This is a genomic window from Nonomuraea sp. IBHARD001 (assembly GCF_056106265.1).
Window position 1 is genome coordinate 2,379,114 of sequence record NZ_JBWBBW010000002.1, and the last position, 456,264, is coordinate 2,835,377.

Genomic DNA, 456,264 nt, shown 5'->3' on the forward strand with positions numbered 1-456,264 from the left:
AGGCCTTGAGGTTGCACCAGTGCTTCTCGGCGTTGCGGGCTCTGCGCTGGAGGATGCCGCATTCGCACGCGATAGTGCGCTCCTCGTCCGGCCAGCAGTCCTGCACGGTGAAGGCCAGGAAACTAGCGAACTTGATCAGCTTTGACTCCCTCACCGTGTCAGGCATGGAATGATGCTCGACGTAGGTGCAGAAGTGACCAGCAGTCAACATGTGGGACTTGATCGTGCCAGGTGAGCGGTTGGTGGGCTCCAGGGCCAAGGGCCTAGAAGCTCGGTCGTGCGCGGAGCCGGATATCTTCCCCTCTTGTTGGCTGGGGCGTGTCGCGAATCCCATGCTCTAACCTGAGTATGCACACTAGGCTGGGGCCGGGTTTCGAGGCTCCGGTGCCGGTCAGGCAGCACTTTCTGGGGGCGGTAGCTCAGCTGGTTAGAGCAGCGGACTCATAATCCGTCGGTCCTGGGTTCAAGTCCCAGCCGCCCCACTCTCGTTGATCAGGCTGAATCCTCGTTTGACCTGCGCTGTTGTGGCGGCGAGGTCCCTCGCGTCCGTCCGGCTATGGTTCTCGTCGATCGATGGAGGAGGTCTCCCCATGTGGGGCGATCTGCGTGGGCTTCGTTGTCGGCTGAGATGCCTCGCTCACCACTTTTCGGCCAGGGATCGGACTTCGGTTTCGAGGTCCAAGCTCCGTAAGCTCGCCAACAGCGCAACGCGAAGCACCGTAGCTGTCTGCCTGAAGATCCACTCGGAAGCCGCCACCTCATCGACACCGGCTCTGTCCACCAGCAGCACGCCGGCGGGCAGTACTCCCGCTTGCTCGACGAGCCCCTCCATGACCGCCGGAGCGAATTCCCCGACGAGGCCCACGGCGTACGGCTGGCTCCACACCATGCTCGGGCACGCGATGGCTGCTGCACCGTCTGCCGCATAGGTGACCTCGAAGCCGGTGGTTGTCCCAATCCCAGGGGTGAACTGTCCGCCCAGCAGTGCGCGTGGAGCGTGTCCTCCGAAACGTCGCAGCACCTCGACCACCACTCGTGTGGGGGCGGCGGAGGCCTGGGCTGCGGGACGGTTCGCGGTCAACAGTCCCGCAGGGGGGTAGGCCGCCTCGGGCAGGTCGTCGGCGACGGCGATCAGGCTGCGTCGCCGAACATCGATAAGGATCATGTCGTGCGCCCCATCTGTTCGCTTTGCGCTACCGAGGGAAACTCCGGGTACTTGTCGAGGATGTCGTGATCATAGTTGCCAGCCGGGTGAGCTCCACCCCTTGGTCCATGAGCTTGACCGGGTCGTGCGTGATGTTCTTCGAGGTGCCCCGATGAAGCAAGGTTGGGGGGAGTTGTGGCTGTGGACGGGCATGTGGGGCGTGGGGTGGGCCCGGAAGTAGGGGCTGGGCTATTTGGGCGGGGTGGAGAATCGTTTGGGGTGGGGTGATTTCGGGGGTGGGTGGCGCTTTTCTTGTGGGCTTTGTGGGAGGGGAGAGGGAAAGGGGCTGACCTTGAATGGGGGATGGTCGGACAGGGGATGTCAGGGGGCGGGGTGTGGAATGGCGGCTCGGTGGTGATTGGGGGCGGGGCTGGTCTGATTGGCGTTGGGGTCGGCCCGCGTTTTCGCGCTTGTGAGCCCGCCCGAGGGCCCCGCGTTGCACCCGCAGCCATATCCCGGTCGTCCGGGCCCCCGTTCGTGCCCTCGGCTCAACTCAGCCGGTGCCCCACTTTCCTGCGGCCAGACTTCGCATCCGTACTCCGGTCGACGTCTCGCCCACCCCTCACCCGTACGTGGAAATACGTATTGAACAGGAAACTTTCCTATCCAATAGTCGGGGAGGTATCCCCCCACCAGGAGGTTCCTGTGAAGCGTCAAGCTCTTGTGTTTGCTGCTGCGGTCGCGGCTGTGGTGCTGGCCGGTAGTCCGGCGCAGGCCGCGACCGTCACGACCGGGCATGGGCCGCTGTCCATCGCCATCCACTGCCAGCAGCTCTACGGACCGGGTGACTACATCGCCCCGTACGAGCCGCAGGGCATCAAGTGTCTGAAGTGGACCCCGTCCGGCTCGCAGATGGTCGGCTACGGGGTCCCGATGCAGGCCTGCCAGGTGCTCATGCCGGGCTACACGATCATCTCGGCGGTACGGGACGGCTACGGCGGCATCCGCTGCACGGGGACGAACTAAGGCCGATCGGCACCACCACGACGCGGGACACGACGGGAATTTCGTGATGTCGTCGCAAGTGTGGCACGCGACCTCTTCGTACCCAAGGTGGCGTTGGACCGGGCGCATCCGCTCTTCCTGCGGGTGATGCGCGGTCCGGCCCACGAGGCGGCCAGACAGCTGATGAACGCGGTGTACGAGGACTTCCGGGACGTCGACAGGAGCTTCGTACGGGAGTTCCAGACGAACGGGTTCTCGGCCAGGGTGTTCGAGCTGGCGCTGTTCGCCTGTCTGCAGGAGATGGACCTCGATCTGGACCGGACACACGCCGCCCCCGACTTCGTGGTGCGAGGCGGGCATCCGGTCGCGATCGAGGTCACCACCACGAACCCGGCGCAGGGTGTCGAGCCCGGCGGTCAGGCGGAGTTCGACCGGCTCGGCGCCGCGTTCGTGTTCCAGCTCGCCAAGGCGTTGCGCCGCAAGCTGGAACACCGGGATGCCCAAGGCCGGGCGTACTGGGACAGGCCGCACGTCAGCGGCGTCCCGTTCGTCGTGGCCGTGGGCGCCTTCCATGACGAGTACGCCCAGATCCACCCGCTGGGCCCGGTCGCCGAGTACCTCTACGGCCGCCGTACCGTCCTCGCGCTCGACGCCGAAGGCAACCGTGTGTTCACCACCGAGCCGATCGCCGAGCACCGGTCGGCGGGCCGCCGGATCCCGAGCGGGCTGTTCGCCAGACCGGAGGCGGCGCGGCTGGCGGGGGTGCTGTTCAGCAACGCGCACACCGTGCCGATGTTCAACAGGATCGGCACCGAGCTCGGACTGGGCGCGCCCGGCGTACGGCTGTTCAGGTCGGGACTGAGCTACGACCCGGACCCGGCGGCCGTCGAGCCGAGACGCTTCTTCTACGAGGTGGGCGCGAGACCCCCGGGTGAGCAGGAGACGTTCCTCGACGGGCTGCACCTGTTCGTCAATCCGGTCGCCGCCGTCCCGCTGACGCCGTCCGTCCTGCCGGGCGTCACCTTCCACGAGCTCCTGGCCGACGGCCGGGTGATGTCGCACCACACGGGCGGGCTGCAGCCGATCGTGTCCAAGACCTGGGTCGTCGCCGCGACGGACGAGGATCCGTGAGCGCCGGTCATGGGGTGATCCGATGCCGTTCGCCCCAGTGCACGTCGGCGGGCCGCGCCGTCGTCACGCCCAGGGGATCCACGCCGAGCATCACCACCGTCCACCCGGCCAGCAGCACCCCCCACACCACCGCACGCCGCAGGTCCAGCCGCCGCGGACGCGCCCGTGCCCTCCGCATGACGTTCGGCGAGCACGACGCGGCCACCAGCAGCGACCCGGCGGCGAGCACGACCACGGGCGCCGCCGTGTACCCGAGCACGGCCACGACGGCGGGCGGCCAGCCGCCGAGGGGGAGGCGCCCGACCAGCCACAGGCCGACGACGAGCGTGGCGAGCAGCAGCAGCACCTGCGTCATCGTGACCGTGGGCCCGTGCGGCTGCGGCGGCCTGCCGAGGCTGCGCCTGCGCCTGCGCAGACTCGGATGCCCGCGCAGCACCGCCGCCGCGGCCTGCCCCAGCGCCGCGAGCGGCCCGCCGCCCCGCCCCAGGACCGCCCACGCGCTCGGATCGGCCCCCCGGTCCAGGGCGTCGAGGTCGGCGCACAACTCCCTGCTGCGCAGGATCTCGGCATAGGACAGATACCCCAGTACGGCGGGCAGCACGGCGACCAGCACCGCTCCCGCCGGACCGGCGGGCCGATCGCCAGGCCAGAAGGCGGGCCCGGCCAGGGCCACCCACCCCATGAGCACGGCGTAGGGCGCGAGCGCCCCCCACAGGAACGCCAGCCACAACTCGCGAGCCGCGTAGCCGATCTCCACGTCCCGGTTGTCGGCGTGGGCGAGTTCGTGCAGCACGACGGCCTCGAACACGTGAGGCCGCCTGAAGGCGAGGTCGGCCAGCCCGGCGTCCAGGCTGATCGTGTACCGCCCGGCCCGGCCGAAGGTGAGGGCGCCCGCAGTGCCCATGGCGCAGGCGTCGACGGCGAAACGCACCCCGTGGGGCGGCCCGGCGCGTTCGGCCAGCCGGTCGAGCGTGGGCGCCAGGTGGGCGGGCACCTCGGTCAGCCCCCTGGACAGCAGGACCGGCCTCAGCCAATACCGTGCGAACGCCGTCAGCGTCACCAGGGCCGTCCCGCCCAGCGTGATCCAGGCGACCTCGCGCAGCAGCTCGCCACGGCAGGAGCTCACCCGCGCGAGGTGCGTCAGCACGGTCCGGTCGTAGTGGAACCCGGGCGCCGCCGGATCGGCCCCGACGACGCCCATGCAGATGCGGAGGTACTCGCCCGACAGCACCGCGAGCCCACCCCGGTGCCACAACACGGCACACGCGAGGAGCAGCAGCGCCACCAGCAACACGAACCGCCTGTTCGTCCCCTCACCGTGGATCCGCTGATCCACCCGGGGCCGCATCCTCAGCCTTCACACGCCAGCCGCGCGACCACCGCGTCCGCGAGCCGTTCCCCCACCCGGGCGTCCAGCCCCGACCTGCGCGCCTGCGCCCGCACCTGCTCCCGTACGGCGAGCAACTGGGCAGGGGTGAGCGCGGGCACGACGTCCGGCCGGGGCGGTCTGCGCAGGATGCGGCGCAGCAGCGGCCTGCCCCGGGCGGCGGCTCCGTCGACGGCGGTGTCGACGCCGCGCTGGGCCAGCGTCTGCACGACCATCCAGGCCACGGGCGTCACGAGGGCGACGACCTCGGTGACGCCGAAGCCGAGCGGGCCGCGTCGCCGTCCCCGGCCGAGGCGGCGGGTGATGTGCCTGTCGTCGAGGCCGGCCAGGCCGTCGAACAGCGGGATCTCGTGCGGTGCGACATCGGCCACCACATGGCGTACCACCTCGCGCACAGTCGCCGTCATGCCCACCTCGCTCCGCTCCCGCGTCGTCACCTGACGTGCGCGCTCAAGTACAGCGGGTGTTCAAGCGCCGGTCAAGCCGAAGGCCACGGGGTGTCGCGCAGGTCGCCGAGCGAGTCGACGAGGCCGGTGACGTAGCGGGTCTCGGCCTCCAGCATGGCCAGGCGGTACTCCTCCTCGGCCAGGAAGACCCACAGGACACCCGCCTGCCTGCCCTCGCGCAGCTCCTGCCTGCTCTCCTCGGCCTTGGCCCGGAGCGTGGTCAGCCGGGCGCCGAGCAGGTCGATCGACTCGGCGGGCGGCAGCACGGCCAGCAGGGAGAGGGCGACGCCGAAGTGCGGGTACTCCTCGTGCGGCTCGGCCACCGACTCGCGCAGCCAGGAACGCAGCTCGTCCCGGCCCTCGGCGGTGATGGTGAAGATCGTGCGTTCGGGCCGCTGGGTGTCGCGCACGGTCGCGACCTCCTCGACGTACCCGGCCTTGCGCAGCTGCTCCATCACCATGTAGAGCGAGCTCCTGGTGTACCTGACGCTGCGGTCCTGGCGGTGCTCCTTGAGCCTGCGCCCGAGCTCGTAGGGATGCATGGGCTCGAACGTCAGGTACGCGAGCACCGCCAGCGCCAGTGGGTTGGCGACCTTGCGCCGTTTGTCCACGATGCCTCCCAGGATCGACGTCGGCCCACGCCAACTATTCCTCATCCCGGGATCGGCGTGCCGGAGGGCGGATCAGCGCAGCGGCCTGGGCAGGCGGATCGTCACGATGCGGCTCTTGACGCCGCTGTCGACCAGGCGGCCGTTGTCGTCGAAGTCGCCGAGCCCGAAGTCGTTGTCGTTGGCCACCACGAGCGTACGGGCGTCGAGCAGCGCCACGCCCTCGACCTTGCCCGGCAGGGTGGGCGCGACCTCGGCCAGGTCGACGAGCAGGGACTTGCGCGCGGGACGCACGGAGGCGGGCAGTGCGGCGAGCGCCTCCAGGGACGGGCGGGTGGCAGCCCTGTCGTAGCGGCCGCCGAGCAGGTTGGCCGCCTTCGACAGGTCGGCCAGGTAGATCCGGGCGACGTTGTCGGTGCGCTCGTCGACGAGCAGGCGGCCCCTGCCCGCGTAGGCCAGGCCGGAGATCTTCATCTGGCTCTGGTCGCCCTCGGCCTTCGGGTCGAAGGCGGCGACCGCCTCGAACCTGTAGGCGTACTCGCCCGTGACCCTGCGCGAGCCGATGTCGAACGTGAGGATGCGCGCGGTGCGGGAGGCGTCGCCCGCGGCCTTGTCCGGGTTCTGCAGGGGGCTCTGCACGGCCAGGTAGAGGGTACGGCCGTCGATGGCCAGGCCTTCGAAGCCCCGGTTCTGCGGGCGGGTGGCGAGGATGGCGGGCAGCGTCTCCCTGACCGGGTAGTCGGCCCCCTTGAGCCTGAGGCCCTTGGGCACGTGGCGCTCCAGCACGCGGCCCTTGGCCGAGACGCGCAGCAGGGAGGGGCCGTACTCGTCGACGAGCCAGAACTCGCCGCTTCGGGTGCGCACGATGTCCTCGGTGTCGACGCCGCTGGGGTCGTATCGCAGGGCCTTGCCGCCGTCCCAGGTGTAGGGGCGCTCGTCGTGGCCCCTCTGGTTGGACAGGCCGGTGACGGGCCTGCCCGAGCTGCCGGTCAGGCGGATGTACTTCTTGATCTCGACGCCGAATCGGGTGGCGACCTGGACGATGGCCGGGCTGAACTCGGGCACGGGGAACGAGCGGCGCTTCTCGCCGCCCACCGTCGGCTGGCCGTTGGGGCCTCGGTCGGTGACCATCCAGTAGTCGCCGCGGCGGGCGGCGGGATACAGACCGCTGCCCAGGCCGCCGAGCAGGATGCCCCTGTCGTCGGCGATCGAGGACTGCAGCTCGCCGAGCGGCACGGGCGGGATCGTCACGTCCTTGACGACGACCGGCCGCCGGGCCCGAGGATCGGCCGAGGTCGAGGCTGAGACGGCGGCGGGAAGGGCGAGCGCGGTGGCCGCGAGCGCCAGGGCGAGGGCGGATGTGAGGGTGGCACGGGACATGGAGCCCTCCAGGGCCGTCGGTGACGCGACGAGGCCTCACCGTAGTGACCGCAGGCGACCAGCCGCTGAAGCCCCGATGAACGCCCCCCGCACACCCGGCAGCCCTGCACCCGGTCAACCGCACCTGGCCACCCGTGCCCGCGCCTCAGCGCCCCTTCACCCGCCCATGGCCGCAGCCCGTCACCCGTCCCGGTGGCGTAGCCCGTCGCAGGCGAGGCCGAGGAGCAGGCTTCGGTTCTCGGGGGAGTCGCCGAGCCAGGCGGTGCCCGCGAACAGCCCGACCAGCACCGCCTTGACCTGCATGGCGGTCAGGCCTGGCCGTACGGCTCCGGCCTCCTGGGCGCGGGCGAGCAGGGCGGCGACGGCGTCGAGCAGGTCGCGGGCGGGGCCGGCCGCGATGGGGCGGGTGTCGTCGCCCGGCTGGGTGAGTGCGCCGGTGAGCGCCTTGTTGGCGGCGCCGCGTTCGAGGGCGAAGGCGAGGAAGCCGAAGAAGGCGGCTCCCGGGTCGTCGTCCGTGACACGCTCGCGCGCCTCGACGGCGAGGTCGTGCACCGCGCCCGCGACGACGGCGTCGAGCAGGGCCTCCTTGGTGGGGAAGTGCCGGTGCACGGTGCCCGCGCCTACTCCGGCCCTGCGGGCGATCTCGTCGAGCGGCACCGCCAGGCCTTCGGTCTCGAAGGCCGTCTTGGCGGCGGCGAGCACGCGCTCCCTGTTGCGGCGGGCGTCGGCGCGCATGGGCCTGGCGGGGGATGTGGGCTGGGGGCTCATGATCAGTCGTGCTCTTCTCGTTCTTCGTGCCTGCCGCGCATCGTATCCATCGGGTGCTGCGCCCCGTTTACGCCGCGTGCCCCCCGGCCCGTCCCCGCCACCCCGGGCGCCGCGAAATCGCCGCCGATTTAGTTGAAATGCGCGTGGATAAACATTGTGATTCGCGTCACATGAGAAATCGCTATTGAATTCCCGGCGATCACTCGGAATACTTCACAATCCCGCCACCTCCCTGCGGAGAGGCGCAGTGGATAACGACATGTTGTGGATTCGCATTGGGGGGCCGATGAATAGGCGGCAATGGAGCATTCGCGGCCCGGTCGGCATGCGATGAGCGACATGCGGGTGGCCTTCCCCGCACGCGACCAATGGTCGTTGCTGGACGCGCACGGTTTCGGCAAGGCGTTCACCGGCACCTGGGTGCAGGACGACGACCCGCAGGCGGTCGCCGCCCTCCTCGGGGCCGATCCCTCCTCCGCCATGCTCTGCGACCTCGGCACCGCGATGAGCTGGTACGAGCCGATGGCGTTGCGCGAGGCGGTGTGGATCGGCCCGCACGCGCCCGGCTGGACACATGTCGTCACGATCAGCGGCCCCCCGCTCGTCACCCGGGGCCTGACCGCGGGCGGCAGGCGGTTCATGCAGATCGTCTGGAACGCTCTCGGCCTCGGCGTGCACGACCTTGAGTACGGCGACGGCGCCACCAGCGACAGGCTCAGCCCGCTGATGATCGCCGAGGTGCCGCCGGGCTCGATGTTCGACGGCCTGACCACCGGCCTGGTGCCGAGCACACCCGGCACCATCGACCTGTACTCGCCGATGCTCACCCGGCCGACCGGCAGTCTGAAGCTGTGGCTGGACAACTGGCTCTGCCTGACCGGCCGGGTCTCGGGCCGCTTCATCGACGAGGAGTGGCTCACCACCCCGCGCACGTTGTACCGCCTCACGTGACGCGGGGCGCCCGCCTACTGGTGGGCGGCCACCGCCCTGACCGGCGCCTCGCGCATCGTCCGCCAGGCCGGAGCCAGCGTCGAGGCCAGGGTGAGCACCGCCGCCGCGACCACGATCCCGGCCAGGACGAGCGGTGAGCCGGACGGCATCGGCGAGTCCTTCACCACCAGGCTGAAGGGCACCAGCGTGGTGGCCGCGACGACCAGGCCGAGCGTCACGCCGATGACCGTCACCAGCAGCCCTTCGGCCGTCACCATGCGCAGCACCTGCCCGCGCGTCCAGCCGGTGAGCCGCTGCAGGCCGAACTCCCGCCTGCGGGCGACCGTGGACATGATCTGCGTGTTCACCACGGCGATCACCGTGTAGGCGGCGATCATGGCGGCCAGCATGGAGTTGATCCACGCGCCGATCGACGACTGCTCGTGGAAGGCGCGCACCTGGGCGTTCCTGTCGCCGAGCACGACGTCGCTGCGACCGGCGGCGAACGCGCTCAACGCGGCCTGGTCGCTCGTCCGGACCAGGAGCTGGGAGGCGAGCCCGGCGGAGGTGTGCGGGGCCAGCACGGCGACCGGCATGAGCAGCACCTCGAAGCCGGGCCGCGCGGCCAGGGTGGCCACCACCTCGGCCTGCATCGCGGTGCCGTCGCCGAGCCGCAGCCTGACCGTGTCGCCGAGTCCGACGCCCCAGTACTCGGCGAGCGAGTCCGGCAGGGCGATCGAGTCGCCCGACAGGGCCGACAGCGAGCCGCGCGTCACCTTGTGCCCCGTCGTACGGCCCGCCGCCTCGGCCTCCAGGCCTTGGACGGGCCTGCCGTCGTCGGCGCCGTCGGCGGGGTCGACGACGAACACCGACGAGGTCACCGCCTGCGACACCGCGCTCACACCCGGCACCGCGCGCACCTCGTCGGCGAGCCCGGGAGCGACGCCGCCCGCCGTGGCCGTCAGCACGGCGTCGGCGCGCAGCGTGTCGGTGAAGGCCTGGTGCGCGGCGGCGGTCGTCGTGGACTGCAGGAAGATGTTCGCGGTGGCCAGCCCGACCGCCAGCATGATCGGCGTCGCGGCGGCGGCCACCCGTACGGTGTACCTCCCGGAGTTGAGCATGGCGAGCCTGCCGGGCTCGCCCGACAGCATGCGGATCGGCCCGCGCAGCAGCCGCACCGCCAGTGCGGTCACGCCCGGGGCGAGCAGCGCCAGGCCGAGCGCCCACAACATCGACGTCGGCCCGGCCGTGCTCGCCGCGATCGGCCCGTCGAACACGGCCACGGTGACGATGACGAGCGACACGCCCCCGGCGATCGTCAGGGCGGCCAGCGCCGCCCTCGGCCAGGTCAGCCAGCGCCGCTGCACCGACGACTCCGACATCGCCTGGGCCGGCCTGATCACCGCGGCCCTGTGCGCGGCGATGAGCGCGGCGCCCGCCGCGCTCAGCAGCCCGACGCCCACCGCGACGAGCACCGGCAGCACGCCCTGCTGGAAGGTCAGCTGCGGCGGCACCATCCCCGATTCGGCCAGCCTGACGAGCAGCCATCGCCCGAACCACGCCCCGGGCAGGCAGCCGAGCGCCGATGCCACCACGGCCACCAGCACCGCCTCCCCGAGCACCATCGAGCGCAGCTGACCAGGCGTCGTGCCGATCGTGCGCAGCATGGCCAGCTCACGCTCGCGCTGCTGGATCGACAGCATCAGCGTCGAGGCGATCACGAACACCGCCACCGAGATCGTCAGTCCGCCCATGACCCCGGCGATGATGATCAGCATCACCCCGGCGGCCTCGACGCCCGGAAACTCCGAGACGCCGCGGTCGTCGCCCGTCAGCAGCACGTGCCCGTCGCCCGCCGCCCGCGCCACGGCGTCCCGCACCTCGGCGAGGTCGGCGCCGGGCGCGAGGACGACGCCGACGAGGTCGGCCAGGTCCGTGCCCGCCAGCCTGGCGATGTCGGCGCCCGAGAAGAACACCGCACCGGTCGCGACCGTCCCGCTGACCCGGAAGGGCTCCGGCGTCCCGCGTACGACCAGGTCGACCGTGTCGCCGGCCCGCACCCCGAGCCCGGCGTCCACCACGACCTCGCCCCGAGCGGGCGGCTCGCCGGACGCGAGCGCATAGGGGGCCAGCACGGCGCTCGCCCACTCGTGCCCGGACAGCGCCCTGCCGCGGAAGGAGACAGGCACACTCACATCGGGTACGGCCGAGGCCACGCCCGGCACCCCGGCGACCCGATCGGCGACGGCACGCTCGACGCGCACCGCCTCGGGCAGCCTGCCGGTCTCGGCGTCGCCGCGCTCGGAGAGTGCCACCGACCGGTCGGCCAGGACGTGCACGGCGGCGGCGGCCAGGCGCTGCGGAGGCGCGGAGGCGCGGATACCGGTCTCCATCAGCGCGCCGGTGGCCAGCACGACGGCCGCGCCGAGGAACATCGCGATGAACGTCGCGGCGAAGGCGGCGGCACGGTGACGCAGGGAGCGGACGACGATGCCGAACATCAGCGCACCGCCCCGGCGACCTCGTCGTCGGCCCAGGCGCCCAGATGCGTCATGCGCTCGGCGACCGCGTCGGCCGAAGGCGCGCGCAGTGCGCCCGCGAGCCTGCCGTCGGCCAGGAACACGACCTGGTCGGCGTAGGCGGCGGCCACCGGGTCGTGCGTGACCATGACGACGGTCTGGCCGCTCTCGTCGACGGCCGCACGCAGCAGGCGCAGCACCTCGCGGGCCGTCCTGGTGTCGAGCGCGCCCGTCGGCTCGTCGGCGAAGATCACCGCAGGGCTGGTCACCAGGGCCCTGGCGATGGCCACCCGCTGTTGCTGGCCGCCCGACAGCTCCGACGGCCGATGCCCGGCGCGCTCGGCCAGCCCGACCCGCCGTACCACGCGTTCGACCAGGGCATGGTCGGCGCGCCTGCCCGCCAGGCGCAGCGGCAGTGTGATGTTCTCCATGACCGTCAAGGCGGGCAGCAGGTTGAAGCCCTGGAACACGAAGCCGATGCGCTCGCGCCGCAGGGCGGTCAGGTCACGCTCCGATAACGAGGTCAGCTCGACGCCGTCCAACGTCACCGATCCGGCGCTCGGCCGGTCCAATCCCGCCGCGCACTGCAGCAGGGTGCTCTTGCCCGAACCCGAAGGTCCCATCACCGCGGTGAACGTGCCACGCGCGAACCCCAGCGTGACGCCGCCGAGTGCGGTCACCCCGCCGCCGCCCCGCCCGTACACCTTGCGCACGTCCGCGAGGCCGACGGCCACCGCGCTCCGATCATCCATTCCGACTCCCCGTACCTGTCACTGGAACCCCAGGTGATCAGCGTATTTTTCGCGGGAACAGTGATCGATAGTGCGCGCGGTAGTCACGGGGTAGGGCTGGCCCTACCCCGTGACCGGCCGTGTGCCGCCGAAGCCGTCGCCGATCACGGTCAGCCCGGCCCACGCGCCCGGCGGCGCGCCCGGCCGGTCGCGCAGCCACAGGACCTGGGCGTACTGCAACGCCGTCGAGGGCGCGTCGCCCGCCGCCAGCCGCCGGTAGAACTCGCGCAGCACGGTGGCCGTGGGCGTGCCGCCCACGTCGACGGTCCCGGCCAGCACCCACCTGGCCCCGGCGAGCAGCGCGGCCGTCGGCAGCCCCAACGGCTCGACGGCAGCCCGTACGGCCAGCCGCCCCGACCAGCACGAAGCCGTGATGAACGCGTCCGGCAGCCTGCACCCGAGCAGGTGCGCCGCCGTCAGCAGCCCGCCGCCGCCCAGCGCCAGCCCCTGGGCCAGCCCGGGATGCCGATCGCCGTCGTCCGGAGGCGCGAAGCCGTGCGCGCTGACCACGACGGCGGCGTAGTGCCCGGCGTCCGCAAGCAGGCCGTGCAGCTCCTCCGCGCCCGACAGGGTGAGCGGCCCGAGGTTCTCCCGCAGCGCACGCTCCTCCCGCCGCCCGCCGGGCAGATCGGGGTCGAGGTAGGCCAGCGTGCCCACGCCCTCGCGCGCCGGACGCCCGCGCAGCGCCGGCCACAGGGCCAGCGAGGGCACCACGGCGAGCCTGGCCAGCTCGGCGAGATGCCGCCCGCCGACCACGACGGCGGCGACCGGCACCGGACCGAGCACACCGCCGGTCGAGACGACCAGCGGCGGATCGCCCCCATCGGCCAGCGCGTCGGCCAGCCCCTGGGGCACGACGGCACGGCCGAGCGCGGCCAGGTCGCCGAGCTGCGGACGCCACGCGGCGTCGTGCCCGGCGTGGTGGTAGCCGTCGAGGAAGGTGCGTACGGGCGCGGGCAGCACGCTCTCGTCGACGTGCGGGACGCCGTCGGGGCCGATCCAGATCCGGTTGAGGTAGGTGTCGTCCTCCTCCATGACGTCGAGCAGCAGGGCGTGGCCGCCGGGCGGCAGTGCGGCGATCACCTCGTCCACGTCGGCGCCGCCCTCGACGGCCTGGCGCATCTGGAGCGAGGTCTCGTGTTCGAGCCGCGCGTACATCTCGCGCAGCCGCGGGCCTGGCCGCGCGCTCTCCAGCGTGATGTCGCCGATCAGCTCGTGCAGCCGGGGCGTGAACCCGGCGCCCGCCCTGACGAAGGCGGCCAGCACGTCCGAGCGCGCGGCGATGGCCACGCCCAGCGCGGCGCGCCCGTCACCGGCCCTGGTGGCGCAGTGCAAAGCCAGGCCGTAGCTGTGGCGGTGGCCGACGTAGAAGGCGCGGCGGTCGGCGGGGTCGCGCAGCCGCATGCCGTCGGCCTCGTTGCGCGCGAACCCGGCCAGCGCGTACCTTGCCGCCTCCTCCACCTGGTCGTCGAGGATCAGCTCGGTCGCCAGGTGGTAGTGCACGAGGCTCGACGCGCTCGGGTCGTCGGCGACGGCGAGCCCGGCCAGCGCCTCACGCAGCCGCGAGACGGTCAGCGGCCGATCGCCCCTGTCCTTGGCGACGAGCGCGGACTCCAGAGCGACCTGGGACAGGCCCCTGGCGACGTGCGAGCCGGAATCCATCGCGACATACAGCTGTACGGCCGCGTCGAGCAGCTCGTCGGCCAGGTCCAGGTCGCCCTGGGCGCGGGCCAGCTTGGCCGAGTACACGGTCGTCAGCGCGGCGTTGGTCGGCTCGCCCGCGCCCAGGCGCAACGCCTGGGCGAACCTGCGCCCGGCACGCCGCGCCGCCGCCGGGTCCTCGGCCGAGGTGAACAGCTCCAGGTAGCCGAGCCGCCTGGCCGCCTGGGCCGCCCCCATGCGGCGACCGGCCCGCAGGTACCCGGTGAAGGCCGCGGCGTAGTGCGCCCTGGCCTCCTGCTCGTGGCCGAGCTGTTCGAGCACCGCGCCCAGCTCCCGCTCGGCGTTGGCCGCGCCCACCCTGCGGCCGATGCTGAGGTACCCGGCCCGTGCCTCGGCCAGCAAGGCCCTGGCGGCGTCGAAGTCGCGGGCCAGCCGCGCCGAGACCGCGAGCTCCCGCCTGACGTCGGCCAGCAGCTGCACGCCCTTGTCGCCCTCCTGGCGCCCGCCCGCGACCCGCTCGGCCTCGGTGAGCAGCCGGCGGGCCCGTACGAACTCCCCGGTGTGGTGGGCGACGGTGGCCCTGAGGAACAGCGCCTGGCCGAGGTCGAGGTCGTAGCCCTCGGCCCTGGCCACCTCCTCGCACCGCAGCAGCAGCCGTTCCGCCTCGCCGTGCTCGCCCTCGTAACGCGCCACGACGCCGGACTCGCGCAACGCCTCGCACAGCAGGTCGCGCGGATGCAGCCGCTCGGCCGTACGCACGGCTTCGGCGAGGGCGACGCGGGCCTGCGCATGGCGCTGGGTCGCGCCGAGCAGCCAGCCCCACTCCAGCAGCACCCGGCAGCGCCGCGAGGCGGGAAGGACGGCCAGCAGGGCGGGGGAGGCGGCCAGCGGAGCCAGCAGCCGCTCGGCCTCGCCCAGCCGATGCCCGTCGAACAGCACGGCGACCCGCGCCAGCACCTCCTCCACCGGATCGGCCCTCACCGGGCCACCCACAGCCAGGCGTCGGCGGTGAAGCCCTTCACCTCGACCCGGACGCGCCGGAAGCCGTCGGCGTCCAGACCGGGATAGCCCTCGCCGACCACATGGCGGTAGAGCGAGTCGCCCACGATCACGACCAGGTCGCTGCCCTCGTGCTCGGCCATCGCGTCGCGCAGGGGCGGGCTGTCGAGCATGCGGCTGACCTCGACGATGGTCTGGCCCGACCAGCCGATCGCGGCCACGCCGACGGGACCGAACGCGGCGGCCATGCGCAGCCGTACACGGTCGGTGTACCTGCGGTTGTCGGCCGTCAGGCGCTCGTGCCAGGACCTGACCAGGATCGGCAGCGCGACGTGCAGCTCCAGGCTGGCGGGCAGGAAGACGTTCATACCGTCGCCGGTGTCCTGGCGGTCGATCTCGGCGGGGTCGGCGCCCAGGTCGCCGAGCACGCCCGCGCACAGGGCGGCCAGCCGGTCCTGCACGTCGTCGCGCTGCGGCGAGGTCCTGGTGCTGTAGCCCACGACATCCACGGCGAACCCCAGCCTGGCCCGTACCCTGGCCGGTCCCGGGCGCGAGGCAGGCGTCCGCCTGACGGGCGCGGCCCTGCCGGCGATCGCCCCGATGTCGCGGACGTGGCCGAGTGCGAGGTCGAGATAGCGCACGGCGTCGTCCAGGTCCGCGGCGAACCACCCGGCCAGCCTGCCGTCCTCGGGCATCGGATCGCCGAGCGCCGCCGTCATGTTGGCCGAGGCGATCTCCACGGTGTGCCGCATCCTGCGCACCGCCGCGGCCGTCGTGGTGAGCCCGGCCTCGTCCAGGCGCAGCCGGTCGAGTTCGGCCGCGAGGGCGGGGCCGGGGACGCGCATGAGGTCGGGCAGCCCGGCGGCGCGTTCGTCGGCACGCCGTCTCAGCCTGTCGGCCTCCTCGCCCTCGCCCCACACCCGCATCTGGTAGCGGATCTTCGCACAGTGCATCAGGTAGCGGCCGAGCGGCGGCATCGCGGTGCCGCCGTCGCTCCACGTCCAGGCGCTGAGCTCGGCGGCGGCGCAGGCGGGCGAGAGCACGACGAGACGGCGTTCGGCGCGGTCGTCGTCCCCGGCCCCGCTCTCCCACACGGTGAAGGCGTCGTGCCGGTGCGCGGGCAGCTCCCACCAGCGCGCCCGCAGCCCCGCACGCGGCACGCACGAGCGGGCGAGCGCGGCGAGGTCGGCCGTCGAGCCCGGGGGAGCGAGCGCCTGATGGATGCGCGCGACGCCGAGCAGCGCGCCCGTCCCGCCGCCCGCCAGCTCCTCCCACAACCGGTCGAACCCGGCCCATCCGGCGTCGCCGCCCCGGCAGGTGAACCCCACCGACAGGCTCAGCACGTCGTGCAGCCTGCGGACGACGGCCTGGTGCCCGCTCACCGGGTCCTGCCTGGCCGCCAGCGCCTCGTGCGCCACAGTACGGCCGGGCCCGGACGGCAGCGCGGTGGGCAGGCCGACCCCGGCGATCGGCGCGGTCATCCCGAGACGGGTACGGCAGCGCGACCAGATCTCGCGCACCTGCTCGTGGGCCTCGGCCGCCGAAGGCCCCTCCACCGGGGCGAACACGTGCACGACCAGCTCCTGGTCAGCCGGTGCGCCGCTCATCGCCGCCTTCCTCGTCGTCGTCCTCCTGCGACGTGCGCCCGCCGAGCCGGTGCACCAGGGCGTTGCGCCGATCGCGCACACGCGGGGGAGGAGGCAGCTCGGGCGTCGAGCCGATCGGCGTGATGCGCACGGGACCGGCGAGCTCAAGGGCGGTCACGGCACGCCTGACGGCCTCCTGCTCACCGGCGGCCAGCGTCTCCTCCAGCGCGGCGAGCAGCTCGGCCACCCGCTCCCACTGCTGGGGCCCGAGCCGCCAGCGCGTCAGGTCGTCCAGCACGTCGAGGGCGTCGGCCGCCGTCTGGCCATGGGTGTCCATGGTCGAAAGCATGGCATCGCGCGTGCCGCGCGCCCATACGGATCAGTGGTCGTGGCGGAGCTCGCCGTACGCCGGGCCGTGCGAGGCGGCCATGACGGGCTGGTCGGCCTGCAGCAGCATCAGCGCGACGTCGTCGTCGAGCCGGTCCCCGCTGTGGGCCATGATCTCGGCCTCCAGTCGGGGCAGCAGGGCCGAGGGGTCGTCCTGCCAGATCTCGGCGGCCCTGCGTTCGAAGGCGAACATCTCGCCCTGGGCGTCACGGGCCTCGATGGCCCCGTCGGTGTACATGAGCAGGGCGTCGCCCGGGCCGAAGTCGAACGTCGTGGGGCACTGGTCGCCGCCGCCGCCCATGTGGTTGAGGCCGAGCGGCAGCGTCACCGAGAGCGTGGGCACCGGGCGCACGACGCCACCCCTGGCCAGCAGCGGCGAGGGGTGCCCGCACACGAGCAGGTCGGCGGTCGCCCGCGCGTAGACGTGCACCTCCATCAGCGAGGCCGTCACGAAGCTCTCGGCGGACTCGCCCGTGCGCTCGGCGACGAAGGAGTCCAGCCGCTGGGCCAGGCCGGGCAGCCTGGGCTCGTGCTGGGCCAGCTGCTCGAACGCCCTGCGCACCTCACCGGCCAGTGCGGAGGAGGGCGGGCCGTGGCCGGTCACATCGCCGATGATCGCGCGCACGCCGTAGACGGTGTCGACCACGTCGTAGAGGTCGCCACCGGCGGCGGCGCCGTCGGCGGCCTTGTGCCGCGCCTGAACGTGCAGGGAGCCGCAGCGCTCCGGCAATGATCGCGCCACGGCCTCGTCTTCTTTGTCGGGGCGGTCGTCTTGCATCCTCTGGAAGGGCTCTGACATGGAGATGCTCTCTGGGATCGACCAGTGACCAATGGTAGCCATGCGTACTATCCGTTGCGAGGCTTATACGCGACGAAGTCGAGGAGAGCATGGACAGAAACGTGGACCCTCAGCCGGGGAACCTGCCCGAGGACCTTCCGCCGTTCTTCGGCCGTGTCACCGAGCTCATCGATATCGACAACCTGCTGCGTTCCTCCAGGCTGGTCACCCTGACCGGTGTGGCGGGTGTCGGCAAGACGCGCACGGCGCTGCGGGCGGGCGCCGACGCGGCGGAGCACTACCCGGACGGCGTGTGGCTGGTGCCGCTGTCGCGGCTGCGTGACGGCGCCCTGGTCACCAATGCGGTCGGCCTCGAACTCAAGGCCCGCGACCAGACCGCGCGGCCGATGATCGAGCTGCTCATCGAACATCTCGCCGACCGCCGGTGCCTGATCGTCCTGGACACCTGCGAGCACGTGGTCGACGACTGCGCGCTGCTGGTCATCGCGCTGCTGGGGGCCTGTCCCGAGCTGAGCGTGCTGGCCACCAGCAGGACGCCGCTGGGTGTCGAGGACGAGGCGGTGATCGAGCTTGAGCCACTGCCGACGCCCCCCGAGTCCGCAGCGGCCGAGGTGGTCGCCGCCGCGGCCTCGGTGCAACTGTTCACCGAGCGGGCACGCGCCTGCGATCCCACGTTCGAGGTGACGCAGGACAACGCACGCGACGTGGCCAGGCTGTGCGCGCGGCTCGACGGGCTGCCGCTCGCCCTCGAACTGGTGGCGGCCCAGCTCGCCGAACGGCGGGTCGAGGAGCTGGCCGCACGGCCGGACGCCCGCGCCGACGTGCCCGTGCAGTGGGAGTCGGCGGTGCTGGCCCCGCACGGCAGCCTGTGGACGACGATCGGCTGGAGCCACGAGCTGTGCACCCCGGCCGAGCGGTTGTTGTGGGCCAGGGTGTCGGTGTTCGCCGGGCCGTTCTCCGACGAGGCCGCGTGGGAGGTGTGCGCGGGCGGCCCGGTCTCCAACGTCACGCGCGCGCTCGACGGCCTGGTCGCCAAGTCCATCGTGGTCCGCCAGGGCGACAGGTACCGGCTCTACGACAGCCTGCGGGAGTACGGCGCCTCCTGGCTGCACGAGCTCGGCGAGGAGCAGGCCATCAGGGGCAGGCACCGCGACCGCTACCTCATCATGGCCCGCCAGGCCTTCCCGCAGTGGACCAGGGCCGGGCAGGTCGGCTGGTACCAGCGGCTGGCCGAGGAGTTCGCCGAACTGCGCCTGGCGATGGAGACCTCGCTCGCCGAGCCGGGCTCGACCGCACTGGAGCTGGCCGGGTCGCTGTGGTTCTTCTGGTTCTCCTGCGAGTACGAACGCGAAGGTCGCGCCTACCTGGAAAGGGCGCTCGACCACGACCGCACGCCCGGCCCGATCAGGGTGCGGGCGGCCTGGGCGCTCGGCTGTGTGATGATCGCCCAGGGCGACATGGAGGGCATCGAGCGCTGCGTGCGCGAGTGCCGTTCGGCCGCGCCGGACACGGCGGCGTTGCGTGCCGCCGACTACATCGAGGGCACCGACTGGGCCATGGACGGCAAGCCGGAGCTGGCCCTGCAACGCCTCGTCGCCCTGTCCGAGAGCCCGTGGGACGACAGCGTCCAGGAGGCGGTCTGGATGCTGGCGCGTGCCGCGCTGGTGTTCGCCAGGATCGTCATGCAGGACTACCCGGCGGCATCGGCGCTGGCCGAGGAGATCAGGGTCGACGGCATGCTGCGCGGCGAGCAGAAGTTCCGCTCGTGGGGCCACTACATCCACTCGCTGGTGCATCTGTCGGCGGGCGAGCACGCGGTCGCCGCCTACCACGCCCGCACCGCGTACGAGGGCAGCAGGCAGCTCGACGACAGCTCCAACATGGCCCTGGCGCTTGAGGCCCTGGCCATCGCCACCAGCGCGCAGGGCGGGCACGAACGCGCGGCCGAGCTCCTCGGCACCAGTACGAGCCTGTGGCATCCCGAAGGCGGCAGGGCGCGTTTCACCTCGCCCGAGGTCGCCGCCGCCCGTGTGGCCTGCGAGCGCGACATCGCCTCGGCCATCGGCAGACAGGCGCTCGACTCGCACTTCAGGAACGGCCTGCAGCTCAGCCGCCTCTGACGCATGACCGGCGCGGGCGCGAGACCCCGCCCGCGCCGGGCTTTCAGGCGTCGTCCTCCCGGGCGACGCCGATCTCCTGCTCAAGACCGCTCGGCGGCAGCTCGGACTGCGGCAGCGCCGCCAGGTCCAGCGCCAGCGACACCGCCGCACGCAACTCCAGGGGTACGGCACGCGGCATGCCGGGCCTGGCCCGCGCCGACGCGGTGGCCAGCAACGACGAACGCCTGCTGTGCCCGCCGATCTCGGCCCACGCCTCGTCGGCCGAGCGCAACAGCCTGGCGCCGTCGCCGGGCCTGCTGCCGGTGAGCACCGCGATGGCGCCGATCAGCTCGACGCCCGCCGCCATCGAGGGCGTGTCGTCGAACAGCCTGGCCATGACCAGGGCCGAACCCGCGTTGGCCATGGCCTCCTGGCTCTCGCCGTTGTCCCACTGGATCTGGGCCAGGGCGTGCTGCAGCAGGGAGCGCACCCACGACTCCCCGGCCTCGTCGCAGCGGGTCATGCCCTCGTTCAGCAGCCGTGCGGCCTGGTGCAGCTCGCCGAGGCCGACCAGGGCGGCGGCCATCACCTGGTAGCCGGTCAGCAGGGCGGGCAGCGCGTTGTCGTCGAGCCGCCCCGCCGGCCCGATCTCCTCGATCAGCCGCAGTGCGGTCACCGTGTCGCCGCTGCGCATCGCGATCTGCGCACTGACCTGGACCTGGACCGGATGGATCGGGGAGCCGACCGGAGCCGTGCTGGCCTCACGCAGCCGGGCGGCGGCGGTGTCGAGGTCGCCGAGCGTGCTGTGCAGCCAGGCCGAGACCCGCAGTGCCCTGGCCCGCTCGGGGGAGCCGCTCTGGCCGAGTGCGAGCGTCCTGTCGACGAAGGCGACGCCTTCGCGCTCGAGGCCGCAGCAGATCCACACCGGCCACAGCGTGCCCGCCAGGTCCTGGGCGACCCCGGCCTCGGCGTCGTCGTGCTCGGCGGCGCGCAGGCTGGTCTCCAGCGCCTTCCTGAGGTCGGGCAGCAGGACGCGCATCCTGCGGTTGAAGTGCGTCTGGCCGCTCGGCCACTCGGCCTCGGCCTTGCGCGCCCAGGCCAGCATCTGGTCGCGGTGGCGCAGCTCGACCGTCTCGCTCTCGCCGAGCAGGTAGAGGCTCTCGGTGCCGTAGGCCCTGATCGAGCCCGGCATGCGGAAGCGCACGCCGCTCTTGTCCTCCACGCGCAGGAAGACCGACTGCTGCACGAGCGAGATCAGCGCGTCGAGCACGCGATGGGCGGGCAGTTGCTCGTCCACGCACACGGAGCTGACGGACTCGCGGTCGAACTGCCCGGCGAACACCGAGGCCCTGGCCCACAGCAGCCGGGCCTCCGGCTCGCACAGCTCATGGCTCCAGGCGATCGCGTCGCGCATGGTCCGGTGGCGTTGCGGCCAGGCCTGCCCGCCGACGGCCTCGAGGCCGAGCGTCACCCGGCCCGCCGACTCCTCCGACGGGGAGGCGGCCAGCGCGCGCAGGGTCTGCGGCAGCCGTGCGGCGGCCATCTCGATCGCCAGCGGCAGGCCGTCGAGCCTGACGGCGGCCTCGGCGACGTCGTGCGGGCCGTCGCCCGACGCCGAGGCCAGGGCGCGCAGCAGCCGGATGCTGTCGACGGCGGCCAGCGGCTTGACCATGACGAGCCGCTCGCCCGGCACGCCGAGCGCCTGGCGGGAGGTCGCGAGCACGCGCAGCGCGGGGTCGGCGGCCAGCAGCGACTGGACGAGGACCGACAGCTCGTCGACATGGGCGTCGCAGTCGTCGAGCACGAGCAGGCCGAGCCCGCCGGAGACGGCCTCGGCGGCGGTGCGCGCGGCGTCGGGCCGATCGGCGTCGACGAGCTGCACGCGCGGCGCGTTCTCGGCGAGCTTGCGGGCCAGCCTGCTCTTGCCGACGCCCGGCGGGCCGACGAGCGTGATCAGGCGAGCGCGGTGGAAGGCCAGTCGTACTTCGCCGACCTCGGCTTCCCGCCCGACAAGACCATGCATATCCACCGTTTCGCCGCTTCGATCATCTCAGCGTAGACCCGCCGACACGCAGTGTCCGCAGGACGCGAAAGAATCGCCAAGAAAGCCGCCCGCACCCCGGAGCTGCGGGGGAGAGGACCCTCGGCGACAAAGGCGACACATGTGGACGAGCCACGGCCGATCCCTCCGATGGCCGGTTCATGACGAGGATTTGCCACTCGAAGCGACAACCATGACGGCGATCGCGTCGTCCTATCCCCTGTGACGGTTGTTTCAGCAGTGCGGCCTGGGGTGGAACTGGTGCTGGTGCAGGGGGAGGGGAACGCCGGACAGGCGTGGGACGACAGCCTGCCGTGCGACGTGCTGCCGTGCCGCAACGGCGATGTGATCATCGTCCCGCGCGGCCAGCTCACGATCAGACTCACCCCCGAGCAGCGGGTACGGCTGGCGGAGACGCTGCTGGACTTCGACGTTCAGATCATGGCGAACGACTTGGCGATCAGCTCGTAGGAACGCAGGCGGTTGGCGCCGCCGTGCACACCTGTCGTGATCATGAGCTCGTCGGCGCCCGTGCGCTCGCGCAGCGCGATGAGCCCGTCGCGCACCTCGTCGCCGGTGCCGATGACGACATTGGCCAGCCAGTCGTCGACGAAGGCGCGCTCGAAGTCGGTGTAAGGGTGGCTCTCGGCCTCCTCCGGGCTCGGCACCGGCCCCGGGTTGCCGGTGCGCAGGCGCAGCATGGCCAGGCCGAGCGTGCGGGCCAGGCGCAGGGCCTCGTGCGAGGAGTCGGCTGCCACGGCGCTCACCCCGATCACCGTGTAGGGGCTCTCCAGCTCCGCCGACGGCCGGAACGAGGTGCGGTAGAGCTCGAGCGCGGGCTCGGTGTTGGCGGCGCTGAAGTGGTGGGCGAACGCGAACGGCAGCCCCATCAGGCCCGACAGCTGCGCGCTGAAGCCGCTGGAGCCGAGCAGCCACACGGGCGGGTGGTCGGCGTTGAGCGGGAAGGCCCGCACACCCGGATAGGTGCCGGAAAGCAGCTGGGTGAGCGCGGCGACCTCCTCGGGGAAGGCCTCGGAGTCGCCCCTGCGCATCGCGCGTGCCGTCGCCTGGTCGGTGCCGGGCGCGCGGCCGAGGCCCAGGTCGATGCGGCCGGGGTGCAGCGCGTGCAGGGTGGCGAACTGCTCGGCGACGATGAGCGGCGCGTGGTTGGGCAGCATGACGCCGCCCGAGCCGACCCTGATCGTGGTGGAGGCGGCGGCCAGGTGGGCGATCAGCACGGCCGGTGAGGTGCTGGCCACACTGGGCATGCCGTGGTGCTCGGCCACCCAGTAGCGATGGAAGCCCCAGGCCTCCGCCCGTCGTACGAGCTCGGTGCTGGTGCGCAGGGCCTCGGTCGCGGTGGAGCCCGCGCTCACGGTGGCGAGGTCGAGCACGGACAGCGGGAAGCCCGCTTCGCCGCGCGCGACGCCGCGGATCGGATCAGTCGTCACCTTTGCGGCAACCGCGGGGACACCGTCCGGTATTCCGCGCGGCGCGGTCCGGCATAGCCTGTCCGTCGTCACCGTGAGTGCACGGTTACCCGCCGGGCCCTAACGCGTTGACCCCAACATCGTGTTATGCCCATTTACGGATGGGGCTTATAACAACGGGCGGACAAGCCGGAATGGCGGGCCCGCCCCTGGTACCGGAGGGCGGGCTCGCCGTTCCCCGGCTCCCCGTCCGGTCGCCCGGAGGGGGAGCCCGGCTTGCTAGGGCGCCGTGCCGTAGCCCGGGTTACGGGCCAGCCAGTCGGCGTACACAGGGCTTCGCCGTACTGCGTCGGCATGGGCGGCTCTGGCGTTGATGCCGACCCATGGAGCTCCGGGCACGGAGCTCTGCCAGCCGAGTAACTGGCGCCAGCGCAGGGGTGCGCCCTTGATCGGGACGAGTACCGTGCCGGCGACCGGCTGGAACGTCGCCTGGGCCAGCACGACGGCCCTTCCGACCTGGCCGAGGTGCACACAGGTGGCCACGTCGGTCTCGTAGATCGTGCGTGGGGTGAACCCGGCCCGTGAGCAGGCCGCGGCGAAACAGTCGGCGAAACACCCGTCGCCGGGCGTCACCGCCCACTGCTCGCCGCTGAGGTCGGCCAGCTCGATCTCCTTCTCACCGGCGAGCCGGTGGTCGGCGCCGAGCAGGGCGAACACGGGATCTATCGCCACGGTCAGCCAGCTGACCGAGTCGGCTCCAGGTCCGCTGTCGCCGCAGGCGCCGACCAGGACGAAGTCGAGCCTGCCGAGCGCGGCCATGGTGGTGAGCTCGTCGGCCGACCAGGAGGTGTAGGTGGTGACAGGGCGGTCGGCGGCCAGCCGGTCGACCAGGCCGCCGAGTATCGGTCCGTTCGTCGCGCCGAGGCGGTAGCCCGTGGCGCGAGCGTTGGCGAATCGAACTGCTTCATCTTGGAGCTCCTTCGCTGCAGGGAGGAGCACCCGCGCGCGGGCGAGTACCAGTTCGCCCAGGGGGGTGGGACGCGCGCCGTTTCGGTCGCGTTCGAACAAGGCGCCGCCAAGCACTCTTTCGAGGCGCTTGAGCTGGGCCGTCAGGGCGGGCTGTGCCACGCCTAGCCGGGTAGCGGCCTTGCTGACACTGCCGGCCTCGGCGACGGCGCGAACAATCTTGAGGTGACGTAGCTCGAGGTCCATACCCGGAAGGTAAGACCATCGTGTTATCCCTGCAATCCTATATGTCAGGAAAATTGACGACAGGTGTAGGGAAGGTGCTTCCTGATTTGGGTAGAGGAATGCACATGTGCGATGACTATCACCATGACGTGCAGGCTCTGTCCGACACCGACATCCATGTCTACGAGGCGATCGCGTCGGCCGACATCGAGGGGGAAACTGCGGGGACCCGTGGCCTGGCCCGAATGACAGGGCTCGGCGAGAACGAGGTCGAGCGCAGCGTCCGCAAGCTCATCGGCACTGGTCACGTGCTGCCCAGAGACGAGGGATTCGTGCTCGGTCAGCATACCTTCGCAGTGGACTATCACTGAGTGAAATCTGAGATTTCCGGAAATCGGGGTATCCCGATGCGGGCTCCGTCGCCGGATCTGCATGCGAGATGCTCACTTGTGTCCGTCAAAGCCCGATATATGACTGAAATGGGCGAGCTGCCGGTCGAGTGGCTCCGCGCCTGAACGGTTGTCGATCTCCCAGTGCGGCACGACGGGCGGTTCGTCCACCCGGATCGCCCTCAGGTACTCCTCGAAGGCGGCCAGCTTCCCCTCGTCCCTCGCCAGGCCCCGCTCGGTCAGCCGCCTGCGCAGGGTCGCCGCGTCCGAACGCACCCACAGCAGCCGCACCGGCCCGCCGCCCAGCGCCTCGGTCCACGCGGCCCACACCTCGCGCACGTGCACCTGCGTGGTGAAGGGCCCGTCCAGCAGCACCGGGCAGCCGTGCGACCTGATCTCACGTGCCAGCCGGGTCAGCCCGCCGTACTCCAGGTGCTTGACGTGCTCGTCGTACCACGGGCCCTCGCGCTCGCCCTGGCTCCTGCCGTGCGCCTGCAGCACGCCGGAGACGAAGTCGCCGTAGACGGTGTCCTTGTCCAGTACGGCGGGCGGCGGCGAGAGCATCGCGGCCAGCGCGGCGCTCACGGTCGACTTGCCCGAGCCGGGCGGGCCGCTGACGATCCAAAGGGGTGCGCTCACCGCTCCGATCCTCGTCTACGCGGATCCGCGTAGACGACGTGCCGCGCCTGGGCGGACGACCGGCGGGGGCGTGCGGCGCGAGAGTCGTGGTCGTGATGCTCTCGGTGATCGGCAGGGCGGCCCGTACGCCGGACCTGCGGAAGAAGCTGCTGTTCACGCTCGGCGTGGTGGCGTTGTTCAGGTTCGGCCAGATCCTCCCGGCGCCGGGCGTGGACGTCGTGGCGGTGCGGGCGTGCCTGACGCAGGCCAAGGGCGGCCTGCTCGACATGGTCCAGCTGTTCAGCGGCGGCGCGATGCTGAAGATGTCGGTCTTCGCACTCGGCGTCATGCCCTACATCACGGCCAGTATCGTCATCCAGCTCCTCTCGACCCAGATTCCACGCTTGGACGCCCTACGCAAGGAAGGGCAGAACGGACAGGCGAAGATCACCCAGTACACCCGCTACCTGACCGTCGGGCTGGCCGTCGTGAACGCGACCGCGGTGGTGGCCATGGCCAGGGCCGGGACGATCATCCCGAACTGCCCGGGGCCGCTGCTGGCCGACGAGCACCTGCTGACCGCCGTCGTCATCGTCCTCACCATGGTCGCGGGCACGTGTGTCGTCATGCGGCTGGGCGAGCTCGTCACCGAACGCGGCGTCGGCAACGGCATGTCCATCCTGATCTTCACCCAGGTCGTCGCGGTCTTCCCCTCGTACCTGACGAACATCTTCGTGCTCAGCCCGTTCGCGTTCGGCGCGATGATGGTGATGGGCGTGTGCCTGGTCGCGGCCGTGGTGTTCATGGAGCAGGCCCAGCGCCGGGTGCCGGTGAGATACGCCAAGGCCACCGTGTCCGGCAGGCCGTACGGAGGGAGCGGCATCTATCTGCCGCTGAAGGTGAACCAGGCCGGGATCGTGCCGGTGATCTTCGCCAGCTCGCTGCTGACGCTGCCCACCCTGGCCACCGGGCTGCTCGGCCCCTCCAACGCGCTCACCGGGTGGATCGCCACCTATCTGCAGTCGGGCGACCATCCCCTCTACATCGTGACGTACTTCCTGCTCATCGTGGGCTTCACCTACTTCTACGTCTCGATCACCTTCAATCCGGACGAGGTGGCCGACCAGATGAAGAAGAACAGCGGCCACATCCCCGGCATCAGGCCGGGCAGGCCGACGGCCGCCTACCTGAGGCATGTGCTGTCGAGGCTCACCGCGCCCGGCGCGCTCTACCTCGGCGTGCTGTCGCTCATCCCGATCGCCGCGTTCGTCGTGCTGCGCGACCCGTCCACCCAGGCGAACTTCCCCTTCGGCGGGGCCAGTGTGCTGATCATGGTCGGCGTGGGGCTGGACACCGTCAAGCAGATCGAGAGCCAGATCCAGCAGCGCGCCTACGAGGGCTTCCTCCGCAGGCGCCGCTAGTCCGGCAGCGTGAGCCCCGCACGGTAGGCGAACACCACCAGCTGCGCCCTGTCGCGCGCCCCGAGCTTCACCATCGCCCGGCTCACATGGGTGCGCACGGTGTCGGGGCTGATCGTCAGCTCGGCCGCGATCTCGTCGTTGGAGCGGCCGGTCGCCACCCACGCCACCATCTCGCGCTCGCGCGGCGTCAGGCCGGCCAGGTCGTCGGCCGCCGCCATGCCGTCGGCGACGTGCCGCCCGAACTGGCCGATCACCGTCCTGGTCACCGCCGGCGACAGCAGCGCCTCGCCCGAGGCCACCACGCGGATCGCGTGCACCAGCTCCTCCGGCGCGCCGTCCTTCAGCACGAACCCGCTCGCCCCCGCCTTCAACGCGGCGAACACATAGGCGTCGACGGCGAACGTCGTCACCATCACCACCTTGGTACGGCCGAGCGCCGGGTCGCGCAGCACCTCGATGCCGTCCATGCCCGGCATGCGGATGTCGAGCAGCAGGACGTCGGGCGCGCTCGCGCGCACCAGCTCCAGCGCCTGCGCGCCGTCGGCGGCCTCGCCGACGAACTCCAGATCGGCCTCACGCTCGATGAGCACCCGCAGGCCCATCCTGACCACGGCCTGGTCGTCGGCCACGGCCACCCGGATCCTGGCGGGCGCGGCGCTCATGCTCCGGCGCCCGGCCGGGCGTGGTCGCGGGGGAAGCGCGCGGTCACCTCGAAGCCGCCGCCCTCGCGCGGGCCCGCCCTGAAGTCGCCGCCCTCGGCCAGCACCTTGGCCCGCATCCCGGCCAGGCCCCTGCCTTCGGCGCCTCCCGCCCAGCCGGAGCCGCGGTCGGCCACCTGCAGCACGAACGCGTCCGGCTCGCTCGCCACCCGGACCAGCGCCCTGGTCGGCCCCGCGTGCCGCAGCACATTGGTCAGCGACTCGCGCACGAGCCCGTAGACCGTGCGGTCGAGATGGGCGGGGATCGCGGGGTCCGCGGGTTCGAGGTCGACGGGCAGCCCCGCCGCGCGCACGCCGCCGATCAGCAGCGGCAGGTCGGCGGCTCCGGGCCGCTTCGCCTCGGGCGCGCCGTCCGGGTCGAGGCGGTCGAGCGCCGTGCGCAGCTCGCCCAGCGTCCGCACGCTCGTCTCGCGGATCGCCTCCAGCGACTCGCGGGCCTGCTCCGGGTCCTCCTGGAGCAGCATCAGCGCGAGGCCCGCCTGCATGGCGATGGCGGCCAGGCCGTGGCCCGCCGCGTCGTGCACCTCACCGGCGATGCGCGTCCGCTCGGCCGACAGGGCGAGGGTGAGGCGGGCGTCGTCGCGTGAAGGGCTCTGGGCGGGGCTGAGAGCGGCCGTCGCGGCCCGGAAAGCCGGGGGCGGCGGAGCAGGGGCGTCGAGGGGCGCGGTGCGGTCCTGGGCGCTTCCAGGGTCGGTATGGGTGGGTTCGGGAGTGGCGGGCCGGGCCTGGGCGAGCGCGTGCGGCGGCCAGGGGACCGCGAGCCAGCCGATCCACGCGAGCATGGCGACGACCGGCAGATCCCTGGCCCTGGCCAGCATCCCCCGCAGGCGTGTCGGCTGCTCGCCCAACGCTCACCGTTCCCCGTGACACCGCGCTGACGTGACGCCGAAGATCCTAGCCAAGTCCGGCCCTGGCGGCGTCGAGCGCCTCGTCCACGGTGCCGGGCGAGAGCACGTGCTCGATCACCATCACCGCCGCGCCGATCACCCCCGCCCGGTCGCCGAGCTCGCTCGTGCGGATGCTCAGGTGCTGGGTCGCCAGCGGCAGCGACCTGCTGTAGATCACCTCGCGGACCCCGGCCAGCACGTGCTCGCCCGCCTCGGCCATGTCGCCGCCGATGACGATGACGGCCGGGTTGAAGAAGTTCACGATCGCGGCCAGCACGTCGCCGACCTCGCGTCCCGCCTGCCGTACCAGTTGCACGGCCTGGACGTTGCCCGCGCGCAGGAGTTGCACGACGTCGCGGCTGCCCTCGGCCGCGACGCCCGCCGCGCGCAGCCTGGCCGCCACCGCCGCGCCTCCGGCGACCGCCTCGAGACAGCCGGTGTTGCCGCACCTGCACAGCACGTCGGCGTTCGAGGCCACCCGTACGTGCCCGATGTCGCCCGCCGCGCCCTGGGCGCCCCTGTGCAGGCGCCGGTCGGAGATGATGCCGCAGCCGATGCCGGTGCCGATCTTGACGAACACCAGCTGGTCGGCCTCGGGCCTGGCGGCCCAGTGCTCGCCCAGCGCCATGATGTTCACGTCGTTGTCCACCAGCACCCCGACCCCCAGCCGCGCCCGCAACCACTCGGGTACGGCGAAGCCGTCCCAGCCCGGCATGATCGGCGGACTGGTCGGCCGTCCCGATGCGTGCTCGACGGGGCCCGGCAGGCCGACGCCGATCCCGCACACCTGCGACAGCTCGTGCCCCGACTCGGCGAGCAACTCGGCGCACGTCTCGGCCAGCCAGCCGAGCGTCGCCTCCGGCCCCCTGTCGATGGGCACGTCGGCCGTGCGCTCGGCCAGGACGCGGGTCGCCAGGTCGGTGACGGCGACCCTGGCGTGGGTGGCGCCGAGATCGGCCGCGAGCACCACCCTGGCCGCGTGGTTGAAGGAGAAGGCGAGCGCGGGCCTGCCGCCCGAGGAGATCGCGCCGTCCGATGGCACGATCCACCTGTGGTCGAGCAGCGCGTCCAGGCGCTGGGTGACCGTCGACCTGGCCAGGCCGGTGAGCTCGGACAGCTCGGCCCTGGTACGGGCCCGGCCGTCACGCAGGATCGCCAGGAGCGCGCCCGCGCCCAGGGGCCCGCTCGGTTGCCGCAACATGCGTGGAGTCAACACCCCGCTTTCCGCCAGCGTCAAAACGGGGGCGGCCGTGCTCAGCCGTTGGTGAGCCAGCGGATCGGGTTGTCGTGCACGATCGCCTGGATCGTCTCCTCGGCGATCCCGGCCTCGCGCAGGCGGGGCAGCAGGCTGCGGAACACCTGCGAGTAGCCCGCGCCGCCGTACCTCTGCAGGTGGGCGACCCTGGCGACGCCCGTGCTCAGCAGCAGGCGCTCGCCGTGGCCGTCCTCGATGAGCTCGAAGGCGATGCGGGCGGCGGTGTCGGACGGCAGGCCGAGCGAGGCGAGGCCGACATAGGCGCCGGACTCGGCGATCTTGCGGGCGACGGCGGGGTCGCCTCCCGCGTACCCGATGCTGACGCGCCCGGCGGGCAGGCCCTGGCCGAGCAGGATCTCCAGCATGGCCAGACCGTCCTGGCCGTAGGTGGCGACCGGCAGCCTGGAGGCGAGCGAGGCGCGGGCGGCGGCGATCAGGCAGCGCTCCTCGGACGCGGTGGGCTCGGCGCCCCAGCAGCCGACCTCGCCGATGACGCCGGGGAAGACGCCGGTGCCGTCGAGGCCGGAGGAGATCTCGTCCATGAGCCTGCGGGTGAGGGTGTCGGTGTCGGCCTCGCCCACGTAGGTGAACGGCTCGGCGAACAGGCCGGTCGCGGCGACGACGGGCACCCTGCTTCCGGCGGCGATGCGGGCCAGCGCGGCGGCGTCCCTGCCCATGCCGATGCAGCTCAGCTCGACGACGAGGCCGAGGTGGTCGCTCTGGCGCAGGGTACGCAGCTCTTCGGTGACCGTGTGCTCCTCGTCGAGCCAGCGGTGCGGGTCGGAGTCGATGCCGACCGCCCAGCGCATGTCGCTGCGCAGGTGCTCGTGGGGGAGGACCGCGCCGGTGATCGCGGAAGCGCGGATGTGACCGTGAACGGTACGAATGAGGGCCTCGGGCATGCACGACATTAACCGATATTTGCCCTCATTCGGCTACCTGGAGCGAGAAGCTTTACCTTCGGCGGGCTTATCGATCTTCGGGGGGTGTTTGGTGATCTTCGGGGATTCTGTGATCTTCAGGGGATTTTGTGTGACTCGTCCGCTGGGCGCTCGTCGCCGGGCGGCGCCCTCTATTGTTGGGGGCACCAATCAAGTGTCCGGGGGTCAAATGTCCGGGGGGACCGTGTGGCGATCTCAGACGAGGTGAAGAGCACCTCGGAGACCGGCGACGCCGATCAGCTCAAGGATGAGGCGGCGCAGCGTTCCAGGCTGGGCGCCTGGCGCGACAACATCAGGTCCACCCGCACGGGCCGCCTCACCCTCAAGATCGTCGTAGGCGGCATCGGCGCGATCCTGGTCATCGGCGGCCTCATCATGGTCCCGTTCCCCGGTCCCGGCTGGCTCGTCGTCTTCGCCGGTCTCGCCGTGCTCGCGACCGAGTTCCACTGGGCGCACAAGGTCCTGGAGTTCGGCAAGCGCACTCTGCACGCCTGGACCGAGTGGTACAAACGCCGCGGCTGGACCGTGCGCATCCTCGTCCTCGTGGTGACCTTCGCCGTGGCCGGCGCGATCATCGCACTTGGGTTGAGCACGCTGGGGATCGACGTAGTGGGAATGGCGGGAGATGTCCTGACCTGGTTCCGCGAGCTGGTGGGCTGAGGTCGTCCCGTCCGGCTGTCTTCCTCCCCTCGCGGGGCGCGTACATCCCTGGGTTCGGGGGCGACGGGTGGAATGCTGACCACGTTCGGTGACTTCTTCATCACGGGCGGGGGTTGGCGTCGATGGGTGGCTTCTTGCGGGCGCTTGGGGCGTTGGGTGTTGTCGCTGGGGTGGCCGGCGTGGCCGGGGCCGGCTTTGGCGGGGGGTTGTCGGTTCGGGTGGACGACGGGGTGACGCGGGTTGAGGTGGGGGATGAGGCGGTCTATGTGGTGTCTGTGGTCAACCAGGGAGTTGGGGATGTCGTGGGAGAGGTGCGGGTTACGCCGCCTCGGGGGTTGGTGGGGGTGTCGGCGGTAGGGGGTGTGGTCGGGGAGTCGCGGGTGGTGTGGCGTGGGGTGTTCCCGGCCGGTGGGGAGGAGGTGTCGTTTCGGATGGCCGGGGTTCGGGGGGAGGTGGGAGGTCGTGGTGGTGGTGAGGTTGTTGGGGCTGGTGGGGGTGGGGGTGGGGTTTTGCGGGCTGTTGGGGCCGGTGGTGAGGGAGAGGTTGAGGAGGGGCGGGGGGTTGGGGCGGTGACGGCGACCGCGTGTGTGTATGTGGACGGTGGGGAGGGGGCGGTCGTTTGCGGGGCCGATATCGACACGTTGTCGGAGGAGCGGGGCGGGGTGGCGATCTTGGTGGGGATCGGCGTCTTCGGCGTCCTGGGGACTTTCGCGGCACTGGCGCTCACTCGGCGTACACGCGCTTTGGGGTGAGGGGTGTCCTTGTGGGGCCGTGGGGGGCTGGGGTGGACTTGGGGTGAGGGGGCTTTGGGGAGGCGGCCTTGGGGCCTTCCGGCGTGTTCCCCGGTCTTGGTTTTTCACGCCTTCGGGGTCTCGCGTTCTGCGCTTCCCGGCGCGTACGCCTTGGGGGCGTTTCGTTATATGTCAGGGAATTGGCCATAGGGGTTTTGATCTATGCCGATTGGGGTCGGTGGGGCGACAATCGGGAGGGGAGTTCTTAGGCTGCCGCCGTGATCGCGAAACTGCCGCTCGTCGTTGCCCTGCTGCTGCCGGCCGTACATGCCGACGACGTGCGGCTGCCGGGCACGGGGGTGACCCTGCACGAGAACGCGACCGACCCGGTCGGCGTCTCCTCCTACTGGATCAAGGGCAAGGGTGTGCACCTGCGTACGGCGGGCCGCAACGCCTTCACGCGTAGGACCGCGTACTCGGAGGTGTCGGTCAGCCCGGACGGCACGAAGGTGGCGGGCGTGGCGGGCGCGTACGTCAAGGGGCGTGACTCGGTCCTGCTGCTCGACCGGGCGACGGGCAAGGCGGTGCGGGTGCCGACGGTGGCCAGGCCGTTGCTGGCGTCGTACGCGTATTGGTCGCGCGACGGGCGCACGGTGCTGCTGACCGTGGAGAAGCGGGTCCAGGGCAAGTGGCAGACGGCGGGGTTCACCCTCGTCGACGTGGCGGGACGCAAGGCCAGGACGGTCATGGTGGAGGGCACGGGCCGAGGGGCGACGTTCCGGTGGAGCCCGGACGGCACCCTGGTCGCCGAGTACAAACGCGGCCTGCGCTACTACCGCACCGACGGCAAGGTCGCGCGTACGGTGGCCGACGTCGGCACGCCGGGCGGCGGCGAGGACGTGTTCTCACCGGCGGGCGGCAGCCTCGTGACCTGGTGTCCGGTGCGCTTCTCCGAGCACGTGTGCGTCGTCGACCGGGTCTCTGGCCGGATCGCCACCAGAGTGCCCGTCCAGCCGAAGGCGATATTCGGATGGTGGAACGACGGGCATCTGGTCGTCGTCCTGCCGAGGGGAGCGGCCTTCCAGGTGGCGGTCGTCGACCTCAAGGGGCAGACGAGACGCGTCATCGCCGACATCCCGGCGGCCGACTGGCAGAAGGACCTGTACCTGGGGTACACGCGCCGCTGACCGTGCGCGTGCCCTGCAGTGTGCCCTGCGGACCGACCGTGCGCGTGCCTGGCAGTAGGACCTGTACCTGGGCTGCACGCGCCGCTGACCAGGCACGCGCCTCCGCCCCGCCTGGGCTCAGAGGTACAGGCCGGTGCCGTGGTCGGTCTCCTGGGTGGCGACGGCGTGCAGGTCGCGTTCGCGCATGACGAGGTAGACCTCGTTGTGCACCTCGACCTCGTACTGGTCCTCGGGGTTGAACAGGACCTTGTCGCCGACCTTCACCGCGCGTACGTGCGCGCCGACCCCGCACACCTCGCCCCAGGCGAGACGGTTGGTCATCTTGACCGTGGCGGGAATGACGATCCCCGCGCCGCTGCGGCGCTCCTCGCCGTCCTGCTCGACCTTGATCATCACCCGGTCGTGCAGCATCTGGATCTCGAACTTTGGGTCTGGCACACCCGAAGCTTACGTGCCGTCCGCCTCCCGTTCGAAGTGATCATGGGATGGATGTTTTTTCGCCGACTCGGAACGGCGTGGGAATCGCGTCGGCTATAACTTTTCTGGGGCCCGGGTGAATGACGTATTCGGATGCCGGATTTCCCCGCTTCATATCCACGCCCTGGAGGCGTTTATGTCATATTTCGGGGTCAACGAGGCTTTATGATTCTCCTCTTCGGTTCCACTGGTTTCATCGGTGGCCATGTCCTGCCCGCGCTCCAGGAGCACGGCGAGGTCGTGGCCGCCACACGCGAACGCGCCGACCTGGCCACCGCGACCCACGCCGAGCTCACCGGCCTGCTCTACGAGGTCGCGCCCGCCGTCGTGGTCAACTGCGCGGGGCTGGCCGTCGGCGAGCCGGTCGCCCTGGCGGGGGCCAATGTCGTCGCCGTGGCCAGGCTGCTCGCGGCGCTCTCGGTCGCCGCGCCCAACGCCCGGCTGGTGCACCTGGGCAGTGCGGCCGAGTACGGCGCCGTGCCCATGGGCCCGCCGATCGGCGAGGGCGACGCGTGCCGCCCGACCGGCGACTACGGCCTGACCAAACTGGCGGGCACCGAGCTGGTGCGCGCGGCGGCGCGTGACGGCCTCGACGCGCTCACCCTGCGCCTGTTCAACGTGGTGGGGCCGGGCGCCCCTGCCCACAGCCTGCCCGCCAGGGTCGTGCACGACCTGCGCGGCGAGGCCGACGTCGTGGTGGGCGGCATGGCGCTGTACCGCGACTTCGTCGACGTGCGTGACGTCGTGCGCGCGGTGACGGCCGCCGCCTTCCTGCCCGAGCGCCCGCCGCCCGTGCTCAACATCGGCAGCGGCCGGGCCAGCGCCGTGCACGACGTGGTCGCCACCCTGGTGCAGATCGGCCGTCCGGGCGCCCGTGTGGTGCCGGGCAGTTCGGGCTCGCTCGCCGTGCCGTGGCAGTGCGCCGACATCACGGCCGCGCGCACCGCGCTCGGCTGGCAGCCCGAGTACGACCTCCGTACCACTCTGACCGATCTCTGGGCGGCCACCTCGTGACGCCCTTGCACCACCCGCGTTCCCTCCCGTCGCCGCAGCCCCCGAGCGTGAGCCCGGCCCAGGCGGAGCCTGTCCCGGCCGAGACGTCCGGCCCTGTGGGGATCTGCGTCCCCGCGTACTTCGGCGTGGGGCAGGAGGAGGCCTGGCGGCGGCTGGCGCTGTGCCCGCCCCGGCTGCTGGTGCTGGCGGTGGACGGCGGCGGGCCCGGCACGGTACGGGAGCCCGCGTACGTACGGGCGCTCGCGCCGCTCGTGCAGGCGGGGACCGAGGTGCTCGGCCTGGTCGACAGCGACTTCGGCCTGCGCCCGATCGCCGACATCCGCGCCGACCTGCGCCGCTACCGATCCTGGTACGGCGTGCGCGGCCTCTTCCTCGACCAGGTGGCCGCCTGCGCCGACCGGATCGGCCACTACGGGGAGGCCGTCGAAGGGGTGCGCGGCACGATCGTGCTGAACCCGGGCGTGTACCCGGACCCGGGCTATGCGGCGCTGGCCGACGTGCTGGTGACGTTCGAGGGCAGGCTCGCCGCGTACAAGTCGATGCGCGAGCCCGCCTGGGCCAGGGCGATGGCGCGGGGCAGGTTCTGCCACCTCATCCACGACGTCCCCGGCAGGGCGTTCGACCTCACCCTGCGCAGGGCGCTCAAGAACGCGGCGACGATCGGCCTGACCGACCGTTCCGGCGCCACACCTTGGGCCGATCTGCCGACCTACTATGGCACGCCGCCGAGCTGATCGCGGGGCCGCACCGCTCTGCCTATGGGCCCGATCTGCCGACCTACTACGGCACGTCGCCGTCCTGATCGCTGGGCCCGCACGGCCCTGGCCCTGATCCGATCTGCCGACTTACCACGGCACGCCGCCCATGACAGGATGACACCTATGATCATGGCCTTCGGCGCGTCGGACTGGCAGTGGATCAACCCGCCGAGGGAGTGGAGCGCCGACGACGGGCTGAGTATGGTCTGCGACCCCTCGACCGATCTGTGGCGCACCACCCACTACGGCTACGTGCACGACAACGCGCACATGTTCGGCCAGGTCGTGGCGGGCGACTGCGGCCTGGCCGTGACGTTCTCGGGCGCCTACGCCGAGCTGTACGACCAGGCGGGCGCGGTGATCAGGATCGACGACTCCACCTGGGTCAAGGCGGGCGTCGAGTACGTCGACGGCGCGCTCGTGCTGAGCACGGTCGTCACCCGCGAGGTGTCGGACTGGTCGGTGCTGCCGCTGGTGCGCCCGGCCGAGCGCGTGACCGTCTCGCTGGAGCGCAGGGGCGACACGGTGTCGGTGCGCTACGGGCTCGACGACGAGGAACCGGGCACACTCGTCCGCATGGCCTATCTGCCGCCGGGCGGCCCCGCCCTGGTCGGCGCCATGGCCGCGGCACCGTCCGGCAAGGGCTTCGCCGTACGTTTCAGTGCTTTGCGCATCACCTGCACCTGACAGCCGGGCCGCTCACGGCAGGCGCCGTACGCTTCAGCTCCTCTGCGCATCACCCGTTCACGGCAGGCGTAGGGCCGTGAACAGGGGGCGGTGGTCGGTGCCGGTGAGTTCGAGGACCTCGAAGGCGCCTACCGCCATCCGCCCGTCGGCCAGCACGTGGTCGATCACCACGCCGGGTGTGCGGCCCCCGGTCCCGGTCGGCCAGGTGACCTCCAGGGCCTTGCCCGAGGCGTCGGCCGCGTCCTGGTACCCGCCGGCCAGCAGGTCGCGCACCGGCTTGTGGTCGAGGGTGGCGTTGAAGTCTCCGGCGAGCACGCGCAGGATGCCTCCGGCGGCGGGCAGGGCGCGCAACCCGTCCTGCCAGCAGGCGATGCGCTCCTCGTACTTGGGCGCGCAGGGGTGAACCGAGACGATCTCGATGGGATGCCCGCTGTCGTGGTTCAGCACGGCTCTGGCCTGGCCGAACGAGCCGATGTCGATCGAGGGGCGGTCGGCGAGCGGGTACCTGGCCAGGACGGCCGAGCCGCCGACGCCCGGCCTGGCGCGGTTCACGCGGTGCGGGAGCAGTTCCTTGATCCCGGCCTTGTCGAGCGCGGCCATCGTCTCGGGTGTCACCTCCTGAAGGGTGAGCACGTCGGGCCTGGCCCGGCGCAGCAACGTCATCAGCTCGCCGGTGTCGGCCTGGCCGACCATCAGATTGGCGGCCATGACCTTCAGCCACGCCCCGGTCGCGGGCGGCTGCGGATCGACGAAGTGCCGGGGCACGACGATCACGCCGAAGGCCACGACGGTGGCGAGCGCCAGCCCGGTCGCCACCCAGCGGCGGGTGAGCGCGGCCAGCAGGAGCGCGAGCAGCGAGGCGGCGGCGACGTACGGTGTGAAGGCCAGCAGTTGCACCCAGCGCCACACGGGTGTCCACCCGCTGAACCACAGCAGCGCCCACCCGGCGAAGGGCAGGACGGCGAGCAGGACGAGCACGCTGAGCCAGCGACGTTTCACGGCGACCATGAGGAGGCACGTTAGCGCCGTCCGGCCGGGTCGGTACGCAACTCCCGCCCCTTTTCGATATGACTCATCCCATATGCGAAGGTGTCCCCCATGAACGATGCCGAAGCGCGTGTGCTCGACGCCCTCGACGAGCGGGAGACGGTCGAACTGCTGGCCGAGACGGTCAGGGTGCCGAGTGTGACCGGCACCGACGCCGAGTCCGACCTGCAGCACAGATTCGCCGCCATGCTCACCGAGGCCGACCTCGACGTCGACGTGTGGAAGCTGGACCTTCAAGCCCTGCGTGCCGCCGAGGGCTTCCCCGGCACGGAGGCGCCGAGGGCGGAGGGCTACGGCGTCGTCGCCACCAGCGAGGGCGAGGGCGTGCCCGCCCTGGTGCTGCAGGGACATGTGGACGTGGTGCCGATCGGCGACCCGGCCAGATGGGAGGGCCGCGACCCGTTCGGCGCGCTGGTCACCGGCAGCACGCTGCACGGCAGGGGCGCCTGCGACATGAAGGCCGGACTGGTGGCCAACCTGGCCGTGGTCAGGGCGATCCGGCGGGCGGGCCTGCGCCTGGCCAGACCGCTGGCCGTGCACTGCGTGGTGAGCGAGGAGGACGGCGGGCTCGGCGCGTTCGCCACCCTGGCCAGAGGGCACACCGGCGAGGTCGCGGTGATCACCGAGCCGACGAGCGGCGCGGTGATCACCGCGAACGCGGGCGCGCTCACCTTCCGGCTGGAGGTGGCGGGCCGGGCGGCGCACGGCGCGACCAGGACCGAGGGCGTGAGCGCGATCGAGGTGTTCTGGCCGATCTTCGAGGCCCTGCGCGCCCTGGAGGCCAGGCGCAACGCCGATCTGCCGTCGATCTTCGCGGGCAACGCCATGCCGTACCCGATCGAGGTCGGGACCGTGCGGGCGGGCGACTGGTCGAGCAGTGTGCCCGACCTGCTGGTGGCCGAAGGCCGGATGGGCGTGCGGCTGGGCGAGGACCCCGCCGACGCGCGGGAGGCGCTGGCCGGGGCGCTGGCGGAGATCGGCCATCCGTGGCTGCGTGCCCACCCGCCGTCGCTGTCCTGGCCGGGCGGGCAGTTCGCCAGTGGCAGGCTCCCGCACGGCCACACCCTCCTGGCCGAGCTCGGCGCGGCCGTGCACGACGTCACGGGCGCCGTGCCCGCCGAGACCGCGGCCCCGTACGGGAGCGACCTGCGCCTGTACACGGCGGCCGGCATCCCGTCGCTGCACTACGGACCGGGCGACGTGCGTTTCGCCCACGCGCCCAGGGAGCAGGTCGACCTGCGCGAGCTGCGCGACGTCACCAGAGCCCTTGCCCTGCTGGCCGTACGGCGGTGCGGCGTGATCTAGGAGGCACCATCCAGGGCGGCAAGTGATGGCTTACTATCGTTTTACACGCGAGGCCAATCCCGTAGTCAGTCCGTCCAGGAGATGACATGAGTGAGCCTGTGGTCATGCCCCTGCACATGCAGCGCGACCGTTTCGACCCCGTCCCCGAGCTGTCGGCGTTGCGCGAGCAGGAGGGCGTGCGCAAGGTCGGCACGCCGTTCGGGTTCGACGTCTGGCTGGTCGCCAGGCATGCCGACGTCAGGGAGGTGCTCAGTGCTCCGGAGCGCTTCAGCAACGCGCTGCCGCTCAGCTTCATCCCGCCGGGCGTGGCCGACCTGAGCGAGGAGCAGTTCGCCGCGCTCCAGGCGGGCAACCTGCTGGGCGTCGACCCGCCCGAGCACACGAGGCTGCGGCGCATGCTGACACCCGAGTTCACGATGCGCAGGATGCGGCGCCTGGAGCCGCGCATCCGCGCCATCGTCTCCGACCACCTGGACGCCATGGAGCGCGGCGGGCCGCCCGTCGATCTGGTCAGCGCCTTCGCGCTGCCGGTCCCCTCGCTGGTGATCTGCGAGCTGCTCGGCGTGCCCTACGACGACAGGGCCGAGTTCCAGCGGCGTTCCGGCAGGCTGCTCGACCTGTCGCTCTCGGTGCCCGAACGGCTTGAGGCCCAGTTCGAGGCGCGCGACTACATGGCGGGCCTGGTCGCCAGGGCGAGGGCCGAGCCGGGCGAGGACCTGCTCGGCATGCTGGTACGCGAGCACGGCGACGACCTGACGACCGACGAGCTCATCGGCATCGCCAACCTGCTGCTGCTGGCCGGGCACGAGACGACCTCCAGCATGCTCGCACTCGGCACCCTGGCCCTGCTGCGCCATCGCGACCAGCTCGAGCTGCTGCGCAAGGAGCCCGATCGCATCGAGGCGGCGGTGGAGGAGCTGCTGCGCTGGCTCACCATCGTGCACACCGGGTCGATGAAGGTGACCAGGAAGGACACCGAGGTCGCGGGCCACCTCATCCCGGAGGGCTCGCTGGTCATGGTCGCGCTCCCGGCGGCCAACCGCGACCCGGCGCTGCTGGCCGATCCCGAACGTCTCGACATCGCCAGGGGCGACCTCGGCCATGTGGCGTTCGGGCACGGCGTGCACCACTGCCTGGGCGCGCCGCTGGCCAGGATGGAGATGCGCATCGCCTTCCCCGCGCTGATCGAGCGCTTCCCCGCCCTGCGCGAGTCGGGCGAGGATCCGGCCTTCCGCTCCTTCCACGCCGTCTACGGCCTGTCCTCGTTCGAGGTGGCCTGGTGACCGGGCGGGTGAGGGTACGCGCCGACCGTGACATCTGCATCGGCGCCGGAATGTGTGTGATGACCGCCGAACGGGCCTTCGACCAGGACGACGAAGGGGTGGTCGTGCTGCTGATGCCGGAGCCGGGCCCGGCCGACGCCGACGCGGTCGTCCGGGCGGTCAGGTCGTGCCCGTCCGGCGCGCTGGAGCTGGTCGGGCCGTGATGCCCGGCTGTCGTCGAACGGCAGGTGAACGCTACCGTTGCAAGCGTGCAGGGTCAGCGAGCGGATGCGTTGCGTAACTCGGACAGGATCGTCAGGGCCGCTCTCGCCGTGCTGCGCGAGAGCGGCCCCGCCGTACCTCTGGACGAGATCGCCAGGCAGGCCGGGATCGGCATCGCCACCCTCTACCGGAGGTTCGGCGACAGGGACGGTGTGATCGGCGCGGCCTTCCGCACCTACTTCGCCGAGGAGATCGAGCCGCTGGCGCTGGCCGCGCTCGACGCCCCCGACCCGGGGCGCGGGCTGGCCGAGGCGCTGGAGGCGGCCGTCGGCACGCTGGCCGAGCATCGTGCGCTGCTGGTGGCGGCGCGCGAGTCCGGCGGGTTCACGATCGACATCGCCGAGCGGTTCATGGGGCCGCTCGGCGAGGTGCTCGCCGACGCGCAGCGGCTCGGGCAGGTCCGCGCCGACCTGCTCGTCCGCGACCTGGCGGCGATCGTCGTGATGGCGCTGGCGACCGTGTGCCCCGACGATCCCGGCCATGCCGATCCCCGCCGCTATCTGGCCCTGCTGCTGGACGGCCTGCGTCCTTCGCCCGAGGCGCTGCCCGCGCCCGCCTCCTGCGAGAGCCGTTAGCTGCCGGTCTCGACGGGCAGCCCGGCGCCGGTCCAGTCCTCGATGCCCTCGCGGTACTTCCTGACGTCGGTGTAGCCGAGCCTGGTCAGGCGGTTGGCGACGGCCTGGCTGTTGGCGCAGGCGGGGTTGGAGCAGTAGGTGACGATGGTGGCGCCGAGGTCGGGAAGCAGGCTGGGGGCCAGCCGTTCGACATCGGCCTCGACCAGGGCGATGGCGCCCGGGAGGTGCTGCTGTTCGTAGTACATGCCGCCGAGCGCGTCCACGACGGTGACGGCGCCCGCGTCGATGGCGGCCTTGAGGTCGGCTCGGTCGATGAGTGTGGTCATTGCTTCGCCCTCCATAAATGGACTACAGTCCGTTTTTGTGGATGATGTGGAAATTATCGGACTGCAGTCCGCTTCGTCAAGCGCCCAGCCGAAGGAGCGGGCCGACGCGGCCAGGAACAGGGAGAAGGTGCTGGCCGCCGCCGCCAGGCTGTTCGCCGACAAGGGCGTCGCCGCCGTCTCGATGGACGCCGTCGCGGCCGAGGCCGGGGTCGGCAAGGGCACCCTGTTCAGGCGCTTCGGCGACAAGTCCGGCCTGGCCGTCGCCCTGCTCGACGAGCGCGAGAAGGAGTTGCAGGCGGCCGTGCTCGGCGGGCCGCCGCCGCTGGGGCCCGGCGCGGAGGCGGGGGAGCGGCTGGTCGCCTTCGCCGACGCCTATCTGGACTACCTGCTGGCCCATCTCGACCTCGTGCGCATGTCCGAGACCGCGAGCCCCGGCGGGCGCTACCGGATCGGCGCCTACGCCTTCTGGCACCGCCATGTGGCGATGCTGCTGGAGCGGTCGAGCCCCGGCTGTGACGCCGACGTGCGCGCCCACGCCCTGCTCGCCCCGCTGGCCGCCGAGGTGATCGGCGTCCTGCTCGACAGGTACGGCGAGGCCCGCACGCGTCAGGGGGTGCGCCACGGCTTCGAGTCCAAATAGCTACCGGCGGGTAATCAATCTCACATGAGCCGACCTCATACTGTTCGGTATGTTCGCCCGTTTCCCTCGCCTGATCCGCTGGTCGGCCCGCGTGCTCGTCGCCCTGCTCGTCCTGGCGCTCGCCCTGGCCGGAGCCGTCACCTGGACCGTGACCAGGTCCTTCCCACAGCTGGACGGCGAGGTGAAGCTACCCGGCCTGGCCGCGGGCGTCACCGTCAACCGCGACGCGTACGGCATCCCGCACATCTACGCCGACACGCCCGCCGACCTGTTCAAGGCGCAGGGCTACGTGCACGCCCAGGACCGCTTCTGGGAGATGGACTTCCGCCGCAAGACCACGGCCGGACGCCTGTCGGAGCTGTTCGGCGCCTCCACCCTCGATGTCGACAAGGTCATCCGCACCCTCGGCTGGCGGCGCGTCGCCGAGCAGGAGGTCGCCCTGCTCACCCCCGAGACGCGCAAGGCGCTCGAGGACTACGCGGCGGGCGTCAACGCCTGGCTGGAGCAGCACGAGGGAGCGGCCGAACGCAGCCTGGAGTACGTCCTGCTCGGCGTGACCGGCGTCGACTACACGCCGGAGAAGTGGACACCGGCCGACTCGCTGGCCTGGCTGAAGGCCATGGCGTGGGACCTGCGCTCCAACATGTCCGACGAGATCGAGCGTGCGCTCACCGCCGCCAGTGTGCCCGCCGAGCGTGCCGCCCAGCTCTTCCCCGCCTACCCCTTCGACCGGCACCAGCCGATCATCCCGGACGCGCCGGCCGCTCCCCGGGCCGCGACGGCCACGACTCCCGTACGGGTGGCCGGGGCCGAGCAGGCGTTGCGCGAGGCCGGGGCGCTGGTGTCGGCCGCGCCGTCGCTGCTGGGCACGCCGGGCGCCGACAGTGCGGGGATCGGCTCGAACTCCTGGGTGGTCGCCGGGCGGCACACCGCGACCGGCAAGCCGCTGCTGGCCAACGACCCGCACCTCGGGCCCAAGATGCCGTCGTTGTGGTACCAGGCCGGGCTGCACTGCCGTACCAAGTCGGCGGCTTGTGGGTATGACGTGACCGGGTACACCTTCTCCGGGCTGCCGGGTGTGGTGATCGGGCACAACGACAGGATCGCGTGGGGGTTCACCAACCTCGGGCCGGACGTCGCCGACCTCTATCTCGAACGCACCAAGGGCGACACGTACCAGGTCAGGGACGAGTGGAAGCCCATGACCTCGCACCAGGAGACGATCAAGGTCAGCGGCGGCGAGCCGGTCGTGCTCACCGTGCGCACGACCGAGCACGGGCCCATCGTCTCCGGCGTGCTCGGCGACACCAGGCGGGCCGTGCCCGGCGCGTCCGCGCACGTGGGCGCGGGCGGCGGGCAGGACGTCGAGGTGGCGCTGCGCTGGACCGCGCTCGACCCCGGACGTACGGCCGACTCCATCCTGCTGCTGAACCGGGCCGCGAACTTCGAGGAGTTCCGCACGGCCGCCTCCTTCTTCGAGGCGCCGTCGCAGAACCTCGTCTACGCCGACGTCGAGGGCAACATCGGCTACCAGGCGCCCGGCCGTATCCCGGTGCGGGCCAAGGGCGACGGCATGTGGCCCGCGCCCGGCTGGACGGGTGAGCACGAGTGGAAGGGCTTCATCCCGTTCGAGAAGCTGCCCAAGGTCTACAACCCGGCGTCCGGCTATATCGTCACCGCCAACAACGCCGTCCAGCGGCCGAGCGCCGATCTGTTCCTCACCTCCGACTGGTCCTACGGCTACCGCAGCCAGCGCATCGTCGAGCGGATCGAGGGCGTGCTGGCCAAGGGGCCGATGACGGTCGAGGCGATGGGGCAGGTGCAGGGCGACTCGCGCAACACCATGGCGCCCGTGCTGGTGCCGTACCTGCTCAGGCTGGGCGACACCCGGCTCAAGGGCTGGGACTTCGGCCAGGAGGCGGACTCACGGCAGGCGGCCTACTTCAACGGCGTGTGGCGTCAGCTGCTCGGCCGTACCTTCGACGACGAGCTCACCGGCTCGGCGCGTGCGGGCGGCGGCGACCGGTGGTACGAGGTGGTCAGGGCACTGCTGGAGCGTCCCGACGACGTGTGGTGGGACGACAGGCGGACCAAGGACAGGACCGAGACGCGCGACGACGTGCTGAAGGCGGCCATGGCGGGCGCGCAGGCCGAGATCGGCGACGCGACGTGGGGCGAGCTGCACTCCCTCGACCTGACGCACGAGACGTTCGGCACGTCGGGCATCGGGCCGATCGAGTGGCTGTTCAACAGGGGACCGGTCGCCACCTCCGGCGGCAAGGACGCGGTCAACGCCACCGGCTGGGACGCCACCAGCGGCTACCAGGTCGACTGGGTGCCCTCGATGCGCATGGTGGCCGACCTGGGCGACCTGCGGCGTTCGGTGTGGGTGAACCTGACCGGCGCCTCGGGCCACGCCTTCCACGGCAACTACGACGACCAGGTGGAGCTGTGGGCCGAAGGCGGGTTCACCCCGATGAGGGACGAACCCGCCGACGTGCTCACGCTGAGGCCCTGACCTTGCGCCTGGCCTCGGGCACGATCAGCGGCGTGCCGGTCTGCGGGTCGGGGATGATCTCGCACCGCAGGTCGAACACCTCCCCGACCAGCGTCGGCGTCACGACCTCGCCGGGCACGCCCTCGGCCACGATGCTGCCGTCGCGCATCACGATGAGATGGGTGGCGTAGCGGCAGGCCTGGTTGAGGTCGTGCAGCACCGCGACCATCGTGCGCCCGGCCTCGTGCAGGTCGGCGCACAGGTCGAGCACCTCGATCTGGTGGGAGATGTCGAGGAAGGTGGTGGGCTCGTCGAGCAGCAGGATCGGCGTCTCCTGGGCCAGCGCCATCGCCAGCCACACCCGCTGGCGCTGGCCGCCCGACAGCTCGTCCACGATGCGGTCGGCCAGTTCGGCCACGTCGGTGGCGCGCATGGCCTCGTGCACGGCGGCCTCGTCGGCGCGCGACCACTGGCGCATCAGCTTCTGGTGCGGGTAGCGACCGCGTGCGACCAGGTCGGCGACCGTGATGCCGTCGGGCACGATCGAGCTCTGCGGCAGCAGGCCGAGCCTCCTGGCCACCTCCTTCGACGGCAGCGTGGTGATGACCTGGCCGTCCAGGTGCACCGCGCCGGTGCGAGGCTTGAGCATCCGGGCCAGCGCGCGCAGCAGCGTCGACTTGCCGCAGGCGTTGGGCCCGATGATCACGGTGAAGGAGCCGTCGGGGATCGCGACGTCGAGATCGGCGGCGACGACCCGCTGGTCGTAGGCGAGCGTGAGGTCCGAACCTGTCAGACGGGTCATGGGCGGAGATCCTCCGGCGAGGTGGGCGGCAGCGGGGAAAGCACAGGGGTGGGCGGCAGCGGGGACGGGCACAGCGGGGAAAGGGGCATCAGCGGCGGTCCTTCCTGAGCAGGAAGGCCAGGTAGAGCCCGCCGATCGCGGCGGTCATCACCCCGACGGGCAGCTGTACGCCGGGGATCAGGCGCTGCGCGGCGACGTCGGCCACGACCAGCAGCACCGCGCCCGTCAGCGCCGAGGCGGTCAGCGTCACCCCGGCCGAGCCGCTCAGCCGCCTGGCCAGCTGCGGCGCCGCCATCGCGACGAACACGACGGGCCCGGCCGAGGCGGTGGCGACGCCGCACAGCAGCACGCCCGCGCAGACGGCGACGGCACGCACCGCCTCCACCTTGATCCCGACGGCCCTGGCCGCGTCGTCGCCCATCTCCATCATCCGCAGGGGACGCGAGACGAAGGCGCAGGCGGGCAGCAGCAGCGCGAGCGCGGCGGCGACGGGAAGCGCGTGGTCCCAGCCGCGCCCGGCGAGGCTGCCGGTCAGCCAGGAGCCCGCGGTGGCGGCGTCGTTGATGTTGGCGGTGGTCAGCAGGTACGAGTCGACCGCGATGAGCAGGGCGTTGACCCCGATGCCGACCAGGATCAGCCGGTAGCCGAGCACTCCGCGCTTGAACGCCAGCAGGTACACCAGCGTCGCGCACACCACGCACCCGAGCAGCGACCCCCATGCGATCTGGAACGCGCTCCCGCCGAGGATGACGGCCAGCACGCCGCCGGTGGAGGCCCCGGCGGTGAAGCCGATGAAGTCCGGGCTGCCGAGCGGATTGCGCGTGAGGCTCTGGAAGATGGCCCCGCTCAGCCCGAACGCCGCCCCGACCAGCAGCCCGGTCAGCACCCTGGGCGCCCGCAGCCGCCCGACGATGAGCTCGGCCACGGGCGTGCCGTCGCCGAACAGCGCGGTGACCACGTCGCCGACCGGCACGGTGAACTCGCCGGTGGCGATGGCGGCGACACTGACGGCGGCGGCGATCAGCACGAGCGCGGCGCCCGCGGCCACGGCACGCGGCGCCAGGCGCATCGACAGCGGCCCGAGCCTGGCCGATCGCAGCCGCTTGACGTTCAGGCGCTTCACATCGAGGGAGGTCATAGCGCCGCCAGCCTCCTGCGCCTGGCCAGCAGGATGAAGACGGGCGCGCCGACGATCGCGCACATGATGCCGACCTGCACCTCGCCCGGCCTGGCGATGAGCCGCCCGACGATGTCGGCCCCGAGCAGCAGCACGGGCGCGAGCAGCGCCGAATAGGCGATGAGCCACCGCTGATCGGGCCCGACCACCGCCCGTACGGCATGCGGCACCGCCAGCCCGACGAACCACAGCGGCCCGGCGGCGGCGGTGGCGGCGCCGCACAGCAGGGTGACCGACACCGCGGTCAGCGCCCTGGTCCGGCCGACGGCCACACCGAGCGCCCGCCCGGCGTCGTCGCCGACGGCCATGGTGTTGAGCGGCCTGGCCATGAACAGCCCGAGTACCAGCCCGATCGCGAACAGCGGGGCCAGGCGCAGCAGGACGTCGCCGGTCTGCGCGGCGAGCGAGCCGGTCAGCCAGAAGCGCATGCGGTCATACGTCTGCGGGTCCATCCTCAGGATGGCGGAGGAGGCGGCGGTGAAGACCATGCCGAGCGCGACCCCGGCCAGCGCAAGCCTGGCGGGGCTGGACCCGCCGCGCCCCGCCGAGCCGAGCGCGTACACCAGCACGCTGGCCACGGCCGCGCCGACGAAGGCGAACCAGACGTAGACCGCGGGGTCGCTCAGCCCGAGCACGCCGAGTGCGAAGGTGGCGCCGAGCGCCGCGCCCTGGTTGATGCCGAGCAGGCCGGGGTCGGCCAGCGGGTTGCGGGTGAGGCTCTGCATGAGCGCCCCGGCGAGGCCGAGCGCGGCCCCGACCGCGATGCCGAGCAGGGTACGCGGCACGCGCAGGTCGCGGATGACCGTGTGGTCGTTGGACCCGTCGGGCGCGAGCAGCGCGTCGAACACGGTCGGCAGCGACACCGATCGGGCGCCCAGCGCGATGCTGAGCGCGGCCGTCACCAGCAGCAGGACGAATGCGGCGAACAGTCCGACGACCAGGGCGGCGGGTCTGCCCGCCTTCCGTGCCTTCGGTGGTGGCCCGACGGCCACCGCCGTACTGGTCGTGCTCACCGTTCCCCTCTCCCTCTGCGACTTAGGTAAGGCTAATCTAAGGCCCGATTCATGTGAACCTTGCCCCAAGGAGTGGACATGTCCGTATCCAGACGAGCCTTCCTCGCCACCACCGGAGGCGTCGGCGCCCTGGCCCTCCTCGCGGCCTGCGGACAGGGCGAACAGGGCGGGCAGGCTGCTCCTTCGGCCCAGCCGACGAAGGCCGGGCCGTGGACGTTCACCGACGACCGGGGCAAGAAGGTGGAACTCGCCGCCAGGCCGACCAAGGTCGTCGCCCAGATCAGCGCCGCCGCCACGCTGTGGGACTTCGGCGTGCGGCCGATCGCGGTGTTCGGCCCGCACAAGCTCAAGGACGGCAGCAAGGACCCCGAGGCCGGAGCGGTCGACATCACGAAGGTGGAGTCGATCGGCAACGTCTGGGACGAGTTCAACATCGAGAAGTACATCTCCCTGCAGCCCGAACTCCTGGTCGCGGGCATGTACCGGCCGGGCGAGCTCTGGTACGTGCCGGAGAAGTCCAGGGCCGACATCGAGCAGGTCGCCCCCGCGATCGGCATCGCCCAGCAGGGCAAGTCGGGCGACGAGCTGATCAAGAGGTACGAGGAGCTCGCCGTGGCGCTTGGCGCCGACCGGGACGCGCCCGAGGTGGCGCAGGCCAGGACCAGGTTCGAGGCCGCGGTCGCCGAACTCGGCAAGGCGGTCAAGGAGAAGCCGCGCAAGGTGCTGTTCGCCGGGGGCATGCCCGACCTGTTCTACGTGTGCAACCCGTCGGAGTTCCCGGACGAGAAGTTCTTCCAGGCCCAGGGCCTCGACTTCGTGGTGCCGGCGAAGACCGACGCGGGCGGCTACTACCAGTCGATGAGCTGGGAGGTCGTCGACCAGTACGAGGCCGACGCCATCTTCGTCGACGCCAGGGCGCAGTCGATGAAGGTCGAGGAGATGCTGAAGAAGCCGACCTTCGCCAAGCTGCCCGCCGTCAAGGCCGGGCACGTCTATCCGTGGCGCGCCGAGACCAGGTTCAGCTACCAGGGGTACGCCGACCAGATCGAGGAGCTGGTGTCCAACCTGCGGAAAGTCTGAGCTAGCCTCTCCTGAGTTAGGCAAGGCTTACCTTAGGAGTTGCTGTGAAGTCCGTGTCCCGCAGGGGAGTGCTCGCCGCCACGCTCGCCGTCGGCGCCATGATGGCGCTGGCCGCGTGCGGTGGGGAGCAGCCGCCCCCGCCCGCCGCCTCCGGCACGGCCGAGGCCAAGCCGTTCGGCTTCACCGACGACCGCGGCGTCACGATCGACCTGCCTCAGCGGCCAACGCGCGTGGTCGCCCAGGTCGGCTCGGCCGCGGCCCTGTGGGACTTCGGGGTACGGCCGATCGCGGTGTTCGGCCCGCACAAGCTCAAGGACGGCGGCAAGGACCCCCAGGTCGGCAATGTCGACATCACCAAGGTCGAGGGCCTGGGCAACGTCTGGGACGAGTTCAACGTCGAGAAGTACATCTCCCTGCGGCCCGAACTCCTGGTCAGCAGCATGTACGAGAAGGGCTCGCTCTGGTACGTGCCGGAGAAGTCCAAGGAGACGATCGAGCAGGCCGCGCCCACCGCTGGCGTCATGCTCACCGGCAAGAGCCTGACCGAGGTCATCGGCACCTACGCCAAGCTGGCCGAGCAGCTCGGCGCCGATCCGCAGGCCCCGGACGTGGTCGCGGCCAAGGCGCGCTTCGAGGCGGCGACCGAGGAGCTGAAGAAGGTCGCGGCCGGTGGGCTGAAGGTGCTGATGATGTCGGGCGGGCCCGAGCAGATGTGGGTGGTCAACCCGGCCGACTATCCCGACATCGTGCACCTCACCCAGAACGGCCTGGACGTCGTGGTGCCGTCGAAGGTGGACGCGGGCGGCTTCTTCCAGACGGTGAGCTGGGAGAACGCCGACCTCTACGCCGCCGACGTGGTGCTGTACGACTCCAGGAGCCAGGCGCTGAAGCTGGAGGAGATGCTGAAGAAGCCGACCTTCGCCAAGCTGCCCGCGGTCCAGGCGGGACAGGCCTACCCGTGGCGTGCGGAGATGCCCTTCAGCTACCTCGGGTACGCGACCTTCCTTGAGGACCTGGTCGCCGACCTGAAGAAGGCGAAGAAGCTGAGCTAGCCCGCCGTGCCCCGCACCTCGATGATCTCGGCTAGCGGGAACTCCAGATAGTCGCCCGCCTCCTCGCACCAGGCGTCGAGCACCGGACCGCGCAGCTCGCCGTGGCTGATGGTCGCGGTGATCCCGTCGGTGAGCGTGATGGCGGCACGCACGCCCCTGTCGACCACGAAGCCCAGCAGCGACTGCTGGGCGGTCGGCAGCCTGGTGGCCATCCTGCCGATCACCGCCCAGGTGCGCCCGGCCGGGCCGGAGTCGTCGAGGCTCGCGGCCAGCAGGCGCTGGGCGTGCTCGACCGGGTCGGGGATCGGCTCGGGGATGTGGTGCACCGGGTCGCCGAGCTCGGCCACCTGGCCGCCGGGCAGCAGGATGAGCCTGCCGTTCTGCGGCTCCTCGACCCGGGTGCGGTGGATGGCGATCTCGCCGGTGTCGGCGATCGGCACGGGCGCGTAGCCCTGCTCGCGCAGCATGGCCAGTGTGCGCTCGGCCGATGCGCCGCTGACCAGCACGGTGGGGGCCAGCAGCCGCAGCCCCAGCCCGCCGAGCCTGCGGTGCGCGGCGATCTCGGCCAGCAGGGTGGCGTCGGAGGCCTGCACGATGCAGCCGACACTGCTCACCGTGACCTCGCCGTGCCTGCGCGCCACATCGTTGATCAGGTAGTCGAGCGGCTGCGGTATCGACCCGACCTCGGCCAGCTCGGCGAGCAGCTCGTCGGCCGCATGACCGGAGTCGAGCGCCGCGCGCACACTCTCGGCCGTGAAGCGCCACACCGAAGCGGCGCCGCGCGACTCCCGCTCGGCGACCCGGTCGAGCAGCGCCGCCAGCTCCGTCGACGGCGGCCCGGTGACCACGGCGGTCAGGTCGGGCCCGAACAGCGCACTGCGCCGCACACTGGCCAGCGCCCGCGTCGAGCACTCCACCAGCAGCGGGTCGTGCTCGACCATGGGCGTGGAGTCGTCGCTCTCGTCACCGGCGGCCGAGCTCAGCCCGGCCAGCGCACGGCCCAGATCGGTCAGCGCGTCACCGGCCAGCAGGGCCAGCAGGGTGGCCTCCTCCAGCACGGCGGGCGCGCACTCGGTCAGCAACGTCTGGTCCAGCAGCGGCGCGCTCCAGTGCACATTGCGGATGAGGGCGCCGCGATCGGCGACGGCCGTGCCCGACGGCAGGTCGGCCAGGGCCGACAGCACCGCCCTGCGCACCCGGGCGACGGCGGCTCCGGCCTGGTCGTCGCCGAGCACGGTGAGGTACTTGCCCTCGGCCTTGCGCAGCGACGAGCGCTCCATGCGCCACCAGGCCGACAGCAGCACGCGCAGTCTGGCCGCGCCCTCGTCGAGCCGCCAGCGGTCGAAGCGCTCGGTCGGCACCATGCCGCAGGCGCCGTCGTCCCAGGCCAGCAGTCTGGCCACCGCGCAGACCTCCAGCAGCAGCCGGGTCTCGTCCTCCTCACAGCCCGTCTCCTTGGCCAGCCTGCGCACCTCGCGCACACCGACGCCTCCGGTCTTGAGCAGCGGCAGCGGCGCCTTGGCGGTGTTGTCGAGCAGGGCGGCGCAGCGCTCGACCAGGTGCGGGGCGGCCAGCGTCATGAGGTGGTCGACCTCGGCGGGGTCGACCGGCAGCGTGACGACCTCGGGCGGCTCCGGCGTGAACGGCGGGTGGTAGGCCGGGCCGCGCACCGCGAGCGCGACCTCGCGCGGCATCTCGGCGACGTGCCAGCTCGGCCGATACAGCAGGCCGTGGTCGGCGGCCCACTTCTCCGGCGTGCCGAGCGCGACGAACCGCCCGCCGTCGACGTCGCGCACCGGCCCCTGCCAGGCGAACTCCTCCAGCAGCCGGTCGGTGCCCGCGGGCGCGCCGGTCAGCAGCGCGCCGAGCCTGGCGGGATCGGCGAGCACCTCGGCGGCCTTGGCGATCGTGCGGCGCTTGGGCCCGCCCGGCGGCAGCCCCAGGCTGCGGGCCAGCGAGCGGAGCGTGTCCGCGCTGATCGTCCAGGAGTTGAGGAAGTGCTCCAGCGGCTCGCCGAGCCCCAGCGGCGCCGCCCACCAGCGGGTCACGGCGTCGGCCAGGCGCACGCCGCCGTCGGCGCCGGGCCAGGCGAGCGCGTGGTCGTAGAGGCGGCCGAGCCAGGGCCGCACCTCGCGTGCGTCGACGTCGAGGAAGGCGGCGAGGCGCTCGGGCGTGGCGGGCTCGCCGAGCACGAGGCAGGCCTGGGCGATCTCCAGGCACGGCAGCGGCAGGCCGCGCATGGCCTCCATGACGGCAAAGCCGTTGCCCAGGCGCTGGGACAGGGTGTCCAGCCGCCTGGGCCAGGGGGCCGCGATGGCGTCGGGCCTGTTGGCCAGGACGCGGGCGAGCCCGCTTTCGTCGAGTGTTCTCAGCCAGCCGAGCAGGTGATCATCCATCGGTCAGCACTCTCATGGGGGGTCGCGCGTGGGACTCGCCGTGAGCCATGACCATCCACGGTAATGCAGATCACGTTTTCAGGAGAGAACTGCCCAAACGATCTTCCCGTGAGGTGCGCGCGGACTCCAGCCCCAGCGCAGGCTGATGGAGTCGACGATATGCAGGCCGAGCCCGCCGACGTCGAGCGGACCGGGGTTCCTGAGCACCGGCGAGGCGGCCGACGGATCGGCGAACGCGCAGGTCAGGAAGGGGCCCATCCGTAAGAGCGCCATGCGGACCGGCTCCAGGTGACGGCCTTCGCTCAGCCGCAGCCCGTGTCTGAGCGCGTTGGTCGCCAGTTCGGACACGACGAGCTCGGCACCGTCGGCGAGATCGCCCAGGCCCCAGCCGGTCAGCGCGCCGGTGGTGAAACTTCTGGCGGAGTGTACGGATTCGGCCCTGGGAGGGAGCACGAAGGTGGCGCTCGCACAGGGGCCGGGGGGGTGGGGCTCGGGGGCGCCTTCCGGCCACCAGCCGACCGGGGGCCACCATTCGAGCGCCGTCCACGGCCGATGCGATCTGGTGGACTGCACAATGATCATTCTTCACCAAACTCGCGTGCAGGTGCAAGAGCGAATGCACGTGCAGAATGCCGTGCAGACCAACTCGCCAGGCGCTACCTTGGTCGCGCAACGGTTAAACCAGTACGAAAGGGGGATCTTGCCGCGGCCCATGATCTTTCGGCCGCAAAGTGTCAAACTGGAGGCACGGAAACGACCAAGGAGCATTGCGTGTCCATCGATCCGCCCGGTTCTGGCTCCACCGTTCGGCGCATCATGCTCGGCGCGAGCCTGAGGCGCCTGCGTGAAGGCAAGGGACTCAGTCGAGACGAGGCCGGATTCCACATCCGCGCTTCGGAGTCCAAGATCAGCCGTATGGAGCTCGGCCGTGTCGGCTTCAAGACCCGCGATGTGGAGGACCTGCTCACCCTGTACGGCGTCGTCGACGGCGCTGACAGGCGCGCCCTGCTCGAAATGGTCCGCGAGGCCAACACCCCCGGGTGGTGGCACAAGTACAGCGCCGTCCTGCCCTCGTGGTTCACCACCTACGTGGGCTTGGAGGAGGCCGCCAGCCTGATCCGCACCTATGAGGTGCAGTTCGTGCCCGGTCTGCTCCAGACACGCGACTACGCGCGGTCCGTCTACCAACTGGGCAACCCCGATGCAACCACTGACGAGATAGAAAACCGCGTGCATCTGCGCATGCAGCGGCAGGAGCGCTTCACGCGCAAGGACGGCCCGAGGCTGTGGGCGGTCATCGACGAGGCGACTCTCAAGCGGACCATCGGGGGAAGAGGGGTCATGTCCGAGCAGCTTCAGCATCTGCTGGAGGTCGCCACCCTGCCCAACATCACCCTGCAGGTGATGCCTTTCAGGTACGGCATGCACGCCGCCGAGGGTGGCGCGTTCAGCATTATGCGGTTTCCCGAGTCCGACCTGTCGGACGTCGTTTACGTCGAGCAGCTATGGGGTGCCCTTTACCTGGACAAACGTGAGGACATCGATCCGTACCTCACGGCCATGGAGCAGCTGTGCGTGGAGAGCACCACGCCGGGGGGCACTGCTGAGCTCATCGGCGGTCTTCTCAGAGAGATGTAGATGGAGCACACCTACAACGGCATGCCCGCGACCGACCTCACCGAGGTCTCGTGGCGCAAGAGCCGCTACAGCAACTCGCAGGGCAACTGTGTCGAGCTCGCCAAGCTCCCCGACGGCGGTGTCGCGGTCCGCAACTCGCGATTCCCCGAAGGCCCTGCCCTGATCTACACGCGCGACGAGATCCGGGCTCTCGTCCTGGGCGTCAAGGACGGAGAGTTCGACGGCCTGCTCGTGTAACACCGTTTTTACATCCGGCGCACGCGCTTAACGGCAGTGCGCCGGATGCGTAACCTGCGAGCCTCGTCCCTTCTGGAGGATTCAGGCACGTTCATTCGCTCATGGGGGCTGCAGATGCTGGACCAGATGACTCTCTACCCGGTCGCCGACGACGTGCTCATCGCGCCGGGCGGCAAGGTCGTGATCCGCACCTACGGCGTCGCGTCCGACGGCTCCGCCAGTGGCGCCGACAGCGGTGGCGACAGTGCGGTCGCCTACCGCACGTGGGTGACCGGCGTACGCGACCAGCCGCGCTACTGGCGCTGGGGCCACTTCGAGGACGCGACGTCCGGCCACCGCAGGGTCCTGGAGTGGCTGACCGGCAGAGGCCCGCAGCCGACGCCCGCGGCCCGGACGGCCGGAGCCGCCCCCGAAAGCCGCCGGCCAGGCTGAGGCAGATCGGCCTGGCCGGCGTGAAATCCCCTCAGACTGGGGCGTTCCACCTCAGGATGACCGGCTCGGCGTGTTCGTGGCCGAGCCTGGAGTAGGTGCCGGTGTCCAGCCTGAACAGACGGCCGTCCTCGGGCGGCAGGCCGAGCCAGCGGGCGGCGAGCACACGCAGGAAGTGCCCGTGCGCCACCAGTGCGACGTCGCCTTCGGCGGCCCCGGCGCGGGCGATCACCCGGTCGGCGCGCGCCGCCACGTCGGCCGCGCTCTCGCCCGGATGCGCGGCGTCGCCCGGCGTCACGCCGTCGCGCCAGAGGTACCAGCCAGGCCGCGTCTCGCGGATCGTGGCCGTGGTGATGCCCTCGTAGCCGCCGTAGTCCCACTCCCACAGGTCGGCGTCGGTCTCGACGCCGGTCAGGCCCGCGAGCTCCGCCGTACGGCGGGCCCTTCCGGCCGGGCTGACCAGGGCCAGGGCGAAGTGCCTGCCCTTGACGACCGGCTGCAGGGCCCTGGCCTGGTCCTCGCCGTGCGGGGTCAGCGGCAGGTCGGTGCGGCCCGTGTGGCGGCCGTTCCTGCTCCACTCGGTCTCGCCGTGGCGTAGCAGCAGCATCTCGTTCACATCGTTCATCATCGCAGCGGGTTGACCTCAACCTGAATTCAGGTTGCAGTCTTGGCGGTGTCGCAGCCCGGAACCGAACGAGGAGATCGCCATGCATGCCGTCGTCCTGCACGCCTACGGCAGGCCCGAGCAGCTGTCCTACGAGGAGATCGCCGCGCCCGAGCCCGGACCCGGGCAGGTGGGCATCGAGGTCAGGGCGGCGGGCGTGCACTTCATGGAGACCGTGCTGCGCAAGGGCAGGCCGGTCGGCCCGCACCCGGCGCCCGAGCTGCCCGCCGTACTGGGTGGTGAGGTCGCGGGGGTGGTGCGGGCGCTGGGGGCCGGGGTGGGGGAGGAGCTGCTCGGCCGCAGGGTGGTGGCGGACGCCGGGGCGGGGTACGTGGAGCTGGCGGTGGCCGACGCGGCGGCGGTGCGCGAGGTGCCGGAAGGCGTCGGCCACGCCGAGGCGGTCGCGATGCACACGACGGGCACGACCACGATGGCCCTGCTGGAGCTGGCCGGGCTCACCCGCGACGACGTCGTGCTGGTGACGGCGGCGGCCGGGGGCGTGGGCGCGCTGCTCGTGCAGTACGCCGCGAGGCTCGGCGCCACCGTGGTGGGCCTGGCGGGCGGCCCGGCCAAGACGTTCGTCGCGGGCAAGGTCGGCGCGGCGGTCGCCGTCGACTACACCCTCCCCGGCTGGGCGAACACCGTACGCGAGCGGGCGGGCGAGGTGACGGTCGCCTTCGACGGCGTCGGCGGCGAGGCGGGCCGCGAGGTGCTCGGCCTGCTCGGCGACGGCGGCAGACACCTGGTGTACGGCTCGGCGGGCGGCGAGATGGTGTTCGCGGGCGAGCACGGCGAGGCCGACGGCCGCAAGATCGAGACGATCTCCGCGATCGAGCGCATCATCGCCAGGCCCGGCGGTCTCGGCGACCTCACCGACAGGGCGTTCGCCGCCGTGGCCGACGGCTCCCTGACCCCACTCGTCCAGGCCTTCCCGCTGGCCAGGGCCGCCGAGGCGCACCGGGCGCTGGAGCAGCGCGAGACCATCGGGAAGGTCGTGCTCGTTCCCTGACGCAGGCTATGCGGGGGCGAGCCGGTACACGCCTGCGGCGACCCCGCCCATGCCCACGGCCACCAGGACCCAGGCCAGCCCGGCGACCACGGTGCCCAGCGAGGCCAGCCACGCCACGGGCACCGTGAACGGCGCCACGATGAGCACGACCGAGGCCCACACGGGCGCGGTGCGGCCCAGCAGTGCGGCCAGGCCCAGCAGCGCCAGGCCGATCAGCGCGAGGAAGAAGCCGACGAAGAACGCCGACGTCGGCAGGTCGTTGTCCAGCGTGTCGACCAGCCTGGCCGTCAGGGAGGGCGTCAGCCCGGTCTTGACGGCCGCGTAGACCACGTCGTCGGTGTTGCCCGATGGCACCGAGAGCAGGAAGGCCAGGATCAGGCCGACCAGCCCGAGCACCGGCCTGCCCGCCCGTGCCACCTTGGCCACGCCCAGCAGCCCGGGTACGAGCAGGCAGGCCGCCAGCAGCGACAGCCAGGCCGGAAGGGCGTAGGAGTCCGCCGAGGCGGCGAAGTCGGCGATGTAGGCCTCGCCGGTCTTGGTGTAGTCCACCTGGCTGAGCAGCAGGGTCAGCCCGAGGACGAGCGGGCTGAGGATCGCCGAGGCGACCATGGCGTTGCGCGCGAACGTGTCCGCCCCTGAGCGGGGGGCCGCATCGATGCCGGTCATGCGCCGAGCGTCCGCCGCCTCCGCCGCGTCGGCAAGAGTAGGCCCTACTCACCTCGGCCGGTCGGCCACGGCGTCGCCAGGTGTTCGACGAGCGCCGCCGCCACCGCCTGCTGGCCGGCCAGCGAGAGGTGGACGCCGTCGTCGAGGTGCCATGCGGTCCCGGCGTCGGCGGGCAGGGCGGCCTCCGTGCGCACGACCTGCTCGCCGCGCCGCTCGGTGATCGCCAGGGCGACGGCCTCGATGTCGGCGTTGGCCCACGAGGTGCGCACGCGTTGGAACGGCTGGTAGGCCGCCACCCTGGCCTCGTCGACCGGGGTCGGCGTCAGCCAGGTCCAGCGCGCCGCCGTGCCGGAGGTGCCCAGCCGGTGCAGCAGGTCCAGGTTGCGCACGCTCTCGCCGATGCCGACCAGCGTCGGGCCGTCGGCCGAGCCGAGCCGTCTGGCGTCGTTGCCGCCGAGCAGGCACAGCACGTGGGCGGGCCGCCGCCACCACAGGTCGGGCAGGCCGCTCAGCGCCTGCGTGGTGGTCTGGCCGGAGACGGCGAGGTTGACGAAGCTCACCTCGTGGCCGGGGCGGCCCAGCCGGACGAGGTGGCGCAGGATCTCGAACCACGACAGCAGGTCGTCGGTGGTGCTCTCGCCGACCGCCGCCACGACCTCGCCCGCGCCGAACGGCAGCCGCCCGACGAGCGCGGCGAAGCCGGGCCGCTCCAGCAGCTCGGCCGCCGCGTGCGCCGCCTGCTGGTCGAGGTCGTCCCTCAGCGCCTGGTAGGCGCCGGTCTCCAGGCCGAACAGGGCGGCCAGCCGGTCCTCGCCGACAGTGCCGAGGTAGCGCAGCACCTTCTCCGGGTGCTGGAAGCGGATCAGGCGTTCGATCATGGCCTGGTTCATGCCGCCACCCGCCCGCCGGACAGGTCGAGCGTGACGCCGGTGACCCAGGAGGCGGCGTCGGAGGCCAGGTAGAGCACGGCGTCGGCGACGTCGGCCGGTCTGCCGATCCGGCCCAGCGGGAAGCCGTCGGCCAGGCGGGCGAGCTGCTCGTCCGACATGAAGGCCCGCATGCGCTCGTTGAGCACGGCCGACGGCGCCAGGCAGTTGACCCTGACGCCGTCCGGGCCGACCTCGGCGGCCAGGTGCCTGGTGAACATCACCACGGCCGCCTTGGCACTGGCGTAGGCGATGTTGGCGCCGCCCGGCGTGCGGCCGGCCGACGAGGACATGGTGAGGATGACGCCGTCGCCGTGCTCGCGCATGCCGGGCAGGAAGGCCGCGGTGGTCAGGTAGAGCGAGGTCAGCTCGGAGTCGACGATCTCCCGCCAGCGCCGCAGGCCGAGCTCCTGCGTCGGCGCGGGCGCGCCCTGTCCGCCCGCGAAGGCGGCCAGGACGCTGACGTGCCCGAGTTCGCGCCGCACCAGGTCGCGCAGGGCGTGCACCGACTCCTCGTCGGTCACGTCGGCCGGTGCGGCGATCGCCTCGCCGCCCGCGGCCCTGATGCGTCCGACGACCGCGTCGACGGCGGCGACGTCCCTGCCGTTGACGGCCACCGCGACCCCGTTGGCCGCGAGGGCCAGGCAGGTCGCCGCGCCGATGCCGCGTGAGCCTCCGGTGACCAGGGCGGTCCTGCCTGCCAGATCGGGGTAGCGGCCTTGTGCCTCTATTACTTCTCTCATGTGAACTATTCATAGCACAGAACTATTCGTTGGCACTACCATCGGGAAGATGAACACCACACCGCCCGTGGGGGACGGCGACGGCCCGCCGCCGGGGTTCGGGCCGCCGGGGGCGGCCTTCCTGCTGGCCCAGGTGGGCGCGCACGCCGCCGCCCGCTTCGCCGAGCGCATCGGCGACCTCGGCGTCGTGCCCTCCGACATCGGCATCCTGCGCATGATCGCCACCAGGCCCGGCCGCAGCCAGCAGTCGCTGGCCGATGAGCTCGGCGTGGTGCCCAGCAGGGTCGTGGCCCTGGTCGACGCACTGGAGCGCAAGGGCCTGGTCGAGCGGCGCCGCAATCCCCAGGACCGCCGCAACTACGCCCTGCACCTGGCCGAGGGGGGCGCCGAGGTGATGGCGGCCATGCGCGAGCGCGCGACGGCACACGAGGCCGACATCTGCGCCGGGCTCGACGCCGACCAGCACGCCCAGCTCACCGCACTCCTGCGGACGGTGGCGGCCCAGCAGGGCCTGACCCCCGGCGTGCACCCGGGCTACCGGCGCGGCGGTCCTCCGGCCCCGCAGGTGCCCGTGTCCTGAGCGCGAGGCGTCTCGCGCAGCACAAAGGTCAGCCGGTCGGCAGCTTCAGGGGGCCGTTGCCGTCGCGCACCGAGCCGACCGGTACGGGCTCGCCCACCAGGGCGCCCCGCAGATCGGTCGTCACCCTGACGGCCAGTTCGCCGACGCAGCGCTCGCCTTCGAGGCGCTGGGCGCAGTAGAGGACGTGGCCGGTGAGCCGGTCGACCCTGCCCTCGTCCAGCAGCCACAGCCCGCCCGAGTCGCCGACCACGGCGCCGGGTGCGATGGCGCCGAGCCGCTCCTGCACGGCGGCGTGCACCTTCTTGACGAACTCCTGCTGCTCGGCGAACGGCCGTACCAGCCGGAAGGAGGCGGGCCGCGCCGAGGCGAGGCCGCCGGTGACCTTGAAGGTGGCGGCGTAGTACGGCCGTCTGCTCAGGGCGGCCTGCAGTTCGGTCTCGGCCATGCGCAGCAGCGTCGGCGTCTTCAGGTCGCCCGTGGGCAGCTCGCGTGCCGCCTCGGGGGACAGCAGGTTCACCGACAGCGTCGTGTCGTCGGCCGGGGCGCCGCCCTTGACGCGCTCCTGCGACCAGGTCCGCACGCAGCCGCCGATCTCGGCCAGTTTGGCGCGCACGTCGGCGTTGGTGGGCGCGGCGACGATCCACGGGTCGTCGTGGTCCAGGCCGATGCCCCTGACCGGGTTCCCGCAGCGCAGGAAGGTGGCCGTCAGCCGTCGCCACCGGTCGGCCGCGCCCTTGGCCAGGGCCACGGCATTGGTGAGCTCGCGCTCGCACGGGTTGTTGTTGCACGAGCCCTCGTCGGCGTCCACGCGCAGCCGTACCACGGCGTCCGGGTCGCCGGTGATGGCGAGCATGACCTCCGAGCCGGACGCCTGCGGGAACAGGGGACGGGCGGCGACCACCGTCAGCGTGTCGGGGAAGAGCTCGGCGGCGAGCCGCTCGGCGCGCTCGCGGTCGTCCTGCGTGCCCAGGGAGCACCCGCCGACCGCCAGCGCGAGCGCCGCGACAGCCGTACAGATCCCCCGAAAACCAGCCCATCGCCCGTTCACCTTGAGAGTGTCACATACCGCTGCGACGGGAGTGACCGGGCACAGGTGGCAGATCTTGCCAGGCGGGTGGCGTCCGCGCAGGTCGCAGCGGTACGGCGGCGCGTGCGGGTGGCGCAATCTCCTCGTTATCCCTATATCCCTACCGGATTGCTAGGTTGGGCGTGCCGGAGGAGGTGATGCACGTGCCGGACACACGACGGCGACGGGCCGATCGGGCCAGGCAGGTGGCCGACCTGCTGAGACGGCAGATCGTGCAGGGCGGTTACGCGGGCGGGCAGCTCCCGCTGGAGGCCGAGCTGGCCCGCGAGTTCGACGCCTCGCGCAACACCGTGCGCGAGGCGCTCGACCTGCTGCGCGAGGAGGGCCTGGTCGAGCGCTGCCCGGGTGTGGGCACGACGGTCGCGGCCGAGAAGTACCCGCACGGCCTGCACCGCCTGCTCGGCCTGGCCGAGACGCTGCACGAGCACGGCGAGGTCACCAACCAGGTCAGGACGATGACGCTCATCGAACCGCCCGCCCTGGTCAGCCACCGCCTGGGCCTGCCGCAGGGCGAGCAGGTCATCTACCTGGAACGCCTGCGCAGGCTCAACGGCCTGCCGCTCTCGCTCGACCTCACCTACCTCGTACGCGACGTCGGCGAACCGCTGTTCGACGCCGACCTGGAGCACAACGACATCTTCGTGCTGCTGGAGGCCATCGCCGGCCAGCCGCTCGGCCTGGCCGAGCTCACCGTCGAGGCCGTCAACGCCGACACCCACACCGCCGCCGCACTCGACGCGCCGCGCGGCGCCGCCCTGCTGATGGTCGAGCGGCTCACCCACCTGTCCGACGGGCGCCCGGTCGACCTGGAGTTCATCAGGTTCCGAGGCGACCGGCTGACCATGCGCGGGCACCTCCGCCGCGCCGCGACCCCCGAGGAGCAGCCATGGCCCTGATCAGCCAGCGCGTCGAGGTCCCCGTGACCATCGACGAGGCCCTGTGCATCGAGGGGTGCACGCTCTGCGTCGAGGCCTGCCCGCTCGACTCCCTGGCCATCAGCGAGGAGAGCGGCAAGGCGTACATGCACGTCGACGAGTGCTGGTACTGCGGGCCGTGCGCCGCGCGCTGCCCGGTCGACGCCGTCACCATCAACATCCCCTACCTGCTGCGATGAAGGACCACACCATGCGCAAGGTGTCAGCCGCCGCCGCCCTCCTGCTGGCCGTCGCCGGATGCTCGCTGTCGGGCGGGCAGGCGGGCGGCGAGGGCAGGCCCACGCTCGTCATCGGGTACCAGTCCAAGACCATCAACACCGTCACGGCCGGAACGCTCCTGCGCAGCCTCGGCTATGTGGAGAAGCGGCTCGGCGCCGCCTACGACGTGCAGTGGCAGGACTACGACACCGGAGCGCCGATCACCGCCAAGATGGTCGCCGGCAAGATAGACATCGGCTCGATGGGCGACTACCCGCTGCTCATCAATGCCGCCCGCACCCAGGGTGTGCCGTCGGCGCGTACCGAGCTCGTCTCCATCACCGGCTACAACCTGCGCGGCGGCCTCAACATGGTCGTGGTGCCGCCCGCCTCACCGGCGCGGACGCTGGCCGACCTCAAGGGCGCGAAGATCTCGGCGAGCGTCGGCTCCGCCGGGCACGGCACCCTCGTCCAGGCACTGGAGAAGGCCGGGCTCGACCCCGTGTCCGACGTGCAGACCGTCAACCACCAACCGGCCGTCGGCGCCACACAGCTGGAGTCGGGAGGCGTGCAGGGATACGCCCAGTTCGTCGCCTGGCCCGGACTGCTCGTCTTCCAGGACAAGGGCAGGCTGCTCTACGACGGCTCCGCGCTCGGCGTGCCGACCTTCCACGGGGTGGTGCTGCGCCAGGCCTACGCCAAGCAGCACCCCGAGGTGGTCGACGCCTTCATCAAGGCGCAGATCGAGGCCACGAAATACCTGCACGAGCATCCGCTCGAGGCGGCCGAGTCGGTGGCGAAGGCGACGGGCCTGCCCGCCGAGGTGGTCTACCTCTACAACGGGCCCGGCGGCATCTCCACCTTCGACGTCACCCTGAAGCCGCAGCTCAGGGCGGCACACGAACACGACGTGCCCTACCTCAAGCGCATCGGCACCGACTTCGCCGGAGTCGACGCCGCCGCCTTCGTCAACGACTCCTACCTGCGCAAGGCCTACGGCTCCGCCTACGACGCCGACCTGGCCGCCACCGCGAACCCGGCCCGGATCACCGGCGCCGACCCGGTGTGCGGCGTGGCGGCGGGCGACCCGAAGACCGCATCCGAGCTGTGGCTCAGGGGCGAGAGCGCCACCAGGCCCGCCGCCACCCCGTCCTGCCTGCTGCGCCAGCTCGCATCCGCCACCGCCGAGGTACGCGCCGCGTACGTGCCCGACGCGGTGAGCGGCACCCGCTGGTTCGCCGACAAGGCCGTCTGGCTGCACGACCCCGAAGCCGGGCCGAACGCCGCCTTCCTCCCCTTCACCACCCAGGAGGGGGCCGACGCCTACCGCGCCGCGCACCCGAAGAGCGAGCCCGTGACCTACGAGCGCGCGCTCAAGGCGGCCGGAGCGCAGGGGGACCCCCGATGAGCGAAGGACCGTGGATCTGGCTCCTCGTCGAAGGCGGACGCGGATGAGCGGGCGTTCGGGCTGGGTGGTCAAGGCCGGGGCGCTGCTGGCCGCCGCGGGGCTGTGGCAGGTGCTGACCGTCACCGACGCGCGGCTGTGGCTCAGGTTCGACAGGCTGCCCACCCTGGACGAGATCGCCGTGCGCTTCGCCGGGCAGCTGGCCACCCCGACCTACTATCTCGACCTGCTGCAGAGCCTGGTCAGGATCCTGACCGGGTTCGGCCTGGCCGCCGTCGCCGGGATCGCGGCCGGGATCGCCGTGGCCAGGTCGCGCCGGGCCCGCGACGTGGTGCTGCCGCTGGTCGAGGTCGTCAGGCCGATCCCGGCCATCGCGCTGGTGCCGGTGGCGATCCTGCTGTTCCCGACCGACGAGCAGGGCATCGTGTTCATCACGTTCGCCGCGGCCTTCTTCCCGATCATGGTGAGCACACGGCACGCCGTACGGGCGCTGCCCACGCTGTGGGAGGACGCCGTCAGGACGCTCGGCGGCGGCAGGCGGCACGTGCTGTTCGGCGTCGTGCTGCCCGGCGTGCTGCCGGGGGTGTTCGGCGGGTTGTCGGTCGGGATGGGAGTGGCGTGGATCTGCGTCATCTCGGCGGAGATGATCTCCGGTGAGTTCGGCGTGGGCTATCGCACGTGGAACTCCTACACGCTCGTCGACTACCCGGCCGTGATCGTCGGGATGGCCACCATCGGCGCGCTGGGCTGGCTCACCTCGGCCGCCGTCGAGCTGATCGGACGCAGGGCCACCCGGTGGCTGCCGCGCGGGGAGGGGAGTGGCGTATGACGACGCTCACGGACGAGGCCAAGGTCGCGCGGGCGCGTGGCGGGCTCGGCATCACGCTGGAGCGGCTCTCGCTCGGCTACCGGCACGGGCTGGTGCTGCGCGAGGTCGATCTGGAGATCGTGCCCGGGGAGGTGCTGGTCGTGGTCGGCTCGTCCGGGTCGGGCAAGTCCACACTGCTGCGGGCGCTGGCCGGGCTGCTGGCGCCGTACTCGGGGCGCGTGCTCGCCGACGGGGTGGCGGTCGCGGCGACCTCGGGGGAGCGCTCGATGGTCTTCCAGGACGACGGGCTGCTGCCGTGGCGCACGGTCAGGCGCAATGTGGAGCTGCCGCTCGGCATCCGGGGCGTCGCGCGCAAGGAACGGGCGCGTGCGGCGCTGGCCTGGATCGAGCGGGTCGGGCTGAGCGGCTCCGAAGACAGGCTGCCGCGTGAGCTGTCCGGCGGCATGCGCCAGCGGGTGCAGCTGGCCAGGGCGCTCGTCGGGGAGCCGCGCGCGGTGCTGATGGACGAGCCGTTCGGCGCGCTCGACGCCCAGACGCGGGGCCAGATGCAGCGCCTGCTGCTCGGCGTGCTGCGCGACACCAGGGCGACGGTCGTCTTCGTCACCCACGACGTGGACGAGGCGCTGCTGCTCGGCGACCGGATCGCGGTGCTCGGCGACGGCGGCGTGCGCACGGTGCTCGACGTGGCCGGGCCGCGCGACCCCGGCGCCGACCGGAGCGCACTGCGTGCCCGCATCCTGGAGGAGCTGTGATGGAAGTCCCCTCGATCGAGGACCGCCTGCACCTGGAGTGCGACGTACTGGTCGTGGGCGGCGGCACCGCCGGAACGATGGCCGCGATCACCGCGGCCGAGAACGGCGCCTCCGTCCTGCTGCTGGAGAAGGCGCACGTGCGCCACAGCGGCGCCCTGGCCATGGGCATGGACGGCGTCAACAACGCGGTCATCCCCGGCAAGGCCACCCCCGAGGACTACGTCGCCGAGATCACCCGAGCCAACGACGGCGTCGTCAACCAGAAGACGATCTACCAGACCGCCACCAGGGGCCACGAGATGGTCAGGCGGCTCGAACGCTACGGCGTGAAGTTCGAGAAGGACGAGTACGGCGACTACGCCGTCCGCAGGGTGCACCGCTCGGGCAGCTACGTCCTGCCGATGCCCGAGGGCAAGGACGTCAAGAAGGTCCTGTACCGCGTGCTGCGCCGCAAGGACATCAGGCAGCGCGTGCGCATCGAGAACCGCGTCATGCCGGTCAGGGTGCTCACCGAAGGCGGCAGGGCGGTCGGCGTCGCCGGGTTCGACACCAGGTCAGGCCGGTTCGTCACGGTCGCCGCCGGATCGGTCGTCCTGGCCACGGGGGCGTGCGGGCGGCTCGGCCTGCCGGCCAGCGGCTACCTCTACGGCACCTACGAGAACCCCACCAACGCCGGGGACGGCTACGCCATGGCCTACCACGCGGGGGCCGAGCTCAGCGGCATCGAGTGCTTCCAGATCAACCCACTGATCAAGGACTACAACGGCCCGGCCTGCGCCTACGTCGCCAACCCCTTCGGCGGGTACCAGGTCAACAACCAGGGCGAGCGGTTCGTCGACTCCGACTACTGGTCGGGCCAGATGATGGCGGAGGTGGCCGCCGAGATCGCCTCGGCCAGAGGCCCGATCTACCTCAAGCTCCGGCATCTGCCCGAGGAGAGCATCAGCGCCGTCGAGACCATCCTGCACTCCACCGAACGCCCCACCAGGGGCACCTTCCACGAGGGACGCGGCCACGACTACCGCACGCACGACGTCGAGATGCACATCTCCGAGATCGGCCTGTGCGGCGGGCACTCGGCGTCCGGCGTGTGGGTGGACGAGCACGGCGCCACGACCGTGCCCGGCCTGTACGCGGCGGGTGACCTGGCCTGCGTGCCGCACAACTACATGATCGGGGCGTTCGTCTTCGGCGACCTGGCCGGGGCGCACGCCGCCGCCTCCGGTCGTACCCCCTCGGCCGAGCTGCCGCACGGGCAGATCGAGGCCGCGCACGCGCTGGTCTACCGGCCGCTGCGCCATCCGGAGGGGCCGCCGCAGCCGCAGGTGGAGTACAAGCTGCGGCGATTCGTCAACGACTATGTCAGTCCGCCCAAGACCGGGGCGAAGCTGGAGCTGGCCCTGGAGTCGTTCGAGCGCATGCGTGAGGAGATCGCCGCGATGGGGGCGCGCACGCCGCACGAGCTCATGCGCTGCGCCGAGGTGGACTTCATCCGCGACTGCGCCGAGATGGCGGCCCGTGCCTCGCTCACCCGTACGGAGAGCCGCTGGGGCCTCTACCACGAACGCGCCGACCTGCCGGTGCGCGACGACGCCGACTGGCTGTACCACCTCAATCTGCGCAAGCGCTCCGACGGGGCCATGGAGTTCGTCAAACGCCCCGTCGAGCCGTATCTCGTGCCGGTCCCCGAGTACGTTCCGGCCCAGGGCGAGCCCGTCCTGCTCGGCGCGCACACCACCGCCGCCGTACGCCGCGGCGCCGGACCCCGTGCCGACCGTCCCGCCGTCGGCCGTTCGCCCCGCATCCTGGAGCTGCACCGCCTGGCCGACGAGCAGCCGACCGTCGAGCAGCTCGCCCCCTACCTGTCCGACGCCGACCCCAAGGTCAGGAGGGCCGCGATCGCCGCACTCACCGAGACGGTGCCCGAAGGCGCCGCCGCCGCCCTGGTCACCGCCCTGGCCGACGACCACGGCACCGTACGCCGGGCCGCCGCGACCGGTCTGCGCGAACTGGTCGAGGTGCTGCCCGCCACACCCGCGCTCGGCCGTGCCCTGACCGAACGCCTGTCGGGCGCCGACGCCCTCGTCCGGGCCACCGCCCTGGACGTGCTGAGGGCGCTCAGGCTCGGCACGGGCCCGACGTTCGCCTCGGCCATGGCGGACGAGGACCGCAGGGTACGCATCGAGGCGATCAGGGGCCTGGTCTCCCTCGACGAGAGCGACCTGGTCGCATCGGCCGCCGCCGACCCCTCCCGGGAGGTGCGTGTCTGGGCGGCGCGGGGGATCGGCCTCATCGGCAAGCCGTCACCCGCCCTGGCCACGCTCGCGGCCGACCCCGATCCGCTGGTCCGGGCGGCGGCGTTGGAGTCGTCGGGCGCGGTGGGCGCTCCGCTGCGGGCCCCGGCCGAGGCCGCGCTGCGCGATCCCGCCTGGCAGGTCAGGGTCGGCGCCGCCCGCTGCCTGGCCGCCTGCGACGAGCCGTACGCCTCGCCGCTGCTGGCGGGTGCGTTGTCCGATCCCAACCTCGACGTCCGCAAGGCCGCGGTCCTGGCGCTCTCACCGTGGGCCGGGGTGGCGGCGGTCGGGGCGGCCCTGCGCGCGGCCCTGGAGGACGCCGACGCGGACGTCCGCGCCTACGCCCGCAAGGCGTTGACCGAGGAGTAACGCGGAGAAGAAGCGCAGAGGCGGAGCGACGAGAAGGATCGCGCTGGAGGAGGGTCGGGGTGCGGGCGGCGCCACATCCGGCCCGCACCCCTCCATCCCCTCCGCCTTCCCTCAGGAAGGTGAGCCGGTTACCTGTCCAGGAAATCGACGCTCAATCCTGCGAGGCCGTTGAACTGGCCTAGAGCCATCCCCGGCGTACCGCGGCGGCGGCCAGTTGGAAGCGGCTCGTGGTGGCGGTGAGGCTCATGAGGTGTTCGAGGCGGCGGTAGAAGGTACGGCGGCTCAGGCCGAGTGTCTCGGCGGCCGCGTCGTCGCTGACCCCGGCGTTCAGCAGGACCAGGAGCCTGCGGTCGGCGGCCCGGATCGAGACGTCGGGCCCGGTCGCCGGATGCAGGGGCACGGCCGCGCTCCAGCAGCTCTCGAACAATCCGGACAGCGCCGCCAGCAGTCCGCCCGCGTACACGATCGTCAAGGTCGTCTCGCCGCCGTCCGGCCCGGTGGTGAGCCAGGCCAGGTCGTCGTCGGCGATCGTCATGTTCATCGGCAGCTCCACCGCCACCCTGGCCCGTTCGCCCGGCCCGACCCCACCGGCGGCGAGCGCGTCGTGCGCGTACACGACCCGGTGGTCCACCCCGGCAGCGAGACGGCCGAGCCCGGCCCTGCCGGTGACGTCGAGCGCGTACGGCGGGCGGTCGAGCCTGCGGACCCGATGGCGTACCCCGGAGACGAGACGCGGGACCCGGTGCCTGGCCGCGGCGGCGCCCGTCACGACCTCGACGGGCGATTCGGCGGCGGCGGCCCTGACACCGCGCTGGTGCGCCTCGAAGAGCCTGTTCACCGGGGACCTGGCCCTCCCGGCGCCGCCTCGCCGGTCCAGGAGGACGCGCTGACCGTGCAGATCACCCGGTTCCACCCGCTCACTATATGGACGCCCGTCCCCGGATGGCAGACGTGGGGCTGGGCTACAGGGCGGCTACAGGGTCGGCTAAAGGGTCGGCTTCTCCGACGGCCTCGGCTTGGGCTTCTTCGTCGGCTTCGGCTTCTTGGTGGGCTTCGGCTTCTTCGTGGGCTTGGGCGTCTTGGTCGGCTTGGGCGTCTTCGTTGGTGTGGGTGTGGGAGTTGGGGTCGGGGTGGGGGTCGGCGTAGGCGTGGGGGTCACGGTCTGGGTGGGGGTGGGCGTCGGGATGGAGCAGGTCGGCAGGTCGCCGTCGAACGGGTAGGCGTGGAACTCGTTGCCGCCGCCCCCGGCCGCCGAGGTGTGCAGCAGGTTGCCCGCGGTGAAGAAACGGCCGTTGAACCCGGGCACCGAGATCGCCGCCGTGCCCGCCGCATTGCCCAGCAGGGCGCTGCCCTGGAACTGGCCGGTGCCCTGGATCGTCACAGCGGTGGCGGTGGGGAAGTTCCACAGCAGCCGCTCGCGCAGCGCGTTGAACGGCGAGGTGTCGGTGGGGTCGCCGCTGAAGGTGTTGATGACGCGCGCCGAGCCGAGCATGTTGACCAGGACGGTCGCCCCGGCGGGTATGCCCTCGAACTCCAGGGCCTGCTGGCCGCCGCCCGCCGGGTTCACCAGGTCGAAGTTCACATTGAACACCTGGATCGCCGAGCTGCCGTCGCCGGTGAACAGCGTGCGCGTGCCCTCGTTCACCGCGGTGCCGGTGGCCGGCCTGGTGCCGCTGCCGTCGTCGGCGTAACACATGCTCGCGGCCGTGAGCTGAGGGGCGAGCCCTTCGTACGGCTCGGCGGCGTTCGGGTCGAGCACGGCATCGTCGATCACCGTTCCGCTCAGCGGGCCCGCGTGCTTGACGACGCCTCCCTCGGCCACCAGGCGCTGGCCGCTCGCGACCGTGACCGAGCCGCCGGTCGTGAGGAAGTCGGAGCCGTCGGGCGGCGGCACCCGCGAGCCGACGCCCACGATGCCGATGTTGTAGATCGCCGAGACGCCCTCGCGCTTGTTCTGGTCGAAGTCGCCGATCACCACGATCTTGCCTTCGGCCTCGGCGGCGCCCTCCCTGACCTGGTACCCGCCGCCGACGTAGATGTTGATGGCCTCGTCGCGGCCGGTGAAGTCGCCGTTGTTGAGCGGCGGGAACGTCGCGGGGCACTCGCTGCCCAGGCACGGCCCGAGTCCGCCGGGCAGGGGATCGGCACTCACCCTGGAGACCAGCACCCCGCCGATCAGCACGACGCACAACGCCGTGGCCGCCCCCGCCGTCGTCCTGCCCACGGCAGCGCGCAGTCGTCCGCCCATCACGCCTCCTCGTCGCATGGCGATCTAGGGAGGCTTGATCGCAGGTGTCACAGCGTGTCCAAGGTACGCCGCACGCAGCGTCAGCACACGCGACACGCCGTCACGAAGGCGAGGGTCAGGCGCGCTCGCCCCGGCCCGCCACGCGGTGGCCCGCCTGCTCAAGTGCGGTGATCGCCTCCTTGAGCCTGGGCTCGGGCACCAGCACCAGGTCGGCGTGGAAGGTCGAGGCCACGAACACCGCGATGCCCGCCTCGGCCAGCGGCGTGAGGACGGCGGCCAGCATGCCGGGCGTGTCGAGGCTGTGGGCGTTGCCCGTGCCGCCGTAGAGGCCGACCCAGCGCTCGCCGTTGCCTTCGGGCCAGGTCTCGCGCACGACGGTGAGGCCCTCGGGCGCACGCACGAGGGCGATCCACTCGTCGTCGTCGGGGAACGTCGCCTGCGGCAGGTGCTCGACGGCGAACACCGACGGCACCACACCGAGCCGCTGGGACATCGGCCGAGGGGACATGGCTGCACTCATGGCGACACCCTAGAGCCAGCCACCGACAGATCCGCCCAAGCCCACCACCCACCCCTCCCCACCGCCCGCTCGTCGCCACCCACCGCCCGCCACCCCCTCCCGACCCCCACCCGCGAGCGCCGCCCCTGGAGCGCGGCACCAACACACCCCCCGTCCTTCGTCCGTCTCGCCGACGCCCGGCGGCCCCGGTGTGCATAGCGTGGAGGGACCGCCTGCCGAATGGATCTCCTGTGCTCGACGACCTCGCCGAACTCGTCTCCTGCGAATCGCCCACATCGGACCCGAGCCGATGCCGTCCCGTGGTCGCCGCCATGGGCGGACGCCTGCTCGGGACGGCCCCCGAAGAGCACGGCCCGCACCTGCTGTGGCGCAACGGGCCGACCCGCGTGCTGCTGCTCGGCCACTACGACACGGTGTGGCCGCACGGCACGCTGGCCCGCTGGCCGTTCGAGGTGATCGGCGACCGGGCCACGGGGCCGGGCTGCTTCGACATGAAGGCGGGCCTTGCGATGATCTTCCATGCGCTCGCGGCCCAGGACTCGCTCGACGGCGTCAGTGTGCTGATCACAGCGGACGAGGAGATCGGCTCGCCGACCTCGCAGCGGCTCATCGAGGAGACGGCCAGGGGCGCGAGGGCCGCGCTCGTCACCGAGCCGAGCGCCGACGGCGCGCTGAAGACCGCGCGCAAGGGCGTGGCGCAGTACACCCTTGAGGTCGCCGGCAGGGCCGCGCACGCGGGACTCGACCCCGAGCGCGGGATCAACGCGGCGGTCGAGCTGGCCAGGCACGTGCTGGCGATCGACGCGCTCGGCGACGCGGCCAGGGGCACCACGGTCACGCCGACGCTGGCCTCGGCGGGCACGACCGCCAACACCGTGCCCGCGTCGGCGTCGCTGAGCATCGACGTGCGTACGGCCGAGCGCGCCGAACTCGACCGGGTCGAGGCGGCGTTGCGCGCCCTCGCGCCGATCGCGGACGGCGCCTCGCTGCGCCTGGTCGAAGGCCCGAACCGCCCGCCGCTGGAGCCGTCGTCATCGGCGGGGCTGTACCTGCTCGCGGACGAGCTGGCGGCCGGGCTCGGGCTGCCGCCGCTGCGTCAGGCGCATGTCGGCGGCGGCTCGGACGGCAACATCACCGCAGGGGTCGGCGTGCCCACGCTCGACGGACTCGGCGCGGCCGGAGGAAACGCGCACGCCGAAGGAGAATGGGTGGACCTCGCCTCCCTGCCGGGACGCACCGCCCTGCTCGCCGCCCTGGTCCGGCGGCTTCGCCTGCCGACCGACGACCCGGCGCACCCGGGAGCACACACGAGAGAGGGCGCCTGACATGCACGAGGTACTGCTGCGCGGCGGCACGGTGTACGACGGTCTCGGCTCGCCCGCCCGGGTGGCCGACGTGGCGATCTCCGGCGGCAGGATCACCGCCGTCGGCTCCGGGCTCGGCGCCGCGACCAGGGTGATCGACGTCTCGGGCCTCGCGGTCGCACCCGGCTTCATCGACCCGCACTGCCACTCCGACCTGGTGCCCTTCATGGCCGAGCCGCAGCCGTTCAAGCTCAGACAGGGCGTGACGACCGAGATCAACGGCAACTGCGGCTTCTCCTTCGCCCCGCTGAGCGACGCCGCCCTGGTCGGCGACTTCGCGCAGAACATCCCGTACGAGGCCTGGACGTTCGAGGCCTACCTGGACGCCGTCGAGGCGGCACGGCCGGTCAACCACATGGCCACACTGGTCGGCCACTCCACCCTGCGCCTGGAGGTGGCGGGCTACGCCGAACGCCTGCCGGACGGCGGCCTCGAACGCATGTGCGAGTTGGCGGCCCAGGCGTTCGAGGCGGGCGCGATCGGCCTGTCGAGCGGCCTGATCTACCCGCCCGGCGCCTACGGCGACGTCGAGGAGCTGGTGGCCCTGGCCAAGGTGGCCCACAGGTACGGCAGGCCGTACACCACGCACATCAGGGACGAGGGCGACGCCCTGGAGGCGGCGCTGGACGAGGCGGTCGAGATCGCCCGCAGGGCCAGGGTGCGGCTGCAGGTCTCGCACTGCAAGGCGGCGGGCACGGCCAACCACGGCAAGTCCCGTATGCTGCTCGACCGGCTGCGCGCGGCCAGGGCCGAAGGCGTGGACGTGCGCGGCGACCAGTACCCCTACCTGGCCGGAGGCACGGCGCTGTCGGCGCTGCTGCCGCCCGAGGCGCTCGCCGGAGGGCTGCTGGTCACCAGGCTCGCCGACCCGGCCGAACGCGCCAGGCTCAGGGCGATCGCCGAGGACCCGGCCCGCACTTCGGGCGCGGGCATCTGGCGCAACGCCACCCCGGAAGGCGTGCTGATCGGCGAGCACCGGACGGCGGCGGGACGCACGCTCGCGGCCGTCGCGGCCGGGCGCGACCCGTGGGAGACGGCCTGCGACCTCATCGCCGACGACCCGGCGGCCACCATGGTCGTGACGATGATGAGCGAGGAGGACGTGCGCACGATCATGGCCGATCCGCTCATCGCCATCGGCTCCGACAACGGCCCGCCGCTGCCCGGCGAGCACCCGCGCACGTGGGGTTGCTTCCCGCGCTTCCTCGGCGTCTACGTGCGTGAGCTCGGCGTGGTCGGCTGGGAGGAGGCCGTGCGCAAGCTGACGTCGGCGAGCGCGGCGCAGTTCGGCCTGACCGGGCGCGGGCACCTGCTGCCGGGCGCGGTGGCCGACGTGACGGTGTTCGACCGGGACGGCATCGGCCATCCCGGCGGATACGAGCAGCCGGGCCTGGACCCGGTGGGCGTGCGGTACGTCCTGCTGGAGGGCGTGGTGGCCCTCGACGACGGCGCGTACACGGGGACGCGGGCGGGCAGCGTCGTGCGCGCCGGGTGACACCGGCGTCCCCGGCCCGGGGATGTCTGTCGGTGATCGCCCGTAGGCTCATGGGCATGACCAAGCGTGTCGTCCTCGTGCTCGCCGCCCTGGCCGTCCTGGTCGCGGGGGTGGCCATCGGTGTGAGCTGGGGCAGATCGGGCGACCTGGCCTCGGTCCGGGCCCCCGCGCACGCCGACCCGGACCTGCCGGACGGCGTCTACGAGCGCACCGTCGACGTGCTGGCCGCCCGGCTGACCGACGGCCTCGCCTCGGAGTACGGCCAGGCGAGGGCCCGCCTCTTCACCGTGCCCGAAGGCAGCGCGGCCGACGAGGTCCTGGCCGAGATCGGGCGCTCGCTGGGCCCGGACTGGAGCGCGACAAGGACGTGCGGCCAGGCGAAGGACCATGCCGTGAGCTGCCGCTGGGTCGAGCAGAGCCTGCTGTGGCCGAGAGCCGTCGAGGCCGCCGTCCTGGCCTCGCCGCCCGACGTCCCTGCCTGGCCCGCGTTCGCCGTCCTCGTCATCGCCGAGAGCAGGGGCCGCTGAGCCCGCGCTACCGCTCGCCCCGCGCCGGTGTGGACAGCTCCTCGAACAAGCGCTCCCACATCGGCCCGACCACCTCGGGCGTGTACTGCGCCGCCGTGCGCGTCGCCGCACGCCCGATGCGCAGCCGTAGCTCACGGTCGGCGACGAGCCCGCCCAGCGCCCGTGCGAACGCGTCGATGTCGCCCGGCGGCACCAGCACGCCGTCGACGTCGTGGGTGAGCACGTCGCCGGGTCCGGTGGGACAGTCGAAGGCGACGACGGGCAGGGCGTGCGACATGGCCTCGATCATCACCATCGGCAGCCCTTCGAAGCGCGAGCTCAGCGCGTAGATCGAGGCCGAGGCCAGCTCCTGGTCCAGCTTCCTGGTGTTGCCCATGAACCGCACGTGCTCGCCGACGCCGTGCTCGGCCGCGATCCGCCGCAGCCGCTCCTTCTGCGGCCCGGTGCCGAAGATCTTCAGCCGCCACCGCGGATGGGCGGCCACGACCTGGGCGAACGCCGGGATGAGCAGGTCGAACCCCTTCTGCGGCACCAGCCTGCCCGCCGCGACGATCACCGGCTCGCTCTGGCCGGACGGCCCGGCCGTACTGGCGTGCACCGCGTTGGGTATCCGCACGACCGGCGTGCCGGGCAGCAGTTCCTGGTAGCCGCGCCGCTCGCCCCCGGTCAGCACCACCACCGCGTCGAGCCGCCCGTAGTGCGCCGCGATCTGCTCGCGGATCGTCGCCGGGTAGGTGGCCAGGTTCATGTGGTCCTGCGCCACCCGTACGACGCTGCTCGGCGCGCGACGGGCCGAGATGAGGTTGAGCGCGGGCCGCGTGGTGACCAGCACACCGCCGGCCAGACCCGAGACGTGCGCCACGACGGCCCGCTCGACCCGCTCGGTGAAGTACCCGGCCGCGAACTCCCCCCTGGGCACGAGCCGCCCGCGCAGCCTGCGCCAGGCCCTGCGCCCGACCGAGTCGGCCCGCACCCCTTGGCGCTGGTCGACGAGCGCGGTGAGCGTGACACGCGGATCTAGGCGGAACTGCGGCCTGGTACGGCGCCGCACGACGCTGACGACCTCGACGTCGTGCCCGAGCGCCGCCATGGCGTTGGCCTGGTTGACCACCGTGCGGATGGTGCCGCCCATGCCGTAGGCGTGCAGCAGCAGGTAGCGGATCCTCACGTGTAGCCCCACGCCTCGCACAGCGGAGCCAGCACCTCGGGCACGTCGCACGGCACCTCGCGCCCCGGCTGCACGACGCCCGATCGGATCTTGTCCTTCCAGTCGCCGAGCCCCTTGCGTACGACGTCCTGCGTGCCGTAGGTCAGCATGGAGGCGCTCCACGGCAGGCCGAGGAAGGCGCACAGCGCCCTGGTCTCGCGTTCGGGCTCGGCGGTCAGGTCCTCGTAGCGCAGCGTGTGGCCCGAGAGCGCCTTCATGGCCCGCTGGACCGCCTTCATGTACCTCAGCGCGTCGAGCGCGGCGGCCTCGGGCGTGCGCCTCGCGGGGTCGGCCTCGTGCCAGGAGGCGGCGATGGAGGCGGGATGGCGCAGCAGGAAGACGAACCTGGCGTCGGGCCAGCAGGCGGCCAGCCGCTGGAAGGCGAAGGCGTTGGCCGGGGTCTTGTCGACGAAGAACCTCTTGCCGCTGCGGGCCAGCTCCCTGTGCAGCACGCGGTCCCACAGCAGGTGTTCGAGATCGGCCCGGTTGTGGCCGAGCGCCTCCATCGCGCGTTCGGCCAGTGCGGTGCCGAAGCCGACGCCGAGCCTGCGCACGTGCAGTTCGTGCGGCGCGTGCAGGTCGGGGTGCGCGTTGAGCATGGCCCGCAGCAGGGTCGAGCCGGAGCGCACGGGCGACAGGATGAAGATCGGCGCGACGAGCAGCCGGTCGTGGTGCGGGTCGGCGGGCGGTCTGACCTGAGGTGGTTCGGGGGGAACCGCCACTTTTCTCGTATTTCCTACTCGGTTCACCTGGAAGCCGGTGAGCCTGACGAGAGCGCTGTTCAGCCTGCCGTGCCACGTCATGCCGGTGCACGCTACCCAGCCTGCCTGGCAAGTAGCTGTGCGTGAGGGTTAGGCAGTCCTCTCTCCCGCTCCCGGTACCCCCTCTCCCCGGGTCCGCGCGTGCGGCCTAAGGTCGAGGGGATGCCGATCAAGGAGGACGATGTGGAGCCGGTGGCCGTAGGACTGGTCGGGGCTGGACCCTGGGCCGAGATGGTGCACGCGCCGATGCTGGCGGCCGGGCCGCACACCCGGCTGGCCGGGGTCTGGGCCAGGCGGCCCGAGGCGGCGGGCGAGCTCGTGCGCAAGGTGGCGGCCGATCTGGGCCAGGCCGAGGCGCCGGTGTTCGAGCGATACGAGGACCTGCTGGAGGCATGCGAGGCGGTGGCGTTCTGCGTGCCGCCCGCCGTACAGGCCGAGCGGGCGCTCACGGCGGCTCGGGCGGGCAAGGCGCTGTTGCTGGAGAAGCCGCTCGCCGACAGCCTTGAGGGGGCCGAGCGGCTGGCCGCGGTGGTGGCCGAGACCGGGGTGCCGACTCAGATGATCTTCAGTCTGCGCTACTCGGACGTCACCGAGGACTTCATCGCCAGGGCGGCGGAGGTCGACCCGTTCGGCGGGCACGCGCTCAACGTCTCCGGCGCGCTGCTCGGCGGCGCGTTCGCCACCCCGTGGCGGCTGGAGCGCGGTGCGCTGCTGGACGTCGGCCCGCACGTGCTCGACCTGCTCGACGCCGCGCTCGGGCCGATCACCTCCGTGCGCGCGCACGGCGACCCGCTGCTGTGGGTCGGGCTGCTGCTCGAACACGAGGGCGGCGCGGTGAGCGAGGCCTCCTTCAGCATGGCCGCCTCCGGCGACCTGCCCCCCTCAAGCGTGTCGGTGTTCGGCCGCAAGGGCAGCGCGCTGTTCGACGGCTCAGCCGTGGGCGACGACCTGTTCGCCGAGGTCGCGGCCCAGTTCGCCCAGACGGTACGGCAGGGCGGCGGCCACCGCCTCGACGCGGCGCACGGCCTGCGCATCCAGCGCGTGATCGCCTCGGCCGAGGCGCAGCTGGCCGGGTGACCGGGTGCGGCCCGCTGCCCCTTGACAGCGGGCTGTAGCCGGGGATTGATAACGTTTGTCCGACGCGCAGTGCCGCAGCGAAGTCCGGTGAGAGTCCGGCGCTGTCCCGCAACTGTCATAGCCAGGTCGCCTGCCGCTGCGCCGACGTCGTCAACCCTCGTGGAAAAGGGTGATCCGTCGTTTCACCGGGTCTCCGTGCCGCCATGAGGTCATGCCTAGGAAAGGACCCCCTCGTGAGGCCCGTACGCACGGTCATCGCCGCAGCCATGCTCGGCACGCTCGCCCTCGCCGGATGCGGCCAGGGCTCCGGCTCAGGCTCCACGACGACATCGGCCACCCCGGCGCCCGCCGCCTCGCAGAGCGGCGCGCAGGCCTTCCCGGTCACCGTCGAGGTGGGCAACGGCCAGGTCACGCTCGCCAAGCGGCCCGAGCGGATCGTCTCGCTCTCGCCGACGGCCACCGAGACCCTCTACGCCATCGGCGCGGGCCCCCAGGTGGTCGCGGTCGACGACCAGTCCAACCACCCGGCCGAGGCGCCCAGGACCGACCTGTCCGGCTTCAAGCCGAACGTCGAGGCGATCGTCGCCCAGAAGCCCGACCTGGTGATCGTCGCCAACGACACCGACAAGATCGTCGCCGAGCTGTCCAAGGTCCAGGTGCCGGTTCTGCTCGAACCCGCCGCGAACAAGCTGGAGGAGGCCTACGACGAGATCGTCGACCTCGGCGCCGCCACCGGCAACACGGCCAAGGCGAACGAGGTCGTCACCGCGATGAAGGGCTCCATCGAGGCGCTGGCCGCGGCGGCGCCCAAGGACAAGAAGCTGACCTACTACCACGAGCTGGACGTCACGCCCTACTCGGCGACCTCCAGCACGTTCATCGGCCAGATCTACGGCCTGTTCGGCCTGGTCAACATCGCCGACGAGGCGCCGGACGCGGCGGGCGGCTATCCCAAGCTGGGGGCCGAGTTCGTCGCCAAGGCCGACCCCGACCTGATCTTCCTCGCCGATGTGAAGTGCTGTCAGCAGAACGCCGCGGCGCTGGCCAAGCGCCCCGGCTGGAAGGACCTGTCGGCGATCAAGAACGGTCAGGTCGTGGAGCTCGACGACGACATCGCGTCGCGCTGGGGCCCGCGCATCGTCGACCTGGCCAAGAGCATCGACGCGGCCGTGCAGAAGGCGGCCACGCGCTAGTGCCGCGTCCGAAGGCCGCCGCACCCGGCGGTGAAGGGCTCGCGCCCGGCAGGAACGCCGTGGCGCGGGCCAGGCCGCTGTGGCTGCTGGCCGGTCTGGTGGTCCTGCTGGCCACGATGCTGCTCGGGCTGCTCGGCGGCGCGGCCGACATCCCGCCCGGCCAGGTGCTGCTGCAGGTGCTCGACTGGCTGCCCTTCGTCTCGGCCGAGACCGGTCTGGCTCCCGTCGAGAGCGGCCTGCTGTACGAGCTGCGCCTGCCCAGGGTGTTGCTGGCCGCCTGCGTCGGCGGGCTGCTGGCCGTGGCGGGCGCCGGGTACCAGGGCGTGTTCCGCAATCCGCTGGCCGATCCCTATCTGCTGGGCGCGGCCTCGGGGGCCGGGCTCACGGTCACGCTGGTGATCGTGTTCCTTCCGGCGTTCTCGATCCCGGCCGCCGCGTTCGCCGGGGCCGTCGGCGGGGTGCTGCTGGCCTACGCGCTCGGCAACACGGCCGGGCGCGCGGGCGGCACCGCGACGCTGGTGCTGGCGGGAGTCGCCGTCACCTCGTTCCTGACCGCGATCCAGACGTTCGTGCAGCAGCTCAAGGTGGAGGAGCTGCAGCGCATCTACTCGTGGATACTCGGCGACGTCGGCGGCGGGTGGGAGCAGGTCTGGACGATGCTGCCCTACGGCGTGGTCTCGGTGCTCGTCCTGCTCACCCACGGCCGGATGCTGGACGTGCTGTCGGTCGGCGACGACGAGGCGTCGAGCCTGGGCGTGCGCGCGGGGCGGGTCAGACTGCTCGTCCTGCTCGGCGCGAGCCTGGCCACGGCCGCCGCGGTCGCGGTGAGCGGCCTGATCGCCTTCGTGGGCATCGTGGTCCCGCATGTCGTCAGGCGGCTGGCCGGTGGCTCCTACCGGGTGGTGCTGCCGCTGTCGCTGCTGGCCGGGGGCGCGTTCCTGGTGCTGGCCGACCTGATCGCCAGGACCGTCGTCGCACCGGCCGAGCTGCCGATCGGCGTGGTGACGGCGTTCGTCGGGGCGCCGTTCTTCGTCGGCGTGCTGCGGATGACCCGAAGGGCGGCGATGTGATGATCGAGACACGCGGCCTCGGTGTCAGGCTCGGCGAGCGCGAGGTGCTCACCGAGGTGGACCTGCGGGTGCGCAAGGGGGAGTGGCTGGCGGTCATCGGGCCGAACGGCGCGGGCAAGTCCACCCTGCTGCGCGCGGTGATGAGCCTGGTGCCGCACACCGGACAGGTCCTGCTCGGCGAGCGGCCGACGGCCTCGCTCAAGCCGCGCGAGCGGGCCAGGCTGGTCGCCTACGCGCCGCAGAGCCCGGCGCTGCCGCCCGACATGACGGTCTTCGACTACGCCCTGCTCGGCCGCACGCCGTACATCCCCTATCTGGGCAGGGAGGGGCGGGGCGACAGGCTGGTGACGGCGTCGGTGCTGGAGCGGCTCGACCTGACCGGCCTGGCCGGGCGTGCGGTGGGGCAGCTGTCCGGGGGAGAGCGGCAGCGGGTGGTCCTGGCCAGGGCGCTGGCCCAGCAGGCGCCCGTGCTGCTGCTCGACGAGCCGACGACCGCGCTCGACCTCGGCCACCAGCAGCAGGTGCTCGAACTCGTCGACCGGCTCAGACTGGCCGACGGCCTGACCGTGGTGACGACGCTGCACGACCTCAGCATCGCCGGGCAGTACGCCGACCGCCTCCTGCTCGTCGCCGAAGGCCGCGCCGCCGCCACCGGCCTGCCCGCCCAGGTGCTGACCGAGGACCTGATCGGCCGCCACTTCGACGCCCATGTCAAGGTGGAGCCCGGCCCCGACGGACGGCCCGTCGTGCACCTGGTCAGAGGAGGACCGTGAAGCTCACCCACCGCGTCGAGGACGGGGTACGGCTCGGCACGCTGGTATGGGAGCTGGGGCCGGGCTGGCGGACGATCTCGTCGGCGATGCTCGGCGGCGGCTTCGCCGAGCCCCTGTGGGTGCTCAACGCCCAGGTGCCCGGCGGCTACGCGCGGATGGACCCGGTGGAGCACCTGCTGGAGCTGGCCCCCGACGGCCCCGGCGTCGGCATGATGACCGCGGCCTCGGTCGAACGGCGCACGAGCGCGTGCGACGGCGGCGTCGAGGTGGTGGCGACGGTCGGGCTGCGGGTGCCGACGTGGGCCGCCTCCCCCGAGGGCAGGCCGGACCCCGAGCTCGCCCCCATGTACCTGCCGGGCACGATCAACATCGTCGCCGTGCTGCCCGTGGCGGTGACCGACGCGGCTCTCGTCAATCTGGTCATGACGGTCACCGAGGCGAAGACACAGGCCCTGGCCGAGGCGGGCTTCCCCGGCACGGGCACGGCGTCGGACGCGGTCTGCGTGGCGGTCAGGTCGGCCGGTGAGCAGCACCTGTTCGGCGGTCCGCGCTCGGAGTGGGGGGCGAGGACCGCACGCGCCGTACACGCGGCGGTGGCACGCGGCACGGCCGACTGGACGCGCCGGGCGGCGGCCGGCACCCCGGGGAATGACGCCTAGCAAGCGCTTGTCTGTGTAACGCACCTCTTGACATATCCGATGTGCTTGGGACGCTGGTGTCATTCCTGGGGGTAAGTCGTGAAGAGGCGTCTTGCGGTATTCGTCGGTGGCGTCATGGGCGTCGCCCTCGTCGCCGTGCCCGCCGCACTGGCCCACGAGCACCCGAGCGGCATCACCGACCTGGTCACCCCGGCGGTCGTCCGCGTCGAGGCGCGCAACACCGTCAACATCACCCTGCTCGACCACGTGGGCCAGCTCGTCCATGTGGAGCGGTCCTACGAGGTCCCGACCGGCGTCGGCACCGGCATCGTGGTCAACCCCGAGGGCGCGGTCGTCACCCTGACCAGGGTCGTACGCGACGACAGGGACCTGGCCGTCTACGCCGCCAACAAGATCTTCGCCGAGCACCACAAGGTGAAGGTCCCGGACGACTTCGACAAGCACACCGTCAAGGACCCGCTGCTCAACCGGCATCTGCAGGAGTGCTACCCGCCGAAGAAGCCGACCGCGACCTGCATCATCGAGATCGTCCCCGAGATCACGATCTACCCCAACCTCTCGCCGCCCGACAAGCAGGGCTTCAAGACCAAGGCCGTACAGGTCGGCTCGAAGCCCGACAGCCCGGCCGTGCTCATGCCCGAAGGCAGGGGCGACGGCAGCGCCGGACTGCCCACCGCGCCGCTCGCCCTTGAGGTGCCGGGCAAGCCGGGCTCGCCCGTCGCGGTCGCGGGCTTCCTGGCCAGGCCCGCCCAGGGCGTCAAGCACCACACCGACATCGCGCACCTGGCCGCCGGAGGCGCGGGATCGGCCGGTCGCGGCTTCACCGACCCCGAGGGCAAGGTCAAGGAGCCGGAGAAGCTCGGCAAGCTCGTCGACGGCGGCCTGCGCGGCGCGCCCGTCATCGGCAACCAGGACGGCAAGGTCATCGGCCTGCTCGTCGGCGGCGGCGCCGAGGCCAGGATGATCGGCGTCAGGGAGGTCGCCTCGACGCTCAAGAGCGCGGGCGTCGAAGCGCGCAGAGGCACGGTCGACGCCGCGTTCGAGGTGGCGCTGACCCGGTTCCACAGCAAGTACTTCTCCGACGCAGTCCCCGCCTTCCAGCGCGTGCTCGACCTCTACCCCGGCCATGTCGTGGCCGCCGAGCACCTGAAGACGGCCGAGGCCAAGAAGGGCACCGCCGAGGACGCCGGCACCAGGCTCAGCGCCGCCCCCGCGAACAGGTCTGCCGTGCCGTGGCTGCTCATCGGCCTGGTCGGGCTGCTGCTCCTGACCGCGCTCGCCGGGGCCTTCGTCCTGTGGCGCAGGGGCAGGCGGCCGGGCGAGCCGCACACGGCCGCGGTCCCCGAGCCCAGCAGGCCCGTCGCGCCCTTCGTGCCGCAGCCCAGCCCGACCGACCCCGGCCGGGTGCTCACCCCGCCGCCGTTCGTGGCGGGCGCGGCGGCCAGGGTCGCGGACGACAGGTCCGACCCGACCGTCGTCGTGCGCCGCAGCCAGGCCTTCCCGCTGGTCGCCCCGACCGGCCCGGCCACCTCGGGCGATCCGCTGCTCGTGGAGACCGGCTCGGCCCCCTCGGTGAAGTACTGCACGGCCTGCGGCATGCGGCTCGGCGCCGCGCACAAGTTCTGCGGCTTCTGCGGCCAGCCCATCGAGGCGCCACGGTCGTGAACGACAGATCCCTCATCGGTCAGGTGGTCGCCGGCTACTACATCGAGGACATCATCGGCAAAGGCGGCATGGCCGTCGTCTACCTCGCACTGGACCCCAGGCTCAGCCGCAGGGTGGCGCTGAAGATACTCAACCCGCTGCTCAGCGTCGACGACAGGTTCAGGCAGCGCTTCATCCTGGAGTCGCGCACGGTCGCCAGCATCGAGCACCCCAACATCATCCCGATCTACGAGGCCAACGCCGACGACGACGGCGTGCTGTTCATCGCCATGCGCTACGTCGACGGCTCGGACATGCGGCGCTTCTTCATGGACACGGGCCCGATGGAGGTCGGCCTGGCCAACCGCATCTTCGCCCAGGTCGCCGCCGCGCTCGACACCGCGCACGCCCACGACCTGATCCACCGCGACGTGAAACCGGCCAACATCCTGCTGGCGGGCGACCATGTCTACCTCACCGACTTCGGCATCACCAAGCACCGCACGTCGATCTCCGGCCTGACCCAGACCGACCAGTTCATCGGCACGCCGCGCTACATGGCGCCCGAACAGATCAACAAGGAGATCATCGACGGCCGGGCCGACCAGTACGCCCTGGCCTGTGTGGTCTACGAGGCGCTCGCCGGGCGGCAGCCGTACCAGCGGGACAACGACATCGCGCTGCTGTGGGCGCATCTGGCCGAGGCGCCCGAGCCGTTGAGCAGGGTCAGGCCCGACCTGCCGCTCGAGGTCGACGGGGTGATGGCCAGGGCGCTGGCCAAGTCGCCCGAGCAGCGTTATCCGAGCTGCACCGCCTTCGTGGGAGCCCTGCGCGACGCGATCAGCGGGCAGCTCGTCGAGACCAGGCCGGCCTCGCCGGTGCCGCAGCAGCCGGGCCGTACGCAGGGTAGGCGCAAGGTGCCGGTCCTGGCGCTGGCCAGTGCGGGTGCGGCGCTCGCGGCGCTGGCGCTGGTCGCCTACCTGGTGTTCGGGGGCGGGCTCGGCGGCGGCGAGGGGGGATGGGCGCGCTTCGAGGGCACACCGGTGGCCGGGCTCAGCTTCGAGCATCCCGAAGGCTGGGCGACGAAGGACCACGCCGATCTGTTCACGCTGGTCGCGCCGGACGTGCAGGTGTTCGAGCCGCTGTTCGTCGCGGGCGTCGACGCCGACTGGACGGCCGTCAACGCCCTCGACGACGCCCAGGGCGTCTACGCGCAACTCGCCGACACCATCGACCCCAAGGCGGACGGCCAGCAGACCCAGGAGGTGCTGCAGACCATGCTGCCCGGCACCGTGTCGGTCAGTTCGGGCCCGACCTCGGTGACGGTGGCGACCAGGGCGGCCAGCAGGGTCGAGGGCTCGGTCAGCGACCCCAAGGGCGGCGGCAGCCTGCGCTTCACCGCCTACCTGATCGACAGGCCGGGCAAGCGGGCGCTGCTCATGTACTTCTGCGCCCAGGCGGCCTGCGACGACCAGGTCGCCTCGCGGGTCGGCAGCAGGGTCGAGCTCCGCTGACGCCCGTGCCCGAGGCGGGTGTGTGCGGTGCGCCAAAGGCGGCAGGCCCGAGTTCGTCGCCGTGCACAGTTCGCCGATCGCGGGGCTGCGGCAGAGTGGGCCCATGACGACTGAGAACGTGCGCGACCTCGTCCAGGCCGCCTGCGCCCCCTGGAACAGCCCGGACGCGCCCGGTTGCGCGCTCGCCGTCGTACGCGACGGCGAGGTGGTCCACTCGGCCGCGTACGGCCTGGCCAGCCTGGAGCTCGGCGTGCCGATCGCGGTGGACAGCAGGTTCGACATCGCCTCGACCAGCAAGCAGTTCACCGCCGCCGCCGTCGCCCTGCTGGAGCTGGACGGGAAGATCACGGCGCAGGACGACATCCGGGACCACTTCCCCGAGTTCGAGCACGGCCGCCATCCCATGGTGACCGTGGGCCAGCTCGTGCACCACACCAGCGGCGTCCCCGACTACCTGTCGCTGCTCATGCTGGCCGGAAGGCCGATCGACAACCTCTACACCGAGGACGAGCTCACCGCCCTGATCGCCGCGCAGGAGCACTTCGACTTCGAGCCGGGCGAGCGCTTCTCCTACAGCAACTCCGGCTACCTGCTGCTCGGCAGGCTGGTCCGCCTGGTGAGCGGCCTGACGTTGCGCGAGTTCCTGCACGAGCGCGTCTTCGGGCCGCTCGGTATGACCTCCACCTTCGTGCGCGACGACTTCACCGAGGTGATCGCCAGGCGCGCCTCGGCCTACCAGCGGGCCGAAGGCGGCGGCTTCACCCTCGACATGCCGATCCTCGACGTCGTCGGCGACGGCGCCGTGCAGACCACCGTGGGCGACCTGGCCCGGTGGGACCGCCAGTTCTACGGCTGCACGCTGCCCGAGGGCGACGCGCTGATCGAACGCCTCCTCACCCGGGGCAGGCTGGCCGACGGCAGCGAGATCCCCTACGCCTACGGCCTGGGTCACGGCGAGCACGGCGGGCACGCGACGGTCAGCCACGGCGGCTCGTGGGGCGGCTACCGCTGCCAGTTCGTCCGCTACCCGGACGAGCGGCTGAGTGTGATCCTGCTGGCCAACACGCCTGGCGACGTCGACGGGGCCACCGCGGCCGTCGCGGCCGGGCTGCTCGGCATCGAGGCGGCGCCCGCGGAGCCCGAGGCCGTGCGCGAGGGCGACGCCGACCTCGGCGCCTTCGCCGGGTGGTACCACGACGACAGGCGCAGCCTGCTGGCCGAACTCGTCCTCACGCCCGGCGGCCTGGCGATGCGGGCGGTCGGCGAGAGCATCGCGCTGATCCCGCGCAGGGTGGAGGGCGGCGACCACGTGCTGTCCCTCGAAGGCTTCAGCGCCGGGGCCGAGCTGGTGCTGCGCGCCGACGGCACCGTGCGCATGGCGGTGCCGTACCTGCTGACGGGCGAGTTGGTGCGGGTGCAGGGGCCGGCGGGGGCCGAGGTGGCGGGCGACTACCGCAGTGAGGCGCTCGGCGCGACCTACCGGATCACCGACGACGAGCACGGCCTGCGGATCCGCAGGGGCTGGCAGCAGCCGGAGAAGCTGCTCGCGGCGGGCGACAACCTCTACACTTTCTCGATGTTCGTCGTCGAGCGGGACGAGGACGGCCTGCTGCTGCGTGGCCCCAGGGCCGGCAGCGGCATCCGCTTCGCACGCCTCGGCTGACGTGCGGTGCGCCCGGCTCCCGGCGCGGGGAGCCGGGCGCACCGACTTGCAGGTGACTTGGAAGCCACTTGGCGGGGCCGATCCCGGCATGGGAAATCGGCCAGGAACGGTCTAATCTCCCCAGCATGGCCCTGCGCATCCCCCTCCCCAAGGTCGACCTGCTGATCGGCTCGGCCGTGATCGTGCTCGGCACCCTCGAAGCGTTCACCACGGCCACCTCCTACGGAGCCACGCAGAACCCGCAGCTGTGGTGGGTCGTCCAGGCGGTCGTCACCGGCGTGCTGCTGTGGTTCAGGCGCAGGTCGCCCGTCGCGGTCTTCGTCCTCATGATCGTCGCCCAGTACGCCTGGCATCGGCAGGGCAACGAGGGCTGTCCGGTGTGGCAGCTCTCGGCGCTGCTCATCGTCTTCCACACGGTCGGGGCCGAGCTGCGGCTTCGGCACGGCGCGTTCGTCGCGCTGCTGGGCATCGCGATCTTCGACTCCGGCGCGGTCGATCACCGGTTCCTGCCGCTCGAAGAGATCATCTTCCTGACGGTGATCTTCGGCGCCGCCTATCTCACCGGGCTGCCGCTGCGCTGGTACCTGCTGCGGGCCAGGCGCGCGGCCGAGGAGGCCGCCGAGGCCGTGGCCGGGGAGCGGCTGCGCATCGCACGCGAACTGCACGACGTCGTGGCGCACAGCGTCAGCATGATGGTCATGCAGGCGGGCGTGCTGCGCCGCGTCTCCGGCCCCGAGCACGCCGACGCCCTGCACCTCATCGAGCGCACGGGCCGCGAGGCGGTCGAGGAGTTGCGCGTCATGCTCGGCGCGCTGCGCATGCCGCTCGACGAGGCCCTGCCGCAGCCCGGCCTGGAGATGCTCAGGGCCACCGTCGACACCCTGGCCTCCTCCGGCGTGCGCGTGAGCCTGGCCGTCACCGGCGACCCGGTACGGCTGCCGCCCGGCGTCGACCTGTCGGCCTATCGCATCGCGCAGGAGGCGCTGACCAACGCCGTCAAGCACGGCGGCGAGGCCGCGATCGGCGTCGCCGTCGTCTATCACGCCGACTCCGTCGAGGTCGAGGTCGTCGACGACGGCAACGGCAGGAGCACGGCCCAGGGCCTGTCGACCGGGCACGGCCTGGCGGGCATGCGCGAGCGGGCCGAGCTGTTCGGCGGGCGATTCGAGGCCGGACCACGACAGAAGGGCGGCTTCCGCGTGCACGCGAGCCTGCCGATCTCCCAGGAGGTGCTGGTATGACCGCAGTCCGTATCGTCATCGCCGACGACCAGGCCATGGTCAGGGTCGGCCTGCGCATGGTCGTCGACAGCGAGCCCGGCATGGAGGTGGTGGGCGAGGCGGCCGACGGGCTCGAGGCGCTGGCCGTCGCCCGCCGTACCCAGCCGGACATCGTGCTGATGGACATCTCGATGCCGCGCATGGACGGGCTGACGGCGGCCAAGGAGATCCTGGAGGGGCCGAGGCCGCCGAAGGTGATCATGCTGACCACGTTCGACACCGACGAGAACCTCTATGCCGCGCTCAGGGCCGGGACCAGCGGGTTCCTGCTGAAGGTCTCGCCGCCCGAGCAGCTGGTCGAGGCGATCAGGATCGTGCACGCGGGCGACGCGTTGCTCGACCCGGCCGTCACCAGCCGGGTCATCGCCTCCTTCGCCGGTCGGCACGACCCCTCGCCGCCGCCCCAGCTCGCCGAGCTGACCCCGCGCGAGCTGGAGGTGCTGCGCTTCCTGGCCCGTGGCCTGACCAACGCCGAGATCGCCCGTGAGCTGTTCGTCGGCGAGGCCACGGTCAAGACGCATGTGGCACGCGTGCTGATGAAGCTGCACCTGCGCGACCGGGCTCAGGCGGTCGTGTTCGCATACGAGTCCGGCGTGGTACGGCCGGGCGCCGCGATCGGGTAGTAGGCGGCCCAGGCCTCGTCGCCCATGCGCAGGATCTTCACCCCGATGTGGCCGAACGCGACGACCGGGACGCTCCACAGCACGGCGGTGACGGGGCCGTAGCTCACGGCGAACGAGCCGAGGTACCCGGCCGCCACCACCAGCGGCACCCACCAGCCGACGAAGCCGGAGCGCCACACGGCGACCACCAGCAGCGGCAGCCCGAGCATGCCGAAGAACATCCACGGCAGCTGGAAGCCGAACACCACGCCGGGCAGGTCCATCATCTCCCCGAGGATGCGCTGGGCCTCCTCGGGCGTGTGGCGCGCGGCCAGCCACCACTCGACCGGGTCGCTCAGCAGCAGACCGGACATCGTGATGTAGCCGACGACGGTCAGCGAGCCGGTGACGTGCCCGAATACGGTCGCCTTGCGCCGGGTGACGTGCACCAGGCCGAAGGCGGCCACGGCCATGAGCAGCCAGCTCCAGTGGTAGAGCGCCGACTGCAGCTGGGCGAGCGCCGGGTTGTCGAAGTAGCTGACCGCCTCCCGGTCGTCGCCCCAGGTGCCGGGGTCGACGACGGCGGCCACCGCCTGCAGGAGCGGTGCGACGACGATGAGTGTTCCCGCCGCGATGCGGCGGAAGGTGACCTGGTTGCTGAGCATCGAAATGTCCTTGCCATGTGCGGATCGTGTAGCCAGGACGCTAGGTGCGGCAGGCGGTCGCGGTCGTCCGCCGGGCGGGTGACCTGGGGTCATCCTCTCGGGGGTTATTGGCTAGTAGGGGGGTCATATGTGTATATTTTCCGTCAATAGACCTCTGATGCGGGAGATTTTTCATGAGGGCGTTCCCCAGTGTTCTGTTCGACGAGGCGCACAGCGAGTCATGGACCATCCGGCGTGACGTCGCCGAGGCCATGAATCCCGGGCATCCCGACGACAACAGCTATGCGCGGGCCGCCGAGACCCTGCGCCGTCTCGGCCACACCGTGACCGCGCACGCCGAGGGCGCGCTGACGCCGCAGGCGCTCGCCGGGCAGGACGTCCTCGTGATCGCGCACCCGTCGCAGGAGCGCTGGGAGCGCACGACGGGACACGGCAGCCCGCTCCTTTCCGCCGCCGAGCTCAACGCGATCGAGAGCCACGTGGCCGACGGCGGCGGCCTGGTCGTGCTGGCCGAGCACGAGCAGGACAAGTACGGCAACAACCTGGACGAACTGCTGGCCCGTTTCGGGGTGAGCATCCGTCACACGACCGTGCAGGACCCCAGGAACGCCTACCGTGACGTCGCCGCCTGGGTGCGCGGCGTGCCGGGCCAGAAGGGCGGCCTGCTCGCCGGAGCCGCCCAGGCCTGCTTCTACCGCGCCGGGACGCTGGCCGCCGGGCAGGAGGCACGCGTGCTGTTCGCCACCTCCGACAGCGCCGACCCCGCCCAGGCCCCCCTGGCCGTCGCCGTGCCGTACGGCAAGGGCCGCGTGGTGGCCTTCGCCGACTCCGACCTGTTCGGCGACGACTCCATCGGCGACCTCGACCACGCGACTCTCTGGGGCAATGTGGTCACCTGGGCGGCGCGCATCCCCGAAGGCGCGCGCGGCGAGGCGGGCGACCCGGCCAAGGCCGCGCTGTTCGCCGATCTCAAGGCCGTCGTCGAGGAGCTCCGCCCGCTGCAGGTCAAGGACGGCTCGGTCCCGGAGGAGAAGGAGCGCGCACTCGCCCTGGTGGGGAGGATCTCCGGCCTCGTGGGTGCGCTGGCGCCCTTCTTCCCGCACGACGCCGCCTACCTCGCCGCCGTGCGGGCCGATCTCGGCGCCTGGGCCGACGGCGGGCTCGGCGTGCCCGACTTCCTCGACTCGCTCGACCTCTTCCACCCCGACACCCAGCGGGTCGACGGGCTCGAACACCTCGTGCTCTTCCCCATGTACACCCAGAACGGCAATCCGAACCGCAACATCGAGGCCGTCTGGCTGCGGACGATCTGGCCCGAGTGGCTGGCAGCCCTGGAGCGGGGCGCCTACGACAACCCGATGTTCGTGCCGATCGCGTTCGTGGACTTCACCTCCGGCTACGACACCCACTCCGCCGTGCTCTTCCCCGAGACCGTCGCGGTGCGCACGACGCCCGCGCGCTTCACCTGGGGAGGCATCTTCGCCGACCGCGAGGCCGCGCGCTTCCGCGCCGTCAGCGGGGCCGCCGCCGCCACGCTCAAGCTCACCCTGCCGCCCGACGCCGAGCGCCTCGTCGCCTCGCAGGAGCTCGCCCAGGACACCTTCGTCCTGTGGGACCTCATCCACGACCGCACCCACAGCCACGGCGACCTGCCGTTCGACCCGTTCATGATCAAGCAGCGCATGCCGTTCTGGCTGTACTCGCTCGAGGAGCTGCGCTGCGACCTGACCGCGTTCGGCGAGGCCGTGACGCTGGAGCGGGAGGGCGTGCCGCACGCCAGGTACGTGCAGCTGGCGATCCTGTTCGACCGGCTGTTCCGCTTCCCGATCACGGGGGAGCGCGTGCGCAACTACGACGGGCTCGGCGGGCAGCTGCTGTTCGCCTACCTGCACCGCAACGACATCGTGCGCTGGACGGACAACGCGCTGTCCATCGACTGGGCCCGCGTCGCCGACGGCGTCGCCGATCTTCGTGCCGAGGTGGAGAAGCTCTACCGCGACGGCATCGACCGCTCCAAGCTGGCGCACTGGCTGGCCGCCTACGAGCTGGTCTCGGCCTATGTCGAGCCGCACCCGAACTCGGTGTGGAAGCGTCGTGACCTGCCCGATGAGCAGAAGGGCATGGTGGACGCCGTGCTGTCGGACGAGTTCCCCCTGAGCATGTTCTACGAGGCACTGCGTCGTAAGCTGGCCGACGTAGTCGAGTCCACGAAGGGGATCCGCGCATGATCATCCTTGTCACCGGGTCGGCAGGTCCCACGGGCCAGGCCGTCACCGACCACTTCGTCTCGCGCGGCGACACCGTGATCGGCGTCGACAAGGACGACGTCGACCTGCTCGACCGCGCCGCCGTACAGGCGCTGGCCGATCGGGTCGCCGAGGAGCACGGGCGCGTCGACGGTGTGGTGCACCTGGTCGGCGGGTGGCGTGGGTCCAAGACGTTCGCCGAGACCCGGCTCGAGGACTGGGATCTGCTGCACGACCTGCTGATCCGCACGCTGCAGCACGTCTCGCTCGCCTTCGAGCCGCTGCTGCGCGCCTCCGGCAACGGGCGCTTCGTCATCGTCTCGGCCAAGGCGGCGGAGCGGCCGACGGCGGGTGGCGCCGCCTACTCGGCCGCCAAGGCCGCCTCGGAGGCGTGGACGCTGTCGCTGGCCGACGCCCTGCGCGACACCCCGGCCGCGGCGACGATCCTCGTGGTCAAGGCCCTGGTCAACGACCAGATGCGGGCCGCCAAGCCGGACGCCGCCTTCGCCGGGTACACCGACGTGCGCGATCTGGCCAAGGCCGTGGCCGACCTCTACGAGCGTCCGGCGGGCGAGATCAACGGCACGCGACTGGACCTCACCCAGTGAGCTCCGCCGTGACCCCCCGCCACGACCCCGCACTGAAGAGCTTCGCCAGCGACAACTACGCCGGGGTGCACCCGGAGATCCTCCAGGCCATCGCCGTGGCCAACGAGGGCCACCAGATCGCCTACGGGGACGACGTCTACACCGAGGCGCTCCAGGGCGTGTTCAAGGCGCACTTCGGCGAGCGGGCGCAGGCCTGGCCGGTGTTCAACGGGACGGCGGCCAACGTCGTCTCGCTGCGCGCGATGACCGCACACTGGGAGGCCGTCGTCTGCGCCGAGAGCGCGCACATCAACACCGACGAGGGCGGCGCGCCCGAGGTGACGGGCGGCATCAAGCTCCTGCCGGTGCCCACGCCCGACGGCAAGCTCACCCCCGCCCTGATCGACAGGCAGGCCTGGGGCTTCGGCGACCCGCACCGCGCCCAGCCGCGCGTCGTTTCCATCTCCAACACCACCGAACTCGGCACGGTCTACACCCCCGCCGAGATCAGGGCCGTCTGTGACCACGCCCACGACCTGGGCCTGCTGGTCCACCTCGACGGCTCCCGCCTGACCAACGCCGCCGCCGCCCTCGACGTGCCCCTGCGCGCGCTCACCACCGACGCGGGCGTCGACGTGCTGTCCTTCGGCGGCACCAAGATCGGCCTGCTGTACGGCGAGGCGGTCGTCGTGCTCAACCCCGACGCCGCACGCGGCGTGGAGTACATCCGCAAGACGTTCATGCAGCTGTCGTCGAAGATGCGTTTCGTCTCGGTGCAGTTCGAGGCGCTGCTCGGTGGCGACCTGTGGTTGCGCAACGCCCGTCAGGCCAATGCCATGGGCCGCCGCCTGGCCGCCGCGATGTCCGGCATCCCGGGAGTCGTCGTGCCGAGGCCGGTCGAGGCCAATGCGGTCTTCGCCGTCCTGCCGCCCGACGTGACCGAACGCCTGCAGAAGCGCTTCCGCTTCTACACCTGGAACGAGGCCACCGGAGAGGTGCGCTGGATGTGCGCCTTCGACACCACCGAGGCCGATGTCGATGCCTTCGCCGCCGCGGTGGCGGAGGAGATGCGCTGAGGCCCGGCCGCTCCCTCGCGCCGTGCCGATCGGCCCCTTGATCGGCCCCTTGATCGGCACCGGCGCGTGGGCCTGGCTATCGTGTGCCCTCATGCAAAGAATGACCGGATTGTTGATTGGCGCGGTTTTCGGGATGGTCTTCGTGATCGTCAACGCGCACGCCCCCCTGGACACCGCCGTCGCCACCCTGCTCAGGGCCGCCGCCGTCCTGACGCTCGTCGCGATCATCGCCATGTGGGTCGTCGCCGTGGGCAGGGAGAGGCGCGGTGAGGTACGGCCGGAGCCGGGTCCGCCCGGCGGCATGTTCGGCAAGGGCTATGTGCTCGTCGTGGTGGCCGAGGCGGTGGCGCTGTTCGGCGGCATCGCCCTGCTGCAGGCGTTCGACCGTCCCGAACAGTCGAACGTGGCCTGGGTCGCCGTCGTGGTCGGTGTGCACTTCGTCGCTCTGGCCCGGGTGTGGAAGGCGGGCAGTGTGCTGGCGCCGGGCGTCATCCTGACCGGCCTCGGTGTGGCCGGCCTGGTCATGGCCGAGACGGCGGCGGTCGCGTGGACGCCGTTGGTCGCGGGCGTGTTGTCGGGGATCACCCTGCTCGCGGGCTGTTTCGTGGCCTCGTGGCAGGGACTGGCGGCGCAGGGCGCGCGACGGGCCGGTAAAGCTTGAATCTGGGCCTTGACGCCGGGCCGTTCAAGCGATTTATTTATAGGAAAGTTTCTTATAAGTAATTCATCGGACGTGAACCGGCTGCCGCACAGCTCTAAGGAGGGGAACTGGGCGGACGCGGCGCGCTGCCGTGCACCAGTTTAGGAAGGTCGCCGCCATGACGGAAAGCCTCCTCAGCCGTCGCAGAGTCGTCCTCGGTACCGCCGCCCTCCTCGGAGCGGGCTGGCAGGTCGCACCGGCCCACGCCGCCGGGGGTTCGCACCCCGGCGCGTCCGGCCTGCTGCCCGCTCCCACCGGGCCGCACCCGGTCGGCACCGAGATCACCCATCTTGTGGACCACGACAGGTCCGACCCCTACGCCGGAGACGGCCGCAAGCGCGAGCTGATGGTGCAGACGTGGTTCCCCGTCCAGCAGCGGCACGGGGGCAACCCGGCGCTCTACATGGGACCGGGCGCGCTGGCCAGGCTTGAGCGTCAACTCGGCGCCGCGCCCGGCTCGCTGGCCGTGATCAGGCCGAGGGCCAGGACCGGGCTCACCGCGTTGCGCTCGATCGGCGGGCTGCCGCTGGTGCTGTTCAGCCACGGCTGGGGCGGCGGCAGGGCCAACGCCACCCTGCTGGCAGAGGAGCTCGCCAGCCACGGCCTGGCCGTCGTCGCCGTCGACCACACCTTCGACGCCGCCGCGGTCGACTTTCCCGACGGCAGGGTCGTGCACTCGGTCCTCCCGGCCGAGCCGACCGAGGCCGACGACCTGATCAACATCAGGACCAGGGTCGGCGACCTGCGCTTCACCCTCGACTGGATCCTGCGCCACCGCGAGGGCAACCCGCTGTGGCGACGCGTCGACCAGCACCGGATCGGCGCGTTCGGCCACTCGATGGGCGGATCGGCGGCGGCCGAGCTCATGCTGGCCGACGGCAGGATCCGGGCGGGCGCCAACATGGACGGCGCCTTCTTCGGCACCTCCGCGCCGTCGGTCGGGCTGGACCGGCCCTTCCTGCTGATCACGGCCGACTGGGACCACTCCACCTGGGGCAGCTTCCGCGACAACCACAGGTCGTGGGGCAGGCATCTGGTGGTCGAGGACGCCGGGCACTACTCCTTCGCCGACGCGCCCTTCTACGTCGAGCCCGGCCGGTTGCGCGCGATCCTGCCGGATGAGACCTTCGACCTGCTGTTCGGCGACCTGTCCGCCGCACGCGCCGCCGCCGTGACCCGGGCCTACGTCGGCGCCTTCTTCCGCTCCTGGTTCCTCGGCGGCCACGGCTCCCTGCTCAACCGCCCGAGCCCCGCCTTCCCTGAGGTCACCTTCCGCTGGGTCGCACGCTAGCCGTCGCCGACGGGCACTCCCAGGGAGCCGAGGGCGTGCCTGGCCGCCTGGAGGCCGCCCATGCCGTGCACGCCGGGGCCGGGTGGCGTCGCGGCCGAGCACAGGTACACCCCCGGCAGGGGCGTGCGCCACGGTGCCGCCGACCACACCGGCCGGACGAACTGCCCCAGGCTGCCGAGACCGCCCCCGATGTCGCCGCCGACCAGATTGGCGTTGTGCGCGCTCATCGCGGCCGTGTCCATCGTGTGCCTGGCGAGCACCCGGTCCCGAAAGCCCGGTGCGAACCTCTCGACCTGCGCCTCGATCGCCGACGTCATGTCCACGCGCGAGCCGTTGGGCACGTGGCAGTACGCCCACACCGGATGCCCGCCCCGCGTGGGATCGGCCGACGCGGGCTGGGTCAGCAGGACGTACGGCCTGAGCGGATGGCGACCGGCGCTCACCGCACGCTCGCTCAGCACGATCTCCTCCATCGTCCCGCCCAGATGCACGGTCCCGGCCGAGGCGACACGGGGATCACGCCACGGCACCGGCCCGTCCAGCGCCCAGTCCACCTTGAACACGCCGGGCCCGTAGCGATAGCGCTCGAGGCGGCGCCGGTACCCGGCGGGCAGCCTGGCGATCCGCAGGAACTGCCGGGGCGTGAGGTCGAGCAGCACGACGGGCGCGTCGAGTTCGGCCAGGTCACGCACCGGGTGCCCGGCGACCGCCTCGCCGCCCAGCGCGGCGAACCTGGCCAGCAGGGCGTCGGCCAGCCGCTGCGCGCCGCCCTTGACGAACGGCCAGCCCACCAGATGCGCCAGCGAGCCGAGCATGAGCCCGTACCCCCCGGTGATCGGTGCGCGCAGGTCGAGCATCGAGTGCGCCGCCATGCCCGCGAACGCCGCCCTGGCCGCCCGCCCCCTGAACACGGTGCGCCCGAGCACGGTCGCGGGCAGCACCGCCGCCGCCCCGAACCGCGCCGCCGCCACCGGAGCCCCGGGCACGAACCTGCGCAGCCCCTCGCCGCCCGGCGGCCGTCCGAGCGGCGTCAGCAGGGTGTCGACCAGCGGCAGCCCGGCCCTGGCCGCCGCCCCCACGCTCGCCTCCCACGCGGCGCCGTCCGGCCCGAGCCCGCGTGCCGTACGGCGGGCGTCGCGGTGCACCAGCACGGCGTCGCGGCCGTCGAGCGGGTGCGCCGCGGCCACGGGCGGATGCGCGAACTCCACGTCCAGGTCCATCGAGCGCAGCGCGGGGGAGGCGAGGGTGAGCGGCAGCACGCTCGCGCAGACGTCGTGCAGCAGGCCGGGCAGCGTGAGCTCCTCGGTGCGCAGTCCGCCGCCGAAACGCGGCTGCGCCTCCAGCAGCAGCACGCGCAGCCCGGCCTCGGCCAGTGTCACCGCGCCGACCAGCCCGTTGGGCCCCGAGCCGAGGACGACGGCGTCGTGTGCCCGGTTCACGAGGTGCGGCCCGTCTCCTTCTCGAAGGCGGTCAGCTGCTGCTCCAGCGCCTTCATCAGCTCGAAGACCTGGGCCGGAGGAATCCTGATACGCCGGACGATCCGCGTCGGCACGCTGATGTAGCGCTCACCGGACTCGGGATCGTCGTTGAGCTGCGGCGGCCTGGTGATCACCGCAAAGTCGAGAACGAACCCATCCTGGGTATGCCAGACCGACGCGAAGTTCGCGTAGTCTCCCGCCTCGACGTCCGCGGAGATCGTGACCTCCAGCCGGCTTTCCTGATCATCGTTCGCCATGCCCCTATGGTGCCGCACGGCCGGGCGATCACTTCAGGATGGACGCGTACGGCTTGGCCGAGCGTTGCGACAGCATGCCGGTCATCAGGGCGATCTCACCGGTCTGACCGTCGACGATATTGCGGGCCATGGTGACGACCTCGTCGCGTTCGGACAGCTTGAGCAGCCCTTCGGCCATCTCCACACCGCCCTCGTGATGACGGATCATCAGCTGCAGGAACATCACCTCGGCGTCCTTGCCGCCCAGCGAGCGCAGCTTGGTCAGCTCGTCGGCCGAGGCCATGCCGGGCATCGCGTCGGGCGCCTCGGTGGTGCCGCCGTGCCCGTGGCCGGCCATCCACGCCATGTCGGGCCGTTCGGTCGCCTGGTCGAGACCCCATTGCTGCAGCCAGCCCATGAAGATGCCGCGCTGGGCGGTCTGGGTGGTGATGATGTCGTAGCTCAGGCTCCTGATGTCGCGCGACTGGCTGGCGTCACGCACGATGAAGGCCATCTCGACGGCCTGGGCGTGGTGGCGGCCCATGTCGCGGGAGAACCCGGCTTCGGGCGAGGCGTCGGCCGGAGGGCCGTTGCCGCCGAACAGGAGCAGGAGCACGGCGGCCACGACGGCCACGGCCGCGCCCGCTATGAGCAGTGGCTTGCGCTTTTCCATGGTTTTCCCAGCGTACCCAGGGTGGGATACCAGACGCCGCACGATGCCATACCAGCGGGCCCTTGCCCTTATTCTCCACATACGGCCCTAGGGCATAGGGTGGCCCGGACTTGGCATGCCGATGGAGGAACGATGACGAGGGAGAAATCGCAGGCTCGGCGCGAGCATCTGGCGAAGATGCGGGCCGACCAGAAGCGAAAGGAACGCCGCACCGCACTGCTCATGTGGGGTGCGGGAGGCGCTGTGATCGTGCTCCTCGTCGGTGTGGTCGGCTTCTACATGATCAAGCAGTCGAGCGAGACCTCGCTCGACGCCGTGACGACGGCCAAGTATGTGGGCAGCCAGCACACCACCGACAAGGTGACGTACAAGGAGAGCCCGCCGGTCGGCGGCGAGCACCACCCGTACTGGCAGAACTGTGGCATCTACGACAAGCCCATCCACAACGAGCACGGCGTGCACTCGCTGGAGCACGGGGCGGTCTGGATCACCTACAAGCCCGGCCTGGCCGCGGCCGAGCTCGACAAGCTCAAGACGCTCGCGGCCAAGGACTACATGCTCCTCAGCCCGTCGGAGGGCCTGTCCACGCCGATCGTCGCCAGCGCCTGGAACCACCAGCTCAAGGTGACCAGCGCCGACGACCCGAAGCTGGCCAGGTTCATCACCAAGTACAAGGAAGGGCCCGACACCCCTGAGCGCGGCGCAGCCTGCACCCAGGGAGTCGACACGACCGCGGACCAGGCTCCGCTGCCGCAGCCCTCTCCGCAGCCTTCGCAGGCGACCACCGAGATGCCCTCGGCCTCGCCGTCGGCCTCACCGGCCTCCTGAGGCTCAGCCGAAGACGTGCCACCGACGATCCCGGGTCCAGCGCAGGACCCGGGATCGTCGTGCTTGCACCACAGGCGCGCACGCCCCGGCCCGCCGACGTTTGGGCGTGACCACGCCGGGCATCGGGACAGCGCCGGTCGCCGTATTCCGCACGGGGGTGCGGGACACGCTGTCAGCGTTCGACACGGGTTCCCGACAGGGTGTCGGAGCGTGCGAAGCCGCTCCCCGGTTTCCTCGATAGGCTCCCTGCCAGCAACGTCAGGATGGGGTCAACGATGAGCAAGCCGCAGTTTCCGGGGGAGGGCCCGGAGCCTGCTGTGACCGGAGCGGGCGCGGCCAGGCAACCGGCGGCCCCCGGCAGGCACGCGGCTCCCACACCCGGCGGCGATCTCGGCAAGAGACCGGAGCGCAAGCCCAAGAAGGTGAAGAAGGCCAAGGCCAAGGCCGTCACCACGACCAAGGTCATGACGGTCACCGAGACCGGCGAGGAGAGCGAGCCCAAGAAGGCCGGGCCGCGCTCGGGGGCCAGCCGCGCCACCACCGTCGTCCTGATCGTCGCACTCGGCCTGGTGATCGTCTCGGCGGGCGTGCTCGGCACCATCGCCGTGCTCATGACCCGCAACCCCGGCATACCGCTCGGCGGCCAGCCCCGGTCCATCGCCCTGAACCCGCCCATCCACTTCGCGCCCGTCGCCGAGGCCAAGCCCGCGCCGTGCCCCGGGCTGCAGGCCGCGCTCGACCAGGCCCAGTCCACCTGTTACGTGCTGGAGGACGCGCTCGCCGTCACCGCCGTACAGAAGATCGAGACGGTCAAGGCCAAGAGCGGCTACGCCGTGCGGATCGCGCTCGCGCCCGCGTTCGTGCCCAAGATGGAGGCGCTGACCAGCGACTTCGTCGACGAGCAGATGGCGATCCTGGTCGACAACGTGGTGCTGGCCGCCCCCCGGGTCGGCTCGCCGCTCGCCGGTGACAGCCTGAGCATCTCCGGCCTCACCAAGGACAAGGCCGAGGAGCTGAAACTACGCCTGCTCGGCCCCTCGGCCACCATGCAGCCCACCACGCAGCCCACCATCGGCACGAGCGCCCCCACCGACCCGCTCCCGTCCGACCCGCTGCCGTCCGCCCCTGTGCCCTCCGACCCACTGCCCGCCACGCCCACCGACGGCGGCATCGGCGCCCCCGTCACGCCGGGCGCGGCCCTGACGCCGGGCACCCAGGCCACGGCCACGCCGACCGTCGAACGCGTCGGCGCCGAGCAGCGCTACCCGACCTGCCAGGCGGCCCGGGCGGCCGGGTACGGCGGCCCGTACAGCAAGGGCACGCACCAGCAGTACGCCTGGTACCCCGACACCGACAAGGACGGCTTCGCCTGTGACCCGCAGGACGTCGACGCCCCCGCCTGAGCGGCCTCACACCAGCGCCTCCTGCAACGCCGTCACCCCGAAGTAGGCGGCGAAGATCAGCGAGACCACCCACAACAACCACGGGATCTCGGCGAACTTCCCCCTGGCCGCCTTCACCACCGTGTAGGCGATCACCCCGGCCCCCACGCCATTGGTGATCGAGTACGTGAACGGCATCAGGGCGATCGTCAGGAACGCCGGGATCGCCAGCTCCAGGTCGTCCCACGGCACATTGCGGCACTGCGTCATCATCAGCGCCCCGACCAGCACCAGCGCGGGCGCAGCGGCCGCTGCGGGCACCACGGCGGCCAGCGGCGTGAACAGCAGCGTGAGCCCCAGCAGCCCACCGGTCACCAGCGCCGCCAGACCGGTCCTCGCCCCTTCGCCGACACCGGCCGCCGACTCCACGAACACCGTGTTGGCCGAGGCGCTCGAAGCGCCGCCGACCACGCCCGCGACGCCGTCCACGGTCAGGATGCGGCCCAGCCTCGGCACCCGCCCCTGCTCGTCGACCAGCCCCGCCTCGTCGCTGACCCCGATGATCGTGCCCATCGCGTCGAAGAACCCCGACAGCACCAGGGTGAACAGCACGACCGTCGCCGTCACCGCACCCGCCGTCGCGAACCCGCCGAACACATCGAACTGCCCGATCAGCCCGAAGTCCGGCACCGCGACCAGCGACTCGGGCATCGTCGGCACCACCACGCCCCACGCCTTGGGGTCGATGTCGGCCACCGAGTTCACCACGACGGCCAGCACGGCCGTCACCACGATCGAGACGAGGATCGCCGCCGGGGTCCTGCGCACGTACAGGGCGATCATCAGCAGCAGCCCGAAGCAGAACACCGCGACCGGCCAGCCCGCCAGGTGCCCGGCCGTGCCGAGCTGGACGGGCGTGCCCGCGCCCGGCGTGACGAACCCGGCGTCGACCAGGCCGATCAGCGCGATGAACAGCCCGATGCCGATGCTGATGGCGTGCTTGAGCGCCAGCGGGATGGCATTCATGATCAACTGCCGCACGCCCGAGATCGCCAGCACGATGATGACCAGGCCCTCCAGCACCACCAGGCCCATCGCCTGCGCCCACGTCATGTACGGCGCCGCCTGGTAGGCCACCACGGCGTTGAGCCCGAGCCCGGCCGCCAGCCCGAAGGGCGCGTTGCCCACGACCGCCATCAGCACCGTGCTCACACACGCGGCGAACGCCGTCGCCGTCGTCAGCTGGCCGATGTCGAGCCTGGCGCCCGTCACGTCCTTCGCGCCCGCCAGGATGATCGGGTTCAGCAGGATGATGTAGGCCATCGCCATGAACGTGGTGACGCCGCCGCGCACCTCCCTGCCCGGCGTGCTGCCCCGGCCGGACAGCTCGAAAAACCTGTCGAGCACAGTCCATCCCCCCTCGTGCGACAGGGGGATGACCTGCTCCTACCCAGAGATCGCCAGCGCGATGTCCTGAGGTCTGATCGGCACCCGGCTCAGCGCCACCCCGGTCGCGTCACGCACGGCCGCCGCGATGGCCGGGGTCGAGGACAACGTCGGCGGCTCGCCCGCCCCGCGCAGCCCGTACGGGGCGTGCGGGTCGGCGTTCTCCAGGATCGACAGGCGCATGGGCGGCATGTCGAGGATCGTGGGGATCAGGTAGTCGGTGAACGACGGGTTCAGCACCCGGCCGTCGCGCACCTGGATCTCCTCCATCAGCGCGAGGCCGAGCCCCTGCGCCGAACCGCCGTGGATCTGGCCCTGCAGCGCCAGCGGGTTCAGCACCCGCCCGACGTCCTGCACGACGTCCAGCGCCACCACCTTCACCAGGCCGAGCTCCACGTCCACGTCGACGACGGCCCGGTGCACGCACAACGCCAGCTGCGTGTGGGAGTCGCCCTGGCCGGTGACCGGGTCGAGGGGCTGGGTGGGGCGGTGGCGGTACTCGCGTGTCTCCTCGATCGGGCCGTACCTCTGCACCGCCTGCTTCGCCGTCAGACCGCCGAACCTGGCGCGCACAGCCTCGCAGGCCGCCTTGACCGCGCCGCCCGTGACATACGACTGGCGTGAGGCCGACGAGGATCCGGCCGAGCCCACCGCCGTGTCGGCCGTGGCCACCGTGACGCGTTCGACGCCGAGCTCGGTCCTGGCGATCTGGGCCTGGATCGTCACCAGGCCCTGGCCGACCTCGGCCGCCGCCGTGTGCACCAGGACGTGCGGCTCGCCCCCGGCCAGCTCCACCCGCACCCTGGCCGTGGAGTAGTCGTCGAAGCCTTCGGAGAAGCAGATGTTCTTGATGCCGACGCCGTAGCCGACGCCTCGCCGTACCTGCTCGCCGTGTGTGGTCTGCGAGACGCCGCCGGGCAGGGCCAGCAGGTCGGCCTCGTCGGGGCGCTCCTGCGGCATCGGCATGGCGGCCAGCTCGCGCAGCATCCCGGCCAGCGGCGCGGGCGCGTCGACCAGTTGCCCGGTGATCAGCCGCGAACCCTGGGACACGGCGTTGCGCACGCGGATCTCCACCGGGTCCAGGCCGCACGCCTCGGCGAGCCTGTCCATCTGCGACTCGTAGCCGAAGCACGCCTGCACCGCGCCGAACCCCCGCATGGCGCCGCACGGCGGGTTGTTGGTGTACACCCCGTAGGCGTCGACGCGCACATTGTCCACCTCGTACGGCCCGACGCCCAGCGAGGCCGCGTTGCCGACGACGGCGGGGGAGGAGGAGCAGTACGCGCCGCCGTCCAGCAGGATCTCGGCCTTGACATAGACCAGCGTGCCGTCGGCGTTCGCGCCGTGCTCGTAGCGCATGATCGCCGGATGGCGGTGCACATGGCCGAAGAACGACTCCTCACGGCCGTAGACGATCTTGACAGGCCGTCCGGTGCGCAGCGCCAGCATGCAGGCGTGCACCTGCATCGACAGGTCCTCACGCGCCCCGAACGCGCCGCCCACCCCGGCCAGCGTCAGCCGCACCAGCTCAGGCGGCAGGCCCAGGCAGGGGGCGAGCTGGTCGCGGTCGACGTGCAGCCACTGGGTGGCGATGTAGAGGTCGACGCCGCCGTCCTCGGCGGGCACCGCGAGGCCGGACTCCGGGCCGAGGAAGGCCTGGTCCTGCATGCCCACCTCGTAGTCGCCGGTGACGACCACCTCGGCCTCGAACACCTCGCCCTTCCTGACCGGCTGGTGGCGCACCAGGCTGCCCCGCTCCTTGGCCACCCTCGGGTCGGTGACCGCCTCGCGCACGTCGTACTCGACCACGATCGCCGCGGCGGCCCTGCGCGCGGTCTCCGGGTGGTCGGCCGCCACCAGCGCGACCGGTTCGCCCTGGTACCTCACCTGGTCGACGGCCAGCACCGGCTGGTCCTTGAGCTCAAGGCCGTAGTACTTCTCGCCCGGCACGTCCTCGTGCGTCAGCACCGCGAGCACACCGGGCATCGCCAGCGCCGGGCCCACGTCCACCGACCTGATCCACGCCGACGGATGCGGACTGCGCAGCGTCACCCCCCACACCATGTCGTCGAGCCACAGGTCGGAGGAGTAGGCGAACTCACCCGTCACCTTGAGCGCGGCGTCGGGGCGGCGTGCGCTGTGGCCGACGCCGTCCTCGATCACGGGGACGTGTGGTTGTGAGGAGGTGGTCTGTGTCACCTCGCCAGTACAACACCACCGCTGCGCGCTTCCAATGTCCACAGCGTGAAATCGGGTCAAGGCGTCCTTCCCGGCGCTTGTATATTCCTCCAAGTGCGTATCTCGGACCTTCTCTCCGATCCTCGGCTCCGGCTCCGGCTGCTGTGCGGCCCGGCCGACGTCGAGTTCGGCGCCGTGCACATCACCGACCTGCCCGACCCGGCCCGCTACCTGAGCGGCGGCGAACTCGTCCTCACCGGGCTCATGTGGCACACCTCGCCCGCCGACTCCACCGCCTTCGCCGAGAGCCTGGCCACGGCGGGCGTCGCCGCCGTCGCCGCAGGCGTCGCCAGGCTCGGCCACGTGCCCGCCGACCTGGTCGAAGCCTGCGAACGGCTGGGCATCACGCTGCTCACCGTGCCGGTCGAGGTCTCCTTCAGGACCGTCACCGAGGTCGCGGGCGCCGCCCTGGTCGCCTCGGCGCGCGACGACCTCGGCAGGCACCGCCGCTTCGTCGCCGCCATGGCCGACGGCGCCGGCCTGGCCAGGCTCTTCACCCTCACCGCCGCCGAACTCGGCATCACCGCCGCCGTCGTCTCGGCCACCGGAGCCCTCGTCGCCGGCCACACCGACGACCCGGTACGGCTGGCACGCGCCTTCCTCGCCGCGCCCAGGCTGCCGTGCCTGGCCTCCGGCACGACGCTCTTCCCCGTGGGCCGCGCGCACCGGGCGGCCGGATGGGCGCTCGCCTGCGAGGGCGACCTGATGGAGCGGGCCGACCTCGGCTACGAACTGGCCTCGATGGTCGCACTCGAACGCGCCCGCATGGAGGAGGGGCGCAGGGTCGAACGCCGCCTGGCCGGGCACCTGCTGGCCGCCGTGCACGCCGAGCCGGGCGGCGAGGCCGAGCTCAACGCCGGGCTGCGCTCGTGCGGCATCGACGCCGCCGAACCGTACCTGGTGCTGAGCGCCGTGCTCGCGGGCCGGAGCGGGGAGCTGGCCGGGCAGGTGCTGGAGAACCTGCTGGGCGACGCCGTCGTGGCCGTGCCGTACCAGGACGGCGCCGTGGCCCTGGCGCCGCTGCGGGTGGCGGGCGGCGACCGCACGGCGCTGACCGACCGGCTGCGCGCCGGGGCCGAGGTGCTGGCGGCGCTGCCCGGCGCGGGCGTGGCGATCGGGCTCAGCGCACCGCTCGCCGGAGCCGGGGCGCTCAAGGGTGGCGTCCAGGAGGCCGGGCACGCCAGAGCCCTGGCCGAGGCCAGGAACGGCGGCGTCGCCACCAGCGACGAGATCTACTCCCACGCCCTGCTGCTGGCCACGGTGCCTGACGAGGTACGCCGCTCGTTCGCCGACCGGCTGCTCGGACCGCTGGCCGACTACGACCGGCGCCACCAGTCCGACCTGCTGCGCACGCTGCGCACGTTCCTGGACTGCGCCGGGTCGTGGCACGCGTGCGCCGAACGCATGCACGTCCACGTGAACACGGTCCGCTACCGCATCAGACGCGCCGAGGAGCTCACCGGCCGCGACCTGTCCACGATGTCGGACCGGGTGGACTTCTATCTGGCCCTCCGCGTGGACTGACGCTCATCGCCCGCCGGATCGCGGCATGCTCGCCGAGCACCCGCCGGTCCTCAAGGGTGTTGCGCTCCATGTCGGTCCACGGAAGGGCCTGGCGTATCCAGGACAGCGCGGCCGGCAGCTCACCCAGGTGGCGATGGGCCGTGGCCAGGCGCAGCATCGAGCCGGCCACGACGCCCACGGCCTTGGCCTCGCGGGCCAGCGCGGCGGCCTGGTGCAGGGGAGCGAGCGCCTCACCGGGCCTGCCGAGACACACGAGCAGCCTGCCGATCTCGTTCAACGCCATGGCCTGATGGGTGGCGTCGCCGACCGAGGCGGCCATGTCCAGGGCCCGGCCGAGCGTGGTGTGCGCCTCCTCGTACCGGCCGAGCTCGACGAGCGCCACACCGGTCATGAACAGCGCGTAGCGCTCGCCGACGGCCGAGCCGATCTGCCTGGCGAGGCGGGCCTGCTCGCGCGAGTGGCCCAGCGACTGCTCGTAGTGCTCGGATTTGACCTCGGTCAACGCCAGATTGCCCAGCGCCCGCATCTCGCCGAACCGGTGCCCCATCTCCTGGGCGAGCACCCGCTGACGCCGCAGGTAGCCGATGCTCTCCGCGTACCTGGCCTGGCGTCCCAGGGTGGTGGAGACCTGGACCAGCGCATTGAGCTCCATCTGCCGGTCGCCGAGACGGGTCGCCAGGCGCAGGGACTCCATGCCCATCCGGTAGGCGTCGGTGGGGACGTGGATGTACTCCACACGCCAGTACAGGCTCGTGGCCGTGGCGTCGCCCAGTCTGGCCAGCGTCTCGTCCTGCTCCGCCATGGCCTGCCCGGCCGCCGCGATCATGTTGTGCTCCTCGGCGGCCAGCCAGGCGTCGGCCGCCTCGGCGTCGGGGAACAGGCCGGGCTCGACCGGGATCGTCTCCTCGAGCGGCGTGCGATGCGGATACAGCAGTGCGGTGGCCGACTTGGCCAGCCGCGAGTAGTACCGCATGACACGCGTCATCGCGGCGAGCGAGACGTCCGCCTCCTCCTGCGCGGCGAGCTCGGCCGCCACCAGCCGGATGAGGTCGTGCGGATGGTGACGGCCGCTCTCGCTCACGTCCAGCAGGTTCGCCGACACCAGCCGCCCCAGCGCCTCCCGCGCCTCGGCCGGGTCGGCGTCCATCAGCGCGGCCATCACGGCGCCGTCCACATCGGGCACCCGCAGCAGCCCGATCAGCCGCAGCGCACGTGCCGCCGCCCGATCGCGCGCCTGCTCGCTCCGATCGAGCGCCTGCACGCCGGACAGCAGGCTCGACCGTACGGCGAGGTCCTCGACCTGGAGTTCGTTGAGCCTGCGCTGCTCGTCCTCCAGCAGCGAGGCCAGGTCGCCCGCCGTCCACTCCGGCCTGTCGGCCAGCCTGGCCCCGGCGATGCGCAGGGCCAGCGGCAGCGCGCCGCACAGCCGTACCAGCCGCCGCGTGTCCGCCTCGGCCGCCGTGCGGGAGTCGCCGGTCAGCGCGGTGAGCATGGCGGTCGCCTCCTCGACCGGCAGGGGGGCGACGCGCAGCCGCACACACGCGCCGATCGCACCCAGGCTCTCCCTGCTGGTCACGATGACCGCATTGCCGTGCGGTGTGCCGAGAAGGGGCGCCACCTGCTCCGCGTCGGCGGCGCCGTCGAGCAGGACGAGCATCCTGCGTCCGCGCACCCGTTCGCGCCACATGCCTGCGGCCGACTCCGGGTCGCCCGGCACGGCCGCCGCCGCCACGCCGATCGAGCGCAACAGGTACCCCAGCACCTCGCCCGGCGTCATCCCCGCCAGGCCCGGTGTGGCCCCGCGCAGGTTGACCAGCAGCTGCCCGTCGGGAAAGTGCTCGCTCACCGCATGGGCCACATGGAGGGCGAGGGCCGTCTTGCCCACACCGGGCGGTCCCGATACGACCGACAGCGCCCCGGCCCGCGAGGTGACCGACGAGCGGAGCACGGCCACCTCCGCAGCCCTCCCGACGAACGAGCGCAGATCTCGCGGCAGCTGGCGCGGCACCTCACGTGCGGTGGAGCTCTCGTCCCTGAGCAGGCGTCCGTAGGATCGCCGCAGGCCCTCGCCCGGCTCGGTGCCGAACTCGTCGGCGAGCAGCCTGCGCCCGTCCTCGTACACGTCGAGCGCCTCGGCCCGCCGCCCGCAGATGCGCAGCGCGTCGACCAGCAGCTCGCGCATGTGCTCACGGGTCGGATGCAGCTCGCACAGCGAGGGCAGCTCCCGCGCCACCTCCTCGTGGCCGCCGATCCGGATCAAGGCCCCGGCCCGCCGCTCGACGGCGTCGAGCCGCAGTTCGCCGAGCCGGGCGCGCTCCAGCTCGACGAAGCGGCCGGACGTGCCGTGCAGAGCCGGGCCCCGCCACAGCTCAAGACCCAGCGTCAGCAGCCGTGCCGCCTCGGCGTCGTCACCGGCGCTCACGGCCGCGCCCGCCTGAGCCAGGTAGTGCTGGAACAGCAGCGAGTCCACCTGGTCGGCGCCGAGCATCAGCGTGTAGCCGCTCACACCGCCCGGCAGCACGGCGGAGGGCGAGCGCGGGTCCCTGCCGGGTTCGAGCGCGGCGCGCAGCCCGGAGACATAGGTGTAGACGCTCTGCTCGGCCGAACGCGGCGGGCTCTCGCCCCACAGGTCGTCGACGAGCCGGCTCAAAGGCACCGCGCGACCGGCGTCGGCCGCGAGCCTGACCAGGACCGCGCGCTGCTTCGGGGGTCCGGGCGCGAGGACGTCCCCGCCCCTGGCCACGCCGACCGGGCCGAGCAGCAGGACGCGGAGGCCGGGGGAGGCGCTCATGCCTGGATCCTGGCACGCGCGTGCCTGATCGCGGCGCGCTCGTCGAAGGCCAGCCTGTCCCACACGCCGTCGCGCACGTCGTCGGTGAGCGGGATGGCCGAGTCGATGTGGGCCAGCGCGCTGTCGAGCTCGCCGAGCTGGCGGAACGCCTTGGAGATCAGGACCAGGCAGGTCAGTCTGAGCCCTCCGGCCTTGGCCGCCTCCGACAGCGCCAACCCCTCCCGCAGGGGTTCGACGGCCAGAGCGGGACGCCGCATGCCGATGTGCGTGTGGCCGATCGCCGCCAGCGTCATGGACTGGTGCGTGGGGTCGCCCGCCGCCCTGGCCATGGCGAGGGCCTGGGCCAGCGGCTGCGCCGCCTCCTCGTAACGCTCCAGCTCGATGAGGGCCAGGCCGATCATCATCAGCGCGTGGCGTTCGCCGACCACGGCGCCGATCCGCCTGGCGATGCTCCACTGCTCCTCGGCGTAGTGGATGCTCTCCTCGAACAGCTCGGCCTTGCGTGCGGTGTTGGCCAGATTGCCGAGCGCGCGTACCTCACCGAACGGATAGCCCATGCGTCTGGCCAGCTCGCGTTCGCGTTCGTGGCTGGCGATCGCCTCGACGTACTCGCGCTGCCACATCAGGGTGGCCGAGATCTGCACCTGGGCGTTGAGCTCCATGCGCCGGTCGCCCAGACGCCTGGCCAGGCTCAGCGCCTCCTGGTTCATGTGCAGCAGGTCGGCGGGGCGGTAGGCGTGCTCGAGGCGCCAGAAGAGGATGGCGGCGGCTGACTCGCCGAGCCTGGCCAGCTCCTCGTTCTCGTGCGTCATCGCCTGGACGGCCACCGCGATCACATTGTGCTCCTCGCCGTCCAGCCAGGCCTCCGCCTCGGCCGCGTCCGCGAACAGCCCCGGCACCACCTCGACGGCGTCGTCGAGCGGCGTGCGATGGGGGTAGACCAGGGCGGTGGCCGACTTGGCCAGGCGCGTGTAGTGGCGCAGCGCCCGCAGCAGGCAGGCCAGGGAGTCGTCGACGTGCTCGGCCAGTTCGGCGGCCAGCAGCCTGATGAGATCGTGGAAGCGGTAGCGGCCGGACTCGCCCTCCTCCAGCAGGTTCGCGGCCGTCAGCCGCCGCAGCGCCGCCTGCGCCTCGGCGCGGCTCACGCCCAGGAGGGCGGCCAACCCGTCGGCGTGCACGTCGAGCACCCGCAGCAGCCCGAGCGCCCGCAGCGCACGCGCCGCCGCCCTGTCGGCGGCCAGACCGCTCGCCTCCAACGCCTCCACACCGCACACGAGGCCGGTGCGTACGGCGAGGTCGTCGACGATGAGCTCGGTCAGCCTGCGCCGTTCGTCCTCCAGCAGCGCGGTCAGGTCGCGCACCGCCCAGTCGGGCCGCTCGGCCAGCCGCGCCCCCGCGATGCGCAGGGCCAGCGGCAGTCCGGCGCACAGCCGTACCAGGTCGCGGGTGTCGGCGGCGGTCGGGTCGGCGCGCTCGGGACCGGCGAGCGCGGCCAGCATCGCCGCCGCCTCGGATAAGGACAGGGGGCGCATGCGCACGCGTGCGCAGTCGTCGAGCGAGGCCAGGCTCTCCCTGCTGGTCACGATGATCGAGTTGCCGAGCGGCGCCCCGAGCAGCGGCCTGATCTGCGCGGCGTCGGCGGCGTCGTCCAGCACGACGAGCACCCTGCGCCCGTGCAGCCTGCTGCGCCACATCGCACCGGCCTCGTCCACGTCGCCAGGCACCCCCGAGGCGGGCACGCCGATCGAGCGCAGCAGCCGCCCGAGCACCTCGCAGGGCGTCAACGCGGTGATACCGGGCGTGCCGCCGTGCATGCGGACGAACAACTGGCCGTCGGGGAAACGGTCGGCCACCGCATGGGCGACATGTACGGCCAGCGCCGACTTGCCGAACCCGGGAGATCCCGAGATGACCGACACCGGCTGCGCTGGCGAGCCGTCGTAGGGGGCGAGCGCCGCCGTCAGCACGGCCTTGGCCTCGGCCCTGCCGACGAACGTCCGCAGATCCCTCGGCAGCTGGCGCGGCACGTCGCAGCGCTCGGCCTCCTCCTCGGCCGCAGGCTCGGGCGCGCCCGCCTCGTCCCTGAGGATGCGCTCGTGGCACTGCCGCAACGCCTCGCCCGGCTCGGTGCCGAGCTCCTCGACCAGGTGCCTGCGCCCGTCCTGGTACAGGGCGAGCGCCTCGGCCCGGCGGCCGACCAGGTGCAGCGCGGTCATGAGCAGCTCGCGCAGCCGCTCGCGCAACGGGTGACGCGCGCACAGCTCCATCAGTTCGAGCGGGACCTCCGCGTGCCGCCCCAGCTCGATCAGCGACGCCGCCCTGTGCTCGACCGCGTCCAGCCTGAGCTCGTCCAGGCGGGCCCGCTCCATCTCGACGAACGGCCCCGAGGCCCCGCTGAGCGTCGGGCCCCGCCACATCCCGAGCGCCGAGTCGAGCACGCCGACCGCCTCGGCGTGGTCGCCCAGACTCCTGGCCGTGCCCGCCCGCTCCAGGCGCCGCCGCATCACCAGGGAGTCGATCCGCTCACGTGGGAGCAGCAGGCTGTAGCCGCTGGCCGTGCCGCTCAGCACCGCGGAGGACGAACGCGCGGTGCGCGCCGGCTCCAAGGCCGCGCGCAACCCGGCGATATAGGTGTAGACGCTCTGCTCGGCGGTCTTGGGTGGGTTCTCGTCCCACAGGCCGTCGATGAGCTGCCCCATCGTGACGACGCGCCCGGCATCGGCGGCCAGCCTGGCCAGCACGGCACGGCGCTTGGGCGGCCCCAGCGCGATCTCCTCACCATCCCTGGTCGCGGTGACGGGCCCGAGCAGGGACACCAGAAGGCCGTCGGTGTACGTGCTCTCATCGGTCAATCGTTACCTCCGTAGGCCGCGGATCCGGTCACGACCTGCAGCCTAGGGACGAGGACCGACAGTCGGCCCCGGCCGTCGGCGTCAGGTGTCATTCATGGTCAGCACAAGGGCGGCGCGCTCCTCGGCCGCGCGCGTGACCCACGGGCCGTCACGAACCTCCTCGGCCAGCGGTCCCGCCCGCTCGATGAAGTCGAAGGCCGCCTCCACCCGGCCCAGCAGCCGGTGCGCCCTGGCCAGCTCCACGAGACAGGTCAGCTCGATCCCCTTGGACCTGACCTCCCGCGACAGCCGCAACGCCTCCAGCAGCACCTCGGCCGCCGCCTCGGGCTCCCCCCGGCCGAGCAGGACACGGCCGAGGCTCGTCCCGGCCATGGAGACGTGGGTGGTGTCGCCCGCCTGCCCGGCCTGCGCCACGGCCTCCCGCAGAGCCGCCTCGGCCAGGTCGAACCGCCGGGTCTCGCGGTAGGCATGGCCCAGCATCATGAGCGCGTAGCGTTCGCCGACGTTCGCGCCGATCTCCTTGGCCATGGCGAGCTGCTGCCGGGCGTATTCGACGCAGTCGTCGTAGCGGTCGAGGTGGAGCGCCGCGGCCGCCATGTTCCCGAACGTGCGCAGCACACCGAACGAGTCGCCGAGCCGCCGCGCGAGGTCCTGTTCCCTGGCCAGGGAGGCGAGGGCCTCCTCGTCGCGCCCCTCCGACATCAGCGCGGCTCCGACGGGAACGAGCGCGCGCAGCTCCAGGGCCTCGTCGCCCAGCCGCCGCGCCACCCGAACGGCCTCACTCGCGCCGTGCGCGAGCTCGCGGTGGCGGCACTCGTGGTCGAGGTGCCAGAACAACCCCAGAGCGGTCAGCACCCCGAGCCTCGCTACCTCCGGGTCGTCGTCGTCCATGACCTGCGCCGCGGCCGAGATCATGTTGCGCGACTCGGCGGCGAGCCAGGCACGCGCCGCCACGTCGTCGGCGAACAGGCCGCTCTCCAGCGTGATCGCGTCGTCGAGCGGCGTGCGATGCGGGTAGGCCAGAGCTCCCGCCGATCTGGACAGGCGGGTGTAGTACCGCATGGCGCGCAGGAAGGGGCCGCTCCCCGCCTCCTGGGGGCCGAGCTCGGCCACCACCAGCCTGACCAGGTCGTGCAGGTGGTAGCGGCCGGGCTCGTCCTCCTCCACCAGATGGGCCGAGACGAGCCGCGTCAGCGCCGCCCGCGCCTGGCCGGCCTCGCATCCGGCCAGGGCGCCCGCCACCGGGGCCGTCACGTCGAGGACCCTGAACCCGCCGATCAGCCGCAGCATCCGCGCCGCCGCGCGGTCCAGCGCACGTCGGCTGTCCTGCAGTGCCTGCACACCGGTGATCAGGCCGGAGCGTACGGCGAGGTCGTCCACCTGCAACTCGTCGAGCCGCCGCCGTTCGTCCTCCAGCAGGGCGGTCAGGTCGCCGACACGCCGGTCGGGCTCATCGGCCAGCCTGGCTCCGGCGATGCGCAGCGCGAGAGGCAGCCCCCCGCACAGCTCGACCAGCCGCTCGGTGGCACCCGATTCGGCATCCGTCCGCCCGGCGCCCGCGAGGTGGCTCAGCATCGCGGTCGCCTCCGCCACGTCGAGCGGCTCGACCCGCAGCCGTACGCAGTCGTCGAGCTCGACGAGGTCGTCCCTGCCGGTGACGACGACGCGACTGCCGTCGGGCACGCCGAGCACGGGTTCGATCTGCTCGGCCGCCGCCGCGTCGTCGAGCACGACCAGCATCCTGCGCCCGGTGAGCCGGGTGCGCCAGACGTCGCTCGCCTCGGCGAGGTCGTCCGGCACGGCGTTCGGCGGCAGGCCGATCGAGCGCAGGAGGTAGCCGAGCACGTCCAGCGCACTCAGCCGGGGAAGGTCCGGCGTCGCCCCCCGCAGCCGCACGTACAGCTGCCCGTCCGGGTATCCGCTCGCGGCCCCGTGCGCCACATGGACGGCCAGCGCCGACTTCCCGACGCCGGGTGCTCCCGAGATGAGCACGGGGGAGCCCGATCCGGAGGCGAGCAGGGCGCGGAGCCGCCCGGTCAGCTCGGCTCGGCCCACGAAACGCAGCAGGTCCCTCGGCAGCTGACGCGGCGCCTCGACGCCGGCGATGCGCTCATGGCACCGGCGAAGGGCTTCGCCCGGCTCGTTGCCCAGTTCGTCGAGCAGGCGCTGGCGGCATCGCCGGTAGAGGTCGAGGGCCTCGTCCCCGCGCCCGCTCAGGTGCAGCGCGGTCATGAGCAGTTCGAGCGGGCGCTCACGCAGCGGGTGGCGCTCGTGCAGCTCGGCGAGCTGCGGCGGGACCTGCGTGTGGCGGCCGATCCTGATCAGGGCGGCGGCTCTTCGCTCGAAGGCGTCGAGCCTGAGCTCCTCGAGCCGTGCCCGCTCCAGCTCCAGGTGACGTCCCGGGACGCCGGCGAGCGCCGGGCCCCTCCAAAGGCCGAGCGCGGAGTCGAGGAGCGTGGCCGCTTCGCCGTGGTCGTCACGGCTCTGCGCCAGACGCGCCCGTTCGAGCAGGTCCTGGAGCGCGAGCGCGTCCACCTGTTCGGGCGGCAGGCGCAGGTGGTAGCCGCTGGAGGCGCTCAGGAGCGGCGCCCCCGATCCGCGTGGTGCCCGGTCCGGAGACAGGGCGGCCCGTAACCCCGCGACGTAGGTGTAGAGGCTCTGCTCGGCCGATCGAGGCGGGTTCTCGCCCCACAGACCTTCGATGATCTGGGACCTGGTGACGACCTGGCCAGCCCTGAGCGCCAGGATGGCCAGGACAGCCCGCTGTTTGGGCGATCCCAGCGCGATCTGCGCGCCGTGGCGACGGGCGGAGACCGGTCCGAGCAATGACACCACGAGCCCGCTCGAGACGACGTGCTCGTCCGCCATGCTCACCTCCGAAGGCCCGGCCTCTGCGCGGCAGGCAGCCTACTCCGCACGCCGCAGACGCGTGTCAACTTCAAGATCATGCGCTGCGGCGTTCGTCCCGGAGTAGCCGGAGGAGAGGGAATGCGAGGAGTGGCGGAAGCCGATCGGCCGTGCGATGCCGCCTTCCCTGAGACCGTGTGCGGCCTTCACATCTGACGTGGAGGCCGCATGTAGAAGAAATCTAGAGCGACGAAATATCGTGCTAGGGAGCAGATCGACGTTCGAACCAGAGTTCACTCTGACAGGGTTCGCGCTGAGCACCGCAGGGTTCATGTCATCGGTTCGCCTCGGACGGCTGGGCAAAGTGTTGAAGGCGGCAGATCAGCAGCAGAGAATGTTGTCATAGGCGGCGGCAGGAGACGCGGCGGCCTGTGCAGTCGTAGCATTGCTTGCGACGGTTGTAACGACCGTGAGCAAGATTCCTATGACGGACAGGACAAAACGCTTGCGCATGGGGGATGCTCCCTCGCTCAGAGTGTTGCTCGGACGTCAGTATCTCAGGGAGTGAACTCTGTGACCACCTCAGACCTGGTCGGCCTCCGCATCAAGACCGTCCGCCGTCAGCGCGGTCTTTCGCAAGCTCAGCTGGCCCATCCGGAGCTCTCCGACAGCTATGTCTCCCTCATCGAGAGCGGCAAGCGGACCCCCACCCCGGCCGTTCTCGAACTGCTCGCCCAGAAGCTCGACTGCTCGCTCAGCTACCTGGTCAACGGCGTCACCGCCGAGCAGATGAACGATCTTGAGCTGGCGCTCGGCTATGCCAAGCTCGCCATGGAGAACGGCGAGATCGCCGAGGCGCGCACCAGGTTCACCGAGCTGCTCGCCGACGGTCACCTCACCGGTCTCGCCTCGCTGCGCAACGAGGTGCTCTACGGTCTCGCCCTGGCCACCGAGGCGTGCGGCGACCTCGCGCGCGCCATCGAGATCCTCAGTGACCTGCGCAGGCAGGACGTCGCGCCCGAGCGGCACGTCGAGATCGCCCTCGCCCTCACCCGGTGCTACCGGGAGAAGGGCGAGCTGACGATGGCGGTCGAGATCGGCGAGCAGATCCTCGGCGGCGCCGTACGGCCGACCTGGACCGACGGGCTCATGGAGCTCGGCTCGACGTTGCTCTCGGTCTACATCGTCCGCGGCGACATGCTCAGGGCGCGGCAGTTCTCGGCCGAGCTGCTGGCCGCCGCCGAAGTGCTCGGCACGCCGCGCTCGCACGTGGCCGCCTACTGGAACGCCGGCTGGACCGCCCACCTGACGGGCAAGTCCGAAGAGGCGATCACCTACATCGACCGCGCGTACGCCATCCAGTCCGAGACCGGCACTCCGCGCAACCTGGCACGGGTGCGCGCATCGGCCGCGCTCATGCGCTCCCAGATCACGCCGAGCGAGACCGAGGCCCTGCGCGACCTGCTGTCCAAGGCCGCGCGCGAGATGGACGAGAGCTCGGCCGGTGTGGTGGACAAGGCGCGCATCGCCATGGCCCAGGCCCGGGTGGAATACACGGCGGGCCAGGTCGACACCTCGATCGGTCACGCGCACGCCGCACGCGACATGCTCTCGGAGGCCTCGCAGGGCCTCGGCGCCGACTCGCAGCTGCTGCTGGCGCGGGCCTACGCCGCACTCGGGTTCGACCAGGAGGCCGACCGGGCCGCCACGGCCGCCAGGGACATGCTCGACGACACCGCCGCCTCCTCCCGTGCCGCCCAGGTGTGGATGGCGACCGGCGAGACGTATGAGTTGATGCACGATGATTCGAGCAGTGTTGCCGCCTATCAGCGGGCTCTTGCCTGTGTGGGGCTGTAGCGGGGTAGGGAGCGGGCCGGGGCGTCGGTAGCCTATGGGGTGCCATGAAGAGATCCCCGCTCGCGGCCCTCACCGCGCTCCTCGCCGCCCTGTTCGTGCTCGGCACCGCGTTTGCCGGGCCGGCCTCCGCCCACGACACGCTCAAGAGCAGTGACCCGAAGAAGGACTCGACGGTCGCCGGGCTCGACGAGGTGACGCTGGAGTTCTCCGCCAGGATTCGCATGCCGTTCGTCATCGTGCGCGACGCCTCGGGAGCGGCGTTCCACGAGGGCAAGCCGGAGGCGAAGGGCGCGGTGGTGACCCAGGCGTTGACGGACGAGGGGCTGCCCGACGGGAAGTACACCATCGCCTACCGGGTGGTCTCCTCCGACGGGCACCCGATCGAGGGCGAGATCCCGTTCACGGTGAAGGGCGCGCCGAAGGCGGACCCGACCCCGGCGCAGACCGAGCCGGAGCCGCAGGCGCAGACGGAGACGGCGGCCCCGCCGCCCGCTCCGAGCCAGGCCGCGACGCCGGTGGCGCAGGAGTCGCAGGACGAGGAGGGCGGCTTCCCCGTCTGGCTGGTGATCGTGGCCGGTGTGCTGGTCGGCGTGGGCGTCGGCTTCGCACTCAGCATGCGGGGCAAGGGCAGGAAGAGATGACCAGGTCCGCGCGTCTCGTACTGGCGGCGGTGTGCGCTGCGGTAGGCACACTCGTCATCGCCATGGTCGTGGGGGGCGCGGCCTTCCCGAGGATCATTCCCGGTCTGCCGGACGAAGGGGCGTTCACCCGCTGGGGCCTGCCGCTGTCGAAGCTGGCCATGGACCTGTCCGGTGTGGTGACGGTCGGCCTGCTGCTGGCGGCGACCGTGTTCCTGCCGAGCGACAAGGGCATGCTGAGCAAGCAGGCGCTCGGCTATGTGAAGGGCGCCTCGTGGGCGGCGCTGGTGTGGTCGTTCGCGGCGGCGGCCACGATGGTGTTCACCCTGTCGGACCTGTTCGCCTACTCCGTGCTCGAAGCGATCACCGGCAAGGAGCTGGCCGGATTCGCCAGCCAGGAGAGCCAGGGGATCGCGCTCACGCTGGTCATCCTGTTCGCGGTCGCGATCGCGCTGTTCGCCCGCGGCACGATCACGGTGGGCGCCTCGGGCGGACTGCTGGTGCTGGCGCTGGCGACGCTGCTGCCGCCCGGCCTGACCGGTCACGCCTCCTCCTCGCCGAACCACGACCTGGCCACGACCGGTGTGGCGGTGCACATGCTCGCGCTCGCGGTGTGGGTCGGCGGGCTCGGCGTGCTGTGCGCGCAGGCGCTCGGTTCGGCGCGTGCGGCGAAGGCGGGCAAGGGCACGGCGAACGGCGGTGTGCTCGCGGTGTCGGCCAACCGCTTTTCGCGTACCGCTTTGTGGTGTTTTGTTGCGGTTGGTCTGTCGGGATTGTTCAGTACGGTCGCCAGGCTGACCTCGCTGGAGGACCTGTTCACCTCCTCCTACGGCGTCATGCTGCTGCTGAAGATCGTGGCATTCGCCGGGCTCGGCGTCATCGGGTACCTCCACAGGCGGCGCACGCTGCCCGCCGTCGAGCGCGGCGACTCCGGCGCGTTCACGCGGCTGGCCGTGGGCGAGGTGATGGTGATGTTCGCGACCATCGGCCTGGCCGTCGCGCTCTCGCGCACCGCGCCGCCGCCGGTGACGCTTCCGGCCGACCGCGCGTTCGACCTGCTCGGCTTCCCGCTGCCGCCCGAGCTCACCCTCGCCAACCTGGCCACCCTGTGGTGGCTCGACCTGTTCTTCGCCACCCTGGCCGCCCTGATGGCGGGCCTGTACGGCGGCGCGGTGCTGAGGCTGCGCAGGCGCGGCGACAGCTGGCCGTGGGGCCGCACGGCGGCATGGTTCATCGGCGTGGCGATCCTGGTGCTGGCCACGCAGAGCGGCGTCGCCAGATACGCCAAGGTGCTGTTCAGTGTGCACATGGTCGAGCACATGACGCTGGCCATGATCGTGCCGATCTTCCTCGTCCTCGGTGCGCCGGTCACGCTGGCGCTGCGGGCGCTCAAGCCGGCCGCGCGGCGCGGCGACCGCGGGCCGCGCGAGTGGGTGACGGTGATCCTGCACAGCAGGTTCGTCAGGTTCATCGGCCATCCGGGCATCGCGACCGCCATCTTCATCGTCTCGACCTACGCGCTGTACTTCACCCCGCTGTTCGCCGCGGCGATGGAGGAGCATCTCGGGCACATCGCCATGACGCTGCACTTCCTGGCCAGCGGCTGCCTGTTCTTCTGGGTGATCATCGGTGTCGACCCCGCCCCGTACCGCCTGCCGTACGTCGGGAGGTTGCTGACGCTGTTCGTGACGATGCCCTTCCACGCGTTCTTCGGCATCGCGCTGATGATGATGGGCACGGTGCTGGCCTCCGACTGGTACGAGCAGCTCGGGCGCACGTGGGGGGCCACGCCGCTGGCCGACCAGCAGGACGGCGGCGCCATCGCGTGGGGCTTCGGCGAGGTGCCGACCCTCATCGTGCTGATCGCACTGGCCATCCAGTGGTGGCGCGACGACGACCGCAAGGCGCGCAGGGCCGATCGCCGGGCCGATGCGGCGGCCGCCCGCACGGGAGGCACGGGCGACAGCGAGCTCGACTCCTACAACGACTACCTGGCCAGGCTGAACAAGCTTGATCGCGGAGAATAGCCGCATCACGCCCGATGGCGAGTAGCCCCGGGGATAGGGCCTGCTATCTTCGGCCACCGGTTCGGCGAGGCGCCCGGTAGCCTTGCCAACGGGGGAGTCGGGCATCGCCCGCGTGCGTGGTCTCGCGATGCGGACCGTTCCAGCGCGGGCCAGGAGGCCGGGGATCGGCGATGCTCGCTTGCGGGTCAGGAAGGCGAGAAAGTGGTCGACGAAACACGCATGCGCGGGGGACGGAGTCTGGCCCAGGCCCTGACGGACTACCTGGCCGAGTGGTCGGCGCGCACCGGGATCACGGTGGAGACGTGGGCGCTGCCCAAGCGCGACGTGCCCGCGCGCATCGCGGCCGGGGTGCTCGGGGTGATCGAGGAGGCCCTGCTCAACATCGAACGGCACAGCGAGGCCAGGGTGGCGGCCATCGCGGTCACGGTCGGGCGCACGGGGCTGCGGCTGACGGTCAGCGACGACGGCAGGGGCTTCACCCCGAAGGCCGGAGGCGGCGAGGGCATCGCCAGGATGCGGACCGGGTTCGGCGCGCTGGGCGGCACCCTGACCGTCACCAGTGTGCCCGGCGAAGGCACGACGGTGACGGGGGTCGTGCCCAGACGCCGCTAGATCGCCGCTGGATCGCCGCTCCGCTAGGGCAGGGTGAGGATCTCGCTGCCGGTGTCGGTGACCAGGATCGTGTGCTCGAACTGGGCCGTGCGCTTGCGGTCCTTGGTGACGGCGGTCCACTGGTCGGGCCAGATGTCGTAGTCGATCGTGCCGAGCGTCAGCATCGGCTCGATCGTGAACGTCATGCCGGGCACCAGCTCCACCTTCTGCGACGGGTCGTCGTAGTGCGGCACCATCAGCCCGGAGTGGAAGGTGGTGCCGATCCCGTGCCCGGTGAAGTCGCGCACGACGCCGTAGCCGAAACGCTTGGCGTAGGCCTCGATGACACGGCCGACGACATTGAGCTGACGGCCGGGCGCGACGGCCTTGATGGCACGGGCCGTCGCCTCGCGGGTGCGCTCGACCAGCAGCCGCGACTCCTCGTCGACCTCGCCGACCAGGTAGGTGGCGTCGGTGTCGCCGTGCACGCCGCCGATGAAGGCGGTGATGTCCACATTGACGATGTCGCCGTCGCGCAGCACGGTGTCGTCGGGGATGCCGTGGCAGATGACCTCGTTGATCGAGGTGCACAGCGACTTGGGATAGCCGCGGTAGCCGAGCGTGCTGGGGTAGGCGTTGTGGTCGAGCAGGAACTCGTGGCCGATGCGGTCCAGCTCGTCGGTGGTGACGCCGGGCGCGACGTGCTTGCCGACCTCTTCGAGCGCCTGCGCGGCGATGCGGCCCGCCACGCGCATGCGCTCGATGATCTCGGGCGTCTTGACGTCGGACTCGCCCGTCCTGGGCCTCTTCTTTCCGACGTACTCCGGCCGCTCGATGTGGGCGGGGACCTTGCGCATGGGCGAGATCCGCCCGGGCTGGAGCAGTGTCGTCATGAAGAAGAGTCTAGTCAGGTGTGCGAAGGGGCAGAATTCACCACGTGACCAGTGGACAGTGGTGGTTCTGCCTCAAGCACATGCGCGTCGAGCCCGACGAGGGCTGCCCCAACAAGGACCGCATGGGCCCTTATGCGAGCGAGCAGGAGGCCGCAGGCGCACTCCAGCGTGCGGCCGAGCGCAACAAGCAGTGGGACGAAGCCGACATAGACGACGACTGACGAGACGAAACGCCTGATAGCACCTCAGACGATGGCGTAGGCCCGCACCGGGAACGTTCCCATGCCTACGATCATCGGTGGCGCGGCATGGAAGCGGAACCCGGTGTCGGGCAGCCGCTCCAGCCCCGTCATGTGCTCGACCAGAGGGATGCCCGCGCCCAGCAGCACCGTGTGCGCGGGCCTCTCGCCGTGCGGAGGGGTGTCGTCGATGTTGAGCGAGTCGATGCCGACCAGCGCCGCCCCCTGCTCGGCCAGCCACACCGCGGCCTCGGGCGCCAGGTACGGGTGCCCGCCGAGATAGGCGTCGGTGCCGAAGTGCCGATCCCATCCGGTGTGCAGCAGCACCGCACGGCCCCGTACGTCGAGCCCCTGCAGCAGGTCGAGGCCGACACGGGACACGCCCTGCGCCCGGACGACGAGCCCGGGCAGGTCGGCCAGCCGCTCCAGCGGCACACCCGACAGGTCCGGGCCCTCGGGATAGCGGTGATGCGGGGTGTCCAGATAGGTGCCGGTGTTGGCGACGAGGGTGATCGAGCCGATCTCGAACTCGGTGCCGGGCGCGTAGACCTCGCGCGAGGCCGTCCGGCTCAGGTGCAGGCCGAGCTTGGGGCCGGGCACCCCGGGATAGGTGACCATGCCCTCGACGATGCGATGGCTCAACTCGACGATCACTGAGGCACTCCCGCGGACTTCTTGAGCTTGACGAGCTTGACGATGGAGACGATACCGATGCCGCTCCAGATGAGGTTGAGCACGGCCGAAGGCCACGCGGCCTCGTAGGCGGAGTTGGCCATCAGGGTGATCGCGCCGACCAGGTTCAGCCACTGGTAGGTGGCTCCGCTGCCGGACAGCCTGCCCGACGACACCATGGCATAGCCGTACAGGAGAAGGATCATGCCGATCCAGCCCACCACGGTGATGAGTACGCTCATGGCGGCTATTTTCGTGAGCGGGCCAGGTAAAGCACAAATAACGAAATCTAAATTGCCGCGTAAGCTGCCCTATATGGACATAGACCCCCGACGCCTGCGGGTTCTGCACGAGGTCGCCCGCCGCGGCGGGGTGATGCGCGCGGCCGAGGCGCTGCACCTGACGCCTTCGGCCGTCTCCCAGCAGCTGACCCAGCTCGAACGCGAGGTCGGCCTGGCGCTCATCGACCGCTCGCAGCGGCGGGTGTCGCTGACCCCGGCCGGACGGGTGCTCGCGGGCTACGCCGAGCGGGTGGAGGAGGAGCTGACCGAGGCGCGGCGTGAGCTGACCAGGTTCACCGAGCGCCTCGCGGGACCGGTCACGATCGCGGCCTTCCCCACGGTGATCACGCACATGCTGGTGCCAGCCATCAACGCGCTGGCCGAGCGGCATCCGAAGATCACGCCGCTCATCCACGAGGTGTTCGGCGGCCCGGCGCTGCAGGAACTGCGGCTGGGCGGGGTCGACGTGCTGATCACCGAGGCGGACATGAGCACGCCGACGATGCAGCAGCCGTCGTTGCTCGTCCGTACGCTCTACATCGACGAGTACCGGATCGTGACCCCGCCCGGCTGGGCCGACACGCCGACGACCGTCGGGGAACTGGCCGGGGTGCCGTGGGTGGCGGGCGTGCACGACCACGCGTGCGGGCAGGCGCTGGAACGGCTGGCCGCACTGCACGGGTTCGAGCCGCGCAGGGTGCACGTCATCCAGGAGTTCCCGCCGACGCTCGCCCTGGTCGCGGCCGGGCACGGCGTGGCCATCGTGCCCGCGCTCGCCCTGCTGGACGTGCCCGAGGGGTTCGTGCGGGTGAGCGACATCCGCGACGTCGGGGCGCGCAGGCTGGACGCCGTGACCCGCGTGAGCAGGACGCGCTCGGGCGAGCCCGACCCGGTGCAGGCCGTGGTCATCGGTGCGATCGAGGAGGCCACCCAGGCGCTGGGCGAGAGCCTCGTCGGCCATCTGAGCCCCGGGCGGGGCCAGACGCCGTCGCCGGAGTGAGTCAGTCGGCCAGCTGAGGGCCGCTGACGCGGTCGAGGAGCCTGGCCAGCCGTTCGCGCAGCCGCGGTCGTGGGACGATCTCACCCGCCGCCGTGCTGACGAGGTGCTGGGCGCCGTCGAAGGACAGCGGGCCGTCGCCCGGCACCAGCAGGGCGTCGTGAGTGAGGCCGAGCAGGTCGGGGTCGCCCGCGCCGTCCGTGCCGAGCGCCAGGATGGTGGTCCCGGTGCGCCTGGCGTCGTCGACGCGCTCCAGCAGGGGGACGGGCGCCTTCTCCTGCGCGACCACGAACAGCGTCTCGCCGCGCCCGGCGGCCTCCAGGCGTTCGAGGCCGACCCGCAGATGGGCGGGCGCGTCCTCGGGAGGCGCCCAGCGCACGAGGGTGGGGGCCAGTTGCGGCAGGCCGGAGAGCCTGGCCTCGTCGCCGAGGTGTGCGGTCAGGTGCCAGGGCTCTTCGGCGGGTGTGCCGACGAGCAGCAGGCCGCCCGGTGACCTGGTGGTCCTGAGGGCCAGGCCGAGCTCGCGGGTGCGCTCTAGCCAGCCCGACTCTGCGAGCACTTCACGGAGGAATGCCACCGATGCGCCGTCCATGGGTCCATCGTGCCTGACCGATCGCTGTGGTGGGTGTCATTTCAGGCCTTGACAGGCGGTTACCCGCGAGTAACGATCAGCTCACGGCGCCGTCCTCCGCAGACTGATTCACGAGAGAGGCGGCACATTGAGACTTCGTGTCCGCGTCAGCCTGTCCATGGTCGTCGCGCTGCTCGCGTCGATCGCCCTCGCGGGACCGGCCAAGGCCGCGTCCGCCGGTGAAGTGATCTCGGCCCAGCCGACCACCGTCTACCTGCTCCCCGGCCAGCTGCTCAAGGTGCCGGTGAAGGCCTGGCATCTGACCTACCGCTCGACCTCGGCGACCGGCGCGCTCAACGTGGTGTCGGGCACCCTGCTGGTGCCCAAGGCCGGATATCTCCTCGGCAAGCGGCCGATCATCGGCTACGCGGTCGGCACGCACGGCCTCGGCGACCAGTGCGCGCCCTCCACCAGCATGCGCGAAGGGCGTGAGGCCGAGCTCGCGCTGATCAGCCTGTTCCTGCTCAAGGGGTTCGCGGTCGCCGTCACCGACTACGAGGGGCTCGGCACGCCGGGCGAGCACACCTACATGGCGGGCATCTCCCAAGGCCATGCCGTACTCGACTCGGTCAGGGCCGCGACGAAGGTGGCTGGCGCCGGGCTGTCGGCGGGGGCGCCGATCGGTGTCATGGGGTACTCGCAGGGCGGCGCATCGGCGGCGTGGGCGGCGCAGCTGCAGCCGGGGTACGCGCCCGAGCTGCGGTTGAAGGGCGTGGCCGCCGGTGGGGTGCCGGCCGATCTGAAGGCGGTGGCCGAGCACCTCGACGGCACGGCCGACTTCGGGCTCGGCGCGGCGGCGGGTGTGGGGCTGGACGCGGCCTATCCGGAGCTGAACCTGTTCGCCGACCTCAACGACGAGGGCCGGGCGCTGCTGTCGGCCGCGCGCACCGCGTGCGTCGGCGACCTCGACGCGCTGGCGGGCAGGCGCTTCGCCGAGCTCAGCACGGTCGACCTGCTCAACCAGCCCAAGTGGGTGGCCAGGCTCACCGAGAACCGGCTCGGCGCCATCGCGCCCAGGGTGCCGATGTACCTCTACCACGCCCAGCAGGACCAGATCATCCCCTACGCCGTGGGCGCCACCCTGCGCTCGCAGTACTGCGCGGCCGGGGTAAACACGCGCTGGACGCGGATCGCGACCGGCGACCACGTGCTCGGCGCCGTGCAGGGCGGGCCGCTCGCCATCGAGTGGCTGGCGCTGCGCGTCATCGGGCTACCGGCCTCGGGCAACTGCTGAGGCGAGACCCGCAGGGGCCCGGCGCTTCCACCAGGCGGACCTGCCCGGGACAGGCGACCGGGCCCCTGGCATGATCTCGGTATGACTGACCTCCCTGAAGTGAGTGGCCTCTCGATCGGCATCCTCGGTGGCACGGGTGACCAGGGCAAGGGCCTGGCCCGCCGGTTCGCCCTGGCCGGGCATCCCGTCCTGATCGGGTCGCGCAACGCCCAGCGTGCCCAGGAAGCCGCCGACAGCATCGGCACGGGCGCGCGTGGCGCCGAGAACGAGGTGGTGGCCGCCGAGGCCGACATCGTGATCGTCGCGGTCCCGTGGGACGGCCACAAGGCGACCCTGGAGTCGTTGCGCGAGCCGTTGGCCGGGAAGATCGTGGTCGACTGCGTGAACCCGCTCGGCTTCGACAAGCAGGGCGCCTACGCGCTGCCCGTCGAGGAGGGCAGCGCCGCCCAGCAGGCCGCCGCCGTGCTCCCCGACAGCAGGGTCGTGGCCGCCTTCCACCACGTCTCGGCCGTCCTGCTGCTCGACCCCGCCGTCGAGAAGGTCGACCTCGACGTCCTCGTCCTGGGCGACGACCGCGAGGCGACCGACATCGTACGGGCGCTGGCGGGCGCGATCCCCGGTGTGAAGGGCGTGTACGGCGGCCGGCTGCGCAACGCCCACCAGGTCGAGGCGTTCACCGCGAACCTGATCTCGATCAACCGCAGGTACAAGGCGCACGCGGGCATCCGCGTCACCGACATCTAGCTCGCCGGGCCGCAGCGGCCCGGGAAGTGCGCTTCGGGCCGCCCGGTCATGCCGTGCTGCCCTCCGGCGGGGAGGTCAGCCTCAGGAGGGCAGGAGGGCGAACCGCTCAGGCAGGGCGGTCGGTCTCAAGAGGCCAGCAGGTGGCCCATCGCGGCCAGGGTGAGGGCGTGCCTGGCGGGTGAGCCGTCGGCCGCGAGCAGGCGCACCGGTGTCTGGGGTGTGGTGGCCAGCAGGTAGAGCCTGCGGATGCCGTCGCTGGCCAGGAACGTCACCTCCGACAGGTCGACGGTCAGCGGCCGGGTGCACCCCCTGCTGGCATGCAGGACGGCGCTCTCCAGCCTGGGCGCGGTCCGCCCGTCGACGACGCCGCGTACGCTCAGCATCTCCGGGCCGGGCATCTCGGTCTCGAACGCGCGCTGGGCCGAGGGCGGCATCAGCACCGGACGCGCCCAGCGATGCAGGGTGGCGGGCCTGCTGAGCCGATGAAGCATGCTCACCCGCGTGCCGCCTGGCCGCCTGTCGATGGCCAGGTCGTCGACGATCGCCCTGATCAGCGCCAGCCCCCGCCCCCTGGCCCCCTCCTCCTTTGGCGCGGCCCCCGCGGGCACGCTCCCCTCGGGTACGGCAGGCCGCGGCGCCCACGTGCCCCGGTCGCGCACGGTGACGCGCAGGCTGCCGCCCTTCTCCAGGGCGGCGCGCACCGAGACGGGCTCGTCGCCCGAGGAGTGCCCCGCGTGCGTGATCGCGTTGGTCGTGGCCTCGTACAGGGCGAGCTCCAGGTCCATGCGGTCGCGTTCGGTCACGCCGAGCTCGCGCAGCCAGGCGCTCCAGCGCAGGCGCAGCTCGCGGGCGGCGCCGAGGTCGGAGGCGATGTCCATGGTCCACTCGGCGACGGGCTGGGCGCGGCGGTGCGCGGCAAGGGCGGTCACGTCGTCGAGGTGGCCCGTCCTGGTCATCCGGTCGACGACCAGAGCGCACAGGCGTTCCGCCGGGTCGTCGGGCACGCGTGTCCCGGGGGGTGTCGTCATGGCGTCCGACGCCGTGCCGGTGAGCCTGCGCAGGCCCTCCTCCAGCGTCTGGCCGGGCCGTTCGAACAGGCCGTCGGAGTAGAGCATGATCACTTCGCCGGGTGCGAGCAGGCCCTCCGCGATCTCCGGGAGCGCGCCTCCCATGCCGAGGGGGGCGCCGGGTGACTGCTCGACGAGTTCGGCGTGGCCTTCGGCGTCGCACACCAGGGGCGGCGGGTGGGCGCATCCCGCGTGCTCGAACAGCCCGGTGACCGGGTCGAGCACGACGACGGCGACGGTGGTGGCCCTGGTGGCGGTGCTGCGTGCGGCGAAGGCGTCCAGCCTGACCAGCGTCTGGCGCAGACTCGCACCGGCGAGCAGGCTTTCGCCGATCACCGGCCTGAGCCTGGACATCGCGGCGGCGGCGTCGGGACCGTGCCCGACCACGTCGCCGACGATGAGGGCGAGCCTGCCGTCGGGCAGCGCGATGGCGTCGAACCAGTCGCCTCCCGCGTTGAAACCCGGCGCGGCGGCCAGGTAGTGCGCGGCGCTGCCCGCGTGGGCGAGGATCGGCAGCCCGGCCGGCAGCAGGCGGTGCTGCAGGGCGAGCATCAGCTCGTGGTCGGCGCCGTCGCGTGCGTCGTGGCCGGCCGGGGTGACGTCACGGCCGTGCAGCAGGACGTCGCTGGCGCCGTCCTGTGTGCTCGGCACCAGGGTGAAGGTCAGGGTGAGCGCCATCTCGCCCGAGGAGGCGCCTGACCCGCCGGGCCTGCGCCACTCGTGCACGGTGTTGTGCGTGCCGGTCGACTGCGTCTCGCGTGCGGCGTCGGCCACGTCCTGGCCGGTGACCTCGGCCAGCGGCCTGCCCACGACCGAGCCTTCGGCGTCGCCGTACACGGTCTCGAAGAGGCGGTTGGCCGCGGCGATCGTGAGGCCGGGACCCGCGCACTGCGCCAGGAGCGCGGGCGCGTGTTCGAACGCCGAGAGGGCGGCCGTGGCGGCGCCGATCCCTGGCAGGCCGTCTCCACCTGCTGCCTGGTGTGGAGCATGGGAGGCTGGCACGGAACTCCTTCGTCGGATCGGTGGCACTCAACGTACCCCGCCTGTACCCTTTCGTGGCTTTCTGAACGTATCCGGGGAGACGAGTCCGCCGGATCAGCTCGCGCCAAGGGAGGCGCAGGCCGCCTCGACGTCGTCGAACAGCGGGAGCCAGTCGGCCAGCCCGGTCAGCCACAGCACGCGCAGCCGCTGCGGCTCGGCGCCGGTGAACAGCAGGCGCCCGCCGCTCTCGGTCGCGCGGCGGTGGTGCTCGACGAGCAGGCCGAGCGAGCTGGAGTCCATGAACGTCACCCCCGCCAAGTCCATCACGACGTGCTCGCCCGGGGTGCGGAAACGCGTCTGCAGGGCCCGGTCGAGATCGGCCTTGCTGGTCGCGTCCATCGCGCCCGAGAGGGTCAGCACGACCGTGGCGCCGCGCCGATGCGTTGAGAGCTGGAGCTCATCCATGACAGTCGTCCGCCGCCGTTCTACCCGATGCGAATGAATGGCATCCTAGGCGTCGGGCACGCCGCCCAGGCGATCGGCCAGAGCCTCGGTCTCGGCGACCGTCACGGTCAGCCCCGGATGGCGCAGCAGGCCGAAGGGATCGGCGCCCGGCACGGGCCGGTGGAAGCCGATGCACACCCCGCGGTCGGCGTTGGTGCCGAACGTCAGGCCCCGGTCGGCGAGCGAGACCCGGGGGCCGATGGCCTTCAGCGCCGAGTACGGGCCGGTGACCGCGCTCCAGGCCACATTGCCCAGATGGGTCACGACCTCCCACGGGCCGAATCTGACGCGCAGGCCGTCGTGGGTGCCCTCATTGGTGATCGTCAGGGCGCAGGTGTCCGGTCTGATGCCGAGCAGGGCCAGTGGGCGCGTGTACCTGTCGTCGAAGGCGAACGTGAACACCGACCGTTCCTCGGTCACGGCCGTGTTCCCGCAGTGCTGGCGTCCATGCTCTGTGACCTGCCCCGGCCTTCCATCGGGAAACCGGGCTCTCTGGACAAGTGTGTCGCCTGCTCAGCAGAATGCCAGGAATCCCGAAATATCGTCAGGAGGGGTGCATGACGGTTTTGAAGCGGATTGGGCTGGGGATTCTGGCCTTTTTCGGGGTGGCGTTCGTGCTGCTGGTGTTCGTACCGGGGGGCTGGAAGATCCTGCTCGGGTTGATCGCCGTGATCGGCGTGGTCGGGTTCGGGATCTGGACCTGGATGGAGAACTCCCACCCGTCCTCCCGCGAGGACCGCTGGGAGGACGAGAAGGAGAACCGCCGCCGCGACCACTGGGGCAGGACACCTTGAGATCGGCAGGACGCCCTGAGGTCCGGGTCCGGCGGGCGGATCGTGACGTGGGTCAGATGAGGCCCTGGGCGAGCATGGCGTCGGCGACGCGTTCGAAGCCGGCGATGTTGGCGCCGGCCACGTAGTCGCCGGGTGAGCCGTACTTCTCGGCCGTCTCGTACACGGTGTCGTGGATGTCGCGCATGATGGCCGCGAGCTCCCGTTCGACCTGCTCGAACGGCCACGTCTGGCGTCCCGAGTTCTGGCGCATCTCCAGGGCGCTGGTCGCCACGCCGCCCGCGTTGGCCGCCTTGCCGGGACCGAAGGAGACGCCCGCCTCGCGCAGGATCGTGATCGCCTCGGGCGTGGTCGGCATGTTGGCGCCTTCGGAGACCGCCTTGACCCCGTTGCGGACCAGCGTGGCGGCGGCGGAGGCGTCGAGTTCGTTCTGGGTGGCCGAAGGCAGGGCCACGTCGACGGGCACGTCCCACACGCTGCCGCCCGCGACGTACCTGGCCGAGGCGCCCCTGCGCTCGGCGTAGTCGCTGACCCGGCCGCGCTCGACCTCCTTGATCTGCTTGAGCAGGGCGACGTCGACGCCCTTCTCGTCGATCACGTACCCGGCCGAGTCGGAGACGGTGACGACGTTCGCGCCGAGCGCCTGGGCCTTCTCCACCGTGTAGATGGCGACATTGCCCGACCCGGACACACTGACCTGCAGCCCTTCGAGGTCCTCGCCCCTGCGGCGCAACATCTCGGCCGTGAACAGCACATTGCCGTATCCGGTCGCCTCGGGCCTGGCCGCCGAGCCGCCCCACTCCGGGCCCTTGCCGGTCAGCACGCCCGCCTCCCAGCGGTTGGTGATGCGGCGGTACTGCCCGAACAGGTAGCCGATCTCCCTGCCGCCCACGCCGATGTCGCCCGCGGGCACGTCGGTGTGCTCGCCCAGGTGCCGGTAGAGCTCGGTCATGAACGACTGGCAGAACCTCATCACCTCGGCGTCGCTGCGGCCGTGCGGGTCGAAGTCGCTGCCGCCCTTGCCGCCGCCGATGTTCAGGCCGGTGAGGGCGTTCTTGAAGATCTGCTCGAAGCCGAGGAACTTCACGATGCCCAGATTGACCGACGGGTGGAAGCGCAGTCCGCCCTTGTACGGGCCGAGCGCGCTGTTGAACTCCACCCGGAAGCCCCTGTTGACGTGGATACGCCCGGAGTCGTCGGTCCACGGCACCCGGAACAGCACCTGCCGCTCGGGCTCCACGATCCGCTCGACCAGCGCCGCCTGCCGGAACTCGGGACGTACGGCCAGCACGGGCTCCAGGGTCTCGAGTACCTCGATGACGGCTTGGTGGAACTCCGGCTCGCCGGGATTGCGCTGGAGCACCTGGTCGATCAGCGACATCGGCTGTTGTTTCCTTCCCCTGTTTTCTCAGACCCCAAAAACCTACCCGCTCGCCTGCTTTGCCCTGGTGCCCGGGGCTACAGCCAGCCCGCGTCCTCGGCGATGCGGACGGCGTCCAGCTTGTTGCGCGCGCCGGTCTTGGTGATCGCACTCGTCAGGTAGTTGCGTACGGTGCCCGGCGAGAGGTGCAGCCTGGCGGCGATCTCCTCGGCCGACGAGCCCGCGGCCGAGTCCCTCAGCACGGTCGTCTCGCGCGGGGTCAGCGGGCTCTCGCCGTACTCCATCGCCGAGGCGACCAGCTCGCTGTCGAGCACGCGCAGTCCGGAGTTCGTACGGCGGATGGCGTCGGCGAGGCGTTCGCCGGGGGCGTCCTTGACCAGGAAGGCCTCGATCCCGGCGGCCAGGGCCCGCCGTACCTGGCCGGGTCTGCCCATGGCGGTGAGGATCAGGACGCGGCAGGAGGGCAGGCGTTCGCGCAGTTCGGCGGCGGCGGTGATGCCGTCGAGGGCGGGCAGGTCGATGTCGACGACCGCCACGTCCGGCCGCACGCGCAGGGCCTCGGGCACGATCTCGTCGCCCCGGATCACCTCGGCGACGACCTCGATGTCGCTCTCCAGACGCAGCAGCGCGGTGAGCGCGGCCCGGATCATGTGCATGTCCTCGGCCAGCAGGACGCGGATCACGCGGGCACCTCCGTGGTCGGCGGGCGCGTGCCGGTCGGGGCGTGGATCATGCGGGGAGCTCCATCGTCAGCAGGAAGCCGCCGGTGCCGTTCGGGGCCGCGTGCATGGCGCCGCCCGCCTGGGTCGCGCGTTCGGCCAGGCCGGTGAGGCCGCCGCCGGGTGGGCCCGTCCCGGCCGCGCCGTCGTTGGCGATCTCCAGGCGGACGAGGCCGCCGGTGACCGAGGTGGTGATCGAGCACACGGCGGCGGTGCTGTGGCGCAGGACGTTGGTGACGCCCTCGCGCACGGCCCAGGCCAGGGCCTCGTCGCCGGTCCTGGACAGGTTCACCTCGGCCAGGTGCAGGTGGCAGTCGACGCCGGACGACTCCAGCAGCGCCGCCGCCCTCGCCGCCTCGGCGGCCAGCGACATCTGGCGGTACCCGCGTGCCACGTGCCGCACGTCGTGCACGGCCTCGCGGGCCACCTGGATCAGCTCGCCCACCTCGGTACGCGCGGCGGCCGGGTCGCGGTCCATGAGCCTGGCGGCCAGATCGCCCTTGAGTGCGATGGCGGTCAGCGAACGGCCGAGCCCGTCGTGCAGGTCGCGCGAGATGCGCATGCGTTCCTTCAGCACGGCGGCGTCGGCGAGGTCGGCACGGGCCTGCTCCAGCTCGAACGTGACACGGACCAGGCGGACCAGCGAGTAGATCATGGTGCCGGTGATGACGACCGTGACGACCAGGTAGCTCGCCGTGCCGAGATCGGGCAGCTGCATCAGCGACATCACGAAGAACACGGCGGCCATCGCCCCCACCACCGCGACCCCGGCCCTCGGCCGCAGCAGCAGGAGCACGGGCCCCGCCAGGATCGGCACCGCCCCCCTCGACCAGCCGAGCACCAGCACCAGGTCGGGCAGGTACGCGGCGGCGAACTGCACCGCGAGCGTCAGCCACAGCAGCGGCGGCCTGCGCCCGTCGAGCGCGGCCCTGATGTGCAGGAAGTGCGGCACGTAGAAGGCGACGAGCCCCGCGACCACGGTCACCCGCACCGGCCACGGCCCCACCCGCAGGTACAGCACGGCTCCCACGAGCAGGTACCCGACCGAGATCCCGGCGATGACCCAGACGGCGAGCCTGCGGGCGGAGGAATATGTCATGTTCATCCCAGTATTTCAGGGCAGCGACACGTATTTCCGGACAGTTTCAGGACAGCATGACCGACGGCCCCCAGGTCAGGACCGGCGCGGCTCCCACCGGAACCACAGCCGCACCGCCACCACCCCGACGACTCCCCAAACGGCCAGCACCAGCACGTACCGCACCTCGAACGGCGAACTGAGCAGCCGCACCGCGGCCGTCGTCGGCAGCCACTCGAACGGCGCCGCCACCCACGACGGCAGCATCGACAGGATCGGCCCCATCGCCCCCGAACCGAGCCCCGCCAGCAGGAACACCGGCATCGTCATCGCCGCCGACAACTCCGCACGCGGAATCGCCGCCGTCCACGCCACCCCGAGCACGGCCAGCACGACGGCCCCGGCGAGCACGACGGCGGCGAAGGCCGGAGGCGAGGCCGGGAAGGGCACGTCGGCCAGGAAGTGCACCAGGACCAGGCAGAGCACGGTCAGCCCCACGGTCTGGCTCACCGTGCTGGCCACCTCGCCGAACAGGATCTGCCGATCGGTGAGCTGCGTGGTCCGCAGCCGCTTGAGCACGAGCAGGTCGCGGCGGCTGGACAGGGCGACCGCGATGTTCATGAACGCGGTGATGGCCAGCAACAGCCCGACCGACCCGTAGAAGATCTCCGTCGCGGCGGCGACGCCGTCGGCCTGCACGTTGCGCATCAGCACCGGCATACCGATCGCGAGCCCGACCGGTGTCAGCACCGAGCCGGTGAGCAGGCCCTTGTCCCGCCAGAAGAGGCGGGCGCTGAGCTTGTAGGTGGCGGCGAAACTCATGACGAACTCCAAGGACGACACGGCGGGCATTGCCGGGGGAGGTGGCGGGCTTTCAGCGGGGGAGGAGGTGGGGGAGGGCATCGGGACTCAGCGGGGAGGCCGAGAAACGCGACAGGTTTCAGCGGGAGAAGGCAGCGGGTTTCAGCGGGAAAGGTCGAGGAACAGGTCTTCCAGGGTGGCGGCGCGTACCTCCAGGCCGGTCAGCCTGACGCCGCGGCCGGCCGCCCAGCTGAGCAGCGCCTGGGCCGCCAGGTCGGGGTCGTCGGCGCGGCACACGTACAGCCCGTCCTCCAGCGACACCGGCACCGGCACCTCCGATGCCCCGACGCCGGCCGGAGGCTCGAAGGCCACCCGGCCGCCGCGTGCGGCCAGCGTCTCGGCCATGCCGCCCGAGGCGACGATCTCGCCCCTGTCCATGATCGCCATACTGGACGCCAGGCGTTGCGCCTCCTCCAGGTAGTGCGTGGTCAGCAGCACGGTGGTGCCGCGCTCGGCGAGGTCGCGCACGACGCCCCACGTCCGCTGCCTGGCCTCGGGGTCCATCCCGGTCGTCGGCTCGTCGAGGAACAGCACCTCGGGCCTGCCCAGTACGGCCAGCGCCAGGTCGAGCCTGCGCTTCTCGCCGCCGGACAGCTGACGTACCTTGGTCGCGCCCTTCTCGCCGAGCCCGGCCAGCTCCAGGGCCTCGTCGAGGGGCCGGGGCGAGGCGGTGAAGTCGCGCCAGGCGCGCACGGTCTGGGCCACGGTCAGCTCGGCGAAGAACCCGGCCTCCTGCAGCATGATGCCGGTGCGCCTGCGTACGGCCGCGCGCTCGGCCGAGGGGTCCAGCCCGAGCACCCTGACCTGTCCGGCGTCCGGCGCCTGGAACCCGGCGAGCACCTCGACCGTCGTGGTCTTGCCCGCCCCGTTGCGGCCGAGCAGGGCGAAGATCTCCCCGGCCTCGACGCCGAACGATATGTCCTTCACCGCGGGGTAGTCGCCGTAGCTCTTGCTCAGCCCGCTGACCTCGATCGTCTTCTTCACATCGACGATTCTTCGCGGGAGAGCGGGGGAACGGCAGTGAGGAATTCACGACTTGTCGGGATACGGCGCTCGTCGGGCTACGAGGCTTGGCGGGCTACGGGGCTTGGCGAGATGCGAGGTCCATCGGGATATGGAGCGCATCCCCGTTCACACGACCAGTGGACGCCTGACGGCCACGCGATCCCCGCCGCCGCCGTACGCGTGCCAGGCCGCCGCCAGCCCCTCGACCGCCGGGCCGAGCTCCCCGGGCTCCAGGACGAAGTGCAGCCGCACGTGGTCGCCGTGCCCGCCCTCCGGGGCGAACGAACCCCCTGGCGGCACCGCCACGCCGTGCCTCAGCGCCACCTGGGCGAACGACTCGGCGTCGCCGTGCGGCAGCCGTACCCACAGGGTCTGGCCGCCGAGCGCGGGCTCGAACGACCACGAGGGCAGGGCGGTGCGCAGCAGGGCGCACAGGTGGTCGTGCCGGGCGCGCAGGTGGGGCACGTAGGCGGCGCGTACCTCGTCGAGGCGCTCCAGCAGGGCGGCGGCTGCGAACTGGGCCAGGACGTCGCCGCCGAGGTCGTGGACGGCGCGCTGCCTGGCGAGCCTGGTGACCAGGGCGGGCGCGGCCCTGACCCAGCCCACCCGCAGGCCGCCCCAGGTGAGCTTGCTGAGCGAGGAGAGCGTGAGGAGCTGCTCGCCGTTCCCGCAGGCGGCCAGCGGCGGCGGCGCCTCCTGGGCGAAGGTCAGCTCGGCCGCGACCTCGTCGTCGACGATCGGCACGTCGTGCTCGGCGGCGAGCCTGGCCAGGCGGCGGCGTTCGGGCATGCCCATGATCGAGCCGGTCGGGTTGCTCGCGGTCGGCACCACGTAGGCGAGCGCGGGCCGCTCCCGCAGCCTGGCCGGGTCGCCCATGGCCCGCACCGAGGCCGCCGCGTCGCGGAAGACCTCAAGGGCGCCCGGATAGGTGGGGCTCTCGGTCAGCACCGTGCCGCCGGGCCGTACCAGCACCCAGGCGAGCAGGGTCAGCGCCTGCTGCCCGCCCGTGGTGACCATGACCTCGGCCGCCGTCGTGCGCAGGCCGCGCCGGGTGTAGTAGCGGGCGACGGCGTCGCGCAGCACCGGGTGTCCGGCCGGGTGGTAGCCGATGTCGTGCCTGATCCGCGCGACCCGCTCCACGGCCTCGCGGTAGGCCTCGATCAGCACGGGAGGCGGCGTGTGCGGTGCGGCGCAGGTCAGCAGCGTCACGCCGTCGGGCGGGTCGGTCAGATGGGCGAGCAGCGTGTTGCCGGGCGTCCGGCCCCGGGTGGCGGGCAGGTCGGCCGCCGCGACCGTGGTGCCGCTGCCGCGGCGCCGTACCACGCGGGCCTCCTGCTGGAGCAGGTCGTATGCGGCCACCACCGTGCCCCTGCTGACCGCCAGGCGTCTGGCCAGCTCGCGTTCGGGCGGCAGGGCGGCGAGGGGTGGCAGCAGGCCGTCGTCGATCAGCGTGCGCAGCCGTCCGGCCAGCAGCAGGTACAGCGGACCGCGTCCGGAGGCCCAGCGGCCGAGCAGATCGATGAGATTGGCCCTATCCATGGGCCAATTCTGCCTGATTGGATCTGACAAAGTTGGTCGATAGTCGACATTCTGGACTTATGACTGAACTTCGTCCGGAGACCAGAACCGTTCACCTCCCCCAGCCCGTGCCCACGGACAGCCGCCCGATCACCGTGCCGCTGTACCAGACGTCCGGCTTCGTGGTCGACGATCCGGCCCTCCTCGCCGAAGGACTGAGCGACCCGAACGGCCCCTTCGTCTACGGGCGCTACTCCAACCCGACCGTCAGGTCGCTGGAGCAGGCCGTCTCCGGCCTCGAAGGCGGCGTCGCGGCGTTCGCCACCGGTTCGGGCATGGGCGCCGTCAACACCGTCCTGCTCGCCCTGCTCAAGCCCGGCGACCACCTCATCGCCCAGAAGGCCCTGTACGGCGGGACCGCGGCCTCCATCAACGACCTGGTCGCCCGCAACGGCGTCACCGTCACCTACGTCGCCGAGAACGACGCCGACGCCGTGCGCGCCGCCGTCACGCCCGCCACCAGGCTGCTCTACCTGGAGACGATCGCCAACCCGATCACCCAGGTCGCCGACCTGCCCGCCATGTGCCGTGCGGCGGGCGAGGCCGGGGTGCTCACGGTGGTCGACAACACGTTCGCCTCGCCGTTGCTGTGCCGGCCCATCGAGCACGGCGCCGACATCGTCGTGCACTCCACCACGAAGTATCTCTCCGGCCACACCGACGTCCTGGGCGGCATCGCGGTCTTCGCCGACGAAGCCCTGTACCGCAAGGTGTGGGGCCATTCGACCCTGCTGGGCAGTACGCCGGACCCGTTCGCCGCCTGGCTGACGTTGCGCGGGCTGCAGACGCTGCACCTGCGGATGGAGCGGCACTGCGCCAACGCCGCGACGCTCGCCGAGAGGCTGGCCGCCCATCCCGCCGTCGCCGCCGTGCACTGGCCGGGTCTGGCCTCCCATCCTTCGCACGAGGTGGCGCTGAAGGTGCTGTCGGGGTTCGGCGGGGTGCTGTCGTTCGACCTGAAGGGCGGGCTGGAGGCGGGGGAGCGGTTCATGCGCGCGGTCAGGCTGGCCCTGCTCGCGCCCTCGCTCGGCGGGGTGGAGACGCTGATCATGCATCCGGCCACCACGTCCCACAAGTCGCTCTCGCGCGAGGAGCTGGCCAGGCACGGCATCGACGAGGGCACGGTACGCGTCGCGGTCGGCATCGAGCACGTCGAGGACCTGTGGGCCGACTTCACCCAGGCTCTGGCGTGAACGGGGGCGGGCCGGGGCAGGCTGCAGGAGGCGGACCCGCCGCAGAGCAGCGAGGGGCAGGCGAAGTCGTGGAACACGTCGGGTACGAGCAGGTGCTGGCCGCGGCCGGACGACTCGAAGGCAGGGTGCTGCGCACGCCGATGCTCTCGCTGTCGCCCACCCTGCACCTGAAGCTGGAGTGCCTGCAGCACTCGGGCTCGTTCAAGGTGCGCGGCGCGTTCAACCGCATGCTGGCCGCCGACCTGCCCGCCGCCGGGGTCATCGCGGCCAGCGGCGGCAACCACGGCCTCGCCGTCGCCTACGCGGCGCGCGAGCTGGGCGTGCGGGCGGAGATCTTCGTGCCCGACGTGACCAGCCCGGTCAAGGTCGCGGGCCTGCGCGCGCTCGGCGCCGAGATCACCCAGCGCGGCGCCATCTACGCCGAGGCGGCCGACGCGGCGGCCAAACGCGCCGCCGAGACGGGCGCGCTGTCCGTGCACGCCTACGACCAGCCCGAGGTCCTCGCCGGTCAGGGCACGGTCGGCCTGGAACTGGCCCGCGACCTGCCGGACGTCGACACCGTCCTGGTCGCCGTCGGCGGCGGCGGCCTCATCGCGGGAGTCGCCCTGGCCCTGGCCGCACTGCCGTCGCCGCCCAGGCTGGTGGCCGTCGAGCCGGAACGCATTCCCACACTGCATCAGGCGCTGGCCGAGGGCGGGCCGGTCACCGTGGGTGTGAGCGGTGTGGCAGCCGACGCGCTGGGCGCCAGCAGGGTCGGCGCCACGGCCTACCGGATCGCCGCCGACTACGGCGTGTCCGGCGTCCTGGTGTCGGACGAGGCCATCGTGACGGCCAGGAAGGCGCTGTGGGGCAGTCGCAGGATCGCGGTCGAGCACTCGGGCGCGGCGGCCTACGCGGCGCTGCTGTCGGGCGGTTACGTGCCCGGCGAGGGGGAGCGGGTGGCCGTCGTGGTGTGCGGGGCCAACACCGATCCGGCGACCCTGTGACGGCCTGACGGCGGTGGCACGTCTGGTGGGGACCGGAGTCCTGCTGGAGTGCCGTCGACCGATGGGGCCCAGCCCGTGCTCACAGGGGAGCAGGGCTGGGCTTGCCGTAAGGGATCAGGGCCTGTCGTACGGGATCAGGTGTAGCTGTGTTCGCGGGCGGGGAAGGCGCCGTGCACGACCTCGTCGGCGAACGTGCGGACGGCGCGGTCCATCTGGTCGGCCAGGTTGAAGTACTGCTTGACGAACTTGGCCGGCTCGGGGGTCAGGCCCATGAGGTCCTGCCAGACCAGCACCTGGGCGTCGGTCGCGGGCCCGGCGCCGATGCCGATCGTCGGGATGGACAGCGACGTGGTGACGCGCTCGGCCAGGTCCGTCGGTACGCATTCGAGCACCACGGCGAACGCGCCCGCCTGCTCCAGGTCCTTGGCGTCGGCCATGAGCTCGTCGCCCGACTGGCCCCTGCCCTGGACGCGGTAGCCGCCGAAGGCGTTGACCGACTGCGGGGTCAGGCCGAGGTGGGCCATGACCGGGATGCCGGCCGAGACCAGCAGCTCGACCTGGGCCAGCACCCTGCGCCCGCCTTCGAGCTTGACGGCATGCGCCCCGGCCTCCTTCATGAAGCGCGTGGCCGACTCCAGCGCCTGCGCCGGTGAGGCCTGGTAGGACCCGAACGGCAGGTCGGCGACGACCAGGGCCCTGGACGAGCCCCGCACGACGGCCGCGGTCAGCGGCAGCAGGTCGTCGACGGAGACGGGAAGCGTGGAGTCGTAGCCGTAGACGACCATCGCGGCGGAGTCGCCGACGAGCAGGACCGGGATTCCGGCCTCGTCGAAAACCCGTGCGGTCATGGCGTCGTAGGCGGTGACCATCGGCCACTTCTCGCCGCGGTCCTTGGCCGCCGCGATGTCGCGCACGGTCACCCTGCGCCCGGCCTTGCCGCCGTACAGGGCGGTCGGCGAGCCGGTCAGGGAGGTGGAGCCGGTGATGGAAGAGGACATCGTTCATCCCTCCAGATGAGTCTCGAGGCGCCCCAGTGGCGTACCCGGACGTTTCCGATGATGGCACGCATGCCTGTTGTTCAACACCCTTGGGTCCACCGGTAATCCGGTGGCGGAGCTCCGGGGGCCGCCCGTCACAATAGGGCCGGAGGTAAGCAATAAAATGGCATTCGAACCTTACAAACGGCTGTTCGCCCTGCCCGGCTTCACGATGCTCATCGTCGTCGGCATGATCGCCCGAGTTCCGTACTGCGCGGCCGGTCTGACGCTGACCCTGTACCTGGGGCCCACGCTCGGATTCTTCCAGGCCGGTGTGGTCTCGGGCGTGCTGACGGTGGGCATGGCGGTCGGCGGGCCCGTCGCCGGAAGGTTCATCGACGCCAAGGGGCTGCGCCCGGTCCTGGCGGTGTGCGCCGCCGCGCAGTTCGTCTTCTGGATGGCCGCGCCCACGCTGCCGTACCTCGCGCTGCTGCCCGCGGCCTTCCTGGGCGGGCTGCTCAACCTGCCGGTCTTCGGCGTCATCCGTCAGTGCGTGGCCGCGATCGTGCCGGTCGAGCAGCGCAAGACCGGGTTCGCGCTCGACTCGATGGCCGTCGAGCTGTCCTACATCTTCGGCCCGGCCCTGGCCGTCGGCGGTGTGACCGCGCTGGGCGCCGCCACGACCATGTACATCGTGGGCGTCGGCCTGGTCTGCTCGGGTCTCGCGCTCATCTGGTTCAACCCGCCGACCCGCACCGAGGCCGAGGCCGCGATGGAGCGCGTGCCGCGCCGCCAGTGGCTCAAGCCGAGGCTGCTGACCCTGCTCGGCACGGTCTCGGCGCTGACGCTGGTGCTGACCGCGACCGAGCTCTCCCTGGTCGCCACCCTGACCAAGAGCCACGCCATGGGCTGGACCTGGCTGGTCGTGGGCCTGTGGTGCTTCTACTCCCTGATCGGCGGCTTCGTGTACGGCGGGCTGTCACGCCCGATCTCGCCGCTCGTCATGATCGCCGGGCTGTGCGCGCTGACCGCGCCGCTCGGCCTGGTCCAGGCGGCCGGGCTGAGCTGGTGGTGGTTGTGCCTGGCGCTGATCCCGGCCGGACTGCTGTGCGCGCCCGCGCTGGCCGCCACGGTCGACGCCGTCTCGCAGAGCACCCCGGCCAGCGCCAGGGGCGAGGCGATGGGCCTGCACGGCACCGCGCTGACGATCGGCGTGGCGGGCGCGGGACCGATCGCGGGTTCGATCATCGACGGGCACGGCCCCGGCTGGGCGTTCGTGGTGACCGGGCTGGTCGGGCTGTCGCTCGTCCTGCTCGCCGTGCCGTTCTGGCGCCGATCCCCGCAGGCCGGGCAGCGGCAGGCGCCCGTCCTGACCGGCTGACGCGCCTGGGGTCCCGAGTTTACGAAACGAAACGGTTGCGTATCGGAATGCACTACGATACGGTCGCGTAGCGAAACACTACCGTATCGAAACTGGGGACGGGGACATGACAAGCGTGCCGGCGTTTGACCAGCAGACAGGCCACCCGCGCCGATGGGGAATCCTGGGTGTGCTGGTCTTCAGCCTCCTGGCCGTCGTGCTGGACAACACCATCCTGAATGTCGCACTCAAGACCATCGCAGATCCCATACAAGGGCTCGGAGCCACCCAGAGCGAGCTGGAGTGGGCCATCAACTCCTACACGCTCGTGTTCGCCGGACTGCTGTTCACCTTCGGTGTCATCGGTGACAGGACCGGCCGTAAGCGCATGCTGTTCATCGGCATGCTGATGTTCGGCCTGGCCTCGCTGGCCAGCGCCTATGCCCAGGACCCGATGCAGCTCATCGTGGCCAGGGCGTTCATGGGCATCGGCGGTGCGGCGATCATGCCGGCCACGCTGGCCATCATCTCCAACGTCTTCCCGCCGCAGGAGCGCGGCAAGGCGATCGGCGTGTGGGCGGGCGGTGTCGGCATCGCGGTGGCGATCGGCCCGATCACCGGCGGCCTGCTGATCGAGCACTTCTGGTGGGGCTCGGTCTTCCTGATCAACGTGCCGATCGTGGCGATCAGCCTGGTGCTCATCGGCCTGCTCGTGCCCGAGTCGCGTGACCCGAGGCCCTCCAAGCTCGACCCGGTCGGCGTGGTGCTGTCGGTGATCGGCATGATCGCGGTGACCTACGGCATCATCAGGATGGGCGAGCTCGGCACCGTGACCAGTGCGGAGGCGCTGATCCCGGCGGTGCTCGGCCTCGTCGTGCTCGGCGTGTTCGTCTGGTGGGAGCGGCGCATCGACCACCCCGCCTTCGACGTGTCCAACTTCAAGAACGTCCGCTTCTCCTCGGCCATCGGCATGATGGGCATCGTCTTCTTCGCGATGATGGGCGGGATGTTCTTCCTGGTGTTCTACCTGCAGATCGTGCTGGGCTACTCGGCGCTGCAGGCCGGAGCGCTGATGATCCCGTTCGCCGCCGCCCAGCTCATCTTCGCGCCGCTCAGCCAGCGCGTCACCGAGCGCTTCGGCGCCAAGCTCGTCGGCACGGTCAGCCTGGTCTTCGTCACCCTGGCACTGGCCAGCTACGCGTTCATGGACGCCGGCACGCCGATCCTGCTCATCGAGGTCGTCTTCTTCGTCCAGGGCGCCGCGATGGCCAACATCATGCCCCCGGCGACGACGGCCATCATGGAGGCGCTGCCCAGGGAGAAGGCGGGCGTCGGCTCGGCGATGAGCAACACGGTCAGGCAGGTCGCGGGCGCGCTCGGCGTGGCCGTGCTCGGCTCGGTGCTGTCGGCCAGCTACCGCGAGGAGATCGCACCCGCGCTGGCCGCACTGCCCGCCGACGTCCAGCACCGCGCGGGCGAGTCCATCGTGGCCACCACCGCGCTCATCGAGCAGCTCGGCGCACAGGGCAAGGCGCTGATCCAGCCCTCGCACGACGCCTTCATCCACGGCATGCACGTCTCGGCGATCGTCTCGGCCGTGATCGCACTGGCCGGTGTGTTCGTGGTCGCCAAGTGGATGCCGGGCAAGACGCCGCTCGTGCAGCAGGTTCAGGACAAGGAACCGGCGGTAGTGTGAACGCGCTATGACTCAGCAGACACCGGCACGGCGGAGCCCCGCACGCCACGGCGCGCAGGACGGGGCGCCGAGGCCCGCGGGGCGGCCCCGCAGCGAGCGGGCCGAGAAGGCGATCATCGATGCCACGATCGACCTGATCGGCGAGGGCATCGGGTTCACCGAGCTGTCGATCGAGGCGATCGCGGCCAGGGCGGGGGTCGGCAAGACGACCATCTACCGGCGCTGGTCCAACAAGGAGGACCTCGTCGTCGACGCCATGGTCACGCTCAAGGCCCCACTGCCGCCGGTGAAGGGTGAGTCGTTGCGCGACGACCTGGTCACCTACCTCGACTTCATGCGGGTCGAGGCGGGTGACCCCCGTCAGCGCTGCATCATGAACCTGACCCTGCACGAGCTCGACCGCTATCCACGCCTGGTCGAACGGGTGCGGAAGGCCACGATCGAGCCGCGCAGGCAGGCCACGCTGGAGCTGCTGCGGCGCGGCGTCGAGAGCGGCGAGCTGCGCGCCGACCTCGACTACGACATCGCCCAGGCCCTGCTGGCCGGGACCATGATGTTCTACCTCAAGACGCACGGGCCCGACGCCGGGCCCGCGCTCGCCGAGCGGCTGGTCGACCACGCGTTGCAGGGCCTGAGCCCCCGCTCATAGCGAGGTCTCGCGCCACCGGTTGGTGATGGGCAGGCGCCTGTCCCTGCCGAAGTTCTTCGGCGTGATCTTCGGACCCGGCGGATACTGCCTGCGCTTGTACTCCGCCAGGTCGACCAGCCTGATGATCCGCGCCACCAGCGCGGCGTCGTGCCCGGCCGCGATGAGCTCGGCCGAGCCCATGTCCTTCTCGACATAGTCGTCGAGCAGTCGGTCGAGCACCTCGTACGGCGGCAGCGAGTCGGTGTCGCGCTGGTCGGGACGCAGCTCGGCGCTCGGCTCCTTGGTGATGGAGTTGGGCGGGATCGGCTGCTCGGCGGTCAGCAGGAACGACGGGTCGCTGTGGGCGTTGCGCCAGCGCGACAGCTCCCAGACCATCGTCTTGGGCACGTCCTTGATCGGGGCGAACCCTCCGGCCGAGTCGCCGTAGAGGGTGGAGTAGCCGGTCGCGAGCTCGCTCTTGTTGCCCGTGGTGAGCACGAGGTGGCCGTGCTCGTTGGACAGGCCCATGAGGAGCATGCCGCGTACCCTGGCCTGGAGGTTCTCGGCGGCCAGGCCGGACAGCTCGATCTCCTTCTCGAAGCCGTTGACGATCTCGGCGATCGGCACGATGCGCGAGTTGAGCCCCTGCCTGCGCACCAGCTCCTCGGCGTCGCCGACGGAGTGCTCGGAGGAGTAGCGCGAGGGCATCAGCACCACGTGCACCCGCTCGGGCCCGATGGCGTCGGCGGCGATCGTCGCGGTCAGCGCCGAGTCGATGCCGCCGGATAGCCCGAGTATGACCGAGCCGAAGCCGTTCTTGGCCGCGTAGTCGCGCACGGCCAGCACCAGCGCCGAGTACACCTCGGCCGTGTCGCCCAGCCGGTCGGCCACCCGCGGCGGCTCGGGCGCCGACGGCTCGACGGGGGAGGCGCTCAGCTCCAGGCGTTCGACGGTGATCGTGGTGCCGTCGCCCGCGTCGTGCGGGAACACGCCCAGCTCGGCCGTCGAGACGGGCAGGTCCAGGTCGACGACGAGCAACTCCTCGGCGAACTGCGCGGCCCTGGCCACCAGCTCGCCCGACTCGTCCACCACGATGCTCTCGCCGTCGAAGACCAGCTCGTCCTGGCCGCCGACCTGGTTGACGTAGGCGAGCGCGCATCCGGCCTCACGCGCCCTCCTGGCCACCAGTTCGAGCCGCGCGTCGTCCTTGCCCCGCTCGTACGGCGAGGCGTTGGGCGCCACCAGCAGCCCGGCTCCCGCCCTGCCGACGACCGCGACCGGCCCGCCCTCCTGCCAGAGGTCCTCGCACACGGCGACGGCGATGTCGACGCCGTGCAGCCGGAAGATCGGCAGCCGGTCGCCCCTGACGAAGTAGCGGTACTCGTCGAACACGCCGTAGTTGGGCAGGTGGTGCTTGGCCGTACGGGTGACGACCCGGCCCCGGTGCAGGAGGGCGGCGGCGTCCAGGGGCGCGCCCTTGGGCAGGCCGACACGGGGGGCGAGGTCGGCCCGGTCGACATAGCCGACGACCACCGGCAGCTCGCCGAGCCCCTCGTCGGCGAGTCGGGCCGCGACCGCCTTCAGCGTGGCGATGCTGGCGTCCACGAAGGACGTGCGCAGCACCAGGTCCTCGACCGGATAGCCGGTCAGGAACATCTCGGTGAAGACAGCCAGGTGTGCGCCGCGCTCGGCGGCCTTCCTGGTCCACTCGACAAGCTTGCCGGCGTTGGCGGCTAGGTCGCCCACGACGGGATTGGTCTGTGCCAGGGCAATACGCAGGTGTGCCACGTCACCCAGCCTAGTACGCGGGGCTTTTTATCGTCCATGTGACGATAAGTGGGATGCGTCACCCCGTCGGCAGCAGCGCCTCCACCAGCGTCCCGCCCTCGGCCCCGCCGGTGATCGCACACGTTCCGCCCAGTTCGGCGGCCCGTTCCCGCATCGAGGCGAACCCGACGCCGCTGCGCCGCCCGCCGGGCACGCCCACCCCGTCGTCGCCGACCGCGACCCGCAGCACGCCCTCCTCGGCGGCCAGCGTTATGTGGGTACGTCCCGCCCGGGCGTGTTTGGCGACATTGGTCAGCGCCTCCTGCACGATCCGGTAGGCGGCCACCTCCACCGCCGCGGGCAGGGCGTCGAGGTCGCCGCCGGTCTCGACGCTCACCACGCCAGGCCCGGTCGCCGCCAGCGCCCGCACCGCGCCCGCCAGCCCCAGGTCGTCCAGCGCGGGCGGGCGCAGGCCGTAGACGAGTTCGCGTATCTCACGCGCCACGCCGTCCATGCCGGTGTGCAGGTCGCCGAGCAGCCGGTCGGCCGAGGTCGGCGCGGTGCGCAGGCTGACCCTGGCGATGGTGAGCGACATGGCCATCCCGGCGAGCGCCTGCCCGAGCCCGTCGTGCAGGTCGCGCCGCAGCCGCCGCCTCTCCTCCTCGCGCGCGGTCAGGATGCGCTCACGCGAACGCTGCAGATCGGCCGCCAGCCGTACGGCATGCGCCACGTCGGCGATGTAGGGCAGCGCGGAGGCCAGCAGCCTGCCGGAGTGCGCCTCGGAGAACCTGCGCGACTCCTGCGGCCCGAGCAGCACCCTGCCGACCGGCTCGCCGTGCCAGACCAGCGCGACGACCTTCTCGGGCACCTCCAGCGAGCCGACCTCGACCCTGCGTTCCGGTCTGGCCTGGTCCTCCTCACGCTGGTCGCGCTCGTCCGTCCTGGCCGGTGCGCCCACCTCGACGACCAGGCCGCGCACGCCGAGCCCCTCGCGGGTGACGGCGGCCACGGCGGCCAGCGCGTTGGCGGGCTCGCCCTCGCGCACCTCGCTCGCCAGGCGTCTGGCCAGTACCCGGGGGTCGCCGTGCGGGCCGTACATGAGGGTGTCGACCAGGCGGCGCAGGCGGATGCGCAGCGGGTTGAAGAACGCGCCGGCGACGAGGGCGGCGGCCAGGCCGGCCAGGCGGTCGTAGCCGGACAGCAGCATGCTCGCCGCGGCCCCGGCGCCGAAGTACACCGCGCCGACGACGACCAGCACGCCCGCGGCGATGAGCGCCCTGCTGATCAGCGTGTCGATGTCGAACAGCCGGTACCTCAGCATCGCCACCGCCATCGCCAGCGGGATGAGCGCGGTCGCGACCAGCCCCGCCACCCAGTAGCCGGGCCCGGCGATCAGGGTCACCGTGTAGGCGGCCATCGCGGTCAGCGGCCAGGCGATCTGACGGCGCAGCACCGGATCGGCGCCCTTGGCCCGCAGCCCGAGCGAGAGCACGGCGAGCACGAGCATCGCCTGGAGCGAGTACGCGATGCCGTACTGCACGGCCTTGTCGTAGGGCGCCATCGCCTCGACGGCCAGCGGGTTGGGCAGGACGACGGGATAGGGATAGTTGACGCCGGACGGGGTGGGCCTGATCGTCGAGCGCACGGCCTCGATCGTGGCCAGCAGCACGGCGGCCACGGCCAGCGGTCGCCAGCGGCGCGAGGGCAGCCGCCCGTTGGGCGAGTACAGCGGCATCAGCACGGCCAGCATGAGGGTGCCGACCGCCCACGCCTTGCGGTGGACGTGCCTGAGCAGCCCGGCGGCCTCCAGCTCGCCCGATGCCGCCAGGTTCAGCATGATCGGCTCGGTGAACACGTTGAGCGAGGCGAAGCAGCCGCCGATCAGCATCAGCCACGGCAGCCGGTTGCGCACCCCGTGCGTGACCAGGAAGGCGCCGATGAGCGGGAAGGCGAACCCGGCCACGAACAGCGGCGACGGCGGCTCCTCGGGCGTCCAGGCCTCGGGCAGCATCGCCCGCAGCACGGAGCCGGTCACCACCATGGCGACCGAGGCGGCGGCCAGTGCCACCGCCGTGATCTCGCGCCTGGTCATGCCCGGTCGCCTGGGGTGACCAGGCCGCACTCGTAGGCGGTGACGACGAGTTGGGCGCGTTCGAACAGGCCGAGGTGCTCCAGCAGGGTGGCGATCGAGGCGGCGACCGCGCGTTCGCCGGTGGCCAGCGTCTGGGCGATCTGCCGGTTGGTCAGGCCGCGTGCGACCAGCTTGAGCACGTCGATCTGGGCGTCGGCGAGCCCGGCGAGCGCGGGCGGCCCGTCCGGGTCAGGGCGTCCGGCGAAGGCCGAGATGAGCCGGGTGGTGACGGCGGGGTCGATGAGCGCGTCCCCGGCCGCGGCGGCCCGCATGGCGGCGATGAGCTGCTCGGGGGCCGATGTCTTGAGCACGAAACCGCTCACGCCCGCCCGCAGTGCGGCATAGAGGTTCTCGTCGGTGCCGAACGTGGTCATCATGATCACCTTCGGCGGCTCGGTGTCGGCCAGCAGCCGCCTGGCCGCCGTCAGGCCGTCGAGGCGCGGCATCTGGATGTCCATGAGCACCAGGTCGGGCCGGGTGTCGCGGACGACCGCTATGGCCTCTTCGCCGTCTCGCGCCTCGCCCACGAGTTCCAGGCCCGGCTCGCTGTCGAGGACCACGCGCAGGCCGGTGCGCACGAGCGCCTGGTCGTCGGCGACCACCACGCGCAGTTTGCCGGGGTCGGCGCTCGACGGCGCGGGGGCCGGGGAGGGGTCGAGGTGCGCGGCCTGGGCGAGCATGTCGCCTTCGAGGCGCTGCAGGGCCGCCGACAGGTCGAGGCCGAGTTCGTCGCGCCAGATCAGCCTGGCCTTGCGCAGTGCGGCGAGCGCGTCGCCCTGCCTGCCGGTGCGGTACAGGGCCAGGGCGAGCAGCCGCCAGGCCTCCTCGCGCAGCGGGTGCGCCGAGGCGTGCGCCTCCAAGTCGGGCACCAGGGCGGCCGACCTGCCCAGCCGCAGGCCCGCATCGGCCCTGCGTTCGACGGCGACCAGCCGGAGCTCCTCCAGGCGGCCCGCCTCGGTCGAGGCCCAGGCCAGGTCGCCGAACTCGGCCAGCGCCGGTCCTCGCCACAGCCCGAGCGCGCTGTCGGTGGCGCTCCACACCGCCGAGGCGTCGCCGTCGATCTTGACCAGCGCCTCGAACCGCCAGCTGTCGACCTGCTCGGTCCCGGTGCGCAGCGCGTAGCCCGGCGGGGCCGAGACCAGCACCTCGGCCTCCTCCCTCGGCGCCCGGCCCGGCTCCAGCGCCCTGCGCAGCCTGGAGACGTAACCCTGGATGGTGGACAGCGCCTGTGCGGGCGGCTCACCGGGCCAGAGTTCGTCGATGAGCATGCTGACCGGGACGGCCCTGCCCCTGGCCACGAGGAGCCGGGCGAGCACCGCCATCTGCCGCTGACCGCCGAGATCGATCGGCACGCCGTCATGGCAGGCCTGGAACGGTCCGAGCGCACTGAAAGTCACCATCGCAGGCGTAAGCGTAGAGGGGTTCGCCCCTCCGTCATATGGCGACATTCACCATCATTCCCGTCGTGTTGGCAGAAATCTTAGAGGCGTGGCGCACCACACCGGTTTCCCTCATCGGGCGGCCTCCGGCGTCACGCTCTCCACGGGGAGAACGGCCTCGACCCTGGTCGCGCCCTCGGTCGAGGAAACGCAGCGCCCGCCCACCTCGGCGGCGCGTTCGCGTGCGGTCACCAGGCCGGGCCTGTGCCCCTCGCCGTCGTGGCGTACCTCGACGACCAGCACCTCGCGGCGCTCCAGGCGGACCCGCACCCGGCCGGAGGCGCCGGCGAGCACGTCCTGCACGATCCGGTAGGCGGCCACCTCGACGGCGGCGGGCAGCTCGCCCAGCTCCCCGGCGATCTCGACCCGCACGCCGGGCCCGGCCAGGTCGCCGATCGCGCCCGCGAGGCCGAGCGCGTCGAGCACCGGCGGGCGCAGGCCGTGCACGAGCTGCCTGATCTGGGCCGTCACCGTGTCCATGCCGGCGCGCAGCTCGCCCAGGAGCCGTTCGGCCGCGTCGGGCGCGTCCCACATCGTGTCCCGCGCGGCGGCGATCGAGGAGGCCATCCCGTCGATGGACTGGCCGAGCCCGTCGTTGAGGTCGCGCCGCAGCCGCCGCCTCTCCTCCTCGCGCAGGCTCAGCGCCCGCTCCCGCGAGCGCTGCAGGTCGGTGCTCAGCCGCACCGCGTGCGCCAGGTCGGCCACGTACGGCAGCAGCATCGTCAGCACGCGCTCGGCCCTGGCCGAGGGGAAGGAGCGCGCGAGCGGAGGCCCGGTCAGCAGGGCGCCGACCGGCTCGCCGTGCCAGACCAGCGCCACCCTGCGCACGCGATGGTCGGGCCCGCCCGAGACGTCGAGCGTGCCGTCGGTGACACGCAGCGGCCTGGCCCCCTCGACCTCGACGGCGACGCCCTCGACCGCGAGCCAGCCGCGCGCCAGCTTCACCGCCTGGGCCAGCGCCCGCGCCGGATCGGCCGAGTGCACGGCCGCGGTCAGCCGTCGCTCCAGCAGGGCCAGATCGCCGCTCGGCCCGTAGAACACGCGGTCGAGCAGCCGCCTGAGCCGGCGCCGCATCGGCTGCAGCAACGCCCCGGCGGCGAGCGCGACGGCCAGCCCGGCCAGCTCGTACCGGTCGGCGAGGAAGACCCCGGCCAGCGCCGAAGCCCCCACGTACACCGCGCTCAGCAGGGCGAGCACGGCCGCGGCGATCACCGTCCTGCTGACCAGCGTGTCGATCCCGAAGAGCCGGTAACGCGTCACCGCGAACGCGATCGCCACCGGCACGGCCGCACTCGTCACCAGGGCCAGCGGCGAGTACGGCGCCCACAGCTCGACCAGCCAGTTGGCGCCCACCGCGTACAGCAGCCAGGCGATCTGGCGTCGGCGTACGGCGTCCGCGCCCCTGAATCTGACCAGCAGCGACAGCAGGCACAGCGCCTCGGCGGCGCGGCCGAGGTCGAAGGGCAGGGTCGTCAGGAAGTCCATCAGCGGAGCCGTCCACGCCACCTCCAGCGGGTTCGGCCCGAACCTCGACGCCGGAGTCGTCGTGCGCGTGATGAAGGCGAAGGCCCATGCCAGTGTCACCACGACGACGAGCACGGCGACGGGCCGCCAGCGGCGCGAGGGCAGCCGCCCTTCGGGATAGGTCAGCGGCAGCAGCAGGTCGACCAGCACGATCGACACCGCCCCGACGCCGGAGATGACATATAGGACGTAGTGGATCGGCGCGTGGTTCTGCTGCCAGGCCAGCCACTCGAACGCCGCCTGCGCGGGGCCGAGCACGGCCGTGGCCAGCCCGCCCGCGACCATCAGCCTGCCGACCACCAGTCCCGGCCTGCGCAGCAGGAGCAGCGCGCCCAGCACCGGGTAGGCCACGCCCACGACGTCGTCGCCGGTCAGCACGCTCTGCCTGACCCTGGCCGATGCGGGCAGCGCGTAGCGCGCCGCGATGGCGGCGGCCACCATGACCACGGCGAGCGTGGCCACGGCGACCACACCCGCGCGTGCGGCCCCGCGCATGGTCCGTCCTCTCCCATCCCGGGTCGTACCGGGATGCGGGGAAGATATCGGGAATGAGCCAATGTCGGATCAACACCGGTTCAACACGGCTGCTCCAGGGCGGCACGCGTTCCATCTGATGGCCGGTGGGGTTGGCGTATCCCGTGTGCCGGGTGAGGCTGTGCGCGGGCCTTGACCCGCAGTCAGATGCAAGAGCAATCCAAGGCCCTCCCCGGATCATCGCAGGTATCCGGAAGGGGAGCCGAGATGACGACGAGCACACTGGCCTTGGTGGTACTCGGTCACGACACGGCCGGCCTGGCCCGCGCCGAAGGCAGGAGCGTGCGCACGCCCGAGGTGCCGCTGCACGAGGCCGGGGCCTGCGCCGACGCCGTCACCGCCTACCTGGCCGACCCGGCGAGCCCGGAGCGGGCCGTCCTCATCGGCTACGGCGTGGCGGGAGTCGCCGCGCTGACGGTCGCCGACCGGCACCCCGAACGCGTGGCCGCCGTACTGGCCGTCGGGGCGGCGGGCGAGGGGGCCTTGGGCGCGGGCGAGGTGTCGTGCCCGGTGCTGCTGCTCGGCACGCCGGACCCCGTGGTGGCCTCGGCCTTCCTCGACGAGATCGACGAGGCCGCGAGCCGGTCCGCGGCCTGCCCGGCCAGGCTGCCCGCGCTCACCCCCGTCCTGCTCAACGACCCGGACGTGATCGCACGCCTGCGTGACCTTGGAACGATCCACCGGGTCAACGCGCCCGGTGTGGCCAGCTCGTGGATCATCACCGGTCACGAGGCGGCCACCACCGCGCTCGCCTGTCCCGCCCTGACGGCCGAGGTCGCGATCACGGCCGGGTTCAGGCCGCAGTCGGCCACGCCCGGCATCACGCACCGGGGCGAGCAGGACCTCATCACGCTGGAGGCCGCCGAGCACGCCAGGCTGCGCAGGCTGGTCGGCAGGCACCTCACGCCCCGGCGCGTGCGGGACCTGCGCCCCCGCATCCAGCGCGAGGCCGACCGCCTGCTCGACGCGCTCGACCCCGAAGGCGTCACCGACCTCGTCCAGGCCTACGCCAGGCCGCTGCCCGTCATCGTGCTGTGCGACCTGCTCGGCGTGCCGCCGGACGAGCGCGCCCGCATCCGGGACTGGCTCCTGGTCCACCTGGCGGCCGGTCCGCCCGATCCGCGCGCCGACATCGACGAGCTGCTGCGCGCCCTGATCGCCGGACGCGGGCGCGTGCCCGCCGACGACCTGCTCGGCTGGGCCGTCGAGGCCGAAGGCGACGCGCTCGACGAGGCCGACCTGGTGGCGGCGGCCAGGTTCCTCATGGTCGGCGGGCACCGGGCTCCGGCCACCCTGCTGGCCAACGGGGTGGCCGCCCTGCTGGGCGAGCGCGCCCAGTGGGAACGGCTGACCGGCGACCCCGCGCTGGTGGAGCCGGCGGTGGAGGAGCTGCTCAGGGTGGTCACGCCGTTCCCCGTGGGGCTGGCGCGCACCACCTCGGCCCCGGTGCGGGTCGGCGGCGCGCTGGTGCCCGAAGGCGACCTGGTCGCGGCCTCGCTGGTGGCGGCCAACAGGGACCCTTCGGTGTTCGCCGACCCGGACGCGCTCGACATCACCCGCGGCGCCAATCCGCATCTGGCGTTCGGGCACGGTCACCACTTCTGCCCCGGCGCGGCGCTGGCCAGGGCCCAGGCGCAGATCGCGCTCGGCACCCTCGCCAGGCGTTTCCCCCGCCTGGCGTTCGCCCACGACCCGCGGAGCCTGCACTACCGGCACAACCGTGTGCGCTACCTGCTCGAACTGCCGGTCGTGCTCGCCCCGGCCGTGCCCAGGCCCTAGGAGGCCCCGCGATGGACGCGACCATTCCCCAGCTGCTGGCCTACTGCCAGGCCGATCCGGTCTTCTTCGAGACGCCCGCCCGCCTGCCCGACGAGGCCGACCTGTTCGCCGCCGCGCGCCGCGAGCCGCCCGAAGGCTGGCGCGCGACGCCCAACGCGTTGTGGATCGTGCTGCGCCCGCCGGGTCCCGCACTGCCCGAGCAGGGCTGGAAGATCCACGTCTCGGCATCGGACGCCGACGCCGCCGCGGTCTGCGACCTGGTCGTCGACTACTGCCTGACCACGGGCACGGCGATGAAGTTCCTCCGCAGCCGGGCCGCGATGCGCCTGCTCAACGGCAAGTACGCCGATCGCGGCGGCAGCGGCAAGCTGCTCACGCTCTACCCGCGCGACGAGGCCGAGCTGAGCCGGGCGCTCCCCGAACTGGCCGCCCTGCTGCACGGCCGCGGCGGGCCGTACATCCTCAGTGACCTGCGCTATCTGGACTCGACGGTCTATGTGAGATATGGGGCCTTCGTCCCGATGACCTACGCCGGGCCGGACGGCGAGCCGGTGTATGCCGTCCGCGCTCCCGACGGGCGGCTCGTCCCCGACGACAGGTCGCCGGTGTTCACCGTGCCCGACTGGGCCCCGGTGCCCGAGATCCTGCGCGAGTCCATCGCCAGACGCGAGGGCCAGGGCGGCGAGCGCTTCCCGTACCTGATCGAACGGCCGCTGCACTTCTCCAACGCGGGAGGCGTCTACCTGGCGCGCGAGGCCGAAGGCGGCGGCTATGTGGTGCTGCGCGAGGCCAGGCCGCACGCGGGGCTGGACCGCGACGGCGCCGACGCGGTCGCCAGGCTGGAGCGCGAGGCCGCGATCCTGGGCCGCCTCGACGGCCTGGACTGCGTGCCGCGCCTGCTCGGCCGGCTGGTCGTCTGGGAGCACCACTTCCTGGTCGAGGAGTACATCGAGGGCACGACGCTGATGGAGGCGGTCTTCGAACGCTACCCGCTGGTCGGGCCCGACCCCACGGCGGCCGAGCGCGCCGCCTACACGCGGTGGGCGGTCGCCGTGCTGGCCAAGGTGGACCACGCGCTCATGTCCGTGCACGCCAGGGGAGTACGCTTCACCGACCTGCATCCCGGCAACGTCATCGTCAGGCCGGACGGGCGCGTGGCGCTGATCGACTTCGAGATAGCCGCCGACCTGGACGACACCCGCGTGCCCGGCCTGGCCGCGCCCGGCTTCACCGCGCCCGCCGGGCTCACCGGGCGCGCCGCCGACGACTACGTCCTGAACTGCCTGCGCCAATGGATGTTCCTGCCGATCAGCCCGCTGCAGGAACGCGACCCGGTCAAGCTGGCCAGCCTCACCGGCGTCATCGTCGAGCACTTCCCCGTGCCCGAGGCGTTCGGCCCGAGGCTGGTGCGCAGGCTCGGCGAAGGCAGGCCGCCGCTCGGTGAGGACCTGCCCGCGCTGATGTTCGCCACGGCCGAGCCGCACTGGCCGGCCATCCGCGACTCGCTGGCCTCCGGCATCGCGGCGAGCGCCACGCCCGGCCGCGCCGACAGGCTCTTCCCCGGCGACCCCCAGCAGTTCGTCTCCGGCGGCCACACCGTCGCCAACGGCGCGGCCGGAGTGCTGTGGGCCCTGCACCGGAGCGGGTGCGAGGTGCCCGACGAGCACGTCGCCTGGCTCCTGAGAGCGGCCCGTACGGCCGAGCGCCCCAGGCCTGGCCTGCTCGACGGCCTGCACGGCGTGGCCGCGGTCCTCGACACGCTCGGCCGCGCCCAGGAGGCGCTGGAGATGCTGGAACGGGCCCGCGCACGGCATGCCGACCTCGTCACACCCGGCCTGCACGGCGGTCTCGCGGGCGCCGGGCTGTCCCTGCTGCACTTCGGTGAGCGCACCGGCGACGCCGACCTGACCGCCGAGGCCGTGCGCATCGGCGAAAGGCTGGCCCGGGAGCTGCTCGACGACTCCTCGCCGATGCTCGGGCCCGGCAGCCGGGTGGGCCTGCAGCACGGCCTCACCGGGGTGGCCGCCTTCCTGCTGCGCCTGCACGAGGTGAGCGGTCTGCCGCACCACCTGGACCTGGCGGGCCTGGCCCTGCGCCGCGAGATCGGCAGGGGCAGGTCGATGCCGGACGGCACCTTCCAACTGCTCGAAGGCAACCGCTACCACGCCTATCTCGGCACCGGCAGCAGCGGCCTGGCCCTCGTCCTGGCCAGGTACCCGGACGCCGCGCACGACCCGGCCATGGCCGCGGCCGTCGAAGGGGCCAGGCGGGCGTGCCGCTCGCCGTTCATCAGGCATCCGTTCCTGTTCATGGGCCGGGCGGGCACGATCGCCGCGCTCACCTTGCTCGGCGTGCCGCAGGACGAGCAGGTCGTACGCGCGCACGTGCGCAGGCTGGCCTGGCACGCGCTGTCGTTCCGCGGGCATCTGGCCTTCCCCGGCAACCAGCTGCTGCGCCTGTCCATGGACCTGGCGACCGGCGCGGCCGGTGTGCTGGCCGCCCTAGGCGTCGCGTTCGGCCGGAACGCGTCGATCATCCCCCTCCTCGACCTGCGCTCGCCCGCCCATCGGGGCGGCGCCTTCGAGGAGCCGCAAAGGCTGGGAAGGAGGTGAACCCCATGGCCTGTGTCCTGCAACTGCAGGCGCTCAACGCCCCTGCCGCCCTGACGGCGCACCCGTGCTACAGCCACGTGACGTCGTACGCGGGGACCTGCTGATCGGACCGGCGCCGGGGACCTGCTACGTCCCCGGCGCCGGCACGGCCCATCCCATCACCCCCGAGACCCTCTGGGAGGAATCTCCGTGCGGACGCGGCTCGAAGAGCGCAGGACACCGGGCCCCGCGTGGCGGGTGCTGGTGAGGTACATGCGGCCCTCGTGGCGGCCCCTGCTGCTCGGCGGGGCGCTGACCCTGCTCACCGGCGGCGTCGGGCTGATGCTCCCGCTGGCCGCCAGACGCCTGGTCGGCGACCTCGGCGCCGCGCGTCCGCTTACAGGCGCGCTGCTGGTGATGGCGGGCCTGGTCGTGCTCACGGCCGTGATCGGCCCCTTCGGCGAGTACGTGCTGCGCCGCACCGGGGAGTCGATCGTGCTCACGGCCAGGCGGCGGCTGGTCTCGCACCTGCTGCGGCTGCGGGTCTCGGCGCTCGACCACACCGAGCCCGGCGACCTGATGGCGCGGGTCACGGCCGACACCACCCTGCTGCGCCAGGTCAGCACCGACTCGCTGGTCGGCGCGGCCACCGGTGCGATCATGCTGGGCGCGACCGTGGTCCTCATGGGCGTGCTCGACCCCGTGCTGCTCGCGGTCACACTCGGCGTGCTGGTGTGCGCCGGATCGGTCGTACGGCTGGTCATGCCGAGGGTCAACAGGGCGGGCCGGGCGGCCCAGGACGCCGTCGGCGTCATGGGAGCGGCGCTCGAACGCATGCTCGGCGCCCTGCGCACGGTCAAGGCGTCGGGCGCCGAGCACCGTGAGGAGGCGGCCATCCACGCCGCCGCCGACGACTCCTGGCGTGCGGGCGTGCGCGCGGCCAAGTGGCTGGCGCTCGCCGGGAACACCGCCGAGCTGGCCATGCAGATCGCCTTCTTCACCGTGCTGGCCGTCGGCGGCGCCAGGGTGGCGTCCGGCGCGATCGACGTGGGCACGCTGATCGCCTTCCTCATGTACGTGTACTACCTGGTGCCTCCGGTGCAGGGGCTGGTCGGCGCGGTCAGCCAGTACCAGGTGGGCGCGGCGGCCGTGGCCAGGATCCAGGAGGCCGAGTCGCTCGACGCCGAGCCGCGCACCCCGCCGTCGCCGCTTCCCGCGCCGGGCGCGCCGCCCGCCGGGCTGGAGTTCCGCGACGTGCGCTTCCGCTATGCGGCCGACCTGCCGCCCGTGCACAGCGGCGTGAGCTTCGTCGTGCCGCCGCGCGGTATGACGGCCTTCGTCGGGCCTTCGGGCGCGGGCAAGACCACGATGTTCTCCCTCATCGAGCGGTTCTACGAGCCGGACTCCGGCGCCATCCTGCTCGACGGACGCGACCTGCGCGGCTGGGCCGTCGCGGAGCTGCGCTCGGCCATCGGCTATGTCGAGCAGGACGCGCCCGTGCTGTCCGGCACGCTGCGCGACAACCTCGTGCTCGGCGCGCCCGACGCCTCGGCCGCGGACCTGGCCCGCGTGCTGCGCACCGCCAGGCTCGACGCGCTCGTCGCCGGGCTGCCGCTGGGGCTGGACACGCCCGTGGGGCACCGGGGCGCCAAGTTGTCCGGCGGTGAGCGCCAGCGGGTCGCCATCGCCAGGGCGTTGCTGCGCAGGCCGCGCCTGCTGCTGCTGGACGAGGCCACCTCGCAGCTCGACGCCGTCAACGAGGCCGCGCTGCGCGACACCGTCGCCGAGGCGGCCCGCACCACGACCGTGCTCGTCGTCGCGCACCGGCTGTCCACGGTGACGCTGGCCGAGCGCATCGTCGTCGTGGACGCCGGGCGGGTCAAGGCGGTCGGCACGCATGCCGAGCTCGTCGCCTGCGACCCGCTCTACGCCGAACTCGCCGCCACCCAGTTCCTCGCCGCCACCGGCTGACCCGAAGGAGACAGCTCCCCATGGACGACGCGTTGCCGCTCCTCACCGTCGAGATGCTCAGGGACCTGCACGCCCTCGGCCGCCTGCGTCAGGACGGCGGGCCGCGGCACGTGAACATGGGCGGCAGGGAGCCGGGCTGGCTCCTCACCGGCTACGAGGCCGCCGCCCGCGCGCTCGCCGACCCGCTCCTGCGCGGCGAACCGCCGCAGCTGTGGCCCACCCGCGACCAGCCGCGCGGCGAGGAACTGCCCGACGAGGAGGACCTGTTCTTCCTGCCCGAGCGTGAGCACGCCAGGCTGCGCCGGATGATCTCCAGACAGCTCACCCCCCGCCGGGTCTCCGCCCTGACCCCACGCCTTCAACGGCAGTGCGACCGCCTCCTCGACGCCGTGCCCGCCGGGCAGCCGGTCGACCTCGTCGCCGCCTTCTGCAGGCCGTACCCGGTGGCGGTGCTGTGTGAGCTGTTCGGGCTGCCCGAGGAGGGGCGGGGGCACGTGCACGACTACGTGTACGGGTGGATCGCGCAGGCGGGAGTGGGCACGCCGGTCACCAAGCAGGCGGGGCTGGTGCTCGCCGGGCAGCTCAGGGCGGTCATCGCCGGGCGCGTGGCGGTGCCCGGCGACGACCTGATCAGCGCCATGGGGCTGGACCCGGACGCCGATCCGCGCGACATGCTGTCGGCGCTGCGGCTGCTGCTGGTGGCCGGGCACCGGCCGGTGACCAGGCTGCTGACCGAAGGCGTCGAGCTGCTGCTGCGCACGCCCGGCCGGTGGGCGCGCACGGCGGCCGAGCCGGGGGAGCTGACGGCGGTGGTGGAGGAGCTGCTGAGGCACATCACGCCCACGGCGCTGTCGTCGAGGTATGCCAGGCAGGACGCCGTGGTCGAGGGCGTCGCACTGGCCAGGGGAGAGGGCGTGCACTGCGCGCTGGCCGCCGTCAACCGCGACCCCGCCAGGTTCGCCGAGCCCGACGCCTTCGACCCGGCCCGTACGGTCAACCCGCATCTGGCCTTCGGGCTCGGCCATCGGCACTGCCTGGGCGCCGCACTGGCCAGGGCCGAGGCCGCCGTCGCCTTCGGCACGCTGCTGCGCAGGTTCCCACGGCTGCGCCTGGCCGCCGATCAGGGGCCCGCGCCCACCCGGGCCGGGACCAGGCGGCTCGTCGTCGTCACCGACCGCTAGGAGCCTGCCGTGCGTGTGCCCGACCATCCGCTCGAGGTCATCTGGGACATCACCTATGCCTGTCCGTTGCGGTGCACCCACTGCTACTCCGAGTCCGGCCGTCGTCCCGCACGTCAGCTGAGCGGCTCCGACCTGCTGCGGGCCGCCGACGCGCTCGTCGCGATGCGGCCGCTCGGCGTCTCGATCGCGGGAGGGGAGCCGCTGCTGGTGCCCCGCCTGTTCGACGTCGTCGAGCGCATCACGGCGGCCGGGATCAAGGTCGCGCTGTTCACCGGCGGCTGGACCGTCAGGCCCGAGATGATCGACGACATCGCCCGCTCCTTCTTCCGGGTCAGCGTCAGCGTCGACGGCGCGACGGCGGCCACGCACGACCGCATCAGGGGCCGCAAGGGCTCCTTCGACCGGGCGATGAGCACACTGGCCCTGCTCGACGCCGCCGCCGTCAGCAGGCCGCTCGGCTTCGGCGTCGACTATGTCGTCGTGCGCGGCAACATCGAGGAGGTGGAGCCGTTCCTCACCGCGGTCGTGCCGAAGTACCCCTCGCTCGGCTTCGTCTCGTTCGGGGCCGTCGTGCCCGAGGGGCTGGCCAGCCGGGCCGGGTTCGCCGAGCACGAGCTGCTGTCGGACGAGCAGGCCGAACACCTCGGCTCGCCCGCCCGCACCGCACGGCTGAGGGCGCTCGCACCGCCGTCCGTGCACGTCACGGCGACCGACAACCTGGCCCTGCAGATGCACCCCGACCGCATCGCCAAAGGCCAGTTCTTCCCCGCGCTGCAGATCGAGCCCGACGGCGAGGTACGCGCGATGCCCGCCTACGAGGGCACGATCGGCAACCTGCTCACCGATCCGGCGCCCGAGCTGTGGCGCAGGGCCGTCGCACGCTGGAGCGACCCGTTCGTCGTCGCCACCCTCACCCCCGTACGCACGATGCGCCAGTGGGCCGAGGCCACCCGTGCGATCGACCACCACTTCGGCTCCGACGCCGTCAGGGACCGCATCGCCCGCCGTCCCGCGTACGTCCCCCGGGGCGGTGCTCCGGGCGGCCGGTAGGACAGCCGGGCTGTCGGTAGCCTGGAGTCACGATGAGCCTCTTCTCCGCGCCGACCGGCGATCTCGACCTGATGCGCTATCCCGAGGACCCGCGTGAGCAGTTGCGGGCCTGGGACGCCGCCGACGAATACCTGCTGCGCCATCTGGCCGGTGAGCCCGGACTGCCGGGCGGCACGCAAGCGCCGGTGCCGCTCGCGGGCACGGTCGTCGTGCTCGGCGACCGGTGGGGCGCGCTCGCCACGGCGCTGGCCGGGCACCGGCCGGCGCAGATCAGCGACTCCTACCTCACCCAGGAGGCGACCCGCGCCAACCTGCGCCGCAACGGGCTGCCCGCCGACGCCGTCACCTTCCTGGCCACGACCGACGCGCCGCCGGAGCGGATCGACGTGCTGCTGTTCCACGTGCCCAAGAGCCTCGCGCTCCTGGAGGACCAGCTGCACCGCCTGGCCCCCGCCGTGCACGAGGGCACGCTCGTCGTCGGGACCGGGATGGTCACCGAGATCCACACCTCGACGCTGCGACTCGTCGAGTCGGTGCTCGGGCCGACGCGTACCTCGCTGGCCACCAGGAAGGCCCGGCTGATCTTCTGCACGCCGGACCCGGCCGTCCTCGGGTCGGGCGGCAGCCCGTGGCCGCTGGTCTACGACCTGCCCGGCGACGTCGGCATCGTCTCGGGGCTGCCCGTCACCAACCACGCGGGCATCTTCTGCGCCGATCGGCTCGACATCGGCACGCGGCTCTTCCTGCGTCACCTGCCCGCGACGCGGGGCCCCGAGCGCGTGGTCGACTTGGGGTGCGGCAACGGCGTGGTCGGGCTGGCGGTGGCGCTGGCCAATCCCGAGGCCGAGGTGCTCCTGCTGGACGAGTCCTACCAGGCGGTGGCCTCGGCCGAGGCGACGTTCGCGGCCAACACCGGGGCCAAGGCGCACTTCGCGGTCGGCGACGTGCTGGAGGAGGTCGAGAGCGGCTCGGTCGACGTCGTGCTGAACAACCCGCCCTTCCACTCCCACCGGGGCCTGAGCGACGCCACGGCCTGGCGGATGTTCACCGGCGCCAAGCGCGTGCTGCGGCCGGGTGGCGAGCTGTTCGTCGTGGGCAACCGGCATCTCGGCTACCACGCCAAGCTGCGCAGGCTGTTCGGCAACTGCGAGACGGTGGCGAGCGACGCCAAGTTCGTGGTGCTGCGCTCGGTCAGGCGCTGAGCTGTGCGGCCGTCGCGCGACGCCGGATGGCCGGGCCCATGGCCAGCAGCGCGACGGCCGACAGCAGGCCGAACGCCCCGGTCGTGAACCACAGCGCGTGCACGCCCTTGTCCAGCAGGACGCCGCCCAGCAGGGGGGCAAGCAGCGTGGCGCCCGACCAGGCCAGGCCGTACAGGCCGGAGTACCTTCCGCGCAGGTGGACGGGGGCGAGTGCGGCGACGATCGTGCCGCCGATGCCCGCCGTGACGATCTCGCCCGCCGTCCACAGCGCCACCGTGAGCGCGAACCCGGCCACCTCGGTCACGAAGGCGGTCAGCGCGAAGCCGACCGACATGATCGCCACGCCGAGCGCCAGGGTGCGGCCGAGGTCGCGGCGGCCGAGCCAGTCGGAGACGAGCGGCTGTACGACGACGATGAGCACGCCGTTGAGCGCCATCGCCAGGCCGTAGGCCCCGGTGCTCAGTCCGACGCCGGTCGTCATGGCCATGGGCAGGGTGGTGAACGTCTGGGCGTACACGACGGCCTGGGCGAGCGTGGCCAGGGCGAAGGCGACCATCAGCCCGTCGCGCAGCACGTCGAGGAAGCCGCCGCCCTCGGCCTGGCCGTGCTCGGGCCTGGTCTCGGGCACCGCGCGCCAGACCAGGGCGCCGAACACCAGGCAGGTCACCGCGTTGATCCAGAACAGCCAGAGGAACCCCAGCGAGGCCAGCCAGCCGCCCGCAGTCATCCCGATCGCATAGCCCAGGTTGATCGCCCAGAACAGCAGCCCGTACGCCCTCGGCCGGTCGACGGGCGAGACGAGGTCGGCCACCAGCGCGGTCGAGGCCGGCCGGTAGGCGTCGACCACGAGCCCGAGCAGGAACATCGACACCAGGATGGCGGGAAGCGTCGTGCTGTAGCCGAGCGCCAGCATCGTGACGGCCGTGGCGACCATGGCGCCGCTGAGGGTGGCACGCCTGCCCAGCCTGTCGGTCAGCCAGCCGGCCGCCACCTGCGACAGCAGCGATCCGGCCCCGAACAACGCCATCACCAGACCTGCGGCCGCGACCGAAAGCCCACGCGCCTGGGTCAGGTACACACCGGTGAACGGCAGCACCATCGTGCCGACCCGGTTGATCAGGGACCCGCCGAACAGGGCCCAGAACGGCCGGGGCAGACCGCCGAGCTTTGTCTGGATGAAGGAGGTTTCGGTCAGCGTCACGAGCCAAGAGTCCGGCAAGTCGGGTTTCGGTCGCGAACCATTTACGTCACACTAAAAGGTATGGGTGCTCAATGGGTGATGACACCGGACGACGTGGCGCGGATCAGGTTCGCGTTCTCACCGCTGTGGGAGCTGGTGGCCAGCCTGCGCACCCTGCGCGACCCGGCCAGACAGGGCCTGCACCTGCCCTGGCTCAAGACCGTCAGGCCGCGCCTGGCCGATCTCGACCTGCGTGAGCTGTTCACCCTCGTCCCGCCCGGCGGTTACATCGCCGACTTCCTCACCCCGCCCCCCGACACCTCCATGCCCGACTTCGCCGAGGAACTCGCCAGGGTACGCCAGACGTGCCCGGCCAAGGCCGCGCAGGAGCTCGACGACCTGCCGGGCGGCGATCCCGAGGTGCTGGCGAGGTTCAGGGCCGACCCGGCCGCCGGGATCCGCAGGGCCGCCGACACCCTCCAGGCCTACTGGGACTCCTGCTTCGCCGAGTTCTGGCCCAGGGTGTACGGCCTGCTCGAACGCGACGTGCTGCGCCGCTCGCGCGACCTGGCCACGGGAGGCGCCCACCATCTGTTCGCCGGGCTCGACCCCGCCGTCACCCTCGTCGGCGGCACCCTGACCGTCGACACCACCTGGTGCGAGGTCGGCAGCCTCGAAGGCAACGGGCTCGTCCTGGTGCCCAGCGCCTTCTACTGGCCGAAGGTGGCCACGATGTCGGCGCCGTACCAGGCGATGCTCGTCTACCCGGTGCAGGGCGTCGGGACCCTGTGGCTGGACGGCCCGCCGCCCGCGCCCGAGGCGCTGGCCGCGCTGCTCGGCCGGACCAGGGCGCGGATCCTCACCGCGCTGGCCGAGCCCGCCACCACGACCGCGCTGGCCAGACGTATGGAGCTGACGGCGGGCGCGGTGAGCCAGCACCTGGGCGTGCTCAGTGGCGGCGGTCTCGCCGTAGGGCTCAGGGTCGGCCGCCAGGTCGTCTACCGGCGCACGAGCACGGGAGACGCACTGGCGGACGCCGTCTGATCAGCAGGTCTGATCGGCAGGTCCGATCAGCAGGCGGGTGTGGTGGTGTTGGCCGCCTCGGAGGGCTGGACGGACGGCGGGCCGGTGACGGGCGGGGGAGGCGGCAGCGGGGAGGCGGGGGCCGACGTGCTCGCGCCGTACAGGCGGACGGTGGTGCGCTGCAGGGCGCCCGGGTTCAGCTTGAGCCCCTCGACGGTCTTGACATGGCCTTCGCTGTCGCTCACGCGCAGCCGGAACGGGCCCGCCCCGGCGCCGTCGCCCGCCACCCAGTAGCTGTCGGCGCCCCTGGTCAGCTCGCGCCACGCGCCTTCGTGCCTGATCTCGACACCGCTGAGCGGATTGCCGTGGTCGACGACCTGGACGGCGAGCCAGCGCCTGGAGGAGCCCTCCTTCACCCTGAAGGCCAGCGCCGACGGCAGTCGCGGGTCGCGCACCTGGGCGTAGACGACGTCCGCGACGCCCAGGCCGGGCCTGGCGATCCTGGCGAACGCCGCCTGGCTCAGGTCGAGCTCGCCGGGATCGCAGCTGGGGCAGTGGTCGACGACCTGGACGCGTACGGTGCCGCGTGGTCCGGTCACGTCCAGGTAGCCGCCGCACGCGCGGGATCCGGCGTACTCCTTGGTGGAGACCGAGGCGAACAGGTCGGTGCGGGCCGCGCCCGCCAGCGAGCAGTTCCCCTCGGGGGTGCTCGCCTGGTAGAACAGCGCCTTGCCCGATCTGGTCACCTGCGGCACCGGCCGCCGGTCCGCCGCGGACGCGCAGGTCGCGTCGCGCACGATGAAGACCGTCCACAACGAGACGGCGAGGGCCAGCAGGACCGACAGGCCCATCACCCCTCGCCGCCGCAGCATCGTGCGTTTCGCGTGTCGCGCCATGCTGAGTACATAGCGAAATCAAGCGATGACGTTACGTATATCTTTCCGACTCAAGTGCCCACTCCAGATGCGCCCTCGGCGCGGCCAGATACGCGCAGGCGACCTTGCTCACCGCACGCGCCTGTACGGCGGGCAGCTCGGCCAGCGGCAGCCGCCGGGCCGCGGCCTTCATGTCGGCGCAGCGCGCGGCCACCCGCCCGGCCAGCCACGAGGCCGCCTCCCGCTCGTCCAGGCCGAGCTCGGCAGCGGCCGTCACCGCCATGTTGTGCGGGTCGCCGTGCTCCTTGCCCGCGGAGGCCAGGTCGTTGCACCAGGCGACGGCGTCGGCGCACGCGGTGCGCAGGTCCTGCCACGGCTCGCTCGCGTGCAGCCAGGCGGGCACCTCCACCAGCAGGCAGGCCTCGACCACGTCGTAGATCCACGGGCCGCCGGTGTCCCTGCGCAGCTCGGGCAGGTCGCGCAGGGCGGGCCGCAGGCCGTGGCGGCGGTTGTAGGCCTCGATCCGGCACGCCTGCTCCTGCCTGGCCAGAGCGGCGGCGAACCTGGCCCGCCAGGCCGGGCCCATGGGCGCCGCCGTCGCCCGCCACAGTCCGGCGAACGCCGACTCCAGCGCGGGCCCGCCGTGCTCGCCGCCGCCCTCGGCGATCTCCAGCAGCGCGGGGAACACCTCAAGGCTGCCGCCGCGCTCGTCCAGCTCGTCGTCCAGATGGAACAGCCACACCAGCCACTGGCCGAACAGCGCCGCACGCTCCGCGTCGAACTCGGCGAACGCGCGGGCCGCCATCCGGTGCTGCCCGGCCGCCGGGTCGACCGGCAGCCCGCTCCTGCGCGACCAGTCGATCAGCGCGGCCTCGATCGCATAGACCGCCCGATGCGTACGGCACGGCGCCGCCATCGCGGGAACGCACGCGGCCAGCCCGCCCAGCACCGCGCGTGCCCCGGCGCCCCTTTCGAGGGCGGCCACTCCCGCCGGGGAGGTCACAGCGGTCCGAACAGCCAGTTGCCGGGGGCGTGCGGATCGTCGCCGGTGTAGAACTGGCGACCGGCCTCCACCAGCGTCGCCACCGCAACCGCGCCGCTGCCGTCGCGGTCGAGCCGGTCGAAGGCCTCGTCCACGTCGTCGTAGGCGGTGCCGAACGCGCTCAGCATCATCCTGAACTCCACCGGCCCGATCCGCCCGTCGCCGTCGCCGTCGCAGAGCGCCGCGACGGCCTCGACGGCCGGGTTGAAGACGGGCTCGTACCTGTCGCCCTCGATGAAGGCCGAGGTCATGCCCGTGTGGAACTCCTCGGCGGAGATGCGCCCGTCGTCGTCGCGGTCCAGGGCGGTGTACAGGGTGTGCCAGATGCCGTCGAACCCGTCGATGAGCCTGCTGCCCGCCAGTGTCGTCGGCGACTCGCCGAAGCCCACCAGGATGCGGGCGCCGAGCCCGAGCACGTCGTCGCGCTCGATCTGCCCCCTGCCGGTGACGTCCATGTGCCCGAAGGCCCGGTCGAGCTTGCGCTTACGCAGCTCAGTGGCCATGTCTGCCTCCCCCGAGACGAATCTGCGTGATCACATTAGGACGGCACGTGCGCTTTGTCAGTCAGGCGCGACCGGTCCTGGCCCGCCCCGTGACCCCTCGTAACGTGCTCGAAACACATAGCGGGCAGACTGGGAGGCGATCAGACATGTCTTCGCGCAAGGGGATGCCTTGGACCGCCAGCAGGAGTTCGTTCTCCGTACTCTCGAGGAGCGCGACATCCGGTTCATCCGGCTGTGGTTCACCGACGTGCTCGGTTTCCTGAAGTCGGTCGCGGTCGCCCCGGCCGAACTGGAGGGCGCCTTCGCCGAAGGCATCGGCTTCGACGGCTCGGCCATCGAGGGATTCGCCCGGGTCTACGAGTCGGACATGCTGGCCAAGCCCGACCCCTCGACCTTCCAGATCCTGCCCTGGCGCAGCGAGTCGCCCGGCGCGGCGCGCATCTTCTGCGACATCCTCATGCCGGACGGCTCACCCTCGCACGCCGATCCGCGCTGGGTGCTCAAGCGCACGCTGGCCAAGTGCGCCGACATGGGCTTCACCTTCTACACCCATCCGGAGATCGAGTTCTTCCTGCTGAAGAACCGCCCGGCGGCGGGGGAGAAGCCGGAGCCGATCGACTCGGGCGGCTACTTCGACCACACCCCGCACAGCTCCGGCCACGACTTCAGGCGTCAGGCGATCATGATGCTGGAGTCGATGGGCATCTCGGTGGAGTTCAGCCACCACGAGGGCGCGCCCGGCCAGCAGGAGATCGACCTGCGTTACGCCGACGCGCTCACCACGGCCGACAACATCATGACCTTCAGGCTGGTGATGAAGGAGGTCGCGCTGGAGCAGGGCGTGTGGGCCTCGTTCATGCCCAAGCCGTTCACCGAGCACCCCGGCTCGGGCATGCACACGCACATGTCGCTGTTCGAGGGCGACCGCAACGCCTTCTACGAGCCCGGCGCCGAGTACCAGCTGTCGAAGGTCGGCAGGTCGTTCATCGCCGGGCTGCTCAGGCATGCGGCCGAGATCACCGCCGTGTGCAACCAGTGGGTCAACTCCTACAAGCGGCTGTGGGGCGACGTCGAGGCCATCGCGGGGGCCGGGGGCGAGGCGCCCTCCTACATCTGCTGGGGGCACAACAACCGCTCGGCGCTGGTGCGCGTGCCGATGTACAAGCCGCACAAGAGCGGCTCGACCCGGATCGAGTTCCGCTCGCTCGACTCCGCGTGCAATCCCTACCTGGCCTTCGCCCTGGTCCTGGCCGCCGGGCTGAAGGGCATCGAGGAGGGCTACGAGATGCCTCCCGCGACGGCCGACGACGTCTGGGCGCTGACCAGCGCCGAGCGCCGGGCACTCGGCATCCAGCCGCTCCCGCAGTCGCTCGACGAGGCCATCGGCGTGATGGAGCGCAGCGAACTCGTCGCCGAGACGCTGGGCGAGCACGTCTTCGACTACTTCCTGCGCAACAAGCGCACCGAGTGGCGTGAGTACCGCCGTCAGGTCACGGAGTTCGAGCTCGGGCGGTACCTGCCGGTGCTGTGAGGTGTCCGATTCGTTCAAGACCGGGGCGCGGGCGTGTCGGTAGCTTGGGTGCATGGCACCAAGACTGAGCGTTATCGAGATCGTCGTGGCCGACATGGCCGCCTCCCTGGCCTTCTACCGCAGACTCGGCCTTGAGGTCGCGGCCGAGGCCGACGCGTTGCCGCATGTCGAGCACGAGCTGCCCGGCGGGCTCAAGCTGGCCTGGGACACGGTGGAGACGATTCGCTCGTTCTCGCCGGACTTCGTGCCGGGCAAGGGCGGCGGCTCGCTCGCGTTCGCCTGTGACGACCCGGCGGAGGTCGACCGGGTCTACGCCGAGCTGGTCGAGGCGGGCCACCACGGGGAGCTGAAGCCGTGGGACGCGTTCTGGGGGCAGCGCTACGCCGTCGTGCTCGACCCCGACGGCAACGGCGTCGACCTGTTCGCACCGCTGCCCGGCGCCTGAGCGGGACGCAGCAGGGCGCTCGGCGAGCTGCCGGTCAGCGATCTGATCTCGCGTGAGAGGTGGGCCTGGTCGGCGTAGCCCGCGTGCGCGGCCGTGTCGGCCAGGGGCAGGCCGGACCTGGCGGCGGCCAGCGCCCTCTGCATGCGCAGGATGCGGGCCAGCACCTTGGGCCCGTAGCCGAAGGCCGCGAGCGAACGCCGGTGCAGCTGCCGTTCGCCGAGCCCGAGCCCCTCGGCCGCTCCGGCCACGCTCGCACCGCCGCCGAGCCTTTCGACCAGGGCGCCGAGCATCGGGTCGACGGGATCGGCGTCCGCGAGCCTGGCCAGCGCCATCCGTTCGAGCAGCCGCCCGGTCGCCGTGCCCGAGGCGGCCAGCTCGGTCAGCCTGGCGACCTCCGGGCCCGGCCACAGGTCGGCCAGCGGCACCCGCAGGTCGCGCAGCGCGTGGGCGGGCACGCCCAGGACGGCGGGCGCGGTGCCGGGTGCGAAACGCAGACCGGTGTAGGAGGCGCCGGGCGGCCCTTCGGCCAGGTGCGCCGTCGTGTCCGGCCCGGCGACGACGAGCTCGCCGTCGGACCAGATGACGTCCATGCATCCGTCGGGCAGCACGAGCGCGTGCGATCGCGCGCCGCCGCCCGGCCGATGCCACACCACTGCGCCCCGCACGAGCGAGGCGCGTTCCCGATACACCCTTCGCAGTATGCCGTGCCTGTCGATCGGCCGGTCAGAAGTACGTGCTGGTCAGGTCGACCGAGGGCCAGGTCTTGACCGCCCTGATCGCCTCCCAGAGCAGCGGGTCGATCGCCCCGAAGTCGGGCGCCGAGCCCTCCTGGCGGCGGTTCAGCGTCACCGCGCACGCCAGGCCCTCGTAGGTGCGCATGAGGAAGGTGTAGGTGCCCGCCATCGAGCCGGTGTGCCAGGTGTTGAGCCCGCCGCCCTGGTTGCGTACCCACCAGCCGCCGCCGTACCAGGAGCCGTTGGCGTTGGCGCCGGTCTCCGGCTTGGCGAACAGCTGGGTGATGGAGGAGGCGTTGAGCACGGCGCCCGGCTTGTCGAACGCGGTGGTCAGCCTGACCAGGTCGACGGCCGAGGCCAGCCAGCCGCCGCTGGCGTCGCCGAGCTCCACGCTGAACCCGCCGTAGGGGAAGGGCACGGTCGCACCGGAGTCGTCCAGCACGCTCTTGCCCGTGTACGTCGAGACGTAGGGCACCTCGCCGGGCGCGGCCTTGGTCCTGGCGCTCCTGCCGAGCCGCATCCTGGTGATGCCGAGCGGCGAGAGGATCTTCTGCTGCACGTAGGACTCGTAGCTCTGTCCCGAGACCTTGGCGACGATCCGGCCGAGCAGCAGGTAGCCGTAGTTGCTGTAGGACACCGTGGAGCCGGGCGCGTGCTGCAGGGGTTTGGCGCCCATGTAGCGGACGAGGTCGGCGTGCCCGATCGGCAGCGGCACGTCCAGCGTGCTCGCCACGGTCCTGTCGACGAACAGCGGGTCGTACCCGGCCGCGTCCCTGTCCCAGCCGCCCAGGTGGTGCATGAGCCTGCGCACGGTCACGTCGGCCAGCCTGGCGTCGCCCGTGGTGGACAGCCCGAGCAGCGGCGCGACCGGCGCGGCCAGGCTGAGCCTGCCGTCCTGGACCAGCCGCATGATCGCGGCGGCGGTGACCAGCTTGCTGAGGCTGGCGATGCGGAACAGCGAGGTGGGCCGCACCAGCGAGAACCTGGCGAGGTACGGCGTGCCGCCCGAACCGGCGGGCGCAGGCTGCGGGATCTGCCCGTAGCCTCTGGCCAGCACGATCTTGCCGCCGCGCGCGACCGCGATCTGGGCGCAGCCGATCTCGCGCTCCTTGACGTACTTCTTGATCATCGTGTCGAACGGCGCGAGCGCGGCGGGCAGCGCGCCGGTGCCGCTGCCGGGCAGCACGGGCACGGTGGCCCTGGCCGGCTCGGCGATCAAGGCGGCGGGCACGAGACCGGCCCCTGCCTTGAGAAGATTTCTACGGCTGAGCACTGTCACTTCCGGCCCCCGAGTCACATCCGTGTCATGAAGATCCATATATTACGGATAGGGGAGGGCAAGGGAAGCTGTACGGTCATATCTGCGTTACAGCCCACTGACCGGCTCGTCATCGACCCCTGCTTGAGTGGTCAAACGGACACTCCGGTAAAATTGGTCTGTTATTAACCCTAGTTATGGCGATTCTGGCCTGTTTGGCCACCGTGGGCCCTTTGGGGTCGATGAGGAGGGTGTGGCATGACGACGGCTGCTCTGCAGACCGTGCTGTCGGTTCCCGCGCGGTTCAACGGTCCCGAGGGGATCGCGAACGGCGGCTGGATCGCCGGAACGGTCGCCGACGCGCTCCAGGCGCAAGGATCCGCCGTCGAGGTCACGCTGCACGCCCCCACCCCTCTGGAGACCGAGCTCCGCCTGGAGCACGTCGCCAACACCGCCACGCTCTCGCACGAGGACAGGCTGCTGGTCGAGGCCATCCCGGTCGCCGAGCGGCTCGACGCCCCCGCCTTCGTGCCGTTCAACGACGCGGCCAAGGCAGAGGAGGGCTTCGCCGGTTGGAGCGGGCACGCCTTCCCCGGCTGCTTCGCCTGCGGCCTGCGCGAGCCCGGCGACGGCCTGCGCGTCTTCCCCGGCCCCGTGGCGGGGCAGAGCGGCGTGGTGGCGGCCGGATGGCGGGTGCCGTTCACCGTGGCCGACGCCGACGGCGTGCCGACCTCGATCGTGGGCGCCGTGCTCGACTGCGCGACCGGCTGGGCGCACTTCGGCCCCGGCGAGAGCGCGCTGCTCGGCCGCCTCAGCCTGCAGATCCACCGCAGGCTCTACCCCGGCGGCGCCTACTCCGTCGTGGCACGCGCCACCGGCGTCGAGGGCCGCAAGCTCTTCGGCGAGAGCGCCCTGTACGAGGTCGACGGCACGCTCGTCGCCTCGGCCAAGGCCACCTGGATCACCCCGCGCTGACCGTACGGCCGGCTTTGGAGCGCTCCTTCAGCGCGAGGAGCGCTCCCCGGCCCGGCTCAGCCCTCGGTCAGGCGCCCGGCGACGACCGAGACGGCGGGCTCGGTGCTCATGATCGTGTAGTGGTTGCAGTCGAGCAGCAGCTCGTCGCGCAGCCCCGGCACCCGGCCCACCCAGTGCGCGGCCCACTCGTCGGAGAACATGCCGATGTCCTGGTTCAGCAGCCCGCGACGGGCGCGCAGCAGCAGGGGCGGCGTGCCGATCCGCGCCAGCGCGGAGGCGATCGTCTCCCCTTGGGTACGCAGCCACCGTCCGTCCTGCATCACCGCCTCGGGCACGCACCGCGAGCGCAGGGCCCCGGGCTCGCCGGTGAGGTCGTAGCGCACGTACTCCTCGAAGTCGGCCGTCCAGTTGCCGATGAGCGAGGGGTGGGCCTTGAAGAAGTCGACATACGCCTCGGCGTCGGCGAAGGTCCGGCTGAGCCTGGCGACCGCCGGGCCGAGCGTCTCGCGCATCACCTCGTCCACGTCGGCCTCCGGCGGCAGCGCGGGGAAGGGCAGGCCGCCGTCGACGAGCACCACGCGTTCGAAGGCGCGCTCGGCCGCGACCAGCACCGCGACGGCCGCTCCCATCGAGTGGCCGGTCAGCACGGCATCGGGTCCGGCCCCGACGTGGTCGGCGACCCTGGCGACGTCCTCGGCGTGCCGTTCCAGGCCCCAGGGGCCGGGCAGATCGGCGCTGTGGCCCCGGCCGCGCAGGTCCATCGCCACCAGTGACCAGCCTTCGGGCAGTCGCCTGGCCACGCCGTTCCAGGCCATCGATGAGGCGGTGATCCCGTGCACCGCGAGGACGATGCGCGGGCCGGTGCCGAAGCGGGTGATACGCAGGCCGTCCAAGTCGTCAAGCTCCATGAAGTCCATGGTAGAGAGTGAAATATGCGTATTTGTGTGATCGAGTCCGAGCCTGCCGCACCCATCGGACTCTTCGGGCACTGGCTGGCCGAGGCCGGGGTCGAGTGCGACGTCGTCAGGGCGCATCTGGGCGAGACCGTGCCCGCACGGGCCGACGGCGGGCTGATCGTGCTCGGCGGGGAGGCGTCGGCGTGGGACGACGCGGGCTACCCCTGGCTCGCCCCCACCCGTCGGCTGTTGCGCGAGGCGGTGGGCAGTGGGCTGCCGACGCTCGGGATCTGCCTGGGCGGGCAGCTCATGACGCTGGCCTGCGGCGGCGTCGTCGAGCGGGGCACGGCCGGGCTGGAGGTCGGGCTCGGCGAGGTCGCACCGCTGCCCGCCGCCGATGGCGACCTGCTGTTCGGCGGCATCGGGGCCGGGCCCGCCGTTCAGTACCACCAGGACGCCATGACCGTGCTGCCCGACGGCGCCGTGCCGCTGATGACCGGCACGCGCTATCCGAACCAGGCCTACCGGCTGGGCGGGCGCGCCTGGGCCGTGCAGTTCCATCCGGAGGCGGGCGCGGGCATCTTCACCACCTGGACGGCCAACGCGCTCGAACTCGACGGGCGCCCGGCCGCCGACCTCGACGCCGAGGTCAAGGCAGCCGACGAGCGCCTGCACGCCCAGTGGCGTCCCCTCGCCCACGCCTTCGCCGCCGTGGTGACCGCCTAGAGCCGGCGCTCATCGCGGCGTCCGGGCCGCTTGCGCCTGCGGGTCAGGACGTGGGCCAGCGCGTGCGCCCCCACGACGGCCAGCGGGAACAGCGCCGCCCCCCGCACGCCGCCACCCGCCGCCACCGGCACGCCCGATGCCCGGAGGCGGCGCCACGCCCATGCCGAGTACGGCAGCACGACCAGCGGCGCGCTCACCAGGCCGGGCGTGTACCCGCGCCACGCGGCGGCCTGCGCCAGATGCACCACGCCGTGCACCCCGAACCCGGCCAGCACCGTCTGGAACAGCGGACTGCGCCCGCCGGTCGCGGCCCCGCGGGCGGCGGCGGTGGCGACGAGCACGCCCATGAGGCCGATCGCCGTGTTCACCTGCGCCTGGGACGGCTCGGCCCGCTCCCACGGCACCTGCGGGAACTGCTCGGCCAGCACCGGCGCGGCCTGCCGTACCCAGTCGGCCATCGTGGCCACCTCCTCGGCGTCGTGCACGATCCAGGCGCCGAGCAGCCCCCAGGCGACGACGGGGGAGAGTCCGGTCATGTCCACCTCCACAGCTGAACAGAATACAACGCAACGTTGCGTTGCATTAGTATCATGAGCAGGACACCGCGCCTAGAGGAGGACCGCCGACGTGAAAGGCCCGAGAGCCGCAGCCGAGATCTTCGACGCCACGCTCAGACTGCTCGCCGAGCACGGCTACGAGGGGCTCACCGTGGAGGGCGTCGCGCTGGCGGCGGGCGTCAACAAGACGACGCTGTACCGGTGGTGGCCCTCCAAGTCCGCCCTGCTCAGCGCCGCCCTGCTGCAGGCGGGCGTGCTCGACTTCGAGCCGGTCGACACCGGCAGCCTGCGCGGCGACCTGATCGCGCTGACCGAGCACGTGATCGCCCTGCTCACCGCGCCCGGCACCGAGGCCGTCGTGCTGGCCATGGCCGGAGGCGCGCGTCAGCCCGACATCGGCGCGCTCACCAAGGCGTTCTTCGCCGACCGGTTCGAGCGGGAGGCGCCGATCTTCGCCAGGGCGGTGGCCAGGGGCGAGCTGGCGGCCGACGCCGACCCGAAACTGCTGGTCGACCTGGTCGGCGGCGCGGTCTGGGTCCGGGTGCTGCTGCGCCAGGAGTCCGTCGGGCCGGGCTTCGCCGCCGAGGTCGTCGACGCCGTGCTCCCGCCGCGCCCCCGAGGCGCAGGAGAGCGCGCCTGCGAGGATGGAGGCGAGCACACCTCGCGGCCCGGGAGGGGATGAGCGGCGTGCCCCGCATGGACTCCACGGCAGGACGGCTGGCCAGGCTCGGCTTCGCCGAAGGGCCGAGGGCCGAACGCCTGCTCGCCGAGCTCGGCCTCGAACTCGGCCGGCCGGACGCCGCCGTCCTGCTCGACGCGCTGGGCGCGACGGCCGATCCCGATCTCGCCCTGCTCTCGCTCACCCGCCTGGCCGAACGCGATCCGGGCGTGGTGGCCGACCTGCTCGCCGACGAGGACATGCGGGCCGGGCTGCTCGCCGTCCTGGGGGTCAGCGCGGCCCTGGGCGAGCACCTCGTACGGCATCCGGGCCATCGCCTGCTGATCGGCGGGCCGCCGGGCGCGGAGGGCGCGGAGGCCGAGCTGCTCGGCGCGGTGGGAGCCGATCCCGGGGCGGCCGAGCCGATCGCGGCGGGCGAGCGCGCCCAGGCCATGCTCGCCCTGCGTGTCGCCTATCGGGGCAGGCTGCTGCGCCTGGCCGCGCGTGACCTGACCGGCCGCGCCGCGCAGGCCGACGTCATGCGGGAGCTGTCGGACCTGGCGGCGGCGGCCCTGCGGGCCGCACTCGCGATCGCGCGCGCCGAGCACCCCGACGCCTCGGGCCTGGTCAGGCTGGCGGTCGTCGGCATGGGCAAGTGCGGAGCGCGCGAGCTCAACTACATCAGCGACGTCGATGTGATCTTCGTGGCCGAGCCGCGCGAGGACGCCGACGAGAGCACCGCGCTCAGGGCCGCCACCCGGCTGGCCCAGGCCATGATGCGGGCCTGCTCGGACACGACGCCCGAGGGCGCGCTGTGGGAGGTCGACGCCAACCTGCGTCCCGAAGGCAGGTCAGGCCCGCTGGTGCGCACGCAGGCCAGCCATCTGGCCTACTACCGGCGCTGGGCCAAGACGTGGGAGTTCCAGGCCCTGCTCAAGGCCAGGCCGGTGGCGGGCGACCTCGACCTCGGCGCCGCCTACGTCGCGGCGGTCGGCGACCTGGTGTGGAGCGCGGCCACCCGCGACAACTTCGTTCCCGACGTCCAGGCCATGCGCCGCAGGGTCGAGGCGCACGCGGGCGCCGACGGCGAGCGGCAGCTCAAGCTGGGGCCCGGCGGGCTGCGCGACATCGAGTTCGCCGTGCAGCTGCTGCAACTCGTGCACGGCAGGCTGGACGAGCGGCTGCGCGAGCGTGCGACGCTGCCCGCGCTCGCGGCGCTGTCCAGGGGCGGCTACGTCGGGCGCGAGGACGCCCGAACGCTGGCCGACGCCTACTCCTTCCTGCGCCGGGTCGAGCACCTGCTGCAACTGCACCGGCTGCGCCGCACGCACGTGGTGCCATCGGACGAGGCCGGTCTGCGGCGGCTCGGCAGGGCGCTGGGGGCGAGCGCCGATCCGGTGGGGGAGTTCACGGCCGAGTGGCGGCGGCACGCCAGGCAGGCGCGGCGGCTGCACGAGAAGCTGTTCTACCGGCCGCTGCTGCAGGCGGTGGCCAGGCTGCCCGAGGCGGAGGCCAGACTGTCGGCGAGCGCCGCCTCGGCCAGGCTCGTCGCACTCGGGTACACCGATCCGCAGGGCGCCCTGCGGCACATCGCGGCGCTCACCTCGGGCCTGTCGCGCCGTGCGGCCATCCAGCGCACCCTGCTGCCGGTCATGCTGGGCTGGTTCGCCGACACGCCGGACCCCGACGCCGGGCTGCTCGGCTTCAGGCAGGTCAGCGACAAGCTCGGCGCCACACCCTGGTACCTCAGGCTGCTGCGCGACGAGACCGCCGTCGCCTCACGCATGGCCCGCGTGCTCGGCACCAGCAGATACGCCACCGGGCTGCTGCTCAACGCACCCGAGGCGGTCGCCCTGCTCGGCTCGGACACAGACCTGGCGCCCCGCCCGGCCCCGGCCCTGCGCGCCGAGGCGCTCACGGCAGTCTCGCGCCACGGCGAGGACGCCGAGCAGGCCGTCGCCGCCGTGCGAGGACTGCGGCGCAGGGAGCTGCTGCGCACTGCTGTCGCCGACATCGCGGGACTGTCCGGCATCGAGCAGGTCGGGGCCGCGCTGTCGGCGCTCAACGACGTCACGATCGAGGCCGCCCTGCGCGCCGCCGTGGCCAAGGTCGAGCTGGAGGGCAGGGCGCCGCTGCCCACCGTGTTCGCGGTGATCGCGATGGGCAGGCTCGGCGGCGTCGAGTGCTCCTACGGCAGCGACGCCGACGTGATGTTCGTGCACGACCCGATCGAGGGCGCGAGCGAAAGGGCGGCGAGCGACGCGGCCTTCGCCGTGGCGAACGAGCTGCGCAGGCTGCTGGCCCTGCCGGGACCGGACCCGCCGCTGCTCATCGACCCCGACCTTCGCCCCGAGGGCCGTCAGGGGCCGCTGGTGCGCACCCTGGCCTCCTACGCGGCCTACTACGCGCGCTGGTCCTCGCCGTGGGAGTCGCAGGCGCTGCTGCGGGCCAGGCACTGCGCGGGGGACGCCGGGCTCGGCGCCAGGTTCGAGGCCCTGGCCGACACCCTGCGCTACCCGGCGGGCGGCCTGCCCGACCAGGCGGTGCGCGAGATCCGCAGGCTGAAGGCGCGGATGGAGGCCGAACGGCTGCCCAGGGGGGCCGATCCCGCCCTGCACACCAAGCTGGGCAGGGGCGGCCTGTCCGACGTGGAGTGGGTGGCCCAGCTCCTGCAGCTCAGGCATGCGGGCGCACGCCCGGCCCTGCGCACGACCAGGACACTTCGTGCGCTGGCCGCGGCCGTGGCCGAAGGCCTGCTGCAGGAGGCGGACGAGCGGGTGCTGGCCGGGTCCTGGCGCTTCGCCTCCCGCGTCCGCGATGCGATCATGCTGGTCAAGGGCAGGGCGGCCGACTCCATCCCGGCCGACGTACGCGAGCGCCGCCTGCTGGCCCGCACGCTCGGCTACCAGAGCGACGGGTCGGAGGACTTCGTCGAGGACTACCGCAGGATCACGCGCAGGGCCCGATCTGTGGTGGAGCGCGTGTTCTACGCAGACTGAGAGTGTTCGATGGGGTTGCGGGCGGTGATGAGGAGGTGTATCAAAGCGCGGGGTGATCAGTTTTGCTGTCTGTTTACATCGACCTCGCCGTCGGTCTCGTCACATCGTTCCTCCTGCTCTCGCTGTTGGTCAGCGGGCTGAACGAGGGCTTCGTCCGGCTGCTCGGCATCCGCAGCAAGTTTCTGTGGGCCTATCTGCGCGACACCATGGACGGCTCGGACAAGAACGACAGGGCCTGGCTGCCCGCGCGCATCAGGGACGTGTTCGGCGCACTGCCCTTCGGCAGGCACCGTGACGCCAGGCCCGAGTTCAACGACCAGCCGCCCGACTCCGACCTGAGCGCCATGTCGGCCGTGCCGGAGAAGGGCGACGACAAGGTCACCGTCAGGCTCTACTCCAGGCTGCGGGAGATCGACCACCCCTCCACCGGCAAGACCAGCATCTCCAACATCCCGCCCGGCCGCTTCGCGGTCGCCCTGATGGAACTGGCCGCGGCCGAGAAGGACGGCGTGCCCGGCCTGCTGGACAAGCTCGACAAGCTCAAGAGCCCCCTGCACGGCCATCTCAAGGGCCTGTGGGAAGGCGCTCAGCGCGACCTCGACCGCTTCAGGCAGGGCGTCGAGGGCTGGTTCGACACCGAGATGCAGCGCCTGTCGATGCTCTACAAGCGCTACGTCAAGTGGGTCGTCGCCGTGCTCGGCCTGCTGGTGACGCTGCTGTTCAGCATGGACGGCCTGGAGTACGGCAAGACGCTGCTGCGCGACAACGCCTTCAGGGCCTCGGTCGCCTCCTCGTCGGTCAGCGGCGAGGAGCTCAAGGCCAAGTGCGGTCCGGGCGAGTCCACCGAGCTCGTCGAGTGCCTGACCGAGACGATCAGCTCGCCCGCCCTGGTGAAGGTGTTCGACCACGCGCTGGTCGGTATCGTCGTGCCCGCCGAAGGCGACCCCAGCGTGTCGTGGAACGGCGGCGTCTGGTGGGACCGCGTCACCACGCCGGGGCACTGGCCGGGCTTCCTGCTCACGTATGTGGCGCTGCTGTTCGGCGCGCCGTTCTGGTGGGACGTGTTCAGGCGGCTGACCGGGATCAAGGCACGCAGGTAAGATCGTCTTCTCCCCCTGCCGAGAAGACGAAGGGGGAGACGGGCATGCGGATCGGATGGACGGTCGCGGCGCTGCTGCTGGTGACGGGGTGCGGGGCGCAGCAGGCGGGCGTCGGCGCCGTGATGGACCCGGCGCCGCTCGCCGCGCTGCCGCAGGTGGTCGGCCAGGGGCTGGCCACGGCCGTCGGTGTGCTGGAGAAGGCCGGGCACAGCAGGATCAAGAGCGTCGACGTCAGCGGCAGGGGCCGTATCGTCATCGTCAGGCGCGACTGGCAGGTGTGCGGGCAGCGCCCGGTGCGCGACCTCGTGGAGCTGTCGGTGGTCAAGACAGGCGAGCGCTGCCCGTCGGCCGCGGGCACGTCGGCCGCGCCGGGCACGATGCCGGACCTGCGCGGCAAGAGCATCAGGGTGGCCCGCCAGAGCCTGCCGGCCAAGACGGACTTCAAGGTCACCGACGCGACCGGCCAGGGCCGCATCACCTTCGTCGACACCGGCTGGCAGGTCTGCACCCAGACACCCGCCGAAGGCGCGGCGCTGGCGGGCCAGGTCGTGCTGACGGTCGTCAAGTACGGCGAGAGCTGCCCCTGAGGCCGCACGGGCCCGCCTGCGGGCAGGCGGGCCTATCATCGGCCGGATGGATACCGAGCGTTTGATCATGCGACGCTGGCGCGAGGAGGACCGGGCACCCTTCGCCGCCCTCAACGCCGACCCCGAGGTGATGGCGCACTTCCCCGCACCCCTGTCGCGCGAGGACAGCGACGCGATGGTGGACAGGATCGAGGCCGGTTTCGAGCACGACGGCTTCGGCCTCTGGGCGCTTGAGGTGCGGTCGACCGGGCGCTTCATCGGCTTCACCGGTCTGGCCCGGCAGACCTTCGAGGCGCCCTTCACCCCCGCGGTCGAGGTGGGCTGGCGGCTGGCCCGATCGGCGTGGGGGCACGGCTACGCGCTGGAGGCGGCGCGGGCCGCGGTGGCCCACGGGTTCGAGGTGTCCGGCCTGACGGAGATCGTGTCGATGACGGCGCTGACGAACCTCAGGTCGCAGGCCGTCATGAGGCGTCTGGGCATGACCCACGACCCCGCCGACGACTTCGACCATCCCCGCCTGGCCGAGGACAGCCCGCTACGACGGCACGTGCTGTATCGGCTGGCACACCCGTCTGCCTAGCACGCCGACCGGCTACCGCAGGGTGGTCAGGAAGGACAGCTCACGCCACTGCGTCAGCGGCGTCTCCGTGGGGTCCGCGGTGATCACCTGGAGGCAGACGTGGTCGGCGCCCGCCTCCAGATGGGCCCGCACGCGCTTCTCGATCGTCTCGGCGCCGCCGTGGGCGACGATGCCGTCGACGAGCCGGTCGCTGCCGGTCAGGTCGGTGTCGTCGAAGCCCTGCCTGCGCAGGCTCGCGGTCTGGTGCGGCGCCTGCGTGGCGTAGCCGACGACGTGCGCGGCCGCCACCTCACGCGCCCTGACCGGGTCGTGGTCGAGCACGACGGCCTGCTCGACGGCCAGCAGCGCGTCCGGGCCCATGAGACGCCTGGCCTCGCGCGTGTGCTCGACGGTCACCAGGTAGGGATGGGCGCCGAGCGTGCGTCTCGCGGCCAGCTCCAGCATCCTGGGCCCGAGCGCGGCCAGCACCCGGCGCGGGGGATCGGCGGCAGCCGGTCCGGCCAGCGGCACGGCGTCCATGGCGTCGAGGTAGGCAGTCATCGAGCGCACGGCCCTGCCCACGCTCGGGATGTCGTAGCCGTTCATGCGGATCGGCGTGTCGTCGACGCGGTGGCCGCCGAGCCCGAGCAGGAACCTGCCGGGGTGGGCCTCGTTGAGCGCGCGCTCGGCCGAGGCCATGGCGATGGGGCCGCGCAGGCCGATGTTGGCGATGCCGGTCGCGACCGTGATCCGGCGGGTGGCGGCCAGGGTGAGCCAGGACTGGCTGACGCTGTCGCGCCCGAAGCCCTCGCCGAACCACAGCGTGCCGTACCCGAGTTCCTCGATCTCGGCGGCCGTCTCGGCGAGCCGGGTCGCGGGCAGGGCGTCGAGGGCGAAGGTCCAGATGCCGACTTTTCCTAGGTTCATCAGTGGGACTCCCCGGATGCCTTATCCGGAGAGGCTCTCCGGATAGCTGTGGTCGTACAATACGGAGAACCACTCCGTTTGTGCAACGGGGACGGGGACGGGAGGCATCGATGCGGGCCGACGCTCGCCGCAACCACGACCATCTGCTGGCGGTCGCCACGGCCGTGCTGGCGCAGGAGGGGCCCGAGGTCTCGCTCAACGAGATCGCACGCCGGGCGGGGGTCGGGCCGGGCACCCTGTATCGGCACTTCCCGACCAGGACGGCGCTGCTGGTCGCGGTGTTCAGGGAGCGGATCGAACGGCTCTGCGGCCGGGCGGCCGACCTGCTCGGGCATGCCGATCCCGGTGAGGCGCTGGCCGTCTGGCTGCGGGCGGTGCTCGTGCACGCGCGCACCGACGGCGGCCTGTCCACCTCGGCGGCGGGCGGCGAGCTGGGCATCGACTGCCACGCGCTCATGCGGGAGGCGGCGCAAGGGCTGCTGACCAGGGCGGATCTGGCCGGACGGCTGCGGGCCGAGCTCGACGTCGACGACCTGTTCCAGCTCGTCCGCTCCCTGGCGGAGGCCGAGCCGCCCGAGCGCGGGGACAAGCTGCTGGAGCTGACCCTGCGCGGCATGCTCGATCCCGGCCGGTGAGGCGTTTCACAGATCGTGATCGCTCCTCCTACACTGAAGATCGCCTCAAAGGGACGATCATGGATAACAGAGACATGTGGGTAAGCGCCGCGAGCCAGGAGAACGCGGGGCAACGGCTGCGCGGCCTGGCGGCCGACTTCGACGACCAGGTCAGCGACCTGGCGGCCAGGCTGACCGGCGCCAGCTTCCCCTGGCCGGGCGAGACGACCGTCGTGGCGAGCCTGTACGCGGGGATCACCGATCGGCTGCTCGCACGCGGCCACGCCCTGGCCGCATCGGCCGGATCGGCGGGCGAACGCACCGGCGCCATGGGCCGCAACCACGCCGTCGCCGAGAGCGCGGCCGAGACGGCGCTGCTGCGCGCGGGCCGGACGGCCACGTGAGCGGCATGCTCGCCTCGCCCGCCGTACAGGTGGGGCTGGCCGTGCTCGGGGTGCCGCTTCCGCCGCCGTTCCCGTCGGCATACTCCGAGCACATCGAGGGCTGGGACGACGCCGCACGCAGGGCCGAGACCTACCTGGGCGACCTGGAGCGCACCTGGGCCCAGGTCGCCGGGACCAACCACAGTCGCGGCGTCGAGGCCATGAAGGGGGAGCTGGCCGACGACGAGGGGCCGCTGTCGGCGGTGCGCGCCTACATCAGGGACGTGCGGTTCACCGGGATCGGGCTCCGGGTGCTCAAGGCGCTCAGCACGGCGACCTGGGGCGGGATCGTGCTGGTGGCGGGCTGGGTCGGCGTCGGGGTGGCGCTGGCCGTGCACTCCGGGTCGTGGATCATGCTGCCGAGGTTCGTCGAGCGCGGCCGGGCGCTGATCGGCAGGCTGCTGGCCGCCGCACGACACCGGTACAAGCTGCTGTTCCGCAGGCTGTACGACCTCGTCGAAGGCCGGGTCACCGTACGCCCGGACAGCCGGGCCATGCGCGCCGCCTTCCTGGCCGCCCCCGTACGGCAGAAGAGCGCGATCATACGCTGGCGTCCCGCCGTGCCCGGTGAGCGCGTGACGACCAGGCTCGCCGGAGCGCACGGCGACGAGCTCGCGGCGGTGGCCAAGGACGACGGCGTCGCCAGGGTGGTGGTCACCCAGCCGCGCGGTGAGCAGCAGTTCGTCGACGCCGAGAAGTTCTGGGCCACCCACCGCGAGAACGGCGTGCCCGGCGAGGCGCTCGCGTCAGGCGAGGTCCGGGCGATCCGCAACCCGACCGGCAGGCCGCTGCGCCTCAAGACCGACTGGGGTGTCATGCGCGGCGACGCCGACAGCATCATCGTGCGCCGCCACAATCCCGACGCGCCCGACGAACTCACCGACGACTACTGGCTGATCGGCAGGCAGGAGTGGAAGGACTACTACGGCGACCTGCCGTAGTAGTCCTTCCGCTCATGCTCAGACGGTGGAGCAGGCCTTGCCGTTCAGCGCGAAGCGCAGCGGCGAGGGCGGTGTGCCGGTGTAGGAGGCGGTGAAGCCGACCTGGAGCGACGAGCCCGCACGCAGCACCCTGTTCCACGGCCGGTTGGCCCCGGCCAGCTGCGAGCCGCTCTGCGTCCAGTCGGCCGACCAGCCCGACAGCAGGCGCACGCCCGACGCCGGGTAGTCGACCGTGAGCGTCCAGCCGTCGACCGGCGTCGTGCCCGTGTTGCGTACGGTGATCTCGGCATTGATCCGGGAGCCCCAGGTCGCCGCGCGGTAGTTCACCTCGCAGGTCGGCTTGGCCGTCGGCGAGGGGCTCGGCGTGGGCAGGCCCTCCCTGGCCAGCGCCGACAACGGGTCCGACGGCAGGCTGATGTTGCCCGCCGCGTCCCTGGCCACCACCACGTAGGTGTAGCGCCGGCCGGTCACCAGGCCGGACTCGGCGAAGTTCGGGAAGCCGCTCCCCGGGAGGGTGCCGACCTTGAGATAGCCCGTCGCGCTCTCGCGGTACACGTCGTAGGCGATCACCGCCACATTGTCGGTCGACGGCTGCCAGCAGAACGTGACGCCGTGCCAGTCCTGGAGACAGGCGTCACGCAGCCCTTCGGGCCTGGACGGCGGCACGACGTCACCGGTCGGCGGGCTCGGCGTCGAGGTCGGCGTCATGCCGGTCACGGCCGCCACACTGATCAGGGCCGACGGCGGGCTGACATTGCCCGCGGCGTCCCTGGCCACGACGTACATCGTGTAGATCCGGCCGAGTTCGCCGCTGAACCCGCCCACCGTGCTGACGGTCGAGGCCGCCCGTACGAATCCGTCGACGTCCAGCCGGTACAGGTCGTAGGCGGCCACGCCCGTGTTGTCCGTCGAGGCGTTCCAGCAGATGGAGGCGTAGCCCGGCTGGGTGGGCGCGAGCGGGACCGGGCAGGGCCGCAGTCCGGCCGGCCTGGTCGGCGGGAGGGTGTCGGCCGCGGCGTCCGCCGCGTCCGCCTTGTGTACGGCGCCCTGTGCGGGAGCGGCGACGGCCGCCTGTCCCGCGGGGCCGATCGCCAGGGTGGCGATGAGTAACGCCAGCGTGAAGAGCCCGAGGGTGAGGAGGACCGTCCCCACGGGCCGACTGCTGAGTCGCATATTTCCCCTATCGCATCGTGTCCCCCGCAGTGTGTGATTCTGCGGCATATTTGACACCGCGTAAAGATGGGATTTCGGGGGATACGGGGCTGCAGGGGGGATGCGGTCAGGCCGCCGGATCGCTCAGGTGACCGCACTCATGTACCACGTGCTGACCGCTATGAGCATCAGCAGAGTTCCCCCGAAGGCGGCGCACCCGTAAAGAACGGCGCCCTTCACGGTGGTCTCCGGAGACTTGAAGATCAAGGCAGCTGCGATGCCCGCGATGATGCTGACCAACAGGAAGAGCCCAAGCACGAGCAGGCCGACGACCGGGTCCATCTGAAGTGTCCTTGCCTCTCTCCTGATCGAGAGAGGGCACAAGGGACCTCAGCTCGATCAGGCTCTCGGCCGCGCGCATGCGGCGAAAACCGGATTCGGGCTGAGTCCGCTCCGACCTTGCAGGACAGGGGCACCCAACACCCTTGGTCCTGAGAGTGGTGCTCAGGTGATGCGACAGCTTGGCCCCGCGCAGTCAGGGGCCGTGCTTTCCGTCAGGCGCAGAGAACTCGGCTGTGCGTCGCAAGGTCGCGATGAGGCCGCCGCCCCGGTCGGGGGCACCTGAAGGACGCGACCAACGTACACCGTGGGCGGGATCTTGTCTGCAGGTCAGCCGGGTTCTGAAATATGCCGTTTGTGGATTTCTCTCGACATTTATGTCAGCAGCCGGCACTCGCACATCAATATGCGGGAGCAGAAATCACGGCGTCCCGTCGGCGATCACGGAGTTGATCGTGTCCATCAGTCCGCCCGAGCCGCGCTCGCGGTAGAACTCCAGCAGCGCCTGCCCGGCCCAGTCGCCTGCCACGATCTCCTCGATCCGCTTCTCTGCCGCGCCGGGGAACAGCCTGCCGGTCAGGCCCGCCGCATGGACCAGGCAGAGGATCGCCGCGGTCCTGGGGGAGGCCTCGCCGCCCGCCAGAGCCGCCTCGACGCGCTGTCGGATCTCACCTTCGAAGGCGGGGTCGGCCTCGGGGTAGATCCGGGAGAACATCTTCCTGGCCCGCCTGAGCGCGCCGTGTCCGGCCAGCCGTTCGAGCAGTCTGCCGGGGTGCTGCTCGGTGTGCAGGATCCTGAACCAGGTCGCCGGGGTGGCGGTGGACCGCAGCGCCGCCACCCTGGCCAGCACCGCGTCGGTCTCGGCGTCACCGGTCGCACCGGCGTCGGTCACCAGGACCCCGCCGTCCTCGTCGAGCTCGGCCCGCTCCAGCAGGGCCAGTTCGGACAGCTGGGCGGCGACCAGGATCAGCTTCAGCCGCTCCTGCTTGATCAGCGACTGGCCGTCGCGCTCACCATGGGCCAGGAGGACGAACTCCTCCGCGATGCTCAAACTCATGCCTTGAGTCTGGCACCTCAATCGGATGACTGGCCGATCCGCGCGACCTGCCGTTGCTCCCTGAAGATGAGGCCGGGCAGATCGATGCGCGCGTTCTGCGGCATCTGGCGCAGGACGTCCCCGAGCTGCCGGTCGACGTCCCTGATGAAACGTCTGGCGTCCTCGTCGTCGCCGTTCCACATGTCGGAGAGCTCCCAGCCTCCCGCGTCGACCACCGCGTCGAAGCGGCTGCGCGCGGACGCGACGATCCCGGCGGCGGCGTGCAGGCCCCGCGAGAGCCGGCCGTGCACGGCGGCCAGGCCACGCGTGTTCTCGTAGATCTGGCGGATCGCCTGCAGCGCGTTGACGGCCGCCGTCCCTCGCCAGGGGGCGTCCCTCATGTCCTGCGCGCGTGCCATCAGAGCGTGCGCGGCCAGGGCCAGGCCGTCTGCGATGTCGGCGACGTCACTCGCGCGGGCGGTCAGCGGCGCGGGGTTCCAGCTCATGATGTCGTCCCTGATGCGGCTACGGCCGATACGGTCGATCACCGTGGACCTCGTCCAGGCCTCGATGTGCCCGTCGATGTTCTCCTCGGGGTGGCCGAGCAGGATCTCTCCCCGAGGGTAGAGCTGGGTCACGGGGTACTGGGAGGGGTCCCCCTCCGGGCTCCAGCTTCCGTACGCGGACAGCCAGGGGTTGCGGCCGACCAGTTCGTAGGCGTAGCCGCTCGTGGCGACCAGGCCGGCCGCCGCCGCCGTCTCCACGATCACGTCCCTGGTGACGCCCTCCAGCCGCCTGTCGAACCGGTCGACCAGCGTCGTCCAGACGTTGGCGGCCAGCCACCCTATGTGCGCGTAGCCCAGAGGCTCGTACGAGCTGCCCGGGGCGCGCTTGTCCAGGAGCTTCGCGACGTCGTCGAACTCGGTCATGAAACGTGCGGCGACGGCCCGCAGCCGGGTGGAGTCGACCTCGTACCCGGCGCTCCGCTCGATGCCGAGCCCCGGCCAGTAGGGCTGTCGCTGGGGATAGGGCTCCCACTCCGACCATTCGTCCTGGAGTGAGGCCTGGGGTTCACGGGGCATGATCGTTAAGCTATGAGCCCGGGATGACCACCAGGCGAAGAGCACATGAATGGCAACGCAAAGACCGCTTCCCCTCACGAGAAGCGGCCCTTGCCGACCTGTCCGTCAGACGTCGTAGTACAGCTCGAACTCGTGCGGATGCGGCCGCAGGCGGATCGGGTCGACCTCGTTCTCGCGCTTGTAGGCGATCCACGTCTCGATGAGGTCGGGGGTGAAGACCCCACCCTCAAGCAGGTAGTCGTGGTCGGCCTCCAGGGCGTCGAGCACCTCCGACAGCGACCCCGGCACCTGGGGTACGGCCCTGGCCTCCTCGGGCGGGAGCTCGTAGAGGTCCTTGTCGACCGGCTCGGGCGGCTCGATCTTGTTGCGGATGCCGTCGAGCCCGGCCATGAGCATGGCGGCGAAGGCGAAGTACGGGTTGCAGGAGGGGTCGGGGACGCGGAACTCCAGACGCTTGGCCTTGGGGTTGGACCCGGTGATCGGGATGCGGACGCACGCCGAGCGGTTGCGCTGGGAGTAGACCAGGTTGACCGGAGCCTCGTAGCCGGGGACCAGGCGGTGGTAGGAGTTCACCGTCGGGTTGGTGAAGGCCAGCAGCGAGGGGGCGTGCTTGAGCAGGCCGCCGATGTAGTAGCGGGCCAGGTCCGACAGGCCCGCGTAGCCGACCTCGTCGTAGAAGAGCGGCTCGCCGTCCTTCCAGAGCGACTGGTGGCAGTGCATGCCGGAGCCGTTGTCGCCGAAGATCGGCTTGGGCATGAAGGTGACCGTGTGGCCGTGCGCCAGGGCGGTGCTCTTGATGATGTACTTGTAGAGCATGAGCTGGTCGGCGGTCTTGAGCAGCGTGCCGAACCTGAAGTCGATCTCGGCCTGGCCCGCGGTGCCGACCTCGTGGTGCTGCATCTCGACCTCGATGCCGCACTCGATGAGCTTGCGCACCATCTCCGAGCGCAGGTCGGTGAAGTGGTCCATCGGCGGGACCGGGAAGTAGCCGCCCTTGTAGCGCGGCTTGTAGCCGAGGTTGCCGCCCTCGATGGCCTTGCCGGTGTTCCAGGCGCCTTCGACGGAGTCGATGTAGTAGTAGCTGGAGTGCTGGTTGGTCTCGAAGCGCACGTCGTCGAAGATGTAGAACTCGGCCTCGGGGCCGAAGAAGACCGTGTCGGCGATGCCGGTGCCCTTGAGGTACTCCTCGGCCTTGCGTGCGACGTTGCGCGGGTCGCGGCTGTAGGCCTCGCCGGTCAGCGGGTCGTGCACGAAGAAGTTGATGTTGAGCGTCTTGTGCTGACGGAACGGGTCGAGCACGGCGCTCGTCGGGTCGGGCAGCAGCAGCATGTCCGACTCGTGGATGGCCTGGAAGCCCCGGATCGACGAGCCGTCGAACATGAGGCCGTCGGTGAAGACGCCTGCGCCGAAGTTCTCGACGGGGAAGGTGAAGTGATGCGTCGTGCCCGGCAGGTCGGTGAACCTGACATCGACGAATTGCACCTTTTCATCCGCGATATATTTCAGGACATCGTCGGCGGAGTTGAACACTCTCGAACCTCCCAAGGGCACGAATGGTCATCGCGACCGTAGGACCCGGCCGTTTCCACGCGGTGTCTCGGTTGTTTCGCCTTTGTTAAAGCGGCGCCCGTAAAAGCGAGGCCGTACTCAGGTGTCCTGGACCGGAACGCAGCCCGCCTCCTCGTCGGGGTCGTCCTCGCTCAAGGCGTACGGGTCGACGGGAGCGATGTTCTCGGTCAGCTCTTTGTCCGGGGGAGAATCCGGATAGAACGGGTGAATAAAGCCGTCGTCCACATCGCAGCGCGCCGGAGCGGCGCCGTCGGCGTTCCATTGCCTGAGCCAGACCACCAGCTCGCCGCCCTCGCGATAGGCATTCACCTCGCCCACGTTGTGGGTCACGACGCGGATCGTCATGTCGGGGCGGCCCGGCCGGTGCACGGCGTACACGAAGACGTAATTGACCTTGATCCGCAGGCCCCTGCGCCCGTCCTCCCGGAAGTTGTGCAGTGTGGTGCGGCCGTTCACCTTGATCACGTCGGTGGCCAGCTGGGTGTTCATCGGGTCGAAGCTGCTGACCCATCTGCGGTGGTACCAGCCGTCCTTGTCCTTCTTGTCGAGGTACTTCAGGAAGTCGGCCCGTTGCTCGGGATGCAGCAGGGCGGCGAACGCCTTGGGCCTGCCGCCCAGCACGGTGGTGCGGTCGAGGTGACCGGCCTTGAGCAGGCTCCGCACCCGCTTGAGGGTCGCGGCCACGTCCTTCTTCGACAGGCCGTGCATCGCCTTGGCCTCGGGCATCACCAGGCCCGCCTCGCCGGTGGCGTAGCCCTCGGCCTTGGAGCCCTCGAAGGGGCCGAGCGGCGTCGGGTCGACCTTGACCGGCTGCGTCTCCTGGTAGAGCGGGTCGAGCGACAGCAGGCTCTGCCTGGCCGTGTCGAGCAGGTCGGGCCGGTAGGTCACCAGCAGACCGAAGATGGCCACCAGGGCGGAGAACAGCGTCACCGCGTACCACCACTTGCGCCGCCCTGGCCGATGCTCGCGCGGTGGCCTGGGCGCCTTGACGGCTTTCGGGCGAGGGGCGTCTTTGGCGGCCTTGGCCGCCTGGGTGCGCATCTTGCGCTGTTCGTCCTTGCCGATCTGGCCCATCAGCTCGTTGAACTGTGCGTCGAGGTCGTCCCCGCCTGGCATGCCGATCGCTCCGGTGATCCGTGAATAGGTGAAGGACCATGATGAAGGCGATCGACAGTGCGACAAAAGACATAAACGATTACGAAATTCCCGGTGGACGTCGCCGGACGGACCGCGTGGTGCGGCGGATACCGTTGGAGGTATGAGCAGCGAGCAGCAGCCCCGATGGACCCAGACCTGGCTGGGCGGCGTCAGATCGGCCGGTGTGGACCTCGGCTATCCGGGCGAGCGGCTCGGCCTGCCCGAGGAGGGCCAGGGATCCGTCGCCAGGTTCGGGCGGCGGCTGGTGGCCCTGCTCATCGACTGGGCGATCTGCTCGTGGGCCATCACGCAGGGGCTGCTGGGGATCAATCCGACGTTGTCGCCGTGGATGCCGCTGCTGGTGTTCGCGATCGCCCACCTGCTGCTGGTGGGGACGATGGGCATGACGTTCGGCATGCGCCTGGCGAACATCAGGGTCGTCACGCTCGACGGCGACCGGCCCGCCCTGGTGCCGGTCCTGGTGCGCACGATCCTGCTGAGCCTGGCCGTACCCGCGCTGATCTTCGACCGTGACCAGCGCGGTCTGCACGACCGGGCCGCCGGGACCGTCGTCGTCCGGATGTGACCCTGCCCTTTCCCGTACGGCTCTTCCCCGTACCGCTCTTTCCCGTACGGCGAGCCGTGCGCCACGCGGGTGAGAGGTTTTTTCTATCGCGGCGAGCACGATTCGCCATGGGCCGATTGGCCCTCCATTCACGGTCACGTCGCTGTCGCTTCATTCTTCTGCAGGACCGTCTGCGGTGTCCTTCCCCGACGCAGACATCCGAACGCAGAGAAACGAAGGCACATGCACATCAGGACCGGCCTGGCGCTGCTCGCGAGCGTCGCCGTACTGGCGACTCCGGCGGCCGCGCAGGCGCAGACGCCCTTGCACGCCGAGAACTTCGACTCCCTCCCGCTGTCCACCCGAGTCGACGAGACGGCCATTCCGGCCGACCTCAAGGGATTCACCCACACACCGCCCGACGGCTGGAGCGTGGCGCTGGCACCCGGCATGCCGCAGGGCATGACCGAGTGGCAGGGCTGGTCGTTCACCACACTGCCGTTCTGGACCGCGGCCGACGGCCAGGGGCGTGAGGGCTTCACCAGGGCCTCGGGCGTCTTCGCCGTCGCCGACCCCGACGAATGGGACGACAAGGGCTCGCCCGCCGCCAAGGGGCCCTTCGACTCGACACTCACCTCGAAGGAGGTCGCCCTGCCCTCGGGGCTGGCCATCGTACATCTCGGTTTCGCCAGTCACTACCTGCACGAGGCTCCGCAGAAGGGGCAGGTCACGGTCAGCTTCGACGGCGGGGCCCCGGTGCCGGTGCTGGACCTGAAGGCCGACGCGCTCAACGAGTTCTACTCGCTGCCGGTGCGGGTGCCGCAGGGGGCGAGCACGATGAAGGTGTCGTGGCGGCTCTACGACGCGCGCAACAACTGGTTCTGGGCCATCGACGACGTCCGCGTGTCCGACCAGCCGATCGCCAAGCCGCCGCTGCCCGAGCCGCCGCCCGAGGTGCCGGACGGGCCCGACGGTACGAAGGCCGACAAGCTGCTGGTCATCGGACTCGACGGGGCGATGCTCAGCAAGATCGAGCAGGCCCAGGCGCCGAACCTCAAGGCGCTGATCGCCACGGGCGTGGCCGCGCAGAGCACGCTGTACGCCAATCCCTACGCGCCGACCGTGTCGGGGCCCGGCTGGTCGACGATCGCGACAGGCACCTGGCCGGACAAGCACAACGTCAAGGACAACAACTTCGGCGCCCCGCGCTTCGACACGTACCCGGACTTCATGACGCGGCTTGAGCAGGCCGACCCGGCGATCTCCACGGCGGCGCTCGCCTCCTGGGGGCCGATCAACACCACCATCTTCGGCCCGAAGGTCGACGTCAGGCTCAACGGCGGCGCCGACTACGACGAGGGCACGACACGCAAGACGGTGAAGCTGCTGCGGGCCAACAGCCCGGACGCCACCTTCGTCCAGCTCGACAACATCGACGGAGCGGGCCACAGCCACGGCTCGGCCAGCCCGCAGTACCTCGACGCGATCAAGACGGTGGACGGCCAGGTCGGCAGGATCCTGGAGGCGGTGCGCGAGCGGCCCTCCTACGGCGCCGAGAACTGGCTGATCATGGTCACCGCCGACCACGGCCACACGGTCGCCGGCGGGCACGGCGGCTCCGACCCGCTGGAGCGCGAGACGTTCGTGGTGGCCCAGGGCAAGGGCATCACGCCCGGCACCCGCCGCGACGACGTCCGCCTCGCCGACGTCGCGCCGACCGCCCTGCGCCACTTCGGCGTGCCGGTCGACGCCGCCATCGACGGCCGCCCGCTGGCCGCCCCGAACACCGACGCCTTCGACACGCTGCGCCCCGCCCTGCGCGACCGGGTCGACGAGAGCGGCGTCCCCGCCGGGCTGAAGGGCTTCACGCACACCGCGCCAGGCGGCTGGAGCGTGGAGAACGCCACCACCGGCGGCGTCGAGGAGTGGCGCGGCTGGTCGTTCACCACCGACGCCTTCTGGACCCGCGCCCAGCGCGACCAGCAGCGCGAGGGCAATGTCAGGGCACGTGACGTCTTCGCCGTCGCCGACTCCGACGAATGGGCCGACAAGCCGTACACGGGCTCCTTCGACTCCACGCTCGTCACCCCCGAGACCAAGGTGTACGGCGGCGGCACGCTGGATCTGTCCTACGTCACCCACTATCTGAAGGACCCCCAGCAGCGCGCCGAGGTGTCGGTGTCCTACGACGGCGCCGCCCCCGTGCCCGTCACCTCCTACACCGCCGACGCGATCGCCAAGTCCGAGACGTTCAGGCTGACCGTCCCGGCGGGTGCGAAGAAGGCCAAGGTGCGCTTCCGCTACACCTCATCGGGCGACGCCTGGTTCTGGGCGCTGGACGAGGTCAAGCTGGCCGCCAGGCCCGCGACCGGTGTCACGGTGACCTCGGCCGCGACCAGGTCGGTGCCGATCGGCAACGCGGCCACCAGCACCGCCTGGCAGGCCTACGCCGACCTCACGGTGAAGGACCTGAACGGCAGGCCGGTGCACGGCGTGCTGGTCAAGGGCTCGTGGATCGGGCCGACCGACCGCGACGCCACACTGCCGACCGCCTGCTGGACCGATCACGAGGGCCGTTGCTCGCTGACCGTCACCGCGATCGGCAAGGCCACGGCCACGGTCAGGATCGAGGAGGTACGGCACGCCTCGCTCCCGCACTACACCGAGGGCGACCAGGTACGCGAGGTCACGGTGCCCAAGCCGTAGCGGCATCGCGGGGCTGAACCGGGTGTGCTCGTGAGCCCGGTTCAGCTCATCGCGGTTCCACGGCCGCAGCCTACGAGGCATGAGCCCGGTTCAGCTCATCGCCGTTCCCCTGCCGCAGCCTACGAGGCGTGCGGCTTCACGCAGGTGAACAGGGCCGTGCCCGGCAGGTGCCTGCCGCGCAGCGGGCTCCAGCCGCCCCAGGAGCGGTCGTGGCCGTCGGGCCACTCGGGTTCGAGCAGGCCGCGCAGCTCCAGGCCGGAGGCCACGATCAGCGCGATCCAGTCGCCCAGCGTGCGATGGTGCTCCACATAGCTCGGCGTGCCCGCGTCGTCCACCTCGACGTACGGCGAGCGGTCGAAGTAGGACCGGTCGGCCGTCAGGCCCCTCGGCCCGGGATCGTCGGGGAAGGCCCAGCGGATCGGATGGCTCACCGAGAACACGAACCTGCCGCCTGGCCGCAGCACCCGGCTCACCTCGGCGAGCACGGCCAGCGGATCGGCCACGAACGGCATCGCCCCGTAGGCCGAGCACGCCAGGTCGAACGAGGCCGTGCCGAACGGCAGCCGCTCGGCGTCGGCCTGGACGACCGGCAGGCTCAGCCCCGAGTCGAGGTCGATGCGCTGGGAGTGGCGCAGCTGGCGGTGCGACAGGTCGAACGCGGCCACCTGGGCGCCCTGCCCGACCAGCCACCTGCCGCACTGCCCGGCCCCGCAGCCGATCTCCAGCACCTGGCGTCCCGCCACCTCGCCCAGCAGCCGCACGTCGGCCTCGTCGACGCCTTCGGGGCACCAGACGAAGCCGGCGTCGCGCAGGAAGTCGCCGTGCTCGGCCTGGTAGTCGTCGGCCTCGGCGTCCCACCATCCCCGGTTGGCACGCGAGGTCTGCTCGGCGCTCACGGCGCCGCGCGTGACGTCGGGCACGCTCAGCGCATCTTCGGGCCGCGCGGCATGCGGGCGCCCTTGGGCATCGGGCCCTTGGGCAGCGGCATGTTGCGCGGCAGCGAGTTGAGGCGGTCCTTGACGGTGTTGACGGCGGGCTTCTTCAGGTTGCGCGGCAGCTTCATCAGATGGCGCTGCAGCTTGCCCAGGGGGATCTGCCCCTCGGCGTCGCCGCACTGCACGTCGTAGACGGGCACGTCCATGGCCACGCGCTGCAGCCGCTTCTTCTCCGCGACCAGCATCTTCTGCACCCTGCTGCCCGGCCCCTCCGAGACCAGGATGATGCCCGGGTAGCCCACGACCAGATGGATGAGGTCCTGGTCGCGGTTGGCGGCGATGGCCGGTGTCACCTGCCAGTTGCCGCGCATGCTCTGCAGCACCGCCGCGGCCGCGCCCGGCTGGCCGTCGAGCAGGGAGTACTGGGCCCGCTGGGCCAGCTGACCGAAGACCACGAGGCCGACGGTCAGGGCCAGCATCAGGCCGATGAAGATGGAATACCAGAAGAAGTCCGTGACCAGGCCGATCACGATGACCACCGCGAGCGTGCCGACCGCCGAAAGGAAGACGAGCGGCATGCCCTTGGGGTTGGCCTTCTGGATGATCTGCGCGATCATGCGGAGCTGCTTGATGCGCCCCGGCTTCTCTGGGTCTACGGACTTCGCCATGGTCTGAAGGATACAAACGCGGGGGTCAAGAAGGGAAAACGTGACCTGCCGGTCCGGGGCGAGTTCACAGCCGTGTCGTGATCGACAGCGGTCGGTCCGCCACACTGCGTCCCGCCTCGACCGTGTAGTCGCCGTGCACGCTCTCCCAGCCCGCCTCCCCCCACACCTGGCAGGCGCGCTCGGGCAGGTCGAACGTCGTCACGACCGTCTGGCCTGGCGCCGCCTCCACCACGTCGAACGCGGCGAGCCATCGCGCGGGCCGCTCGTCGCCGGGCTCGGCCGACGACAGATACACCTGGACGACCTCGCGCCCGGCCCGCTCGCCCGTGTTGGTGACCGACACCGTCACCGTGTCGCCCTCGGCCGCGATGGCGTCGTACGACCACGTCGTGTAGCCGAGCCCGTGCCCGAACCAGAACGCCGGAGTACGGCCGAGCCGCTCCCAGCCCCGGTAGCCGATGAACACGCCCTCCTCGTAGGCCACGGCGCCCTCCACCGGTGTCACATCGACGACGGGGCAGTCCTGGAGCCTGGCCGCCCAGGTGGTCGGCAGCCGCCCGCCGGGCTCGGCCACGCCGTACAGGACGTCGGCGAGGGCCAGGCCCGCCTCCTGGCCGGGGAACCAGGTGAGCAGGACGGCCGCCACCGATCCGGCCCACGGCATCTCCACGGGCGACCCGGCGTTGACCACGACGACCGTGCGCGGGTTGGCCGCGGCGACGGCGGCGATGAGCTCGTCCTGGCGGCCGGGCAGGCGCAGGGAGGTGCGGTCGAAGCCCTCGCTCTCCACCTCGAGCGTCGTGGAGGCGACGACCACGGCCACGTCGCAGGAGGCGGCCAGCGCCACGGCCTCGGCGATGAGCGCGTCGTCGCCCGCCGTCGGCCTGGCGTGCCCGAGCGTGTAGGCGACGAACGCCATTCCGGCGAAGGCGCCGGTCGGGTGGGTCAGGCTGAGCTCGACCGGCGTCCCGGCCACCAGGTCGAGCACGAAACGCTGTTCCGGCGGCGAGAGGAAGGCGGCGGCGGGATCGTCGCCTTCGAGCTCCACGACCGCATCGAAGATCGTCTCGCCGCCCGCCACGAAGGTGAAGGCGCCGACGCCCGCGATCGAGAACTCGTGCGCGCCCGACACCTCGGGCGTGTACTCCGCCCTGATCCGGACCGCGCCCAGCCGCTCCCCGTCCACGTCGGCGGGCAGTTGCCCCACCCACCGCGCCTCGGCCGCCGCCAGCGGATGCTCGGCGAGCACCTGACCGTCCCCGTCGAGGAACACCGCCCTGCTGGGTACGGCCAGCGGCGCCAGCCGTACGCGGGGGTCGGTGCCGAGGGCGTGGCGCACCTCGACGCCTTCGACCGTGCGCAGGCCCGCGAGCGGCGAGACGACCCTGTCGGGGAAGACCTGGGCGCTGCCGCCGCCCATCACGCGGGCCTCGTCGGCGGCCGAGCCGATCAGGGCGAGCGTGCCGGTCGGGCTGAGCGGGAGCAGGCCGTTCTCGTTGGTCAGCAGGGTGAACGAGCGGGCCGCCACCTCACGCGCCAGGGCGACGCCGTCGACCGGCTCGGGCTGCCCGGACTTGTCGTGCCGGTCGCCGAGGGCGCCGGTGCGGGCGGCCAGGCGCAGGATGCGGCGTACCTTGTCGTCGACGACGGACTCGGGCACCCGGCCTTCGGCGACCGCCTCGGCCAGCTTCCCGCCCCACGGCCCGAACGGTCCCGGCATCGCCACGTCGGTGCCGCCGAGCGCCGCGGCCTCGGTCGACCTGACGGCGGTCCAGTCGGAGACGACGCAGCCGTCGAAGCCCCATTCGCCCTTGAGCACGTGGTTCTGCAGGTGGTCGTTCTCGGTCATCGAGACGCCGTTGACGCGGTTGTAGGCCGACATCACGCCCCACGCCCCCGCCTTGGTCACGCGTTCGAACGGCGCGAGATACACCTCGCGCAGCACCTTGTCGGTGACCCGGACATCGACGGTGAAGCGGTCGGTCTCGAAGTCGTTGGCCACATAGTGCTTGGGCGTGGTGGCGACGCCGCCCTCCTGCACGCCTTCGACGTAGGCCGCGCCGATCTCACCGGTCAGGTACGGGTCTTCGGAGAAGCACTCGAAGTGCCTGCCGCCGAGCGGCGAGCGGTGCAGGTTGATGGTCGGGGCGAGCAGCACGTGCACACCCTTGCGCCTGGCCTCCTGCGCCAGCAGCCTGCCCACCCGCCTGACGAGGGCCGGATCCCAGGTGGCGGCCAGCGCCGTGGGGCTGGGCAGGGCGATCGAGGGGTCGGCCGAGGTCCACTGCTCGCCGCGCACGCCGATCGGGCCGTCGCTCATCACCAGACGGCCGAGGCCGATGTCCGGCATGGCGGGCAGCGACCACATGTCCTGACCGGTGAGCAGGCGGATCTTGGCATCGAGGTCGAGCCTGGCGATGAGTTCGTCGAAGTCCACAGCGCCAGTCTTCCCCGGCAAACCGAGCGATGAGTAGGTTTGTTACTATTACGTGACCAAGGCATAAGAAAAGCCCGCTTTGTGCCCAAGGGCATGAAAAAGACCGCCCCGCACGCCTGCGGGACGGTCCTGTGCGAACGCCGTCAGGCGCTCTGCCTGGCCGCGATGGCCTGCTGGTAGAGCTTGCCCGCCCGGTAGGAGGAGCGGACCAGCGGACCGGACAGCACCCCGGCGAAGCCGATCGCCTCGGCCTCGGCCTGCAGCTCGACGAACTCCTCCGGCTTCACCCACCGCTCCACCGGATGGTGACGCGGCGTCGGACGGAGGTACTGCGTGATCGTCAGCAGGTCGGTGCCCGCCTGGTGCAGATCGCGCATGGCCTCCACGACCTCCTCGCGCGTCTCGCCCATGCCCAGGATCAGATTGGACTTGGTGACCAGCCCGGCCTCACGCGCCGTCGTGATCACGCCGAGCGAACGCTCGTAGCGGAAGGCGGGCCTGATGCGCTTGAAGATGCGCGGCACGGTCTCGACATTGTGCGCGAACACCTCGGGCTTGCTGGAGAAGACCTCCTCCAGCTGGGCCCGGTCGCCGTTGAAGTCGGGCACGAGCAGTTCGACGCCGCAGCCGGGCAGCAGGGCGTGGATCTGCCTGGCGGTCTCCGCATACAGCCAGGAGCCGCCGTCGGGCAGGTCGTCTCGCGCCACACCGGTCACGGTCGCGTAGCGCAGGCCCATCTGCTGCACCGACTCGGCCACCCTGCGCGGCTCGTCGGTGTCGTACTCCTTGGGCTTGCCCGTGTCGATCTGGCAGAAGTCGCACCTGCGGGTGCACTGGTCGCCGCCGATGAGGAACGTCGCCTCGCGGTCCTCCCAGCACTCGTAGATGTTGGGACAGCCCGCCTCTTCACAGACCGTGTGCAGGCCCTCGCGGCGGACGAGCGACTTGAGCTCCGTGTATTCAGGGCCGGTCTTGAGCTTGGTCTTGATCCACGGCGGCTTGCGCTCGATAGGGGTTTCGGCGTTGCGCACCTCCAGGCGGAGGAGCTTGCGGCCTTCAGGAGCAACAGTCACGGTTCCACCTTACGTCCCCGACGAAGTCACGCCTCACGGCACCCGTGCCTGCCCCGAGATCAATCCGAACCCTCGGACGGCCCGCGCGTAATGCCGATGCAGCTCGTCGTCGATCCTCGCAGATTCCGCCGCGCCGAGCAGCTCCGACGACAGCACCGCCGACCGGGCCCGGTCGAGCGCCGCACGCCTGATCTCCTCGACGCTCTCCCCGCGCAGCACGGCCGCCTGCATCGGCGCCAGGTAGCGGCCCGTCGCCTCCCACGCGTCCAGCTCACCGAGGTCGCCTGCCGTACCGACCCTGAGCGCCCGGTCCGACACCGTACGGCCGGCGCCGCTCAGTGCGCGCAGGGCGTGCTCGGCCAGCAGGACCGGCCAGCCGATCAGCCTGCCGACCGTACGGCCGAGCGAGCCCGCGACCTCGCCGACCATGTCGGTGGCGCCGACATAGCCGGACGAGGCGATGATCGCCTGGTTGGCGTCCTCGCGTGCCGACAGCGGGGCGCTGCCCAGCAAGGCGTCACGCCAGGCCGCGAGCGTCGACAGCGCGCCCTCGACGATCACGCCGACGTCCTCCTCGCTGCGCGCGCACGCCTGGCCGAGCAGGGCGACCCGCTGACCGGGCGTCGCCGCCAGCCACATCGGCAGCCCCACCACCAGCACCGGCCTGCGCCGCACGCCGACCCGGAGATAGGACGACGTCGCCTGCAGATCCCGCAGCGCCACCTCGACCGGCTCGGCCAGCCCCGCCGCCCGCACCGCCCGCTCCGCCACGCCGTACAGGGCGGGAGCCTCCTGCCGTGAGAGCACCTCCGCGTCCTTCGGCAGCCGCCGCGCCCTGGGCCTGAGCAGGACGCCGATGGCGATGAACACGCCGCCGACGACATACGCGACGGCGAACTGCGCATTCACATAGATCGTCCAGAGGCCCAGCACGGGGAAGGCCAGGGTGAGCGCGTGCACGGCCAACGCCATCACCAGGGCTGCGAGCTTGGTCACCCTCCGAGCGTAGGCAGGGTGTGTCGCGATCGGGTCACCGGCGGGCGCCCGGGTCGGCGGCGCATGAGGTCCGGGTCACCGGCGGACGCCTGGGGCGGTGGCGCATGAGGTCCGGGGCGCCGGCGGATGCCCGGGGTGGCGGCGTATCGGGTCTGGGCCATCAGCGGACGGCCGGGTCAGCGGCGCACCAGGTTCGGGGCGCCGGCCGACGCCTGGGACGGCCGCGTGTCAGGTCCGGGGCGCCGGTGAGGTCTGGTCAGCGGCGCATCAGGTCTTCCTCGTGCAGGTCGTAGCCCTCGGCCTCCAGAGCTTCGGCCAGGCGCTTCTCCGCATAGGGCAGGACCTCGTCGACGACGATCCTGCGACCGCTCTCGGCCGACAGCGAGGTGATGACGGCGTCGCCGATGCCGCACGGGATGATCCGCTCGAACCAGCGCGGGTCGTTGGCGCAGTTGAGGGCGAGGCCGTGCATGGCGACGCCTCCGGCCACGCGCAGGCCGACCGCGCCGAGCGAGCGGTCCGGGACGCCGGCCGAGGGGTCGCCCGGGATCCACACCCCGCTGCGCCCGGCGATGCGCCCGACCGCGACGCCGAAGTCGGCGCAGATCTGGATCATCGCCTCCTCCAGCGCCCGGACATATGCGGCGACGTCGCCGACCCGGAAGATCGGGTAGGCGACGAGCTGGCCGGGGCCGTGCCAGGTGATGCGCCCGCCTCGGTCGACGTCGATGACGGGCGTGCCGTCGGCCGGACGTTCGTGCGGGGCGGTGCGGCGGCCCGCGGTGTAGACCGGGGCGTGCTCCAGCAGGAGGCAGACGTCGTCGAGGTCACCGGCGACACGCTTGGCGTGCACCCGCCGCTGAAGAGCCCACGCCTGTTCGTAGGGGACATCAACGCCAAGACGCACGATCGCCAGCCTGCTCACGCTTTAAGAGTAGTTGACCCTTGTCACGAAGTAAGCAGCCTCGGGTCGATCCGGAACTCCTTCACGCCGTCGGTCCCGTCATGTTCGACCTTGTAGGCATATCCGGAGGGATCGACGCTCACGGCCTGGATGAACTCGGTGCCCACATAGTGCAACCCCACGCCCTCGTCGGCCGCATAGGAGTCGGGCAGCTCGCCGCTCGCCACCGAGGCCTGCAACAGCTGCCTGCGCTGCGGATCGGAGTTGTAGTGCACCCCGCAGCCGTAGGGCAGCAGACCGAGCCCGTCGGCCCACACCTGCAGATCAGGCCCGAAGGAGTCGGTGTTGCCGCCCACGTGCCAGCACAACGCGCCCGCGCTCTGCCCCGCGAGCACCACGCCCGACTGCCAGGCCTGCCTGAACGCGTCGTCGAGCCCGTGCAGCCGCCACAGCACGGCCAGGTTCGCCACGCTGCCACCGCTGACATAGATCATGTCCTGCTCCAGCATCCAGGCCATCGGATCTTCGACATTGGGCATCGGGAACACCGTCAAATGGCTCAGCTCGACATCCCACTCGCGAAACGCGCCATACATCTTCAGCAGCCAGTCGGCGTCGTCACCCGTCGCGGTCGCGAGCAGTCCCAGCTTCGGCCGGTCCTGACCGGTGAGGTCAAGTCCGTAGCGGAGCAGGGGGCTCGCCTCGATGAATCCATGACGGTCGGTGGCCCGGAAGGAACCGCCTCCGATGGCGAGGATGTGTGACTGTCCTGTCCTGGTCATATGCTTATCTCCCACGTTGTGGCGGACGAACGGCACACTAGAGTACGGCGGCCAAAGCGGCGTCGAGGTCCGTATGCAGGAACCTGCAACCGCTGTCCACCAGCTTCTTCGGCGCCACCCGCTGCCCGATGAGCAGCCCTTCGTCGGCGAACTCCCCGAGGCCCAGCTTCAGGGCGAACCCGGGTACGGCGAGCGGCATGGTCGGGCGGTGAAGCGCCTTTCCGAGATGTCGCGTAAATTCCGCATTTGTCACAGGATGAGGGCCTACCAGGTTGACAGGCCCGTCAAGTTCCTGATTTTTCACGACATGTACGGCGGCCTGGACCCAGTCGTCGATGGAGATCCACGACCAGTACTGCCGCCCCGACCCCAGCGGCGCGCCCAGCCCCACCTTGAAGATCGGCAGAATCGGCCCCAGCGCCCCGCCGTCCCCGCTCAGCACCAGCCCCGTACGCAACTGCGCCGTGCGCATCCCCGGCCGGACCTCCGCCGCACGCCGAGCCTCCCCCTCCCACCGCTCACACAACTCCGCCAGAAACCCCTCCCCACGCCTCCCGTCCTCATCCACCACCACGTCCCCCGTATCCCCATAAAACCCCACAGCCGATGCCGAGACGAACACCTCCGGCCCCCGCTCCACCTCACCCAACGCCCTCACCAGCGTCCGCGTACTGTCCACCCTGCTCGCCAGCAGCACCCTCTTGTACCCCTCGTCCCACCGCTTCCCCCCGACCGAGGCCCCCGCCAGATGCACGACCGCCTCGGCCCCTTCCAGCACCCCCGGATCCAACCGCCCTTCGGCGGGATCCCACGCCGCCTCGTCCTCCCCCTCCGGCCGACGCCTGACCAGCGTCACCACCCGCTCCCCACCACCCCGCAACGCCTTGACCAGCGCACTCCCCAACAGCCCCGACGCGCCCGTCACGATGATCGCCATGTACTCCACTGTATGCCTGCGCGGGGCGGGGGAGGGGGAGGGCAGGGGTGTGGTTGGGCGGTGGGTGTTGTGGGGTGGCGCGGTTTGGGCGCCTCGCCTGGCTTGCATGGGGGGCAGCGCTGTGGGCAACGCGGCGCTGTGGGTTGCGGGGTGCTGTGGGTTATGCGGCGCTGTGGGCACAGCGGTGCTGTGGGTTGCAGGGGGCTGTGGGTTATGCGGCACGGTGGCTAACGCGGCGCTGTGTGGGTGACACCTGCCACGCTTATCGCCCTTGTTGGCATGTCTGCTGGGCGCGCTCAGACGCGTTCGAGAGGCTGGTGCGGTTCCGGTGCGACGGTGACGCGAATCGCATCGCCGGCGCGTACTTCCCCGCCGTTGAGCACCACGCCCATCACCCCGGCCTTCCGTACGACCTGCCCGGCCTCGTCCCGTCCGACGACCTGCTTGAGCAGCCCCTCCTGAAACGCCTCGATCTGCACACACGGATTGCGCAACCCCGTCACCTCCACGACGGCCTCGTCGCCCATGTGCAACAACGACCCGGTGGGCAGAGCGAGCAGGTCCAACCCCCGCGTCGTGACGTTCTCCCCGAGCTCACCCGGCCCGACGACATGCCCCACAGCCGCCAACTCGTCATGCAACTCACCCGGTATGAGATGAACCTGCCGCAGATTGGGCTGCGAAGGATCCTGCGCCACCCGCGACCGATGCTTCACCGTCACCCCGCCATGCGCATCCCCCTCGACCCCCCACCCGGCCCGCAACACGATGACCTCCTCAACCGCCTTGCTGAACCCATGCACGCCACTCCGACTGACCGAACTGACCACACCATTCACTTCATCCACTTCGTCCTCCTGGCCGCGTTTGGGGGTCTATGGCATCGGCTGTGCTTCTTCAGCCTAGGGGGTGGGTTGGTGGGGGTACGGGCGACGTAACGGCGGGTGCTGGGCGCGCACGAGGGGCGTCGACCGGGGGAGGGAAGGTGTGATCACGGGGGAGCGGGAGTGGGCTTGCCGTAGGGGAGGGAAGCAGTAGGCCTTGGGGCAAGAGCCACAAGAGCGAGGGCCCCAAGAAGTGCCAAAGGGCATCAGCCAAGAAGAGCCGCCGAGCCGCCGGGCCTGCCGTCGGACTGCCAATCACCAATCGCCAATCTGGCAAGCCACCGGGCCACCGAACCGCCGGGCTATCGGCCTGCCAATCAGTCGATCGGCCAATCTGGCAAGCCGCTGAACTGCCGGGCCGTTGAACTGCCATCAGCCAATCTGGCAAGCCGCTGAACTGCCGGGCCGTTGAACTGCCATCAGCCAATCTGGCAAGCCGCCGGGCCTGCCGGGCCGTCGAACCATCGAGCCGTCGGCCTGCCAATCAGCCAAGCGGCAAATCTGACAAGCCGCTGAACTGCCGGGCTGCCAGGCTGCCAGAATATCGAGCCGCAGAGCCCGCAGAGCCGCCAGCCCGTCAAACACTCCCACCCACCCCCACCCCCACCCCCACCCCCACCCCCACACAAAAACAGCCGCGCCCTGCCAGAGCCCCAAGCCCCAACAGAACGCGGCAAAAGCAACAGCACCCAAGACCACACCCACCCACACAAGGCGCAGCCCCAAGCACCGCCCAAGGCGGAAAGCCCGTCCCCTCAGAAGCTCACTCCCACCAGAGCCCCCTCAGCAACAAGCCCCCACCCCAGACGAACAACCAAACGAACAGACGAACAACCAGCCAGCCCCTACGCCAACCCCAGCTGCGCCTCGAAGCGACCCTCCTCCAGGCGACGCTTGATCGTCGTCAGGAAGCGGGCGGCGTCGGCGCCGTCCACCAGGCGGTGGTCGTAGGTCAGCGCCAGGTACACCATCGACCGGACCGCGATGACCTCCCCGTCCGGCGTGTCCAGCACGACGGGACGCTTGACAACCGCGCCGGTGCCGAGCATGCCGACCTGGGGCTGGTTCAGGATGGGGGTGTCGAACAGGGCGCCGCGGCTGCCGGTGTTGGTCAGCGTGAAGGTGCCGCCGGTGATCTCGTCGGGCGAGACCTTGTTGGTGCGGGTGCGCTCGGCCAGGTCGGCCGTCTTGCGGGCGAGGCCGGCCAGGTTGAGGTCGCCGGCGTCCTTGATGACGGCGACGAGCAGGCCGCGCTCGGTGTCGACTGCGATGCCGAGGTGCTCGACGTCGAAGTACGTGACCTCGTTGGTCTCGTTGTTGATCGTGGCGTTGAGCTTCGGGTGCTGCTTGAGCGCCTCGACGGCCGCCAGCTCGAAGAACGGCATGAACGACAGCTTGACGCCCTCGCGGCGCTGGAAGTCGGCCTTGGCCGCCTCGCGGAGCCTGGCGATCTTGGTGACGTCGACCTCGACGACCGAGGTGAGCTGGGCCGCGGTCTGCAGCGACTCGACCATGCGCTTGGCGATGGTCTGCCGCAGGCGCGACATCTTCTCGGTGCGGCCACGCAGCGTGGTGTCGACGGCGACGGCCTCGGGCGCCGCGGCGGGAGCGGGCTGGGCAGCGGCGGCGGGCGCCGTCGCGGCGGGGGCTGCCTGGGCGGCGGCGGGAGCGGGGGCCGGAGCCGGAGCGGCCTGCTCGCGCTGCGCCTTGGCGGCCTCCAGCACGTCCTGCTTGCGGATACGGCCGCCGACGCCGGTGCCGGTCAGGGCCTCCAGGTCGACGCCGTGCTCGTTGGCCAGCTTGCGCACCAGCGGCGTGACGTAGGGGCTGTCACCGCTGGAGGGCAGCGGAGCCGGAGCGCTGGCGGGCGTCGTCGCGATCGGCGACGCCGGAGCCTGAGCCTGCACGGGCGCGGGCGCCTGAGCGGGCTCGGGAGTCGCGGCCGGAGCCGGAGCCGGCGCGGCGGCCTGGGCCGGGGCGGGCTGCGGGATCGACGAAGCGGGAGCGGGCGCCGGCTCGGGCTCGGGCTCCGGCTCGGGAGCGGCCTGCTCGGCGGCGGGAGCGCCCGCGACGCCGTTCTCGTCGATGACGGCGAGCTCGGCGCCGACCTCGACGGTCTCGTCCTCAGCCACGACGATCTTGGTGAGGATGCCCGCCGAAGGCGACGGGATCTCGGTGTCGACCTTGTCGGTCGACACTTCGAGGAGCGGCTCGTCGGCTTCGACGCGCTCGCCTTCCTTCTTCAGCCAACGGGTTACCGTGCCCTCGGTCACGCTCTCGCCGAGCTGGGGCATCTGTACGGAGACCGGCATCGTTTCTTCTCTCGCGTTCGTGAATTCGAGGGCCGACTAGTTGTGGACGTGAAGCGGCTTGCCGGACAGCGCCAGCATCGCCTCGCCCACGGCCTCGGACTGTGTGGGATGTGCGTGGATGAGCTGGGCGACCTCGGAGGGAAGGGCTTCCCAGTTGTAGATGAGCTGCCCCTCCGTCACCAGTTCACCGATGCGGCGCCCGACCATGTGCACGCCGACGACGGGGCCGTCCTTCTTGGCGAGTACCTTCACGGCGCCCGCGGTGCCGAGGATCTGGCTCTTGGGGTTGCCCGCGAGGTCGTAGACCTGCTCGACGATCTCGATGCCACGCTCGGCCGCCTGCGCCGAGGTGATGCCGACCGAGGCGACCTCGGGGTCGGAGTAGGTGATGCGGGGCACGCCGTCGTAGTCGATCGGCGGCGGGTTCAGCCCCGCGATGTGCTCGGCCACCAGGATGCCTTCGGCGAAGCCCGCGTGCGCGAGCTGCAGCGTCGGGATGAGGTCGCCGATGGCGTAGACGCCGGGGACGCTGGTACGGCAGTGCTCGTCGACGGTCACGGTGCCGCGCTCGATGGCGATGCCCGCCTCCTCGAAGCCCATGCCCTGCGAGACGGCGCCGCGGCCGACGGCGACGAGCAGGAGCTCGGCGTCGAGGGTCTTGCCGCTGGCCAGCGTGACGACGACACCGGTGTCGGTGGTCTTGACGCTCTCGAAGAAGACGCCGAGCTCGTACTTGATGCCGCGGCGGCGGAAGGCGCGCTCCAGCAGCTTGGAGCTCGACTCCTCCTCCAGCGGGAGCAGGTGCGGCAGGCCCTCGACGATGGTGACCTCGGCGCCGAACGAGCGGTAGACGCTGGCCAGCTCGACGCCGATGACGCCGCCGCCGAGCACGACGACCGAGCTCGGGATGCGGTCCATCGTCAGCACGTGCTCGCTGGTGATGATGCGCTCGCCGTCGATCTCCAGGCCGGGGAGCGACCTGGGGGCCGAGCCGGTCGCCAGGACGAGGTTGCGGCCCTCGTAGACGTCGTCGCCGACGCGGACGCTGGTGGGGCCGACCACGTGACCGGCGCCTTCGACGACCGTCACGCCCGCACTCTTGAGCAGGCCCTGGACGCCCTTCCAGGCGCGGGTGATGATCTTGTCCTTGAACGCGTGCACGGCGGGCACGTCGATGCCCTCGAACCTGGCCTTGACGCCGAACGTCTCGCTCTCCCGCGTCTCGTCGGCCACCTCGGCCGAGTGCAGGAGGGCCTTGGTGGGGATGCAGCCGCGGTGCAGGCAGGTGCCGCCGATCTTGTCCTTCTCGATCAGCAGAACACTCTTGCCAAGCTCTGACGCCCGCAGGGCGCAGGCGTAGCCGCCGCTGCCGCCACCCAGGACGACGATGTCATAGGGGCCGCTGCCTTCAGCCACAGGAAAGCTCCTTGTCGGATTGAGATGCCGTCATCTTTTCACTTGTTTCAGGCGCTTGCGTGCCGCTCGGCGAGTCCGATGAGCGTGCGCGTGGCCGCGCCGGTGCCGCCCTTGGGCGTGTAGCCGTAGGCCTCGCCCTTGTTGAAGGAGGGGCCGGCCATGTCGATGTGGGCCCAGGCCTGGCCTTCGGGCACGAATTCCTTGAGGAAGATGCCCGCGGCGAGCATGGCTCCCCAGCGCTCGGGATTGAGGTTGGCGATGTCGGCGACGGCCGAGTCGAGTCCCTTGCGCAGTTCTTCGGGAAGCGGCATGCCCCAGGCGGATTCGCCCTGCTCGCCGGCGACCTCGACGACGAGTTCGCGCACGGCGTCGTCGTTGGCCATGACGCCGGAGGTGCGCCAGCCGAGTGCGACGATCTGGGCGCCGGTCAGCGTGGCGACGTCGACGATGAGGTCGGGGGAGTCCTCGGCGGCGCGTGCGATGCCGTCCATGAGGACCAGGCGGCCTTCGGCGTCGGTGTCGAGCACCTCGACGGTCTTGCCGCTGTAGCTGGTGAGAATGTCGGAGGGGCGGGTCGCGGTGCCGCTCGGCAGGTTCTCGGCCAGGCAGAGGTAGCCGGTGACGTTGACCGCGAGGCCCAGCTTGGCGACCGCGACGACGGCGGCGAACACGGCTGCGGCGCCGCCCATGTCGGACTTCATCCAGTCCATGGCCGCGGCCGGCTTGAGCGACAGGCCGCCCGAGTCGAACGTGATGCCCTTGCCCACGAACGCCAGCGACTTGGTGGCGCCGGGGTGGGTGTGGACGAGGCGGACGAGGCGGGGCGGATTGGCCGAGCCCTGGCCGACGCCCACGATGCCGCCGTAGCCGCCCTCCTTGAGCTGCTTCTCGTCGAGCACCTCGACCGTGACGCCGGCGGCCAGGGCGGCCTGCTCGGCGAGTTCGGCGAATTTGGCCGGGTAGAGCTCCATCGGCGCGGTGTTGACCAGGTCGCGGACCAGCGTGACGGCCTCGGCCAGGACGGAGGCGCGCTCCAGCGAGCCGTCGGCCGCCGACAGCACGGTGAGGTCGGCGACGGGTGAGGGGCGCTGCCCGTTGGTGCGGTACTTGGCGAAGCCGTAGGCGCCGAGCAGGGCGCCGAGCGCCACGGCCTGGGCCTCGTCGGCGCTCGCGGCGGGCAGGGCCAGCGCGACGCGGCCGGTGCCGTCGAGGGAGCGCACGGCGGTGCCGGCGGCGCGGCGCAGGGCTTCGAGGTCGGCGTCGGCGCCGAGGCCGACGGCGACCAGCAGCGGAGCGCTCGTCGCGCCGAAGGTCGGGATCTTGGCGAGCTCACCGGGCTTGCCGGTGAAGCCGAGCGCCTGCAGCGTGGCGGCGAGCTTGCCGCCGAGAGCCGTGTCGAGTCCCTCGGCCCCCGGTGCGGGGCGGAGGCCGTCAGGGCCGTTGTGGATGCCGACGACCAGCGCGTCGGTGTCGAAAGAGACGGGGTCTGCTGAGTTCAGCCGCACAGTGGTCACGTAAACCGATGCTATCCACGACTTCTAGGTATGCATAAACAGGGGTTCATCCTACCAATAGTCGGAGGGCGGTCATTCCCGCCGATTGGTGCTAGTGTTAATAGCACCATGTTGCTCACACTCGACCTCAACGACCCCCGTCCCCTGCACGAGCAGGTGGCAGGGGCGATCAGGCGGGCCATCGGCGAGGGCCATTACGCCCAAGGCGATCGCCTGCCACCGGCCCGTGATCTGGCCGACGTGCTCGGCATCAACGCCAACACCGTCCTGCGCGCCCTGCGCGACCTGCGCGACGAGGGCCTGCTGGAGTTCCGCAGAGGCAGGGGCGTGAGCGTCGCGACCCAGCCGGACGGCCGGGCGCTGCTCGTGCAGCGGGCACGCGAACTGCTGGAAGAGGCCAACAGGTACGGCTACCGCCGTGACGACCTCATCGAGATCCTGAAGGAGTTGCCATGAAAGTGAAGGGCATCGCGCTCACCACAGGCGTGATCTGGGGAGCGGCCGTCACCGCCGCCCTCCTCGCCGCGCCACGCGTCTTCGGCGACCGGCTGCCCGATCCCATGGCGACCCACTGGCGCGCCGAGCCGGACGGCTCCATGTCGCCCACCGCCAATCTGCTCTTCGCACTGGCGTTCTGGCTGGTGCCGTGGCTGGTGCTGATGGTCATGGCGCTGGACGGCCGGGTGCTGGCCAGGCGGCTCGGCCGTGGGTATTGGTGGGGTTCGCTGTTCGGGGCCGGACTGCTGGTGCTCGGCATGCAGCTGTCCATCTATCTGGCCAACCTCGACGTCACCGACTGGCGCCAGGCCCACTCCCCGGGCTGGGACGTCGTGGGCGTGCTCGGCCTGACGATCGGCGGGGGCCTGCTGGCCGGGTTCCTCGGCAGGGGCGGCCCCGACCCCGTGACGCCGGACCACGCGGCGGGCGACCTGCCCACCATGCGCCTGCGCGCCGGGCAGCGCGCGGTGTGGGTGAGCAGGACCAGCAACGCCTGGCTGGTGGCCCTGGCCTGGATCGGGTTCGGCGCGCTGCTCGTGCTGGCCGCGCTGGAGGCGTTCGGCGTCGTCCAGGACGCCGCCCTGTGGATCGGCCTGGTGACCGCGGTGCCCGTCCTGCTGCTCGGCCTCGGTACGGCGAGCGTCAGGGTCGGCGTCACCGCCGACGGCGTGCACGTGGGCTTCGGGCCGTTCGGGCGTCCGGGCCGGTTCGTCGCCCTGTCGAGGATCGCGTCGGCGACCGTCGAGCACCGTCAGCCCGCCCAGGTCGGCGGCTGGGGCCTGCGCGGCCGGCCGGGCCACTGGACGCTCATGCTGCGCGCCGGCGACTGCCTGGTCCTGCGTTACGCCTCGGGCGGCGAGTTCGCCATCAGCGTCGACGACGCACGCAAGGGCGCCGCACTCGTCAACGCCCTGCTCGCCGAGCGCGTGCACCCGTGACCCCCGTACGGAGAATGCGATGAACAGGAGCGCCTCATGACCCCACGGCGCAGCGACTACGCCGTGTTCCTCGGTGTCGCCTTCGGCGCGGCCTGGCTGGTGGCGTTGCCGCTCTGGCTCGGTGACGGCCTCGCCTCCCCGTGGTTCTCGCTGATCGCCGTCGCGGTCATGTACACACCGGCGCTCGGCGTCCTGGCGGTGTGGCGGCACGACCGCACGCCGCGCGCCGAACTCGTCGCCGCTACCGGCCTGACGCTGGGGCCGCGCAGGCGGCGTACGTTCGGCGTGCTCGCGCTGTCGTGGTTCGGCCCGGCGGTGCTGGTGGTGCTGGCGGTCGCGCTCAGCGCGTTGTTCGGTGTGCTCACACTGGACCTGTCGGGGTTCAGCCTGCTGCGCACGCTCTATCCGCAGGCGCCGCTCGCGCCCGAGGCGATGATCGCCGTGCAGATGGGCTCGGCGCTGACGGTCGGGGTGGCGATCTCGTCGCTGGCGGCGTTCGGCGAGGAGTGGGGGTGGCGCGGCTGGCTGCTGCCCAGGCTCGTCGCCGACCTCGGCGTGCCGAAGGCGCTGCTGGCCTCCGGCGTGATCTGGGGCCTGTGGCACGCGCCGCTCACCCTGCTGGGCTACAACTACCCGGCGCTCGGCCCCTGGGCCGCGCTGTACATGGTCGGCTTCACCGTCCTGTTCGGCGTCCTGCTGAGCTGGGTCAGGCTGGTCACGGGCAGTGTGTGGCCCGCCGTCGTCGGGCACGGCGCGCTGAACTCCTTCGCCGGGCTCATCCTGCTGACGGGCTCGGCGGCCGATCCGCCCAACCTGGTGTTCGCCGGGCTCAGCGGTCTGGTCGGCTGGCTCCTGCTGGCCGTCGTCGGCGCACTCGCCTTCACCCTCACCCCGGCGCGCACACCCGGCTGAGCGCCCTCAGCCGACCAGCGCGCACACCACCAGCGCGGCCGTCACACCGCTCTCCACCAGCGCGCCGAGCACGTCCCCCGTGACACCCCCCAGCCTGCGTACGGCGTGACGCAGCACGAGCAGCGCCACGCCGATCGCAGCCAGGGGGGCCAGCACGTAGGCGGGCCGCCCCGCCACCAGCCCCGCCAGGCCGATCCCCACGACCACCACGACGCTCACCACGACCGCCTCGCGCAGCCGTACCGTGCCGGCGACCATCGCGCCGAGCCCGCCCGGCCTGGCGGCGGGCACCCCGGCACGGCAGGCCCACACCAGGGCCAGCCGCCCGCTCACACAACCGGTGAGCAGGGCGAACGGCGAGGCGGTCTCGGCGAGCGCCGCAGCCTGCACGAGCAGGGTGAACACCAGCGTCACGACGCCGAACGGCCCGATGTCGGACTTGCGCATGATGTCCAGCGCCTCGGCCCGAGGCCTGCCGCTGCCCAGCCCGTCGGCCAGGTCGGCCAGGCCGTCCAGATGCAGCCCTCTGGTCAGCACGGCCACGATCCCGAGCGCCAGCGCCGCGCCCAGCAACGGCGACAGCGGCGCCGCCATCGCCACCGCGGCCACCGCCCCCAGTACGAGCCCGACCGCGGGCGCCAGCGCCATCGCCGCGCCCGCCGTCTCCCGGTCGACGCGCTCCACCCGTACGGGAAAGACGGTCAACGTGCCGACGGCGAGCCGCGCCCCGTCGATCAGCACAGCGCCCGGCGCCCTCACAGCTCCGTCACCCGCCCGGCGACCACGAGCGCGACCTGCTCGGACTCGGCGGCCAGGCGCTGGTTCAACCGCCCGAGCACGTCGCGGAAGGCCCTGCCGCTCGCCGTGGCGGGCACGACGCCGAGCCCGACCTCGTCCGACACCGCGACGACCGGCTGCCGCACCGAGCGCCAGGCGGCCACGAGCTCCTCGCAGCGCGCCTCGACCGCGTCCCTGCGTTCGGGCCGCTCCCACGCGCCGCAGGCGTCGAACACGGCCGTCACCCAGGTGCCGAGCCCGTCGACGAGCAGTGGTGTGCGCGCCCGGCCGAGCACACCCGCCAGATCGGTGCTCTCCACCGTCTCCCAGTGCGCGGGCCGCCTGCCGCGATGCGCCTCGACCCTGGCCCGCCACTCCGGATCGCCCTCGCCGGTGCGCCCGGTCGCCACATACGTGACGTACGGCTCGGCGGCCAGCCTGAGCTCGGCCTCGGCCGACTTGCCCGACCTGGACCCGCCGAGCAGCAACGTACGGCGAGGCAGGCCAGGGGGCGGGACGGGCGTGGCGGTGTCGAGCGTGGCCCCGTCCGGCAGGACGTGCACCCGCCAGAAGCGGGCCCGCCGCCGCAGCTCGGCCGCCGACCCGACCCTGTGATCGAGGTCGACGGCCACGACATGCGTGTCCGGCCCGGCGACCCCGGCCCGCCGCAGCGCACCGAGCCGCGCGGGATCGCCGAGCACATCCACGACGACCAGCGCGTATCCACCGCCGTCCCGCTCGTCCTCGGCCGTGCTCTCCGGCCCGACGCGTAGCACCTGCGACGCGTCGTCCCGCTCGTCCTCGGCCGTGCTCTCCGGCCGGACGCGCAGCACCTGCGACGCGTCGTCCCGCTCGTCCTCGGCCGTGCTCTCCGGCCGGACGCGCAGCACCTGCGACGCGTCGTCCCACTCGTCCTCGGCCGTGTCGCCCGGCCCGACGCGCAGCATCCGTGCCCCGTCGCCCTGCTCGATCACGACGCTGGTGGGCAGCCGGTGCTCGCGCGGAGCCCGGGCGCACGACACGCACTCACATCCCGGGGCGGGCCAGCCGCTCGCGGCGGCGGTTCCCTCGAACCTGACCTTCACCGCGCAAGCCTATGGGGCGCCCCCGAAGGGCTCAGGCGCGGGCGCGGCGGCGGGTGGCCAGGACGGCGCCCGCGACGAGCAGGAGCAGGGCGCCCACGCCACCGGCGATCCAGCCGACCGGCAGCCCGGCGTCCTCGGCGGCGGGCGAGGCGGCGGGTGCGACCTCGGCCCCGCCCTTCTCCCTGGCGGGATAGTCGTTGACCGCGACCACCATGCCTTCGGCGCTGACGCGGGCCTTGGCGACGGCGGCCAGCAGCTGCGGGCCCGTCGCGGCCTCGGCGCCGACGGCGCACCTGGTGACGGCGGCGGGCGGCTGCTCGCCCTCGTAGGCGTCGCTCTCTGCGTCGCCGAAGTCGACGGCGACCGCGACCCGCTTGTGCCCGGACGCCGAGGCCTGCCGCCCGCAGATCTGCTCGAACGACGGCACCTCGCCGCCCGGCGGATCGGTGGCCGCGCCGTCGGGCGAGGCGGAGAAGCGCCAGCCGATCACGGCGCCGTCCTGCGGGGTATGGGCGGGAGCGGCCAGCCAGGCGGTGCCGTCGCTCTGCCAGTGGCTCCACAGCCGGGGCGCGCCGGGCTCGGCCGCGCCGGGAAGCGCACCGCCGGGCGCGTTCGAGGGGTCGGCCGAGGCGGGTGTGGAAACAAACATCACGACGATGAGAGAGGCGGTGAGGGCACGCCGAAATCTGGGCAGCATCGATCGACCTCCATGCGCATGCTCGGGATAGGGTTCCTTTGCCGTCGGAGGGTGCGCCGGCGAACCCGCGAAAAGGAGCGTATGGCATGACATGGCGATGGCGTTATGAAAATGCAAATGGTGGTGAGGTAACGGATCGCCCATTGCCGCGCGAGGTTTTCCCGAGCCAGGCCGACGCCGAGTCCTGGCTCGGTGAGAACTGGCGTGAGCTGCTGGAATCCGGAGTTGAACAGGTGGCTCTCCTTGAGGAGGACCGGGTCGAATACGCGGGAATGTCACTGCGTTCCGAGTGAATGAAAAAACCCCTGCGTTTCTCTGTGAAAAGAGAGACGCAGGGGGTTTTCGGCGCCGGGGCGGTCTGGGATTAGGGGCGCTTTTCCGGGCTGAAGGTCTTGGCCGGGTCGCGCTCGACGACATCGCCGAGCACGGCGTCGATCCGCTGCAGCACCTCGGCCTCCAGCTTGACGCCCGCCGCCTTGACGTTGTCACGGACCTGCTCGGGCCTGGTGGCGCCGACGATCGCGCTGGAGACGTTCGGGTTCTGCAGCACCCAGGCGACGGCCAGCTGCGCCATCGTCAGGCCGAGGTCGGCGGCGATCGGCTTGAGCTCCTGGACGCGGGTGAGCACGTCGTCGGTCAGCATGCGCTGGATGAAGCCGCCACCCGTGGGGTCGGTGGCGCGCGATCCGGCGGGCGGGGGCTGTCCCGGCAGGTACTTGCCGGTGAGCACGCCCTGCGCGATCGGCGACCAGACGACCTGGCCCAGGCCCTCCTTCTCGCTGAGCGGTACGACCTCGGCCTCGATGACGCGCCACAGCATGGAGTACTGCGGCTGGTTGGACACCAGCCGGTCGAACCCCATCTGATCGGCGATCTCCAGCGCCCTGGCGATCTGCTCGGCGTTCCACTCGCTGACGCCGACATACAGGACCTTGCCCTGGCGTACCAGGTCGTCGAACGTCTTGAGGGTCTCCTCGAGCGGGGTGGAGTAGTCGAAGCGGTGCGCCTGGTACAGGTCGACGTAGTCGGTCTGCAGGCGGCGCAGCGAGCCGTGGATGGATTCGGTGATGTGCTTGCGCGACAGGCCGCGGTCGTTCTGCCCGGGGCCGGTCGGCCAGTAGACCTTGGTGAAGATCTCCAGCGACTCGCGCCGCACGCCCTTGAGCGCACGGCCGAGCACCTCCTCGGCGCGGGTGGCCGCGTAGACGTCCGCGGTGTCGAATGTCGTGATGCCTTCGTCGAGGGCCGCCTTCACGCACGCGTTGGCGGCGTCCTCCTCAACCTGGGAGCCGTGGGTGATCCAGTTGCCATAGCTGATCTCACTGACCAGGAGACCGCTGCGGCCGAGGTGACGAAATTCCATGAGTTCGACCCTAATGGTGGGAGCGAGGTGCCCCAGGCCGCAGGTCCCTGGTTCGGCCGGGGTTTTGCGGTGTGTTGGGATAGGGTGCCCGGCGTGTTCCGGTTGATCGGTAAGGGAGTGCGCACGGCGCTGACCGGTGCGGTCGTCGTGGCGCTCGCCGTACGCCTGCGGCGCAGGAGCGGGCGGCAGGTACGCGTGGTCCCGCTGTCGATGCGGCAGCGCGGCCTGCGCGAGCCGGTGCTCGGCTATCCGGACGAGCCGCCCACCGGCGTACCGGGACGGCGGCTGGTGCCGTGGGGGCTCGGCGCCGTCGTGGTGGCGGCGGCGCTGTTCGCCTCGCAGGCGATGGTGGACGGGGCCGCACGTCAGGGGGATCCCGCGCCGCCCGGCTGCGACCTGCCGTACGGGAGCCTGCTGGAGGTCTGGAGCGACATCCCCTGCGCGATGTCCACGCCCGCACCCACGCCGACGCCGGTGAGCACCCGGCAGCCGCTCCCCGTCGCGGCCGTCGTCACCGCCTGCGCGCCGGAGGGCACGGCCCTGGAGATCCGGCCGATCGACCCCCGGGTACGGCGGGCGGTCGCGCGGCAGTGGCGTTTCGTGGAGCGGTGGCTGCGGCGCAACGCGCCCAGGACCTACGCCTCGCTCGCGGGGCCCGCCAGGGCCAGGACGATCGCGATCGCCGAGGCGCAGACGGGACTGCGCCTGCCCGACGACCTGCGCGCCTCGCTGCTGCGCCACAACGGCGGCCTGACGTTCGGCGCGGGCGAGCAGTTGCCGGTGCGCGCGCTCAGGGACGTGTGGCGCGAGCGCTGCCGTCTCGGGGCGGGCGGCGACGGCCTGATCCCGCTGTCGGTCGCCGCCGCGATGGGCCCCGGAGGCACGGGACACGTGCTCGACCCGGCGACGGGCGGCGTCGGGCTGTTCGCCGGAGGGCCGGTCGTCGCGACCCAGTGGCCTTCGTACTACGCCCTGCTCAAGGATGTCGCCACGGCGCTGCGCACGGGCGGCGCACTGCGCGGGGAGGCCTACCGGCCGGTCGTCAGGGCGGGGCTGCTCGTCTGGCGCTAGGCGCGGGGGACGGCGGCCCGGCACCGGGTGGAGATCGCGCGCGATGTCATACGCGTGGGCCGGGATCCACCCGGGTGCAGGGGCTGCTCGTACCGGCTACTTCTTCACCGGGGCGGGCTTACCGCCCGGCAGGAACTGCGGCGGCGGGAAACGCAGCTTGCGGATCTGCAGAGCGCGCATGGCGGCGTAGAAGCCGATGCCCTTCATGGACTCGTTCGGGAACTTCTCGGCCGCGAGCTTCTTCACCTTCCACGACACCCAGATCGAGGTGAACAGCACACCCACCATCATCACCGGCCAACCGATGCTGATCACCCCGAAGTAGACATAACTCCGGATGTTCGGCGGAAACGGAATCCACGTCAGCAAAAGGATGACCAAAGAGAAGGGCAGGAAGTACTGACTCACCACCCTGCGCGAGTCGACCCAGTCGCGGGCGAACTTGCGCACCGGCCCTCGGTCACGCGCGGGAAGGTAGCGCTCGTCGCCGCGGAGCATGCCCTCGCGGGCCTTGGCGCGCTCGGCCGTCTGTCTGGCGCGCAGCGCTGCCGCGGCCTCTTTACGGTTGCCGGGCGCGGTGACCGGCTGGCGGCGGTGCCTCTCGGCGTCCCGGCGCTTGGGAGTGGGACGACCCTTGCCCTGGGGCTTAGGATCGTCAGCGGGGACGGGGGTGTCGTCCACGGAGGTTTGGGAACGGCGTCGCAACACGTCGCCCAGCCTACCTGGCGTGCAACTTAGTGACGCCCCCGTGCGTTATGCGTAGGGTAATCACAGGCGGCTGCGCTGCACTGGGTGAGCCACTAGCACAACCTAAGAAGGGGACGGCCGACGCGCATGAGCGTGATGAAGAGACTGTCGATGATCTTCAAGTCCAAGGCCAACAAGGCCCTGGACAAGATGGAGGATCCGCGCGAAACCCTTGACTACTCCTACCAGCGGCAACTTGAGCTGCTGCAGAAGGTACGCAGGGGCGTGGCCGACGTCGCCACGTCGCGCAAGCGTGTGGAGCTGCAGATCAACCAGCTTGACGCGCAGTCCACCCGATATGAGGACCAGGGGCGCAAGGCGCTGTCGGTCGGGCGTGAGGACCTGGCGCGCGAGGCGCTGAGCCGTCGTGCCGGTCTGCAGACCCAGATCGCCGACCTGCGCATCCAGCACGACAACCTGCAGGCCGAAGAGGAGAAGCTGACCACGGCTTCCCAGCGGCTGCAGGCCAAGGTCGACTCCTTCCGTACGAAGAAGGAGACGATCAAGGCGACCTACACCGCCGCCGAGGCGCAGACGCGGATCAACGAGGCGTTCTCCGGCATCTCCGAGGAGATGGGCGACGTCGGCCTCGCCATCCAGCGTGCCGAGGACAAGACCGCGCAGATGCAGGCCCGCGCCGGAGCCATCGACGAGCTGCTCGCCAGCGGCGCGCTCGACGACTTCACCGGCACCCGCGGCGACGACATCCAGGCCGAGCTCGACCGCATGGGCGGCGGCACGGACGTCGAGCTGGAGCTGGCCAGGATGAAGGCCGAGCTCGGCCAGGCCCCGGCGCCCAAGAGCGCGATCGAGGCCGGCCAGCAGCAGCAGGCCCAGCCCGCTCCGCAGCCGCAGACCCAGCAGTACCGTCAGCCTGGGGAGGGCGCATGATCGTCAGGATCATGGGCGAGGGCCAGGTCCAGGTCGCCGAGTCCGACATCAAGGTGCTCAACGACCTGGACGGCGAGCTCGAGGCCGCCATCGCCGCCGACGACGAGAGCGCGTTCAGGACCAGCCTGCACGCCCTGCTCGACAAGGTGCGTCACGTAGGCACCGCACTACCGGATGAGGCTCTTGAGCCGTCCGAGCTGATCCTTCCCCCCGCGGACGCCTCGATCGAGGAGGTCCGGGAGATGCTGGGCGACCAAGGCCTCATCCCGGGGTAGCCGTGAGCACCCGGTTCGCGGCGGACCGCGGGCTGACCAGGCGCATGGTCGTGACGATGTTCCTGCTCGGCCTGCTGTACGTCGCGTTCGTCGCCGTGCTCATCGCCCTGGGCGTGCGCGCGATCCTCGTGCTGCTGCTGGCAGGCGGCATGCTGTTCGTGCAGTACTTCTTCTCCGACCGCATCGCACTGTTCGCGATGCACGGCAGGGAGGTCACACCGGAACAGGCGCCCGAGTTGCACGGGCTGATCGACCGGTTGTGTGCCTTGGCCGACATGCCGAAGCCCCGGGTGGCGATCGCGGACTCAGATGTTCCCAACGCGTTCGCCACCGGGCGCAACCAGCGCAACGCCGTGGTCTGCGTCACCACGGGCCTGCTGCGCCGCCTCGAACCCGAAGAGCTGGAAGGCGTGCTGTCGCACGAGCTCTCGCACGTCGCCCACCGCGACGTCGCGGTCATGACGATCGCGTCGTTCCTGGGCATCGTGGCCGGGCTGATGACGAGGTTCGCCCTCTACAGCGGCCTGGGCCGCAGCCGTGACGACAAGGGCGGAGTGCCCGTCGGGCTGATCATCATGCTGGTCTCGATCCTGGTCTACGCGGTGAGCTTCCTGCTGACCAGGGCGCTGTCGCGCTATCGCGAGCTGGCCGCAGACCGGGCCGGAGCCCTGCTCACCCAGAAGCCGTCGGCACTGGCCAGCGCCCTGACCAAGGTCAGCGGCGACATGGCCCGCATCCCGACGCGCGACCTGCGCGAGGCGGCGCCGTTCAACGCCTTCTACTTCGCGCCCGCGCTCTCACCCGGCCAGAGCCTGGCCACCCTGCTGGCCACCCACCCGCCCCTGGACAAGCGCCTGGAACAGCTGGCCCGTATCTCCGGCGAGCTGGGCAGGGGCGCGTGAGCCGGACAGACGACACGGAAGGGACCTGATGGGCTGGCTCGACTCGCTGCTCGGCCGGAGCAAACCGGCCCAGCCGGACCTCGACGCGCTGTTCGCCCTGCCGTCGGCCGCCGTGACGCTGCAGGCGGCCACCGGCTTCGAGCCGACCGGCCTCGGCTCGGTGTGCTTCAGGGCGGCCGAAGGCGGCGCCTTCGCGACACTGGAGCGCGACGTGACGGCGCTGCTCGGCGAGCGGGTGGAGAAGTCGGACGACGCCTACGGCTACACCTGGCTCCTGGTACGGCGAGACCCTTCGGCGCTCAGCGACCTGGTGACCGAGCTGCACGCGGTGAACTCCTCGCTGGAGGGCGCCGGGTTCGGCCCCTCCCTGCTGTGCTCGCTCGTCTCCTTCGCCGACGCCGAAGGCCGCAGGCTGGCCGTGGTCTATCTCTACAAACGCGGCACCTTCTATCCGTTCGCGCCCCTGGCCGGCCAGCGGCGCGACAACTCCCTCGAACTGCAGGCCCGCGCCGCGCTCGCGGGAGAGCTGAAGGTGGAGGCAGACCTTGGCCGCTGGTTCCCCGTCTGGGGCGCTCCGGGGCTCTGATCAGGGCCGATGGTCTAATGATCAGGTGGAGCGAAGACTCAGCCTGATCGCCGCCTGCGCCTTCCTGGTGGCCGCCGTGGTCTACACCGCATGGCTGCCCGGCCAGTACGCCGATCCGGCCATCGACCGCACCGAGGGCTACGTCAGCGAACTGGCCGCACGCGACCAGGCGTGGTCGGTGCTGTTCCGGCTGGCCGACGCGCTCGCCGGGCTGGCCTGCCTGGCCGGTGTGGCGCTGGTGCGTTACGAGCGGGCCGAGCGGTGGGGCTGGCTCGGCCTGGCCGTCTTCGGACTCGGCACCGTACTGGACAGTGTGTTCCCGCTGGACTGCGCCGCGCTGAGCGACCCGGCGTGCGAGCGGGGCGCGCTGTCGCCGTCGCATCATCTGCATGCCGTGGCCAGTTCGGTCGCGGTCGCGGGCGCGCTGGCCTCCATGGTGGCGCTGGCCCTGGTGTGGCGCACGGTCACGGCCAGGGTGCTGGCCGTCGTGATGGTCGTGGCCACCGTGCTCACGCTCACCGCGATCGCCGCGGGCTCGCTGGTCGGGGTCGCCCAGCGGCTGCAGGTCCTGGTGATCGCCGCCTGGCTGCTGTACCTGGCGATCCGCCTGGTCAACGGCAGAGCGGCGGCCGACGGCGAGGACGACGGGCTCAATGTGGTGCGCGAGGGCCAGGGACCGCCGGTCGTCGTGTGCGCGGGCATGGCCGGGGCCTGGTTCCACTGGGACGAGGTCGCCGACGCGCTCAAGGACGAGCACACCGTCATCCGCTTCGACCGGCCGGGCCTGGGCCGCAGCGCCCCGGCGAGCACGCCCGCCACCCTGCGCGGCGAGGCCGAGCGCATCGCCGCCATCGCACCGCCCGGCGCCATCGTGGTGGCGCACTCGGTCGCCGCCTGGCACGCCGAGGCCTACGCCAGGCTGCATCCCGGCAGGCTCGCCGCCCTCGTGCTGGTCGACCCGAGCTGCGAGCCCTCGGCCGGGCGCGGCACTTCGGGGGCGGGCCGCGCGCTGCAACGGGCGATGCCCGCACTCGGCGCCACCGTGGGCGCGGCGGCGCTCGCGGCCGTCGGCGGGCCGCTGGCGCACCGGCTGATGGGCGGCGGCGCCGACCCGCACGGCGTCTACACGCGGGGCGGGGTCGCCGCGGCTGCGGCGGGGGAGTGGCTGGCCTATCGCGACATGGCCGAAGAGCTGAGACAGTTGCGTGCGGCCGAGCCGTACCCTGTGGGGCTGCCGACGGTGGTGATCAGCGCGGGCGGCGAGGACGCGTGTCAGCGGGAGCTGGCGGCGAGCCTCGGCGGCCGGCTCGATCGGCTGCCCGACGTGGGGCACCAGGTGCACCTGGAGCGTCCGGCCGCGATCGTGGCCGTCTGCAAGGAGTACTCGTGACCCGACAGCGTTTCCTGTCCGCCGTGCCCAGGGTGCTGGCGACGGTGCTCGGCATTCTGTCGATCTACTGCGGCGCCATCGCGCTGCTGCGGCCGCTGCGCTTCCTGCTCATGCCGCTGACCGAGCTGGTCAACGACCTGTTCCTGCCGATCGAGCCGAACCTCGCCTACGCGGTGTTCCTGGCGTTGATGGCGGGGGCGCTGTCACGGCGCAAGCGGGCGGCCTGGTGGATCCTCGTCGTCATCCTGGTGCCGCTGCTGCTCATGCTGGCCGGGTACTTCGTGCTGTACGCCACCGACCCGGTGCTGGCCGCCGACTCCGGCGTGTGGGAGCTCGTCGACGCGATCGTCAGCGCGGTCGTGCTGGTCACGCTGTTCGTCCTGCTCATCGCCGCGCGCGGGGAGTTCTACGCCAAGGTGCAGCGGGCCTCCTTCCCCAAGGCCGTGCTGACGCTGCTCGGGCTGCTGGCCATCTCGATCGGCCTCGGCTACGGGCTGGTCAGCGTCTTCCCCGGCACCCTGGCCGCCCGCGATCGGTTCGCCTGGACGCTGGAGACCGCGCTCGGCGGCGTCATCAGCTTCGACTTCTCCCGCAGCGGCCATCCGCCGACCTGGATCGCCTTCCTCATCGGCCTGATGAGCGCGATCGCCCTGCTGACCGCGTTCGCCGTGCTGTTCCGCTCCCAGCGTGCCATCGCCGAGTTGCTGCCTGGCGACGAGGTACGCATCAGGCAGCTGCTGGCCGCCAGGGGCGAGCGCGACTCGCTCGGCTACTTCGCCACCAGGCGCGACCGGGCCGCGATCTTCTCACCCAGCGGCAAGGGCGCGGTGTCCTACCGCGTGGTCGCCGGGGTCAGCCTCGCGGGCGGCGACCCGATCGGCGACGTGGAGGCGTGGGAGCCCGCCATCAGGGCCTGGGTCGACCAGGCGTCCGGCTACGGCTGGATCCCCGCCGCGATCGGCGCGAGCGAGGAGGGCGCCAAGGCCTACGCCAGGGCCGGGATGCGCGTGCTGCAACTCGGCGACGAGGCCATCGTGCACATCGCCGACTTCACCCTGCAGGGCAGGGAGATGCGAGGAGTACGGCAGGCGGTCAACCGCGTGGAGCGGGCCGGGTACACGCTGCGGGTGCGCAGGCACGGCGAGCTCTCGCCCGAGGAGATGGCCGCCGTCATCGCCAGGGCCGAGGCGTGGCGCGACACCGAGACCGAACGCGGCTTCTCGATGGCCCTGGGCAGGCTCGGCGACCCGGCGGACGGCCGCTGCGTGCTGGTCGAGGCGCTGACGGCCGAAGGCGACGAGGCGGCGATCCTGTCGTTCGTGCCGTGGGGCGAGAGGGGCCTGTCGCTCGACCTGATGCGACGCGACCGCGAGGCCGACAACGGGCTCATGGAGTTCATGGTGTCCGGCCTGGTCAAGCACGCGCCCGCGCTGGGCGTCGAACGCGTCTCGCTGAACTTCGCCGTCTTCCGCGCCGCCTTCGAGGAGGGCGCGCGGATCGGCGCCGGGCCGGTGCTGCGGGCCTGGCGCGCCCTGCTGCTGTTCTTCTCGCGCTGGTGGCAGCTGGAGTCGTTGTACCGGTCGAATGTGAAGTACCGGCCCGAGTGGGTGCCGCGCTTCCTGGCCTACCACGACGGACCGGGCACCGCCGACCTGCCTAAGGTGGGCCTGGCCTCGGCGATCGCCGAAGGCTTCCTGTCGGTGCCGAGCCTGTCGGCGATGTTGCGCAAGGGCAGGGAACGCGCCGAACGCGCGGGCGAGCTCGACCCCCGCCTGGTGACCCCCGCACTGGCCGAGGCGTCGGCGGCCGAGCCGGAACGCAAGACCTCGGTCCCCGAGCAGGACGAGGTACGCAGGGCCAAGCTGGCCACCGTGGCCGAGCCGTACCCCGTGGGTTATCCGCGCACGCACACCACCGCGCAGGTCACCGAGGTGGGGGAGAAGGTCGCGGTCGCGGGGCGGGTCATGCTGGTGCGCGACCACGGCGGCGTGATCTTCGCCACGCTCGCCGACTGGGCCGGTGAGGTGCAGCTCATGCTGACCGACGCCGAGCCGATGGCCGCGTGGCGGCGCACGGTCGACCTCGGCGACCACGTCGGGTGCTCGGGCGAGGTCGTGGTGTCGGACAGGGGCGAGACGTCGGTGCTGGTGCGGGAGTGGGCGCTGACCGCCAAGTGCCTGCACCCGCTGCCCGACAAACGCAGGGGCCTGACCGATCCCGAGGCCAGGATCCGCCGTCGCCATCTCGACCTCATCACCAGCAGGCAGGCCCGCGACATGTTGCGGATGCGCGGCGCGGCCGTGCACGCCGTACGGGACGGGCTGGTGCGCAGGGGCTTCCTCGAGGTCGAGACGCCGGTGCTGCAGCCGGTGCACGGCGGGGCCAACGCCAGGCCGTTCGTCACCCACATCAACGCCTACGACATGCGGCTGTACCTGCGCATCGCGCCTGAGCTCTATCTCAAGCGGCTGGCCGTCGGCGGGGTGGAGAAGGTGTTCGAGCTCGGCCGTACCTTCCGCAACGAGGGGGTGTCCTACAAGCACAATCCCGAGTTCACGATGCTGGAGGCCTACCAGGCCTACGCCGACTACCGCACGATGCTGGAGCTGACCCGCGAACTGATCCAGGAGGCCTGCCTGGCCGCGACCGGCGGCCTCGTCGTGCGCGACACCGACATCTCGGGGCAGTGGCCGATCGTCACCGTCAACGCGGCCATCTCGCGGGCCGCCGGGCAGGAGGTCACCGCCGACACCGGCGCGAAGGAGCTGCGCGCGCTCTGCGACCGGCTCGGCGTGCCGCGCGACCCGGCGTGGGGCCGGGGCCAGCTCGTCCTGGAGCTGTACGAACGGCTGGTCGAGGAGCACACCACGACGCCGACGTTCTACCTGGACTTCCCCTCCGACGTCTCGCCGCTGACCAGGCCGCACCGGGAGGATCCCAGGCTGGCCGAACGCTGGGACCTGGTCGCGTTCGGGGCCGAGCTCGGCACCGCCTACTCCGAGCTCGTCGACCCGATCGAGCAGCGCAGGCGGCTGACCGAGCAGTCGCTGCTGGCCGCCGGGGGCGACGCCGAGGCGATGGAGCTGGACGAGGACTTCCTGTCGGCACTGGAGTACGGCATGCCGCCGACCGGCGGGCTCGGGATCGGCGTCGACCGGCTCGTCATGCTGCTGACCGGCGCTTCCATCCGGCAGACGCTGCCCTTCCCGCTGGTGCGTCCGGCGAAGAGGTGACGCGTTGCCGCCGATGGCACCACAATGGGGCGACTGACAGCCATTTGTGGGGGTATCCATGCCGGGCCTTGGCGCCTTGCGTCCAGGGGATCCAGGGCGGGTGGGAGACTACGACCTCGTCGCACGGCTGGGCGAGGGCGGGCAGGGCTCGGTCTATCTGGGCCGGTCGAGGACCGGGGCGCAGGTCGCGGTCAAGCTGCTGCGCTCGGACCTGGCGGGCGACGACTCCGCCACCGAGCGATTCGTCAGGGAGGTGGCGGTCGCCCAGCGCGTGGCGCCGTTCTGCACCGCCCAGGTGATCGGCACCGGCATCCACGAGCACCGCCCCTTCATCGTCAGCGAGTACATCGAGGGCCGCACGCTGGAGGCCGTGGTCAAGGACGAGGGACCGCGCACGGGCTCCTCCCTGCACCGCCTGGCCATCGGCACCATCACCGCGCTGGTCGCCATCCACCAGGCCGACATCGTGCACCGCGACTTCAAGCCGTCCAACGTCGTGCTCGGCTCCGACGGCCCCCGGGTGATCGACTTCGGCATCGCCAGGGCGCTCGACCGGACCTCGACGCTGACCGGGGCCGCGATCGGCACGCCGACGTACATGGCGCCCGAGCAGCTCATGGGGGCCGAGCCCGGCCCGGCGACCGATCTGTTCGCCTGGGGCTGCACGGTGCTGTTCGCGGCGACCGGCCGTGCGGCCTTCGGGGCCGACAGCCTGCCCGCCGTGGTCAACCGCATTCTGAACACGCGGGTCGACGTCTCGCCGATCACCGACCCGGCGCTGCGCGGGGTGGTGGAGGAGTGCCTGGCCAAGGAGCCCGGCGCCAGGCCGACGGCGGGCGAGGTGCTGCTGCGCCTGCTGGGCCACGCGGCGCCCGCCGTGCCGGGGAGCCCGTCGCCGAATGCCTCGCCGAATGCCTCGCCGGTGCTGGCCGAGGGCGTGGCCGTCGCCCAGCAGGTCCCGGCGCCCCCGCCGAGCGCCCGGCGGCTCCCGGCGCCCGCGCCGAACGCCCAGCCCTGGCAGCCGCAGCAGGGCCGTACCTGGCAGCCCCCTCCGCCCGCGCACACCCAGCCGGGCAGGCCGTACCCGCAGGGGAACGTGCCACCCGGCGGCTTCCCGCAGCCGTGGCGGCAGCCGCCCGCGCCGAAGCGGTCCAAGGGGGTCGTGTGGCTGTTCGGGGGCGTCGCCGCGATGTCGCTGCTGCTGGTCTCGGCGCTGGTCGCGGGCGCCGTGCGCGGGCCGGACGGCGAGAAGGCGACCTCCAGCCCGAAGCCGAGCGCCTCCACGACCAGGAAGCCGGTCAAGGCCACCGGCCTGCCGCCGAGGAGCACGAAGCTGCCCGGCTCGACGATCACCCTGTACGAGGCCGACGACGACCCGATCAGGCTCAGCTACTACAGCCTCGACAACGGCGGACGCGTCTACGTGCGCGACGGCGCGACCTTCAGGCTGACCAAGGACTCCTTCGAGTACGCCCTCAACCGCGACGGCTCCAAGGCGCTCAGCACCGACCAGAAGTACACCTCAGACAACTACGCCCAGCTGTCGGTCGTCGAGCCCGGCACTGGCCGCAAACGCACGGTCAAGGTCACCGTCGCGCCGATCTACCCCTCCTCGCCCCGCTGGTCGCCCGACGAGTCCCGCGCCCTGGTCTCCCTCTACAAGGCCGAGAACAACACCAGCAAGGAGTACGGCTTCGCCGTCGTCGACATCGCCAGGGGCACGGCCGACGTCGTGCCGGTCAAGGAGGACGGCGCGGGCGGCTGGGGCTGGTTCTGGCGGCCGGACGGCAGGGCGGTGGGCACCTGGGTCGGCGGCGGCGTGCACTTCTACGACCTGAACGGCAAGCGCATACGCACCCTGCCCGACGTCGGCACGCCGGTCTCGGTCGAAGGCGACGAGATCTCACCCGACGGCGAGCACTTCGTCGCGCACTGCACCGGCTCGGGCACCGAACTGTGCGTCAGGCCGTTGCGGGGCGGCGCGGCGACGGCCCGCATCCCGTTCGTCACGGCCAGGGTCATCGGCTGGTACGACGACACCCATCTGGCCGCATGGCGGGTCAAGGACGACGGCTACCAGGCCGTGGTGCTCGACTTCAGGGGCCGGGTGAGCCGGGTGCTCGCCCGCGCGCCCAAGGGGGCGGAGTACCGCAAGCTGCACTTCCGCTACACCAGGCAGCGATGAGACGACGGGTGCGGATCGGGCCATGATCGAGGAAAGTCCCCGAGTCGGTTCATCACCGTGCTTTGTGGCGGTGATGACATCGAGTCATGATCAAGCTGACTCACACGGTGGCCGCATGCGCCACCGCCTTGGCGGGAATGGGCCTGCTCGGTGGCGTCGCCACGGCCGACGCGGCGGCCCCGGTCTCCCCGAGCGTGAAGGTGGACCACATGCACGACCAGATCACGGTGCTGGGCGAGGGCGCGATCTCCGCCGTGCCCGACGTGATGCGGCTGTCGGCGGGCGTCGAGGTCAGGCGTGAGAGCGCCGCCGAGGCGTTCGCGGCGGGCCGCGCGGCGGCGCTCAAGCTGACCCAGGCGCTGACCGAGGCCGGCGTCGAGGGCAGGGACCTGCGGACCAACGAGCTCTCGCTCGGCCCCGAGTACGAGAACTACCCGAAGGTCTCCGGCTACCGCGCCTCCCAGGGCGTCGAGGCCGTCGTGCGCGACCTGGCCTCGGCCGACAAGGTCATCGACGCCGCCGCGGCCGTCGGCGAGGACACCAGGCTCAACGGCATCACGCTCGAGGTCTCCAAGCCGGGCAAGGCGCTGAAGAAGGCCAGGGCCAAGGCGTTCAAGGACGCCGCGTCCAAGGCGGCGCAGTACGCCGCGCTCGCCGGTCGTGAGCTCGGCCAGGTCGTCGCGGTCTCCGAGGAGATCAACGCGGCCCCGCAGCCGGTCTACGCGGCCATGGCGATGGAGGACAAGGGCTCGGTCAGCCCCGGCAGGCAGAACGTCTCGGTCAGCGTCAAGGTCGTCTACGCCTGGAAGTGACCGCGACACGGCGAAAGGGCCGCTTCCCCGTGCGGGGGAGCGGCCCTTTCGCCGTCGGCCCTACGGCAGGGCCAGCATGCGGTCGAGGGCGACCTTGGCCCAGTGGGTGGTGTCGGGGTCGACGGTGATCTGGTTGGGCACCTCGCCGAGCACCAGCGTCTCCAGCGCCCACACCAGGTGCGGCAGGTCGATGCGGTTCATCGTCGAGCAGTAGCACACCGTCTTGTCGAGGAAGGAGATGTTCTTGTCGGGGAACTGCTGGGCCAGCCGCTTGACCAGGTTCAGCTCGGTGCCGATCGCCCACGAGCTGCCGGAGGGCGCTTCCTGGAGCCTGGTGATGATGTACTCAGTCGAGCCCACGTAGTCGGCCTTCGTCACGACCTCGTGCTTGCACTCGGGGTGCACCAGGACGTTCACGCCGGGGACGCGCCGCCGTACGTCGTCGACGGACTCGGGGGTGAAGCGGCCGTGGACCGAGCAGTGGCCCTTCCACAGGATCATCCTGGCGTTGTCGAGCTGCTCCTGGGTGAGCCCGCCGTTGGGGCGGTGCGGGTTCCACACCACGCACTCCTCCAGGCCGATGCCCATCTCCAGCACGGCGGTGTTGCGGCCCAGGTGCTGGTCGGGCAGGAACAGCACCTTCTCGCCGCGCTCGAAGGCCCACTCCAGCGCCCTCCTGGCATTGGAGGAGGTGCACACGGCGCCGCCGTTCCTGCCGCAGAAGGCCTTGATGTCGGCGCTGGAGTTCATGTACGTGACCGGCACCGTGACGTCGGCGATCCCGGCGTCGGCCAGCGCCTCCCAGGCCTCCTCGACCTGGTCGAAGGTCGCCATGTCGGCCATCGAGCACCCGGCGGCGAGGTCGGGCAGCACGACCTTCTGGGCGTCGCCCGTCAGGATGTCGGCAGACTCGGCCATGAAGTGCACGCCGCAGAAGACGATGAACTCGGCCTCGGGCCTGGCCGCCGCCTCGCGGGCCAGCTTGAAGGAGTCGCCGGTGACGTCGGCGAACTGGATGACCTCGTCACGCTGGTAGTGGTGGCCGAGCACGAACAGTCGTGTGCCGAGCGCCTCCTTGGCCCTGCGAGCCCGCAGCACCAGGTCGGGGTCGGATGCCGCGGGAAGCTCGCCGGGACAGTCGACCCCGCGCTCGCTGTGCGGATCGGTGCCCTGGCCGAGGACGAACAGCGGCAGCCCAGTCTGGGTGGCCATGGCCATACCCCCTTATCGTCGAACTGACGACTAATGATGACACACGCCTCGGGGCGATTTATTCCGGGGTCGGAGGTGGGGCAGGAATGTGTAGCACCGGCCGGGTGTTGGTAGCGTCTGAGTAGGACGTCAGAAACAGACAGCCGTGATCGCGCGGCTGAACCAGACGCGGGAGTGCGCACATGACGGTTGAGAGCAGCGAGAGCACGGCGCAGGGCCTGCTCCTGAGCGATGCGGCCGCCGCCAAGGTCAAGAGCCTGCTGGAGCAGCAGGGCGAAGAGGGCCTGCAGCTGCGGGTCGCCGTGCAGCCTGGCGGCTGTTCCGGCCTGCGTTACCAGCTCTTCTTCGACGACCGTTCGATGGACGGCGACGTCGTCTCCGACTTCGACGGCGTAGGCGTCGTGACCGACAGGATGAGTGCCCCTTACCTCATCGGCGCGACCATCGACTTCGTCGACACCATCGAGAAGCAGGGCTTCACGATCGACAACCCCAATGCCACGGGCTCCTGCGCCTGCGGCGACTCCTTCAACTAGGCTCCCAGCGCCTTCGCCAGGTCCCGCTCCGCCTTTGTGCGGGCGGGACCTTCGCGTATTCTTCATGGGCTTCATCTGGCCTGCCGACAACGAGGAAGAAGAATCCCGTGCGCATCGCCGTAACCGGCTCCATCGCGACCGACCATCTGATGACGTTCCCCGGCAGTTTCGGTGACCAACTCGTCGCCGAGCAGCTCGACAGGGTGTCCCTGTCGTTTCTGGTCGACGACCTCCAGGTCAGGCGCGGTGGTTGCGCCGCGAATATCGCGTTCGGAATGGGCTGTCTCGGCCTGACCCCGATCCTGGTCGGCGCCGTCGGCACCGATTTCGCCGACTATCGCTCATGGCTGCAACGGCACAATGTCGACTGCGAGTCCGTGCACGTTTCCGAGACGCAGCACACCGCGCGTTTCCTGTGCACGACCGACCAGCAGCACAATCAGATCGCCTCCTTCTACACCGGCGCGATGGCCGAGGCCAGGCTGATCGAGCTCGGCCCGATCGCCGACCGGATCGGCGGCCTCGACCTGGTCCTGGTCAGCCCCAACGACCCCGAGGCCATGCTGCGCCACACCGACGAGGCCAGGCAGCGCGCCATCCCGTTCGCCGCCGACCCCTCCCAGCAGCTGGCCCGCATGGACGGCGCCGACATCCGCAAGCTGATCGACGGCGCCGCCTACCTGTTCTCCAACGACTACGAGAAGGGGCTGATCGAGCAGAAGACCGGCTGGACGGACGAGGAGGTCCTCGACCGCGTCGGCGTCCGCGTCACCACGCTCGGCCCCAAGGGCGTGCGCATCGACCGCAAGGGCGAGCCCACCCTGCACGTCTCGCCCGCCCCCGAGCTCGGCAAGACCGACCCGACCGGCGTCGGCGACGCCTTCAGGTCCGGCTTCCTGTCCGGCCTGGCCTGGGACCTGTCGCTGGAGCGGTGCGGCCAGATCGGCAACCTGACCGCGACCCACGTGCTCGAGCAGGTCGGCGGGCAGGAGTACGAACTCGGCCAGCAGGTCTTCCTGGAGCGCTTCGCCGACGCCTACGGCCCCGAGGCCGCGGCCGAGATCGCCGGCAAGGTGCGCTGCCACTACGCCTGACCCGCTTTCGCGACACCGGCGCACGCGTGTGGTGCGCCGGTGTCGTGCGTCAGGCGCCCGCGTAGATGCGGTGCACGAACGAGGCGAGCTGGTCGTCGGGCAGGTGCTTGGCCAGGTCGGCCTCGCTGATCATGCCCACGATGCGCTGGTCCTCGAGGACGGGCAGGCGCCGGATCTGGTGCTCCTCCATCCGGCTCAGCGCCTCCTCGACCGTCGCGTCGGCCGCCACCCAGACCAGCCCGGTCGCGAGGTCGCCCGCCGTCACCTTGGCCGGGTCGTGCCCAGCCGCGACGCACTTGGTGATGATGTCGCGATCGGTGATGATCCCCTTGAGCCGGTCGTCGCTGCCGCAGATCGGCAGGGCGCCCACGCCACGGTCGCGCATCATCTGGGCGGCCCTGTCCAGCGTCTCGTGTGCCGCGATGCACTCGACGCCGGGGCTCATCAGGTCGCGAGCCGTCTCGTGCGGATGTCCAGCGGTCATCAGTTTCCCCCCGAAAAGTCGATGACTGTCGGTGGAGGTTCTACCCACTTTGCGTTAGTCACGATCCTGCGCCACTTTTCCGGCACGGCATGCGTTCCCGTAAGGGGTCGTGATGCACTCAGGCCGCGAGGAGGGCGTGGGATGTCCCGTAGGTTGAAGATCGTCATCGCCACCGTCGTACCGCTGACCGCCGGAGCGCTCGCCTGGGTGCTGTGCGCGCTGAACGGCGTATCCGACGACGTCACGGGCATCGTGGTCGGCCTCGTGGTGCTGGTGCCCGCCACCCCGCTGGGGATCTGGGCCTCCCACGACGCCGAGGCGCACGCGCGGACCGTCCCCGTCGGGCCGCCCTCGCCGCCGGCGCAGGACGCCGATCGCCTCACCGGCCCGCCCCAGCAGGTCGGAGTCGCGGGACGGGTGCCGCTGGTGATCGGCGACGTGCCGCGCGAGCCGAGGGCCTTCCAGGCCAGGGCCGATCTGCGCGAACGGATCGAGGAGATCTTCGCCACCCGTCCCGTCGCCGCCGTGTGCTCGCTCGCGGGCGCCAGGGGAGTGGGCAAGACGCATCTGGCCGCCGCGCACGCCAGGGCCGCGGTGGCGGACGGCGTGCCGGTCGCCTGGCTCGGCGCCGAGACCAGCGAGCAGCTGTGGAGCGGCCTTGAGCTGATGGGCGACGAGCTCGGCCTGCGCGGGGACGGGGCCGGCCGGCTGACGATGGTACGCCGGATCAGGCGCTTCCTCGAAGAGCGGCGTGAGCCGTACCTGGTGGTGATCGACAATGCGACGGAGCCGGACGCCATCGGGGCGCTGCTGCCCTCGACGGGGGCGGCGCGTGTGCTGATCACCACGAACAACCAGGCGTTCGAACGGCTGACCGACCTGGTGCCCGTCGAGCGCTACTCGCTGGGCGAGGCCATGGGCTATCTGCGTGAGCGGGTCGGGCCCGGCGACGTCGACGGGGCCAGGCGGCTGGTGGCCGAGCTGGACAGCCTGCCGCTGGCCCTGTCCATCGCCGCGGCCAGTGTCATCGGGCCGCCGCGCTCGACCTACGACGCCTACCTGGCCAGGCTGGCGGCGACGCCGATCGAGACGCTGCTGGCCAAACCGCGGGGCGCCTCCTACCCCAGGGGCGTGGCGCAGGCCATCCTGCACTCGGTCGAGCAGGTCAGCGTCACGGCCGTCGAGCTGCTCGAAGAGCTGTCGGTGTTCTCGCCCGCGGGGGTCGGGCGCGAGCTGCTGGGGCCGGAGGCCGAGCACGCGCTGCGCGAACTGGCGGCCGAGTCGCTCGTCACCTTCACCGTCGACGACGCGACCGTCGTCGTGCACCGCCTGGTCCAGCGGGTGGTACGGGACAGGGCGATCAAGGAGGGCACGCTGGCGGGCGTGCTGGGCCGGGCTGCGGGCCACCTGCGGCAGATCGGCGAGATCGACCTCCAGGACTCCTGGCGGCGCCTGCCCGACATCATGGCGGTCATGGGCCACGCCGAGGTGATGTGGGGCCACGTCGCACCGCTGCTCGGCCCCGACCCCGACCCCGATGCCGAGCTCACCAGGACCGGGCTCGGCCTGCTGCACGCCAGGCACCAGGTCGGCTTCCACCTCAACGAGCTCAGCTATAACGAGCAGGCCGCGCGCATCTACGAGAGCCTGCTGCCCGACCTGGTCCGGCTGCTGGGCGAGGACGACGACACCGTGCTGAGCTGCGTGAACAACCTGGCGGTCGCCTACCAGATGTCGGAGTCCTTCGACCGGGCCGTCGAGCTGTTCGAGAAGAACCTGGCCGACATCGAGCGCGTGTACGGCCCGGTGCACCCCGAGACGCTCCGCTCACGCAGCAGGCTGGTCAGGGCCTACACGGTGGCCGACCGCACCGAGCGTGCGATCGAGCTGTCGCAGGGCCTGGAGGCGTTCGTCGCGGTGCTCGGCCCCGACCACTGCAACGTCCTGGACGCCCACCAGGCGCTCGGCCGGGCCTACGAGCAGGCCGGACGCCTGGAGGAGGCGGGCGAGCTGTACGAACGCACCCGCGAGGCCCAGGAGCGCCAGCTCGGCGCCGACCATCCCGACACGCTCTACACGCGTGAGGACGTCGCCGACGTCATGGCCTCGCTCGGCCGCACCGAGGAGGCGGTCGAGCTGCTGAGGGGCGTGTGGGCCGACCGGGACCGGGTGTTCGGCGAGGATCATCCGGCCACCCTGCGCACCCGCAGGGAGCTGGCCCTCATCCAGTTGAGGGCCGGTCGCAGGAGCGAGGGGCTGGCCCTGCTCGCCTCGACCCTGCGCAGGTGCGAGAGCGCGCTCGGCGCCGAGCACGCCTACTCCGTCATGCTGCGCGCCGACCTGGCCTGGCACGGCGCGCCCTGACGGTCCTTCAGTAGTTGCGCCGCACGTGGATGGACCAGCCGCCCTGCGGCAGCTCGTAGGTGCCCACATGCGGGTGCGACTTCAGCCGGCACCACGCGGGTACGTCGGTGAACGCCGCGGGATCGTCGGCCAGCACGGCGACGACGGCGTTCAGCGGCACGAAGTTGATCTGCTCGGCGAGCATGATGATCGGGATCGGGCACTTCTTGCCGAGAGCGTCGATGGTCAGCGCTGGCTGGGTGATCGCGGTCATGAGACTCCTGCGTCCTGGCGGATCCGGCGTACCGCGTCGGGCAGGACGGCGAGGAATCGGTCGACCTCCGCCGCGGAAGCCCCCCTGGGCAGCGATACCCGGACATTCCCATGCGTAAGCACGCCCATCGCCTCCAACACGTGCGATGGTCGAAGCGTACTAGCGGTGCATGAACTGCCGGACGATACCGCGAAACCTGCCTTGTCCAATTCCGTCAACAAAACCTCACCATCGACGTAAAGGCAGGAAAAAGTGACAATATGCGGGGCTCGATCGACCGGATCGCCGATCACCTCGACATCGGGCACCAGCCTGGGCACGCTCTGCCTGATCCGCTCGACCAGCTCCGACAGCCGGGCGTTCTCCACCGCCGCCTCCGCCTTCATCGCCCGCAGCGCCGCCGCCGCCCCCACGATCGCGGGCACGTTCTCGTAGCCGGGCACCCGCCTGCGCTCCCGCTCGTCCTCCGGGTACGGCGAGCGCCACCGCGTGCCCTTGCGTACGGCCAGCACCCCCACCCCGGCCGGGCCGCCCCACTTGTGCGCGCTCGCCGTCAGCACCGACCAGCCCTCCGGTATCGGCAGCCGCCCGGCGCTCTGGGCCGCGTCGACCAGCAGCGGCACGCCGTGCTCGCGGCACGCCGACGCCACCTCGGCGACCGGCTGCAGCGTGCCCACCTCGTGATTGGCCGTCTGCAGGCAGGCCAGCGCCACGCCATCGACCGCCACCGCCTCGGCATAGGCCGCGACGTCGACGCGGCCGAGCAGGTCGACGCCGATCGTGCGCACCTGGCCGCCGTCGCGCTCGTGCACCCCGGCGGCGTGCAGCACGCTGGAGTGCTCCACCGCGCCGGTCACCAGGCCGCGCCCGGCCCGCCGCCTTCCGTGTAGGGTGCCCAGCACGCCGAGATGCACGGCCTGGGTGCCTGAAGAGGTGAAGACGACCTCGTCCGGCCGGGCGCCGAGCGCCTCGGCGACCTCGGTGCGGGCCTGCTCCAGCAGCAGATGCGCACGCCTGGCCTGGCCGTAGAGCCGGGCGGGGTCGGCCCAGCCGACGTCGAGCGCCGCCGTCATCGCCTGTCGTGCCTGCGGATGCAGCGGCTCGGTGGAGGCCGCGTCGAAATACGCCACGGTCTCCATGGTCGCATCCGCGGGCGCCGAGGCCGAGGGCGCACCAGTCTACGTCGGGGCCGCGGCTTCGGCGCGCCAAGAACGGGGCCGATCGGGGGGCCGGGGTCCCCCCGCGCTAATGTGTCCTCAATCAGCTGTGCATATGGAAAAACGAGCACCCAGGAGTGACTCCTGGGCTTCATCTGTGGGGTAGGCGATCCGTGAGTCCGACACGCCGTTCGACACGGCGCCCGTTGGCCCGTCGCAGAGTGCCGCAAGCCGCCGGTTTGGCGCTGCTGCTGGCCACCGCGACGGCGTGCAGCAATGACGAAGTGAAGCGGGGGTGGCTGCCCGAGGGCATCACCAACATGGGGCCGATCGTCCAGGAGCTCTGGAACGGTGCCTGGATCGCCGCACTCGTCACCGGCGCCGTCGTCACCGCGCTGATCCTTTGGGCGTGCATCTTCCACCGCAAGCGGAAGAACTCCAGGGAGCTTCCGCCGCAGGTGCGGTACAACCTGCCGATCGAGATCCTCTACACGCTGGTCCCGCTCGTCATGGTCTCGGTGCTGTTCTTCTACGTGGCACGCGACCAGAACGAGATGACCAAGGTCGAGGGCACGCCCGACATGATCGTCAAGGTCGAGGCGTTCCAGTGGAGCTGGCGCTTCACCACCGAGGTCGGGGGCAAGAAGGCGGTCGTGGCCGGCATGCCGGTGAGCGACTACCGCAAGGGTCCTCAGCTGGTGCTGCCGGTGGGCAAGAAGGTGCGCTTCCAGCTGTCCTCGCCCGACGTCATCCACTCGTTCTGGGTGCCCGCGTTCCTGTTCAAGCGCGACGTCATCCCCGGCATCGCCGGTGACAAGAACCAGTTCGACGTGACCATGCTCGACAAGCCCGGCGTCTATGCCGGCCGGTGCGCCGAGCTGTGCGGCACCGACCACAGCCGCATGCTGTTCAACGTCAAGCTCGTGCCGCAGGCCGAGTACGACGCGTACCTCGCGACCCAGGCTGGGAGTGCCCAGTGACCGCAGTCAACGAACCCGTGCACGTGAGCGCCGCGCCGGCCGTCAGGCCGACCCGCAAGGGCTCGGTGATCGCGAAGTGGATGTCGTCCACCGACCACAAGATCATCGGTCACCTGTACCTCATCACCTCGTTCGTGTTCTTCCTGATCGGCGGCGTGATGGCGCTGATCATGCGAGCCGAGCTGGCCCAGCCGGGCATGCAGTTCACCACGAACGAGCAGTTCAACCAGCTGTTCACCATGCACGGCACGATCATGCTGCTCATGTTCGCGACCCCGCTGTTCGCGGGCTTCGCCAACGAGCTCATGCCGCTGCAGATCGGCGCGCCTGACGTGGCGTTCCCGCGGCTCAACATGGTCAGCTACTGGCTCTACCTGTTCGGCAGCATCATCGCGGTCAGCGGATTCCTGACCCCGAACGGCGCGGCGGCCTTCGGCTGGTTCGCCTACACACCGCTGTCGAACGCGATCAGCTCGCCCGGCATCGGCGGCGACCTGTGGATCATGGGTCTGGCGCTGTCGGGTCTGGGCACCATCCTGGGCTCGGTCAACTTCATCACCACGATCATCTGCATGCGGGCGCCCGGCATGACGATGTTCCGCATGCCGATCTTCGTGTGGAACGTCCTGCTGACCTCGCTGCTCGTGCTGATGGCCTTCCCCGTGCTGGCCGCCGCGCTGCTGGCCCTTGAGGCCGACCGCAAGCTCGGCACGCACATCTTCGACTCGGCGACCGGCGGTGCGATGCTCTGGCAGCACCTGTTCTGGTTCTTCGGTCACCCCGAGGTCTACATCATCGCGCTGCCGTTCTTCGGCATCGTGACCGAGATCCTGCCGGTCTTCAGCCGTAAGCCGGTCTTCGGCTACATCGGCCTGGTCGGCGCGACGATCGCGATCGCCGGTCTGTCGATCACGGTGTGGGCGCACCACATGTTCGCGACCGGACAGGTGCTGCTGCCGTTCTTCTCGTTCATGACCTTCCTCATCGCGGTGCCGACCGGTGTGAAGTTCTTCAACTGGATCGGCACGATGTGGCGGGGTCACCTGTCGTTCGAGTCGCCGATGCTGTTCTCGGTCGGCTTCCTGATCACCTTCCTTCTCGGTGGTCTGACCGGCGTCATCCTGGCCTCGCCGCCGCTGGACTTCCACATCAGCGACACCTACTTCGTCGTCGCCCACTTCCACTACGTGGTCTTCGGCACGGTGGTGTTCGCGATGTTCGCGGGCTTCTACTTCTGGTGGCCCAAGTTCACCGGCAAGATGCTGAACGACAAGCTGGGCAAGTTCCACTTCTGGCTGCTGTTCATCGGCTTCCACCTGACGTTCCTGATCCAGCACTGGCTCGGCGTCATCGGCTTCCCGCGTCGCTACGCCGACTACGCGCCGATCGACGGCTTCACCGACATGAACATGGTCTCCTCCATCGGAGCCTTCCTGTTGGGCGCCTCCACGCTGCCGTTCCTCTACAACGTCTGGAAGACCTGGCGCACGGCGCCCAAGGTCACCGTGGACGACCCGTGGGGCTACGGCGGTTCGCTGGAGTGGGCCACGTCCTGCCCGCCGCCGCGGCACAACTTCACCTCGCTGCCGCGCATCCGGTCCGAGCGCCCCGCGTTCGACCTTCACTACCCGCACGTCTCGGCGCCCAAGCCGGTGGAGGGTGACGCCTGATGAAGGTTCAGGGTTGGCTGTTCCTGGCCTGTGGTCTGTTCTTCGCCGCGGCCGACGTCGTGTACTGGTTCTGGTCCAGGGAGCCCGTCGGCACCACGGCCATGGCCATCTCGGTCGGCTTCGCGTTCATGATCGGGTACTACCTGCTGTTCACCGCGCGTCGCATCGGCGAGCAGCCGGAGGACGACAAGCAGGCCGAGATCTCCGACGGCGCCGGTGAGCTGGGCTTCTTCAGCCCGAGCAGCTGGTGGCCGCTGTTCGTCTGCCTCGCCGCCGCGTTCGCCTTCGTGGGCTTCGTCATCGGCTGGTGGATGTTCATGATCGGCGTTTTCGCGATCATCATGTCGATGATCGGGTTCGTCTTCCAGTACTACCGAGGCAACTTCTCGCACTGACCGCACGCGGTCGGCGCTTGCCGTACCGGAGAGCGGGTGTCCCAGCTTGGGGCACCCGCTTTTCGTGTTTTTTACCGCATGTCCTATGTGGCGAGTCGATCACTCTGGGTAGTAAGGGAGTGACGGTATCAAAACGGACTTGGGGGGCCTAGCGTGCGATTCCGTGGACCGGTCGGGCTGCTTGCGTTGGCGCTCGTGACCTCGTGCTCGACGGCCAACGCCGCCGAGGAGTCGGGCGCTCCAGCCGCCCCCGCAGCGGACGCCTCGGTGTCCGTCCTGCCGCTGGACAAGGCGGGCAACGTCCCCACCAGCACCACCGTGCTGGTCGCCGCGCAGGGCGGCACGCTGCAGAAGGTCAGCGTGCGCGGCAAGGAGGGCGAGATGCCCGGCGAGATCAGCGCCGACGGCACCCAGTGGCGCAGCAAGCGCACCGCGAGGCCCGGCACCTCCTACGAGGTCACCGCGGTCGCCACCAACCCGGCGGGCAAGAGCGTCGAGGAGAAGAGCACGTTCTCCACGCTCAAGGCCGCCAAGAGCTTCGGCATCGCCGAACTGCTGCCGAACAAGGAGGACCACGGCGCCACCGTCGGCGTCGGCATGCCGATCATGGTCACCTTCGACCGGCCGATCACCGACCGCGTGTCGGTCGAGCGCAACCTGCTGGTCAGGACCAGCAAGCCGGTCGAAGGGGCCTGGCACTGGTTCGACTCCAAGACCGTCCACTACCGGCCCAAGGCGTTCTGGCCCGCGTACACGAAGGTCAGGCTGGAGGCCAAGCTCGCCGGAGTACGCGGCGGCAACGGCATGTACGGCAAGCGCGACTACCGGCTGGACTTCAAGATCGGCCGATCGCAGATCACCAAGGGCTCGACCCGCTCGCACCACCTCACCGTCAAGCGCAACGGCAAGACGGTCAGGACGATCCCGATGAGCGCGGGGCAGGGCGGCGCGTGGAAGTACTACACGACCAGCGGTGTGCACCTGGCCATGTCGCGCGAGCCCGTCACCGTGATGATCTCGCCCGGCATCGGTCCCGGCTCGGCCGGCTACTACCGCAAGGTCGTCTACAACACCGTCCGCATCTCCAGCAGCGGCGAGTACGTGCACAGCGCCCCCTGGTCGGTCGGCTCGCAGGGCTACTCCAACGTCTCGCACGGCTGTGTGAACGTCAGTCCGGGCAACGCCTCCTGGTTCATCAGGAACACGCTGATCGGCGACCCGATCATCATCACCGGGACGCCGCGCGAGCTGGAGCCGACCAACGGCTGGGGCCACTGGCAGGAGAACTGGAAGGAATGGCTGCAGTGGAGCTCGGTCAAGTCCGGCACCACTGAGGAGCTCTAGGCCGTACGTGAACGCAGCTCGCCCGCCGTCGGCAGGCGGGCGCGTACCTCGAAGCCGCCCTCCGGCCTGGCGGCAGCCGTGAGCGTGCCGCCGAACAGCGCGGTGCGCTCTCGCATGCCCACCAGGCCGTTGCCCGGCGCGACCGGGCCGAACGCACGGCCGTTGTCGGCCACCACGAGGTCGAGGAAGCCCGGCCGCCAGCGCAGGGTGACGACGGCGGCCGAGGCGTGGGCGTGCGCCACGGTGTTCTCCAGGGCCTCCTGCACGATCCGGTAGGCAGACAGCTCCAGCGCCGCGCCCAGCTCCATCGCACCGCCGTCCTGCAGCAGCTCCACCCGCAGCCCCGAGCGCCTGATCCGCTCCAGCAGGTCGGCCAGGTCCGACAGCCTCGGCTGCGGCTCACGCGCGTCGGCGGGCGTGGGGCTGAGCAGGGCGATCATCCGTTGCAGCTCGGTCAGCGCCTGCCTGCCCGCCTCCTCGGCCACCCGCAACGTCTCCCTGGCCCGTCCCGGGTCCTTCTCCATGATCATGCGTCCCGCTCCCACGCCGAGCGTCATCACACTCACTCCGTGCGAGACGACGTCGTGCAGCTCACGCGCCAGCCGCGCCCGCGCCGCCTGCACCGCCGCGCTCTCGGCACTGAGCAGGGGAGAGGCATCGCGTACGGCCGGGCGGCGCCGGTCGATCAGCAGGAGGACGACCACGAGCGACAACCCGAGCACGGCCGTCGCCATGATCCAGAAGAGAGGCGGCATGAGCGCACAGTAAAGGCCCAGTCAAGGCTCTGGCGTCCCCATGCCGGGGGATTTCCGCTCCGCCGGTTAGGGGATGGAGTCGCGGCTTTCGTCTGCGGGCTGTGCTGTTTGGCGCCGTTGTCGTCCGGGTTTGGAGGGGGGAATCGCTTCGTGGGGGAGTGATGCCGTTGGCTGGGGAAGATTTTGCGCAGATTTCGTACGGCGAGCTCGCCGCAGGTCCGCCGTGTGCATCCGGCGGGCCCCGAGGCGCTCGCCCTGTGGGGTCCAGCTCCCGAGGCTTCGGTCCCGCAGGGGCCAGGGGCCAGCGGCCAGCGGCCTCAGTACCCCAGAAGCCGCCGTGGCCCGGGTCGTCCGGTTACGGGTGGCGGAGGGAGTTGCTGATCTCGATCCACCGGTCCAGGGTCGAGGCGGCGCGGCCGGAGTCGACGGCCTGGGCGGCTCGGGCGTAGGCGTCGATCATGGCGGAGTCGAGGTCGTCGCCGGGGCCGTCGAGGGCGACCAGGGCGCCGGCGGTGTTGAGCAGGACGGCGTCGCGGATGGGACCGGTCTTGCCGCGCAGCAGGTCGTGCACGGCCTGGGCGTTGAAGGCGACGTCGCCACCGCGCAGGGCGTCGACGGCGGCGCGCGGGATGCCGAGCACGGCGGGGTCGAACGTCGTCTGGACGGCCGAGCCGTCGCGGACGACGTACACGGTCGAGGTCGTCGCGATCGTGAGCTCGTCGAGGCCGTCGTCGCCGCGGAACACCAGCGCCGAGACGCCGCGCTCGGCGAACACCCCGGCGATGATCGGCAGCATGCGGGCGTCGTAGACGCCGATCGCCTGCGCGGCGGGCCTGGCGGGATTGGTCAGCGGCCCCAGGAAGTTGAACACCGTCGGCACGCCGAGCTCCTTGCGGGCCGGCCCGACGAAGCGCAGCGAGGGGTGGTAGACCGGCGCGAAGCAGAACGCGATCCCGGCCTCGGTGGCCACCCGCTCGGTGACGGCGGGCGGCAGGTCGAGCACGACGCCGAGGTGTTCGAGCACGTCGGCGGAGCCGCACGAGGACGAGGCCGCCCTGTTGCCGTGCTTGACGACCCTGGCCCCGGCGGCGGCGGCCACGATGGCGGCCATCGTCGAGACGTTGACGGTGTGGGCCCGGTCGCCTCCGGTGCCGACGATGTCGAGGACCGGCCCCTCGACGCTCAGTGGCGTCGCGATCTCCAGCATCGTGCGCGCCATGCCGGTCACCTCGGCGACCGTCTCGCCCTTGGCCCGCAGTGCCACCGCGAACGCGGCGATCTGCACCGAGGTCGCCGAGTCGGACATGATCTCCCGCATCGCCCACGCGGTTTCGTCCGCGGTCAGGTGCTCACCGGTGAGCAGGGCCGACAGAAGGGAGGGCCAGGTGGTACGCGCGTCCATGGTGACCTTCTTCTCGCGTGGCGCGGGGAGGGGGGAGGGATGGAACTACTTGGCGTTCAGCCGGGAGGCGGTGCGCGAGCGCATGAGGCCCGCGACGGTCTCGGCCAGCACCATCGGGTCGAGCGGCTGCGGCACGACGGCCTCGGCGCGCGACCAGTCGGCCAGCCAGCGGTCGTCGCGCCTGGCGATGATCAGGCAGATCGGCGGGCAGTCGTAGACCTCGTCCTTGGCCTGCTTGGCGATGCCCATGCCACCGGCGGGCCTGGCCTCGCCGTCGAGCACGGCGACGCCGATCTCGCCCGAGCCGAGCCACTGGTGCGCCTTGGGCTCGGTGGCGCACTCGACGATCTCCACGAACGGCACGTCGGCGGCGGGCCTGCGCCCGAGCGCCAGACGAACCTTCTCCCTGGTCGCGGCGTCGTCGCTGTAGACGAGGACCTTCATCGTGTCGTCGGTGCTCACGGTCGCTGCTCACTATCCGTCATAGGCAGGTATGGTCACCAGGGATCGTACCGGTGAGGCGGTGCGGATACCCAGGCCGGAGGGTTTGTCGGGCGTTTTGCCTGGCTTGTCCGGGTTCTCCAGGGGGTTTGTCCCCGCTAACGGGGGGTCGTGCGGCGACCCGACCTCCAGAGCCGCAATAATGCTGCCCGTGGCGACAGCATCCGCAATTACAACGACGACGACAGCGCATTCGTCCCGCAGGCCCAACTTGGTCAGCGTCGGGACGATCGTGTGGCTGTCCTCTGAGCTCATGTTCTTCGCGGCGCTGTTCGCGATGTACTTCACCATCCGGTCGGTGAGCCTCGGTCAGGGAATGCCCTGGCCGGAAGCGCACCTCAATGTCCCGTTCTCAACGGTCAACACGATCATCCTGGTCCTGTCGAGTGTGACGTGTCAGCTTGGTGTGTGGGCCGCGGAAAAGGGTCAGGTCGGCAAGCTCCGGTTCTGGTACTTCGTCAGCTTCCTGATGGGCGCCGTGTTCGTCGGCGGTCAGGTCTACGAGTACATCCAGCTCGCCCACGAAGGTCACACCCTGTCGCACAGCGCGTACGACTCGGTCTTCTACCTGACCACAGGCTTCCACGGCCTGCACGTGACCGGTGGCCTGATCGCGTTCCTGTTCATGCTGGGACGCACGTACGCCGCGAAGCGCTTCACGCATGAGCAGGCCACCAGCGCGATCGTCGTGTCCTACTACTGGCACTTCGTCGATGTCGTCTGGATCGGCCTTTTCGCGACCATCTACATCATCAAGTAAGGATCGGGGATCTCTGTGACAAGGATCACCGCTCGGCGGCGGCATCCCCTCGCGAGATACGCCGTCCTGGCACTGGCGTTGACGCTCTTCGGAGGCGGCTACGCCCTCGTCACCGCGTCCGCGGAGCCCGCGGACGCGGCGCTCGCGTCCGGCAGGATCGACGACGTGGCCGAGGGCAAGAGCCTGTTCGTCGCGCAATGCTCCAGCTGCCACGGCATGAACGCCGAAGGCAGCTCGATGGGCCCGACCCTCGTCGGCGTCGGCGCGGCGGCCGTTGACTTCCAGGTGAGCAGCGGACGCATGCCGATGGAGGCGCCCGGAGCCCAGGCCCCGCGCAAGCCCACGCCCGAGTGGGTCAACGAGGACACCATCCGCCAGCTCGGCGCCTACGTGCAGAGCCTCGGCGGCGGCCCGACCGTCCCGACCAAGGAGATGGTCGACGGAGCGCTCGGCGACCCCGCGAAGGGTGGCGAGCTGTTTCGCGCGAACTGCATCCAGTGCCACAACTTCGTCGGCGCCGGTGGCGCTCTGACGCAGGGCAAGTACGCGCCGAACCTGAACCAGTCCTCGGAGAAGCAGATCTACGAGGCCATGATCACGGGTCCGCAGGCGATGCCGGTCTTCAACGACTCGATCATCACGCCTGAGGACAAGCGCAACATGATCGCGTACATCACGCAGGTCCGCGAGCAGAAGGACCCGGGAGGGTTCGGTCTCGGCCGCATCGGCCCGGTCACCGAGGGCCTCGTGGCCTGGGTCGCGGGCATCGCCGCCCTCGTTCTCGCCGCCATCTGGATCACCGCGAAGAAGCGACAGAAGCCATGACAGACAACGAACACGAGATCGAGCGGCCCGAGGAACGCGTGCCCAAGCGCGTCATCGGCACCCCCGCTCCCGGCAGCCCCATGCTGGCCGCCGAGGAAGTCGAGGCCGAGGCCCCGACTCCGGGAATCATCCCGCAGGACCCGGTGAAGGCGAAGAAGGCCGAGAGGATCGTGGCGCTCTGCTTCACGATCACGTTCCTGGCCTCGCTGGTCTTCATCGTGTCCTACGTGTACTTCCAGGTCGGCGACATCGACGCCACCGGCGTATCGAACCTCGCACTCGGCGGCACGCTGACGCTGGCCCTGCTCGGGCTGGCCGTCGGCATGACGGTCTGGGTGCGGCAGATCATGCCGAAGTACACGATGGTCGAGGACCGCCACCCAATGGGCTCCTCGGAGTCCGACCGGGCCGCGGTCGAGAAGATCTTCATGGACGGCGCGGCCGAGAGCGGCATTCCCAAGCGCCCGCTGCTTCGCCGTACCCTGCTGCTGGCCATGGCGCCGCTGGGCCTGCTTCCTCTGGTCCTGCTGCGTGACCTGGACAACAGCAAGATGCCCGCCTCGAAGTTCCCCGAGGAGCTCAGGCACACCGTCTGGGGTCTGAAGACCAAGGAGGGCAAGGACCGCCGCCTCGTGGTCGAGGGGACCGGCGCGCCGATCAGGGCCGCCGACTTCAACTCGCCCGGCGGCATCCTGTCGGTCGTGCCCGAGGGCTACGAGCACGACCTCAACGCGCTGGCGAAGGCGACGCTGATCCTGCTCAAGTTCCGGCCGGAGGAGATCAAGTCCGGCACGAACCTGAACTGGACCCACGACGGCATCGTCGCCTACTCCAAGATCTGCACGCACGTCGGCTGCCCCGCGGCCCTGTACGAGCAGACCACGCACCACATCCTGTGCCCGTGCCACCAGTCCACCTTCGACGCCGCCGACGGCGCCAAGGTGGTCTTCGGCCCGGCCGCGCGCCCGCTGCCCCAGCTCCACATCGACGTCGACGCCGAGGGCTTCCTCGTGGCCAAGAGCGACTTCGCGGTGCCCGTCGGTCCCAGCTTCTGGGAGCGCGGCGACGCCGAGGCCGAGGTCAGGGCGAACGGAGGCCACGCATGAGCACCAACACCCAGAGCGCACCCAAGGCCATCGCCGGCCCGGCGCGTTACATCGACGACAGGGTGGGACTCGGCGGCGGTCTGAAGGTCTTCATGCGGAAGATCTTCCCCGACCACTGGTCGTTCCTGCTGGGTGAGATCGCGCTCTACTCGTTCATCATCCTGCTGCTCACCGGTACGTTCCTGACGTTCTGGTTCAAGCCCGGCATGGCGCACGTCATCTACGACGGCCCGTACGAGCCGCTGCAGAACGTGATGATGTCCGAGGCCTACGCCTCGGCGCTGGAGATCAGCTTCGAGGTGCGCGGCGGTCTGCTCATGCGGCAGATCCACCACTGGGCCGCCCTCCTGTTCATCGCGGGCATGATGGTGCACGCGCTCCGTGTGTTCTTCACCGGTGCGTACCGCAAGCCGCGCGAGCTGAACTGGATCATCGGCGTCCTGCTGCTGACGCTGGCCCTGGCCGCCGGTCTCACCGGCTACTCGCTGCCCGACGACCTGCTCTCCGGCGCCGGTCTGCGGATCACCGAGGGTGTGGCGATCTCGCTGCCGCTGGTCGGCACCTACGTCACGTTCTTCCTGTTCGGCGGGGAGTATCCGGGCGAGGACGTCGTCGCCAGGTTCTACTCGCTGCACATCCTGCTGATCCCGGGCATCCTGCTGGCGCTGATCACGGCCCACATGATCCTCATGGTCGTGCAGAAGCACACGCAGATGCCCGGCAAGGGCCGCACCGACAAGAACGTGGTCGGCGCGCCGTTCTTCCCCGCCTTCGCCATCAAGGGCGGGGCGTACTTCATGTTCACCTTCGCGGTGCTCGCCGGGCTGGGGACCTTCGCGCAGATCAACCCGATCTGGCTGTTCGGTCCCTACACGCCCGCCGACATCTCGGCCGGGTCGCAGCCCGACTTCTACATGGGCTTCCTCGAAGGCTCGCTGCGACTGATGCCCGCATGGGAGATCAACTTCCTGGGCTTCACCCTGCCGATGAGCGTGATCATTCCCGCCCTGGTGCCGATGGGCATCGTCATGACGGGTCTGGCCGCCTATCCCTTCATCGAACAGTGGATCACCGGGGACAAGCGCGAGCACCACGTCGTGGAGCGCCCGCGCAACAACCCGGTCCGCACCTCGATCGGTATGGCGGGCGTCACGTTCTACGGTGTGCTGTGGCTGCTCGGCGCCAACGACGAGATCTCGGCGTTCTTCCACATCAGCCTGAACGTGACCACCTATGCGGGTCGTGTGCTGATCTTCCTCGGCCCGGCGCTGGCCTATGTGATCACCTACCGCATGTGTCTCGGGCTGCAGCGTTCCGACGCCGCGGTCATCGGGCACGGCGTCGAGTCCGGTGTCATCAAGCGCCTGCCGCACGGTGAGTACATCGAGGTCCACGTGCCACCGGCCGAGGACATCGAGGCTCACATGCGTGGCAAGTCGCCCATTCCGATCATCGAAGACACCGAGGAGAAGGACGGCATCCCCGCCAAGGGCATGCGCGGTCCGCTCGGCAAGCTCCGGGCTCGGCTGAGCAAGGCGTACGGCGGGGAGAAGATCCCGCTCGACGACGGCCACGGCCACGACGACGACCACAAGTCGCTCACGCACTGACGCTCACGCGACGGAGAAGGCCCGGGGCACACGCCCCGGGCCTTTTCCGTTGCCGTCAGGCGCGCACCTCGGCGGCCGTGTGCCCGCGCAGGTGCGCCAGGCTCACCCCGGGAGCGGTCTCGACGAGTACCAGGCCGTCGGCGGTGACGTCGAGCACGCCCAGGTCGGTGATCACGCGATGCACGCAGGCCCGGCCGGTGAGGGGGAGCGAGCACTCCTCGACGATCTTCGGCGAGCCGTCCTTGGCCACATGATCCATGATCACCAGAACCCGCCGTGCGCCGTGCACCAGGTCCATGGCCCCGCCCATGCCCTTGACCAGCCTGCCAGGCACCATCCAGTTGGCCAGGTCGCCCCGCGCCGACACCTGCATCGCGCCCAGCACGGCGACGTCGATGTGCCCGCCCCGGATCATGCCGAACGACAGGGCGGAGTCGAAGAAGGACGCGCCGGGCCGTACGGTGACCGTCTCCTTGCCCGCGTTGATCAGATCCGGGTCGACCTCGTCCTCGGCCGGGTAGGGGCCGACGCCGAGTATGCCGTTCTCGGAGTGCAGCACGACGTCCACATCGGGCGCGAGGAAGGAGGGGATGCGGGTGGGCAGGCCGATGCCGAGATTGACGTGGTCGCCGTCACGCAGCTCGGCCGCGGCCCTGGCGACCATCTCGTCCCTCGACCACGTCACGGCCTGACCGTCCGCTTCTCGATGCCCTTGGCGGCGGCCTGCTCGGGGGTGAGCACGACCACGCGCTGGACGAACACGCCGGGCAGGTGCACCTCGTCGGGGTCGAGCTCGGTCAGCTCCTCGATCTCGGCGATCGTGACGCGTCCGGCCATCGCGGCCAGCGGGTTGAAGTTGCGGCTCGACCCCCGGAACGCCAGATTGCCGTGCCGGTCGCCGCGTGCCGCCCTGACCAGGGCGAAGTCGGTGGTGATGCCGCGCTCCAGCACATGGTCGACGCCGTCGAAGGCGCGCACCTCCTTGGGCGGCGAGGTCACCGCGACCGAGCCGTCAGGCGCGTGGCGCAGCGGCAGCCCGCCGTCGGCGACCGGCGTGCCGACACCGGCGGGGGTGTAGAAGGCGGGGATGCCGCAGCCTCCGGCGCGCAGCCGCTCGGCCAGGCTGCCCTGCGGGGTCAGCTCGACCTCCAGCTCGCCCGCGAGGTACTGGCGGGCGAACTCCCTGTTGTCGCCGATGTAGGAGGCGGTGACCCTGGCGATGCGCCGGGCGGCCAGCAGGATGCCCAGGCCGCCGCCGTCCACACCGCAGTTGTTCGACACCACGCCGATGCCGCGCACGCCCGTGTCGTACAGGGCGCGGATCAGCACGTCGGGTATCCCGGCGAGGCCGAAGCCGCCGACCGCGAAGGACGCGCCGTCGTGCACGTCGGCCAGCGCCTCCCGGGCACTGGCGATGACCTTGTCGCGTCCCACGGCACTCCATGTGTTCGCAAATCTGCGACGAGTATGCGCAGCGCGCCCGGCCCTGTCAAAGGCCGGGCGACGTCCGCTCCCCGGCCACGTCCGCCCCAGGAGCGTCGAGCGGCGGGCCCCGGCCCTGTGCTCGGAGGGGAGCGTGGGACGGCCTGCCGTACGGAAGGGGGTCAGTCCGACTCGGTGAGGCCGATCGAGAAGGCGGCGTCCAGGTCGTGGCGCGAGTAGGTGCGGAAGGCGATGTGGGTCTCGGTGCGCAGGACTCCGGCGACCTTGTTCAGGCGGCCGGGGACGACCTCGGCGATCTGCTCGTAGTCGGCGACGCGGACCATGGCCAGCAGGTCGAACTCGCCGGTGATGGAGTACACCTCGGTGACCTCGTCGATCTCGGCGATCGTCTGGGCGACCTCCGGGATACGGTCCACCTCGGCGTTGATGTGCACGATGGCCGTGACCACGTCGTCCTCCTCGTTCGGTGCCGCTTGCCAGCCGACTCTAGTCTGCCGACCGGCCGCCTCAGCGCAGCGGACGCCCTTCGCGCGCCCGCCGGTGTTCCATGCCCTTGTACGCGAAGTCGATGCGGGCCTTGTGCCGGGCGGCTCCGTGTGCGGGAAGCGCCCATTCGCCGTCGATGTCGACGAGCCTGACGCCGGGCGACTCCAGCCAGCGCAGGATGGTCTCGGTCTCCTCGGCGCTGGCCGCGTGGATGGGCCCGGGGCCGGGCACGACGGTCTCGGCGGTGGCGACCAGCGCCTCGACGAACGGCGTCGGGTGCGCGCCGCGCGGCATCATCCCGGCGGCGCACAGCCTGCCGTGCCTGATGACGTGGATCTCCCAGCCGCCGTCGAAGGCGGGCGAGGCGGCGACGACCTGCGGGATGCGGGTGAGCGAGGTGAGCCGCTGCATGCGCGCCGCGGTCCGCACGTAGGCCGCCAGCCGGTCGCGGTCGAGCGAGGCCTCCTCGTATCGCTGCTCGACCGCCAGGCGCTCCATCCGGGCTTCGAGCGCGGTGTAGACGGACGTGACGTCCAGCTCCATGGCGCGGCGGGCGCCCTCGACGTGCCTGGCGTAGTCGGCGGCGCTCTCGCGGCCCTCGCAGGGGGCGCCGCAGCGCCCGATCTCGGCCAGCGCGCAGGCCGAGCGGGTGGCGCGTGCGGTGATGCGCTCGGTGCACTGGCGCAGCGGCAACGCCTCGTGCATGGCGGTGCGGGCGTCGTCGGCGGCCCTGACGCTGCCGAAAGGCCCGAGATAGGTGGCGCCGTCGTCCTTGAGCTCGCGCACGATCGACAGGCGGGGGAACGGCTCGTCGGTGAGCTTGAGCCACACGACCTTCTCGGGGAAGCGCGAGCGCCGGTTGTAGCGCGGTTTGGCGCCGCCGATCAGGCGCAGCTCCCTGACCTCGGCCTCAAGGCCGGTGGTGCAGACGATGTGCCGCACGCGGTCGGCGATGCCGATCATCTCGCGGATGCGCGGCCTGGTCTCGCTCGCGGTGAAGTACGAGCGCACCCGGTTGCGCAGATTGGTGCTCTTGCCGATGTAGAGCACCTCCCCGCGCTGGTCCTCGAACAGGTAGACGCCGGGCGAGTGCGGCACCTGGTCGGCCAGATGGCGCTTGCGCTGCTGCTCGGGCGTCGGCGCCCTGACGAACGACTTGAGCTCCTCCAGCGTGTGCACCTGGAAGGACCCGGCCCGCTCGATGAGGCCGTGCAGCACGTCGACGGTGGCCTGGGCGTCCTGCAGCGCGCGGTGGCACGGCTCGACGGAGCTCCTGAACACGCGGGCGAGCGTGGCGAGCTTGCAGTTGGGCGTCTCGTCCCTGGTGAGCACCCGCCGGGCCAGGTCGACGGTGTCGACGACCGGGTTGGCCGGAGGCGGGTAGCCCTGCGCGGCGCACGCGGCCTTGATGAAGGACATGTCGAAGGAGGCGTTGTGCGCCACGATGGTGGCGCCCTTGACGAACTCGAGGAAGCTCGGCAGCACCGACTCGATCCGGGGCGCCTTGACGACCATGGTGTCGGTGATGCCGGTCAGCACCGAGATGAACGGCGGGATCGGCATGCCGGGGTCGACGAGCGTGGCGAGCTCGCCGAGCACCGCACCGCCCCGCACCTTGACGGCGCCGATCTCGGTGATCCGGTGTTCGGCCGCGGAGCCTCCTGTCGTCTCGAGGTCGAAGACCACGAAGGTGACCTCGTTCAGAGGGGTGCCCAGCTCGTCGAGTGTGCCCTGTACCGCGTCCACGACCAAGACCATAGAAGCAAGGACCGACAGTTGGCAGAGCCCGCCCGGCCTTCCGCAGCAAAAAACGTTGTACGACCGGATCATTCGTTAGTCTCCCGGTATGTCCGGGGGACGACTCGCCAATCGATACACGCTGCTCCAGCCGCTGGGACGCGGTGGCATGGGCACCGTCTGGCTGGCCAGGGACGAGATGCTCGACCGTGACGTCGCGGTCAAGGAGCTCATCATCCCCGAAGGCCTGACCGACGCCCAGCGCGACGAGGCGGCCACCCGCTCGGTGCGCGAGGCGCAGTCGACCGCGCAACTACGCCATCCCGGCATCGTCGCCCTGCACGACGTGCTGATCGCCAACGGCAGGCCGTGGCTGATCATGGAGCTGCTGCGCGGCCGGACGCTGGGCCAGGTCGTCAAGGAGTACGGCCCGATGCCGCCCGAGCGTGCGGCCAGGGTCGGCGGCGACGTCGTGGAGGCGCTCATCGCCGCGCACGCCCAGGGCGTGCAGCACCGCGACGTCAAGCCGGGCAACATCTTCCTCACCGACAGCGGCCGCGTCGTGCTGACCGACTTCGGCATCGCCAGGCAGGAGGGCCGCACGGCGCTCACCGAGGCGGGCATGCTGGTCGGCTCGCCCGGCTTCATCGCGCCCGAGATCCTGGAGGGCAACCTCGGCGGCCCGGCCTCCGACCTGTGGTCGCTCGGCTCGTCGTTGTACTCGGCGGTGGAGGGCAGGGCGGCCTACGAGGGCAGTCCCGGCGAGCGCATCAGTGCGACCGTGACCTCGCCGCCGCGCGTCGCGGTCAACGCCGGGGCGCTCGGGCCGGTGCTGAGCGCCCTGATGGCCCGCGACCCGGCCGCACGGCCCGACCTGGAGACGGCGCTCAGGCTGCTCAGGCAGGTGGCGGCCGGCGACGGCGCCGACTACGAGTACGACGCCACCCAACCGGCCAGGGGCGCCAGGCCGAAACGCCTGCGCGTGGTGCTCGGCGCGGTCGCGGTGCTGGCCGTCGCGGCGGGCGTCACCGGCACCGTCGTGCTGAACATGGAGCCGACGCCGCCCGAGGCGTACACGATGCCGGTCGACCTGTGCACGCTGCTGACGCCCGCGCAGGTCGGGGAGGCGCTGGGCACGGGCAGCCCGCCCACGGGGGTGCGCAGGAGCGACGGCGAGGGCACCTCGTGCGGCTGGGCCACGCCGGGCCAGGGCGTCGCGGTCCTGGTGGAGAAGGACTCCGACACGCCGCAGCCCTGGTCGATGACCCCGCAGGCGGCCGACGCGCTGTTCGACAACCGGGTCAGGATCTGGGACCGGCCGATGAAGAGCGTGCAGTGGACCTGGCCCGAGATCGGCGTGTCCAAAACACTTTCGGCCGAGTCGTCGGCGGCCAGGACGGTGGAGGGCGTGGGCGAGGAGGCGTTCGGGTTCGAGCTCGGCGCGCCGGGCGGCCGGGTGCACACGGCGAGCGTGTACTACCGGCTGGCCAATCTCGTGGTCAGGGTGGACTACTCCACGCTCAACGCCAAGCCGACCGACGAGCAGATCAGGCACAAGGCGCTGGAGGCGGCCAAGCGGACCGCCGCGGCGCTGCGGGGTGAGGTGTAGTGCTGCTGGCCGGACGCTACGCACTGGGCGAGCCGCTCGGCGCGGGCGGCTCCGGCACGGTCTGGCGGGCCAGGGACGAGGTCCTGCACCGCGAGGTGGCGATCAAGCGCGTGCGCGTGCCCACCGGCCAGGACGCCGCCGCCTACGCGCGCAGGGCCCTGCACGAGGCCAGGATGACGGCGGGGCTGCGCGACCCGGGCATCGTCGTGGTGCACGACGTGGTGCTCGCCGACGGCCTGCCGTGGATCGTGATGGACCTGGTGGACGGCCGCTCGCTCGACCGCGTGGTCGCCGACGAGGGGCCGCTGCCGCCCGAACGGGTCGCGGCGATCGGCGCGCAGATCATGGCGGCGCTCACCCACGCCCACGACCACGGCCTGCTGCACCTGGACGTCAAGCCGGGCAACATCCTGCTGGACGCCGACGGCCGGGCCCTGCTGACCGACTTCGGCATCGCCGCACGCGTGGGCGGGCACGGGGACTCGGCCACGTCGGGCACGTCCGGCTACATGCCGCCGGAACGGCTGAACGCCGTGGCGCCGACGCCCGCCTCCGACCTGTGGTCGCTCGGCGCGGCCCTGTACACGGCCGTCGAGGGCGAGGCGCCCTTCCACCGCGAGGTGCCCGCCGCGGTCGCCGCCGCCGTCCTGCTGCACGAGCCGCCACCGCCGCTGCGTGCCGGTCCCGTGCTGGGCCCGCTGCTGCTGGCGATGCTGGCCAAGAACCCGGCCGACCGGCCCGCACCGCACGAGGTCGCCGCCGTGCTCGCCGGTCCCGTCGGCGGGCCGCGCCGCAGGCCGTGGTGGCTGCTCGGCCTGCTCCCCGTGGCCCTGGCACTCGGCTGGTACGGCCTGGCCAGGCCTGACCCGCCTCCCGACGGCCGTTTCGCCGCACTGCCCGACGCGTGCGCGCTGGTCGGCGACACGCGGGCGGCCGAGCTGCTCGGCGGGCAGGTGCGCACGACGGTGCCGCGCCCGGGGGAGTGCCGATGGGAGCACCGCGACGGCGTGCGGACCGATCGTTCGCTGTCGGTCAGGCTGTCGGTCGAGCCGAGGGGCCAGGACGTCGCGAAGATCCTGTTCGACGACGAACGCGCCACGGCGGCGGCGGGCACCAAGGGGGCGATCAGGGAGGCCTGGTCGCCGACCAGGGACGTGCCCGGCCTCGGCGACGCCGCCTACGCGCACGACCACATGCGCCGTCTCGGCTTCGGCGGCCAGGGCACCGAGTACGACGCCTCCAGCCTGCTGCGGATCAGGTCGAGCAACCTGGTGGCGGTGGTCGCGGTCACGGCGCACGGCGTCGAGAGGATGTCGGACCGGGAGCGCGGGGCGGCGCTGGTCGCCGCTGAATGGGTTTCGGCGGCCCTGAATGGCTAGCATCTTCGTCCGGACATATATGGACAACGGCGGGAGTCCTTCGTGAACCCTGGTAGCGACGACGACTACCACCGGATGCACCCCGGGCAGCGACAGCCGCCGCCCTCGCCGTACCTGCAGCCCGCACAGGACCGCAGGCCGCCCTACGCCCCCGCGCACGGCACGCTCCCGCCGAACCCCACCGGTCCGACGGCGCCAGGCGGCCGAAGGCGCAGGAAGGGCGGCGGCTGGGTGATACCCGCGATGGCGGCCACGATCGTCCTGGTCCTGCTCGGCGGCATCGCCGCCTACTTCGTGTACGGCAGGCGCGACCCTTCGCCCTCGGCCCTCCCGCAGGCGTCCAAGGGCAGGCCGCAGGGCGGCGCCCCGCCCGACGTGTGCTCGATGATCCCCAAGGGCGAGGCCGAACGCCTGGTCCCGGAGGCGGCGGTGGCCAAGGACTCCAAGGACATCGACGTCGGCATCCGATGGTCGTGCTCGTGGAAGAACGACCGCATCTCGCACGGCGAGTACGTCCGCAGCCGCGAGATCCAGGTCAAGCTCTTCCAGCACAGGGGAAGCGGCAACAAGACCGGCAGAGCGATGGCCGAGCAGGCCCACGAGAGCGACTTCGAGTACTTCACCTACCGGAACACCACCAAGCCCTCCCCGGCCCCCAAGCCGGGCGACAAGCAGTACTACTCGCCGGTCGCCGAGGTGCCAGGCGTGGGCGAGGGCGCCTTCTCGCAGTACGTGTGGACCAGGTCCGGCGACCTGCTGTGGTACTCCTTCGGCGAAGGGCGGGGCCGCGTCGGCGACATCACGTTCGAGGTGAAGTTCCAGGCGGGCCAGCAGCGCAAGGACGCCAAGATCCTCACGGCCGACACCACCCGCTCGGTCAGCGAGCAGAACGCCCTGCGCACGGTGTCCGGCCTGCTCACCCACGTGGCCAAGGGCGTGACGGCCTGGCGGGCGAGCAACCCGGGCACGCTCGGCCGCCCCGATCCGGCCACGAGCGCCACCGCCGCCGCGCCCAGCGCCTCGCCGTCGGCCGCGCCCGAGCCGACCGTGCTCGCCGCCTTCCCCCAGGCCTGCGCGCGCACCGGACAGGCCGCGGCCACGGTCGTGCCGAAGGCCACCACCAGGGCGAGAGGCAGTCAGGGCGCCGGTTTCACCGAGACCGAGTGCCGCTGGCTCAACGTCGACCTGCCTGCGGGCAAGGGCCTCAGGGACATCCGCAGCGCCCTCGTCACCGTCGCCGCCTACACCGACAGGGCGGGCCGCGCGAACGAGGCCGGAGCCAAGGGCCGCTACACCGAGGAGGTCGGCAGGACGCGCTCGACCGAGGGCAGTTCGTTCGGCGGCATCGCCTGGAGCAAGGTGCAACGCCTCAAGGGCCTGGGCCAGGAGGCGTTCGTCCAGTACGTCCGTAGCGAGACCGAGAGCCCGCACGTCGGCACCGGGCTCGTCGTGGCCAGAACGGGCGCCTACGTCGTCCTGGTCGACTTCGCCGGAGCCCGCCTGCCGAAGGACGCCGAGCTCAACTCACCCGAGTCGGTGCTGATGGCGGGCGCCGAGGCGAGATCCGGAGCGCGAACCCTGGCCGAGGCCATGCTCACCGCCCTGGCGGAGGGCGGCATCGGCTGACGTGCTGCCCTGCCCGCACGCGAGGAAGGGCGTGAGCAGGCCGGGTACGGCGCGGGCGGCCACGTCCAGGCCCTGGGAGGCGCCGACGTCGACCAGGTCGTAGCGGCCGTCGCCCGCCGCCGTCGTCGCCGTGACCGTGATCAGGCCTAGCCTGCGCTGGAAGGGCGACTGCCTGACCGTCCAGCCGATGATCCCCGCCCGTTCGAGCGCGACCGTGCGCCGCGCCGTTGTACCCGAGCGGGTCACCAGGTGCAGCGGCGTCAGGCGGTGCCCCAGCGCGCGGTAGGAGGCGAGGCCGCCCGCCAGCGAGAGCGCCAGCACCGCCGCGGGCGCCGCGTAGGCCCACACCGGCATGTCCCGCCACACCAGCCCCGTGACCACGACCGCCACCAGCAGGACGCCGGCGTCGAGGAACGCCGATCGCACCCGGCGCAGCCTGGCCTGTGCCGGATGAGGGGTCAGGGCGGGTGCGAGCACGGCCGGTGTCTCCTCGTGCGTCCTGACGGCCAGGACGGCGTCGGCGATCCGCCTGGCCTCGGCGCGCGGCATCGGCGGGGTCAGGCCGGACAGGTCCTCGCTCTTGCCCTCCTCGCCCGACGTGCTGCCGCGCAGCCCGGTCGCCAGCGCCTTGACCTTGGCGCCGCCGCCCAGGCGCAGCAGGAGGGGTTCGTACAGCTCGACGCCCCGCAGCCGCCGCGTCTGCAGCGTCAGCGAGCGCGTGGTCAGCAGCCCTCTGCTCAGCCGCAGGACGCCTGGCTCGCGATCGAGGCGGTAGCGGCCCCACGACTCGGCGAACAGCGCCACCGCCCCCACCAGCCCGACCAGCAGATTGACCGCGACCAGCACCGGAACGCCGATCCACAACGACACCGAGGTGAACCACGCCCACACGCCCTGCGCATCGTCCATCGTGAACAGCTCCACGCCTATGACGTCGAGCACCTTGTCCAGCACCCGGTACAGCAGCGCCACGACGACGGCGCCGCCGACCAGCGTCCACACGGTCAGCGGCGCGTACCTGATCCACTCCCAGCGCAGCCGCGCGACGGCCGTGTCCGGCGGCTGTGCGGCGATCGTCTCGGGAGCGGCCCGGCGCAGGAGCAGGCCGCGCAGGCGTTCGGCCTCGGGTGCGGGCAGGGCGTCGAGGGTCAGGCCCGAGTTCTCGCCGCCGCCCTGCTCGCCGGTGCCCACCTTGACGACGGCCAGGCCGAACACCCTGCGTACGGGATCGGCCGTCACGTCCACGCTGCGGACCCGGTCGCGCGGGATCGAGCGGTGCCGCCTGTCGAACACGCCCGACCGCAGCTCGAAGCGCTCCTCGCCGAGCCGCCAGCGCGTCGTGCGCAGCCTGGCCAGTTCGTAGGCGAGCACCGAGGCCATGGCCAGCACCGCGACCGCCGTACCGGCCCCGGCCACGAACGCGAGCGGCACGTCCTGGCTCAGCGCCACCCTGGACAGCACCAGCACGCCGGGCACGACACCGGTCAGCGCCACCAGCGCCCGCACCGCGACCGTGCGCGCGCCGAGTTCCCGCCAGCCGGTCTCGGGCGTGCTCACGTCGCGTCCCCCTCGGTCGCCTGGGTGATCGCCGTGAGCCGTTCGGTCAGCTCGGCCGCCAGCTCCTGGTCCAGCGCCTCGATCTTGATCGCGCCCGAGGCCGAGCCGGTCGTGACGGTCACGTCGGACAGCCCGAAGTAGCGCTGCACCGGGCCCTGCTGCCTGTCGACGGTCTGGACGCGCGACATCGGGGCCACCCGCCAGGTGGCCGTCGGCCAGCCGGAACGCGTGTACACCGCCTCGTCGGTCACCTCCCACCTGGCCACCCGGTAGGCCGCCCTCGGCACGACCAGCACGAACAGCAGCGCGAGCACGGCCAGCGCGCCGAGCCCGACGCTCCACGCGGTGCCCCTGTCGGTCAGGAACCAGTACGCGAGGGACGCGCCCAGCACCAGCGGCACCGCCAGCAGCACCCCCTGCACGCTCCACAGCCCGACCGCGCGGGCGTCGGCCCTGTTGCGCGGCGGGCGCAGGCCCAGCGGGCCCGCCGCCGTCGGCTCGCTCACGCCCGCCTCCTGTCGGCCTCGCTCGTGCTCCTGCCGCTCGACCCGAAGGCCACCAGCGCGAACCCGAGCACGGCCAGCACGATCGCCGCGAAGACCTCCTTGCCGTCGAACACCGGCAGGTTGACCACCAGGACGTTCGTCGCCCAGCGCCACACGCCGAACAGATGGTTGATCAGGCCGCACACGCCCTGCACCACCACGAACCAGCCGACGACCTCGAGAGCTCTCTTCATGCTCCAAGCCTGGCCCGCGTGCCCGCCACGCCACCTCGGCCAGAGGTCGACACGTCATCGACTTTGGTCTGCTGTCGGCCGCACGCCCGCCGCCCTAACCTGGAGGGACATGGGAAAGGGACACAAGGGCGACTACCGCTGGCTGCTGCCGGGGGTCGTGCTCGGCGCCGACGACGACAGCAGGCCCGTGCGCCGCAGCACGCGCGACTGGATCGTCGACATCGTCATGTTCCTGCTCGCCGCCGCCGCGACCTGGGTGACGGTCGAGACCGGGCTCGACGACTACTACACCGCGCCGCTGGCCGGGGTCGAGCAGGGCGTGGGCGCGCTGGCGTGCGCTGCGGTGTGGTCGCGGCGCAGGTGGCCGACGCAGCTCGCGGTGGCGGTCGCGGTGATCGGCACGTTCTCGATGGCGGTCGCGGGCGTCGGGGCCATCGCCCTGTTCACGGTCGCGGTCCATCGGCCCTTCAAGGTCGCCGGGCCGATCCTCGCGCTGTATCTGCTGACGCTCGCGCCCTATCTGCTGATGCATCCCGATCCCGAGCTGCCGTACTGGGGCGCCTACCTGGTGGGCGCGTCGCTGAACCTGATGTTCTTCGCCTGGGCCATGTTCGTACGGGCGCGCAGGCAGCTGGTGTTCTCGCTGCGCAGGCAGGCCGAGCTCAGCGCGCAGGAGGCGGCGGGCGAGGCCAGACGGCTCGAACGCGAGCGCATCGCCCGCGAGATGCACGACGTGCTGGCCCACCGCATCTCGCTGCTCAGTCTGCACGCCGGGGCGCTGGAGTTCAGGCCGGACGCGCCCGCCGACGAGATCGCCAGGGCGGCGGGCGCCATCCGCTCCAGCGCGCACCTGGCCCTGCAGGACCTGCGCGAGGTCATCGGCGTCCTGCGCCACACCCCCGACGAGGACCGCCCCGAACGCCCCCAGCCCACGCTCGCCGACCTGGCCGGCCTGGTCGAGGAGTGCCGCCAGGCCGGGGTCGACGTCAGCCTCGACCTGGCGGCGGCGGGCGAGGCGCCCGAGTCGCTCGGCCGCAACGCCTACCGCATCGTTCAGGAGGGGCTCACCAATGCCCGCAAGCACGCGCCGGGAGCGCCGGTCATGGTCATAGTCGCGGGTGAGCCGGGCGAGGGGCTCACGATCGAGGTACGCAACCCGCTGCCCGTCCCGGCGCGCAGGCACGCCGCCCAGCAGGCCCAGCACACGGGCACCCGGGGGCCGAGCGGCATCCCCGGCGCGGGCACCGGGCTCATCGGGCTGACCGAGCGCGCCGAGCTCGCCGGAGGCACGCTGGTGCACGGCGTGGCACCCGACGGGGCCTTCCGGCTGAAGGCGTGGCTACCGTGGTCGCCGTGAGCACTCCGATCCGTGTCGTCATCGTCGACGACGACGCCCTGGTACGCGCCGGGCTTTCGATGATCCTGTCCGGCACCGGCGACATCCTCATCGTCGGCGAGGCGGCCGACGGCGACGAGGTGCCGAGGCTGGTGGCCGAGCAGCGTCCCGACGTGGTGCTCATGGACATCCGGATGCCGAGGGTCGACGGCCTGGCCGCGACCGAGGCGCTGCGCGCGAGGACGGGCGCGCCCGAGGTCGTGGTGCTGACCACCTTCCACGCCGACGCCCAGGTGCTGCGCGCCCTGCGGGCGGGAGCCGCCGGATTCCTGCTGAAGGACATCCCGCCCGCCGAACTCGTCGCCTCCATCCGCAAGGTCGCGGCCGGTGAGCCGATCCTGTCGCCCGCCGTGACCAGGCAGCTCATCACGCATGTCGCCGACGGCGGCATGGACGGGCGCAAGGACCGGGCCAAGGCGCTGCTGGCCAGGCTGAGCGAGCGCGAGCGCGAGGTGGCGGTGGCGATCGGCAGGGGCAGGTCCAACGCGGAGATCGGCGGCGAGCTCTACATGAGCGTGGCGACGGTCAAGGCGCACGTCTCGCGCATTCTGACCAAGCTGGAGCTGAACAACCGCGTGCAGATCGCCCTGATCGTGCACGACGGCGGCGGGTGAGGCCGGGCCTTTCCCACGCGTTCGAGGGCTGAAGCCGCCCGCGCCGGGTAGCCGGAGCGCGGGTGTTCGCGGTTGTTCGAGAGTGTCACGGCCGTTCCCGGGAAATGTCGTATATCAGCAGGCAACTGCCTGTCATGTCACCGGTAACGCAGGGCAGCGACACGGACACGTCTGCGGCAGCCGTACCCTTGTCGTGAACGACAGGACTCGAAGGGTGGCCACAGGGATGAGCTCAGCGGGTGAAGGCCTGTCCCGCCCGCTCCCCGAGCAGGTGCGGATGAACGTCGTCGACCTCGCGGCCCAGGTCCTCGGCTCGATGCCCGCCGCCGCCGTGCCGCCGCCGCTGCGCGGGATCGCCAAGTTCGACCCGCGCAAACGCGCCAAGCTCGGCAGCGCGCCGATCGCCGCCCAGCTGGAGAACGACAAGGACTTCCGCGAGGCCGTCGCCGAGATGATCAGGGCGGGCTGGCCCGAGCTGGCCACCAGCCTGTCCGAAGGCGCGGTCCCGCCCGCCGCCGACCCGGTGCTGGTCGCCGCCGCTGCCTATCTCACCAGGCCGCCCGGCTGGGTGGACATGGTGGAGACGGCACGCGCCGACCTGGAGCAGGTCGCCGCCGCGGCCGAGGGCTCGGCGCACGAGCAGACCGCGGTCAGGCTGCGCGAGCAGCTCGCCGCGCAGAAGACCGCGGCCAAGGAGGAGGCCGAGCGGCTCAGGGAGCAGCTCAAGGCCGCCCGCTCGGAGAACTCCGACCTGCGCCGCAAACTGCACGACGCCCGCGAGCGCGCCAAGGCCGCCGAGCGCAGGGCCGCCGACGTGGAGCAGTCGGCCGAGGACGTCAAGGCCGCCGCCGCCTCGGCGGGCAGCGCGGGCGAGAGCGAACTGCGCCGGTTGCGCGAGCGCGTGGCCGACGCCGAGCGCCAGCTGGAGCTCACCCGCAGGGCCGCGCGCGAGGGCAGGAGCATCGAGGACGCCCGTGTCCGCGTGCTGCTCGACGCCCTCCAGGACGCCGCCTCCGGCCTGCGCAGAGAGCTCGCCCTGCCCTCGACGATCAGCAAACCCGCCGACTCGGTCGCGGCCGTCGCCCCCGGCGCGCCCTCGGTCGCGGCCAGGGCGCTGGCCGACGACGACCCCGCCCTGCTCGACCAGATCATGGCGCTGCCGCAGGTGCACGTCATCATCGACGGCTACAACGTCACCAAGTCCGGCTACGGCACGCTCACCCTCGCCGACCAGCGCACCCGGCTGATGACCAGCCTCGGCGGCCTGGTCGCCCAGACCAGGGTCGAGGTGACCGTGGTCTTCGACGGCGCCGAGCTCAACTCGCCCGTGCAGGTCGTGGCGCCGCGCGGGGTCAGGGTGATGTTCAGCGCGCCGGGCGAGATCGCCGACGACCTCATCCGCCAGCTCGTCCGGGCCGAACCTCCGGGTCGCGCGCTGGCCGTGGTGTCCTCCGACCGGGAGGTGGCCGAGTCCGTGCGCCGCATGGGCGCGCGTCCGGTGCCCTCCTCGCTGCTGCTGCGCCGCCTCGGCCGGGCGTGATCGCTGCGATTGGTCGCGCATCGATGACAATCGCCAAGAAAAGGTGAGCTGGGCCTTACCCTTTCTGTACTATTTCGCCCCAGGTCCATTCCCCTGGGAGGCGTTGCGGTGAGGTTTGGTCGGGCACCTTTGGCGGCAGGGGTCGCGATCGGCGTCCTCGTCATCGCGCCGGGAGGCGCCGTGGCCGAGCCCAGGCCGACGATCGCGCAGGCGAAGGCCAAGCTGGCCAAGCTCAACGAGGAGGCCGACAAGGTCGTCGACCGCTACAACCTCTCCGGCGAGCGCTTCAAGAAGGCCAAGAAGGCCTACGCCAAGCTCAACGACTCCTACAAGCGCAAGGCCGCGACGGTGGCCGACCTGCGCACGCAACTCGTCGACATCGCGACGCAGAACTACACGCTGGGCGACGTCACCCGATGGCCCGCGATGCTCGGCAACGCCGATCCCGCCAGCATGCTGAGCGGCCTGGCCGTCGTCGGCCAGATGTCGGCCGAACGCGCCCAGAAGCTGGCCGTCTTCGACAGCGAGAACAAGACCCTGCTGCAGGAGCGCGACAAGGCCAAGGCGGCACTCGGCACCGCCGAGGACAACCGCGAGGAGCTGGAGCGCGAGCGCGCCAAGGTGCTCAAGCTCGTCGCCCAGCAGAAGAAGCTCCTCGACCGGCTCGGCGCCTACCGCGCCGGAGACCCCAACAGCCCCGGCATCAAGTACACCGGCCCCGCGTCGGGCAACGGCGCCGCCGTCCTGCGCTTCGCCTTCGCCCAGGTGGGCAAGCCGTACCGGTACGGCGGGACGGGGCCCGGCGGCTGGGACTGCTCCGGGCTGACCCAGGCGTCGTGGCGTGCCGCAGGCGTGAGCCTGCCGCGTACGACGTGGGAGCAGTGGAGCTGGGGCGCCCGCCGCAAGGTGGACCTGAACTCCCTGCAGCCCGGCGATCTCATCTTCAGCGAGGGCCTCGGCCACGTCAGCATCTACGCGGGCGACGGCAAGATCGTCCACGCCCCCCAGACGGGCGACGTGGTGAAGGTCGTCCCCCTGTCCTCCTACGGCAGACGCCTGGTCGGCGCGATCAGGCCCTGACGGGCTCACCTGTCCCGTACGAGCACCAGGACGTCGTCGCCCTCTTCCGGCGAGCCGTGGGCCAGGGCGATCAGGGACGCGTGCGCGGGTCTGGGCCTCGCCCGGGTGCGGGGGTGGCCGTCGAGCGCGGTCATCGCGGCCGTCATGCACATCGCGGCCACACCGAGCGTCTCGCGGTCGAGCGGCCGGACTCGTTCGAGGATCGGCTCGGCGAGCGTCCTCGCGTGCTGGGCGAGCGCGCGAGCGTCCGGCGAGAGGTCGTACGGCAGGCGCCGCAGCTGCTCCACGACGTCGTCCGCGAGTGGTTCGCCTTCCTGGACGAGGCCGGCGACGACCTCGCGCAGACGGCCGAACGGGGCGGCGGCATGGCCGGGGCAGGCCTTCGACAGTGCCTGGAAGGCGACAACGCGCGGCGGGAGCGATGAGGCGAGCTCGGCTCCCAGGCTGCGGGCGAACGAACGCGCCACGGCGGCGCGCGGAAACGACGTCGGCCTGGTGAGGTGGGCCGGGAGCCGAAGGCCACCGCTGGAGGCGGGGTCGATCATCGGAACGGCCCCCGACTCGATCAGGCTGTCCAGGACGCCCGATCGAATCCCGTCGAAGTCCGCGTCCGAGATGGTCGGCGGAGGTAGAAAGGGGCTGCGTGTGTATCGAAAGCGGGACGTGCCCCGGTTGAGGTCGTTGGCCAGCGCTGCGGCGCCTGCCCTGAGACTCGACAGGTCGACGTCATCGGGCCGGTAGGGGGCGAGGCCCGCTCCCAGCTCGGACGTCCTCCTGCCTGACCCCTCTCGTCCACAGGGTGAGCCCCGAGGGCACGGCGACCGCGTTCAGGGCCTCGACCTCCTCGGGCGCGGGCAGCCGGTAGCTCCACGCGTTGTCGCAGACGCGGTTGAGCCACTGCACGAAGCGCCGGACGTCGGACGCCCACCACCCGGTCGCTGGGGTGTGGGGCTCGCCTGGGAGGGCGGGCACATGATGGCGGGACGCGGGTCCGCGTTCGTGCTCGGCGAAGGCGTTCCAGAGGGCGACGGGGACGGGAGAGGCGTAGGCGAGCGTGTCCCGCAGCCACACGACGTCGCGCAGGCTGCGCGAGGCGATGACGGCCATGGAGAGGATGGCGTCGAGCCGCGCACGGGTGCCCGGCTGCAGTTGGCGGGCCTCGTCGGCGCACTGGAAGGCGAGGGTGAGCGCGGCGACCATGCCCGAGCTCAGACAGGCCGCGACGAGGTCGGTGGCGTCCGCCCGGACAGTGGCGGCAGTCTGAAGGACCAGGTCATCGCCACCCGCGCCGAGCTGCAAGCGCTCGCGCGGCGTCAACCACCCCAGGGGATAACCCATGGCCATCGACATCGCGACCCGGGACGGGAGGTGAGGCGCTACGGGGCGCTGACGTCGGGCAGGTAGGCGATGGCGGCGACGCCGAGCTTCGCGCGAGGGACGAGCGGGCGGAGGCCGCGCTCCAGGTCCCACGTGGCCACCAGGATGTGGTCGCGGGCGGTGGCGATGGGTCGCTGGCCTGTGGCGTCGCATGGTTCCCAGCCGCCGTTGAGCCAGGCCGTGGCGTCGAAGACAAATGCGCCACGCATGCGCCTCCAGTCGGTTTCGGCCAGCAGCCAGGCATCGCCGCCGTTGGCGATTGCGAGCTCTCGCTTCGGAGTTTCATGCAGGCTGATGGTTCCGTCGGCGTGGATCGGCGCTCGCCGAACGCGCATGCTTCTGTGCGGTCCCCATCCGGCAGGCAGGCCGGGTACTGCGGGGCATCGGTTGGCGGGGACGGTCCAGTGCCGCTCCAGCGCGGACCAGACCGAGCCGTAGCCGCTGGGCATCCATCCGATGCGTGCTCCACATGCTGAGCAGCGCGAGACCCTGGTCGGCATGCTCATCGGCGCCGCGTGGTGTGGATGATCTCCGCCTGTCGGTCGAGCGCTCTGCCGAGACGGGCGGCGTCCGGGCGTCCGATCATCGCGTACACGCCTGCCGCCTTCTGGGCGGGCGTGGGTTCGCTGTTCTTGATCGCCCACCACATGCCGCTGGCTTGGACGATGCGCCAGGCGGGATAGGTGGTGCCGAGGGCGTCGAGCTGGCGCGCATACAGCGATTCGGTGGCGGGCCAGGTAAGAGGTGTGCGCATCTTGGGGGCTCCACGACGGATTCGTCTTTGACCGGGGTGTGGTCGTACGGCCTGCGCGCCGCACGACCACACCCCGAAGGCCCCCTCGCGCGAGGGGGCTCTGCGGCGCGGCGGCCTTTACGCCTGGGAGCGCTGGCCGCCGCGCCTGCTCATGGGTGGCGCCGCCCGATGCGGCCAACGCCGCCGAGGATGCACCAAGGGCCGACCAGGCTCACACTGGGCGGCTCATCACGCCAGGCGAACACCTCGGTCACGCCTGGCTCCAGCTGGTCCAGGCCGTCGAAGAGTGCCCCGATCTCCAAGCTGGGCCGCGGGGAGAGCATCTGACCGCGCTCGCCATACAGCCGGACCACAGCGTGCCGGGTGGGCAGAGGCAGGTCGTCATCGCACAACGCCGACATGGCGAGCATGCTGCCGGAGGGCAGATGTGTGTGCAGTGCCTGAAGGATTTGCGCGGGCCGCGGGTCCGGTAGGTACTGCAGCATGCCGACCAGCAACACACCGACCGGCTGCGACAGGTCGAGAAGCACGGCGGCGGCGTGGTCTTGCAGTACGGCAAGCGGGTCGTGGTCAGGAGCGTCGACGACACTCACTCCTACACCCGTGATCTGGGTACGGGCGTGGATGGCCGCCAGAGGGTCAGCTACGGCGTAGACGACGAGTCCTCCTCGCGGGCGATGTGGTGTGGGCGGGTCGTCCCTGCGGGGATGCCCATCCCGAAGTCGATAATCTGCCGCACTCCGCACGTCACTATCTCGCGCGTGGCACGGAGGGCGAACGCTTGTTCGGCATGCTCCGAGCTAAGCGCGGAAGGCGCGATATCCAGCAGGGCGTTCGCGAATTCGCGGTCGACGGAACTGTTTTCAGTGCCGCCAAGGAGGGCGTTGCGCATGCGGGGCAGGCTGCCGTCGAGCTGGGTGACCATCCTTGTTCCCTTCACCATGCGAATTTCTGCGGATACGGTTAGCGAACCGCATATCGCCGCAGGTCGGTGTCGAGTCAAGAGCGGCGGAGTGGTGAAAGTGGTGAAAGATCATCTAGCCAGATGGGGCAGAGATGGCGCACACCCGCAATCTCGAACTTGCTGCGGTCATCGCGGAGGCCGGGTTGTCGCATGCCCAAGTAGCGGCAGCGATGACGCGGATCGCCGCCGAGGCGGGAGCTCATGAACTCGTCGGTATCGGCCGCTCGCATGTCACCCACTGGATCAAGGGGTCCCGGCCGTCTGGTCGAGGGCCCGCGATCCTGGCGGAAACCCTGTCGCGTGCCCTCGGACGCCTGGTGACCCTCGGCGAAATCGGCCTAGGGGACACCTCACCGAATCTGCTGGATTGGGGTCAAGATACGCTGACCTCGCTAGCAGACCTTGGGAGAGTCGACGTGGACGCCGACCGTAGAAGAATCCTTGGTTCCGCGGCTTACTCCATTGCCGCACTCACCATTCCCGGCAACGCGTGGTGGGAGGAGTTGTCGCAGCGTGGGCGCGCACGGCAGGCGAGCTCACGTCTGGTGGGGGCGCAGGATCTCGAAGCGGTTCAGGACATGGTGGCGCTCTTCTCGCGTGTGGATCAGCGGCGGGGAGGCGGGCACGCACGAACGGCTGTGGTTCAGTACCTTACGGCCGATGTGGCTGGATATCTGCGCGGCTCGTTCGCCGACGACCGCGTACGGCGTGAGATGTTCTCGGCCGCTGCAGAGCTGGCCTACCTGTCGGGCTGGATGAGCTTCGATGCGTCGGAGCACTCCGTCGCAGCCCACTACTTTCAGACGGCGCTCAAGTTGGCCGCCGAGGCGGACGATGCGCCGATGGCCGCGCATGTCCTGCGGGCGATGGCCCATCAAGCTTTGGACCTAGGACACTTCGCGCACGCGCTACATCTAGCGGAAGCCTCGACGAGCGGGCGCCGATACGCGGCTGCCTGTCCGAGGGAGCGCGCCCTCCTCAGTGTGGTCCACGCCCGAGCGCTCGCTGCGACCGGCCGTCGCGACGCGGCGTCGTCGGCGCTGCTGCGCGCCGAGGATGATCTGTCTGCCGCCGGACCCGGCGACCGGGAGCCTGGCAGGATCTTCTTCTTCGGGGAAGCAAGCCTTGCGCACGAGACTGCGGCTGCCCTGCGAGACATGGGCGATCTCACTGGAGCAGCGCACCAGTTCCGGCACAGCGTCCGCACACGGAAGGTGACATCGTTCACGCGGACGCACGCGGTCACACTGGGGTACCTGGGGGGCGTCCAGGCCAGCATGCATGACCTGGAGGAGGCATGCACGACCTGGTCGGCGTCCCTCGACGCGATGAACGGCGTCCGCTCCGGCCGTACCCGGCAGGTCGCGTTGACCATGCGAGCGACACTGTCCCCGTTCCGGCGACGCGGCATTCGCGCGGTCGCGGAGGTTGACGCCCGCGCGGCGGCCTACTTGCCGACGGGAGGCGGATCGCTCGTCGACAGGTAAGATCACGCCTCACCCCTGTCGCGGCAGAAGAGGAAGACGCTGATGTCGGAATCGTTCGAGGTCCAAGCCCTTGGTCACGTTGTCGGCGGGAGGGTCGAGCCCACCGATGACTACTGGGGCGGCACGCGCGCCATCATCCGCCTCGACTCCGAACGCTTCACTCCTGAGGCGACCAAGGGCTTGCAGGACTTCTCCCACCTGGAGGTCGTCTTCCGCTTCCACCTCACCGACCCCACCGACCTCAACCTCGGCGCCCGCCGCCCGCGCGACAACCCCGACTGGCCCGAGGTCGGCATCTTTGGTCACCGGAACATGCGCCGCCTCAACTGGCTCGGCGTCTCCCGGTGCCGCCTCATCGAGGTGGACGGCCTGGACCTGCACGTCGAAGAGCTGGACGCCGTCGATGGCACACCTGTTCTCGAAATCAAGCCGTGGTTCGTCGCGTTCGGCCCTCGGGGCGAGATCCACGAGGCGCGATGGACGACAGAGATGCTCGGCGACTATTTCGCGCCGAGCATCTCAGAGCCGGGGCCGTGACGGTACACACGCCGCAAGCGCTGGGCCAGGACTATCGCGCCCCGAGGAGGTCGACGCGCACGCCACCGGAGAACATCGAGTCGTGCAGTTCGATGGAGACCGGCTTCATGTCCCTGGGGACATCGAAGACGACCACGGCTTGCGCTCGCAAGCCGGGGTTCAGCTCCTTCATGAGAGTCTCACTGCGGATAGCCAGGGCTGCGGCCGTGCTCGCCGAGTACTCCCTGCCCTGACCGTCAAACAGCTTCTGTGAGTCCGCGAAGAAGTGCTGCGCCCTGTCCCCGATGTTGGCCACGGTGAGCGTGACAAGGACGAACTTGCCATCCGCCTTCTGGGCCATGAAGCCATCGCCCAGGGACTGTGCCTCGGCCACCTTGGTTACGGTGAACTCGAACTTGCCGTCGCGCACCTTGGCGCCGAGGCCGGCGACCTTCGAGGCTGGTTGTGGCTCCTCGTTCGGTGCGGTCTCCTGTTCCTCGGTGGGGGCGTCCTCCTGTTCGGCGGCTTCCTGTGGCGCAGGTTCGGCGTCCGCCTCGGTCTGCATGGTTCTGCTGGGCGTCGGCGTCGCGGCGACCGCGACGATGACCGCTGTGCAGCTTCCAAGGAGGACGAGGGGTAGGCCAACGATGAGTAGCCAGAAAAGGGCTCCCTTGCCCCGCTTGGGAGGCGGTGGCTGATAGCCGTAGGGCTGCTGGTAGCCGTACGGCTGCTGGGGCTGCTGCGGGTCGTGGCCGTACGGGTAGGTCATGGGGACTCCGGGGAAAGGCGGACGACGAGGCTGGCGCAGGAGGACGCCCCGAACGTCTCCTGGTGTACTGCGAGCGCAAGATGCCCTGAGGCTAGGGGGTGCGAGCCGCACGACCAGGGAAACGCTGGGGATCGCGCTGGTCGCCTGACCGTGCGGCGGCAGGTGCCCCCGCCGATGACTCCTGCTATCGCGTGTCAGGAACGTAACCCGTGACAGGCTGTGTCCCGTTCCACCCCAAACAATCTGGTAGAGATTCCTCTCCCAACGGATGAGGTTTGCACACCCTGCGGCAGGCCTGCGTTCTACCTGGGCTGCTGCCGGGCGTGCTTGACGCCGCTCGCAGTAGCACTACGCCGGGCTTGGGCCCGGCGTGTGGTGAGCGGGTCGTCCCTTGCGCATGAGCTCGTGCATGTTCGGCTTGGTGACGCCGAGGATGCGGGTGATCTCGCCGCCCTTCGTCGGCGGCTCGGGGTTAGGCGCGCAACCTGCAGTCGCGAGGCTCGGCCTGAAGCTCCTCGATGAGCGGGAGGTTGGCAAGATCCGACGCCGCCTGGTCTTCCAGGCGCTTGAAGAACCGGGCGAGGTTGGCGGGCTCCGTGACGCACCTGTCGAGGTCGTCTCGGGCGGCGGGGGGAGGCTGGCCATGGGGCAGGCGCCATCCGTCGATCGAGGATCAGGTTCAACCCGACCAAGGTAGGCCAGAGGCGACGGACGGCCCTTCGGCCTACTCGGCCCGGGTGACGACGCCGACGGTCTCCATGTCGGTCACCGACGCGCGTACCTGGCGTCTGTAGGTCCAGCCGCGGCCCCGGCGCACGCCGTCGGCCGATACCGGCTCCTGGCGTGGGTGGCGAAGGCGGCGGCCAGGGTGAGGAAGCCGAAGGCCAGGTAGGTCCAGTGCCAGCTCAGGCCGCCCGCGCCGAGCGCCTGATCGGTCGCCACACCGCCCGCGACCAGGCCCGCGGCCCCGGCCAGGGTCAGCACCGCACCACGCCACCGTCGCACCGCAGGCCTTCGCCGCCCCAGGGGGCCCGCCCGGTCTCGGCCCTGTGCCCGGAGTCCTACAGGCGACCGGCCAGTAGATCAACCGGAATGCCGTATTTCGCACTGGAACGGTCTAGATCACGGCTGACAAAGGTAAAGAATTTCGGCCGATAAATGTGATGTATGCGACATGACTAAGCGCCTGAGCTGCGGAATGTGACCAGTGTCACATTACCTTCCGGGAACCCCTCATTAATCAGGGGTTCCGTTCTTAACACACGCCTTTATTGGATCTTTACACTTGACTTTGGCTTTGCCGGGTCCTGGGAGGCGAGGTACCTTCTGGCACCGCGGCGCTCAAAGCCATGACGTCGCAGCGAAACTCCGCAGGTCATCGCCGCTCGTGGCATCCATGCCCCACCCCAACAGGTGGGGGCGGTGGCCCGCCGAATCCGTGCAGCCAGGCGCACGGAGCCGGGGAACCAATCGATCCCATCCCCATGGGATCAGGGGTGAATCAGCGCATTACGCGCCGTAGGGCGACTTCCACGCCCGAATCCGTCAGCTAACCCGGTAGGCATTCGTGGAAGCCCCAAGGAGACAAACCCTGTCCACCTCCCAGCTCCATCCTCGTCTGTCCAAGCTCACCCGCGCAGGCCTCGGCACCATGGCGCTCACCCTGAGCGTCTCGGCCGGGTCGATCGCCCTGCAGGGCACCGCGGCGCAGGCGGCGACGACGACAACGGCGGTCAGCGCCACGATGACCAAGGCGAGCACCACGGCCAAGGTCACCACGGCGAGCACCACGAGCAAGGCCGCCAAGCAGAGGGCCAAGGCCGCTCGGGCGGTCACCGTGGCCAAGAAGCAGATCGGGGACCCGTACCGGTGGGGCGCCACCGGACCCGGATCCTTCGACTGCTCGGGCCTGGTCCAGTTCGCCTGGCGCAAGGCGGGGGTCACCATCCCGCGCGTCACGCACAGCCAGTACTCGCAGATCAAGAAGAAGGTCTCCTGGGCCAACCTCCAGCCCGGCGACCTGATGTTCTTCCGAGGCCGCGGGCACGTCGGCATGTACATCGGCAACGGCAAGATGGTGCACGCCCCGAGCACCGGCAAGACCGTCCGGATCGAGAAGCTGAACGGCTACCGCAAGTCGTCGTTCGCGGGCGCGGTCCGTCCCGGCATCTAGCCGATCATCCCTCTGAGAATCCACCCGCCTCTGGGTGATTCCTCGCGAAAGCCCCGTCCATCCCCCTGGGACGGGGCTTTCGCATGTCCGGGTTAGGGTCGGATGCCATGCAGCCGCCGCCCGTTCGCCGCCGAGCCGCGCTCGCCGCACTGGCGGCGGGCCTGCTGCTGGCCGCCGGGCCCGGCCGGGCCGCAACGGGCGGCGCGGTCATGGTGGAGGAGCTGCGCACCCTGTGGCCGGACGGCGCGCACGTGGTCAGGGGCGAGCGCGCGCTGGTCGTGGGCCATGGAGCCGATCCCGCCCTGCTCGCCGACATCGCACGCCGGGCTGCGGTGGCCAGGAAGGCCGTGGCGGGCGTTCTGGGGGAGCGGTCGGGTGAGGCCCTCGTGGTCGTGCCGGGCGGCGACGACGAGGCCGCCGAGGTGATCGGCAGCACGCCCGGCGCGCTCGCCGGACTCGCGGCCGTGGCCGACCGCGGCCGTGTGGTCGTGGTGCCCGGCGGGTTCGGGCGGCTGAACGGCGTGGGGCGCGACGTCGTCCTGGCCCACGAGCTCACCCACGTGGCGGCGGGCACGGCCGGGGTGCCGGTGTGGCTGCGCGAGGGGTTCGCCGACTACGTCGCCTACCGGGGCTCGGGCCTGGCCGTCGCGCTCGCCGCCGCCGAACTGGCTGCCGAGACCGCCGCGGGCCGATGGCCGGACGCGCTCCCGCGCGACGCCGACTTCGGCGCCGGAGCCGTACGGCGGGCCCAGGCCTACCAGGAGGCGTGGCTGGCGTGCCGCGCCTACGCGGAGCGGTTCGGCGTACGCGGGCTGGTGAGGCTCTACCGTGATGTCCAGCGGCATGGGCTCGATCGGGCGTTGTCGGCGGCCGGGCTCGACCCGGAGGGGCTGACCGCGCTGTGGCTGGACCACATGCGCGAGGCACTGGCGGCGTGAGGCCTTTGGGGGGATCCGAGTGAGCGAGGAGCAGGGCGCGGACGGGGCGCGGCGGCTCGGTGGTGGGCGGCGGGCGGCCGGGGTCGCGCTGGGGGGGCTCGGGGCGGTGATCGTGGGGGTGGTGGCGTTCACGACGCCCTGGCGTGCGTTGCCCGCCGACGCGCCGTATGTCGCGCCGGACCCGGCCCGTGACTTCACCGCCGCGCAGATCGCCAGGTCCCAGGCCTTCGACGCGGCCGTGAGCGCGCCCGCCTATCTGTCGCTCGGGCTGACCGTGCTGTTCGCCGGACTGCTGGTGGCCACGCCGCTCGGCGCGAAGGTCGCGGGGCTTGCGCGCGGCCCCTGGTGGCTCAGGGTGATCGTCGGCGTGCTGGCGCTGACCGTGCTGGTGGAGGTCCTGCGCTGGCCGCTGGGCATGTGGTACGAAAGCCAGCTGCGCGAGTTCGGCCTGTCCACGCAGACGTGGGCGAGCTGGAGCGGCGACCGGATCAAGAGCCTGCTCGTCAGGGCGGGGCTGCTGGCGCTGATGGCCGTCGTGGTCGTCGCCCTGGCCAGAAAGGTGCGGCGCTGGTGGATCCCGGCGGCGCTGGGCGCGGCGGCGCTGACCCTCGTCGGCTCGTTCGTGTACCCGGTGGTGTTCGAGCCGCTGTTCAACGACTTCACACCGATGCCCGCCGGACAGCTGCGCACCGACCTGCTGGCCATGGCCGAGCGCGACGGCGTGCCCGTCGAGGACGTGCTCGTCGCCGACGCCTCACGCCGCACGACCGCGCTCAACGCCTATGTGTCCGGCTTCGGCGCCACCCGCAGGATCGTCGTCTACGACACCCTGCTCAAGGCCCCGGCCGACGAGGTCGAGCTGGTCGTGGCGCACGAACTCGGCCACGCGGCCACCGACGACGTCCTGCACGGCACGCTGATCGGCGCGATGGGCGGTGCGTTCGCCGCGGTCCTGCTCTTCCTGCTGATTCCCGCGCTGCGACGGCGCACCGGCGTCGGCTCGGCCGCCGACCCGCTGGCCGTCGGCGTGCTGCTCGGCCTGATGAGCCTGGCCACCGTGCTGTCCGGCCCCGCGCAGAACGTCGTCAGCCGCCACGTCGAGGCCAGGGCCGACGCCCACGCCCTCGACCTGACCAGGGACCCGGCCACCTTCGTCGCCATGCAGAAGCGCCTGGCCACGACCAACGTCTCCGACCTGTCGCCCGACCCGCTGGAGTACGTCCTCTACTCCAGCCACCCGACCGCGCCCCAGCGCATCGCCATGGCCCGCTCCTGGGCCCTGCTGAACGGCCTGCCGGAGCCGTGAGCGCGGCCGAGGGGCACGTCCTCATCGTGACCAACGACTTCCCGCCGAGGCCGGGCGGCATCCAGGCGTTCGTGCACGGCCTGGCCGCCCGCACACCGGGGGCCGTCGTCTACGCCCCTCGGTGGCCGGGCTGCGAGGAGTTCGACGCCGCGCAGCCGTACCCGATCGTGCGGCATCCCACCTCGCTCATGCTGCCCACGCGGGCCGTGGCGCGCAGGGCGGCCGGGCTGGTGGCCGAGTACGGCGCGCGCACGGTGGTGTTCGGCGCGGCGGCGCCGCTCGGCCTGCTCGCGCCCGGCCTGCGCGCGGCGGGCGCCGGGCGCGTGGTCATGCTCACCCACGGCCACGAGGCCGCCTGGGCCGCCCTGCCGGGCTTCAGGACGCTGCTGCGCCGCATCGGCGCGGGCGCCGACGTCGTGACCTACCTGGGCCGCTACACCCGCGCCAGGCTCGCCCCCGTGGTCGGCCCCGACCGCCTGGTACGGCTGGCGCCGGGCGTCGACACCACGATGTTCAGCCCGGACGTCCCGGGACGGGCGTTCAGGCGCAGGTTCGGGATCGGCGAAGGGCCGGTCGTGCTGTGCCTGTCGCGGCTGGTCGCGCGCAAGGGGCAGGACACGCTGATCCGCGCCTGGCCGTCGGTGGAGCGTGTCGCGCCGGGCGCGACGCTGGTGCTGGCGGGCGGCGGCCCCGGAGCCCGGAGGTTGCGGCGCCTGGCCGCCTCGCTGGGCGTGCGGGCGGTGTTCACCGGCACGCTGGCGGCCGGGGAGCTGCCCGCCTGCTACGCCGCCGCCGACGTCTTCGCCATGCCGTGCCGTACCAGGCTCGGCGGGGTGGACGTGGAGGGACTCGGCATCGTCTACCTGGAGGCGTCGGCGACCGGGCTGCCGGTCGTGGCGGGGCGATCGGGCGGCGCGCCCGACGCCGTGCTGCCGGGCGAGACCGGGTTCGTCGTCGACGGGACCTCGCCGCACGAGGTGGCGGCGGCGCTCGCCGAGCTGCTCGGCGATCCCGAGAGGGCGCGCAAGATGGGCGGGCGCGGGCGCGAGTGGATCACCGGCGAATGGGACTGGGACCTGGTCGCCGCCCGCTTCCGCGCCCTGCTCTGAGCGCCGCGCCCTGCTCTGAGCGCCGCGCCCTGCTCCGAGCGCCGCGCGCGCTCAGCCGCCGTAGAGGGCGTCGATCACGTCGGAGAAGTCGCGCATCACCAGATTGCGCTTGACCTTGAGCGTGGGCGTCAGGTGCCCGCTCTCCTCGGTGATGTCGACGGCGAGCACGGTGAACTTCTTGATCTGCTCGGCCTTGGACACCGCGGCGTTGGCCCGGTCGACGGCGCCCTGGACCTCCAGCAGGATCTTCGGGTCCTGGGAGAGGTCGGCCAGCGTCGCGCCCGCCCTGCCGTTGTCGGCCTTCCACTGCTCCAGCGCCTCGACGTCGAGGGTGATCAGCGCGCCGACGAACGGGCGGTCGTCGCCGACGACCATGGCCTGCGAGATCAGCGGGTGCGCCCTGATGGCGTCCTCCATCGGCGCGGGCGCGATGTTCTTGCCCGCCGCCGTGACCAGGAGCTCCTTCTTGCGCCCGGTGATGCTCAGATAGCCGTCGGCGTCCAGGGTGCCGACGTCGCCGGTGTGGTACCAGCCGGACTCGTCGACGGCCTCGGCCGTCGCCTGCTCGTTGTTCCAGTAGCCCTTGAAGACGTGGCGGCCCTTGACCAGCACCTCGCCGTCCTCGGCGATGGCGATCGTGACACCCGGCAGCGGCTTGCCGACCGTGCCGACCTTGTTGGCGCCCGGCATGTTGACCGCCGAAGGCGCCGACGTCTCGGTCAGGCCGTAGCCCTCGAACACCTCGATGCCGACCCCGCGGAAGAAGTGGCCGAGCCGGTCGCCGAGCGCGGAGCCGCCCGACACGGCCGCGGTCAGCCTGCCGCCGGTCGCCGTGCGCAGCTTGGCGTAGACCAGCCGGTCGAACACGGCGTGGCGAAGACGCAGCCCGAGACCGGCGCCGCCCGCGCTCTCCGCCCTGCTCCAGGTGACGGCCACGTCGGCGGCCTTGGCGAAGATCTTGCCCTTGCCTCCGGCGATCGCCTTCTGCTCGGCCCCGTTGTAGACCTTCTCGAACACGCGCGGCACGCCCAGCAGGAACGTCGGCCGGAACGACTGCAGGTCGGGGGCGACGTTCTTCATGTTCGGCGTGTGCGCGAGCACCGCGCCGGTCTCCACGAACACCAGCTGGATGACACGGGCGAAGATGTGGGCCAGCGGCAGGAACAGCAGCGCCGCGGGCTCGTCGGCCGAGAACAGCGGCTCCAGCGGCCCCTGGGCCACGTTGCGCGCGGTGAAGAGCAGGTTGTCGTGGGTGAGGCGGCAGCCCTTCGGCTTGCCGGTCGTGCCCGAGGTGTAGACGATCGTGGCCAGGTCGGCCGAGACCCGGCCGGTGCGGCGCTCGGTCAGCGTCGCGTCGTCGACGCCCGAGCCGTCGAGCCGCTCGTCGACCCGCCACACGTCGGTCAGGGCGGGGGCGTCGCCGCGCACCGACTTGACCGTCTCCTCGTGCGCGTCGAGCTCGACGAAGGCGGCCTTGGCCCCGCTGTCGGACAGGATCCACCGGACCTGGTCGGCCGAGGAGGTCTCGTAGATCGGCACGCTGACCGCGCCCGCAGCCCAGATCGCGTAGTCGATGAGCGTCCACTCGTAACGGGTGCGCGACATCAGCGCCACCCGGTCGCCCGGCTCGATCCCGGCCGCGATCAGCCCCTTGGCCAGCGCGGCGACCTCGTCGCGGAACTCGCCCGCCGTCACCACCGGCCAGGCGTCGCCGACCTTGCGGCGCAGCACGATCGCACCGGGCCGCTGTTCGCCTCGGAGGAACACCGTGTCGGCGCACTGCGCCGTGGACGGGACATCCACCAGTACGGGGACGCTGTACTCGCGCACGGATCCACTCCTCCGGGTGCTCGCATCTTGGGACGGCCTGGACGCTACCGCGTGAAGTTACGCGTGAGTAGATCCGTCACCCAGGCGTTATCAAGGGCATTCTTCACGCTAGCAGCCGTGTGACGTGCCCCCCGCCACGACGCCACCGGCAGGGGAGACTCGCGGCTCAGTCGTTACGATCGCGGCATGCGTCTCCATGTGGTCAGCGACGTGCACGGCAGGAGCGACGCCCTCGCCAGGGCGGGGGAGGGCGCCGACGCGCTGGTCTGCCTGGGCGACCTCATCCTCTACATCGACTACGACGACCACTCCAAGGGCATATTCGCCGAGCTGTTCGGCGCCGAGCGGGCCCGCGAGTTCGTCGCCCTGCGCACGGCCGGGCGTTTCGACGAGGCCAGGGCGATGTCGGGCGCGCTGTGGGCCTCGCTCGGCGGCGAGCCGATGGCCCATATCGAGGAGCAGGTCAGACGCCAGTACGCCGACCTGTTCGCCGCCATGCCGGTGCCCGCCTACCTCACCTACGGCAACGTCGACGTGCCGAGGCTCTGGCCGGAGTTCGTCAGGCCCGGCCATCAGGTGCTCGACGGCCAGGTCGTGGAGATCGGCGGGCTGACGTTCGGCTTCGTCGGGGGCGGGCTGCGCACGAGGTACCGCACGCCGTACGAGATCGACGACGAGGAGTACGCGGCCAAGGTCGAGGCGGTGGGGGCGGTGGACGTGTTGTGCACGCACATTCCGCCTTCGGTGCCCGAGTTGCTCTACGACGTGGTGGCCAGGAGGTTCGAGCGGGGCAGCGAGGCGACGCTGGAGGCGATCAGGCGCACGCAGCCGAGGTACGCGTTGTTCGGGCACGTGCACCAGCCGCTGAAGGCGCGTACCCGGATCGGCAGGACCGAGTGCATCAACGTCGGACATTTTCGCGGCAAGGGCGCGCCTTTCGCCCTCGAATGGTGAGACGAGTACCTTGTTCACATGGCTGATCGCACCACTTCGAGCATCACGATCGACGCCGACGGCGCAAGCGTGCTGGCGGTCATCGCCGACTTCCCCGCCTACCCGCAGTGGGCCGGGCAGGTGAAGTCGGCCAAGGTCCTGGAGAGCGACCCCGACGGCAGGCCGCTGACCGTGCGTTTCGTCATGGACGCGGGTGTGATCAACGACGAGTACTCCCTGGCCTACGACTGGCAGGGCGACGACGGCGTCACCTGGCGGCTGTCGGAGACCGGCAAGATGCTCTCCAGCCTCGACGGCAGCTACCGCCTGACGCCCAAGGACGGCGGCACCGAGGTGACCTACGAGCTCGCCGTCGACCTCAAGGTGCCGATGATCGGCATGATCAAGCGCAAGGCCGAGAAGGTCATCGTCGACACCGCGCTCAAGGGGCTCAAGAAGCGCGTCGAGGGCCGGACAGAGGGCAGGTAGGTGGCCGCGCGCGTCCTGCTGTTCACCGGCAAGGGCGGAGTCGGCAAGACGACGGCCGCCGCCGCCACCGCGACGCTCGCCGCCGGAAGGGGCCTGCGCACCCTGGTCGTCTCGACCGACACCGCGCACTCCCTGGCCGACGCGCTGGCCGTCACGCCCGGCGACGGGCCGACCGAGATCGCGCCCGGCCTGTTCCTGTACCAGGTCGACCCGCAGCGCTCGCTGGAGCGCCACTGGGGCGAGCTGCAGGACTACGCCCGCGACGTGCTGACCGAGCTCGGCCTGGACGAGGTGACCTCCGAGGAGATCACCGTGCTGCCCGGCGCCGAGGAGGTCATCGCCCTGCTGGAGCTGCGCGAGCAGGCCAGGAGCGGCGCCTGGGACGTCATCGTCGTCGACTGCGCGCCGACCGCCGAGACGCTCAGGCTGCTGGCGCTGCCCGAGGCGCTCGACTGGCATGTCAGCAGGCTGCTGCCGATCGGGCGAAGGATCATGAAGCTGGTCTCGCCGCTCATCCGCTCGGTGGCCCGCGTGAGCGCGCCGGGCGACGACGTCGTCAGTGCCGGGGAGCGCTTCCACCGCGGCCTGATGGAGGTACGCGAGCTGCTGACCGGCGACAACGCCTCGGTCCGCCTCGTGTTCACCCCCGAGGCCGTCGTCCTGGCCGAGGCCAGGCGTACCCTCACCTCCCTGAGCCTGTACGGCTACCGCGTCGACGCCGTCATCGCCAACCGCGTCTTCCCCTCGGGCGAGGCCGACCCGTGGCGTGCCCGATGGGTGACGGCGCAGTCGGCGCTGCTGGCCGAGGCCGTGCAGTCGTTCGACCCGCTGCCCGTGCACGTCGTGCCGTACCTGCCGGGCGAGCCCGTCGGCGTGGAGGCGCTCGCGGCCGTCGGCGCCGAACTGTACGGCGGCGCCGACCCGTTCGAGCCGCCCAAGGTGGAGGCGCCGCTGCGCATCGAGGGGCACGAGCTGGTGCTGGCGCTGCCCGGGGCCGAGCGCGAGCAGGTCGATCTGGCCCGCAAGGGCGACGAGCTCATCGTCACCGCGGGGTCCTACCGAAGGATCATCGCCCTTCCCTCGGCGCTCGCCCGCAGGAAGATCGAGGCCGCGGTGCTCCGCGACGGCGTCCTGCGGGTACGGTTCGACTCAGGAGGGCCGACGACATGACTGAGACCAGACCACCGGGCGGCGACCCGATCGGCACCGTGGCCGACGAGGCACGCAAGCTGTTCGAGACGTTGCAGAGCCGTGCCACCCGTCAGGTGGGCAAGACAGTGATCAACTCCTTCACCGGAGGCGGCGGCGGTGGCCGCCGTCAGGAGAGGGACGTGTGGGGCGAGGCCGTCGCCGACCACGACGAGGAGTACATCTGCCGCGCGTGCCCCGTCTGCCGGGCCATCGCGGCGCAGCGCGAGTCGGGCTCCGACGTGGCCGGTCACCTGGTCGCGGCCGGTGGCGAGCTGTTCGCCGCGGTCAGGGGCACCTTCGACGCGCTGACCAGACCGGCGTCCCCCCGCCGGCCTGGCGAGGATCGTGGCGACGACCACGTGGAGCACATCGACCTGGGCTGAACGGCCCCGGCGGGACAGATGGGGATGGGCACATGCTGACGATCGGCGTGGACATCGGCGGGACCAAGGTCGCGGCCGGTGTCGTTGACGAGGACGGGAAGATCGTCCAGCAGGCGTTGCGCAAGACCCCTGCCGACCGGCCCGACCTGGTCGCCGAGACGGTGGCCGACGTGGTCGCCGAGCTGGCCGACGGCAGGCAGGTCGAGGCGGTCGGCGTCGGGGCCGCCGGGTTCGTCGACGAGACCAGGTCCGTGGTGCGGTTCGCACCCAATCTGGCCTGGCGCGAGGAGCCGCTGCAGAAGAAGATCACCGAGCTGGTCGGCCTGCCCGTCGTGGTGGAGAACGACGCCAACGCCATGGCCTGGGGCGAGACGCGCTTCGGCGCGGGCAGGGGCGAGACACACGTCGTGTGCGTGACGGTCGGCACCGGGATCGGCGGCGGCATCGTGCTCGACGGCAGGCTGTACCGGGGCCGCTGGGGCATGGGCGCCGAGCTCGGCCACATGCAGGTCGTGCCCGAAGGCAGGCTGTGCGGCTGCGGCAACCTCGGCTGCTGGGAGCAGTACGCCAGCGGCAACGCGCTCGTCGCCGAGGCCAGGGCGGTCGCGGCGGCCCAGCCGGAGCGCGCCGCGACACTGCTGGGCCTGGCCGACGGCGTGATCGAGGGCGAGGAGGTCACCGAGGCGGCACGCCAGGGCGACGACGCCGCGCTGGCCGCGTTCGCCTCGGTCGCCGACTGGCTCGGCCAGGGCCTGGCCGATCTGGCCGCCCTGCTCGACCCCGGGTGCTTCATCGTCGGCGGCGGTGTGTCCAGGGCCGCCGACCTGTTCCTGGACCGCACGCGCGCCACGTTCGAACGCACGCTCACCGGCAGGGGTCATCGGCCGTTCGCGGCGATCCGGCTGGCGGAGCTCGGCGCGACGGCCGGGGTCGTGGGCGCCGCCGACCTGGCCAGACAGCGGTAGAACGACCGGGTGAGGCGCCGTGCACCGCGACCAGGCCCGCTCGCCGGCCGCCAGGGGTGAGGCCGTGATCCGCGTCGGGACCTACAACGTGCGCGGGATGAAGGACGACGTGGCGGCGCTCGCCCGGGTGGTCTCCGCCATGGACGCCGACGTGCTGTGCGTGCAGGAGGCGCCCAGGTTCCTGTGCTGGCGGCGCAGGCGTGCGGAGCTGGCGGCGGGCGGCGGGCTGAGGGTCGCGGCCGGGCTGCGGCTCGGCGGTGTGGCCGTGCTCGTCGGGCCGCGCGCCAGGCTCCTGCACACCGAGGGACACGTGCTGCGGGTCTACGCCGGGCTGGAGATCCGCTCGGTCGCGATCGCCGTGGCCGAGATCGGCGGGGTACGGCTGGCGGTCGGCTCCATCCACCTGGACCTGGACGAGGGCGCCAGGTTCGTCCACGCCAGGCAGGCGGTCGAACTGGTGGAGCTGGCCGCGGCCAGGTACGGCGCCGCCGTCGTGATCGCCGGGGACGTCAACGAGCAGCAGGACAGGCAGACCTGGCGCTACATCGCGGCCAAACTGTCGGACTGCTATCCGAGCGCTCCCAGGGGGCCGGGCCACACGTTCACGGCACGCAGCCCAGGCCAACGCATCGACGGCGTCTTCGCCGCCTCGGGGTTGCGCGTGCTCGCCTGCGGAGACGTCGAGGCGGCCCCCGCCGACCTCGTCGCCGCCACCGACCACCTGCCCGTCCTGGCCGAGCTCGCCGTCACGCCCTGACCTGCTCCGGCGCCCACGCGCCTGTCACGGTCTCTCGTACTCCATCACCCAGTTGGTCTCCCAGGTGAGTCCCGCGTCGGTCGAGACGGCCTGCTCCCAGCGGGCGGAGATGTCGCTCAGGCCCGTCCACAGGAAGCGCAGCCCCGGCGCGTGGAACTCGCCGACGCCGTCGGTGAACGAGCCGACCACCGGGGTGAAGTCGGGCGAGACGCGCGTGTCCAGCCAGGAGTGGTGCCACAGGTCGGTCGCCAGGTCGTAGGCGATCACCGCAAGCCCCTTGACCAGGACGCCGCCGGGGAAGACGCCCTCGACGTTCTCCAGGATGACCCGCCCGTCCATCCGAGGCTCGGCCCATACCGAGACGTCGAACTCCTCCCAGGCGCCGTCGGCGCCGCGTTTCGTGTTGTGTGCCGTCCAGCGGCCGATCAGGAAGTCGAAGTCCGTGCTGCCCATGACGGCAAGCCTGGGACCGGTGCCGGGGCCGCCGCCACGATTCGGCGCTGCCCTAATCCACCCGCGAAAGCGTAGAATCCGGACATGATCGACATCCACCTCGGGCTCGACGACCTCTCCCGCCTGAGGTTCGCGCGATCACCGGTGCAGGAGGCGGCCAGCAGCCTGCATCTCGCCGGTCACGGCAGCCATGCCCGCAGGCACATGCACAGGCGATGGCTGGCCGACGCCGTGCCCAGGATCGGCGCGCTCGGCCTGCGGCTGCTGCCCGCCCTGGTCGGCGGCAGGCACTACGCCGCCGACTTCCTCACGCCGCCGCCACCGCGCATGGACGTCACGCTGGCCGAGGAGATCGAGGCGATACGCGCCACACCGGACGAGGCCGTGCGCGCCGCGCTCGACGAACTGCGTGACGGCGGCCCGCTCGCCCCCGTGCTCGAACCGCTGCGCGAGGACCCCGCACGCGTGCTCGGCCAGGTCGTCGACGAGCTGAGCGCCTACTGGAGCGCCGTCATCGAGCCCGTGTGGCCCCGGCTGCGGGCGCTGCTCGACGCCGATCTCGGCTACCGCGCGGCCCAGCTCACCACGGGCGGGCTCGACGCGCTCCTGGCCGATCTGCACGACTCGGTCGGCTTCGACGCCGACTGGGTACGCATCGACACGCCCAACTGGAGCTGCGAGCACGTGCTGCGCGGGACCGGCGTGCTGCTGGTGCCCTGCGCCTTCGCCTGGCCGCACCTGGTCATCCTGACCAACGAGCCCTACCAGCCGATGCTCACCTACGGCCCGCGCGGCATCGCCACGCTCTGGGAGCCCAGGCCGTCGCCCGCCGCGCTCGGCGAGTTGCTCGGCCACAGCAGGGCGGCCGTGCTCAGCAGGCTCGACCTGCCGCTGTCGACCACGGAGCTGGCCGCCACGCTCGGCCTCACGCCCGCGACGGTGAGCGAGCACCTGTCCGTGCTGCGCCGCTCGCGCCTGGTGACCTCGCGCCGGGCCGGGCGTGCCGTGCTGTACCAGCGCACCGACCTGGCCGTCGAGCTCATCGCCGGTGACATGCCGCGTGACGGCTTGGCGGGTTGACGGCCGCTGCGCCGTGCGATGGCCGTACGATTTGGGACATGACCCGCCGCCGAGTGCGGTGCGCGCTGATCGCGTGCGCGGGAGCCGTCACTCTGCCGCTTCTCGCCACGCCCGCGCTCGCCGATCCCGCACGTTCGCCCGTCGTCGAGGCGTGGCAGCGCTCCACGACGACCGAGCTCGGCGCCGACGGCGCGCTCTCCGACATCACCGCGGTCTCGGCCAAGGACGTCTGGGCGGTCGGCCAGCAGGATATCTGGGACGTCTGGGAGAACAACGGCGCCATCCGGCACTGGGACGGCTCCGGCTGGTCCGAGGTGCCCATCCGCAACCAGCCCGCCGGGCATCTGCGCGGCGTGGCCGCCATGGCGGCGGGCGAGGTGTGGGCGATAGGCGACGGCCACGACGTCCTGCCCTACCTCGCCAAGGGCGACACCGGAGGGTTCGACCGGGTCCGGGTGGCCGGCATGCGCCAGGGCGACTGGCTCGGCGGCCTCGACGCGGGCGGCGGACGCCTGGTGACCGTCGGCAGCAGGGACGGCAGAGGCCTGATCCTGTCGGGCAAGCCCGCATCGGGCCTCTGGCGTTTCGACGAGACCAAGAGCAAGGGCGCCCTGTACGGCGTGGCGCTGAGCGGCTCGTCCGGCGGCTGGGCCGTCGGCGACACCGGCCAGCGGCCCCTCGTGCTGAAGCTCGGCGAGGGCGCGCCCAAGCCGATGCCCGTGCCGGACGTGGTCGGCGGCTACCTGCGTGACGTCCACGTGGAGGCGGGCAACAAGCGCGCCCTGGCCGTCGGCGGCGTCTACCAGGGCGTCGGCAAGGTCGACCCGCTCGTGCTGGCCTGGAACGGCAAGCGCTGGAGCCGGGTCGAGGTGCCGGGCACGGGGGCCAGGCTGCACGGCGTGACGGGCGACGGCAAGGGCAACTTCTGGATCTCGGGCTACGACCCCGAGCGCCCGGCCGAGGCGTTCCTGCTGAGATACGGCCGCAAGGGCGACACCGAGATCATCCGAGGCGGCCCCGGAACGGGCCCCAGGGCCGTCCGCCTCCAGGCCGTCACCCGCCTGCCCGGCACCGGCGCGGTCTGGGCCGTGGGCCACATCGTGGACGCCCAGGACCGCTACACCGACGTCGTCGAGACCTTCGGCCTGCCCTCCACAACCACACCGTCCTAGCCGCCCGTCCTGGCCGCCCGTCCTGGCCGCCCGTCCTGGCCGCCCGTCCTGGCCGCATGGCCGGGCGTATTCACCTGCTCACCCGGCAGCGTTCACCCACCGCACCCGTACGCACCGGGCGGTGCTCACCTTCGCCCGGCAGCATCGACCCGACCCACCCCGCACACCCCGTCAACCCCGCCGAGGCTCAGAGAACGGCACCGTCGTCCCAGCCGTTGTCGTTGGAGGGGCCGTCGCCCATGCGGACCACCAGGGCGACGAAGCCGCCGATGAAGGCCGCCACGGCGGCGAACAGCGCCCAGCCCTGCATGTCCCACTCCAGCATGGCCGCGACCAGCAGATAGGCGGGACCGCCGAACAACGCCAGCCAGGCGATCTTCGTCGTGGCGTCGACGCGGGGCAGGGGCGGCGGCGGGGGAGGCGTGTAGCCCTCCTCCTCCGTCTCGGCCTGCTCGCTGTCGGCCAGGTCCTCGGTGGCGTCGTCGGCCACCTCGATGGCCCTGTCGTCGAGCCCGGCGAACTCCGGCGGCTTGACCACCCGCCGTGGCGGCTCGGGCGAGAGGTTCTCGCTGTCGGGCCATGGCTGGTCGTCGGACGCCCGCTCGGCCGTGTCGTTGAAGGACGCGACGATCTGCCGCCAGACCTCGTCCTCATCGCTCTGGGGCGTCACCTAGCTGGGCCTGTAACTACTCATCGGCCACTCACTTCCTCCGCAAGAGATCGCGTGTCCCCCCTGGGCGCGATCAGTCCCTCTGCAAGGGTACCGACGCATGCGTCCTGATGAAGGCCAGGCTCCCCGCAAAGATGGTCTCGGCATCATTGTCCAGGGTCGCCACATGGTAGCTGTCGGCCAGCTCCCTCACTTCGGCGCCCGGCAGCCTGGCCCGCAGCAGGGCCACACTCGCCGGTCTGACCACGTGGTCCTGCGGCGCGTGGAAGATCAGCACGGGCTGGGCGACCTTGGACAACTCCGCCTGGACCAGCGACCACAGCCTGGGCAGTGAGGCCGCCGCCTTGACGGGGGAGCGGTCGTAGGCGAGTTCGACCGCTCCGGCCTTCTTGATGTCGCCGCCGACGGCGGGCATCGACGGCACGATCCATTTCAGGACCGGCGCGAGCCACATCAGCGGCACGTCGTTGACGACCGAGGGATTGACCAGCACGACGCCCCTGACCCCGTCGCCGTGCACCTCGGCCAGGCGCAGCGCCAGGCAGCCGCCGAGCGAGAGCCCGGCCACGAACACCTCGGCGCATCGGCCCCGCAGATCGGCCAGGGCCTTGTCCAGCTCGGAGTACCAGTCCTCCCAGCGGGTGCGGTTCATCTCCTGCCACGTGGTGCCGTGTCCCGGCAGTCTGGGCAGCGCCACCGTCAGGCCGTGGGCCGCGAGGTACTCGCCCCAGGGCCGCAACGACTGCGGGCTGCCTGTGAAGCCGTGACACAGCAGCACGCCGACCTGTCCGCCTTCATGACGGTACGACTCCGCACCAGGCAAGACCGGCATGTGACTGCTCCTAGTATTTTTTTCTGGATTTGCCAGATAGTCGCACGTTCTGGGGGGCTAGGGCGAGAGCTGGGTAGGAGCTTTGCCGCAAGGGTGCGAAGATGACCCTGCGTGTCGTCGCGAACTCGAGAAGAGGTGTCCGAGTGTTCTACTGGGTGGTGAAGGCGATCCTCTGGCCGTTCCTCCATCTGGTGTTCCGGCCGTGGTCGGAGGGCACCGAAAACGTCCCGAGGCGTGCGCCCGTGATCCTCGCGGGCAACCACCTGTCGTTCGCCGACCACTTCTTCGGGGCCCTGCCGCTGCCCCGCAAGGTCATCTCGCTCGGCAAGTCCGACTACTTCACCGGGCGCGGCATCAAGGGCATGCTCACCAGAGCCTTCTTCAGCGGCGTCGGCACCGTGCCGATCGACCGTTCGGGCGGCAAGGCGAGCGAGGCGGCGCTGCGCACCGGCAAGCGCATCCTGGCCGAGGGCAATGTGCTGGCCATCTACCCCGAGGGCACCCGCTCGCCCGACGGCCGCCTCTACAAGGGCAAGACCGGCGTGGCCAGGCTGGCCCTTGAGGCCCGGGTCCAGGTCGTGCCGTGGGCGATGATCCACACCTTCGAGATGATGCCGCCCGGCAGGCCGCTGCCGAAGCTGGGCATCAGGCCCGGCGTCAAGTTCGGCAAGCCGCTGGACTTCTCCCGCTACTACGGCATGGAGGACGACCGGCTCGTCCTGCGCGCGGTCACCGACGAGATCATGTACGCCCTGATGGAGCTGTCCGGCCAGGAGTACGTCGACAAGTACGCCGCCTCCGCCAAGGTCGAGATCGAACGCGCGGCCAGGGCCGCCAAGGCCGACAAGAAGCCCTGACGGCCCCTGCGTCACGCGATCTCGCGCGGCGGCAGGCGCCTGCCGCCCATGAGCAGGGCCAGGCCGCCCGCCACCAGGACCACCCCGCCGAGCGCGGCGGACGCGTACAGGAAAGCGGCGCTCGCCGCGTCGGCCCCCTCCAGCGTCCCGACCCTGCCGAGCGCCTCCAGCACGGCAGCCACCAGCACGGGCCCGGCCAGAATCCCCAGCGCCAACGGCCACACGGCCGCCCCGCTGTCCGCCCGCACGCCCTTCCCGCCCCGTGCCGCCGTCACGGCCAGGCCGCCCGCGATCACCACCGAGGCCAGCCCCGCCGGACCCAGCACGGCATACAGCCAGGCCAGCGCCACGGGCGCACGCGCCTCCCAGCTCTCCCACACCCACGCCGCTCCGGCCAGCGCCCCGTACAACACGCCCGCACCCAGCAGCGGCGCCCCGAGCACCCACCACGGCAACCGATCGCCGGGCGCGTCCCGATGAAAGCCGAGCAGCACCAGGGCCAGCGCCGCCAGGTCGAACACGGTCGCGGTCCCGGACACGGCCAGCCACATCCCGGCGTCCCCGTGCCCGGCGAACTCCCACAGCCCGAACGCGGTCAAGGGCAGCACCGCGAGCCCGGCGAACACCTTGGCCACCCTCGCCCGGCCCCGTACGAGCGCCGCGAAGGCGGCAACCCAGCACAGCGCGCCCACCACGCTCGTCATCTCGTACAGCCCGCCCGGCCACACGAGCGGCAAGCGGGCCGACGACGCCGCGCTCTGCACCAGGGTGAGCGCCCCGAACACGGCATGGAAGCCGACGGCCAGCACGGCGGCCAGCCGGGTCGCACGCCCCCAGGCCAGATGGCGAGGCGCGGCGCCCGCCCCGCCGAGGCGTACGCGCAGGGCCAGGGCGGCGACGGCCGCGACCTCGGCGATGCGGGGTTTGGCGTCCTCGCTGTCGTGCGCCCCGGCGAGGAAGGCCTCCACCATCTCCTCCTCGCGCACGGCCAGATAGGAGGCGGGCAGCAGTCGCAGCACCCGGCGATACCTGCGCTCGGGCAGGGTGGCGCTCAAGCGAGGCCGCCGCTGGGCTCGAAGCCGATCTCGAAGCCGGGCTCGAAGCGGAGCCGGAGGCGCTGCTCGGCGCTGGTGACGTTGCGGCGCAGCCTGGCGGCCTCCTCGCGCAGGGCCAGGGCCCCGGCGTCGGTGAGGCGGTAGTAGCGCCGCAGCCTGCCCTGCAGCACCTCTTCACGGTCGAGTGCGACCAGGTCGTCTGCCGACAGCCGGTCGAGCACGCCGTACAGGGTGCCGATCTTGAGTTGGACCCGGCCGCCCGACAGCTCCTCGACCTCGCGCACCAGGCCGTAGCCGTGACGCGGCTCCTCGACCAGGGCGGTGAGGACGAGGAACGCCTGCTCCGTCATCGTACGTGGCGTCATGAACACCACCATATCCTGTTAGACAGAATATAGCGAGAACGCCGAGCGGACCCGCTCCCGCAGCCAGGCGTGACCGGGATCGGCGTCGTGACGCGGATGCCAGGCCTGCGAGATGACCAGGTCGGGCAGGGCGAACGGCACCTCGAACGTCACCAGCCCCATCGAGGCCACCAGCGAGCGCGAGAGCCGCCCCCCGGTCAGCCCGACGAGATCGGAGTCGCGTACGACCTGCAGCGAGGTGCTCAGTGTCGGCACCGCGCCCACCACCTTGCGGCTCAGCCCGTGCTCGGCCAGCACGGTGTCGACCGGGCCTCGCGTCCTGCCCCTGCGCGAGGCCACCACGTGCTCGGCCGAGGCGAACCTCTCCACCGTGACGGGCGCCTCCAGCAGCGGATGCCCGGCCCTGACCACGCCGACGGGCTGGTCGGCGATGAGCCGCTCCACCCGTGTCTCGGGCGCGGGCTCGGAGATGATCGTCACCTCCAGGTCGGCCACGCCCTGCCGCAGCGCATGGGTGTCGGAGTGGCTCTCCGGCAGGAACCGCAGCGTCACCCCCGGCGCGTCCCGCGCGATCGAGACCAGCAACGGCGTGGCCACGGCCGCCATGACCGGATCGGAGGCCAGCACGGTGAACTCCCGCACCAATGTGGCCGGATCGGGCGGCGCCGGCACGGTGAACACCCGCCTGGCCGCCTCCACCAGCGCCCTGACCTCCTCGCGTACGGCGAGCGCACGCGGGGTGGGCGTCATGTGCCTGCCCGAGCGGACCAGGATCGGATCGCCCATCGCCTTGCGCACCCGGCCCAGCGTCCGGCTCATCGCGGGCTCCGACAGGTTCAGCCGCCTGGCCGCCCCCGACACGCTGCCCTCGTCGAGCAGGACGTCGAGTGCGATGAGCAGGTCGAGGCTCGGTTGCGTCTGGTGCATGTATCACCTGTGAAAGTTGCATTTGAGATCAGGTCATCGCCGAGTCTACGGTGAGGACACGAGGCAGGCGCCGCCTCACCTTCCCTTTCCACTCCTTCCTCGCAGATGAGGTCTCTTCATGCTCAGCGCGCCTGCCCTCGACACGGGCCACCCGGCCAAGGGCCGGATCCTGGCGGTGATGTCGGGATCGGTGGTCCTGTCCGTCGCCCTCGTCGCCGCCGTCAACCTGGCCATTCCCACGCTCGTCACGAGCTCGCTGCGGCCCTCGCAGACCGAGCTGCTGTGGATCGTCGACGCCTATGTGATCGTCTTCGCCTGTCTGCTCATCCCGGCGGGCGCGGCGGGCGACAGGTTCGGCCGCAAGGGGGTGCTGCTGGCCGGGCTCGGCGTGTTCGCGGCGGGCAGCCTGGTGGCCGCGCTCGCCCCCTCCGTCGCGGTCCTGATCGCGGGCCGGGCGCTGAGCGGCGCCGGGGCCGCGCTGATCATGCCGGCCTCGTTGTCGCTCACCATCGCCGCCTATCCCGCGTCCGGAAGGGCGCAGGCCGTCGCCTCCTGGACGGCGGCCACCGGCGTGGCGGGCGTCGTGGGCAACATCGGCGGCGGGCTCGTCATGCAGTACCTGCCCTGGCGTGCGCTGTTCCTGGTGCCCGTACCGCTGGCCCTCGTCCTGGCGCTGCTGGCCGCGTGGCTGGCGCCCAAGGCGGCGCGGCACCCGGCCCACCTCGACCTCGTCGGCGCCGCCCTGCTCGTCGCCGCCTCGCTCGCCCTGCTCACCGCGATCATCGAGGGGCCCGAGGCCGGATGGGGGAGCGCGCTGGTGCTCGGCGCCGCCGCTGCCGCCGTCGTGCTGGCCTGCGTGTTCGTCGCGCACCAGCTGCGCACCGACGAGCCGCTGCTCGATCCCAGGCTGCTGGCCAGGCCGGGCGTGCGGGCGGGCGTGCTGGGGGTGGCCGCGATGTTCTTCGGGCTGTTCGCCCTGTTCTTCGTCAACGCCAGGTACCTGCAGGAGGCCAAGGGCTTCTCCCCCCTGCTCACCGGCGTCGCCATCCTGCCGCTGGTCCTGCCCATGATCGTGCTGGCCCGCCGCTCGGCCGACCTGGTCACCAGGTACGGCGAGCGCCGGATCAGCGCGGGCGGGCTGGCCCTGATCGTCGCGGGACTGGCCGGGGTGTCGTTCGCCGACGCCGCGACGCCGTACGCGATCTATGCGTTCGGGCCGCTGGTCATGGGGGCCGGGCTCGGGCTGGCGCTGCCGGCGTTGTCGATGCGGATCGTGCGGGCGCTTCCCGACGGGCGGGCCGGGCTGGCCTCCGGCCTCAACAGCGCCGCACGTGAGCTGGGCAGCGCCGTCGGCGTCGCGGTGATGGGCACGGTCATGGCCGCGAGCGGCATGGGCGCCGGGTACCTCGTCGTGGCCGCCGTCGTGCTCGCCGCATCGGCCGCGGTGGTGGTGTGGCTGGGTGGCGACGTCGCGCGGGGCTGACGGTCGGACAAGGTGGTTGTGTACCCGGCAGGGATGTGGCTGGGTGGGGCCGACGGTCAGGACAGGTGGTTGCGTACCTGCCGGATGTGCTCGGGAGTCGTCCGGCAGCACCCGCCCACCAGGGCGGCGCCCGCCCTGCGCCACTCCTTGGCCGCCTGGCCGTACTCGGCCGGGTCGGCCAGGCCGAGCCACCTGCGGGCAGCGGCGTCCCAGGTCTCGCCCGAGTTCGGATAGACGACCACGGGAAAGCCGTCGAGCTCGTCGATCAGGCCGGGCACGAAACGCGGCGCCGTGCAGTTGACGCCCACGGCGACGACCTGGTCGGACCCGGTGAACAGCGCCGCGGCCTCCCTGATCGGCGTGCCGTCGTTGAGCCTGGCGGCGTCGCGGCAGGAGAAGGCGATCCACGCCCTCGCACCGGGCGTGGCGGCCAGCAGCCTGGCCAGCGCCTTGGCCTCGGGCAGCGAGGGGACGGTCTCGCAGGCCAGCACGTCGGCCCCGGAACCGGCGAGGATCTCCCAGCGCGGCCGGTGCCACTCCAGCAGGCCGTCCTCGTCGAGGTCGTAGACGCCGGTGTACTCCGCGCCGTTGGCCAGGTAGGCGCCGTAGGGCCCGACCGAGGCCGCGACCAGCCCGCCTCCGGCCTCGTCCCTCGCCTGTACGGCGATCTCGACCGAGAGCCCGATCAGCCGCTCGGCCTCTGCGGGCGTCATGCCGCTCCTGACGAAGCCGGGGATCGAAGCCTGGTAGCTGGCCGTCGTGGCCACCTCGGCGCCCGCGGCGAAGTAGTCGGCGTGCACCTGCCGGATCAGGCCGGGATCGGTGAGCAGCAGCCGCGCCGACCACAACTCGTCGCTCAGGTCGGCGCCCAGCGCCTCCAGATGGGTGGCGAGTCCGCCGTCCAGAACCAGATTTCTCACCTCGACAGCCTATTCGCAGTTCAGACCGATCTCTCTGCCCCCGTGGGCGGGTGGCGTGGTGCGAGCCAACTTTTCGGCAATGTCCATGCCTGAGGTTCTTGCGTGAGGCGTGTCGCGATCGGGCTGCCCGGCCGCCGTGGGCCGATGCTGCCCGCATGAATCGTGTAGCGGGGAAATGGGCGCTCCTGAGCGGGGTCACGGCGCTGGCCGCCATGACGGCGTTCGCCGGGACCGGCATGTCGGCCAGAGCGGGGGAGATGTCGTCGAGCACGGCCGTCCAGCTGACGGTCACGGACGTGCCGGCGATCTCACTGCCGGGCTTCCAGGGAACGTACGGCAAGGCCACGACGGGGGCGTCGGGAGGCGCCGACGTCGTCGACTTCAATCAGGACCCCGACGGTGTCAAGGACTACGTGGACATCGTCGCGCCCTCGGGCCAGAGCTCGGGCGACACCGGGGCCGGGGCCTGGGACGCCATCAGCGACCCGAACGTCCTGTCCCTGCGGCTGCTCCCCGGGGGACCCGACGTCCTGAAGATCCCGACCATGCACACCTACGCGCGCTGCCAGCCGCCCAACGCCCCGCAGACGCAGAACTTCGTCACCGCGCCCTCCTTCGCCGACCAGCAGCTCACCGACGGTGACAACACGGTCGAGACGACCGGCGCCCTGATGGGCTTCACCGGCGTCGGCCGGGCCACCATGAACGTCACGCTCACCCGGGTCGAGGACGTCACGCCCAACACCGCGGCCGAGGCCAGGGTCGAGATCGTCATCACCGGCAAGCTGTTCGCGCCCGACTCCGAGGACGTGGTCTACGAAGGCCCGATCGCCAAGGTCGTGCTCGGTGAGGTCAAGGCCGTCTGTTCGGGCCCCACGCCGACGCCCTCGCCCGGCAGGCTGGTCGTCACGAAGAAGGCCAACAAGAGCGTCGTCCCGGTCGGCGGCCGGGTCAGGTACACCGTCGTCATCAAGAACGTCGGCGGCACCACGCTCACCAACGCCAGCTTCACCGACGACATCTCCGACGTCCTCGAGCACGCCGACATCGTCAGGGGCCCGAAGACCAACAAGGGCACGGTCAGTGTGAACCCGCCGAACTTCACCTGGAAGGGCACGCTGGCGCCCGGCGAGTCGGCGGTCATCAGGGTCGTGGTGAAGACCAAGAAGGTCGGCAGGATGCGCAACGTCGTCATCTGGGACGCCACCCCGGTCAAGCCCACCAAGACGCCCACGCCCACGCCGACCAAGCCGACGCCGAAGCCCACTCCGAAGCCGAAGCCGAGCAGGACCAAGGTCGTCGTCCACGTCGTGCCGCCCCGCACCAAGTAGCCGTCGGGCGGGCGCCCGGTCCGGGCGCCCGCCCCCGGTCAGCCGCGCTTCCAGAACGCCCGGCGCGCCTGCGCCCGCCCGCTCCCCGCCTCTCCCGGGTGCGTGCCCCCGGCCAGCGCCCGCAGCGCGTTCACGGCGCGCGACCACAGCGCCTCCAGGTCGGCGCCCGGCCGCTCGGCCGTCTCCAGCTCCGCGGCCAGGGCGGCGAGCCCCTCGTGGCCGCCGAGATGCGCGGCGAGCGCCGACAGCCTGCTGCCGAGGTCGGCCAGGTACAGCAGCCGATCGGCGGCCGGGTCGGCCGCGTGCGCCGACAGGCGTTCCAGCTCGGTCGTGAGCTGGGGCAGCACACTGTCGAGCGAACCACCGGCGGCACGCGGCGCCGACTTGGCGAAGCCGCGTCCCCGGGGTCCGCCCCCTCCCAGCGCGGAGCCGGGAGCCGGAGCCGGAGCCGGAGCGGGAGGCGGCCCGGCGAAGGACGTCTCGGCCGCCATGGTCGAGGCCATGCGAGGCGCCGCGGCGGCCATGAACATCATCGGCGGGGCGGGAGGCGCGTCCCACCCGCTGGGCAGTTCGACCGGCTGCAGGACGCGGTGCTCGGGCCCGCCCTCGGCGGACACCCGGCTGTCGATCGCGACGAACGCCGTGAACCTGCACAGCACGCCGTACGCGAGCGAGGTCTGGACGATCTCCTCCTCCAGCGTGCGCTCGCCCATCGCGTAGCGGTCCTCCAGCTCACGCAGCCTGGCCCTGGCCCACAACGCGCGTACGGCAGGCGCCTCGACCGCGACGCCGCGTACCCGCTCCTGCCACGGCGTGCCCGCGGCCAGCCCGCGCACGGTCACCTCCGAGCCGTCGCCGTAGCGCCCGTACACGGTCAGCGGCACGCCGGGAAACAGCGAGCCGAGATGCGTGAGCGAGCCGGGGACCACGTCGAGGCCCTCCAGGGACAGGTCGGTGACCAGGGGAGCGCCGATCCGGCGGTGGATCTGCTCCATCGCCGCGTCCAGCCGGTCCTCCGACTCCACCAGCTCGCACCGGCCCGAGCCGAGCCCGGCCAGCCGCCCGAGGAATCCGGCGTTGACCGCCCTGTCGATGCCCACGACGTGCACGCGCATGGCCGACAGTCCGGGACCGGCCTGTTCGAGGATCTGGTCCTCGTTGCCCACCTGCCCGTCGGTGACCAGCACGACGACACGCTCGCGCGCGGGGTCGGCCAGCAGGTCGACGGCCTGGCGCAGCGGCGTCAGCAGTTCGGTGCCGCCGCGCGCGTCGACCCTGGCCAGGTGCTCGACCGCGCGGTAGCGGTTGCGGTCGCCCGCCGGGACCAGCCCTTCGTGCGCCTGCTCCACGACCGAGTCGAACGTCAGCACCTGGAACCTGTCGGCGGACGTGAGCGTGTCGACGATCCTGGCCGCCGCCCGCCTGGCCGCCACCATCTTCCACCCGCTCATGCTCCCCGACCGGTCGAGCAGCAGCACCAGGTCGCGCGGCCGTCGCACCTCGGGTACGGCGGGCGGCATCACGGTGAGCGCGAACACGCCGTCGGCCAGGGCCAGCGACGTGGAGGCGTCGAACGTCAGGCGCAGCACGAAGTCACGGTCGAGCCGCTCCTCGGGCCGCAGTCGCAGCAGGCCGTCGTGCTCCTCGACGACGTGCAGGCTGCAGGCGCTCTCGCGCAGGCCGAGTCCGGCGGTGTCGAGCCGCACCGACAGCGACAGGCGCACCGGACCGGGGAAGCCGGGCAGCAGCGTCGGCGGCGTGATCCGGGAGGCGTCGGGCACGGCGTCGGTGTCGGGCGCCACGCCGTCGCCCGAAGGCGGCCCGTCGACGGGCACACCCGGGACGTAGCGGGGGGCGACGACGAGCGGGAAGCGGAAGGTGGCGGCGCCGTCCTCGTAGGGGAGGGGCTGGTCGATCGTGAGGTGCACGGTGACGCGCTCGCCCGGCGCGATGTTGCCCACCCTGATCGTGAAGACGTCGGGCCGCTCCTCCTCGGCGATGGCCGCCCGCCTGCCTTCGGCCAGCGCCTGGTCGTAGTCGGCCCTGGCCTGGCCGCGCTCCTTGAGCACGCCTTCGACGACCCTGCCGTCCGCCTCCATCCGGAAGGCCGTCACCGCGCCCCTGTCGGGCAGCGGGAAGATGTAGGTGGCCTCAAGGGAGACGTCGAACGGATTGTGGAACCCCTGCGCCACCCGTACCCCGGCGCTCAGCCCGGCGATCTCGGCGGCGATGTCGACGCTCTCCAGCGGGAGGTTGCCGCGCTCGGTGCGCAGGGCGCCGAGCCCCGCCTCCGGCGCCGGGGGGCAGACGGCGGGGTCGAGCGGGATGATGTGAAGCGTCATGAGGTGCTCCCTTCGGGGCGGACTTCGTTGAGGAGCCTGCGCTCGCGTACCACCTGGAGGATCGGCTCGGCCGCCGCCCGCAGCGCGGCGATGTCGGCCTGGTCGGGGAGGCGGGACCCGTCGAGCATCAGGATCAGGCCGTGCGCGAGCGTGATCCCGTGCGTCAGGCCCTGGGGGAGGTCCCCATCGGGCTGGTACGGCTGCGCGCGGGAGGGACGGGCGGTGCCGGAGGGCGCCGGTGCCGGGGGTGGCGTCGGGGGCTGGGTCCAGAAGCGGGGACGGGCTGCGGGAGCGGGTTTCGGGCGGCCCGGATGTGGCAGCCTCGGCTTTCCCTCGGTGGACACCTCACTCGCCGGTCCCGGACCCGCCGGTTCCAGTGCCGCTCGTTCCAGCATGGCGTCGGTCGCTCCGGCCAGGCGTTCCTGGATCTGGGCGATCGTCAGTCCGGCCGCCTGCAGCCGCTTGATCGCGACCAGTTGCAGCAGGTGGCGCCTGCCGTACTGGGCTGTGCGGCCTTTGCGGGTGAGGGGTGGGTCGAGCAGGCCGATCGTGGCATACCACCTGATCAGCCGTGTTCCCGGCACGCTGCGCACCCGGCCGTTGGCCGAGCGGGAGCCGCCGTCGAGTGCGTCTCCGGCACGCTCGGCCAGCTCGCCGATGGTCCAGGTCTCGCTCATGTCTCCACTGTGACACTGTCATCGTGACAGTGTCAATGTCGGGAAGATCCGGAGCGGGTTTTCGGTTGTCCTAGTGGAAGGCGAAATGTCTGTCGAACGACTGGAGGACTCCCCATGGCCACGATCACCGGACCGCTGTCGGGTGACGCCAAGAAGATCGTCGTACCCGAGCTCCAGGGCGCTCTGGTCGACCTGATCGACCTCTCCCTGGTGGCCAAGCAGGCGCACTGGAACGTCATCGGCCCGCACTTCCGCTCCCTGCACCTGCAGCTCGACGAGCTGGTCGCCCTCGCGCGCCGGCACTCGGACGCGGTGGCGGAGCGCCTGGTCGCCATCGGCGGCAACCCGGACGGTCGCTCGGTCGCGGTGGCGGGCACCACCAGGATCGAACAGCCGGAGAACGGCTACCTGGAGGACGGCAAGGTCGTCGCGATCCTGACCGACATCCTCGAAGGGGTCGTCGCCAGGCTGCGCGAGCGCATCGCCACGACCGACGAGCCCGACCCGGTCACCCAGGACCTGCTGATCGCCGTCGCCCACGACATCGAGCAGCAGCACTGGATGTTCCAGGCACAGCGCTGACCTGCTCCCGGCCCGCAGGACCCGCCTAGAGCAGGTCGCCCGCCAGCGCGGCGATGGCCGGACGGGCGGCGAGGAGCTGGCGCAGCTCCTCCTCGCCCGTCAGCCCGGCCTCGCTCAGCACCCGCTCCCACGCGTCGCCGTCCCAGCGCAGCGCGGCGCGCTCGAGCCGGTCGAGCACCGTCACACCGGGATGCGCCTCCCTGGTCAGCGCGGTCAGCAGATGCGGCCACCGCACGGTCAGCGCGGCCAGCTTCGCCACCGCCGCGTCGGGCGTGCGCACCGCCCCGGCCAGCGTGCGCCGGTAGGTGATGAAGGAGTAGAACCGGAACACGTTCAGATACCGCTTGACCTCGCGCGGATTGGTCATCCCGAGGACGGGAAGCGCCGCGTGGATGGCCCTGAAGGCGTTCTCGTCGGAGTAGAGCTCGTCGAAGACCCGGTCGGCGGCCTGCCTGGTCTCCCTGGTCAGCTCGCCCGGCACTCCCGCCGCCTCCTGCGCGGCCCTGGCCAGCTCCTCCAGATTGCCCGCCGTCGGCCCGAGCCTCCTGATCGTGCGCTCCAGCCTGTCGACGGCCAGGTCCGACGGCGGCGACGGCCTCGGCACCCGTACGGCGGGAGCGCCGAGCCCCAGCAGCGCCCGCACGTACCCGGGCAGCCGGTCCTCGTCGTCCAGCATCGGCACGCTCAGCGGCAGCTGCACGATCTTGTCGAGGAAGCGCCACCCCAGGCCCGTACCCTCGCCGGGCAGCGCGGTCATCAGGTCGCGGTAGGCCACCTCCACATGCGCGGCCACCACGTCCGGCTCCATCGCCAGCACGAACACGCAGTTGGGGAACTCGCCCGCGAGGAACAGGTTGATCGCCTCGATCACCTGCGCCACCGTGCCCGACGAACACCTGTCCAGGTCGTCGACGAACACCACCAGCGGCCGTTCCTCGGTCGCCACCAGCTCGAGCACCCGGCGCATGTCGGTCTGCACCAGGTGCAGGAACCCGGCCCTGCCCCGGTAGCCGTGCTCGGCCAGCGCACTGTCCACGACGGGCGGGTGCCCGCCCAGCGGATCGGGCTGACGCACCAGCGACCCGAAGGCCCCGTCGGCCGACTCCGAGAAGAACCGCATCAGCCGTACGGCTCCCGCGACCACTCCGGTCAGCATCCCCGCGGACGCCACCGTCTCGGCCGTGCCCTCCAGCTCGGGCAGCAGCGACTGCGCCGCCGCCACCGCACCCGTCACCAGCGCGGTCACCACCAGGCAGAAGGCGACGGGCACCAGCCTGGTCAGCGCCAGCCAGTACACCCGGCGGCGCACGGCCTCGCGGTCCACCCTGGACAGGTTCAGCGCCAGCCAGAAGCGTTCGCGCTCGGCCCTGGGCAGGCGCTCGGTGACCTGGCTGATGATCTCGTGGGCCAGCCCGGCCCAGACCTGCTCGCCGCTCTGGTACATCCACGGGTTGAACCACACGGTGGGCCGCCAGCCCTCGTGCTCGTCCGGCTCGGCCCACTCGGTGCCGGTCTCGCGCCTCCTGAGCCGCAGCCAGGAGACCACGTCGGCATTGGTGAGCGCGGCCCTGGCCCGGCGTCCGCCCGTCAGGTGCAGCTCGGCCGAGACGTCGGGGTCGAGCAGCTCCTGGACCATGCGCATGAGCGAGGTCTTGCCCGCGCCCCACGGGCCCTTGATGCCGATCGTCAGCGGCGGCCTGGTGTCGGGGTGCCGGATGAAGGCGGCCATCGCCTCGGCGTACACGCGATGGCCGAGCTCGTCGTCGACCGTCCATCGGTCGGGGGTCAGCCTGGCCCTCGGCGCGACCGTCCGGGCATCCGCCTCACGCCTGCGCAGCAGGCCGGCCACCTCGTCGGCCTCGCCGCTCTCCAGGCGTCGCGTGCCGAGCTCGCGTACGGCCAGGTGGCCGTCGGTCAGGTGCCAGGCCTCGAGCTCGGCCAGGGCGGCGCGCGAGGACAGCAGCTCGGCCAGCTCACCGGTCAGCGGCCTGCCCTCGGGCAGCAGGCTGGCCCGGCGCAGCAGCGTGCGCGCGGCCTGGCCCAGGTGCAGGTCGTAGACCAGGGCGGCGACCGCGTCGGCCGAGGCGGGCACGACCGGCTCGCCGCGCTCGGCCAGCAGCGCCGCCGTACGCGGCAGGCCCTGACCGCCCGGGTCGCGCGGCCGCGGGACGGCGATCGCGACCTCGTCGATGTCGCCGTGCGTGAACACCATCGGGCGCAGGTCGCAGCCGAGCCGGGCGTGCCGTTCGGCGGCCAGGTCGTGCAGGGCGGCGAACGTGAGCGGCTGGTCGGCCGCGAGCAGCCCTTCGGCCAGCAGCTCCGACAGGCTCGGCGCCGGGCCAGGCCGGTCGGCGTGCGGGGCCAGGGCGGTGGTCAGCACGGCGGCGGCGACCGGCGGATCGCCGGGCACGCTCAGCGCGAGCGCGCCGCCGGGGGAGCCGGGGTCGTCGTGCCCCATCCAGTCGTGCGCCATCCACGAGAAGTCGGTCACCAGCAGCACCGCCCCCGCCACGCAGGAGCCGAGCCCGCGCCCGAACTCGGTCAGCAGCTTGGCGAAGCCGCCCGCCTCCGCGCTCCAGCGCACCACGAGAAGCTCGCCGGGCTCGGCGTCGGCCATGGCGGCGGCGAGCGCGTCGAACGTGCCGCCGCCGCGCCGCGTGTCCACCGCGAACCCGCCCGCCCGCAACGCGTGGGCCAGACGCAGGCCGGGACCCTCCTGCAGATCGAGGAAGACGAGCGCCCTGCGCGAGCCGATGCGGGGTCCCAGCCCAACCATGGTCATGAAGGAGAACGTGCAGGACACGATGACCTCGCCCGAACCGGTTTGCGGAAAGTTTGATCCAGGCAGGCAAGGGCATCTCCTGCCGTTCACGTCGTTCCGATCGAATGGATCACCCGCCTGGCCTAGCGTGGAAGTGACAGGAAGGCTCGACATGTTGCGCCGCACTCTCCTCCGGACCGGTGCCATGGTCGCGGGGGCCGCCTTCTCCGGCTCCCTCTGGCAGGGCGCCGCCCGGGCGAGCAGGGGAGCGAGCCCCTACGGCCCGCTGCTCGCACCCGACGCCGAAGGACTGGCCCTGCCCGCGGGCTTCACCGGCAGGCTGGTGGCCCGCACCGGGCGCAGGGTGGCCGGTCTGGCCTGGCACCCGGCTCCGGACGGCGGGGCCTGCTTCCCCGACGGGAGCGGCTGGATCTATGTGAGCAACAGCGAGGTCCCGCTGATCGGCGGCGCCTCCGCGCTGCGCTTCGGGGCCGACGGGAAGATCCGTGAGGCCTATCGCATCCTGTCGGGCGCCAACCTCACCTGCGCCGGTGGGGCCACGCCCTGGCACACCTGGCTCTCGTGCGAGGAGATCCACCGGGGCAAGGTCTACGAGTGCGACCCCTACGGCGTGCGCGCGGCGATGCCCAGGCTGGCGATGGGCAGGTTCAAGCACGAGGCCGCCGCCTGCGACCCCGACCAGCAGGTCGTCTATCTGACCGAGGACGAGCGCGACGGCGGTTTCTACCGGTTCAGGCCGCGCGACTGGGGCGACCTGACCGAGGGCACGCTCGACGTGCTGTGCGGCGAGGGGCCGGGCAAGGTCGAGTGGAGGCGGGTGCCGAGCCCGGCCGCCCTGCTGCGCGCCACCCGGCACCAGGTCGAGGACATGCTGCGCTTCGACGGCGGCGAAGGCTGCCACTACGCGGGCGGCGTCTGCCACTTCACCACCAAGGGCGACAACCGGGTCTGGGCCTACGACGCGGGCGCGGGCCTGCTGTCGATCGCCTACGGCGCGGGCACGCCGCTCAACGGGGTCGACAACATCACCGGCTCGCGGTCGGGCGATCTGTACGTGGCCGAGGACGGCGGCGACATGGAGATCAATGTGATCACGCCCGAGGGCACGGTGGCGCCGTTCCTGCGCCTGGACGGCCACGGCGGGTCCGAGATCACCGGGCCCGCCTTCTCACCCGACGGGCGGCGGCTGTATTTCTCCTCCCAGCGCGGCAGGTCGGGCGCGGCGGCGGGCACCGACGGGCACACCTACGAGGTCACCGGCCCCTTCAGAAGGTGACCTCGTACGCGGTGCCCCTCAGACGGTGACGTTCGCCAGTCTGGGCAGCAGGAAGTCGCCGATGCGCCACGCCTCCTCCAGGTGCGGCCACGCCGACAGCACGAACTCTTCGACGCCCAGGTCGGCGTACTCCCGCAGCCGCTCGGCCACCTCGTCGTAGCTGCCGACGAGCGCGGTGCCCGCCCCCTCGCGGACCAGGCCGACCCCGGCCCACAGATTGGGCGCGATCACCAGCGAGTCGGCCGAGCCGCCGTGCAGGTCGGCCATGCGCCGCTGGCCGACCGAGTCCATCCGGGCGTACCTGGCCTGCGCGGCGGCGATGCGCGCCGGGTCCATCCCGGACAGCAGCCGATCGGCGTGCGCCCACGCCTCGGCCGCGGTGTCACGCGCGATGATGTGGATGCGCAGCCCGAGCCCCAGCGGCCCCGAAGGCCTGCCCGCCGTCAGCGCCCGCATCCTGGCGATCCGCTCGGCGATCATCGCGGGCGGCTCGCCCCACATCAGATACGAGTCGGCCTGCGCCGCCGCCACCCGCTCGGCGGCGGGGGAGGCGCCACCGAAGTAGACGGGCGGCGTGGGGTCGAGCGGGACGGCCAGGCCGCCGCCCTCCACCTGGTAGTGCGGGCCCTTGTGGTCGAACGGCGCACCCGCCCAGGTACGGCGCAGCACCGCGAGGAACTCCTCGGTGCGCTCGTAGCGGGCGTCGTGGTCGAGGAAGTCGCCGTAGCCGCGCTGCTCGGCCGGGTCGCCGCCGGTGACGACGTTGAGCATCAGCCTGCCGCCGCTGAGCTCCTGGAAGGTCTGGGCCTGCTGGGCCAGCAGCGTGGGCAGGGTGAAGCCGGGCCTGAAGGCCACCAGCAGCTTCAGCCTGCTGGTGGTCGCGGCGACGGCCGAGCACACGATGAGCGGATCGGGGCAGCCCGATCCGACGGGGGTGAGCGCGGCCTCGAACCCCGCGCTCTCGGCCGCCTGGGCGACCTGGGTGAGGTAGCCGAGCGTGGGCATACGGTCCGTCGAGACTTCGGCGGCCACGAGGGTGGTGGCGGGCCTGACCTGGTGGCCGTCGCCGCGCGTCGGGAGAAACCAGTGAAAGCGCACGAAACGATAGTAGTACATATTTCCTATCAAAAAAGAGGGTATATATCACAGTCGAAGCGCCCAGGTCTGCTCGTTGTGCTCGCCGCGCTCCTCGCCGATCAGCTCGAATCCGGCCGCCTGGTAGATGCGCCTGGCCGTCGTCAGCACGTCACGCGTCCACAGCACGACACGTTCGTACCCCTCGGCCCTCGCATGCGCCAGGCACTCGCCCACCAGCCGCCCGCCGATGCCGAGACCCCTGGCGAACGGCTCCACCAGCAGCATCCTGAGCTGGGCCGTACGCTCGTCCTTGCGCACGCAGAACACGCAGCCCGCGCGCTCGCCCGCCACCTCGGCGATCCAGCCCGCGTCGCGCTCCGGGTCGTAGGCCGCCACGATGCCGGCCACCAGGCGTTCGAAGTCCTGGCCCCAGCCGTACTCCGTGGCATACAGCTCGCCGTGCCGCTGCACCACCCAGCCGAGATCGCCCGGGCGCGGCGGCCTGATCGCGTAGGCGCGGGGGGTGGTGCCCGGCTCCAGCAGGGTACGGATCGCCGTCATGGCCGTGGTGAGGCGCTCGCGCTCCCCGGGGCCCAGTGGGCCGAGCAGTCTGCCGATCTCCGTGGCGGACAGGCGCTCCAGCTCGCCGAACGCCGTGCCGCCCGCCTCGGTCAGCCGTACGACCTGCTTGCGTCCGTCGGCGGGCGAGCGCTCCCTGGCGACCAGGCCCTCGCCCTCGAACCTGGACAACATCCGGCTGAGGTACCCGCCGTCCAGCCCCAGTGAGCGCCGCAGCTCCCCGGCCTCCACCTCGCCCGCCCGGTCCAGCTCGAACAGCACCCGGACCTCGGTCAAGGAGTACGGCGAGTCGTAGACGCCCGCGCCGAGCACGCCGATCACCCGCGTGTAGAAGCGGTTGAACTCCCGCACGGCCAAGATGCTTGCATCAGTCAACGAATTCATTGACATAGTCAAGCATGAGAAGATGCGTGATGTGAATCTCCTTTTCGTCGGCGGCTATGGCACCGGCATCACGACCGTCTCTCGTGATCTCGCCGCGCTCGCCCACCTGCCCGCCTCCCGCGCCTCGTTCCTGGCCGCGCACCCCGCCCTTCCCGTGCTCTACGCCGTGAGCGAGGACGACCCCGGCGTCGTGCTGGCCTGTGCGGTGGACGAGGCGGGCGCGCTCACCCCGCTGGACGAGCGGCCGAGCGAGGGCGACTCGCCCTGCCATGTGGCCGTGCACCCATCGGGCACGGTGCTGGCGGTGAGCAACTACGGCGACGGCGTGGTCAGCCTGCACCGGCTCGACGAAGCGGGAGCGTTCACCGGCGAGCCGGTCGTGCTGCGCCACAGCGGCAGCGGCCCGGTCGCCGACCGGCAGCAGGGCTCGCACGCCCACCAGGCGGTGTTCGGCCCGGACGACGTGCTCCACGTGGCCGACCTGGGCACCGACGAGATCAGGCGCTACTCCCTCGACGGCCAGGCGCTCGCCTTCGTCGCACTGGAGCCGGGCAAGGGCCCGAGACACCTCGCCTTCGACGGCTCCCGCTGGTTCGTCACGGGCGAGCTCGACGGCACGATCGCCGCCTACTCCGCGACCTGGGAGCCGCTCGGGCACGCTCCGGCCTCGCGGCTGCGCATGGTCAACTACCCCTCGCACGTCGTGGTGGCGGGCGGCCTCGTCTATGTCGGCAACAGGGGACCGGACACGGTCTCGGTCTTCTCCGCCGACGACCTGTCCTTCGTGGCCGAGTCGCCGGTCGGCGGCCAGTGGCCGAGACACTTCGCACTGGTCGACGACGTGCTCTATGTGACGAACCAGAACTCGGCCAACGTGACGGCACTCGCCCTCAAGGACGGCGTGCCCGGCCCCGCCGCGCAGAGCCTCGCTCTCGAACAGCCCACGTGTGTCCTGCCGCTGACCCGATAACCTGGAGTTCCACCTAGGGAATGGCGGAAAGTGATCGACGCCGACGGAGGGTGTCGGCGCCGAACATATTGGAACGTGACCATTCCTCGTCACGCCAGGCCCGGGGCCGGATGCCATTCCGGGCGCACTTCCCCCGACCTTTGTCCTGGCTTTGTGACGGAACGTGCCCCTCCTTATTAAGGGGTTGCGCGGCGGATGACCGAATGCTTTTGTTCGATTCGAACAGAGGTAGCTGGTCCATCAGCTTGGGACTATTCAACGGGGGTTGAACCCAATGCGCGACAAGCGTTCTTTTCAGCGTGCCCGGATTCTGATCCTGGCCGTGGTGTCCACTCTTCTCGCCTCATTCTTATGGGCTCCCGTACCGATCGCGGCGGCGGCGGATCCGCCACCCGTGGCGCAGGTGAAGGCGGGTGCGGGGCCGGTCAACCGGCCTGTGCCCGCCGGTGTGCGCTCGGACAGGGCCCCGGCCAAACGGCCGCCCGTCGTGCCTCTCGGCGCCAAGGCCGAGGGCAAACCGGCCGAGGTGGCCGGGGCCCGGTGGTCGTCGCTGGTGGCCAGGCCCGCGGCCGTCGCCGACGACGGCTTCACCGACCTCGACCTGCGCCCCGGCTACGTGCTGGGCGACACCTCGCTCGTCACCTACTTCAACGGCTCAGGCGTCGATCCGTCGTGGACCGGCGCACGCGTGCGACTGTACGAGGTCGGGTCGCAGACCGAGCAGACCTCCTCGCTCGTCACGCGCGAGGACCTGGCGCTGTCGTACTGCGGTTCGGGCGGGCAGTTCTGCCGTTCGTTCGGCGCGGCGGACGGCTGGGTGCTGGACCCGGCCAAGCAGTACTTCGTGACCGTCGCCGCCGTGTTCGGCGACGGGCGTGAGGTGGTGTCGAACCCGTCGGGCGAGGCACAGCCCCGCGTGACGACCGTGCCGCCGCCGGTGCCGAACGAGCAGGCCGCCGGGTGCGGCTGCGGCAACGCGCTGGCCCTGACGGCCGCAGGCCAGGCCTCACGCGGTCTCGGCGTCAACACCGGCACCGGCGCGTTCGTCCGGACCGAGCAGGACCTGGAGCTGGCCTCGTTCGGCCCGCAGTTCGTGTCCTCGCGCACGTACTCGTCGATGAACCGCGGCGCGAGCCCGCTGGGGCCGGGCTGGAACTGGTCCTACGACATGCGGGTCACCCCGGCGGGCGAGGGCGCCGTGCTGGTCAGGGCCGAGGACGGCGCCCAGGCCAAGTACACCGCCGACGGCGACTCCTACAAGCGCCCGCCGGGTGTGCGCTCGACGCTGCGCAAGACGGCGAGCGGCTGGGAGCTGAAGACGCCCCGCCAGGTGCGTTACGCCTTCGACGCCCAAGGCCGCCTGGTCTCGGTGCGCAACGCCCGTGACGTCGGCGTGACGCTGGCGTACGAGGGGCTCGGTGTGAACATCACCGACGCCTCCGGCCGGGTCGTCGAGGTACGCATCGAGGGCGGTCTGATCAGGGAGATCAGCCTGCCGGACGGCCGCAATGTGAACTACTTCTACACCGGCGGCCTGCTGACCAAGGTGCTGGACGCGCGTGGCTTCGCCTGGCAGTACGCCTACCACGCCAACAGCCTGCTCTCGCAGGTGATCGACCCGCACCATGTGGCGATCATCTCCAACGTCTACGCCGCCGACGGCCGGATGGCCTCCCAGAAGGACGGCCTGGGCAAGCAGACGACGTTCGCCTGGGACGCGGCCAAGGAGGAGGCGGCCAGCACCGACCCCGACGGCGTGACGATCTGGGACGGCTACAAGGGCAACACGCTGGTCTACTCCCAGCGCGTGACCGGCGACTCCGACAACCACCGATACGACCCCTCGCTCAACCGAGACCTGGTCGTCAACGGCAACCAGTACCAGCACGAGGCGATCTTCGACGCCAACGGCAACCGTGTGCAGACCAACGCGCCGCGCTCGCTCGGCTTCTCGGAGAAGACCAAGTTCGACGCGAACAACAACCCGACCGAGCACACCGACGCCAACGGCCAGGTGTGGAAGGACACCTACAACGAGTTCAGCGAACTCGTCCGCAGTGTGGACCCCGAAGGCCACGACATCACCCACACCTACGACACGCGCGGCCTGCGCACCAGCAGCACCGACCAGCGCGGCAAGGTCACCAGGTTCGAGTACCTCCCGCAGGGCGGCCCGAACGCCGGTCTGATGAAGGCCTCGGTCTCGGCGGGCGGCAGACGCAGCGAGATGACCTACGACGCCACCGGCCGCCGCGTCACCTCGACCGACCCACGCGGCACCGTGCCCGGCGGCAACCGCCCCGCCTACACCACCCGGTACGCCTACGACGCCCAGGACCGGCTGCTCAGCACGCTGGAGCCCGGCAAGACGGGGGCCTGGCGCACCGGGTTCGACGAGACCGGTCGCAAGATCCGCACCCAGACGCCGACCGGCCAGACGAGTGTGTACGCCTACTTCGCCAACGGCCTGCTCAAGTCCGTCGACGACGAACGTCGCACGACCACCTACACCTACACGAACGCCGGCCGTAAGTCCGCGGTCCAGGCGCATCTGCGCACCCGCGCCCCCATCACCACGACGTACGGCTACGACGCCAAGGGCCTGCTGAAGACCGTCGTCTCGCCACGCGGCAACGAGCCCGGCGCCAACCCCGCCGACTTCACGACCACCTATTTCTACGACGCCAACGACAATCCGATCCGGATCCGCACGCCGTACCCGGGCGGTGGTTTCACCGATCGCGACATCAAGGTGGACCCGCTCGACCGGACCACCAACAAGACCGACGAACTGGGCAAGACCTCCGCCTTCCAGCGCGACAAGACCGGCCAGGTCACGGCCACGACCGACAACCTGGGCCGCAAGACCACGATGGAGTACGACCGGTCTGGTCGTCAGACCGAGATCAAGGACCCGGGCGGCAAGGCGACCAAGACCGAGTACGACCCCGCCGGGAACCGGATCAAGGAGACGAACGCGGCGGGCGGCGTCACGACCTGGAAGTACGACGACGACGGCCTGCTGGTCAGCGTCACCGAGCCGCGCGGCAACCTGGAGGGCGCCGATCCGGCCCGGTTCACCACCCGCTACGAGTACGACCAGGCCGGGAACCAGGTCAAGTCCATCGACCCGCTCGGCGCGACGACCACGATCGCCTACGACGCGACCAGCAGGGTCTCGGCGAGCACCGACCCGAAGAACCGCACCACCCACTACACCTACCGCGAGGACGACCTCCCGGCGACGGTGCACACCCCGGACACGCCGTACAACCCGGCGGATCCGACCGCCAGGTCGACGGTGTACGGGTACAGCGTGGACGGTTTGCTGGAGTCGGTGCGCGATCCGGCCGGGCGGTACACGCGGATGGCCTACGACGATGCCGGGCGTCTGATCACGCGGGCCGATCCGCTGGCCAGGCGGGTGGAGGTCACCTACGACGCGGAGAACAACGCGCTGTCGGCGATCACCATCAACGGGCCGGAGTGGGTCAGCCCTGAGGAGCGGCTGAAGCGGACGATCGTCAACACCTACGACATCCGGGGCCGCCGCACCAAGACCGCCCTGGGGTCGGAGGGCCCGGCCTACACCTACGGCTACGACGCCAAGGACCGCACCACGGCCTACGGCGACCCGGCCGGGGTACGCGAGGTGGCCTACGACGACGAGGACCAGATCACGACGGTCACCCGCAAGACCGCCGGGCTCGACGACGAGAGGTTCACCTACGGCTACGACGAGCGCGGCAACATCACCTCGCGCACGTATCCGGACGGCACGCAGGTCAGCGCGGCCTACGACGACGACTCCCGTCAGACCGAGCACAAGGTCGCGGGCGGTATCGCCGGGGGCACCAGCACCTGGACCTTCGCCTACGACGCCGCCGGACGCCGCACCACGACGACGCTGCCGGGCGGCGGGCTGAGCGAGAGGCGCGCCTACGACGACGCCGGACGCCTGACCTCCATCCGCACCGCCGACGGGGACGCGGCCCCGGTCTCGGCGTTCGATCTCACGCTGGACCCGGTGGGCAACCCGACGAAGGTCACCACCACCAGGGGGACGGCGTCGGAGGCGGTGGTCTACTCCTACGACAACGTCGACCGGGTGACGTCGGCGTGCTACTCGGCCACCAGCTGTGCGACGGGTTCGCAGATGGCCGGGCGTATCGACTACACCTACGACCTGGTCGGCAACCGCACCTCCCAGAAGCGTTCCGGTAGCGCGGGCAACGACACCACCACCTACGCCTACGACGCCGCCGACCAGCTCACCCGTGAAACCGTGGCCAAGCCCGGCTCGGTGGTGGCGCGTGACTTCGGCTACGACGTCAACGGCAACCAGATCCGGGCCGGAGCCGACCGGCTCACCTACAACCTGGACAACAGCCTGGCCACCGCCACGGTGAACGGCAACAAGGCCGCCTTCACCTACGACGCGACCGGCCTGCGCCTGTCGGCGGCCACCAGCACCGCGGGCGGCACCCTGGCCGCCACCCAGCGCTGGAGCTGGGACACCAACGGCACCCTGCCGCAGATCGCCCTGGACACCACCACCAACGGCAACGGCGCCACGGTGGAACGACAGGGCTTCGCCTACGGCCCCGACGACGAGCCGCTCGCCCTGCTCAACGGTGCCGCCCACGCCTACACCCACGACTGGCTCGGCGGCGTCGCCAACATGCTCGCCCCCGGCGGGCAGGTCGAGGCGGGCTACGACTACGACCCGTTCGGCAACCCGCGTACCGGGCCGACGCTGAGCGGGCCGCCGTCCCAGCAGGCGCCGAAGAACCCGATGCGCTTCACCGGGGCGTACCAGGACCAGACCAGCGGCGACGGTAACTACTACCTGCGCGACCGCAACTACAACCCGGGCACCGGCCGCTTCACCGCGACGGACGCCATGCCCACCGGCGAGACCAAGACCTCCGCCTACACCTACGCGGCCAACAACCCGCTCGTCTTCACCGACCCCACGGGCATGGTGCTGGACGCGGGCGGCGGCAGCGGCGGCGGCACCGCGCCGAACCAGGAGGTCGACCCGGGGCCGAGTCCCGAGGACGTGGCCAAGGCCCAGCAGCTGCAGAACAAGAGCGTGCTGGACGTCATCCTGGAGGCCGGCGGCCAGATCCTCATGGAAGTCCTGGGGATCAACGACATCATCAACTGCCTCAACGGCGACCTCGGCGCCTGCGTCATGGCCGTGGTCGGCAACCTGCCCTGGGGCAAGATCTTCAAGGCCAAGAAGATCATCGAGGCCATCTGGCGGGCCGGCAAAGCCGTCATCACCTTCTTCAAGGAACTCAACTGGGCCAAGGCCATCCTGAGAGGAGCCGAACGCGCAGCCGAAGCCGCCAAGGCCGCAGCAGCGGCAGCAGCCAAGGCAGCAGCCGAAAAGGCAGCCGCAGCCAAGGCAGCAGCCGAGGCATACGCGAAGAAGGTGGCCGCCGAAGCGGCAGAACGGGCCAAGGCACTGGCCGCCAAGGCCAAGGCCAAGACGAAGACGCCCGACAAACCGGCTCAGATAAAGCAGTCCAATCCAGGCTGCAACAGCTTCGTCGCGGGTACTCCCGTTCTTCTGGTCGACGGCACCACCAAGCCGATCGAAAAGGTCGACCTCGGTGACCAGGTCGTCGCCACCGACCCGGAGAAGGGCGTCACCAGCGCCAAGCCCGTCGTCGCCCTCATCCGCGGCGAAGGCGACAAGAAACTGATCCGCATCACCGTCGACACCGACGGCGACAAGGGCACGGCCACCGGTGAACTCGTCGCCACCGACGGCCACCCGTTCTGGGTCGAGAGCACACGCGAATGGCGCAAGGCCGTCGAGCTCGAGCCCGGTATGTGGCTGCGGACCAGCTCGGGGACCTTCGTCCAGGTCAGCGCGGTCAAGCAGTGGACCCAGCACGAACGGGTCTACAACTTCACCGTCGCCGACGTCCACACCTACTACGTCGTCGCGGGCGGCACGCCGCTCCTTTCGCACAATGCCAAGCCGAACAGGTCCGACCCCGACGAGGTCTGCTCACTCGGCAGGTACGCGGAGGAGTCCATTCCGGCCAGAAGCAAGGGCCGCGACTGGACCGAGGAGGAGATCGCCCAGAACAACCGCAACGGCGACTACTTCGGCTGCCACACCTGCGGCATCATGGATTCCGGAAGTTCGAAGGGTACATGGGTCAAGGACCATTGGCCGCCGAGCGAATGGATTCCCGACGGAATTAAGCAGCGACTATTCCCGCAATGCCGTTCCTGCAGTGCGAAACAGGGCGGATGGGTACGTCAGCTGGCGCCATTGATGCGCAAAATTTGGTCGGCGAAATCATGGTAGCCTGACCGAATGAGATGGATCGAAACGGCAGGCGGGCCTTTTGTCCTCGTCAGTCTCCCCGACGATTCCGTGTGGACGGGATATCGGGGGGACTACGAGGAGGCCTGTGCCGTCGACGACGTCACGGGAGTCGTCGAATTCGGTCCGGCCACGCAGATCCGGACGGCCCTCGTGCTGTGGGACGAGCCGCTGAGGACGGCTTACTCCGCCAAGCACGAGGCGTTCGTCCAATGGCTTTACGCGAACTCCGAGGACGGGCTGCTCCAGATGGTCGACGCCGAGATCGGGTCGGCGGTCTGGGAGAGCGGGCCCGTCCTCGTCGTTCGTGACGGGGTCCTGCTGTTCGACGCGGCGATCCCCGGCGACGAGCTGACCCCGGACGACTCGATCGAGGTCCCCCTGCCCGCCGGCCACTACCGCCTGCACACCACAGACCTGGAGCCAGGCGACCACAACGCGGCCAGGCTTCACCGGCTGCTGCCGGAGCAGGCTTCTTCCTGAGGACTTGGGACCTGGGGGAGGGCTGCTTTTTCCTCGGAGCTAGCCCCTGCGGGAATGGGAAGGCTCTTTCCTGAGGTGTGAGCGCACCGCCACCCGAGAGATGCCGCTCTCGCCTCGACGCCCACACGGCCCCCAGCGTGCCCGGCCCGACCCCGCCGCCCCAGCCCCGTGCCTGCCCCGACGCGCTGCGCGTCCCCCGACCTCCGCCTCCCTGCACGCGCTCCCTGCACGCGCCCACCCCAGGTAAGAAGGCGGCAAAGTCGCTCGGCAAGTCCCACGGCGAGGGTGAGGATGCGGGGCTGTGGCGTATCGAGCTTGGCGGCGTTTGGTGGTTCGGCTGGTGGTCGGCGTGCTGGCTGTGGCCGGGTGTGCGACGGGTGGGGAGCCCAGGGACCTGGGCGCGATGCCGGGTCTGGGCAGGGCGGCGCCGCCCGAGGCCGGGTCGCGGTTCTCGCCCGCGGTGCCGGCGCCGCGCTGGGCGCTGACCAAGCGGGGTTCGGCGCACGAGATCGAGGGGTTCGCCGACGACGCCCGGGTCCTGCCGGGCCAGACGCTCACCCTGCGCGTCTCCACGACCGCGCGCTCCTACACCGTGCAGGCCTTCCGCACCGGCTGGTACGGCGGCGCCGGAGCGGGACTCGTCTGGCGATCGCCGTCCTGGCCCGGCACCCTGCAGCCGGAGCCGCACACCCGGGGCGGCGAACGCATGGTCAGCGCCGCCCACTGGGCCCCGGCTCCACGCATCGACACCACGGGCTGGCCCGAGGGCTCCTACCTGCTGCGCCTGGACGCCGACACCGGCGCCCAGCGCTACATCCCGCTGACCGTGCGCTCACGCTCGGCCGAGGGCAGGATCGTCCTGCTCAACGCCGTCAGCACCTGGCAGGCCTACAACCTGTGGGGCGGCCGCAGCCTCTACAAGGGACCGGAAGGCTACGAGGACCGCTCGCTGGCCGTCAGCTTCGACCGGCCGTACGGCGGCTCGGGCGCCAGGCTGTACCTCGACTTCGAACGCGACGTGATCGAACTCGCCGAGCGCAGCGGCCTGCCGCTGGCCTACCTCACCAGCTTCGACCTCAAGCCGGGCGCGCTGAAGGGCGCGCTGGGCGTGGTGTCGATGGGCCACGACGAGTACTGGTCGCCCGCCATGCGCCACGAGGTCACGGCGGCCAGGGACAGGGGCGTGAACCTGGCCTTCCTCGGCGCCAACGCCGTCTACTGGAAAGTCGCGCTCGACGACAGGGTGCTGCGCTGCGACAAGGACACCGACTGCCCGCTGTGGCGCGACTCGAACCCGGAGAGCTCCCTGGTCGGCCAGGGCTACGACTGCTACCCGTCGGAGTCGGCGTTCGTCGTGCGCGACCCGGGCTCCTGGATCTTCGCCGGCACCGGGGTACGCAAGGGCACGGCCTTCCCCGGCATGGCAGGCGTCGAGACCGACCGAATGCGTACGAAGCAGGCGCCCGAGCCGATGGAGGTCCTCGCCGACTCGCCGGTGGACTGCGGCGGCCGTGCGACGCGTACCCATGCGCTGTACTACACCGCGCCCAGCGGAGCAGGGGTCTTCAGCTCGGGCACCATGCGCTGGGTGTGCGCCATGCGCGGCGCCCGCTGCGGCCACGGTGTGACCGACGCCGCCGCCGCCTTCACCCGCAAGGCCACGACCAACCTGCTCACCGCCTTCGCCGAAGGCCCGGCAGGCCGGGCCCACCCGGTGCGCAAGCCGCACGACGACTAGGAGAGGCTCACCCCCAGCCCTTGGCCCGTTCGACGGCCAGCCGCCAGCGGGCGTAGGCCTCGTCGTCGCGTTCGCCGGGCTCGAAGCGGCGCTCCAGCTCCCACGTCTCGCGCAGTTCCGCGGTCGACCCCCACACCCCGGCGCCGAGCCCGGCCAGGAACGCGGCGCCGAGCGCGGTGGTCTCCTGTACGGCGGGGCGTTCGACGGGCACGCCGAGCTGGGCGGCCTGCATGCCAAGGAGCAGGTCGTTGCCGCTGGCCCCGCCGTCGGCCTTGAGGGCGGGGACCGGCCTGCCCGCGGCCCCGGTCATCACCTCGACGACGTCGCGTACCTCGAAGGCGATCGCCTCCAGCGTGGCGCGGACGAGATGAGCCCGGGTGGTGCCCCGGGTGATGCCGACGATCGTGCCCCGCGCCGAGGGGTCCCAGTGCGGCGCGCCGAGCCCGGTCAGGGCGGGCACGAAGACGACGCCTGCGCTGTCGGGCACCGTACGGGCGACGGCCTCGGACTCGGGTGCGGTGTTGATCAGGCCGAGCCCGTCGCGCAGCCACTGCACGGCCGCGCCGGTCACGAAGATCGACCCTTCCAGCGCGAAGGTGCGCTCACCGGACGGCGTCTGCCAGGCGACGGTGGTGAGCAGGCCGTCGGGGGAGCGGACGATCTCGGGCCCGGTGTTGGTCAGGATGAAGGAGCCGGTGCCGTAGGTGCACTTGACGTCGCCGGGGTCGAAGCACGTCTGCCCGAACAGTGCCGCCTGCTGGTCGCCGGCCAGCCCGCTGATCGGCAGGCCGAGCCCGAGGAAGGCATCGGGCGCGGTGTGCCCGACGACGCCGTGGTTGGCCACGATCTCGGGCAGCGCCCCGATCGGCACGCCGAACAGCTCGCACAACTCGGCCGACCACTCGCCGCGCTCCAGGTCGTACAGCAGGGTGCGCGAGGCGTTGGAGGCGTCGGTGACGTGCGCGGCCCCGGCGGTGAGCCTGGCGACGAGGTAGGAGTCGACGGTGCCGACGACGACGTCGCCGGACAGCACGCCGGACCACGAGCGGGTGTCGTGCTCGGCCAGCCAGGTGAGTTTGGTCGCGGTGAAGTACGGGTCGAGGCGCAGGCCGGTCAGCTTCGACACGCGCGGCTCGTGCCCGGCCTCGCGCAGCCGTTCGCAGATGCCGGAGCTGCGGCGGTCCTGCCAGACGACGGCCCGGCGCGGGGCGGCGAGCGTGCGCCTGTCCCACAGGACGGCGCTCTCCCGCTGGTTGGTGATGCCGACGCAGAGCGGCGTGACGGACGCGCCGTCGAGCGCGGTGCGGCAGGCGGCGAGTGTGGCCTGCCAGATCTCCTCGGGGGAGTGCTCCACCCATCCGGGATGCGGAAAATGCTGGGCGAACTCCTCGTAGCCCCGCGACTCGATCCGGCCTTCCTCGGTGACGACGAGCGCCGTCACACCGGTTGTGCCTGCGTCTATCGCCAAAACGGCCACGGACTCTCTCCATTTGGTCTAGACCATTGTCTGTGCCGCGGGGCACAATGCGTTGCGTCGGCGACCGAGTGAGACTCGGTCACCGGCGGCACCGCCCTCATAGTCTGGCCGTGTATCCCATTGGGAGGAACCCGCCATGCGTATCGGAGTGCTCACAGGTGGGGGCGACTGCCCCGGTCTCAACGCCGTGATCAGGGCTGTAGTCCGCAAGGGTGTGAGCGTCTACGGACATGAGTTCGTCGGTTACCGGGACGGCTGGCGAGGCCCCCTGGAAGGCGACACCATGCCGCTCGACATCCGGGCCGTGCGAGGCATCCTGCCACGCGGTGGCACGATCCTGGGCTCGTCCCGCACCAACCCTATGAAGATCGATGGCGGGGTTGACCGGATCAAGGACAACCTGGCCATGTCCGGAGTCGACGCGTTGATCGCCATTGGCGGCGAGGACACGCTCGGCGTCGCCAAGCAGCTCTACGACAGGGACGTGAAGGTCGTCGGCGTCCCGAAGACGATCGACAACGACCTCAACGCCACCGACTACACCTTCGGCTTCGACACGGCCGTCAACATCGCGACCGAGGCCATCGACCGGCTGCACACCACGGCCGAGTCGCACCACAGGGCGCTGATCTGCGAGGTCATGGGCAGGCACGCGGGCTGGATCGCCCTGCACGCCGGTATGGCGGGCGGCGCGAACGTCATCCTCATCCCGGAGAAGCCGTTCGACATCGACAAGGTCTGCGAGTACGTCGAGTCGAGGTTCAAGACGCGCTACGCGCCGATCATCGTCGTGGCCGAGGGCGCGCACCCGATCGAGGGCCAGATGGCGCTGCAGGCGGGCGAGCTCGACTCCTTCGGGCACGTCAGGCTCGGCGGCATCGGCGAACTGCTGGCCAAGGAGATCGAGAAGCGCACCGGCAAGGAGGCCCGCACCACCGTGCTCGGCCACATCCAGCGCGGTGGCACGCCGACGGCGTTCGACCGGGTGCTGGCCACCCGCTTCGGCCTGCAGGCGATCGACGCGGTCGACGCGGGCGACTTCGGGAAGATGGTCGCGCTGCAGGGCACCGACATCGTCAGGGTGCGCCTTGAGGAGGCCACCGCCGAGCTGAAGACGGTTCCGCCGGGCCGTTACGAGGAGGCCGAGGTCTTCTTCGGCTGATCGGTTCACGGCCGCCTGTAAGCGAATTGCAAGCGGCCGGGCTTACTGTTCGATCCCGAGCGGGTGCCCCGCTCGGCCCCTCCAGGTACGGCTTGCGCCGCCGTCAAGGCGGCCCAGACGCGGCGCAGGCCGTACCCCAGGGCTTGGCGTCCCGGCCGCGGTGGCCGTCAGCGCCTGCGCTCGCCGCCGAACAGGTCGACCTCGGGCTTGGGCGCCTCGCTCCTGGTCCGCAGCCGCTCGCGCAGCTCCGCGTCGCCGCGCAGCTCCCGCTCCGAAGGCGAGAGCACGACGGCCAGCAGCAGGCCCAGGGTCACGATGCTGATGCCCACGATGAGCGGCAGCAGGAAGTCGATGCCCCTGGCTCCGGCGAGCGTCTCGGTGCCGGTCCTGACCTGGACGGCCATCGCGAACATGCCGGTGTAGTGCATACCGCAGACCGCGACGCCCATGATGAGCGCGGCGCCGCCGATCGCCAGCGCGCCGCTGACCCGTACCGTGAACCACAGGGCCACCGTCGCGGCCACGATCGCGATCAGCACCGACAGCCCGACGGTCGCCGTGTCGTAGGCGACCTGGCCCGCCATGTTCATCGCGGCCATGCCCATGTAGTGCATGCCCGCGACGCCGAGCCCGGTGAGCAGCCCGCCGCCGAGCAGCGACAGCAGCCGTCCCTCACCGCGGGTCACCAGGAAGAGCCCCGCCCCGACCACCAGTACGGCCAGCAGCGCCGAGCCGATGGTGAGCAGGACGTCGTAGCGGATGGCGGTGCCGGAGACGGAGAAGCCCATCATGGCGATGAAGTGCATCGTCCAGACGCCGGTGCCGCCGATGGAGACGGCGGCACCCGCCAGCCAGTAGCCGCGCGAGCGGTCCTCGACCAGCCGGGCCCTGGCCGTCAGCAGCAGGCCGAGCATGCAGCCGATGCTGGACATGATGTAGGCGAGCGCCGGGGTGACAGGGCCGTATGCGAAATGGTTGATATGCGACATTTACCTGCGTCCCTTAGACAACGGGGTGGCCAGTGAAGTATGCCGGTATGTCCGGATATATCGCCCAAGGGATTGGTTACAGATCGGCATCAGTACTGGGAACTCTTTTACGCTGTGTGACATGGTTGACTGTCCGCCATGGGCATCGAGGGGCCGTTCTGGCGGGCGATAGCGGTCTTCCGCTTCGCCTCGCTGGCCTACGCCGCCGCGCTCATGGCCCAGCACGCCGGATATGACAGGCCGCTGCTCGGCTGGCTCGCCGTCGGCGTCATGGCCGTGTGGACGGCCTTCACCTCCTTCGCCTACGCGGTGCCCGCCTGGCGCGCCAAGCCCCTGCTGGCCGCCGACCTGGCCGTGACCGTCGCCTGCCTCATGCTCACGCCGTACGTCCAGGGCGCGCTCACCGGCGCCGTCGGCACCATGCCGGTCACCGCCACCTGGGCGGCGGGCCCGGTCCTGGCCTGGGCGGTGTACGGAGGCCGCCGGGCCGGTGCGCTGGCCGCAGCCGTCGTGGCCGTGTGCGACCTGTGGCTGCGCGGCGTGCGCGGGCTGGAGTGGCCGCTGCCGATCAACGGGGCCGTGCTGCTGTTCATGGCGGGCGTGGTCGTCGGGCACGTCGCCAGGCTGGCCAGGCAGGCCGGGGCCAGGATGCGGCGCGCCACCGAGATGGAGGCGGCCCAGCGCGAACGCGAGCGGCTCTCCAGGGGTATACACGACTCGGTGCTGCAGGTCCTGGCCCTCGTCCAGCGCCGTGGCCAGGAGATCGGCGGCCAGGCGGCCGAACTCGGCAGGCTCGCGGGCGAGCAGGAGGCGGCGCTGCGCGAACTCATCACCTCGCGCCCCGACACCGGCGGCTCGGCCGACCTTCGCGCCCTGCTCATGAGGTACGGCTCGGCCACCGTGACGGTCTCGACGCCCGCCACCGCGCTCGTCCTGCCCAGGCCCGTGGCCGAGGAGGCCGCCGCCGCCGTGGGGGCCGCGCTCGACAACGTGGTGGCGCACTGCGGCCGCGACGCCAGGGCATGGGTGTTCGCCGAGCTGGACGAAGGCGTGCTCACCGTCAGCGTGCGCGACGAGGGGCCCGGCATCGGGCCCGGCCGCCTCGAACAGGCCGAGCGCGAGGGCAGGTTCGGCGTCGCCAGGTCGATCAGGGGCCGGGTGGCCGAGATCGGCGGCACGGTGTCGATCGTGTCGGTCCCGGGCGAGGGCACCGAGGTGGAGATCGTGCTGCCCCAGGCGTCCCTGGCATCCCGCTCACCGGGCGGCGCCGCCTAGAGTTGGCGCCATGGTGCGGGTGATGGTGGTCGACGACCATCCGATGTGGCGCGAGGGGGTCGCGCGGGATCTGGCCGAGGCCGGCTACGACGTGGTGGCCGCGGTCGGCGAGGGCAGGCAGGCGTTGCGGGTCGCCGCCGCGGCCAGGCCGGACGTCGTGGTCCTCGACCTGCAGCTGCCCGACCTGTCGGGCGCCGAGGTGGCCAGGGGGCTGGCCGCGCTCGACCACTCGCCCAGGGTGCTGGTGCTCTCGGCCAGCGCCGAGCAGGAGGACGTGCTGGCCGCGGTCAAGGCGGGCGCGAGCGGCTACCTGGTGAAGTCGGCGGGCAGGCAGGAGTTCCTCGACGCCGTCAAGCGCACGGCCGACGGCGACGCGGTGTTCACCCCTGGCCTGGCCGGACTGGTCCTGGGGGAGTACCGAAGGCTGGCCGCGCAGCCCGCGCCCGTCGAGGGGCCACGCCTGACCGAGCGCGAGACCGAGGTGCTGCGCTTCGTGGCCAAGGGCCTGTCCTACAAGCAGATCGCCGACCGTCTCGTGCTCTCGCACCGGACCGTGCAGAACCACGTCCAGAACACGCTGAACAAGCTGCAGCTGCACAACCGGGTGGAGCTGGTCCGATATGCGATCGAGCGCGGTCTGGACGAGGACTAAACTTTGGTGGTTACCAACCACGCTGGAGGTCCCGCCATGACCATGTCCGCCCTGGGCGAGCCTTGTGTTCTGCTCAAGCTGGGCGAGGTCGTCCTCAAAGGCCGCAATCGCGAGATGTTCGAGCGCAGGCTCCAGGGCAACATCCGCGCCGCGCTGAAGGACCTCGACATCCGGATCGACCTGCGCCAGCGCCACGGCGTCATCGCGATCTTCCTGCCGCAGGGCGCGGGCGTCGAGCAGGCCGACCAGGTCGCCGCGCGGGTCGCCGACGTGCCGGGCCTGGTGTGGATCCACCGCGCCTGGCGGGTGGCCAAGGACCCCGACACCCTGGTCAAGGCCGGGCTCGAACTCGTGCGCGAGACGCCGCAGGTGGCGGCCAAGGCCAGCTTCGCGGTGCGCTCACGCCGCCGCGACAAGAGGTTCCCGCTGCGCTCCAACGAGATCGACCGGCTGGTCGGCGGCGAGATCAACGACGTCTACGGGCTGCCGGTCTCACTGAAGAATCCCGAGCTGACGGTGTTCGTCGAGGTGGACCGCGACGAGGTGTTCATCTTCACCGACGCCGACGGCCTGCCCGGCCAGGGCGGCCTGCCGGTGGGCACCAGCGGGCGCGGCCTGATCCTCATGTCGGGCGGCATCGACTCGCCCGTCGCCGCCTACCGGATGATGCGGCGCGGCCTGCGGGTGGACTTCCTGCATTTCTCCGGCATCCCGTTCACCACGTCGGAGTCGATCTACAAGGCCTATGCGCTCGTGCGCGCGCTCGACCGTTTCCAGGGCAAGTCCCGGCTGTGGGTGGTGCCGTTCGGCAAGGCCCAGCAGTCGATCAGGACGTCCGGCCAGGACCGGCTCGCGGTGATCTCCCAGCGCAGGCTGATGCTCAAGACGGCCGAGGAGGTCGCCCACCGCATCCACGCCGAGACGCTCATCACCGGCGACGCGCTCGGCCAGGTCTCCTCGCAGACCCTGGCCAACATCACCGCCCAGGACAACGCGGTCGACCTGCCGATCCTGCGCCCGCTCATCGGCTGGGACAAGACCGAGATCATGGCCGAGGCCCGGCGCATCGGCACGCTGGCGATCTCCGAGCTGCCCGACGAGGACTGCTGCTCGCTGCTGGCGCCGCGCCGGGCCGAGACCAGGGCCAAGATCGAGGACCTCAAGCAGATCGAGAAGCGCCTGGACGCCGAGGAGCTGGCGGTCCAGCTCGCCGACTCCATCCAGGAGTACAAGATCTAGCCGTCGCTCCGGAACGGGTCGTGCTCGGCCAGCAGCTTGTCCAGCCGCGCCTGGTCGACCCGGCTGCTCACATCGGTCAGCTCCTGCCGGTCGCGCACGACCTTGGCCAGGGTGAAGGCAGAGGTGACGACATAGAGCACGCCGACGGCGAGGAAGGCCCTGATCCAGCCGGACACCGGCAGGTGGTAGAGGCCGATCGACACGGCGGTGATCGAGAGCGCGAACGACAGCACGGCCTGGGTGAAGAAGGCGCCGGTGTGGGTGGGGCGGATCGGTTTGCTCATGCGCCGATCCTCACCCGCCCGGATATACCGGGACATCCGGCGAGCTACTTAGTTACTCGTGAGTATTGTTACTGGCCGGTACGGCGAGCATGGCTCGTGGCCTGCTCGCCGTACCTGTTCGAACGGGTGCTTGTGGCCGGTGGTAAAGCCCATCTCCTTGCCGGACTTCGCCCGGTCAGACGGCCAGGACGTCGCCGGCGACGCTCTTGCCCAGCAGCGGCGGGAACTCGCGCATGACCTTGGCCAGCTCGCGCAGGTCGCCGTCGACCAGGGCCTGCGGGCCGTCGACCAGAGCCTGCTCGGGGTGCGGGTGCACATCGATGATCACGCCGTCGGCCCCGACCGCGATGGCGGCCCGGGTCAGCGGCAGCACCAGGTCACGCCTGCCGCCCGAGTGCGACGGGTCGACGATGACCGGCAGGTGCGAAAGGCGCTGGGCCACCGGCACGGCCGAGACGTCGAGCGTGTTGCGGGTCGCGCTCTCGAACGTCCTGATGCCGCGCTCGCACAGCACGATGTCCAGATTGCCGCGCTGGGCGATGTACTCGGCCGACATCAGCCACTCCTCGATCGTCCCGCTCATCCCGCGCTTGAGCATGACCGGCTTGCCGATCTGCCCGACGGCCTGCAGCAGGGCGAAGTTCTGGGTGTTGCGGGTGCCGATCTGCAGCATGTCGGCGTAGGAGGCGACCAGCTCCACGTCGTGGGCGTCGACCACCTCGGTGACGATCGGCAGGCCGGTCTCCTCGCGCACGTCGGCCAGGATCCGCAGCCCGGCCTCGCCGAGCCCCTGGAAGGCGTAGGGGGAGGTCCTCGGCTTGTACGCGCCGCCGCGCAGCAGGGTGGCGCCCGCGGCCTTGGCCATCAGCGCCGCCTCCAGCGTCTGCTGCGGCGTCTCCACCGCGCACGGCCCGGCGATCAGCGTCACACTGCCGGGACCGATCGGCACGCCGCCGACGCGTACGGTCGAGCGTTCGGGGTGGTTGTCCCTGCTGACCAGCTTGTAGGGCGTCGAGATGCGCATGACGTCGCGCACGCCGCTCATGCCGCGCAGGTTGACCGAGCTGAGCTGGCCGACGTCGCCGACCAGGCCGACGATCGTCCGGCTCACGCCCCTGCTGACGAACGCCTCCACGCCCGCGCCCGTCACGAGGGCGACGATCGCGTCGACGTCCGCCTGGGTGGCCTCCGGGCCCATCACGATGACCATCTGAGTGTTCTCCTGGTGTGGAAGGTGAGAGGGAAAAGGTGCGGAAAATGCGGAAGGCCCCGGGTCCTTGTGGACCCGGGGCCTTCCGATTCGCCTGTCTGCTAGCGCAGCGTCAGGTGGCGAACGGTCCGACCAGAGGGTCCGTCGCCATACCAAAACATGAACGCGGTGCGCATAGGCCGCAATAGTAGCGCCTCCCGAACGATGTCCGAACCGGGGACCGGGTCCCGGCGCGAGATCGGCCGATGGCAGGATGGCCCGAGCAGACCACGAGGCGAGGGAGTGATGGTGGAGGAGTCGCGGCTGCCCCCGGGCCAGTACGTTCCGCGCGGCCGGCCCGTCATCCACTACGGCCGGGTCCCGCAGTTCCGGCCGGGCACCTGGCACCTGAAGGTGTTCGGCGCCACCGCCTCCGGCCGTGAGCACACCTTCACCTGGCCGGAGTTCGCCGCGCTGCCGCGTGAGAGCGTCCTGGCCGACTTCCACTGCGTCACCAAGTTCTCCATCATGGGCAACGAGTGGAGCGGCGTCAGCGCCGCCACCCTGATGGCCGCCGCGCCGCCCGACGTCGGCGTGCGGCACGTCATGATCTGGGGCGAGTACGGCTACAGCGCCAACATCAGGATGACCGACTTCGCCAGGCCCGACACGCTGTTCGCGATGGAGCTCGACGAGAAGGAGATCTCCCCCGATCGGGGCTTCCCGGTCCGGGCGGTCGTGCCGCACCTGTATGCCTGGAAGAGCGTCAAATGGGTGCGCGCCGTCGAGTACCTCATCGAGGACAGGCGTGGCTTCTGGGAGGAGCGCGGCTACCACAATGTGGCCGACCCCTGGCGGGAGCAACGCTACTCGTACCAGGAAGAACCGGGAGAGGGCCCTCCGTAGCGTTTTGATGCGAACACGGGGTGTGATTGGCTACCGTGGCGCCCATGTCCACCACCGGCGGGCTCGTGCTCGCCGTCCTGTGCCTGGCCCTGGGATTCGCCGCAGGCCGCAGGCGCGGGACTCCGCGTCCGGGACCGTGGCGCGACGAGGCCACCTTCCACACCCTGCACGTCGCGGCCATGGCGGCGCCCGCCCTGCGCTCCGGGCTCGACCGCGACTCCGCGCGCAAGGCCGTACGCCATCTGCGGGTGTTGCTCGGCACCACGGCCGTGGCGATCACCTCGGCCGACGCCGCGCTGGCCGGGGACGGGCCGTGCCCGGCCGACGTCATGGAGCACGCCCGGCCCGCGCTGGCCTCGTGCCGGCCGCACGTCGTGGCGGGCGAGCCGCATGGGGCCGTGGTGGTGCCGCTCGCGGTGGAGGGCAGGGTGATGGGAGCGCTGGTCGCCTACGACGCCGAGGTGAGCGCGGCGCTGGTGCGCACGGTCACCGAGGTGGCGGGCTGGGTCTCGGGGCAACTGGAGCTGGCCGAGCTCGACTCCTCGCGGCGGCGGGCCATGGAGGCCGAGATGCGGGCGCTGCGGGCGCAGATCTCGCCGCACTTCGTCTACAACGCGCTGACCACCATCGCCTCCTTCGTCCGCACCGATCCCGGGCGGGCGCGTGAGCTGCTGCTCGACTTCGCCGACTTCACACGCTACGCGCTGCGCAAGGCGCGCGACTTCACCACGCTGGCCGACGAGCTGACCTGCGTCGACCGCTACCTGCTGCTGGAGCGGGCCAGGTTCGGCGACCGGCTGCGCTTCAGTGTGCAGGTCGCGCCCGAGGTCCTGCCCGTCCCCGTGCCCTTCCTGTGCCTGCAGCCCCTGGTGGAGAACGCCATCAAGCACGGCATGCGCGGCAAGGCGGGCGAGGGCGAGGTCCGCGTGGTCGTGCGTGACGCCGGGCCGGAGGCGCACATCATCGTCGAGGACGACGGCATGGGCATGGACCCGGAACGCGCGCGCGAGGTGCTCGACGACGACCCGCGCCGCGAGGGCAACGGCATCGGCCTGGCCAATGTGGACGTGCGCCTGCGCCAGATCTACGGCGAGGACTACGGGCTGGTCGTCGAGACCGGGATCGGCGCGGGCACCAAGGTACGGCTGCGCGTGCCGAAGGCTCGTCGCCATAGCTCTTTGTAGTCATTTCTTTACCCGGTGTTGGCGTGTCGCTTGTGACCAGCGCGTTCTTGCGGCAGCGTTGAGGCATGTTACGTGTCCTGGCGGTCGACGACGAGGTGCCCGCGCTCGAGGAGCTGGCCTACCTCCTGCGCCAGGACGCGAGGATCGGCCAGGTGCTGACCGCGGCCAACGGGGTCGACGCGCTGCAGGACATGGTCCAGCTCATCGGCGCGGGCGAGCGGCTCGACGGCGTCTTCCTCGACATCCGGATGCCGGGCCTCGACGGGCTCGACCTGGCCAGGCTGGTCGGCGGCTTCCCGAGCCCGCCGCGCCTGGTGTTCGTCACCGCGCACGACGACTGCGCCGTGCAGGCCTTCGAGCTGGAGGCGGTCGACTACCTGCTCAAGCCCGTCAGGGCCGAACGGCTGGCCGAGGCCGTGCGCCGGTTGGACGCCGCCGTCGTGCCCGCCGCCGACTCCGGGCCGGACGACGTCATCCCGGTCGAGCTCGGCGGTCGCACCAGGTTCGTCCCGCAGCAGGCCGTGTGGTTCGCCGAGGCCAAGGGGGACTACGTGCGGCTGCACACGGTCGACGGGTCGTATCTGGTGCGCATGTCGCTGGCCGCCCTGGAGCGGCGCTGGGCCGCCGCTGGGTTCATCAGGGTGCACCGCAGCACGCTGGTGTCGGCCAGGCACGTGAGCGAGCTGCGTTTCGAGGGCGGCCGGGTGCTGCTGAAGGTGGGCACCGAGACCCTGCCGGTCAGCCGCAGGCACACCCGCCAGGTGCGGGCGCAGCTGGTGCACCAGTTCCGGGCGGCCATGCCCGAAGGAGGGCTGACGTGATCGGCGGGCGGCATGCGCCGCAGTCCGTCGAGGCGCCTGAGGGCCTCCCGGCGGCGCCGTACGAGCCGTGTTCCTCGCAGGAGGGGGCGCGGCGGGTGACCGTGGCGCGCAGGCCCGTGCCTGTGGGGCGGGTGGAGATCGCTCGGCTGCCGATGTTCTCGTGCAGGCCGGGTGTGCTGCCCGGCGACGACGATGCCAGGGTGCGGCGGGTGATGGCGGTTCAGCTCAGGCTGGCGGCGGGCACGCTGGGGGCGCTGGCCCTGGTGGTGGGGGCGGCGATGCTCGTGTGGGGGGTGCTGCCGCACGTGCGGGTGTTCGGGATGCCGCTGCCGTGGGTGGTGCTCGCGGGGGTGGTGCAGCCGCTGTGGGTGGTGCTGGCGGTGCACCACCTGTGGCGGGTGGAGCGGGCCGAGCGGCGGGAGCGGGAAGCGGCGTGGTGACGGCGGTCGTCTCGGCGGTCGCGGTCGCCGGGGTGATCGTGGTGTCGGTGCTGGTCGGGACCGTGCGGCCCCGGCGCTATGCGACGGTCGCCGACTTCTACGTGGCGGCGCGTGCGGTGCCGCCACTGCGCAACGGCGCCGCGATCAGCTCGGAGTTCACCTCGGCCGCCGCCTGCCTGGGGCTCGCCGGGCTGATCGCCACCTACGGCGCGGCCATGCTCTGGTACCCGGTGGGCGCGGCGGCGGGGTTCGTGGTGCTGCTGGTGCTCGTGGTCGGGCCGCTGCGGCGTTCGGGGACCTACACGCTGCCGGACTTCGCCGAGTGGCGGCTCGGGTCCAAGGGGGTGCGCAGGTTCGCCACGGCGCTGGTGGTGGGGATCGGGCTGGTCTACCTGGTCGCGCAGCTGCACGCGGCGGGGGTGATCGTCAGGCTGCTCACCGGGCTGCCCGGATGGGCGGGCGCGCTGGCGGCCGGTGCGGTGGCCGCCGCCGTCGCGCTGAGCGGCGGGATGCGCAGTGTCACCAGCGTGCAGGCGTTGCAGTTCTGGCTGAAGCTCGCGGTGTTCGCCGGGGTGGGGCTGGTGCTGTGGCTGGTGTGGCGCTGGGTCGAACCCGCGGCCGGAGGCCCCATGGCGGTCTTCACCGCGCCCTACGGAGTGGGCGGGCCGTGGACGAGCAGCGGGTTGCGGGGGCCGGGCGGCGGGGAGCTCGCGGGAGTGGGCGACCCCTCCGCGGCGGGCGTGCTGTCGGTGCTGCTGGCCTGCGCGCTCGGCACGATGGGGCTGCCGCACGTCGTGGTCCGCGTCTACACCAATCCGGACGCCCGTGCGGCCAGGCGCACGGTGGTGGCGACCCAGGTGCTGCTGGCCCTGTTCTATCTGCTGCCGCCGCTCTACGGGATTCTGGGCCGCGTGCACCTGCCGGACGCCCAGGCCGACGAGATGGTGCTGCTGCTGCCCGCCAAGGTGGTTCCAGGGCTCGGCGGGGTGCTGCTGACCGGGGCGCTGGCGGCGGGGGCGTTCGCGGCCGTGCTGGCCACTTCGTGCGGGGTGCTGGCGGCGGTCGGCGGGGCGGCGTCGGCGTTCCTGGGGCGCACGGGGGTGAGCGCGTTCAGGTGCGTGGTCGCCTCGGTGATCGTCGTCGCGCTGGGGCTGGTGCTCGTCACGACGCCGCGGGGGTCGGTGGTCATGGTGCTGCTGGGGTTCAGCCTGTCGGCGGCGACGTTCTGCCCGCTTCTCGTGCTGGGGATCTGGTGGCGCCGGCTGACCGATCGGGGGGTGGCGGCCGGGTTCGCGGTGGGTTCCGGTCTGACTGTGGCGCTGGTCGCTGGGGAGGCGGCCGGTGTGAAGGTGGGGCTTGCGGGCGGCTACCCCACGCCGCTCGCCGTACCTGTCGCGTTCGCGGTGATGATGGTGGTTTCCTGGCTCACACCCAGGCGGGTGCCGCAGGATGTGGGCCGGATGATGGCTCGCATGCATGTACCTGAGGAAGTTTCAGGCCCCTTGCCCGGCCGTTCGTCGCTGCGAAGTGACCGCTTGCCGGATGGTCACTCTCCGTATGTCGATGGCTACTGACCGTTCAACGAGCTGTCCGTAAACGGGGTTTCACGCTCAAGATCGCGACCGTAGTGTTTCCGCATCGAGCCACACCGCGGCATCGGGGGGGACTCTCACACAGGCCTGATGCGCGGATTCACCGGCGATCCCCACGGGGTCGCCGCGGCCGTCGGGCCCCTGACCGGGGGGTGGGGGCCCGCGACGGCCTGATGAGTGGAGGGGTGCCCGCTATGGCCGTTGGCTGGACCGGGATCCGGCCTCACGGGGGCGGCCGGATCGCGAGTGCGGGCACCCTCCACGCTCACCTTCCATGCTCACCCTTCATGATCACCCTTCATGCTCACTCTGCGTGACTGCTTTCGGCTAGGCGTCGCGCAGTGACTTGAGCAGGTCGATGTCCCTGCGGTGGCCTTCGGCCTTGCCGGGGGTCTCGATGCAGATCGGCACTCCGGCGACGGCGGGGTGGCGCATCATGTCGGCGAACGGCCGGGCGCCGATCTGGCCGGCTCCGATGTTCTCGTGGCGGTCCTTCTTGGCGCCGCACGCGTCCTTGGAGTCGTTGGCGTGGATCAGCTTGAGACGGCCGGGCGCGATGGCGTGCAGGGCGTCGAACGTCTCCTTCACCCCGCCTTCGGCGGCCAGGTCGTGCCCGGCGGCGAAGGCGTGGCAGGTGTCGAGGCAGACGTTGGCCCTCGGATGCCAGTCGAGGGCGGCCAGATAGGGCTCCAGGTCCTGGACCGTGGCGCACAGCATGGCGCCCTGCCCGGCCATTGGTTCGAGCAGCAGGTCGGGCCCGCCTTCGGGGATCTCCTCCAGCAGGGGCAGCAGGTGCTCGTGCAACTGGCGCATGGCGTCGTCGCGGGGCTGGCTCACCGCCGATCCCGTGTGCACCACCACGCCGAGCGCACCGCAGTCGACACCGCGCCGCAGCGTGTGCCGCACGATCGCGATCGAGTGGGCCAGCGTCTCGGGATTGGGTGAGCCGAAGTTCACCAGATAGGGCGTGTGAATGTAGGCCGGCATACCGGACTCGGCCATCATGGCGTCCTCGGCGGGCTTGCCCTCGGTCAGCGCCCAGCCGCGCGGATTGGTGACGAACACCTGGACGACTTCGGCGCCGATCTCGGCGGCGTACTTCAGGCCGCCCGTCGCCAGGCCGCCGGTGACGGACACGTGTCCGCCGATCAGGGATGTTGGGGTCATGATGCGTGCCAGTCTACGTCCGGTGCGGCACGCGCTCACGCTCCGTCGTCCCCGGGCGTCAGGTGTTGGAGCATGACACGAAAACACCTGGGCAAGGCCGGGCCCGGTTCGGAGTTCTGGAGGCTGGACCGGGGATGCCAACGATGTGTGTACTCATGGCATGCCGAACGCGACTCAGTCAGGACTGGCCGGCTTCAACGCGCTCGCCGCCGACGCGGCCGAGGCCGAGCTGCTCACCTGCTGTGCCAGCGGCGCCTTCGCGGCGACCGTGACCGCCCAGCGCCCCTACCGTGACCCCGGCCGGTTGGCCGACGCGGCCGTCGCCGCCGTACTGGCGCTGGACTGGCCCGAGGTGCTGGCGGCGTTGCGCGCCCATCCCCGGATCGGCGAACGGCCTGCGGGCGACGGGCGCGAGGCGTCGTGGTCGCGCCAGGAGCAGGCCGGGGTGCGTGAGGACCTGCGTGCGGCGCTGGCCGAGGGCAACAGGGCGTACGAGGCCAGGTTCGGGCACGTCTACCTGATCTGTGCCAGCGGCCTGCCCGGCGAGGTCATGCTGGCCAGGTTGCGCGAGCGCCTGGCCGGTGAGGAGGAGGCCGAGCGCCTGGTCGTGCGCGAGGAGCTCGCCAAGATCACCCGGTTGCGCCTGGAGAGGCTGGTGGGCGCGTGAGCTTCTCCACGCACGTCCTCGACGCCGTGACCGGCCGTCCGGCGGTGGGCCTGGCCGTACGCCTGGAGAGTGCGGAAGGGGCCCTGGTGGGAGCGGGGCGCACCGACGACGATGGGCGGATCAAGGGCTGGAATCCGCAGGCCGGTGTGCACCGGGTCGTGTTCGACACCGGCGCGTACCTGCGCGAGACGTTCTATCCGGAGGTCGTCATCACCTTCACCGTGCGTGACCCGGCCGAGCATCACCACGTGCCGTTGCTGCTCAGCCCGTTCGCGTACTCCACCTATCGAGGGAGCTAATCGCACATGTCCGTCATTCTCGGGCCAAACCGATACGGCAAGGCGGAGACGAGGGTCGTCCGTGTCGTCAGGGATGGCGCGATCCACCACATCAAGGACATCAACGTCTCCTCCGCCCTGTCGGGCGACATGGACGACGTGCACCTGACCGGCTCCAACGCCAGCGTGCTGCCCACCGACACGCAGAAGAACACCGCCTACGCCTTCGCCAGGAAACACGGCGTCGACCAGATCGAGGACTTCGCCCTCCTGCTGGCCAGGCACTACGTCGACACCCAGCCGTCGGTGCACCACGCCCGCGTCCAGATCGAGGAGTACACCTGGGGACGCATCCCGGTCGAGGGGCCGCAACGGCACTCCTTCGTCCGCGACGGCGGCGAGGTCCGCACCTGCGTCGTGCACCACGACCGCGACGGCCGCAGCAGTGTGGTCTCCGGCCTGAAGGACCTCGTCGTGCTCAACTCGACCGGCTCGGAGTTCCACGGCTTCGTCGTCGACGAGTACACCACGCTGCGGCCCACCACCGATCGCATACTCGCCACCGCCGTTTCCGCGCAGTGGCGGCACGTCGCGGACGCCTGCGACTACGCCGAGTCCTACAGTGAGGTGCGGCGCTGCCTGCTGGAGGCGTTCGCCGGCACCCACAGCCTGTCGTTGCAGCAGACGCTCTACGCGATGGGCGAGCGGGTGCTGGCCGCCCGCGAGGAGGTCTGCGAGGTGCGGTTCGCGATGCCCAACAAACACCACTTCCTCGTGGACCTGTCGCCGTTCGGCCTGGACAACGACAACGAGGTCTACCACGCGGCCGACCGGCCCTACGGTCTGATCGAAGGCGCGCTCCTGCGGGAGAACGCGCCCGACGCCGCCTTCGCCTGGGAGTGACGATGCAATTCCTGCGGCCCACCACGTGGGCGGAGGCGCTGGCCGCCAAGGCGGACCTGCCCGAGGCGGTGCCCATCCAGGGCGGCACCGACGTCATGGTCGAGATCAACTTCGATGTGCACAGGCCCAAGGCGCTGCTCGACCTCAATCAGGTCGCCGAGCTGCGCGAGTGGGAGCGCCAGGGCGACCTGATCCGGGTCGGGTCCGGCGTGCCGTACGTGCGGATCATCGCCGAGCTCGGGCGGGAGCTGCCCGGTCTCGCGCAGGCCTCGCGGACGGTGGGCTCGCCGCAGATCCGCAACCGGGGCTCGGTCGGCGGCAACCTGGGCGCGGCCTCGCCCGCCGGTGACGCGCACCCGCCGCTGCTGGCCGGTGACGCGGTCGTCGAGGTCGAGTCGCGCGAGCGAGGGGTACGGCTGATCCCGGCGTCGGAGTACTACCTCGGCGTCAAACGCAGTGCGCTACGGCCGGACGAGCTGATCAGGGCCTTCCGCATGAAGGCGGCGAGCGGCCCGCAGTACTTCTCCAAGGTCGGCACGCGCAACGCCATGGTCATCGCGGTGTGCTCGTTCGCCGTCGCCCTGCACCCGGCCGAGCGCAGGGTGGGCACGGGCATCGGCTCGGCCGCCCCGACGCCGCGCCGTGCGCTCGAGGCCGAGGAGTTCCTGGCCCGCGAGCTGGACTGGGAGGCCCGCCTCGACCCGGCCGTGCTGCGTCGGTTCGGCGAACTGGCCGCCGCTGCCGCCTCGCCGATCGACGACGTGCGCGGCACGGCCGACTACCGCAGGCACGCCGTCGGCGTCATGGCCAGGCGCACCCTCACCTGGGCCTGGAACGAGCACCGCTCGGGACACTTCGACAGGAGGACCGGCTGATGCGGGTCAACTTCACCGTCAACGGCCGCCAGGAGGCCGTCGACGACGTCTGGGCGGGCGAGAGCCTGCTCTACGTCCTGCGCGAGCGCGTCGGCCTGCCCGGCTCGAAGAACGCCTGCGAGCAGGGCGAATGCGGCTCGTGCACGGTCTACCTCGACGGCCTGCCCGTGTGCGCCTGCCTGGTCGCGGCCGGTCAGGTCGAAGGCCGCGAGGTACGCACGGTCGAGGGCCTGGCCGAAGGCGACCGGCTCGACGCCGTGCAGGAGGCGTTCGTCGAGTGCGGCGCCGTGCAGTGCGGCTTCTGCACGCCCGGCCTGCTCGTCCAGGCGCACGACCTGCTCGAACGGGTGCCCGACCCCTCGGACGCGCAGATCCGCGAGGCGCTCGCGGGCAACCTGTGCCGCTGCACCGGCTACGAGAAGATCCTCGACGCCGTACGGCTGGCCGCCGAGCGGAAGGCCGCCGCTCGATGATCATCGAGAACGTGTACATCGCACCCGTGTCCGGCCCGGAGATCCCCTCCGGCCACCTGCGGATCGGCGACGGCAGGATCACGGCGATCGGCGCGGGCCCCGCTCCGCACGCGCCCGGCGAGGAGCGGATCGACGGCTCCGGCATGCTGGCCACGCCCGGACTGGTCAACACCCACCACCACCTCTACCAGTGGGCCTCGCAGGGCCTGGCGCAGGACGCCACCCTGTTCGAGTGGCTGGTCGCCCTCTACCAGGTGTGGGCGGCCATGGACGCCGAGGTGGTCAAGGGGGCCGCCGCCGCCGGGCTCGGCTACCTCGCGCTGTCGGGCTGCACCACGTCCTCCGACCATCACTACCTCTTCCCCAAGGGCAGGGGCGATCTGTTCGCCGCCGGGGTCGAGGCGGCGCGCGACCTCGGGATCAGGTTCCATCCCGTGCGCGGCTCCATGGACAGGGGGCGCTCCCAGGGCGGGCTGCCGCCCGACGTCGTGGTCGAGTCGCACGAGGAGATCCTGGCCGAGAGCGCCGCCGCGATCGACCGCTACCACGACCCGTCCTTCGACTCCAGGCTGCGGGTGGCCGTCGGGCCGTGCTCGCCGTTCTCGGTGAGCGCCGAGCTCATGGTGGACGCCGCCGCGCTGGCCAGGGCCAAGGGCGTGCGCCTGCACACCCATCTGGCCGAGACGCTGGATGAGGAGGAGCACCTGCTGGAGCAGGTGGGGATGCGGCCGGTCGACTACATGGCCGAGCTCGGCTGGCTCGGGCCGGACGTGTGGTTCGCGCATGCCGTACACCTCAGTGACGCCGACATCGACGCCTTCGCCGCCACCGGCACCGGGTCTGCGCACTGCCCGAGCTCCAACGCCAGGCTCGGGGCCGGCATCGCCAGGGTGTCGGAGATGCTCAGGCGAGGGGCGAACGTCGGGCTCGGCGTCGACGGCGCCGCCTCCTCCGAGCTGACCACGCTGGCGGGCGAGATGCGCCAGGCGCTGCTCTTCCAGCGCGCCGCGTACGGCCCGGCCGCGCTCACCGCCAGGCAGGCCCTGGAGATCGGCACGCTGGGCGGCGCACGCAACCTCGGGCGCCAGGACGAGCTCGGCTCGCTGGAGGTCGGCAAGCTGGCCGACATCGCCCTGTGGCGCGTGGACGGGCCGCACGCCTCGGCCGTCACCGATCCGGTCTGCGCCCTGGTGTTCTCGGCCAGGCCGCTCCCGCTGGCCAGGTTGCTGGTCGGCGGCGAGACGGTCGTGTCGGACGACGTGCTGGTCACGGTGTCGCAGGAGGAGAGCGGCCGGGCGGGCGCGGCCGCGCATCGGCGGTTGCTCAAGCTGGCCGACGAGCAGGGGTTCACCGTCGCCAAGGAGGTGCACTCCTGACGTTCGGCGTGCGGCCGTGCGGCGGTCAGCGTGCGGCCGTGCAGCCGTCGGTCAGGCAGGCGCGGCTGCGGCTGCGGATGTGGGCGCACACGTCGCAGCGGTAGTAGTCGTGGCCGGAGCCGTCCTTGGCCGGGGCGAGGGTGCGGAACATCTCGCTCAGGCCGGGCAGCAGCCGGTAGCCGCCGCCCGTCACGTCGGCGATCGACACGTCGTGGTGGTTCTGCGTGGCCCCGCAGTCGTGGCAGTGCATCCGGTGCGTGTCCGACATGAGTGCCGCCTTTCCTTCGTGCCGAGGCGCTGGGTCGCCGAGGCAACGCTCTCGCGGGCGGGCGGGGGCAGACTCCCTCCGATGAGGTGATCGGGCTCCGACGAGGTGATCGGGGACGCCTATACGGTCAGCTCGCGCTCCAGCGGGGTACGGATGCGCGGGGTCACCCGGACGCCGGACAGCCAGCGCGTCAGGCGATCGGCCTCCAGGCGCACCGCGTCCCGCGCCTCGGCCCCCACGTCCTGCAGGAGCCGCACCACGATCTCGCCGTCGGCGCGCTGGGCCCACCCGCCGACCACCGCGCCGTCCCACCACACGGTGGGCCCGGCATTGCCGTTGCGGTCGAACAGCCGCTCGCGGTGCGAAGGCGGAAGATACCAGTCGCGATGGCGCCATCCCATCGTCGTCGGATCGAGCGCGGGCAGCAGCGCGGCCCACGGCCCGGCCTCATCGGCCTCCTCCACGTCCCCGGGCAGCACGAGCCCCCTGACCCTCTCGCCCTGCGCGCCGGCGATCGCCACCTCCTCGGCCGAGACCGCAGCCAGCGCCCGCCTAACCTCGCCCAGCGGCCATCCGGTCCACCAGCGCACGTCGTCCTCGGTCCCGGGCCCGAACGCGGCCAGCCAGGCCCGCACCAGCTCGGCCTGCGCCTCGGCCACCGGCATCGGCGCGAAGGGCGGCGACGCGGCCCAGCGGTGCTGCCCGCTGATCCAGGAGCCGCTCGGCCGGCCGGAGCGCCGGATGAGGCCCTCGGCCGCCAGGACGTACAGCACCCTGGTCCCGATCGCCTGCCGTGCTTCGTACGGCTTGCCCGGCGCGACCGTCACCTGCTCGCGCAGGCGGGGGATCTCGGCGCTCAGCTCGGCCGCGGTGGCGTCGATCCGGGAGCCGAGCACGTCGAGCACGGCGCGCTCGGCCTCGGCCAGCCAGGCGGCGTCCCAGCCTCCGGCCTCGGCCAGCAGCTTGAGCAGCTGCCTGCGCTCCCTGACCGCGATGGCCGCGGTGCTGGAGTGCTGCACGACGGGGGCCAGCGCCGACGGCACGACATAGACCGTGCGCCGCATGCCCGTCATCCGCACGAGCGTCCTGTCGGTGTAGAGCGCCGTCTCGACGGCCTCGTGCCCGCCCGCACGCGTCCTGGCGGCGACGGACAGGAACACGCTCGCCGGATCGGTGCCGTGCAGGACGACGACGGATTCGGCCGCCGCCTCGACGCTCCCGGCCCTCGCCCCGGCGGCCAGCGCGTGGCGCGACCCCAGCCTGGCCCTCCGCTCCCGCGTCGTGATCTCGCGCATCCGTGCCCCCTCGACCTGTCGCCACCCCGAAGCACGGAGCGTAGCGGTGCCCGCCGACAGTCCGGCTTGGACCAATGCACAAGCGGAGGCGGGAATGCGGGCACGAGCTTGGGAGCTATCGCCCCTGGCGCCCCGTGCGCCCGGCTGTGTGTACTGGAGCGGTCGTCAGGCCGGTGGAGCGCAGGTGTGATGATGGGTCACTGCCGGCACGCCGTCCTACCCGCTCGCACCGGGCAGAACGGCGTGTCCGCCCATTGTCCATGACTTCGCGGGAGCATGTAGTGGTTGAGCACGTCCTGATCGCGCCGGACAAGTTCAAGGGGTCGCTGACGGCGGCCGAGGTCTGCGCGGCGATCGCCGAGGGGCTGGGCGTGCCCAGTGTCTCGCTGCCGGTGGCCGACGGCGGCGACGGCACCGTCGAGGCGGCCGTCGCCTGCGGGTTCGCCCGCGTCACCCTGGAGGTGAGCGGCCCGACCGGTGAGCCCGTCGCGGCCTCCTACGCCCGCAGGGACGCCACGGCCGTGATCGAACTGGCCGAGGCGTCCGGCCTGCGCAGACTGCCGGACGGCCTGGCCCCGCTCACCGCCACCAGCTACGGCACCGGCGAACTCATCGGACACGCCCTGCGCGAGGGCGCCCGCCGCGTCGTGCTCGGCCTGGGCGGCAGCGCCTGCACCGACGGCGGCGCCGGACTGCTGCAGGCGCTCGGCGTCAGGTTCCTCGACTCCGAGGACGGCGAACTCGGCAGGGGAGGCGCCGAACTGCGCCGCCTGGAGCGCATCGACACCCACGGCCTGCCCGATCTGTCGGGCGTGGAGTTCGTGGTGGCCTGCGACGTCGACAACCCGCTGCTCGGCCCGAACGGCGCCGCCGCCGTGTACGGCCCGCAGAAGGGCGCATCGGCCGAGCAGGTCAAGGTGCTGGAGGGCGCGCTGGCCAGGTTCGCCGCCGTCGCCGCGCACACCCACGGCCTGGTCGGCGCCATCGAGCACGACGACGTCGTCCGACCGATGGGTGTGGCCGGGCAGGAGGGCGCGGGCGCCGCCGGAGGCGTGGGGTTCGCCGCGCTGGCCTTCCTGCGGGCGGAGGTCAGGCCCGGCATCGACTACCTGCTCGACCTGCTCGACTTCCCCGCCCAGGTCAAGGGCGCACGCCTGGTGATCACCGGTGAGGGCTCGCTGGACGCGCAGTCGTTGCGCGGCAAGGCGCCCATGGGCGTCGCCGAGGCCGCGGCCAGGGCGGGCGTGCCGGTCGTCGCGGTGTGCGGGCGTACCTCGCTGACCGGCGACGAGCTCAAGGCGGCGGGCATCGAGGCCGCCTACGCGCTGACCGACCTCGAACCCGACGTCGACCTCTGCGTGGCGCAGGCGGGTCCGCTGCTGCGACGGCTGTCCGCACGCGTGGCCGCCGACCACCTCTGACCCGGAGAAAGGCCTCACCCATGTACGACCTGGTCGTCCGCTCACGCCGAGCCGTCACGCCCGACGGCGAGCGCGCCGCCGCGGTGGCCGTACGCGACGGTGTCATCACGGGCGTGCACGCCTACGACGCCGACCTGCCCGCACGTGAGCGGCACGACCTCGGCGACGTGGCGTTGCTGCCCGGCCTGGTCGACACGCACGTGCACGTCAACGAGCCGGGCCGCACACACTGGGAGGGCTTCGCCAGCGCGACGAGGGCGGCGGCGGCGGGCGGCGTGACGACGATCGCCGACATGCCGCTCAACTCGCTGCCGCCCACGGTCAGCGTCGAGGCCCTGCGCGTCAAGCAGGAGGCGGCACACGGCCAGTGCCATGTGGACGTGGCGTTCTGGGGCGGCGCGATCCCCGGCAACACCGCCGCGTTCCGCCCCCTGCACGAAGCGGGCGTACGCGGCTTCAAGTGCTTCCTGTCCCCGTCAGGCGTCGAGGAGTTCCCCCACCTGACAGAGCACGAGGTACGGCGGGCGCTGGCCGAGGTCGCCTCCTTCGACGGCCTCATGATCGTGCACGCCGAGGACCCCGCCCTGCTGAGCGAGCCGCAGGGCCCCTCCTACGCCGACTTCCTCGACTCCAGGCCGGGCACGGCCGAGAGCGCGGCGGTGCGAAGGGTGCTGGCCCTGGCGGCCGAGACCGGCGCCCGCGTCCACATCCTGCACGTCTCCAGCGCCGAGTGCCTGGAGCCGATCGAGGCCGCGCGTGCGGCGGGCGTGCGCGTCACGGCCGAGACCTGCCCGCACTACCTCACGCTGGCCGCCGAGCAGGTGCCCGAAGGCGACACCTCCTACAAGTGCTGCCCCCCGATCAGGTCGCAGGCCAATCGCGACCGGCTGTGGGAGGGCCTGGCCAGGGGCGCGCTGCAGTGCGTCGTGTCCGACCACTCGCCCTCGACGGCCGACCTCAAGGTGCCCGACTTCGCCGCCGCGTGGGGCGGCATCGCCTCGCTGCAGGTCGGGCTGCCCGCGGTGTGGACCGAGGCCGAGCGCAGGGGGCACGGCCTGGCCGACGTCGTGCGCTGGATGGCCGAAGGCCCGGCCGCGCTGGCCGCCATCGCGGGCAAGGGCGCGCTCAGGGCCGGGTACGACGCCGACCTGGTCGCCTTCGACGCCGATGCCGGCCTGGTCGTGCGGGCGGGCGAACTCCGGCACAAGAACCCGGTCACGCCGTACCACGGCCGCACGCTCAAGGGCGTCGTGACCACCACCTGGCTGCGTGGCCGCCCCGTCGGCGGCGACCCGGCGGGCCGTTTCGTCTGAGAGAGGCACACCAGTATGAGCAGTGACTTCACCCGGCTTCCCGACCTGGCCCTGCGTTCGCTGGGCGGCTCGGTCATCGCCGCGAACGACGAGTCCTTCGCCGAGCGTGAGGCCCTGATCCGTCCCGGCAGACCGGCCTTCCAGGCGCACACGTTCGGCAACAAGGGGCAGGTGTACGACGGCTGGGAGACCCGCAGGCGCAGGGGGCCGGGCCACGACTGGGCGCTGATCCGCCTCGGCCTGCCCGGCGTCGTACGCGGTGTGGTCGTCGACACGGCCTGGTTCAAGGGCAACTACCCGCCGCACGCCTCGGTGGAGGCGGCGTCGGTCGAGGGCTATCCGGAGCCGGGGGAGCTGGAGCGGGCCGACTGGACGCCGATCGTGGCCAAGAGCCCGCTGGGCGGCGACGCCGAGCACTTCTTCGAGGTCGCGGACGAGCGCCGCTACACCCACGTGCGGCTGAACATGTATCCCGACGGCGGCATCGCCAGGCTGCGCGTGCACGGCGAGGTGGTGCCCGACCTCAAGCTCTACGACGGGCTCACCCTCGACCTGGCCGCCCTTGAGCACGGCGCGCTCGTCACCTCGTGCTCGGACGAGTTCTACTCCTCGCCGAACAATGTCATCGCGCCCGGCCTGTCCCGGCACCAGGCGGAGGGCTGGGAGACGGCCAGGCGGCGCGACGACGGCAACGACTGGCTGATCATCAGGCTGGCCGGGCCCGGCGTGGTCAGGCTGGCCGAGATCGACACCACGAACCTGATCTTCAATGCGCCCGGCGCGGCCTCGCTCGAAGGCTTCGACGGCGAGACGTGGATCCCGCTGCTGGGCAGGACGGCGCTGCGGCCCGACACCAACCACCGGTTCCGGCTGCAGGAGCAGGGCCCGGTCGTCAGCCAGGTCAGGGTGAACATCTTCCCCGACGGCGGCCTGGCCAGGGTCCGCCTGCACGGCTTCCTGGCCTGACCCCGGCTCCTCGGCGGTCTCAGTGCCAGAGCACGACCTGGCTGCCCGCAGGGCGTTCGGTGCCGCCGATCGGCTGCTGGAGCCTGACCCGGCCGCTGCCGCCCAGGATCTGCTTGACCTTCACCCGGTAGCCCAGGTTGCGCAGCTCGTTGCGGGCGTCGTTGACATTCTTGAACATCACATTCGGGATGATCTGGAAGGTCTGCTGGTCGTCGGCCTCGGTGTCGTTGAGCCGGTCCCACCACGAGCGCCAGTCGTTGCAGCGCGCCACCGTCACCCTGACCAGCACGCCCTTGTCGACCTCGGCCTTGGCCTTGGGGTCCTGGGCGATGACCGTGCACGGCTCGGCGTCGTCGTCGACCTCGTCGATCTGGACCTGGAAGCCCTGCTCCTGCAGCAGCCTGGCCACGTCGTCCTTGGGCATGCCGGTCAGGTCGGACATGAGCAGGCCGGCGCTGAGCACGATGTCGACCTTCGTGCCCTCCCTGACCTGGTCGCCGATGCCCGGCTTGGTGCGTACGACGCGGTCGCGTGGGACGGTGAGGTTTTGGATCTTGGACACGTCGTCGAGCCGCAGCCCGGCCTCGGCGAACTTCGAGGCGGCCTCGTCGCGGGTCAGGCCCGCCACATTGGGCACCGCGACCCGCTTGGCGCCGAGCGAGGGCACCAGCGTGAGCGTCGCGCCGCCCTCGACCTCGGTGCCGCCGGGCGGGTCCATGCCGAGCACGAGGTCCTTGCCGACCTTCTCGTCGTGCCTGCCCTCGGCCAGCGTCACCTTGAAGCCCTTGGCACGGGCCTCCTGACTGGCCATCTGGACGTTCTTGCCCAGCAGGTCGGGCACGGGGACGTACTTGCCCTGGGAGAACCACCAGCCGGTGGCCACCATCGCGCCCACCATGACGACGGCGAGCCCGACCAGCAGCCAGTTGGGCCGCCAGCCGCCCCTGCGCGCGGGAGGCGCCGGAGGAACGGGCACCGAGGTCGGCACCTCCGAACGCGGCTGGACCAGCGTGTGGTTGGCGTAGGGGCGCTGCGGCATCGGCCTGGCGCCCGACATCGAGTGCGACATCGGGGGAGTGCTCTCGCGCGGCAGCAGGCGATGCGCCTCGACCGCGGCCACCAGCATGGCGCTGGCGTCGCCGGGGCGGTGCTGCGGGTCGCGCGCGGTCGCCTGGGCCACCAGCGAGTCGATGAGGTGCGGCGTCTCGGGCACCAGCGAGGAAGGCGGCGCCACCGTGTCGTGCACGTGCCGGTAGGCCACCGACATCGGCGTCTCGCCGTGGTAGGGCTGCTGGCCGGTGACCAGCTCGAACAGCATGATGCCCGCGGCGTAGACGTCGCTGCGCACATCGGCGCCGCCGGTCGTCACCTGCTCGGGCGACATGTAGCCGATCGTGCCGATCATCACGCCCGTGCGCGTCTGGTTGCTCGCCTCGATCGCACGGGCCAGGCCGAAGTCGACGACCTTGACCCGGCCGTCGTCGGTCAGCAGGACGTTCTCCGGCTTCATGTCGCGGTGCACCATGCCCTGCTGGTGCGCGGCGCCGAGCGCGGCGAGCACCGGGATCATGATCTCCAGCGCCTCGCGGGCCGGCAGCCTGCCCCGCTGCTGCAGCAGCTCACGCAGGGTCTTGCCCGGAACGTACTCCATCGACAGGTACACGATGTCGCCATCGGTGCCCTGGTCGAAGACGTGCACCACATTGGGGTGCGACAGGGACGCCACCGACTTCGCCTCGCCGATGAACCTCTGCACGAAGGAGGGGTCCTCGGCCAGCGAACGGTGCATCACCTTGAGCGCGACCGTGCGATCGAGCCTGACGTCCAGAGCCAGGTAGACCGTGGCCATGCCGCCCCGGGCGATCCGGGACTCGATGCGATAGCGCCCGTCGAGAAGCCGCCCGACGAGGGGGTCCGCAATGGTCGTGTCCACCTGGCTGAGTTTACGGGCGTTTTGCCACCGGCATAGCCTGAGCATCCCAAACCGATGCCGAGCCGTTCCACACACCGGCCCCCACCAGCGCGAACGGCATGCTCAGCGGCCCAGCGGCGAGGACGCCTCGGCGTAACGCCTGCGTGGGATGCGTCCCGCCTGCCGCGCCAGCCTCCCCGACACCACGGCCAGGCGCATCGCCTCGGCCATCGCCTCCGGCCGCTGCGCCCTGGTGACGGCCGTGGCCAGCAGGACGGCGTCGCAGCCGAGCTCCATGGCCAGGGCCGCGTCGCTCGCCGTGCCGATGCCCGCGTCGAGGATCACGGGCACGCCCGCCGCCTCGACGATGAGCTCGATGTTGTGCGGATTGCGGATGCCGAGCCCCGAGCCGATCGGCGCGCCGAGCGGCATCACGGCCGCGCATCCCGCCTGCTCCAGGCGTCGGGCCAGCGCCGGGTCGTCCCCGATGTACGGCAGGACGACGAAGCCGTCGGCGACCAGCCGCTCGGCCGCGTCGAACGTCTCGATCGGGTCGGGCAGCAGCGTGCGCTCGTCGGCGATGACCTCCAGCTTGACCCAGGCCGTGCCCAGCGCCTCACGGGCCAGCCTCGCCGTCAGCACGGCCTCGCCGGCGGTGAAGCAGCCCGCTGTGTTGGGCAGCACCTTGATGCCCCTGGCGCTCAGCACGTCGAGCACCGAGCCCCTGGCCGACGGGTCGAGCCTGCGCATGGCGACCGTGGTCAGCTCGGTGCCCGAGGCGACGAGCGCCTGGTCGAGCACCTCCAGCGAGGGGGCGCCGCCGGTACCCATGATCAGCCTGGAGCCGAACTTCTCGCCCGCGATGATCAGCTCATCCACCCTGCACCGCCGTGAGCACCTCGACCTTGTCGCTGTCGGCGAGCGTCGTGGACTCCCACGAGCTCCTGCTGACCACCTCGTCGTTGACGGCCACCGCGACGCCCGTGGTGGCAGGGGTGAGCCTGCGCACGGCCTGGGCGACCGTCGTGCCGTCGGCGACCTCGTGCGGGTCGCCGTTGATCGTCACGTTCATCCGTTGCCTTTTTCCGCTGTCACATGGTCGGTGCGGGTGGGGGAGTCGCCCGCGAAGCGTCCGGGGGAGCAGTGCGCGGCCAGCTCGTGCCCCGGTCCCCGTACGAGCTCGGCGGTGAGCGGGGCCAGCAGCACGCCGCCGCGGTGGTGGCCGGTGGCCAGGGTGAGACCGGCCTGGCCGCTCGGGCCGATCAGCGGCAGGTTGTCCGGCGTGCCGGGCCGCAGCCCCGCGACCGCGTCGCGCAGCTCCAGCTCGGTGACGCCAGGCACCAGCTCGCGGGCGTCGCGCAGCAGTTCGTACAGGCCTCCGGCCGTCACCCTGGTGTCGAAGCCGAGCTCCTCCTGCGTCGCGCCCACGACCAGCTCGCCGTCGCTCCTCGGGACGAGATAGACCGAGGAGCCGTGTACCGTGCCGCGCACACATCTGCTCAGCAGCGGCGCGGGGGAGCCCAGGCGCAGGATCTGGCCCTTCACCGGGCGCACCGGCAGTCCGGCCAGCTCGGCGCTCCAGGCGCCCGCGGCCAGGACCACCTCCTCGGCGCGCACGTCGCGGCCGTCGGCCAGCCGTACCCCTGTCACCCGGTCGCCCTCGCGCAGCAGCTCGCGCACCCGGGCGGGCAGCAGCGGGACGCGGCGGGCGCGCAGGGCGGCCAGGAGGGCGGCGCTCACCCGGCGCGGGTCGACCCACGCGTCGCCCTCGGCCAGCAGGCCGCCGCGCACCGCAGGGGCCAGCATGGGCTCCAGGCGGCGGCACTCGCGGCCCGAAAGGCGCGAGACCGGAAGGCCGAGCACCGCCATGAACGCGGCGAGCTCGTCGAGCGCGGTCAGGTCGTCGGCCGCGAACGCCACGTCGAGCGTCCCGTCGGTGCGGTAGTCGAGGTCGTGCCCGCTGTCGGCCGCGAGCTCGGCGGCGAAGCCGGGCCAGGCGTCGAGCGCGGCCAGCCCCAGGCGCAGCAGCGGCTGCTCGGTGTAGGTGACCTCGCTCACCGGCGCCAGCATGCCGGCGGCGGCGTGCGAGGCGCCCGAGCCCGGCGCGGGGTCCACGACCGTGACGTCGCGCCCCTCGCACGCCAGCCGCCAGGCGATGCTCAGCCCGACGACACCGCCGCCGGCCACGACCGTGCCGCCGCCTGGTGTCCGCTCGCTCATCAGGGGAACTCCGCTCCCTTCGCCGGCATGACCCGGATCAGGTTCATTGCGGTCGAAGGCCACCGAGCCTTCCTCTCAGCCCGGTGTGAAATGGCCGGGCTCCCGCGCGTCTTGCTACCTCCACCAGGGTACGGCGTCGCGATGAAGGCGCGAATTCGCCCCTTCTTTACGAAATCGCCATTGGCGTTGTCCCCCGCGGGCAACCTAAGGTCAAGAGCGTGGATCACGTCGTGGTGGTAGGAGCGGGACTGGCAGGGGTGCGAAGCGTCGAGGCGCTGAGGGCTCGCGGCTACGGCGGAAGGGTCACGCTGGTCGGCGAGGAGCCGCACCGGCCATACGACCGGCCACCCTTGTCCAAGGCCGTCCTGCTGGGCGAGAGCGACTCCACCTACGTCGACTCCGACCTCGACGCCCTCGAGGTCGACTTCAGGTCGGGCGTGGCGGCCAAGGGCCTGCGCGAAGGCGTCGTGGAGACCACCGAGGGCGAACTACCCTACGACGGCCTGGTCATCGCCACCGGCGCCGAGCCCATCAGGCTGCGCGGCGAAGGCCGCCAGTACGTCCTGCGCACGATCGACGACGCCCTGGAGCTCAGGGCGCGCCTGACGCCCGGCGCCAAGGTCACCGTCATCGGGGCCGGCTGGATCGGCGCCGAGGTCACCACCGCCGCCCACCGGGCCGGATGCGAGGTCACGGTCGTCGAGGCCGCGCCCGCCCCGCTGGCCCACGCGCTCGCCCCCGAGGTCGGCGCCCTGTTCGTGCCCTGGTACGAAGGCATCGACCTGCGCCTTTCGGCCATGGTCGGCTCGGTCGACCCCGGCGGTGTCACCCTCACCGACGACGACAAGATCTCCTCCGACGTCGTGGTCAGCGGCATCGGCGTGCGTCCCTCCGTCGACTGGCTGGCCGGGTCCGACATCGACCTGCACAACGGCGTCGTCACCGACGAGCACCTGTGCACCTCGCTGCCGAACGTGGTGGCCGTCGGCGATTGCGCCGCGTGGTGGTCGCGCCGGTTCCAGGCCCGGCTGCGGGTCGAGCACTGGGACACCGCGCTCGGCGCGCCCGACGTCGCGGCGGCCACCCTGCTCGGCGACGTCGCTGTCTACGATCCGGTGCCTTACTTCTGGTCGGAGCAGTTCGGCCACATGGTCCAGTACGCTGGCCACCACGCCGGAGCCCGGTTACTGCACCGTGGAGACCCCACGGCGGGAGGAAAGTGGGCGATCTGCTGGCTGACCGGCGACGACACGCTCGCCGCGATCCTCACCGTGGACCGTCCTCGCGATCTGGTCCAGGGACGGCGGATCATCGAGGGCGGGCAGCGCCTCGACGTCGCCAAGCTGGCCGATCCGGCGGTAGCCGTACGTGACTGTGTTGTTTGAGCAAGGACGCGATGTGGTAGTGGTGGATTCGTGACGCTTTCTGTTGCAGAGATCGACCGGGAGACCGACGAACTCGTTGGCGAGTGGCTCCCGCTCCCCGAAGTGGCCCGGCGCATGGGCCTGACCATCGGCAGGGCCAAACAACTGCTCAAGGACCACAAGCTGATCGGCGTGCGAAGAGGAGGCGGCGGACCCCAGGTTCCCGCGGTCTTCCTCGACGGCGACGACGTGGTCAAGGGCCTGCCAGGCACCCTCACCGTGCTGCTCGACCAGGGGTTCAACGAGGCGGAGTCGCTTCGGTGGCTGTTCACCCCTGACGAGTCGCTCCCGGGTGCGCCCATCGACGCGATCAAGGCGGGTCGCCATACCGAGGTCAAGCGACGTGCCCAGGTCCTCGGCTTCTGACCCTTCGGCCGACCGCGCGACCCGTCTGGCCGATGCCAGGCTCTACCTCTGCACCGACGGCCGCCGCTCGCGTGGCGACCTGGCCGATTTCCTCGACGCCGTGCTCTCGGGCGGCGTCGACATCGTCCAGTTGCGCGAGAAGGGGCTGGAGGCGCGTGAGGAGCTCGCGCTGCTCGAGGTCTTCCGTGACGCCTGCGACCGGCACGGCGCCCTGCTGGCGGTCAACGACCGGGCCGACGTCGCCCATGCGGCCAGGCCCGACGTGCTGCACCTCGGACAGGACGACCTGCCCGTGGCCGTGGCGCGGGAGATCCTGGGCGAAGAAGTGATCATCGGCCGCTCCACGCATTCCGCCGCCGAGGCCTCGGCGGCGGCCGTGCAGGAGGGCGTCGACTACTACTGCTGCGGCCCCATCTGGCCGACTCCCACCAAACCAGGACGGCACGCTCCCGGCTTCCCGCTGCTCAGGCATGCGGCGGGGCTGGCGGGCGGGCGGCCCTGGTTCGGGATCGGCGGCATCGACCTCGCCAACCTGGACGAGGTGCTGGCCGCAGGGGTGAGCAGGGTCGTCGTCGTCCGGGCGATCACCGAGGCCGAGGACCCGGGGGCAGCCGCCGCCGAGTTCGCCAAGCGACTGGCCTCGTAGACGCTGCGGCGTTTCTCCCCGGGTGCGTCAGGGCTTGCGGGAGGTCGCCGCCGGTGGGCCTCAGGACTTGCGTGAGGTCGCCGCGACCGCCAGCTCGACCAGGGCCGCCCTGGCGCCTGCGGCGACGGGAGCCTCGTCGAGGGCGTGCAGCGCGTCCTCCAGGTAGGTCCCGATGAGCTCCTCGCAGGCCAGCAGCGCGCCCGTGCCCTCGATGATCTCGCGAAGCGCGGCCACACCGGCCGGGTCGAGCGCCGGGTCGCCGAGCAGGGCGCGCACGGTCGCCGCCTCCGCGGGCGTGGCCGCCGCCAGCGTGCGGGCGATGAGCATCGTCCGCTTGCCCTCGCGCAGGTCGTCGCCCGCGGGCTTGCCGGTCTCGGCCGGGTCGCCGAACACGCCCAGCACGTCGTCGCGCAGCTGGAAGGCGATGCCCACCTTCCTGCCGTAGTCGACGCAGAGCCGGTCGACCCACTCCGGCGTCGCGGCCGTGCCCAGCGTGAGGCCCAGGCGCAGGGGCTGCTCGACGGAGTACTTGCCGCTCTTGTAGAGGGCGACGCGCAGGGCCGAGTCGAACGTGTTCTCGCCGTGCGCCTGCTCCAGCAGGTCGAGGTACTGCCCGCACATCAGCTCGGTGCGCATGTGGTCGTGCATCGGCTGGGCGGCGGCGAGCGCGTGGGCGGGCATGCCGCTCGTGCGCCACATCTCGCCCGACCACAGCAGCAGCAGGTTGCCCAGCAGGATCGCCGCGCCCTCGCCGAACTGCTCGGCCGAGCCCTGCCAGGCGGCCTTCTCGTGCTGGGCCTGGAAACGCCGGTGCGCCGACGGCATGCCCCTGCGCAGGTCGCTCTTGTCCATGACGTCGTCGTGCACCAGGGCGCTGGCCTGCAACAGCTCAAGGGAGGCGGCGGCGGTGTAGACGGCCGGGTCGTCCTCGCCGCCCGCGGCCCGCCAGCCCCAGTAGCAGAACGCCGGACGCAGCCGCTTGCCACCCGCCAGCAGGTCCTCGGCGGCCGAAAGAAGGGGCTCCAGGTCGGGCCCGCTGACGAGCGGGCGCTGCCTGGCGACGAACTCCCGCAGGGAACGATCCACCTGGGTACGGAGGGCGTCCATGCTGGCGACGTGAGAGTTCATGCCCTTGAGAGTAGTGGCCGGGCGGGCACACATCGATCTCTCGTGGTGGACATGGCCTTTGACGAACGCCACGGAACGGTAACCTTGGAGCATGGCATTGGGTCGATCCTCCATGTTTCCCGAGCGCGTCCCCACCGTTCGCGATCTGCTCGCCCAGGGCGACAGGTCGTTCTCGTTCGAGTTCTTCCCGCCCAAGACCGATGAGGGTGAGCGGCAGCTCTGGCGTGCCATCCGAGAGCTGGAGGCGCTGCGCCCCACCTTCGTCTCCGTGACCTACGGCGCCGGGGGTTCCACCCGCGACCGCACGGTCGACATCGTCGAGCGGGTGGCACACGAGACCACGCTCACGCCCGTGGCGCACTTCACGGCCGTGAAGCACTCGCTGCGTGAGCTTCGTCACCTCGTGGGCAGGTTCGCCGACGCCGGGGTGCGCAACATCCTGGCCGTGCGCGGCGACCCGCCGGGCGACCCCATGGGCGAGTGGGTCCAGCACCCCGAGGGCGTCCTCTACGCCGAGGAGCTGGTCAAGCTCATCCGCTCCTCCGGCGACTTCTGCGTCGGCGTCGCCGCCTTCCCGTACAAGCACCCGCGTTCGGCCACGATCGAGTCCGACACCGACTACCTGGTCCGCAAGTGCCGTGCCGGAGCCGACTACGCGATCACCCAGATGTTCTTCCAGGCCGACGACTACCTGCGCCTGCGCGAGCGCGTGACCGCACGGGGCTGTGACACGCCGATCATCCCCGGCATCATGCCCGTGACGCAGTTCAGCACGATCGCCCGCTCGGAGCAGTTGTCGGGCGCTCCCTTCCCGCCCGAGGTCGCGGCCCGCTTCGAGGCGGTCGCCGACGACCCCGCGGCCGTGCGGGCCCTCGGCATCGAGCACTGCGCCGAGCTCTGCCAACGGCTTCTCGACGAGGGCGCGCCCGGCATCCACTTCATCACCTTCAACCGCTCCAGCGCCACGCGCGAGGTCTTCCAGCGGCTCGCGATCCCGGCCGCCCTCTGAGCGAACGGTTGACCGCCTGGCCTCACGACGAGGTGATGCCGGGCGGTTCGTTGTTTCCTCGGCACCTGCACCGAACCTCGACTTCCGCTGCGCCGTGGGAGCACATCGGTCTGGTCGACTGTGGTGGTATGAGGGTCAGGGTGGGTGTCGCCGCGTTTCTCACTCCGGTGGCGCTGGGGTTGTGGGCCGTGGGGCCGGTGCTGTTGTGGGACTTTCTGCTGTGGCTGTACGGGCCGGTCTTTCCTCAGGCCGTGGCGGTGGTGGTCGGGGTGCCGGTCGTGGGGATGGTCGCGGGCGGGACCGGCGTGTGGTGGTACGACTGGTCGGGGCGGTGGCTGGGGGCGGTCGTCGGGCTGCTGGCCGCCGACGTGCTGCTGGTCGCCGGTGGCGGGCTGCTCACGTGGGGGCTGCTGTTCGGCGGGTTCCTGGGCGGCTGAGCGGGTACGGCCGACGCCCGGGAAGATGACGCCCGGGAAATTCTGAGAAAGTCGCATCCGGGATGTCGACTCCCGTGGGTCCGCTTCGACCTTTCCGTGACAGCACCACGACAGCGGATTACGAGGAGCGAGACCATGGGGAACGTCGTTCTGTGGATGCACCAGTCGATCGACGGATATGTCTGCGGGCCCGAGGGCGAGTTCGACTGGCCGGTCGTCGGGCCGGAGCTGAGCGCCTACGGGCAGGAGCAGTCCAAGGCCACCGGCGCCTTCCTCTACGGCGCCAACGTCTACCGGGGCATGGCCTCGTACTGGCCGACGGTCGACCAGGACCCCGACTGCCATCCGCACGACCGTGACTTCGCCCCGCTGTGGCGGGACACGCCCAAGTACGTCTTCTCGCAGTCCATCGAGGCGGCCGGGTGGAACACCCAGGTGCTGCGCGGCGACCTGACCGAGGAGGTGCGCAGGCTCAAGGGCTCGGTGGCGGGCGATCTGGTCCTGTACGGCGGCGGGCGGATCGCGGGGGCGTTCCTGCGGCTGGGTCTCGTCGACGATCTGAGGGTGTTCGTCCATCCGGTCGCGCTCGGCGGGGGCGAGCCGCTGTTTCCCGAGGGGGAGCGCGTCAAGGTCCGCCTGGTCGAGGCCCGGACCTTCGGCGACGCCGTCGTCCTGCTGCGCTACGCGCCCGTGCGCTGAGCCCTACTTCGCGCCCCGGGCCAGCGGCAGGGCCACGCCCGCGATCGCGTAGTGCTCGTGCCCTCCGGGAAACACGAACTGCGACAGCAGATCGGTGAACCCCATCGACCGGTACAGATGCCGTGCGGCCGTGGGCTGGTCATGGGTCGACAGGACGGCCGACCGCTCCCGATGTCCCTCGCACAGTGCGTGGATCATCGCGCGGCCGATGCCCTTGCCCTGGTAGTCGGGATGGACGTGGATCTCGGCGAGTTCGAAGGTGTCGTCGAGCCAGGCGTGGGCCACGGCCGGGCCCGCGGCCGTGGTGAGGGCGTGGTGCACGACGTCGTGCCACCACTGGCCGGGCGTGCCGTGGAAGCCGTAGGCGAAACCGACCGGCTTCCCGTCCGGAAGTTCAGCGAAATAGCACTGAAAATCGGGATAAGTCCCGTGATTTCGCATGATCGCGCACCGCCCGGCTACTTGATCGGAAGGCGGGTGCATCGCGGCGGTGTAGATATCCATCACGGAATCCAGGCGTTCGGCGAATTCGAGCCGATCCATCCCGCGAAAGGAGATCATTCGACCTCGACCGCGACGCCCCCGGTGATCCGGAGCAGCTCGTCGAAACTCGTCGGGAACACGGTGTGCGGATGCCCGGCCGCGGCCCAGACGACGTCGTACTTGCTCAGCCAGGTGTCGACCAGCGTGCGCACGGGCGCGGGGTGCCCGACGGGTGCGACGCCGCCGATCGGCTGGCCGGTGGCCTGCCTGACGAACTCGGGACTGGCCCGCCGTACCTTCGTGAAGCCCGCGACGGCCGCGATCAGCGAGGTGTCGACGCGGTGGGCGCCGCTGGTCAGGACCAGGAGCGGGGTGGCGTCGGCGTCGAAGATGAGGCTGTTGGCGATCGCGCCGATCTCGCAGCCGAGCTGGGCGGCGGCCGTGGCGGCCGTGGGCGCGGAGTCGGGCAGCAGGACGATCTCGCCGGGCGCGCCGAGGGCGCGCAGGATCGCCTCGACGTGGAGGGCGTTGGCGGGCAACTTTTCTGACACAGGCCCACTCTAATCAGATTGACCAATTGATTACCTGGAGTGCGTGGTGCGCTAGGGTCATTTGTTCACAATGTTAAGGATTTGAGGGGATGATCACGGTGGGAGCTGGGCAGAGGCGGCTCGGACTGGCTGCTCTCATGACGGCGGGCACACTCCTGCTCGCCGGAGCCGGCGCCGGCATGGCGCAGGCTTCGACGTCAGCGGGACCAACGACAACAGCGACGACGGCGGCGGCGACGGCCTCCCCGGGCAAGCAGCTCAAGCTCGGCGCCAAGGGCGCGGACGTCAAGTGGCTGCAGCAGCGGCTCACCGAGCTCGGCTACCGCCCGGGCAAGCCGGACGGCCGCTACGGCGGCACCACCCTGGCGGCCGTGTGGGCCTTCCAGAAGATCAACGGTCTCAAGACCAGCAGCACGATCGGCGCGAAGACCTGGGCCGCCCTGGACAACCCCAGAGCGCCGAAGATCCTCGTGCCCAAGGGCAAGGCGACCCGCGCCGAGGTGAACCTGAGCAACCAGACCATGGTCCTGTACGTCGGCAACCAGGTGAAGCTGATCACGCACATCTCCTCGGGCAGCGGCGTGGCGTACTGCGAGACGACCACCTGGCAGGGCAAGGCGCAGCGCTTCTGCGGCAGCGCCAGGACGCCGACGGGCGACTACAAGACGACCTGGCGCAGGAGCGGGTGGCACAAGTCCTACCTCGGCCAGCTGTACAACCCGATCTTCTTCAACGGCGGCATCGCCTTCCACGGCGCCCTGTCGGTGCCGCTGTACCCGGCCTCGCACGGCTGCGTGCGGCTGCCGATGAACGTCGCCGAAGAGCTGCCCGGCCTGCTCGGCACCGGCGTGCCCGTACACGTCAAGGGCCGTTTCCAGCGCTGAGCGCACGGGCGGGGGCGGCGCACGCCCCCGCCCGGCCGTCAGCCGCGCACGGTGCTCGTGCGCAGGTGCGGATCGGCCTTGATCTCCGCCTCGGTGAAGCGCCCCTTCACCCACCGGCCCTGCGCGAACAGCACGGTCTGATCGGAGTGGTACGGCGAAGCCGCGTTCGCCGACTGCGAGTACGTCATCACGGTCATGGCCTTCGGCCCCGCCGGGGTCAGTTCGACCGCCATCAGGAACGTGGACCCGGTGTCGACCGGCGGATAACGCCCGTCCGTGCCGAGCGGCCCCGACGTGCGGATCCGGTCGAAACAGCCCTCGCCCTCGGTGCAGCCGGGCACGGCCACCGCTCCGTACGACTGCGCCTGCCCGGCCGTACGCCCCAGCGGGATGCGGTTGGCCCGGAAGAAGCGCACGACGTCGGCCAGCGCCGTCCTGGTCTCCGCGCGGGCCCGGTCGAGGCCGCGCGGGGTGGTGAGCGGCTCGGCGGGGTCGAACGGCACGCGCCACCAGGCGGCCTTCGGCGGTCCGGGCGCCGCGGGCTTCTCGCCCGGCTTGTCGGAGTGCGGCGGGGGAGCGGTCCGGCGTCCCAGCCTGGTGAAGAACTCGCGCCACAGGACCGATCCCGCACTCGTGGCCGTCGCCCTGCCGTTCCACGCGGCCAGGACGCCGCACGCCTCGCGCACGTCGACGCGGGAGCCGTCCCCGGCCGTCATGACGGGATGCGCCGCGCAGATGGCGGCCAGATCGGCGCGGGTGCGTTCGAAGGCCAGATTGCGCTTGCCCGAGACCGAGGCCGTCAGCGACTCCAGCGTGAACCCGGGCGCGCCGAGCCCGTCGGAGCCGTTCAGCCGTCTGCCGATCATGTCCAGGCTGACCTGCGGGCGCAGCTCGGGATCGGTTCCGGAGGTGCCGAAGATCTTCGCATAGCCGGTCAGCGGCGCCGCCGGGTTGGTCAGCCACGGGCTGTTGTTGGAGTTGCTCACATAGTCGTTCCTGGTCAGGCCGGGCTTGGCGGCCGGTCCGAACAGGCCGGGCCGCACGGCGTCGGCGTCGGAGCCCCAGCCGCAGGAGGAGGTGGAGCCGTCGAGGATGTAGCTCTCCTCGTCGGGCGTGCTGACACAGCGCGCGGCGTGGGCGTCGGTGACGTGCGGGACCACGGAGGCGTCGGCGAAGTACGCCGTGCCGCCCGCGTCGGCCGCCAGTGTGTAGACGAACGGCATGCCCTGGTAGGTGGCCTGGGCCCGGCGCAGGCCGTTGACGTCGCGGGCCGCCGCCATCGCCAGCCACTCGTCGCCCGAGCGCAGGTTGGCGGCGTTGGCGTCGGCCAGCACGTACGCGCTCTTCTCGCTCCAGCCGCTCGCCAGCACGGGACCGTAGCGCGAGGTGTACAGGACACGCGTGAGCGGGCGCGAGCTCCCGTCGGGCTCGCGCACGGTGAGCGTGACCTCCTGCCTGCCCATCGGCTCGGCGACGCCGTCGACCAGGTACGCGGTGGGATCGCCCGGCGCCAGGTCGAGCCGGAACAGGGTGAAGCGCTGGGCGTGCGAGACGGTATGGGTCCAGGCGAGGCTCGCGTTGTGCCCGATCTGGACGACCGGCGTGCCGTAGAGGCTGGCGCCCGAGACGTCGAGCTGTCCCGGGATCGTCAGGTGCACCTGGTAGAAGCGCCGCACGCCGTTCCACGGGAAGTGCGGGTCGGCCACGAGCATGGAGGTGCCGTTCCTGGTCGAGGTACGGCCGAGCGCCCAGGCGTTGCTGCCCGGCGCCTGCCGCAGGCGTGGCTCGGGCCCGGGGCCGCCGTCGTCGTCGTCGGCCGAGGCCGGGGCGGAGCCGGGCGGGGCGGCTTCGGCGATGTCCTTCTTGAGCTGGGAGCTGCCCGCCATGCGGTTGAGGTCGAGCAGGTTGTGCCAGACGTCGAGTGCGGTGATCGGGCCCACCCAGTCCTTGCCCCTGCAGGCCGGGTCGGGCAGTGCGCCGACGCCGGTGTCGCTCAGGTAGCGGTTGTACCCGGCCACGTAGCCGTCGACCAGGCGGCGCATCTGCGGCGTGGGGCCGATCGGCGCCGGGGCGGCCAGCAGCCGGCGCACGACGCCCGAGGCGTGCACGCCTCGGTGGTACACGTCGCTGGCGAGGTTCGGGGCCGGCCTGATCGGATCGTCGGACAGCGCCTGCGCGCCGAAGTGCGCCGAGCGTTCGCCGCGTAACGTCAGGACCCAGGAGGCCATCGTGCACAGGTTGTCCTGGGCGAAGGCGTAGCCGTACCCGAAGCCGAGGCTGCCGTGGTCCTTGGCCGAGATGTGCGGTATGCCGTGCTCGGTGCGCCGGATGTCGGCCCGGTAGCGGCCGTCGTCGGCCACCGAGGGGGTGCGGGTCTGCGTCACCACGACAACGGCGGCGACGAGGACGAGCGCGCAGGCGAGCAGGAGCCGCGCCGGACGCCCGAGTGGTCGTGTGCTCATCAGGACTCCTGTCCGAGGTGCGCCGAGTCGGGCGCGGTCATGCGCCGCAGCAGCGGCAGCGCGGTGAGGACGACGAGCAGGGCGACGGCGAGCCCGCCACCGGCCGTCAGGAAGTAACCGGCGCCCGGCGGCGAGAACGCGACGCCGAGCTGACCGGACAACAGCCCGGCCACCCCGATCCCGGCCCCGGCGGCGAGCACGGCGGCCAGCACCAGCGGCAGCGCCGACTCCAGCAGCACCACCCTGGACAGCGTCGCCGTCGGCGTCCCGCACAGCCGCAGCAGCGTGAACGGCCTCCTGCGCTCGACCAGACCACCCCCGACCGCCACCACGAGCGCGCAACCGGCCACCAGCAGGGTGAGCCCGACCATCGCGAGCGCCACCGCCTCGATCTGTTCGAGCAGCACCGCCCTGGCCGCCGCCACCTCGTCGAACGTCATCGGCGCCTCGTCGACCCCGCTGACGGCCGTGTACGGCGTGAGCAGCGTGCGGACGCGTTCGAGCGTGGCGGCGTCGCCGGTGCCGACCAGCACGGCCGACAGGCTCAGCCCGGCGAGCGGCGTGGTGACGACCGGACTGTCGCCGCCGACGACGGGCAGGCGCCTGCCGATGGACAGCATGTTGTCGTTGACCACCACCCGCTCCAGCGAGGCGGCCACGGCCGTGGCTCCCGGCGGGCAGCTCCCGAGCGCGGGCAGCGCGGCCAGGCTCGCGCAGCCCACGATCGAGCCCGGCGGCGGCGGCCCGTCGCCGAAGCGGTCGTGCCCGTCCTTCGACGCCGGATCGGAGGCCCTGTCGTATATCGGTAGCACCGATACCCCGGGCAGGGCCCGCATTTCGGCGAGCAGCCGGGCCGCGGCCTCGGGCGGCAGCGCGCGGCCCGCGATGGCGGCGCAGTCGGGGGAGCCGCAGCCCGCGTAGGCGAACGCGGCGCGCAGCACGGGGCCGAGCGTGCCGCCGCCCACCGCGCGCTGGCCCGACACGACGGCCGGGATGATCCCGGCGATCGCGGTGCCGATGAAGACGGCGAGCACGAGCCCGTTCACCGTCCTGAACGCGGCCTTCGGATCGGCGCGCAGCCGCTGGGCGGCCAGCAGTCCGGCGGCGCTGCGCGTGTGCCTGGCCACCAGCCCGGCCGCCAGCATCGTCAGCCACGGCCCGCCCAGCATCAGGCCCGCCATGATCAGGATCAGCCCGATGTCGAGCAGGACCGGCTCGGGCTCCTTGCTCGAACCGCCGAAAGCCAGGGCGAACACCACGAGCCCGGCCCCCAGCGGCAGCAGCCGCCACCCCCTCGGCGCGGGCGAGGCCGTCCGGCCGGCCACGCCCATCGGCGTGATCCGCACCCGGCGCAGCGACCACAGCGCCGCACCGGTCGTGGCCAGCGGCACCGCGACCAGCACACAGGCGTACTGCACGGCCGACGGCACGACCAGAACGGGGAAGTAACGCGCTCCCGTGACCGCCACCTGGGCCACGGCCGGCCGTACCAGCTGGAAGAGCCCGATGCCCGCCAGGGTGCCGAGCACGGCCCCGGCGGCGGCGTCGACGGAGGCGATGACATTGATCTGCCGTGCGGTGGCGCCCACCAGCCTGATCGCGGCGTAGCGCTCCTCGCGGCGGGCGGCGGCCAGCCGGGAGGCGGTGCCGATGAGCACGAGCAGCGGGAAGATCAGGCCGACGGCCGCGATGCCGAACGCCTGGCGGTACCACGTGGAGGTGTCGTCGACGGCGGGCTCGGCCGAGATCGTGTCGACCTCCACCGTCCCCGCCATCGAGGCCAGCCGCTGCGGCGTGCCCCCCACGACGACGGCGAGCTCGTCCGGCCCCGACAGGGCCTGCCGGCCGATCAGCCCGGCCCTCGTGCCCGCGAAGCGGTCGCCGAGCTGATCGGCGGGCACCGAATCCAGCAGCGCGGCCAGCGCGGGCGAGACGAGGTAGTGTCCCGGGCCCGGCCATCGCTCCAGGCCCGGCATGACCGGAGCCCGGGCGCCGAGCGCGGCCACGTCGAGGCGCTTGAGGCCGCGACCGGCGTAGGTGTCCTCGCGGTAGTTCCACAGGGCGGTGTTCGTCGTCGCGCCGAGCGCCCAGCCACCCGGCGCCGAGCCCGTCGTGCACTCCCAGCACGCGCGCTGCCCGGTCGCGGCGAAGGCGTTGAACATCGCCAGCGTCGCCAGCAGCACCGTGACGCCCGCCCCGACCGCGACCGTGACGAGCGCGAGCCTGACGGCGGCCTCCCTACCGCCGCGCAGGGCGATGCGCAGGCCGAGCACGGCCGTCACCGCAGGCTCTGCGCGCGGTAGGGGTCGGTGACCCGGCCGTCGCGTACGACGACCTCGCGGTCGGCCCCGGCGGCCACACGGGCGTCGTGCGTGACGACGAGCACCGTCGTGCCCTCCTCGCGGGCCAGCGCGACCAGCAGGTCCATCACCTGCTCGCCGGTGAGCGAGTCGAGCGAGCCGGTGGGCTCGTCGGCGAACAGCACCGACGGCCCGGTCACCAGCGCCCTCGCGATCGCCACCCGCTGCGCCTGGCCGCCCGACATCTCGCCGGTGCGCCTGTCGCCCAGCCCGTCGAGGCCGAGGCGCTCCAGCCATCCGGCCGCCCTGGCATAGGCCTGCCTGCGCCCGGTGCGGCCGAGCAGCAGGGGCAGGGCGACATTGTCGGCGACGGTCAGCTCGGGCACGAGCCTGCCGTACTGGAACACGAACCCGAACGCCGTGCGTCGTAACTCGCTCCTGGCGTTGTCGGACAGCGTGTCGAGCCGCCGTCCCTGGAACCACACCTCGCCCGAGTCCGGGGTGAAGATCCCGGCCAGGCAGTGCAGCAGGGTCGACTTGCCGGAACCGCTCGGCCCCATGACCGCCAGCACCTCGCCCGCCCGCACCGCCAGGTCGGCCTCCAGCAGCGCGGGCGTCCTGCCGTACGCCCTGGAGACCGCGCGCGCCTCGATCACCGGGGAGTGCGAGCCCGTCAGGACGGGCGGCGGCGGGCTCATCGGCGCACCGTCTGGGCCAGTGCGCCGAGCCTGGCCGAGGTGACGTCGATCCACCGCAGGTCGGCCTCCAGGTGGAACAGGCCGTGGTCGGCCAGCAGCGCGTCGACGAGCGCGCCGCCGCGCTTGACCTCGGTCAGCTCGCGCATGCGCCGCAGGTGCGCGGCCCGCTGCGCGTCGAGGTACCCGGCGGCGTCGCGCCCGAGCATCAGCGCGAGCACCACCTTGGTGAACAGCACCGTCTGCAGGTACGGCTCGGCCTCGACGGGCTCGCTCAGCCAGGCCTGCACCTCGTCCCTGCCGAGCGGCGTGATGGCGTAGCGCTTGCGGTCCGGCCCGTCGCCCGGCTCGCTCCGGCCCGCTGTGACCTTGCCGTCCCTGGCCAGCCTGCCGAGGGTGGAGTACACCTGGCCGAACGGCAGCGGCCTGCCCCTGGCGAAGTAGGCGTCGTAGTCGCGCTTGAGGTCGTATCCGTGGCTCGGCTCGCGATCGAGCAGGCCGAGCAGGGCGAGAGGCACACTCATGCGGGGGACTATATACTGAGGGTATACACGCGGCGCATAAGCCTTGGTGGGAAGGGACTTCAGATCGTCGCGAAGAACGCGCGGATGTCGCCGGCGAGGTCGCCGGGCCGCTCCAGGGCCGGGAAGTGCCCGCCGCTGCCGAACTCGGTCCAGTGCGTCACCTTCGCCGTCCGCTCGGCCAGCCGCCTGATCGGCAGCAGGATGTCGCGCGGGAAGACCGCGACGCCCAGCGGCGTGTCCGACGGCTCGGAGCCCGTCCAGGCGTGGGCGAACTCCCAGTACAGCTGCGCCGAGGGCCCGGCCGAGTTGGTCAGCCAGTAGATCGTCACGATGGTCAGCAGCAGGTCGCGGTCCACCTCGTACTCGGCCCACTCGGTGAACTTCTCCGCGATCCAGGCCAGCTGCCCGGCGGGGGAGTCGGCCAGGGCGTAGGCCAGGGTCTGCGGGCGGGTCGACTGGATCGCCATGGAGCCGCCCAGGTCGCCGGTGAAGCGCTCCAGGCCCGCCAGCCTGGCCAGGTCGGACTCGCTCAGGCCCGCCAGCTCGCCCGGGGCGCCCGAAGGGAAGGTCGGCAGGTAGCTGACGTGCACGCCGCACACCTGCTCCGGGGCCACCAGGGCCAGTTCGCGCGAGACGCCGGAACCCCAGTCGGTGCCGTGCGCGCCGTACCTGGTGTAGCCCAGGCGGCGCATCAGCTCGGCCCAGGCGTGCGCGATGCGCCGCAGGTTCCAGCCCGGCTCGGTGGGCGCGCCGGACAGGCCGTGGCCGGGGAGCGAGGGGATCACCAGGTCGAAGGCGTGCGCCGGGTCGCCGCCGTGCGCGCGGGGGTCGCTCAGCGGGCCGATCAGCGGGCCGAACTCCAGGAAGGTGCTCGGCCAGCCGTGCGTCAGCAGCAACGGCGTCGCGCCCGGCTCGGGCGAGCGCACGTGGACGAAGTGCACCCGCACCCCGTCGATCGTCGTGACGTACTGCGGCAGCTCGTTGACCAGGGCCTCGTTCGCCCGCCAGTCGTAGCCGTCGGCCCAGTACGCGGCCAGCTCCGCCAGCGCGCCGCCCGGCAGGCCCCTGCCCTCGCCGGGAGCCGCCTGGGGAGCCCGGGTACGGCCCAGCCGCTCGCGCAGGTCGTCCAGGTCGGCGTCGGGGACGTGCAGGTGGAACGGGCGGATGTCGTGGTTCGTCATGACCTCATGGTTTCGCCCAACGCGGCAAAGCTGTTGCCGCGATAATGAGTCGATGTTGGAGACGTCCGCCAGGCTGCTGCGCCTGCTTTCGCTGTTGCAGAGCCGCCCCAGCTGGACAGGGGCCGAGCTCGCCGACCGGCTCGAGGTCAGTCCACGCACGATCCGCTACGACATCGCCAAGCTGCGCGAGCTGGACTACCCGGTGCACGCGGTGCCCGGGGCCGCCGGGGGATACCGGCTGGGGGCGGGCACGCGGCTGCCGCCGCTGCTGCTCGACGACGAGGAGGCCGTCGCGGTGGCCATCGGGCTGCGCACGGCCGCCGGAGGCACGGTCGAGGGCATCGAGGACAGCTCGGTGCGCGCCCTGGCCAAACTCGAACAGGTCCTGCCCGAACGGCTGCGCCGCCAGGTCGGCGCGCTGCACGCGCACACGATCGCCACCCAGACCGGCGGGCCCGTGGTCGAGCCCGGCCTGCTCGCCACCATCGCCGCCGCGTGCCGCGACCGGCAGCGGCTGAGGTTCGGCTATCGCACCCACGACGGGAGCGAGCAGGGACGCGACGCCGAGCCGCATCGGCTCGTGCACACCGGCAGGCGGTGGTACCTCATCGCCTGGGACGTCGCCAGGCAGGACTGGCGTACGTTCCGCGTCGACCGGATCACGCCGCGGCCACCGCACGGGCCCAGGTTCGCCAGGCGGGAGCCGCCCGGCGCCGAGTCCGTCTCGCGCGGGGTCGACGTGGCGCTGGCGCGGCACCGGGCGCTGGTGCGGGTGGGCGCCCCCGCCGCCGACGTCGCCGCCAGGGTGCCCGACTCGGTGCTCGTCGAGCCCGACGGCGAGCACGCCTGCCTGGTGCACGCCGGTGGCGACACCCCGCTCCAGCTGGCCCTTCATGTGCTCATGCTCGACGCCGACGTACAGGTCGAGGGGCCGCCCGAACTGCTGGCCGCGCTGGCCGTGCTCGGGGCCAGATGCGCCTCCGTCGTGGCCGGTGCGACCGTGATCGAGGGCGAACAGGTCACCACTTGATCGAACCTGTGTTCGTTCGAGTGTTGACAATATCGATGATCGAAATTATGTTCGATGGAGTGACGTGAGGCTAGCGGCTCACGTTGTCAGGACCCGGATGCGGGACCGCTTCCCCCAAGCGGCTCCGCGGACGGGCCCCAAGGGCGAAGGGCTCGTCCTCGTCGTCGGCGGAGACGAAGGGGCGTGCTCTGGCCGGACGGGGAGAGGGGAAGCTCCTCGTCCGGCCGCCCGGCGTAATTGTCGGTGGAGTCTGAAACTCTGGCTTCACCGGCGCAAACACCGGGAGCCGCCACAACCCCCAAGGAGGCTGGAGATGACCCCACGGCTCAACGAGTCGCACGGGCCCCGGTTGTCGCCCGCGGTCCGGGCGCACCTATCCGACGCACGCGCATGCCTGGCGGAGGCGGCATCGGCCCGCACCCCGGCATCCCGATACGTGGCGGCCCACCTGGCCGCCCTCCGAGCGGCCGCGGCGATCCTCGCCGCCCGCCCTCGTCCCATGGAAGGCCGTCGCAGGCGCCTGCGCAGTGCGTGGGAGCTCCTGCCGGAGGCCGAGCCGCAGCTGGCCGAGTGGGCCGCCTACTTCGAGGTGAGCGCCGCCAAGCGCGCCGCCGCCGAGGCCGGCGTCGTCCGCGGCATCACCTCCCGCGACGCCGACGACCTCATGTCCGAAGCCGACACCTTCGTCACCGAGGTGGAAACCCTCCTCGGGGTTCCTGGTCAGCCCGCATTGCCGGTGAACGTGCCGCTTGCGGGGTGAGCTGGGGGCTTTTGCCTTTGGGCCTGGGTTTTGGGTCTTGGGTCTTGGTACGCCTGCCGGGGCGAGGAGGGCAGGGGGCTGAGGCTGGGGCCTGAGGTCGGGTTGGCTTGAGTTGGGTGCTGGGCTGGGCCCTTGGGTGGGGGCCTGGCTTGGTGCGTTGACTGGTGTGTGATTGGCCTTGGACGTGGTTGGGGTCGGCGTTTTCGGCGTTTTGGGCGCTTGGTGGGGCGGGCTGGGTGGGTTGGGTTAAGCGCCACGCCTCTGCAAGCCCTCAACTCTCGATGCGCCCGCCTCTCGTCACACACTTCTCGGGCTCGCCTCTCCTCACGTCTCCTCGCGTGTGACTCTGCGCGCGCACGCCCCTGCGCGTGCAGGACTCTCCAAGGGTGCGCACGCGAGAGTACGTGTGGGCTGCGGTGCGCACTCTCGCGACTGCGCACGCGCTTCTCAGGTCGTCTTGCGCGCCCGCAAAGCCCTCATACGCCCTGGAATGCCTCCCGGCTCTCCTCGGGGGCCACAACCTTGTCCGGGACGCCCACGGGAAGGCCACAGGCCTGTCCAGGACGCTCGCGGTGAGGCTGCAGGCCTGTTGTCAGGGGGCATGGGTGTCTGTCTGCCTCAGATGAGACTCGCGCCCCCGCAGGCATCCCCGCACGGATTCGCCTCGCACCTCAACGCCCAACCCAACTCCACCCGCCCTGCCCCGCCTGCCCCCTGCCTCGCCTCACCCACTCAGCCGCCACCCCGCCCAATCACCCGCCACCTCGCTCACCCATTCTCCCGCGTGACTCCCACCCACCTCACTCGTACGACTCCACCCACGCACCCACTCGCGAGCCCCGCCCACCCGCTCACCCGCACGAGTCCACCCACCCACGCGACTCCCACCCGCGAATCCTCGCCGCCCAGGCACCCGCGCGGCTCCTCCCGCGCCCGCGCACGACACCACCCGACCACGCGACTCCTCCCGCGCCCCCGCATGACACCACCCGCCCACGCACCCACACCACACCGCTCACCCGCACGACTGCACCCACCCGCGCACACGACTGCACCCCCACACACCCCACGACACCACCCGCCCACACACGCGAGCCCCCGCCCAAAACCCCGCCCCACCCAATCCCGCCCCGCCCGCCAAACCCCCACCCCCACACAATCCCTCCTGAAATGCCCTCAAAAGCCGCTGTGGCGCAAATACGGAGAAGTCCCGGCAGCAACCACCTCCAAGGCTCTTCATGCGCTCTCCGGCCCTTTGAGCGCCATACCGCCCCACCGCAAAGCATCTCCCCAACGCCAATACCCCGCGAACACTCCAAGGGGGGCCCAAAACGACTCGACGCCCGCTCCGAATGGCGGAGCGGGCGTTGAGGGGGTTCGGCTCCCGGGGCGAGGCGTCAGAGGGGGGACGCCCGAAGGGGGAGGGGGTGGGTCAGAAGGACTCGACGGCGCGGCGGGCCTCGGCGTCGAGTACGCCCCAGCTGATCAGCTCTTCGGTCAGCTCGCTGGGCGACTTGTCATAGATGACGGCAAGAGAGCGCAGGTCCTCCTGGCGGATGCTCAACACCTTGCCGTTGTAGTCGCCTCGCTGGCTCTGGATCGTGGCCGCGTACCGGGCCAGGGCGCCTGCCTTCTCCTTGGGCAGGGTCGCCAGCTTCTCCAGATCGATGACGAGCTTCGGCGTCGGCCCGAGCGGGCTGGGCGCGGCGCCTCCGGGAAGCAGCTCGGAGACGGGCACGCCGTAGAAGTCGGCCAGCTCGGCGAGCTTCTGCACCGTGACCGCGCGATCGCCTCGCTCGTAGGAGCCGACGACCACTGCTTTCCAGCGTCCGCGCGACTTCTCCTCGACTCCGTGCAGGGACAGCCCCTGCTGGGTGCGGATCGCGCGGAGTCGTGCACCCAGCGACTTTGCGTACTCAGACGGCATGGTGTGGCCCCCCGGCTCGTGTATGTCGTGCTCTCAGTAGATTGTGCGCCCTTGCGGCAAATGTCGGGTCACCGGGGGGTTAGGTGCCTGGGTAGGTACCTTCGGTGACCGAGACACCTGGGTTTACCCCAGAACGCCGCGAGAAGTGGTTACGGACAGTGACGGTAAAGCGATGGAAGCTCAAGGTCAAGCTGATTGGAAAAAAGATGCCGAATCCGGTCCGGGAGGGTCCGCCTCAAAGGTCGCTCTTGTCCCACTCATAACGGTACTTCGTCACTGTTTGCCGAGAAGCCGGGCCGACGTCTCGCCCCGTTCCTCCGGGGTTCCGGATCGGCTCGACCGCATTCCGGTTACGGCTGGCCACTTCCCCTCGCGATTGTCATCCCTTCTGTGCCGGTTCCGGCCGACCGTGCCGGTCGTCCTTGTGTCCCAGTTCCGGCTGACTGTCTCGGTTCGGGCAATCACTCCGGTTCCGGCCAGTCGACCCTGTTCCGGTCGACTGGGCCGGTTGTGGTGGAGTGCGCCGGGTTCTGATGAAACCGGCCAAGATCACTTGTAGGGCGCTGAGCGGCCATAGTCAAGATCTCTTGGCCGCCGGCTGCCGGGTGAGGACCAACACGGGACGCGTCGCCGCTCGTATGATCTTGATCGACGTGTCGCCGAGGAACACCCGCCGCAGCGGCCCCGAATCGCTGGACGCGCAGATGATCAGCTCGCCCGGCAGCCACTCGGTGGCGGCCAGAGCGTCGGCGACCTTCCGGCCCTCCAGCATCTCGACCTCGACCTGCGTCTTGCGCCGATGCCCCTTGACCGCCGCCTTGAGGTCGGCCGCCGCCTGCTCGCGCAGCCGTTCGGCCATCTCGCGTTCGATCTTCGCCTTGCCGGGGCTGTCCAGCACGATCGTGACCAGCCGCAGCGGCACGTCGAGTGCCGCCGCGGTCCTGGCGGCCGTCGCCACGGCCTCGTCGCAGCCGGGCCCGCGCCGGTAGGCGACCGTGAGGCGTTCGATCGAGGCGGGCGGCTCGTCGGCGTACCCCTTCGGCGCCAGCAGCACAGGGACCGAGGAGGAGTGCAGCAGCTGGTCGGCCGTACTGCCGAGCGATATGCGGCCCTTGCCGCCGCGCGGGCCCGAGCCGATCACGACCACGTCCGACCCGCTCTTGCGTGCCAGCTCCACCAGACCGCGCCCGCTGCCCTTGTGCGCGTGGGCGACGTAGTCCACGTTCTGTTGCCCGCCCGAAAGCGCGCGGGCCTGTTCCAGGGTGGCCTCCGCCTGCTCGGCGAGGTAGGACACCCAGGCGCTCTCGTCGGCCCTGCCCGGCCCGGGCGTCGACCACGGCGGCGGCTGGATGGTCGCCACCGTGAGGTGCGCGCCCGCCTGCCCGGCCAGCAGCAGCCCGAGCGCCAGCCCGTCCCGGCCGCGCGGCTCGGGAATATATCCGGTCAGCACGTTCTCGATCTTCACAGGGTGCCTCCCTGGTTGAGCCGCGAGTGGCGATAGCCGTAGGCGAAGTAGGCCACCAGCCCGACCGCCATCCAGAGCAGGAACGCCACCCACGTGACCCCGGCGAGCCCCGCCATGACCACGACGCAGAACACCACGCCCAGGATCGGCGTGACGGGGAAGAACGGAGCGCGGAAGCTGCGCGGCAGATCCGGCCGGGTACGGCGCAGCACCAGCACGCCGACGTTCACGATGGCGAAGGCGAACAGCGTGCCGATGCTGGTGGCCTCGGCCAGCTGCCCCAGTGGAATGAGCCCGGCCAGCACCGAGACGAACACCGACACGATGAGCGTGTTGGCGATCGGCACCTGGCGGCGCGGGTTCACCTTCTGGAACACCTTCGGAATCAGCCCGTCACGCGACATGGCGAACAGGATGCGCGTCTGGCCGTACAGGACGGTGAGCACGACGCTCGCGATGGCGATGACCGCGCCGAAGGAGATGAGCAGGCCCGGCCAGGTGGCGCCGATCGCCTTGTCGGCGATGAGGGCGAGGCTGGCCTCGGTGCCGCTGGAGCTGAACTCCTGCCACGGCATCGCGCCGACGGCGGCCAGCGCCACCAGCACGTAGATGATCGTCACGATGATCAGCGAGAAGATGATGGCCAGCGGCAGGTCGCGCTTGGGGTTCTTGGCCTCCTCGCCCGCCGTGGACGCGGCGTCGAAGCCGATGTAGGAGAAGAAGACCTGCGAGGCCGCGGCGGTGATGCCCGCGATGCCCATCGGCGCGAACGGCGTCAGATTGCCGGTCTGGAAGGCGGTGAAGGCCACGATGCAGAAGAACGCGAGAATCACGATCTTGATGAGTACGAAGATCGTGTTGGCCACCGCGCTCTCCGAGGCGCCCCGCAGCAGCAGCCACGTGCACAGCACCACGATGAGGATCGCGGTCACATTGACCACGCCCCCGTTCTGCCCGGGCGAGTTGGTGATGGCGGCGGGCAACTCCCACCCGAACGCGCCCTTGAAGAAGGTGTTGAGGTACTCGCCCCAGCCCACCGCGACGGCGGCCACCGAGACGGCGTACTCCAGCATCAGGCACCACCCGCACACCCAGGCGATGATCTCGCCGAGCGTCGCGTAGGCATAGGAGTAGGACGAGCCGGACACCGGGATCGTGCCCGCGAGCTCGGCATAGGACAGCGCCGAGAACAACGCCGTGACCGCCGCCAGCACGAAGCCGAGCACCACCGCGGGCCCGGCCTTCGGTACGGCCTGCCCGAGGATGACGAAGATGCCCGTGCCGAGCGTCGCGCCGATGCTGAACAGCGTGAGCTGCCACAGGGACATGGTGCGGCGCAGCGAGCCGCCTTCCCCCTGGCCGCCCTCCGCCACGATCTGGTCGGTGGGTTTGGTACGGAACAGCTGGGCCAGTGCCACCCGGCTCCCCTCCCTGTGCACGAAGGGGGCGCCCCTCGCGGAGCGCCCCCGGTGGCGGCTAGAGCGTGCTGGCCAGCGGCCAGGTCGCGTTGGGCGTGATGATGGTGCCCGAGGAGCCTTCGAGGATCTCCAGGGCCTGATCCAGCTTGCCGATCGCGGCCATGTCACCGGTGGTCTCGACGAACCTGCACACCGCTTCCACTTTCGGCCCCATCGAGCCGGCTGGGAAGTCGATGGCACGCAGTTCGTACGGTGTGGTGTGGCCGATCTCGCTCTGCTGGGGAGTGCCGTAGTCCTTCAGTACCCTCGGCACGTCGGTCAGGATGAGGAAGGCGTCGCACTCCAGCGACTCGGCCAGCATCGAGCCGGTCAGGTCCTTGTCGATGACGGCCTCGACACCGGACAGCCGGCCCTGCTCGTCGCGTACGACGGGCACACCGCCGCCGCCGGCGCAGACCACGACGATGCCGTCGCGCACGCTCTTGCGGATCAGCCTGGTCTCCACCACCCGCTGGGGCAGGGGAGAGGGCACGACGCGCCGCCAGTACTGGCCGTCCTGCTTGACCGTCCAGCCGTTCTCCGCGGCCAGCTTCTCCGCCTCGGCCTGGTCGTAGACCTGCCCGACGAACTTCGTCGGGTTGTCGAAGGCCGGGTCGACGGCCGAGACCAGCGTCTGGGTGATCATCGAGAGCACCTGGCGGCCGGGCAGCGCGTTCTGCAGCGCCTGCTGCATCCAGTACCCGATCATGCCCTGCGTCTCGGCGCCGATGGTGTCGAGCGGGTAGGGCCTGGTCAGGTTCGGGTCGGCCGCGCTCTCCAGCGCCAGCACCCCCACCTGGGGGCCGTTGCCGTGCGTGATGATCAGCTCGTGCTTCTCCGCCACCTTGGCCAGCGTCTTGACCGCGGTGGCCACATTGGCGATCTGCAGCGCCGCGTCCGGCTTGTCGCCGCGCTGCATGAGCGCGTTGCCCCCGAGGGCGACGAGCACCCGCATCGTCATGCCCCCAGCGTGGCGACCATGATCGCCTTGATGGTGTGCAGCCGGTTCTCGGCCTCGTCGAAGACGATCGAGCGCGGCGACTCGAACACCTCCTCGGTCACCTCCAGCGCGTCGAACCCGGTCTTCTCGTACAGGTCCTCGCCGACCCTGGTCTCGCGGTTGTGGAAGGCCGGAAGGCAGTGCATGAACTTCACGTCCGGGTTCCCGGTGGCCTTCACCACCTTGGCATTGACCTGGTACGGCATCAGCAGCTTGATGCGCTCGTCCCAGACCTCCTTCGGCTCGCCCATCGACACCCACACGTCGGTGTAGAGGTAGTCGACGCCCTTGACGCCCTTGGCCACGTCGTCGGTGATGGTGATCGTGGCGCCGGTCTGCTTGGCGATGTCCTTGGCGGGCTTGACGACCGCCTTGGCGTCGGGCTGCAGCTTCTTCGGCGCGACCAGGCGCACGTCCATGCCGAACATGGCGCCGGTCACCAGCAGCGAGTGCCCCATGTTGTTGCGGGCGTCGCCGAGGTAGGCGAAGGAGATCTCGCTCAGCGGCTTGTCGCTGTGCTCCTGCATGGTGAGGATGTCGGCGAGCATCTGGGTGGGGTGCCACTCGTCGGTCAGGCCGTTCCACACCGGCACGCCCGAGTAGGCGGCCAGCTCCTCGACATAGGCCTGCTTGCTGCCCCGGTACTCGATGGCGTCGAACATGCGGCCCAGGACGCGCGCGGTGTCCTTGACCGACTCCTTGTGGCCCATCTGCGAGCCGGAGGGGTCGAGGTAGGTGACGTGCGCGCCCTGGTCGTGCGCGGCGACCTCGAACGAGCAGCGGGTGCGCGTCGAGGTCTTCTCGAAGATCAGTGCGATGTTCTTGCCGCGGAGTCGCTGCTGCTCGGTGCCCGCGTACTTGGCCTGTTTGAGGTCGGCCGAGAGCTTGAGCAGGAAGCGGAACTCCTCAGGTGTGAAGTCGAGCTCCTTGAGGAAGCTGCGGTTGCGAAGGTTGAAACCCATGGCAATTCCCCCGAAATCCCACGAAACGAAGTGTCAGATACCGTCGCGCTCGAGCGGGCAGCTCATGCAACGGGGTCCGCCCCGTCCCCTGCCCAGCTCGCTGCCCCTGATCTCGATGACCTCGACACCGTTGGCGCGCAGGAAGTTGTTGGTGGTGGTGTTGCGCTCGTAGGCGACGACCACGCCGGGCTCCAGGGCCAGGACGTTGCAGCCGTCGTCCCACTGCTCACGCTCGGCGGCGTAGACGTCCTGCGTCGCGGTGAGGATCTTGATGTCGTCCAGGTCGAGCGCGGCGGCGATGGCCTTGTGCATGGCCTCGGGAGCGTGGTCGGTGACCTTGAGCTCCTTCTCGTTGTCTCCGGGCTCGATCGTGTACGAGGCCAGCATGCCGAGCCCGGCGAACTTGGTGAACACGCCGACGTCGACATTGGTCATGACGGTGTCCAGGTGCATGAACGCCCTGGCCTTCGGCATGTCCAGCGCGACGATCTTCTTGGCCGCGCCCTTGGCGAACAGGTTCTTGGCCAGCATCTCGACGGCCTGCGGCTGGGTGCGCTCGCTCATCCCGACGAGTACGGCGCCGCGGCCGATGACCAGCACGTCGCCGCCCTCCATCGTGGCGGGCGCGACCGGCGTGCCGGGCATCCAGACGTTGAAGCCGCCGTCCTCGGGCCGGTCGAAGCCGGGCGCGAACGTCGGGTGGAAGCGGTAGATCGCCTCCAGGTTGACGGTCTCGGCCTGGCGGGCCTTCTTCTTCATCGCGTTGATGGAGACCCCGTTGTAGATCCAGCACGAGGTGTCACGCGTGAACAGGTGGTTGGGCAGCGGCGGCAGGATGAAGTCGGTGCCCTCCAGCACGTGGAAGGCCACGCTCTTGGGGTCGGCCCCGCGCTCCTGCAGTTCGCCCTTGGTGATGCCGCCGGTGAGGAACTGCTGCAGCTCGGCCGAAGGCAGCGAGTCCAGCACGTTGCGCACGGCGTCGGTCGCCAGCGGGCCGAGCCTGCGCTCGTCGATGACGGAGTCGAGGATGTGCTTGCGCGCCTCCGGCAGGTCCAGCGTCTCGCGCAGCATGTCGGCGAGCATGAAGACCGTGATGCCCCGGTCGCGCAGGACCTGCTGCCACTCCTCGTGCTCCTCAAGGGCGCGCTGCACCCACAGGACGTCGTCGAAGAGGAACTCGTCCTTGTTGGACGGCGTGAGTCGCTTCAGCGCCAGCTCGGGCTTGTGCAGGAGCACCTGGTGCAGCCTGCCCACCTCGGAATCGACGTGAAAGGTCATGTTTCTTCCCTAAGTCGTGACGATGTGATGCGGATCAGCCGGCGGCCCTGGGGCCGTACTCCCCGCGCCGGGCCTTGGTCCAGATGTAGACCGGGATACCCACGAGCATCATGAGGAAGCCGATGAAGATCGCTTCTTGACCCGCTCCGGAGGCCATCCAGAAGGCGAACAGGATCGCCACCACCGCGATCGTCAGGTCGCGCCCGAGGCGGGCCGCCTTGACCTGCCTGGCCCCGGTGACCAGCCAGAACAGCTGCGCGCACGCGGAGAAGAAGTACGGGATGACGGTGGTGAAGGTGGCGATGAGCAGGATCTTGTTGAACCCGTCCTCGGTGCCGAAGTAGTTGTAGACCACGACGAGCGAGGTCAGCGCGCTGCCCAGGATGATGCCGAACCAGGGGGCGCCCCGCCTCGACTCCTTGGTGAAGATCTTCGGGAACATGCCGTCCTTGGCCGCGGCCAGCGGCATCTCGGCCACCAGCATGGTCCAGCCGTTGATCGCGCCGATGCCGGAGATGATCGCGCAGGCCGCCATCAGGCCGCCGCCGACGCTGCCGCCGAACATGTTGTTGATGGCGTCGGCGAAGGGCGCGCTGGAGTTGACCAGGCTGTCGTGCGGGACGGTGCCGAAGATGGCGACGGTGGAGAGCATGTACATCGCGGCGCAGATGAGCACGCCGTACACGCTGGCCTTGCCGATGTTGCGCGCCGGGTTCTTGACCTTCTCCGCGACGATGGTGACGCTCTCGACGCCGGAGTAGATGAACAGCGCCAGCGCTCCGGCCGTCGACAGTGCGCCGATCCAGTTGCCGTCGGTGGCGTTGAACGGGCCGAAGTTGGCCGAGCGGATGAAGAACAGGCCGACGATGCCGACGAACACCAGCGGGATGAACTTCAGCACCGTGGTGACGAGGGTGAACATGCCGATGTTCTTCACACCGGTCAGGTTGATCAGCGCGGGGATCCACAACGCCACCAGGGCGAGCAGGATCTGGCCCGCGGTGGAGTCCCAGCCGAGGAAGTAGTTGACGTAGTTGACCCACACCACGGCCATGGCCGCATTGCCGATCCACGCTGTCAGCCAGAACGACCAGGCGTTCCAGAAGCCGGTGAACTCGCCGAACGCGTCACGGGCGTAGGCGTAGGGCCCGCCGCCGGCGGGAACGCGGGCGCCGAGCCTGCCGAAGACCATGGCCAGGGCGATGGCGCCGATGCTGACGATGCCCATGGCCAGGATGCTGACCGTGCCGAAGGCGGCCAGGGAGGCGGGCAGCAGGAACACGCCCGTGCCCACGATGTTGCCCACGACCAGTGAGGTTGCGGCGGGCAGGCCCAGCTTGCCCGACTCCTCAGCGATCTCTTTGGCGCTGTCCTCGCGCAGCGTGGCCTCATCTGAGGCGAGCCCACTGCGAGCCGGATCTCCCGATGGATCCACCATGTTGCGCCCCCCGGCACAAGAGTCCCCCGATGTCACCGAGTGGTGACACAGGGTGACGTGCCCGGAGGATTAGGTGGACAAACGCCTTAGAAATCGGGAAATTACCGACTGATGACGTGGGAGGCGGCGGCCGAATCCCCGGAGAAGATGAGCGCGATCGCGAACACGGCCAGGCAGACCATGACGAGGGCGACCGGCCAGGCGTCCCAGCGCGAGGCGATGCGCTCGGCGCTCACCGCGGCGGAGCCGCCGTGCTCGGACAGCATGCGGACCAGCGCCGGGTCGTCGGCGGCGATCTGCTGCGCGATGGCGTCGAGCGACTTGAGCTCGCGACCGGTCAGAGCCATCCGTGAAACCTCCCTCGACAAGACCTTGAGGGATGTTTTATAGCTCTTTACCCGTTTTGTCCAAATTAATGGCGCCCGCCGCTGAGCGCCTCCGCACCGCCCACGATCTCGGTGATCTCGGTCGTGATCTCGGACTGGCGGGCCTCGTTGGCCTGCCGGGTCAGCTTGTCGATCAGCTCGTTGGCGTTCTCGGTCGCAGAGGTCATCGCCGTGCGCCTGGCGGCGTGCTCGGAGGCGGCCGAGGCCAGCAGCATGTGCCACACCCTGGCCCTGACGTACTTGCGCAGCAGTTCGTCCAGCACCGCCTGCGCCGACGGCTCGAACTCGTAAGGCGCGTCCGGCAGCCGTGTGCCCTCGGCGGCCTCCTCGCTCGCGCGCTCCTCGACCTCCATCGGCAGGATCCTGTGCACGACCGTGCGCTGGGTCAGCATCGAGACGAACTCGGTGTAGACGATGTGCACCCCGCCGACGCCGCCCTCCCTGGTCGGCATGTCGAAGGCGTCGATCAGCACCTGCCCGATCTCGGCCGCCGACGCGTACTCGGGATGGCCGGTGAACCCGGCCCAGCTGCCCGAGGTCTCGACGTGCCTGAAGCGGAACCAGTCGACGCCCTTGCGGCCGATCACATAGAAGACCGGCTCCTTGCCCTGCTCGCGCAGCAGGGTGGCCAGCGCCTGGCCCTGCCTGATCACATTGTGATTGAAACCACCACAGAATCCCTTGTCGCTCGTGATGAGCAGGATCGCCACCCGTGCGGTGTCCGGCTTGTCGTTGAGGAGCGCGTGGTTCATCTGCATGTGATGGCTGAGCAGAGCCGAGACCGCCTTGGAGATCTCCCGCGCGTACGGCGCCGCCGCGTCGGCTCTGGCGCGGGCCTTGCCCACCCGCGAGGAGGCGATGAGCTCCTGCGCTCTGGTGATCTTCGCCGTCGATTTGACAGACCTGATCCGCTGTCGGATCTGCCGGAGCTGTGCTCCCATATGCGTGACCCCCCGATCACCCGTAGTTAGCACAAGCGTAGCGCGAGGGGAGGCCGGGCCTATCGTGGCTGGTGGGTGCTGGTACTGTGTGTCCCGACCGACACCCTTTTAAGACCCGTCCAGTGAGGCGGGAAAGGTGGTGAGCTTCACCATGTCCGATTCCAGGGCCGTTCTCGAAGGCCCCGACATCCACCGGGCCCTCACCCGGATAGCGCACGAGATCCTCGAGCGCACCAAGGGAGCGGGAGACGTCGTTCTCCTGGGCATCCCCACGCGAGGCGCGACGCTGGCCCATCGGCTCGGCGCCCGCATCGAGGAGTTCGAGGGCGTCAAGATCCCGGTCGGCTCCATCGACATCACTATGTACCGCGACGATCTGCGCCTCAAGCCCGCGCGCCCGCTCGGCCGCACCGAGCTTCCCGCCGACGGCATCGACGGCAAGATCGTCGTGCTCGTCGACGACGTGCTCTTCTCCGGCCGCAGTGTGCGCGCCGCCCTCGACGCGCTCAACGACCTGGGCCGCCCCACCGCCGTTCAGCTCGCCATCCTGGTCGACCGGGGCCACCGCGAGCTTCCCATCCGCGCCGACTACGTCGGCAAGAACCTCCCGACCGCCAAGAGCGAGAAGGTCAAGGTCTACCTCTCCGAGACCGACGGGCGCGACGCAGTGCTTCTCATCAAGGGGGACGCCCAGTGAACCGCCATCTCATCTCCGCGGGCGACCTGTCCAAGGACGACGCCCTGCTCATCCTCGACACCGCCGAGGAACTGGCGAGGGTCTCGGAACGGTCCATCAAGAAGCTGCCCACGCTGCGCGGCCGTACGGTGGTCAACCTGTTCTTCGAGGACTCCACCCGCACGCGCATCTCGTTCGAGGCCGCGGCCAAGCGCATGTCGGCCGATGTCATCAACTTCTCGGCCAAGGGGTCGAGCGTGTCCAAGGGCGAGTCGCTCAAGGACACCGCGCTCACCCTTGAGGCCATGGGCGCCGACGCCGTCGTCATCAGGCACGGCGCCTCCGGCGCGCCGCACCGCCTGGCCAACTGGGTGCGCGGCAGTGTGGTCAACGCCGGTGACGGCACCCACGAGCACCCGACCCAGGCCCTGCTCGACGCCTTCTCCATGCGCCGCAGGCTCGGCGGGCTCGAAGGGCGCAAGGTCACCATCGTAGGCGACGTGCTGCACAGCAGGGTCGCCCGCTCCAACGTGCTGCTGCTGGCCACGCTCGGCGCCGACGTCACGCTCGTCGCACCGCCCACGCTGGTGCCGGTCTCGGTCGACACCTGGCCGTGCGAGGTCTCCTACGACCTGGACTCGGTGCTGCCCAAGTCCGACGTGGTGATGATGCTGCGCGTGCAGAAGGAGCGGATGAACGCCGCGTACTTCCCCAGCGAGCGCGAGTACTCCCGCCGCTACGGCCTCGACCGCGAGCGCTTCGCCAAGATGCCGGACGAGGCCATCGTGATGCACCCCGGTCCGATGAACAGGGGCATGGAGATCGCCGCCGAGGTGGCCGACTCCCCGCGCTCGACGATCGTCGAGCAGGTCGCCAACGGTGTGACCATCCGCATGGCCGTCCTCTACCTGCTGCTGGGCGGCGCCGACCTCGGGGGAGAGCTCTGATGCTGATCAAGAACGTCCGCATACTCGGCGGCGAGCCGCAGGACATCCGCATCGCCGACGGCGTCGTCACCGAGATCGGCTCCGGCCTCACCGGTGCGGAGCAGGTCGTCGACGGCGGCGGCGCCATCGCCCTGCCCGGCCTCGTCGACCTGCACACCCACCTGCGCGAGCCCGGCCGCGAGGACGCCGAGACCGTCCAGACGGGAACCCAGTCGGCCGCGCGCGGCGGCTACACGGCCGTGCACGCCATGGCCAACACGATGCCCGTCGCCGACACCGCGGGCGTCGTCGAGCAGGTCTGGCGGCTCGGCCAGGAGTTCGGCCACTGCGACGTGCAGCCGGTCGGCGCCGTCACGGTCGGCCTGGAGGGCAAGCAGCTGGCCGAACTCGGCGCCATGGCCGACTCGGCCGCCCGGGTCCGCGTCTTCTCCGACGACGGCAAGTGCGTCGACGACGCGGTGCTGATGCGCAGGGCGCTGGAGTACGTCAAGGCGTTCGACGGCGTCGTCGCCCAGCACGCGCAGGAGCCACGCCTGACCGCGGGCGCGCAGATGAACGAGGGCGTCGTCTCGGGCAGGCTCGGCCTGACCGGCTGGCCCGCCGTCGCCGAGGAGGCGATCATCGCACGCGACTGCCTGCTGGCCGCGCACGTCGGCTCCAGGCTGCACGTCTGCCACGTCTCGACCGCCGGGTCCGTCGAGATCATCCGCTGGGCCAAGGGCAAGGGCTGGAACGTCACGGCCGAGGTCACCCCCCACCACCTGCTGCTCACCGACGAGCTGGTCGAGCAGTCGCCCGTCGGCGCGTACAACCCGATCTACAAGGTCAACCCGCCGCTGCGCACCCGCGAGGACGTCGAGGCGCTGCGCGCGGCGCTGGCCGACGGCACCATCGACATCGTCGCCACCGACCACGCACCTCACCCTGTCGAGGACAAGGAGAGCGAGTGGGGCGCGGCGGCCATGGGCATGGTGGGCCTGGAGACCGCGCTGAGCGTCGTGCAGGAGGCCATGGTCGACACCGGCCTGCTCGACTGGGCGGCGGTCGCCGATCGCATGTCGATCGCGCCCGCCCGCATCGGCCGCCTCGACGGGCACGGCCGGGCCATCGAGGTCGGCGCCCCCGCCAACATCACGCTCTACGACCCCTCGGGGCGCGCCGAGGTCGACCCGGCGAGCTTCGCCTCCAAGAGCCGCAACACCCCCTACGAAGGCATGACCCTGCCCGGCCGGGTCACCGCCACGTTCCTCCGCGGCAAGCCGACAGTCCTCGAAGGGAAGCTCGCGTGACGCAAGCCGTACTCGTGCTGGAAGACGGTCGCGTCTTCCACGGAACCCCCTACGGCGCCGAGGGTGAGACCTACGGCGAGATGGTCTTCAACACCGGTATGACCGGCTACCAGGAGACCCTCACCGACCCCTCCTACCACCGCCAGATCGTCGCGATGACCGCCCCCCACATCGGCAACACCGGCGTCAACGACGAGGACCCCGAGTCCGGCCGCGTGTGGGTGGCCGGATACGTGGTGCGTGAGCCCGCGCGTGTGGTCTCCAACTGGCGGGCCGACCGCTCGCTCGACGCCTACCTCAAGGAGCAGGGCGTCGTCGGCATCGCCATCCCCGGCACCCGCGCGCTGACCCGCCACCTGCGCGAGCGCGGCGCCATGCGCGCCGGGATCTTCAGCGACCCCGATCAGCCGGTCGAGGCCCTGGTGGAGAAGGTGCGCCTGGCGCCCGCGATGGAGGGCGCCGACCTCGCGGCCGAGGTCGCGACCGCCGAGCCCTACGTGGTGCCCGCCGTCGGGGCCAGGAGGTTCACGGTCGCGGCCGTCGACCTCGGGATCAAGGGCATGACGCCGCACCGCATGGCCGAGCGCGGCTGCGAGGTGCACGTGCTGCCCGCGGGCGCCACGTTCGAGCAGATCATGGCCGTCGAGCCCGACGGCGTCTTCTTCTCCAACGGCCCGGGCGACCCCGCGACGGCGGACGTGTCGGCGCTGCGCGAGGTGCTGGCGGCCAAGGTGCCCTTCTTCGGCATCTGCTTCGGCAACCAGCTGTTCGGCAGGGCGCTCGGTCTGAGCACCTACAAGCTGCGCTACGGCCACCGGGGCGTCAACCAGCCCGTGCAGGATGTGCGCACCGGCAAGGTGGAGATCTCGGCGCACAACCACGGCTTCGCCGTCGAGGCCCCGCGCGGCGCCCCCTTCGACACCCCGTACGGCCGGGCCGAGGTCAGCCACGTCAACCTCAACGACGACTGCGTCGAGGGCCTGCGACTGCTCGACGGGCCCGCCTTCAGCGTGCAGTACCACCCCGAGGCGGCGGCCGGACCCCACGACGCCGCCTATCTGTTCGACCAGTTCGTTGAGCTTATGGAGGGTAAGGGTGCCTAAGCGCACGGACATTCAGTCGATCATGGTGATCGGCTCGGGACCGATCGTCATCGGGCAGGCGTGCGAGTTCGACTACTCGGGCACCCAGGCCTGCCGCGTGCTGCGCGCCGAGGGCTTCCGCGTGATCCTCGTCAACAGCAACCCGGCGACGATCATGACCGACCCCGAGTTCGCCGACGCCACCTACGTCGAGCCGATCACCCCCGAGTTCGTCGAGAAGATCATCGCCAAGGAGCGCCCCGACGCGCTGCTGCCCACGCTCGGCGGCCAGACCGCGCTCAACACCGCGGTCGCCCTGCACGAGGCCGGAGTGCTCGAGCGCTACGAGGTCGAGCTGATCGGCGCCGACTTCGACGCCATCCAGGCGGGCGAGAACCGCGAGATGTTCAAGGAGATCGTCGCCAAGGTCGCACGCGAGCACGGCCTCAACGCCGAGTCGGCGCGCTCCTACGTCTGCCACACCATGGACGAGTGCGTCGCCGCGTCGGGCGAGCTCGGCTTCCCGCTGGTCGTGCGGCCCTCCTTCACCATGGGCGGCGTCGGCTCGGGCTTCGCCTACGACGAGGGCGACCTGCGCCGCATCGCCGGGGCCGGGCTCGACGCCTCGCCGACCACCGAGGTGCTCCTGGAGGAGTCGATCCTCGGCTGGAAGGAGTACGAGCTGGAGGTCATGCGTGACAAGGCCGACAATGTGGTCATCGTGTGCTCCATCGAGAACATCGACCCGATGGGCGTGCACACCGGCGACAGCGTCACGGTCGCGCCCGCGCTGACCCTGACCGACCGCGAGTACCAGAACATGCGTGACGTCGCCATCGCGGTCATCCGCGAGGTCGGCGTCGACACCGGCGGCTGCAACATCCAGTTCGCCGTCGACCCGGTCACCGGCCGCATGGTCGTCATCGAGATGAACCCCCGCGTCTCGCGCTCGTCCGCACTCGCCTCCAAGGCCACCGGCTTCCCGATCGCCAAGATCGCCGCCAAGCTGGCCATCGGGTACACCCTGGACGAGATCCCCAACGACATCACCCGCGAGACGCCCGCCTCCTTCGAGCCCTCGCTCGACTACATCGTGGTCAAGGTGCCGCGTTTCGCCTTCGAGAAGTTCCGCGGCGCCGACCAGACGCTCACCACCCACATGAAGTCGGTGGGCGAGGCCATGGCGATCGGCAGGTCCTTCTCCGAGGCGCTGCAGAAGGCGCTGCGCTCGCTGGAGAAGAAGGGCTCCTCCTTCGGCTGGGCGGGTCCCGTCGAGCCGAAGGACGAACTGCTCGCGGCCTGCCGTACCCCTCATGACGGGCGGCTGCGCACGATGCAGCAGGCGATCAGGGCGGGGGCGAGCGCCGAGGAGCTGTTCGAGGCGACGAAGGTCGACCCGTGGTTCGTCGACCAGCTCTTCCTCATCGACGAGGAGGCCAGGGCGCTGGGCGACGCGCCCGAGCTGTCGCGCGAGGTGCTGGAGCGGGCCAAGCGCCACGGCTTCAGCGACGTGCAGATCGGCGAGCTGCGCGGCATCGACGAGGCCCGCGTGCGCGACCTGCGGCACGCGCTCGGCGTGCGGCCGGTCTACAACACCGTCGACACCTGCGCGGCCGAGTTCGCGGCCAAGACGCCCTACCTCTACTCGACCTACGACGAGGAGAGCGAGGTGCCCTTCGGCGATCGGCCCAAGGTGCTGATCCTCGGCTCGGGGCCCAACCGCATCGGACAGGGCATCGAGTTCGACTACGCGTGCGTGCACGCCTCGTTCGAGCTGTCGCGTGCCGGATACGAGACCGTCATGGTCAACTGCAACCCCGAGACCGTCTCGACCGACTACGACACCTCCGACCGGCTCTACTTCGAGCCGCTCACGCTGGAGGACGTCCTGGAGGTCGTGCACGCCGAGCAGCAGACCGGGCCGGTCGCGGGCGTCATCGTGCAGCTCGGCGGCCAGACGCCGCTGGGCCTCGCACAGGCGCTCAAGGACGCGGGCGTGCCCGTCGTCGGCACCTCGCCCGAGTCGATCCACCTGGCCGAGGAGCGCGGCGCCTTCGGGCGGGTGCTGGCCGAGGCCGGGCTGCCCGCGCCCAAGCACGGCACCGCGCTGACCGTCGCCGAGGCCCTGGCCATCGCCGACGAGATCGGCTACCCGGTGCTGGTACGCCCCTCCTACGTGCTGGGCGGCGCCGGCATGGCCATCGTCTACGACGACGCCACGCTGAGCACGTACATGGCGGCCCAGGAGGGCGGCCACCCGGTCCTGGTGGACAAGTTCCTCGACGAGGCCATCGAGATCGACGTCGACGCCCTGTTCGACGGCGAGGAGCTCTACCTGGGCGGCGTCATGGAGCACATCGAGGAGGCCGGTATCCACTCCGGCGACTCGGCGTGCGCGCTGCCGCCGATCACCCTGGGCGGCCACGACATCAAGCGCATCCGCGCCGCCACCGAGGGCATCGCACGCGGCGTCGGCGTCCGCGGCCTGATCAACGTGCAGTACGCCATGTCGGCCGGTGTGCTCTACGTCCTCGAGGCCAACCCGCGCGCCAGCCGTACCGTGCCGTTCGTGTCGAAGGCGACCGCGGTGCCGCTGGCCAAGGCGGCGGCCAGGGTGATGATGGGCGCCACGGTGGCCGAGCTACGGGCCGAGGGCATGCTGCCGGCCGAGGGCGACGGCGGCACGCTGCCGCTCGACGCCTCGATCGCGGTGAAGGAGGCCGTGCTGCCGTTCAACCGCTTCCGCGGCGTCGACATCGTGCTCGGGCCCGAGATGCGCTCGACGGGTGAGGTCATGGGCATCGACGAGTTCTTCGGCACCGCCTACGCCAAGTCGCAGGCCGCGGCCTACGGCGAACTGCCGACCAAGGGCAGGGCCTTCGTCTCGGTCGCGAACAGGGACAAGCGGGCCATGATCTTCCCGGTCCGGGCGCTCGCCGACCTCGGTTTCGAGATTCTGGCCACGGAGGGCACGGCCGAGGTGCTGCGCCGAAACGGAGTCCATGCCAAGATCGTGCGCAAGCAGAGTGAGGGAGCGGGGCCTGACGGTGAGCCGACGATCGTGCAGCGCATCCTCGACGGCGAGGTCGACCTGATCGTGAACACGCCCTTCGGCAGTCCCGGTCAGTCCGGCCCTCGCCTCGACGGCTACGACATCCGCACCGCCGCCGTGCTGCGCGGGATCCCGTGCATCACGACGGTCCAGGGGCTCGCGGCCGCCGCCGCCGGCATCCAGGCCATCGGCAGGGGCGACGTCGGCGTGCGCTCGCTGCAGGAGCACGCGCGGGCGTTGCGGGGATGACCGCCCCAGGGCGGTGAGCCAGGGAGGGCCCGCCTTCGCGCGAGACTCCAGGGAGCACCGCCACCGGTGGCGGCTTCGGCACGGAGGTGAGGGAGACGGCCGGGACTCCGGTGCAGGTGACGGGCACGGTGCTGACCACGCGCCGGGTCGACGCCTACCATGCGCTGACCGTCGTCGCGCCCGGCGTCGCCGAGAGGTTCCGGCCTGGCCAGTTCATCTCGGTCGCGGTCGGCGGCGCGCACACCTCGATGGTGACGCGCCGCGCCTTCTCCGTGCACGACGTCAAGCCCGACTACGGCGGCACGGTGGAGTTCGTCTTCACCGTCGCGGGTCCCGGCACGACGTGGCTGGCCGAGCGCCGCGCCCGCGACACCCTCGACATCGTCGGGCCGCTCGGCAGGCCGTTCCCGCTGCCCCGCGACCCGGCGACGTGCGTGCTGGTCGGGTCGGAGTACGGCTCGGCCTCGCTGTTCGCGGTCGCCGACGCGCTGCTGGAGCGCGGCTGCCGCATCGACTTCGTGCTGGGCGCCTCCAGCGCCGACCGTGTGTTCGGCGCGATGCGGGCCCGCCGTATGGCCACCACGACCGCGCTGACGACCGAGGACGGCTCGCTGGGGCTGCGCGGCCGGGTGACCGACGTGCTGCCTTCGGTCATCGCCGAGACGCGGGCCGACGTGGTCTACGCGTGCGCGCCCATGGACGTGCTGCGCGGCGTCACCGCGGTGGCGATCGAGTTCGACATCCCGGTGCAGGTCGCGGTCGAGGAGGCGATGGCCTGCGGCATCGGCGTGTGCATGACCTGCGTGCTGCCGGTGATCGGCGACGACGGGGTCACCAGGATGGTGCGCGCCTGCGCGGAGGGGCCGGTCTTCCGCGGGGAGCGGGTGCGTTTCGAGGACGTGGGAACGATCCCGTTCGACGCCCTGGGAGCGCCTGGTGGAGGAGCCCGAAATGTCAGTTGAGCGCCATGGCAGTTGATATGCGGACTTTTCTGGCCCATGTCGAGCTGTCCAATCCGATCACCACGGCCGCCGGATGCGCCGGATCGGGACGCGAACTGGCCCAGTTCTTCGACCTGCACCGCCTCGGCGCACTCGTCACCCGTTCGATCACCATGGCGCCCCGCGCGGGCCGCCCCACCCCCCGCATGGCCGAGACCGCGTCGGGCATGCTCAACGCCGTCGGCCTCCAGGGGCCCGGCATCGACCAGTTCCTCGAGCGCGAACTGCCCTGGCTGGCCCAGCGGGGCATCAGGACCGTCGTGTCGATCGGCGGCGGCACCGTGGCCGAGTACGCCGCGCTGGCCCGCAGGCTCACCGACGCGCCCGGCGTGACGGCCGTCGAGGTCAATCTGGCCTGTCCGAACATCGAGGACAGAGGACGCGTGTTCGCCCGTGACGGCGTGGCCGCGGCCGAGGTGATCGGGTCGGTCAGGTCGGTCATGCGCTACGACGTCCCCGTGATCGGCAAGCTGTCGCCGGACGTGGCCGACATCGTGGCCGTCGCCCGCGCGTGCGTGGACGCAGGTGCGGACGCGCTCTCCATGATCAACAATCCGCTCGGCATGAGCATCGACACCACGACGCTGCGGCCCTCGCTCGCCGCCGTCACCGGTGGCCTGTCGGGACCGGCGATCCTGCCCATCGCCGTGCGCTGCGTCTGGCAGGTGCACGCCGCGCTGCCCGGGGTGCCGCTGATCGGCGTCGGCGGGGTGCTCACCGGGCGCGACGCCTTCGAACTCGTCCTGGCCGGGGCCTGCGCGGTCTCCGTGGGCACCGCGCTGTTCCACGACCCCTACGCCTGCCTGCGCATCCAGCGTGAGCTTGAGGACCTGCTGCAGGCCCGCGGCTTCCACCGCCTGGCCGACGCCGTCGGGCTCGCCCACCGGCCGCCCGGCAGCACGGCCAGGCACCTGGAGGAGAGCGCGCTGTGATCTCCTCCTCGCCCGGTTTCCCATCGACTCGGCACGTCTCGGGCGTGCCCAGCCCTTTCTAGGAGAAGCACCTGTGACGCCCGCACCCATCGCCGTCGCCCTGGACGCACCCGACCTGGAGACGGCGGCCCGCTGGGCCTCCCTCGTGACGCCGCACGTGAGCACCGTCAAGGTCGGCCTTGAGCTCTACCTGCGCTACGGGCCCGACGTCATCGCCTCCGTACGGGGGGCCAGCGGCGTTGAGGTCTTCCTCGACCTCAAGCTGCACGACATCCCCAACACCGTCGCGGGCGCCACGAAGGCCGTGGCCAGGCTCAGGCCCGCCATCCTGACCGTGCACGCGGCCGGAGGCCCGGCGATGATCAGGGCGGCCGTGGAGGCCGCGCCGCACACGAAGATCGCGGCGGTCACCGTGCTCACCTCACTGTCGGAGGCCGACCTCGCGCTGATCGGCATCAACGGCGCCGCCGACGACGCCGTACGCCGCCTGGCCGCCCTGGCCGTCGGCGCCGGGGCGAGGGCCCTGGTGTGCTCGCCGCACGAGGTCGCCGCCGTACGCGCCGAGGTGGGGCCCGGCATCACGCTCATCACACCGGGCGTACGGCCCGCCGGGGCCGACACGCAGGACCAGGCGCGCGTGGCGACGCCGGAGCGGGCGCTGGCCGACGGGGCCGACCTCCTGGTGATCGGCCGCCCGATCACCGGCTCCGCCGACCCCGGCGCTACGGCGGCGACGATCGCGGCGGGCCTGCGCAGGACCGCGGCGTCCTGAGGTGTCGCCACGTTCCTGAGGTTCTCCCGAGGCGTCAGCGGTCGCGAGGTCCTTCGCCGGACCGCGACTTCCCGAGATGTCGGTGAAGCGGGCGGCTCGGGAGTGCCTTCCCGGGGCGTCCGCGAGGCGGGCCGTTCGCGAGGGGCTCCGCCCGGCCGGGCCGGTTGGCGGTGCGCGTGGCTTTGCTCGCCGTACGGTGGTCGCGGCTGGGGAGGGCGGCGCGCGAAGGGAGGGCGTCGTCCCTGCACGAGGGGTGGTTTCGGGTGGGTTTGGGGCGTGCTGCGGCTCGATTCGTGGTGGGCTGCCGGAGGCGGGAGTAGCGCCTCGGGCGGGGTGAAACGATCTTGCCACGGTTCGGGGGCGTCATGTGGGCAGATGGCGGAAAACCCGGAAGTGAGGGCATTTTGATCTACGCAGCGTGGTTTTATGAGCACACAAAGTCATGAAGAGGCCTTTGTGATGAGAGAAACCGCTCTTGACGTTGCCATAGTGCCCATGACCAGCTAGTTTCCCTTCCCGTCCGAGTACATCGACAGAAATTCGAGGTGACCCGGCGTGGCTCTTCCTCCCCTGACCCCTGAGCAGCGCGCCGCAGCCCTTGAGAAGGCTGCCAAGGCCCGTAAAGAGCGTGCCGAGGTCAAGAACCGGCTCAAGCACGGCGCGGTTTCTCTGGCTGAGGTGCTCAAGGATGGGCAGACCGACGACGTCATCGGCAAGATGAAGGTGTCGGCACTTCTCGAGTCGCTCCCTGGCGTGGGCAAGGTCCGCGCCAAGCAGTTGATGGAGCGGCTTGGTATTGCCGAGTCCCGCCGCGTGCGGGGACTCGGTGCGAACCAGAGGGCCTCTCTGGAGCGCGAGTTCGGCGGCGGCGAGGGCTAACCTCGTTCCGTACGAACGTGTAGGTCCAACGGGGGGTTTGAAGTGTCCGAGTCCAGCAGTGTTCCAAGGACGCACGAAGGTCACTTTCCGCCCTCCAGGCGCCTGACGGTCCTGTCAGGGCCGTCGGGCGTCGGCAAGTCCACGGTCGTCGCCGAGCTCCGGCGGGCACACCCAGAGGTGTGGCTGTCGGTCTCGGTGACCACCAGGAAGCCGCGCCCCGGCGAGGTCCACGGCGTGGAGTACTTCTTCGCCACCGACGCCGAGTTCGACGCCATGGTCGCATCGGGCGAGCTGCTGGAGTGGGCCGAGTTCGCGGGCAACCGCTACGGCACCCCCCGCGACGCCGTGCTGGAGAAGCTGGCGGCGGGTGTGCCCACGGTGCTGGAGATCGATCTCCAGGGCGCACGCCAGGTACGGCAGAGCATGCCCGACGCGCTGCTCGTCTTCCTCGCCCCCCCGACGTGGGAGGAGCTGGAGAAGCGCCTGCGCGGCCGGGGCACCGAGCCCGAGGACGTCATCGCGCGCCGTCTCGACGCCGGCCGGATCGAGATGGCCGCCGAGAAGGAGTTCGACACCACGCTGGTGAACACGACCGTCCAGGAAGTGTGCCACCGGCTGATAGCCTTGATGACTGACCCTCTGGGGGTCGCAGTCGTTTCCAACCGAGAGGTCTGACAACGTGGCAGGCATTGCCCCGGTGGCCGAGGGCATCACCAACCCGCCCATCGACGCGCTCCTCGACATCGTCGACAGCAAGTACTCCCTCGTGATCATGGGTGCGAAGCGCGCGCGCCAGATCAACGCCTACTACTCCCAGCTCGGCGAGGGCCTGCTGGAGTATGTCGGCCCCCTGGTCGAGACGCACGCCCAGGAGAAGCCGCTGTCCATCGCGCTGCGCGAGGTGTCCGAGGGCCTGCTCAACGCCGAGCCCATCGAGGGCTAGTTGCCCAGCGTCGTCCTGGGCGTCAGCGCCGGCATCGCCGCGTACAAGGCGTGCGAGCTGCTGCGCCTGTTCACCGAGTCCGGGCACGACGTCCGTGTGGTGCCGACCCGCGAAGCCCTGCGCTTCGTGGGTGAGCCCACGTGGGCGGCGCTGTCCGGCCATCCGGTGAGCACCGAGGTGTGGGACTCCGTGCACGAGGTGCCGCACGTGCGCATCGGGCAGGACGCCGACCTCGTGATCGTCGCACCCGCCACCGCCGACGTGCTGGCCAAGGCCGCACACGGGCTCGCGGGCGACCTGCTCACCAACACGCTGCTCACCGCCAGGTGTCCCGTGGTGTTCGCACCCGCGATGCACACCGAGATGTGGGAGCATCCCGCCACCCGTGCCAATGTGGCGACGCTGCGCGAGCGTGGTTCGATCGTCATCGAGCCCGCCGTCGGCCGGTTGACCGGCGCCGACACCGGCCAGGGGCGGCTGCCCGACCCTTCGGAGATCTTCCAGGTCTGCCGTCGCGTGCTGTCCGGCCGTCCGCGCGACCTGGCTGGCAGGCGGGTGCTGATCTCGGCGGGCGGCACCCGTGAGGCCATCGATCCGGTGCGTTTCATCGGCAACCGCTCCTCGGGGCTGCAGGGCTACGCGTTCGCCCGCACGGCGGTGGCCAGAGGGGCCGATGTCACCCTCGTCTCGGCCAATGTCGCACTGCCCGATCCGGCCGGAGCCCGTGTCGTGCGGGTGGAGTCGGCGCTGGAGTTGCATGCCGAGATCGTCTCGCGTGCGGCCGAGGCGGACATCGTGGTGATGGCCGCGGCCGTGGCCGACTTCCGACCGGCCGAGCGCCATGACTCCAAGATCAAGAAGACGTCGGCCGAGCCCGGGGCGATCTCGCTGGTGCAGAACCCCGACATCCTCGCCGAGCTCGGCGAGCGCCGCACGGCCGGGCAGGTCCTGGTGGGCTTCGCCGCCGAGACCGACGACGTGCTGGCCAACGGCCAGGCCAAACTGGCCCGCAAGCGCTGCGACCTCCTCGTGGTCAACCAGGTCGGCAACGGCCTCGCCTTCGGCACCCCGGACAACGCGGCCGTGGTGCTGGTGGCCGGGGGAGAGGCGGTCGAGGTGCCACGGGGTCCGAAGGAGGACCTGGCCGACACCGTCTGGGACCTCGCGGCCAAGCGCTTGGTTTGAGCGGCGGGCGTGCTGGTCTGAGGGTGCGCCGGCTTGAGGGCGTGCTGGTCTGAAGGCGCTCTGGTTTGAGGGTTCTTCTGTCTGTGTACACCCTGGCCCGCGTACGCCCGAGCAGTGTGCACTCCGGCTTGGGCTTGCCTCGACCGGTGTGTCCTCGGCCTGTGCTCAACCCCACCACGGCACTGCCCTGACCTGGGCGTACTGCTATATGCCGTCATGTGTGTGGTTTGGGTTATGTGGGGATTAGTCACTCAAGAAGGGTGAATCTTCGCAAACGTGACGGGGGCGTCGGGTGGGGTTTCTTCTACGCGCGGTTGCCGCCCTTGTCGTGCTGATGGGGCTGTTCGCGCCGGCCGTGCATGCCGACGAGCCCATGGATCTCACCCAGGTGATCACCGACCCGCAGAACGTGCTCGGCGAGCGCCGTCCGGAGGTGCAGAGCGCGATCACCACGCTGGAGTCGGACGAGGGCGTGCGGCTGTATGTCGCGTACGTGCCGGACTTCTCGGGGATGAACGCGACCACCTGGGCCGATCGCAGTGCGCAGGCCACGGGGATGGGCAGGGACGACCTGCTGCTCGCGGTCGCCACGCAGGAGAGGCGTTACGGGATCTCGGTGGCGCCCGACTCGCCGATCACCGACGAGCAGGTCACGCGGGTGGCGCAGGAGGCCGTGGTGCCCGCGTTGCGGGACAACGACTGGGCGGGTGCGGCGATCGGCGCGGCCGAGGGATTCGGCTCGGTGCTGGGCGGCGCCCCGTCCGGCGGGGGCGGGAGCGGGGCCGCTCTGCTCATCGGGCTGCTCGTGGTGGTCGTCGTGGGCGTGGGTGTGTTCGTCTTCGTCAGGCGCAGGCGCACGGCCAAGGTGTCCGGGCAGTTGCACGAGCTCGACCTGGAGGCGGGCCGCGCCCTGGTGACGACCGACGACGCGGTCAAGACGTCGGAGCAGGAGATCGGCTTCGCGGCGGCGCAGTTCGGCGACGAGTCGACCAGCAGGTTCACCGAGGCGCTCGGGTACGCCAAGGGCGAGTTGCGCGAGGCGTTCCGGCTGCGCCAGGAGCTCGACGACGACAAACCGGAAACGCCCGAACAGCGCCGGGCGATGCTCCAGGAGATCCTCACGCGCTGCGCCGACGCCAACGCCAGGCTGGACGCCGAGTCCGAGGCGTTCGACCGGCTGCGCGACCTGGAGTCGCAGGCGCCCCAGGTGCTGGCCGACGTCGAACAGGCGCAGCGCGAGGTGACCCCGGCCGTCGACCAGGCGAGGGCGGTCCTGGCCGAGGCGCTGACCAGGTACGCGCCGAGCGCCCTGACGCCGGTCGCCGCCAACTGCGACGAGGCGGCCAGCAGGCTCGGCTTCGCCGCCCAGAACGCCGATGCGGCCCGCGCCGACCTCGCGGCGGGCGAGAACTCCAAGGCCGTCGTGCCGCTGCTGGCCGCCCAGTCGGCCGTCGACCAGGCCAGGCAGCTGCTGCAGGCGGTCGGCCGCCGGGTCGAGGAGCTGGACCAGGCGGCCGTGGGACTGCGACCGGCGCTCGAACTCGTCTCGGCCAACCTCGCGGCGGGCAAGGCGCTGGCCGCCGACAAACGCTGGAACGCCGATCTGTCGGCCCACATCGCCTTCGCCGAGACAGCCGCCACCCAGGTCGCCCAGGCCGTCGTCTCGGGCCCGGTCGACCCGATCGCCGCGCTGCGCCGGGTGGAGGAGGCGCAGCGGGCACTCGACCAGGCCATGGCGGGCGTGCGCGATCGGCAGGCCAGGCAGGAGCAGGCCAGGGGCATGCTGGAGCAGGCCCTGCTGGCCGCCCGCAGCGAGATCGGCGCCACCCAGGACTTCATCACCACCAACAGGGGCGCGATCGGCAGCACGGCGCGTACCCGGTTGGCCGAGGCCAAGCGACTGCTGCACCAGGCCGAGGCGCAGGCGTCCGACGACCCGGTGAACGCCCTGGCCGCCGCCCAGCGGGCCGACGCGCTCGCCGAGGAGGCGGGCCGCGCGGCCAGGAGCGAGGCGGGCGCGTTCGGCAGGCCGCAGGGCCGGGGCCAGGGGCAGGGCGGCGGGGCCGGAGCCATGATGGGCGCCGTGCTCGGCGGCATCCTCATCGAGAGCATGCGGGGATCGGCCGCCCAGCCCAGCAGAGGCGGTGGCGGCGCCGTACCCCGCAGGACCTCTGCGCCGGGCAGCTTCGGCGGCGCCCGCACCCGCGGACGCAGGGGCACGGGGGGCGGGTTCTGACCCACAGACCACAGACCACAGACCCACAAACCACAGACCACAGGTACGCGGGGCACGGGGTGCACGCGTGATCGGAACGCGGCGGGCGAAGGGTCCGCGCGGCGGATACGTACACGGGGGAACAGCAGATGACCAAGCAGTCGATCTTCGGGCGGGTGGCTCAGCTGGCGAGGGCGAACATCAACGCCCTGCTCGACTCGGCCGAGGACCCGGGCAAGATGCTCGACCAGATGGTGCGCGACTACTCCGACAACATCGCGGAGGCCGAGCAGGCGATCGCCCAGACGATCGGCGGGCTGCGGATGGTCGAGGCCGACTACGACGAGGACGTGCGGGCGGCGCAGGAGTGGGGCCGCAAGGCGCTGGCCGCCAGCCAGCGCGCCGACCAGATGCGCGCGGCCGGGCAGAGCGCCGAGGCCGACAAGTTCGACGCGCTGGCCAAGGTCGCCCTGGGCAGGCAGATGGCCTCGGAGAAGGAGGCCAGGGACGCCGAGCCGGGCATCGCCTCCCAGCGTGAGGTGGTGGACAAGCTCAAGGCGGGCCTGCAGCAGATGAAGCTGAAGCTGACCGAGCTGAAGTCCAAGCGCGACGAGCTGGTCTCCAGGTCGAAGACCGCGCAGGCCCAGGCGCAGGTCCAGGACGCGATCAAAAGCATCGACATCCTCGACCCGACCAGCGAGGTCAGCAGGTTCGAGGAGAAGATCAGGCGCGAGGAGGCCAAGGTCATCGGCGCGCAGGAGCTGGCCGCGTCCTCGCTCGACGCCCAGTTCGAGTCGCTGGAGGACCTGGGGCAGCAGAGCGAGATCGAGGCCAGGCTGGCGGAGCTGAAGTCGGGCGGCGCCAAGGTCGTCCCGATGCCCGCTCCCGCCGCGCAGATCACCTCGCAGCGCCCGCCCGCCGGCACCGCCTGAGCCCCGGACGGCAGGCCCTTGGCACGGGTGCCTCCGTATCGTCATCCGTAGCCGCATCCGTGTCCGGCAGGCCCGGCGCGGGTGCGGTATATCGGGCGTGCGCGCCGTGTGTGAGCAGGTGGGCGCGGTCGGTGCGCTTACCCGATCGAGTGTTGCGGCGCCGGGTGCCGCCTGCGGATACTGAGGGTTCGCAGGCGTGGCCACGGGGGGATGCGATGCCGGTCAGTTCGGCCGTCAGGGATCGTTGCAAGGCCCTGCTGCGTCCGGGTGAGAAGATCAGCTACGTCTTCCCCGCGATCTCCATCGGGCCGCCGGGCGTCGCGAACTTCCTCATCGTGGTCAGCGATCTGACGATCTCCGTGCTCGCCACCAAGATGTTCAGGCACGACCGCCCGATCTCGGTCTACGCCAGCCACCCCAGGGCCACCAGACTCGGTCCCATCACGCACGCGCCCGGCCCGGTGATCGAGCTCGGCACGATGACGTTCGAGGTGGACGAGGAGTACGCCGCCGTGGTCGCCGCCGCCGACGCCGAGGTGTTCGCGCCCGAGCTGATGCCTCGCGACCCGCTTCCCGATCTCTGAATTCCGGGGGCGTCGAGCACGTCGTGGTGGGTGCCCCAAATCGACCGATCTGTGAGACGATTTCGCGACGCCCTTCAGGGTAGGGCTAAACTTCCCTGAGCACTCCCAGGCTGGTCCAGGCCCGCCGGGGAGCCGACCGTCAGCAGCCGCTGCATGAGGAGCCACTGAGTTGTCACGTCGCCTGTTCACCTCCGAGTCGGTCACCGAGGGCCACCCGGACAAGATCGCCGACCAGATCAGTGACGCGATTCTCGACGCCATGCTCAAGGACGACCCCAAGAGCCGGGTCGCCGTCGAGACGATGATCACTACCGGCCAGGTCCACGTCGCAGGCGAGGTGACGACCGAGACCTACGTCGACATCCCCGCCCTCATCCGCGAGAAGATCCTCGAGATCGGTTACGACGCCTCGCACAAGGGCTTCGACGGCGCCTCCTGTGGCGTCTCGGTGTCCATCGGCGCCCAGTCGCCCGACATCGCCCAGGGCGTCGACGACGCCTACGAGCACCGCGAGGGCGGCGAGGGCGACGAGCTCGACCGTCAGGGCGCGGGCGACCAGGGCCTGATGTTCGGCTACGCCTGCCGCGAGACCCCCGAGCTCATGCCGCTCCCGATCACGCTGGCGCACCGGCTCGCCCGCCGCCTGTCCGAGGTCCGCAAGTCGGGCGACGTGCCCTACCTGCGCCCCGACGGCAAGACCCAGGTCACGATCGAGTACGACGGCGACAAGCCGGTCCGCCTCGACACCGTGGTCGTCTCCACGCAGCACGCCGCGGAGATCGACCTCAAGGAGATGCTGACCCCCGACATCAAGGAGCACGTGGTCGACCCCGTGCTCGCCGGGCTCGACCTCGACATCGAGGGCTACCGCCTGCTGGTCAACCCGACCGGGCGCTTCGAGATCGGCGGCCCGATGGGCGACGCCGGCCTCACCGGCCGCAAGATCATCGTCGACACCTACGGCGGCTACGCCCGTCACGGCGGCGGCGCGTTCTCCGGCAAGGACCCGTCCAAGGTCGACCGCTCGGCCGCCTACGCGATGCGCTGGGTCGCCAAGAACATCGTGGCCGCCGGTCTGGCCGACCGCGCCGAGGTCCAGGTCGCCTACGCCATCGGCAAGGCGCACCCGGTCGGTGTGTTCGTCGAGACGTTCGGCACCGAGGCCCTGCCGGTGGAGAAGATCCAGGAAGCCGTGCTGCAGGTGTTCGACCTGCGTCCGGCCGCCATCATCCGCGACCTCGACCTGCTGCGCCCGATCTACTCCGAGACCGCCGCCTACGGCCACTTCGGCCGCGAGGGGCTGTCCTGGGAGTCGACCGACCGCGCCGCCGCCCTGCGGACCGCCGCCGGTCTCTGACCGCACGCATTACGACAAACCCGATATCACCGTATGTTCTGCGGTGGTATCGGGTTTCTCTGTGTTCCGCAAAGGAGAAAGATCCCTTAACCGTGGCCGCAAGGGGCACCGTGTCCAAGGTCTGAGGGGTGTCCACTCATGATGGCGGCGCCGCCTGCCGGGCTGACGAGCTTGATCGGGCGTCGTCAGGAGGTCGTCGACGTACGGCGCATGCTCCAGCGCAGCAGGTTCGTCACCGTGACCGGCATCGCGGGCGTCGGCAAGACCAGGGTGGCGCTACGCGCGGCCCAGCTCATGCGCAGGGCCTTCCCCGACGGTGTGAGCGTCGTCGACATGGCCGGGACCGGCGCGCCCGCGCCGCCCGAACACGTGCTCGCCCGCGAACTCGGCCTGCGCGGCGGCTCGCTCGATCGTCTGACCGAGCACTTCCGCGACCGCCGGGCCCTGCTCGTCCTCGACACCTGCGAACACCTGGCCGAGGCCTGCTCGGCACTCGTGCAGGCGTTGCTGCCCGCCGCTCCGGGCCTGGTCGTGCTGGCGGGCAGCCGCCAGGCGTTGCGGGCGCCGGGTGAGCACATCGTGGTCGTGCGGCCGATGGCCGTACCCGAGGCGGGGTTGCCCGCGGCGGAGCTGGCGCAGGTGGAGTCGGTGGCGCTGTTCCTGGAGCGGGCCGCCGCGGCGCGGCCCGGGTTCGCGCTCACGCCTGACAACGCCGCCGCCGTGGCCGAGCTGTGCCGCAGGCTCGACGGCATCCCGCTGGCGATCGAGCTGGCCGCCTCCAGGGCGGGGGAGCTGCCGGTCGAAGGGCTGCTGCGGCTGACGGACGAACCCGACGCAGGCCGCGGCGCAGGGCACGGCGCGGGCAGGCATGCCACCATGCCCGCGGCGTTCGCCTGGAGCCACGAGCTGTGCACGCGGGCCGAACGCCTGCTCTGGGAGCGGCTGACGGTCTTCACCGGCCTGTTCGACCTGGACGCCGCCGAGGCCGTGTGCGCCGACGACGAGCTGCCCCAGGGCCTGGTGTACCAGGCGCTCGCCGGGCTCGTCGACAAGTCGGTCATCGTGCGGGACGTGAGCTCGGGGCGCACGATGTTCCGCATGCTGAACGGCGTACGCGACTTCGCGCTCGCCCGTGTGCCCGACGACCGCGACCGCGAGCCGCTGCGCGAGCGCCACCGCGCCTACTACCGCTCGCTCGCCCTGCGCCTCGGCTCGACCCGCCTGGGCCGCGACGAGCGCACCGACGGCTGGATCAGGATCCAGGCCGAGTGGCCCGACGTACGCGCCGCCCTGGAGTCCTACGGCGCCAGCGGACCCGGCGCCGAGGCCGGCCTGGAGATGGCGCTGGCCCTGTGGTTCCTGTGGGTGTTCGGCGGCAAGTCCTGGTACGGCAGGCGCTACCTGGAACGCCTGCTGGCCGGTCACCGGGGCAAGGAGAGCGTCAGGCTGGGCGCGAGACTCCTGCTGGCCCACATCGCCATCGGCCAGGGCGACCTGCCGACGGCCCGCAGATCACTGGAGCAGGTGGCCGGCCGTGCCCATGTCCTGGGCTCGCGCGGCCCGCTGTACCTGACCAAGATGCGCGGCACGCTCGGATTCGCCGAGGGCGACCTCGCCGGAGCCGAGGCGCACCTGCGCCGTAGCATCCAGGGCCTGGGCGAGGAGGGCGGCGTCATCCAGCTGCACGCCATGGTGGAGCTCGGCCTCACCCATGTCATGCAGCGCCGTCTCGGCCCGGCGGGCGGGGTGCTGACCAGGGCCAGGCGGCTGGCGGCCGCTCAGGGCGACCGGAGCACGGAGGCGTGGGCCCAGGTGGCGCTGGCCCTGGTGCTGCGGCTGCGCGGCGAGCCCGGTGAGGCGCAGCGGCAGGCCAGGGCGGCGCTGCGCACGATGGGACCGCTGCGGGCGACGTTCGCGCTGGCCTTCTGCATGGAGGTGCTCGGCTGGATCGCCGCCGACCTGGGCGAGCACGCCAGGTCGGCCAGGCTGATCGGCTCGGCGCACCGCTGCTGGGGCGGTGAGGTCGTGCCGCTGTTCGGCTCGGCGCTGCTGGAGGCCGAGAGCCGCAGATGCGTGGCCGTGCTCCGGGAGGCGATGGGGGCCGACTACGCCAGGGCGGCGGCGGCGCTGCCGGTCGAGGAGGCGCTCGCCTACGCGCTGGGCGAGGAGGACGAGCGCCCCGGCGGCGGCGAGCACGACGTCTGGTCGCCGCTGACCCCGCGCGAGCGCGACGTGGCCGTGCTGATCGCCGACGGGCTGACCAACAGGGTGATCGCCCAGCGGCTGGTCGTGGCGCGCAGGACGGTGGACACGCACGTGGCGAACATCCTCGCGAAATTGGGATACTCCGGGCGCAGCCAGGTCGCGGCCTGGGTGGCCGGGCACAGGTCGCAGGGCGCGCCTGCGTAGGCAAGGGCGGCATCGGCCCTCGCGGCCGCTCGGGGCGAGGTGGGGGATGAGTCACAGGTGAGGGGCAACCTGCCCGCGGAGTTCACGAGCCTCGTGGGGCACACGGCGGAGATCGCCGAGGGGCTGCGCAGCCTGTCCGCCTCCAGGCTGCTCACCGTGACCGGACCGGGCGGCGTCGGCAAGAGCCGGGTCGCCACCAGGATCGCCGGAAGGGCGGGACGCCGCTACCCCGACGGCGTCTGGTACGCCGAGCTCTCCCATGTCGGCGACGAGGTGTCGCTGGTCGACAAGCTCGCCACCGTGTTCGGCAAGGCGTGCAGGCGCACGGCGGAGGCGCTGGCCGCCACCCTGCGCGACCTGCGGGCGCTCATCGTCCTGGACACCTGCGAGCACGCCTGCGGACCGATCTCGCGCCTGGTGGAGATCATGCTGCGCTGGGCGCCGAACGTCAGGGTGCTGGCCACCAGCCGCCAGCCGCTCGGCGTCGCCGGCGAGCGCGTGCTGAGCGTAGGGCCGCTCGGCGAGGACGAGGCCGTCCTGCTCTACACCGAGCGGGCGCTGGCCGCCGATCCGGCCTTCGAGCTGACGCCCGGCCGCCGCGCCGTGGTCGCGGCCATCTGCCGCCGCCTCGACGGCCTGCCGCTCGCGGTCGAGCTGGCCGCCGCCACCTCGCGCATGCTGTCGGCCGAGGAACTGCTGCGCCGTACCCGGGGGCATCTGGCGCCGGTCGCGTTGCGCAGTACCAACGCGTTGCCCAGGCATCGGGACCTGACCGCGCTGGTGGAGTGGAGCTACGCGCTGTGCGGGGCCGAGCAGCGGACGTTCTGGGCGGCCCTGTCGGTGATGAAGGGCTGGTTCGAGCTGGAGGTGGCCGAGGCGCTCGGCGTGGAGGCGGGCATCCCCGAGGTACGCGTGGCCCGGGTGCTGGGCGACCTGGTCGACGGCTCGGTCGTGCTGCGCGAGGGCGGAGTGCGCTACCGCCTGCTGCACCCCTACCGCGTGTACGGCCTGCAGCGCCTGGAGGAGGGGGCGCGCAGCCGCCTGTCGGCCGCGTACGGGACCAGGACGACGGCCGCCGCGCCCCGGGTGAGCCGGGAGCGCACGGCGTGGGCCGACGTGCTCAGCGCCAGGGAGGCGCAGGTCGCGATCCTCATCACCAAGGGCCTGACGAATCTGGAGATCGCCGGGGAGCTGGTCATCTCCAAGCGCACGGTGGACGCGCATGTGCGCAACATTCTGGCCAAGGGGCATCTGGCGTCCCGGACGCAGGTGGCCGCCTGGGTCACCGCTTCGGTACGAGGATAGGCATATATACCGATATCAAGCGAGGGGGTGCCAGCAGAGCATGGAGGGGCCAGCAGGTGACGAACGGCACGGACGCGCTTCCCAGCGCTCGTCCGGCGCCAACGGGTGAGGGGTCCCCGGTCGGACGAGGTGCTCCGTGCTCGCCGCCCAGCCGGCCGCCCACCGCGCGGGCGGGGCGCGTCCGCGGCCTCGCCCGCCGGGTGGCGTCCGCGTCGTCCGGTCGCGGGTGGCGGTGTTCCCGTGGGCGTGCGGGGGCGTGGTGTCTGGTAGACGTAATCCGTGACCGACTCCGACTCCGATGACGCCCTCCTGTCGCTCGACGACGTGCGGCCCCGGCAGGCGCCCCCGGCCAAGGACACCGCCAAGGACACCAAGGGCGCGCCCGTGCCCGCCGCCTCGTCGCCGGTCGCCAGGGTTGTCGTGGACAACCCGCTGCCGCATCTGGACCGGCTCTTCGACTACCTGGTGCCCGAGAACATGGCTGAGACGGCCGTGCCCGGCGTGCGGATCAGGGTGCGGTTCGCGGGCAAGCTCGTCGACGGGTTCGTCCTGGAACGCGCCGACGACACCGAGCACACCGGCAGGCTGACCCCGCTCGAACGCGTCGTCTCGCCCGAACCCGTGCTGACCCCCGAGATCGCCTCCCTGGCCAGAGCCGTCGCCGACCGTTACGCGGGCACCCTGGCCGACGTGCTGCGCCTGGCCGTGCCCCCACGGCACGCCCGCGCCGAGGCCGAGCCCGCCGGGCCCGCGCCGGACCTGACGGAGGCGGAGCGGGAGGGGCGGGCGTGGGAGCGCTATCCCATGGGCCGTTCCTTCCTCGACGCCCTGACCGAGGGCAGGGCGCCGCGTGCGGTGTGGGGAGCGCTGCCGGGCAACGTCGGCTGGGCCGTACCCGTCGCCGAGGCCGTGCGCGCCACCCTGCTCGGCGGGCGTGGCGCGCTCGTCGTGCTGCCCGACGGGCGAGACGTCGAGACGGCCGACCGTGCGCTCACCGATGCGCTCGGCCAGGGCGTGCACGTGGCGATCACGGCCGATCTCGGGCCCGCCGAGCGCTACCGGCGCTGGCTGAAGGTCCTGCGCGGCCAGGCGCGCGCGGTCGTCGGCACCAGGGCGGCCGTCTTCGCCCCCGTGCACGACCTGGGCCTGGTCGTGCTGTGGGACGACGGCGACGACGTGCACGCCGAACGTCTCGCGCCCTATCCGCACGCCCGTGAGGTGCTGGCGCTGCGCTCGCACCGCTCGGAGGCGGGGATGCTGCTCGGCGGCTACGCGCGTACGGCCGAGGCGGCCAGGCTGGTCGCCTCGGGATGGGCCAGGCAGATCATGGCGGCCAGGGAGACGGTCAGGGACCTGGCGCCCCGGGTGCGCCCGGCGGGCGAGGACGGCGAGCTCGCACGCGACGCCGCCGCCCGGCAGGCCAGACTGCCCAGCCTCGCCTGGCGTGCGCTGCAGCAGGGGCTGGAGTCCGGCCCCGTGCTCGTGCAGGTGCCCAGGCGCGGCTACCTTCCGGCGCTCGCCTGTCAGGGCTGCCGCCGGCCCGCCAGGTGCGAGCTGCCGCCCACGCGTTCGGGCGACGGCTCCGGCCTGGCCGGGCCCGGCGGCGGGCAGGCGTGCCACGGTCCTCTGGCGCTGCGCACGGGGCACGCGGCGCCGCACTGCCGCTGGTGCGGCCGGGTCGCCACCGGCTGGCGCTGTCCCTCGTGCGGCGGTCAGCGGGTACGCGCGGTCGTGGTGGGGGCCAGGCGCACGGCAGAGGAGCTCGGACGCGCCTTCCCCTCGACGGCCGTGCGCACGTCGGGCAAGGACGGCGTGCTGGCATCGGTCGGGCCGGGCAGGTCGCTGGTGGTCTCGACACCGGGGGCCGAGCCGGTCGCCGAGGAGGGGTACGCCGCCGCCGTGCTGCTCGACGGGTGGGCGCTGCTCGGCAGGGCGGACCTGCGGGCCTCGGAGGAGGCCGTACGCCGGTGGATGAACGCCGCCGCCCTGCTGCGTCCGGGCGCCGAGCTCGTCGTGCTGGCCGACGCCGTGCTGCCCGCCGTACAGGCGTTGCTGCGGTGGGATCCGCTCACGCATGCCGACAGGGAGCTGGCCGACCGCACCGAGCTCGGCTTCCCGCCCGCGGTGCGGATGGCGACGCTGACCGGCACGCCTTCGGCCGTCAGGGAGATGCTCGGCGAACTGCGCCTGCCCGACGACGCCCAGGTCCTCGGCCCCGTCCCCCTGGAGCCGGTACGGCGTGCGACGCCCGCTCCGGCGCCGCGGAAGCCGGGCCGTGCGGCCAGGGCCGCGGCGGCGCTGGGCCGGGCGGACACCCCCGTGATCGAGGCCGGGGCCGAACCCGTGTGGCAGCAGGAGCCGCAGGAACGGGCCATGATCAGGGTGCCGCGCGCCAGTGGTGCGGCCCTGTCGGCAGCGCTCAAAGGGGCCACAGGGGTACGAGCGGCGCGTAAGTCGGCAGATGTCGTGAGGGTCAGTGTCGACCCTCTAGACCTGATATAGCCTGTATCGCCGATTCGCGGTGCAGGAGGTAAGCCGTTAGCGTCTTCCTGTGTCGATCGAATGGGTGAACCGAGCCATCGACGATCTGCGCGCTTGGGGAGGCGCGCACGAAGTCGAGGTTGATGTCGATGAAATCCGTCTTCTGTGTGATTACGCCAGTGACTATCTAGGCGTGCACGAGCTCGGCGACTTCACTCCGGCGACCTTCCACGAGCTGCTGCTCAACATCTATCCGCGCAAGGTCATCGCACCGCCCGAGAGCGCGCCCGAGACGATCGCGGCCGCTCGCCAGCTGGTCGACTTCCTGCTCGGCACCGAGGAGATCGCGGGCAAGACGGCCGGCCGCATGCGCGACAAACTCGACGAGATCGAGCCCGTCCTGCCCGTGGCGCTCGGCGACAGCGCGAACTTCGGCATGGCCAAGAGCCTGTTCAGTGCGATCGGCCCCGAATCCCTCGAACAGTCCGCCCTGTCCATCCCCGCGGCCGAGCAGCCGCCCCCCGACGAGTCCGAGCCCTGCGACTGCCCCGCCTGCACCCCCCTGCCCGCCGTACGGCTGGCGCCCGTGGCGGTGCTCGCGCGTGAGGCGCGCAAGGTGGGGCTGCTGGGCGACATGCACGAGCTGGTCGGCTGGCTGGTGCGGCGGGGGACGACCCCGACGTCCAAGGGCAGGCTGAGGGTCAAGGACGCGTCCGTCTCGCCCGTGCCGTGCCCGCACCTGGTGTGGGACCTGGCCGTGCACACGGGCCTGGTGAGCGCCTGGGGCGCGCCGATGGCCGTGCGCGAGGACTTCGGGCCGCTCGCCGGGCGTGAGGACGAGGCCGTGCTGCGGACCTGGGCGGGCACGGTCTCCTTCCTCGTGGAGCGCGACACACGCGGCGCGCTGACCGGCGACGCCGAGCTGGACGAGGAGCTCTACGACCTGTTCGACATGATGTACCGGCTGCAGGTGCCGGTGCCGGTCGACATGGTGGGGGAGTACCTCAGGGAGCTGGCCGACGACGGCGTCGAGCTGGAGGCCACCGTCGACAGGCTCGTCCACGCCGGGATGCTCGCCCGCAGGGGCGAGAGCGTCGAGCTGACCGCACCGGCCGTGTGGGGCCTTCGCGAGCTGTACCTCGGTCTCGGCCTCGAGGCGCCGATCGCGGCCGACCTCGCCGAGGCCGACGCCTCCGGTCTCATCGAGGGGCTGCTGTCCGGTGTGCCCGCAGAGCTCGCCGAGCGCGACATCGAGGGCTGGCTGGCCGGTCGCAGCCCCGCCGAGGCCGCAGGCCAGCTGCTGGCCACCGCCTCCGGCGCGCCCGCCGTGGCCAGAGGGGTCGCCATCACGATCGTCGACAGGCTCGGCCCCGAGGCCGAGGAGGCCGTGCGCGGCGCACTCGACGACGCCGAGCTCAGGCCGCACGCCATACACTGGCTCTCGGCCCGAGGGCTGGCCGCGCCTCCGCTCACGCAGGAGGAGACGCTGTGGGTCAGCGTCGACATGCTCGCCCTGGCGATGCCCGCCGCGGCCGAGGACCCCGACATCTTCGCCGAGAACATCGCCGCCTCGGGCCCGCCCGCCTACATGATCGACGAGATGTGGCGGGTCGACCATCCCGACGTCGTCGAGGTCCTCGAGCTCCTGGGCAGGTCGCTGCCCGACGGCACGGTGGCCAAGGCGGCGCGCAAGGCGGCCTTCAAGGCGCGTTCCCGTGCGATCGGCTGAGGCCCCTTCCAGGGCGGTCTCAAGGAGTGGACGGGAAGCCCGTGTTCTTTCGCGCGAGCCGTACTTTCCTGTGACTGGTGTGCAGTAAGTTTCCTGGGTGGCAAACAACGTCTTCGACCTCGACGAGCTTCGCAAGCTGGTGGACGAGCAGGCCATGGCGCGTGCCTCGGTCCTGGAGGAGATGGCCGGAGCACACGACGGGTGCGAGTGTCCCGAGTGCGACACCGAGGTGCTCAGCTTCCCGCCCGTCGGCCTCGCGCCCGACACCGAGCTGGCCAGGGCCGTGCCCGCCGTGCCGCTCGTCGCCGACGCGGTGCGCCTGACCACGTGGACGGGCAGCAGGCCTGTCGCCGCCTCCGGGCACCTGCTGCCCGGTGACGCCGCCGTGGCCTCGGCCGAGCTCGGTCTCGACGCGGCGATGGTCAAGCTGCTGTGGATCGTCGCCGTCAACACGGGGCTGCTGCAGATCGTCTCGGGCACCGCCATGCGCGGGCCGCTGGAGCTGCGGCTGTCCGACGCCAAGATGCTGGAGTTCTGGGACGGCGTGGTCATGGACGTGCTCGACAGGGCCGACGACGGGCTGACCGGCTCGCGCGTGATCGACGACCATCTGGCCGAGATGCTGGCCACCGTCTACTCGGTGCGTTCGGGCGTGCCCGCCACGACCCTGGTCAAGGGCGTGCTGCAGTCGCACGAGGTGGCCTGCGAGGCGCCCGCCGCCGAGATCCGCGAGCTCGGCTCCACCCTGCACGAGCAGCTCGCCTCCGCCCTGGCCCTGCTCGGCTACTGCGGGCTGGTCGAGCAGGTCGACGGCGGCCGGGTGCGGCTCAGCCCGCTCGGCGTCTGGGCCGTGCGCCAGGACCTGCTGCGCGAGGGGCACGACGCGCCGACGGCCGCCGAGGTGTCGGTGTTCGGCGGGCTCGACGCGGCCGACCTGGTCGCCGCCATGGCCGCGGGCGACGCCACGCCCAGCGCGGTCGCGTTCTGGCTGGAGCGCCGCTCGCCGGTCGAGGCCGCGCGCGACCTCATCGCGGTCGCCGCGGGCGGCACGGCGGGCCAGCGCGGCACCGTCGGCACCATCCTGGAGGAGCTCGGGCCCGAGGCCGAGGCCCCCGTGCGCGAAGCCCTCGCCGAGCCGCTCATGTGGAGATACGCCGCCTCCTGGCTGCACATCCGCGACCTTCAGGCGCCGCCGCTCAGCACCGGCGACCACACCTGGATCGCCGTCGACTCCCTCGCCTCGCTGCTCTACTTCGCCGACGCGACCGAGGCCATGGCCGACTTCGACGCGCTGGAGCCGGGCGAGGACCTGATCAGGCTGATCGGCGACATGATCACCGTCGCCCATCCCGACGCCGTCGCCGTGCTCGATCTGCTGGGCACCCACCACGAGGACGCCGCCGTGGCCAAGGCCGCGCGCAAGGCGGCGATGAAGGCGCGCTCGCTGGAGGCCCGTAAACTTGGCTGATCAGCCCGGCGTGAGGTGAACGGAGTGGCCAGTTGGCGATCCAGTCGATCCGACTGTTCGGAGACCCGGTGCTGCGCACCCCGGCCCAGCCGGTCGTCGACTTCGACAAGGAGCTCCGCAAACTGGTCAAGGACCTGACCGACACGATGATGGACGCGCCCGGCGCGGGCCTGGCGGCTCCGCAGATCGGCGTGGGGCTGCGCGTGTTCACCTACTACGTCGACGACACGCTCGGGCACCTGATCAATCCCGACCTGGACCTGTCGGCCGACCTCGACGAGGACGGCGAGGAGGGCTGCCTGTCCTTTCCCGGGCTCTCCTTCCCGACGCCGCGCTCGATCAGGGCCGTGGCCAAGGGCTTCGACATGCACGGCGAGCCCGTCGTGCTGGAGGGCACCGACCTGATGGCACGCTGCTTCCAGCACGAGACCGACCACCTGGACGGCGTCCTGTTCATCGACAGGATGGACGTCAAGCAGCGCAAGCTGGCCATGAAGGCGATCCGCGAGGCCGACTGGGGCGGCGCGCCCGCCCCCACGTTCAAACTCTCGCCACACGCCACCCGAGGGAAGGCACTCTGACGTGCGCTTGGTCTTCGCAGGCACACCCGAGACCGCGCTGGCACCGCTGCGCGCTCTGATCGACTCGCCACGGCACGAGGTCGTCGCCGTCGTCACCCGACCGGACGCCCAGTCCGGGCGCGGCCGCAAGCTCCTGCCGAGCCCCGTCGCCCAGCTGGCCGAAGAGGCGGGCATCGAGGTGCTGCGCCCGGTCAAGGCCGGTGACCCCGCCTTCCTCGACCGGTTGCGCGCCATCGGGCCCGACTGCTGCCCGGTCGTCGCCTACGGGGCGTTGCTGCCGCAGGCGGCGCTGGACATTCCTCGTCTCGGGTGGGTCAACCTGCACTTCTCGCTGCTTCCGGCCTGGCGTGGGGCGGCGCCCGTGCAGCATGCCGTACTCCACGGGGACGAGATCACCGGGGCGGCGACGTTCCAGATCGTCAAGGAGCTCGACGCCGGGCCCGTCTTCGGCGTGGTCACCGAGGTGGTCAAGCCCGGCGACACCAGTGGTGAGCTGCTGGAGCGGCTGGCCGTCTCCGGGGCCGGTCTGCTGGCCGCCACGCTCGACGGCATCGAGGACGGCCGGCTGCAGGCGCGCCCCCAGCCGCTCGACGGCGTGAGCTACGCGCCCAAGCTCAATCCCGAGGACGCGCGCGTCGACTTCACCGCGCCCGCCATGCGCGTGGACCGGCTGGTGCGGGCGTGCACGCCCAATCCCGGTGCGTGGACGGAGTTCCGCGGCCAGCGCGTGAAGCTCGGCCCCGTACGGCCCGCCCCTGACGCCGCTCGGCTCGCGCCCGGTGCGCTGGCGGCCGTGGGCAAGACGTCGGTGCTGGTGGGGACCGGGAGCCATCCCGTGGAGCTGGGCGAGGTCCAGCCGCATGGCAAGAGGGTGATGGGCGCGGCCGAATGGGCGCGCGGGGTGCGGCTCACGGACGAGGATCGGCTGGGTTGATGAACACGCGGGCGAACGGCGGCAAGGGCGCAGGTGGCAAGGGCGCAGGCATGGGGACGGGTGGGTTCGGCGTGAGCGGGTCTGGTGCGCGTGGGTCTGGTGCGAGTGGGCATGGTGTGAGTGGGGCGTCGGGGGGCGGGGGACGCGGCGGGGCGGGCTCGGCTTCTGGTGGTTGGAGTGGTTCAGGCTCGGGTGGTTCGGGTTCGGGTGGTTCGCGTGGTTCGGGGTCCGGTGGGCGGTCGTCCGGCGGGGCCGGTGGGCGGGCGGGCAGTGGTGGGCGTGGGGGTGCCGGTGGGCGTTCCGGGGGCGCCGGAGGGCGTTCTGGCGGTGGGCGGGGACGCGGGCCGGGGCGGCCGGTGCGGGATGAGGCGCGTAATGCGGCCTACGACCTGTTGCGTGCGGTGGACGAGCGGGACGCGTTCGCGAACCTGCTGATGCCCAGGCTGCTGTCCGATCGCGGGCTCAAGGGCAGGGACGCGGCGCTGGCGACCGAACTCGCGTACGGCACGCTGCGCGGGCTCGGGACCTATGACGAGATCATCGCGGTGTGCGGCGACCGTGCGCCTGACCCGGCCGTGCTGGACGCGCTCAGGCTCGGCGCGCACCAGCTGCTGCGTATGCGCGTGCCCCCGCACGCGGCCGTGGGCACGACCGTCGACCTGGTCAGGCTGCGGATCGGCACGGGAGCGTCCAAGTTCGTCAACGCGGTGCTGCGCAAGATCGCGGCTCGGTCGATCGACGAGTGGATCGAGGTCGTCGCGCCGGACCCGGGCGCCGACCTGACCGGGTACCTCGCGGTCGCGCACAGCCATCCGCGCTGGATGGTCAGCGCCTTCCGCGACGCGCTCGGCGGCGACGCGGACGAGACCGCCGCCCTGCTGGCCGCCGACAACGAACGGCCCCGGGTGACGCTCGTGGCACGGCCCGGACGCAGTTCGGTCGAGGAGTTGCTGGACTCGGGGGCCGATCCGGCCAGGTTCTCGCCGTATGCCGCCTACCTGCCCGAAGGCGATCCGGCCTCGGTGCTGGCGGTGGCCGAGTTCCGCGCCGCCGTACAGGACGAGGCCAGTCAGCTCGTGGCGCTGGCGCTCACCCGGGTTCCGTTGCGGGAGGAGCAGGCCGGGCGCAAGGGCGATCGGGCCGAACGGTGGCTCGACATGTGCGCCGGGCCCGGCGGCAAGGCGGGGCTGCTCGACGCCATCGCGGCGTGGGGCGACTCGGCGGGCCTTGAGGCGGGCCTTGAGCACGAGGCCGAAGGGCCGGGGCGCGCGTTCCCCGGCGGGGCGCACCTGCTGGCGGCCGAGCTGCAGTACCACCGGGCGCGCCTGGTCTGGCAGACCACGCGCAAGGCCGCCGTGGTGACGGCCGACGGCAACCGCCCCGCCTGGCGCAAGGGCGCCTTCGACCGTGTCATGGTCGATGCGCCCTGCACCGGTCTGGGCGCGCTGCGGCGCAGGCCCGAGTCCCGCTGGCGCCGCGACCCACGCAGCGTTCCGGACCTGGGCAGGCTCCAGCGCCAGCTCCTGGGTTCCGCGCTGGAGTCGACCCGCGACGGGGGAGTCGTCGCGTATGTGACGTGTTCTCCTCATCTGGCGGAGACCCAGGTCGTGGTCGAGGACGTCGCCAGGCATCGAGGCGACGTCGAGGTGCTGGACGCTCCCGCGTACCTGCCTGAGGTGGAGGGGCTGGGGGAGGGGGCCTACGCCCAGTTCTGGCCGCATCGGCACGGGACGGACGCGATGTTCCTGGCCTTGCTGAGGAAGCGGGCGTAGCGGTCCTTCGGCGCGTTCGCCTGACTTCCGGGGCGGGCCCGGCTTTCCGCCTGGTCCGTTCGGGAACCCCGCCACGTCCGTCAGGAAGCCGTCTGGTCCGCTCAGGAATCCGCCAGGCCGGTTCGGGAAGCCGCCACGTCCGTCGGGAAGTCGTCGCCGTGCACGTGCCCGGCGCGGCCATGGCCTCGGCGCGGCGATAGACTGCGGCGCATCATGGCCGTACAGATCTCGCCCAGTATCCTGTCCGCCGACTTCGCCAGGCTCGCCGACGAGGCCGCGCGGGTGTCGAATGCCGACTGGCTGCACGTGGATGTCATGGACAACCACTTCGTGCCCAACCTGACCCTCGGTCTGCCGATCGTCGAGGCGCTCCTCAAGGCGACCGCCACGCCGATCGACTGCCATCTCATGATCGAGGACCCGGACCGCTGGGCGCCCGGGTTCGCCGAGGCGGGCGCGGGGAGTGTGACGATCCATGCGGAGGCCGCCAAGGCGCCCGTACGGACGCTGCGGCAGATCCGGGCGGCGGGTGCGCGTGCGGGGTTCGCCCTGAATCCGGCGACGGCCGTCGAGCCCTACGAGGACCTGCTGGGCGAGATCGACATGCTGCTGCTGATGACGGTCGAACCCGGCTTCGGCGGCCAGCGCTTCCTCGACGTCGTCCTGCCCAAGATCCGCCGCGCCCGCACGCTGATCGAACGCCACGGCGGCCAGATCTGGCTCCAGGTGGACGGCGGCGTGGCCCCCGACACCATCGAACGCTGCGCCGAGGCCGGAGCCGACGTCTTCGTCGCAGGCAGTGCGATCTACGGCGCCCCGGACCCGTCCGAGGCCATCGACCGCCTCCGCGCCCTCGCCACCAAGTAACCCTTCTCCCGGGAGCCGGCGCCCTTTACTGCTCGCCGTACCGGTTACCGCTCGCCGTACCAGGCACCCTTTGCGGCAGGCCGTACCCGGCTCCACCCGCCGTTTCCCTGCCCGCCCGCCGCACGACGCCCCTCGTGCGCGCGGGCCGGTCGCCGTCACATCGCCCGGACGGAAAGCTCCCGGCGCCTCCCGGTCCGGGCGACCCGCGCTGGTGACGCCCCCGTGCCTCACCACCGCTCACATCGCTCTCGCCCCTGCGAGAGCCCCCGGCGAAAACCCCCGAAAACCCGAGGCTCCCCCTGCGGCGGCCGACACGATCACCAGCGCGGGTCCCGGTGCCAGGCCGGTCCTACGGCGTCGGGCAGGTTTCCCCATCCTGCCCGCGACGCCCCCCGATCGGACCGTCCTGGAAATCATCCGGTATCCATGAATGACACCATCGCAAGTGTCACCGACTCAACGCAATACCTCCCGAAATTCGTTGTGGAAGGTGCGCTGATTCGTTCATCGATAGGCGTTGACCAGGCCATTCTCCATCTATAGAAAGAGAGAGGGCAAGCCGCACTTCAACACGGAATCGTGACATGACCGCAGTAGTTTCACGAAATCGTGACACGGGTAATTCTTCACTTACATGGAGGTGTGCTCATGGACCACGGCCTGTTCGGACCCGATTCGGTGACCTGGCGGGTGATGGCTGAGCCGATCCTCCTGGTGGGCGGCTTCCGCGCCCTGCTCATGCAAGGGCTGCACCCGACGGCCATGCGCGGCGTCCTGCAGAACTCCGCCCTGATGGACCCCCAGGAGGCCTGGTCGCGCTTCGTCCGCACGACGGAGTTCGTCGGCGTCAGGACCTACGGCACGAGCGCGGAGGTCGAGGCGGCGGCGGCCAGGGTGCGCAGGATCCACGCCACGCTCGGCGGCGTCGACCCGGACACCGGCGCGAGCTTCAGGCTCGACGACCCCGACGCCCTGCTCTGGGTCCACCTCGGCGAGGTCGACTCCTACCTGTCGGTGGCCCGCAGGGCGGGCGTGCGGCTGAGCGACGCCGACGCCGACCGGTTCGTCGCCGAATGGCGTGCCGCGGCCGAGGTGGTGGGCATCGACCCGGCGCTCGCCCCGGACACGGTGGCGGGCCTGCGCGACCAGATCGAGCGACGGCGTCCCGGCCTGTACTTCGTGCCCGAAGCCGTGCACCCGCTGCGGATGTCGCTCAACGCCCCGCTGCCCCGGCGCCTCACCCCGCTCAAACCGGCCTTCTCCGCCCTGGCCCTGCTCGCCTTCGCCACACTGCCGCGCTGGGCCAGGAAGCTGTACGGGGCGCCGGTGACGCCGTGCGGCGACCTGTGGGCCACGGCCACGCTGAAGGCGCTGCACGCGGGACTGACCCTGGTGCCCGAACACCTGCGCCACTCGCCAGACGCCCGCAGGGCCCGGCGGCTGGCGGCGGCCTGAACTGCGCCTTCGCCGCGCCGCCCGGATCGGCGGGGGCCGGTCGCGCTCGGCATTTCGGACGTGGCAGACTGGTAGGACAAGAGAGCTAGCGTGCTCCGGGGTCGGTGAAATTCCGAACCGGCGGTGACAGTCCGCGACCCGGCCGATGCCATCGGCCGGTTGACCCGGTGAAATTCCGGGACCGACGGTTAAAGTCCGGATGGGAGGAAGCGCGCGGGTGTCCGGTGTCTCGGCCGGGCGCCTCTAGCGGTGCACTCTGTGCACCCTGCCATCCCCGGGGACCGCCGTGGCTTGTCGCTACCGGCGAGTAGGAGGCCCCCCGGGTGACCACACCCGCTGACCCGCATGCCGACGCCCCGCATGCCGACGCCCCGCATGCCGCCGATCCGCATGCCGCCGATCCGCATGCCGCCGATCCGCATGCCGACGCCCCGCATGCCGACGCCCCGCATGCCGACGCCCCGCATGCCGACGCCCCGCATGCCGCCGATCCGCATGCCGACGATCCGCATGCCGACGCCCCGCATGCCGACGCCCCGCATGCCGCCGATCCGCATGCCGACCGTGCGCACATGGCGCGGGCGATCGCCCTGGCCGCGCTCGGCCTGGGCGGCACCAGCCCCAACCCGGTCGTGGGATGCGTCGTGCTCGACGCCGAAGGCCGGGTGGCGGGCGAGGGCCACCACGCCTACGCCGGAGGCCCGCACGCCGAGATCGTCGCCCTGCGAGCCGCCGGGGAGCGGGCCAGAGGCGGCACCGCCTACGTCACGCTGGAGCCGTGCGACCACACCGGACGCACCGGGCCGTGCTCGCTGGCCCTGCTCAAGGCGGGAGTCGCCCGCGTCGTCGTCGCGGTGGCCGATCCCAACCCCAAGGCGGCGGGCGGCGTCGCCAGGCTCAGGGCGGGAGGCGTGCTCGTCGAGGAGGGCGTCCTCACCGCCGAGGCCGAGTGCGGCAACGCCGCATGGCTCACCTACCAGCGTCTCGGCCGGCCGTACGTCACCTGGAAGTTCGCCGCCACCCTGGACGGGCGGAGCGCGGCGGCCGACGGCACCAGCCAGTGGATCACCTCGCCCGAGGCCAGGGCCGACGTGCACCGGCTGCGGGCGCGCAGCGACGCGATCGTGGCGGGCATCGGCACCGTGCTGGCCGACGACCCCAGCCTGACCGCGCGCCCGCCGCGCGAACGGGGCGCCCCGCTGCTCAGAGTGGTGCTCGACACCGAGGCGCGTACCCCGCCCCGGGCCCGCGTGCTCTCCTCCGACGCGCCCACGCTGGTGGCCGTGGCCGCCGACGCCGTGACCGGGCTGGAGGCCGATCTGCTCAGGCTGCCCCGCGCCGAAGGCGGCCTCGACCTGCAGGCGCTGCTGGCCGAACTGGCCAAGCGGGAAATCGTCTCCGTCCTGCTGGAAGGCGGAGCGCGGCTGGCGGGTTCCTTCATGAGACAGGCACTGATCGATCGCGTCGTCGGCTACCTCGCCCCCGCCTTCCTGGGCGAGGGAGCCGCGGCGCTGGAGGGAGCGGGCGTCGACACGATCGCCCGGACCCACCGGCTGGTTTTCGAGGACGTCACCCCCCTGGGGCCCGACCTGAGGCTGACCGCCAGGCCGGCCCTTCGGCAACACTGAAGGAGCACGCATGTTCACCGGAATCGTGGAGGAGAAGGGCGAAGTCGTCGAGATCGTGCACCAGGCCGACTCGGCCAGGTTGTCGGTCCGGGGCAAGGAGGTCACCTCCGACGCCGGCCACGGCGACTCGATCGCCGTCAACGGCGTCTGCCTGACGGTCGTGGACGTGGACGGTGAGGTGTTCACCGTCGACGTCATGCAGGAGACGCTCGACCGCAGCTCGCTCGGCGCGCTCACCGCCGGGTCCAAGGTCAACCTCGAACGTGCCGTACGCGCCGACCAGCGTCTCGGCGGGCACATCATGCAGGGGCACGTCGACGGCACCGGGCAGGTGCTGAGCCGGGAGGCGGGCGAGCGCTGGGAGAACGTGCGCTTCTCCCTGCCCGCCGACCTCGCCCGTTACGTCGTGCAGAAGGGCTCCATCGCCGTCGACGGCATCAGCCTCACCGTCACCACGGTCGACGAGGCGAGCTTCGGCGTCAGCCTCATCCCCACCACGCTCGAACTCACCACACTCGGCGAGCGCGGCATCGGCGACCTGGTCAACCTCGAGGTCGACGTCATCGCCAAGTACGTGGAGAAGCTGGTGGTCAGACCGTGAACTGGGTGCACTCGGGGTTCACCGTACTCGGCTACCCGGTGCTCTGGACCGACCTCATCGGCAATGTGGCGGCGCTGGCCACCGTGGTGCTGGCGATGCGCAAGTCGTTGTGGACGTGGCCGGTGCAGCTGACGGGCGCGGTGCTGCTGTTCATCGCCTCGGTGAGCGCGCACATCACCGGCAACGCACTCAAGCAGGTGCTGTTCGGCGCGCTGGCCGTCTACGGCTGGATCAAGTGGACGAAGGGCGTGCGCGAGAGCGGCGGCCTGGCCGTACGCCCGGCGACGGGGCGGGAGCGGGTGGTGCTGGTCGGGGCGATGGCCGCGGGCACGGTGGCGGTCGCGCTGATCTTCACCCTGCTGAACTCGCTCGGCTGGGAGATCTCGTGGGCGCCGTGGCCCGACGCCTACATCTTCGTCGGCAGCGCGGTCGCCACCTTCGCGCAGGGGCGTGCGCTGATCGACTTCTGGTGGATCTGGGTGCTGGTCGACCTGGTCGGCGTGCCGCTGGCGTTCACCTCGGGGCTCGTCGTGTCCGGCGTGGTCTACGGGGTGTTCCTGGTGCTGGTGGTACTCGGCTTCAGGAGCTGGCTGAAGGAGTATCGAGCGAACAAGGTGATAACGGCATGACCATCCTTCTCGACCCCATCGAGCGGGCGATCAGCGACATCCGCGACGGCAAGCCGGTCGTCGTGGTCGACAACGAGCACCGCGAGAACGAAGGCGACCTCATCTTCGCCGCCTCCCAGGCCACCCCGGAACTGCTCACGTTCACCATCAAGCACGCCAGCGGGCTCATCTGCGTGGCGATGGAGGGCGAGACGCTCGACCGGCTGCACATCCCGCTGATGACCCAGCGCAACACCGAGAGCATGCGCACGGCCTTCACCGTCAGCGTCGACGCCCGCGACGGCGTCACCACCGGCATCTCGGCCGCCGACCGGGCCAAGACCATCCGCGACCTGGCCGACCCCGCCACCCAGCCGGCCGGCCTGGTCAGACCGGGACACATCTTCCCGCTGCGCTACGCCAAGGGCGGCGTGCTGGTACGGCCGGGCCACACCGAGGCGGCCGTCGACCTGGCCAGGATGGCGGGCCTGGCCCCGGCGGGCGCGCTGTGCGAGATCGTGCAGGACGACGGCACGATGGCCAGGCTGCCGCAGCTGAGGCAGTTCGCCGATCGGCACGACCTCGCGCTGGTCTCCATCGAGCAGCTCATCGACTACCGCAAGCGCACCGAGCGCATGGTCGAACGCGTCGCCGAGACCAGGCTGCCGACCGCGCACGGCATGTGGCAGGCCTACGGCTACGCCAGCTCGCTGGACGGCGGCGAGCACATCGCCCTGGTGTACGGGGGCCTGGCGGGCGGCGAGAACGTCCTGGTCCGCGCGCACTCCGAATGCCTGACCGGCGACGTCTTCGGCTCGCTGCGCTGCGACTGCGGCGTGCAGCTGGAGCACGCCATGGCCGCGATCGCGACCGAGGGCCGCGGCGTGATCGTGTACCTGCGCGGCCACGAGGGCCGGGGCATCGGCCTGCTGGCCAAGCTGCGCGCCTACGGGCTGCAGGACAACGGGGCCGATACCGTCGACGCCAACCTGGAGCTCGGCCTGCCCGTCGACGCCCGCGAGTTCTCCAACGCCGGGCAGATCCTGGCCGATCTCGGCGTCAAGTCGGTGCGGTTGCTGACCAACAACCCGGCCAAGATGCGCGGCATGGACGGCTACGGCATCAAGGTGCTCGGCCGTGAGCCCATGCCGGTGGCGATGAACCCGTACAACGAGCGATACCTCACGGCCAAGCGCGACCGCCTCGGCCACGACATCACGGGAGATGACCAAGCATGAGCAGCGAAGGCCGCCCGGCAGCCGGAGCCCCCGAGGCGACCGGCCTGAGCGTGGGCATCGTCGCAGCCCGCTGGCACGAGAAGATCACCGACCAGCTCGTCGCGCGTGCCGTACAGGCCGCACAGGACAGCGGCGCCACCGCCACCGTCGTGCGGGTCGCGGGCTCGCTCGAACTGCCCGTCGTCGCCCAGGCCCTGGCCAGGCGGTGCGACGCGGTGGTCGCGCTCGGCGCGGTGATCAAGGGGGAGACGGCGCACTTCGACTACGTGTGCGACTCGGTCACGGCCGGGCTCACCCGCGTCGCACTCGACGAGCACACACCCGTGGGCAACGGCGTCCTCACCTGCGAGACCCTCGACCAGGCCGTCGACCGCTGCGGCATCCCCGGCAGCAAGGAGGACAAGGGGTACGAGTCGACGGTCGCCGCCCTGGAGACCGCCCTGCTCCTGCGCGGTCTGCGCGTCTGACGCACCTGCGGGACCGCCGGGTGCGTGCGATAGGTTGCGTTGCGCCAGGGGGTCCCGCCCCCCGCCATCCGCCCGACGAACGATGAGACCCCGCCTGCCATGCCCGACCCCGTGACCGCTCCCGCCCTGCCCCTCGTCTGGCGCCCCCGCCGGGCCAGACACGTCGCGTACGGCTTCGCCGTGCTCATCGTGCTCGGTGCCGTGTGGCTCGCGATCGCCATCCCCGAGCCGTTCATGCTGCCGGACAAGCTGGCCATCGTCGCTTTCGGCCTGGGCGTGGCCTGGGTCCTGCACCTGCTCGGCCGTGTGCGCGTCGAGGCCGACGCCCAGGGCGTCACGATCGTCAACGCCGTACGCACCCACCGCCGCACCTGGCCCGAGATCATCGGCGTCACCCTGCTTGAGGGCGAGCCCTGGCCCAAGGTCGACTTCTCCGACGGCCTCACGGTCGGCGCCATGGGCATCCAGGGCTCCGAAAAGGCCCGAGCCCGCCAGGCCACCCTGGAGTTCAAGGCCTTGATCCGCGAACACGGCGAGGCCTGACCGCCCCCTGCCATGCGAACGCCGGGCCCAGAAGGGCCCGGCGTCCGGTGAACCGTTGTGTCAGGGACCGTTGTGGCAGGGAAGGGTCAGTACTCGACCTTCAGCGAGGTTCCGGAGAAGGCGGTCTTGGCGTGCAGGGTGATGTAGTGGTAGCCGGCGGCGGGGGAGGGGATGGTGAGGGTTTCGGTGGAGGTGGAGGTGGAGGTGGCGGAGCGGTGGGTGTGGGCGGAGGTGGTGGCCCAGGTGGCGCGGTTGTAGTAGAGGTCGGCGTTGCCGGTGCCGCCCGAGGAGGTGATCTTCAGCGAGGTGACGCCGGAGGGCAGGTAGATGTAGAGGTAGGAGTACTGGCCGAGTGCGGCCGACAGGCTGGAGCGCTTGCAGTTGCGGTCGAGTTGCCTGCGGTCGGAGCCGGTGCATTCGGGCAGGTCGGTGGAGGAGACGGTGACCTGGCGGGTGGTGGTGCCGGTGGCGCCGTCGTCGTCGGTGACGGTCAGGCGCACGGTGTAGGTGCCGGCCGAGGTGTAGGCGTGGCTGGGATTGGCCGAGGTGGAGGTGGCGCCGTCGCCGAAGGCCCAGGAGCGGGCGGCGACGGTGCCGTCGGGGTCGGTCGAGGTGTCGGTGAACGTGGCGGTCAGGCCGTTGGTCGCGGCGGCGAAGGAGGCGGTGGGCGCCTGGTTGGTGGGCGTGCCTCCGCCGCAGGAGCCGGACGCGCAGGCGGCGAGCCAGGTCTGCCAGTCGCTGTCGTAGCGGCTGCCGATGGTGGAGGTCAGGAAGGTGCGGGCGGCGCTCCACGAGCCTGAGCGGTAGTGGCCGAGCACGGTGGCCAGGTCGGCGGGCCGCTTCTCCACCATGTACCGCACGGCCAGGTAGCCCCAGCGGTAGATGCGTGTGGTGTCGTGGTCGTAGGTGGTGTTCCAGAGCGTGGACAGCGCGTAGGTGCGGTTGGCGGCTTCGGCGATCGCGGCGTCGTAGGTGAGGTTGCGGTAGGAGTAGGAGATGTACTCGGCGAAGCCCTCGATCCACCAGATGGTGGGCGTGGTGACCCCGGCGGTGAAGTCGCCGTACATGTTGAAGCGGCCGTCGAGGTAGTGGGTGTACTCGTGGTTGAGGTTCCAGATCTGGAAGTCCGGCCGCATCCACTCGGCCTCGTAGGCGATGAAGCGGGGCTGGTTGCCCGCTGCGGAGGGGTTGCCCTCCAGGTACATGCCGCCGTTGTTGGTGTCGATGCCGAAGATGGCTCCGGCGTAGGTCTGGTAGTCGGTGCTGGAGTTGAAGACGTTCACCTCCAGGCGGGTGTTGTTGTCGCCCGACACGGGTCCGTTGTCGCGCACCACGTTGTGGAAGTAGGCGTCCTGCCCGGTCATGCTGGCGCAGCTGGCCTGCAGCTGGGCGGTGGTCATCTCCTGGGCGCGGATGGTGATGCTGGAGCCGCAGGAGTGGGTGATGCCGAGCACGGCCGAGGTCAGGCGCTGCTGCAGGTCGCAGATGTCGTAGTAGGCGCAGTTGGCGTTGTCGTAGTAGTCGGCCATCTCGGCCACGCCGACCCACAGCGCCGCGGTGGAGCCGCTGATGGAGCTGCGGGTGAGCAGGTCGCGGGCCAGCGGCCTGACCTTGGTACGCAGCGCGGTGTGCTGGACGAAGCGGGTGAGCTCACGTCCGGCGTTGGAGGTGAGGAAGCCGTTGTCGGTGCCGAGCAGGGCCAGGTTGTTCACGGCGAAGGAGCGCACGGTGTCGAGCAGGCTCTGGTCGGCGGTCACGGCGGTGACGAAGGCGGGCACCTGGTGGCCGCGGAAGAGCACCGTGTAGACGTTGTTGACCGCGACCAGCATCGACCGGTACGCGTTGTAGGAGCTGTTGTATCCGTTGAGCAGTCGCTTGACCACGTAGATGTAGCGGTCGTTCTCCTGCGCGCTGTCGATGAGCGTGACGGCCTCGGCCAGGATGGCGCCGTTGGCCTCGTTCACCCGCGTGGAGCCGGAGCCGGCGAAGAAGGCGTCGAGCCCGGCCTGGATGGCGCTCTTGAGCGTCTGCCCGTACGCGCCGACGGTGGAGGCGTTGTACCACTGGACGTAGTACCCGGCCCGCAGGTACATGACGAGCTGGTCGGTCGAGGTGGAGTTGTCGCCGGGGTAGGCGGCGCCGTTGTCGCGCAGCGCGTAGGCGACCGAGGTCATCTGCGCCTCGCGGAAGGCGTAGTAGGCGTCGCTGCCGGTCAGGTTGAACAGGGTGTTGACGCACTCGCTCGTCGAGGACTTGATCTGCTGGACGAGCGCGGAGCCGGTCCTCGAGGTGAAGTCGGAGACGTTGCACGCGGCGGCGGCGGCCGTCGCGCTCTTGCCCTGGGTGGCGGCGGGCTGCGGCCGCAGCGGTTCGTCGTAGTCGCGCCTGAGCGCGTCCTTGCTGGCGGCGACGGGCGGTCGCTCCTCGGCCGTGAGCGGGCTGCGCGTGACGTGCTGCGCGGGGTCGTCGAGCACGCTGGCCGAGGCGGGCGGCGGGTCCTTGACGACACTGCTCGCCTGCGCGGGCGCGGGGGCGGCCGACGCGGCGGTGGGTACGGCCTGCAGTCCGATGCCGAGCGCCAGTAACGGCACGACGAGCGCGGCGACGCGCCTGGACAGGGGGTGACGCATGATGGGACCTCCGGGGGGTGTCCACGAGTGAACGTGAGGCTGATGTGATATGTCACATATGCAGCCGCAGTCTTAACGCGAAAGCCCACCAGGTGTCATAACCCGCCGCATAATTCTTGGCTATGGACCTAGATATCCGGCATCTCCGCATGATCTGCGCCATAGCGGAAACGGGAAGCGTCACGAAGGCGGCGGCCCGCATGGGCCTGTCCCAGCCCGCGACGACCAACCAGTTGCGCCGGATCGAGGACATCGTCGGAGGCGAGCTGTTCGTCCGCAGCAGGTCGGGCGTGCAGCCGACCACGCTCGGCCGCCAGGTCATCGCCCGGGCCAGAATCGTGCTGGCCGAGGTCGACGCCCTGTTCGGCGACCTGCGAGGCGCGAGCGGCCCGGCCGGAGGCGTACGCGTCGGCTCGGTGCACCTGGCCTGCGTCGGCAGCATCGTCGACCGGGTCGGCGACGCCCTGCCCGGCCGGGAGATCTCCCTGCGCATCGAACCCTCGACCGTGCAGCTGGCCGAGGCGCTCGCCCACGGCCAGCTCGACGCCGCCCTGCTGGGCATCATCGAGGGCTTCGACGTCACGCTCGTCGCCCCCGTCGTCAGCAGGACGCTGATCCCGCGCTACCCGATCTTCGTCGCCCTGTCGTCGAGCCACCGCCTGGCCGGCGAGCAGGAGGTACGGCTGGCCGACCTCAGGGGCGAGTCGTGGATCAACCCGCCGGGCGCCGACGACGGCTCGCTGGCCGCACTGCGGGCCTCGTGCCGTGCGGTCGGCTACGAGCCGGACGTGCGCTACGACGCCCCCAGCGGCGCCGGTCGCCCGCTCGTCGCGGCCGGGCACGGCATCCGCCTGGTCGACCCCTCGTGGGCGGCGCAACCGGGCACGGTCGTCAGGCCGCTGGCAGGCGAACCGCAGGTGGCCAGGCTGGTCGTGGCCTGGCGCAGGGACAGGCTCAGCGACGAGGCGGCGGCAGCGGTGTACCGGGGGTTCGCCGCCGCCTACTGCGACCACGTCGACGACAACCCGGCCTTCAGGCGCTGGTGGGACGCCCACCCCGAGGTCCACCCGATGATCTGAGAACGCGGCACCACGATCGCCCCTGCCCGCCACGCCGTCGCGGACGTAGCCTGGTGGCGTGCTCAGGCGGACAATCACAGCAGTGGACATCGCATCACCCGCCCAGCTGGCCGAGATCCTCGACCGGCACGACTACCTGGCAGGCGAAGGCCTGGCCACGGCGGCCTTCCTCGCGCTGCGCATGGGCAGGCCGCTCCTGCTCGAAGGCGAGGCCGGAGTCGGCAAGACCGAGCTGGCCAGGACGCTGGCCGAGGTGTTCGAGGCGCCGCTGATCCGGCTGCAGTGCTACGAGGGCCTCGACGCCTCCCAGGCGCTCTACGACTGGGACTTCGCCCGCCAGCTCCTGCACCTGAAGGCGGCCGAGGCGGCGGGCGGCGGTGACGCGGCCCGGCTCGAAGGCGAGATATACGACCGGCGCTTCCTCATCGCCAGGCCGCTGCTGCGTGCCGTCGAGACCCAGCCCAGCGTGCTGCTCGTCGACGAGATCGACCGGGCCGACGACGAGTTCGAGGCCTTCCTGCTGGAGGTGCTGTCGGACTTCACGATCTCCGTGCCCGAACTCGGCACGATCAGGGCCGCCACCCCGCCGATCGTCGTCGTCACCTCCAACCGGACGCGCGAGGTGCACGACGCGCTCAAGCGCCGCTGCCTCTACCACTGGCTCGACCATCCCGCCTTCGAGCAGGAGGTCGCCATCCTGCTGCGCAGGAACCCCCGCTGCACCGAGGCGCTGGCCGCCCAGGTGGCGGGCGCGGCCGAACGCCTGCGCCGTCTCGACCTGGTCAAGGCGCCGGGCATCGCCGAGACGCTCGACTGGACCGAGGCGCTGCTCACCCTCGGCGCACGCGACCTGGACCCCGGCCTGGCCGCCGCGACGCTGGGCGCGGCGCTGAAGTACCGCGAGGACTTCGACGTCGTGCTCGGCAGCGGGGTGCTCGGCCGTGCCTGAGGCGGCGGCGGCCGTGGCGACGCTGACCGGCTTCGCCTGGACGCTGCGCGCGGCGGGCGTGGCCGCGGACGCGCACCGGCTGCGCGGCCTGCTGACCGCGCTGGCCCACCTCGACGCCCGCGACCCCCGCGCCGTCTACTGGGCCGGACGCCTCACACTCTGTTCGGGCCCCGACGACCTGCCCAGGTACGACCGCTGCTTCGCCGCCTACTTCGGCGGCGACACCGCCTCCGCGGCCGACGCCGCCACCCCGCTCGTCGTACGGCAGCGCCACGTCCTGCCCGGCGGCGCCGACGAGCAGGCGGCCGAGACCGAAGGCGCGCCCGCGACGGCCAGTGACGCCGAGCTCCTGCGCACGCGCGACGTCGCCGCGCTCACCGCCGCCGAACGCGCCGAGGTGCACCGCATGCTGGCCCTGCTCAGGGACAGAAGGGCGAGCCGCAGATCCCGCCGCCTCGAACCGGCGCGCCGAGGCGTGCTCGACAGGCGTGCGACGATCAGGCTGGCCCTGAAGGCCGGTGAGATCTCCGCCCTGCGCCGCAGGGACCGTGCCGAACGCCCGCGCAGGGTCGTCCTGCTCGTCGACGTCAGCGGTTCGATGGCGCCATACGCCGAGACGCTGCTGCGTTTCGCACACGCCCTGACCAGGTGCGAGCCGCGTGCGACGCTCACGTACTCGGTCGGCACCAGGCTGACGCCGATCACCGCCGAGCTACGCCACCGCGACCCCGGCACCGCGATGGCCGAGGTGTCCAAGGCCATTCCGGACTGGAGCGGGGGCACCAGGCTGGGGGAGGAGCTGAAGGAGTTCCTCACCCTGCAGGCGGCACGCGGGGCCACGGTCGTCATCGCCTCCGACGGCTGGGAACGCGGCGACCCCGCCCTGCTCGGCCGGCAGATGGCACGCCTGGCCAGACGCGCGAGACGCGTCATCTGGGTCAACCCGCACAAGGGGCACGAGGGATACCAGCCCCTCACCGGGGGGATGCGGGTCGCGCTGCCGTACGTGGACGAGCTGGTGGCCGGGCACAGTCTGGCCGCGTTCGAGGAGCTGGCGGAAAGGCTGTCGCATGCGTGAGGTGCTGCCCGAGATCATGCGCTGGTGGGAGTCGGGGCTGAGGTTCGGCCTGGCGACGGTCGTCAGCACCTTCAGCAGCGCGCCCAGACCCCCGGGCGCGGCGATGGCCGTACGCGGGGACGAGGTCGTCGGCAGTGTGTCGGGCGGCTGCGTCGAGGGCGCGGTGTTCGACCTGGCCGCCGAGATCGACGCACCCGTCCTGCAGAGGTACGGCGTGAGCGAGGACGACGCGTTCGCCGTTGGCCTGACCTGCGGCGGCATCATCGACATCCTGGTCGAGCCGGTGTCGAGGGAGAGCTTCCCCGAGCTGGGCGAGATCGCCGGATCGGTGCGCGCGCACCGGCCCGTCGCGGTGGCGACCGTGCTGTCGGGCCCCGGCCGGGTGGGCGCGCGCCGGGTGGTGTGGCACGAGCGCACCTCGGGCACGCTGGGCCTGGCCCGCCTGGACGAGGCCGTCGACGACGACGCCAGGGGCATGCTCGCCCAGGGGCTGACCGGGATCAGGCACTACGGCGAGCACGGCGAGCGGCGCCTGGACGACCTGGCGGTGTTCGTGCACTCGTTCGCGCCGCCGCCCAGGATGCTGGTGTTCGGCGCCATCGACTTCGCCGCGGCCGTGGCCAGGCTGGGCAAGTTCCTCGGCTACCACGTGACGGTGTGCGACGCGCGTCCGGTCTTCGCCACGGCCAAGCGCTTCCCCGAGGCCGACGAGGTCGTGGTCAAGTGGCCGCACGACTACCTGGCCTCGGTCGAGGTCGACGAGCGCACGGTGATCTGCGTGCTCACCCACGACCCGAAGTTCGACGTGCCGCTGCTGCGCGTGGCCCTGCGGACGAAGGCGGGCTATGTGGGCGCGATGGGCTCACGCCGTACGCACGAGGACAGGCTGGTGAGGCTGCGTGAGGCGGGGCTGGCTGAGGGCGACCTGGCCAGGCTGCGCTCGCCGATCGGCCTCGACCTGGGGGCGCGCACGCCGGAGGAGACGGCCGTCTCGATCGGGGCCGAGCTCATCCAGCTGCGCTGGGGCGGCACGGGCAGGCCGCTGACCGACACCCAGGGGCGCATTCACGGGGAGGGGTGAACGATGATCGCCGGACTCCTGCTCGCGGCGGGCGAAGGGAGCAGGCTGGGCACACCCAAGGCGTTGCTGGAGTTCCAGGGCGAACGCCTGGTCGACCGAGGGGTACGCACCCTGCACGAGGGCGGCTGCCATCCGGTCGTGGTCGTCCTGGGCGCGGCGACCGCCCAGGTCAGGGGGGCCGTCGTGGTCCGCAATCCGCACTGGGCCGACGGCATGGGCTCCTCGCTGCGTCTGGGCCTGTCCGCGTTGCCGCCCGCGGCGTCGGCCGTCGTGATCGCCCTGGTCGACCAGCCGTTCGTCGGGCCGCCCGCCGTACGGGCGCTGATCGGGAGTGGGGCCGCGGTGGCGGTGGCGAGCTTCGGCGGGGCCGGGCGCAATCCGGTGCTGATCGGGCGGGAGCACTTCGCCGAGGTCGCGGCGCTGGCCGAGGGGGACGTGGGGGCGCGGCCGTTCCTGCGGGCGCATCCCGGGCTGGTCACGCGGGTGGAGTGCGAGGGCGACCCGGCCGACATCGACACGCCGGAGGACCTGCGGGCGCTCGCGCTCAGAGCCGGAGGGCGGCCGTGGCGGCCCGATGGTCGCTGCCCTTGACCTCGCGTACGTCGGCCTCGGTCGCGGTCATGCCCTTGTACAGGATGTGGTCGGGCCTGGTGATCGGGAACGAGGCCGGCCAGGTGAAGCCGAAGCCCTGTCCCGCCTCCTGCTGTGCGTCGGACAGCGGGGGCACCAGATTGCCGAGCTGGCGGTCGGTGGTGGCGGTGTTGAGGTCGCCGAGCAGCAGCAGGCGCTTGCTGTCGTCCTTGCCGATCACGCGCTGGGCCGCGCGCAACATCTCGTCGCGCTGGGCGGTCTCGCCCGGCCGCGCCGACGCCATGTGCACGGCGTAGACGGTGACCTCGCCCTTGGGCGTCTCCACCACCGCACGCAGCGCACGCGCCCAGCCCAGGCCGAACTTCAGCGGCTTCTCGTCGCGGATCGGGTACTTGCTCCACAGCCCGATCGTGCTGACCCTCGCCTTGTGCGGGAAGAACTGGTCCAGCGCCTTGGCCGCGGGCCCGCCCGGGGTCAGCTCCTGCGCGGCGAACAGCTCGAAGTCGCCCGCGAGCGAGCGGACCGCCTCACCGGAGGCGTTGTTGACCACACCGACATTGAGCGTGGCCACCCGCAGGTCGCTGTCGCCGCCGGGGGAGGAGCGCAGCATCGCGGGCAGGAACAGCACCGCCCACACCAGCGCGGGCACCAGCGCCGCGACGATCGCCGCCTTCGACCGGGTCAGCAGGGCGAGCAGCAGCAGCACGGGCACCACGGCGCCGAGCCAGGGCAGTCCGCTCTCCAGCACGGTGGTCAGGCCGCCGAGCGGAGGGATGAGGCGATGCGCCGCCAGCACCAGAGCGATCACCACGGCGAGCACGACCACGATCCGGCTCAAGAGCCATCCTTCCCCTGCCCTCCGGACGGATCGCCGTCTGCCGCGCCCCGCCCGCCCACCCCTGGAACCGTCCAGGCTAGGCGCTCGCCTGCCCGTGTGCGAACGCGCTAACCTGGTTGCCGGAGCAACGGAACAACATTCGGTTCAGATCGCCGGAAGGAATACGACATGCGCATCGGGATGGCGCTCAACTATTCGGGCGGCTTCAAGGAGACCGTCGAGGCGCTGGCCGACTACGAGAAGGCCGGGCTCGACATCGTCTACGTGGCCGAGGCCTACAGCTTCGACGCCGTGAGCCAGCTCGGCTACATCGCGGCCAAGACCGAGCGCCTGGAGATCGCCTCCGGCATCCTGCCCATCTACTCGCGTACGCCGACGCTGCTGGCCATGACGGCCGCCGGGCTCGACTACGTCTCCGACGGCCGCTTCACCCTGGGCATCGGCGCCTCCGGCCCCCAGGTGATCGAGGGCTTCCACGGCGTGCCGTACACCGCGCCGCTCGGCCGTACCCGCGAGGTCGTCGAGATCTGCCGCAAGGTCTGGGCCAGGGAGAAGCTGGAGCACCAGGGCAAGCACTACACGATGCCCGTCGAGGGTGGCACCGGTCTCGGCAAGCCCTTGAAGATCATCAACCACCCGGTACGGCCGGACATCCCCGTTCTCATCGCGGCCATCGGCCCCAAGAACGTGGAGTTGGCCGCCGAGATCGCCAACGCCTGGCAGCCGATCTTCTACATGCCGGAGAAGGCCGCCGACGTGTGGGGCGCCTCGCTGGCGGCCGGAGCGTCGCGCCGATCGGCCGATCTCGGGCCGCTGGACGTCGTGGGGCAGTCGTTCCTGGCGATCGGCGAGGACGTGTCGGGGTACCTGGAGCTCGGCCGTCCGATGGCCGCGCTCTACATCGGCGGCATGGGCGCCAAGGGCAAGAACTTCTACAACGACCTGGCCAGGCGCTACGGCTTCGAGAAGGAGGCCGGGCAGATCCAGGAGCTGTACCTGTCGGGCCGCAAGAAGGAGGCCGAGGCCGCCGTGCCGCAGGAGCTGATCGAGTCGATGTCGCTGATCGGCTCCGAGGGCTTCGTCCGCGACCGGATCGCCGCCATGCGCGAGTCGGGGGTGACGACACTGAACGTCTCGCCGCTGGCGCGTACGCACGAGGAGCGGGTGCGTCTCATCGAGCGCGTGAAGGAAATCGCCAACGAGTGACCCCCGTCGTTCTGGATCACTAGCAGCCCCGGCCGATCTTGGCCGGGGCTTTCTCTTTCTTGTGACATAGCTAACAGGTACAGTCGGGAATATGGGGAACTTTGGTCGCTGTTGGACTCACTCGTGAGGTTCTCCGTAGTGATCGTGTGGCTCGTCGAGCGGCTCCACATCGATCTGTGCCGTGCCACCGGCGCCACGCTCTGTCGCTGATCGCGTCCGTTTCGCGCTAGATCGCACCTACCCCCTTCCTCACCAGCCCGTCCAGCCGCCGTGATCCGGCGGTCCTGGGGCATGGGCTTGAACACCCGGAGCACACCTCCATGAAAAGATTCTCCTTCTCGCTGCAGTTGCTGGCAGGTCTGGTCGCAGGCGTCGCGCTCGGATTCGTCGCGCGCACCTGGGACGTCGCCTGGCTGGCCGAGACGCTGACCAAGGTCGGCTCGATCTTCGTCCAGCTGCTGAAGCTGGCCGTACCCCCGCTGGTCTTCACCGCGATCCTGATCAGCGTCGCGAACCTCCGTAACGTCACCGGCGCCGCCAGGCTCGCGGGCCGGACGCTGTTCTGGTTCCTCGCGACCGCGCTGATCTCGGTGGCCTTCGCCATCGGCCTCGGCCTGATCATCAACCCCGGCCAGGGCGTCACACTCGACACCGCCGCCGCCAAGGCCGTCGACCTCGAAGGCGCCGGAACCTGGATCGACTTCCTGACCGGCATCATCCCGACGAACATCGCCACCGCCTTCACCGAGCTCAACGTTCTGCAGATCGTCTTCCTCGGCGTCGTCGCGGGCGCCGCGGCCCTGGCCATCGGCGACAAGGCCGAGCCGTTCCTCAACCTCAGCCGCTCGGTGCTCGAACTCGTCCAGAAGGCCCTGTGGTGGGTCATCCGCCTGGCCCCCATCGGTACGGCGGGCCTCATCGGCAAGGCCGTCGCCAACTACGGCTGGGACCTGCTGGCGCCCCTGGGCAAGCTCACCGCCGGTGTCTACATCGGTTGCGCGATCGTCCTGTTCGCCATCTATCCCGTGCTGCTGGCCTTCGTCGGCAAGGTCAACCCGATCCAGTTCTTCCGCAACTCCTGGCCCGCGATCGAGCTGGCCTTCGTCTCCCGCTCCTCCGTCGGCACCCTCCCGCTGACCCAGCGCGTCACCATCGAGCGCAACGGTGTCGACAGGGACTACGCCTCGTTCGCGGTGCCGTTCGGCGCGACCACCAAGATGGACGGGTGCGCATCGGTGTACCCGGCGCTGGCGGCCATCTTCGTGGCCCAGGTGTACAACATCCCGCTGGGCGTCGGGGACTACCTGCTGATCGCCTTCGTCTCGGTCATCGGCAGTGCGGCCACCGCCGGGCTGACCGGCGCGATCGTCATGCTGACCCTGACCCTGAGCACGCTCGGGCTGCCGCTCGAGGGCGTCGGCCTGCTGCTGGCCATCGACCCGATCCTGGACATGATCCGCACCGCCACCAACGTGGCCGGGCAGCTGGTGGTCCCCGTCCTGGTCGGCCGCCAGGAGGGCCGCCTGGACGAGGCGGTCTTCAACGCACCCCCGCAGCCCCTGGACGACGCTCCGGTGGCTCGCCCCGCCAAGGGCACGGGGGCGGAACCCGCACTGGCCTGACGTATTTTTCGTGCAGGCGGGAGGCCGATCCAGTCGGTCTCCCGCCTTTTCGCATGTTGAGCTGCGGCGACACCTGATTCGGGCAGGAAAGCCGTCTAGAAGAAATGTAGATCGTCCTGCTTGGCTTAGGGCAGGGATTTCGGGTGCCGGAAATACGGCCGAGGCTCGGGAATTCGGCCGGGCTCGGGAAATGGCGAAAGCGAGACGCAGGGGCCTCGCTTTCCCGGGTGTTTCCTAGTGGGCCAGTCCGGTCAGCCTGATGTTCACGAGGTAGGAGTAGAAGGTGGGGTGGGAGCCCGTCTTACGTCTTGGGATGATCTTGTTGGCGCCCACCTCGACGCCGCCGCAGTCGGCCGGCACGAGGGTGAAGGAGGCCAGCTCGAAGTTGGGCAGGGCCGGGGTCGGGTCGACCTCGATGAGCTTGATCGTGCGGTTGGTGCCGGACAGCACCGTGGTCGGGTCGTCGAAGGCGGCGCCCGTCCTGACGTCGCCGGAACCCATGTTCACCCAGCTCGCGGCGCCGGGGAAGGAGTTGCCGCCGACCTCGAACCGGATCTCGTCGTCGCCGAAGCGCTCGGCCGCGTCCTCCGCCGTGACGTCGGCGATGGTGACGCGGCACGACCTGGCGATGTCGGCATGGGCCGAGGCCGAGGGCAGCGCCGTCAGGCCGGCCGCGGTCAGGGCGAGTGCCGCCCCGGTGAGCACGATGGATCGCATGTGTGATTCCGCCTCTCGCAGTGTGCTGGGCGAGGCCCCCCGGCTCGCGGATGGTGATGCCTTGCGGACATGGTGGCGGCGTCGCGAACGACGCTCCCGGTCCAAAGGCGCATTCGCAGCGGGTATTTCGTCCTTGTCGGCGAGAGGCCCGGCACAACGCCGAGTACGGCCCGCGTCGCGGACCGTACTCGGAAAAGAGGCTGCTATTCCTTGGACATCAATGTCATCGCGTACAGGGCGATGGCCGCGAAGTCGTCCGCAGGTTCCGACGCCTGCCAGGAACGGACGTCGTCGACGAAGCGGCTGCCGTGACCGGTGAAACGCTCGTACCTGTCAACGCCGTCGGCCGGGCACCTGGTCATCTCGTCGAAGTGGCCGCCGAGGCCGTCGTCGAAGAGGGAGGCGCTGTTGGGGCCGTTGACGACGGCGCCGGTCGCGGGCCTACCGGTCAGATTGGCGATCTGGTAGTGGGAGCAGGTGATCGCCTTCTCGCCCACGCCGGTCATGAACGACACGCCCCACGCGTTGGCGCCGAAGGCCCAGTTGCGCTGGCGGGTGCCGAACGTGTCGTAGGTCCGGTCGCCGCTCACCGACCGATACAGCCGTGAGGTGGCGGCCAGGCCGAACGTACGAGGCACCGAGTCGAACTCGTCATAGCGAGCGCCCGCCCGGAACGGGTCGGCCGCCGAGCGCTTGGCGCCGATCTCCAGCTGGGCCTTCAGGTCGCCGAGCAGGTCGTGCTCGTCGACGGCCAGGCCCTTGACCTTGGCGCCGCGCATCGCCCTGAACAGGTCGGTGTGCGCCAAGGCGCTGACGTCGTAGAGGTTGAAGGTGTCGCCGGTGTCGTGGGCGAGGTACTGGCCCGCCCAGTGCGCCGCCTGCCGTACCCACTCGTTGGCCCTGCGGTCGCCGAGGCGCTGGGCGGCCAGGGCGAGTTGGGCGCCGCCGAGCTCCATGTCGTCGCGCCACACGCTCTCCGGGTAGAACGCCCAGGGCAGGGAGGTGACCAGGCGGCCGACGTCCTCGGTCTTGGCCAGGGCGTAGATGGAGGCGGCCTGGTCGAGCAGGCGCCTGGCCTTGGCACGGTCCGGCTCGACCTGAGCGGCCAGGGCGAAGGCGGCGGCGGTGCGGCCGGCCAGGTTCGGGCTGATCGGCTGGCCGGGAGGCGCGGCGCGGAAGACCGGGCGGTTGCGGATGTACGGGTGGTCGGAGGCGTCGTCGGTCTCGGGCAGGCGCCAGATGTCGTGGTCGCCGACGAAGCTCCCCTCGGCGTTGCCCGCGCCGATGCCGACCTGGATGTAGAGGGTCTTGGTGCTCTCGTCCCACATCTTGTCGAGGTACTTCAGGCCGTGCGCCGCCTCGGCCTTCAGGCGCGGATCGGTGTACGGGCCGCCGTCGCGCCTGGCCGCCCACAGCAGGGTGTCGACGTAGGCCAGGATGTGGGTGAACTTGAGATAGTCACCCGCGTCGAACCAGCCGCCCTCGACGTCGACCGGGCCGCCGATCTTCTTCAGCTCGCCCTTGATCTGGTCGGTGTCGGGCGAGGTGAAGACCGGCCATTCGTAGACGCTCGCGGAACGGTCGTTCAGGTGGCTCGGCCTGCGGATGGCGTCGGCGCCGTCGCGCTGGCCGCCGAAGAACGTCACCGCCTTCGACACCGGGTCGGCGAACAGCCCCGCCGAGCCGATCTGGAACTCCGACGACGTCGCACCGCCCGACTTGATCCGGTACCCGCCCGGCTGCCTGACCGAGGTCAGGTCGAGCTCGTACACGTGCCCGTACGCGGCGTTCCAGGCGCCCAGGTCGCGACCGGCGCGACTGCGCAGCACGGTACGGCCCTTGCGGTCGACGACGGTGAACGCGGCCGAGGCCGCGGGGCGCTCGGTCATCAGGTAGGCGTGCTTGACCTCGGCCGGGGTGAAGCCGACCTGGTCGACGCGGATGAGCCCCGCGACGTTCTGCGCTTCGGCCACGGCGGGCGTTCCCAACGTGATGGCGGTCAGGGCAAGTGCGGCGGCGGCAAGCCTGCGTCGACTCATCGGCTGCTCCGGCCACACGTCGTCGTCGGCTTCTCCTGGCGGCTCATCGGCTGCTCCTGTGAGGGGTGGGGCGGGAGCCCGTACATGCAAGGGAAAGTTAGGAAGCTTTCCTAACTTTCCTGTGCACGCTAGCCGGGGGGAGGGAGGGCGGTCAATAGGGGTGGGGGTGAGGGCGGGGAGCGTGCGGGCGGGGTGGGTGGGGGGCCTGCGTTGTGGGCTTGGGTGTGGCCCGGGGGCGGGCTCGGAGGTGGGGTGGGGGTTGAGGGGTTTGATCGTGGGTGTGGGTGTGGGTTGAGGTTTGGGGCGTGGGTCGGGGGATGAGGCTTGCGCGTGGCCTGGGGTGGGTTGAGGTTTGGGGCGAGAGGCGAGGCTTGCGCGTGGCCCTGGGTGGGGGCTGGCGTTGGGAGGTTGGGGTTGGGCATGGGCTGAGGTGTCGGCGTGGGCCCAGAGCTTGGGGGTGGCCCAGGTTGAGGCTTGGGGGCGTGGGCTGAGGTTCAGGCCTGGGCCTGGGCCTGGGAATAGGGGTTGGGGATGGCTGGGGCCTGGAATGGGTGGGGCTTGGCTGTGGGTTGGGAGGGGGGGCGACTCGGACACGGGGCGGTGCTTAGACATGGGGTGGGGCTGGACGTGAGTTTGGGCGTGAGCTTGGGGGCTGGGGTTGGAGTGCTTGGTTTAGAAGGTTGGCTTGGGCTTGACCTTGAGCTCTCACCCAGCGCATCAACCCCAACCCCCTCACTCACCAGCCCGCCGCACCTCAGCTCCCCGCGCCCCAACCCCCGCACCCCAACCCCCGCGCCCCAACCCCCGCACCCCAACCCACCCCAACCTCCAAAGCCCCACCCCCAAACCCCACCCACCCCCACCCCCCGAAGCCCGCGTACATTAACGAAATGACCGTCAATTACGGAGATCGCCGAGCCCGTCTGGCCGCCATGCTCCCCGCGCACGACGTAGGCGCACTGCTCGTCACCTCCCCGGTGAACGTCCGCTACCTCACGGGGCTCGACAGCTCCAACGCCGCCGTCCTCGTCCGGGCCTCAGGCAGCGCGACGCTGGCCACCGACTCGCGCTACATCGAGAAGACCCAGCGACTCGGTGTCGACGTCGTCGAGAGCAGTGACGTGGCGGGGGTGCTGGCCGAGCCGGGGATCGGGATCGAGGCGCACCACATGACCGTCGCGCTGTACAACCGGCTCGTCGACGGGCTGGTCCCGCTCGAACCGCTGGTCGAGGTGTTGCGTGTGGTCAAGGACGAGGGCGAGCTTGAGGCGCTGCGCACGGCGTGCGCGATCAGCGACCAGGCGTTCGCCGACATCATGGGGGCCATCAGGCCGGGCGTCACCGAGAAGGACGTGGCGCGGATCCTGGAGGCCAGGATGGTCGAGCTGGGCGCGGACAAGGCGGCGTTCGAGTCCATCGTCGCCGCGGGCGAGAACGGCTCCGTACCGCATCACTCGCCCACCGGCCGCGAACTGCGCCCGGGCGACCTGGTGACGATCGACTTCGGCGCGCTGTACCAGGGCTACCACGCCGACATGACCAGGACCGTGGCGTTGGGCAGGGCGGCGGACTGGCAGCGCGACCTGTACGACCTCGTCGCCGAGGCCCAGCGTGCGGGCAGGCACGCGCTGCGGCCGGGCGCGGTGGCCGCCGACGTCGACGCGGCGGCCCGCGAGGTGATCGCCGCCGCGGGGCACGCCGAGCACTTCAGGCACGGACTCGGTCACGGCGTCGGCCTGGAGATCCATGAGCAGCCGTTCCTCGGCCCCGCTCGCACGGGTAGACTTGAGGATCGAGTTCCGATCACCGTCGAGCCGGGGGTCTACCTTCCCGGCCAGGGTGGAGTCCGCATCGAGGACACTCTCGTGACACGCGAGGACGGACCGGAGCTCCTCACCAAGACGACCAAGGAGCTGCTCGTCCTTTGAGAGCGGCCGCACGCGGGAGAAACGAGTGGCGACGACCAACGACCTCAAGAACGGCATCGTGCTGAAGCTCGACGGCGGTGAGCTCTGGTCCGTTGTGGAGTTCCAGCACGTCAAGCCGGGCAAGGGCGGTGCCTTCGTACGCACCAAGCTCAAGAACGTGCTCTCCGGCAAGGTCGTCGACAAGACGTTCAACGCCGGCGTGAAGGTCGACGTCGCCAACGTCGACAAGCGCGAGATGCAGTACTCCTACAAGGACGGCGACGACTTCGTCTTCATGGACACCGAGACCTACGACATGGTCAACGTGAGCGCCAAGACCGTCGGCGACGCCGCCAACTACATGCTGGAGAACACCAACGCGGTCATCGCGTTCAACGAGGGCGCCGCGCTCTACGTCGAACTGCCCGCCGCGGTCGAGCTCACCATCTCCCACACCGACCCGGGCCTGCAGGGCGACCGCTCCACCGGCGGCACCAAGCCCGCCACGCTGGAGACCGGCGCCGAGATCAAGGTCCCGCTGTTCATCACGACGGGCGAGAAGATCAAGGTCGACACCCGCAGCGGCGAATACCTCGGCCGGGCCTGAGGTGTCCGCACGGGGCAAAGCACGCCGCAGGGCGCTTGACATCCTGTTCGAGGCCGAGGCGCGCGACGAGAACATCCTCGCCATCCTCGACGAGCGTGTGACCAGGCAGGAGCCGCCGGTCAACGACTACACCGCGGCGATCGTCGAGGGTGTGGCCAAGCACCTCGACCGCATCGACGAGCTCATCACCACCTATGCCGAGGGCTGGACGCTCGACCGCATGCCCGCGGTCGACCGCAACCTGCTGCGCGGCGGCACCTACGAGCTCCTGTGGATGCCGGACGTGCCCGAGGGCGTGGTCATCAGCGAGTGGGTGCACCTGGCGGCGGAGCTGTCGACGGACGACTCACCCTCGTTCGTCAACGGCCTGCTGGCCCGCTTCAAGCAACTGAAGCCGAGCCTGTCGCTCTAGCAGGGCGATGTCCCGCCGCCGTCCGCCCCGCGGCCGGCGGCGGAGCCGTCCCACACCCCCTCAGGTACGGCAGGCCAAGCACTGCTCTCCTCGCCGTCGCCACCCGGCCCCCGCCGCACGACGCCACTCGGGCGCACGTGGCACCCGCCCGGACGTCGCCCGCAGGGCTCAGTCGTGCCTGGCGCCCTCGTGGTCGGCATGCCCCACGGGTTCGAGCTGGATGGTGGAGTGCTCCACGTCGAAGTGCCCGGCCAGACACTCGTGCAGCCGGTCCAGCAGCGGCCCCGCGTCGGCCAGGGCGGAGCGCTCGACGACCACGTGGGCGGTCAGCACGGGCAGCCCGCTGGTGAGCGTCCAGGCGTGCAGGTCGTGCACGTCGACGACGCCCTCCTTCTGCAGCATGTGCTCCCGTACCCGCGACAGGTCCATGCCCTTGGGCGTGGCCTCCAGCAGCACGTCGACGGCCTCCTTGAGCAGCCGCCAGGCCCTCGGCAGGATCATCAGCGCGACCACGACGGACGCGATCGGGTCGATGACCTGCCACCCGGTCAGCCCGATGGCCACGGCCGCGACGACGACGGCGATGGAGCCGAGCAGGTCGCCGAGCACCTCCAGATAGGCGCCCCTGACGTTGAGCGACTCCTTCTGCCCGCGGTACAGCAGAGCCATCGACACGGCGTTGACGACCAGCCCGACCAGCGCGATCACCAGGACCAGCCCGCTGGAGACCTCGGGCGGCTCGAAGAAGCGCTGGTAGGCCTCGGCGAACACCCAGATCGCGATGCCGAACAGCAGCACCGCGTTGAACACCGCCGCCAGGATCTCCAGCCGGTAGTAGCCGAACGTGCGCTGCGGCGAGGCGGGCCTGGCGGCGAAGTGCGAGGCGATGAGCGCCATCAGCACGCCGGTGACATCGGTGGCGACGTGCAGCGAGTCGGAGATGAGGGCCAGGCTGTTGGCCGCGATCCCGCCGACGATCTGCACGACGAACACCACCGACGTGATCGCCACGACGATCACCATACGGCCTCTGTGCTGCGCCGTCGCGCTCGCCTGCCCGTGCCCGTGTCCCGCGCCCACCGTGACCTCCCCGTGATCCAGTATGCCCGCCGCCCCGGCCGCGCTCACGGCGGGCCCGCCCGTACGGGCCGCGGGTGAGGCACGAGGCCTGTGCGGCTCACCGGCAGGGGTGTGTTGCGCGTAGGCTGGGGCCCTCTGGGGAGCGAAAACCCCCTCTGGGGAGCGGAAACAAGGAGGCGAGCCCACGGTGCGTGCGGAAGGCGTCACGAGGCAGGCCGGCACACCGGCGGTGCGGACGGCGGTCGTCTGGGGGGCGCTGCGGGACCTGCTGGCCGAGCGCGAGCGCGTGACGGGCAGGCAGGTGCTCGACATCGTCGACGCGGGCGGCGGCACGGGCGGCTTCGCCGTGCCTCTGGCCGAGCTCGGGCACGCGGTGACGGTGGTGGATCCCAGTCCCGACTCGCTGGCCGCGCTGGAGCGCAGGGCCAAGGAGCGCGGGGTGGGCGTGCGGGCGCTGCAGGGCGACGCGGCCGACCTGGGCGAGCTGCTCGACCCGGACGGGGCCGACCTGGTGCTGTGCCACAGCGTGCTGGAGTACGTCGACGACCCGCTGGGCGCGCTGGGCGCGGTGGCCAAGCTGCTGCGCAAGGGCGGAGCGGTGAGCGTGCTGGCGGCCAATCCGGTGGCGAGCGCGCTGCACCGGGCGATCTCCGGGCAGTTCGGCGAGGCGCAGCGGGTGCTCGACGACCCCGAGGGGCGCTGGGGCGGGCGTGACCCGATGCCGCGCCGCTACAGTGCGCAGGCGCTGGCCGAGTTGCTGAGCGTGACCGGGTTCCGGGTGGGGGACGTGCACGGCGTGCGTGTCTTCGCCGACCTGGTGCCCAGCAGGCTGGTCGACGAGCCGGGCGCGGCCGAGGCGCTGGTGGCGCTGGAGCAGGCCGCCGCCGCGCACCCCGTGCTGCGTGACATCGCCACCCAGCTGCATGCCGTGGGCCACCTGTAGAACTCATGTTCGGATAGGCTCGGGGAGTGTCACGCAAGCAGATCACCGGTGTCGGACCCGCCCACCAGGGTGGGGCCGACGACAGCGGCTGCCCGATCCTCCATGTCGACATGGACGCCTTCTATGCCAGTGTCGAGCTGCTGGAGCGGCCGGAGCTGCGCGGCAGGCCCGTCATCGTGGGCGCGGCCGGGGCCAGGGGTGTGGTGCTGAGCGCCACCTACGAGGCCAGGGCCTTCGGCGTGCACTCGGCGATGCCGATGACCAGGGCGCGCCGGATCTGCCCGCAGGCGGTGATCATCCCGCCGAGCCACGGCAAGTACGCCGAGGTGTCCAAGGGCGTGATGGAGGTCTTCCACTCGATCACGCCTCTGGTGGAGCCGATCGCCTCGGACGAGGCCTTCCTCGACGTCGGCGGCGCCAGGATGCGGCTCGGCCCCTCCTCGGCGATCGCCGCGCAGATCCGCGCCGAGGTGTTGGAACGTTTCGGGATCACCTGCTCGGTCGGCGTCGCGAGCAGTAAATTCGTGGCAAAGCTTGCCAGCAAGCAGTGCAAGCCCGACGGCCTGCTGGTCATCCCCGCGACCGAGGTGGTCGCCTTCCTGCACCCACTGCCGGTCTCGGCCCTGTGGGGCGTGGGCGAGCGGACCGAGCAGTCCCTGGTCCGCCTGGGCATCCGCACGGTCGGCGACCTGGCCAGAGTGCCGCCCGCGACGCTGCAGCGCGAGCTCGGCAACGCCTCGGGCGCGCACCTGGCCGCCCTGGCCTGGGGGCGCGACGAACGTTCTGTCACCGCGCACGTTCCGGACAAGAGCATCGGGGCAGAGGAGACGTTCGCCACAGACGTCGACGACCCCGAGGTGATCAAGCGTGAGTTGCTGCGCCTGGCCGAACGTGTCGCCTCCAGAGTGCGGGCGGGTGCTCATGTGGGCAGAACAGTGAGTGTGAAGCTGCGCCGTGCCGACTTTTCGACGATCACGCGATCGCGGACGCTCCGAGAGCCGACTGATGTGGCGCAGGAGATATACAAGGCTGCCTGCGAGCTGTACTCAGCAGCCGGTCTGGACAGGGTGCGATTGCGCCTTGTCGGGGTCAGGCTGGAGAACCTCAGGCCGGCCGACGGCGCCTCGCACCAGCTCAGCCTGGGCGAGCGCGAGAGCGGCAGGCGAGAGGTGGAACAGGCGATGGACAAGGCGATCCGGAGGTTCGGACCCTCGGCGGTGCTCCCGGCGTCGCTCGTCCGTGGCCGGCTTGATGAAATGGAGGGATGACGCCCGATGTCACGACTTCGGCCAGAGTTTGATGGAATAGATCTATGACGCCACCTCCGGTTTGGTCTGCGTTGGACGTTTCCTTTCGCCTACGTCTACAGCCTCGTATTCTGGGGATAACCGACCGCGAGGTTCGGACACCCCGTGTCGTCCGTTGCCGTCTACCCCGTCCTGGGGCCGTCCTTGGGAGGCGCCGTGCCGCTCTCTGAGCACGAGCAGCGCTTGCTCGAACAGATCGAGCAAGCCCTCTACGCCGAGGACCCGAAGTGGGCCAATACCGTTCGGATCTCCGATCCGCGCAGCCACTACAAGCGCCGTCTGATCAAAGCCCTCGTCGGCTTCGCTCTCGGCATCGTCCTGCTGATGGTGGGCGTGGTGCTGCCGGAGATCCTGATCGGCGTCGTCGGTTTCGTGGTCATGCTCGCCGCGTGTTTGTGGGGTCTGTCGAGTTTCAAGCGCATGAACGGTTTCGGGGATTCCGGATCCGCGCCCGCGCCCGGCCAGCCGCCTGTCAAGGGCGGTCGCAAGGCGGGCAAGGGAAGCTTCATGCAACGCATGGAGGAGCGCTGGCGCCGTCGTCACGACGATCGCTGACCGTCCTCACTTGTTCCGACCGCGCGCGCGGCTCCCCGCCGGATCCGCGCAGGCGCGCCTGATCCCTTGACCGCGCCTCCGCACTCCCGCCGGAGGCCCGACCGCTCGCCACCCTCGTCCCCGAGGCCCGCACCGGGCACGGGGACGAGTCGTCTCACACGTCAATGGCCGCCCCTTCCGTGGAAGGAGCGGCCACTGACGTTTTCACACCCTCAGGAGCGCTCGCCCGCCGTACGGCGGAGCCTGATGTTCTCCAGGCGGTCGAAGCCGTCGAGCACCCGTTCGCCCAGTCCTCTGATGCGCTGCATCGTCGAGGGCGGGAGCAGCACGGCCCGCAGGCGCCTGCCCCTGGAGACGGTCCTGGCCACCGCGCGCCTGACCACACGCAGGTCCTCGCGCAGCGAGCCGCTCTCGCCCGGCGCCCTGGCGAACAGGGTGCGCTCGACCGCCGAGCCGATCCTGGCGATGGCCGCAGCCGCTTCGGGGCCGAACTCGTGCTGCTCGGTCAGGCGTCTGGCCAGCGCTCTCGGACTCTCGCTCGGCTCACGGGCCATGCCGTGGTCGAGCAGGATGTCGTCGAGTTCGGCCCACGCGGCCGAGACCCGCGCATGACCGCGTTCGGAACGCACCTCGCCGGTCGAACGCGCCGGGTCCAGCCTGACGGTCCGGACCCTTCTGCTCCGGCTCGCCACCCGCAGCGCGGCGGGCACCAGCAGCACGAGCAGCAGCGCGCCGAGCCCGATGCCGATCTGCCCGGCCAGCGGCATGCCCTCGTCGACGACCGCGGGCAGGCCGAGCGGCCCCTCACGGTCGAGCTCACGCGGGTTGCGCCTGGCCGCGGCGCTGTCACCGGCCAGACCGGGCTCCTGGTTGATACCGGTCGGGTCGTCGTCGCTCGCCGCCGGACCGCCTTCGGCCTGCGGAAGCGTGTAGTCCGGCACCCGGGCCGTGCCCTGACCGAGACCGCCGGTCGGGGTCGGCTCGAACGCCAGCCAGCCCACGCCCTCGAAGTACAGCTCGGGCCAGGAGTGCGAGTCGTGCGTGCGGACCTGCCACACGCCCTCGGTCTTGGTGCCACCGGTGTAGCCGATCGCCACCCGGGCGGGAATGCCGATGATCCTGGCCAGGATCGCCATCGAGGAGGCGAACTGCTCGCAGTACCCTGCCCTGCTCTGCAGCAGGAAGTCCTGAAGGGCCGCCCTGTTGTGGCCCCGCGTCGCGGTGCTGTAGGTGAACCTGCCGGTCTTGGTGAAGAACTCCTGCAGCTTGATCGCGGCCTCGTAGGCGTTGCGCGCCCCCGACGTCTGCTCGTAGGCCAGCTCCCTGATCTCGGCGGGGACCTCGGGCAGCGTCAGGTACCTGGCTCCGACCGGCGACTGGGGGGCGACGTCGGGCGCGTTGCGCAGCATCTCGGCCGTCGGCTTCGGCTCGGTCAGCGCGATGTCGTACTCAAGCCCCGCGGCCTCGTCCCTGGTGGAGAAGACCATGAGCGAGCTGACGTCGGCACGCCAGTCGCCCTCGGCCCGTACCTGCTGGGCGGGGTAGGGCAGCGGCAGGAAGTTCAGCTCGGCGATGTCCTCGCTGACCTTGACCTTCGACTGCGTCTTGGTCAGCGGGGTGTTCGCCGCCAGACCGGGCGCCGGGGGAAGCGGTCCCTCGTTGACCCGGTCCTCGGGCCTGCCCGTCGGCGACGTCATCGTCCACTGCTCGCCGTCGAAGACGTCGAGGGCGTAGATGCGCAGGTACCTGGGCTTGTCGTCGCTGCTGGTGTAGGACAGGACCGAGCGGTTCTCCTGCAGGATGAGCTGGCCCTGGAGATCGGCGATCGGGTTCGGGATGCTGATGGAGTTGCCCTTGCCGCCGCCGCTGCCGCCCACGCCGAATCCGAACAGCGGGGCGGGCTCCAGCGTCGGCAGCAGGGCGGGCACCAGGACGGCCAGTGCGATCGCGGTGAACCCGATGCGCTTGCCGGACAGGCGCAGCCCCTGCATGTCGGCCTTGGTGTGGCCGCCCGCCGTCGCGTTGCGCGTCCGGCGCACGAGCACCGCCCTGCCCCAGTGCCCGACCCGCTCGCGGCCGTCGGCCAGCAGCAGCCCGGTGAAGCCGAGCGCCCCGAGTATGAAGGCCGGCCAGGTGATCGGATCGGGCAGGACGGCGGCCGGAACGGTGAACAGCGCCAGCAGCGGCAGCCCGGCCAGCGCCGCCCTGCGCAGCCGTACGGCGAACAGGTCGACCAGGACGGCGATCAGCCCGACACCGCCCGCGACGAGCAGGGTGATACCCGGATTGGCCGGGACCGGAGCGGCGTATCTCTGGATGTCGGCATAACCGGTGCCCAGCAGCTTGGCCAGCGCCACCACCGACGACTTGGTCGGCACCACCAGCGCCCACGCCTTGGCCGAGGTGAACACCACGGTCAGATACAGCCCGAGCGTGGCGAGCCCGGCCAGCACCGCCGCCCACGCGGGCAGGGTGAACCTGGTCGAGACCATCCCGGCCACGGTGATCGCCAGCACCGCGCCGAGCGTGCTCCAGAACCAGGCGCCGCCGTTCAGCAGGGGATAGAGCGTCAGTGCCACCGCGAACGTGGCCAGCCCCGAAGACAGGGAGAGCCTCACGCGCCACCTCCCGCCGGATTGAGGACGAATCTGCCCCGGTTGCCCGCGTCCTGCCACACCGACGCGATCGAGGTGGCCGAGGGCATCCGCACGATGCGCCAGCCCGACGCGGCGAGCACCGCCTGCGCCGCCTGGTAGGCCTCGCCGTCGCCGCGTTCGGCGTCGTCCCAGCCCGCGACATCGAGCATGACGGCCACTCCCGTGATGCCGCCGTGCCTGAGTCTGGCCAGCGACCTGGCCTCCTCCTCGCCGACCTCGCCGAGCACGGCCACGATCAGCCCGTCGCCGCCGCCCTGGCGCAGCGCGCCGACGCCGAGGTCGAGCGTGCGGGCCGGACTGTTGCGCACGACCGCGAGCGTGTCGAGCAGCGACCAGCTCAGCCCCTCGTCGGTCAGGTGCTCGGCGCCCTGGTCGGTGACCAGCCGCAGGCCGAGCCCACCCCTGGCCAGGTGCACGCCGATGGAGGCGGCGGCCGAGACCGCGACCTCGAACGACGAGCGCGGCCCCTCACCCCGGTGCGCGGCCTTGCGCGTGTCGAGCAGGAGCGCGCCTCTGCTCTGCCACTGCTGCTCCTCGCGCCTGACCATCAACTCGCCGTGCCGCGCGGTCGAACGCCAGTGCACCCGCCGCAGGTCGTCACCCTGCCGGTACTCGCGAGGCGCCACGTCGTCGTCCCCCGAGGCAGCCACACTCCTGGTACGGCTGTCGCCGCCGCCCGTCCACTCGCCCGACAGCCGCACGTGCGGCAGGGCGACCACGCGGGGCGTCACCACGAGGGTGTCGCTGATGGTGAACGAACGCGTCAGCTCCACCAGCCCGAACGGATCGGTGATGCGCACCGCCAGCGGCCCGATGGAGAAGCGGCCACGCAGGTCCGAACGCACCCGGTAGTCGATCTCCCTGACCCCGCGCGCCTCCACCCGGTCCAGGACGAACCTGGGCCTGGCGCCGAGCGCGTAGGGAACGGTGTCCTCGATGAGCAGCAGACCGGTCGGCAGCCTGGTGACGTTCTCCAGGCGCAGGGTCACCGTGGCCTCGCCGCCGACCTCCGAACGCGGCGGGTCGAGCCTGCGCGCGCAGCTCAGCCGGTAGCGCGTACGCGCGACGACGAGCGCGGCCAGCAGCGGCAGCGTCAGGATCAGGATGCCGATCCTGAGCAGGTCGTGCTCGCCCAGGAAGAGGGCCATCAGCAGAGCCGCGCAGCCGGAGGCCAGGAACGACCGGCCGCGCGACGTCAGCGCCCCGAGTCCGGCCCTCACGCCGACCTGGTCTCCGGCACGGGCACGCGCCGCACGAGGTCGGCCACCACCTGCTCGGGCTGGCGCCGCTGGCCCTGCGCCTCGACGCTGGGCAGCAGGCGGTGCGCGAGCACGGGTACGGCCAGCTCCTGCAGGTCGTCCGGGATGACGTAGTCGCGTCCGGCCAGCGCGGCATGCGCCCTGGCCGCGCGGACCAACTGCAGCGTCGAGCGCGGGGAGGCGCCCAGGCGCAGGTCGGGGGAGTGACGGCTGGCCACGACCAGGTCGATGGCGTACTTCTTGACCGCCTGGGAGACGTAGACGCCTCGCACGGCGGCGATCAGCGCGCGTACCTCTTCGGTGGTGGCGACCGGTTCGAGCTTGTCCAGCGGCGAGGCCTGGCCGTGCACGTCGAGCATCTCCAGCTCGGCGGTCGGCTCGGGGTAGCCCATGGCGATGCGCGCGGTGAAGCGGTCGCGCTGCGCCTCGGGGAGGGGATAGGTGCCCTCCATCTCGATCGGGTTCTGCGTCGCGATCACCATGAAGGGGGAGTCGAGCTTGTAGGTCACACCGTCGACGGTGACCTGGTGCTCCTCCATGCACTCCAGCAAGGCGGACTGTGTCTTGGGCGAGGCTCTGTTGATCTCGTCGCCGACCACGATGTTGGCGAACACCGGGCCGGGCTTGAACTCGAACTCCCTGGTCTGCTGGTTGTAGGCGCTCACTCCGGTGATGTCGCTCGGCAGCAGGTCGGGGGTGAACTGCACACGCCGTACCGGGCAGTCGATGGATCGTGCCAGCGCCTTCGCCAGCATCGTCTTGCCGACTCCGGGCACGTCCTCGATCAGCAGGTGTCCTTCGGCCAGCAGGACGGTGAGGGTCAGCCGTACGGCGTCGCTCTTGCCCTCGATCACCGATTCGATGGCTTCCCGAATCCGGTGCGCTGTGGCTACCAGCTCGTCGAGCTGGGGAGGGACGTCATGGGTTACTGCCACCAGGCCTCCATGAGACAAGTGCGACGGCGGGCCCGCGGAAGGGATGGGTTTACGGGGGCCTTGCCATTCCTTTTTCATTGTGTATACCGACCCTACGATGCCGGGGGTTCCAGAGCGACTTTTCCCGACATTCGGGAGACGAGCGACTTAAAGCCACAGTGTTCCTTGATCTGGTCCTGTTCCTGTCGCGCCGATGTGTCGATCCCGTGACACGAAGAGCGCGTCAGGTGACCGCAGAACGCTCCACTTTCCTCCACCGCATCCGTCATGGGGGGCGGGAACCCCGTATTCCTCGATCGTTTCAACCCTCGACACGCCCATGAGGGTTGGTGGGGGCCTCTGCGCCCTCCACTGGAGCCCGGCGCTCTGACCTGCGAAAACGTCCTCGAAACATGGGGTGAAGACGGTTCGAATCAGTTGACGGTGGGGAGAAGTGGAGTATGGTGGTGCGCAGTGGAGGGCAGGTGCGCCAGCGCTGAGCGCTTCATGAGGCACGGGAGGTGGGGCCGATGTTCCTCGGCACCCATCAGCCGCGTCTCGACGACAAGGGACGGCTGTTCCTGCCGGCTAAGTACCGTGAGGAGCTGGCGGAGGGTCTTGTGATCACCAAAGGCCAGGAGCGATGCCTCTACGTCTTTCCCGTGGAGGAGTTCCAGCGCATTACCGAGGCTCTCAGCACCGCCCCGGTCACCGCCAAGGCGGTGCGCGACTACAGCCGTGTCTTCTTCGCCAGCGCGTCGGACGAGGTTCCGGACAAGCAGGGTCGCATCACGATTCCACAGGCCCTGAGGCACTACGCCGGGCTGGATCGCGACTGTGTCGTCATCGGGGCCAACACCCGGCTGGAGATCTGGGACTCCCAGGCTTGGGACACCTATCTGGCCGGCCAGGAGCAGGCTTTCGCCGATCTGTCGGAGGAGGTGCTGCCAGGGGTTCTGTAGACACGGTGGATCCGTCGGTGTTGTCGTTCGGCGAGGTCTCCACCCGCAACCACTCGTCCGTCAACTGATGCACCTTCCCCGGTGTCAGAGGACGGGCGTCCACGAAGAGGGTGCGGATGGGGACCTGGCCGGACGGCCCGGGTGGGGACCCAGAAAAAGGGATGACCACCGGCCCGTCCATCACACATCCTTCTTATTCCGCGAGATACCGCAAAGCAAGTGGGGGGTTTTTGACATGCACGAGATCGGCGGGCATGTTCCCGTGATGCTCGAGCGTGTCCTGGAGCTCCTCGCTCCCGCGCTCACCGGGCCGAACCCGGTGGTCGTCGACGCCAATCTCGGCCTCGGCGGGCACTCGGAGGCCCTTCTCGCCGCGCATCCGGCGCTGCACCTCATCGGGATCGACCGCGACCCTTTCGCGATCGAGCACTCGACCAGGAGGCTCGCGCCCTACGCCGACCGCGTCACGCTGGCGCACGCCTCCTCCGACGACATGACGGAGGTCCTGCGCCGGGCCGGGCGTCCGGTGATCGACGGGGCGCTGTTCGACCTGGGCGTCTCCTCGCCGCAGCTCGACGAGGCCGGGCGCGGGTTCGCCTACTCCTACGACGCTCCGCTGGACATGCGCATGGACACCGAGCAGGAGCTGACCGCGGAGATCGTGGTCAATACCTACTCGGCCGGGGACCTTGTTCGCATCCTCCGTGAATACGGTGAAGAACGGTTCGCACCGCGTGTCGCGCGCCTAATCACCCAGGAACGGGCCAAGGACCCCATAACGTCGACTAAGCGGCTGGCCGACATCGTTCGCGACGCGATTCCCGCCGCTACCCGACGCACTGGGGGCAACCCCGCCAAGAGGACTTTCCAGGCGCTGCGCATCGAGGTGAACGCGGAGCTGACCGCCCTGGAGGTGGCGCTTCCCGCATCGCTCGACGCGCTGGCGCTCGGTGGACGAGTGGTCGTGCTCGCCTACCACTCCCTTGAGGACCGGCTGACCAAGCAGGCCCTCTCGGCGCGAACCAAGGACACGAGCCCGCAGGGACTTCCCGTCCCGCTCGCGGCTCACCAGCCGAGGTTCCGCCTGCTGACGAGGGGAGCAGAGCTCCCGACGGAAGAAGAGGTCACCCGCAACCCGCGAGCGGCCTCGGCCCGGCTCAGGGCTGCAGAGAGGATCCGTGTTGACGAGGACTGAGCAGGAGATCAGGCGGGGTGTGCCCGCCAAGGGCGGCGCGCCCAGGACCGCTCCCGGCAGGACCGGCACGCGCAGGCCCGGCGTGCCGCACGAGTCGAAGCCGTCCGTGCCGCGCCCGCGTGGCGCCGACCGGCCGTCGGCGCGTCCTTCGGGCCGGGGGCCCAAGGGGCGTCAGCGCACGCCGTTCGTACTGCTCGTCGTCGGGCTCATGTGCGGTGGTCTGGTCAGCCTGCTGATCCTCACCACCGTGCTCGCCCAGGGCGCCTACACCGAGTCCAAGCTGCGCAAGGAGATGGCCGAGATCGACCTGCGCACCGAGCAGGCCAAGCTCAGGAACGACGAGCTCGCCCAGCCCGGCACCATCGCCGACAAGGCGGGCAGGAGCGGCCTGCGCCCCGACGACACCATCGCCGTGCTTCCCGGCGGCGGGCAGGTCGTCCCCGAGGACAACGCGGTGGGCCAGAACCGGTGAGAGAGACGGGCGGCCGGGGCCAGGGTCCCGGCCGCAGTGGATCCGGCGCCGGCTCTCAGGGAGGGTCAGGCGCCGGTCGGCGCACTCAGGGCGGCCCCGGCCGCTCCGGCCGCCCCCAGAGCACAGGCAGAGGCGACGGCACGGGCCGCCAGGGCGACGGCTCCGGGCGTCAAGGCGACGGCCCGGGCCACCTGAACGACGCCGACGAACCGCGCTCGCCGCGCGAGTCACGCCAATCCCGCGAGTCGCGTGAGTCCCGCGACTCCCGCGACTCCCGTGACCCTCGCGACCCCAAGGACCGCGACTCCCGCACCCCGCGCGACCGTGCGCCCAGGGATGACCGCGCGTCCAGGGACGCCCGAGGCTTCAGGGATGACCGCGCGTCGAGGGACGATCGCACGTCCAGGGACGACCGCGCCTCCCGCGACCGCGACACCCCGCGCGACCGCCGAGGCGGAGCCGACGAGCCGCCGCGCCCCCGCCAGTCCCCGGACGATCGCCCGCGCCCCGCCAAGGGCGCCCCGCGCCAGCCCCGCGACCGCCAGACCCCACGAGCCCGCCAGGCCCCCGGCCGCGACGACATGCGCGGCCGTTCCTCGACGTCCGCCCGCGACGACGCCCGCGGCGGCCCGGCCCAGCACCGCGACGACTCCCGCACCAAGCCCTTCCCCGACCGCGACGACGCGCGCGCCCGTTCGTCCCACGACCGTGACGACCCACGCGCCCGTACAGGAAGCGACCGCGACGACGCGCGCGGCCGTACCGGAAGTGATCGCATCGCACCGGAGCGGGACATCCCGCGGAGTAGGTCGCCCAGGGAGGTGCAGGAGGCGCGGGAGGCCAGGGAGGCGCGGTTCCAGCGGGAGGCGCGGGCGATCAGGGAGCCGCGCAGGGGGCAGGGGGGCGGCAGGAGGCCGCCGAGGCCGCCTGCCAGGCCGCCGATGGTGTTGCGCCTGGGCAATCCGCGCAGGCGGGTGAACATGGGCCTGATCGGCATGACGTTCATCCTGTCGATCTTCGCCGGACGCCTGGTGCAGATGCAGGGCCTCGACTCGAAGGTGTACGAGGCGGCGGCTGCCGACCAGCGGGTGCGCACGGTCGAGATCCCGGCCAAGCGCGGTTCGATCACCGATGTGAACGGCCATCCGCTCGCCCAGACCATCGAGGCGCGCGAGATCGCCGTCGACCCCTCCAAGGTGCCGCCGGCCAAGCGGCAGTACGTCGTCGACACCCTCGCCAGGGAGCTCGGCAAGACGCCGCAGGAGGTGGGCGGCAAGCTGGCCCAGCTCAAGTCGGCCTACCAGCTCATCGCGCGCGACGTGGACCCGCTGGTGGCCGACAGGCTGATGAAGCTCAAGCCGGCCCTGCCCGCGGTCACCTCCAAGAAGACCTACAAGCGCATCTACCCGGGCAAGGACCTGGCGGGCAGCCTCGTCGGCTTCGTCGGCGACGAGGGGTCGGGCCTCAGCGGCATGGAGGTGGCCAAGAACAAGATCCTGGCCGGCCGCGACGGCGAGCAGCGGGTTGAGACCGGCCGCGACGGGCAGTTGATCCCGATGACGAGGAGCCAGCGCCAGGCCCCCGTCGCGGGCCGCGACGTGCGCCTGACCATCGACAGGGACCTGCAGTGGGCCGCCCAGCAGGCCATAGCCGCCCAGGTACGGCAGGCGGGCGCCGGCAGCGGCACGGTCATCGTCATGGACGTGCGCACGGCCGAGGTGGTCGCCATGGCCAACGCGCCTGAGCTCGACCTCGGCAACTGGCAGCGCGCCTCCCAGGAGCAGTACGTCAACAGGGCGGTCTCTGAGGTCTTCGAGCCCGGCAGTACGAACAAGGTCATCACCGCCGCCGCGGCCCTGGAGTCCGGCCTGGTCAAGCCCGAGACGGTCTTCCACGTACGGGACAACATCAGGTGCGCCGACCGCACGCTCAACGACGCGCACAAGCACCCGCCGGAGTCGCTGACCTTCCAGAAGGTCGTCGAGACCTCCAGCAACGTCGGCACCATCCTGGCCGCACGCAAGGTGGGCGACGCCAAACTGCACCAGATGCTCAAGACGTTCGGCTTCGGCCAGCGGCCCGGCGGCGGCTTCCCCGACGCCGAGGCGGGCCTGCTGCCCGACTACAAGACCTGGTCGGGCAGCCAGAGCTGCACGGTCGCCTACGGCCAGGGCGTCTCGGTGACCGCGTTGCAGACCGCGAGCGTGTACCAGGCCATCGCCAACGGCGGCGTGCGGGTCGAGCCCAGGATCGTCGCGGGAGTCGACGACGACAACGGCAGGTTCGTACCCGCCGAGCCGGGCAAGCAGACGCGCGTGGTCAGCCAGACGACCGCCAAGCAGATCTCCGCCATGCTGGAGGGCGCCGTCGGCGCCGACGGCACCGGCGAGCAGGCCGCGATCGAGGGATACCGCGTCGCGGGCAAGACCGGCACCGCGATGCGCTACGACGCCAAGTGCCAGGGCTACTGCGGCTACACCGCGTCGTTCGTCGGGTTCGCCCCGGCCGACAACCCGCGCCTGGTCGTGCTCTCGGTGGTGCAGAACCCACGTAACGGACACTTCGGCGGACAGATCGCCGCGCCCGTGTTCAAGCAAGTGATGACGTTCGCTCTGAAGAGCAGAAAGGTTCCTCCGTCCGTCGAGCCCGCCGCGTCCGCGCCACCGGTGCGGATCAGCGCCGCCCAGTGACCAGGGAAGGTACGCTCTCGCCGTGCGTCCCCCGTCGTCTATGCGTCCAACGACCAGTCCGCCCCGCCCGCTGACCGGGCTCGCCAGCATGCTCGACGCCTTGTCGGGCAGCTCGCGCTCACCGCATGCCGCGGTGACAGGGGTCACGATCGACTCCCGCCAGGTACGGCGCGGAGATCTCTACGTCGCCCTGCCCGGCACGGCCGCGCACGGCGCCGCCTACTCGGCCGACGCCCTGGCGTCAGGGGCCGTGGCCATCCTCACCGACGAGGAGGGCAGGCACGACGCCGTCGCGACCGGGCTGCCCGTGCTCGTGGTCGCCGATCCGCGTGGTCTGCTCGGCCAGGTCTCGGCCTGGGTCTACGGTCAGCCCGCCTTCGACATTCAGGTGCTCGGCGTCACCGGCACCAGCGGCAAGTCCACCACGACGTTCATGCTGGAGGCCGGGCTTCGGGCCGCGGGGCACCGCACGGGACTGGTCGGCGGCGTCGAGATCCACGCCGGCGACGTCGTGTTCGAGCCGAAGCTCACCACGCCCGAGGCCTGCGACCTGCAAGGGCTGTTCGCGCTGATGCGTGAGGAGGGCGTGACGGCCGCGGCCATGGAGGTCTCCAGCCACGCGCTGGCGCTCGGCCGGGTCGACGGCGTCTTCTACGACGTGGCGCTGTTCACCAACCTGTCGCAGGACCACCTCGACTTCCACAAGGACTTCGACGACTACTTCGCCACCAAGGTGAAGCTGTTCCAGCCGGACCTGAGCCGGGCCGGAGTGGTCAATGTCGACGACCGTTACGGACGCGAGCTGCTGGAGCTGGCGAAGGTCCCGATGACGACGTTCTCCGCGCTCGGCGCGCCCGACGCCGAGTGGCGCGCGGCCGACGTCAGGCTCGGCGCGCACGGCAGCACGTTCCGGGTGATCGGGCCCGGCGGCGTCGAGGCGGACGCCGAGCTGGCCCTGCCCGGCCCCTTCAACGTCGCCAACGCGCTCGGCGCCATCGTCACACTCGTCGAGGCGGGAGTGCGGCTGCAGAGCGCCGTGCAGGGCGTCGGCAGCCTGGCCGGGGTGCCCGGCCGCATGCAGCGCATCACGGGCGCGCAGGAGGAGTTCCAGGCCGTCGTCGACTACTCCCACAAACCGGGCGCGGTCGAGTCGGTCCTGTCCTCCCTGCGTACGGTGACGTCGGGCAGCCTGGCCATCGTGCTCGGCTGCGGCGGCGACCGGGACCGCGGCAAACGCCCGATCATGGGGGAGTCCGCCGCGCGGCTGGCCGATGTGGCGATTTTCACCAGCGACAACCCGCGTTCCGAAGACCCGCTGGCCATCCTCGCCGCCATGATGGACGGAGCGCTCAAGGTGCCCGAGCACGAGCGCGCTCATGTGATCATTGAGCCCGACCGTGCCGCCGCCATCGCACTCGCCGTCAACCGGGCGGGCCCCGGAGACGTCGTTCTCGTGGCAGGAAAAGGCCACGAGCAGGGCCAGTACGTAGCTGGCGAGGTTCACCCCTTCGACGACCGGCAGGTGGTCGCCGAGGCGCTCGACGCACGCAAGGAAAGCAGGAAGAACGCATGATCCCGATGCCGCTGGCCAGGATCGCCGAGCTGACCGCCGGTGCCCTGACGGGCCTGGCGGACCCACGCGCGGTCGTACGCGGCCCCGTCGTGATCGACTCCCGGCAGGTCGAGCCAGGCTCCCTGTTCGTGGCGATCAAGGGCGAGCGCGTCGACGGGCACGACTACGCCGCCAAGGCCGTGGAGGCGGGCGCGGTGGCCGTGCTGGCGGCCAGGCCGGTCGAGGCGGCCGGGGTGATCGTGCCCGACGTGGTCGGCGCGCTGGCCGAGCTCGCCACCTCGGTGGCCGCCTCGCTGCCCGCCGCGACCGTGATCGGCGTGACGGGCAGCGCGGGCAAGACCACGACCAAGGATCTGCTGGCCAGGCTCACCGCCAGGATCGGCCCCACGGTCGCGCCCGTCGGCTCGTTCAACAACGAGATCGGCCACCCGCTGACCGTGCTCAAGGCCGACGAGGACACGCGCTTCCTCGTGCTGGAGCTGAGCGCGCGCGACTCGGGCCACATCGGCTACCTGGCCCGCATCGCCCCGCCGCGCATCGGCGTCGTGCTGAACGTCGGCACCGCGCACCTCGGCGTGTTCGGCGGCAAGGACGCCATCGCCAAGGCCAAGGGCGAACTGGTCGAGGCGCTGCCCGCCGACGGCGTCGCGGTGCTCAACGCCGACGACCCGCTGGTACGCGCCATGGCCTCGCGCACCACCGCACGCGTCACGCTGTTCGGCCGGGCCGACGACGCCGTGGTGCGTGCCGAGAACGTCACCATGGACGAGCGCGGCCGTGCCTCCTTCATCCTGCGCACCCCCTCGGGCGCGGCCCCGGTCAAACTCAGGCTGTACGGCGAGCACGCCGTCGACAACGCGCTGGCCGCCGCTGCCGCCGCCTACGAGCTCGGCCTGCCGGTCGCCACGATCGCCGAAGAGCTGTCGGAGGCCGAGCCGCGCAGCCGCTGGCGGATGGAGGTCGCCGACCGCGCCGACGGCGTCACGGTCGTCAACGACGCCTACAACGCCAATCCCGACTCCATGCGGGCCGCCTTCGACGCGCTCGGCGTCCTGGGCGCCGGACGGCGCACGTTCGCGGTCATCGCGGCGCTGCGCGAGCTCGGCGAGGACAGCTATGCGCTCAACGAGGAGCTCGGCAGGCTGGCGGGCGGATCGGGCCTGGCGTTGCTCGTCGTCGCCGGCCCCGGCGCCGAGCCGGTGATCGCCGGGGCCAGGCAGGCGGCGCTCGGCGAGGCGGGCGAGGGCGGCGAGGTCAGGGCGGGCGCGCCGTACACGCGGGTGGTGCACGTGGCGGACGCGGAGGCGGCGGCGCAGGAGCTGGCCACCTTCCTGACGCCCGGCGACGTGGTCCTGGTCAAGGGGCCGCGCGCGATGGGCCTCGAACGCACGGCCGCTCTCCTGCTCGGAGGTCCCGCCAAGTGACCAACATCATCATCGCGGGCGCCGTCGCGCTCCTGCTGTCCATGCTGGGCACGCCGCTGGCGATCAGGCTGTTCGCCAGGCGCGGCTACGGGCAGGAGATCCGCGAGGAGGGCCCGTCGGGCCACCACGGCAAGCGCGGCACGCCCACGATGGGCGGCACGGTGTTCGTCATCGCGGCGCTGCTGGGTTACGCGGCCTCGCACCTGGCGACGCTGGAGGCGCCGACGGCCTCGGCCGCGCTGGTGCTGTTCCTGATGACGGGCCTGGGCGCGGTCGGCTTCCTCGACGACTTCATCAAGATCTACAAGCAGCGCAGCCTCGGTCTGCGCAGCGGCGCCAAGGCGCTGGGCCAGCTCGTCGTCGGCGCCATCTTCGCCATCCTGGTCGTGCGCTTCCCCAACATCCACGACATCACGCCCGCCGAGACCCGGCTGTCGTTCCTGCGTGACTTCGGGCCTTCGATCGGCCTGGCGGCGTTCATCGTCTGGGTGCTCATCATGATCGTCGGGTTCTCCAATGCGGTGAACCTCACCGACGGTCTCGACGGCCTGGCCTCGGGAGCGGCGGGCGCGGTGCTCGGCGCCTACGTGCTCATCGGCAACTGGCAGCTGCGCAACAACTGCATCGAGTGGCTCGGCCCCAACTGCTACTGGGTACGCGACCCGCTCGACCTGTCGGTGGTCGCGGCCTCCGTGCTCGGCGCGCTGATCGGCTTCCTGTGGTGGAACGCCCCTCCCGCCAAGATCTTCATGGGCGACACCGGCTCGCTCGCCCTGGGCGGCGTGCTGGCGGGCCTGGCCATCACCACGCGTACCCAGCTGCTGTTGATCATCCTGGCCGGGCTCTGCGTGATGATCACGCTGTCGGTGATCATCCAGGTCGGCTTCTTCAAGATGACGGGCAAACGGGTGTTCCGCATGGCGCCGCTGCAGCACCACTTCGAGCTGAAGGGATGGGCCGAGACCACGATCGTGGTCAGGTTCTGGCTCATCGCCGCGTTGTTCGCCGCCATCGGGCTCGGCCTGTTCTATGTCGAATGGATGCCCAAGCCGTGATCTGCGTCGCCGGGCTCGGCGTCTCGGGCACCGCCGTGGCCAGGGCGCTGGCCGCCGACGGCGAGCGGGTCGTGGTCGTGGAGGCCGTCGAGGGCGAGCGCCAGCACGCGGTCGCGGCGGAGCTGGCCTCGGCGGGCGTCGAGGTGCGCTTCGGCGAGCCCGTGCTGCCCGAAGGCGCCACGATGGTCGTCACCACCGGCTGGGCGCCGCACCACCCGCTGCTGGCCGCCGCGGCCGCGGCCGGTGTCGAGATCGTCGGCGAGGTCGAGCTGGCCTGGCGCAGGCGTCCCGGCGGCGCCGCCCCGTGGCTGGCGCTGACCGGCACCAACGGCAAGACCACCGCCGTGCGCATGCTCACCTCCATCCTGCGCGCCGCCGGGCGCGACGCCCTGGCCGTGGGCAATGTGGGCACCCCCGTCGTCGAGGCCGTACGCGGGCCGAGCGACGTGCTGGCCGTGGAGCTGTCCAGCTTCCAGATCCACTGGTCGAGCGGCCTGGCGCCGCACGCGGCCGCGATCCTCAACATCGCGCCCGACCATCTGGACTGGCACGGCTCGATGCATGAGTACGTCAGGGCCAAGGGCCGACTGCTGGAGAAGGCGGGCACGGTCGTCTACAACGCCGACGACGAGCTCGCCACCGCCCTGGCCGAGCCGTACCTTCCCGGTGCGGTGGGCTTCACGCTGCGGGTGCCGAGGCCGGGGCAGCTCGGCGTGGTGGAGGACCTCATCGTCGACCGGGCCTTCGTGGCCGATCCGGCCCGCGAGGCCGAGGAGCTCGCCTCGCTGTCGGACGTGCGGCCCTTCGCCCCGCACAATGTGGCCAACGCCCTGGCCGCCGCCGCGCTCGCCCGCACGCTCGCCGTGCCCGCGCAGGCGGTGCGGCAGGGGCTGGCAGACTTCGTGCCCGACCCGCATCGCATGGCGTTCGTCGAGCGGGTCGACGGCGTGGGCTACGTCGACGACTCCAAGGCGACCAATCCGCATGCCGCCGCCGCCTCGCTGGCCGCATACCCCTCGGTCGTGTGGGTGGCGGGCGGGCAGCTCAAGGGCGCCGACGTCGGCGAGCTCGTCAGCAGGGCGGCGCCGAGGCTGCGCGGGGCGGTGCTGCTGGGCGCCGACCGGGCGGTGATCGCGCAAGCATTGGCGCGACACGCGCCGAATGTCCCCGTGGTGGACGAGCCTGGGCAAGACACTGGGGTGATGGATCGCGTCGTCACCGAAGCCGCCAGGCTCGCCTCCCCGGGAGACACCGTGCTGCTCGCACCCGCTGCGGCCTCGCTCGACATGTTCGCCGGGTACCCCGCCAGGGGGGAGGCATTCGCCCGCGCCGTACGCGCTCTGCCAGGGGAGCGTTCCAGGTGAGCACCGAGACCACCAGGCGGCCCGTGAGCTCCGAGACCGCCGAGCAGCGCCCCGCCTACGAGCCCGGGCGCTGGGTCAAGGAGCGTTTCGCCACGGTCAGGGAGCTGCTGGAGCGCCCGCTGACCTCCTACTACTTGATCCTCGGGTGCAGTGCGCTGCTGCTGGCGCTCGGGCTGATGATGGTGCTGTCGGCCTCCAGCATCGAGGCGCTGCAGAAGACGGGCAGCCCGTTCTCGTGGTTCACCAAGCAGTCGTTCTCGGCGGCGCTCGGCGTCGGGCTGATGTGGGTCTGCTCGAAGTTGCCGCACAAGTTCTTCAGGTGGGCCGGCTATCCGCTGATGGCGTTCGCGATACTCGGGCTGGTGCTGGTGCTGTTCATCGGCTCCTCCGAGCTCGGCGCGCAGCGCTGGATCTACATCGGCAGCTTCACCGTCCAGCCGTCCGAACCGGCCAAGCTCGCCCTGGCGCTGTGGGGCGCCGATCTGCTGGCGCGCAAGGCCAGGCACGGCCGTATCGAATGGCGTCACCTGCTGATCCCGCTGATGCCCGGCACCGCGATCCTGGCCGTCATGGTCATGCTCGGGCGCGACCTCGGCACGACGCTGGTGCTCATGATGATCTTCCTGGCGCTGCTGTGGGTGGTGGGGGCGCCGGTGAAGCTGTTCGGAGGCATCCTGGCCGTCGCCGCGCTCGCCGCGATCATCATGATCCGTGTGGAGCCGTACCGCATGCGGCGTATCACCGGCTTCCTCGACCCGTGGGCCGACCCGACGGGCGACGGCTACCAGGCCGTGCAGGGGCAGATCGCGATGGGCTCGGGCGGCTGGTTCGGCCTGGGCCTGGGCAGCAGCAGGCAGAAGTGGAACTGGCTGCCGCACGGCGAGAGCGACTTCATCTTCTCCATCCTCGGCGAGGAGCTCGGCCTGATGGGCACGCTCGCCGTCGTGGTGCTGTTCGGCCTGCTCGGCTATGCCGGGCTCAGGGTCGCCACCCGGGTCAAGGACCCGTTCGTCAGGCTCGCATCGGTGGCCGTCGTGGCCTGGGTGGTCGGGCAGGGCATCGTCAACATGGGCGCGGTGATGGGCGTGCTGCCGATCACCGGCATCCCGCTCCCGCTGGTCTCCTACGGCGGATCGGCCCTGCTGCCGACGCTGTGCGCGCTCGGCATGCTGCTGTCCTTCGCCAAACGCGAGCCGGGTGCGCGTGAAGCACTCGCCGCACGTGGCCCCGGACCCGTGGTCCGGGGCCTAAGCTGGCTTGGCCTGGATGCGAAACGACTTGGGAAAGGACCGAGATGAGGGTGGTCCTCGCCGGCGGCGGAACAGCCGGCCACATCGAGCCCGCGCTGGCGCTGGCCGACGCGCTTCGCCGCCTCGACCCGAGTGTCGCCATCACGTGCCTCGGCACGGAGCGCGGCCTGGAGACCAGGCTGGTTCCCGCACGCGGCTACGAGCTGCAGCTCGTCCCGGCGGTGCCGCTGCCCAGGGCGCTGACCCCGCAGCTGCTGACCGTGCCCGGACGGCTGGCGGGCGCCATCAACGCGGCGGCGGCGGTCATGGACAAGGTGCGGGCCGAGATCCTGATCGGGTTCGGCGGCTACGTCGCCACCCCCGCCTACCTGGCCGCGCGCAGGCGGGGCCTGCCCATCGTCGTGCACGAGGCCAATCCGAGGCCCGGCCTGGCCAACCGGCTGGGCGCACGGCTGACCGACCACGTGTTCGCCGGGCATCCCGACTCCTCGCTGCACAAGGCCGACTACATCGGCATCCCGCTGCGCAGGGAGATCGTCTCCCTCGACCGGCTGTCGATGGGGGACAAGGCGCGCTCGTGGTTCGGGCTGCGCACCGACCTGCCGACGCTGCTGGTCTTCGGCGGCTCGCAGGGCGCGCGCTCGCTCAACCAGGCCGCGCTGGCCGCCGGGCCCGCGCTGCGCGCCGCGGGCGTGCAGGTGCTGCACGTCCTCGGCCCGAAGAACACCCTCGACAGGGAACCGCCGCCCGGCGACCCGCAATACGTCGTGCTGCCCTACGTCGACCGCATGGACCTCGCCTACGCCGCCGCCGACCTGGCCCTGTGCCGCAGCGGCGCGCTGACGTGCGCCGAGCTCACCGCGGTCGGCCTGCCCGCCGCCTACGTGCCGCTGCCGCACGGCAACGGCGAGCAGCGGCTCAACGCCACGCCGATCGTGCAGGGCGGCGGCGGCCTCATGATCGACGACGCCGAGCTATCACCCGATTGGATCATCCAGAACGTGCTGCCCATCCTTCGAGACCCCGAGCGCGTGGCCGCCATGTCGGAGGCCGCCGTCACCATGGGGCGCAGAGACGCCGACGAGACGCTGGCCCGCAAGGTCATGCAGATCGTCGCGGGAGGCGGGAGGTGAGCCTCGTGACACTCGTCGATCCCGTAGCGGCCGAAGAGCTCGGCCGGGTACACTTCATCGGCATCGGCGGCGCCGGTATGTCCGGCATCGCGCGCATCCTGCTCAAACGCGGAGTGCGCGTCACCGGCAGCGACGCCCGTAGCTCCCAGATGGTGGCCGAGCTGCGCGAGCTCGGCGCGACCGTGCACATCGGCCATGCCGCCTCCCACATCAAGGGCGTCGACACCGTCGTGGTCTCCACCGCGATCCGCGACTCCAACCCCGAGCTGGGGGAGGCGCTGAAGCAGGGCCTGCGCATCATCCCGAGGGCGGCTGCGCTGGCCTCGGTGATGGCCGGGCGCACCGGGGTCGCCGTCGCGGGCACCCACGGCAAGACCACGACCAGCTCGATGCTCACGGTCGCGCTGCAGAAGTGCGGCGCCGACCCCTCCTACTGCGTCGGCGGCCAGCTCGTCACCACCGGTCTCGGCGCCGACGAGGGATCGGGCAAGGCGTTCGTCGCCGAGGCCGACGAGAGCGACGGCTCCTTCCTCATGCTGGCCCCGCGCATCGCGGTCGTCACCAATGTCGAGGCCGACCACCTCGACAACTACGGCGACCCGAGGGCCGTGCACGACAGCTTCGCCAGATTCGTCGAACGGGTCGGCGAGACGCTGATCGTCTGCGCCGACGACCCGGGATCGGCCGCGCTGGTGCAGCTCGGGCGGGCCCGCGGCCTCAAGGTGGTCACCTACGGCACGGCCGAAGGCGTGGACCTTCGCGTCACCGACGTGCGTCCGGACGGCATGGGCGTGCTGTTCTCCGTCGAAGGGCTCGGCGAGGTGCGGCTGGCCGTACCGGGGGCGCACAATGCGCTCAACGCGGCGGCCGTCATCGCCGTCGCGGCCGAGCTCGGCCTGCCGTTCGACGACGTCAGGTCCGGGCTCTCCGCCTTCACCGGGGCCAAGCGGCGCTTCGAGGCCAAGGGCGAGGCCGGGGGAGTGGCGGTCTTCGACAGCTACGCCCACCATCCGACCGAGCTCGCCGCCGATCTCAAGGCGGCGCGCGACGTGGTCGCCTCGTACTCGGGCACGGGCCGGGTGATCGCGGTGTTCCAGCCGCACCTGTATTCGCGCACCAGGTTCTTCGCCACCGAGTTCGGGGCGGCGCTCGGCCTGGCCGACAGGGCGATCGTGCTGGACGTCTACGGAGCGCGTGAGGACCCCGAGCCCGGGGTCTCAGGCGCCCTGGTGGCCGGACGGGTGCCGCTGCCGCCGGAACAGGTGGCCTACGCCCCCGACAGGGCCGCTGTGCCCGCTCTGGTGGCCGCGCACGCCCAGGCGGGCGACATCGTGCTCACGATGGGCGCCGGAGACGTGACCGAACTCGGTCCGAAGATCGTCGCGGAGCTCTCGGCCCGGTGAACGCCAGGACGGTTTTCGTCGCCCTGCTCACCGCAGGTGTGGTGGGCAGCGCGGCGTGGCTGGTGTTCTTCTCGCCGGTGCTCGGCGTGCGCACGGTGGAGATCGTGGGAAATCTCACAGTCACCGCCGAGCAGGTCAGACAGGCGGCCCAGGTGCCGCAGCTGCACCCGCTCGCCACCGTCGACCTGGCCGAGGTCCAGCGCAAGGTCATGACGATCCGGAAGATCGGCAGGGTCGACGTGTCGCGCAACTGGCCCGCGACCCTGCACATCGCGGTCGTGGAACGCACGCCCGTGGCCGTCGTGCCGGTCAGCGGCAAGGCGGCGGTGATCGACAAGCTCGGCGTCGTGATGGAGTTCAAGGACGTGGCGCCCGCCAGGCTGCCCGTCCTCAGGGTGGGCACTCCGGGGCCCGCCGATCCGGCGACGCTGGCGGCGATCTCGGTCATCGGCGGCCTGCCGCAGGCACTGGCGCGCCGGGTGGCCGAGATCCACGCCTCGTCGGCGGAGAACGTCACGCTCAGGCTGCGCGACGGCAGGTCGGTGGTGTGGGGCGGCAGCGACAGGGGAGCCGAGAAGGCGACCCTGCTGACCGGCCTGCTCCAGCGGAAGGCGGACACCTATGACGTCAGTTCGCCCGACGTGGTGACGATGAAGTAACCGGACAGGCCGCGACACGCCGGACGTGCTTGCGGCGCGGTTAGTTGACCCATGTAGTGGGCGACTCCTACTGTCCGTATCAATCCTCAGGTTGACATAAATCTGAATCTCAACTTGAGGGTGAGGGTTTGGGAATCGCGGCAACGGCTTCTCCGTGTCGCATGGAATGGCAATTCAACGAGCGGAAAGGCCCCTCGTCGTGGCAGCACCGCAGAACTACCTCGCGGTCATCAAAGTCGTCGGCATTGGCGGCGGCGGAGTGAACGCCGTCAACCGGATGATCGAGGAGGGACTCAAAGGCGTCGAGTTCATCGCGATAAACACCGACGCCCAGGCGCTGCTGATGAGTGACGCCGACGTCAAACTCGATGTGGGCCGTGAGCTCACCCGTGGCCTCGGGGCAGGCGCCAACCCCGATGTCGGCCGCAAGGCGGCAGAAGATCACCGTGAGGAGATCGAGGAGGTCCTCAAGGGGGCCGACATGGTCTTCGTCACGGCAGGTGAGGGCGGCGGCACCGGCACGGGCGGCGCGCCCGTCGTGGCCAACATCGCCCGCACGCTCGGCGCGCTGACCATCGGCGTGGTCACCAGGCCCTTCAGCTTCGAGGGCAGGCGCAGGGCCTCGCAGGCGGAGGCCGGCATCGAGACCCTGCGCGACGAGGTCGACACGCTGATCGTCATTCCGAACGACCGGCTGCTGTCGATCTCCGACCGCCAGGTCAGCGTGCTCGACGCCTTCAAGGCGGCCGACCAGGTGCTGCTGTCGGGTGTGCAGGGCATCACCGACCTCATCACCACGCCCGGCCTGATCAACCTCGACTTCGCCGACGTCAAGTCGGTCATGTCGGGTGCGGGCTCGGCGCTCATGGGCATAGGGCACGCCAGGGGCGACGACCGCTCGGTCGCCGCGGCTGAGATGGCGGTGTCCAGCCCGCTGCTGGAGGCCAGCATCGACGGCGCGCACGGCGTGCTGCTGTCCATCGCGGGCGGCTCGGACCTCGGTCTCTTCGAGATCAACGAGGCCGCGCAGCTGGTGTCCAACGCGGCGGCGCCCGACGCCAACATCATCTTCGGTACGGTCATCGACGACGCGCTCGGCGACGAGGTGCGGGTCACGGTGATCGCGGCCGGGTTCGACGACGTGGTGCCCGCCGACAAGCAGGCCGCCGCGCTTCGCGCCCAGACCGCGGCCCAGACGCAGGCCAGGCAGGCCACGCCGCCGCCGAGCGCGCCGGTGTCCTCACCGCTGCGCCAGGCGCCCAGCGTGAAGGCCGAGCCGCCGAGGGTGGAATCGTCGCCGCTGCCGCCGAGGCCCGAGCCCCGCTTCGAGCCCGCTCCGGCCCGTGAGCCGGTCAGGCCGATGGCGAGCGCGCCCCAGCCGGTCGCGGAGGCTCCGGCTCCCGCCCCGGCCCCCGTGCCGCAGCCGGCGCCCGCGCCGGTCGCGGCCGAGGAGGAGCCGCCCGCCGTGTCCATCCCGAGGCCCGCGCCCGAGGTGGCCAACCCGCCCACACCGATCTCCTCGCGCATGTCGGAGCCGGCCAGGCGCCGTCCGGTCGTGTTCGAGGAGCAGGAAGAGGAACTCGACGTTCCCGACTTCCTCAAGTGACCTCCCTCACCCCGCGTCGCAGGGGTGGGGGTCGGAGCCCGTCCTGCAGGTGGACGGGCTCTTTCGGTGTTGCAAGGACGGGAAAGTGACTCGAACACAGCAGATCGCGGCCGGGCTCGCCGATGTCGAGCGGGCCATCGCGGACGCCTGCGCGGCGGCCGGTCGGACGCGCGATGAGGTGACGCTGGTCGCGATCACCAAGACCTACCCCGCGTCCGACGTGCGTGTCCTGGCCGATCTCGGCGTCACCGACGTGGGCGAGAACCGCGACCAGGAGGCCGCGTCGAAGGCGCGCGAGTGCGCGGGACTCGGCCTCGCCTGGCACTTCGTCGGCCAGCTGCAGACCAACAAGGTGCGCTCGGTCGTCTCCTACGCCGATCTCGTCCACTCGGTCGACCGACCGCGCCTGGCCGAGGCGATCTCGCGCGAGGCCGTGCGGGCCGGGCGCGAGATCGGCTGCCTGGTCCAGGTGGCGCTCGACGACGACCCCGCGAGAGGCGGCGTGCCGTCGGCGGAGGTGCCCGCGCTGGCCGACCTCATCGCCGGTCTGGAGGGCGTACGGTTACGCGGTGTGATGGCCGTGGCGCCTCTGGGCGAGGAGCCGCTCAAGGCCTTCGCCAGGCTCCGCGATCTGGCCGCCGCCGTACGGGAGCGGCATCCAGCTGCGGAGATCATCTCTGCGGGGATGAGTGGTGATATGTCGGACGCCATTGCGTGTGGTGCGACACACGTGCGTGTCGGTACGGCGTTGCTCGGCCTCCGCAAGCCCTTCGTCAGGTAATGTCCCCCCAAGTGGACCTTGAGGTCCACCTGTCAGGTAGAGGTCGATCAGCGGTCAGCTCCAAGGGGGTACGGCTACCGCCTCGGACGCCGGCCGCGAGTCGGATTTCGAGCGAGGGCGACCATGAGCAGGAGGACGACGTAGCGATGGCCGGCGCGATGCGCAAGATGGCGGTCTACCTCGGTCTCGTGGAGGACGACCGCTACGAGAGGTACGAGACCTACACCGACGACGACTACGACGACTACGACGAGTCGCGTCGAACCGGCGAGGAACGCCCTGTAACGGTCCAGGACAGGGAGGAGGAGACGGAAGCAGGAGTCCCGGCTCCCAGGCCCGCCACGACCGTTCTGGAGCGCCGCACGACCGACCTGGCGCGCATCACCACCCTGCACCCGCGCACGTACAACGAGGCGCGGACGATCGGCGAGCACTTCCGCGACGGCACCCCGGTCATCATGAATCTGACCGAAATGGTCGACTCCGATGCCAAGCGGCTCGTGGATTTCGCGGCAGGTCTGGTCTTTGGCCTACATGGCAGCATTGAACGTGTTACCAACAAGGTGTTCCTGTTGTCCCCTGCCAATGTCGAGGTGACCGCCGAGGACAAGGCCCGAATCGCGGAACGCGGGTTCTTCAACCAGAGTTAGAGTCTCTGTATGTCTATCGACCCAACCAGGATCCCCAGAGGATCGGGTGGGCACACCGCAAGGGAGGCGCGGCGCGACCGTGGGGATCGTCAGTGAGATCTTGGTGGTCATACTCTCCCTCTACCTGGTGTTGCTCATCGGCAGAATGATCTTTGAGACGGTGCAGGCGTTCGCCCGTTCGTGGTCGCCGAAAGGCGTGGTGATGGTGCTGGCCGAGGCCACATACACCGCGACCGATCCACCGCTCAAGTTCCTCCGCCGTTTCATTCCTCCCCTCCGGTTGGGTACGGTGGCCTTTGACCTAAGCTTCACAGTGCTGTTCATTGTGGTCTTGGTCATGATCCAACTCGTGTCCGCGCTTCGTTGATCGGGTACCGTCCCGCACGGACAGACTCCAGGCGCGCCAAGGAGACCAAAGATGCCCCTAACTCCCGCTGATGTGCGGAACAAGCAGTTCAGTACGACCCGGCTGAGGCCGGGTTACGACGAGGAAGAGGTCGATGCCTTCCTCGACGAGGTCGAGGCTGAGCTTGACCGTCTCATCCAAGAGAACGAGGAGCTCAGAGCCAAGCTGGCCGAGTGCCTGCGGGGCAAGGTCCCCGGCGGCATGAGCATGCCCATGGCCTCAGCCCCCGTCGCCGAGCCCAAACCCGAGATGATGCAGCCGCCGCAGCCGGAGCCCATGCAGGTGCCCCAGCCGCAGCCGGTGCCCGTGGCCATGAGCATGCCTCCCGCCGAGGACAACATGGACACCGCGGCCCGCGTGCTCGCGCTCGCGCAGCAGACCGCCGACCAGGCGATCGCCGACGCCCGCCGCGAGGCCGACGAGACCGTGACCAGGGCCCGCCGCGAGGCCGACGACATCCTGACCAAGGCGCGCCGCCAGGCCGAGCAGGTCATCGGTGACGCGCGTGCCCGTGCCGAGACGCTGGAGCGCGACGCCCAGGAGCGCCACCGCCAGGCCATGGGCTCGCTCGTGCAGACGCGCGACGAGCTCGAGCGCAAGGTGGAGGAGCTGCGCAGCTTCGAGCGCGAGTACCGAAGCAGGCTCAAGCTCTACCTGGAGAACCAGCTCGCCGAGCTCAACGTCTCTGCCGAGGGCAGCGGCGGGTTCCCCATGGTGGGCGGTCCTGTCGGCAATCCTCAGCCCGCGCTGACGCACGCCGCCGTGAACCCCGGCCCGCAGCAGATCCCCGGCGGCCCGAACCCGTTCGGGAACGAGGCTCCGCAGCACCAGGGCGCCTTCCCCGGAGGAAACGACCAGCACGACAACCGCCGCTAAAGTAACGGGTCAAACACCTTGACCCGTCACTCGAAAGAGCTCCCCCTGTGATTTTGATCAGCGCTGGTTTGGTGCTCGCGGCCATCGTCTTGTTGATCGCGGGTTTCGTGCTGGCCAAGCCCTTCTTGATCATGTGGTCGATCGTGGTCAGCGTGCTGTCCGCACTCTTCCTCGTGATCGGGGCGCTGTTGCGTCGTCACGAGCTGTTCCCCGGCGGCAAGCGCGCCGGGGTGCCGGTCCCACCGCCCGCGTCCCCTTGGGGGCAGAAGGCCGGTCAGCTCCCGCCGCACCAGGCCGCGCAGCCTCAAGGCCTGCCCCACGGGCAGCCGCAGGCCGCACCGCACGCGACGACAGGGCCGTCCCCGGCGCCCTCGTCGCACCAGCAGGTCGCCTCACAGCAGGGTGCGCTTCCGCACACCGGCGCAGTCGCCATGCCGCCGCACCGCGCGCCGAGCGCGGTCCCCAGGGCGGGCGGGATCTCTCCCGACGCGATCGTGCTGGTCATCCCCGGCCGCAAGCGCTACCACGTCGCCGGGTGCAAGCAGCTCCTCGGCCGAGAGCACGAGGAGCTCACCTACGAGGAGGCGCGCGAGGAGGGCTTCACGCCCTGCACGACGTGCCTTCCCGACGCGGCGCTCGGCGGGCGGCAGGTTCCCCCTGTCGCCGACTCCGACGAGACCATCGCCGCCTTCCGCCCCGCCGACCTGATGCGGAGCGGCGAGCAGCCACGGCCTGGTGACGCCGCCAAGGCGCCGGCCGGCCGCGCCGCCGCCGATGACGACGACATCACGCGTGACCTCAGGTCGTACCTGAACGAGGAGCCGGGCCCGGCCAAGCCCGGAGGCAAGCCCTCCGGTCCGCAGGCGGGTCAGGCGACACCGCCGGGACCGAGGCCGCAGACCGACTCCGGGCCATCGTCCGCCGTTTCTCCGGGCGCGTCCTCTGGGCCGGTTGCGGCGTCCGAATCCAAGCCTTTCGGTCCTCAGCAGGCTGTCGAAGGCCGGGCGTCCGAGGCCAAGGAGTCCGGGCCAAGCGCGTTCTTCGCGCCGCGCACTCCGCCGGCCGAGGAGGGCGCGCAGCCGCCGCGCAAACCGGAGGGCAGCCGCCCGTACGGCCCGCCGCGTCCCGCCGAGCCGCAGCCGGGATCCGCCTTCCCCCCGCCCGGCCCCGTCAGGGCGACACCGGCGGCGCAGGAGGAGGACGAGGGCGGCGCGTCGGCCAAGGCGACCAGCTGGTTCTCACCGCCCGCCGCTACCCCGGACCCCGCCCCGGCCGAGCCCGCCAAGCCCGCCGCGCAGCCTGCTCCCAAGCCTGCCGCCAAGCAGGACAAGGACGCCGAGGCGCCTGAGGAGCCGGCCAAGGACGACGACAAGGACAAGGACAAGCAGGGCGGCGGGATCGTCAAGGTCATCTCGGGCACCAAGCGCTTCCACAGTGAGGCCTGCCCGCTCATCAAGGGCGTCGCGGGCGAAGGCGTCGAGACCATGACGCTGGAGGAGGCCGAGGCCAAGGGCCTCAGCAGCTGCTCGGTCTGCCAGCACGACCGCCAGTCCGTCGGCTGACCCTCCGGCCCGCCGTACTTCACCGAACGGCCCGCCGTACTTCACCGGAAACAGGCCGCCCCGCCGTACCCCGTCGTGAAACGGGATGCGGCGGGGCGGTCTGCGGTGTGTCAGGCGCGGGTGAGGTGGAAGGTGAGGCCGAGGTCGGTGTCCTCGTACGGGGAGGCGCCGGGCAGCTCGCCCTCCTCGATCGAGTCGGCCAGGACCTCTTCGGCGATCGCGGCCCGCTCGGAGGTGAGAGCGGCGGCCAGGTCCTGCCTCGCGGTGCGCCAGCGCACGACGATCCGGTCGGTGATCGCCAGGCCGCTGGACTTGCGGGCGTCCTGGACCAGGCGGATGACGTCGCGGGTCAGACCGGCGCGCAGCAGCTCGTCGGTCATCGCCAGGTCGAGGGCGACCGTCTCGCCGGTGCCGGTGTCGATGGCGCCGGTCTCGACCGCCCAGCCCGACCTGGGCTGCTCGGTGACGATCACGTCGTCGGAGGTGAGCTCGACCGTGCCGAGCTCGCCCGCGTCGACCGACACCGTGCCGGAGGCGCGCAGCCCGGCGGCCAGCGTGCCGGGGTCGGCGGCCGAGACGGCGGCGGCGACCAGCTTGGTCTGCGAGCCGAACCTCTTGCCCAGCGCCCTGAAGTTGGGCTTGACGGTGAAGGACACCAGATCGGCCGAGAAGCCGGACAGGTCCTCGAGCGCCTGGACGTTGAGCTCGTCGGCGATGAGCTCGCGCAGCTCGGCCGACAGCGCCGACCAGCCGGGCGCGCCGACGAGCGCGCGCCCGAGCGGCTGACGGGTCTTGACGCCGGAGGAGGCGCGGGCCGAACGGCCGAGCTCCACCAGGCGGCGTACCAGCGCCATCTGCTCCGACAGCGCCGGGTTCAGCAGTGCGGCGTCGGCCTGCGGCCAGGTGCTGAGGTGCACCGACGAGGGCGCGTCGACGTCGCGCAGCACGTCCCAGAGGTAGTCGGTGACGAACGGCGCGATGGGCGCCATCAGCCGGGTGACGGTCTCCAGGCACTCGTGCAGCGTGGCGAAGGCCGAGGCCTCGCCCGACCAGAAGCGGCGGCGCGAGCGGCGGACGTACCAGTTGGACAGGTCGTCGAGGAAGTCGGCGATCCTGCGCCCGGCCCGCGCGGTGTCGAAGTCGTCGAGCGAGGCGGTGACCTCGGCGACCGTGCGGTGCAGCTCGGCCAGCGCCCAGCGGTCGATGAGCGGTCGCTCGGCGGGCGCCGGGGCCTCGGCGGCCATGGCCGGGGACCACGAGCCGGCGTTGGCGTAGAGGGTGAAGAACGAGGCGGTGTTCCAGTACGTCAGCAGGACCTTGCGGACGATCTCCTCAAGGGCGCCGTGTCCCACCCTGCGGGCCGCCCAGGGGGACCCCGCGCAGGCCATGTACCAGCGCAGGGCGTCGGCGCCGTGCTGGTCCATCAGCGGCATCGGCTTGAGCACGTTGCCCAGGTGCTTGCTCATCTTGCGGCCGTCCTCGGCCAGGATGAGGCCGAGGCAGAGCACGTTCTCGTAGGAGGACTGGCCGAACACCAGCGTGCCGATCGCCATCAGCGAGTAGAACCAGCCGCGCGTCTGGTCGGTGGCCTCGCAGATGAACTGCGCCGGGTAGAGGTCCTCCGGCCTGCCCCTGGCGCCCCACTGGGCGAACGGCATGGAGCCGGAGTCGTACCAGGCGTCGATGACGTCCGGAACGCGCTCGGCCCGCTCGCCACACGAGGGGCAAGGGAAGGTCACGTCATCGACAAACGGACGATGCGGATCGAGGGCTGACAAATCCTGACCCGCATATGACCCGAGCTCCTCCAGCGAGCCCACGCACGTGACGTGCGACTCGTCGGCCGAGCACACCCACAGCGGCAGCGGCGTGCCCCAGTACCGCGAGCGCGAGAGCGACCAGTCGACGTTGTTGCGCAGCCACTCGCCGAAGCGGCCCCACTTGATCGTCTCCGGGTACCAGCTGGTCTTCTCGTTCTCGGCCAGCATCTGGTCCTTGACCGCGGTGGTGCGGATGTACCAGGCGGGGAGCGCGTAGTAGAGCAGCGGCGTGTGGCAGCGCCAGCAGTGCGGGTAGCTGTGGTCGAAGTGGCCGCCGCGGAACAGCAGGCCGCGTCCGCGCAGGTCCTCGGTGAGCGCCTCGTCGGCGTCCTTGAAGAACTGCCCGCCGACCATCGGCACGTCGGCGACGAAACGCCCGTCGGGGCCGATCGGATTGACGATCGGCAGGCCGTACCTCTTGCAGACGCTCATGTCGTCGGCGCCGAAGGCCGGAGCCTGGTGCACCAGGCCGGTGCCGTCCTCGACGGTGACGTAGTCGCCCAGGACGACATAGTGCGCGCCGGGGATGTCGACCAGGTCGAACGGCCGCTCGTAGGCGGTGCGCTCCAGCTCCGCGCCCGTGTGCCGCGACAGCACCTCGGCGTCCTCACCCAGTACGGCCAGCAGCGGCTCGGCCACCACCAGCACCTCGCCGTCGGCGGTGCGGGCCGCGACATAGGTGACGTCGGGATGCACGGCGACCGCGGTGTTGGACACCAGCGTCCACGGCGTGGTCGTCCAGACCAGCAGCGAGGCCCCGGCGTCGGCCAGCGGGCCCGAGGTGACCGGCATGCGCACGAACACCGAGGGCGAGGTCACCGTCTCGTAGCCGCCCGGCTGGCCGAGCTCGTGGTCGGACAGGCCGGTGCCGCAGCGCGGGCAGTACGGCGTGATGCGGAAGTCGCGGAACAGCAGGCCCTTGTCGAAGACGACCTTGAGCGACCACCACACGGACTGGACGTAGTCGGGGTCCATCGTGCGGTAGGCCTGGGACAGGTCGATCCAGTAGCCCATGCGCTCGGTCATCTCTTCGAACGCGTCGACGTGCCGCAGGACCGATTCGCGGCACTTGGCATTGAACTCGGCGATGCCGTACGCCTCGATGTCCTTCTTGCCCGACAGGCCGAGTTCCTTCTCGATGCCGACCTCGACGGGCAGGCCGTGGCAGTCCCATCCGGCCTTGCGGGGGACGCTGAAGCCCCGCATCGACTTGTAGCGGGGGAAGAGGTCCTTGAACACCCGCGCCTCGACGTGGTGCACGCCCGGCATGCCGTTGGCGGTCGGCGGGCCCTCGTAGAACACCCAGGGGGCGCCACCGGCGTTCTTGTCGATCGACTGCTGGAAGACCTTGCCGTCACGCCATCGGTCGAGGACCTCGCGTTCGACGGCAGGCAGGTCGACCTGCGCCGGTAGCGAACGGAAATAGTGGTCGGACATCGCGGGCGGGCCTCCACGCTCAATGCTCAATGACGACACGGGCGTGAAGGGACGAGACCGCAACCGGCCCCGCGGTACCACCCTTCTTGGCCCCGACGTGCTGGGAGGGCCCACTCAATTGCACTGCTGCCGGGTCTAGTAGGCCGCGTGGCCGTTCTTCCGGCGGCTCGGGGGCGATATCCCTCGCGGGTCCCCTTCAGCGCCTTGCAGGCTTCACACGATAACGCAGGTGAGCGGCTTCGGCTTCCCGGTTAGCAGGAGGGTGTCGCCTGCCGTACCAAAGAAAGGTCAAATTTCAGGAATCTTCCGAGCCGCTCGTTAGTTGAATCAGCGGGTCGGAATGGTACGGGACAGGTAAACGACCCGGCGGGTCGTTTGCCGATCTGTTATCGGCGGCCTAAGCTGCCCGCACCGTTTACCGCCTTGATCAGCATGGAGGCAATAGTGGGCGCAGTCGCACAGACCGCAACCCCGGCGACGTGGTCGGAGACCGAGCTCGCGGAGGTCCGCGATCAGCTCGCCAAGGAGACCGCAGAGCTAACCGCGGACATCCTGCGGCACGAGTCGGAGATCGCCTCCGGAGACGTGACACAGGGCGCGGGTGACGACCAGGCGGATGCCGGTGCCAAGACGTATGAGCGTGAACGCGAGATCGCCCTTACCCTGAATTCGCGCGACCTGGTCGCGCAGAACGAACGTGCGATCGCCAGGATCGACGCAGGGACCTATGGAGTGTGCGAATCGTGCCACAAGCCGATCGGCAAGGAGCGTCTGCAGGCGTTCCCGAGGGCGACGCTGTGCGTGACCTGCAAGCAGCGGGAGGAACGCCGCTGAGCGAGGAGCAGCCGGACGGGACGGCCGTGCAGGCCGCTCCCGTCCGGCGGGGCCGCCTGCTGGCGATCCTGGGCGGACTCGCCGTCACCCTCTACGTGGCCGACCTCATCACCAAGACCATCGCGCTGCGCACCCTGGAGAACGAGCCACCGCTCGTGCTCATCGAGGGGCTGCTGCAACTGCGGGTCATCTTCAACTCCGGCGCCGCCTTCAGCATGGGCACCGGGATGACGATCGTGTTCACCGTGATCGCCACCGGTGTGGTGATCGCGATCATCAGGTTCGCCCGCAACCTGGGCAGTCTGCCGTGGGCGATCACGCTCGGGCTGCTGCTCGGCGGTGCGACGGGGAACCTGACCGACCGGCTGTTCAGGTACCCGGCCGGGTTCGGCAGGCCGGAGCCGCTACAGGGGCACGTCGTCGACTTCATCGAGGCCTTCCCCGGGCACTTCCCCGTGTTCAACATCGCCGACTCCGCCGTCGTGTGCGGTGGCATCCTCGCGGTCTTCCTCGCCTGGCGCGGCTACCAGATCGACGGCACCAGGGAGGTCGGCAAGTGAGCGAGCAGAGAAGTCTCCCCGTTCCGGACGGCCTGGAGGGCGAGCGGCTCGACGCCGCCCTCTCACGCCTGTTCGGCTTCTCGCGCACGCGGGCGGCCGAGCTCATCGTCACCGGCGACGTGCTCGTCGACGGGTCGCCCGCGGCCAAGTCCGACCGGGTGCACGCGGGCGCCTGGCTGGAGGTCACGCTGCCGCCGCCGGTCACCACGCCGATGCCCGTCGCCGAGCCCGTGCCCGGCATGGCCGTCATCTACGAGGACGACGACATCGTCGTGGTCAACAAGCCGATCGGCGTGGCCGCGCATCCGACCGTCGGCTGGACCGGCCCCACCGTGATCGGCGGCCTGCTCGGCACCGGCCACACGGTCGCCACCAGCGGCGCGGCCGAACGCCAGGGCATCGTGCACCGCCTCGACGCCAACACCACGGGCGCGATGGTCGTCGCCAAGAGCGAGCACGCCTACTCCCACCTCAAGCGCGCCTTCAAGGAACGCACCGTCGACAAGCGCTACCACGCGCTGGTGCAGGGCCATCCCGACCCGTTCCGCGGCACCGTCGACGCGCCGATCGACCGTCATCCGTCCGGGGACGGGCGCTTCGCCGTCGTCGCCGGGGGGAAGGACTCGGTCACGCATTACGACACGATCGAGGCGTTCAGGGCGGCGTCGCTGCTGGACATCAAGCTGGAGACGGGGCGTACACATCAGATCCGGGTGCACATGTCGGCGCTGCGGCATCCGTGTGTGGGGGATCTCATGTACGGGGCCGATCCGACGCTGGCGGCTCGGCTGGGGGTGACTCGGCAGTGGTTGCACGCCGTGTCGCTGGGGTTCGAGCATCCGTCTTCGGGGGAGTGGGTTTCGTTTTCCACTGAGTATCCGGATGATCTGGCCAAGGCGTTGGAGATTGTGGGGGAGGAGTCGTAGGGGGTGGGTGGTTGGCGCTCCGGGGCGGGGGCTCGGGGGTTTGTTGGGTGTTGATGGGCTTCTTGGGCGTGGTTGATCGGCTGGTCTTTGCTGGGGGTTCTCTTGCTGAGGCCCTTGGGGGCGGGCGTGCGGGGCGCGGGTGACGGCCGGGTAGGTCGCGGTGGCTCGTCCCTTGTGGGCTGTTGTGCGGGGTTCTCGGTTCGCACCGGTGGTTTGTGCGGGCCTCTCATGCCTCACGGGCGATTGTGGGGAGTTTTCGGGGCTCTTCGGGGATTAGCTGTCCACCTCGTGGAGTCTGTCGGGGGTGCCTCGGGTGCCTGAGGAGCGTTGCTGTGGGGCGTACTGTCTGACGCGTACCTGGCGTTCCGAGGTTGCCTTGGCTGTGCCGCCTCGTTCCTTGGTGTCCGTGGGGGCGCTGCTGGGGGCGGGGGTGGCCGGGGTGGTGCTGGCGGGGGTGGGGGTGCGGGGGGCGGGTTCGCCTATGGCCGGGCGTTCGGCTGCCATCGTCCAGGCCAGTGCGGCACCCAGGGTCCAGACCACGGCTGCGGAGAGCATTGCGGCCATGGGGGTTCTTGGTGTGGGGGCGGGCTTGCTGGTGTTCGGGGCGGGTGCGGGCGTGGGGGTGCTGGGCTGGGGGGTGGCGTAGGAGGGGGTGTAGGCGCCGGTCGCTGCCAGTGAGGTGGCGGCTTCGGTGCGGCGGCGGTGGTGACGCCGGACGCGGCGGGGGCGCTTGGGCCGGCTGGGCTGCCTGGCCTGAGGCTGCAGACGGTCGCTCGTCTCGTACGGCCTCGCGGGCGAGGCGGCGGAGCCTTGGTCGTACGCTCTCGCGGGCGAAGCGGCGGACCCCTGGGCATACGGCCTCGCGGGCGAGACGGCGGCGAGTCCGTCGTACGGGTTGGAAGGCGAGACGGCGGAATGCCGATCACGGGCGTACGGGCCTGGCTGGTGTGCGGCGGCATATGGGACAGGTGTGAAGGCGATCGTGTGGAGCCGGGTGGCGGCCTCGTCCAAGGTCATGCGGCGGGCCGGGTCCTTCTCCAGGAGGCCGGCGATCACCTCGGCCAAGGGGCCGGCCTTGGTGTGGGGCGCGGGCTCGTCGAAGCGTACGGCGGCCATCGTGGCCAGGGCGTGGTCGCGTTCGAAGGGCGAACGGCCCTCCACCGCGTAGTACAGCGTCACGCCCACCGACCACAGATCGGACGCACGCAGCGCCACGCCGCCGATCGCCCGTTCGGGTGCGATGAACGCGGGCGTGCCCAGCAGCAGCCCGGCCGCGGTCAACGCCGGGTCGCCCTCGGTCGTGGCGATGCCGAAGTCGGTCAGCACGACCCTGCCGTCGTCGGCCAGCAGTACGTTGTCCGGTTTGACGTCTCGATGCAGCACGCCTGCCGCGTGGGCGGCGCGCAACGCCTCCAGTACGGCCAGGCCGATCGCCGCCACGCGGGCCGGGGGCAGGCCGCCGCTCTCGCGTACCGCGGCGCCGAGTGTGGTCGAGCGGACGAGCTGCATGACGATCCACAGGCCGCCCTCCTCGATCACGTCGTAGACCGCGGCCACTCCCGGGTGCGTGACCCGGCCTGCGGCTCTGGCCTCGCTGAGTGTCCTGTCGGCGTACTCCGCGCGGTCGTCGCCCGTCATCGCCGGGGAGGGGGTCACCTCCTTGACCGCCACGTCACGCATGAGAATGTCGTCTCGCGCCTCCCATACGGTGCCCATGCCGCCTCGTCCGATGGGGTGCTTCAGGCGATATCGCCCGCCAATGACTCGCATCACCTCCGCCATGCGCTCCGCCCTACCCCGAGATCGGGCGGGCATGCTCGGGGTGCTCGGTCAGTCGCTTCGGGCCGGAGCCGGTTCGACGATGTCGGGGTCGTCCGAGGCGGGCTGCTGGGGGTCGTCGTCGTTGTCGGGTGGGTCGCTTTCCTGGGGGGCCGGCTTGGTCGCGGATGGTTTGGGCGTGGGGGCCTTGGTCGCTGTGGGCTGGGGCTCGGAGGGTTGGGCGGAGGGGGCAGGTTGGGTTTGTTGCTGTTCGGGAGCGGCTGGGCGGGTTTCGGTGGGTGTGGGGCGGGATTCGGCGTCCGTTGGGGGAGTGGTGGGGTCGGGGGAGGCGGGGTGGACGGTGGGGGTGGTGTTGTTCGGGGTGGTGGCCGGGCCCTGGGTGGACATCCAGGCGGCCAGGCCTGCGACCAAGGCCAGGGAGAGGGCGACGGCCAGGGCCGCGCCGGTGGGGATGCCCAGGATGCGAGGTTTGGCGTGACGGGGGCGAGGGGTGGTGACGACCGGACCAGCGGCAACCCCCGCCCCCGCTCCCATCCCCACTCCTGCTCTCGCTCCCATCCCCGTCCCCGCTCCCGCTTCTGCTCCCGTCCCCGCTCCCATTCCCATCCCCGCGCCCGCGCCCGCTTCTGCTCCCCTTCCTGCTCCTGCTCCCGCGCTCGCCCCTGCCCCTGCCCCTGCCCCTGCGCCCGCTCCTGCTCCCGCCCCCGCTCCTGCTCCTGCTCCGAATGCTTTCGTGTCCGCCGGATCCGGCGGAGGTGTGTTCGCTGCAGCTCCGGTGGCATTCAGTCCAGTGACGCCGCCCCTCGCAAGCCCTGCCGCCGCGCCCACGCCCGCGGAGGCGCTTGGGTAGGCGTCTGTGGAGGCGTTGTCCCCGTCTCGCCCCCCGTCCCCTGGCGAAGAGGCGATCACCGGTATCGGAATCGTCGCGGACGGCGAGTCGGGTAAGCCCTTGGCGATCATGTGGAGCCGGGACTCGGCCTCCGGCAGGGGCATACGGGACGCGGGATCCTTGTGCAGGAGCCCGGTGATCACCGGAACGAGCGGCCCGGCCAGCCGGAACGGCGCGGGATCGGCATGCAGTACGGCGCCCAGTGTGGCGATCGGATGGTCGCGCTGGAACGGCGAACGCCCCTCGACCGCGACATACACCGTCACGCCGACCGACCACAGATCGGACGCGGCCGACGCCGAGTCCCCGGCGGCGCGTTCGGGCGCGATGAACGCGGGCGTGCCGGTCAGCACGCCGGTCGTGGGGTCGCCCTCGGTCGTGGCGATGCCGAAGTCGGTCAGCACGACCCTGCCGTCGTCGGCCAGCAGGACGTTGTCCGGTTTGACGTCACGATGCAGCACACCGGCCGCATGGGCCGCACGCAGGGCCGACAGGATGTGCGCGCCGATCGAGGCGGCTCGCTCCGGGCTCATCGGGCCCTCGGCGCGTACGGTGGCGCCCAGCGTGGTGGACTCGACCAACTCCATCACGATCCAGGGATGACCGCCCTCCTCGAGCACGTCGTACACGGCCGTCACCCCCGGGTGCGCCACCCGTCCCGCAGCCCGCGCCTCCCGCAGGGTCCTGTCGGCGAACCCCGCCATCTCGGCCCGACCGAGCCCCGCCGGAGGCACCACCTCCTTGAGCGCCACATCGCGCCCCAGTACCTCGTCATGGGCACACCACACCGTCCCCATGCCACCCTGCCCGATCGGGCGTACCAGCCGATACCGCCCGCCAACCCGCCGACCCGCCTGCGACTCACGCATCCCCTCGCGCTACCCGAGATCGCCCACCCCATTCAAACCCCTTTACGGCAAGCCAAGCGCCGGACGCTCGGACACCGCCCTTTCGGCGCCAAAGCCGGCACAAGACCCCAGCGGGACGCCCCGCCTCCGTACCCAACTGACCTCATGAGCAATGAACTCCCGCCGCACTCGGTGATCGCGCCCCATCAACCGGAGCGGAACCTGCTCCCACCGGACCTCGCAGACGATCACCATCACCGCCCCGCGTTGTCGCGTTCCATCGGCCTCCCTCTTCACGGCCAAATGTCACCCGAAAGGCCGCTACCATCCGCTTTGTGATCATTAATACGCTTGCAGCCGTCTTGCTCGCGGCCTCCCCCCTGCCTGCGGCCGACCCGATCAAGGGCGCTCCCGAGCTCACCCACAACGCCCTCTACAAGTACGGCAAGCTGCCCGCACTCTCCTGCGGTGTGAAGAAGGGCGCCTCGAAGGCCTCGACGGAGAAGTACGTCGCCCGTGTGATCGCCTGCCTCGACAAGGCTTGGGCTCCCGCCGTCCCCAAGGGCGTAGAGCCTCTTGAGGTGGAGTTCGACTTCACGGAGACCGTCGCGAACTACTGCACCAGGAACGTCGACCTGGTCGGTTCCTGGGCCATGCCCTGTCTGGCCAAACTGCACGTCAAGGTCGACTCCGACTGGATCAAGGCGAAGAACGACCTGCCGATCTTCCTGCAGCTCGCCGACGCCTACAGCGTCTACGTGATGGCCGTGACCGGCATCGAGGACGCCTACTTCAAGCTCGGCTACGGCGGCGACGAGGCCGAGCTCAAGGAACAACGCAACCGGGCCTTCATGCAGTACGACTGCCTGGCAGGCGTCTCGGCCAAGACCCTCGGCCGTACCGCCAAGGACTGGAAGCCGCTCCTGCGCGCCGAGGCCCCCATGACCGCTGCCAAGGTCCCCTACAGCAAGCGGAAACTGACCGCGAACCACGTGGCCTGGTTCATGAGGGGCTACAAGGCGGGCGGCCCCGGCGCCTGCAACACCTGGACCGCCCCCACCAAGCAGGTCTCCTGACCCCACCGGGCCGCTTTGCACGCCTGCGAACGCCGGAGCGGCAGCGGCAGGCGGCCCGGCGCTGGAGCCACCACACTCCTCATTGGACGAGCGCCTGGTAGATCTGCGGCGTCGCCGGCACCGACCCGGCCACCACCGAAAGCAGGCCCGGACGGTGCACGGGCCGCCGTCGGCACGTTGACCAGCCCGCCTGTGGCGAACGCGGCACGCATCCCCAGGCGGAACGACCGAGCTCTGCAGTCCGTCGGCGATCATCGCCCGATCACACGACGCTTGGGGTGTGAGTTGGAGAGGAAAGGGGACGGAGGGCAGGGGCGGGCGGGGGCGCCCGGGAATGGATCTAGGCTTGCGCCCTATGTGGAGGCGTTGGTCGGGTGCTGCGGCTTTTGCTCTGCTTCCTACGCCGATGGCGTACTGGGCAGGCGAGCTCATCGCGAGCACGGGGCTGTTCCATTACGACACCTCCGTGCTGGACGGCATCGGCTTCTTCTCGCTGGCTCAAGGGCTCGGCATCGGGTACCTGGGGCATGTCGTCTTCGATGCGGCCGAGGCGGTGTTGTGCGCGGAGATGGTGGTCATCGGGTACGCGCTGCCCGCGCTGGTGGTGATCGTCGCGGCCCTGTGGCGTAACCCCCGTTTCACCCGGATCGTGGCCGCTGTTCTCGTCGCTTTCGCGGTCGCCAACCTTGGCGCCAATCTGGTGGCACTCGTCTCCGACCTGTCGGCCTGCCCGCCGCTCGCCGATCAGGAATCCATCTGCCTGCGAGGCGCGGGGCGCACTCCCTTCCTGTTGTACGGCCCTGCTTATGCCTTCGCCGCCTACTTGCTGACGCCGCTGATCCAGCCTGCTCGGCATTCCGTATCGTGATTTGTCGGCATTTGCGCCAACTCAACACATGTTTCGCCCCTCAGCTGCGCACGGCCCTCCCCGGGAACGCGTCCTCCTGCAGTACGCCCTCGCGCACGACGAACTCACCCCCCACCACCACATGCCGAAACCCCACAGAAGGCTCCGCGGTCGCCTCATACGTCGCGCGGTCGGACACCACGGCGGGGTCGAACACCGTGAGGTCGGCGTCCGCGCCCACCTGGACGCGGCCCTTGCGGCGCATGGCGGGGACACCGGTGCCGACGATGTCGGCCGGTACGAGGGTGCAGCGTCTGATGGCCTCGGCCAGGGACAGGGTGCCCATCTCGCGGACGAGGACGCGGAAGGTGCGGCCGTAGGTGCCTGCCGTACGGGGGTGGGTGGCGGCGCCGGGAGGGAGGGGCCAGGTCAGGGGGGTGGGGGTGGCTTCGCGCCAGAGGAGGGGGATGGCGTCGGTGGCTATGGCGGTGTCGGGGAAGGACATGGCGCGGACGATGTGGGCGAACTCGGTGGGGGAGCTCTCGTCCAGGAGGTGGACGAATGCCGCCGAGCCGGGCTCCTCCTCGCGTACGCGGCGGAGGTCGGCCAGGGAGGTCAGGCGGGACCCAGTGGACAGCAGGCCGATGGAGTGGGGGGTGAGTCCGCGTTTGGGCAGGGCCTCGGGGGCCAGGAAGGCGGCGCCGACGCCGGTCATGCCCGCGCCGTAGGGGTAGGCCTCGGTGCTGACCTTGGCGCCTTCCGCGCGTACGCGTTCGACCAGGGCGAGGACTCTGTCGACATGGCGGATCGAGGTGCTGTTGACGTGGCAGTAGTGCATGTGGGCGCCGGTCTCGGCGGCGGCGCGGACGATCTCCTCGGCGCCGTCGATCGGCGTTCTCGGCTCGATCTCGATCAGGTCGCGGGCATGGGTGTAGGTGGGCAGCCCGGCGGCGGCGGCGAGTGCGGCGACGGCGAGGTACTCGGAGGGGTCGATGAGCGGTGCGTATCCGACGAGTACCCCGATGCCGAGTGCGCCGTCGGCCAGGTCGCGCTCCAGCAGGCTGATGATGCGGGCGACCGCGTAGCCGTCGGCGGGGCGCTGCCACTCCTCGCGGCCGATGTTGGCCGAGAAGTCGTCGAGCCTGCCGGTGGGGTCGACGTCGGCCAGCACGTGCATACGGGCGACGGCCCACGAGGTGGCGAAGCCGTAGTTGAGCGGCCTGCCCTCCGCCTCGGCCCTGCGGTGCGCGGCGGCGACGGGGTAGGCCCCGGCCTCCAGTTCGAGTACGGTCGTGACGCCGTCGAGCGCCTGCAGGCGGTGGCCCGCGATGTCGGCGGTGTGGCTGTGCAGGTCGATGAAGCCGGGGCCGACCACGAGCCCGCCGACGTCCACCCGCACGGTCCCGGTCAGCGGGACGTCCGAGACCGCGGTGATGGTGGCGCCGTCGATGCCGACGTCACGGATCGCGTCGAGGCCGGTCTCGGGGTCGATGACCCGTCCGTTGGCGAGTACGAGGTCATGGGTCGGCACGAGCTGGACACCACCTTCTGCTGGGATCGCGCCATTCTCGCGTGCCACACCCCGGGGAACTTCGTCGTCCCGGCACAAGGAAAGCCGGCCCGGTGGTGTCATCGGACAACTCACCGGACCGGCCCAGGTTTTCTCAGGTAGCCGCGGGCACCGCAGGCGAAGCCGGCTCGAACGAATGCACCCAGGGCGGCGCCCCTACAAGTGATACGCGTACTCGTTGAACTCCCAGTCGGTGACGTGCTGGGCGAAGCGGGCGCACTCGGCGCGCTTGTACACCAGGTAGGCGTCGACGAACTCCTTGCCCAGCACCCCGCCCAGGTCGTCGTCGGCCGCGAGGGCGTCCAGCGCCGACGGCAGCGACATCGGCAGCACTCCGGCCTTCGACTGGTCGTAGCCGTAGCCCTGAAGCGCGGGAGCGGGCTCGATGCGGTCGCGTACGCCCAGGTAGACGGCGGCGAGGAGGGCGGCGATGCCCAGGTAGGGGTTGGCCGAGGCGTCGCCGAGGCGGACCTCCAGGCGGGTGCCCGCGCCGCGCTCCGGCGGGATGCGGAGCATGGCGCTGCGGTTGTCCAGGCCCCAGTCGATGAGCCAGGGGGCCAGCGTGTCGGGGCCGAAGCGCTTGTAGGAGTTGACGGTCGGGTTGAGCAGGGCGGCGAGCGCGGGGGCGTGGGCGAGCACGCCGCCGATGGCGTGCCTGGCGGTGACCGACAGGCCGTCGGGCGCCGACGGGTCGTGGAAGGCGTTGGCGCCGCTCGCGTCCTGGCACGACAGGTGCACGTGGAAGCCGGAGCCGCCCTCGTCGTTGAACGGCTTGGCCATGAAGGTGGCCGAGAGCCCGTCGATCCTGGCCAGTTCCTTGATCGCGGCCTTGAACCGGAAGGCCCTGTCGGCGGCGTCGAGCGCGGCGGAGTGGTCGAGGTTGATCTCGAACTGGCCGCCGGAGAACTCGTGGTTGCCCATCGTGGCGCCGATGCCGAGTGCGCGCAGCGAGCGAAGCGTCCTGGTGACGTGCCCGGCCCTGTCGCCCTTGCGCCCGGCGACGTAGACGTTGCCGGGGGCGTCGTCGTAGCGGCGCAGGCCGCCGGAGCCGTCGGGTTCGAGCAGGAAGTACTCCAGTTCGGGCCCGGCCTGCGCGCTCAGCCCGACCTCGGCCAGCTTGGCGACGGCGGTCCGCAGCACGGCGCGCGGCGACTCGGCGACGGGGGCGCCGCTCACGGGGTCGTAGGCGTCGCCGAGGCAGTGCGCGACGCCGGGCTCCCAGGGCAGGTCGACGAGCGTGTCGAGATCGGGCCTGACCACGACGTCGGGCAGTCCGGCGTCGAGCCCGCCGGGCACGTCGACCGTGAGGCCGCCCGGCGAGGTGTGGTAGACGGCCCTGCAGAAGGCCAGTCCGCCTTCGGCGACCTCGGTCAGCCGTTCGACCAGGACGTCCTTGCCGCGTTCGGTCCCGAGCATGTCGGGGAAGCCGATCCGGACAATGTCGACGCCACGCTCGGCCAGCGTGCGGGCGACCTGATCGACCACAGCTCCTCCTCGACTCCTCGACAATCGTTTGGGCGCAAACAATACGCCGCCGCACCCATGAGGACAAGGGTCGCACCTTCGACGGCCGGGGGCTTATCGTATGGGTCCAAATGACTAGCGAAGGAGGCGCCGTGGCCACGATGCGCGGCTTCTATCCGCCCAAGACCCCCACCGGACGATCCTCGCTGATCCCGTCCCCTCCCTGGTACTACTCGGGCGACCTGCTCACGGTCGAGTACCGCACCGACCCGGCGAAGGTGGCCGCACTGCTGCCCGAGCCGCTGGCGCCCGCCGATGACGACCCCGGAGCCGTGGCCGTCATCTGGGCCGACTGGCAGTCCTGCGGCGAGGACAGGTCCGAACTGCTCGACCCGGTGCGCTCGCAGTACAAGGAGTGCTTCGTGGTCGTGCGGTGCTCCTACAAGGGGCACACGTACTCGCGGTGCGTCTACATCTGGGTGGACAAGGACTTCGCGATCGTCAGGGGCATCCACCAGGGCTACCCGAAGAAGCTCGGCTCGGTGCACCAGACCCGGCCCCACCCCTACGGCCTGGCGGCGCCGCGCATCGGCGAGGGCGCGGTGTTCGGCGCCACGCTGGCCGCCGCCGACCGCCGCCTGGCCCAGGCCGTCGTACGGCTGAGCGGGCCGAGCGAGAGCAACGGGTTCGTCAACGGCCACCCGATGGCACACCACCGCTGGCTGCCCTCCATCGAGACCGGAGGCGGCTACGCGCTGGACGAGCTGATCCTTTCGGGCGGCGCCTCCTTCGAGGGCGGGCAGGCCTGGGCGGGCGAGGCGGAGCTGGAGTTGTTCGAGGCGCCGACGGAGGAGCTGGCCGACCTGACC

Annotated in this window: 411 protein-coding genes, 1 tRNA gene and 3 riboswitches (2 of these 415 running past the window's edge); of the genes, 238 read left to right on the top strand and 174 right to left on the bottom strand. The window is 71.4% G+C overall.

Going from position 1 to position 456,264, the window contains the following annotated elements; translation table 11 throughout:
• Positions 1–166: the 5' portion of a hypothetical protein gene (locus tag ACTWNK_RS13050; RefSeq protein ID WP_474304180.1), read on the bottom strand. Its footprint begins 11 nt before the window's first position; the window shows 166 of its 177 coding nt (coding positions 1–166); it begins with the start codon at positions 164–166; the stop codon falls past the left edge of the window.
• Between the two features lie 242 nt (positions 167–408).
• On the opposite strand from ACTWNK_RS13050, the gene ACTWNK_RS13055 reads away from it, so the two are divergent.
• Positions 409–482 (top strand) — tRNA-Ile (locus ACTWNK_RS13055).
• 155 nt (positions 483–637) lie between these two features.
• On the opposite strand, the gene ACTWNK_RS13060 is transcribed toward ACTWNK_RS13055, so the two are convergent.
• Positions 638–1,165, bottom strand: coding sequence for a hypothetical protein (locus tag ACTWNK_RS13060; RefSeq protein ID WP_474304181.1), 528 nt, complete (start codon positions 1,163–1,165; stop codon positions 638–640).
• A gap of 684 nt (positions 1,166–1,849) precedes the next feature.
• Here ACTWNK_RS13060 and ACTWNK_RS13065 point away from each other — a divergent pair.
• Positions 1,850–2,170 (top strand): hypothetical protein, encoded by a 321-nt coding sequence (locus tag ACTWNK_RS13065; RefSeq protein ID WP_474304182.1) that lies wholly within the window; start codon positions 1,850–1,852, stop codon positions 2,168–2,170.
• A 60-nt stretch (positions 2,171–2,230) separates the two neighbouring features.
• On the top strand, positions 2,231–3,280 hold the full coding sequence (locus ACTWNK_RS13070) for a hypothetical protein (RefSeq protein ID WP_474304183.1): 1,050 nt from the start codon (positions 2,231–2,233) through the stop codon (positions 3,278–3,280).
• A 7-nt stretch (positions 3,281–3,287) separates the two neighbouring features.
• On the opposite strand, the gene ACTWNK_RS13075 is transcribed toward ACTWNK_RS13070, so the two are convergent.
• The 5 genes from ACTWNK_RS13075 to ACTWNK_RS13095 form a co-directional block, all read right to left on the bottom strand.
• Positions 3,288–4,616: a M48 family metalloprotease gene (locus tag ACTWNK_RS13075; protein WP_474304184.1), complete on the bottom strand. Its 1,329-nt coding sequence runs from the start codon at positions 4,614–4,616 to the stop codon at positions 3,288–3,290.
• 14 nt (positions 4,617–4,630) lie between these two features.
• The gene (locus tag ACTWNK_RS13080; protein WP_474304185.1) at positions 4,631–5,074 is read right to left on the bottom strand and encodes a hypothetical protein; all 444 of its coding nucleotides are present in this window, start codon (positions 5,072–5,074) and stop codon (positions 4,631–4,633) included.
• Between the two features lie 71 nt (positions 5,075–5,145).
• Positions 5,146–5,724, bottom strand: coding sequence for a PadR family transcriptional regulator (locus ACTWNK_RS13085; RefSeq protein WP_474304186.1), 579 nt, complete (start codon positions 5,722–5,724; stop codon positions 5,146–5,148).
• A gap of 72 nt (positions 5,725–5,796) precedes the next feature.
• On the bottom strand, positions 5,797–7,101 hold the full coding sequence (locus ACTWNK_RS13090; protein WP_474304187.1) for an esterase-like activity of phytase family protein: 1,305 nt from the start codon (positions 7,099–7,101) through the stop codon (positions 5,797–5,799).
• Positions 7,102–7,281: 180 nt separating this feature from the next.
• Positions 7,282–7,869 (bottom strand): TetR/AcrR family transcriptional regulator, encoded by a 588-nt coding sequence (locus ACTWNK_RS13095; protein ID WP_474304188.1) that lies wholly within the window; start codon positions 7,867–7,869, stop codon positions 7,282–7,284.
• Positions 7,870–8,208: 339 nt separating this feature from the next.
• On the opposite strand from ACTWNK_RS13095, the gene ACTWNK_RS13100 reads away from it, so the two are divergent.
• On the top strand, positions 8,209–8,820 hold the full coding sequence (locus ACTWNK_RS13100) for a hypothetical protein (RefSeq protein WP_474304189.1): 612 nt from the start codon (positions 8,209–8,211) through the stop codon (positions 8,818–8,820).
• 14 nt (positions 8,821–8,834) lie between these two features.
• Here ACTWNK_RS13100 and ACTWNK_RS13105 read toward each other — a convergent pair whose 3' ends face one another.
• The 6 genes from ACTWNK_RS13105 to ACTWNK_RS13130 form a co-directional block, all read right to left on the bottom strand.
• Positions 8,835–11,300 carry an FtsX-like permease family protein gene (locus ACTWNK_RS13105; protein ID WP_474304190.1) on the bottom strand — a complete coding sequence of 822 codons (2,466 nt, stop codon included), beginning with the start codon at positions 11,298–11,300 and terminating at the stop codon, positions 8,835–8,837.
• A complete protein-coding gene (locus ACTWNK_RS13110) occupies positions 11,300–12,070 on the bottom strand; it encodes an ABC transporter ATP-binding protein (RefSeq protein WP_474304191.1) in 771 nt (256 codons plus the stop codon). Before ACTWNK_RS13110 ends, ACTWNK_RS13105 begins: the two co-directional genes overlap by 1 nt.
• A gap of 102 nt (positions 12,071–12,172) precedes the next feature.
• Positions 12,173–14,752 (bottom strand): CHAT domain-containing protein, encoded by a 2,580-nt coding sequence (locus ACTWNK_RS13115; RefSeq protein ID WP_474304192.1) that lies wholly within the window; start codon positions 14,750–14,752, stop codon positions 12,173–12,175.
• Complete coding sequence (locus ACTWNK_RS13120) at positions 14,749–16,377, bottom strand: CATRA conflict system CASPASE/TPR repeat-associated protein (RefSeq protein WP_474304193.1); 1,629 nt, start codon at positions 16,375–16,377, stop codon at positions 14,749–14,751. The genes ACTWNK_RS13115 and ACTWNK_RS13120 overlap by 4 nt, the downstream gene beginning before the upstream one ends.
• Entirely contained in the window at positions 16,358–16,693 is a 336-nt protein-coding gene (locus ACTWNK_RS13125; RefSeq protein WP_474304194.1) for a CATRA system-associated protein, read from the bottom strand. The genes ACTWNK_RS13120 and ACTWNK_RS13125 overlap by 20 nt, the downstream gene beginning before the upstream one ends.
• Before the next feature lie 42 nt (positions 16,694–16,735).
• Entirely contained in the window at positions 16,736–17,485 is a 750-nt protein-coding gene (locus ACTWNK_RS13130; protein WP_474304195.1) for a PP2C family protein-serine/threonine phosphatase, read from the bottom strand.
• Between the two features lie 146 nt (positions 17,486–17,631).
• Between ACTWNK_RS13130 and ACTWNK_RS13135 the strand changes: the two genes are divergently transcribed.
• Positions 17,632–19,662 carry an ATP-binding protein gene (locus ACTWNK_RS13135; RefSeq protein ID WP_474304196.1) on the top strand — a complete coding sequence of 677 codons (2,031 nt, stop codon included), beginning with the start codon at positions 17,632–17,634 and terminating at the stop codon, positions 19,660–19,662.
• A 43-nt stretch (positions 19,663–19,705) separates the two neighbouring features.
• Here ACTWNK_RS13135 and ACTWNK_RS13140 read toward each other — a convergent pair whose 3' ends face one another.
• Positions 19,706–21,664 (bottom strand): ATP-binding protein, encoded by a 1,959-nt coding sequence (locus ACTWNK_RS13140; RefSeq protein ID WP_474304197.1) that lies wholly within the window; start codon positions 21,662–21,664, stop codon positions 19,706–19,708.
• Positions 21,665–21,943: 279 nt separating this feature from the next.
• Between ACTWNK_RS13140 and ACTWNK_RS13145 the strand changes: the two genes are divergently transcribed.
• Positions 21,944–22,153: a hypothetical protein gene (locus tag ACTWNK_RS13145; protein WP_474304198.1), complete on the top strand. Its 210-nt coding sequence runs from the start codon at positions 21,944–21,946 to the stop codon at positions 22,151–22,153.
• Here the strand turns inward: ACTWNK_RS13145 and ACTWNK_RS13150 are convergent.
• Positions 22,117–23,133, bottom strand: coding sequence for an LLM class flavin-dependent oxidoreductase (locus tag ACTWNK_RS13150; RefSeq protein ID WP_474304199.1), 1,017 nt, complete (start codon positions 23,131–23,133; stop codon positions 22,117–22,119). The two genes, ACTWNK_RS13145 and ACTWNK_RS13150, sit on opposite strands and share 37 nt — an antisense overlap.
• Positions 23,134–23,391: 258 nt before the next feature.
• Positions 23,392–24,324 (bottom strand): LysR family transcriptional regulator, encoded by a 933-nt coding sequence (locus tag ACTWNK_RS13155; RefSeq protein WP_474304200.1) that lies wholly within the window; start codon positions 24,322–24,324, stop codon positions 23,392–23,394.
• 104 nt (positions 24,325–24,428) lie between these two features.
• Here ACTWNK_RS13155 and ACTWNK_RS13160 point away from each other — a divergent pair, with 104 nt between their 5' ends.
• On the top strand, positions 24,429–24,674 hold the full coding sequence (locus ACTWNK_RS13160) for a hypothetical protein (RefSeq protein WP_474304201.1): 246 nt from the start codon (positions 24,429–24,431) through the stop codon (positions 24,672–24,674).
• Positions 24,675–24,746: 72 nt separating this feature from the next.
• Here the strand turns inward: ACTWNK_RS13160 and ACTWNK_RS13165 are convergent, their stop codons facing one another.
• A complete protein-coding gene (locus tag ACTWNK_RS13165; RefSeq protein WP_474304202.1) occupies positions 24,747–25,331 on the bottom strand; it encodes a P-loop nucleotide/nucleoside kinase family protein in 585 nt (194 codons plus the stop codon).
• A 95-nt stretch (positions 25,332–25,426) separates the two neighbouring features.
• On the opposite strand from ACTWNK_RS13165, the gene secY reads away from it, so the two are divergent.
• Positions 25,427–26,731, top strand: coding sequence for a preprotein translocase subunit SecY (gene secY / locus ACTWNK_RS13170; RefSeq protein ID WP_474310904.1), 1,305 nt, complete (start codon positions 25,427–25,429; stop codon positions 26,729–26,731).
• Here the strand turns inward: secY and ACTWNK_RS13175 are convergent.
• Genes ACTWNK_RS13175 through ACTWNK_RS13190 form a run of 4 tightly spaced genes read right to left on the bottom strand, consistent with a single transcriptional unit; the run spans position 26,728 to position 30,494 of the window.
• Positions 26,728–27,393 carry a response regulator gene (locus ACTWNK_RS13175; protein ID WP_474304203.1) on the bottom strand — a complete coding sequence of 222 codons (666 nt, stop codon included), beginning with the start codon at positions 27,391–27,393 and terminating at the stop codon, positions 26,728–26,730. The two genes, secY and ACTWNK_RS13175, sit on opposite strands and share 4 nt — an antisense overlap.
• Complete coding sequence (locus ACTWNK_RS13180; RefSeq protein WP_474304204.1) at positions 27,390–28,298, bottom strand: sensor histidine kinase; 909 nt, start codon at positions 28,296–28,298, stop codon at positions 27,390–27,392. The genes ACTWNK_RS13175 and ACTWNK_RS13180 overlap by 4 nt, the downstream gene beginning before the upstream one ends.
• Positions 28,299–28,344: 46 nt before the next feature.
• Positions 28,345–29,538, bottom strand: coding sequence for an ROK family transcriptional regulator (locus ACTWNK_RS13185; protein ID WP_474304205.1), 1,194 nt, complete (start codon positions 29,536–29,538; stop codon positions 28,345–28,347).
• 53 nt (positions 29,539–29,591) lie between these two features.
• Positions 29,592–30,494, bottom strand: a complete 903-nt coding sequence (locus tag ACTWNK_RS13190; RefSeq protein WP_474304206.1) for a phosphotriesterase family protein — start codon at positions 30,492–30,494, stop codon at positions 29,592–29,594.
• 225 nt (positions 30,495–30,719) lie between these two features.
• Between ACTWNK_RS13190 and ACTWNK_RS13195 the strand changes: the two genes are divergently transcribed.
• Positions 30,720–31,193, top strand: coding sequence for a TIGR02611 family protein (locus ACTWNK_RS13195; protein WP_474304207.1), 474 nt, complete (start codon positions 30,720–30,722; stop codon positions 31,191–31,193).
• A 1,009-nt stretch (positions 31,194–32,202) separates the two neighbouring features.
• Entirely contained in the window at positions 32,203–33,111 is a 909-nt protein-coding gene (locus ACTWNK_RS13200; RefSeq protein WP_474304208.1) for a TolB family protein, read from the top strand.
• A gap of 117 nt (positions 33,112–33,228) precedes the next feature.
• Here the strand turns inward: ACTWNK_RS13200 and ACTWNK_RS13205 are convergent, their stop codons facing one another.
• Positions 33,229–33,549 carry a GroES family chaperonin gene (locus tag ACTWNK_RS13205; RefSeq protein ID WP_474304209.1) on the bottom strand — a complete coding sequence of 107 codons (321 nt, stop codon included), beginning with the start codon at positions 33,547–33,549 and terminating at the stop codon, positions 33,229–33,231.
• Between the two features lie 204 nt (positions 33,550–33,753).
• On the opposite strand from ACTWNK_RS13205, the gene ACTWNK_RS13210 reads away from it, so the two are divergent.
• The 3 genes from ACTWNK_RS13210 (at position 33,754) to ACTWNK_RS13220 (ending at position 36,047) form a co-directional block, all read left to right on the top strand.
• On the top strand, positions 33,754–34,602 hold the full coding sequence (locus ACTWNK_RS13210; RefSeq protein ID WP_474304210.1) for an NAD-dependent epimerase/dehydratase family protein: 849 nt from the start codon (positions 33,754–33,756) through the stop codon (positions 34,600–34,602).
• A 47-nt stretch (positions 34,603–34,649) separates the two neighbouring features.
• Positions 34,650–35,336: a spherulation-specific family 4 protein gene (locus ACTWNK_RS13215; protein WP_474304211.1), complete on the top strand. Its 687-nt coding sequence runs from the start codon at positions 34,650–34,652 to the stop codon at positions 35,334–35,336.
• A gap of 147 nt (positions 35,337–35,483) precedes the next feature.
• The gene (locus ACTWNK_RS13220) at positions 35,484–36,047 is read left to right on the top strand and encodes a DUF1349 domain-containing protein (RefSeq protein WP_474304212.1); all 564 of its coding nucleotides are present in this window, start codon (positions 35,484–35,486) and stop codon (positions 36,045–36,047) included.
• Positions 36,048–36,104: 57 nt separating this feature from the next.
• Here the strand turns inward: ACTWNK_RS13220 and ACTWNK_RS13225 are convergent, their stop codons facing one another.
• Positions 36,105–37,046 carry an endonuclease/exonuclease/phosphatase family protein gene (locus ACTWNK_RS13225; RefSeq protein ID WP_474304213.1) on the bottom strand — a complete coding sequence of 314 codons (942 nt, stop codon included), beginning with the start codon at positions 37,044–37,046 and terminating at the stop codon, positions 36,105–36,107.
• Between the two features lie 99 nt (positions 37,047–37,145).
• Here ACTWNK_RS13225 and ACTWNK_RS13230 point away from each other — a divergent pair, with 99 nt between their 5' ends.
• The 4 genes from ACTWNK_RS13230 (at position 37,146) to ACTWNK_RS13245 (ending at position 40,518) form a co-directional block, all read left to right on the top strand.
• The gene (locus ACTWNK_RS13230; RefSeq protein ID WP_474304214.1) at positions 37,146–38,399 is read left to right on the top strand and encodes an ArgE/DapE family deacylase; all 1,254 of its coding nucleotides are present in this window, start codon (positions 37,146–37,148) and stop codon (positions 38,397–38,399) included.
• Between the two features lie 86 nt (positions 38,400–38,485).
• Complete coding sequence (locus tag ACTWNK_RS13235; protein WP_474304215.1) at positions 38,486–39,682, top strand: cytochrome P450; 1,197 nt, start codon at positions 38,486–38,488, stop codon at positions 39,680–39,682.
• A complete protein-coding gene (locus tag ACTWNK_RS13240; RefSeq protein WP_474304216.1) occupies positions 39,679–39,885 on the top strand; it encodes a ferredoxin in 207 nt (68 codons plus the stop codon). Before ACTWNK_RS13235 ends, ACTWNK_RS13240 begins: the two co-directional genes overlap by 4 nt.
• Before the next feature lie 45 nt (positions 39,886–39,930).
• Complete coding sequence (locus ACTWNK_RS13245) at positions 39,931–40,518, top strand: TetR/AcrR family transcriptional regulator (RefSeq protein ID WP_474304217.1); 588 nt, start codon at positions 39,931–39,933, stop codon at positions 40,516–40,518.
• Here ACTWNK_RS13245 and ACTWNK_RS13250 read toward each other — a convergent pair.
• Complete coding sequence (locus ACTWNK_RS13250) at positions 40,515–40,844, bottom strand: rhodanese-like domain-containing protein (protein WP_474304218.1); 330 nt, start codon at positions 40,842–40,844, stop codon at positions 40,515–40,517. The two genes, ACTWNK_RS13245 and ACTWNK_RS13250, sit on opposite strands and share 4 nt — an antisense overlap.
• 46 nt (positions 40,845–40,890) lie before the next feature.
• Between ACTWNK_RS13250 and ACTWNK_RS13255 the strand changes: the two genes are divergently transcribed.
• Both ACTWNK_RS13255 and ACTWNK_RS13260 read left to right on the top strand, forming a co-directional pair.
• Positions 40,891–41,484 carry a TetR/AcrR family transcriptional regulator gene (locus ACTWNK_RS13255; protein WP_474304219.1) on the top strand — a complete coding sequence of 198 codons (594 nt, stop codon included), beginning with the start codon at positions 40,891–40,893 and terminating at the stop codon, positions 41,482–41,484.
• 49 nt (positions 41,485–41,533) lie between these two features.
• The gene (locus tag ACTWNK_RS13260; protein WP_474304220.1) at positions 41,534–44,002 is read left to right on the top strand and encodes a penicillin acylase family protein; all 2,469 of its coding nucleotides are present in this window, start codon (positions 41,534–41,536) and stop codon (positions 44,000–44,002) included.
• Here the strand turns inward: ACTWNK_RS13260 and ACTWNK_RS13265 are convergent.
• The 3 genes from ACTWNK_RS13265 to ACTWNK_RS13275 all read right to left on the bottom strand — a co-directional run bounded on the left by ACTWNK_RS13265 (position 43,986) and on the right by ACTWNK_RS13275 (position 46,973).
• Positions 43,986–44,783 (bottom strand): ABC transporter ATP-binding protein, encoded by a 798-nt coding sequence (locus tag ACTWNK_RS13265; RefSeq protein ID WP_474304221.1) that lies wholly within the window; start codon positions 44,781–44,783, stop codon positions 43,986–43,988. The genes ACTWNK_RS13260 and ACTWNK_RS13265 overlap by 17 nt on opposite strands.
• A gap of 88 nt (positions 44,784–44,871) precedes the next feature.
• Complete coding sequence (locus ACTWNK_RS13270) at positions 44,872–45,921, bottom strand: FecCD family ABC transporter permease (RefSeq protein ID WP_474304222.1); 1,050 nt, start codon at positions 45,919–45,921, stop codon at positions 44,872–44,874.
• Positions 45,918–46,973 carry a FecCD family ABC transporter permease gene (locus tag ACTWNK_RS13275; protein ID WP_474304223.1) on the bottom strand — a complete coding sequence of 352 codons (1,056 nt, stop codon included), beginning with the start codon at positions 46,971–46,973 and terminating at the stop codon, positions 45,918–45,920. The genes ACTWNK_RS13270 and ACTWNK_RS13275 overlap by 4 nt, the downstream gene beginning before the upstream one ends.
• A 78-nt stretch (positions 46,974–47,051) precedes the next feature.
• On the opposite strand from ACTWNK_RS13275, the gene ACTWNK_RS13280 reads away from it, so the two are divergent.
• The gene (locus ACTWNK_RS13280; RefSeq protein ID WP_474304224.1) at positions 47,052–48,053 is read left to right on the top strand and encodes an ABC transporter substrate-binding protein; all 1,002 of its coding nucleotides are present in this window, start codon (positions 47,052–47,054) and stop codon (positions 48,051–48,053) included.
• Between the two features lie 44 nt (positions 48,054–48,097).
• Positions 48,098–49,105 carry an ABC transporter substrate-binding protein gene (locus tag ACTWNK_RS13285; protein ID WP_474304225.1) on the top strand — a complete coding sequence of 336 codons (1,008 nt, stop codon included), beginning with the start codon at positions 48,098–48,100 and terminating at the stop codon, positions 49,103–49,105.
• Here ACTWNK_RS13285 and ACTWNK_RS13290 read toward each other — a convergent pair.
• Entirely contained in the window at positions 49,102–51,501 is a 2,400-nt protein-coding gene (locus ACTWNK_RS13290; RefSeq protein WP_474304226.1) for a helicase-associated domain-containing protein, read from the bottom strand. The two genes, ACTWNK_RS13285 and ACTWNK_RS13290, sit on opposite strands and share 4 nt — an antisense overlap.
• A gap of 78 nt (positions 51,502–51,579) precedes the next feature.
• Complete coding sequence (locus ACTWNK_RS13295) at positions 51,580–52,083, bottom strand: ATP-binding protein (RefSeq protein WP_474304227.1); 504 nt, start codon at positions 52,081–52,083, stop codon at positions 51,580–51,582.
• 234 nt (positions 52,084–52,317) lie between these two features.
• Between ACTWNK_RS13295 and ACTWNK_RS13300 the strand changes: the two genes are divergently transcribed.
• From ACTWNK_RS13300 to ACTWNK_RS13310, 3 genes are all read left to right on the top strand, one after another.
• Entirely contained in the window at positions 52,318–53,139 is an 822-nt protein-coding gene (locus ACTWNK_RS13300; protein WP_474310906.1) for a helix-turn-helix domain-containing protein, read from the top strand.
• On the top strand, positions 53,140–53,376 hold the full coding sequence (locus ACTWNK_RS13305) for a DUF397 domain-containing protein (protein ID WP_474304228.1): 237 nt from the start codon (positions 53,140–53,142) through the stop codon (positions 53,374–53,376).
• Positions 53,377–53,502: 126 nt separating this feature from the next.
• The gene (locus tag ACTWNK_RS13310) at positions 53,503–53,808 is read left to right on the top strand and encodes a hypothetical protein (protein WP_474304229.1); all 306 of its coding nucleotides are present in this window, start codon (positions 53,503–53,505) and stop codon (positions 53,806–53,808) included.
• Between the two features lie 31 nt (positions 53,809–53,839).
• Here ACTWNK_RS13310 and ACTWNK_RS13315 read toward each other — a convergent pair whose 3' ends face one another.
• Positions 53,840–54,421, bottom strand: coding sequence for a histidine phosphatase family protein (locus tag ACTWNK_RS13315; protein WP_474304230.1), 582 nt, complete (start codon positions 54,419–54,421; stop codon positions 53,840–53,842).
• 91 nt (positions 54,422–54,512) lie between these two features.
• Between ACTWNK_RS13315 and ACTWNK_RS13320 the strand changes: the two genes are divergently transcribed.
• Positions 54,513–55,478, top strand: a complete 966-nt coding sequence (locus ACTWNK_RS13320; protein WP_474304231.1) for a zinc-binding dehydrogenase — start codon at positions 54,513–54,515, stop codon at positions 55,476–55,478.
• Between the two features lie 6 nt (positions 55,479–55,484).
• Here ACTWNK_RS13320 and ACTWNK_RS13325 read toward each other — a convergent pair whose 3' ends face one another.
• The 3 genes from ACTWNK_RS13325 to ACTWNK_RS13335 are packed head-to-tail and all read right to left on the bottom strand — an operon-like array spanning position 55,485 to position 57,813.
• Positions 55,485–56,144 carry a hypothetical protein gene (locus tag ACTWNK_RS13325; RefSeq protein ID WP_474304232.1) on the bottom strand — a complete coding sequence of 220 codons (660 nt, stop codon included), beginning with the start codon at positions 56,142–56,144 and terminating at the stop codon, positions 55,485–55,487.
• Positions 56,145–56,188: 44 nt separating this feature from the next.
• Positions 56,189–57,034: an SGNH/GDSL hydrolase family protein gene (locus ACTWNK_RS13330; RefSeq protein WP_474304233.1), complete on the bottom strand. Its 846-nt coding sequence runs from the start codon at positions 57,032–57,034 to the stop codon at positions 56,189–56,191.
• Positions 57,031–57,813: an SDR family NAD(P)-dependent oxidoreductase gene (locus ACTWNK_RS13335; RefSeq protein ID WP_474304234.1), complete on the bottom strand. Its 783-nt coding sequence runs from the start codon at positions 57,811–57,813 to the stop codon at positions 57,031–57,033. The genes ACTWNK_RS13330 and ACTWNK_RS13335 overlap by 4 nt, the downstream gene beginning before the upstream one ends.
• A gap of 49 nt (positions 57,814–57,862) precedes the next feature.
• On the opposite strand from ACTWNK_RS13335, the gene ACTWNK_RS13340 reads away from it, so the two are divergent.
• Complete coding sequence (locus tag ACTWNK_RS13340) at positions 57,863–58,393, top strand: MarR family winged helix-turn-helix transcriptional regulator (RefSeq protein WP_474304235.1); 531 nt, start codon at positions 57,863–57,865, stop codon at positions 58,391–58,393.
• Between the two features lie 28 nt (positions 58,394–58,421).
• On the opposite strand, the gene ACTWNK_RS13345 is transcribed toward ACTWNK_RS13340, so the two are convergent.
• Positions 58,422–59,441, bottom strand: coding sequence for an SCO7460 family lipoprotein (locus ACTWNK_RS13345; RefSeq protein ID WP_474304236.1), 1,020 nt, complete (start codon positions 59,439–59,441; stop codon positions 58,422–58,424).
• 182 nt (positions 59,442–59,623) lie between these two features.
• Here ACTWNK_RS13345 and ACTWNK_RS13350 point away from each other — a divergent pair, with 182 nt between their 5' ends.
• The 6 genes from ACTWNK_RS13350 to ACTWNK_RS13375 are packed head-to-tail and all read left to right on the top strand — an operon-like array spanning position 59,624 to position 66,262.
• Positions 59,624–60,376 (top strand): GntR family transcriptional regulator, encoded by a 753-nt coding sequence (locus tag ACTWNK_RS13350; RefSeq protein WP_474304237.1) that lies wholly within the window; start codon positions 59,624–59,626, stop codon positions 60,374–60,376.
• The gene (locus ACTWNK_RS13355; RefSeq protein WP_474304238.1) at positions 60,367–60,594 is read left to right on the top strand and encodes a 4Fe-4S dicluster domain-containing protein; all 228 of its coding nucleotides are present in this window, start codon (positions 60,367–60,369) and stop codon (positions 60,592–60,594) included. Before ACTWNK_RS13350 ends, ACTWNK_RS13355 begins: the two co-directional genes overlap by 10 nt.
• Before the next feature lie 11 nt (positions 60,595–60,605).
• Positions 60,606–62,021 (top strand): ABC transporter substrate-binding protein, encoded by a 1,416-nt coding sequence (locus ACTWNK_RS13360; RefSeq protein WP_474304239.1) that lies wholly within the window; start codon positions 60,606–60,608, stop codon positions 62,019–62,021.
• Positions 62,022–62,064: 43 nt separating this feature from the next.
• A complete protein-coding gene (locus tag ACTWNK_RS13365) occupies positions 62,065–62,847 on the top strand; it encodes an ABC transporter permease (protein WP_474304241.1) in 783 nt (260 codons plus the stop codon).
• Positions 62,844–63,599: an ABC transporter ATP-binding protein gene (locus tag ACTWNK_RS13370; protein ID WP_474304242.1), complete on the top strand. Its 756-nt coding sequence runs from the start codon at positions 62,844–62,846 to the stop codon at positions 63,597–63,599. Before ACTWNK_RS13365 ends, ACTWNK_RS13370 begins: the two co-directional genes overlap by 4 nt.
• Positions 63,599–66,262, top strand: a complete 2,664-nt coding sequence (locus ACTWNK_RS13375; RefSeq protein ID WP_474304243.1) for a fumarate reductase/succinate dehydrogenase flavoprotein subunit — start codon at positions 63,599–63,601, stop codon at positions 66,260–66,262. The genes ACTWNK_RS13370 and ACTWNK_RS13375 overlap by 1 nt, the downstream gene beginning before the upstream one ends.
• A gap of 178 nt (positions 66,263–66,440) precedes the next feature.
• Here the strand turns inward: ACTWNK_RS13375 and ACTWNK_RS13380 are convergent, their stop codons facing one another.
• The 3 genes from ACTWNK_RS13380 to ACTWNK_RS13390 form a co-directional block, all read right to left on the bottom strand.
• On the bottom strand, positions 66,441–67,175 hold the full coding sequence (locus ACTWNK_RS13380; protein WP_474304244.1) for a hypothetical protein: 735 nt from the start codon (positions 67,173–67,175) through the stop codon (positions 66,441–66,443).
• Between the two features lie 72 nt (positions 67,176–67,247).
• Entirely contained in the window at positions 67,248–68,510 is a 1,263-nt protein-coding gene (locus tag ACTWNK_RS13385; RefSeq protein WP_474304245.1) for a choice-of-anchor A family protein, read from the bottom strand.
• Positions 68,511–68,625: 115 nt separating this feature from the next.
• Entirely contained in the window at positions 68,626–69,030 is a 405-nt protein-coding gene (locus tag ACTWNK_RS13390; RefSeq protein ID WP_474304246.1) for an ACT domain-containing protein, read from the bottom strand.
• A 230-nt stretch (positions 69,031–69,260) separates the two neighbouring features.
• Between ACTWNK_RS13390 and ACTWNK_RS13395 the strand changes: the two genes are divergently transcribed.
• The 3 genes from ACTWNK_RS13395 to ACTWNK_RS13405 are packed head-to-tail and all read left to right on the top strand — an operon-like array spanning position 69,261 to position 72,416.
• Positions 69,261–70,355 carry a M20 family metallopeptidase gene (locus ACTWNK_RS13395; protein WP_474304247.1) on the top strand — a complete coding sequence of 365 codons (1,095 nt, stop codon included), beginning with the start codon at positions 69,261–69,263 and terminating at the stop codon, positions 70,353–70,355.
• A gap of 1 nt (position 70,356) precedes the next feature.
• The gene (locus ACTWNK_RS13400) at positions 70,357–71,889 is read left to right on the top strand and encodes an N-acyl-D-amino-acid deacylase family protein (RefSeq protein ID WP_474304248.1); all 1,533 of its coding nucleotides are present in this window, start codon (positions 70,357–70,359) and stop codon (positions 71,887–71,889) included.
• Between the two features lie 56 nt (positions 71,890–71,945).
• Positions 71,946–72,416 carry a hypothetical protein gene (locus ACTWNK_RS13405; RefSeq protein WP_474304249.1) on the top strand — a complete coding sequence of 157 codons (471 nt, stop codon included), beginning with the start codon at positions 71,946–71,948 and terminating at the stop codon, positions 72,414–72,416.
• Positions 72,417–72,423: 7 nt separating this feature from the next.
• On the opposite strand, the gene ACTWNK_RS13410 is transcribed toward ACTWNK_RS13405, so the two are convergent.
• Positions 72,424–73,584: a glycosyltransferase family 4 protein gene (locus ACTWNK_RS13410; RefSeq protein WP_474304250.1), complete on the bottom strand. Its 1,161-nt coding sequence runs from the start codon at positions 73,582–73,584 to the stop codon at positions 72,424–72,426.
• Positions 73,581–74,426: a sulfotransferase family protein gene (locus ACTWNK_RS13415; RefSeq protein WP_474304251.1), complete on the bottom strand. Its 846-nt coding sequence runs from the start codon at positions 74,424–74,426 to the stop codon at positions 73,581–73,583. The genes ACTWNK_RS13410 and ACTWNK_RS13415 overlap by 4 nt, the downstream gene beginning before the upstream one ends.
• Before the next feature lie 120 nt (positions 74,427–74,546).
• On the opposite strand from ACTWNK_RS13415, the gene ACTWNK_RS13420 reads away from it, so the two are divergent.
• The 10 genes from ACTWNK_RS13420 to ACTWNK_RS13465 all read left to right on the top strand — a co-directional run bounded on the left by ACTWNK_RS13420 (position 74,547) and on the right by ACTWNK_RS13465 (position 85,880).
• Positions 74,547–75,461: a Gfo/Idh/MocA family protein gene (locus ACTWNK_RS13420; RefSeq protein WP_474304252.1), complete on the top strand. Its 915-nt coding sequence runs from the start codon at positions 74,547–74,549 to the stop codon at positions 75,459–75,461.
• Between the two features lie 233 nt (positions 75,462–75,694).
• Positions 75,695–76,654 (top strand): ABC transporter substrate-binding protein, encoded by a 960-nt coding sequence (locus ACTWNK_RS13425; protein ID WP_474304253.1) that lies wholly within the window; start codon positions 75,695–75,697, stop codon positions 76,652–76,654.
• A 59-nt stretch (positions 76,655–76,713) separates the two neighbouring features.
• On the top strand, positions 76,714–77,724 hold the full coding sequence (locus ACTWNK_RS13430; protein ID WP_474310908.1) for a FecCD family ABC transporter permease: 1,011 nt from the start codon (positions 76,714–76,716) through the stop codon (positions 77,722–77,724).
• The gene (locus ACTWNK_RS13435) at positions 77,724–78,497 is read left to right on the top strand and encodes an ABC transporter ATP-binding protein (protein WP_474304254.1); all 774 of its coding nucleotides are present in this window, start codon (positions 77,724–77,726) and stop codon (positions 78,495–78,497) included. The genes ACTWNK_RS13430 and ACTWNK_RS13435 overlap by 1 nt, the downstream gene beginning before the upstream one ends.
• Positions 78,494–79,156 (top strand): adenosylcobinamide amidohydrolase, encoded by a 663-nt coding sequence (locus ACTWNK_RS13440; RefSeq protein ID WP_474304255.1) that lies wholly within the window; start codon positions 78,494–78,496, stop codon positions 79,154–79,156. Before ACTWNK_RS13435 ends, ACTWNK_RS13440 begins: the two co-directional genes overlap by 4 nt.
• 78 nt (positions 79,157–79,234) lie before the next feature.
• Complete coding sequence (locus tag ACTWNK_RS13445) at positions 79,235–80,821, top strand: hypothetical protein (RefSeq protein ID WP_474304256.1); 1,587 nt, start codon at positions 79,235–79,237, stop codon at positions 80,819–80,821.
• Positions 80,818–82,314 (top strand): serine/threonine-protein kinase, encoded by a 1,497-nt coding sequence (locus tag ACTWNK_RS13450; RefSeq protein ID WP_474304257.1) that lies wholly within the window; start codon positions 80,818–80,820, stop codon positions 82,312–82,314. Before ACTWNK_RS13445 ends, ACTWNK_RS13450 begins: the two co-directional genes overlap by 4 nt.
• Before the next feature lie 103 nt (positions 82,315–82,417).
• A complete protein-coding gene (locus tag ACTWNK_RS13455; protein WP_474304258.1) occupies positions 82,418–83,977 on the top strand; it encodes a serine hydrolase domain-containing protein in 1,560 nt (519 codons plus the stop codon).
• Positions 83,978–84,102: 125 nt separating this feature from the next.
• Entirely contained in the window at positions 84,103–85,218 is a 1,116-nt protein-coding gene (locus tag ACTWNK_RS13460) for a sensor histidine kinase (protein WP_474304259.1), read from the top strand.
• The gene (locus tag ACTWNK_RS13465) at positions 85,215–85,880 is read left to right on the top strand and encodes a response regulator (protein ID WP_474304260.1); all 666 of its coding nucleotides are present in this window, start codon (positions 85,215–85,217) and stop codon (positions 85,878–85,880) included. Before ACTWNK_RS13460 ends, ACTWNK_RS13465 begins: the two co-directional genes overlap by 4 nt.
• On the opposite strand, the gene ACTWNK_RS13470 is transcribed toward ACTWNK_RS13465, so the two are convergent.
• Positions 85,820–86,524, bottom strand: a complete 705-nt coding sequence (locus ACTWNK_RS13470; protein WP_474304261.1) for a hypothetical protein — start codon at positions 86,522–86,524, stop codon at positions 85,820–85,822. The two genes, ACTWNK_RS13465 and ACTWNK_RS13470, sit on opposite strands and share 61 nt — an antisense overlap.
• Before the next feature lie 173 nt (positions 86,525–86,697).
• On the opposite strand from ACTWNK_RS13470, the gene ACTWNK_RS13475 reads away from it, so the two are divergent.
• From ACTWNK_RS13475 to ACTWNK_RS13495, 5 genes are all read left to right on the top strand, one after another.
• Positions 86,698–88,752: a DUF6421 family protein gene (locus tag ACTWNK_RS13475; protein ID WP_474304262.1), complete on the top strand. Its 2,055-nt coding sequence runs from the start codon at positions 86,698–86,700 to the stop codon at positions 88,750–88,752.
• On the top strand, positions 88,749–89,378 hold the full coding sequence (locus ACTWNK_RS13480; RefSeq protein WP_474304263.1) for an SDR family NAD(P)-dependent oxidoreductase: 630 nt from the start codon (positions 88,749–88,751) through the stop codon (positions 89,376–89,378). Before ACTWNK_RS13475 ends, ACTWNK_RS13480 begins: the two co-directional genes overlap by 4 nt.
• Positions 89,379–89,386: 8 nt before the next feature.
• Complete coding sequence (locus tag ACTWNK_RS13485) at positions 89,387–90,433, top strand: threonine aldolase family protein (protein ID WP_474304264.1); 1,047 nt, start codon at positions 89,387–89,389, stop codon at positions 90,431–90,433.
• A 133-nt stretch (positions 90,434–90,566) separates the two neighbouring features.
• Positions 90,567–91,094: a hypothetical protein gene (locus ACTWNK_RS13490; protein WP_474304265.1), complete on the top strand. Its 528-nt coding sequence runs from the start codon at positions 90,567–90,569 to the stop codon at positions 91,092–91,094.
• Positions 91,095–91,251: 157 nt separating this feature from the next.
• Positions 91,252–92,424: an alpha/beta hydrolase family protein gene (locus ACTWNK_RS13495; RefSeq protein ID WP_474304266.1), complete on the top strand. Its 1,173-nt coding sequence runs from the start codon at positions 91,252–91,254 to the stop codon at positions 92,422–92,424.
• Here ACTWNK_RS13495 and ACTWNK_RS13500 read toward each other — a convergent pair.
• Genes ACTWNK_RS13500 through ACTWNK_RS13510 form a run of 3 tightly spaced genes read right to left on the bottom strand, consistent with a single transcriptional unit; the run spans position 92,421 to position 94,811 of the window.
• Positions 92,421–93,863 (bottom strand): phytoene desaturase family protein, encoded by a 1,443-nt coding sequence (locus ACTWNK_RS13500; protein ID WP_474304267.1) that lies wholly within the window; start codon positions 93,861–93,863, stop codon positions 92,421–92,423. The two genes, ACTWNK_RS13495 and ACTWNK_RS13500, sit on opposite strands and share 4 nt — an antisense overlap.
• Positions 93,860–94,159, bottom strand: coding sequence for a DUF3467 domain-containing protein (locus ACTWNK_RS13505; protein ID WP_474304268.1), 300 nt, complete (start codon positions 94,157–94,159; stop codon positions 93,860–93,862). Before ACTWNK_RS13505 ends, ACTWNK_RS13500 begins: the two co-directional genes overlap by 4 nt.
• A gap of 28 nt (positions 94,160–94,187) precedes the next feature.
• Positions 94,188–94,811: a DUF305 domain-containing protein gene (locus tag ACTWNK_RS13510; protein WP_474304269.1), complete on the bottom strand. Its 624-nt coding sequence runs from the start codon at positions 94,809–94,811 to the stop codon at positions 94,188–94,190.
• 132 nt (positions 94,812–94,943) lie between these two features.
• Between ACTWNK_RS13510 and ACTWNK_RS13515 the strand changes: the two genes are divergently transcribed.
• The gene (locus ACTWNK_RS13515; protein ID WP_474304270.1) at positions 94,944–95,639 is read left to right on the top strand and encodes a DUF3105 domain-containing protein; all 696 of its coding nucleotides are present in this window, start codon (positions 94,944–94,946) and stop codon (positions 95,637–95,639) included.
• Positions 95,640–95,914: 275 nt separating this feature from the next.
• Positions 95,915–97,042, top strand: coding sequence for an excalibur calcium-binding domain-containing protein (locus ACTWNK_RS13520; RefSeq protein WP_474304271.1), 1,128 nt, complete (start codon positions 95,915–95,917; stop codon positions 97,040–97,042).
• A gap of 6 nt (positions 97,043–97,048) precedes the next feature.
• On the opposite strand, the gene ACTWNK_RS13525 is transcribed toward ACTWNK_RS13520, so the two are convergent.
• Together ACTWNK_RS13525 and ACTWNK_RS13530 are read right to left on the bottom strand one after the other, a co-directional pair.
• Positions 97,049–98,428 carry an NCS2 family permease gene (locus ACTWNK_RS13525; protein WP_474304272.1) on the bottom strand — a complete coding sequence of 460 codons (1,380 nt, stop codon included), beginning with the start codon at positions 98,426–98,428 and terminating at the stop codon, positions 97,049–97,051.
• A gap of 39 nt (positions 98,429–98,467) precedes the next feature.
• Positions 98,468–100,666, bottom strand: coding sequence for a molybdopterin cofactor-binding domain-containing protein (locus tag ACTWNK_RS13530; RefSeq protein ID WP_474304273.1), 2,199 nt, complete (start codon positions 100,664–100,666; stop codon positions 98,468–98,470).
• A gap of 93 nt (positions 100,667–100,759) precedes the next feature.
• Between ACTWNK_RS13530 and ACTWNK_RS13535 the strand changes: the two genes are divergently transcribed.
• The gene (locus tag ACTWNK_RS13535; protein ID WP_474304274.1) at positions 100,760–102,229 is read left to right on the top strand and encodes a helix-turn-helix domain-containing protein; all 1,470 of its coding nucleotides are present in this window, start codon (positions 100,760–100,762) and stop codon (positions 102,227–102,229) included.
• Here ACTWNK_RS13535 and ACTWNK_RS13540 read toward each other — a convergent pair.
• The 3 genes from ACTWNK_RS13540 to ACTWNK_RS13550 form a co-directional block, all read right to left on the bottom strand.
• A complete protein-coding gene (locus ACTWNK_RS13540; protein WP_474304275.1) occupies positions 102,162–105,020 on the bottom strand; it encodes an AfsR/SARP family transcriptional regulator in 2,859 nt (952 codons plus the stop codon). The genes ACTWNK_RS13535 and ACTWNK_RS13540 overlap by 68 nt on opposite strands.
• Positions 105,017–107,872 carry an AfsR/SARP family transcriptional regulator gene (locus tag ACTWNK_RS13545; protein ID WP_474304276.1) on the bottom strand — a complete coding sequence of 952 codons (2,856 nt, stop codon included), beginning with the start codon at positions 107,870–107,872 and terminating at the stop codon, positions 105,017–105,019. Before ACTWNK_RS13545 ends, ACTWNK_RS13540 begins: the two co-directional genes overlap by 4 nt.
• An 81-nt stretch (positions 107,873–107,953) precedes the next feature.
• The gene (locus ACTWNK_RS13550; RefSeq protein WP_474304277.1) at positions 107,954–110,740 is read right to left on the bottom strand and encodes an AfsR/SARP family transcriptional regulator; all 2,787 of its coding nucleotides are present in this window, start codon (positions 110,738–110,740) and stop codon (positions 107,954–107,956) included.
• A gap of 552 nt (positions 110,741–111,292) precedes the next feature.
• On the opposite strand from ACTWNK_RS13550, the gene ACTWNK_RS13555 reads away from it, so the two are divergent.
• The 4 genes from ACTWNK_RS13555 (at position 111,293) to ACTWNK_RS13570 (ending at position 115,853) form a co-directional block, all read left to right on the top strand.
• Positions 111,293–112,576 (top strand): helix-turn-helix domain-containing protein, encoded by a 1,284-nt coding sequence (locus ACTWNK_RS13555; protein ID WP_474304278.1) that lies wholly within the window; start codon positions 111,293–111,295, stop codon positions 112,574–112,576.
• Between the two features lie 44 nt (positions 112,577–112,620).
• Positions 112,621–113,217 (top strand): copper resistance CopC family protein, encoded by a 597-nt coding sequence (locus ACTWNK_RS13560; protein WP_474304279.1) that lies wholly within the window; start codon positions 112,621–112,623, stop codon positions 113,215–113,217.
• Positions 113,214–115,241, top strand: a complete 2,028-nt coding sequence (locus ACTWNK_RS13565; protein ID WP_474304280.1) for a bifunctional copper resistance protein CopD/cytochrome c oxidase assembly protein — start codon at positions 113,214–113,216, stop codon at positions 115,239–115,241. Before ACTWNK_RS13560 ends, ACTWNK_RS13565 begins: the two co-directional genes overlap by 4 nt.
• 219 nt (positions 115,242–115,460) lie before the next feature.
• Positions 115,461–115,853, top strand: a complete 393-nt coding sequence (locus tag ACTWNK_RS13570; RefSeq protein ID WP_474304281.1) for a sensor histidine kinase — start codon at positions 115,461–115,463, stop codon at positions 115,851–115,853.
• Positions 115,854–115,876: 23 nt separating this feature from the next.
• Here the strand turns inward: ACTWNK_RS13570 and map are convergent, their stop codons facing one another.
• On the bottom strand, positions 115,877–116,725 hold the full coding sequence (gene map, locus ACTWNK_RS13575) for a type I methionyl aminopeptidase (protein ID WP_474304282.1): 849 nt from the start codon (positions 116,723–116,725) through the stop codon (positions 115,877–115,879).
• Between the two features lie 44 nt (positions 116,726–116,769).
• Here map and ACTWNK_RS13580 point away from each other — a divergent pair, with 44 nt between their 5' ends.
• Positions 116,770–116,946 (top strand): hypothetical protein, encoded by a 177-nt coding sequence (locus ACTWNK_RS13580; RefSeq protein ID WP_474311158.1) that lies wholly within the window; start codon positions 116,770–116,772, stop codon positions 116,944–116,946.
• A gap of 24 nt (positions 116,947–116,970) precedes the next feature.
• Here ACTWNK_RS13580 and ACTWNK_RS13585 read toward each other — a convergent pair whose 3' ends face one another.
• Together ACTWNK_RS13585 and ACTWNK_RS13590 are read right to left on the bottom strand one after the other, a co-directional pair.
• Complete coding sequence (locus ACTWNK_RS13585) at positions 116,971–117,618, bottom strand: cyclase family protein (RefSeq protein ID WP_474304283.1); 648 nt, start codon at positions 117,616–117,618, stop codon at positions 116,971–116,973.
• On the bottom strand, positions 117,615–117,878 hold the full coding sequence (locus tag ACTWNK_RS13590; RefSeq protein WP_474304284.1) for a CBU_0592 family membrane protein: 264 nt from the start codon (positions 117,876–117,878) through the stop codon (positions 117,615–117,617). The genes ACTWNK_RS13585 and ACTWNK_RS13590 overlap by 4 nt, the downstream gene beginning before the upstream one ends.
• 73 nt (positions 117,879–117,951) lie before the next feature.
• Between ACTWNK_RS13590 and ACTWNK_RS13595 the strand changes: the two genes are divergently transcribed.
• Positions 117,952–118,917, top strand: coding sequence for a LysR family transcriptional regulator (locus ACTWNK_RS13595; protein WP_474304285.1), 966 nt, complete (start codon positions 117,952–117,954; stop codon positions 118,915–118,917).
• A gap of 1 nt (position 118,918) precedes the next feature.
• Here the strand turns inward: ACTWNK_RS13595 and ACTWNK_RS13600 are convergent, their stop codons facing one another.
• The gene (locus tag ACTWNK_RS13600; protein WP_474304286.1) at positions 118,919–119,506 is read right to left on the bottom strand and encodes a hypothetical protein; all 588 of its coding nucleotides are present in this window, start codon (positions 119,504–119,506) and stop codon (positions 118,919–118,921) included.
• Positions 119,507–119,633: 127 nt separating this feature from the next.
• Here ACTWNK_RS13600 and ACTWNK_RS13605 point away from each other — a divergent pair, with 127 nt between their 5' ends.
• Together ACTWNK_RS13605 and npdG are read left to right on the top strand one after the other, a co-directional pair.
• On the top strand, positions 119,634–120,779 hold the full coding sequence (locus ACTWNK_RS13605) for a lipase family protein (RefSeq protein WP_474304287.1): 1,146 nt from the start codon (positions 119,634–119,636) through the stop codon (positions 120,777–120,779).
• Between the two features lie 81 nt (positions 120,780–120,860).
• On the top strand, positions 120,861–121,523 hold the full coding sequence (npdG, locus tag ACTWNK_RS13610) for an NADPH-dependent F420 reductase (protein WP_474304288.1): 663 nt from the start codon (positions 120,861–120,863) through the stop codon (positions 121,521–121,523).
• A gap of 125 nt (positions 121,524–121,648) precedes the next feature.
• Here the strand turns inward: npdG and ACTWNK_RS13615 are convergent, their stop codons facing one another.
• The 3 genes from ACTWNK_RS13615 to ACTWNK_RS13625 all read right to left on the bottom strand — a co-directional run bounded on the left by ACTWNK_RS13615 (position 121,649) and on the right by ACTWNK_RS13625 (position 124,495).
• Positions 121,649–123,592 carry a SpoIIE family protein phosphatase gene (locus tag ACTWNK_RS13615; RefSeq protein ID WP_474304289.1) on the bottom strand — a complete coding sequence of 648 codons (1,944 nt, stop codon included), beginning with the start codon at positions 123,590–123,592 and terminating at the stop codon, positions 121,649–121,651.
• Between the two features lie 93 nt (positions 123,593–123,685).
• Entirely contained in the window at positions 123,686–124,036 is a 351-nt protein-coding gene (locus ACTWNK_RS13620; RefSeq protein WP_474304290.1) for an STAS domain-containing protein, read from the bottom strand.
• Positions 124,037–124,081: 45 nt separating this feature from the next.
• Positions 124,082–124,495, bottom strand: a complete 414-nt coding sequence (locus tag ACTWNK_RS13625; protein WP_474304291.1) for a hypothetical protein — start codon at positions 124,493–124,495, stop codon at positions 124,082–124,084.
• Positions 124,496–124,632: 137 nt separating this feature from the next.
• Here ACTWNK_RS13625 and ACTWNK_RS13630 point away from each other — a divergent pair, with 137 nt between their 5' ends.
• Complete coding sequence (locus ACTWNK_RS13630; protein ID WP_474304292.1) at positions 124,633–124,869, top strand: hypothetical protein; 237 nt, start codon at positions 124,633–124,635, stop codon at positions 124,867–124,869.
• Positions 124,870–124,921: 52 nt separating this feature from the next.
• On the opposite strand, the gene gdhA is transcribed toward ACTWNK_RS13630, so the two are convergent.
• From gdhA to ACTWNK_RS13660, 6 genes are all read right to left on the bottom strand, one after another.
• Positions 124,922–126,247 carry an NADP-specific glutamate dehydrogenase gene (gene gdhA, locus ACTWNK_RS13635; protein ID WP_474304293.1) on the bottom strand — a complete coding sequence of 442 codons (1,326 nt, stop codon included), beginning with the start codon at positions 126,245–126,247 and terminating at the stop codon, positions 124,922–124,924.
• A gap of 77 nt (positions 126,248–126,324) precedes the next feature.
• Complete coding sequence (locus ACTWNK_RS13640; protein WP_474304294.1) at positions 126,325–126,930, bottom strand: response regulator transcription factor; 606 nt, start codon at positions 126,928–126,930, stop codon at positions 126,325–126,327.
• Positions 126,931–126,976: 46 nt separating this feature from the next.
• Positions 126,977–128,065, bottom strand: coding sequence for a sensor histidine kinase (locus tag ACTWNK_RS13645; RefSeq protein ID WP_474304295.1), 1,089 nt, complete (start codon positions 128,063–128,065; stop codon positions 126,977–126,979).
• 75 nt (positions 128,066–128,140) lie between these two features.
• Positions 128,141–128,866, bottom strand: a complete 726-nt coding sequence (locus tag ACTWNK_RS13650) for an ABC transporter permease (protein ID WP_474304296.1) — start codon at positions 128,864–128,866, stop codon at positions 128,141–128,143.
• A 141-nt stretch (positions 128,867–129,007) separates the two neighbouring features.
• Positions 129,008–129,889 carry an ABC transporter ATP-binding protein gene (locus ACTWNK_RS13655; RefSeq protein ID WP_474304297.1) on the bottom strand — a complete coding sequence of 294 codons (882 nt, stop codon included), beginning with the start codon at positions 129,887–129,889 and terminating at the stop codon, positions 129,008–129,010.
• A gap of 147 nt (positions 129,890–130,036) precedes the next feature.
• The gene (locus ACTWNK_RS13660) at positions 130,037–131,449 is read right to left on the bottom strand and encodes an aminotransferase-like domain-containing protein (protein ID WP_474304298.1); all 1,413 of its coding nucleotides are present in this window, start codon (positions 131,447–131,449) and stop codon (positions 130,037–130,039) included.
• A 59-nt stretch (positions 131,450–131,508) separates the two neighbouring features.
• Between ACTWNK_RS13660 and ACTWNK_RS13665 the strand changes: the two genes are divergently transcribed.
• The gene (locus ACTWNK_RS13665; protein WP_474304299.1) at positions 131,509–132,681 is read left to right on the top strand and encodes a trans-sulfuration enzyme family protein; all 1,173 of its coding nucleotides are present in this window, start codon (positions 131,509–131,511) and stop codon (positions 132,679–132,681) included.
• A gap of 68 nt (positions 132,682–132,749) precedes the next feature.
• Positions 132,750–133,667 (top strand): threonine/serine dehydratase, encoded by a 918-nt coding sequence (locus ACTWNK_RS13670; protein WP_474304300.1) that lies wholly within the window; start codon positions 132,750–132,752, stop codon positions 133,665–133,667.
• Between the two features lie 134 nt (positions 133,668–133,801).
• Here the strand turns inward: ACTWNK_RS13670 and panB are convergent, their stop codons facing one another.
• Positions 133,802–134,665 carry a 3-methyl-2-oxobutanoate hydroxymethyltransferase gene (gene panB / locus ACTWNK_RS13675; protein ID WP_474304301.1) on the bottom strand — a complete coding sequence of 288 codons (864 nt, stop codon included), beginning with the start codon at positions 134,663–134,665 and terminating at the stop codon, positions 133,802–133,804.
• Positions 134,666–134,828: 163 nt separating this feature from the next.
• Here panB and ACTWNK_RS13680 point away from each other — a divergent pair, with 163 nt between their 5' ends.
• From ACTWNK_RS13680 to ACTWNK_RS13690, 3 genes are all read left to right on the top strand, one after another.
• The gene (locus ACTWNK_RS13680; protein WP_474304302.1) at positions 134,829–136,025 is read left to right on the top strand and encodes an MFS transporter; all 1,197 of its coding nucleotides are present in this window, start codon (positions 134,829–134,831) and stop codon (positions 136,023–136,025) included.
• 169 nt (positions 136,026–136,194) lie between these two features.
• The gene (locus ACTWNK_RS13685; protein ID WP_474304303.1) at positions 136,195–137,700 is read left to right on the top strand and encodes an MFS transporter; all 1,506 of its coding nucleotides are present in this window, start codon (positions 136,195–136,197) and stop codon (positions 137,698–137,700) included.
• Between the two features lie 7 nt (positions 137,701–137,707).
• Positions 137,708–138,349 carry a TetR/AcrR family transcriptional regulator gene (locus ACTWNK_RS13690; RefSeq protein ID WP_474304304.1) on the top strand — a complete coding sequence of 214 codons (642 nt, stop codon included), beginning with the start codon at positions 137,708–137,710 and terminating at the stop codon, positions 138,347–138,349.
• Here the strand turns inward: ACTWNK_RS13690 and ACTWNK_RS13695 are convergent.
• From ACTWNK_RS13695 to ACTWNK_RS13710, 4 genes are all read right to left on the bottom strand, one after another.
• On the bottom strand, positions 138,344–140,116 hold the full coding sequence (locus ACTWNK_RS13695; protein ID WP_474304305.1) for an NAD+ synthase: 1,773 nt from the start codon (positions 140,114–140,116) through the stop codon (positions 138,344–138,346). The two genes, ACTWNK_RS13690 and ACTWNK_RS13695, sit on opposite strands and share 6 nt — an antisense overlap.
• 58 nt (positions 140,117–140,174) lie before the next feature.
• Positions 140,175–142,187: a sensor histidine kinase gene (locus ACTWNK_RS13700; RefSeq protein WP_474304306.1), complete on the bottom strand. Its 2,013-nt coding sequence runs from the start codon at positions 142,185–142,187 to the stop codon at positions 140,175–140,177.
• Entirely contained in the window at positions 142,184–143,626 is a 1,443-nt protein-coding gene (locus ACTWNK_RS13705; RefSeq protein ID WP_474304307.1) for a BTAD domain-containing putative transcriptional regulator, read from the bottom strand. The genes ACTWNK_RS13700 and ACTWNK_RS13705 overlap by 4 nt, the downstream gene beginning before the upstream one ends.
• Before the next feature lie 111 nt (positions 143,627–143,737).
• Positions 143,738–145,684 carry a sensor histidine kinase gene (locus ACTWNK_RS13710; protein ID WP_474304308.1) on the bottom strand — a complete coding sequence of 649 codons (1,947 nt, stop codon included), beginning with the start codon at positions 145,682–145,684 and terminating at the stop codon, positions 143,738–143,740.
• Positions 145,685–145,930: 246 nt separating this feature from the next.
• Here ACTWNK_RS13710 and ACTWNK_RS13715 point away from each other — a divergent pair, with 246 nt between their 5' ends.
• From ACTWNK_RS13715 to ACTWNK_RS13740, 6 genes are all read left to right on the top strand, one after another.
• Positions 145,931–147,502, top strand: coding sequence for a cytochrome P450 (locus ACTWNK_RS13715; protein WP_474304309.1), 1,572 nt, complete (start codon positions 145,931–145,933; stop codon positions 147,500–147,502).
• Positions 147,503–147,513: 11 nt separating this feature from the next.
• The gene (lanKC, locus tag ACTWNK_RS13720; protein WP_474304310.1) at positions 147,514–150,114 is read left to right on the top strand and encodes a class III lanthionine synthetase LanKC; all 2,601 of its coding nucleotides are present in this window, start codon (positions 147,514–147,516) and stop codon (positions 150,112–150,114) included.
• A gap of 189 nt (positions 150,115–150,303) precedes the next feature.
• A complete protein-coding gene (locus tag ACTWNK_RS13725) occupies positions 150,304–152,064 on the top strand; it encodes an ABC transporter ATP-binding protein (protein ID WP_474304311.1) in 1,761 nt (586 codons plus the stop codon).
• Between the two features lie 20 nt (positions 152,065–152,084).
• Positions 152,085–153,245 (top strand): cytochrome P450, encoded by a 1,161-nt coding sequence (locus ACTWNK_RS13730; RefSeq protein ID WP_474304312.1) that lies wholly within the window; start codon positions 152,085–152,087, stop codon positions 153,243–153,245.
• A 9-nt stretch (positions 153,246–153,254) separates the two neighbouring features.
• Positions 153,255–154,295, top strand: coding sequence for a radical SAM protein (locus tag ACTWNK_RS13735; protein ID WP_474304313.1), 1,041 nt, complete (start codon positions 153,255–153,257; stop codon positions 154,293–154,295).
• Positions 154,296–154,327: 32 nt separating this feature from the next.
• Positions 154,328–155,497: a methyltransferase gene (locus tag ACTWNK_RS13740; protein WP_474304314.1), complete on the top strand. Its 1,170-nt coding sequence runs from the start codon at positions 154,328–154,330 to the stop codon at positions 155,495–155,497.
• Here the strand turns inward: ACTWNK_RS13740 and ACTWNK_RS13745 are convergent.
• Entirely contained in the window at positions 155,487–156,698 is a 1,212-nt protein-coding gene (locus tag ACTWNK_RS13745) for an MDR family MFS transporter (protein ID WP_474304315.1), read from the bottom strand. The genes ACTWNK_RS13740 and ACTWNK_RS13745 overlap by 11 nt on opposite strands.
• Before the next feature lie 60 nt (positions 156,699–156,758).
• Between ACTWNK_RS13745 and ACTWNK_RS13750 the strand changes: the two genes are divergently transcribed.
• Complete coding sequence (locus ACTWNK_RS13750; protein WP_474304316.1) at positions 156,759–157,721, top strand: DUF5937 family protein; 963 nt, start codon at positions 156,759–156,761, stop codon at positions 157,719–157,721.
• A 26-nt stretch (positions 157,722–157,747) separates the two neighbouring features.
• Here the strand turns inward: ACTWNK_RS13750 and ACTWNK_RS13755 are convergent, their stop codons facing one another.
• The 3 genes from ACTWNK_RS13755 to ACTWNK_RS13765 are packed head-to-tail and all read right to left on the bottom strand — an operon-like array spanning position 157,748 to position 160,120.
• On the bottom strand, positions 157,748–158,596 hold the full coding sequence (locus ACTWNK_RS13755; protein WP_474304317.1) for an expansin EXLX1 family cellulose-binding protein: 849 nt from the start codon (positions 158,594–158,596) through the stop codon (positions 157,748–157,750).
• Positions 158,597–158,627: 31 nt separating this feature from the next.
• A complete protein-coding gene (locus ACTWNK_RS13760; RefSeq protein WP_474304318.1) occupies positions 158,628–159,578 on the bottom strand; it encodes a terpene synthase family protein in 951 nt (316 codons plus the stop codon).
• The gene (locus tag ACTWNK_RS13765; RefSeq protein WP_474304319.1) at positions 159,575–160,120 is read right to left on the bottom strand and encodes an EF-hand domain-containing protein; all 546 of its coding nucleotides are present in this window, start codon (positions 160,118–160,120) and stop codon (positions 159,575–159,577) included. The genes ACTWNK_RS13760 and ACTWNK_RS13765 overlap by 4 nt, the downstream gene beginning before the upstream one ends.
• 169 nt (positions 160,121–160,289) lie before the next feature.
• Here ACTWNK_RS13765 and glnA (ACTWNK_RS13770) point away from each other — a divergent pair, with 169 nt between their 5' ends.
• A complete protein-coding gene (glnA, locus tag ACTWNK_RS13770; RefSeq protein ID WP_474304320.1) occupies positions 160,290–161,651 on the top strand; it encodes a type I glutamate--ammonia ligase in 1,362 nt (453 codons plus the stop codon).
• Between the two features lie 52 nt (positions 161,652–161,703).
• Complete coding sequence (locus ACTWNK_RS13775) at positions 161,704–162,096, top strand: VOC family protein (RefSeq protein WP_474304321.1); 393 nt, start codon at positions 161,704–161,706, stop codon at positions 162,094–162,096.
• Here ACTWNK_RS13775 and ACTWNK_RS13780 read toward each other — a convergent pair.
• Both ACTWNK_RS13780 and ACTWNK_RS13785 read right to left on the bottom strand, forming a co-directional pair.
• Positions 162,030–162,785, bottom strand: a complete 756-nt coding sequence (locus tag ACTWNK_RS13780) for an AraC family transcriptional regulator (RefSeq protein ID WP_474304322.1) — start codon at positions 162,783–162,785, stop codon at positions 162,030–162,032. The genes ACTWNK_RS13775 and ACTWNK_RS13780 overlap by 67 nt on opposite strands.
• A gap of 34 nt (positions 162,786–162,819) precedes the next feature.
• Positions 162,820–164,061, bottom strand: coding sequence for a serine hydrolase domain-containing protein (locus ACTWNK_RS13785; protein WP_474304323.1), 1,242 nt, complete (start codon positions 164,059–164,061; stop codon positions 162,820–162,822).
• Positions 164,062–164,346: 285 nt separating this feature from the next.
• Between ACTWNK_RS13785 and ACTWNK_RS13790 the strand changes: the two genes are divergently transcribed.
• Entirely contained in the window at positions 164,347–165,063 is a 717-nt protein-coding gene (locus tag ACTWNK_RS13790) for a PaaI family thioesterase (protein WP_474304324.1), read from the top strand.
• Positions 165,064–165,119: 56 nt separating this feature from the next.
• Here the strand turns inward: ACTWNK_RS13790 and ACTWNK_RS13795 are convergent, their stop codons facing one another.
• Positions 165,120–165,971 carry an alpha/beta hydrolase gene (locus tag ACTWNK_RS13795; protein WP_474304325.1) on the bottom strand — a complete coding sequence of 284 codons (852 nt, stop codon included), beginning with the start codon at positions 165,969–165,971 and terminating at the stop codon, positions 165,120–165,122.
• Positions 165,972–166,007: 36 nt separating this feature from the next.
• Here ACTWNK_RS13795 and ACTWNK_RS13800 point away from each other — a divergent pair, with 36 nt between their 5' ends.
• Entirely contained in the window at positions 166,008–166,685 is a 678-nt protein-coding gene (locus tag ACTWNK_RS13800; protein WP_474304326.1) for a type 1 glutamine amidotransferase, read from the top strand.
• On the opposite strand, the gene ACTWNK_RS13805 is transcribed toward ACTWNK_RS13800, so the two are convergent.
• A complete protein-coding gene (locus ACTWNK_RS13805) occupies positions 166,682–167,221 on the bottom strand; it encodes an HXXEE domain-containing protein (protein ID WP_474304327.1) in 540 nt (179 codons plus the stop codon). The genes ACTWNK_RS13800 and ACTWNK_RS13805 overlap by 4 nt on opposite strands.
• Positions 167,222–167,312: 91 nt before the next feature.
• Between ACTWNK_RS13805 and ACTWNK_RS13810 the strand changes: the two genes are divergently transcribed.
• The 5 genes from ACTWNK_RS13810 to ACTWNK_RS13830 all read left to right on the top strand — a co-directional run bounded on the left by ACTWNK_RS13810 (position 167,313) and on the right by ACTWNK_RS13830 (position 173,166).
• Positions 167,313–167,924 (top strand): TetR/AcrR family transcriptional regulator, encoded by a 612-nt coding sequence (locus ACTWNK_RS13810; protein WP_474304328.1) that lies wholly within the window; start codon positions 167,313–167,315, stop codon positions 167,922–167,924.
• A complete protein-coding gene (locus ACTWNK_RS13815) occupies positions 167,921–170,899 on the top strand; it encodes a bifunctional [glutamine synthetase] adenylyltransferase/[glutamine synthetase]-adenylyl-L-tyrosine phosphorylase (protein WP_474304329.1) in 2,979 nt (992 codons plus the stop codon). Before ACTWNK_RS13810 ends, ACTWNK_RS13815 begins: the two co-directional genes overlap by 4 nt.
• A gap of 62 nt (positions 170,900–170,961) precedes the next feature.
• The gene (locus tag ACTWNK_RS13820) at positions 170,962–171,999 is read left to right on the top strand and encodes a hypothetical protein (protein WP_474304330.1); all 1,038 of its coding nucleotides are present in this window, start codon (positions 170,962–170,964) and stop codon (positions 171,997–171,999) included.
• Between the two features lie 44 nt (positions 172,000–172,043).
• Positions 172,044–172,586, top strand: coding sequence for a hypothetical protein (locus tag ACTWNK_RS13825; protein ID WP_474304331.1), 543 nt, complete (start codon positions 172,044–172,046; stop codon positions 172,584–172,586).
• 46 nt (positions 172,587–172,632) lie between these two features.
• Positions 172,633–173,166: a GNAT family N-acetyltransferase gene (locus tag ACTWNK_RS13830; protein WP_474304332.1), complete on the top strand. Its 534-nt coding sequence runs from the start codon at positions 172,633–172,635 to the stop codon at positions 173,164–173,166.
• Between the two features lie 12 nt (positions 173,167–173,178).
• Here ACTWNK_RS13830 and ACTWNK_RS13835 read toward each other — a convergent pair whose 3' ends face one another.
• On the bottom strand, positions 173,179–174,072 hold the full coding sequence (locus ACTWNK_RS13835; RefSeq protein ID WP_474304333.1) for a TIGR03620 family F420-dependent LLM class oxidoreductase: 894 nt from the start codon (positions 174,070–174,072) through the stop codon (positions 173,179–173,181).
• Between the two features lie 110 nt (positions 174,073–174,182).
• On the opposite strand from ACTWNK_RS13835, the gene ACTWNK_RS13840 reads away from it, so the two are divergent.
• From ACTWNK_RS13840 to ACTWNK_RS13850, 3 genes are read left to right on the top strand one after another with little or no spacing between them, the layout of a single operon-like run.
• Complete coding sequence (locus ACTWNK_RS13840; protein ID WP_474304334.1) at positions 174,183–174,707, top strand: TetR/AcrR family transcriptional regulator; 525 nt, start codon at positions 174,183–174,185, stop codon at positions 174,705–174,707.
• 59 nt (positions 174,708–174,766) lie between these two features.
• Positions 174,767–175,090, top strand: coding sequence for a hypothetical protein (locus ACTWNK_RS13845; protein WP_474304335.1), 324 nt, complete (start codon positions 174,767–174,769; stop codon positions 175,088–175,090).
• Positions 175,087–176,070, top strand: coding sequence for a hypothetical protein (locus ACTWNK_RS13850; RefSeq protein WP_474304336.1), 984 nt, complete (start codon positions 175,087–175,089; stop codon positions 176,068–176,070). Before ACTWNK_RS13845 ends, ACTWNK_RS13850 begins: the two co-directional genes overlap by 4 nt.
• A gap of 18 nt (positions 176,071–176,088) precedes the next feature.
• On the opposite strand, the gene ACTWNK_RS13855 is transcribed toward ACTWNK_RS13850, so the two are convergent.
• From ACTWNK_RS13855 to ACTWNK_RS13880, 6 genes are all read right to left on the bottom strand, one after another.
• Positions 176,089–177,222, bottom strand: coding sequence for a cellulose binding domain-containing protein (locus ACTWNK_RS13855; protein WP_474304337.1), 1,134 nt, complete (start codon positions 177,220–177,222; stop codon positions 176,089–176,091).
• Between the two features lie 144 nt (positions 177,223–177,366).
• Positions 177,367–177,564 (bottom strand): hypothetical protein, encoded by a 198-nt coding sequence (locus tag ACTWNK_RS13860; RefSeq protein WP_474304338.1) that lies wholly within the window; start codon positions 177,562–177,564, stop codon positions 177,367–177,369.
• Between the two features lie 418 nt (positions 177,565–177,982).
• Positions 177,983–178,618, bottom strand: a complete 636-nt coding sequence (locus tag ACTWNK_RS13865; protein ID WP_474304339.1) for a GOLPH3/VPS74 family protein — start codon at positions 178,616–178,618, stop codon at positions 177,983–177,985.
• Between the two features lie 17 nt (positions 178,619–178,635).
• Positions 178,636–179,679, bottom strand: a complete 1,044-nt coding sequence (locus ACTWNK_RS13870) for a hypothetical protein (protein WP_474304340.1) — start codon at positions 179,677–179,679, stop codon at positions 178,636–178,638.
• 105 nt (positions 179,680–179,784) lie between these two features.
• Positions 179,785–181,209 (bottom strand): type I glutamate--ammonia ligase, encoded by a 1,425-nt coding sequence (gene glnA, locus ACTWNK_RS13875; protein WP_474304341.1) that lies wholly within the window; start codon positions 181,207–181,209, stop codon positions 179,785–179,787.
• Positions 181,210–181,326: 117 nt separating this feature from the next.
• Positions 181,327–182,364 (bottom strand): hypothetical protein, encoded by a 1,038-nt coding sequence (locus ACTWNK_RS13880; protein WP_474304342.1) that lies wholly within the window; start codon positions 182,362–182,364, stop codon positions 181,327–181,329.
• Between the two features lie 142 nt (positions 182,365–182,506).
• Here ACTWNK_RS13880 and ACTWNK_RS13885 point away from each other — a divergent pair, with 142 nt between their 5' ends.
• Both ACTWNK_RS13885 and ACTWNK_RS13890 read left to right on the top strand, forming a co-directional pair.
• The gene (locus ACTWNK_RS13885) at positions 182,507–182,971 is read left to right on the top strand and encodes an RDD family protein (protein WP_474304343.1); all 465 of its coding nucleotides are present in this window, start codon (positions 182,507–182,509) and stop codon (positions 182,969–182,971) included.
• A gap of 222 nt (positions 182,972–183,193) precedes the next feature.
• Positions 183,194–185,656: an alkaline phosphatase family protein gene (locus tag ACTWNK_RS13890; protein ID WP_474304344.1), complete on the top strand. Its 2,463-nt coding sequence runs from the start codon at positions 183,194–183,196 to the stop codon at positions 185,654–185,656.
• Between the two features lie 119 nt (positions 185,657–185,775).
• Here the strand turns inward: ACTWNK_RS13890 and ACTWNK_RS13895 are convergent, their stop codons facing one another.
• From ACTWNK_RS13895 to ACTWNK_RS13950, 12 genes are all read right to left on the bottom strand, one after another.
• Positions 185,776–186,576: a class I SAM-dependent methyltransferase gene (locus ACTWNK_RS13895; RefSeq protein WP_474304345.1), complete on the bottom strand. Its 801-nt coding sequence runs from the start codon at positions 186,574–186,576 to the stop codon at positions 185,776–185,778.
• Positions 186,577–186,578: 2 nt separating this feature from the next.
• Positions 186,579–187,259 (bottom strand): DUF4191 domain-containing protein, encoded by a 681-nt coding sequence (locus ACTWNK_RS13900; RefSeq protein ID WP_474304346.1) that lies wholly within the window; start codon positions 187,257–187,259, stop codon positions 186,579–186,581.
• Between the two features lie 64 nt (positions 187,260–187,323).
• A complete protein-coding gene (locus ACTWNK_RS13905) occupies positions 187,324–189,696 on the bottom strand; it encodes a beta-glucosidase (protein WP_474304347.1) in 2,373 nt (790 codons plus the stop codon).
• Positions 189,697–189,839: 143 nt separating this feature from the next.
• Positions 189,840–190,769, bottom strand: coding sequence for a lipoyl synthase (lipA, locus tag ACTWNK_RS13910; protein WP_474304348.1), 930 nt, complete (start codon positions 190,767–190,769; stop codon positions 189,840–189,842).
• A 33-nt stretch (positions 190,770–190,802) separates the two neighbouring features.
• Complete coding sequence (locus ACTWNK_RS13915) at positions 190,803–191,765, bottom strand: M48 family metalloprotease (protein WP_474304349.1); 963 nt, start codon at positions 191,763–191,765, stop codon at positions 190,803–190,805.
• 256 nt (positions 191,766–192,021) lie between these two features.
• Complete coding sequence (gene lipB / locus ACTWNK_RS13920) at positions 192,022–192,690, bottom strand: lipoyl(octanoyl) transferase LipB (RefSeq protein WP_474304350.1); 669 nt, start codon at positions 192,688–192,690, stop codon at positions 192,022–192,024.
• Between the two features lie 23 nt (positions 192,691–192,713).
• Entirely contained in the window at positions 192,714–193,451 is a 738-nt protein-coding gene (locus ACTWNK_RS13925; protein ID WP_474304351.1) for a Type 1 glutamine amidotransferase-like domain-containing protein, read from the bottom strand.
• A 37-nt stretch (positions 193,452–193,488) separates the two neighbouring features.
• Positions 193,489–194,388 carry a TIGR01777 family oxidoreductase gene (locus ACTWNK_RS13930; protein WP_474304352.1) on the bottom strand — a complete coding sequence of 300 codons (900 nt, stop codon included), beginning with the start codon at positions 194,386–194,388 and terminating at the stop codon, positions 193,489–193,491.
• A 296-nt stretch (positions 194,389–194,684) separates the two neighbouring features.
• Positions 194,685–195,227: an MOSC domain-containing protein gene (locus ACTWNK_RS13935; protein WP_474310910.1), complete on the bottom strand. Its 543-nt coding sequence runs from the start codon at positions 195,225–195,227 to the stop codon at positions 194,685–194,687.
• A gap of 890 nt (positions 195,228–196,117) precedes the next feature.
• Positions 196,118–197,584 carry a 2-oxoglutarate dehydrogenase, E2 component, dihydrolipoamide succinyltransferase gene (gene sucB / locus ACTWNK_RS13940; protein WP_474304353.1) on the bottom strand — a complete coding sequence of 489 codons (1,467 nt, stop codon included), beginning with the start codon at positions 197,582–197,584 and terminating at the stop codon, positions 196,118–196,120.
• Between the two features lie 36 nt (positions 197,585–197,620).
• The gene (lpdA, locus tag ACTWNK_RS13945; RefSeq protein ID WP_474304354.1) at positions 197,621–199,000 is read right to left on the bottom strand and encodes a dihydrolipoyl dehydrogenase; all 1,380 of its coding nucleotides are present in this window, start codon (positions 198,998–199,000) and stop codon (positions 197,621–197,623) included.
• Between the two features lie 47 nt (positions 199,001–199,047).
• Positions 199,048–200,514, bottom strand: coding sequence for a leucyl aminopeptidase (locus ACTWNK_RS13950; protein WP_474304355.1), 1,467 nt, complete (start codon positions 200,512–200,514; stop codon positions 199,048–199,050).
• A gap of 108 nt (positions 200,515–200,622) precedes the next feature.
• On the opposite strand from ACTWNK_RS13950, the gene ACTWNK_RS13955 reads away from it, so the two are divergent.
• Genes ACTWNK_RS13955 through ACTWNK_RS13965 form a run of 3 tightly spaced genes read left to right on the top strand, consistent with a single transcriptional unit; the run spans position 200,623 to position 202,862 of the window.
• Positions 200,623–200,970 carry a GntR family transcriptional regulator gene (locus tag ACTWNK_RS13955; protein WP_474304356.1) on the top strand — a complete coding sequence of 116 codons (348 nt, stop codon included), beginning with the start codon at positions 200,623–200,625 and terminating at the stop codon, positions 200,968–200,970.
• The gene (locus ACTWNK_RS13960) at positions 200,967–201,950 is read left to right on the top strand and encodes an SdpI family protein (RefSeq protein ID WP_474304357.1); all 984 of its coding nucleotides are present in this window, start codon (positions 200,967–200,969) and stop codon (positions 201,948–201,950) included. Before ACTWNK_RS13955 ends, ACTWNK_RS13960 begins: the two co-directional genes overlap by 4 nt.
• A 36-nt stretch (positions 201,951–201,986) precedes the next feature.
• Positions 201,987–202,862, top strand: a complete 876-nt coding sequence (locus ACTWNK_RS13965) for a lysostaphin resistance A-like protein (RefSeq protein WP_474304358.1) — start codon at positions 201,987–201,989, stop codon at positions 202,860–202,862.
• A 6-nt stretch (positions 202,863–202,868) separates the two neighbouring features.
• Here the strand turns inward: ACTWNK_RS13965 and ACTWNK_RS13970 are convergent, their stop codons facing one another.
• The 3 genes from ACTWNK_RS13970 to ACTWNK_RS13980 are packed head-to-tail and all read right to left on the bottom strand — an operon-like array spanning position 202,869 to position 205,373.
• Entirely contained in the window at positions 202,869–203,603 is a 735-nt protein-coding gene (locus ACTWNK_RS13970; RefSeq protein WP_474304359.1) for an adenosylcobinamide-GDP ribazoletransferase, read from the bottom strand.
• A gap of 14 nt (positions 203,604–203,617) precedes the next feature.
• Positions 203,618–204,724: a bifunctional adenosylcobinamide kinase/adenosylcobinamide-phosphate guanylyltransferase gene (locus tag ACTWNK_RS13975; protein ID WP_474304360.1), complete on the bottom strand. Its 1,107-nt coding sequence runs from the start codon at positions 204,722–204,724 to the stop codon at positions 203,618–203,620.
• Positions 204,725–204,755: 31 nt separating this feature from the next.
• Positions 204,756–205,373, bottom strand: coding sequence for an SCO2322 family protein (locus tag ACTWNK_RS13980; protein WP_474304361.1), 618 nt, complete (start codon positions 205,371–205,373; stop codon positions 204,756–204,758).
• A 134-nt stretch (positions 205,374–205,507) separates the two neighbouring features.
• On the opposite strand from ACTWNK_RS13980, the gene ACTWNK_RS13985 reads away from it, so the two are divergent.
• Positions 205,508–205,714, top strand: coding sequence for a hypothetical protein (locus tag ACTWNK_RS13985; RefSeq protein WP_474304362.1), 207 nt, complete (start codon positions 205,508–205,510; stop codon positions 205,712–205,714).
• Positions 205,715–205,785: 71 nt separating this feature from the next.
• Here the strand turns inward: ACTWNK_RS13985 and ACTWNK_RS13990 are convergent, their stop codons facing one another.
• The gene (locus ACTWNK_RS13990; protein WP_474304363.1) at positions 205,786–206,784 is read right to left on the bottom strand and encodes an aldo/keto reductase family protein; all 999 of its coding nucleotides are present in this window, start codon (positions 206,782–206,784) and stop codon (positions 205,786–205,788) included.
• Between the two features lie 93 nt (positions 206,785–206,877).
• Here ACTWNK_RS13990 and ACTWNK_RS13995 point away from each other — a divergent pair, with 93 nt between their 5' ends.
• The gene (locus tag ACTWNK_RS13995; RefSeq protein ID WP_474304364.1) at positions 206,878–207,855 is read left to right on the top strand and encodes an SMI1/KNR4 family protein; all 978 of its coding nucleotides are present in this window, start codon (positions 206,878–206,880) and stop codon (positions 207,853–207,855) included.
• A 96-nt stretch (positions 207,856–207,951) separates the two neighbouring features.
• On the opposite strand, the gene ACTWNK_RS14000 is transcribed toward ACTWNK_RS13995, so the two are convergent.
• Positions 207,952–208,536, bottom strand: coding sequence for a DUF3043 domain-containing protein (locus ACTWNK_RS14000; protein ID WP_474304365.1), 585 nt, complete (start codon positions 208,534–208,536; stop codon positions 207,952–207,954).
• A gap of 153 nt (positions 208,537–208,689) precedes the next feature.
• Here ACTWNK_RS14000 and ACTWNK_RS14005 point away from each other — a divergent pair, with 153 nt between their 5' ends.
• From ACTWNK_RS14005 to ACTWNK_RS14040, 8 genes are all read left to right on the top strand, one after another.
• Positions 208,690–209,493 (top strand): PspA/IM30 family protein, encoded by an 804-nt coding sequence (locus ACTWNK_RS14005; protein WP_474304366.1) that lies wholly within the window; start codon positions 208,690–208,692, stop codon positions 209,491–209,493.
• Positions 209,490–209,768 (top strand): PspA-associated protein PspAA, encoded by a 279-nt coding sequence (gene pspAA, locus ACTWNK_RS14010; RefSeq protein WP_474304367.1) that lies wholly within the window; start codon positions 209,490–209,492, stop codon positions 209,766–209,768. Before ACTWNK_RS14005 ends, pspAA begins: the two co-directional genes overlap by 4 nt.
• Before the next feature lie 44 nt (positions 209,769–209,812).
• Positions 209,813–210,670, top strand: coding sequence for a zinc metalloprotease HtpX (gene htpX, locus ACTWNK_RS14015; protein ID WP_474310911.1), 858 nt, complete (start codon positions 209,813–209,815; stop codon positions 210,668–210,670).
• Between the two features lie 28 nt (positions 210,671–210,698).
• Complete coding sequence (gene pspAB, locus ACTWNK_RS14020) at positions 210,699–211,256, top strand: PspA-associated protein PspAB (RefSeq protein ID WP_474304368.1); 558 nt, start codon at positions 210,699–210,701, stop codon at positions 211,254–211,256.
• 25 nt (positions 211,257–211,281) lie between these two features.
• The gene (locus tag ACTWNK_RS14025) at positions 211,282–212,646 is read left to right on the top strand and encodes an alpha/beta fold hydrolase (protein ID WP_474304369.1); all 1,365 of its coding nucleotides are present in this window, start codon (positions 211,282–211,284) and stop codon (positions 212,644–212,646) included.
• Positions 212,643–215,879, top strand: coding sequence for a bifunctional lysylphosphatidylglycerol synthetase/lysine--tRNA ligase LysX (gene lysX, locus ACTWNK_RS14030; protein WP_474304370.1), 3,237 nt, complete (start codon positions 212,643–212,645; stop codon positions 215,877–215,879). The genes ACTWNK_RS14025 and lysX overlap by 4 nt, the downstream gene beginning before the upstream one ends.
• Positions 215,880–215,979: 100 nt before the next feature.
• The gene (locus ACTWNK_RS14035) at positions 215,980–218,064 is read left to right on the top strand and encodes a protein kinase domain-containing protein (RefSeq protein WP_474304371.1); all 2,085 of its coding nucleotides are present in this window, start codon (positions 215,980–215,982) and stop codon (positions 218,062–218,064) included.
• Between the two features lie 86 nt (positions 218,065–218,150).
• Positions 218,151–218,876, top strand: coding sequence for an SIMPL domain-containing protein (locus ACTWNK_RS14040; protein WP_474304372.1), 726 nt, complete (start codon positions 218,151–218,153; stop codon positions 218,874–218,876).
• Positions 218,877–218,936: 60 nt separating this feature from the next.
• Here ACTWNK_RS14040 and nadA read toward each other — a convergent pair whose 3' ends face one another.
• Complete coding sequence (gene nadA, locus ACTWNK_RS14045; RefSeq protein ID WP_474304373.1) at positions 218,937–220,094, bottom strand: quinolinate synthase NadA; 1,158 nt, start codon at positions 220,092–220,094, stop codon at positions 218,937–218,939.
• A gap of 176 nt (positions 220,095–220,270) precedes the next feature.
• On the opposite strand from nadA, the gene ACTWNK_RS14050 reads away from it, so the two are divergent.
• Together ACTWNK_RS14050 and ACTWNK_RS14055 are read left to right on the top strand one after the other, a co-directional pair.
• Positions 220,271–220,624 (top strand): HesB/IscA family protein, encoded by a 354-nt coding sequence (locus ACTWNK_RS14050; RefSeq protein WP_474304374.1) that lies wholly within the window; start codon positions 220,271–220,273, stop codon positions 220,622–220,624.
• A 107-nt stretch (positions 220,625–220,731) separates the two neighbouring features.
• On the top strand, positions 220,732–221,718 hold the full coding sequence (locus tag ACTWNK_RS14055; RefSeq protein WP_474304375.1) for a carbohydrate kinase family protein: 987 nt from the start codon (positions 220,732–220,734) through the stop codon (positions 221,716–221,718).
• Between the two features lie 49 nt (positions 221,719–221,767).
• Here ACTWNK_RS14055 and ACTWNK_RS14060 read toward each other — a convergent pair whose 3' ends face one another.
• Positions 221,768–222,202: a CBS domain-containing protein gene (locus tag ACTWNK_RS14060; RefSeq protein WP_474304376.1), complete on the bottom strand. Its 435-nt coding sequence runs from the start codon at positions 222,200–222,202 to the stop codon at positions 221,768–221,770.
• A gap of 141 nt (positions 222,203–222,343) precedes the next feature.
• Here ACTWNK_RS14060 and ACTWNK_RS14065 point away from each other — a divergent pair, with 141 nt between their 5' ends.
• Positions 222,344–224,566 (top strand): tetratricopeptide repeat protein, encoded by a 2,223-nt coding sequence (locus tag ACTWNK_RS14065; protein WP_474304377.1) that lies wholly within the window; start codon positions 222,344–222,346, stop codon positions 224,564–224,566.
• A gap of 7 nt (positions 224,567–224,573) precedes the next feature.
• Here the strand turns inward: ACTWNK_RS14065 and ACTWNK_RS14070 are convergent, their stop codons facing one another.
• Positions 224,574–224,819 (bottom strand): sulfurtransferase TusA family protein, encoded by a 246-nt coding sequence (locus ACTWNK_RS14070; RefSeq protein ID WP_474304378.1) that lies wholly within the window; start codon positions 224,817–224,819, stop codon positions 224,574–224,576.
• On the bottom strand, positions 224,816–225,958 hold the full coding sequence (locus ACTWNK_RS14075) for a cysteine desulfurase family protein (RefSeq protein WP_474304379.1): 1,143 nt from the start codon (positions 225,956–225,958) through the stop codon (positions 224,816–224,818). Before ACTWNK_RS14075 ends, ACTWNK_RS14070 begins: the two co-directional genes overlap by 4 nt.
• 224 nt (positions 225,959–226,182) lie before the next feature.
• On the opposite strand from ACTWNK_RS14075, the gene ctaC reads away from it, so the two are divergent.
• From ctaC to ACTWNK_RS14095, 4 genes are all read left to right on the top strand, one after another.
• Positions 226,183–226,956 (top strand): aa3-type cytochrome oxidase subunit II, encoded by a 774-nt coding sequence (gene ctaC, locus ACTWNK_RS14080; protein WP_474304380.1) that lies wholly within the window; start codon positions 226,183–226,185, stop codon positions 226,954–226,956.
• Positions 226,953–228,626, top strand: a complete 1,674-nt coding sequence (gene ctaD / locus ACTWNK_RS14085; protein WP_474304381.1) for an aa3-type cytochrome oxidase subunit I — start codon at positions 226,953–226,955, stop codon at positions 228,624–228,626. Before ctaC ends, ctaD begins: the two co-directional genes overlap by 4 nt.
• A complete protein-coding gene (locus ACTWNK_RS14090) occupies positions 228,626–229,021 on the top strand; it encodes a cytochrome c oxidase subunit 4 (protein WP_474304382.1) in 396 nt (131 codons plus the stop codon). Before ctaD ends, ACTWNK_RS14090 begins: the two co-directional genes overlap by 1 nt.
• Positions 229,022–229,174: 153 nt before the next feature.
• Positions 229,175–230,365, top strand: coding sequence for a L,D-transpeptidase (locus tag ACTWNK_RS14095; RefSeq protein WP_474304383.1), 1,191 nt, complete (start codon positions 229,175–229,177; stop codon positions 230,363–230,365).
• Here ACTWNK_RS14095 and ACTWNK_RS14100 read toward each other — a convergent pair.
• The 3 genes from ACTWNK_RS14100 to ACTWNK_RS14110 form a co-directional block, all read right to left on the bottom strand.
• The gene (locus ACTWNK_RS14100) at positions 230,362–231,120 is read right to left on the bottom strand and encodes a sensor histidine kinase (protein ID WP_474304384.1); all 759 of its coding nucleotides are present in this window, start codon (positions 231,118–231,120) and stop codon (positions 230,362–230,364) included. The genes ACTWNK_RS14095 and ACTWNK_RS14100 overlap by 4 nt on opposite strands.
• Before the next feature lie 355 nt (positions 231,121–231,475).
• Positions 231,476–232,522 (bottom strand): anthranilate phosphoribosyltransferase, encoded by a 1,047-nt coding sequence (gene trpD / locus ACTWNK_RS14105; protein WP_474304385.1) that lies wholly within the window; start codon positions 232,520–232,522, stop codon positions 231,476–231,478.
• 45 nt (positions 232,523–232,567) lie between these two features.
• Positions 232,568–232,966: a hypothetical protein gene (locus ACTWNK_RS14110; protein ID WP_474310913.1), complete on the bottom strand. Its 399-nt coding sequence runs from the start codon at positions 232,964–232,966 to the stop codon at positions 232,568–232,570.
• 199 nt (positions 232,967–233,165) lie between these two features.
• Here ACTWNK_RS14110 and ctaE point away from each other — a divergent pair, with 199 nt between their 5' ends.
• From ctaE to qcrB, 4 genes are read left to right on the top strand one after another with little or no spacing between them, the layout of a single operon-like run.
• Complete coding sequence (gene ctaE / locus ACTWNK_RS14115; RefSeq protein ID WP_474304386.1) at positions 233,166–233,783, top strand: aa3-type cytochrome oxidase subunit III; 618 nt, start codon at positions 233,166–233,168, stop codon at positions 233,781–233,783.
• 15 nt (positions 233,784–233,798) lie between these two features.
• Complete coding sequence (qcrC, locus tag ACTWNK_RS14120) at positions 233,799–234,608, top strand: cytochrome bc1 complex diheme cytochrome c subunit (protein WP_474304387.1); 810 nt, start codon at positions 233,799–233,801, stop codon at positions 234,606–234,608.
• The gene (gene qcrA / locus ACTWNK_RS14125) at positions 234,605–235,714 is read left to right on the top strand and encodes a cytochrome bc1 complex Rieske iron-sulfur subunit (protein WP_474304388.1); all 1,110 of its coding nucleotides are present in this window, start codon (positions 234,605–234,607) and stop codon (positions 235,712–235,714) included. The genes qcrC and qcrA overlap by 4 nt, the downstream gene beginning before the upstream one ends.
• Complete coding sequence (qcrB, locus tag ACTWNK_RS14130; protein WP_474304389.1) at positions 235,711–237,324, top strand: cytochrome bc1 complex cytochrome b subunit; 1,614 nt, start codon at positions 235,711–235,713, stop codon at positions 237,322–237,324. Before qcrA ends, qcrB begins: the two co-directional genes overlap by 4 nt.
• Before the next feature lie 55 nt (positions 237,325–237,379).
• On the opposite strand, the gene ACTWNK_RS14135 is transcribed toward qcrB, so the two are convergent.
• The 4 genes from ACTWNK_RS14135 to ACTWNK_RS14150 all read right to left on the bottom strand — a co-directional run bounded on the left by ACTWNK_RS14135 (position 237,380) and on the right by ACTWNK_RS14150 (position 241,011).
• Entirely contained in the window at positions 237,380–238,009 is a 630-nt protein-coding gene (locus ACTWNK_RS14135; RefSeq protein ID WP_474304390.1) for a CoA transferase subunit B, read from the bottom strand.
• The gene (locus ACTWNK_RS14140) at positions 238,006–238,758 is read right to left on the bottom strand and encodes a CoA transferase subunit A (protein WP_474304391.1); all 753 of its coding nucleotides are present in this window, start codon (positions 238,756–238,758) and stop codon (positions 238,006–238,008) included. The genes ACTWNK_RS14135 and ACTWNK_RS14140 overlap by 4 nt, the downstream gene beginning before the upstream one ends.
• Before the next feature lie 170 nt (positions 238,759–238,928).
• Complete coding sequence (locus ACTWNK_RS14145) at positions 238,929–239,216, bottom strand: Lrp/AsnC family transcriptional regulator (RefSeq protein ID WP_474304392.1); 288 nt, start codon at positions 239,214–239,216, stop codon at positions 238,929–238,931.
• 58 nt (positions 239,217–239,274) lie between these two features.
• Entirely contained in the window at positions 239,275–241,011 is a 1,737-nt protein-coding gene (locus ACTWNK_RS14150; RefSeq protein WP_474304393.1) for a DEDD exonuclease domain-containing protein, read from the bottom strand.
• Between the two features lie 88 nt (positions 241,012–241,099).
• Between ACTWNK_RS14150 and ACTWNK_RS14155 the strand changes: the two genes are divergently transcribed.
• The 3 genes from ACTWNK_RS14155 to ACTWNK_RS14165 are packed head-to-tail and all read left to right on the top strand — an operon-like array spanning position 241,100 to position 245,604.
• A complete protein-coding gene (locus tag ACTWNK_RS14155) occupies positions 241,100–242,599 on the top strand; it encodes a serine/threonine-protein kinase (RefSeq protein WP_474304394.1) in 1,500 nt (499 codons plus the stop codon).
• On the top strand, positions 242,599–243,978 hold the full coding sequence (locus ACTWNK_RS14160) for a serine/threonine-protein kinase (protein ID WP_474304395.1): 1,380 nt from the start codon (positions 242,599–242,601) through the stop codon (positions 243,976–243,978). The genes ACTWNK_RS14155 and ACTWNK_RS14160 overlap by 1 nt, the downstream gene beginning before the upstream one ends.
• Positions 243,979–244,020: 42 nt before the next feature.
• A complete protein-coding gene (locus ACTWNK_RS14165) occupies positions 244,021–245,604 on the top strand; it encodes a hypothetical protein (protein WP_474304396.1) in 1,584 nt (527 codons plus the stop codon).
• On the opposite strand, the gene ACTWNK_RS14170 is transcribed toward ACTWNK_RS14165, so the two are convergent.
• The 3 genes from ACTWNK_RS14170 to ACTWNK_RS14180 are packed head-to-tail and all read right to left on the bottom strand — an operon-like array spanning position 245,503 to position 247,900.
• On the bottom strand, positions 245,503–247,161 hold the full coding sequence (locus ACTWNK_RS14170) for a PH domain-containing protein (protein WP_474304397.1): 1,659 nt from the start codon (positions 247,159–247,161) through the stop codon (positions 245,503–245,505). The genes ACTWNK_RS14165 and ACTWNK_RS14170 overlap by 102 nt on opposite strands.
• Positions 247,158–247,667, bottom strand: a complete 510-nt coding sequence (locus ACTWNK_RS14175; RefSeq protein WP_474304398.1) for a PH domain-containing protein — start codon at positions 247,665–247,667, stop codon at positions 247,158–247,160. The genes ACTWNK_RS14170 and ACTWNK_RS14175 overlap by 4 nt, the downstream gene beginning before the upstream one ends.
• Complete coding sequence (locus ACTWNK_RS14180; RefSeq protein ID WP_474304399.1) at positions 247,664–247,900, bottom strand: hypothetical protein; 237 nt, start codon at positions 247,898–247,900, stop codon at positions 247,664–247,666. Before ACTWNK_RS14180 ends, ACTWNK_RS14175 begins: the two co-directional genes overlap by 4 nt.
• A 109-nt stretch (positions 247,901–248,009) precedes the next feature.
• Here ACTWNK_RS14180 and ACTWNK_RS14185 point away from each other — a divergent pair, with 109 nt between their 5' ends.
• The 4 genes from ACTWNK_RS14185 (at position 248,010) to ACTWNK_RS14200 (ending at position 252,530) form a co-directional block, all read left to right on the top strand.
• Complete coding sequence (locus ACTWNK_RS14185; RefSeq protein WP_474304400.1) at positions 248,010–249,257, top strand: sensor histidine kinase; 1,248 nt, start codon at positions 248,010–248,012, stop codon at positions 249,255–249,257.
• Positions 249,254–249,910: a response regulator gene (locus ACTWNK_RS14190; protein WP_474304401.1), complete on the top strand. Its 657-nt coding sequence runs from the start codon at positions 249,254–249,256 to the stop codon at positions 249,908–249,910. Before ACTWNK_RS14185 ends, ACTWNK_RS14190 begins: the two co-directional genes overlap by 4 nt.
• A 226-nt stretch (positions 249,911–250,136) precedes the next feature.
• Positions 250,137–251,450 (top strand): NYN domain-containing protein, encoded by a 1,314-nt coding sequence (locus tag ACTWNK_RS14195; protein ID WP_474304402.1) that lies wholly within the window; start codon positions 250,137–250,139, stop codon positions 251,448–251,450.
• A 129-nt stretch (positions 251,451–251,579) separates the two neighbouring features.
• Positions 251,580–252,530: a C40 family peptidase gene (locus ACTWNK_RS14200; protein ID WP_474304403.1), complete on the top strand. Its 951-nt coding sequence runs from the start codon at positions 251,580–251,582 to the stop codon at positions 252,528–252,530.
• 5 nt (positions 252,531–252,535) lie between these two features.
• Here ACTWNK_RS14200 and ACTWNK_RS14205 read toward each other — a convergent pair whose 3' ends face one another.
• The 6 genes from ACTWNK_RS14205 to ACTWNK_RS14230 form a co-directional block, all read right to left on the bottom strand.
• Positions 252,536–253,075 carry a hypothetical protein gene (locus ACTWNK_RS14205; protein ID WP_474304404.1) on the bottom strand — a complete coding sequence of 180 codons (540 nt, stop codon included), beginning with the start codon at positions 253,073–253,075 and terminating at the stop codon, positions 252,536–252,538.
• A 181-nt stretch (positions 253,076–253,256) separates the two neighbouring features.
• Entirely contained in the window at positions 253,257–253,868 is a 612-nt protein-coding gene (locus ACTWNK_RS14210) for a hypothetical protein (RefSeq protein WP_474304405.1), read from the bottom strand.
• Positions 253,869–253,906: 38 nt separating this feature from the next.
• Complete coding sequence (locus ACTWNK_RS14215; RefSeq protein ID WP_474304406.1) at positions 253,907–254,116, bottom strand: hypothetical protein; 210 nt, start codon at positions 254,114–254,116, stop codon at positions 253,907–253,909.
• 293 nt (positions 254,117–254,409) lie between these two features.
• Positions 254,410–254,661 (bottom strand): hypothetical protein, encoded by a 252-nt coding sequence (locus ACTWNK_RS14220; RefSeq protein ID WP_474304407.1) that lies wholly within the window; start codon positions 254,659–254,661, stop codon positions 254,410–254,412.
• A gap of 149 nt (positions 254,662–254,810) precedes the next feature.
• Complete coding sequence (locus ACTWNK_RS14225) at positions 254,811–255,407, bottom strand: SAM-dependent methyltransferase (RefSeq protein ID WP_474304408.1); 597 nt, start codon at positions 255,405–255,407, stop codon at positions 254,811–254,813.
• Positions 255,305–255,586, bottom strand: coding sequence for an SAM-dependent methyltransferase (locus ACTWNK_RS14230; protein WP_474304409.1), 282 nt, complete (start codon positions 255,584–255,586; stop codon positions 255,305–255,307). The genes ACTWNK_RS14225 and ACTWNK_RS14230 overlap by 103 nt, the downstream gene beginning before the upstream one ends.
• Positions 255,587–255,717: 131 nt before the next feature.
• On the opposite strand from ACTWNK_RS14230, the gene ACTWNK_RS14235 reads away from it, so the two are divergent.
• Positions 255,718–257,112: a hypothetical protein gene (locus ACTWNK_RS14235; protein WP_474304410.1), complete on the top strand. Its 1,395-nt coding sequence runs from the start codon at positions 255,718–255,720 to the stop codon at positions 257,110–257,112.
• A 42-nt stretch (positions 257,113–257,154) separates the two neighbouring features.
• Positions 257,155–257,649 (top strand): SAM-dependent methyltransferase, encoded by a 495-nt coding sequence (locus ACTWNK_RS14240; protein ID WP_474304411.1) that lies wholly within the window; start codon positions 257,155–257,157, stop codon positions 257,647–257,649.
• Between the two features lie 31 nt (positions 257,650–257,680).
• Here the strand turns inward: ACTWNK_RS14240 and ACTWNK_RS14245 are convergent, their stop codons facing one another.
• A complete protein-coding gene (locus ACTWNK_RS14245; RefSeq protein WP_474304412.1) occupies positions 257,681–258,397 on the bottom strand; it encodes a DUF4352 domain-containing protein in 717 nt (238 codons plus the stop codon).
• A 765-nt stretch (positions 258,398–259,162) separates the two neighbouring features.
• Positions 259,163–259,402 (bottom strand): hypothetical protein, encoded by a 240-nt coding sequence (locus tag ACTWNK_RS14250; protein WP_474304413.1) that lies wholly within the window; start codon positions 259,400–259,402, stop codon positions 259,163–259,165.
• Between the two features lie 413 nt (positions 259,403–259,815).
• Positions 259,816–259,976, top strand: a riboswitch (cyclic di-AMP (ydaO/yuaA leader).
• 72 nt (positions 259,977–260,048) lie between these two features.
• Here ACTWNK_RS14250 and ACTWNK_RS14255 point away from each other — a divergent pair.
• The 4 genes from ACTWNK_RS14255 (at position 260,049) to ACTWNK_RS14270 (ending at position 263,923) form a co-directional block, all read left to right on the top strand.
• On the top strand, positions 260,049–260,570 hold the full coding sequence (locus tag ACTWNK_RS14255) for a C40 family peptidase (RefSeq protein WP_474304414.1): 522 nt from the start codon (positions 260,049–260,051) through the stop codon (positions 260,568–260,570).
• Between the two features lie 107 nt (positions 260,571–260,677).
• On the top strand, positions 260,678–261,508 hold the full coding sequence (locus ACTWNK_RS14260; protein ID WP_474304415.1) for a hypothetical protein: 831 nt from the start codon (positions 260,678–260,680) through the stop codon (positions 261,506–261,508).
• 19 nt (positions 261,509–261,527) lie between these two features.
• Positions 261,528–262,814, top strand: a complete 1,287-nt coding sequence (locus tag ACTWNK_RS14265; protein WP_474304416.1) for a M48 family metallopeptidase — start codon at positions 261,528–261,530, stop codon at positions 262,812–262,814.
• Entirely contained in the window at positions 262,811–263,923 is a 1,113-nt protein-coding gene (locus ACTWNK_RS14270; RefSeq protein ID WP_474304417.1) for a glycosyltransferase family 4 protein, read from the top strand. The genes ACTWNK_RS14265 and ACTWNK_RS14270 overlap by 4 nt, the downstream gene beginning before the upstream one ends.
• A gap of 51 nt (positions 263,924–263,974) precedes the next feature.
• Here ACTWNK_RS14270 and ACTWNK_RS14275 read toward each other — a convergent pair whose 3' ends face one another.
• Positions 263,975–265,753: an AMP-dependent synthetase/ligase gene (locus ACTWNK_RS14275; protein WP_474304418.1), complete on the bottom strand. Its 1,779-nt coding sequence runs from the start codon at positions 265,751–265,753 to the stop codon at positions 263,975–263,977.
• Between the two features lie 186 nt (positions 265,754–265,939).
• On the opposite strand from ACTWNK_RS14275, the gene ACTWNK_RS14280 reads away from it, so the two are divergent.
• The 6 genes from ACTWNK_RS14280 to ACTWNK_RS14305 are packed head-to-tail and all read left to right on the top strand — an operon-like array spanning position 265,940 to position 270,471.
• Positions 265,940–266,707, top strand: a complete 768-nt coding sequence (locus ACTWNK_RS14280) for a metallophosphoesterase family protein (RefSeq protein ID WP_474304419.1) — start codon at positions 265,940–265,942, stop codon at positions 266,705–266,707.
• 18 nt (positions 266,708–266,725) lie between these two features.
• A complete protein-coding gene (locus ACTWNK_RS14285) occupies positions 266,726–267,175 on the top strand; it encodes an SRPBCC family protein (protein ID WP_474304420.1) in 450 nt (149 codons plus the stop codon).
• Positions 267,176–268,345, top strand: coding sequence for an ArsA family ATPase (locus tag ACTWNK_RS14290; protein WP_474304421.1), 1,170 nt, complete (start codon positions 267,176–267,178; stop codon positions 268,343–268,345).
• Positions 268,342–268,749, top strand: coding sequence for a hypothetical protein (locus ACTWNK_RS14295; RefSeq protein ID WP_474304422.1), 408 nt, complete (start codon positions 268,342–268,344; stop codon positions 268,747–268,749). Before ACTWNK_RS14290 ends, ACTWNK_RS14295 begins: the two co-directional genes overlap by 4 nt.
• Before the next feature lie 32 nt (positions 268,750–268,781).
• Positions 268,782–269,714: an ROK family glucokinase gene (locus tag ACTWNK_RS14300; protein WP_474304423.1), complete on the top strand. Its 933-nt coding sequence runs from the start codon at positions 268,782–268,784 to the stop codon at positions 269,712–269,714.
• A 19-nt stretch (positions 269,715–269,733) separates the two neighbouring features.
• On the top strand, positions 269,734–270,471 hold the full coding sequence (locus ACTWNK_RS14305; RefSeq protein WP_474304424.1) for an endonuclease/exonuclease/phosphatase family protein: 738 nt from the start codon (positions 269,734–269,736) through the stop codon (positions 270,469–270,471).
• Positions 270,472–270,495: 24 nt separating this feature from the next.
• Here the strand turns inward: ACTWNK_RS14305 and ACTWNK_RS14310 are convergent, their stop codons facing one another.
• Positions 270,496–270,924: a hypothetical protein gene (locus ACTWNK_RS14310; RefSeq protein ID WP_474304425.1), complete on the bottom strand. Its 429-nt coding sequence runs from the start codon at positions 270,922–270,924 to the stop codon at positions 270,496–270,498.
• Between the two features lie 84 nt (positions 270,925–271,008).
• On the opposite strand from ACTWNK_RS14310, the gene ACTWNK_RS14315 reads away from it, so the two are divergent.
• Together ACTWNK_RS14315 and ACTWNK_RS14320 are read left to right on the top strand one after the other, a co-directional pair.
• Positions 271,009–272,004, top strand: coding sequence for an ArsR/SmtB family transcription factor (locus ACTWNK_RS14315; protein WP_474304426.1), 996 nt, complete (start codon positions 271,009–271,011; stop codon positions 272,002–272,004).
• 38 nt (positions 272,005–272,042) lie between these two features.
• Positions 272,043–273,176: a hypothetical protein gene (locus tag ACTWNK_RS14320; RefSeq protein WP_474304427.1), complete on the top strand. Its 1,134-nt coding sequence runs from the start codon at positions 272,043–272,045 to the stop codon at positions 273,174–273,176.
• A gap of 187 nt (positions 273,177–273,363) precedes the next feature.
• Here ACTWNK_RS14320 and ACTWNK_RS14325 read toward each other — a convergent pair whose 3' ends face one another.
• Together ACTWNK_RS14325 and ACTWNK_RS14330 are read right to left on the bottom strand one after the other, a co-directional pair.
• Positions 273,364–273,846, bottom strand: coding sequence for a hypothetical protein (locus ACTWNK_RS14325; RefSeq protein WP_474304428.1), 483 nt, complete (start codon positions 273,844–273,846; stop codon positions 273,364–273,366).
• 73 nt (positions 273,847–273,919) lie between these two features.
• A complete protein-coding gene (locus tag ACTWNK_RS14330) occupies positions 273,920–274,678 on the bottom strand; it encodes an alpha/beta hydrolase (RefSeq protein ID WP_474304429.1) in 759 nt (252 codons plus the stop codon).
• 143 nt (positions 274,679–274,821) lie between these two features.
• On the opposite strand from ACTWNK_RS14330, the gene ACTWNK_RS14335 reads away from it, so the two are divergent.
• Entirely contained in the window at positions 274,822–275,535 is a 714-nt protein-coding gene (locus tag ACTWNK_RS14335; RefSeq protein ID WP_474304430.1) for a lysophospholipid acyltransferase family protein, read from the top strand.
• An 11-nt stretch (positions 275,536–275,546) separates the two neighbouring features.
• Here ACTWNK_RS14335 and ACTWNK_RS14340 read toward each other — a convergent pair whose 3' ends face one another.
• Genes ACTWNK_RS14340 through ACTWNK_RS14350 form a run of 3 tightly spaced genes read right to left on the bottom strand, consistent with a single transcriptional unit; the run spans position 275,547 to position 277,882 of the window.
• The gene (locus tag ACTWNK_RS14340; protein ID WP_474304431.1) at positions 275,547–276,590 is read right to left on the bottom strand and encodes a hypothetical protein; all 1,044 of its coding nucleotides are present in this window, start codon (positions 276,588–276,590) and stop codon (positions 275,547–275,549) included.
• On the bottom strand, positions 276,587–276,955 hold the full coding sequence (locus ACTWNK_RS14345; protein ID WP_474304432.1) for a PadR family transcriptional regulator: 369 nt from the start codon (positions 276,953–276,955) through the stop codon (positions 276,587–276,589). Before ACTWNK_RS14345 ends, ACTWNK_RS14340 begins: the two co-directional genes overlap by 4 nt.
• An 18-nt stretch (positions 276,956–276,973) precedes the next feature.
• Positions 276,974–277,882: a LysR family transcriptional regulator gene (locus ACTWNK_RS14350; RefSeq protein ID WP_474304433.1), complete on the bottom strand. Its 909-nt coding sequence runs from the start codon at positions 277,880–277,882 to the stop codon at positions 276,974–276,976.
• A gap of 118 nt (positions 277,883–278,000) precedes the next feature.
• Here ACTWNK_RS14350 and ACTWNK_RS14355 point away from each other — a divergent pair, with 118 nt between their 5' ends.
• On the top strand, positions 278,001–279,365 hold the full coding sequence (locus tag ACTWNK_RS14355; RefSeq protein ID WP_474304434.1) for an MFS transporter: 1,365 nt from the start codon (positions 278,001–278,003) through the stop codon (positions 279,363–279,365).
• 56 nt (positions 279,366–279,421) lie between these two features.
• On the opposite strand, the gene mmuM is transcribed toward ACTWNK_RS14355, so the two are convergent.
• Positions 279,422–280,285 carry a homocysteine S-methyltransferase gene (gene mmuM / locus ACTWNK_RS14360; protein ID WP_474304435.1) on the bottom strand — a complete coding sequence of 288 codons (864 nt, stop codon included), beginning with the start codon at positions 280,283–280,285 and terminating at the stop codon, positions 279,422–279,424.
• 155 nt (positions 280,286–280,440) lie between these two features.
• On the opposite strand from mmuM, the gene ACTWNK_RS14365 reads away from it, so the two are divergent.
• Positions 280,441–281,616, top strand: a complete 1,176-nt coding sequence (locus tag ACTWNK_RS14365; RefSeq protein WP_474304436.1) for a DUF7927 domain-containing protein — start codon at positions 280,441–280,443, stop codon at positions 281,614–281,616.
• Between the two features lie 38 nt (positions 281,617–281,654).
• On the opposite strand, the gene ACTWNK_RS14370 is transcribed toward ACTWNK_RS14365, so the two are convergent.
• Together ACTWNK_RS14370 and ACTWNK_RS14375 are read right to left on the bottom strand one after the other, a co-directional pair.
• Positions 281,655–283,958: a VIT domain-containing protein gene (locus ACTWNK_RS14370; protein WP_474304437.1), complete on the bottom strand. Its 2,304-nt coding sequence runs from the start codon at positions 283,956–283,958 to the stop codon at positions 281,655–281,657.
• A complete protein-coding gene (locus tag ACTWNK_RS14375; protein ID WP_474304438.1) occupies positions 283,955–284,635 on the bottom strand; it encodes a helix-turn-helix domain-containing protein in 681 nt (226 codons plus the stop codon). Before ACTWNK_RS14375 ends, ACTWNK_RS14370 begins: the two co-directional genes overlap by 4 nt.
• Before the next feature lie 114 nt (positions 284,636–284,749).
• On the opposite strand from ACTWNK_RS14375, the gene ACTWNK_RS14380 reads away from it, so the two are divergent.
• Positions 284,750–285,217, top strand: a complete 468-nt coding sequence (locus tag ACTWNK_RS14380) for a Dps family protein (protein WP_474304439.1) — start codon at positions 284,750–284,752, stop codon at positions 285,215–285,217.
• Positions 285,218–285,242: 25 nt separating this feature from the next.
• Here the strand turns inward: ACTWNK_RS14380 and ACTWNK_RS14385 are convergent, their stop codons facing one another.
• Positions 285,243–287,999, bottom strand: coding sequence for a KAP family P-loop NTPase fold protein (locus ACTWNK_RS14385; RefSeq protein WP_474304440.1), 2,757 nt, complete (start codon positions 287,997–287,999; stop codon positions 285,243–285,245).
• Positions 288,000–288,150: 151 nt separating this feature from the next.
• On the opposite strand from ACTWNK_RS14385, the gene ACTWNK_RS14390 reads away from it, so the two are divergent.
• The gene (locus tag ACTWNK_RS14390; RefSeq protein ID WP_474304441.1) at positions 288,151–289,275 is read left to right on the top strand and encodes an alkaline phosphatase PhoX; all 1,125 of its coding nucleotides are present in this window, start codon (positions 288,151–288,153) and stop codon (positions 289,273–289,275) included.
• Positions 289,276–289,293: 18 nt separating this feature from the next.
• Here ACTWNK_RS14390 and ACTWNK_RS14395 read toward each other — a convergent pair whose 3' ends face one another.
• Both ACTWNK_RS14395 and ACTWNK_RS14400 read right to left on the bottom strand, forming a co-directional pair.
• Positions 289,294–290,391, bottom strand: coding sequence for an LLM class flavin-dependent oxidoreductase (locus ACTWNK_RS14395; protein WP_474304442.1), 1,098 nt, complete (start codon positions 290,389–290,391; stop codon positions 289,294–289,296).
• Between the two features lie 27 nt (positions 290,392–290,418).
• The gene (locus ACTWNK_RS14400) at positions 290,419–291,282 is read right to left on the bottom strand and encodes a bifunctional helix-turn-helix transcriptional regulator/GNAT family N-acetyltransferase (protein ID WP_474304443.1); all 864 of its coding nucleotides are present in this window, start codon (positions 291,280–291,282) and stop codon (positions 290,419–290,421) included.
• A 55-nt stretch (positions 291,283–291,337) separates the two neighbouring features.
• On the opposite strand from ACTWNK_RS14400, the gene ACTWNK_RS14405 reads away from it, so the two are divergent.
• The 4 genes from ACTWNK_RS14405 (at position 291,338) to ACTWNK_RS14420 (ending at position 300,855) form a co-directional block, all read left to right on the top strand.
• Entirely contained in the window at positions 291,338–292,285 is a 948-nt protein-coding gene (locus ACTWNK_RS14405; RefSeq protein WP_474304444.1) for a lactonase family protein, read from the top strand.
• Positions 292,286–292,679: 394 nt separating this feature from the next.
• Complete coding sequence (locus ACTWNK_RS14410; RefSeq protein WP_474304445.1) at positions 292,680–298,616, top strand: polymorphic toxin-type HINT domain-containing protein; 5,937 nt, start codon at positions 292,680–292,682, stop codon at positions 298,614–298,616.
• Positions 298,617–298,625: 9 nt separating this feature from the next.
• Positions 298,626–299,117 carry an Imm21 family immunity protein gene (locus ACTWNK_RS14415; RefSeq protein ID WP_474304446.1) on the top strand — a complete coding sequence of 164 codons (492 nt, stop codon included), beginning with the start codon at positions 298,626–298,628 and terminating at the stop codon, positions 299,115–299,117.
• 301 nt (positions 299,118–299,418) lie between these two features.
• Positions 299,419–300,855, top strand: a complete 1,437-nt coding sequence (locus tag ACTWNK_RS14420) for a N,N-dimethylformamidase beta subunit family domain-containing protein (protein WP_474304447.1) — start codon at positions 299,419–299,421, stop codon at positions 300,853–300,855.
• Positions 300,856–300,862: 7 nt separating this feature from the next.
• Here ACTWNK_RS14420 and glpK read toward each other — a convergent pair whose 3' ends face one another.
• Positions 300,863–302,332: a glycerol kinase GlpK gene (glpK, locus tag ACTWNK_RS14425; RefSeq protein WP_474304448.1), complete on the bottom strand. Its 1,470-nt coding sequence runs from the start codon at positions 302,330–302,332 to the stop codon at positions 300,863–300,865.
• A gap of 136 nt (positions 302,333–302,468) precedes the next feature.
• On the opposite strand from glpK, the gene ACTWNK_RS14430 reads away from it, so the two are divergent.
• Entirely contained in the window at positions 302,469–303,494 is a 1,026-nt protein-coding gene (locus tag ACTWNK_RS14430; RefSeq protein ID WP_474304449.1) for a 6-phosphofructokinase, read from the top strand.
• 167 nt (positions 303,495–303,661) lie between these two features.
• Here ACTWNK_RS14430 and ACTWNK_RS14435 read toward each other — a convergent pair whose 3' ends face one another.
• Positions 303,662–304,483: an MHYT domain-containing protein gene (locus tag ACTWNK_RS14435; protein ID WP_474304450.1), complete on the bottom strand. Its 822-nt coding sequence runs from the start codon at positions 304,481–304,483 to the stop codon at positions 303,662–303,664.
• 138 nt (positions 304,484–304,621) lie between these two features.
• Between ACTWNK_RS14435 and macS the strand changes: the two genes are divergently transcribed.
• The 3 genes from macS to thiI are packed head-to-tail and all read left to right on the top strand — an operon-like array spanning position 304,622 to position 307,649.
• A complete protein-coding gene (gene macS, locus ACTWNK_RS14440) occupies positions 304,622–305,758 on the top strand; it encodes a MacS family sensor histidine kinase (protein WP_474304451.1) in 1,137 nt (378 codons plus the stop codon).
• A 10-nt stretch (positions 305,759–305,768) separates the two neighbouring features.
• Positions 305,769–306,410: a response regulator gene (locus tag ACTWNK_RS14445; protein ID WP_474304452.1), complete on the top strand. Its 642-nt coding sequence runs from the start codon at positions 305,769–305,771 to the stop codon at positions 306,408–306,410.
• A gap of 36 nt (positions 306,411–306,446) precedes the next feature.
• Positions 306,447–307,649: a tRNA uracil 4-sulfurtransferase ThiI gene (gene thiI / locus ACTWNK_RS14450; RefSeq protein ID WP_474304453.1), complete on the top strand. Its 1,203-nt coding sequence runs from the start codon at positions 306,447–306,449 to the stop codon at positions 307,647–307,649.
• On the opposite strand, the gene ACTWNK_RS14455 is transcribed toward thiI, so the two are convergent.
• The gene (locus ACTWNK_RS14455) at positions 307,646–307,933 is read right to left on the bottom strand and encodes a YiaA/YiaB family inner membrane protein (protein ID WP_474304454.1); all 288 of its coding nucleotides are present in this window, start codon (positions 307,931–307,933) and stop codon (positions 307,646–307,648) included. The two genes, thiI and ACTWNK_RS14455, sit on opposite strands and share 4 nt — an antisense overlap.
• A gap of 175 nt (positions 307,934–308,108) precedes the next feature.
• Positions 308,109–309,143 (bottom strand): 3-deoxy-7-phosphoheptulonate synthase, encoded by a 1,035-nt coding sequence (gene aroF / locus ACTWNK_RS14460; RefSeq protein ID WP_474304455.1) that lies wholly within the window; start codon positions 309,141–309,143, stop codon positions 308,109–308,111.
• A 285-nt stretch (positions 309,144–309,428) separates the two neighbouring features.
• On the opposite strand from aroF, the gene ACTWNK_RS14465 reads away from it, so the two are divergent.
• From ACTWNK_RS14465 to ACTWNK_RS14485, 5 genes are all read left to right on the top strand, one after another.
• Positions 309,429–310,028: a molybdopterin-dependent oxidoreductase gene (locus ACTWNK_RS14465; protein WP_474304456.1), complete on the top strand. Its 600-nt coding sequence runs from the start codon at positions 309,429–309,431 to the stop codon at positions 310,026–310,028.
• 44 nt (positions 310,029–310,072) lie between these two features.
• Positions 310,073–311,212: a sensor histidine kinase gene (locus tag ACTWNK_RS14470; RefSeq protein WP_474304457.1), complete on the top strand. Its 1,140-nt coding sequence runs from the start codon at positions 310,073–310,075 to the stop codon at positions 311,210–311,212.
• Positions 311,213–311,277: 65 nt separating this feature from the next.
• Entirely contained in the window at positions 311,278–312,033 is a 756-nt protein-coding gene (locus tag ACTWNK_RS14475) for a LytR/AlgR family response regulator transcription factor (protein WP_474304458.1), read from the top strand.
• On the top strand, positions 312,030–312,473 hold the full coding sequence (locus tag ACTWNK_RS14480) for a hypothetical protein (RefSeq protein ID WP_474304459.1): 444 nt from the start codon (positions 312,030–312,032) through the stop codon (positions 312,471–312,473). Before ACTWNK_RS14475 ends, ACTWNK_RS14480 begins: the two co-directional genes overlap by 4 nt.
• Positions 312,467–314,047, top strand: a complete 1,581-nt coding sequence (locus tag ACTWNK_RS14485) for a sodium:solute symporter family transporter (protein WP_474304460.1) — start codon at positions 312,467–312,469, stop codon at positions 314,045–314,047. Before ACTWNK_RS14480 ends, ACTWNK_RS14485 begins: the two co-directional genes overlap by 7 nt.
• A 345-nt stretch (positions 314,048–314,392) precedes the next feature.
• On the opposite strand, the gene ACTWNK_RS14490 is transcribed toward ACTWNK_RS14485, so the two are convergent.
• Positions 314,393–315,232 (bottom strand): deoxyribonuclease IV, encoded by an 840-nt coding sequence (locus ACTWNK_RS14490; protein ID WP_474304461.1) that lies wholly within the window; start codon positions 315,230–315,232, stop codon positions 314,393–314,395.
• 160 nt (positions 315,233–315,392) lie between these two features.
• On the opposite strand from ACTWNK_RS14490, the gene uraD reads away from it, so the two are divergent.
• From uraD to ACTWNK_RS14520, 6 genes are read left to right on the top strand one after another with little or no spacing between them, the layout of a single operon-like run.
• Positions 315,393–315,899, top strand: coding sequence for a 2-oxo-4-hydroxy-4-carboxy-5-ureidoimidazoline decarboxylase (gene uraD, locus ACTWNK_RS14495; RefSeq protein WP_474304462.1), 507 nt, complete (start codon positions 315,393–315,395; stop codon positions 315,897–315,899).
• Positions 315,896–316,198: a hydroxyisourate hydrolase gene (gene uraH / locus ACTWNK_RS14500; RefSeq protein WP_474304463.1), complete on the top strand. Its 303-nt coding sequence runs from the start codon at positions 315,896–315,898 to the stop codon at positions 316,196–316,198. The genes uraD and uraH overlap by 4 nt, the downstream gene beginning before the upstream one ends.
• A gap of 6 nt (positions 316,199–316,204) precedes the next feature.
• Positions 316,205–317,080 (top strand): factor-independent urate hydroxylase, encoded by an 876-nt coding sequence (gene pucL / locus ACTWNK_RS14505; protein ID WP_474304464.1) that lies wholly within the window; start codon positions 316,205–316,207, stop codon positions 317,078–317,080.
• A gap of 2 nt (positions 317,081–317,082) precedes the next feature.
• Positions 317,083–317,955 carry an FAD binding domain-containing protein gene (locus ACTWNK_RS14510; RefSeq protein ID WP_474304465.1) on the top strand — a complete coding sequence of 291 codons (873 nt, stop codon included), beginning with the start codon at positions 317,083–317,085 and terminating at the stop codon, positions 317,953–317,955.
• Entirely contained in the window at positions 317,955–318,428 is a 474-nt protein-coding gene (locus ACTWNK_RS14515; RefSeq protein ID WP_474304466.1) for a (2Fe-2S)-binding protein, read from the top strand. Before ACTWNK_RS14510 ends, ACTWNK_RS14515 begins: the two co-directional genes overlap by 1 nt.
• On the top strand, positions 318,425–319,804 hold the full coding sequence (locus ACTWNK_RS14520) for an 8-oxoguanine deaminase (protein ID WP_474304467.1): 1,380 nt from the start codon (positions 318,425–318,427) through the stop codon (positions 319,802–319,804). Before ACTWNK_RS14515 ends, ACTWNK_RS14520 begins: the two co-directional genes overlap by 4 nt.
• Before the next feature lie 25 nt (positions 319,805–319,829).
• On the opposite strand, the gene ACTWNK_RS14525 is transcribed toward ACTWNK_RS14520, so the two are convergent.
• Together ACTWNK_RS14525 and ACTWNK_RS14530 are read right to left on the bottom strand one after the other, a co-directional pair.
• Positions 319,830–320,072 carry a hypothetical protein gene (locus ACTWNK_RS14525; RefSeq protein WP_474304468.1) on the bottom strand — a complete coding sequence of 81 codons (243 nt, stop codon included), beginning with the start codon at positions 320,070–320,072 and terminating at the stop codon, positions 319,830–319,832.
• Between the two features lie 119 nt (positions 320,073–320,191).
• A complete protein-coding gene (locus ACTWNK_RS14530) occupies positions 320,192–321,367 on the bottom strand; it encodes a winged helix DNA-binding domain-containing protein (protein WP_474304469.1) in 1,176 nt (391 codons plus the stop codon).
• Positions 321,368–321,627: 260 nt separating this feature from the next.
• Here ACTWNK_RS14530 and ACTWNK_RS14535 point away from each other — a divergent pair, with 260 nt between their 5' ends.
• Genes ACTWNK_RS14535 through alc form a run of 3 tightly spaced genes read left to right on the top strand, consistent with a single transcriptional unit; the run spans position 321,628 to position 325,067 of the window.
• Entirely contained in the window at positions 321,628–322,788 is a 1,161-nt protein-coding gene (locus ACTWNK_RS14535; RefSeq protein ID WP_474304470.1) for a glycerate kinase, read from the top strand.
• A 20-nt stretch (positions 322,789–322,808) separates the two neighbouring features.
• On the top strand, positions 322,809–324,101 hold the full coding sequence (gene allB / locus ACTWNK_RS14540) for an allantoinase AllB (RefSeq protein WP_474304471.1): 1,293 nt from the start codon (positions 322,809–322,811) through the stop codon (positions 324,099–324,101).
• 15 nt (positions 324,102–324,116) lie between these two features.
• A complete protein-coding gene (gene alc / locus ACTWNK_RS14545; RefSeq protein WP_474304472.1) occupies positions 324,117–325,067 on the top strand; it encodes an allantoicase in 951 nt (316 codons plus the stop codon).
• A gap of 19 nt (positions 325,068–325,086) precedes the next feature.
• Here alc and pknB read toward each other — a convergent pair whose 3' ends face one another.
• From pknB to thiO, 4 genes are all read right to left on the bottom strand, one after another.
• A complete protein-coding gene (pknB, locus tag ACTWNK_RS14550) occupies positions 325,087–327,000 on the bottom strand; it encodes a Stk1 family PASTA domain-containing Ser/Thr kinase (RefSeq protein WP_474304473.1) in 1,914 nt (637 codons plus the stop codon).
• A gap of 102 nt (positions 327,001–327,102) precedes the next feature.
• Positions 327,103–327,858 (bottom strand): thiazole synthase, encoded by a 756-nt coding sequence (locus ACTWNK_RS14555; protein ID WP_474304474.1) that lies wholly within the window; start codon positions 327,856–327,858, stop codon positions 327,103–327,105.
• Entirely contained in the window at positions 327,851–328,051 is a 201-nt protein-coding gene (gene thiS / locus ACTWNK_RS14560; protein WP_474304475.1) for a sulfur carrier protein ThiS, read from the bottom strand. The genes ACTWNK_RS14555 and thiS overlap by 8 nt, the downstream gene beginning before the upstream one ends.
• Positions 328,048–329,199, bottom strand: coding sequence for a glycine oxidase ThiO (gene thiO / locus ACTWNK_RS14565; protein WP_474304476.1), 1,152 nt, complete (start codon positions 329,197–329,199; stop codon positions 328,048–328,050). Before thiO ends, thiS begins: the two co-directional genes overlap by 4 nt.
• Positions 329,197–329,315: riboswitch (TPP riboswitch) on the bottom strand. (Overlaps the previous gene by 3 nt.)
• Before the next feature lie 102 nt (positions 329,316–329,417).
• Between thiO and ACTWNK_RS14570 the strand changes: the two genes are divergently transcribed.
• From ACTWNK_RS14570 to thiE, 3 genes are read left to right on the top strand one after another with little or no spacing between them, the layout of a single operon-like run.
• The gene (locus tag ACTWNK_RS14570; RefSeq protein ID WP_474304477.1) at positions 329,418–330,584 is read left to right on the top strand and encodes an NAD(P)/FAD-dependent oxidoreductase; all 1,167 of its coding nucleotides are present in this window, start codon (positions 329,418–329,420) and stop codon (positions 330,582–330,584) included.
• A gap of 30 nt (positions 330,585–330,614) precedes the next feature.
• On the top strand, positions 330,615–330,989 hold the full coding sequence (locus ACTWNK_RS14575; RefSeq protein ID WP_474304478.1) for an Rv2175c family DNA-binding protein: 375 nt from the start codon (positions 330,615–330,617) through the stop codon (positions 330,987–330,989).
• Positions 330,967–331,635 (top strand): thiamine phosphate synthase, encoded by a 669-nt coding sequence (gene thiE, locus ACTWNK_RS14580; RefSeq protein ID WP_474304479.1) that lies wholly within the window; start codon positions 330,967–330,969, stop codon positions 331,633–331,635. The genes ACTWNK_RS14575 and thiE overlap by 23 nt, the downstream gene beginning before the upstream one ends.
• Positions 331,636–331,695: 60 nt before the next feature.
• Here thiE and ACTWNK_RS14585 read toward each other — a convergent pair whose 3' ends face one another.
• Entirely contained in the window at positions 331,696–332,763 is a 1,068-nt protein-coding gene (locus tag ACTWNK_RS14585) for a polyprenyl synthetase family protein (protein ID WP_474304480.1), read from the bottom strand.
• A 91-nt stretch (positions 332,764–332,854) separates the two neighbouring features.
• On the opposite strand from ACTWNK_RS14585, the gene metF reads away from it, so the two are divergent.
• The 3 genes from metF to ACTWNK_RS14600 all read left to right on the top strand — a co-directional run bounded on the left by metF (position 332,855) and on the right by ACTWNK_RS14600 (position 334,908).
• Positions 332,855–333,772, top strand: a complete 918-nt coding sequence (gene metF, locus ACTWNK_RS14590; protein WP_474304481.1) for a methylenetetrahydrofolate reductase [NAD(P)H] — start codon at positions 332,855–332,857, stop codon at positions 333,770–333,772.
• Positions 333,773–333,900: 128 nt separating this feature from the next.
• Positions 333,901–334,209: a hypothetical protein gene (locus ACTWNK_RS14595; RefSeq protein ID WP_474304482.1), complete on the top strand. Its 309-nt coding sequence runs from the start codon at positions 333,901–333,903 to the stop codon at positions 334,207–334,209.
• A 135-nt stretch (positions 334,210–334,344) separates the two neighbouring features.
• Entirely contained in the window at positions 334,345–334,908 is a 564-nt protein-coding gene (locus ACTWNK_RS14600) for a dihydrofolate reductase family protein (protein ID WP_474304483.1), read from the top strand.
• 3 nt (positions 334,909–334,911) lie between these two features.
• Here the strand turns inward: ACTWNK_RS14600 and ACTWNK_RS14605 are convergent, their stop codons facing one another.
• Both ACTWNK_RS14605 and ACTWNK_RS14610 read right to left on the bottom strand, forming a co-directional pair.
• Positions 334,912–335,469 (bottom strand): GNAT family N-acetyltransferase, encoded by a 558-nt coding sequence (locus ACTWNK_RS14605; RefSeq protein WP_474304484.1) that lies wholly within the window; start codon positions 335,467–335,469, stop codon positions 334,912–334,914.
• Positions 335,466–335,942, bottom strand: coding sequence for a YbaK/EbsC family protein (locus ACTWNK_RS14610; protein ID WP_474304485.1), 477 nt, complete (start codon positions 335,940–335,942; stop codon positions 335,466–335,468). Before ACTWNK_RS14610 ends, ACTWNK_RS14605 begins: the two co-directional genes overlap by 4 nt.
• Positions 335,943–336,031: 89 nt before the next feature.
• Between ACTWNK_RS14610 and ACTWNK_RS14615 the strand changes: the two genes are divergently transcribed.
• Positions 336,032–336,826: a L,D-transpeptidase family protein gene (locus tag ACTWNK_RS14615; RefSeq protein ID WP_474304486.1), complete on the top strand. Its 795-nt coding sequence runs from the start codon at positions 336,032–336,034 to the stop codon at positions 336,824–336,826.
• Between the two features lie 38 nt (positions 336,827–336,864).
• On the opposite strand, the gene ACTWNK_RS14620 is transcribed toward ACTWNK_RS14615, so the two are convergent.
• Genes ACTWNK_RS14620 through ACTWNK_RS14640 form a run of 5 tightly spaced genes read right to left on the bottom strand, consistent with a single transcriptional unit; the run spans position 336,865 to position 343,988 of the window.
• Positions 336,865–339,288: a penicillin acylase family protein gene (locus ACTWNK_RS14620; RefSeq protein ID WP_474304487.1), complete on the bottom strand. Its 2,424-nt coding sequence runs from the start codon at positions 339,286–339,288 to the stop codon at positions 336,865–336,867.
• Entirely contained in the window at positions 339,288–341,570 is a 2,283-nt protein-coding gene (locus ACTWNK_RS14625) for an FtsX-like permease family protein (protein WP_474304488.1), read from the bottom strand. The genes ACTWNK_RS14620 and ACTWNK_RS14625 overlap by 1 nt, the downstream gene beginning before the upstream one ends.
• Positions 341,567–342,286, bottom strand: a complete 720-nt coding sequence (locus tag ACTWNK_RS14630; protein WP_474304489.1) for an ABC transporter ATP-binding protein — start codon at positions 342,284–342,286, stop codon at positions 341,567–341,569. Before ACTWNK_RS14630 ends, ACTWNK_RS14625 begins: the two co-directional genes overlap by 4 nt.
• On the bottom strand, positions 342,283–342,807 hold the full coding sequence (locus tag ACTWNK_RS14635; RefSeq protein ID WP_474304490.1) for a PadR family transcriptional regulator: 525 nt from the start codon (positions 342,805–342,807) through the stop codon (positions 342,283–342,285). The genes ACTWNK_RS14630 and ACTWNK_RS14635 overlap by 4 nt, the downstream gene beginning before the upstream one ends.
• 59 nt (positions 342,808–342,866) lie before the next feature.
• A complete protein-coding gene (locus tag ACTWNK_RS14640; protein ID WP_474304491.1) occupies positions 342,867–343,988 on the bottom strand; it encodes an epoxide hydrolase family protein in 1,122 nt (373 codons plus the stop codon).
• 52 nt (positions 343,989–344,040) lie between these two features.
• Between ACTWNK_RS14640 and ACTWNK_RS14645 the strand changes: the two genes are divergently transcribed.
• Positions 344,041–345,018, top strand: a complete 978-nt coding sequence (locus tag ACTWNK_RS14645) for a helix-turn-helix transcriptional regulator (RefSeq protein WP_474304492.1) — start codon at positions 344,041–344,043, stop codon at positions 345,016–345,018.
• A gap of 313 nt (positions 345,019–345,331) precedes the next feature.
• A complete protein-coding gene (locus ACTWNK_RS14650; RefSeq protein ID WP_474304493.1) occupies positions 345,332–345,778 on the top strand; it encodes an SAV_6107 family HEPN domain-containing protein in 447 nt (148 codons plus the stop codon).
• Between the two features lie 1,432 nt (positions 345,779–347,210).
• Here ACTWNK_RS14650 and bldD read toward each other — a convergent pair.
• The 9 genes from bldD to ACTWNK_RS14695 form a co-directional block, all read right to left on the bottom strand.
• Positions 347,211–347,705: a transcriptional regulator BldD gene (gene bldD / locus ACTWNK_RS14655; RefSeq protein ID WP_474304494.1), complete on the bottom strand. Its 495-nt coding sequence runs from the start codon at positions 347,703–347,705 to the stop codon at positions 347,211–347,213.
• Between the two features lie 577 nt (positions 347,706–348,282).
• On the bottom strand, positions 348,283–349,170 hold the full coding sequence (locus tag ACTWNK_RS14660) for a universal stress protein (protein WP_474304495.1): 888 nt from the start codon (positions 349,168–349,170) through the stop codon (positions 348,283–348,285).
• Entirely contained in the window at positions 349,167–350,588 is a 1,422-nt protein-coding gene (locus ACTWNK_RS14665; protein WP_474304496.1) for an amino acid permease, read from the bottom strand. Before ACTWNK_RS14665 ends, ACTWNK_RS14660 begins: the two co-directional genes overlap by 4 nt.
• 58 nt (positions 350,589–350,646) lie before the next feature.
• The gene (gene arcC, locus ACTWNK_RS14670) at positions 350,647–351,588 is read right to left on the bottom strand and encodes a carbamate kinase (protein WP_474304497.1); all 942 of its coding nucleotides are present in this window, start codon (positions 351,586–351,588) and stop codon (positions 350,647–350,649) included.
• Positions 351,585–352,589, bottom strand: coding sequence for an ornithine carbamoyltransferase (argF, locus tag ACTWNK_RS14675; RefSeq protein WP_474304498.1), 1,005 nt, complete (start codon positions 352,587–352,589; stop codon positions 351,585–351,587). The genes arcC and argF overlap by 4 nt, the downstream gene beginning before the upstream one ends.
• 33 nt (positions 352,590–352,622) lie before the next feature.
• Positions 352,623–353,867: an arginine deiminase gene (locus ACTWNK_RS14680; RefSeq protein WP_474304499.1), complete on the bottom strand. Its 1,245-nt coding sequence runs from the start codon at positions 353,865–353,867 to the stop codon at positions 352,623–352,625.
• 34 nt (positions 353,868–353,901) lie between these two features.
• Positions 353,902–355,305, bottom strand: a complete 1,404-nt coding sequence (locus ACTWNK_RS14685) for an amino acid permease (RefSeq protein ID WP_474304500.1) — start codon at positions 355,303–355,305, stop codon at positions 353,902–353,904.
• Positions 355,306–355,406: 101 nt separating this feature from the next.
• Positions 355,407–355,652, bottom strand: coding sequence for a DUF3040 domain-containing protein (locus ACTWNK_RS14690; protein WP_474304501.1), 246 nt, complete (start codon positions 355,650–355,652; stop codon positions 355,407–355,409).
• A 65-nt stretch (positions 355,653–355,717) separates the two neighbouring features.
• On the bottom strand, positions 355,718–356,632 hold the full coding sequence (locus ACTWNK_RS14695) for a F0F1 ATP synthase subunit gamma (protein ID WP_474304502.1): 915 nt from the start codon (positions 356,630–356,632) through the stop codon (positions 355,718–355,720).
• A gap of 151 nt (positions 356,633–356,783) precedes the next feature.
• On the opposite strand from ACTWNK_RS14695, the gene pyrR reads away from it, so the two are divergent.
• The 32 genes from pyrR (at position 356,784) to ACTWNK_RS14855 (ending at position 394,813) form a co-directional block, all read left to right on the top strand.
• Entirely contained in the window at positions 356,784–357,329 is a 546-nt protein-coding gene (gene pyrR, locus ACTWNK_RS14700) for a bifunctional pyr operon transcriptional regulator/uracil phosphoribosyltransferase PyrR (RefSeq protein WP_474304503.1), read from the top strand.
• Positions 357,326–358,255: an aspartate carbamoyltransferase catalytic subunit gene (locus tag ACTWNK_RS14705; RefSeq protein WP_474304504.1), complete on the top strand. Its 930-nt coding sequence runs from the start codon at positions 357,326–357,328 to the stop codon at positions 358,253–358,255. Before pyrR ends, ACTWNK_RS14705 begins: the two co-directional genes overlap by 4 nt.
• A complete protein-coding gene (locus tag ACTWNK_RS14710) occupies positions 358,255–359,544 on the top strand; it encodes a dihydroorotase (protein WP_474304505.1) in 1,290 nt (429 codons plus the stop codon). The genes ACTWNK_RS14705 and ACTWNK_RS14710 overlap by 1 nt, the downstream gene beginning before the upstream one ends.
• Positions 359,541–360,647, top strand: a complete 1,107-nt coding sequence (gene carA / locus ACTWNK_RS14715) for a glutamine-hydrolyzing carbamoyl-phosphate synthase small subunit (protein WP_474304506.1) — start codon at positions 359,541–359,543, stop codon at positions 360,645–360,647. The genes ACTWNK_RS14710 and carA overlap by 4 nt, the downstream gene beginning before the upstream one ends.
• Complete coding sequence (carB, locus tag ACTWNK_RS14720; RefSeq protein WP_474304507.1) at positions 360,640–363,927, top strand: carbamoyl-phosphate synthase large subunit; 3,288 nt, start codon at positions 360,640–360,642, stop codon at positions 363,925–363,927. Before carA ends, carB begins: the two co-directional genes overlap by 8 nt.
• A gap of 86 nt (positions 363,928–364,013) precedes the next feature.
• Positions 364,014–364,889 (top strand): dihydroorotate dehydrogenase electron transfer subunit, encoded by an 876-nt coding sequence (locus ACTWNK_RS14725; protein ID WP_474304508.1) that lies wholly within the window; start codon positions 364,014–364,016, stop codon positions 364,887–364,889.
• A gap of 5 nt (positions 364,890–364,894) precedes the next feature.
• Entirely contained in the window at positions 364,895–365,860 is a 966-nt protein-coding gene (locus tag ACTWNK_RS14730; protein ID WP_474304509.1) for a dihydroorotate dehydrogenase, read from the top strand.
• A 73-nt stretch (positions 365,861–365,933) separates the two neighbouring features.
• Positions 365,934–366,632 carry an orotidine-5'-phosphate decarboxylase gene (pyrF, locus tag ACTWNK_RS14735; RefSeq protein ID WP_474304510.1) on the top strand — a complete coding sequence of 233 codons (699 nt, stop codon included), beginning with the start codon at positions 365,934–365,936 and terminating at the stop codon, positions 366,630–366,632.
• 555 nt (positions 366,633–367,187) lie between these two features.
• Positions 367,188–367,511 (top strand): integration host factor, actinobacterial type, encoded by a 324-nt coding sequence (gene mihF / locus ACTWNK_RS14740; RefSeq protein ID WP_474304511.1) that lies wholly within the window; start codon positions 367,188–367,190, stop codon positions 367,509–367,511.
• Positions 367,512–367,553: 42 nt separating this feature from the next.
• Positions 367,554–368,186 carry a guanylate kinase gene (gene gmk / locus ACTWNK_RS14745; protein ID WP_474304512.1) on the top strand — a complete coding sequence of 211 codons (633 nt, stop codon included), beginning with the start codon at positions 367,554–367,556 and terminating at the stop codon, positions 368,184–368,186.
• A gap of 4 nt (positions 368,187–368,190) precedes the next feature.
• Positions 368,191–368,454 (top strand): DNA-directed RNA polymerase subunit omega, encoded by a 264-nt coding sequence (gene rpoZ, locus ACTWNK_RS14750; protein ID WP_474304513.1) that lies wholly within the window; start codon positions 368,191–368,193, stop codon positions 368,452–368,454.
• Positions 368,455–369,639 (top strand): bifunctional phosphopantothenoylcysteine decarboxylase/phosphopantothenate--cysteine ligase CoaBC, encoded by a 1,185-nt coding sequence (gene coaBC / locus ACTWNK_RS14755; protein WP_474304514.1) that lies wholly within the window; start codon positions 368,455–368,457, stop codon positions 369,637–369,639.
• A 334-nt stretch (positions 369,640–369,973) separates the two neighbouring features.
• Positions 369,974–371,875 (top strand): TPM domain-containing protein, encoded by a 1,902-nt coding sequence (locus ACTWNK_RS14760; RefSeq protein WP_474304515.1) that lies wholly within the window; start codon positions 369,974–369,976, stop codon positions 371,873–371,875.
• 128 nt (positions 371,876–372,003) lie between these two features.
• Positions 372,004–372,786, top strand: coding sequence for a PspA/IM30 family protein (locus ACTWNK_RS14765; RefSeq protein WP_474304516.1), 783 nt, complete (start codon positions 372,004–372,006; stop codon positions 372,784–372,786).
• A 215-nt stretch (positions 372,787–373,001) separates the two neighbouring features.
• A complete protein-coding gene (locus ACTWNK_RS14770) occupies positions 373,002–373,370 on the top strand; it encodes a hypothetical protein (RefSeq protein ID WP_474304517.1) in 369 nt (122 codons plus the stop codon).
• Positions 373,371–373,539: 169 nt separating this feature from the next.
• Positions 373,540–374,727 carry a methionine adenosyltransferase gene (metK, locus tag ACTWNK_RS14775; protein ID WP_474304518.1) on the top strand — a complete coding sequence of 396 codons (1,188 nt, stop codon included), beginning with the start codon at positions 373,540–373,542 and terminating at the stop codon, positions 374,725–374,727.
• A 138-nt stretch (positions 374,728–374,865) separates the two neighbouring features.
• On the top strand, positions 374,866–377,136 hold the full coding sequence (locus ACTWNK_RS14780; protein WP_474304519.1) for an ATP-binding protein: 2,271 nt from the start codon (positions 374,866–374,868) through the stop codon (positions 377,134–377,136).
• Between the two features lie 57 nt (positions 377,137–377,193).
• Positions 377,194–378,441: a LuxR C-terminal-related transcriptional regulator gene (locus ACTWNK_RS14785; RefSeq protein WP_474304520.1), complete on the top strand. Its 1,248-nt coding sequence runs from the start codon at positions 377,194–377,196 to the stop codon at positions 378,439–378,441.
• Positions 378,442–378,720: 279 nt separating this feature from the next.
• Positions 378,721–380,943 (top strand): primosomal protein N', encoded by a 2,223-nt coding sequence (locus tag ACTWNK_RS14790; protein ID WP_474304521.1) that lies wholly within the window; start codon positions 378,721–378,723, stop codon positions 380,941–380,943.
• 172 nt (positions 380,944–381,115) lie between these two features.
• Entirely contained in the window at positions 381,116–382,651 is a 1,536-nt protein-coding gene (locus ACTWNK_RS14795; RefSeq protein WP_474304522.1) for a hypothetical protein, read from the top strand.
• A 97-nt stretch (positions 382,652–382,748) separates the two neighbouring features.
• On the top strand, positions 382,749–384,119 hold the full coding sequence (locus ACTWNK_RS14800) for a hypothetical protein (protein ID WP_474304523.1): 1,371 nt from the start codon (positions 382,749–382,751) through the stop codon (positions 384,117–384,119).
• Between the two features lie 32 nt (positions 384,120–384,151).
• Entirely contained in the window at positions 384,152–384,700 is a 549-nt protein-coding gene (def, locus tag ACTWNK_RS14805; RefSeq protein ID WP_474304524.1) for a peptide deformylase, read from the top strand.
• Between the two features lies 1 nt (position 384,701).
• Positions 384,702–385,634: a methionyl-tRNA formyltransferase gene (gene fmt / locus ACTWNK_RS14810; protein WP_474304525.1), complete on the top strand. Its 933-nt coding sequence runs from the start codon at positions 384,702–384,704 to the stop codon at positions 385,632–385,634.
• Positions 385,635–385,990: 356 nt separating this feature from the next.
• A complete protein-coding gene (locus ACTWNK_RS14815) occupies positions 385,991–387,406 on the top strand; it encodes an RsmB/NOP family class I SAM-dependent RNA methyltransferase (RefSeq protein WP_474304526.1) in 1,416 nt (471 codons plus the stop codon).
• Positions 387,407–387,619: 213 nt separating this feature from the next.
• Entirely contained in the window at positions 387,620–388,273 is a 654-nt protein-coding gene (rpe, locus tag ACTWNK_RS14820) for a ribulose-phosphate 3-epimerase (RefSeq protein ID WP_474304527.1), read from the top strand.
• Positions 388,274–388,921: 648 nt separating this feature from the next.
• On the top strand, positions 388,922–389,728 hold the full coding sequence (locus tag ACTWNK_RS14825) for an oxygenase MpaB family protein (RefSeq protein WP_474304528.1): 807 nt from the start codon (positions 388,922–388,924) through the stop codon (positions 389,726–389,728).
• Positions 389,729–389,814: 86 nt separating this feature from the next.
• Positions 389,815–389,945: riboswitch (FMN riboswitch) on the top strand.
• A gap of 106 nt (positions 389,946–390,051) precedes the next feature.
• Positions 390,052–391,356, top strand: a complete 1,305-nt coding sequence (ribD, locus tag ACTWNK_RS14830; RefSeq protein ID WP_474304529.1) for a bifunctional diaminohydroxyphosphoribosylaminopyrimidine deaminase/5-amino-6-(5-phosphoribosylamino)uracil reductase RibD — start codon at positions 390,052–390,054, stop codon at positions 391,354–391,356.
• A gap of 10 nt (positions 391,357–391,366) precedes the next feature.
• Positions 391,367–391,957: a riboflavin synthase gene (locus tag ACTWNK_RS14835; protein ID WP_474304530.1), complete on the top strand. Its 591-nt coding sequence runs from the start codon at positions 391,367–391,369 to the stop codon at positions 391,955–391,957.
• On the top strand, positions 391,954–392,586 hold the full coding sequence (locus tag ACTWNK_RS14840) for a nicotinamide mononucleotide transporter family protein (protein WP_474304531.1): 633 nt from the start codon (positions 391,954–391,956) through the stop codon (positions 392,584–392,586). Before ACTWNK_RS14835 ends, ACTWNK_RS14840 begins: the two co-directional genes overlap by 4 nt.
• Positions 392,583–393,803: a bifunctional 3,4-dihydroxy-2-butanone-4-phosphate synthase/GTP cyclohydrolase II gene (locus tag ACTWNK_RS14845; protein WP_474304532.1), complete on the top strand. Its 1,221-nt coding sequence runs from the start codon at positions 392,583–392,585 to the stop codon at positions 393,801–393,803. Before ACTWNK_RS14840 ends, ACTWNK_RS14845 begins: the two co-directional genes overlap by 4 nt.
• A complete protein-coding gene (gene ribH / locus ACTWNK_RS14850) occupies positions 393,800–394,270 on the top strand; it encodes a 6,7-dimethyl-8-ribityllumazine synthase (RefSeq protein ID WP_474304533.1) in 471 nt (156 codons plus the stop codon). The genes ACTWNK_RS14845 and ribH overlap by 4 nt, the downstream gene beginning before the upstream one ends.
• Positions 394,271–394,369: 99 nt before the next feature.
• Positions 394,370–394,813 (top strand): PH domain-containing protein, encoded by a 444-nt coding sequence (locus tag ACTWNK_RS14855; RefSeq protein ID WP_474304534.1) that lies wholly within the window; start codon positions 394,370–394,372, stop codon positions 394,811–394,813.
• Between the two features lie 86 nt (positions 394,814–394,899).
• Here ACTWNK_RS14855 and ACTWNK_RS14860 read toward each other — a convergent pair whose 3' ends face one another.
• A complete protein-coding gene (locus tag ACTWNK_RS14860) occupies positions 394,900–397,443 on the bottom strand; it encodes a collagenase (protein WP_474304535.1) in 2,544 nt (847 codons plus the stop codon).
• A gap of 122 nt (positions 397,444–397,565) precedes the next feature.
• On the opposite strand from ACTWNK_RS14860, the gene ACTWNK_RS14865 reads away from it, so the two are divergent.
• The 5 genes from ACTWNK_RS14865 (at position 397,566) to ACTWNK_RS14885 (ending at position 402,221) form a co-directional block, all read left to right on the top strand.
• On the top strand, positions 397,566–398,522 hold the full coding sequence (locus ACTWNK_RS14865) for a LysR family transcriptional regulator (RefSeq protein WP_474304536.1): 957 nt from the start codon (positions 397,566–397,568) through the stop codon (positions 398,520–398,522).
• 82 nt (positions 398,523–398,604) lie between these two features.
• Positions 398,605–399,471, top strand: coding sequence for an AAA family ATPase (locus ACTWNK_RS14870; protein ID WP_474304537.1), 867 nt, complete (start codon positions 398,605–398,607; stop codon positions 399,469–399,471).
• On the top strand, positions 399,464–400,549 hold the full coding sequence (locus tag ACTWNK_RS14875; RefSeq protein WP_474304538.1) for a vWA domain-containing protein: 1,086 nt from the start codon (positions 399,464–399,466) through the stop codon (positions 400,547–400,549). Before ACTWNK_RS14870 ends, ACTWNK_RS14875 begins: the two co-directional genes overlap by 8 nt.
• The gene (locus ACTWNK_RS14880; RefSeq protein ID WP_474304539.1) at positions 400,542–401,630 is read left to right on the top strand and encodes an XdhC family protein; all 1,089 of its coding nucleotides are present in this window, start codon (positions 400,542–400,544) and stop codon (positions 401,628–401,630) included. Before ACTWNK_RS14875 ends, ACTWNK_RS14880 begins: the two co-directional genes overlap by 8 nt.
• Before the next feature lie 3 nt (positions 401,631–401,633).
• Complete coding sequence (locus ACTWNK_RS14885) at positions 401,634–402,221, top strand: nucleotidyltransferase family protein (RefSeq protein ID WP_474304540.1); 588 nt, start codon at positions 401,634–401,636, stop codon at positions 402,219–402,221.
• On the opposite strand, the gene ACTWNK_RS14890 is transcribed toward ACTWNK_RS14885, so the two are convergent.
• On the bottom strand, positions 402,175–403,059 hold the full coding sequence (locus ACTWNK_RS14890; protein ID WP_474304541.1) for an endonuclease/exonuclease/phosphatase family protein: 885 nt from the start codon (positions 403,057–403,059) through the stop codon (positions 402,175–402,177). The two genes, ACTWNK_RS14885 and ACTWNK_RS14890, sit on opposite strands and share 47 nt — an antisense overlap.
• Before the next feature lie 168 nt (positions 403,060–403,227).
• Between ACTWNK_RS14890 and ACTWNK_RS14895 the strand changes: the two genes are divergently transcribed.
• Positions 403,228–404,265, top strand: coding sequence for an LLM class F420-dependent oxidoreductase (locus tag ACTWNK_RS14895; RefSeq protein ID WP_474304542.1), 1,038 nt, complete (start codon positions 403,228–403,230; stop codon positions 404,263–404,265).
• Between the two features lie 320 nt (positions 404,266–404,585).
• Entirely contained in the window at positions 404,586–405,887 is a 1,302-nt protein-coding gene (locus ACTWNK_RS14900; protein WP_474304543.1) for a dicarboxylate/amino acid:cation symporter, read from the top strand.
• Between the two features lie 234 nt (positions 405,888–406,121).
• Here the strand turns inward: ACTWNK_RS14900 and ACTWNK_RS14905 are convergent, their stop codons facing one another.
• Entirely contained in the window at positions 406,122–406,604 is a 483-nt protein-coding gene (locus ACTWNK_RS14905) for a hypothetical protein (RefSeq protein ID WP_474304544.1), read from the bottom strand.
• Positions 406,605–406,807: 203 nt separating this feature from the next.
• Complete coding sequence (locus ACTWNK_RS14910) at positions 406,808–408,643, bottom strand: glycoside hydrolase family 9 protein (RefSeq protein ID WP_474304545.1); 1,836 nt, start codon at positions 408,641–408,643, stop codon at positions 406,808–406,810.
• 890 nt (positions 408,644–409,533) lie between these two features.
• Here ACTWNK_RS14910 and ACTWNK_RS14915 point away from each other — a divergent pair.
• Genes ACTWNK_RS14915 through nusB form a run of 3 tightly spaced genes read left to right on the top strand, consistent with a single transcriptional unit; the run spans position 409,534 to position 411,569 of the window.
• Positions 409,534–410,571, top strand: a complete 1,038-nt coding sequence (locus ACTWNK_RS14915) for a M24 family metallopeptidase (protein ID WP_474304546.1) — start codon at positions 409,534–409,536, stop codon at positions 410,569–410,571.
• Positions 410,572–410,596: 25 nt separating this feature from the next.
• Positions 410,597–411,157, top strand: a complete 561-nt coding sequence (gene efp / locus ACTWNK_RS14920) for an elongation factor P (RefSeq protein WP_474304547.1) — start codon at positions 410,597–410,599, stop codon at positions 411,155–411,157.
• A 1-nt stretch (position 411,158) separates the two neighbouring features.
• Positions 411,159–411,569 carry a transcription antitermination factor NusB gene (gene nusB / locus ACTWNK_RS14925; protein WP_474304548.1) on the top strand — a complete coding sequence of 137 codons (411 nt, stop codon included), beginning with the start codon at positions 411,159–411,161 and terminating at the stop codon, positions 411,567–411,569.
• 168 nt (positions 411,570–411,737) lie between these two features.
• Here the strand turns inward: nusB and ACTWNK_RS14930 are convergent, their stop codons facing one another.
• The gene (locus ACTWNK_RS14930) at positions 411,738–412,649 is read right to left on the bottom strand and encodes a cation diffusion facilitator family transporter (RefSeq protein WP_474304549.1); all 912 of its coding nucleotides are present in this window, start codon (positions 412,647–412,649) and stop codon (positions 411,738–411,740) included.
• A 187-nt stretch (positions 412,650–412,836) separates the two neighbouring features.
• Between ACTWNK_RS14930 and ACTWNK_RS14935 the strand changes: the two genes are divergently transcribed.
• From ACTWNK_RS14935 to ACTWNK_RS14945, 3 genes are all read left to right on the top strand, one after another.
• On the top strand, positions 412,837–413,592 hold the full coding sequence (locus ACTWNK_RS14935; RefSeq protein WP_474304550.1) for a methyltransferase domain-containing protein: 756 nt from the start codon (positions 412,837–412,839) through the stop codon (positions 413,590–413,592).
• A gap of 26 nt (positions 413,593–413,618) precedes the next feature.
• Positions 413,619–414,860, top strand: coding sequence for a DNA polymerase IV (locus ACTWNK_RS14940; protein ID WP_474304551.1), 1,242 nt, complete (start codon positions 413,619–413,621; stop codon positions 414,858–414,860).
• A 195-nt stretch (positions 414,861–415,055) separates the two neighbouring features.
• A complete protein-coding gene (locus ACTWNK_RS14945) occupies positions 415,056–415,454 on the top strand; it encodes a DUF3040 domain-containing protein (RefSeq protein ID WP_474304552.1) in 399 nt (132 codons plus the stop codon).
• Between the two features lie 212 nt (positions 415,455–415,666).
• On the opposite strand, the gene ACTWNK_RS14950 is transcribed toward ACTWNK_RS14945, so the two are convergent.
• The 3 genes from ACTWNK_RS14950 to ACTWNK_RS14960 are packed head-to-tail and all read right to left on the bottom strand — an operon-like array spanning position 415,667 to position 420,305.
• Positions 415,667–418,072: a transglutaminase TgpA family protein gene (locus tag ACTWNK_RS14950; RefSeq protein WP_474304553.1), complete on the bottom strand. Its 2,406-nt coding sequence runs from the start codon at positions 418,070–418,072 to the stop codon at positions 415,667–415,669.
• Positions 418,069–419,331, bottom strand: a complete 1,263-nt coding sequence (locus ACTWNK_RS14955) for a DUF58 domain-containing protein (RefSeq protein ID WP_474304554.1) — start codon at positions 419,329–419,331, stop codon at positions 418,069–418,071. Before ACTWNK_RS14955 ends, ACTWNK_RS14950 begins: the two co-directional genes overlap by 4 nt.
• Positions 419,328–420,305 carry an AAA family ATPase gene (locus ACTWNK_RS14960; RefSeq protein ID WP_474304555.1) on the bottom strand — a complete coding sequence of 326 codons (978 nt, stop codon included), beginning with the start codon at positions 420,303–420,305 and terminating at the stop codon, positions 419,328–419,330. Before ACTWNK_RS14960 ends, ACTWNK_RS14955 begins: the two co-directional genes overlap by 4 nt.
• Before the next feature lie 509 nt (positions 420,306–420,814).
• Here ACTWNK_RS14960 and mraZ point away from each other — a divergent pair.
• The 18 genes from mraZ to ACTWNK_RS15050 all read left to right on the top strand — a co-directional run bounded on the left by mraZ (position 420,815) and on the right by ACTWNK_RS15050 (position 441,345).
• Positions 420,815–421,246 (top strand): division/cell wall cluster transcriptional repressor MraZ, encoded by a 432-nt coding sequence (gene mraZ / locus ACTWNK_RS14965; protein WP_474304556.1) that lies wholly within the window; start codon positions 420,815–420,817, stop codon positions 421,244–421,246.
• 235 nt (positions 421,247–421,481) lie between these two features.
• Entirely contained in the window at positions 421,482–422,441 is a 960-nt protein-coding gene (gene rsmH, locus ACTWNK_RS14970; protein ID WP_474304557.1) for a 16S rRNA (cytosine(1402)-N(4))-methyltransferase RsmH, read from the top strand.
• Positions 422,428–422,913: a cell division protein FtsL gene (gene ftsL / locus ACTWNK_RS14975; RefSeq protein WP_474304558.1), complete on the top strand. Its 486-nt coding sequence runs from the start codon at positions 422,428–422,430 to the stop codon at positions 422,911–422,913. The genes rsmH and ftsL overlap by 14 nt, the downstream gene beginning before the upstream one ends.
• The gene (locus ACTWNK_RS14980) at positions 422,910–425,603 is read left to right on the top strand and encodes a peptidoglycan D,D-transpeptidase FtsI family protein (protein ID WP_474304559.1); all 2,694 of its coding nucleotides are present in this window, start codon (positions 422,910–422,912) and stop codon (positions 425,601–425,603) included. Before ftsL ends, ACTWNK_RS14980 begins: the two co-directional genes overlap by 4 nt.
• 40 nt (positions 425,604–425,643) lie before the next feature.
• Complete coding sequence (locus ACTWNK_RS14985; RefSeq protein ID WP_474304560.1) at positions 425,644–427,176, top strand: UDP-N-acetylmuramoyl-L-alanyl-D-glutamate--2,6-diaminopimelate ligase; 1,533 nt, start codon at positions 425,644–425,646, stop codon at positions 427,174–427,176.
• Positions 427,173–428,600, top strand: a complete 1,428-nt coding sequence (locus ACTWNK_RS14990) for a UDP-N-acetylmuramoyl-tripeptide--D-alanyl-D-alanine ligase (RefSeq protein WP_474304561.1) — start codon at positions 427,173–427,175, stop codon at positions 428,598–428,600. Before ACTWNK_RS14985 ends, ACTWNK_RS14990 begins: the two co-directional genes overlap by 4 nt.
• Complete coding sequence (gene mraY, locus ACTWNK_RS14995; RefSeq protein ID WP_474304562.1) at positions 428,597–429,655, top strand: phospho-N-acetylmuramoyl-pentapeptide-transferase; 1,059 nt, start codon at positions 428,597–428,599, stop codon at positions 429,653–429,655. Before ACTWNK_RS14990 ends, mraY begins: the two co-directional genes overlap by 4 nt.
• Entirely contained in the window at positions 429,637–431,019 is a 1,383-nt protein-coding gene (murD, locus tag ACTWNK_RS15000; RefSeq protein ID WP_474304563.1) for a UDP-N-acetylmuramoyl-L-alanine--D-glutamate ligase, read from the top strand. The genes mraY and murD overlap by 19 nt, the downstream gene beginning before the upstream one ends.
• Positions 431,016–432,317 carry a putative lipid II flippase FtsW gene (gene ftsW / locus ACTWNK_RS15005; protein ID WP_474304564.1) on the top strand — a complete coding sequence of 434 codons (1,302 nt, stop codon included), beginning with the start codon at positions 431,016–431,018 and terminating at the stop codon, positions 432,315–432,317. The genes murD and ftsW overlap by 4 nt, the downstream gene beginning before the upstream one ends.
• Positions 432,314–433,402 (top strand): undecaprenyldiphospho-muramoylpentapeptide beta-N-acetylglucosaminyltransferase, encoded by a 1,089-nt coding sequence (gene murG, locus ACTWNK_RS15010; RefSeq protein WP_474304565.1) that lies wholly within the window; start codon positions 432,314–432,316, stop codon positions 433,400–433,402. The genes ftsW and murG overlap by 4 nt, the downstream gene beginning before the upstream one ends.
• Positions 433,399–434,805 (top strand): UDP-N-acetylmuramate--L-alanine ligase, encoded by a 1,407-nt coding sequence (murC, locus tag ACTWNK_RS15015; protein WP_474304566.1) that lies wholly within the window; start codon positions 433,399–433,401, stop codon positions 434,803–434,805. The genes murG and murC overlap by 4 nt, the downstream gene beginning before the upstream one ends.
• Positions 434,802–435,464 carry a cell division protein FtsQ/DivIB gene (locus tag ACTWNK_RS15020; protein WP_474304567.1) on the top strand — a complete coding sequence of 221 codons (663 nt, stop codon included), beginning with the start codon at positions 434,802–434,804 and terminating at the stop codon, positions 435,462–435,464. The genes murC and ACTWNK_RS15020 overlap by 4 nt, the downstream gene beginning before the upstream one ends.
• Before the next feature lie 199 nt (positions 435,465–435,663).
• Entirely contained in the window at positions 435,664–437,070 is a 1,407-nt protein-coding gene (ftsZ, locus tag ACTWNK_RS15025) for a cell division protein FtsZ (protein WP_474304568.1), read from the top strand.
• A gap of 85 nt (positions 437,071–437,155) precedes the next feature.
• Positions 437,156–437,851: a YggS family pyridoxal phosphate-dependent enzyme gene (locus ACTWNK_RS15030; protein ID WP_474304569.1), complete on the top strand. Its 696-nt coding sequence runs from the start codon at positions 437,156–437,158 to the stop codon at positions 437,849–437,851.
• 146 nt (positions 437,852–437,997) lie between these two features.
• Entirely contained in the window at positions 437,998–438,501 is a 504-nt protein-coding gene (locus ACTWNK_RS15035; protein ID WP_474304570.1) for a cell division protein SepF, read from the top strand.
• A gap of 79 nt (positions 438,502–438,580) precedes the next feature.
• Entirely contained in the window at positions 438,581–438,868 is a 288-nt protein-coding gene (locus tag ACTWNK_RS15040) for a YggT family protein (RefSeq protein WP_474304571.1), read from the top strand.
• Positions 438,869–438,919: 51 nt separating this feature from the next.
• Positions 438,920–439,783, top strand: a complete 864-nt coding sequence (locus tag ACTWNK_RS15045; RefSeq protein WP_474304572.1) for a DivIVA domain-containing protein — start codon at positions 438,920–438,922, stop codon at positions 439,781–439,783.
• A 47-nt stretch (positions 439,784–439,830) separates the two neighbouring features.
• On the top strand, positions 439,831–441,345 hold the full coding sequence (locus ACTWNK_RS15050) for a DNA polymerase III subunit gamma/tau domain-containing protein (protein WP_474304573.1): 1,515 nt from the start codon (positions 439,831–439,833) through the stop codon (positions 441,343–441,345).
• 110 nt (positions 441,346–441,455) lie between these two features.
• Here the strand turns inward: ACTWNK_RS15050 and ileS are convergent, their stop codons facing one another.
• A complete protein-coding gene (gene ileS / locus ACTWNK_RS15055; RefSeq protein WP_474304574.1) occupies positions 441,456–444,602 on the bottom strand; it encodes an isoleucine--tRNA ligase in 3,147 nt (1,048 codons plus the stop codon).
• Positions 444,603–445,034: 432 nt separating this feature from the next.
• Between ileS and ACTWNK_RS15060 the strand changes: the two genes are divergently transcribed.
• The 3 genes from ACTWNK_RS15060 to ACTWNK_RS15070 are packed head-to-tail and all read left to right on the top strand — an operon-like array spanning position 445,035 to position 446,922.
• A complete protein-coding gene (locus tag ACTWNK_RS15060) occupies positions 445,035–445,436 on the top strand; it encodes a TraR/DksA family transcriptional regulator (protein ID WP_474310916.1) in 402 nt (133 codons plus the stop codon).
• On the top strand, positions 445,400–445,996 hold the full coding sequence (gene lspA / locus ACTWNK_RS15065) for a signal peptidase II (RefSeq protein WP_474304575.1): 597 nt from the start codon (positions 445,400–445,402) through the stop codon (positions 445,994–445,996). The genes ACTWNK_RS15060 and lspA overlap by 37 nt, the downstream gene beginning before the upstream one ends.
• Positions 445,993–446,922, top strand: coding sequence for an RluA family pseudouridine synthase (locus tag ACTWNK_RS15070; protein ID WP_474304576.1), 930 nt, complete (start codon positions 445,993–445,995; stop codon positions 446,920–446,922). Before lspA ends, ACTWNK_RS15070 begins: the two co-directional genes overlap by 4 nt.
• Positions 446,923–447,195: 273 nt before the next feature.
• Here the strand turns inward: ACTWNK_RS15070 and ACTWNK_RS15075 are convergent, their stop codons facing one another.
• Positions 447,196–448,737 carry a protein kinase domain-containing protein gene (locus ACTWNK_RS15075; RefSeq protein ID WP_474304577.1) on the bottom strand — a complete coding sequence of 514 codons (1,542 nt, stop codon included), beginning with the start codon at positions 448,735–448,737 and terminating at the stop codon, positions 447,196–447,198.
• Between the two features lie 15 nt (positions 448,738–448,752).
• The gene (locus ACTWNK_RS15080; RefSeq protein ID WP_474304578.1) at positions 448,753–450,459 is read right to left on the bottom strand and encodes a serine/threonine-protein kinase; all 1,707 of its coding nucleotides are present in this window, start codon (positions 450,457–450,459) and stop codon (positions 448,753–448,755) included.
• A gap of 314 nt (positions 450,460–450,773) precedes the next feature.
• Here ACTWNK_RS15080 and ACTWNK_RS15085 point away from each other — a divergent pair, with 314 nt between their 5' ends.
• The gene (locus ACTWNK_RS15085; protein ID WP_474304579.1) at positions 450,774–451,514 is read left to right on the top strand and encodes a neutral zinc metallopeptidase; all 741 of its coding nucleotides are present in this window, start codon (positions 450,774–450,776) and stop codon (positions 451,512–451,514) included.
• 406 nt (positions 451,515–451,920) lie between these two features.
• On the top strand, positions 451,921–452,382 hold the full coding sequence (locus ACTWNK_RS15090; RefSeq protein ID WP_474304580.1) for a hypothetical protein: 462 nt from the start codon (positions 451,921–451,923) through the stop codon (positions 452,380–452,382).
• A gap of 40 nt (positions 452,383–452,422) precedes the next feature.
• Here ACTWNK_RS15090 and ACTWNK_RS15095 read toward each other — a convergent pair whose 3' ends face one another.
• On the bottom strand, positions 452,423–453,892 hold the full coding sequence (locus tag ACTWNK_RS15095; protein WP_474304581.1) for an amidohydrolase family protein: 1,470 nt from the start codon (positions 453,890–453,892) through the stop codon (positions 452,423–452,425).
• 195 nt (positions 453,893–454,087) lie between these two features.
• Positions 454,088–455,416 carry a glutamine synthetase family protein gene (locus tag ACTWNK_RS15100; RefSeq protein ID WP_474304582.1) on the bottom strand — a complete coding sequence of 443 codons (1,329 nt, stop codon included), beginning with the start codon at positions 455,414–455,416 and terminating at the stop codon, positions 454,088–454,090.
• Positions 455,417–455,526: 110 nt separating this feature from the next.
• Between ACTWNK_RS15100 and ACTWNK_RS15105 the strand changes: the two genes are divergently transcribed.
• Positions 455,527–456,264: the 5' portion of an acetoacetate decarboxylase family protein gene (locus tag ACTWNK_RS15105; protein ID WP_474304583.1), read on the top strand. Its footprint extends 93 nt past the window's final position; 738 of the gene's 831 nt are visible here — the first part of the coding sequence; it begins with the start codon at positions 455,527–455,529; its stop codon lies off the right edge, out of view.

Coding starts and splice junctions, on each gene's coding strand:
- ACTWNK_RS13060 (WP_474304181.1), bottom strand. CDS start 1,165: ATGATCCTTATCGATGTTCGGCGACGCAGCCTGATCGCCGTCGCCGAC.
- ACTWNK_RS13080 (WP_474304185.1), bottom strand. CDS start 5,074: ATGACGGCGACTGTGCGCGAGGTGGTACGCCATGTGGTGGCCGATGTC.
- ACTWNK_RS13090 (WP_474304187.1), bottom strand. CDS start 7,101: ATGTCCCGTGCCACCCTCACATCCGCCCTCGCCCTGGCGCTCGCGGCC.
- ACTWNK_RS13095 (WP_474304188.1), bottom strand. CDS start 7,869: ATGAGCCCCCAGCCCACATCCCCCGCCAGGCCCATGCGCGCCGACGCC.
- ACTWNK_RS13100 (WP_474304189.1), top strand. CDS start 8,209: ATGCGGGTGGCCTTCCCCGCACGCGACCAATGGTCGTTGCTGGACGCG.
- ACTWNK_RS13105 (WP_474304190.1), bottom strand. CDS start 11,300: ATGTTCGGCATCGTCGTCCGCTCCCTGCGTCACCGTGCCGCCGCCTTC.
- ACTWNK_RS13110 (WP_474304191.1), bottom strand. CDS start 12,070: ATGGATGATCGGAGCGCGGTGGCCGTCGGCCTCGCGGACGTGCGCAAG.
- ACTWNK_RS13120 (WP_474304193.1), bottom strand. CDS start 16,377: ATGAGCGGCGCACCGGCTGACCAGGAGCTGGTCGTGCACGTGTTCGCC.
- ACTWNK_RS13125 (WP_474304194.1), bottom strand. CDS start 16,693: ATGGACACCCATGGCCAGACGGCGGCCGACGCCCTCGACGTGCTGGAC.
- ACTWNK_RS13135 (WP_474304196.1), top strand. CDS start 17,632: ATGGACAGAAACGTGGACCCTCAGCCGGGGAACCTGCCCGAGGACCTT.
- ACTWNK_RS13140 (WP_474304197.1), bottom strand. CDS start 21,664: ATGCATGGTCTTGTCGGGCGGGAAGCCGAGGTCGGCGAAGTACGACTG.
- ACTWNK_RS13155 (WP_474304200.1), bottom strand. CDS start 24,324: ATGGACCTCGAGCTACGTCACCTCAAGATTGTTCGCGCCGTCGCCGAG.
- ACTWNK_RS13160 (WP_474304201.1), top strand. CDS start 24,429: ATGTGCGATGACTATCACCATGACGTGCAGGCTCTGTCCGACACCGAC.
- secY (WP_474310904.1), top strand. CDS start 25,427: ATGCTCTCGGTGATCGGCAGGGCGGCCCGTACGCCGGACCTGCGGAAG.
- ACTWNK_RS13175 (WP_474304203.1), bottom strand. CDS start 27,393: ATGAGCGCCGCGCCCGCCAGGATCCGGGTGGCCGTGGCCGACGACCAG.
- ACTWNK_RS13185 (WP_474304205.1), bottom strand. CDS start 29,538: ATGTTGCGGCAACCGAGCGGGCCCCTGGGCGCGGGCGCGCTCCTGGCG.
- ACTWNK_RS13190 (WP_474304206.1), bottom strand. CDS start 30,494: ATGCCCGAGGCCCTCATTCGTACCGTTCACGGTCACATCCGCGCTTCC.
- ACTWNK_RS13210 (WP_474304210.1), top strand. CDS start 33,754: ATGATTCTCCTCTTCGGTTCCACTGGTTTCATCGGTGGCCATGTCCTG.
- ACTWNK_RS13220 (WP_474304212.1), top strand. CDS start 35,484: ATGATCATGGCCTTCGGCGCGTCGGACTGGCAGTGGATCAACCCGCCG.
- ACTWNK_RS13230 (WP_474304214.1), top strand. CDS start 37,146: ATGAACGATGCCGAAGCGCGTGTGCTCGACGCCCTCGACGAGCGGGAG.
- ACTWNK_RS13235 (WP_474304215.1), top strand. CDS start 38,486: ATGAGTGAGCCTGTGGTCATGCCCCTGCACATGCAGCGCGACCGTTTC.
- ACTWNK_RS13250 (WP_474304218.1), bottom strand. CDS start 40,844: ATGACCACACTCATCGACCGAGCCGACCTCAAGGCCGCCATCGACGCG.
- ACTWNK_RS13260 (WP_474304220.1), top strand. CDS start 41,534: ATGTTCGCCCGTTTCCCTCGCCTGATCCGCTGGTCGGCCCGCGTGCTC.
- ACTWNK_RS13265 (WP_474304221.1), bottom strand. CDS start 44,783: ATGACCCGTCTGACAGGTTCGGACCTCACGCTCGCCTACGACCAGCGG.
- ACTWNK_RS13270 (WP_474304222.1), bottom strand. CDS start 45,921: ATGACCTCCCTCGATGTGAAGCGCCTGAACGTCAAGCGGCTGCGATCG.
- ACTWNK_RS13280 (WP_474304224.1), top strand. CDS start 47,052: ATGTCCGTATCCAGACGAGCCTTCCTCGCCACCACCGGAGGCGTCGGC.
- ACTWNK_RS13290 (WP_474304226.1), bottom strand. CDS start 51,501: ATGGATGATCACCTGCTCGGCTGGCTGAGAACACTCGACGAAAGCGGG.
- ACTWNK_RS13295 (WP_474304227.1), bottom strand. CDS start 52,083: ATGATCATTGTGCAGTCCACCAGATCGCATCGGCCGTGGACGGCGCTC.
- ACTWNK_RS13300 (WP_474310906.1), top strand. CDS start 52,318: ATGCTCGGCGCGAGCCTGAGGCGCCTGCGTGAAGGCAAGGGACTCAGT.
- ACTWNK_RS13305 (WP_474304228.1), top strand. CDS start 53,140: ATGGAGCACACCTACAACGGCATGCCCGCGACCGACCTCACCGAGGTC.
- ACTWNK_RS13310 (WP_474304229.1), top strand. CDS start 53,503: ATGACTCTCTACCCGGTCGCCGACGACGTGCTCATCGCGCCGGGCGGC.
- ACTWNK_RS13320 (WP_474304231.1), top strand. CDS start 54,513: ATGCATGCCGTCGTCCTGCACGCCTACGGCAGGCCCGAGCAGCTGTCC.
- ACTWNK_RS13325 (WP_474304232.1), bottom strand. CDS start 56,144: ATGACCGGCATCGATGCGGCCCCCCGCTCAGGGGCGGACACGTTCGCG.
- ACTWNK_RS13330 (WP_474304233.1), bottom strand. CDS start 57,034: ATGAACCAGGCCATGATCGAACGCCTGATCCGCTTCCAGCACCCGGAG.
- ACTWNK_RS13335 (WP_474304234.1), bottom strand. CDS start 57,813: ATGAGAGAAGTAATAGAGGCACAAGGCCGCTACCCCGATCTGGCAGGC.
- ACTWNK_RS13340 (WP_474304235.1), top strand. CDS start 57,863: ATGAACACCACACCGCCCGTGGGGGACGGCGACGGCCCGCCGCCGGGG.
- ACTWNK_RS13355 (WP_474304238.1), top strand. CDS start 60,367: ATGGCCCTGATCAGCCAGCGCGTCGAGGTCCCCGTGACCATCGACGAG.
- ACTWNK_RS13360 (WP_474304239.1), top strand. CDS start 60,606: ATGCGCAAGGTGTCAGCCGCCGCCGCCCTCCTGCTGGCCGTCGCCGGA.
- ACTWNK_RS13365 (WP_474304241.1), top strand. CDS start 62,065: ATGAGCGGGCGTTCGGGCTGGGTGGTCAAGGCCGGGGCGCTGCTGGCC.
- ACTWNK_RS13370 (WP_474304242.1), top strand. CDS start 62,844: ATGACGACGCTCACGGACGAGGCCAAGGTCGCGCGGGCGCGTGGCGGG.
- ACTWNK_RS13375 (WP_474304243.1), top strand. CDS start 63,599: ATGGAAGTCCCCTCGATCGAGGACCGCCTGCACCTGGAGTGCGACGTA.
- ACTWNK_RS13385 (WP_474304245.1), bottom strand. CDS start 68,510: ATGGGCGGACGACTGCGCGCTGCCGTGGGCAGGACGACGGCGGGGGCG.
- ACTWNK_RS13390 (WP_474304246.1), bottom strand. CDS start 69,030: ATGAGTGCAGCCATGTCCCCTCGGCCGATGTCCCAGCGGCTCGGTGTG.
- ACTWNK_RS13400 (WP_474304248.1), top strand. CDS start 70,357: ATGCACGAGGTACTGCTGCGCGGCGGCACGGTGTACGACGGTCTCGGC.
- ACTWNK_RS13405 (WP_474304249.1), top strand. CDS start 71,946: ATGACCAAGCGTGTCGTCCTCGTGCTCGCCGCCCTGGCCGTCCTGGTC.
- ACTWNK_RS13415 (WP_474304251.1), bottom strand. CDS start 74,426: ATGACGTGGCACGGCAGGCTGAACAGCGCTCTCGTCAGGCTCACCGGC.
- ACTWNK_RS13420 (WP_474304252.1), top strand. CDS start 74,547: ATGCCGATCAAGGAGGACGATGTGGAGCCGGTGGCCGTAGGACTGGTC.
- ACTWNK_RS13435 (WP_474304254.1), top strand. CDS start 77,724: ATGATCGAGACACGCGGCCTCGGTGTCAGGCTCGGCGAGCGCGAGGTG.
- ACTWNK_RS13455 (WP_474304258.1), top strand. CDS start 82,418: ATGACGACTGAGAACGTGCGCGACCTCGTCCAGGCCGCCTGCGCCCCC.
- ACTWNK_RS13460 (WP_474304259.1), top strand. CDS start 84,103: ATGGCCCTGCGCATCCCCCTCCCCAAGGTCGACCTGCTGATCGGCTCG.
- ACTWNK_RS13465 (WP_474304260.1), top strand. CDS start 85,215: ATGACCGCAGTCCGTATCGTCATCGCCGACGACCAGGCCATGGTCAGG.
- ACTWNK_RS13470 (WP_474304261.1), bottom strand. CDS start 86,524: ATGCTCAGCAACCAGGTCACCTTCCGCCGCATCGCGGCGGGAACACTC.
- ACTWNK_RS13475 (WP_474304262.1), top strand. CDS start 86,698: ATGAGGGCGTTCCCCAGTGTTCTGTTCGACGAGGCGCACAGCGAGTCA.
- ACTWNK_RS13480 (WP_474304263.1), top strand. CDS start 88,749: ATGATCATCCTTGTCACCGGGTCGGCAGGTCCCACGGGCCAGGCCGTC.
- ACTWNK_RS13490 (WP_474304265.1), top strand. CDS start 90,567: ATGGTCTTCGTGATCGTCAACGCGCACGCCCCCCTGGACACCGCCGTC.
- ACTWNK_RS13495 (WP_474304266.1), top strand. CDS start 91,252: ATGACGGAAAGCCTCCTCAGCCGTCGCAGAGTCGTCCTCGGTACCGCC.
- ACTWNK_RS13505 (WP_474304268.1), bottom strand. CDS start 94,159: ATGGCGAACGATGATCAGGAAAGCCGGCTGGAGGTCACGATCTCCGCG.
- ACTWNK_RS13510 (WP_474304269.1), bottom strand. CDS start 94,811: ATGGAAAAGCGCAAGCCACTGCTCATAGCGGGCGCGGCCGTGGCCGTC.
- ACTWNK_RS13515 (WP_474304270.1), top strand. CDS start 94,944: ATGACGAGGGAGAAATCGCAGGCTCGGCGCGAGCATCTGGCGAAGATG.
- ACTWNK_RS13520 (WP_474304271.1), top strand. CDS start 95,915: ATGAGCAAGCCGCAGTTTCCGGGGGAGGGCCCGGAGCCTGCTGTGACC.
- ACTWNK_RS13540 (WP_474304275.1), bottom strand. CDS start 105,020: ATGAGCGCCTCCCCCGGCCTCCGCGTCCTGCTGCTCGGCCCGGTCGGC.
- ACTWNK_RS13550 (WP_474304277.1), bottom strand. CDS start 110,740: ATGGCGGACGAGCACGTCGTCTCGAGCGGGCTCGTGGTGTCATTGCTC.
- ACTWNK_RS13560 (WP_474304279.1), top strand. CDS start 112,621: ATGAAGAGATCCCCGCTCGCGGCCCTCACCGCGCTCCTCGCCGCCCTG.
- ACTWNK_RS13565 (WP_474304280.1), top strand. CDS start 113,214: ATGACCAGGTCCGCGCGTCTCGTACTGGCGGCGGTGTGCGCTGCGGTA.
- ACTWNK_RS13570 (WP_474304281.1), top strand. CDS start 115,461: ATGCGCGGGGGACGGAGTCTGGCCCAGGCCCTGACGGACTACCTGGCC.
- map (WP_474304282.1), bottom strand. CDS start 116,725: ATGACGACACTGCTCCAGCCCGGGCGGATCTCGCCCATGCGCAAGGTC.
- ACTWNK_RS13590 (WP_474304284.1), bottom strand. CDS start 117,878: ATGAGCGTACTCATCACCGTGGTGGGCTGGATCGGCATGATCCTTCTC.
- ACTWNK_RS13595 (WP_474304285.1), top strand. CDS start 117,952: ATGGACATAGACCCCCGACGCCTGCGGGTTCTGCACGAGGTCGCCCGC.
- ACTWNK_RS13600 (WP_474304286.1), bottom strand. CDS start 119,506: ATGGACGGCGCATCGGTGGCATTCCTCCGTGAAGTGCTCGCAGAGTCG.
- npdG (WP_474304288.1), top strand. CDS start 120,861: ATGACTGACCTCCCTGAAGTGAGTGGCCTCTCGATCGGCATCCTCGGT.
- ACTWNK_RS13620 (WP_474304290.1), bottom strand. CDS start 124,036: ATGGATGAGCTCCAGCTCTCAACGCATCGGCGCGGCGCCACGGTCGTG.
- ACTWNK_RS13630 (WP_474304292.1), top strand. CDS start 124,633: ATGACGGTTTTGAAGCGGATTGGGCTGGGGATTCTGGCCTTTTTCGGG.
- gdhA (WP_474304293.1), bottom strand. CDS start 126,247: ATGTCGCTGATCGACCAGGTGCTCCAGCGCAATCCCGGCGAGCCGGAG.
- ACTWNK_RS13645 (WP_474304295.1), bottom strand. CDS start 128,065: ATGACATATTCCTCCGCCCGCAGGCTCGCCGTCTGGGTCATCGCCGGG.
- ACTWNK_RS13650 (WP_474304296.1), bottom strand. CDS start 128,866: ATGAGTTTCGCCGCCACCTACAAGCTCAGCGCCCGCCTCTTCTGGCGG.
- ACTWNK_RS13660 (WP_474304298.1), bottom strand. CDS start 131,449: ATGGATAGGGCCAATCTCATCGATCTGCTCGGCCGCTGGGCCTCCGGA.
- ACTWNK_RS13665 (WP_474304299.1), top strand. CDS start 131,509: ATGACTGAACTTCGTCCGGAGACCAGAACCGTTCACCTCCCCCAGCCC.
- panB (WP_474304301.1), bottom strand. CDS start 134,665: ATGTCCTCTTCCATCACCGGCTCCACCTCCCTGACCGGCTCGCCGACC.
- ACTWNK_RS13680 (WP_474304302.1), top strand. CDS start 134,829: ATGGCATTCGAACCTTACAAACGGCTGTTCGCCCTGCCCGGCTTCACG.
- ACTWNK_RS13690 (WP_474304304.1), top strand. CDS start 137,708: ATGACTCAGCAGACACCGGCACGGCGGAGCCCCGCACGCCACGGCGCG.
- ACTWNK_RS13700 (WP_474304306.1), bottom strand. CDS start 142,187: ATGACCAGGCGCGAGATCACGGCGGTGGCACTGGCCGCCGCCTCGGTC.
- ACTWNK_RS13705 (WP_474304307.1), bottom strand. CDS start 143,626: ATGGTGACTTTCAGTGCGCTCGGACCGTTCCAGGCCTGCCATGACGGC.
- ACTWNK_RS13710 (WP_474304308.1), bottom strand. CDS start 145,684: ATGCGCGGGGCCGCACGCGCGGGTGTGGTCGCCGTGGCCACGCTCGCC.
- ACTWNK_RS13715 (WP_474304309.1), top strand. CDS start 145,931: ATGACGACGAGCACACTGGCCTTGGTGGTACTCGGTCACGACACGGCC.
- lanKC (WP_474304310.1), top strand. CDS start 147,514: ATGGACGCGACCATTCCCCAGCTGCTGGCCTACTGCCAGGCCGATCCG.
- ACTWNK_RS13730 (WP_474304312.1), top strand. CDS start 152,085: ATGGACGACGCGTTGCCGCTCCTCACCGTCGAGATGCTCAGGGACCTG.
- ACTWNK_RS13740 (WP_474304314.1), top strand. CDS start 154,328: ATGAGCCTCTTCTCCGCGCCGACCGGCGATCTCGACCTGATGCGCTAT.
- ACTWNK_RS13750 (WP_474304316.1), top strand. CDS start 156,759: ATGGGTGCTCAATGGGTGATGACACCGGACGACGTGGCGCGGATCAGG.
- ACTWNK_RS13755 (WP_474304317.1), bottom strand. CDS start 158,596: ATGGCGCGACACGCGAAACGCACGATGCTGCGGCGGCGAGGGGTGATG.
- ACTWNK_RS13765 (WP_474304319.1), bottom strand. CDS start 160,120: ATGGCCACTGAGCTGCGTAAGCGCAAGCTCGACCGGGCCTTCGGGCAC.
- ACTWNK_RS13775 (WP_474304321.1), top strand. CDS start 161,704: ATGGCACCAAGACTGAGCGTTATCGAGATCGTCGTGGCCGACATGGCC.
- ACTWNK_RS13790 (WP_474304324.1), top strand. CDS start 164,347: ATGACGACGGCTGCTCTGCAGACCGTGCTGTCGGTTCCCGCGCGGTTC.
- ACTWNK_RS13795 (WP_474304325.1), bottom strand. CDS start 165,971: ATGGAGCTTGACGACTTGGACGGCCTGCGTATCACCCGCTTCGGCACC.
- ACTWNK_RS13805 (WP_474304327.1), bottom strand. CDS start 167,221: ATGACCGGACTCTCCCCCGTCGTCGCCTGGGGGCTGCTCGGCGCCTGG.
- ACTWNK_RS13815 (WP_474304329.1), top strand. CDS start 167,921: ATGAGCGGCGTGCCCCGCATGGACTCCACGGCAGGACGGCTGGCCAGG.
- ACTWNK_RS13825 (WP_474304331.1), top strand. CDS start 172,044: ATGCGGATCGGATGGACGGTCGCGGCGCTGCTGCTGGTGACGGGGTGC.
- ACTWNK_RS13830 (WP_474304332.1), top strand. CDS start 172,633: ATGGATACCGAGCGTTTGATCATGCGACGCTGGCGCGAGGAGGACCGG.
- ACTWNK_RS13835 (WP_474304333.1), bottom strand. CDS start 174,072: ATGAACCTAGGAAAAGTCGGCATCTGGACCTTCGCCCTCGACGCCCTG.
- ACTWNK_RS13840 (WP_474304334.1), top strand. CDS start 174,183: ATGCGGGCCGACGCTCGCCGCAACCACGACCATCTGCTGGCGGTCGCC.
- ACTWNK_RS13845 (WP_474304335.1), top strand. CDS start 174,767: ATGGATAACAGAGACATGTGGGTAAGCGCCGCGAGCCAGGAGAACGCG.
- ACTWNK_RS13860 (WP_474304338.1), bottom strand. CDS start 177,564: ATGGACCCGGTCGTCGGCCTGCTCGTGCTTGGGCTCTTCCTGTTGGTC.
- ACTWNK_RS13865 (WP_474304339.1), bottom strand. CDS start 178,618: ATGAGTTTGAGCATCGCGGAGGAGTTCGTCCTCCTGGCCCATGGTGAG.
- ACTWNK_RS13870 (WP_474304340.1), bottom strand. CDS start 179,679: ATGCCCCGTGAACCCCAGGCCTCACTCCAGGACGAATGGTCGGAGTGG.
- ACTWNK_RS13880 (WP_474304342.1), bottom strand. CDS start 182,364: ATGCCAGGCGGGGACGACCTCGACGCACAGTTCAACGAGCTGATGGGC.
- ACTWNK_RS13885 (WP_474304343.1), top strand. CDS start 182,507: ATGAGCAGCGAGCAGCAGCCCCGATGGACCCAGACCTGGCTGGGCGGC.
- ACTWNK_RS13890 (WP_474304344.1), top strand. CDS start 183,194: ATGCACATCAGGACCGGCCTGGCGCTGCTCGCGAGCGTCGCCGTACTG.
- ACTWNK_RS13900 (WP_474304346.1), bottom strand. CDS start 187,259: ATGGCGAAGTCCGTAGACCCAGAGAAGCCGGGGCGCATCAAGCAGCTC.
- ACTWNK_RS13925 (WP_474304351.1), bottom strand. CDS start 193,451: ATGACCAGGACAGGACAGTCACACATCCTCGCCATCGGAGGCGGTTCC.
- ACTWNK_RS13930 (WP_474304352.1), bottom strand. CDS start 194,388: ATGGCGATCATCGTGACGGGCGCGTCGGGGCTGTTGGGGAGTGCGCTG.
- sucB (WP_474304353.1), bottom strand. CDS start 197,584: ATGCCGGTCTCCGTACAGATGCCCCAGCTCGGCGAGAGCGTGACCGAG.
- ACTWNK_RS13955 (WP_474304356.1), top strand. CDS start 200,623: ATGTTGCTCACACTCGACCTCAACGACCCCCGTCCCCTGCACGAGCAG.
- ACTWNK_RS13960 (WP_474304357.1), top strand. CDS start 200,967: ATGAAAGTGAAGGGCATCGCGCTCACCACAGGCGTGATCTGGGGAGCG.
- ACTWNK_RS13965 (WP_474304358.1), top strand. CDS start 201,987: ATGACCCCACGGCGCAGCGACTACGCCGTGTTCCTCGGTGTCGCCTTC.
- ACTWNK_RS13980 (WP_474304361.1), bottom strand. CDS start 205,373: ATGTTTGTTTCCACACCCGCCTCGGCCGACCCCTCGAACGCGCCCGGC.
- ACTWNK_RS13985 (WP_474304362.1), top strand. CDS start 205,508: ATGACATGGCGATGGCGTTATGAAAATGCAAATGGTGGTGAGGTAACG.
- ACTWNK_RS13990 (WP_474304363.1), bottom strand. CDS start 206,784: ATGGAATTTCGTCACCTCGGCCGCAGCGGTCTCCTGGTCAGTGAGATC.
- ACTWNK_RS14005 (WP_474304366.1), top strand. CDS start 208,690: ATGAGCGTGATGAAGAGACTGTCGATGATCTTCAAGTCCAAGGCCAAC.
- pspAA (WP_474304367.1), top strand. CDS start 209,490: ATGATCGTCAGGATCATGGGCGAGGGCCAGGTCCAGGTCGCCGAGTCC.
- htpX (WP_474310911.1), top strand. CDS start 209,813: ATGGTCGTGACGATGTTCCTGCTCGGCCTGCTGTACGTCGCGTTCGTC.
- pspAB (WP_474304368.1), top strand. CDS start 210,699: ATGGGCTGGCTCGACTCGCTGCTCGGCCGGAGCAAACCGGCCCAGCCG.
- ACTWNK_RS14040 (WP_474304372.1), top strand. CDS start 218,151: ATGATCAAGCTGACTCACACGGTGGCCGCATGCGCCACCGCCTTGGCG.
- nadA (WP_474304373.1), bottom strand. CDS start 220,094: ATGGCCATGGCCACCCAGACTGGGCTGCCGCTGTTCGTCCTCGGCCAG.
- ACTWNK_RS14050 (WP_474304374.1), top strand. CDS start 220,271: ATGACGGTTGAGAGCAGCGAGAGCACGGCGCAGGGCCTGCTCCTGAGC.
- ACTWNK_RS14060 (WP_474304376.1), bottom strand. CDS start 222,202: ATGACCGCTGGACATCCGCACGAGACGGCTCGCGACCTGATGAGCCCC.
- ACTWNK_RS14065 (WP_474304377.1), top strand. CDS start 222,344: ATGTCCCGTAGGTTGAAGATCGTCATCGCCACCGTCGTACCGCTGACC.
- ACTWNK_RS14070 (WP_474304378.1), bottom strand. CDS start 224,819: ATGACCGCGATCACCCAGCCAGCGCTGACCATCGACGCTCTCGGCAAG.
- ACTWNK_RS14075 (WP_474304379.1), bottom strand. CDS start 225,958: ATGGAGACCGTGGCGTATTTCGACGCGGCCTCCACCGAGCCGCTGCAT.
- ACTWNK_RS14090 (WP_474304382.1), top strand. CDS start 228,626: ATGAAGGTTCAGGGTTGGCTGTTCCTGGCCTGTGGTCTGTTCTTCGCC.
- ACTWNK_RS14100 (WP_474304384.1), bottom strand. CDS start 231,120: ATGCCGCCTCTCTTCTGGATCATGGCGACGGCCGTGCTCGGGTTGTCG.
- trpD (WP_474304385.1), bottom strand. CDS start 232,522: ATGGACGCGCGTACCACCTGGCCCTCCCTTCTGTCGGCCCTGCTCACC.
- ACTWNK_RS14110 (WP_474310913.1), bottom strand. CDS start 232,966: ATGAAGGTCCTCGTCTACAGCGACGACGCCGCGACCAGGGAGAAGGTT.
- ctaE (WP_474304386.1), top strand. CDS start 233,166: ATGCTGCCCGTGGCGACAGCATCCGCAATTACAACGACGACGACAGCG.
- qcrA (WP_474304388.1), top strand. CDS start 234,605: ATGACAGACAACGAACACGAGATCGAGCGGCCCGAGGAACGCGTGCCC.
- qcrB (WP_474304389.1), top strand. CDS start 235,711: ATGAGCACCAACACCCAGAGCGCACCCAAGGCCATCGCCGGCCCGGCG.
- ACTWNK_RS14150 (WP_474304393.1), bottom strand. CDS start 241,011: ATGGTCTTGGTCGTGGACGCGGTACAGGGCACACTCGACGAGCTGGGC.
- ACTWNK_RS14155 (WP_474304394.1), top strand. CDS start 241,100: ATGTCCGGGGGACGACTCGCCAATCGATACACGCTGCTCCAGCCGCTG.
- ACTWNK_RS14180 (WP_474304399.1), bottom strand. CDS start 247,900: ATGAAGAGAGCTCTCGAGGTCGTCGGCTGGTTCGTGGTGGTGCAGGGC.
- ACTWNK_RS14185 (WP_474304400.1), top strand. CDS start 248,010: ATGGGAAAGGGACACAAGGGCGACTACCGCTGGCTGCTGCCGGGGGTC.
- ACTWNK_RS14195 (WP_474304402.1), top strand. CDS start 250,137: ATGAGCTCAGCGGGTGAAGGCCTGTCCCGCCCGCTCCCCGAGCAGGTG.
- ACTWNK_RS14205 (WP_474304404.1), bottom strand. CDS start 253,075: ATGATCGACCCCGCCTCCAGCGGTGGCCTTCGGCTCCCGGCCCACCTC.
- ACTWNK_RS14210 (WP_474304405.1), bottom strand. CDS start 253,868: ATGGGTTATCCCCTGGGGTGGTTGACGCCGCGCGAGCGCTTGCAGCTC.
- ACTWNK_RS14215 (WP_474304406.1), bottom strand. CDS start 254,116: ATGCGTGGCGCATTTGTCTTCGACGCCACGGCCTGGCTCAACGGCGGC.
- ACTWNK_RS14220 (WP_474304407.1), bottom strand. CDS start 254,661: ATGCGCACACCTCTTACCTGGCCCGCCACCGAATCGCTGTATGCGCGC.
- ACTWNK_RS14230 (WP_474304409.1), bottom strand. CDS start 255,586: ATGGTCACCCAGCTCGACGGCAGCCTGCCCCGCATGCGCAACGCCCTC.
- ACTWNK_RS14235 (WP_474304410.1), top strand. CDS start 255,718: ATGGCGCACACCCGCAATCTCGAACTTGCTGCGGTCATCGCGGAGGCC.
- ACTWNK_RS14240 (WP_474304411.1), top strand. CDS start 257,155: ATGTCGGAATCGTTCGAGGTCCAAGCCCTTGGTCACGTTGTCGGCGGG.
- ACTWNK_RS14245 (WP_474304412.1), bottom strand. CDS start 258,397: ATGACCTACCCGTACGGCCACGACCCGCAGCAGCCCCAGCAGCCGTAC.
- ACTWNK_RS14255 (WP_474304414.1), top strand. CDS start 260,049: ATGGCGCTCACCCTGAGCGTCTCGGCCGGGTCGATCGCCCTGCAGGGC.
- ACTWNK_RS14260 (WP_474304415.1), top strand. CDS start 260,678: ATGCAGCCGCCGCCCGTTCGCCGCCGAGCCGCGCTCGCCGCACTGGCG.
- ACTWNK_RS14280 (WP_474304419.1), top strand. CDS start 265,940: ATGCGTCTCCATGTGGTCAGCGACGTGCACGGCAGGAGCGACGCCCTC.
- ACTWNK_RS14285 (WP_474304420.1), top strand. CDS start 266,726: ATGGCTGATCGCACCACTTCGAGCATCACGATCGACGCCGACGGCGCA.
- ACTWNK_RS14295 (WP_474304422.1), top strand. CDS start 268,342: ATGACTGAGACCAGACCACCGGGCGGCGACCCGATCGGCACCGTGGCC.
- ACTWNK_RS14300 (WP_474304423.1), top strand. CDS start 268,782: ATGCTGACGATCGGCGTGGACATCGGCGGGACCAAGGTCGCGGCCGGT.
- ACTWNK_RS14310 (WP_474304425.1), bottom strand. CDS start 270,924: ATGGGCAGCACGGACTTCGACTTCCTGATCGGCCGCTGGACGGCACAC.
- ACTWNK_RS14315 (WP_474304426.1), top strand. CDS start 271,009: ATGATCGACATCCACCTCGGGCTCGACGACCTCTCCCGCCTGAGGTTC.
- ACTWNK_RS14320 (WP_474304427.1), top strand. CDS start 272,043: ATGACCCGCCGCCGAGTGCGGTGCGCGCTGATCGCGTGCGCGGGAGCC.
- ACTWNK_RS14330 (WP_474304429.1), bottom strand. CDS start 274,678: ATGCCGGTCTTGCCTGGTGCGGAGTCGTACCGTCATGAAGGCGGACAG.
- ACTWNK_RS14345 (WP_474304432.1), bottom strand. CDS start 276,955: ATGACGCCACGTACGATGACGGAGCAGGCGTTCCTCGTCCTCACCGCC.
- ACTWNK_RS14350 (WP_474304433.1), bottom strand. CDS start 277,882: ATGCACCAGACGCAACCGAGCCTCGACCTGCTCATCGCACTCGACGTC.
- ACTWNK_RS14355 (WP_474304434.1), top strand. CDS start 278,001: ATGCTCAGCGCGCCTGCCCTCGACACGGGCCACCCGGCCAAGGGCCGG.
- ACTWNK_RS14365 (WP_474304436.1), top strand. CDS start 280,441: ATGAATCGTGTAGCGGGGAAATGGGCGCTCCTGAGCGGGGTCACGGCG.
- ACTWNK_RS14370 (WP_474304437.1), bottom strand. CDS start 283,958: ATGACGCTTCACATCATCCCGCTCGACCCCGCCGTCTGCCCCCCGGCG.
- ACTWNK_RS14375 (WP_474304438.1), bottom strand. CDS start 284,635: ATGAGCGAGACCTGGACCATCGGCGAGCTGGCCGAGCGTGCCGGAGAC.
- ACTWNK_RS14380 (WP_474304439.1), top strand. CDS start 284,750: ATGGCCACGATCACCGGACCGCTGTCGGGTGACGCCAAGAAGATCGTC.
- ACTWNK_RS14385 (WP_474304440.1), bottom strand. CDS start 287,999: ATGACCATGGTTGGGCTGGGACCCCGCATCGGCTCGCGCAGGGCGCTC.
- ACTWNK_RS14390 (WP_474304441.1), top strand. CDS start 288,151: ATGTTGCGCCGCACTCTCCTCCGGACCGGTGCCATGGTCGCGGGGGCC.
- ACTWNK_RS14395 (WP_474304442.1), bottom strand. CDS start 290,391: ATGTACTACTATCGTTTCGTGCGCTTTCACTGGTTTCTCCCGACGCGC.
- ACTWNK_RS14405 (WP_474304444.1), top strand. CDS start 291,338: ATGCGTGATGTGAATCTCCTTTTCGTCGGCGGCTATGGCACCGGCATC.
- ACTWNK_RS14415 (WP_474304446.1), top strand. CDS start 298,626: ATGAGATGGATCGAAACGGCAGGCGGGCCTTTTGTCCTCGTCAGTCTC.
- ACTWNK_RS14430 (WP_474304449.1), top strand. CDS start 302,469: ATGCGTATCGGAGTGCTCACAGGTGGGGGCGACTGCCCCGGTCTCAAC.
- ACTWNK_RS14435 (WP_474304450.1), bottom strand. CDS start 304,483: ATGTCGCATATCAACCATTTCGCATACGGCCCTGTCACCCCGGCGCTC.
- macS (WP_474304451.1), top strand. CDS start 304,622: ATGGGCATCGAGGGGCCGTTCTGGCGGGCGATAGCGGTCTTCCGCTTC.
- ACTWNK_RS14445 (WP_474304452.1), top strand. CDS start 305,769: ATGGTGCGGGTGATGGTGGTCGACGACCATCCGATGTGGCGCGAGGGG.
- thiI (WP_474304453.1), top strand. CDS start 306,447: ATGACCATGTCCGCCCTGGGCGAGCCTTGTGTTCTGCTCAAGCTGGGC.
- ACTWNK_RS14455 (WP_474304454.1), bottom strand. CDS start 307,933: ATGAGCAAACCGATCCGCCCCACCCACACCGGCGCCTTCTTCACCCAG.
- aroF (WP_474304455.1), bottom strand. CDS start 309,143: ATGGTCATCGTGATGGGCCCGGAGGCCACCCAGGCGGACGTCGACGCG.
- ACTWNK_RS14465 (WP_474304456.1), top strand. CDS start 309,429: ATGGTGGAGGAGTCGCGGCTGCCCCCGGGCCAGTACGTTCCGCGCGGC.
- ACTWNK_RS14470 (WP_474304457.1), top strand. CDS start 310,073: ATGTCCACCACCGGCGGGCTCGTGCTCGCCGTCCTGTGCCTGGCCCTG.
- ACTWNK_RS14475 (WP_474304458.1), top strand. CDS start 311,278: ATGTTACGTGTCCTGGCGGTCGACGACGAGGTGCCCGCGCTCGAGGAG.
- ACTWNK_RS14490 (WP_474304461.1), bottom strand. CDS start 315,232: ATGACCCCAACATCCCTGATCGGCGGACACGTGTCCGTCACCGGCGGC.
- uraD (WP_474304462.1), top strand. CDS start 315,393: ATGCCGAACGCGACTCAGTCAGGACTGGCCGGCTTCAACGCGCTCGCC.
- pucL (WP_474304464.1), top strand. CDS start 316,205: ATGTCCGTCATTCTCGGGCCAAACCGATACGGCAAGGCGGAGACGAGG.
- ACTWNK_RS14510 (WP_474304465.1), top strand. CDS start 317,083: ATGCAATTCCTGCGGCCCACCACGTGGGCGGAGGCGCTGGCCGCCAAG.
- ACTWNK_RS14515 (WP_474304466.1), top strand. CDS start 317,955: ATGCGGGTCAACTTCACCGTCAACGGCCGCCAGGAGGCCGTCGACGAC.
- ACTWNK_RS14520 (WP_474304467.1), top strand. CDS start 318,425: ATGATCATCGAGAACGTGTACATCGCACCCGTGTCCGGCCCGGAGATC.
- ACTWNK_RS14525 (WP_474304468.1), bottom strand. CDS start 320,072: ATGTCGGACACGCACCGGATGCACTGCCACGACTGCGGGGCCACGCAG.
- ACTWNK_RS14530 (WP_474304469.1), bottom strand. CDS start 321,367: ATGCGCGAGATCACGACGCGGGAGCGGAGGGCCAGGCTGGGGTCGCGC.
- ACTWNK_RS14535 (WP_474304470.1), top strand. CDS start 321,628: ATGACTTCGCGGGAGCATGTAGTGGTTGAGCACGTCCTGATCGCGCCG.
- allB (WP_474304471.1), top strand. CDS start 322,809: ATGTACGACCTGGTCGTCCGCTCACGCCGAGCCGTCACGCCCGACGGC.
- alc (WP_474304472.1), top strand. CDS start 324,117: ATGAGCAGTGACTTCACCCGGCTTCCCGACCTGGCCCTGCGTTCGCTG.
- thiS (WP_474304475.1), bottom strand. CDS start 328,051: ATGAACGTGACGATCAACGGCGACCCGCACGAGGTCGCCGACGGCACG.
- thiO (WP_474304476.1), bottom strand. CDS start 329,199: ATGAGCGAGCGGACACCAGGCGGCGGCACGGTCGTGGCCGGCGGCGGT.
- ACTWNK_RS14585 (WP_474304480.1), bottom strand. CDS start 332,763: ATGAACTCTCACGTCGCCAGCATGGACGCCCTCCGTACCCAGGTGGAT.
- metF (WP_474304481.1), top strand. CDS start 332,855: ATGGCATTGGGTCGATCCTCCATGTTTCCCGAGCGCGTCCCCACCGTT.
- ACTWNK_RS14595 (WP_474304482.1), top strand. CDS start 333,901: ATGAGGGTCAGGGTGGGTGTCGCCGCGTTTCTCACTCCGGTGGCGCTG.
- ACTWNK_RS14600 (WP_474304483.1), top strand. CDS start 334,345: ATGGGGAACGTCGTTCTGTGGATGCACCAGTCGATCGACGGATATGTC.
- ACTWNK_RS14605 (WP_474304484.1), bottom strand. CDS start 335,469: ATGATCTCCTTTCGCGGGATGGATCGGCTCGAATTCGCCGAACGCCTG.
- ACTWNK_RS14615 (WP_474304486.1), top strand. CDS start 336,032: ATGATCACGGTGGGAGCTGGGCAGAGGCGGCTCGGACTGGCTGCTCTC.
- ACTWNK_RS14620 (WP_474304487.1), bottom strand. CDS start 339,288: ATGAGCACACGACCACTCGGGCGTCCGGCGCGGCTCCTGCTCGCCTGC.
- ACTWNK_RS14630 (WP_474304489.1), bottom strand. CDS start 342,286: ATGAGCCCGCCGCCGCCCGTCCTGACGGGCTCGCACTCCCCGGTGATC.
- ACTWNK_RS14635 (WP_474304490.1), bottom strand. CDS start 342,807: ATGAGTGTGCCTCTCGCCCTGCTCGGCCTGCTCGATCGCGAGCCGAGC.
- ACTWNK_RS14640 (WP_474304491.1), bottom strand. CDS start 343,988: ATGACGAACCACGACATCCGCCCGTTCCACCTGCACGTCCCCGACGCC.
- ACTWNK_RS14645 (WP_474304492.1), top strand. CDS start 344,041: ATGTTGGAGACGTCCGCCAGGCTGCTGCGCCTGCTTTCGCTGTTGCAG.
- ACTWNK_RS14650 (WP_474304493.1), top strand. CDS start 345,332: ATGACCCCACGGCTCAACGAGTCGCACGGGCCCCGGTTGTCGCCCGCG.
- bldD (WP_474304494.1), bottom strand. CDS start 347,705: ATGCCGTCTGAGTACGCAAAGTCGCTGGGTGCACGACTCCGCGCGATC.
- arcC (WP_474304497.1), bottom strand. CDS start 351,588: ATGACGATGCGGGTGCTCGTCGCCCTCGGGGGCAACGCGCTCATGCAG.
- argF (WP_474304498.1), bottom strand. CDS start 352,589: ATGGGTTTCAACCTTCGCAACCGCAGCTTCCTCAAGGAGCTCGACTTC.
- ACTWNK_RS14680 (WP_474304499.1), bottom strand. CDS start 353,867: ATGACCTTTCACGTCGATTCCGAGGTGGGCAGGCTGCACCAGGTGCTC.
- ACTWNK_RS14685 (WP_474304500.1), bottom strand. CDS start 355,305: ATGGTGGATCCATCGGGAGATCCGGCTCGCAGTGGGCTCGCCTCAGAT.
- ACTWNK_RS14690 (WP_474304501.1), bottom strand. CDS start 355,652: ATGGCTCTGACCGGTCGCGAGCTCAAGTCGCTCGACGCCATCGCGCAG.
- ACTWNK_RS14695 (WP_474304502.1), bottom strand. CDS start 356,632: ATGGGAGCACAGCTCCGGCAGATCCGACAGCGGATCAGGTCTGTCAAA.
- pyrR (WP_474304503.1), top strand. CDS start 356,784: ATGTCCGATTCCAGGGCCGTTCTCGAAGGCCCCGACATCCACCGGGCC.
- ACTWNK_RS14710 (WP_474304505.1), top strand. CDS start 358,255: ATGCTGATCAAGAACGTCCGCATACTCGGCGGCGAGCCGCAGGACATC.
- ACTWNK_RS14730 (WP_474304509.1), top strand. CDS start 364,895: ATGGCAGTTGATATGCGGACTTTTCTGGCCCATGTCGAGCTGTCCAAT.
- ACTWNK_RS14760 (WP_474304515.1), top strand. CDS start 369,974: ATGGGGCTGTTCGCGCCGGCCGTGCATGCCGACGAGCCCATGGATCTC.
- ACTWNK_RS14765 (WP_474304516.1), top strand. CDS start 372,004: ATGACCAAGCAGTCGATCTTCGGGCGGGTGGCTCAGCTGGCGAGGGCG.
- ACTWNK_RS14770 (WP_474304517.1), top strand. CDS start 373,002: ATGCCGGTCAGTTCGGCCGTCAGGGATCGTTGCAAGGCCCTGCTGCGT.
- ACTWNK_RS14780 (WP_474304519.1), top strand. CDS start 374,866: ATGATGGCGGCGCCGCCTGCCGGGCTGACGAGCTTGATCGGGCGTCGT.
- rpe (WP_474304527.1), top strand. CDS start 387,620: ATGGCCGTACAGATCTCGCCCAGTATCCTGTCCGCCGACTTCGCCAGG.
- ACTWNK_RS14825 (WP_474304528.1), top strand. CDS start 388,922: ATGGACCACGGCCTGTTCGGACCCGATTCGGTGACCTGGCGGGTGATG.
- ACTWNK_RS14835 (WP_474304530.1), top strand. CDS start 391,367: ATGTTCACCGGAATCGTGGAGGAGAAGGGCGAAGTCGTCGAGATCGTG.
- ACTWNK_RS14845 (WP_474304532.1), top strand. CDS start 392,583: ATGACCATCCTTCTCGACCCCATCGAGCGGGCGATCAGCGACATCCGC.
- ribH (WP_474304533.1), top strand. CDS start 393,800: ATGAGCAGCGAAGGCCGCCCGGCAGCCGGAGCCCCCGAGGCGACCGGC.
- ACTWNK_RS14855 (WP_474304534.1), top strand. CDS start 394,370: ATGCCCGACCCCGTGACCGCTCCCGCCCTGCCCCTCGTCTGGCGCCCC.
- ACTWNK_RS14860 (WP_474304535.1), bottom strand. CDS start 397,443: ATGCGTCACCCCCTGTCCAGGCGCGTCGCCGCGCTCGTCGTGCCGTTA.
- ACTWNK_RS14865 (WP_474304536.1), top strand. CDS start 397,566: ATGGACCTAGATATCCGGCATCTCCGCATGATCTGCGCCATAGCGGAA.
- ACTWNK_RS14880 (WP_474304539.1), top strand. CDS start 400,542: ATGCGTGAGGTGCTGCCCGAGATCATGCGCTGGTGGGAGTCGGGGCTG.
- ACTWNK_RS14885 (WP_474304540.1), top strand. CDS start 401,634: ATGATCGCCGGACTCCTGCTCGCGGCGGGCGAAGGGAGCAGGCTGGGC.
- ACTWNK_RS14895 (WP_474304542.1), top strand. CDS start 403,228: ATGCGCATCGGGATGGCGCTCAACTATTCGGGCGGCTTCAAGGAGACC.
- ACTWNK_RS14900 (WP_474304543.1), top strand. CDS start 404,586: ATGAAAAGATTCTCCTTCTCGCTGCAGTTGCTGGCAGGTCTGGTCGCA.
- ACTWNK_RS14905 (WP_474304544.1), bottom strand. CDS start 406,604: ATGCGATCCATCGTGCTCACCGGGGCGGCACTCGCCCTGACCGCGGCC.
- ACTWNK_RS14910 (WP_474304545.1), bottom strand. CDS start 408,643: ATGAGTCGACGCAGGCTTGCCGCCGCCGCACTTGCCCTGACCGCCATC.
- ACTWNK_RS14915 (WP_474304546.1), top strand. CDS start 409,534: ATGACCGTCAATTACGGAGATCGCCGAGCCCGTCTGGCCGCCATGCTC.
- mraZ (WP_474304556.1), top strand. CDS start 420,815: ATGTTCCTCGGCACCCATCAGCCGCGTCTCGACGACAAGGGACGGCTG.
- rsmH (WP_474304557.1), top strand. CDS start 421,482: ATGCACGAGATCGGCGGGCATGTTCCCGTGATGCTCGAGCGTGTCCTG.
- ACTWNK_RS14985 (WP_474304560.1), top strand. CDS start 425,644: ATGCGTCCAACGACCAGTCCGCCCCGCCCGCTGACCGGGCTCGCCAGC.
- ACTWNK_RS14990 (WP_474304561.1), top strand. CDS start 427,173: ATGATCCCGATGCCGCTGGCCAGGATCGCCGAGCTGACCGCCGGTGCC.
- murD (WP_474304563.1), top strand. CDS start 429,637: ATGGATGCCCAAGCCGTGATCTGCGTCGCCGGGCTCGGCGTCTCGGGC.
- murG (WP_474304565.1), top strand. CDS start 432,314: ATGAGGGTGGTCCTCGCCGGCGGCGGAACAGCCGGCCACATCGAGCCC.
- ACTWNK_RS15035 (WP_474304570.1), top strand. CDS start 437,998: ATGGCCGGCGCGATGCGCAAGATGGCGGTCTACCTCGGTCTCGTGGAG.
- ACTWNK_RS15045 (WP_474304572.1), top strand. CDS start 438,920: ATGCCCCTAACTCCCGCTGATGTGCGGAACAAGCAGTTCAGTACGACC.
- ileS (WP_474304574.1), bottom strand. CDS start 444,602: ATGTCCGACCACTATTTCCGTTCGCTACCGGCGCAGGTCGACCTGCCT.
- ACTWNK_RS15060 (WP_474310916.1), top strand. CDS start 445,035: ATGGAGGCAATAGTGGGCGCAGTCGCACAGACCGCAACCCCGGCGACG.
- ACTWNK_RS15075 (WP_474304577.1), bottom strand. CDS start 448,737: ATGCCCGCCCGATCTCGGGGTAGGGCGGAGCGCATGGCGGAGGTGATG.
- ACTWNK_RS15080 (WP_474304578.1), bottom strand. CDS start 450,459: ATGCGTGAGTCGCAGGCGGGTCGGCGGGTTGGCGGGCGGTATCGGCTG.
- ACTWNK_RS15090 (WP_474304580.1), top strand. CDS start 451,921: ATGGCGTACTGGGCAGGCGAGCTCATCGCGAGCACGGGGCTGTTCCAT.